This is a genomic window from Mycolicibacterium sp. Y3 (genome assembly GCF_051188035.1).
GTDB lineage: Bacteria > Actinomycetota > Actinomycetes > Mycobacteriales > Mycobacteriaceae > Mycobacterium > Mycobacterium fluoranthenivorans.
The window spans coordinates 1545399-2002238 of sequence record NZ_JAVQLT010000001.1 but is presented as its reverse complement, the minus strand read 5'-3'; the positions used below and the strand labels follow the sequence as shown (position 1 = coordinate 2002238).

The window sequence follows — 456840 nt, the reverse complement described above, 5'->3', positions numbered from 1 at the left end:
GCGTTCGGCGAGCTACTGGCGTTGGGAACCCTTGTCGCCGAAGGCAAGACGGTCCGGCTTACGGGTCAGGACGTCCAGCGCGGTACGTTCACCCAGCGCCACGCGGTGATCGTGGATCGCAAGACCGGTGCCGAGTTCACCCCGCTGGACCTGCTAACCGTGGACGTCGACGGCAATCCGACCGGCGGCAAGTTCCTGGTGTACAACTCGGCGCTGTCCGAGTTCGCAGCGGTCGGTTTCGAATACGGCTACTCGGTGGGCGATCCCGACGCCATCGTGTTGTGGGAAGCCCAGTTCGGCGATTTCGTCAACGGTGCGCAGTCCATCATCGACGAGTTCATCTCCTCGGGCGAGGCCAAGTGGGGCCAGCTCTCCGACGTCGTGCTGCTGCTGCCGCACGGTCATGAGGGCCAGGGCCCCGACCACACCTCGGGTCGCATCGAGCGGTTCCTGCAGGTGTGCGCCGAGGGTTCGATGACCGTCGCGATGCCGTCCACCCCGGCCAACTACTTCCACCTGTTGCGCCGGCACGCCCTGGACGGCATCCACCGTCCGCTCATCGTCTTCACGCCGAAGTCGATGCTGCGCAACAAGGCGGCGGTCAGCGAGATCAAGGACTTCACCGAGATCAAGTTCCGCTCGGTGCTTGAGGAGCCCACCTACGAGGACGGTATCGGCGACCGTTCGAAGGTGACACGGGTACTGCTGACCAGCGGCAAGATCTACTACGAGCTGGTCGCGCGGAAGGCCAAGGAGCAGCGCGACGATATCGCGATCGTGCGGATCGAGCAGCTCTACCCGCTGCCCAAGCGCAGGCTGAACGCGACGCTCGACCAGTACCCGAATGCACAGCAGTTCTTCTGGGTACAGGAGGAGCCGGCCAACCAGGGTGCGTGGCCGACGTTCGGGCTGTCGCTGCCGGAGTTGTTGCCGGACAAGCTGTCCGGGATCAAGCGGATCTCGCGGCGGGCCATGAGCGCCCCGTCGTCGGGTAGCTCGAAGGTGCACGCCGTCGAGCAGCAGGAGATCATCGACCAGTCGTTCGCCCCGTAGGACGCCGAACGTAGAAATGCGCGAGATCCCTCAGCGGATCTCGCGCATTTCTGCGTTGAACGGGTCAGAAGCCGGGCAGCCCGAACGGCAGTGGCGAGTTCCCGTTGGCCAGTGCGGCCACCGCGCCCGGGCAGAACGCCTGGATCGCCAGACCGGTGAACATGGTGGCCGGGCCCAGCGGCTGCCCCAGGGTGTCGGCCACATGGGCGGCGGCGTCGGCGGCCTGTTGCCCGGGATCGGCCAGCATCGGGCATACCGACTGGCCGACCTGTGCGGCGGTGGCCGGGTCGATATCGCCCAGACCGGACGAGCCGAGCGTCGAGACGAAGGAGTCGACGCCGTCGTCGGCTTGGGCAGGTGTGGCCAAGGACAGCGCGAGTGCTGCCGCAGCCAGCGGTGCCGCCAGGGCGGCAATCCGGGTTCGGTTCATGGTGTGAGTATCGCTGCCGAACCTGTGCGCGTTACCCGATACCTGCGGTATCGGCCGTTCCGGCTAAGCTCGACGCCAGTCAACCGCTTACGCGAGGAGTGTCCATGGAGGGCTTTGCCGGAAAGGTCGCCGTCGTCACCGGCGCCGGGTCGGGGATCGGTCAGGCGCTGGCCGTCGAGCTGGGTCGCTCCGGCGCCAAGCTGGCCATCAGCGATGTCGACCTGGAGGGCCTGGCAGTCACCGAGGAACGCCTGAAGGCGATCGGCGCCCCCGTCAAGGCCGATAGGCTCGACGTCACCGAGCGCGAAGCCTTCGAGCTGTACGCGACCGCCGTCAAGGAGCACTTCGGCGCCGTCCACCAGATCTACAACAACGCGGGCATCGCGTTCACCGGCGATGTCGAGGTCAGCTCCTACAAGGACATCGAGCGCGTCATGGACGTCGACTTCTGGGGTGTCGTCAACGGCACCAAGTCGTTCCTCCCGCATCTGATCGCCTCCGGTGACGGCCACATCGTCAACGTGTCCAGCCTGTTCGGCATCTTCTCGGTGCCCGGCCAGGCCGCCTACAACTCGGCGAAGTTCGCGGTGCGTGGGTTCACCGAGGCGCTGCGCCAGGAGATGATCCTGGCCAAGCACCCGGTGAAGGTCACCGCCGTGCACCCCGGCGGTATCAAGACCGCGATCGCCCGCAACGCCGGCGCCGCCGAAGGCCTGGACGCCGATCAGCTGGCCAAGATGTTCGACAAGAAGCTCGCGAAGACCACACCGGAGAAGGCCGCCCGGATCATCCTCGAGGCGGTGCACAAGAACCGAGCGCGGGTGCTCGTCGGCGCGGACGCCAAGGTTCTCGACGTCCTGGTGCGGATCACCGGTTCCGGCTACCAGCGGCTGTTCGCCGGGATGATGGGCCGGATGCTGCCGCGCTAGCGGGCCGGCGCGCTGGGCGCACGAGCCTCGAATGCACGCTGCCGCGCGATATCCAATCCTGTTGCGACGGCTCCCATGACGACCGCTTCCTGACCGAGGGTTCCACGGATCAGCCGTGTGCTCATCGGCGTGATGAGTCGGAGCGATGTCACCAGGTCGTGCTCCATCAGATCGATGTTCTGACCCACGCCGCCTCCGAAGACCACCACATCGGGGTCGAACAACGCCAGCACCGTGGCCACCAACTGGGCGAGCTGTTTGGCCTCGCGTTCAACGACTTTCATTGCGCGGGTATCCCCCTCACGTGCCGCGGCGAACACACCCGCGGCGGATACCGAATCCGGCATACCAAGATGCTGAGCCTGCGCGACGATCGCGTCTGCGGCCACCGCCTCTTCGAGCATGCCCCGTGGCGGCCGGTCCGGACGCATCGGCACCAGGGCCTCACCAAGCGGCAGGTAGCCGGCCTCACCCGCAGCGCCGTGCGCTCCCCGGTACAGCGCCCCATTGAGGAACAAGCCCACACCGACACCGGTGCCGATGGTGATGTAGACGAAGTTGTCGACCGAGCGGACCGCTCCGTAGGTGTGTTCGCCGATCGCCGCAAGGTTCGCGTCGTTGTCGATGGTGATGTGGGAGCCGACCTGCGCTCCCAACGCCTCTGCGATGCCCAGTCGCTGCCATCCAGGCAGATTGGCTGCATAGCTGATTCGCCCGCGCGTCTCGTCGTAGACACCGGGTGAGCCGATCACCGTGTGTACCGTCTTGTCTTCGCGGATGTCGGCTTCGGCACGCACGGCAGCCACCGCCTCACCGGTCAGTTCGACAAGACCTCGTGCGGTGGTGGCAGAGTTGCGGATAGTGCGCGCCGCCAACCGGCCACCCGCAAGGTCGGCGGCCACCAAGCGGATCCATTCGTGGCCGATGTCGACGGCGATGACGGCACCCGCATCGGCATTGGCCTCGAACGTCACAGCCGGGCGCCCGTGACCGACGACGCTCGTGCCTGTCTCGCGGACCAAACCGACCGACTGCAGGTCACCGAGCGCCGCGATCACCGTCGGTAGGGACAATCCGGTGCTGAGCACAAGCGCGGGCCGAGTGGCCGGACCTTCGGCGAACAGACAGTCCAGCAGCACGCGCTGATTCATCTCGCGCATCACGGACGGGGCCTGCGCCGCCCGCGGCCCGCTGTCCCGTTCGCGGTTGCGAACCACACTGCCCCCTTAGTAAAGACTCCTAGTCAATGGTAGAGCACGCCTGACCTTGCGATTGACAACTAAAGAGTCTTGAGTAAATACTCTTTACTAAGTCCTCGGCGGACCACCCAGGCACCACGCGAACCCCACCCGTCTCTCGAAAAGAGCAGCCACGATGACGCCCTCGCCACCACCCGGCCAGCATTCCCTGAAATCCGACTCCATCGGTGTCGTCGGCGCCGTGTTCATGTGCATGGCGTTCATGGGGCCCGCGATCAGCGTCGCCTACAACACGCCGGCAGCCGCCGCGGGAGCCGGCTTCGCACTGCCCCTGTCCATCCTGCTGGCCCTCATCTCCTGTCTGCTCGTGGCCAACAACATCGCGGCCTTTGCGCGCAAGTTGCCCTCCGCGGGTTTCGCCTACACCTACAACTCACACGGATTCGGCCCACGTGCGGGCTTTCTGTCGGGGTGGGCGATGCTGACCGCGTACGGCATGGTCGGGCCGATGATCATCGCCGCGTTCGGCGGATTCTCGTCCACATTCATCGACTCGGTGTTCCACGTCCATGTTCCGTGGCAGCTCCTGTCCACATTCCTGGCCGTATTCATCTGGGTGGTGCTGGCCGCAGGCATCAGCGAGTCGGTACGTGTCGCGTTCGTGTTCCTGGCCATCGAGGTGGGGGTCATCCTGGCGTTGGCCATCACGATCCTGGCCAAAGGCGGCGCCGACGGCCTGAGTCTGCAGAATTTCAACCCCGCCCATTCACTGCACGGTTTCAGCGGTATCGGCACCGGAATGCTCTGGGGCATCCTCATGTTCATCGGCTTCGAAGCCGCTGCCACACTCGGCGAAGAGGCCAAGGGCTCCCGACGGGCGATTCCGGCCGCACTCTTCACCGCGGTGATCGCGATCGGCGGTTTCTATGTGATCGCCGCTTACGGGTCTTCCTCCGGCTTCGGCCTCTCCGGTGTGGCGGATTTCGCCGCCGACACCGACCCCTGGGCGACCCTTGCCCAGAAGTTCTGGGGCGGAACGGCCATCCTCACCTTGACCATCATCGCCAGCGCCACCGCCAACGGCATCGCCGGGTCCAACAGCGCCGTACGCATCCTGTTCTCTATGGGCCGCGAAGGAATCCTGCCCAGCGCGCTGGGCAGGACGTCGCGCAATGGTGTCCCACGAGTGGCCGTGACCGCTTATGTCGTGTTCTCGCTGGCCTTCGCGCTCCTCGTCGGAGTCAAATACGGCCCGTTCGGCGTGTGGGGGTTCTGCGGAACGCTGCTCGGACTGGCGATGGTGGCCATCTACATCGCGGTGAGCATCGCGGTCATCCCGTTCTACCTGCGCCGCCACCGCGCCGAGTTCTCGGTACTGCGGCACGCTGTCATCCCGGTCATCAGCGTGCTCATCATGCTGCTGCCCATCTACGGCCAACTGCACCCGCTGCCCGCCTACCCCAACAACGTGGCGGTGTATCTCATCCCGATCTGGATGCTGATCGGCGTCGGCTACCTGGTCTACCTGCAGCGCAGACACCCGCACCGTATCGCGGCCATGGGCCGGGTCTTCGAGAGGCCGGAAGCCGATCAGCCCGAATCCACCAGCGAAGCCGCTTAGCCAGGCAACCCGAAACATCTGCACCGGAAGGACATCCGTCATGCTTGGCGAAGCCATGAGACGTGAGATCGACGAACAACCCGCCGCGCTCGGTCTACTCGTCGACCGATTCGAGGGTCTCCGTGCCGACGTGACCAGGCTCGGCGCCGGCGTCGCGGGGGTGGCATTTCTGGCCCGCGGCTCGTCCGACCGTGCCGCACTGCTGGGTCGCTATGCGGTAGAAGTCACCACCGGGCTGCCGACGTGCCAGCTCGCGCCGAGTCTGGTCACCGACCCCCCGGTGCAGCGCTTTGGCAACTGGTTGGTCATCGCCCTCTCACAATCCGGCCAGACACCTGAGATCGTCAGCACTGCTGCCTATTTCAAGTCCGCAGGCGCGCGCCTGCTGGCCATCACCAACGATCCCGACTCCGCGCTGGCGCAACATTGCGATGTACACATCGATCTGGGCGCCGGCCCAGAGGTCGCCGTACCGGCCACCAAGACCGTCACCGCCCAGATGCTCACCACCCTGGCGGTGTCCACCGCGCTGACCGATAGTCCCGCACGGTCGTCCTTCGCTCCGCTGGCCGAGGTTCCCGATGCCGTCGCCACCGTCCTCGCCGACGAAGAACCCGTTCGGGACATCGCCTCCGAGCTGGCCGCCTACGATCGCCTCGCCGTGGTGGGCCGAAAATGGTGCTACCCGGCCGCGCTGGAAACCGCGCTGAAACTCCAAGAGACCGTGGGGGTCATGGCGCACGGCTTCTCTACAGCGGACTTCCGACACGGACCGATAGCGGTCTGCGGGCCCACTACGCCCGCCGTGGTGCTGGCCGGTGCGGGCGGTGCCGCCGACGACGACTCGCGCGCACTCGTCGACGAACTACGGCAACGGCGGGCGTGGCCGGTTCAGATGGGGGTCGGCACCGCGCTGGGCTGGCCGGCACTCGGTCACGCGGGCGAATGCGTGTTGGCCACCGTACGGGGCCAACAGCTCGCCTACCACTGGTCGATGGTCGCCGGCGTCGACCCCGACCGGCCCATCGGCCTGCGCAAAGTCACCCTCACCCACTGACCATTCGGCACATCGACTCGGCGTCAAGGACTTCCCATGTTTCTGCAAGCGCTTCAGCGACGAAATCCGGCACTCATCGACGCCGCGATCCAGTTGCACCAATCCGGGCAACTCCCGCCCAACACCTTCGTCCTCGACCTGGACGCGATAACCGGCAACGCGCGCGCCCTCGCCGAAGAGGCGCAACGGCACCATCTCACCGTGTTTGCGATGACCAAACAGATCGGCCGCAATCCCGATGCCTGCCAAGCGATCATCGCCGGTGGTATCGATGCCGCAGTCGCGGTCGACATCGACTGCGCCCGGGCGACCACCCGGGCCGGCATGAAGTTGGGCCATGTCGGACACCTGGTTCAGATCGCGGGATGCGATGCCGACCAGACCGCCGCCATGGCGCCGGACTTCTGGACCGTGTTCAGCGACGAAAAGGCCACCGAGGCGGCCCGTGCCGCTGCCCGGCACGGCCGCGACCAAGCCCTGCTGGCGCGGATCTACGCCGACGGTGACGAGTTCTACTCCGGGCACGAGGGCGGCTACCCGGCCGAGCACATCCTGCGGGTTGCCGACCGCATCGACGCCCTGGACGCTGCGCACTTCGCCGGCATCACGACATTTCCGGCGCTGCTGCACGATCGCGCGACCGGAAGCCTGCGCCAGACCCACAACCTGCGAACACTGGAGCGCGCCGCGAGTGCGCTCGCCGGTGCAGGACGCACCTTCCAGATCAACGGGCCCGGAACCACCTCGGCGGTGGCGCTGAGCCAGCTCGCCGCGGCGGGCATCACCCAAGTCGAGCCCGGGCACGCCCTCACCGGCAGTACCCCGCCACACGCCCACGACTTCGACCTGCCCGAAATACCGGCAGTCTGCTATCTCACCGAGGTGAGTCACACTTATGCCGGGCGTGCCTACTGCTTCGGTGGCGGGATGTACGTCGACCCCGTATTCCCCGACTACGGCATGCATGCCGTCGTGGCCTCCGCGCCCGACCGTCAACGTCTGCTGCCTGCCACCGTCCCGCCACCATCCGCCATCGACTACTACGGACAGATCCACGGCGCCGGGCCTACCCCGGCGATCGGTGAGAGTGTCGTGTTCGGATTCCGCGTGCAGGCCTTCGTCACCCGTGCCCACACCGCCGGAGTGGCCGGGATCTCCACCGGAAAGCCGGTCGTGCAAGGAATTTGGTCGGCCGACGGCCTGCACCGGGCATTGACGTCCCACACTGACGCCGACCTACCGCAGAACCCGACAGCCAACCCCTGACCGGCAATCGGCCCAACGCGCTAACGCCCCAACGGATGCGCGTCCAGATACGCGGCGGCCACCGCACCCGGGTCCTGCCCCGCGGCGACCTCGGCGCGCATCTGCGCCAGCGCATCGGTGTCGAGCACTCCGGCCAACTCGTTGATCGACCGCACCTGCGGGTCGCTCAACGTGTTGCGCCGGTAGACCGGCACGACATTCTCCGCTCGCACCAACGCGGTGCGGTCCGACAGCCTCGTCACCTGTTCCGGGACGTCCGGAGCCGCCGCCGAGGTCCAGGCCACGTCGATCTTGCCGTCCCGCAGGGCGGCGAAAAGTGCTTGGTCATCCGGGAATTCACGCGCCACAGGTAGCACGCAGCCGGCCAGCGACGTGGGCCCCGGCCGCCCTGCGCGGTAACCGATCCGCAGCGTGGAGCACCGCTTCAACAGCGCAAGGGTGTCGGTGGCACCCCACTCCCGTGCGGTGCGATCGGTCACCGCGGGCAATGGCTTGTCCGAGGTGGTGTCCGCGAAGTCGCCGGCCGCCAGCCCCTCCGGGAGCGCGGCCACCATCGAGCGGTAGACCTGTGCCTGCGACCGCGCCGGGGCATCCGGCTCGAATCTGGCGAGCAGGACGCCGGTCAGTCCGGCGGTGACGTCGATGTCACCGGAATCGAGGCCCCTCACCGGATCCTGGGTCACCTCGACGTGCGCGGGACTGCCGTAGAAGCGCAGTGCCGCGGCGTACAGATGCGCCAACAGGGACGACTCGGCGTCGTGCTGGGCGCCGACGGCCACCGACCGTGGCGGCGGGGGCGCCGAGCAGCCGGCGACCACCACTGCCACAGCGGCCACCACCGCCACCGCGAACCGGTGCACGAGCCGACTCAGACTCCGGAAGCTTTCGCTACCGCGGCGGCCACCGCCGGGCCCACCCGCGGGTCCAACGCACTCGGCACGATGTGATCGACGGCGAGATCGTCACCGACGACCGAGAAGATCGCATGCGCCGCAGCGACTTTCATCTCCTCGGTGATACGCCGCGCACCCGCGTCGAGCGCACCCCGGAACACACCGGGGAAGGCCAGCACGTTGTTGATCTGGTTGGGGAAATCGCTGCGGCCGGTCGCGACGACGGCGGCGTACTTGCGGGCCGCGTCCGGGTGGATCTCGGGATCCGGGTTGGACAGCGCGAACACGATGCCACCGGGCGCCATCGTCGCGATGAGCTCCTCGGGAACCAGACCTGCCGACACACCGAGGAAGACGTCGGCGCCGCTGAGCGCCTCGGCCACCCCACCGGTGAGACCGCGGGGGTTGGTACGTTGCGCCAACTCGGCCTTGAAGGAATTCAGGTCGCTGCGATCGGACGCGACGATGCCCTTGCTGTCCAGCACGACGATATCCGTGATGCCGCTGTTGAGCAGGATGTTCGTGCAGGCGACGCCGGCCGCGCCCGCACCGGACACCACGACCTTCAGATCGTGGATGTCCCGGTCGAGCACCTTGACCGCACCCAGCAGCGCGGCGAGGACCACGATGGCGGTGCCGTGCTGATCGTCATGCATGACGGGGCAGTCCAGTGCCTCGATGACCCGGCGCTCGATCTCGAAGCAGCGCGGCGCGGAGATGTCCTCGAGGTTGACCGCACCGAAGGTCGGGCGCAGCCGGATCAGGGTCTCCACGATCTCGTCGGGATCCTTGGTGTCCAGCACGATCGGGATGGAGTCCAGCCCACCGAACGTCTTGAACAGCGCGCTCTTGCCCTCCATGACGGGCAACGAGGCGGCGGGTCCGATGTCACCGAGGCCGAGCACGGCGCTGCCGTCGCTGACGACGGCGACAAGGCGATTGGCCCAGGTGTACTTCTTCGCCAGGGTCACATCCGCGGCGATCGCGCGGCTGACCTGCGCGACGCCCGGGGTATAGGCGATGGACAGGGCGCGCTGGGTGTCCAGCGGCTCGTTCAACGCGACCGAGAGCTTTCCGCCCTCATGGGCGGCGAAGATCTCGGCATCGTCGATAACTACTTGCGGGGTTCGCACCAATTCGGCCACGGCGACCACGGTAACTCACCCCTGGAACTCACACGGGCAGGTTCCCCCCTCGTGAGAAGACCGAAAAATGCGCTTTACGTCGAGAAACAGGCTACCCACGGGTAGGTTCCCAGCGAGTAGCCAGCTTCCGATGACGGGTATCGGACACCCGCGCCGCGTAGCATTCCATCGGTTCCCGACTGGGACTACGCGCTCTGACACGGAGGTTTGCGATGCCCTCATTCCGCGCGTTGCCGCCGTCCCTGCTACGCCCAGGGGTACGCAAGGCGGTTTCGGCTCCCGACGCACGTTCCATCCACGTACCGGTCGCGCGAGCGATGGTCGACTGCGGTGTGTACGTCGACGGTGTCCGGCTGCCCGGCAAGTACACCCACGCCGCCGCGCTGAACAAGGTGCGCGAACTGGAGGCGCAGGGCAACTGCCAGGCGTTCGTCTGGGTCGGCCTGCACGAGCCCGATGAGCACCAGATGCAGGCGGTGGCCGATGTGTTCGGCCTGCACGAACTGGCGGTCGAGGATGCGGTGCATGCGCACCAACGTCCCAAGCTGGAGCGCTACGACAACACCCTGTTCCTGGTCCTCAAGACGATCATGTACGTCGAGCACGAGTCGGTGGCCAAGGCCCGGGAAATCGTCGAAACCGGCGAGATCATGGTCTTCGTGGGCCCGGACTTCGTGGTGACGGTCCGGCACGGCGATCACGGTGGCCTGGCCGGGGTGCGCAAGCGCATGGACAACACACCCGCCAACTGCGCACTGGGCCCCTACGCCGTCCTGCATGCGATCGCCGATCACGTCGTGGACCACTACCTCGAAGTCACCGACCTCGTCGAACTCGATATCGATGCGATGGAGGAGAACGTCTTCTCCCCCACCAGCGAGACCGATATCGAGCACATCTACCTGCTCAAGCGAGAAGTGGTCGAGATGCGCCGAGCCGTCGGCCCGCTGAACCTCGCCCTGCAACGACTCGGCAGCGACCACAACGACCTGATCTCCAAGGAGGTCCGGCGCTATATCCGCGACGTCGTCGATCACAACATCCAGGCCGCGGACCGGATCGCCAGCTATGACGAGGTGCTCAGCTCGCTGGTCCAGGCCGCCCTCGGCAAGGTGGGGATGCAGCAGAACACCGATATGCGCAAGATCTCGGCCTGGGTGGCGATCGCCGCTGTGCCCACCGCCCTGGCCGGCATCTACGGGATGAACTTCGACTACATGCCCGAGCTGCACCAGGTGTGGGGTTACCCGGCCGTGCTGCTGACGATGCTGACGGTATGCGTGCTGTTGCACCGCACCTTCCGCCGCAACCACTGGCTCTGAGTCCCTCTTCGGCGCAGCTCAGGACGGCGAGGACGCGCGCCGGTGGGCGTCGAGTACATCGACCCCGTCGGTGCGCCACGCCTCACGCATGGCCTCGGCGCCCTTCAGCCGCACCCAGGCAGCCTCGGTCGGGGTGATCGGGGTCGCGGCGAGGAACCGCACCGGCGCCAGCGGTTCCGGTAGCACCAGATCGCTGATCTCGCTGGGCCCCAACAGAAACGCGGTGAAGGGTGCCCCCTCGAAAAGGGGAGCGCTGAGGTCCACCAGGGCATCGGCGTCCAGAACCAGACCTTCGACCGCAGGTGCGGCGGCCAGCACGGCAACGGATTTCGCCAAACCCGTCGGAGTGGGTGCCCGCAGGGACACCACCACCTCCGCGCGCGGACCGATCTCGGGGTCGGCCAGAAAGTCCGTCGGATCCGCCATGGCCTGCCTGGAACAGCCTAGGGACACAAAATGATTCACCCGGTCACCATCGGGACCGAAGCGCAGCACATCGATCCGGTCGGCACCGAGGAAGGTGATGCTGGCCTCCGACGGGTCACCGAGCACACCGGCACCGGTGAAGTGCGCACTCAGGTGCGCACGAACGTCCGCCAGCGGGCTCGATCCTCCCCCGTCGCTTCGCTCGCCCCCTGGAATCACGCGATGGACAGGTTGGCGCCGGTCGCCGCGTCGAAGATCATCAGCTTGGAGACATCCAGCGCCAACTCCGCCTTCTGCCCCGCCTTCACCTGAGACGACGCCGAAACCCGTGCCACGAACTCGTTTTCGCCGGTACCGGACTCCGCGGCCAGCTGAGCGAGCTGCGCTGCCCGGGCACCCTCACCCTCGGTGCGGAAATGCAGGTACTTCTCCGCGCCCAGCGACTCGACCAGATCCACCGTCACCTCGAAGACGTGCGCCCGGATCCGGGCGTAGGAATCGATTGCGGCGGCGTCGTCGAAATGTTCGGGGCGCACCCCGACGATGAGCTCGGCCACCTGCTTCTCGACGAGGGCGGAATGCGTCACCGGACCCTCCACAGGTAACGTCACCTCGCCGAACGGCAACCGCAGCCCGACATCGGTGAGGGTGGCCGGGAAGAAGTTCATCGCGGGGGAACCGATGAATCCCGCGACGAACAGGTTCACCGGGCTGTTGTAGAGCTCCTCAGGCGTGCCGATCTGCTGGACGACGCCGGCCAGCATCACCACCACCCGGTCCCCGAGCGTCATCGCCTCGGTCTGGTCGTGGGTGACATAGACGGTGGTGGTGCCCAGACGGCTCTGCAGACGGGCGATCTCGGTGCGCATCTGCACGCGCAGCTTGGCGTCCAGGTTGGAGAGCGGCTCGTCCATCAGGAAGGCCTTGGGGCTGCGCACGATCGCGCGGCCCATCGCCACCCGCTGCCGCTGACCACCGGAGAGCTGCGCCGGACGCCGATCCAGAAGTGCGGTCAGGTCGAGGATCTTCGCGGTCTCCTCGACCTTGGCCGCGATCTCGGCCTTCGGCAGCTTGGCCAAGGTGAGCGGGAACGCGATGTTCTGCCGCACCGTCATGTGCGGGTATAGCGCATAGGACTGGAACACCATCGCGATATCGCGGTCCTTGGGCTGCTTGTCGTTGACCCGCTCGCCGCCGATGCGCAGTTCGCCGGAGCTGATGTCCTCCAGGCCCGCGATCATGTTGAGCGTGGTCGACTTCCCGCAACCCGACGGCCCCACCAGGATCAGGAACTCGCCGTCGTTGATGGTCAGCGACAGATCCTGCACTGCCACAGCCCCGTTGGCGTAACTCTTGGTGACGTGGTCCAAAACGATCTCGGCCATGGAGCTACCCCTTCACCGCACCGGAGGTCAACCCGGCCACGATCCGTCGCTGGAAAATCAGAACAAAGATGATGATGGGCACCGTGATGACCATCGCCCCGGCGGCGATGGATCCGGTGGGTTCCTCGAATTGCGAACTGCCGGTGAAGTTGGCGATCGCCACCGGGGCGGTGATGGCCCGCTCGGTGGCCGTCAGCGACAGCGCCAGCAGCAGGTCGTTCCAGGCGAAGATGAACACCAGGATCGCCGCGGTGACGATTCCCGGCGCGGCCAGCGGTGCGATCACCTTGCGGAACGCCTCACCCGGGGTGGCGCCGTCCATCTTCGCGGCCTTCTCCAGATCCCAGGGGATCTCCTTGAAGAACGCGCTCATCGTGTAGATCGCCAGCGGCAGCGCGAAGGTGATGTACGGGATGATCAGCCCGGGCCAGGTGTCGAACAGCCCGATCCGGCGCTCGATGTTGAAGATCGGTGTCACCAGCGAGATCTGCGGGAACATCGCGATCAGCAGTGCCACGCCGACCAGCACCCGCTTACCAGGGAACGCCAGCCGGGCGATGGCGTAGGCAGCCATCCCACCGATGGTCACCGCGATCACCGTGGTGATCAGACCGATCCCGATCGAGTTGATCAGCGCCGAGCTGAAGATGTCGCCGGTGAAGATGCCCTTGTAGTTGTCGAAGGTGACCTCCGACGGAATGAACTTGCCGTCCTTGACCGTTGACGTCGGCTTGAGCGACAGCGACAGGATCCACAGCACCGGGATGAGCGCGTAGAGCACCACCAGGACGTTGACTACAGCCCAGCCGGTCGCCCGGCCGGGACTGACCCGCTCGCTCATCGGGCACCTTCCTCGTCAGCGCCGGGCGCCGACGCACCGAAGATCTTGATGTAGATGAACGCGATGACGGCGACCGACAAGAAGATCAGCACGCTGATAGCCGACCCGAGCCCGAGGTTGAACGCCTTGAACAGGTTGTCGTACCCGAGGATCGACACCGAGCCGGTGTCGTTGGCCCCGCCCGTCAGCACGTAGATGTTGTCGAAGATCCGGAACGCGTCCAGGGTCCGGAACAGCAGCGCCACCAGGATCGCCGGTTTGATCAGCGGGATGGTCACCTTTGTCAGACGCTTCCAGCCGCCGGCGCCGTCGACCTGGGCGGCGTTGAGCAGATCCTGGGGCACCAGGGCCAGGCCGGCCAGCAGCAGCAGCGCCATGAACGGCGTCGTCTTCCACACCTCGGCCAGGACCACGACGGCCAACGACGGGATCTGCTCGGTGAGCGGGGCGGTCCCGGTGGGCAGCAGGTTGGCCAGATAGCCGGTGCCCGGCGTCCAGGCGTAGTACCAGCTGTAGGACGCGGCGACGGTCACGATGCCGTACGGCACCAGGATCGCGGTGCGCACGATGCCCTTGCCGAAGATGGTCCGGTGCATCACCAGGGCCAGCGCCATGCCGAGCACGAACTCGATGGCCACCGAGACCACCGTGATCGCCAGCGTGACGACGAACGCCGTCCACCAGTACCGGTCGGTGAGGATGGTGACGTAGTTGTCGATCCCGACGAACTTCGTGTCCTCGGGTGCGGCCAGGTTGTAGCGCTGCAGGCTCAGCCAGACCGCGTAGGCGATCGGGTAGGCCGTCACCGCCAGCATCAGGACGACGGCCGGGCTGATCAGCCAGTAGGCGAGCCGGCGCTGCGAGGCGCGGTCATCGGTGGCGGCGCTACTCACGGAATCAGCCCCTTACCATCGATGGCCTGCTGCACCTGGTGGGCCAGTTCATCGGCGGTGCGTTCCGGATCGATGGCGGTGATCGGCGCGAGCGTCGCCGAGATGCGCGTCGACACCGACTGGTAGACCGGGGTGGCAGGCCGCACGGCGGCATTGGTGAGCTGCTGGCGGATGATCTCGTACTGCGGGTACTTCTTCTGGAACTCGGGATCGTCGTACAGCGATGTCCGCACCGCGGGCAACCCACCTTCCACCGAGGTGTAGCGCTGGTTGTCCACGCTGCGCAGACAGCGGATGGCCTCGAACGCCTCGGCCTTGTGCGCAGTGTTGCGCCCGACGGCGAGGTTGAGGCCGCCGAGGGTCACCCGGGCCTGCTCCCCCGGCGTGACCGCGGGATAAGGCGCGAAACCGAACACCTTCTTACTGGCGTCGTAGGCGATGTCGAACTGCTCATCCGTCGGCGAGAAGGTGCCGACGTCGTTGATGGCACCCTTCATCGCCGGATCCTCGCTCAGCGGCAGGAAGCTCACCCCGCCCTTGGTGGCGTTCTCCAGCATGGAGGGCAGCACGAACGGCCAGTTGACCTCCAGAGCTGCTTTGCCCTGTTCGAGAGCCAACCGCGCGGTGCCTTCATCGGTCTGGGTGATCGACGGGTCCGCACCCGGCGCGGTGGCAACCGATTTGATGATGGACAACGCCTTCACCGTGGCGGCGCGGTGTTCGGGGGTATCGGTGAGCGTGACGGTCTTGCCGTCATCGGAGAGCACCTGCCCGCCCGCGCTCTGCAGCAACGTGTTGAACCACACCACCAGACCTTCGTACTGCTTGGCCTGCACGGCGATCCAGCTCGGCCCGCCCTCGTTGTGCAGGCGGGTGGCCTCGGCCACCATGGCGTCCCAGGTGGCCGGTGGTTCGTTCATCAAATCTGCCCGGTACCAAAGCAATTGGGTGTTCGTGGTGATCGGGGCGGCGTAAAGTTTGTCCTGCCAACGCGACGTGGCCAGTGGACCGGGCAGCGTATTGCCCTCCGCATCGGCAACGGCCTGGCCCGCGGGATCATCCGACAACGGCAACACCCAACCGGCTTCGGCGAATTCGGCGGTCCACACCACGTCGAGCGCCATCACATCGAGCGATTTGTCGTTCCCGGTGAGCCGTCGCGCCAGCTGCAATCGCTGATCGTCGGCGGCTTTGGGCAAGGACACCTGCTTGATGGTGAAGCGCCCACCGAGTTGTTCGTTGCACCGTTTGGCGACCGCGGTGAAGGTGGCCATCTCGCTTGCCGGGGTGTAGTAGCTGACGACGATGCCGTCATTCTTGGCGCCACATGCCGAGACCACCGACCCGGCCGTGAGCGCGGCCATCACCGCAGCGCACAGTCGTCGTGCCCGCACTACCGGCCTCCCGTCTTGTCGGGAACCTCCCGCGGGCAAACCGTAGAGCTATTCAGACGTGATATGCAACCGTTTCCGCGGCGCGTTGCCCACTCAGATCGTCAAGCGCGCCAGCAGATCCCGGCCCTGCTCGGCGCTGGCGGGCTCACACAGCACGTCGTAGCGGCCGGCGACCAGTTGCATGGTGGAGCTGAAATCCCTTGTGCCGCGGGCCATCGCGTACGGAATCGCCGAAGTGATGAGTCCGAAGAACACACCGGCGATCAGCCCGGTCACGAGCGCACCCCAGGGACTCGGGCTGAAGAAACCGAGGATCAGGCCGATGAACAAACCCAGCCATGCACCGGAGAGGACCCCGCCGCCGATCACCTTCGGCCAGGTCAGCCGGCCCGTCACCCGCTCGACCTGCATGAGGTCGACACCGACGATGGTGACCTGCTGCACCGGGAACTCTTGATCGGAGAGGTAATCCACGGCGCGCTGGGCTTCGGCGTACGTCGGGTAGGACCCGATGGGCCAGCCTTTGGGCGGAGTGGGCAAAGGCGCGGGGCCACGGCCGCCGGGAGTGCCACCCGGCGTCCGGCCGGGCTGCAAGGGACCGCTCATCGTGAGTTCTCCTTCATGCGCGTTTCAGGTGCCACCTACCAACCTATCGGTACTCGCGAGCGGACACCGAGACTCCGCCGCCGCCCGAACGCGCGATGCACCGGCACCGCGGCGACCAGCACATACGCTACGTTGTGGGCATGACAGTACCGGGCCAGGACGAGGGTGCGACAGCATCGTCGGGGGCTTCTGAGACAACGCCGGACACGGGTTCTGCGGCCGAGCCGCAGTCGGGCGCCTACGAGGCGCCGCCGCTCGAGCGGGCCCCCGAGCCCGTCCCGCCGCCGGCGGCTCCGGACTACCCGGGCTACGGCCCACCTGCGGGCTACGGCCCGCCGCCCAGCTACCAACCGCCGAGCTATGAGCAGCCGCTCTACCCGCCGCAGGGTCATGGCGCGCCGCCGACTTATCAGCCCGGCGGGTATCCGCCCCCACCGCCCGGTTTCGGTGCGCCCTATCCCGATCCGTCCGGCTACGGCGCACCCGGCTACCCGGGGGCGCAGTACGGCACCCCACCGCCTTACGGCGCCCCACCGCCACCGCCCTACGGCGCCGCCCCGGGTTACCCGCCCGCGGGTTATGGCGCACCGTACGGTCCGCCGGCCACCGAGACGAACCCGCTCGCGATCGGCTCGCTGGTCGCCTCGGCGATCGGTGTGCTCTGCGGGATCGGCTCGATCATCGGGATCGTGCTCGGCATCGTGGCGCTCAACCAGATCAAACAGACCCGCCAGGGCGGGCAGGGGCTGGCCATCGCGGGTATCGCGGTGGGTGCGGTGTCACTGGTGGTCAGCATGATCTTCGCCGTCACCCTGTTCTGAGCACCGGGCATGACCACCCCACCGCCCGATCCCTACCGGCCGCCGGATCCGTTCGCCCCGGTGGACTACCCGACCGACCCCGGTCTGCCGCCGCCCGTGTACCCGGTGCCGTACTCACCGCCGGGTTACCCGCAGGCCGGCCCGTACCCGTATCCCGGTCCCTACCCCGGGTACGACCCGTACCGGCAGAAGCCGGCGGGCACCAACGGTAAGGCGATCGCGGCGCTGATCATCGCGCTGGGCGGGTTGGTGTTCTGCGGGCTGCCCTCGGTGGCCGGGCTCGTCCTCGGTGTGGTCGCCATGCGCGAGACGCGCCGCACCGGCCAGGACGGCTGGGGCCTGGCGCTGGCCGGTGCCATCATCGGCGGCCTGGCCACCGCCGGGCTGGTGTTCTACACGCTGCTGTGGATCGGATTCATCGCCAGCGGCTTCTCGCTGGTCTAATTCGGCGGCTGGAACGGGGCGCCTGCCCGTGCCATCCCCGCCGCCCGGCCCTTGCCCGCGATCACCAGCGCCATCTTGCGACTGGCCTCGTCGATCATCTCGTCACCGAGCATCACCGCGCCCCGTGCGCCGCCCGCCTGCGAGGTGTGCCACTCGTAGGCTTCCAGGATCAGCTCGGCGTGGTCGTAATCGTCCTGCCGGGGGCTGAACACCTCGTTGCCCACCGCGATCTGGTCCGGGTGCAGCACCCACTTGCCGTCGTAGCCGAGGGCAGCGACGCGCCCGGCGATCCGGCGGAACGCCTCGGTGTCGCGCACCTTCAGATACGGCCCGTCGATGGCGTTGATGCCGTGGGTGCGGGCGGCGACCAGGATCGTCATCAGCACGTGGTGGTGGGCGTCGCCCACGTCATAGCCCTCGGGCTGCTCCCCCACCACGAGGGTGCGCATGTTGAGGCTGGCCATCATGTCGGCCGGCCCGAGTACGAGGGCCTGTACCCGCGGCGCGGCGGCGATCTCGTTCACATGCGTCAGCCCGGCCGCGTTCTCGATCTGGGCCTCGATGCCGATGCGGCCCACGGGAAGTCCGTGGGTCAGTTCCAGTTGGGTCAGCAACAGATCCAGTGCGCGGACGTGTAAGGCGTCGGTCACCTTGGGCAGCACCACGATGTCGAGAACCGAACCCGCCCGTGCCACTTCGGTGACCACCTCGATGACGTCGGCGTGCGTCCAGGGTGTGGTCCAGTCGTTGACTCGCACCCCCCGCAACTGTCCGGACCAGCCCGGCTCGGCCAGCGCGGCCGCGACCCGGGTTCGGGCGGCGGCCTTGGCGTCGGCGGCCACCGCATCCTCGAGGTCGAGGAACACCAGGTCGGCGCCCAGAGACTTGGCCTTCTGAATCATCTTGTCGCTACTACCCGGAACCGAAAGGCACGTTCGGCGGGGGCGATAGAGGTTGTCCACACCGTCAGTCTCTACGCTTGCCCTCATGGCGGCGGTCAACCGGGTCTATACGGCCCGACTTGCGGGAATGGTGGTGCTCGGCCCGGACGGCGAGTCCATCGGCCGCGTCCGCGATGTGGTGGTGAGCATCAGCGTCGTGCGCCAACAACCCCGAGTCCTCGGGCTGGTCGTCGAATTGCTTACGCGCAGAAGAATTTTCGTCCCCATCCTGAGGGTGACGGCGATCGAGCCGAATGCGGTGACACTCAGTACCGGCAACGTCTCGCTCCGCCGGTTCGCGCAGCGTCCCGGTGAGGTCCTGGTCCTGGGCCAGGTGCTCGACACCCGGGTCCGGGTCAACGATCCGGAGCTCGAAATGCTCAGCGGCACCGATGTCGTCGTGGTCGACCTCGGTATCGAGCAGGTGCGCTCCCGGGACTGGATGGTGACCAAGGTCGCAGTACGCCAGCACCGCAGACTCGGCCGCCGCACCGCGATGCACATCGTCGATTGGCAGAACGTCACCGGCCTCACCCCGGCGGCGCTGAACCTGCCCGGCCAGGGCGTGGCGCAGCTGCTGGCGCAGTTCGAGGGCCAGCGGCCCATCGAGGTGGCCGACGCCATCCGCGATCTGCCCCCCAAACGCCGCTACGAGGTGGTCGCCGCGCTGGGCGACGAGCGGCTGGCCGACATCCTGCAGGAGCTGCCCGAGAGCGAGCAGGCCGAGCTGCTGGACCAGATGGACACCGAGCGCGCCGCCGACGTGCTCGAAGAGATGGACCCCGACGACGCCGCCGACCTGCTCGGCGAGCTGGACGCCACCCGCGCCGAGATCCTGCTGGCCCGGATGGACCCGGAGGATTCCGAGCCCGTGCGCCGGCTGCTCAAGCACTCCCCCGACACCGCCGGTGGTCTGATGACCTCCGATCCGGTCGTGCTGGCCCCGGACACCACCGTGGCCGAGGCGCTGGCCCGGATCCGCGATCCCGACCTGACCCCCGCACTGGCCTCTCTGGCCTTCGTCGTGCGCCCGCCGACCGCCACCCCGACCGGCCGCTACCTGGGCTGTGTGCACCTGCAGCGGCTGCTGCGCGAGCCGCCGGCCACGCTGGTCAGCGGCATCGTCGACAAGGACCTCCCGAGCTTGACCCCGGAGTCGTCGCTGAACGCCGTGACCCGGTACTTCGCCGCCTACAACCTGGTGTGCGGGCCCGTGGTGGACGAGGAGAGCCACCTGCTGGGCGCGGTGTCGGTCGATGACGTGCTCGACCACCTGCTGCCGCACGACTGGCGCGTGCGCTCCGAAGAGCCGGAGCTGGGGGCCGCGACATGAGCGACCCGTCGACCCGTCAGCGCATCGACACCCCCCGGGTATCGCGGTGGCGGCTGACGCCACAGTTCGACGTCGAGGCGGCGGGCCGGTTCGGTGAAGCGTTCGCCCGGTTCCTGGGCACCGGCCGCTACCTCGCCATCCAGACCGTCTTCGTGGTCGTGTGGATCGCGCTGAACCTGTTCGCCGTCAAGCTGCAGTGGGATCCGTACCCGTTCATCCTGCTCAACCTGGCGTTCTCCACCCAGGCTGCCTACGCCGCCCCGCTGATCCTGCTCGCCCAGAACCGGCAGGAGAACCGGGACCGGGTGGCCCTGGAAGAGGACCGCCGCCGCGCCGAGCAGACCAAGGCCGACACCGAGTTCCTGGCCCGTGAGCTGGCCGCACTGCGTCTGGCGGTCGGCGAGGTGGCCACCCGCGACTACCTGCGCCACGAGCTGGAAGACCTGCGCGACATGCTCGTCGAACTGGTGCCGCCCAAGGGCAAGAAGAAGAGCAAACAGGCCCCACCCCCGGTCGACGCCGAGACCACCGAGCCCGCCGAGATCGCTGCCGACAGCAATAGCTGACCATTGCCGCACCACACGCCACACCCAGTGGGTATGGTGACTTGGTTCACAACCAGTCGGGTACCGCACAACGAGGACGGTTGAGTGTTCAAAGGGGGAGGCGCCGCCCTTGAGGCAGCGCGGCGCCGAGCAGGCAAAGCCGTCGGCAAGCCCGTATTCGGTATCGCGGTGCTCACACCTGTCGTCCTGGCCATGAGCGTGGGAGCCTCGGCCCCCTCGATGAAACCGGTACGCGACACCACGGTGACCACGCTGGCCGCCGTCGGCCCCGTCGCACCCGACGATTCCGGGACGTCCATCGTGGCGGCCTACAAGACACCCCGCCCGTTCCGCATCGGCGGCGCGGCGCTGTCCGCTCCCCCACCCGCCGTCGTCATCAGTTCGCCCGGCAGCCTCCGCATCCCGGCGATCGTGCTGAACGCCTACCGCAACGCCGAACGCATGATGGCCGCCGCGGAACCGGGCTGCGGGATGAGCTGGAACATCCTGGCAGGCATCGGACGCATCGAGTCGATGCACGCCAACGGCGGCACCACCGATATCAACGGCACCGCGGTGCGGCCGATCTACGGCCCCGCGCTGGACGGCACGCTGCCCGGCAACGAGGTCATCGTGCAGAGCCGCAGCAACGACCGGGTCACCTTCGCGCGCGCCATGGGACCGATGCAGTTCCTGCCCGGCACGTGGGCGCGCTACGCCGTCGACGGCAACGGCGACGGAAAAGCCGACGTGCAGAACGTGTTCGACGCGACCCTGGCCGCGGCACGCTACCTGTGTGGTGGCGGGTTGAACATGCGCGATCCGAACCAGGCCATGACGGCGATCCTGCGCTACAACAATTCCGTCGCCTACGCCCAGAACGTGCTCGGGTGGGCGCGCGCCTACGCCACCGGTGTGGTGCCGGTGAACCTGCCGCCCATCACCGGACCGGTGCCGCCGCTGGGCGACGCCCACCTGGACAGCAATCCGGAAGGCATCGGGCCCGGCCTGCCCCTGAACGCCATCAGCCTGCCCGCGGGCGATCCGTTGGCCCTGACCCCGATCTTCGATGTGGGTCGCACCGACGTCGCCAGCCAGTTGCCGACCGCGCCCGGACCCGGACAGGCGGTGGCACCGCAACAGAACTGCGCGGTGTTCTGCATCGGCCAGAACCTGCCGGAACCCGAACCCGCCGCGCCGCCGCCCGGACTCGATCCGGCGGCTCCGCCACCGGTATTCAACCCCTTCGCACCGCCGCCTGCGCCGCCCGCGCCGGTGTTCAACCCCTTCGCTCCGCCGCCCGCACCCCCGGCCGCACCCGTTCCGCTGGGTCCGGCTCCCGGGCCTGCCAACTGACCCGGCAGCGACCCGGTCCGGAGGCCGCCGCTATGCGGCCTAGACTCGCAGGTGATGTCTGCGACGAACAACGATCTGTCAGCCGCGGTTCGCGCCGCACTGGGCAAGGTCGTCGACCCCGAACTGCGCCGTCCGATCACCGAGGTCGGAATGGTCAAGAACGTCACCATCGATGATGCTGCCGGTGTGCACGTCGAGGTGTACCTGACCACGTCTGCCTGCCCGAAGAAGACCGAGATCATCGACCGCGTCACCGCGGCGGTGACCGACGTGCCGGGCACGGGTGCGGTCAAGGTCACCCTCGATGTGATGGACGACGAGCAGCGCGCAGAACTGCGCAAGCTGCTGCGCGGCGACTCCCGCGAACCGGTCATCCCGTTCGCCCAGCCCAACTCGCTGACCCGGGTGTACGCGGTCGCGTCCGGCAAGGGTGGTGTCGGCAAGTCCAGCGTGACGGTCAACCTGGCCGCCGCACTGGCCGCGCGCGGGCTCTCGGTGGGCCTGCTGGACGCCGATATCTACGGCCATTCGGTACCGCGCATGATGGGCGTCGTGGACCGGCCCACGCAGGTCGATTCGATGATCCTGCCGCCGATCGCCCATGAGGTGAAGGTCATCTCGATCGCCATGTTCACCCAGGGCAACACCCCGGTGGTGTGGCGCGGACCGATGCTGCACCGCGCGCTGCAGCAGTTCCTGGCCGACGTGTACTGGGGCGACCTGGATGTGCTGCTGTTGGATCTGCCGCCCGGCACCGGCGATATCGCCATCTCGGTGTCGCAGCTGATCCCCGGCGCCGAGATCCTGGTGGTCACCACGCCCCAGTCGGCGGCCGCCGAGGTCGCCGAACGGGCCGGCGCGATCGCCCTGCAGACGCGGCAGCGGATCGTGGGTGTCGTGGAGAACATGGCCGGGCTGACCCTGCCCGACGGAACGGTCATGCAGATCTTCGGTGAGGGCGGTGGCCGACAGGTGGCCGACTCACTGACGCGTTCGGTGGGGGCCGATGTGCCGCTGCTGGGCCAGATACCGCTCGACCCGGCGCTGGTGGCCGCGGGCGACAGTGGCGTGCCGCTGGTGCTCACCGCCCCGGATTCGGCGGCGGGTAAGGAATTGCGCAAGGTCGCCGACGCCCTGGGGGCACGCAAGCGCGGGCTCGCCGGGATGTCGTTGGGGCTGGACCCCGCCGGGCGATAACGCGCCGGGCGCTAGGTGGCGTCGCTGTCGAACTTGGTGACGCCCGGTTCGGCCGGGGGCTGCTCGGGGCTTTCCACGGGCTTGGGCCCATCGGGTGACACCGGCTTGGTGGGCTTGTCGAAATTGCCCGTCAGGAACGAGTCGTCACCGTCGAGCAGGTGTTTGGTCAGCGCCGCACGCGGCGTCATCCCGCGCAGCTTCTGCAGTTCCGAGAGCGGCTCGCGCAGATCGTCGAACTCCGGCCCCAGGTCTTGGCGGAGCTGACTGGTCGCCCCGCTGAGGTATTCACGGGCCTGTTTGAGCGTGCCCGCGGTCCATCGGATGGCACCGGGCAGCCGTTCGGGACCCAGGATCACCAGTCCGGCGATCACCAGGATCAGCATCTCGCCCCAGCCGACGTTCGCGAACATCGGTTACGTCGGGTTGTCGCCGGTGGGCGTGACCATCAACGTCACATGCCTGCCGTCGCGGACCACCTCGATGGGAGCTTCCTGCCCGATCTTGAGCTGGCGCGTCGCGACGACGAACTCGTCGGCGTCGGCGACCGTGCGGCCGCCGACCTTGACCACGACGTCGTTCTCCAGGATGCCGGCCTTCTCGGCCGGCCCGCCCGCCTTGACGTTGGCCACCTGTGCACCCGAGGCGACGTCATTGCTCACCGACCGGGCGCTCAGGCCCAGCGTCGGATGCGAGATCTTGCCGGCCTGGATCAGCGCCTGCACGACGTCCTTGACCTCATTGACCGGGATCGCGAAGCCGAGGCCGCTGGCGCTGTCGGACAGCGATTTGCCTGCCGTGTTGATACCGATGACCTGGGAATCCATGTTGATCAGCGGGCCACCGGAGTTGCCGTGGTTGATCGAGGCGTCGGTCTGCACACCGTCGATGACGGTGTCGGTGTCCGACCCTTCGCCGGAGAGCGGGACGGGACGGTGCAGGGCGCTGATGATGCCCTGGGTGACCGTGCTGCGCAGGCCCAGCGGGGCGCCGGCGGCGATCACTTCCTCACCGACCTGAAGCTTGTCCGAGTCGCCCATGTTCGCGACGGTCAGATTGTCGACGTTGTCGACCTTGAGCACGGCGAGATCGGTCTTGGGATCGCGCCCGACGAGGTTGGCGGGCACTTCCTTGCCGTCATTGAAGACGACGGAGATCTTGAACTTGCTCGGGTTGGTCGCCGCCTCGGAGATGACGTGATTGTTGGTGACGATGTAGCCGCGGCCGTCGACCACGACGCCGGAACCCTGGGAGCCTTCCTGGTCGCTGACCGCCTCGATGGTCACGACCGAATCGGCCACGGCAGCAGCGACTTTCGCGAACCGTCCGGCCGGCATCTGCGGGTTGTCGTTGGTTTGCAGGGTGACCTTGGACGTGGTGAACGCCTCGACGACCTCGGCCGTCTTGCGGCCCACCCAGCCGCCGGCGATACCGATGACCAGCGCCACGATGGCGAGGATGGCCAGCGCGACGAAGGACACCCGGCCGCCGAACAGCACATCGCGCACCCCGAGCTTGCCTTGCGGGGCTGTCACCGTCACGGGGGCGGTGTGGGTCACCGCGGGCGCTCCGAGTGCCGCACCGGCTGCGGGGTCGCGCCACGGGTCCGGCGCTGCGGCGTCCTCACCCTCACGCTCCGCTTCCAGCGCGCCCGCGTCGGCCGGATGCCGCTGCAGCGAGTCGACGCCGGGATAGGGCCGTCCGAACGCTTCGGCCAGCACCTTGTCGGGCGCCTGGTCCTTCGGCGTGTACTCGCCCTGGTCCCGGTACTGGTCCGTGGCGAGGAAGGAGCCGTCGAAGCCGGCGGGCCGGCCGAAAGCGCGCTGCGCCGCCGGATCTACCGGGGGGCGCGAGACCGGGCGCGGTGCCAGCCGGGGCCGGTCGCCGGAGGGATCCTGATTGGTCACGCGGGCATCACTTTCCGCTCCAGCGCACCGAGGGCGCGCGTCACTGTTTGTCTGTGCATGAATCTACCGGCGCTTGCGGCGGGTCCGAGCCGACTCTTCCGCCAACTCCCGAGCCGTCTGCTCGGCGGACACTTCCCTCGGATTCTCCTCCGGGATCTGGGACAACAAGCCCAGGAGCGCACTCGGGATGGCGATCGGGCACGAGTCCCGCAGGGCGCTTCGGGCCTGACGCTGCGCGTCGACTTCACCGGCACACTGCGGGCACAGCGACAGATGGTGGCCGGCACGCAGGTGGGCCGTCATCCGCAGCTCACCGTCGACGAACGCGGCAATGGCCTCGGTCGACAGGTGTTCGGTGGACCGGAACCGGCGCGGGCCGACGGGCTCGCTGCTCTGGGACGCGAACTGGGTGGGCAACCAGGAGAAGGCACGGCGGAACACGTCCCCGGGGTCGACCATCACCCAGCTCCTCTCTGGCCACCGCGCATCACACGCACACTGTTCTTTTGAATGTAGCGCGGGAAGCTGAGCCCCACACCTACGACGCTCAGGCGGAGGTCGGCAGCGTGTCGGAGTGCTTGGCCAGATGCTCGCGCAGCGCCTGCCGTCCGCGGTGGATGCGGCTGCGCACCGTGCCGAGCTTGACGCCCAGGGTGGCGCCGATCTCCTCGTAGGACAGACCTTCGATATCGCACAGGACGACGGCCGCGCGGAATTCCGGCGGCAGCGAGTCCAGGGCCGCCTGCAGATCCGGGCCCAGCCGCGAATCATGGAAGATCTGCTCGGGGTTGGGATCCTCGGCGGGCACCCGGTCGTAGTCCTCGGGCAGCGCCTCCATGCGGATGCGGGTGCGGCGGCGCACCATGTCCAGGAACAGGTTCGTGGTGATGCGGTGCAGCCAGCCCTCGAACGTGCCGGGCTGGTAGTTCTGCACCGAGCGGAACACCCGGATGAAGGTTTCCTGGGTCAGGTCCTCGGCGTCCTGCTGGTTACCCGACAGGCGGTAGGCCAGCCGGTAGACGCGGTCGGCATGCTGGCGAACGAGCTCGTCCCACGAGGGCATGGCTGCTTTGTCGCCGGTGGCGTCGAACACCGCCGTTCCGGTCAGCTCCTCAGACGGCTCCACCCAATCGGCATCCGCGTACTGCTCCAAATGGGGCATCGAGACCGGGGTGGCCAGGCGCGTGGTGGTGTTCGTCAGATCCTCCGTATCGGTGAGGCAACCAGCCGTTTCGGCCGATTGCTCGGTGCCTTTGGCAACGCGACTCTGGATATCGCTATTCCCCGAGTGCCAGCTCCCGCCGATGTTCATGCAAGTACCGTCGCTGACCGGTGTGAGGTAGGCATAGGAGAAAACTGATTAATTCCTGAGAAAAGCGGGATACCCGATACCCCACCAGGCAAAACCTGCCGAAATTCGGGGTGATCCTGATTTCCGGGGCGGGCGTGTCGATGCGCGGGCCCGTGCGTCTTCGCTCTACGCTGCGGGCATGGCCACCACCGACGACGCCGCACAGCGTGCTCACGCGATCGTCTCGCACGCCGAGGGCTCGATCACGGAGGACAACGTCACCGCGGCGGCCCGGGAACGCGCCGTCGACAGCGGCGCCGGAGCCGTCACCCCGGCGGTCGGAGCCCTGCTCAGCGTGCTGGCCCGGCTGACCGGCGCGAAGGCGGTCGTCGAAGTCGGGACCGGGGCGGGCGTGAGCGGATTGTGGCTGCTGGCCGGCATGCGCGAGGACGGTGTCCTCACCACGATCGATATCGAGCCCGAATACCAGCGCCTGGCCAAGCAGGCCTTCGTCGAGGCCGGGGTGGGGCCGTCGCGCACCCGGCTGATTGCGGGTCGCGCCCAGGAAGTGCTGACCCGGCTGGCCGACGAGTCCTACGACCTGGTGTTCATCGATGCCGCGCCGACGGATCAGCCGCTCTACGTGGCCGAGGCCGTGCGGCTGCTGCGCCCCGGCGGGGCGGTCGTCGTGCACCGCGCCGCGCTGGGCGGCCGGGCCGGCGATGCCACCGCCAACGATGCCGAGGTGAGCGCCGTACGTGAGGCGGCCCGGCTGATCGCCGAGGACGAACGCTTCACCCCGGTGCTCGTGCCGTTGGGCGACGGGTTGCTCGCCGCCGCGCGCGACTGACGTTCTCCGCGCCCGCGAGATTGCGGTTGTTGCGTCCCCCTCTCGCACTTCTGCGCAGTAACGGCAATCTCGCGTGATCTTTACCAATTCCTGACGGCGCCGACCCTTGACGTCGCACTGAACATGCGTTTAGCGTACTGAACATGCGTTCAGTCGACGATCTGACGGCGGCGGCCCGAATCCGCGACGCCGCGATCGACCAGTTCGGTCAGCACGGCTTCGGCACCAGCGTGCGGGCCATCGCCACCGCGGCGGGTGTGAGCCCCGGCCTGGTGATCCATCACTTCGGCTCCAAAGACAAGCTGCGCCAGGCGTGCGACGACTACGTCGCCGAGTCGATCCTGGAAGCCAAGACCGAATCCATCCAGAGCACCGACCCGGCGAGCTGGTTCGCCCAGATGGCCGAGATCGAGTCGTTCGCGCCCGCGATGGCGTACCTGGTGCGCACCATGCAGAGCGGCGGTGAACTGTCGAACAAGTTGTGGCGCAGGATGATCGACAACGCCGAGCAGTACATCGAGGAGGGCGTTCGAGCCGGCACCGTCAAGCCGAGCCGCAACCCTAAGGCGCGCGCCAGGTTCCTGGCCATGGCCGGCGGCGGTGGATTCCTGATGTATCTCCAACTGCACGAGAACCCGACCGATCTGCGCAGGGTTCTGCACGAGTACGCCCAGGACATGGTGCTGCCCGCCCTCGAGGTCTACACCCAGGGCCTGCTCACCGACTCCACCATGTACGACGCGTTCGTCGCACAGGACGAACAGGGACTGCCCATCGCCACATCTCCGGAAGGAAGCGCATGATGACGCCGAACGCCATCGAAATACAGGGTCTGGTCAAGAGTTTCGGCGCCGCCCGCGCCCTGGACGGACTCGATCTCACCGTCGCCGCCGGGGAGGTGCACGGCTTCCTCGGCCCGAACGGGGCCGGTAAGTCCACCACCATCCGCACCCTGCTCGGTCTGGTCCGCGCTGACGGCGGCACCGTGCGGCTACTCGGTGGCGACCCGTGGGCCGACGCCGTCGAACTGCACCGCGATATCGCGTACGTGCCCGGCGATGTGACACTGTGGCCGTCACTCACCGGCGGCGAGACCATCGATCTGCTGGCCCGGATGCGCGGCGATATCGATGCCGGCCGGCGTGCCGACCTGATCGAGCGGTTCGCCCTGGACCCGACGAAGAGGGCCCGCACCTACTCGAAGGGCAACCGGCAGAAGGTGTCGCTGATCTCCGCGTTCGCCTCCCATGCCCGGCTGTTACTGCTCGACGAACCCAGCAGCGGTCTGGACCCCTTGATGGAGAACGTCTTTCAGCAGTGTGTGCGCGAGGCCAACGACCGTGGGACCACCGTGCTGCTGTCCAGCCACATCCTGGCCGAAACCGAGGCCCTGTGCGACCGGCTCACCATCATCCGGGCCGGACGCACCGTCGAGACCGGCACGCTGGACTCGATGCGGCACCTCTCCCGCACCTCGATCACCGCCGAGATGATCGGCAATCCCGGCGATCTCAGCCGCATACCGGGCGTCGAGGACATCAGCATCGACGGCACCACGCTGCGCGCGCAGGTCGACAGCGCGAGCATCGGTCAGGTGATCAAGGCGCTCGGCGATGCCGGAGTGCGCAGTCTGGTGAGTCAGCCGCCGACCCTGGAAGACCTTTTCCTGCAGCACTATGACGTGGTGCACTCATGAGCCAGCGAGAAGCCGAAAGCGGATCGCGCATGACCGTGGCCTTGCTGGACCGACCTGCCGTCAGGTCCTCCAACTTCACCGGAACAGCTGGGCTGCTGCGCCTTTACCTGCGCCGGGACCGGGTGGCGCTGCCGTTGTGGGTGCTACTGCTGTCGGTGCCGCTGGCCAGCGTCTATGTCGGCAGCACCGAGGCGGTCTACCCCACCGCCGCCGACCGGGCCGCGTTCGCCGCCACCATCATGGCCAGCCCCGCCCAGCGTGCGCTCTACGGCAACATCTACAACGAGTCGGTCGGCGCGGTGGGTGTCTGGAAAGCCGGGATGTTCCACCTGCTGATCGCGGTGGCGGCGATTCTCACCGTCATCCGGCACACCCGCGGTGACGAGGAATCCGGCCGCACCGAATTGCTGGACTCCACCGCCGTCGGGCGCTACGCCGGGCTGACGGCGGCACTGCTGCTCACCGGTTCGGCGACGGTCTTGACCGGCGTCCTGGCTGCCGCCGGCCTGCTCACCCTCGATATCCCACCGGCCGGCTCGATCGCCTTCGGTATCACGCTGGCCGCATCCGGTCTGGTGTTCACCGCCGTCGCAGCCGTCACCGCGCAGTTGTCATCGAGCGCCCGGTTCGCCCGTGGCGCAGCGTTTTCCGTCCTCGGCGCGGCCTTCACCCTGCGCGCGGTCGGCGATGCGTCGAGCCCTGAGGGCGGTCTGCTGAGTTGGCTGTCACCGCTGGGTTGGTCGCTGCAGGTGCGGCCGTTCGCCGGTGACCGGTGGTGGGTGCTGCTGCTGCATCTGACGCTCGCGGCCGTGCTCGTCGTCGTGGCCTATCGGCTGCTGGCGCACCGCGACGTGGGCGCCGGGCTGTTCGCCGAGCGCCCGGGCTCGGCCACGGCCGGGACCACCCTGAGCGGGCCGCTCGGATTGGCGCTTCGCCTGGACCGCGGTGCCCTGCTGCTGTGGACCGTCGGCCTGTGCCTGTACGGCTTGATCATCGGCAGCGTGGTGCACGGGATCGCCGACGAGGTCGGCAACAGTGCCGTGGCGCGAGATGTCGTCGTACGACTCGGCGGAAGCTCCGCGATGGAGGAGGCGTTCGTCGCGGTGGCGTTCAGCATGCTCGCCATGATCGCGTCCGCGTTCGCGATATCGCTGACGCTGCGCTTGCATCAAGAGGAGTCTGACCAGCACGCCGAGACGGTGCTGTCCGGCTCGGTGAGCCGGACCCGTTGGCTGGCGAGTCATCTGATGCCGGCCCTTCTCGGGTCCGCCGGCGCCCTGCTGCTCGCGGGTGTGGTGGCAGGGGTGACCTATGGGGCGGCGGCCGGTGATATCGGCGGCAGGCTCGGCACCGTGCTCACCGCCGCAGCGGTGCAACTGCCCGCGGTGTGGCTGCTCGTGGCCGTCACCGTCGCATTGTTCGGACTCGCACCGCGTTTCGCCCCGTTGGCCTGGGGTGTGCTGATCGGATTCATCGCGCTGTTCCTGCTCGGCTCGCTGTCGGGGTTCCCGCAGCTGCTGCTTGATCTGGAGCCGTTCGCCCACATCCCGCGGCCCGGCGCCGTCACGGCCACCCCGCTGCTGTGGCTCCTGGCGATCGACACGGCACTGATCGCCGTCGGGGTCGCCGCGTTCCGCCGTCGTGATCTGCGTTGAGGAGGGCGTCATGAAGGTGTTGTGGCAGGCCCTGGTCTCCGGATTCTTCGGCCTGGTGTTCTTCGGTGTGCTGTTGTTCCTGCCGGCGGGCACGTTGAACTATTGGCAGGCTTGGGTTTTCATCGCGGTATTCATGGCCACCACGCTGGTGCCGAATGTCTATCTCGCCGTGAAGAACCCGGCCACCCTGGCCCGGCGGATGCACGGCGGCCCGACTGCCGAGACGCGGCCGGTGCAGAAGGTCATCATCACGGCGACATTCGCGTCCGTCGTGGTGATGACGGTGGTGAGCGCGCTGGATCACCGGTTCGGCTGGTCACATGTACCGACGGCGGTGGTCATCCTGGGCAATGTTCTGGTGGTGGTGGGACTGGTGCTGGCCCAGGCGGTCGTGCTGCAGAACAACTTCGCCGGGGCGAGTATCCGGGTCGAGGAGGAGCAGCCACTGGTCTCGACGGGCCTGTACAGGGCGGTGCGCCATCCCATGTACTCGGGAGCACTGATCATGATGTTCGGCACCCCGCTGGCCCTGGACTCCTACTGGGGTGTGCTGGTCACGGCCCTGGCGGTGCCGATCCTGGTGGTGCGGATCCTCGATGAGGAGTCCCTGCTGCGCACCGAACTGGCCGGCTACCCCGAATACTTGGACACCGTTCGTTACCGCCTGGTGCCCCATGTCTGGTGAGGAATGTCTGGTGAGCGCCCCCACCGACCTAGGATCAGGTCATGCCCAGCCCGCACGCAATGCCATGTCCAGGTGCCGGCAAGAGCTGGACGGTCGACATGGCCGGAAACCCGGTCTGCCCACGCTGCCGGTGCGCACTGAGCACCGTCGCAGGCAAGGGCCGCACCCCACGCAATACGCCGAAAGTCCCGCCGCATGACCGGCCGCGCAGCGACGACCACAAGCAGCGGCGGAAGTGAGCTTCTGCCCAGTCCACTGAATCGGCCGGACCGAGCCGCATACTGACGGTGTGGAGCTGCTCACCGGATTCGGGCTGGCAACGGCCGCGGGGCTGAACGCCTACATCCCGCTGCTGGCACTCGGCCTCTTGTCGCGGTTCACGGACCTGGTGAGGCTGCCGGCCGGCTGGTCCTGGCTGGAGAACGGCTGGGTACTGGCGATCGTCACGGTGCTGCTGGTGATCGAGGTCATCGCCGACAAGGTGCCGGCGCTGGACTCGGTCAACGACACCATCCAGACATTCGTGCGGCCCACGTCCGGCGGCATCGTCTTCGGCTCCGGCACTGCGGCGCAGACCGCTGCAGTGACCGACCCCGGCACGCTCGCCGGTTCGGGTCAATGGGTGGCAGTGGTCATCGGTGTGGTCACCGCGCTGATCGTGTCGCTGACGAAATCCGCCGTGCGTCCGGTCGCCAACATCGGCTCGGCCGGGATGGCCGCCCCGGTGCTCAGTACCGCCGAGGATGTCGTCAGCGTCGGGCTGGTGTTCAGCGCCATCCTGGTGCCGGCGTTGGTTCTGGTGGCGTTGGTCGCGGTGGCTGTGGTGATCATCCAGGTGTGGCGGTGGCGACGCCGGCGCAAGAACGCCGCCGACATCCGCTGATTCACGCCCCGGCGGTCACCGGGATTCGGCGATGCGATAACCGTTGCTCCCACACGCCTTCGCCTCGTACATGGCTCGGTCCGCGGCACGCAGGATGTCCTCACCCCCGGCGATCGAACCCACCGCAGCGGCGATCCCGATACTCAGGCCCACACTGCCGGACCAGTCGGCGATCGTCATCGGGGCGGAAGCCGCTTCGATGACCTGTTGCGCCAGCACCACAGCCGAATCGAGCACCGGCGGGTCGGCGACGTGGATGATGACGAACTCGTCGCCGCCCCGTCGCGCCACGGTGTCCGCGGGGCCCACACACGACACCAGCCGGCTGCCGATCGCCGCCAGCACCCGGTCACCCACCTCGTGCCCGAATGCGTCGTTGATCTGTTTGAATCCGTCGAGATCGACGCAGAGCACGGCGAAGCCGTTACCGTCCCGCGCGCGTTCGATGTGTGCGGTCAACCGCTCGTACAGCAGTGCACGATTCGGCAGTCCGGTCAAGCCGTCGTGGTAGGCGTGGTGGACCAGCTCTGTTTCGAGCTCCTTGCGACGTGAGGTGTCCCGTACCGACACCACATAGCCGTCGCGCTGACCGGTGGTCGGGTCGTGGGTGACCCTGACGAAGGCTTCCAGCCACACCCAGGAGCCATTCTTGTGACGCATCCGGTGTTCGGTGACGAAGCTGTCGAGGTGGCCGTCGCGCATGGCCAGCATCTGCCGTCCGAAACCCTCGACGTCGTCGGGATGGGTGATCTCGCTGGCGCGATTGCCCACCAGCTCATGGGCGTCGTAGCCGAGCAACGTGCGGATCGAGGGTGACACGTACCTGCGGACCCCGTCGAGGCTGCCCCGGATGAGCGTGTCGGCCGAGTTCTCCGCCACCAGTCGGTACAACGCCGTGTCGCTCTCCTGCTGCAGGTGCAGCGATGCCAACAGACCGAAGTCTTCGAGTTGGGCACGGAGCCCGGCGGTGTTGGCACGCGGGTGGGGATCGGCGACCCACAGCACCCCCACCAGCTCAGCGCCGTGGTGTAACGGGACCGCAGCGACGAACCGGGCGTCCGGGAAGACACTCATCGCCGGATGGGCGAGGACGCGCGCGTCCTCGATGAAAAGCGGGGTGCCCGAAGGCGGCCAGAGGGAACGCGGAATCGCGGTGTCGTCGCCACAGATCAACGCATCCCGGCACTCCAATGCGGCCCGCACGCTACGGCATATCGCGTCGAAGAACGGCGACTCCAAAGCCGTCAGATCCAGACGCCCTTGCCCACGGCGACGACTCCCCCGGAGCTGATCGAGAAACGCTCGCGGTCCTTGTCCAGGTCCACCCCGACCATCTCGCCCGGCCCGACGACGACGTTCTTGTCCAGGATCGCGCGACGGACCACGGCGCCGCGTCCGATCCGCACCCCGGGCATCAGCACGCTGCCCTCGACAATGGCGCCGTCATCGATGGCGACATTGGACGACAGCACCGAATTACGCACCGAGGCCGCCGAAATGATGCTGCCCGCGCCGACGACGGACTCCTGGGCCGATCCGCCGTTGACGAACTTCGCCGGGGCCAGGTTCTCCGAGCCCCCGCGGATCGGCCAGCGCTTGTTGTAGAGGTTGAAGATGGGGTGCACCGACACCAGGTCCATATGGGCGTCGTAGAACGCATCCAGGGTGCCGACGTCACGCCAATAGCCGTGGTCACGCTCGGTGGCTCCGGGCACCTCGTTGTCATTGAAGTCGTAGACGGCGGCCATCCCGTCGGACACCAGGCGCGGGATGATGTCGCCGCCCATGTCGTGATCGGAGTGGTCGTCCTCGGCATCGGCGCGGATGGCGTCGATCAGCACCTTGGTGGTGAAGATGTAGTTGCCCATCGACACGAAGGTCTGCTCCGGGTCGTCCGGCGTGCCCGGCGGGTCGGCCGGTTTCTCCACGAACTCGCGGATGCGCCCCGACTCGTCGGCGTCGATGCAACCGAAGGCCGACGCTTCCGCACGCGGGACCCGGATGCCGGCGACGGTGGCACCCGCACCGCTTTCGATGTGGAAGCGCAGCATCTGCTCGGGATCCATCCGATAGATGTGGTCGGCGCCGAACACGACCACATAGTCGGGATCCTCGTCGTAGATGAGGTTCAGCGATTGCAGGATCGCGTCGCCGGAGCCTGTGTACCACCGGGGGCCGAGCCGTTGCTGGGCGGGCACGGGGGTGATGTACTCACCGGCCAGCCCGGACAACCGCCAGTTCTGCGATATATGACGGTCAAGTGAATGCGACTTGTATTGCGTGAGAACACAAATCCGCAGGAACCTGGCGTTGACCAGGTTGGAGAGTACGAAATCGATGAGCCGGTACGAGCCACCGAAGGGCACCGCCGGTTTGGCCCGGTCGGCTGTCAACGGGTATAGCCGTTTCCCCTCTCCGCCCGCCAGGACGATGCCCAGCACGTGTGGCGCTTCCCTCATGCTTGTCAACCTATCGGCGATACTGCACCAGGGCCAGCCAATCGCCCCCATTTGATGCATGTCGGTCAAGACAATTCGTTATTCCCCAAAAACGTTGACCGCAATCATGCGCGCCGAACGGCGGCCTACTACCGTGCACACCATGCGGGTGGCCATGATGACACGGGAGTATCCACCTGAGGTGTACGGCGGCGCCGGCGTACACGTCACCGAACTCGTCACCCAACTCAGACACCTGTGCGAGGTCGATGTGCACTGCATGGGTGCACCACGCGACACCGCCATCGTGGCGCAGCCCGACCCGGCGCTCACGTCCGCCAATGCCGCGCTGTCGACGCTGTCGGCGGATCTGGTCATGGCGAACAACGCCGGCCTACCCGGACAGGCGGCAACGGTCGTGCATTCGCACACCTGGTACACCGGGATGGCCGGGCATCTGGCCGCGCTGCTGCACGGCGTCCCGCACGTGCTGACGGCGCACTCGCTGGAACCGTTGCGACCATGGAAGGCCGAACAGCTCGGGGGCGGCTACCGGGTGTCGTCCTGGGTGGAGAAGACCGCGATCGAGGCCGCCGACGCGGTGATCGCCGTCAGCTCCGGGATGCGTAACGATGTGCTGGCCACCTACCCGGCGCTGGATCCCAGCCGGGTGCATGTGGTGCGCAACGGGATCGACACGACGGTCTGGTATCCGGTCGCGAGCGTAGGGAGCGGTTCCGCTGGAGCGCCCGACCCAGAGGGGTCGGTGCTGGCCGAACTCGGGGTCGACCTGTCCAAGCCGATCGTCGCGTTCGTCGGCCGCATCACCCGGCAGAAGGGCGTCGCCCATCTGGTCGCCGCGGCCCACGACTTCGCCCCGGACGTGCAACTGGTGTTATGTGCCGGTGCGCCGGACACGCCGGAGATCGCTGCCGAGATCAGTACCGCTGTCCAGGAACTCGCCGCCAGTCGGACCGGGGTGTTCTGGGTACGCGAGATGCTGCCGATCGGCAAGATCCGCGAAATACTCTCGGCGGCATCGGTTTTTGTCTGCCCGTCGGTGTACGAGCCACTGGGCATCGTGAACCTCGAAGCGATGGCGTGTGCGACGGCTGTGGTGGCCTCCGATGTGGGCGGCATCCCCGAGGTGGTCGCCGACCACCGCACCGGCCTGCTGGTGCACTACGACGCGCAGGACACCGCATTCTTCGAGCGGCGACTCGCCGACGCGGTCAACACCCTGGTGGCCGACCCCGAGCGGGCACGCGACTATGGCGCCGCGGGACGGCAGCGGTGTATCGAGGAGTTCTCCTGGGCTCACATCGCCGAGCAGACCCTGGAGATCTACCGCAAGGCGCAGCGCTGAACCCTCGGGGTCAGCGCCGCGGCCTGGCGGGGGCCTAGCTGCTGGTCACGCCTTTGAGTTCGTCGCCCAGGGCGGCGGCCTCATCCGGGGTGAGTTCGACGACCAATCGACCACCACCCTCCAGTGGTACTCGCATCACGATGCCGCGCCCCTCTTTGGTCGCTTCCAGTGGACCGTCACCGGTCCGGGGCTTCATCGCCGCCATCGTGTGCTCCCTCCGCGTGAGCCGGCCCGCGTGGGCGGACCCGTTCGTGGCCGGCAGCAGCCGACCCAAGTTTGGTACTGAACTCACCCTATTGTTCCCTATCCAACCGCGTCGGTGTGAAAAGACCCGGCGATGGCACCAGACCGAGACCAGTTCAGGTGGCTGTGGACACCCAGCAGGAGGCGATGTGGTCGTCCACCATGCCGGTCGCCTGCATCAGTGCGTAGGCCGTCGTCGGCCCGACGAACCGGAACCCGCGGCGCTTGAGTTCCTTGGCCATTGCCTTGGACTCGGGGGTGACGGCGGGCACCGAGGACATGTCCGCGGGCCGGGTGCGCGACTCCGGCGCAAACGACCACAGCAGATCGGCGAACTCGATATCGAGGTCGGCGACCGCCCGGGCGTTGGCGATGGTCGCCTCGATCTTGGCTCGGTTACGCACGATGCCCTCGTCGGTCAGCAGACGCTCGACATCGCGTTCGGTGAAGCGGGCCACCTGCGCCACGTCGAACTTCTTGAACGCTCGGCGGAAGTTGTCCCGCTTGCGCAAGATGACCAGCCAGGACAGCCCGCTTTGGAAGGCCTCCAAGCTGACCCTCTCGAACAGTGCGGCCGAATCATGTACCGGCTGCCCCCATTCGGTGTCGTGATACTCGCGGTAGAGCACCGAGTCGGGCTTGGAATCCGTTGGCGCCCAGCCACACCGGATGCGACCGTCCTCGTGGAGCAGATCGCTCACGATTCCTCGGCGCGGGCGTGCGCCGCCTCATGCTCGGCAGGTTCGCGCTCCTCGGCGATCCCGTACGCGGCCCGGACCGCGGCCAATTCGCCGCGCACCAGATCGAGTTCGGCACCCAACCGCTCGAGCACCCAGTCGACCTCACTGGTCTTGTAGCCACGGAAGGTCTGTGTCAGCTTGACCGCGTCGACGTCGGCGCCGGTCACCCCCGACGCCGGCAGCACGGTCGCGGTGGTGCCCCGCGGAAGCGGGGGCAGCGATTCACCGCGACCGAACAGCACACTGCCCAGGGCAAACAACACCACGCCGACGAGGACGAGCACGACCAGGTACAGCAGGATCAGGGTCACGCCTCGATTTTGCCCTAACCCACCGACAACCTCGCCGCGGCGGGCGCGACTCAGAGATCAGGGACGCAGCGTGTTCATCGGCGGCCTGTCCTCCAGGGACACCGAGGACGTGCGCGCCGTGTAGTCGTCGCCGTCGGCGAAGAACTGGGTCAGCCCGACGCCGGAGTCCGGGATGCCGCAGCGCGACAACAGGGTGGCGATCACCTGCCGGCTCATCGCGGCGAGCTCGGTGAGCGGGCGGTTGCGGTGCGTGCGCACCCCCAGATTGACCTGAGCGATGGCGTCCAGGCCCAGCTTGTCGTAGGTGTCGACCAGCAGGCCGATCTCCACCCCGTAGCCCGGCGCGAACGGCACCGAGGTCAGCAGCTCGCGGGTGCCGGCGTACTCGCCGCCCAGTGGCTGCAGCAGGCACGTCAGCTCCGGGCGCAACGCGGCCAGCAGCGGCCGGGCGACCAGCTCGGTGACACGGCCGCCGCCGTTGGCGTCCTCGGCACCGCTGACCTTGAGGGGGCGCCGGTAGAAGCCCTTGACCAGGTGTACCCCGTCGGCGGTGAGCAGTGGTCCCAGCAGCTTGGGCACGAACATCGGGTCGGGATCGATCAGGTCGGAGTCGACGAACGCGATGATGTCGCCGGTGGCAGCGGCCAGCGAGCGCCACAGCACCTCACCCTTGCCCGGCTGCGGTTCGACCTCCGGCAGCGCGGTTTCCCGGCTGATCACCCGCGCTCCCGCGGCGACGGCCCGGATCTCGGTGTCGTCGGTGGACCCGGAGTCCAGCACGATCAGCTCGTCGATCAACCCGCCCAACAGCGGCGCGATGGTCTCGACCACCGAGCCGACGGTGTCCTCCTCGTTCAGAGCCGGTAGCACCACCGAAACCGTGCGGCCGGCTTTGGCGGCCTCCAGTTCGGCGATCGTCCACATGGGTCGACTCCAGCTGTGATCGGTGAGCCATTGGTGGCCGGTGATTCCGGTGGCCAGGTCGGGCGTCAAGGTCATGCCAGTCCCCTCACGGTCCGCGTCGGTGGACGCTCCCCTTTGATCGACGCGACCATTTCCAGTACGCGCCGAGTGGGTCCCACCTCATGCACCCGGAACATCGCGGCACCGTCGGCGGCCGCCAGGGCGGTCGCTGCCAGTGTGCCCTCCAGGCGCTCTGTGAGGCCCACACCCAGAGTCTCCCCGACAAAATCCTTGTTACTCAGGGCCATCAGGACCGGCCATCCCGTATTTACAAGATCTTTTACCTGGCGCAACAAACTAAGGCCGTGGTAAGTGTTTTTGCCGAAATCGTGCGTCGGATCGATCAGAATCGCGTCTTTTGCGACGCCGACGGCTACCGCGTGTTCGGCCGCCGCGGTCACCTCGGCGATCACCGCGTCCACGACGCCACGCTCGCTGATGCCGTAGTTCACCCGGAACGGCCTGGTCCGCGGCGTCGCGCCGCCGGTGTGTGAGCACACCAGCCCCGCGCCGAACTCCGCGGCGACCTCCGGCAGGCCGGGGTCGGCCCCGGCCCAGGTGTCGTTGATGAGGTCCGCTCCGGCCGCGCAGGCCTGCTTGGCGACGCTGGCCCGCCAGGTGTCGACGCTGATCAATTGATTCGGGTACGCGCCGCGCAGCCATTCGATGAACGGCACGACGCGGGCGATCTCCTCGTCGGCGTCGACGGTGCTGCCGGGGCCCGCTTTCACCCCACCCACGTCGATGACGTCGGCACCGTCGGAGATGACGCGATGCGCCGCGTCTTTCGCCGCCTGGTCATCGAAGGTGGCCCCGCGGTCGTAGAAGGAGTCCGGGGTGCGGTTGACGATGGCCATGATCATGGCCCGGTCGCCGGCGACCGGTCTGCCGAGAAACGTCGACTGCACGTCACCAGGCTAGCGTTCGGCGATTTCGGCGCGCTCGCGTCCGCTGGGCGAACGCCAGCGCGCCGAAATCGTCACTACTTGGGGCGTTTGCCGTCCCTCACCTCGTCGGTGTAGCCGTCGTAGAACGGTACATAGCCTTCGTCGCGGCCGGCCAGGACGTAGATCGGGTCGGTGATATCGGGGCCGTAGCCTTGCTTGCGCAGCTCGACCTTCTGGCTCTTGAACGTCGAGGTGTGCGCGAGTTCCTTGACCAGACGCGCGAACAGCGGCACCGCGTAGGACGGCAGGTTCGCGTACGCGGCCTTGGCCAGGGCGGCGCCGTCGAATTCGGCACCCTCCTTGAGCTGCACCGCGACCATGCCGGCACGCCCACCGCAGCCGGGCACCTCCACGCCGAACACCGTCGCCTCCTCGATCTGCGCGTCGGCGGAGATCGCGGCTTCCACCTGGGTGGTCGCCACGTTCTCGCCCTTCCAGCGGAACGTGTCACCGAGCCGGTCGGCGAACGCGGCGTGGCCGAAGCCCTGAGACCGCATCAGGTCACCGGTGTTGAACCAGACGTCGCCGTCCTTGAAGGCATCGCGGACCAGCTTCTTCTCGCTGGCCGACTTGTCGGTGTAGCCGTCGAACGGCTGCAGGCTGGACACCTTGCTCAGCAGCAGACCCGGCTGGCCACGCTTGACCTTCCGAAGTCGGCCGTCGGAGCCGCGGGCGGGCTCGCCGGTGTCCAGGTCGTATTCGACGAACGCGACCGGGCTGGGGCAGATGCCGGTGGTCTTGTCGACGTTGAAGACGTTGACGAACGCGGTGTTGCCTTCACTCGCGGCGTAGAACTCGCACACCCGCGGGATGCCGAACCGCTCGGTGAACTGGTCCCAGATGGCCGGGCGCAGCCCGTTGCCGCCGATGACGCGGATCTTGTGCGCCCGGTCGGTCGGCTTCGGCGGCTGGTTGAGCAGGTAGCCGCAGATCTCGCCGATGTAGACGAACGAGGTGGCGTCGTAGCGGATGACGTCATCCCAGAACCGCGAAGCCGAGAAGGACTTGCCCAGGGCGAGGGCCGCGCCGGCGTTGATCGCCGATCCGGTGGCCACCGTCAGCGCGTTGTTGTGATAGAGCGGCAGGCAGCAGTACAGGGTGTCACTGCTGTTCAGGCGCAGTCCGAGACCGCCGAAACCGGCGAGGGCCCGCAGCCAGCGGTAGTGGGTCATCACGCTGGCCTTGGGCAGACCCGTGGTGCCCGAGGTGAAGATGTAGAAGGCCTTGTCCTTGGCCAGCACCGCGGAGGTGATGGCCGGGTTGGTGGTGGGCGCGGTGAGTGACAGCTGCCGCAGGTCGTCGATGGTCAGCAGGCCCTCGGGCTCGGCGCCGCTCTCCCCGATCGGGTCGATGAGATCGTTCTCGGCGACGACGGCCCTCGCGTTGAGCAGGCCGAAGCTGTGTGCCAGCACGTTGCCGCGCTGGTGGTAGTTGAGCATGCCGGCGACCGCACCGCATTTGACGGTGGCCAGCATCAGGAGCACCGCGTCCGGTGAGTTGCGCAGCATGATCCCGACGACGTCGCCGTGCCCCACGCCCTTGGCGGCCAGCACGGCGGCATACCGGTTGACGGTCTCGTTGGCCTGCCGGTAGGTGATCTGCTGGTCCTCGAACTTGAGGAAGACCTTGTCTGCGTATTGGGCGGCGCGGTCCTGGAAAACTTTGCCGATGGACGTCTTGGCCGTCGGCCGCGCACCGAACCCGGTCACCAGCCCGCGCACGATGGCGGGGGCGTCGGCCAAAAACCCTGGTAGCTGCGTGGCGATGTCAAGCAGTCCGACGCTGGTGCGGGATGTGTCGTCACTCATGAGCGTCAACCCTAGTGAGGGATCTCACCGGGAGCACATGCGGCCATCGCCGCATCGACGTTGTTAACCACCACCAAGCGGTCCAGCGCGGTGGCACCCACGTATCCGGTGTCGACCAGGCTGCGCAGCCAGGTGAGCAGGCCGTCATAGTGGCCGAGCGGATCCAGCATCACGATCGGCTTGTGGTGCATGCCGAGATAGCCAGCAGTCCACGCCTCGAAAAATTCTTCGAGTGTGCCGATACCGCCGGGCAGGGCGATGAACGCGTCCGCCCGGTCCTCCATGACCTGTTTGCGCTCCCGCATGGTGTCGGTGACGATCAGCTCGTCCGCCTCGACGTCGGCGAGTTCGCGGTGCACCAGCGCCTTGGGGATGACGCCGATGGTGCGGCCGTTGTGCTGGCGCGCGGCGTCGGCCACCGCCCCCATGGCCGAGACGTTGCCCCCGCCGGAGACCAGCGTCCAGCCGCGGTCGGCGATCGCATGCCCCACGTCGGAGGCGAGTTTGAGCAGTTCCGGGTGCTTAGGGCCGGAGGCGCAGTACACGCACACCGCCCAGGAAGGGGTTTCGGCCACGAGGCAAAACGTTACCGACGGTCCGGCGTCCGCCATACACTGCGGCTGTGCCCGATGGTCCCGCCGACTCGTTGACGGAGCGATTGGCGCGGGCTCAGGTGCTCGCCTGGCAGGGCCGCGGGCGCGATGCCGACGAGGTGCTCGCAGCGGTGGACCCGACCACGTTGAGCGAGACCGACCTGATGGCCTGGGCGCTGCCGCGGGCGGCCAACCAGTTCTGGATGCTCGATGAGCCCGAGCGGGCGACGGCGTTCCTGCGGGCTCTGCGCGGACGGGTGTCCTCCGATGCGACGGTGGACGCACTGCTGGGCACGTTCGCGATGAACGCCGGGGATCTGCATCGAGCGCGGGAACTGTCGGCGTCGGTGCTGGCCTCCGCCACCGCCACCGATCAGGCGGTCGGTTGGGCCGCGTCGGCCGCGGCGCTGGCGCATGCGCGGATGGGTGAGTTCGGGCCGGTCGACGAGTTGGCGAATCGTGCTGTCGCGGCCGGGCATCCCGGACTGCTGCGCTACACCTCCGGCTACGGGCAGGTCCTTGCAGCCGTCTTCCGCGGTGACCTGGACGGGGCCGAGTCACTGGCTCATGAGTTGCGCGCCGAGACGGGACCGGGCCAGGCGATCGGGCAATTGTTGATCGCGGAAGTGTCCACCTTTCGCGGCGATCTGGATGACGCCGTCGGTTTGTTGCGTTCCGCTGCAGACAGTTTGGCGCCGACCGGCTATTCGTGGACCCCGCTGGCGTGGATGTTGTTGGCGCAGACTCTCGGTCAGCAAGGTTCGACGGTGGCCGCGGCAAAAGCCCTGGGGCGGGCGGAATCCCGGCATGGATTGAAGTCGATGCTGTTTGCGCCAGAGCTTGCCCTGGCCCGGGCCTGGACCTGCTGGGCGCGTAAGGATTCCCTCGGCGCGGTCGGGGCAGCCAGGGAGGCTTTCCGTGCGGCCGAACGTAGCGGGCAGTCCGCCGTGGCGTTACGCGCGGTGCACGATGCGGTGCGGTGCGGAGACGCCCGGGCGGTGTCATCCCTTGACGGCCTGCCGGTTGAATGTGTCTTCGCGCGGGTGACGGCGTCGCACGCGCGGGCGTTGGCCGCGCGCGACGCGATCGGGCTGGCCGGGGTGGCCGAGGAGTGGCAGCAACTCGGGTTCGGCGCGGCCGCGGCCGACGCGGCACGCCAGGTCGAGGAATTGGTGCCCGATCACGGTGAAGCACCCCAATAGGATTGGCAGATGACCACGGACCCGTTTGATGTCCAGACGGACGGGGTGTTGCATTTCTCGCAGGCTCACTCCGACGTCGCTGCGGGTTTGTCCGGGCTGGGTGATGCGGACGGAAACGGTGTCGAGACCAGCCATGGGCCCATCGCGTCGGCGGTGAGTACCGCGTTGGCCGGCGTGCTGAACGGTCGGCAGGACAGCTTCGGGGTGACATCGGCGACCGCCAGCACCATTTCGGATCTGCTGCAGAAGGCGGCACAGGCGTACGCCCGCGGCGACGAAGAGGGTGCCGAACGGTTCAAAGCCGCGGCGGACGTGTTGGAGGGCAAGGACTCCCCCGGCCGAGGCGGTGGTTCCGCGGCCGCCGGACCTGCGGGCGCCGGCTCTGGGGGCGCCGGCGCAGACATGATGGGCCAGATGGGGCAGGTGCTGGGCCAGGTCGGCCAGCAGGTGGGGAAGATGGCGCAGTCGATCGCCCAGCCGCTGCAAGGTCTCGCCCAAGGGTTGCAGCAGATTCCGCAACAGATCATGCAGGGTGTGCAGCAGGCATCGCAGGCAGCCTCGGATGTTGGTGTCCGTCCCGAGGACAAGGATGAGAAGGACGCCCGTCGTCTGGCGGACAAGCCCAAAGACGATCGCGAAAAAGATCGTGACGAATCCGAGCCGCATGCCGAGGCCGGGTCGTCGACGCCGCCCGAACGTGCGCCGGTGGAGGCTCCCGCTCCGAAGCAACGTCCCGCGGCCACTCATCCGCAGGCAGATTGAGCATTGCCACTGCAATAGATGCTCTCCGGTGTTCAGCAGCAACTTCGACAGAGGCACAGACGTCTCAGCAAACGCATCGCGTTTAACGCAGGCGATCCTCGTCGCTTCGTATGACTAACCAATGCGGCGCGTCACGTTGTGGCAGCAACTTGGTGACGGCCAGGACCGCTCCCAAATATCCGCACTTCCACCATTTCAGCGTTGGGTAGGGTTTTAGCTGAGGTATGCGGAGGGGATTGTCGATGCTGGTTGAGCCCATGGGGCCACACCGAGCCGCGGGGGTTTCGGGGGGCTGCGCCACGGCCGAGGAATCGGGCGGTCATGGCGCCTGAAAACCTGAAGGTCGATACGACTGCGTTGTCCCGCGCGGGGGATAACTTCCTGACTGCGTCCAATGCCATCCCGCAGGCGCCGGCGGGCTACACACCCAGCGGGTCCGATCCCTTGTCGATGGCGATCGCGGCCGTGGCCCCGCAGTTTCTGGCCCCGATCGTCTCTGGGTTGCCGCTGTTGAAGGCCGAGACCAATCAGTTCGCACAGAACATCAAGACCGTCGCCGAGCGCTACGCAGCAACCGATGCGCAGTTGCACAGCAAGCTCTCGTCTCAGGTTGGTGGTTCCGGCGGCGGAGGTGGCACTGGTGGAGGTGGTGGTGCTGCGAGCGCCGCGTCCGGAGTGGCTGCCGGTGCGGGCGGATCGGCATCTGGTGCGGCGTCCCAGGGCGCCGGTCAGCTCGGCCAGATGATGCAGATCCCGATGCAGATCGCGAGCCAGGCAGCGCAAGTTCCCCAGCAGGTGATGGGAATGGCGGGGTCGTTGCCGCAGACCGCGATGCAAGGCGTGCAGCAGGTCGCCGAACAGGTCAGCCAGGTCGCAGGCAAGGTCGGCGGTTCCGAGAAGCCGGACGACAAGCCGGTGGAAGAAAAGGACCGCGAGGGTAGGCACCGGCGCGAAGACTCTGAGGAGGAATCCGCCGGGCCCGCGGCCGGTGCAGCGCCGGGGGCCACCCCGTCCGAACGGGTACCCGACGCCGTCCGCGGGGATGCCCACCGTCACGCGTCATCGCGCCAATCGCCGGAGAGTGTTCTGTGACTCAGCCTCCCCCACCACCCAGCGGTCCCTGGGGTCCTCCCGGTGGCTATCCCGGCGGTGCCCCAGGCCCGCAATGGAATCCCCAACAGGGATGGCCGCAGACACCGCCGCCCGCACCCAAGCGCGGCTTGGCGAAATGGATCATCGGCGCGGTGGCCCTGGTCGCGGTCATCGCGGTGACCGCCGTCGTCGCCGTGTCCTGCACCAAGAGCAGCGGCGGGTCCGACAAGCCAACCGCCGCACCCACAACAAGCGGTGCACCGACGTCCGATTTCGCGAGTGCGAATGACACCGGGCCGGTGTCGGTGATCACCGAAGATCCGTCGTGTGCACCGTGGATGCCGATTCTGAATACGCTCGCAGATAGTCAGAAAAACGGTTGGGACCAACGGGACCCATCTATACCCGCCGACCTGTGGGACCAGACAATACGCACGCAGTTTCAGACCGTCGGGACTGCTATGCGCAACGCCAGTGATCAGGCGGTAGCTATAGTAAAGATCACCAAACATCGAGTCATGCGCGAGCTCTACCAGCAGTTTATTGCCTACGCACGCGCATACGCGGACAGTATCAATACATACACTGCAAATGACGACCAATTGGCACTTACTGCAATTGGCGCTGGCGAAGTCCTGAGCAATATTTGCCAGGCAATCACTTACGGCTCCGCCGCCGCACGCGCGCCCCTGACGCCTTCGGCAGAAGCACCGACACATACAGTCGAACTCGGGAGTGCCGATAACCCCAAGCGATTCCTGTTGACCCACGACCCTGTTTGCAGCCAATGGGAAGCCGCTCAGAAGGCGCACGATGCAAACCCGGCTTTCACCGAGTGGATCAAGACAGATTCCAATCCACCCGCCAGCCAGTGGACACCGGAACAACGGGCGGCAACCGATGCAGTTATTCCCGTAATGACCGCTTGGGCGGATCAGATGGAGGAACTAGGGCGCAACAGCTCTAACCCGACATTCCAGGACATTGCAATGCTCGGAGCGGTTTATCAAAGAGCGTACATACAAGCACTTTCCACATACACGAAAGCAGATTACAGCCTCTATCAAGTAGCTTTATTGAGCCCTGGAATAATTCTTGGAGCCTGTCGGACTTCCGGAGCCTGAGCTCATGAGTACCGATAAACCGACGGGGCCTTATGCAGATCGCTTGACGCAAGATGGCGGATGGCCGGACGCCAACGAGGACTTCCTCTATGGTTCAGGGACAGCATTTATACAAGCGCTCCAAGACCTAACCTTCAATGCCCTCGAACCATGGGAACGCGAGCGTGGCGAGACCTTTGGAGGTGATATCTGGAGCGGAGGCGCCGCGAATTCAGCAAGCGAGAAGGCAGCTACGCGTAGCAGTAATTTCCGCGAGCTACAAGAGCGCATTGTAGCCACTGCAACATGGTACAACCACGTGGCAGGCACGGTGGCCGACACCAAAGCAAAGATTACAAAGAATGTCCACGATGCTCAGCGCATTATTAGCGAAATTGAGTCCACTGATGATTCAGATATGGACGCGATAGAAAAGCAGAATGCCATAGACGCCGTCCTAGCTGGCTATCATGCTTTGAACGCAGGCACTGTAGTAGCCGCGGCTGCCCAAGTTCCAACCTTCAGCGGCTGGAAACCTCCCGCGAATGCCCTTGACCAATTGCTTAGCCGAAAAGTCCCCCCTCCCGAGGGGTCACCCTCCGATACTAATCAGGCACCATCAAACGGGTCGGTGCCGCCAGCCCCCCGGCAGTCGCAAGGTGGAAGCTACCAACCAAGTGCGAACGCTGCTGTATCCCCGCCTGCCCACTCGACGTCCAGTGCACCCGGAGGCCCCCCCGAAAACGCATCTCCGCAAGGCGGAAGTCCCCAACACAACGTAAGTACCCCGGCACCCCAACCGACCTCAGCCGAAGCTCCGCCCTCAGCGCCGCTGGGGATCCCAGCCACGCCTCAGGGAGGTGGCGCACAACAATCCGCGACTGCGCCCGTACCGACCCCGAATTCGCCCTCTCCACCACTCGGTCGCGGACCTTCATCAGTTTCTGGAAGTTCGCCGGCGGCCCCACCTTTCCCTTCGCTCAGCGGCAGCCAGCCAAGCATGCCTGGCGCACCCGGCACCCCAGGCGGGCCCGGCGGATCCCCGACCTCGCCCCTGTCCTCCACCACCGGCACCGGAAGTCCCAGCAGCCCGACCCCCGCTCAGACCGGCCAAGGCGCCCAAGGCCCGCAGGGCGCGCAAGCGCCTAAGCCCGACTCACTCAGCGGCGCAACGGGTCCCAAGACCACCGGCATGCAGGCACCGGTCCAGCCACCGCCTGCTCCGCTGGGCAACGCGACCCCATTCACCCCGCCCGCCGCGCCGATCGAGCAGACCGCCGCCACCAGTTCGCCGACGGCACCCGCCGCCACGCATCCCGCTGTCCCCAGCGGCAATGTCGCGCCGCCGTCCGCGCCCTCGTCCGCTCCGGCCTCGCCGACTCCTCCGATGCCACTGGGCGCACCTGCCACCCCACCACCGGCCGCACCGGTACCACCCACAGCAGGACCACCGGTCATTCCCGCAGCGACATCGTCCGCCCAAGGCGGAGGTGCCGCAGCAGCTCCGATTCCGGTGTCCGCGGCCCGCGCCGAACGCGATCTGGCAGCAGCATCCGCCGCGGCCGGCGCGCTGAAGCGCAAGACCGGTGGAAGCGACCCCGTGAGCGTGGCCCGCCGCATCGCCGCCGCCCTCAATGCACCAGATATGTCGCGGCCCAACGATATCGGCTTCTTCTGGCTGGTCGCCCTCACCGCCGACGATACGATCGTCGTCGCCAACAGCTACGGCATCGCCTACATACCAGACGGTGTGAACCTTCCCGAGCAGGTCAAGATGGTCAGCGCCGACACCGCCATCCCCGCTGCTGAGCGTGGCCGATGGGCCACCTATCCCGTTGCCGCACTGACGGCTTGGGCCCAAGCACACGAAACGACATTGCGCGCGGTGATCGGCACCACGACCCACCTCGAAGGTATCGACCCCGGTGCGCACAAGATCCTTCTCGAGGACGACGACATCCCGCCGAGCGGAAAGATGACCGGGCGCGACCGACTACAGATCAGCTTCCCCGACGCCGCAACCAAACTCGCCGCGGTCAAGGATCCAGATCTCATCGCCCAACTCCCACCCGCACAAGCAGACAGCACACCTCCCGCCAACGAGACCTTCACGCTGTGGTTCGACGTGATGCAACCCTTGATGAGCGCGGCCACTGGACGAGAGATCGCTCACCTCAACGCCTTTGCGCTCTACGCCGCACACTCAGCCGACCTCGCACTCTACCGCGCCCACAACGCCGCCGAAACCGCCGACCAACGAGCAGCCATCACCGACTGGCTCTACTGGCTACACCAGTACGATCTACTCACCGAGGCCCAGGCCAACGTCACCGCGAGGGCGTAAGCACCCCTCGGTCCAACACCAACGTCCGCTGCACCGCGATATTGTCCAGGAACCGCCCATCGTGGCTGACCACGACGAAAGCACCGCGGTAGGCGTTCAACGCGGATTCCAATTGCCCGATGCTGACCAGGTCGAGGTTGTTGGTCGGTTCATCGAGCAGCAGAAGCTGCGGCGCAGGTTCGGCGAACAGCACGCACGCCAGTGTTGCCCGCAATCGTTCACCGCCGGACAGCGCACTCACCGGCAAGTCCACCACGTCACCACGAAACAAAAACTGCGCCAGCAGATGCCGCCGCCGCGTCACCGACATCGCGGGTGCAAAGGCCGTCAACGACTCCAGGACCGTCGACGACGGATCCAGCAGATCCAAACGCTGCGACAAATAGGCGACCGGCACCTGAGCGCCCGCCACCACCAACCTCAGCAGTGTCGATTTTCCGGATCCGTTCGGGCCCGTCAGCGCAATCCGCTCGGGACCACGGATATCCAACGACACCCCGTTGAAAACCGCAGATCGTAACCCGAACTCGGAGAACAGCACCCGACCGGCAGGCACCTCCGTGGCGGGCAGATGAAGCGCCAGCACATCGTCGTCACGCACCGCCCGCTCAGCCTCATCCAGCCGTAACCGCGCACCATCCACCCGTCGACTGTGTATATCGTCCGAACGCCCCGCCGAGTCTTCAGCACTGCGTTTGCGTTTTCCGGCAAGGATTTTCGGCAGCCCCGCATCCTTGGCGTTGCGCGCGGCGTTCGACGCTCGCCGGTCCGCGCGCTCGCGCGCCTCCTGCATCTGGCGTTTCTCCCGCTTGAGCAGCTGCTCGGCGTTGCGCAGATTGCCCTCGGCCACCCGCTGCGCGTCAGCGACAGCCGACTCGTAGGCGGTGAATCCGCCGCCGAACATCGACACCGCACCGGCACGCAACTCGGCGATCGCGTCCATCCGGTCCAACAGCTCACGATCATGACTGACGACGACCAGCACACCACCGAACCCGTCCAGCGAAGAGTAAAGCCGTTGCCGTGCTGAGGAATCCAGGTTGTTGGTCGGCTCGTCGAGCAGCAGCACATCCGGCCGCTTCAACAGTTGGGCAGCCAGCCCGAGCGACACCACCTGTCCACCCGACAGCGTGCTCAGCGGGCGGTCCAATTCGAGATCCCCCACCTGTGCCCGCAACCGTTCCTCGATATCCCAATCGTCGCCGATCGCGGCGAATACCGCCTCGCTCGCGTCGCCGGCAGCCAAGGCATCGAGTGCCGCCAGAATCGTTGTGACGCCCAGGACATCGGCCACCGAATGATCGGCCAGGAACGGCAACTCCTGGGGCAGATAGCCCACCACACCATCGACGGCAACAGAGCCCGACGTGGGCGGCAATACCCCCGCGATCAGACGCAGCAGCGTGCTCTTACCGGCGCCGTTGGGCGCCACCAGCCCAGTGCGGCCTTCCCCAACCGAGAAGGACAGATCGGTGAACACCGGGGTGCCATCGGGCCAGGCGAACGAAAGATGCGAGCAGACAATTGACATGCGCGAACTCCAAAGATGACGACGGCAAGGGACTACCTCGGTGTCATCGATTCACAGCACGAAAGTGATAGTACCGAGCCGATCAAGCGGTTAAATATGCCCGCAATGTCTCGGTGGTCGCGGTGATGGCCGCGAGGTCGACATGCTCGTCGACCTTGTGCGCCACGTTCGGGTCACCCGGACCGTAGTTGACGGCCGCTATTCCCAGTGCGGCGAACCGCGACACGTCAGTCCAGCCGTACTTGGCCCGGACCTGACCGCCGGCGGCCGCCACCAGCGACGCCGCCGCCGGATTGGCCAAGCCGGGCAATGCGCCGGCCGCTGCATCGGTAACCTCCAGCGCCACGTCCAGCCCGTCGAACACCTCACGGACGTGGGTCACCGCCTGCTCGACGCTGCGATCCGGCGCAAACCGGAAGTTCACCGTCACCGACGCCGCGTCAGGTATGACGTTGCCCGCGATCCCGCCGCCGATGCGCACCGCCGACAGCCCCTCCCGGTATACGCAACCGTCGATGTCGACACTGCGGGCCTGATACGCCCGCAGCCGCTCCAGCACCGCGCCGAGCTTGTGAATAGCGTTGTCTCCCAACCAGGAACGGGCACTGTGCGCGCGTGTGCCCGTGGCACTGACCACAACGCGGATGGTGCCCTGGCAACCGGCTTCGATGAATCCGCCCGACGGTTCACCCAAGATCGCGACGTCGGCGGCCAGCCAGTCGGGCAGTTCACGTTCGATACGGCCCAGTCCGTTCGCGCTGGACTCGATCTCCTCGCAGTCGTACATGACCAGGGTGATGTCGTGGCTGGGCTCGGTGAGGGTCGCGGCCAGATGGAGAAACACCGCATCGCCGGACTTCATGTCCGAGGTCCCGCAGCCGTACATCAGGTCGTCGACAACGCGACTGGGCAGGTTTTCGGCGGCAGGCACGGTATCGATGTGCCCGGCCAGCATGACCCGCGACGGCCGCCCCAGATGGGTCCGCGCCAGCACCGCGTCACCATTGCGAATGACCTCGAACCACGGCGCCTGAGCGCGTAAGGCGGCCTCGATCTCGTCGGCGATGCGCTGCTCATGGCGCGACTCGCTGGGAATGTCCACCAGTGCGGCGGTCAGCGCGATCGGATCAGCACGAAGATCTAGGGTCACAAGGCTCGAGGCTAGTCCAGTAACCTAGGCCAACGTGACTGCTGCATCTGGCTTCGGCCTGGCCACCATCGCCGCCGACGGAACCGTTCTGGACACCTGGTTTCCCGCTCCCGAATTGACCGGTGACGGGGCATCCGGGACGACGAGACTGTCGGTCGCCGAGCTCACCGACAACCTGGCCGAGCTCACCGGACCGGATGCCGACCGTGATGTCGAGGTGGTGGCGGTACGCACCACGATCGCCTCACTGGACGACGCACCCATCGACACGTACGACGCGTACCTGCGGCTGCATCTGCTCTCCCATCGGCTGACCAAGCCGCATGAGGCCAACCTCGACGGCATCTTCGGCCTGCTCACCAATGTGGTGTGGACGAACTTCGGCCCGGCTTCGGTCGACGGCTTCGAACTGGTTCGCGCCAAACTGCGCCGCCGCGGCGCCGTGACGGTGTACGGCGTCGACAAGTTCCCGCGGATGGTCGACTACGTGCTGCCCAAGGGCGTCCGCATCGCCGACGCCGACCGCGTCCGACTCGGCGCGCACCTGGCCGAAGGCACCACGGTCATGCACGAGGGCTTCGTGAACTTCAACGCGGGCACATTGGGCACCTCGATGGTCGAGGGCCGCATCTCCGCCGGCGTCGTCGTCGGCGACGGGTCCGACGTCGGTGGTGGCGCGTCGATCATGGGCACGCTGTCCGGTGGCGGCAAGGAAGTCATCTCGGTGGGCAAGCGCTGCCTGCTGGGTGCGAATGCCGGGCTGGGGATCTCGCTGGGCGACGACAGCGTCATCGAGGCCGGGCTGTACATCACCGCGGGAACCAAGGTCACCACGGCCGACGGCCAGACGGTCAAGGCCAAAGACCTCTCCGGCGGCAGCAACCTGCTGTTCCGCCGCAACTCACTCTCGGGTGCGGTCGAGGTCGTCAAGCGCGACGGCACCGGCATCACGTTGAACGAGGCGTTGCACGCCAACTAGCTTGGGGCCCATTCATCGGCACATCAGCGCGTGAGTTTGGTGCGCTGACACCCCGGATCGCCCCGGTACGCTGGATGTTTATGAAGGTGGTGCAGCAGTGAGCGATGGATTACAGGTAAACACTGACGAGCTGCGCATGACCGCAGAGCAGCTGGGCATGCACGCAGTCGATCTTCGCCATGATCATGCGGTTGCACACGCGAAGTTAGCCTCTACCATCACCGCCTTCGGCACTACCTTGTCAGCTACGGCCCTCAACGAGCGAATTGCCCAGTGGGAGTTGGAGACAGCTGACCATCACGCCGAACTCCTGCGGCACAGTGACGGACACCGAGTCGCCTGCACGCAGTACACCACCACAGATTCGAACAGCGAATCACAAATCACTAACGCTGGTGGCGGCATCAACGAAGCAGCCAGTGCTGTAGATCTGTAGCGCTGCCCCATGTCCATGACATTGGCCGAACTGCGGATGTGGCCGGCCGAAATCAAGACAGTCGTGGATGCGGCGACGCAACGCGCCAAGGCCAGTCGGGACGCCGCAGCCAACGTGCAGGCGATCGTAGACATCTCAACTTGGGAGGGCGGCGCCGGCGACGCCGCCCGTGACGCGATGAAGCGGTCGGCCACCAAGTTCGAACAATCGGGATTGGACGCCCTCGCCTTAGCCGTCGGCGCCAATCAAGCACATCAAGAAGCACTGCGCGTGGTGAAGATGATCGACAACCTGACCGATGACGCCCATTCGTCTTCCGACGGCGAACCCGCGATAGATATCGACCTGACCTCAAATCAGGTGCTCGCTCCCAATACCAATTACATGACGGACGAAGCCGCGGCGAAGGCAGCGCAAAAGATCGCGCGTCTGCAGGGTGAGATCAGCACCATACTGACGGCTGGCGAAGCGGTGGATTCCGACCTTGCTCGGGTCATCGCATACGGGACCGGAGGTGTTCCGCCAGAACGCGACCCTTGGCCGGCCGAACCTCTGGGTAGCGCTGACTCCCCCAAGCGTGAACAGAACCAGCGGAACGCATTTCAAGAGATGTTCGGGAGGCAGCCGACCAGCCCTTCGGACTGGCGAACCGCAGCTGCCCTCGACCCACACAGCTATCTTCCACTGACCAAGGGCCACCCGCCGAACATTGTTGTGGGAAAGATCGAGAAGGTGCCAGGTGCCGGTGTCGTACAGACGAATGCGTTCATAGACACCGAGACGGCGCCAGCCGGAATACTCACCAACGCCGGGGACAATCGCGGCTTCGATTCCAATGCGTTACCTGACCGATCGCGAGTCACCTTCCTTATCGACTATGAGAACGGCATCGTGGTGGCACGGCAGAACCCATCGATCAAGCTCGATGACGGCTCCGTGTTATCCGGGCACCCCGACATCAGTGTCGGCCAGGAAAGCAACGGGAACATCCACATCAAGTTCAACGCCGCCGATCCATTTACGCCGGTGTTGGGCGAGAACACCAAAGTACTGGGCGTCAGCGTCAATGGGGACCTGTTCTACCAACCCACGGCTGACGGTGGTATCCGTGTCGGAGGTACGACAAGTTCCTACCCTGCCTGGGAAGTGAACCACTACTCATCCAGCGGTGCGGCTACTCCGGTTCTGCAGGAAATGCCCCTAGTCGACCATCCGTTGTTCCTGGCGGCGCCGGGGCACAGCATCGGCGACACCCGACTGCCCTATGAGTTCAACAACGTCTTCCCTGCGCTCCCCGGGATGGGTGCTTCGGCTCCGGGCCCGCTGGAACCGGCTCCAGCTGGAGGTATACCGCCGATGATCGCCCTACCACCGCCGACGACGCCGCTCGGTCCAGTGGGAGCCGCGCCCACCATTCCGGTAATCGATCCCGTGGTCCTTCCGAAGTAGGCTGCGAGGATGACGCGTACTGACTGGAACGTCAGCATCTATGCGGGCGCAGCGTGGGGCGGTGTCTTCTGGATGGCGCTGCCCGTCTTCACATCGTTGCTACGATCAAATCCACCACCGCACGCAGCCTTGGTGACGGTTGCGGTGTCGGTCGCCGTTTCCCTTGCGGGACTGGTGTTTTTCCGTGCGGCGCAGAATCCCACCACTCGCCGTATAGGCGCAGCAATCACGATCGGCGCACTCCTCGGCCTACCCGTCCTGGCGTGGCTCGCTTTGTGGCAGAACGCGATCCCATGAGCGCGGACGAACATGACACCCAGATCGCTCCGCGACTCGCGGGGCTGTTCTTGGGCGCGATCTCCGGCGTCATCCACCCCGGCTTCTTCAATCTGCTGCTGCCGACCTGGATTGTTCCAGCACTGATCGCGGGCCTACTGTCAATCAGTCCCCGCACACGGTCATGGGCGATGGGTTTCGCGGCCGCGAGCGTGGCCTGGCTTGCGTTTTCCGCAGCGTTCTTCCTCTTCGGCGTGATAGGTCCGTCATTCAGCTAGGCGTCTAGCACCCCGGACTCACCCGCAGCAGCGCCACGCCATGCCTCGGCACCGATGCCGAGATATCGCTGTCGGTCGTAGAGTCGTTGTGCTGCCAAAGATCTCGCACGGTATGACATGTGCCGTCCTGCAGCCCGATCGTGCTCAGCGAAGCGTGCAGGGTGACAGTGTCGGCGGACTGGTTGAACAGCCCGACCGCGACAGCGCCACCGCTGAGCGGTTTGACCAGCACTCGCGGATCACCCGCCAGCGGATGCCCCTGTACCACAAGCGGATCCTGGTCGACGGCGATCACCTCGCGGTTGGTCAGGATGGCCGCCGTCCGCGGCGACATCGAACGAATATCATTGCCCGCCAACAACGGTGCCGCCAACAGCGCCCACAGCGAGAAATGGGCCTGCTGCTCGTCATCGGTCAGATCGGCACGCTGCGGCCCGAGCGCCATGGTGGGATGCCCGACCACGAACTCATTCCAGCCCAAACCGATCACCATCATGTCCGGATCGTTGATGTGCGACGGCCCGCTGTGCGAGGCGGCCGCACCGGCCTCGGTGAACGCCTGATCCACACCGGCCAACCCCGATGACCACAGCGCGGCATCGCCCCATGCGGGAACCAGATCGACTGCGTTCCGCGTGATATCGGAAACATGCGACCAGTCGTACTCCATACCCGCACGCGGATCGCCCGAGCTGTTCGGGTTGATGCTGTAGACGATGTTCCGCCCGGTGGCATGGAGCGCGTCGCGCATGGCCGTGAAGTACGCGACCTGATCGTCATGCCCGGCGGCCAGCCGGCACCAGTCGTACTTCAGATAGTCCACACCCCAGTCGGCGAACGTCTGAGCATCGGCCTGTTCATGGCCCGCCCCGCCGATCCGCGGATCCTGTCCGCAGCCCTGGTTGAACGGGCTGTGATAGATACCGAACAGCATCCCCCGGTCGTGGGCGTAGCGCGCCAGCGCGGCGATCCCGTGCGGGAATCGGTCCGGGTCGGCCTGCAGGTGACCGTCGTTGTCACGGGTCGGCGCGGCCCAGCCGGCGTCGAGGTTGACGTAGCGGTACCCGGCGTCCCGCATCCCCGAGGACACCATCGCGTCGACGATCTGGTGCACACTCTGCTCGGTCAGCTCGATCCCGGAATTCCAGGAATTCCAGCCCATCGGCGGAGTGAGCGACTTCGGCGGTGGGGCCGACGCGCACCCGGCGAGCACCAGGGCACAGGTCGCCAGCCAGACCAGTGCACGCATCGGGCCATGGTGGCAGCCCAGCCTGGGAGCCGGATGTGCAGAGGCTATTCGGCAGCCAGGATGCAGAATTCGTTGCCTTCCGGGTCGGCCAGCACCACCCAGCTCTGCTCGCCCTGTCCGATGTCGACATGCCGGGCGCCGAGAGCGAGAAGTCGTTCGACTTCGGCGTCCTGATCCTCCGGGGTGAAGTCCAGGTGCAGCCGGTTCTTCACCGATTTGCCCTCGGGCACGGCCAGGAACAGCCAGATCGGCCCGGCTCCGGGTGGCGGGGTCAGGACCACGTCACCGTCGGCGTCGGTGTGGTGCGGCCAATCCAGCACCCGTGACCACCACGCGCCCAGCGCTTCGGGGTCGCACGCATCGATGCAGATCTCGGAGAACCTGAGGGTCATGTCATCAGCTCCTTCTTGAGTACCTTGCCCATCGCGTTGCGGGGCAGCGCGTCGACCACACGGACCTCACGCGGGCGTTTGTGCACCGAGAGTTGCTGTGCCACAAAGTCGATCACCTCGTCCGCCACGACGGATCCGACCACGAAGGCCACGATCCGCTGACCCAGGTCGTCATCGGGCACCCCGACCACGGCCACCTCGGCCACACCGGGGTACCCGAGCAGCACCGTTTCAATCTCGCCGGCACCGACCCGGAAACCGCCCGTCTTGATCAAGTCGACCGATTCCCGCCCGACGATGCGGTGCATGCCCGCGGCGTCGATCACCGCGACATCCCCGGTGCGGTACCAACCGTCGGCGTCGAACGCCTCCGCGGTCGCGTCGGGCCGGTTGAGATATCCGCTGAACACGGTGGGGCTCTTGATCTGCAGGTTCCCGATGGTTTCGCCGTCGTGCGGCACCGGCGCACCGTCCTCGTCGACCAACCGCGTCTGCACGCCCGGTAACGGCAGCCCGACCCAACCGGGCCGGCGTTCCCCGTCGACCACGGTGCTGATGGTGATCAACGTTTCGGTGCTGCCGTACCGCTCGACCGGCGCGTGTCCGGTGAGCCGCACCAGTTCGTCGAACACGGGCACCGGCAGCGGCGCACTACCCGACACCAGCAGCCGGGCCGACGCCAACGCGCGCGCCGACGCCTCGTCTCCGACCACCCGCGACCACACCGTGGGCACCCCGAAGTACATCGAGCCGCCGGCCTCTGCGTACGCCTGGGGTGTGGGTTTTCCGGTGTGCACAAAACGGTTTCCGATGCGCAGCGAGCCGAGCAGCCCCAGCACCAGACCGTGCACGTGAAACAGCGGCAGCCCGTGCACCAGGGTGTCCTCGGCGGTCCACTGCCAGGCCGCGGCGAGGGCGTCGATATCGGCCGCGATGGCCCGCCGGCTGATCAGCACACCTTTGGGCAGGCCGGTGGTGCCGGAGGTGTACATGATCATCGCGGGCGAATCCGGCGACGGCTCGGCATAGCGGTGCCAGGACCGTGCGTGGAGCCGGACCGGAATATGCGGCAGCCCTTCGGCTTCGGCGGGTTGTTCGCCCAACCACGCCTGAGCGCCGGAGTCGGCGAGGATATGCGTGCGTTCGGTGGCGCCGACGTCGGCGGGCACGGGCACGAACGGCACACCGGCGATGAGGCAACCGGTGACCGCCAGCACGGTGGGGACGGTCGGGGTGGCCAGGATGGCGACGCGCCGCGCGACGGACACCCGTTCGGCGACCGAGGTGGCCGCCCCTACGAGGTCACTACGACTCAGCGTCACACCGTCGATGCGCACCGCGTCGGCGAGGTCATGTCCGGCGGCCACGGCGGCGGGGTCCAGGGAAGTCAACAACACGCTGGTGAGGCTACTCTGGGCCGGTGGACCCGATCGAAAGACTGGCCAGTCGTGAGGTGTACCGCAACAACTGGATGGTGGTCCGGGAGGACGATATCCGCCGCCCCGACGGCACCCTCGGCATCTACGGTGTGATCGACAAGCCGACGTATGCGCTGGTGATCGCGCAGGACGGTGACCGCTACCGCATGGTAGAGCAGTATCGCTACCCAATCCGGTTGCGGCGCTGGGAATTTGTCCAGGGCACCGCACCGGGCAGTCTCACCGGTGACGAGCCGGAGCCCGCCGAGCTGGCCGCGCAGGAACTGCGGGAAGAGACCGGCCTGCGTGCCGCATCGTGGCAGGTCCTGGGCCAACTCGACGTCGCGCCCGGGATGAGCAGCCAGCGCGGCTGGGCGTACCTGGCCACCGGCATCACCGAAGGCGATCACGAGCGCGAGCATGAAGAGCAGGACATGCACAGCGAGTGGTTCACCGCCGGGCAGATCGATCAGATGATCCGCGACGGCGTGGTCACCGACGCGCAGACCCTGGCGGCGTGGCTGCTACTGAAACTGCGCCGCGAGTAGGGCTAGGACCGCCGACCGCCACCCGCACCGCCGGCGCCGCCATTGCCACCGGCCCCGCCGTTGGGCGGATTGGGAGTCCGGCCCGTCTCGCCTGGCCGGTGCGCCCCCGACCCGCCGTTGCCCCCGTAACCGCCACCCCCGCCCGGCCCGGAAGTGCTCGACCCACCTTTGCCACCGGAGCCCCCGGTGCCACCGGTGACGCCGCCGGCACCGCCGTGCCCGCCATTGCCGCCGTCGCCACCGTTGCTGCCTATCGACCCCGCGCCACCGATACCGCCGTTTCCGCCGCCCCCACCGAACAGGCCGCCATGTCCCCCGTCGCCACCCCTGCCGCCGCCGAGAGCGCCGGTTCCGCCGTCACCGCCGCTGCCGGCCAGCAGACCGCCCCGTCCACCGTTACCGGCGTTGATGCCCATGCTGGTACCGTCGCCGCCGCGCCCGCCGTTTCCGAACAGCCCGGCGTTACCCCCGCGACCGCTGTTCGCCCCGTTGCCGCCATTGCCGGCGAACCATCCGCCGCTGCCGCCATTGCATTGCGTACCGCAGGTGGCCGGGTCCGGGCTGTAACCGTCGCCGAACAGCAGGCCGCCGTTGGGGTGGGAGGCAGTGCCGTTGCCGACGAGCACCAGGTGGGGGCCCGCAATGGCGACAGCCGCCTGATCACCCGCCCCGCCCAGGCAGCCCGACGCTCCCGGAACGCATACCGAAGCAGCGCTTTCCGGCTCGGCATGGGCGACTGCCGCGTTGGTCGCGGCCAACAGGTAGCCGGACCCGATGATCGCTGCGCCGGCGATCCCGCCTCGCACATACGGTGCTACCGACTTGCGATGTCTGGCCATGGAATTCCCTCCTGAAGAGTTATTTGGTGGCCCGGCCCACGGCGAGCGGATGGACGATCGCGGGCATCCCGCTCCACACGGCATCGTCGGCGTCGACGGTGAACCCGGCGGCCCGCATCAACTCGACGGTCGGCCGGTTGCAGACACAGCCACCGGCGAAGCTGCGCCAGGACCGCTCAAAGACGTTCTGGCACAACGCCAACGGCCGCCAATTCGACCGGATGTGCTCGATGAACAGCAATTGTCCACCGGGACGCAGGACGCGCGCGATCTCGCGAAGGGCTTGCTCCGGCTGTTCGACGGTGCACAGCACCAGCGTCGCCACCACCGTGTCCACGGACTCGCCGGCGAACGGCAGACGCTCAGCCGACGCGCCGGAGATGACCGCCTGGCGGCCGTGACGATCAAGGCGCCGAACGAGTTTGCGGCGCATCCCGGGTTCGGGTTCGGTGAGCACGATCTCGTCGACCGCATCCGGATAGTGCGCGACGTTCAGTCCGGTGCCCGCGCCGATTTCGAGGACGCGCCCATAGGCCTGGGCCAGCAAGGTACGCCGGCGGCGCCGCATCCCGACGATCTCACCGGCCCAGACAAACGGGTCATACAACACGGACATGATGCGCAGCCACAACGAGTGCGCCGGACGCGATTCAACACAGATGAGCTCGGTCATATGGCGAAATCTACGAGCGAATGCGCCGCGCACGCATCGCGCTATCCGGCCATCTTTCGGCGATGGCCGGTTCCGGCCATCTACAGCAGCCCGAGCCGTGCAGCCTCGGCGACGGCGGCCGTGCGCGACGGACTACCGAGTTTGCGGCGGATATTCGCGACGTGGCGGTGCACGGTGTGTGGGCTGAGCCGCAGCTGCTCCGCAATCTCGCGGTCACCGAGACCGCGGGCCACACAGTCGAGCACCTCGCGCTCACGACCGGACAACAGCACCGGCCCGTCCACCTTGTGTGTCGGTAGCGGTTGGGGCGCGAGCGCGCGGCGGCAGGCGCGGACCACCGAATCGATGTCGCCGATCCACGGGAAGTGTGAATCACCTTGCAACGGCATGAATTCCGCACCGTCGATCGCGGCCGCGACCGCACGCCCGAGCTGATACGGCACGGCACGGTCATCACGGCGGTGCACGACCGTCGTCGGCACCCGGACAAGCGGAAGTCGGGCGCGGACGTCGAGGCTGTAGACCAGACGCAGCAGGGCCGCAGCGGTGTCCGCGCCGGCAGACTCACGCTGCACCTGGGCGAAACGTGCGTGTTCCGCCGCGTCGGCGCCACCGAGGAAGATATCGCTGAGCACGCGTGAGCCCAGGCCCCAATGCGCACCGACCGCCGTGACGATCGCGTCCGCCACCCCGGGCGGGGTCAGCGCATCCCCCTGGGGGTAGGAGCCGTACAACACCAGTCGCTCCACACGTTCCGGATAAGCCGCGGCGAACGCCACGGCGGTGCAACTGCCCGAGGAGCCGCCCAGCAGTGACACGCGGTCGAACCCGAGTTCGTCGAGAAGTGCACGCAGGACCTCGACCTCAGCCTCGAGGGTGAGATCGGCGTCGTGCACGGCGCGGTCGGACATACCGACGCCGAGCCGGTCATAGCGGACCAGCGTGAAGTCCTCGGCGACGCCCTCCCAGAATTGCCGCACGCCGGGGTGCTGCCAATCGAGTTCGAGGTGACTGACCCACCACGCCGGGGCGACCAGAGGCGGCCCGCTCCCGCGTAGCTCGTATGCCACGCGCCGGGCGCCCAGCGGCAGGAAGCGGATCGCAGACATCGACCTGAGCGTACGACGGCCACCGCCGCATCACGATGCGATCACTAATTGACGCCGACGCGCTGTGGGATCGCTGAGTTGTCGGTGCCCACCCCTACCGTGAGCTCGTCGGAGCTTGAGAGAAACAGGAAGCGGAGATGACTGTCCGTCGCGTGTGCATCGCGGTGACGCTCGCCCTGGTGGCATGTCTGTGTTCGATTCCGACGGCGGCGGCCGCCGGTCAGCCGTTGAACGGCCGCTATCAATTGGTCAGCTACGCCTCGCAGAAGAACGGCACCAGCATCGCGGCACGGCAGGCCGAGCCGGACTTCGGCGCGGTCTACACCTTCTCGACGGCCTGCGGCAGCGTGTGCGTGGCGACCGTCATCGACGGCCCGGCTCCGTCGAATCCGACCATCCCGCAACCCCAGCGATACACCTGGGATGGCACGAAGTGGACGTTCAGCTACGACTGGCAGTGGGAGTGTTTCCGTGGCGACGCATATCCTCGCGTCTACAGCCCGGCCACCTCCTGGGTGACCTACACCCCGCAACCCGACGGCTCACTGCGCGGCAATTGGTACACCGACATCCTCAGTGACGCCTGCCGGGGCAACGTGCTGATGCCGGTGGCCGCGTTCCCCGCGCCTTAGTCCCGGAACAGCCCCTGGGCGAGCGGGGTCGGCGAGCCGAACCGGTGTGCGGTGACCGCGACCGCCTGCTCGCGCAGGAACGTCAACAGCTCGATCCGTCCGGCTTCGACCACGGGTTGGGCGTAGAGCGCGATATCGACCCTGCCGTCGCTGGCGCGGGCGAACTCCTCGCGACGTCCGCCGAGCAGCCGGACACGGGCAGGAGCGTTGTCGCGCAACACATTCGACCACGCCGCCGCATCATGTACGCGGCAGGTGACGCCTGCCCCCTCGAGGGCCTCGGCGATCGCGGGGTCCAGCGGTGTCGGTGTCGAGACCGTCACCGCACTGCCGGCCAGAATTCCTGCGCCGACCACCCGCATCAGGGCAGCGCTGTCCTCGTGCTCCGCACGCACCGTCACGGGCAGCGGCAGATACCGGAACACGTTCGTTTCCGCCATCAGGCCCGACACGTCGCGAGCGACACCGAACTCCTGAGCCCAGGCCAGCGCATCCGAGGCGAAGGATCGGCCCAGGAAGTCGAGCTCCTCGGGTTCCAGCGCGAAATGCTGTGCAGCATCCAGAATCCGACGGACCGCCGGACCGATCTCGCCGGCCTGCGTCGCCGGCGCGGACCGCCAGTCGCACACCCCGAACAGGTAGTTCGGGCCGCCGGCCTTGGCGCCGGCACCGACCGCGGATTTCTTCCAGCCCCCGAAGGGTTGACGGCGCACGATCGCCCCGACGGTCGAGCGATTCACGTAGGCGTTTCCGGCCTGGACCCGGTCGATCCAGTGTTCGATCTCGGCGCGGTCCAGACTGTGCAGTCCTGCCGTCAGTCCGTAGTCGACCTCGTTCTGGATCGCGATCGCGTCGTCCAGGTCGTCGGCGGCGATGAGCCCGAGCACCGGGCCGAAGTACTCGGTGAGATGGAATTCCGAGCCGCGCCGGACACCGGTCTTCACCCCCGGAGACCACAGTCGTCCGGTGTCGTCGAGCCGGCGAGGCGCCACCAGCCACTGCTCCCCCGGCGCCAACTCTGTCAGCGCGCGCAGTAGTTTTCCCGCCGCGGGCTCGACGATGGGGCCCATCTGCACGGTCGGGTCGCTCGGATAACCGACCTTCAGCGAGGAGACGGCGTCGACGAGCTGATCACGGAACCGCGCGGACCGGGCCACCGAGCCGACCAGGATGCCCAGCGAGGCCGCCGAGCATTTCTGGCCGGCGTGCCCGAAGGCCGAGTACACCAGGTCTTTCACCGCCAGGTCGAGATCGGCGTGCGGGGTGATCACGATGGCGTTCTTCCCGCTGGTCTCGGCCAGCAGGGGCAGATCGGGCCGGAAGCTGCGGAACAGGGCGGCCGTCTCGAAGGCACCGGTGAGGATCAATCGACCCACGCGGTCGTCGGAGACCAGTCGTGTTCCGAGGTCACGTTCGTCGACGTGCACCAGTTGCAGGACATCGGCCGGCACGCCGGCATCCCAGAGCGCCTGCACCATCACGGATCCGCACCGGCGGGCCTGGGTGGCGGGTTTGATGATCACCGGGCTGCCCGCGGCCAGCGCCGCCAGGACCGAGCCGGCAGGAATCGCGACCGGGAAGTTCCACGGCGGCGTGACCACGGTCAGTCCGACCGGCACGGCGACGGCGCCGTCGACGGTGTCCAGCTGCTCAGCCAGGGTGGCGTAGTAATTCGCGAAGTCGATCGCCTCGGAGACCTCGGGGTCGCCCTGGTCGAGCGTCTTTCCGCATTCGGCGGCCATCACTTCCAGCAGGACCGCCCGAGACGATTCCAAGGTCCCGGCCGCACATCTCAGGATGGCGGCCCGCTCGGCACCCGAGAGCGCCGACCAGCCGGCGCCTGCGGCGACACCGCCGGCGATCACGGCATCGAGTGACGCGGCGCTGTGGACGGTGTGTTCGGCGACGAGTGCCTTGCCTGCCGACGACTGCGCGATCCGATCCGTGATCGCCCGTCCCCAGAGGCGATTGCCGGGCAGCGACGGGTCGGTGTCGGCGACGTTGGCGAACGAGCCGGCCGGATTCGCCGCGGCGTACGGATCGTCGACGCGGCGGTCCTGTCGACGGTTCGGCGGGGGCACCGCGTCGTCGAGCCCCACCAACGACGCCAGGAAGCGATCCCTCTCCCGATCGAACAACGCACTGTCGCTGTGCAATTCGAAGACAGCGGACATGAAGTTCTGCTGACTTGCGCCCTCTTCCAGACGCCGCACAAGGTAGGCGATCGCGACGTCGAAGTCCTTCGGATGCACCACCGGGACGTAGAGCAGCAGGTTGCCGACGGTCCGCCGGACCACCTCGGCCTGCGCCTCTGCCATGCCGAGGAGCATTTCGAACTCGACCCGGTCGCGGACTCCGCGCCGCCCCGCCAGCGTCCACGCATAGGCGATGTCGAACAGATTGTGACCGGCGACGCCGAGTCGCACATTGGCCGCACGGTCGGGGTGCAGTGCGTAGTCCAGCACCCGTTTGTAGTTGGTGTCGGTGTCCTGCTTGGTCGACCAGGTCGCCAACGGCCAGTCGTGCAGCGATGCTTCGACCTGTTCCATCGGCAGGTTGGCGCCCTTGACCAGACGGACTTTGATCCCGGCGCCGCCGCGCTCCCTACGCGCACGGGCCCAATCCTGAAGGCGGATCATCGCACTCAGGGCATCGGGCAGGTAGGCCTGCAGCACGATCCCGGCCTCCAGCCCGAGCATCTCGGTGCGGTCGAGAAGGCGGGTGAACACCGCGATGGTCAGATCCAGATCGCGGTACTCCTCCATGTCGAGGTTGATGAACTTCTTGGCCGGCGAAGCGGCCGCATAGCTGAACAGCGGGAGCAGACTCTGCTCGATATGGTCGACCGCCTCGTCGAACGCCCACGGTGAATGCGGCGGTACGGTCGCCGACACCTTGATCGATACGTAGTCGACATCCGGGCGTGCGAGGAGTTGCTCGGTGCCCGCCAGCCGCCGCGCGGCCTCCCGCTGACCCAACACGGCCTCGCCCAGCAGATTGATGTTCAACGCGACGCCGCGCTCCCGGATACGGGCGATGGCACGGCCCAGCCGCGCGTCGGTCGCGTCGACGAGGAGGTGGCCGACCATCCTGCGCAGGGCCTTCTGCGCGATCGGAATGACGATGCCAGGAGCGATCACCGAGACCAGCGCGCCGAGTTTGACCAGCAGGCGCAGGTGCCACGGCAGGAAGCCGGGCGCGTTTCGGGCGAGGTCCCGCAGGTTCGCCGCCGCGACCCGGTCGTCTTCGGGTCGAATGACGCGGTCGACGAATCCGACGGTGAAGTCCAGGCCGCCGGGGTCGCGCAGCACATCGGCCAGGCGACGCGCGGCGGGTGCGACGGGTTGTCCTGCGGCATCGTCAAGCCAGCTCCGGACCTGGGCCACGACATCGGTCAGCAGGTTTTCCTCGCTGCTCAGCTGTGCCATACGCCCATCATGAGCGCATCAGACATTTAAAATAAAGCGATGTTTTCTGATATGAAACTTTAAGTAGAACTGATGCATCAACGACCAGATCTCCTCGACACCCGTCGGCTGCGGTTGCTGTACGAGCTGAGCCTGCGGGGCACGCTGTCCGAGGTGGCCGAGGCCCTGCACCAGAGCCCGTCGTCGGTATCCCAGGCGCTGAATCAACTGGAGCGCGAAGTCGGTGTCCCACTCCTGGAGAAGGTCGGCCGGCGGCTGCGGCTCACCCCCGCCGCCGAGGTGCTCGTCGAGCACACCGCCGTCATCTTGGCGCGACTCGAACTGGCCGCCTCCGAGATCGCCGTACAGAGCGACCAGGCGTCCGGCACCGTCCGGCTGGCCGTCTTCCAATCAGCGGCGTCCGCCTTCATGCCTCAGATGCTGACCGAGTTGGCCACCCGGCATCCGCGGTTACGCGTCACCATGTCCCAGCGCGAACCCGAGCAGGCCCTCTACGAGACGTGGATGCGTGAGTTCGACCTGGTGATCGCCGAGGAGTACCCGGGACATGCCGCGCGCGTCTATCCCGACCTGCACCGCGAACCGCTGACCACCGATCTGCTCCGCCTGGCGGTCCCACCGACGGGCGACCCGTGGCGGCGCATCACCTCGGTCAAGGACACCGCCGACCTGCCGTGGACCATGGAGCCCGAGGGCACCGCGTCGCGGCACTGGGCCGAACAGCTCTGCCGGCAAGCCGGTTTCGAACCCGATATCCGATTCGAGACCGACGATCTCGAGGCCCAGATCGCTCTCATCGAGAACGGGAATGCGGTGGCGATCCTGCCGGACCTCATGCGGGTCCGCCGCCGACCGGACGTCCGCGTCGTGGACGTGGATCCGCGACGCCGTTCGGTCTTCACCGCGACGAGGACCGCGATCAGCAATACGCCGGCCATCGTGGCGTGCCGCAAGGCACTGGCCTCGGTGGTGCCTGAGCACCTCGACGTGATCTGAGGGCGCTCAGCTCAATCGCTGCACCGCAGCGGCTATACGCTCGTCGGTGGCGGTCAGCGCGATCCGCACATGCTGGGCACCGGCGGGGCCGTAGAACTCCCCGGGTGCGGCCAGGATGCCACGCTGGGCCAGCCAGCCCACCGTGTCACGGCACGGTTCGCCGCGGGTGGCCCACAGGTACAGGCCCGCCTCGGAATGGTCGATGGTGAAGCCGGCCTTACGGACCGCCGCCGCCAGCAGTTCGCGACGCCGGGCGTAACGCTCGCGTTGTTCCGCCGCGTGCGCGTCGTCGTCCAGCGCGGCCACCATCGCCGCCTGCACCGGCGTCGGGACGATCATCCCGGCGTGCTTGCGGACCTCGAGGAGTTCGGCCACCAGGGCGGGATCGCCGGCGACGAAGCCGGCGCGGTATCCGGCCAGCGAGGAGGTCTTGGACAACGAGTGCACCGCCAGCAGGCCCGTGTGGTCGCCGTCGCACACCGACGGGTGCAGCACACTCAGTGGTTCGGCATCCCAGGCCAGGCCCAGGTAACACTCGTCGGAAGCGACGATCGCGCCGCGTTCGCGCGCCCAGCTCACCACCTTGCGCAGGTGATCGACCCCGAGCACCCGCCCGGTGGGGTTGCTCGGCGAGTTGAGGTAGACCAGGGCTGGATTCAGCGGGCCCAGTTGGGTCAGCGAATCAGCGGCCAGCACCTGGGCACCCGCCAGCCGGGCACCCACGTCGTACGTGGGATAGGCCAGCTCGGGGATGACCACCGTGTCGTCGCCGCCGAGCCCCAGCAGGGTCGGCAGCCAGGCGATCAGTTCCTTGGTGCCGATGACGGGCAGCACGGCGGACTCGGCCAGGCCGGTGATGCCGTAGCGGCGCAACAGAGCCTCTGCCGCGGAGGCGCGCAAAGTGGCGGTGCCGGCGGTGGCCGGGTAGCCCGGCGATGCGCTGGCCGCGGCCAGCGCATCGCGAATCACCGGCGCGACATCGTCCACGGGAGTCCCGACCGAGAGGTCGACGATCCCGTCAGGGTGCGCCCGTGCGGTCGCCGCAGCGTCGGCCAGGGTGTCCCAGGGGAACACCGGCAGCGCCGCGGATTTGGGCGAACGGGCCGTGCTCACTCGCCCTTGGGCTCGAGGTCCTTGATGGCCTGCGGATCGTTGTCGGTCTGGCCGACCTTCGACGCACCGCCGGGCGAACCCAGTTCGGCGAAGAAATCCGCGTTGCTCTGGGTATAGCCGCCCCACTGGTCCGGCACGTCGTCTTCGTAGTAGATCGCCTCGACCGGGCACACCGGCTCGCAGGCGCCGCAGTCGACGCACTCGTCGGGGTGGATGTACAACATGCGGGCACCCTCGTAGATGCAGTCGACAGGGCACTCCTCGATGCATGCCTTGTCTTTGACGTCAACGCAGGGCTCGGCAATGACGTACGTCACTGATGTCTCTCCTGTCCAGTGGGCTGCTGGTCGGGTTTGTCTGTTGGGACTCTACGAGTCTGCGGCAAGTATGCGGTGCCGACACCTGCACGCGCCTCTAAGTGTGTCCTAACTTCCCGCAAGGTCGCGGTGGTTACTGACACTAGCCGTTGCAGATACCCACGACTAGACACCACACGACCCAAGTGTCACGTCATTGCAACATGTTGCATAGGACCGCCGGTACCGCATACGCTGCCTCCCGTGGCCCTGCAACACGCGATCCTGGTGGCGTTGTGCGAGCAGGCCGGATCCGGCTACGAACTGGCCCGCCGCTTCGATCGTTCAATCGGGCATTTCTGGGCTGCCACCCATCAGCAGATCTACCGGACCCTGCGGGTCATGGAAGGCGACGGCTGGTTGTCCGTGCAGATCGTCGAGCAGCACGGCCGGCCGGACAAGAAGGTCTATTCGGTATCGGCCGACGGCCAGGCCGAACTCCGACGCTGGATCGCCGCACCACTGTCCGGGCGCGGCGGCACGGTGGCCGACCACCGCACCCGCGATCTGGCCATCAAGATCCGCGCCGCCGCGTTCGGGGACGTCGGGGCCATCCGGGATCAGGCCGTCCAGTTACGTACCGAGCGCGCCGCACTGCTGGACACCTACCGCGGATACCAGAAGCGTCAGTTCCCCGACCCCGCCGCCCTGACCGGGACAGCCCTGCACCAATACCTGGTGTTGCGCGGCGGCATGCGCGCCGAAGAAGGCGCGATCGAATGGCTCACCGAAGTACTTGAGGTGCTGGGAGGCGCTTTGTGAACTACCCAAACCTGTTGTCACCGTTGGACCTCGGCTTTACCACGCTGCGCAACCGGGTGGTGATGGGCTCGATGCACACCGGCCTGGAGGACCGGGCCCGCGACACCGAGAAGCTGGCCGCGTACTTCGCCGAACGGGCCCGCGGCGGCGTCGGGCTCATCATCACCGGCGGCTACGCACCCAACCGCACCGGTTGGTTGCTGCCGTTCGCCGCCGAGATGCGCTCCGGCGCCGACGCACGCCGGCACCGCACCATCACCCAGGCCGTGCACGACGAGGGCGCCAAGATCGCCCTGCAGTTACTTCATGCGGGACGCTATGCCTACCATCCTCTTTCGGTCAGTGCCTCGTCGATCAAGGCACCCATCAATCCGTTTCGCCCGCGCGCCCTGCGCGACGTCACCGGAACGATCTCCGATTTCGTGCGTGCCGCACTGCTTGCGCGCGACGCCGGATACGACGGCGTGGAGATCATGGGCAGCGAGGGGTACCTGCTCAATCAGTTCCTCGCCCCGCGAACCAACAAGCGCAGGGACGCCTGGGGCGGCACCGCCGAGAAGCGGCGACGCTTCCCGGTCGAGATCGTGCGCAGGGTCCGCGAGGCGGTCGGCACCGACTTCATCATCGTCTACCGGATCTCGCTGGCCGACTATGTCGAGGATGGTCAGACCTGGGATGAAATCGTCGCGCTGGCAACCGAAATCGAGGCGGCCGGCGCAACACTGCTCAACACCGGTATCGGCTGGCACGAGTCACGGGTACCCACCATCGTCACCTCCGTGCCAAGCGGCGCGTTCGTGGCCACCAGTAGCGCACTGGCCGAGCATGTCCACATTCCGGTGGTCGCATCCAACCGGATCAACATGCCGCAGGCCGCCGAGCAGATCCTCGCCGACACCCAGGTGCAGTTGATCTCGATGGCCCGTCCCCTGCTGTCCGACCCGGACTGGGTACACAAAGCCGCCGAGGACGCGGCCGATCAGATCAACACGTGTATCGCCTGCAACCAGGCCTGCCTGGACCACGCGTTCGTGCACAAAACCGTGTCCTGCCTGTTGAATCCACGCGCCGGGCACGAAACGACGCTCGTGTTGGGACCCACGCGTCGGGCTTTGTCGGTGGCGGTGGTCGGCGCCGGCCCGGCCGGATTGTCGGCAGCGGTCAGCGCCGCGCAGCGCGGACACCGGGTGACGCTGTTCGAGGCCGGTTCCTCCATCGGCGGTCAATTCGACTTGGCCAGAAGGATTCCCGGCAAAGAAGAGTTCAACGAGACGTTGCGGTACTACACCCGGATGTTGGAGGTGCACGCGGTGGACGTGCGGCTCGGTGTCCGCGCGTCGGTGGACGATCTGACGGCCTTCGACGACGTCATCCTGGCCACCGGGGTGACTCCGCGGCTACCGGATATCCCGGGCATCGATCACCCGATGGTGTTGTCCTATGCCGAAGCCCTGTCGGGACAACACGTCGGCACACGGGTCGCCGTGATCGGCGCCGGCGGGATCGGGTTCGACGTGAGCGAGTTTCTGGTGAACGAGGAATCGCCGACCCTGAACGTCAAGGAGTGGAAGGCCGAGTGGGGTGCGCTGGACCCCCAGGATGCGCCGTCGGTCCGCGGCTCGTTGACCACGCCGATTGTCCTGCCCGCCGCTCGTGAGGTGTATCTACTGCAGCGCACCACGGGTGCGCAGGGCAAAGGACTGGGTAAGACCTCGGGCTGGGTGCATCGGGCGTCACTCAAAGCCAAAGGTGTGCAGCAACTCTCCGGAGTGAACTACGAACGTATCGACGACGACGGGCTGCACATCAGCTTCGGGAAAGACCGTTCCGATGCTCGGGTCCTGGCCGTCGACAATGTGGTGGTGTGCGCCGGCCAGGAATCGGTGCGCGACCTCGAGGACCTGTTGCGTGCGCGTGGCGTCGAGCCGCACGTGATCGGTGGTGCGGCCGTGGCCGCCGAACTCGACGCCAAGCGGGCCATCCGGCAGGGCACCGAGCTGGCCGCGCGACTGTAGCGAGCACAGACGTCCCCGCTCGGGTTCGAGCGGGGACGGTCTGTGCCTGCTACCGCGAAACGTCAGGCCTGCTTCAGCGCCTCGATCTCGAGGGTGATGGTGACCTTGTCACCGACGACGGCCCCACCGGTCTCCAGCGGCGCATCGAAGGCGATGCCGAAGTCCTTGCGGTTCAACACCACCGACGCCTCGAATCCGGCCACGGCACCGTGGCCCATACCCGGGTTCACGCCGTTGAACTCCAGCTTCAGCGACACCGGCTTGGTGACACCCTTGAGGGTGAAGTCACCGTCGAGCACGTAGTCGGCACCGTCGGCCCGCACCGCGGTGGAGGTGAACGTCGCCGTCGGGAACTGCTCGACGTCGAAGAAGTCGGCAGCCTTCAAGTGCGCGTCGCGCTGCTCATTGCGGGTGTTGACCGAGTTGATGTCGATGGTCGCGGTAACCGACGGGGTGCCGTCCTCGGCGACGACGATCGCGCCGGTGAAGTTGTCGAAGGTGCCGCGCACCTTGCTCACCACCAGGTGGCGCACGGAGAAGTTGACCGAGGAGTGCACGGGATCGAGGGCCCAGGTGCCGGCGGTCAGGTCGGTGGCTACAGCTGCAGTCATGAGTTCTCCTTGGTCGTGGGGTCGGCTGTCCCGACATCCTCACTTCGACCAACCGGACCATAGTCCGGATTATTCGCGATGCACCCCAGTCGTGATTCACATCACACCTCGACGGACACGCGAGGATCGTATTTATCGCCGCCTCGTCGACTCCCCCTAACCCACACCCCACACCGCACGAGCCCCCGAATCCCCGACTTTGATCACCACCGCGATCGCCGCGAGCCCGACCACCACGGCCAGCACCGCCACCACCGCGGCCACTCCGCGACCGTGGCCGGACCACCAGTGCAACAGCGCCAACAAGGCCGCCACCACCACCAACGCCACGGCCACATAGGGCATCCAGTCCCCGCGTTCGGCATGCTCCTGCAACACAGCGGCGGGCTGGGGGAACCTGTCGTACATCGCCTCCCCGGCTTCGACGGTCAGCGGCGTCAACGCGGCCGTGACCGCGGCCAGCGCCAGCACCAGCCACACCAGTCGTTCCCGTGCGGCCGGCCACAGCGCACAGAGGATCTCCAGCAGCGCCACCAACGGCACCAGTACGACGACGGCGTGCACGAACAGTGGGTGGGCGGGAAGTCCGGCGATCGTGTCCATGACCGGAGGATCCCACGCGAGCGTGCGCAAAATGCCACGAATTGCGGCGTGTCACTGTGCAGACACGCACGCTCGGGAGAGGGTCTAGGCCGCCAACGGTGCGTAGGTCGTGGTGCGCTGCCGGGCCGGCCGGCCGATCCCCTCGGCGATGGCCACCAGTTCCTCGACGGACTTGGCCGAGCCGTTCTCCGAGCCGGCCATCCGGGAGATGGTCTCCTCCATCAACGTGCCGCCCAGATCGTTGGCGCCACCCTGCAGCATCACCTGGGTGCGTTCGACGCCCAGCTTCACCCACGACGTCTGGATGTGCGAGATCCTGCCGTGCAACATGATCCGCGCCAGCGCGTGTACCGCCCGGTTGTCCCGGTGCGTCGGGCCCGGACGCGCGCCGCCGGCCAGATACAGCGGCGAGGACTGATGCACGAACGGCAGCGGCACGAACTCGGTGAACCCGCCGGTGCGGTCCTGGATACCGCGCAGCACGTTGAGGTGCCCCACCCAGTGCTTCGGAGTGTCCACGTGCCCGTACATCATCGTCGAGCTGGAACGCAGGCCCACCTCGTGCGCGGTGGTCACCACCTCGATCCACTCCGAAGTCGGCAGCTTGCCCTTGGTGAGCACCCAGCGCACCTCGTCATCGAGGATCTCGGCGGCGGTGCCCGGGATCGACCCGAGCCCGGCCTCCCGCAACGACGTCAGCCACTCCCGCACCGACAGGCCACTTCTGGTGACGCCGTTGGCGATCTCCATCGGCGAGAAGGCGTGCACATGCATCGACGGCACCCGGGCTTTGACCGCCCGCACCAGATCCGCGTATCCCGTCACCGGCAACTCCGGATCGATACCGCCCTGCATGCACACCTCGGTGGCCCCGGCGACATGTGCCTCCCAGGCCCGGTCGGCGACCTCCGCACTGGACAGCGAATAGGCGTCGGCGTCGCCCTTGCGCTGCGCGAACGCGCAGAACCGGCAGCCGGTGTAGCAGATGTTGGTGAAGTTGATGTTGCGGTTGACGACGAAGGTGACGTCGTCGCCGACGGCATCGCGGCGCAGCGAATCCGCAAGGGCGGCCACCGCATCCAGCGCAGGACCGTCCGCGGTGGCCAGGGCCAGGTATTCGTCGTCGCTGCAGCCACCCGGATTGCGTTCGGCCGCACGCAGGGCAGCCAGCACATCGGTGTCGATGCGCTCGGGAGCGCGGGCCGCCAACTCGGACACCTTCTCCCGGATGGACTCCCAGTCCCCGAACGCGCTGCCCAGATCGCTGCGGGTCTCCGTCAGGCGACCTTCGGTGTCGATGGCGGTGTGCAGATCGGTGCGCCCCAACGACTCGGACGCCTCATCGGGTTCCTGCCAGGGCCGGCCCACCGGGTTGACATCGCGCGCCCACCCGGTCTCGGGGTCGGCCAGCGCGTCCACATGCCCGCGCACCCGCGGATCGATCCACGCCGCACCCGCCTGCACGTAGGACGGCTGTGCGGTAAGACGTTGCACCAGTTCATAACCCGCAGCGGCAGTGACCTCGGCCAGGTCCTCCAGGGCCGGCCACGGCCGCTCCGGGTTGACGTGGTCGGGAGTCAAGGGCGACACCCCGCCCCAGTCGTCCACCCCGGCACCGATCAGCGCCAGGCATTCGTCGCGGGACACCAGGTTCGGTGGAGCCTGGATGCGCATCTTCGGTCCGAGCACCAGCCGGGTCACGGCGACGGTGGCCAGGAAATCGTCGATCCCGGTATCTGGCACGGATGCCATCGCGGTGTGGTCCTTGGCCCGGAAGTTCTGCACGATCACTTCCTGAACGTGCCCGAACTCCTTGTGCGAGCGCCGGATCGCATGCATGGTCTCGGCCCGTTCGGCCAAGGTCTCGCCGATACCGACCAGCAGGCCGGTGGTGAACGGGATGGACAACCGGCCCGCATCGTCGAGGGTGCGCAACCGTACGACGGGGTCCTTGTCGGGGCTGCCGTAATGCGCCAGCCCCTTGGTCTCATACAGCCGCCGTGACGTGGTCTCCAGCATCATGCCCATCGACGGGGCCACCGGCTTGAGCCGGGACAGCTCGGTCCAGCTCATCACCCCCGGATTGAGGTGCGGCAGCAGGCCGGTCTCCTCCAGGACCCGGATGGCCATCGCGCGGACATAATCCAGGGTGGAGTCATAACCGCGTTCATCGAGCCACTGCTTGGCCTCGTCCCAGCGGGCTTCCGGCCGATCGCCGAGGGTGAAAAGCGCTTCCTTGCAACCCAACTCTGCACCGCGCCGGGCCACGTCGAGAATCTCGTCGGGCTCCATGAACATCCCCTTGCCCTGGGCGCGTAGCCGGCCGGGCACGGTGACGAAGGTGCAGTAGTGGCAGGTATCGCGGCACAGGTGGGTGACCGGGATGAAGACCTTGCGGGAGTAGCTGACCGGTAGTCGCCCCTCGGGGCCACGGCGGCCCGCCGACTCCAGGCCGGCATCTCGTACCCGCGCGGCACTGGCGCACAGATCTGCCAGATCGTCGCCACGGGCAGTCATCGCGACGGCTGCTTCGTCGACATTGAGGGCCACACCGTCGCGGGCACGGCGCAACACACGGCGCAACGCGGACGTACTGGGCTTCGGCGGGATCACCGGACTGGGTAGATCGGAGCCGTGCTGCGGGTTCAGAGCCACTCCCCTGTAACCCCTGCGTCGTCGCGAATCATCCGCGCGTCTCACAATCTGAAACCACTGCCCCTGGCATAGGGGCCACCATAGTCCCAGCGATCGGCTGCGACGCGTGGCCCCAATGCAATAAACCTGCGTTGACTCTGGCGTAAATTCACCCGCACAGGCGACCGCAAGAACAGGAGCCACGATGGGTGTGTCCGTCCGTTCGTATCTGATGGCGGGCGTGACCGCCCTCGCCGCCGGCACCATTGCCATCCCGTCCTCGGTCGCGCCACCCACGGCGGCACCTGCCCCGGTGCATGCCCAGGTGCGTCTGGCCGCCGAGACCAGGACCACGTGGGCGCCCACACCCGTGATCGTGCTGGCCCCGAAGTCGCAGGTCACGCAGAAGGCGGCCGCCGCCGGGCCTTCTGCGGGCGCCCCGGCGCTCGCCTCCGCTTCCGCGGGCGCCCCGGCGCTCGCCTCCGCTTCCGCGGGTGCCCCGGCGCTCGCCGCCGCGGCCGCGCCCACCGCGGTGGCGCCGGCTGCCGCTGCGCTGGGTTTACCCGGGCTGAGCAGCGCCATCATCAACGGCTACGACTGGCTCATCGGTTGGGTCGACTACGGCGTGGACCTCGCCCAATACGCCGTCGGCTGGATCCCGATCGCGAATATCTTCGCTCCGCAGATCGGCATCGTCTACTACAACCTGATCCGGCCGATCATCACCAGCGCCGTCTACAACACCGCGTACGTCATCGGCGGGTACGTCAACCTGGTCCAGGCCGTCGGCAACGTCATCAACGACAGCATCAACGCAGGCAAGGGCTTCATCCAGGCAGAGATCAACTGGGCGCTGAGCTGGCTGCCCCCGCTGCCACCTCTGCCCTTCGCCGCGACGGCGGCCAAGACGGCAACGGCCCAGATCGCACTGGCGTCGGCAACCGGCGACACGGCCACCACCGGAACGCCGGTGACCGCGGCGGAAGAATCGACCGGCACCGGTGACACCGGCGACAAGACCACAGCCGCCGAGGACGGCACGCCCGCCGCCGGGGCAGAGCCCCTGACACACCAGGAGACCGCGACGCCGGACCCGGTCAAGACGCCGCCTACCGAACCGGAATCGGTCCCCGAGTCGGCCGCCGGCAACGACACTCCGGTCACCCCGCCGACGACCAAACCCGATGTGGTCAAGGCCGACGATCAGAAGCAGTCGACCGAGGCCACACCCGACACCACCAAGCCGGACGCCAAGCCCGAAACCAAAGCCGGCGACACCGACACCCCACCGGACACCACCAAATCGAGCACCACCAAATCGAGCACCACCAAATCGAGCACCGAGAAGGCCGACACCGGCAAGCCGGACCCGAAGAAGGCCGAGCCAAAAAAGACCGAGCCCAAGAAGAAGAAACGCGATCAGCACGCGTCGACCCCGAAGGCCGACACCCACTCGAACGCCGACGCGGACTAACGCGACCTGGCGTACCGCCGCAACACCAGCACGGGCGGAAGCGTGCCGACGACGATCAACAGGAGCAGCAGCAGCGCGCCGGATGCCGTCGTCGCGAACACGATGTCGCTACCCGGGCCACCCAGTGTCAGCGATCCGATGGTGGCCAGCCAGCACCACAGCGGCAGCGCACCTACCCGCGTCGAGGAGGTCCACTGCAACGCGGCCCAGACCAGGGCGGCGTTGCAGGCACCGCTGGCCAAGACGCTCGCCGGAAAGGGTGCACCGCTGACGCGCCAGGGCAACAGAAAGGCTGCGAGCACTGCGGACAACACACCGCCGAGGCACAGCAAAGAGATCATGACGGGCGGCACCCAGGCCGGTCCGTCGGGTTCTTCGTCCGTCAGGTCGAACCCCGTCAGGTGGGAATGCTGTCGAGCAGCGCGACAAGCGAACCGACCACCCACTGGAAGTTGTCGGCGCGGTCCTGCTGGTGCTGCAGATTGGGATCCAAGTCCGGGTCCATAGGGGCAGCGTACCGCCCCGAGCACGCCGGCCCGGCTGCTATCCGAGTTTCAGTCCGGCCAGCAGATCGGTTTCCACACCGCGCTCATCGCGCTCGCCCGCCGCCCCTTTGACCAGCACGTAATGCTCGGTCCCCCACAGCGGGAGCGCGACCAGGTTCGACAGCGCCAGCGAACGTCCGTCCGCGGCGACGCTGACCTGGGTGGCGTGGGCGCGCAACGCCGCGGCCTTCGCCGGCAGATGTGCGGCGGCGTCGATCACGGCGTCGACCTTCTCGTCGGGGTATCCGAACGTGATGTCCGACGGCTTGATCCGGATCCAGTCCGCAGGTGGGTCGCCGATATCGGCGAGCCCGTCGGCGATCCCCGATTCCGCCATCACCGTCCAGTAGAACTTCGGTACCTCCCACGGCTCGCCCGGATGGCTGTCACCACCCGCGGCGGCGACAGCGGCCGTGGTGACTTCGTGTGCGCGGATGTGGTCGGGGTGCCCGTATCCCCCGTTGGGGTCGTAACTCACGACGACGTGCGGGCGCAGGTCCCGGATGATCGCGACCAAAGCCGCGACGGGCTCGGCGATATCGGCGTCGACGAATCGCTGGCGGTGCCGGGCCGGCGTGCCCGGCATCCCGGAATCGCGCCAGCGGCCGGCGCCACCGAGAAAGATCGGCTCGCCGGCGCCCAGGGCCGCCAGTGCCGTCGTCAGTTCGGCGATGCGGTAGCCGCCCAGTTGATCAGCCGCGTCGACGGCGAGTTGGGTCCAACGATCGCCGATCACCTCGCCCTCCTCGCCCAGCGTGCAGGTGACCACGCGCACCGTGGCGCCCTGTGCCGCGTAATGCGCGATGGTCGCTCCGGTGGTCAGGGACTCGTCATCGGGGTGGGCATGCACGAAGAGCAGCCGAGGTGTTTGCACTCCCCTAGATTTACCGTGTGGCGGCTGCGGATGCGAGAAGCACCGATGAGCGGCACCTTCTCGAGTTCGGTTGCGCGGTCGTGGCCGTCGGTGTGCTCGCGGGCGCCGCGGGTGCGGCCACCACCCTGCTGCTGCACTGGGTGGAGCATCTGACCTACCACTATCACCTGGGCACCCTGCTGACCGGTGTCGGTGCGGCCGACCACATTCGTCGGGCGACCGGCCCGATGATCGGCGGCGCGCTCGCCGGCCTCGGCTGGTGGCTGCTCCGCCGCCGCGCGCCGGTTCCCTCGCTCACCGCGTCCATCACCGCGCACCGCCCGCTGGCCCGAATACCGCTGGCCGTCGACGCCGTCCTACAGGTGCTCATCGTCGGATCCGGCGCCTCACTCGGGCGCGAAGGCGCGCCTCGGCAGCTCGCCGCCGTCTTCGGCGACTGCGCCACCCGCCGGTGGGCGCTGACCGAACGTGACCGCGAGATCGTGCTGGCATCGGCCGCCGGCGCCGGCCTCGGGGCGGTCTACAGCGTGCCGCTGGGCGGCGCACTGTTCACCATCACCATCCTCATGCGCAGCTGGCACCCCCGCGTCGTCGGCACCGCGCTGATCACCTCCAGCCTGGCGGTGGCCGTCGCCGCGCCCGTCACCCATTTCGAGCATTCACTCACCTGGCCGTCGGCTGACGTGTCGTATCGGTTCGTCCTGCTGGCCCTGGCCATCGCGCCGGTGGCCGTCGGGATCGGGATCGCGTTCGAACGGCTGATGGCCACCGCGCGGCCCAAGGTGCCCTCCGCGTCATGGCTGCTGATTCCCGGTATCGCCGCCGCCGGACTGCTGACCGGCATCTGCTCGATCTGGTATCCCGAACTGCCGGGAAACGGCCGCAGCATTCTCACCGTCAGCGTGAACAGCTCATTGACCTTGTCGGCGGCTGCGGTCATCCTGCTGCTCAAGCCGGTCCTCACGGCGCTGTTCCTGCGCGCGGGCGCAGTCGGTGGCCTGATCACACCGGCGCTGGCCACCGGGGCCGCGGCGGGATCCCTTGTGGCGCTTACCCTCAACGAATATGCCGGCGCCGCGCTGAACGTGCCGGCGGCGGCCCTGACCTGCGCGGCGGGCGTACTGGCGATCACCCAAAGGGCACCCCTGTTCGCCGCGTTGTTCGTATGGGAGCTGGCCCGCCCGCCGGAATGGCTGGTCCTGGTGTTTGCGATCGCCGCGTTCACCGCCCACGCACTCTGGAAGCGCGTACACCCCGAACGTTAGGGCTGTTTCACCCATTTGCCGGCGTCGCCGACGATCCCGACCGGCACCGCGCCGGAAAGACTGACCCCGCGCACCCGCGGGCCGGCGGCCACGATGGTGGTGTCCTGCAGGATCGGCAGCACAGTCGACAAGTTCCACAGTCGCGGCTCGACGGCGTCGATCACCTTGGCGATTTCCTCGGTGCCGGCGAGAGCCGCTTCGATACGCGGCTGAATGCTGCGGTCGCAGACGCCGGTCAGGTTACTGGGCACCGTCACCAGCTCGCCGGTGCCGCTGGGCACCGGCGTGGTGGCGGTCGGTGTCGGGGTGGGCGCGGGCGGGGCGGGGCGGGGGGTCGTCGTCGTCTGCGCCGAGGACGTCGTGGTCGTGACGCTCGGGGACGGCGTCGCGGTCGACACGGCCGTCGCCTCCAGGGCCGGGCAGCCGTAGCGGGAGGCGAGCGCGGTGGCGAGGTCACCGCCGGCCTGGTGCCATCCGACAATCGCGTCGACCTTGTTGTTGGCCAACGCATCCCCGTACAAGACAACCGGGTCGAGCGCCGACACCGAGGCCGCGATGCCCACACTGCGCAACTGGTCGGCGGCGGTGTTGGCCACGGCCACCGACGTCGGGTCGTTGGCGGCCACGCCGATCACGAAGGTCAGCGGCTGGCCGTCCTTGGTGATCTGGCCGCGGGAGTCGTCCGGCGGTGGGACACCCGGCGTCGACGGGGGTGTCGACGTCACCGGCTCAACCTGGTACCCGGCGTCGGCCAGGAGTTGCAGGGCGGCCTCCCGGGGCATCGCCGGCGGCGCGGTCGGCACGTACCCGGGGTCCGACGGTGAGCGCACCTGGGCTTGGGCCAGCGTGACGGTGTTGTCCGATCCGGCGCCCACGGCAGCCAGCAGACCGACGTCGAGCAGCCCGAAGATCGCCTTGCGCACATGCGGGTCGGCAAGTGCGGGCTGTTGCGCGCGCAGCGTCAACTGCATCACCCGGGGCGTCACGATGCGCGCGGTCCGCACGTCCGGGATCGCCGACAGCTGCGCGAACGCCGCCTGACCACCGTGCACCTGCGCCACCTGGGTGTCGCCGTTGCGGATGGAATCGGCAAGGGCCGCAGCCGCTCCCCCGCGCCGGAACAGGATCTGGTCGGGCGCCGCGGGCGGGCCCCAGTAGCGGTCGTTGCGGGCCAGCAGGATCTCGTCGCGTTGCGGATCGATGCTGTCCACCCGGAACTGGCCGCCGGTGACCGGCATGGTGCGCACCAACCCGGCCCCGAATCCGCCCGGCACGTCCTTGACGATGTGGGCGGGCAGCAGATCGTTGAACAACTCCCGCCAGGCCGGGTACGGCTGGGAGAAGGTGACGACGGCGGTCTTGCCGCCCTCCACCGACTGCACCCCGGTGATCAGGTCGTAGCCGGCCGGGTCGACCACGCCGGGCTGACTGACCATCTGACGCCACAGATACCAGTAGTCGTCGGCGGCGATGGGCGCGTTGTCGGTCCAGGACGCCTCCGGTTTGATCCGGTACGTGACGGTGAACGGTTCCTCGCTGGTCACCTCGGCCGACACCAGCAGGCTGGTGTCGAGCTCCCAGCGCGAACCGGTCGGAGCGGCAGGATCCGGGATCGGCCGGAAAGAACTCGGCAGCACCAGAGCCGAGATGGCCGCGTTCACCGGCGACTGATCCGAGAGCAGATGCGGGTTGAAGCCCGCGCCGATCGAGTCGATGGCCATGATGATCTGCATCGCCTTGGCCGGCGGCGGTGGTGTCGACTGACTGGTCTCGGTGCTTTGCGGTGCCGGCGGCGGGCTCACCGTGCAGCCGGCCAGCACCAACGACGTTCCGACCAGGGCGCCGGCGACAGCGCGAAAACGTCGTGGGTTGGTCGGCACGCCCAACAGGGTATCGACAACCGCCCACGACACCGCCAACGTGTGCCCAAGACGCCGAGCGGGTACTTTTTCTACTAGAGGTCGTAGTACTAAAAGAATTGCGCATAAGCCGCCACATTATTAGCTACCCACTCGGTAACAATACGACACAGCAAAATCACAGTCAGCCCACATATGAGGCTTTTTACGTCATCTAGCTGCACATATGTAAATACGTAGGCGATATGGACAAGTTTCTCTGCTTTCTTCTTCGCTCGCTAAAATTCCGTTCCGGGAAATGTGGGCAAACAAGTAGCAGGGACCGACATATTTAAATTGAAACGTGTTTTACCAAATTGCTCTCCCTTGTCGCCACCGGGACTACGGTCAGCCCGGTCGGAGTGACCGACATCACAATCGAGTCAAGGGAGAGAACGTTGCAACTCGCATTGCGCCCCTATGTGACAACCGGCCTCGCGTTGGTGAGCGCCGGCGCCATCGCCATCACCCCGATAACTGCTCCGCCTCCGGAAGTCCACATGCCGGCCGTGGCCCTGGCCGCGAACCCGGTGATCGGTGCGTACACGCAATTACTCCAGGACACCTGGACCGATGTGCGGACCGTCGGATCCCAGGCCTGGAACGACGGTCTGCCCATCTTCGACCAGTTCGTCCGCAACACCAAGGCCAACTTCGACATCCTGGCCCAGGTACCGCCCAATCTGATCAACGGCGTCAAGTACGCGGTGTCCCAGATTCGGCCCACGCTCGACACGGCCGGGACACAACTGCGCGCCGGTCAGATCGACGATGCGATCAACACCTTGTGGAGCGGGCTGGTGATCAACCCGTTGATCGGTGTCGCCTTCCCACTGCTCAACACCCTGGAGATCCCGGTCAACATGGTGAAGACCTTCGCCCGGGTGGTCGAAGCGCTACCGTCGGCGGTCCTGATCGGCGTCGGACTCCCGGTCCTCAGCATGGTCACGGCCGTGGTGAACTCGATCGGCACTGTGGCACAAGGGCTTTACGACGGCGCCACCACCGGCAACCTGGGAGCGGTGCTGACGACCGTGCTCACCGCACCCGCCACCGTCCTCGGCGGCGCGCTCAACGGCGACCCGACCACCGGCACCGTGGGCCTGATCAACGGCGTCATCTCCGGCATCCTTGCCGCGCGTAAGACGATCGCCGACGCCATGGCACCCCCCGCCACCGCCACCGCCGGCGCCACCGCGCTGAAAGCCGCCGCCGCCAACGAGGTTCCGGCCGTCACCGCCGACACGGTGACCCTGGACGTCAAGTCGGCGCCCACCGGCGAGAGCACGAAGGTCGCCGAAGCCGCCCCTGCGGTCAAGGACGCCGAACCGGCTGCGACCGAAGCGAAGTCCGACACCGCGGTGACCGAGAAGGTCCCCGACACCGCCACAGCCGACACCACCAAGCCCGACGTCACCGCCAAGCCCGACGCCAAGCCCGACGCCAAAGCCAACGGTGCCACCGACCTCAGCGACGGCAACAAGGTGACCCCGGGTGAGAAGGCCGGCGAAAAGGCTTCCGACACCAAGGCATCCGAGAAAGCCGCCGACAGCGCTCAGAAAGAAACCCCGGCCGCGGTCACGACCACGGCTACCACGCCGGGTGCCACCACGTCCGCAGCCGACGATGGCAGCGATGCCAAAGCCGGTGCGACAGCGTCGTCAGCGGACGCCGGCGAGTAGCGCGAGTGGGCCGTCAGCCCTGCTGCTTCGCGCGTGACTTGGCGCGGGCCCGCAGGCTGGCGGTCAGCTCGACCTTGCGCACCCGCACGACCTCGGGGGTCACCTCGACGCACTCGTCCTCGGCGCAGAACTCCATGGCCTGCTCCAGGGTGAGATCCATGGGTCGAGCCAGCGTCTCCATCACATCGGCCGTCGAAGAGCGCATGTTGGTGAGCTTCTTCTCGCGGGTGATGTTGATATCGAGATCCTCGGCGCGCGGATTGATACCGACGACCTGGCCCTCGTAGGTGTCCTCGCCCGGTTCGACGAAGAAGGTGCCGCGGTCGGCGAGCTGGATCATCGCGAAGGGGGTGACCGAGCCGGTGCGGTCGCTGACCAGCGACCCGGTGTGCCGGGCCCGGATCTCGCCCGCCCACGGCCGGTAGCCGTCGAACACCGCATTGGCGATACCGGTGCCGCGGGTGAGCGTCAGGAAATCGGTGCGGAAGCCGATCAGGCCACGGCTGGGCACGATGAAGTCCATCCGGACCCATCCCGCGGCGTGGTTGGTCATCTGCTCCATCCGGCCCTTGCGGGCGGCCATCAGCTGGGTGATGGCGCCGAGGAACTCGTCGGGACAGTCGATGGTGAGCGCCTCGAACGGCTCGTGCACCTTGCCGTCGACGGTCTTGGTGACCACCTGCGGCTTGCCGACGGTCAGCTCGAAACCTTCCCGGCGCATCTGCTCGACCAGGATGGCCAGTGCCAGCTCACCTCGGCCCTGTACCTCCCAGGCGTCCGGGCGGCCGATGTCGACGACGCGGATGGACACGTTGCCGATGAGCTCGGAGTCCAGCCGGCTCTTCACCATTCGGGCGGTCAGCTTGTGTCCGGAGACCTTGCCGGCCAGCGGTGAACTGTTGGTGCCGATGGTCACCGAGATGGCGGGCTCGTCGACGGTGATCCGCGGCAGGGCGTGTGCGTGGTCCGGATCGGCCAGGGTGTCGCCGATCATGATCTCGGGCATACCCGCGACGGCCACGATGTCGCCGGCGCCGGCCTCGGTGGTGGCGGTCCGCTCGACACCCTCGGTGATCAGCAGTTCGGTGACCTTGGCACTGGTGATGACGGGGGCGCCGTCGACCTCGCGCATCCAGGCCACCTGCTGGCCCTTCTTCAGCTTGCCGTTGTAGATCCGGACCAGCGCGAGACGGCCCAGGAAGGCCGACGCGTCGAGGTTGGTGACCAGCGCCTGCAGCGGGGCCTCCGGGTCACCGGCCGGGGCCGGGATGTGCTCCATCAGCACGTCGAACAGCGGGTCCAGGTTGTCCCCGTCGGGCACCTCGCCGTTGGCGGGTTCGGTGGTGCTGGCGATGCCGGCGCGACCCGACGCGTAGAGCGTCGGGAGGTCGAGTGCCTTCTCGGCGGAAGCCTGGGCTTCCTCGTCCAGGTCGGAGGCGACGTCGAGCAGCAGGTCGTGGCTCTCCTCGACCACCGCGGCGATGCGGGCATCGGGGCGGTCGGTCTTGTTGACCACCAGGATCACCGGCAGATGCGCCGACAGCGCCTTGCGCAGCACGAACCGGGTCTGCGGCAGCGGGCCTTCAGAGGCATCGACGAGCAGCAGCACGCCGTCGACCATCGACAGACCGCGCTCGACCTCGCCGCCGAAATCGGCGTGGCCCGGGGTGTCGATGACGTTGATGACCGTGACCGTGCCATCCGCGTTGTGCCGGTGCACCGCGGTGTTCTTGGCCAGGATGGTGATGCCCTTTTCCTTTTCCAGGTCACCGGAGTCCATGATGCGTTCGGTCGAGTCGTCTCCGCGGTGGGTCAACGCACCCGACTGCCGCAGCATGGCGTCGACCAGGGTGGTTTTACCGTGGTCGACGTGCGCGACGATGGCTACGTTGCGAAAGTTCGGGCGAGAATCCACGACGACGATTGTCGCAGTGTGAGTACCGGATCACGAAAACGGCGGATGCCGCGGTGGTGGTGGGAAGGCAAGTGTGAAGAACCTGACCTCGGTCAAGGCCAAGAAGAAGTGCTGCCGTAGCAAGCCACGGTGCAAGCGGTGCCCGTTGGTGTTGCACAAGGTGCACAAGGCCGCGCACGCGGGTGCTTCTGACAAGGAGCTGGAGAAAGTCTTCAAACATGCCAGAAAGTCGTAATGACCTGCATTTTCCAGCCCCGGCGGGCGTACCTTTGAAGTATCCGTCACCGATGGTTGGAGGTGTCGATCATGACGGTTTACGAGGCACTCACCGTAGCGCTGATCGTGGTGCTGGCGCTGGCGACGACAGCAGCGATCTACCTCGGTTTGCTCAACTGGATCGGCGGCGCGTTCGTCGTCCGGTGTGCGGCATGTCACCATCTGACCTTCTCCTCGGCAAACGCGCCGCAGAGGTCCTGCCCGCAATGCCGGCATCAGGCGCTCATCCATCCGATATACGCCGCACAGCACCCTGGCGGTGAGGTGCGAGTGGTCGGCGACCGACTGCGTTACTAGCGGTGGGCCAGCGCCGACAGCAGATCCGGCACCCAGGCCCGGTCGGCCGGCACCCAGGGCAGATCGACGAGATCGGTGGCGCGCACCCAGCGCAACGCCCGGTGGTCGTGCGGCTGCGGACTACCGTGGGTCAGCGTGACCCGGTAGGCCCGCAGCGTCATACCGTTGGGCAGCGCGACATCGGACCCGATGCGCGCCCCGACGGTCACACGGATCCCGAGTTCTTCGTGCAGTTCGCGAGACAGCGCCTCGGCGTCGGACTCCCCCGGTACGATCTTCCCACCGGGCAGTTCCCACAGCCCGGCCAGCTCGGCCGGACGGGCACGTTGCGCGACCAGCAGTCCGTCTTCCGAAATGAGCGCCCCCGCAACGACAATCTGCTCATCCATCGCCGATGACGGTATACCGTCGGTGACATGGCCGTGTTGACGAACGAGCAAGTTGATGCCGCGCTGGCCGACCTGCCCGGCTGGGAACGCGCGTCAGGCGCCCTACACCGGTCGGTCAAGTTCGGCGCGTTTCTCGACGGAATCGAGGCGGTCCGGCGGGTGGCCGAATTCGCCGAAAGGGCCGACCATCATCCTGATATCGATATTCGTTGGCGGACAGTGACTTTCGCATTGGTAACGCATTCGGCCGGCGGGATCACCGAGAAGGATCTGGCGATGGCGGCTGATATCGACCGGATCCTCGGCCAGTAGCGGCCATCCAGGTCAGCGTGGCCAGGGTGGCCACGGGGTAGACCAGGCCCGCCCAGGCCAGGTACCACGGCCGGCTGATCTCCCAGATGGTCGGCTGCGCGAAGCTGAGCAGCCAGGGCAGCCCGATCAACGTCAAGACCAGCCAGCCCCAACCCAGAATGCGCGCGCCACGGCGCTCACGCAGCGGGCCGTGCAGCAGCCAGATCATCAGCGGGATCAGCCACACCCAGTGGTGGGTCCACGAAATCGGCGACAGCAGCAGGCCGAACAGTTGCACGATCACGATCCCGGCCAGCCGGTCGCTGCCGCCGTCCACCGCCCGCCAGGCCAGCACGGCCAGGACCGCGGCTGCCAACAGGATCGCGATCACCACCGGTCCATACCCGGCGTCGTGCCCGAGGATCCGGGAGATCGCGCCCCGCACCGATTGGTTGAACGAGGTACCGATCGGGCCGATTCGGCCGGCATCGCCGAGCAGGTCGGTGAAGTAGTACCGCCCCTGCGCGCCCACCACCAGAATCGACACCGCGACCGTCGCGGCGAACACCACCGCGGAGAAGGCCGCCGCCCCGAAGCGACGCACGCCCAGGAAGTACAGGCCCGATACGGCCGGCGTCAGCTTCATCCCGGCGGCCAGTCCGACGAGGAGGCCCGACACCCACCAGCGCGAGCTGTACGCCGCGTAGAGCACGGCCAGGACCAGCAGCACATTGATCTGCCCGTAGTCGAAGGTGCTGCGCAGCGGCTCCGTCCAGATCCCGGCGGCGGTCCATAGCATCGCCGTGCGGGCGTTGGGACGGCCCAGCAACCGCAGGCTCAGCGACACCACGCCGTACAGCGCGGCGACGATGCCGACCTGCCAGAAGAAGGCCACCAGGCCGAACGGCAGCAGATGCAGCGGATAGAACACCACCGCCGCGAACGGCGGATAGGTGAACGGCAGCGGGAAGTCCGGTGTCTGGTCTGCGTAGACGTAGGAGTACAGCGTGCCGGGGTGGTCGAGCGCACCGGCGCCGCCCACGTAGACGTGCAGGTCGACGAAGTTCGCGCCGTTCGGCACCAGGTAGGTCCACGCCAGTCGCGCCGCGATGCTGAGCGCGAACAAGACCGGCGCCAGACGGGTGCGTGGCGCACTCGGGGCGCGCGAAGAGGTGGTGTCTACGGCTCGACTGTAGCCAGCCCGATTCAGATGGGCGATTGCGGTCACCATCGGCACACACCTCCGTAACGGTTGAATAACCGCCACACGTGTCACTTGAGTAACACCAGTAACGGGCTACTTTCGGATTCAGACCCGCCGCCAACGAATTGGGGAGAACCATGCCAGCTACCAGAAAACTGTTTATTACCAGCATGATCGCTGGCGCGGGTGCGGTGACCGCGCTCGCGCTCAGCCCGGTTGCCGGCGCCGACCCGGTGCTACCGGCCCCGGTCGCACCGGCCGCCCCGGCCGCACCGGCGTTGCCGTTCGCCAACCAGCTCGCGATGGCTCCCCAGCTGATCCAGGGTCTGGCCTCGGCGTTGTCCGGAGGCGGTGCGGCATCCGCCGTGCCCGCCGCGGCCGCACCGGCTGCCGCTCCCGCCGCGGCACCGGCAGCGAGCGCCAACCTCACCCTGCCGCAGTTGCCGGCCGTCAGCCCGGCCTCGGCGGCCACCGCCGCGGCACCCCTCGCGGCAGCGGCAGCACCCGCGCCCACCGGCAACGTGATGTTGCCCCAGGCCGATGTGAATCTGCCGCAGGTGGGCGGGCTTGAACTGCCCAAGCAGTTGGCCTTCCCGGGTGATCTCGCCTCGCTGCTGCCCGCCGGTTCACCGTTGGCCGGATTGCTGCCCAAGGCCGCCACCGCAGCGCCGGCCGCACTCGGTGCCGCAGCGCCCGCGGCCGCCGCGGCACCTGCCGCGGCCTCCGCACTGCCGGGGGCCGCCGGCCTCATGCCGATGCTGCTGCCGACGACGGCATTGTCCGCGCTGCCGTGATCGGGAGCTGACCAGCCGTCACCACACATATCCAGGGGGAAGTCATGACATCGATCCGGACACTGCTGACCAGTACCGCCGCGACAACGCTGGTGGTGCTGGGCAGCGGCGTCGCCTCGGCGGATCCCGCGGTGCCCGCACCGTTGCCGATCAACAATTTGCAGGCGCCCGGGCTGCCTGCGATGGAGACGCTCGGACCGGCGATTCAGCAAGCCGCCGCCGATCCGCAGGGAGCCGCATCGATGCTCATGGCCGCGGCCGCCGCGTTCGCAGGAAACGCGGCGGCACCTGACGATTCGAAGAACATGGCCACCGCGGTCAACCAGTTCGCCTCCGACCCGCAGGCGCACGTGCCCGCAGCGGGCGCCGGACCGGAAGCTCACCTGCCCGCGGGGGTGGACCCGGCGCATGCCGTCGGACCCGCACCCGAGGCTGCCGCGCTGCCCGCACCGGCTCCCGCGCCGGCTCCCGCTCCCGATGCCGCCCCGCTGGCCGCCGCAGCACCAGCACCAGACGCCGTGCCGGCACCGGCCCCTGGCCCCGCGCCGGCACCCGCGCCGGCGCCGACGGGTCTGTTGAGCCCGGACGCCGCCACCAAGCAGGACTTCATGTACCCCTCGATCAGCAACGGATGCCTCGCCAACGGCGGCAACGTGCTCGCCACCGCGATCTCGGTGGCCGGCCCGGCGGCGATCCCGACGCCGGGCCCCGGCCCGGGTCAGACCGCGTACGTCTTCACCGCGGTCGGCACTCCTGGTCCCGCAGCCGAGCAGAAGCTGCCGCTGAACGTGACGTGGGTGAATCTGTCCACCGGGAAGTCCGGGACCGCAACGCTCAAGCCCCGCCCGGATATGAACCCCGAGGGGCCGACCACCTTGACCGTCGTCGCCGACACCGGGTCAGGCAGCATCATGTCGACGATCTTCGGTCAGGTGACCACGACAGAGAAGCAGTGCCAGTTCATGCCCACCATCGGTTCGACGGTGGTGCCGTAAGTCCTTAGCTCACCCGAAAGCTCACCCGAACCGCGACGGTGCACACAGATCGCAAATCCGGCCCGATAAGCGATCTGGGTGCACCGTCGTCGGGTAAGCGCCCCGCTCAGTACGCCATGAACAGGATCATCTCCCGGTCGTACTCACGACCGGGATGAGCTTGCGCCAGATGTTCCTGGGCCTTTTCCACCAGATCGTTCTCGTCGGTGCCGGTAATCGCTTCGCCGCAGGGGCAATTCAGATGCGTCTTCGCCATGTGATCACCATCTCATATCGTGCGGCTCAGGCCTTGGCCGCCTTTGCGGCAGCTTTCATCTTCTTCTTGTAGGCCCGGACTTCCTGCAGTGACCCGGGATCCACCACGTCGGCCACCGACATGTGTGTGCCCGCCTTGCCGTAATCCCCTGCCGCGGCCCGCCAGCCGGCCGGTGTCACGCCGTACTGCTTGCCGAGCAGGGCCAGGAAGATCTTGGCCTTCTGCTCACCGAAACCGGGCAGCCGCTTGAGCCGGCGCAGCACCTCGGCACCGTCAGGGTCACCGGCGGTCCACAGCGCGGTCACGTCACCGTCGTAGTCGTCGACGATCGCCTGTGCCAGGGTCTGCACCCGCTTCGACATCGATCCCGGAAAGCGGTGGATGGCCGGGGTTTGCGAGCACAGCGCGACGAACTCGTCCGGGTTGTACTCGGCAATCTGGCGCGCATCGACGCCACCGATCCGGTCCGCGATCTTCTTCGGCCCGGCGAACGCCGTCTCCATGGGGATCTGCTGGTCGAGAAGCATGCCGACGAGAAGCGCGAAGGGATTGGACTCGAGCAGAGCGTCGGCCTCGGGGTCTTGGACCAACTGCAAGGTGGGCATCTGGCCAGTTTAAGGCGAGCCCGGCGGGCATTCCCGAAGTCTGTGTCCGTCCTGTGTGCGAACGTATAGACGACAAACCGGTGGTACACCCGTGGGGAGACGGACATGAAACGTGTGGTTGCACCTCTTCTTGCCGGTCTTGCCGGGCTCGCCACCACGATCGCCCTGGCCGCCCCCGCCAACGCGATCCCGGACCAGGGCACCCCGGCGTTCGACGACTACATGCAAGGCCTGCAACGCAACGGCTACAACCTGAATCCCGACACCGCATGGCGCGTCGCGCACCAGGCATGCATCGGCGGCATACCGGGCTACATCGGTTTGGAACTGGCCGCCCAGGGCGTCATCGGCCCCGGGGCGCAGGAACGGGTCATGGACGTGGCCAGGAAGTACGCCTGCCCGGTTCAATAGCCCGACCGGTTTAGGGTGGCCGCAAGATGTCCGGCCAAGTTGCTCTCGCGCTGGCCGTCGCCCTGTTGTTGGCGGCGGTGGCCGCAGTGCTGATCGTGCGCACCCGGCGCGTCGTGGCCACCCCCACCGAACGAGCCGTACACACCGCGCTGCACACCGCATCGCTCGCGGCGCGCGCCCTGCGCCGTGGCCTGGACACCGAATCCGCGCAGACCGCGGCGCCGTTCCTGCGCGGACTGACTGGCACCGAAGGCGTCGCCCTCTTCGATGGCGACGGTGACCTGCTGGCCCGCGACTCCGCCGACGACGCGATCTGGACACCCGAGATCGTCGAGGCCTGCGCGTCGACCGCCCGCGACTCCGTATCCGCGGCACGCCGGGTGCTGACCAACAACGGGACGACCGCCGTGGTAGCCCAGCCCCTGCTCGCCGAGGGCGGTGACGTGCTCGGCGCGCTGGTGTCGGTGGCTACCGGCAATCCCGGGCCGGGCATGCTGGGCGCCATCGGCGAGGTGGCCCGCTACGCGGCCAGCCAGCTCGAACTGGCCGAGCTCGACGCCTCACGGGCCCGGCTGGACCGGGCCGAGGTGCTGGCACTGCGGGCCCAGATCAGCCCGCACTTCATCTACAACGCCCTCAACACCGTCGCGTCCTTCGTGCGCACCGACCCCGACCGCGCCCGCGAACTGATCCTGGAATTCGCCGATTTCACCCGCTACTCGTTCCGGGCGGCCGGGCAGTACACCACGCTCGCCGAGGAGCTGCGCAACATCGACCGCTACCTGACCCTGGAGCGCGCCCGCTTCGGCGCGGCGCTCACGGTGCGCCTGCAGGTGGCCCCCGAGGTGCTCAACGTCGTCGTGCCGTTTCTGGCGCTGCAACCGTTGGTGGAGAACGCCGTCCGACACGGCTTGGCCGCCCAGGGCGGCGGATCGGTGGAGATCATCGCCCGTGACGCCGGCACCGATTGCGTCATCACCGTCGAGGACGACGGCGCCGGAATGGACCCCGAGATGCTGCGCGCCGGAGCCGACCAGTCCGCGCACGTGGGCCTGACGAATGTGGACCATCGGCTGCGGGCAGCCTTCGGCAACGATTACGGTCTGGTGGTCGAGACGGCTCTCGGAGCGGGCACCAAGGTCATCATGCGGGTGCCGAAGTTCCGTTCCGGGGTGCGGGCCAGCGGAGGTGCGTACACGTGAGTTCCAAGCTGACGGTGCTCGCCGTCGACGACGAGGCACCCGCACTCGACGAACTCGCGTATCTGCTGGGCCGCCATCCTGGTGTCGCCGAGGTGTTCACCGCCGGCGACGCCACCTCGGCGTTACGAGAACTCAACCGGCACACCATCGATGCGGTGTTCCTCGACATCAACATGCCGGGTCTGTCCGGAATCGAACTCGCCGGCGTCCTCACCAACTTCGCGCATCGGCCCGCCGTGGTGTTCGTGACCGCGCATGACGACAAGGCGGTGGCGGCCTTCGATGTCGGCGCCACCGATTATCTGCTCAAACCGATCCGGCAGGACCGCCTCGACGAGGCGGTGCGCCGGGCCGCCACCACCCAGACCGGTGCCGCACTCGGAGACGGAGACCAGGACTCCGACGTGGTGCCCGCCGAACTCGGTGGCATCACCCAACTGGTGCCCAGGGACAGCATCGGCTGGGTGGAGGCCGAGGGCGACTACGCCCGCCTGCACTCGGCCACCGGAGCCCACCTGGTGCGAATCCCGTTGAGCGTGTTGGAAACTCGCTGGGCCGACCACGGATTCCAGCGTATCCACCGGTCCTATCTGGTGTCCCTGCGTCTGGTCACCGGGCTGCGCACGCACGACGGCGCGATGCTGGTGCGGTTGCGCGCCAACGGCACCTCACCTGCCGTCGAGCTACCGGTGAGCCGACGCCAGGCGCGCGAACTTCGGGACCGGCTGGTCCGGGATCCGATGCGCAATCTGAAGCCCGCCGATGAGTGAGCCACCGCAGGGGTCCACGCCGCGGCCCGCCGCGGGGCGGCAACGGGTCGTGCTGGCGCACCGGCGCGGCGCCCGGATGGTGCGCACCCGGGTGGAGGTGCAGGAGCAGACCCAGGTCGGCGACGCACTGGTACGTGGTCTGATGCGCGCCCAACTGGGTCTGGCGCTGCGGCTGACGCTGGTCGTCATCGCCGGGGTGGTCGCGACCGTGATACTGGCACCGCATCTGAGCGCACTGACGGTGCTCGGCATGCGGCTGAACTGGTTGGTCCTCGCCGTGCTCTGCTACCCGCTGCTCTACGGGATAGGCCGGCTGTACGTCCGCCTCGCCGAACAGGCCGAGCGCGATTTCGTGCGGGTCGTCGACAGCGAACCATGACCGGCGCCCCACTCACGGCGGCCGCCCTCCTGGCCGCGGCGGTGGCCACCGTCGCCATCGGCGCCTACGGGGTCCGGTTGTCGCGTACCACGTCCGACTTCCTGGTGGCGTCTCGCAGTGTCGGTCCACGCTGGAACGCGGCCGCGATCTCGGGCGAATACCTCTCGGCGGCATCGTTTCTCGGCGTGGCGGGCCTCATCGCCAAGTACGGCGCCGACGCACTGTGGTACCCGGTGGGGTTCACCGCGGGTTACCTGGGGCTGCTGCTGTTCGTCGCCGCTCCCCTGCGCCGCTCGGGCGCCTACACCGTTCCCGACTTCGCCGAATTCCGGCTCGGCTCGGCACGGCTGCGCAAGGTGGCGATGCTCGTCGTGGTGGTGATCTGCGTGTTCTACCTGGCTCCGCAATACCAGGGGGCCGGGTTGACACTGAAAACCCTTCTGGGAATGCCGGTATGGACCGGGCCTCTGCTTGTCGGCGCGATCGTGATCAGCAATGTGGTCGGCGGCGGGATGCGGTCGATCACCTTTGTGCAGGCCTTCCAGTACTGGTTGAAACTGACCGCCATCGCGATTCCCGCACTCGCTCTGCTCGGGTTGTTCCTCAGCGACCGTGCCGAATTGGGCGGACCGCTGCCGCCGAGCGTGCAGCATCAGACCACCGTCGCGATCGATACCGACGTGGTGGTGCAGGTGGTCGATCCCGCGGGCATCACCATCACCGGAACCCTGGATGGCCGGCATGTCGAGGCCGCCACCCTCGGCGTTCCCGGCGACCACACCCTGGGCGCGGGCAGCACGCTGACCCTGGCCGCCGGCGCGGCCACCCCGGTGGTGGCCGGCACCCCGAGCACCGGCGGCGAATGGATCACCTCCGGCGGCGGGCTGGGTGGCGGCCATCCGCTCTATCAGGTGCTGTCCATCATCGTGGCGACCTTCCTCGGCACCATGGGTCTGCCGCATGTGTTGGTCCGCTTCTACACCAATCCCGACGGCCGCGCGGCCCGGCGCACCGCGCTGGCCGTCATCGCCATGGTCTCGGTGTTCTATCTGTTTCCCGTACTCCTCGGCGTGTTCTCCCGGCTGTACGTACCGCAGTTGCTCATCACCGGAACCGCCGACGCCGCTGTGCTTCTGGCCCCGGGATCGACCATCGGCGGCGTAGCGGGACAACTACTGGGTGCGCTGGTGGCCGCAGGCGCCATCGCCGCGTTCCTGGCGACCTCGTCGGGGCTGCTGGTCAGCATTGCCGGGGCATTGGCCACCGATGTGCTGCGCGGGCGTGTGCGCGATTTCCGGGTCGCCGCGGTGATCGGCGGGCTCATCCCGATTCCGCTGTCACTGGTGGTGTCGGGCCTGGAATTGTCCCGCAGTGTCGGACTGGCCTTCGCGGTCGCGGCATCGACGTTGTGTCCGCTTCTGGTGCTTGGCATCTGGTGGCGAGGTCTGACCGCCGCCGGCGCCGCGTGCGGACTGATCATCGGCGGCGGCGTGTGCGGCAGCGCGGTGGCGGTGGCCATCGCCGGTGGTGTCGACGACGACGTGCTCGGCGGCTGGCCCGCCGTCATGGTGGGCTACCCTGCCGCGGTCAGTGTGCCACTGGCGTTCACGACGATGATGGTGGTCAGCCGATTCACCCGCACCACTGCGGATGTCGGGCAGATCTTCGCCCGCATGCATCTACCGGAACGGCTGGGCATGGGTGTGGAGCGCGTGCCCAGAGGATGAGGGAGACTCGGCTAGGTTGGCCGGCTGGTGGAGTCGGGCCGCATGATCGGGAAAGTGGTGGTGCACAGGTGAGTCAGCAGGTCGACCTCGCGGTCATCGGATTCGGCAAGGGCGGCAAGACGTTGGCCGCAGCACTCGGCCGCAAGGGCTGGCGGGTGACGCTGATCGAACAATCCGCGCAGATGTACGGCGGCACCTGCATCAACATTGGTTGCGTCCCGACGAAATCACTGGTGTACCGGTCCGAGCACCTGAGCGCCGGGACTGCCCACCCCGACGAGTACCGTCGCGCCGTCACCGCCACCGGTGAGCTGACCGCCGGACTGCGCGCGGTGAACTACACGATGATCGACAGCATCGACACCGCCGAGGTACTCACCGGCGCGGCCCGCTTCGTCGACGCGCACACCCTCTCGGTCTCGACCGCCGACGGCGAGGTGACGGTGTCCGCGAAATGGATCGTCATCGGAACCGGTTCGCGGCCAACACTTCCCGATATCCCCGGCCTTGCCGCGTCGACTCGGGTGCACACCAGCACGGACCTGCTCACCGAGGAGCACCTGCCTCGCCGACTCGTGGTGCTCGGCGGCGGGTACGTCGGAATCGAGTTCGCCGCGATGTACGCGGCGTACGGATCCGAGGTCACCGTACTGGAGCGCCACGCGCAGGTCCTCGGGCGCGAAGATGACGATATCGCCGCGACCGCACGGGACATTCTGCAGGACAAGGGTGTTCGGATCATCACCGAAGCCGGGGTCACCGGGGTCAGTGACGGCCCGGAGGCGACCACCGTCGGCTACGACGCGGGCGGCGGTTCGCACACCGTCGAGGCGGATACGGTCCTGGTGGCGCTGGGCCGCGAACCCGTCACCGCCGACCTGAACCTGGCGGCCGCTCAGGTGCGCACCACGCCGTCGGGCGCGGTGTCGGTCGACGAATACCTGCGCAGCAGCCAACCGCACATCTTCGCGATGGGTGATGTCAACGGCGGTCCGCAATTCACCTACGTCTCGCTCGACGACTACCGCATCGTGCTCGATCAACTCGTCGGAACAGGTGCCCGCAGCACCACCGACCGCAACGCCGTGCCCTACAACCTGTTCATGACGCCGCCGCTGGGCCGGGTGGGCCTGACCGAGCGCGAGGCCGTGGCCGCCGGTCTGCACATCAAGGTCGCCACCACGGCGGTCGCCGACATGGCCACGGTGCCGCGCGCCCGCATCGTCGGCGAGCCCGACGGCCTGATGAAGGTCGTCGTCGACGCCGACACCGACCTGATCCTCGGGGCGGCCCTGCTCTGTTACGACGCCCATGAGGTGATCAACACCGTCGCGTTGGCGATGCGCCACGACATCACCGCGACCGCCCTGCGGGATTCGATCTACACCCACCCGTCCATGACCGAGGCGTTCAACCAGCTGCTGGGCGGTCTCACCGTGCGATAGGCCCGCCGCTCACCGCCACTCATCGACCGTTGGGCGCATCGGTGCCCGGCTTCGGCGTCAACTCCACCCATGTGACCCGCATCTCACTTAGGTTCGGTTACCAGCTGGTTCACAGTCGACGTCAAGGAGTCCCACGTGCCCACCACCGACAGTCGCTCCGCGCCCACCGGCGCCGAGTTCGTCGAAGTTCAGAGCAGCCCCGAGTTCCAGGAGTTGCGCACCAAACTGCGCCGTTTCGTCTTCCCGATGACGGCGTTCTTCCTCATCTGGTACGGCCTCTACGTCCTGTTGGGCGCCTTCGCCCACGATTTCATGGCCACCAAGGTGTTCGGCAACGTGAACCTCGGCCTGCTACTCGGCCTGGGGCAGTTCGTCACCACCTTCCTCATCACCGGCATCTACGTCCGGTTCGCCAACCGCGAGCTGGACCCACGCGCGGCCGCCATCCGCGCCGAGCTGGAAGGTCCCGTCAAGTGACCACGCTTCTCGCAGCATCGGATTCGGTGGGCAACCCGGTCGCCAACATCGCGATCTTCGGCGTCTTCGTGGCCGTCACCATGTACGTGGTGATCCGGGCCAGCGGCAACAACAAATCCGCCGACGAATTCTTCACCGGCGGCCGCGCCTTCTCCGGCCCCCAGAACGGCATCGCCATCGCCGGTGACTACCTGTCGGCGGCCAGCTTCCTCGGCATCGCCGGCGCCATCGCCGTCTACGGCTATGACGGCTTCCTCTACTCCATCGGCTTCCTGGTCGCCTGGCTGGTGGCACTGCTGCTGGTGGCTGAATTGCTGCGCAACACCGGCCGATTCACGATGGCCGACGTGTTGAGTTTCCGGCTCAAGCAACGCCCGGTCCGGCTGGCCGCGGCCACCACGACGTTGACGGTGTCGCTGTTCTACCTCCTGGCACAGATGGCCGGGGCCGGCGGTCTGGTGGCCCTGCTGCTCAACGTTCACAGCAAGACCGGCCAGTCGCTGGTGATCGCCGTCGTCGGCATCCTGATGATCGTCTACGTGCTGGTCGGTGGCATGAAGGGCACCACGTGGGTGCAGATCATCAAGGCCGTCCTGCTGATCACCGGTGCCGCGCTGATGACGGTCATGGTGCTGGCCAAGTTCGGGCTGAACTTCTCCGAGATCCTCGGGGCCGCCCAGTCGGCCGTCTCCGATGCCACCACCAAGGGGGTGGCCAGTCGCGATGTGCTCGCCCCGGGTGCGCAGTACGGCGGATCGACCACCTCGAAGATCAACTTCCTGTCACTGGGGCTGGCGCTGGTCCTGGGCACCGCGGGTCTGCCGCACGTGTTGATGCGCTTCTACACCGTGCCCACCGCCAAGGAGGCCCGCCGATCGGTGGTGTGGGCCATCGCCCTGATCGGGGCCTTCTACCTGTTCACCCTGGTGCTCGGTTACGGCGCCGCCGCCATCGTGGGGCCGGACCGCATCCTGTCCGCCGCAGGCGGCCAGAACTCGGCGGCTCCGCTGCTGGCCCTGGAACTGGGTGGCGTGGTGCTGCTCGGCATCATCTCCGCCGTCGCGTTCGCCACCATCCTCGCGGTGGTCGCCGGCCTGACCATCACCGCGTCGGCGTCGTTCGCGCATGACGTCTATGCCAGTGTTCTCAAGGGACACAAGGTCACCGAGGAGGAGCAGGTCAGGGTCTCCCGGATCACCGCGGTGGTACTCGGGCTGGTGGCCATCGGGCTGGGGATCCTGGCCAACGGTCAGAACATCGCCTTCCTGGTCGCGCTGGCGTTCGCGGTGGCCGCGGCGGCGAATCTGCCCACCATCGTCTACTCGCTGTACTGGCGCCGGTTCAACACCCGCGGCGCGCTGTGGAGCATGTACGGCGGGCTGATCTCGACCATCGTGCTCATCGTCTTCTCCCCCGCCGTTTCCGGGTCGAAGACCGCGATGATCCCGGGTGCGGATTTCGCGTGGTTCCCGCTGGCCAACCCGGGCATCGTGTCGATCCCACTGGCCTTCCTGCTGGGCATCATCGGGACGCTGACGTCCTCGGACGAGGGCGACGCGGAACTCAATGCCGAGATGGAGGTGCGGTCGCTGACCGGCGTCGGCGCCGAGAAGGCCGTCATGCACTAGGGAAGTGCATTAGCGGGCATCACAGCGGGGTATGGATTACCCATGGCGGCGGCGGCGTTGTTCACACGCGTGAACATCCGCCGCCGCCTGGCCTTTCCACTCCTGGCCTTCGCGTTCGCCGCCGTGATGCTCGGCACCACCCTGCCGACACCGATGTACGCGCTCTATGCGGCGCAGATGCACTTCGCGGTGCTCACCACCACGATCGTCTTCGCCGCCTACGCCATCGGCGTGCTCGGCGCCCTCCTGGTCGTCGGCGGCTGGTCCGATGCGATCGGGCGGCGCCCGGTGCTGCTCGGCGGTCTGGTGTTCGCGCTGGCCAGCGCGGTGGTCTTCCTCTTCGCCGACAGTGTGGCCGTGCTCCTGGTGGGACGACTGCTGTCCGGCCTGTCGGCGGGTATCTTCACCGGAACGGCGACGGCCGCCGTGGTGGAGACCCTGCCCGCCGCGCAGCGTGAGCGCGGCGCCGTGGTCGCGACGGTCGCCAATATCGGCGGCCTGGGGAGCGGGCCCATTCTGGCCGGCCTGCTGGTGCAGTACGAACCGCATGCGCTGACCCTGCCGTTCGTGGTGCACATCGTGCTCGTGGTACTGGCGATCGCAGCGGTCCTGATCGCCCCGGAGACCTCCGACCGCACCGGCCGGATCGGCATGCAGCGGCTGTCGGTACCCGTCGAGGCGCGCGCCGTTTTCCTCACCGCCGCCACCGCGGCTTTCGCCGGCTTCGCCGTGATGGGCTTGTTCACGTCGGTGGCCCCGGCGTTCGTCGCGAATGTGGTCGGCAACGACAACCACGCCGTCGGCGGTGCCGTGGCCTCGTCGATCTTCCTGGCCTCGGCCGCGGCCCAACTGGCGGGACGACGGATCGCACCGGCCCGCGCGGTCGCGGCGGGCAGCGCCGTCCTCGTGATCGGCATGGTGATACTGGCTGCCGCGCTGCACTTCTCCTCACTGACGGGCATCCTGGTCGCGGCTCTGGTGGCCGGTACGGGCCAGGGCATCAGCTTCAGCCGCGGCCTGGCCGCCGTCGTCGAACAGGTGCCCACCGAACGCCGCGCCGAGGTCAGCTCGACGTACTTCGTGGTCGCCTATGTGGCCATCTCGCTGCCGGTGGTGGGCGCCGGACTGGCCGCGCACGCATGGGGATTGCGCACCGCCGGCGAGGTGTTCGCGGTGGTGGTCGCGGTGCTGGCCATGGTCTGCCTGGCCGCGATCCTGGTCCAGGAGCGCCGCGCCACCCCCGCCGCACGGTGATTTGTGGAGTCACAGCCGTAACCAGTACGGCTGCGACTCCACAAATCTCGAGGTTCTGAGTGGTTCTACTCAGGTGCATCGCGCGTCGCTGATTTAGCGTCGAGCCATGCCCGCGACCACGTTTCCCAGCGTCGCCGGGGTGGCTCGGGCCACCCCGGCCGACCGGGACCGCGCCCTCGACGTCATCCGCATCGTGTCTCTGCTCGGCGTGGTCACCGGCCATACCCTGATGGCCACCAGCATCATCACCGACGAGGTGTTCCACTGGGACAACCTGCTCACCACCTCGGCCGTCCTGCAGGCACTGACCTGGATCTTCCAGATCATGCCGCTGTTCTTCTTCGCCGGCGTGGCGAGTTCGGTCACGTCCTACCACAACAATTCGGCCGGCGACTGGGGCACCTGGCTCCTCAAACGCTGCACCCGCCTCTACCGGCCGGTGTTCTCCTACCTGGCGTTCTGGGCGGTGGCGCTGACGGTGTTACACCGGGTCGCCCCGGTGCATGTGTACGAGCCGATCGCCGGGATCTCGACCCAACTGCTCTGGTTCCTCGGCGCGTATGTCCTTGTGCTGGCGTCGGTTCCGTTGCTGGCCCGGATCACCACCACGGCACGGCTGGCCGGAGCGGTGGCCCTCGGCTACGGGCTCATCGCCGTGGTGGACGCGGCTCGCGTCAACGACCCGAGCCTGGGTTGGCTGGGCTTTGCGAACCTGTCGGTCTGGCTGTTGCCCGGCATGTTCGGCGTGGCCTACCGCCGCGGTCTGCTACGCCCGTCCACAGCGGCCGCGCTCGGTGTCATGATGCTGGCCGCCAACCTGGCGCTACTGCGCTTCGGCCCGTACGAACTGAGCCTCGTCGGCATCGAAAGCCAGCGCCTGAAGAATATGACGCCACCATCGCTGTTGCTGGCCGGGCACGCAATCATGATGTGCGCCTTCGCCATTGCCGCCGCGCCGGCCATCGGTCGCTGGGCCACCCGGCCGCGGGTGTGGTGGCTGACGGTCATCGGCAACAGCGGCGCGATGACGCTGTACCTGTGGCATATGCCGGCGCTGCTGGGGCTGCACCTGGCGTTCGACTATCTGGGTCTGCCCCGTTACCCCGGGCAGCCGCATCTGCTGGCGCTGAGCATCGTGCAGCTGGCGCTCATGGTGGCGCTGGTCGCCGCGCTGTTCATGGCGCTGCGACCACTGGAGAACAATCCGCTGCCCTACTGGGACGGCGGCACCGTCACCGCAGCCCGCGGGACCGCGGTCGGAACGCTGCTCTGCCTCGCCGGCGCCGCCACCCTCGCCTCGGTGAGCTGGGGACTGAAAGGCCCGGGACTGCTGTGCGTCGCGGTGCTGCTCACCGCGCTGGCGGCCGCCCGGAGTCTGGCCCGCGCGACGGACTAACCGATGGACTAACCGCTCTTGCGGCGGAACTCCCTGCGGTTCTCCACCACGCCGTGGGCCTTCGATTTATTCGCCCGGCCGTCTGCGTGTGAGTTGGCGCCGGACGACTGCGCCTTCTTCCGTTCCAGCGCCTCCCGGAACTTGCGCTTGGTGTCGTCTTCTTCCGGTTTCTCGGCCATTGCATGAGCCTATCCGAGAGCCGGCCCAATCAGCGCAGACCGGGCGGCATCCCGTACAGATGGGCGATCGGGATGGTGAGCAGCACCCGCCGATCCTCGACCATCGCCCGGCGATAGTCATCCCAGTCCGGGTGCTCACCGGCAATGTTGCGGTACAAGGCAATCAGCCCCTCGACGGTGTCATCGTGTGGTTCTGCCGCCGGCGGGGTAAGGATCGCATCGCCCTCGGCCACCGCATAGGACCAACCGTCGTCCGAGCTGACGAGCAGCGACGCCCGCGGATCGCGCCGCAGATTGCGCGTCTTGGCCCGCGGCTCGGTGATCGACACCTGCACCGCCACCTCGCGTGGATCGAAGTAGTACGACACGTTGGACAGCTGGGGCCGGCCGTCGGATTTGATCGTCGCCAGCACCCCCAGCGAATTCCCGCTGATCAATGCCAGCAACTTGTCATCGAAAACCAGGCGACCCATGTAGCGAGCGTACGTCGATAGGATCGCAACGATGACCGCTCTGCCCAGGATTGGTGGCACGACTTTGGTCGGCGTGCCGGTGACGACGTCGGAGTTCGCGTGACCCGCTACGCCGCGTTTCTGCGCGGTGTCAACGTCGGCGGGGTGAACCTGAAGATGGCCGACGTCGCCAAGGTGTTCACCGATGCCGGCTTCGGCGATGTCAAGACCGTGCTGGCCAGTGGAAACGTGTTGCTGGACAGCACTTCCGGGGCCACGTCGGTGCGACGCACCGCGGAGGCGGCGTTGCGGGAGGCGTTCGGTTACGACGCCTGGGTACTGGTCTACGGATTGGACGAGCTCCGCGAGATTGTTCAGCGGTACCCGTTCGAGCGCGACGTTCCCGAGCACCACTCCTATGTCACCTTCGTCAGCGACGACGACCTTCTCCAGGAGTTGGCCGCGCTGGCGACCGAGGCCGGGGACACCGCGGCCCGTGGCGATGGTGTCCTGTACTGGCAGGTCGCCCGCGCGGCGACGCTGGACTCGGCGATCGGCAAGACGATGAGCAAGAAGCGCTACAAGTCGTCGACCACCACCCGCAATCTGCGCACCCTGGACAAAGTGCTGCGCTGACCCGAGCGGGTACATTCGGCGCGGTGAGCTCCCAGAAGATCGACGCCTCGGCGCTGACCGGTGTCTCCGAGACCGCACTGCTGACCCTGCAGGTCCGGGCCAACGAAGCCCGCCGACCGGATGCCATCCTCGATGATCCGGTCGCCGTCAGCCTGGCTGACTCCATCGACTTCGACTTCGCGAAGTTCGGGTCCGCGAACCGCCAGGACATGGCGCTGCGGGCGCTGACCTTCGATACGGCCACCCGCGCCTATCTGCGCGATCATCCGGCCGCTACCGTCGTCGCTCTCGCCGAGGGCCTGCAGACCAGCTTCTACCGCATCGACGCCTCCGGTGTGAGCAACGAATTCACCTGGCTCACCGTCGATCTCCCCCCGATCGTGGCGCTTCGCGAGAAGCTGCTGCCGCCGTCGGACCGGATCCACACCTGCGCACAGTCCGCGCTGGACTACAGCTGGATGGACAAAGTTGAGGACGCCAACGAGGTGTTCATCACGGCCGAGGGTCTGCTGATGTATCTGCAGCCCGCGGAGGCGATGAGCCTGATCGCCGAATGCGCGAAGCGGTTCCCCGGCGGGCAGATGATGTTCGACCTGCCGCCGCACTGGTTCGCGTGGTGGGCGCGCAACGGTCTGCTGCGTCCCTCGCTGCGCTACCGGGTACCGCCGATGCCGTTCAGCCTCTCGGTGGCCGGTGCCGCCGACCTGATCAACACCGTGCCCGGTGTCCGGGCCGTCCACGACGTCCCGCTGCCGCCGGGCCGCGGCCGGGTGGTCAACACCCTGATCTGGGCGGCCTACCGGATTCCGCTACTGGATTCGCTGCGCGGGGTGACCACCTTGCTGGAGTTCGGCTGAACCGACGATCTCCCCGTCGCTGCGCTCACGCGACTCGGTTGCGCGGGCCGCGTTCTCGCTGATGACCGTCACCAGCCGGCCCGTCACACCGGGGGCAAGGTCGTGGCCCATCCCAGGGATGGTCAGATGCCGAGCAGCGGGTATGGCCGCCGCGGTGGCCATACCGCCGCTGGGATGCACGATGAGGTCCCGGTCCCCGTGCACGACCTGAGTCGGGGCGGTGATGCGGGCCAATTCCGCCGTGCGGTCCCCGGATTTGTAGATCGCGTTGATCTGCCGTGCCACGCCGGCAGCAGCGCAGGGGCCCGGTCCGCGTTCCCAGGCGCCGGCAGCGTATTCCACCGCACCGGCGACGTCCATCGGAAAGCCTTTTCCAGCAAGATGTTTCATCATCTTGACATGGCGGTCGATGAACGCCCGTCTGGTCCGCGGGGGCCGCGCGGCCATCAGCATCAATGTGGCGACGGCGGGCTGTCCGACCTGGGGCGCGCCGGTGGTCGAGAAGATGGACGTCAACGACAGCGCTCGGGCCGGGTACCGCGCGGCCACCGTCTGGGCGATCATGCCGCCCATCGACATCCCCACCAGGTGTGCCCGCTCGATACCGAGGTGGTCGAGCAGTCCGACGACGTCGGCGGCCATATCCGCGAGATCGTAGCCGTCGCGCCGGGGCCGGCGGGTGAGCTGGCGCAGCGTCCCGGGCGGTGTGGTGGTGGCCCAGGTGGAACGCCCGACGTCGCGGTTGTCCAACCGGATCACGTGGAATCCACCCTCGGTCAACCCGTCGACCATCTCCCTCGGCCAGCTGGTGAGGTCCAGGGTGAGGCCCGCGATCAGTACCAGCGGCTGTCCCGCAGGATCACCGTCGGTGCGGTAGCACACCCGGTTGCCGTCAGGCAGCAGGCAGTACCGGTCGGTCATCGAGCGGCCACTGGTTCGGCGGCGGCGACCCTCGCGCTGAACCGCAGATGCGAATCGGTCACGGGCCCGTGCCGCAGTGTCTCGACGTCGGCGGTGTAGTTCATCGTCATCTGCCACGGGCCGTCGACGCCTTGGCGGGGCAGTTCCGCCGCGCTGCGGCTGACGTACCCGGCACCGAAATCGATCAGCGGCAGCGTCGGCATGGCCGTGTCGAGGACCTCCGGACGGACCGCGTCGAAACCGTGGGCATCCATATAGGACAACAGCCGGCAGAAGTGCTCGCACAACAGCCCCACCTTCAGCGTCCACGACGAGTTGGTATAGCCGAACGCGAAGGCGAAGTTGGGCACACCGGACAACATGATGCCTTTGTAGGCAACGGTTTCCGCCGGGTTCACCGGCTCGCCGTCCACCGTCAGCCCCATCCCGCCGAACAACTGGATCTGCAGTCCCGTCGCGGTGACGATGATGTCGGCTTCCAGCTCGCGGCCGGACTCCAGCAGGATGCCGTTCTCGGTGAAGGTGGCGATCCGGTCGGTGACCACCGATGCGCTGCCGTCGCTGAGCGCCTTGAACAGGTCGGCGTCGGGTACCGCGCACAGCCGCTGGTCCCACGGGTTGTAGGTCGGGTTGAAATGCTCGTCGACCGGATATCCGGCCGGAAGCTGCTTGGCGTTGATAGAGCGGATCAGCCTGCGGGCGGCCGCCGGGTACTTCTGGCACAGCACGTACACCGACCGCTGCTTGAGGATGTTCTTGCGCCGGGTCAGGGCGTAACCGCGCTTGTCACCCAGCAGCTTCTTGGCAGCGTTGGCGAAGCCGTCCTTCGCGGGCACCGGCATGACGTAGGTCGGTGAACGCTGCAGCATCGTGACGTGTCCGGCGGTGGGGGCCATCGCCGGGATCAGGGTCACCGCGGTGGCGCCGCTGCCGATGACGACGACCTTCTTACCGGTGTAGTCGAGGTCCTCGGGCCAGTGCTGGGGATGCACGATCTGCCCGGTGAACCGTTCGCGCCCTGGGAATTCCGGGGTGTAACCCTGGTCGTAGCGGTAGTAGCCACCGGCACAGAACAGCCAGTCCGCGCTGATCTGGATCATCTCCCCGTCGCGCTCGACATCGACCGTCCAACGGGATTCGGCGGTGCTCCATGCCGCGCCGAGCACCTTGTGGTGGAACCGGATCCGGCGCTCGATACCGTTCTCGTCGACCGTCTCACGCAGGTAGGCCAGGATCTTGTCGGCGGTCGCGATGGCGTATTCGTCGCGCCACGGCTTGAACTCGTAGCCGAAGGTGTGCAGATCGGAGTCCGACCGGATACCCGGATACCGGAACAGGTCCCAGGTCCCGCCGGTCGCGCCGCGGGCCTCCAGGATCGCGTAGCTGCGCCCCGGATGCTCCTGCTGCAGGTAGTAGGCGGCGCCGATGCCCGAGATACCTGCGCCGACGATCAACACGTCGACGTGTTCGGTGTGAGTCATGTCTCCATGGTCGCCGTCCAACTACCCGAACCCAAGGTCGAAATAACCCATTCTGTCCATCACGATGTGCACTTTGCACCATTCTCCTAGGCTGACCGGGTGGAGTGGGCGAAGCCGTCACCGCCGGTGCGGGAGCTGATCCGGCGGTGCGCGCAGATCGTCGTCAATGCCCGCCCCGAGTGGCTCCAGGAGCTCGATGACGCGGTGCTCAACGCCAATCCCGCGATCGGCTCCGATCCCGAACTCGCCGCCGCCGTCAGTCGCAGCAACCGGGCCAACCTGTTCTTCTGGGGCACCGCCAATGTACGGGACCCCGGTGCACCCGTCCCTCCCAACACCGGACCCGAGCCCCTGTCCATCGCACGCGAGCTGGTGCGCCGCGGCATCGACGCCTTTCCCCTCGATGCCTATCGGGTCGGCGAAGGGGTGGCGTGGCGGCGCCTCATGGACATCGCCTTCGACCTGTCCTCCGATCCTGCCGAGCTGCACGAGATGTTGCAGATCTGCTCGCGGTCGATCAGCACGTTCATCGATGCGACCCTGACCGGCATCGCCACCCAGATCGAACTCGAACGCGACGAACTCACCCACGGCACCCACGCCGAACGGCGCGAGACCGTCGCGCTCATCCTCGACGGCGCACCCATCCCCCGGCAGCGCGCCGAAAGCCGCCTCGGCTACGCATTGACCGGCACCCACACCGCTGTGGTGATCTGGTGCGAGCACCCCGACGGGGACCTGGCCCAACTTGAGCGGGCCGCAGAGGCAATCGGGCTGGCGGCCGGTGGACGGCGCCCGCTGAGCGTGCTGCCCAGTGTGGCGACCCGCTGGGTGTGGGCACCCGGCCACATCGAGACCTGCGCGCTGGAAGCACTCGTCGCCCAGTCGGCCGATATCCGGGTGGCGATCGGCTCGACAGCCGAGGGAATCGACGGCTTCCGGCGCAGCCATTTCGACGCGATCACCACGCAGCAGATGATGGCGAGGCTGCATTCACCGCAGCGGCTCGCCTTGTTCACCGACATCCAGCTGGTCGCCCTGATCACCGCCGACGCCGCCCGCGCCGCCGAGTTCGTGCACCGCACGCTGGGCGACTTCGAGACCGCGAGTCCCGAATTACAGCACACGGTACGAACATTCGTCGGCGAACAGTGCAACGCCTCGCGGACGGCCGCACGGCTGTACACCCATCGCAACACCCTGTTGCGGCGGCTGGCACGCGCCGACGAGCTGCTGCCCCGCCCACTGGCCGAGCGCAGCGTGGACGTCGCCGTCGCGCTGGACGTCGTGCGCTGGAGCGCTCAGTCCAGGACGGCGTCCAGATAGCGCAGCGCTTCGGCTTTTCCGATACCGAGTTGGCGTGCCGTTTCGGCGAAGGCATGCGCGGCGGCCGCCATCGCCGTATCGGCCGGATCCACCCGCGCCACGAATGTGCCGAACCGCCCACGGGTTTCGAGAATGCCCGCCGCTTCCAACTCCCGATACGCGCGGGCGACGGTGTTGACCGCCAGTCCCACTTGCCCGGCCAGATCGCGCACCGTCGGCAAGCGAGTGCCCGGCTCCAGCCGGCCATCCCGCACCACATCAATGATCTGGGTCCGTAACTGGTCGAACAAAGGGCTTGCCGCCTGCGCGTCCAGCCGGACCCACTCCCCCAACCCGGCCATGTGCCCAGTATCGCCCACACCCGCTACTTTGGTGGTGTGCAGGTGACGGTGCTCAGCGGGGCCGGCATGTCCGCCGAGAGCGGTGTGCCGACGTTTCGCGACGTGGAGACGGGTTTATGGGCGAACGTCGACCCCTACGAGATCTCCAGCAGCGAGGGCTGGCAGCGGCACCCGGAGAAGGTTTGGGCGTGGTACCTGTGGCGCCACTACATGATGGACGCCGTCCAACCGAACAACGGCCACCGCGCCGTCGCGGCGTGGGAAGACTACGCCGATATCCACATCGCCACCCAGAACGTCGACAATCTGCATGAACGCGCCGGCAGCAGCCAGGTCCACCACCTGCACGGCAGCCTGTTCGAATTCCGTTGCGATCGTTGCCATTTACCGTTCACCGGAGCACTGCCGGCGATGCCGGCGCCGGTCGAGGCCATCGACCCGCCCCGGTGCGCGTGTGGCGGCCTGATCCGGCCCGATGTGGTGTGGTTCGGCGAAGGCCTGCCCGACGCCGCCTGGAACGGCGCGGTGGCTGCGGTGGCCGGGGCCGATGTGGTGATCGTGGTGGGTACGTCGTCGATCGTCTATCCGGCCGCGGGCCTGCCGGAGGCCGCGCTGGCCAACGGTATCCCCGTCATCGAGGTGAACCCGCAGGCCACGCCCTTGTCAGCCGCCGCGACGGTGGTGGTCCGGGAGACCGCGGCCACGGCACTGCCCGGGTTGCTGCAGCGCCTGCCCGCTCTGCTGGGTTAACCGGGCCGCACCGCCTGGCCGATCGCGAACTCGGCGACCGGCACCGGCACCCACGCCGGGAACGTCAGCTGGCGCCGCGACCTGCGCACCTCGAATCCGGCGGCCACGATCGAGGCTTCGGTGTCGCGGTGGGTGTGGCAATTGCCGAGCAGGCGCGGCCACACCGTCGCGTCGGCCAGCCGCTGCAGCGAGGCGCGCGGGCCCGAGCTGGCGACATGTTCCAGATAGCGCAACTGGCCACCCGGTGAGATCATCGAAAATAGTTGCCGCAGAACGGTATCGGGTTCATCTACCGAGCACAGCACCAGCGAGCACACCACGGCGTCGAACATTTCCCCGTCGCTTCGCTCGCCCCAGGAGGGCTGCTGCGCGGCGTACGTCTCGACGGTGTCGGTGGTGACGGTCACCGGCACGGGCGCCGATTGCGCGGCACGGGCTGCCACGTCGGCAAGCCGAGGTTCGGGTTCGACCGCGACGACCTCGGTGACACCGGTCGGATAATGGGTGAAATTGGTACCGGTGCCCGCACCGACCTCCAGCACCCGGCCGGTCAGTCCCGCGAGGTTCTCCACCCGCAGCCGCCGCAGCGACTCGGGTTCGTGGCCGGACATCACGGTCCACAGCCGAGCGAAGAACGGATTCTCGATGGTCGTCATCTGAGCTCCTGCAATTTCGCGATGGTCTCTTCTGGGGTGGCGTCCGGACCCACGATGCCGTAGACGATGCGGCCACAGCACACGGCGCTCAACACGCGGTCGGCGAACTGCTCGGCATCACCCCACGGCAGGTACGGCTTGGCAATCAACAGGGCCGCCACACCGTGCACGGCGGTCCACAGTTCCAGCGCCGCGGCCGTCGAATCCCCTTGCGGGTAAATCCCTTCGGCCATCAGTGTTTCGATCGAGTCACGCATGTGCACGAACGCCGAACTGGCCAGGGTCATATCGACGTCACTGCCGGGACTGCCTTCGCCCATCGTCGCGATCCGGTACAGCTGCGGGGTCTCGCGGGCGAACCGCACGTAGGCCAGCCCCTGGGCGCGCAGCACCTCGATGGTGGAACTCTTGCCCACCGCGACCCGCTGCATCTCCTCGTCGAGTCTCTCGAAGTACCGGGCGCACACGGCGTCCAGCAGTGCGTCCTTATCGGCGAAATGCAGGTAGATCGACGGGGAGGTGACACCGACGCGCTGCGCTACCGCCCGGATCGACACCGCTTTCGCGTGACCCGTTTCCAGGAGGAGTTCGGTGGTCGCGTCGAGGATCTCCTCGCGTAACCGTTCACCCGAGCCGCGGGCAGCCCGCCGGCGTTTGAGAGCTTCAACCACGCTGACCAGTGTCCGTCACACCGGCGGCCACGGGCTCGCGCCCCTCCGTGTCGCGCTCCGGACCGCTCTCACTGATACCGATCCGCTCGTGCAGCCACGCCAGCGGCTTCGGCGCCCACCAGTTCCAGCCGCCCGCCACATGCATGAACGCCGGCACCAGCACCATCCGCACCAGGGTGGCATCGACCAGCACCGCCAGCGTCAGCCCGACGCCGAACATCCGCATGAACGACACCTGTGCGGCGATCAGCGCGGCGAACGAGATCGACATGACCAGCGCGGCGGCGGTGATGACCCGGCCGGTGCGGGCCAGACCGAGCGCCACCGCCCTGTCGTTGCGCTGCCGGGTCGGCCCGTCCAGCGACAGCCAGTACTCCCGGATACGCGCCGCCAGGAACACCTCGTAGTCCATCGACAACCCGAACGCGATGCAGAACAACAACACCGGCATATTGGCCACCAGCGTGCCGGTGGCCGTCGTTCCCAGCGCCGACAGATGCCCGTCCTGGAAGATCCACACCAGGGCCCCGAACGCTGCGGTCAGCGAAAGCACGTTGAGCACAAGGGCTTTCAGCGGAAGCACCACGCTGCCGGTGAGCAGGAAAAGCAAACCGAAGGTGATCACCGCGATCACGCCGAGCACCCAGGGCAGCCGATTGGTGATGGCGGTGACGCTGTCCCGGTTGATCTGCGCGATCCCGGCGAACTCGACGGCACGGCCATCCGGTCCGCTGACGGCGTGCAGCGCGTCGAGCTGCTGCTCGGAGCCATCGGAGAACAGCGGTGCGGTGCTGGCCACGGTGAGGAACGCGCTGCCCTCGGCGAGACCGGCGGTGGGCCCGGCGGGGCCGACCTTGTCACCCCCGACGAAGGTGCCGGTCGGGCTGGAGACCGAGGTCACCGCGGCGACTTTCGACAGCTGCGCTGCGTAGCGGTCGAATTCGGCCGGGGTCAGGCCGTCGGCGTCGGGGATGACGGCGGTCACCGCCGTCGCCGAGTTGTCGGTGAAGTCATTGCGCAACTGGTCGCCGACCTCGTGCGCCGAGGCGGAGCCGGGCAGCACCCGGTCGTCGGGGAAGCCCCATTTGACGCCGAGGAACGGTGCACCGAGCAGCACCAGTAGCGCCGTGACGGCGAGGCCGATCGGGATGGCGCGGCGCATCACGGCACCCGCCCACCGGTACCAGAACAGCTGCTCGACCGGCTTGGCGGCGGGAGCCGGCCCCCGCCGGAACAGCCGGCGCACGTTGAGCGCGTCGAGCCGATCGCCGAGGAACCAGATCGCGGCCGGCGTGACGATGACGGCCGCCAACGCGGCGAAACCCACGGTCGCGAGGCCGGCGTAGGCAAAGGACTTCAGGAAGTACATCGGGAACAGCAGCATGGCCGCCATCGACAGCGCCAGCGTCGTCGCCGAGAACAGCACCGTCCGCCCGGCCGTCGCCATGGTGCGGATCAGCGCGCGGTCGCGCGGCTGCCCCTCGGCGAGTTCATCGCGGTAGCGGCTGATGATCAGCAGGGTGTAGTCGATCGCCAGGGCCAGGCCCATCGCGGTGGACAGGTTGAGCGCGAAGATCGACACATCGGTGGAGAAGGTGATGAGCCGCAGCACCGACATCGTGCCCAGGATCGCCATCCCGCCGACCAGCATCGGCAGCGCGGCGGCGACCAGCCCGCCGAACACCCAGACCAGCACCAGGAAGCTCAGCGGGATCGCGATGGATTCCATGAGCAACAGGTCCCGCTCGGTCTGGGCGTTGATCTGGGCGTAGACCATGGAGACGCCACCGGAGCGGACCGTCACCCCATCGCGGTCGTGCACGAGCCGGTCGGACAGTTCCTTGGCGTACTTCTGAGCGTCATTCTCACCCCCGTTGATGCCGGCGACGATGAGCCCGGACATCTTGTCCTTGCTGATCAGGTCTGCGGCAGGACCACCGCCCGTCGCTTCGCTCACCCCAGAACCGGGCGGCACCGTCCACGCCGAGGTCACCTGGGCCACATGAGGCGACTTGCCGAGGGCGGTGGCGATCTCCTTCCCGACGGTGGTCGCCGCGGCGCCGTTGACACCGTCGGGCGAGCTGACGGTGATGATCAGCTGCATATCGCCCTGGTGGAACTTGTCGGTGAGCAGCTGGGTCGCGTGCGCCGATTCCGATGTCGGGTCCTGGAAACCCCCGGCGGACAGGCTCTTGGCGACCGGGATGCCGAAGATCGCGGCCGCGACCATGACCAGGGCCGAGAGCGCCAGTACGCGCCGGGGCGCGGCCATCGCGAGAAGCGCGATTCGATTCAGCATGCAGCTTCCCCTCCAGAGCAGGCTTGGATATCGCCGTTAAGTTAACAACGATAAGTCACACCGTCAATCCGTCTGCCCCGATCACGACGCAGCGTTACGGACGGTTCACTGGCCGGCAGGCCCTACTCCGGAGTAGAACTCGGAAGTAACATTTGCTGGAGTCACATCGACGCCTTCGTGTGTCGGCACACACACCGCAGGGTTGTGAAATCGTCGATCTTGAAGCTCAGGCGCAGGTCAGGGTCATCCTGACTGTTGAGTAAGGCGATCGGGCGCAACGCCCGCAAACATCCCGAACCTACCCGGCGGTAAGAATTGCCACGATATTCAGAATCGTGACTCAAAGATTCCTTAAATGTGACCCATACGCTCAGTGTCATGTGGATCGACGACACCAGTGCCGATGTCATCAAAGTCGACTTTGACGCCCTGTACCACGGGGATGTCCTCGTCGAGGGTGACACCTCCGAGCAGTTCCCCGACCTCGCTGCAGCGGTCTGACCGCAACAGCTCCCTCCTAGCACCACGACGCCGCTGAGCCATGCCTCGGCGGCGTTGTGGCGTCTCAGGGACTTCTCGCCAACGAAAACCGCGCGGCCGAACGTCATTGTTCGACCGCGCGGTCAGCTCGTAGCGCAGCTCAGGCGCTGGCTTTCTCTTCCTCGTCGAGGACGACCATGTCGGCCAGCCGGCCGATGATGATGTCCTCGGCTTCGTCGACGATGCGGGTGATGAGATCGGCGACGGTCGGGATGTCGTGGATCAGGCCCATGACCGTGCCCGCGGTCCAGATGCCGGCATCGATATCGCCGTCCTCGAACACCTTGCGACCACGCACACCGGCCACCAGGTCCTTGACGTCCTCGAACTGGCCGCCGTCGGCGAGGATCGCCACCACCTCACGTGAGACCGCGTTGGACGCCACCCGCGCGGTGTTGTGCAAGCTGCGGAAGATCAGCTCGGTGCCACGCTCGTCACCCGCGACGATGGCCTCCTTGACGTTCTGATGGATACAGGACTCCACGGTGCACATGAACCGGGTGCCCATGTTGATCCCATCGGCGCCCAAGGCCAGCGCCGCCACCAGACCACGTGCATCACCGAAACCACCCGAGGCGATCATCGGGATCTCGATCTCCTTGGCTGCCGCCGGAATCAGCACCAAGCCCGGCACATCATCCTCACCGGGGTGACCGGCGCACTCGAAGCCGTCGATGCTGATGCCGTCCACCCCGAGGGTCTGCGCCTTGACCGCATGCCGCACCGAGGTGCACTTGTGCAACACCTTGATCCCGTTGTCGTGGAACATCGGCAGATGCGGCCCGGGGTTGGAACCCGCGGTCTCCACGATCTTGATACCCGCGTCGACGATCACCTGGCGGTACTCGTCATACGGAGGCGGGGTGATCGACGGCAGGATCGTCAGGTTCACCCCGAACGGCTTGTCAGTCAGATCGCGGGTCTTGGCGATCTCATTGGCCAGGTCCGCCGGCGTCGGCTGGGTCAGTGCGGTGAGGAAACCCAACCCACCCGCATTCGCCACGGCCGCCACCAATTCAGCGCGACCCACCCACTGCATACCACCCTGGGCGATGGGGTGCTCCACACCGAAGGCCTCGGTGAACTTCGTAACCAGAGTCATTGCTTCTCCTCGATCTACCGCGGGGCCATACGGATCGCACCGTCGAGGCGGATGACCTCGCCGTTGAGCATCGGGTTCTCGACGATGTGCACCGCCAGCGCGCCATACTCATCCGGATCACCCAGCCGGGCGGGGTGCGGCACCTGCTGACCCAGCGAGCGCTGCGCCTCCTCCGGCAAGGAGCCCAGCAGCGGGGTCTTGAACAGACCCGGGGCGATGGTGCAGACACGAATCAGGCTGCGCGACAGGTCACGCGCCACCGGCAGGGTCAGCCCGACCACACCACCCTTGGACGCCGAGTAGGCAGCCTGGCCGATCTGCCCGTCGAACGCCGCGACCGAGGCGGTGTTGATGATGACGCCACGCTCCCCTGCACCCTTTCCGTCGTCGAGCACCTCCGTGTTGGCGATGCGCTCGGCGGCCAGCCGCAGCACGTTGAACGTGCCGATCAGGTTGACCTCGACCACCTTGCGGAAACCGTCCAGCGGGAACGGACCCTCCTTACCGAGGGTCTTGATGGCGTTGCCGATACCCGCGCAGTTGACGTTGATGCGCACCGGACCGAGCGACTCGGCCACATCCAGGGCCTTGCTGACCGCGTCCTCGTCGGTGACGTTGGCGGCGACGAACCTGGCGCGCTCACCCAGTTCGACGACCGCTTCCTCGCCCTTGAGGTCGATGACCACGACCGACGCGCCGGCGTCGAGCAGTCGCTTGGTGGTCGCCAGGCCGAGGCCCGAAGCCCCGCCGGTGACAACCGCTACCGAATCCCTGATTTCCACGTGCCGTGCTTCCTTCCTATCGGGGTCGTTACCGGGCTCTAGGCCCAGTCGGAGAGAATCGTGTCGTTGTCGGCGCCGACCACCGGGGGCGGCGTGGGCTGCCCCGGCCGGCTGCGGGAGAACCTCGGGGCGGGCATCGGCTGCAGGCCGGCACCCGTCTCATAGAAGGTGTCGCGCTCGGCCACATGCGGTTCACTGAGCACCTCACCGAACGCCAGCACCGGTGTGGCGCAGGCATCCGAACCCGCGAAGATCTGCGCCCACTCGTCGCGCGTCTTGGTCTTGAACACCTCGGTGAAGGTGGTCCGCAGCTCTTCCCAGCGGGCCATGTCGTTCTGGCCGGGCAGCTCCGCTTGGTCCAGCCCCAACTTGGCCAGCAGCTCGGCGTAGAACTGCGGTTCGATGGCACCGATCGCGAAATGCTTGCCGTCGGCGGTCTCATAGGTGTCGTAATAGGGAGCGCCGGTGTCGAGCATGTTGGTGCCGCGCTCATCCGACCACAGGCCCTGCGCCCGGAACGACCACATCATCTGGATCAGCACGCTGGAGCCGTCGATCATGGCCGCATCGACCACCTGCCCCTTGCCCGAGGTCTGGCGTTCGAAGAGCGCCGACAGGATGCCCAGCAGCAGGAACATCGACCCGCCACCGAAATCACCGGCCAGGTTCAGCGGTGGCACCGGCTTCTCGCCCTTACGCCCGATCGCGTGCAGCACACCGTTGAGGGAGATGTAGTTGATGTCGTGACCGGCCTGCAGTGCGCGCGGGCCGTCCTGCCCCCACCCCGTCATCCGGGCGTAGACCAGCTTGTCGTTGACCTTCGCGCAATCCTCGGGCCCGAGGCCCAACCGCTCGGTGACGCCGGGTCGGAAACCCTCGATCAACACATCGGCCTTGGCCACCAGATCGAGCACGAACTGTTTGCCCTCAGCGGATTTCAGGTCGGCGGTGACGCTGCGCCGGTTACGCAACATGGCATCTTTGGCGGGGCTGTTCGACGCCGTCGGGCGGTCCACCCGCACCACATCTGCGCCCAGATCACCCAGAATCATCGCCGCGTGCGGGCCGGGGCCGATACCGGCCAATTCGACAACCCGCAATCCGTGCAGTGGTCCCGTCATACCGCCGTCCTTCGTCGTTGAGTTGCTCGTCGAGTACGAGTTAGTTGACCGCCGACATAGCTTACTTGTATAACCAAGTCGACCGGCCGTGGGCCACCCAGCCAACTGTGAGGGCGCTTCTCATGACGTATGCCAGCATCGACTCCCTGCTCGTCGCGCTCGACGACGGGGTGTTGTCGGTGACCCTCAATCGTCCCGACAGCCTGAACTCGCTGTCCGAAGCCATGCTGACCGGTCTCGCCGAAGCCCTCGAACGGGCCGCCATCGACCCCGCGGTCCGCGTCGTGAAGTTGGCCGGCGCGGGCCGCGGTTTCAGCTCCGGCGCCGGTATCAGCGCCGAGGATGTCTCGGGCAAGTCCGCCAGCGGACCGGAGGCGGTGCTCGACGCCGCCAACCGCGCGGTGCGGTCCATCGTCGCGCTGCCCAAACCCGTCGTCGCCGTGGTGCAGGGCCCGGCCGCCGGCGTCGGCGTCTCGCTGGCGCTCGCCGCCGATATCGTATTGGCTTCGGAGAAGGCCTTTTTCATGCTGGCCTTCACCAAGATCGGACTGATGCCCGACGGCGGGGCCTCCGCCTTGATCGCGGCGGCCGTCGGGCGCATCCGCGCGCAGCGGATGGCACTGCTGGCCGAGCGCATCACCGCGGCCGAGGCCTACGACTGGGGTCTGGTCACCACGGTGCACGCCGCCGAGGACTTGGACGCCGCCGTGGCCAAGGTGATCGACACCCTGGCCACCGGCCCGGCCGTGTCGCTGCGTAAGACCAAGCAGGCCATCAACGATGCCACCCTCACCGAACTCGAGGCCGCACTCGAGCGCGAACGTGAGGGTCAGTTGGTTCTGCTGGCCTCCGACGATTTCCGGGAGGGCACCAAGGCCTTCCAGGAGCACCGCAAGGCCACCTTCACCGATAAGTGAACCCGCGCGCCGAATAATTCGGTGGCTTCGCCCAACCCCGATCGGTCACCATCGGTGATGTGACCACGCAACTGGAGCAACCGCGCTGGCGGGTATTCGCACCGTTGCGGCACCGCGAATACCGCCTGTTGATCGGCGCCGTCGCGCTGTCCATCTTCGCCTCCGGCATGTGGACGGTGGTGATGGCGCTGCAGGTCATCGCGCTGGACAACGACCCCACCGCGCTGTCCCTGGTGGCAACCTGCTTGAGCGCAGGCTTGATCGCGTTCGTCCTGGTCGGCGGTATCGCCGCGGACCGTCTGCCGCAGCGCGGCATCATCATCGCCGTCGAATCGGTCAACACCGCCGTGGCCACGGCGGTGGCGGTACTCGGCCTCACCGGCCAGTTGCGGTTGTGGCACATGGCCGTGGGCGCCACCGCCCTCGGCGTGGGCGCCGCATTCTTCTTCCCGGCGTACAGCGCCTACCTACCGCGGCTGCTCCCGCCAGAACGACTGCTGGCGGCCAACGGAATCGAGGGCATGCTCCGGCCCACCATGCAGCAGGCCGTCGGCCCGGCAGTGGCCGGCATGCTGATCGGCGCCACCTTCCCGTCGCTGGGCGCGGTGGCCGTCGCCATCCTCTACGGCACCGGCTTGATCCTGCTCGTCGCGACCAGGTCGGTGGCCCAATCAGTTCCGGCCGAACGTCCGAGCACGCATCCGCTGGCCGACCTCCGGGACGGCTTCCGGTTCATGGTGCGCACCCCGTGGCTGCTGGCGACCTTGCTGTTCGCGAGCGGTTTCGTCCTGCTCATCATCGGTCCACTGGAAGTGCTGCTGCCGTTCATCACGAATGCGCGCTTCGCACACGGTGAACGAATCTTCGGTTTCGTGCTGGCTGCATTCGGCCTCGGCGGGGCGGTCGGTGCGATCGCGGTCTCGTCGGTGCGGCTGCCGCGGCGCTATCTCACGGTGATGGTGATGTGCTGGGGACTGGGCAATCTGCCTCTGGTCGCGATCGGCTACACGTCGTCGTTTACGGTGATGGCGGCGGCTGCCTTCGTGGTCGGTATGACCAGCACCGCGGCCACCGTCATCTGGGGGACGCTGCTCCAGCGCAGGGTTCCCCCGGCGATGCTGGGCCGGGTTTCCAGCCTGGACTTCTTCGTCTCGCTGGTCTTCATGCCGGTGTCGATGGCCGTGGCCGGGCCGCTGTCCAAGGTGTTCGCGGTGCAGACGATCTTCTTGGCGGCCGGCACCATTCCGGCGGCGCTGGGTCTGATCGCCTGGCTGGCAGCCCGGATGCCGCGCGACGAGATGGCGCATCCGCTGAATTCCTGAGGCGACCGTGCCGGTCACAGACCGAAGATCGGCGGCAGGGCCAGCACCATCACCAGACCCCAGAAGAAATGGGTGAGCATGGGCGCCAGCACGCCACCGGTCGCGCGGCGCAGCAGCGCACAGACGGCGCCGAGCACGATCGCGGCGAACCCGAGCATCGGGTTGCCCGCCGCCATCACCGCGACGAAATAGATCGCCGTCGACACCGGGACGGGCCGGTGACCACCGAGCGCGCTGTACAACGCGCCGCGGAAGAACAGCTCCTCAGCCAAGCCGTTGATCACGGTGATGAAAACGACCAGCGCAAGTGCGCCCTGATCGGCGAATTGCAAAACGGCGGTGACGTATTCACGCACCGGCGGGATGAGCCGCGCGATCAGGCCGCCGATGACGAACACCGCGCCCAGCCCGATTCCCACCCCGATTCCGAGTAGGACGGGCCGGCGCGCACCTCCGGGCAGCCGGCCCAGGTGCAACGGCCCGGACAGGACGGCCCCTGCCGACCAGACCACGGCCATGATGAGGGTGAAGACGTAGAAGGAGTTGTCTCCCGGGTGCCTGCTCAGCGAGTACGCCTGCAGCGCCGCCCCCATCACCAACACGACAACGACGGTGATCCGTCTGCGCAGCACCACGTTTCGGGCTTCCTCGACGGCAGGTGCAGCGGCGCGCCACGGTGGCGGGATCATCGGCGACGCCCCCGCGGGATCAGCCCGGCCAGAATATCGATCCCGGTGCGCAGTGCGGCGGTGGCCGGACCGGGTAGCAGCGAGAGCAGTGCAAGCGCCGGCCGGGCGATCGTCGGGGTGAGCTGACGGATGCGCGACATATCGCCGCCGGCCCAGGACGGGTCGGTATCGGCGAGGTGGTGTGGATCGGCCAGATCGGTGACCGGGACCCGCTCGGGCGTATGCAGCGAGCGGGTGATCGCCTTGTTCACCGTCAGCAGACCGCCGGCCGGGTCGGGCACCAGATTACGTAGCCCCTCCCCCGCCGCGGTCATCGGATGATCCAGAGACGCAGTCAAATCGGCGGTGAGCGCGCCGGGAACCGGAAGCGCCACAGCCGACACCTTCGACGCGACCACGGTCGGCACGCCCGGCGCGGGCACGGCCCACTGCCGTGTTCCGGACAACCGGGCGTAGACCGCCAACAGGTCCCGGTAGCTGGTCGTCTGCGGTCCACTGATGTCGTACGCCCCGGCGGGCACCAACTCGCTGTCTACGGCGGCCATGAGGTAGTGCAGCACATCGCGGATGGAGATGGGGTCGAGGGGGTTGGACAGCCAGGACGGTTGCGGCAGCACCGGGAAGCGTTCGGCGACATAGCGCAGGATCTCGAACGACGTCGACCCCGCGCCGATGATCAGCGCCGCACCGAGCCACACCACTTCGGCACCGCCGGCAACCGTGAGGGCCGCAGCCACTTCGGCCCGGCCGGCCAGATGTTCGGACAACACGTCGTCGGCGGGCACGAAACCGCCGAGGTAGACGATGCGGCCGACGCCCGCTTGAGCAGCGGCCAGCGCAAAGCGGCGGGCGCCCTCGTTGTCCGTAGTCCTGAAGTCCGCCTCACCGATCCCGTGCACCAGGTAGTAGACGACGTCCACGTGTCCGCACCGCGCGAAAAGCGTTGCCACCGAATCGGGGTCGTTCGCATCCAGGGATACGGCCGTGACGTCGCGATACCACCCGAAAGCGGTCAGACGTTCCGGCCTCCGGCTGGTCACCACCACGTCGTGGCCGGCCGAGAGCAGTTCACCGACCAATCGTGATCCGATATATCCCGTGGCCCCGGTGACGAGGACGCGCGCGGTCATCCGCATCCCACGCATGCGTTCGACATCATCACCGAAGCCTCCTGACCACCGCTAGTCCTATCACCTGCACGCGGTCCATACCCTGATCGAGAAGGTGCTACACGCCAGGGAGTTGCTCGTCACACCAGGCGGACAAGAGGGTGGTCCGGCCTCATCGGGTGGAGTGCCGGGCACCGCGAGCGTCGTCGACGACCACTCGGTCGGGCTGGTCATCGCTCTCGTCGCGGGTCACCCGGGGGTCGATCTTGTCGGCCTGCTCGCGCCGGGCATCCAAGCGCTCACGAGTCGAGTCGACCTGATCACGATGGCCGGCGGCCCGATCCTGCAGAAGGGCGGCTTCGGCGGCCTTCGCCTCGGCTTCGGCCTGGGCCGCGCGCGCCTTCGCCTCGGTCTCGGCGGCCACCGCCTCGCGCCTGTTCAGCCGCTGGCTCTCCTCCTGAACCTCTGCCCGGATGCGTTCGGCCTGCGCGGTGCGTCGGCGGCGGGTGGCGTTGCGAACCAGGAACGCGACGAGCGCCAACACCAATGCGGCGGCGACGGCGACGATGATCCAGCTGGTGGTGGTCATGAGGACTCCTCCGATCAAGGGGCGCATCAAAAATTGACGTGCCTGCTGGTTCGGATGCCCGCGTGGGCCGCCCTTCAAACCCACCGTCGCGGGAACGTACCGAGTTCGATGGAAACCTCAGCGGGAAGCGTTGTCGGCGTTCGCCTTCGGGTTAACCCTGCCCCCGGTGCAAGTCGATGAGCCCCCGATAGGCCTCGGCGTTGAAGCGGTTGCCGGCGACCTCCTCGTCGCCGAGACTGCGGCGCACCTTCCCCGGCACACCCGCGACCAGCGACCGTGGCGGAATCACCGCCCCCTGGGGCACCACCGCGCCGGCCGCCACCAGCGACCCCGCACCCACGACCGCCCCGTTCAGCACGATGGCGCCCATCCCGACGAGCACGTCGTCCTCAATGGTGCAACCGTGAAGCACCGCGTTGTGGCCGACCGTGACACCCGCGCCGATGCGCGCCGGGAAACCCGGATCGACATGGACGGTGACACCGTCTTGGATGTTGCTGCCCTCGCCGATCTCGATGGGCTCGAACTCGGCGCGCAATGTGGCGTTGTACCAGACACTCACGCGGGCGGCCAGCGTCACCGGGCCGATCAGGGTGGCGTTGGGCGCCACCCAGGACTCGGCGTGCAGCTGCGGGGCACGCCCGCGGATAGGAATGATCAGCGCTTCAGGCATGGGCGTCATCGTAATCAGTGTCCCCGCACGAGCGCGGTAGGTGTCCGATCTCGACGTGACATCCGACGCGTGAGTGGGTAGATTCTCTGCTCACCACAATCGAATAGCCGTCGACACGTTGTGGGAGAACCTCGTTCACGAGGCGCCGTAGGAGCAATATCCTCCCCGGGAATCTCTCAGGCACCAGTACCGCAGCGTCGAGGCAACTCTGGAGACAAGGCGTCACCTCATGGGAACGGCCTTACCGAAGGTGTAGAGGATCCGCGGCACGACGCGGAACCGCAGACTCTCAGGTTTCAGGACAGAGCGGGGAGGGCGCCACCGGCCCGGTTTGGCTCCGGGCTCAGCCGAGATGGAGTCGCCCGTTGTCCGTTACACCCACCGCCCGCAGCGAGTAATTGCCATGGTGGTCAGCGCATTCGAATTGTTCTCCGTCGGTATCGGCCCGTCGAGCTCGCACACGGTCGGTCCGATGCGTGCCGCCGCGCGGTTCGTCGAAGCCCTGCGCGCCGACGACCAGTTGCGCGACCTCACCCGGATCGGCGTGCAGTTGTACGGCTCCCTGGCCGCCACCGGCGTCGGCCACGGCACCCAGTCGGCGATCCTGCTCGGCCTCGAAGGCTGCCGGCCCGAAGACGTCACCACCGAGGACAAGGAACGCCGCCTCGCCGCGATCGCCGCCACCGGCACCACCCGGATCGGCGGGGACATTCCGGTGCCCCTGACCGAGGACGCGATGATTCTGCGCGCCTCGACGGTCCTGCCGCGCCATCCCAACGCAATGACGTTGAGCGCCTTCAATTCCCGCGGCGAGGTGCTGTCCACCCAGACCTATTACTCCATCGGAGGCGGGTTCGTCGTCACCGAGGACTGCCCCGACGCCGGCACCGACCACCGCTGCGCCACCCCGCTGCCGTACGCCTCGGGTCGAGAACTGCTCGAACTCTGCGCGCTCAAGGGACTCACCATCAGCGCGGTCGCCATGAGCAACGAACGATGTTGCCGCTCCGAGGGGGAGGTCCGGAAGCGCCTGCTGCACCTGCGCGATGTCATGGCCGAGAGTGCCCGCAACGGCATCGCCCGCGACGGCGTGCTGCCCGGAGTTCTGCAGGTGCGGCGGCGGGCCAAGGCCTGGTACCACAGTCTCAGCGCCGAAGATCCAGAGCGCACAGCGGAATTCGCCGAGGACTGGGTGAATCTGATCGCGCTGGCGGTCAACGAGGAGAACGCTTCCGGCGGGCGCATCGTCACGGCTCCGACCAACGGAGCGGCCGGCATCATCCCCGCCGTGCTGCACTACGCCACCCACTACACCCGCGCCGGGACGGCTGACCCGGACGACACCGCGGTCCGGTTCCTGCTCACCGCGGCTGCCATCGGATCACTGTTCAAGGAGCGCGCGTCGATCTCCGGAGCCGAGGTCGGGTGTCAGGGCGAGGTCGGGTCGGCGGCAGCCATGGCCGCTGCGGGACTGGCCGAAATCCTCGGCGGCACCACACACCAGGTGGAGAACGCGGCCGAGATCGCCATGGAACACAGCCTCGGACTGACCTGCGATCCGATCGCCGGGCTGGTTCAGATCCCCTGTATCGAACGCAATGCCATCTCAGCCGGCAAGGCGATCAACGCCGCCCGGATGGCGTTGCGCGGCGACGGCAGCCACCGGGTCAGCCTCGATCAGGTCATCGAGACCATGCGCACCACCGGAGCGGATATGCACGCCAAGTACAAGGAGACCTCGACCGGCGGGCTGGCCATCAACGTGGGGGTCAACGTCGTCGAATGCTGAGCCACCGCATTCAGGCGCCCTGGTACACCTTGCGGTAGCTCGACGGGGACATCCCCATCCCGCGGCGCAGATGGTGGCGCAGGTTGCCGCCGGTACCCAGCCCCGACAGCCGGGCCACCTCGTCGACCGGAATATCCCTGGACTCCAGCAGTTCCCGGGCCCGGTCGATACGGCGCTGCCGGATCCAGTTGCCCGGTGCCTCGCCGGTCTCCTCGCGGAACCGGCGGTTGAACGTCCGCAGGCTCATATGGGCATGCCGGGCCAGGGTTTGCACGGTGAGTTCTTCGGTCAGGTGCGCCAGCGCCCAGGCCCGGGTGGCCGCCGTGGAGGCGTGGTCCCCCGCCGGCACATGCCGGTCGATGAACTGCGCTTGGCCGCCTTCCCGCCATGGTGGCACCACGCAATGGCGGGCCACCGCAGTGGCCACCTGCACACCGTGATCACACCGAATGATGTGCAGGCACAAGTCGATTCCCGCGGCCAGCCCGGCCGAGGTGAGCACGTCACCGTCATCGACGAACAGCACGTTCTCGTCCACCCGGACCGCCGGGTAGAGCTCGCGCAAGGTGTCGGCGTACTTCCAGTGGGTCGTCACGGTCCGGCCGTCCAGCCGGCCCACCGCGGCCAGCACGAACGCGCCGGTGCAGATCGACACCATGCGGGCGCCGGGCCGGATCCGGGCGAACGCGGCGGCCACGGCGTCCTCGACGCCGCCGCCGGTTCGCGCCGGCGGGTAACGCGTGCCGGGGATGACGACGGTGTCGGCGGTGTCCAGCGCCTCCGGGCCGGCGGTGGGCACGATCGCGAAACCGTTGGTGGACGCGACGGGCCCCGACTCGACGGCACACGTCGTCACCTCGTATAAGGGCTGACCGTCGCCGTCCGCCGCGGTCCCGAACAGGGTCGGCGCGATGGTGGCGTCGAAGCCCACCACGGGCGGCAGCAGCAGGACGGCGACACGATGCATCACGCCAGTCTGGCATGTTTTTGATGAATCGTGTCGTTTGTGCCACTAGGCGGGTGGCCCGCATTCCGCGACAGTGAGCCGGTGACACTTCTCGGTACGCGAACACGCCCGTATTGGGCCTGGGTGGTCGCCGCGGTCAGTTTCATCGCCATCCTCGGCGCGGCGGCCTTCCGGTCGGTGCCCGGGGTGATGATGAACCCGCTGCATCACGAATTCGGCTGGAGCCACGGCACGGTCGGCGCGGCGATGGCCGTCAACATGACGCTCTACGGCCTCACCGCCCCGTTCGCCGCGGCCCTGATGGACCGGTTCGGGGTGCGCCCGGTGCTCACCGGGGCCCTCACCTTGATCGCGGCCGGCTCGGCGCTCAGCGTGGCGATGACGGCCAGCTGGCAGCTGGTGCTGCTGTGGGGCGTACTCGTCGGGTTGGGCACCGGCGCCATCTCGATGGGTTTCGTCGCAACCATCGCCACCCGCTGGTTCGAAGCCCGGCGCGGACTGGTCACCGGTGTACTGACAGCGGCCAGCGCCACCGGTCAGCTCGTGTTCCTGCCGGTGGTCGCCGCGGTGACCATCCACCACGGCTGGCGCTGGGCTTCGCTCATCGTCGCCGCGGCGGCGGTCGCGGTGGTACCGCTGGTCGCGTTGTTCATGCGCAACTACCCGCAGGACCTGGGGCTGACGGCCTATGGCGCCGACCCCCGTGATTCAGGCGCACGCGAACCCGAGGTGCTACCCACCGGCACGTTCGCCGCGGCGTTCGAGGGGCTGCGGATCGGGCTGCGCTCCCGGGCGTTCTGGCTGCTCGCCGCCAGCTTCGCGATCTGCGGGATGACCACCAACGGCCTGATCGGCACGCATTTCATCCCGGCGGCCAACGATCACGGCATGCCCACGACGGTGGCCGCGGGCCTGCTGGCGACCATCGGCGTGCTCGACGTGCTGGGCACCGTGTTCTCCGGCTGGCTCACCGACCGGGTCGACCCACGGCTGCTGCTGGTCGTCTACTACACCGGACGCGGGTTGTCGCTGATACTGCTGCCGTCGCTGTTGTCCCCCCACGCCGAACCGAGCACCTGGGTGTTCGTCATCTTCTACGGGCTGGACTGGGTGGCCACCGTGCCGCCGACGATCGTGCTCTGCCGCGAGTGCTTCGGTGCCCGCACCCCCGTGGTGTTCGGCTGGGTGTTCGCGTCCCATCAGTTGGGCGCGGCCGTCGCTGCGGCCGGTGCCGGGTGGATCCGGGACCTGCAGGGCAACTATGACCTGGCGTTTTATCTCGCAGCCGGGTTGTGCCTCATCGCCGCCGGACTTTGCGGGGCGGTCCGCCGCACCCGAATCGACCAGCGCTGAGCTGTCCTCGTTTTTGTTCCTCCAGCCGGGACGAATAGCATGCAATCGGCGCCGCGGGGACGCCGAGGCATGGATGGATCGGTTAGCTGATGGTGAGTGCGCACTGCGCGCATCTAGGTCCCCACCCATCCTCGCCGCCCAGCTTCACGCACCTGGACCAGGCACGAGATGGAGGAACTCACGTGCAATCACGCACAGGCAAGCTCATCGGTGGTGTCGTCGTATCCGCGGCGATCGCCCTGTCCGCCGCGGTGACGGCGCACGCCGACACGACCACCCCGACGGCTCCGATTCCCACTCCGCAGGGACCTGCCTGCGACGCGGGCATCAAGTCCGTCGCCTCAGGCCCCGGCTCGCTGGAAAGCCTGGCCAAGGAGGGGTCGTCCGCCGCGCTGGCGGCCATCCCGGAGATCTCCACCTTCAGTCAGGCCGTCTCAGGACAGCTGAATCCCGCCGTGAACGTCTCCAGCGTGCTGGACAACGGTCCGTACGTGGTGTTCGCACCCAGCAACGACGCGTTCGCCAAGCTGGATCCGGCCCAACTCGAGGCGATCAAGGCCGATCCCGCGAAGCTGACCGCGCTGGTGTACTACCACATGGTCCTCGGCATCCTGGGCCCCGACGACATCCACGGCACCATGTACACGCAGCAGGGCAAGCCCGTCGTGGTCAAGGGCAAGGGCGGCGATATCACCGTCAACGACGCCAAGGTCACCTGTGGTGGCATCAAGGCCGAGAACATGCGGGTCTACATCCTCGACACCGTGCTGGACCCGGCTCAGGCCCCCGAGGTCGTGACCGCCACCCCGACGTCGACCTCTTCGACGGAGACCACGTCCGCGACCGAGACGACCGCGACGTCCACCCCCGCCGCCGAGACTCCGGTGACGACCACGACGACCACCACCGTGGCCCCGCCGCGATAATCCGCCGTCGCAGCTACGAGAAGCGGCGCCCACCGGTGACGGTGGGCGCCGCTTCTCGTTGTCGGGACGGGCCTACAAGCCCAGGTCCCGGCCGATGATCTCTTTCATGATCTCGGTGGTACCGCCGTAGATCGTCTGGATGCGGACATCGACGTAGTCCTTGGCCACCCGGTACTCGTTCATGTAGCCGTAGCCGCCGTGCAGCTGCAGACACTGATCGACGACCTTCTTGCCGAGCTCGGTACACCACCACTTGGCTTTGGATGCCTGGACCGCGGTGAGTTCCTTGTCGACGACGGCCCGCAGGCACCGGTCGACGTACTGCTCGGCGATATCGAGTTCGGTGTCCAGCTCGGCCATCACGAAGCGGCTGTTCTGGAAGCTGCCGATGGGCTGACCGAAAGCCTTGCGATCCTTGATGTACTGCAGCGTCTCGTTGAAGGTGGCCCGTGCGCCGGCAACACCGGCGATGGCGATCGAAAGCCGTTCCGAGGGAAGGTTTTCCATCAGGTGATAGAAGCCCTTGCCTTCGACACCCAGCAAGTTGGTGGCCGGGACGCGGACGTCCTCGAAGTTCAGCTCGGCGGTGTCGGCGGCATGCTGGCCGATCTTGTCGAGCTTGCGGCCCCGGGTGAAGCCCGGCATGTCCCGCTCGACCACCAGCAGTGAGAAGCCCTTGTGCCCGGCCTCCGGGTCGGTCCGGGCCACCACGATGACCAGGTCGGAATTGATACCCGCGGAGATGAACGTCTTGGAGCCGTTGATGATCCAGTCGTCACCGTCACGGACCGCCGTGGTGCGAATGCCCGCCAGGTCACTGCCCGCGCCGGGCTCACTCATGGCGATGGCACCGATCAGCTCGCCGCTGGCGAAGCCGGGCATCCAGCGCTTCAGTTGCTCTTCGGTGGCCAGGTTGGTGAAGTACGGACCGACGATGTCGTTCTGCAGGGTCAGGCTCGGGCAGGCCAGACCGAACTTGGAGAACTCTTCGACGATGACGGCGTTGAACCGGAAGTCGTCGACACCGCCGCCGCCGTACTCCTCGGGCATGTTGAACCCGATCAGTCCGTAATTGCCTGCGGCCACATAAGCTTCGCGGTCAACCAGGCGGTTGGCCTCCCACTTCTCCACGTTGGGCAGGCACTCCTTTTCCAGGAACTGCTTGGCGGTCTCCCGGAACTGCTCGTGTTCGGTTTCGAAAACCAGTCTCTTCATTACTTCGCTTTCCAGACGGGTTCGCGCTTCTGCGCGAAGGCGAGTGGACCCTCTTGTGCGTCCTCGGTCTTGAGCAGGGTGGCGAACTCACCGAAGGTCTGCTTCCAGAACGGCTCATCGGCGGCGACCACGCCGTCGATGGCGCCGTAGGACACCCGCTTGCTTGCACGAACGGCCAACGGCGCGTTGACCGCAATGCGTTCGGCCAGTTCCACGGCCGCCTCCACGACGGTGCCGTCCGGCACCACCTTGTTGATCAGGCCCCACTTGAGCGCATCCGCCGAGGACAGCGGCTCGCCGGTGTACACCAGCTCCAGTGCCAGCTTCTGCGGCAACTGCTGGACGATGCGGAACACGCCGCCGGCACCGGCGATCAGGCCGCGTTTCACCTCGGGCAGACCGAATTTCGCGCGTTCCTCGGCCACCACCAGGTCACTGGCCAGGGCCAGTTCGGTGCCCCCGCCCAGGGCGGTGCCGTTGACCGCGGCGATGGTCGGCTTGTCGATGAAATGCCGCACGTAGCCGGCGAAGCCCCACTCCGGGTGATCGGGGTGGAACAGGTTCTCCCCGCGCGAGATGGCCTTGAGGTCCGCACCGGCACAGAACGCCTTGTCGCCCGAACCGGTGAGGATTACCACCCGTACCTCGGGATCGTCCTGCGCGGCCTGCAGCGCGTCGCCGACACCGATGGACACCGAGGCGTTGATCGCATTGCGCGCCTCGGGCCGGTTGATCGTGATGATCAGGACGTTGCCGCGCCGTTCTACGAGCGCGCCCGGCTGCTGTTCGCCGCTCACAGCAGCTCGAGGATGGTCGCGTTGGCCTGACCGCCACCTTCGCACATGGTCTGCAGGCCGTACTGAATGTTGTTGTCTCGCATGTGGTACAGCAGCGTGGTCAGAATGCGTGCACCGGATCCGCCGAGCGGGTGGCCGAGTGCGATGGCACCGCCGTTGGGGTTGAGCTTGGCTTCGTCGGCGCCGATATCCTTCAGCCACGCCATCGGCACCGGGGCGAACGCCTCGTTGACCTCGAAGACGCCGATCTGGTCGACACTGAGGCCGGACTTGGCCAGCGCCTTCTGGGTGGCCGGGATGGGCGCGGTCAGCATGATGACCGGGTCGGCACCGGCGAGCACCGCGGTGTGCACCTTGGCAAGGGGCTTGAGGCCCAGCTCTTTTGCCTTCTCCGCCGAGGTGATCAGTAGCGCCGCCGAACCGTCGGAGATCTGGCTGGAGTTACCGGCGTGGATCACACCGTCCTCCTTGAAGGCGGGCTTGATACCGGCCATGGACTCGACGGTGCCGCCGCGGCGGATGCCACCATCTTCGAGAACCGTGCTTTCCCCGTGCTCTTCCTTCACCCTGATTCCGACGATCTGATCCTTGAAGGCACCGGAATCCTGTGCAGCGGCGGCCTTCTCATGCGACCGCAGGGAGAATTCGTCGAGCTCGGTGCGCGAGAAGCCCCACCGTTCTGCGACCATTTCGGCACCCACACCCTGGTTGGGGGACTTGTGGTCGTAGCGCGCGAGGAAGGCCTCCGGGTAGGGATGACCGCCATTGGCCAGCGAGGAGCCCATCGGGGTGCGGGACATCGCCTCGACACCACCGGCCACCACGACGTCGTAGTGACCGGCGATGACACCGGCGACGGCGAAGTGCAGCGACTGCTGACTGGAACCACACTGGCGGTCCACCGTGACACCGGGAACCGTCTCGGGCCACCCGGCGGTCAGCGCGGCGGTGCGGGCGATATCGAGCGCCTGCTCACCGGCCTGCATGACACAGCCCCAGATGACGTCGTCGACGAGTCCCGGGTCGATCCCGGCGCGCTGCACCAGACCGTTGAGCACCTGCGCCGACAACTCGGCGGGGTGCACCCCGGACAGGGCCCCGTTGCGCCTCCCGACTGGGGACCGCACTGCCTCGACGATGACGGCTTCAGCCATGAACTTCTCCTTCGAAGGTGTGTTGGCGTTTGCAAAAGTCGCATGGGGGTGGACTTAAAATGCAACCTAGATCAGAAGGTTTACTAGGTCAACCTACTGGTTGGTAGACCTGAGATAGCCCCACCCGCTACCGCAGACATGGTTTACTGAGTTCACTAGCTGGCGGCAAGCCGGTTCACGTACGTGTAGGAGGCTCCGGTGGCGCAGTCCACCCCGTTATCGCCGATGATCGGCCCCAATGCCGTTCCATCGTCGAGCGGCGGCCCCATCCGCAGCCCGAAAACCGCCGAACTCGTCGCCGGCACGCTCCGTCGCATGGTGGTGGACGGGCAGCTCAAAGAGGGCGACTTCCTGCCGAACGAGGCCGAGTTGATGGCCCATTTCGGGGTGAGTCGCCCCACCCTGCGCGAAGCGGTGCGGGTATTGGAGTCCGAACGACTCGTCGAGGTGCGCCGCGGTTCGCGCACCGGCGCCCGAGTGCGGGTGCCCGGACCGGAAATCGTGGCGCGCCCAGCCGGGCTGCTGCTGGAGTTGTCCGGCGCGACCATCGCCGATGTGATGACCGCCCGATCCGCCGTCGAGCCGATGGCGGTGCGACTGCTGACCGAGGCCGGCGATACCGCGGCTTTCGACGAGTTGGAGACGATGCTCACCGACTACGTGCCGTCCGGGCGTGAGACCGGCCGGATGGCCGAGACCACCGGCGACTTCCACCGCCGCGTCGTGGAGCTGTCCGGCAATGCGACGCTGACCATCATCGCCGGCATGCTGCACGAGATCACGGTGCGCCACACCGCGTTCGCGATGAAGGAAAACCGTCCGCTGTCCAAATCGGATTACGACCTGTTGATGCGGTCCTACCGGCGGCTCATGACGCTGATGCGTTCCGGTGACGGTGCGGCCGCCGAGGCGCACTGGCGCAAGCACCTGGACACCGCACGCGATCTGCTGCTGAAGGGCATGGAGACCGTCAAGGTCCGCGATGTGATGGGTTAGGCGTTCCAGGGCGGTCAGCCCAGCCAAGCCCGGGCGGCGACGGTCAGCGCCTCGACCCCGCCCGCCAGCGTCGGCTCCAGCACCGGCGCGAACTCCGGCGAGTGGTTCGTCGGCGGCAGCTCCCCCTTGGCGAAGGCATCGGTGAAGGTCTGCATGGTCACACCGCCCCAGAACCAGAACACCGTCGGCACCCCGATGGCGTTGCCGAACACCCCGACGTCCTCACTGGCCGACAGCGGTGGCAGCGGCCACACCTTGTCCGCACCGAAATGCGCCCGCAGGGCATCCACGGTTTTCTCGGTCGCGGCCGGATCGCTGATCAGCACCGGCGCGCTGACCGTCCAGTGCACGTCCGGCTCACGCGGGGCAGCGGCAGCCGCCGCCTCGGCCCGCACGATCCGCTCGATCGCCGCCTGGACCGCCGCCCGGCGTTCCGGTGAGTACGTCCGGATGCTGATCCCGAGTTCGGCGGTGTCGGGGATGATGTTCTCTTTGGTTCCGGCGTGCAGGCGTCCCACCGTCACCACCGCCTGCTCGTGCGACGGCACTTCCCGGGACACGATGGTCTGCAGCCGCATCACCACCGCAGCGGCCATCACCACGGGGTCAACCGTGTGCTCCGGCGACGAGCCGTGTCCGCCGCGGCCGTAGAGCGTCACCTCCGCCGCATCGTTACCCGCCATGATCGCTCCGGTCCCGAAACCGATCACCCCGGCGGGCAGCGGGCCGACGTGCTGACCGAGCACGACCGAAGGCTTGGGAAAACGCTCGAACAGCCCGTCGTCGAGCATGGCGCGCGCACCGCTGACGAGCTCCTCGGCCGGCTGGAACACCGCAAGCACGGTTCCGGACCACTGCTCGCGGGTGGCCGCCAGCGTCTGTATCGCGCCGACCAGGGCCGCGGTGTGCATATCGTGCCCGCAGGCGTGGGCCACCGGTACCTGGCCACCACTGCCGTCCGGCACGGTTTTGGTACTGGCATAAGGCAATCCGGTGTTCTCCCGGACCGGGAGAGCATCCATATCGGCGCGCAGCATGACCACCGGTCCGTCACCGTTGTGCAGCACCGCCACCACGCCGGTACCCCCGACGCCCGCGGTGATCTCCGCTCCGACACCGGTGAGCGCGGTGACCACCCGCTGCGCGGTGGCATGTTCCTGACCCGACAGTTCGGGGTCGCGGTGCAACTCGCGATACAGGTCGGCCAGCTCGCCGAGCAGTGGGGTGTCGATCGCCATACCGACAGTTCTATCTGTTCGCCGGGGGCGCCACGCCGTAGACGGGCACATCGTCGTCCCACGGTTGGCGGACCACCATGTCGGCGACCTTCACGTAGCCGGACTCGAATTCCCCGGTAGCGGCGTCGACGAGGCGGTACCGCTGCGTCTGGTGGTGGATGGGCTGTGCGTCGAGCATGACGATGCGCACCTCGCCGGGCTCGAAGTGGCAGCGCGCCTGGAGCGCGGCCACCAGTTGTTCGTTGCTCATGTGGCCGTCGCCGAAATTCCAGCCGATGGCGGTGCTCACGATGCGCTCGCCGTCGGTCAGGGTGTAGTCGTCCTCGTTGTGCCCGGCCATCGCGCGGTGCGCCAGGGTGAACAACGCACGGCCGTGCGTGTTGAACGAGCGGAACGCGTATCCCATGTAGAGCGGGATCTGGGCGGCCTCCTTGCTGCCGTAGAACTTCTCCAGCTGGGCGGCGGGCATGCTGGCGATGGCGACGATGCCCTTGGCGATCTTCTCGTCGGCCGACGGTTTGATGCACCACAGCGAGGTGTCCCAGTTGCCGGCGTAGTAGCGCATACCGGGCAGGAACGACACCTTGCGGGGAAACATGTTGCCCACCGCCACGGTGCCGGCCACCACCACGAAAAGCACTATGGGCCATGGACTTTGCAGGTCACCGAGCCCGACGCCGGCGTGCCCGACGAACAGCGTGAGCACCGAGAACATCATGAAGACGTTCCACTCCAGTGGCACACCCATCGGGATCGAGCTCAGGATGCCGAAGTGGAAGCACAACATGACGAATGCGGCGATGTAGGTGGGCCAACCGCCGTGCGAGAAGAACAGCACCAGCGGCACCAGGCCTTCGATGGCGGTGGAGAAATGCGCAAGGAACCGGGACGGCCGGCCCGGGCGCAGGTCGTCGGGAAAGCGTTCGAAGAACATCCGTTTGATCCAGCGCGGCCGGAACACCGGGTTGTTGCTCATCATCGTGGAGATGACGAACGGGAAGTGCTTGTTGAGTTTTGAGGTCGCCGCACCCAGCCAGATGACCAGGCAGACCAGTTTGGCGGCGATGACGATATCGGCGCCCGCGAACAGGAAGCACACCGCCAGCGAGCCGTACACCTCACCGCGGGCGGCCAGGAAGATCACCTTGTCGCGCAGGCCGGCCAGCGCGAGCAGGCCGACGACGGTCGCGGTCTGCCAGACCGGTAGCACCCCGACGGTCGAGCCGAGCGCGGGGATCGGCCCGGTGCCGTCGCTGAAGATCGCGATGAGCAGCACCACCAGCAGTGCCCCGTAGAGAACGACGTCGACGGGGGTGCGGGTGTCACCGGCGGTCAGCGGGACCCGTCCGGGCCACGGCGGCAGGCGAATCGTCTTGGGCCGCAGCCAGTACAGCACCGAACCCATGGGCGGGAAGAAGCGGTTGTTGAGCGGCCCGAAGCCACAGCCCAGACCGACCACTTCGAACAGCATCGTGTAGAAGACGACCTTCTGGTACACGATGGGCTCGGTGTACCAGTGTGCGACATCGGTGAATCCGCTGATCCCCGTGGTGGTCAAGACCACCAGCCAGCCGCCCAGGATGTAGAGCAGGATCTTGACGACGTAGAACAGGTGCAGGGCCACCGGGGTGCCGAAGCCGACCTCGGCCCAGTGCCGGGCCATCGGGATGATCTTCTCCGAGCGGGTGCCCTTACTCCAGGTCTCGAAGTCGATCTGCGGCGTTTCCTGTTTCAAAAAGCCCATGCCAGACAGACTAGAACGTGTTCTAAATCGAGGGAATCAGTTCGCCCAGAACGGCGAAGCACAGGTCAGGCGCGCAAACCGGCTATCCCTGGGACTCGCGCTTCCCGAAGGCACCGGCCAGATATTCGGCGCGTGCGGCCTGCCGGGCCAGCTTCCCGCTGGTGGTCCGTGGCACCGCACCTGCGCTGACCAACCGGATGTCGGCGACAGCCAGGCCGTGACCACGGGACACCGCCGCGCGGATATCCGCGGTCACCGTTTCCGGGTCGGCACGCCCGTGGCCGGGAGCTCGTTCGGCCACGATGACGAGGCCCTCGCTGGCGCCGCGGGGTACGGAGAACGCCACCACGAATCCGGCGCGCACGGCCGGCGTCGCCTCGGCCACCGTGTGTTCGATGTCCTGCGGGTAGTGGTTGCGGCCGTCGACGATGAGCACGTCCTTGACGCGTCCGGTGATGAACAGTTCACCGTCGAGATAGACGCCGAGATCACCGGTGCGCAGCCACAGCGCATCGGGCTGAGCGCCCTCGGCGTGACTGCCTTCGGGCAGCGTGGATTCCAGCTTGTTGCGGAACGTCGCGTCGGTTTCCTGGGGCCTGCGCCAGTAGGCGGCACCCATGTTGTCGCCGTGCAGCCAGACCTCGCCGACCTCGCCGTCGGGCAGTTCGGCACCGGTCGCCGCATCGACGATCGCGGCCCACTGACTCGGGGCGACGTGCCCACAGGAGACGTGCGTGGTGGCCGTCGGCGAGGTGGGCGTCGTCTTCACCGCGTGGCCGAATCCGAGTTCGTAGCGATCGAGGTAGATCACCCGCGGTGCGGCGTCCGGGTCGGTGGTGGAGACGAACAGGGTGGCCTCGGCCAGGCCGTACGACGGTTTGACCGCAGTCGGGGACAGACCGTAGGGGGCGAACGCCTCGTTGAACCGCGCGATGGAGTCGGCGCTGACCGGCTCGGAGCCGTTGATCAGTCCGGCGACATTGCTGAGGTCGAGCGACTCGCCTTCCGGGGGCAGACCGCGGGTCGCCGCGAGATCGAACGCGAAATTCGGGGCCGCGGCGAAGGTGCGTCCGGGTTCGGTATCGGAGCCGAGCTCTTTGATCCACCGGTAGGGCCTGCGCACGAAGGCCGCCGGCGACATCAACGTGATGTGCCCGCCGCACAGCGCCGGGAACATGATCATGAGCAGGCCCATGTCGTGGAACAGCGGCAGCCAGCTGACGCTGCGGATATCAAAGTCCAGTCCGACCGACAGCACCATCTGCAGCACGTTGGTGCACACCGACCGGTGGGTGATCTCGACGCCCGCCGGCTTACGGGTGGACCCCGAGGTGTACTGCAGGTAGGCGATGTCGTCCATCCCGATCGGCACCGGCCGGATCTCGGTGGCCAGCGTTTCGGGGACCTCGTCGACAGCCATCATGCGGGGCCGCAACCGGACGGCCCGGCGGCGAAGACAATCCCGGACGATCTCGGCGGCGCTGGAGGTTGTCAGCACGACGGTGGGTTGTGCATCACCGATGACGTTGTCCAGGCGTTCGGCCTGCCCGGCCATCTCGGGCGCGAAGAGCGGCACCGCGATACAGCCGGCCTTGATCGCGGCGAAGAAGGCCACCACGTAATCCACACCCTGGGGCGCCAGGATGGCCACCCGGTCGCCGGGCTCGGTGATCTGCTGTAACCGCGCACCAACAGCCGACACGCGTGACCGCATCTGCTGCCACGACAGTTCGATCCGCCGGACGCTTCGGTCTGGACCGTAGTCCAGGTACCGATACGCGACCGCGGGCGAGGCAGCCTCGAAGTTGCGGTCGAGATACGTACATATCGTCGTATCCCTCGGCAGCTCGATCTGGCCACTCTCGCTGAGGTAGTCCTCAACCTTCAGTGCCACGTCAGCCCGCTCTTCGTATCATTTCCGCCGATACTTCGGGAGTCTAGAGAGCGCCGGCCCGGATCTGAGGTTGCGACACTGCCCCCCGGGCAGTTCCCTCGATCCGCGCTGGGTGTGCTCTCAGCCACCCCCGTGCACACCGTAGCGAATACCACCAAAGCGCGGAGCTAACCCCCTCACACTCATCCGGTCTTGGCGGGCGGACGGAAGAAAATGACCAACTGGCCGACGCCGCCGGCCAGGCCGAGCACCACGGCGATCGCCAGGCCGCACCAGCCGTGCAGATAGCCGTAGAGGTCCGTGCGGGAGAACAGCAGGTGGTCCAGGCTGTAGCGGCCCGCACCGGTACCCGCGATGGCGACGGCCGAGACCGCCAGGACGAGGTTGTACTCCCAGCCCTCCTTGACGATGAAGAAGCCGTTGTGCCGGTGCACCGTCCATGCGGCCACGAGCATCAGGGCGACGAAACCGGCGGCCGGCACGGGCGTGAGCAGCCCAAGGGCCAGCCCGACGCCCGCGGCGATCTCAGTGGTCGCTGCCACCCGGGCGTGGAACAGGCCGGGTTTCATGCCGATGCTGTCGAACCAGCCCGCGGTGCCCGGGATGCGCCCGCCGCCGAAGAACTTGTTGTAGCCGTGGGCGGCCATCGTCAGACCGAGCACCACACGCAGGACCAGGATCGCAGTGTCGAAAGCGGGAGAAGCCACGTAACAGAATCTAGGCCATCTGTTACACGGCCGCCCAGCCCCCGTCCACACTGAGCACCGCGCCGTGGATGTTCGCCGCGTCGTCACCGGCCAGGAAGAGCACCGCCGCGGCGACTTCCTCCGGGGTGCTCATCCGGCGGGACGGAATACGTGCCAGCACCGGACCGACATGATCCGCAGCCTCCAGCGCGCGGTCGGTGGCGATCGGGCCGGGCGCGACGGCATTGATCCGCACCCCGGCCGGCCCGTACTCGGCGGCCCAGGATTTGGTCAACGAGTGCACGGCGGCCTTCGTCGAGCTGTAGAGCGCCGACTTGTCCCCGCCGATCAGGCCGGTGACGGAACCGATGTTCACCACCGCTCCCCCGCCGCGCTGCACCATCGCCGGCGCGATCGCGGCGGTCAGCAGGAACGGCGCGATGACGTTGGTCCGATAGGACGCCAGCAACGCCTCCTCGGACACCTCGGCGGTGGGCAGGGGCAACGACCAGACGCCGGCGTTGTTCACCAGGATGTCGACCGGTCCGGCTGCCTCCACGAGGCGGCGCGCCTCCGCCTCCCCCGCGCCGAGATCGGCAGCGACGAAGTCGGCCCGCCCGCCGCGGGCGTGGATATCGGCGACGACGGCATCGCCCCTGGCCTTGTCGCGGCCACTGACGGTGACGATCGCACCCTCCGCCGCCAGTGCCTTGGCGATGGCGACGCCGAGGCCGCCGGTGGACCCCGTGACCAATGCTCTGCGGTCCGCGAACCGCGTACTGTTTGGACTCATGAGTCCACAAGTAGTCGGATGAAAATGGACCCGCAAGTCCAAAATCTGACGGCCACCCTGACCCCTAAAGGCGCCGCCACCCGAGACCGGATCGTGGCGGGTGCGGCGGCCGAGATCCGGGACCGCGGCGTGGCACTGACCACGCTGGACGATATCCGGGCCCGCACCAACACCTCGAAGAGCCAGCTGTTCCATTACTTTCCGGGCGGCAAGGAGCAGCTGCTCCTCGCGGTGGCCCAGCACGAAGCCCGGCAGGTGCTCGCCGACCAACAACCGCACCTGGGTGCACTCAACTCGTGGGCGGCATGGCAGCGCTGGCGGGATGCGGTGGTCGACCGCTACCGCAGGCAGGGGCAGAGCTGCCCGCTGAGCATGCTGATGTCCCAGATCGGCCGCACCACCCCGGGAGCCCAGGCCGTCACGACCACACTCATGCGGCAATGGCATGACGAGATCGCCGACGGTATCCGGAACATGCAGGCACAGGCCAAGATCTCCGCGCGGGTCGACGCGGGCACGAGTTCCGCGGCACTGCTGGCCGGCATCCAGGGCGGGGTCGGCATCCTGTTGGCCACCGGCGACCTGTCCTATCTCGAGCACGCGCTCGACGTCGGGATCGAGGCGTTGCGCACGGCGCAGTAGCCGCACCGGAGATCCGCGGCCGACAAGCGGGCGCGACCTATCCGATCCGGGTACGCAGATATTCGGTCATCGCCACGATCGATTCGGCGATCAACTGCGGGTTGCCGTCGGCCTCGTGCCGGAATGCGAAGCGCAGCAGGTAGTCCAGGATCTCGATGGCCACCGCGCAGTGCACCACCTCCAGGCGCGTGGTGCGTTCGGGTTCGATACGCCGCAGCGTCTCCCAGAGTTTGGTGGCGATGTACAGGTTGGCGCGCTCGTCCGCGGCGACGGCCACCGGCGACAGGTGCCCGTTGAGCCAGAGTTCGCGCACCGCAGGATTGCGGTAGTAGCCGCTGTAGGTCGAGATCGCCCGGGCCGTCACCTCTTCCCAGCTGCCGTAGTCCTCCACGGCGAAGTCGTCCGCCATCGCAGTGGACCGCTCCATATAGTCGAGCGCCAAAGTCTCCATCGCCATGTCAGGACTGGTGAAGTAGGCGTAGAACGCGCCCTTGCTGACACCGGACTTCTCGACCAGCAGCGCCGGCGATTCCACGGCGCGCTCGTACCCGACTGTGACGAGCAGGCTTTCGGCAGCGTCGAGGATGCGCTGCACCGTCTCCCGACTGCGCCGCTGAGCGGGCAACCTGCGCATCGTTTCGGCCATGAATGTGACTCTAGTCGGATTTACCGTCTCGTTACGCCGCGAAGCACTCCTGAAACAGACTCGAGTTCAGACTGGAGTCTGAAATTACTGCCTCGCCCTTGGGAGTCACCACGTGTCAGAGCTCAACCACCTTCCCGCCACCGCCAGCCCCGAGCAGATCACCCGAGCGCTACGGGAAGACGGCTATGTGATCATCGACAACCTGGTACCCGGGTCCCACATGGACCTGATCGCCGATCAACTCACCCCCTACATCGAGGGCACGGACTACGGCGCGGACGACTTCCTCGGCGTCAAGACCCGGCGCACCGGTTCACTCATCGCACGTTCGACCGCCGCACGCGAACTGGTCGCCCACCCCACCATCCTGTCGGTGGCCGGCGACTACCTCAGCCATGCCTCGAAGTTCCAGCTGCACCTGACCCAGGTCATCTCGATCGGCCCTGGATCACCCGCACAAGCCTTGCATCGCGACGAACTGGCGTGGGATTTCTTCCCGTTTCCCGCCGACTACCAGGTCCAGTGCAACACGTTGTGGGCGATGAGCGACTACACCGCCGAGATGGGAGCCACCCGGGTGGTCCCGGGCAGCCATCTCCTCGGACCGAATGAGAAGTTCTCCCAGGAGGATTCACTCCCGGCCGAGATGGAGCGCGGCTCGGTGCTGCTCTACAACGGGAAGATCTACCACGGCGGCGGGGCCAACACCACCACCGACAAGGTGCGGCAGGCGATCAACATCACCTACGCCGTCGGATGGGTGCGCCAGGAGGAGAACCAGTACCTGTCCACACCGCCGGAAATCGCCCAGACTCTCGACGACGATCTTCTCAAGCTCATGGGATATCAGTTGGGCTGCTTCGCCATCGGCTACGTCGGCGATGTCGCCGATCCGCTGTCCGTTCTGCGCGACAACGTCACCGGCTACCTGACGGTCGACGATATGCGATCCGCCGCCGACCGCCAGGACTCGGCGAACACCTTGATGAATGCCATCTCCGACACCTCGGGCGCACGGGTATGACCACCGACGACACCGACGGACTCGCCCGCAACAGCGTCACCCTGGGTGAAGCGACATTCGTCTCCATCGCGACCATGGCACCCGGCGTGGGTGCGGCGTTCGCCGTCATCGCCGGTGCCGGATTCGCCGGTGGGGCGCTGCCTGCCTCGGTCGTATTCGCCTTGCTGGGATGCCTTTTCGTCGCCATCTCTATCGGCCAGCTGGCCAAACGGGTGACCTCGGCCGCCGGGATGTCCTCCTACCTGGCCGCGGCATTCCACGGCGGTGCCGGATTCCTCACGGGCTGGGGCACCTTGCTCGTCTACGCCGCGGCGTTGCCCTACCTCGCCCTGCTGGTCGGCAACATGGTGGGCACCTCGTTCACCGGTGCCATGGGTCTGGGCTACACCGCCTGGTGGATCATCGGCGCGCTGACGTGTATCGGTCTGGCCTTGGTGATGAACTATCTCGGCGCCCAGTTCGGCACCCGGGTGGGCATGATGCTCGGTGCCGTCGAAATCATTGTCATGCTGGTGATCTCGGTGTGGATGATCGTCGCCGCAGGCGACCGCAACACACTGTCGGTGTTCTGGACCACCCACGCCGACGTGGACGGCTTCGGCGGAATCAGCGGCATCATCGCCGGCGCCGTCTATGCCTTCCTGGCGTTCATCGGATTTGATGCCGCCGCTCCCCTGGGCGAGGAAGCCCGCGATCCGCGCCGCACCATCAAGTGGGCGGTCATCGGTTCGGTGGTCCTGGTCGGCGTCTTCTTTGTGATCACCACGTACGCCTCCGCCGTGTACTTCGGGCCCGACCGCTACGCGGGATTCCTCGCCTATGGCGACGGTGACCCGTGGATGGAGATCACTCGCACCTTCTGGGGAGCGGGCTGGGTGATTCTGCTGATCACACTGCTCAGTTCCGGTCTGGCCTCCGCCAACGGTGCCGCCATGGCGGCCACCCGCACAGCATGGGCCCTCGGACGAGCCGGCAGCCTGCCCCACTTCCTCAAGAAGACCCATCGCCGGTTCAAGTCACCGATCGCGGCCATCGCCGTGGTGTTCACCTTCGCCGTCGTGGTCACCCTCGGTGTCGGGTTGGTGTTCGGCCCGGTCTCGGGCTTCATGTTCACCGGCACGGTCCTGACGGTCGGCGTGCTCCCGATCTATATGGCCGTCTGTATTGCCTGTCCGGTGTACTACCTGCGCTTCCATCGTTCGGAGTTCCGGGTGCTGACCCACCTCGTGATCCCGGTACTGGGCCTGCTGTTCCTGTTCCCGACGTTCTGCGCGGGTGCGGGGATCACCGCGTTCAGTTTCGTTGCCGCGCTGTCCTATCCCATGAGCATGGCGGGGTATTGCGTGGCAGCCTGGTGGGCGGTGGGACTGGCCATCCTCGGCTACCTCGCCATTCGCTTCCCCGAACGCCTGGACCCCAACCTGATCATCAGCGACCCCGGCCCCGAACCGGCCCCCGAGACAGATACCGATCCGCAGACCCGAGAGGCAGTGCCCGCATGACCGATCTGATCACCCGATCCGTCCCCGATATCGATTACCTCAGCCCGAAACTCTTCGACGATCTGGGCATCGTGCAGAGCATCGTCGCCAACGACACCGTGTACGTATCGGGTATCGCGCCGCTGACCGATGCCTCCGGCGTGCTGGACGTGGCGGGTACGACTCTCGCCGAACAACTGGTGTATGTGCTCGGTGTGCTGGAGCGGTCGCTGGCCGCCGTCGGGGTGGGCCGAGAAGGCCTGGTGGCGTGGACCATATACACCACCGACGTCCCCGCCCTGGCCGAATGTACGCCCATCCTCAAGGACTGGGTCGGTGCGCACCCGCCGACCAGCACCTGGATCGGCTGCTCGGGTTTCATCCACCCGCAGCAGCTGCTGGAACTCACCGCCACCGCCGTCGTCTCCTAGCGATTTGTGCACGTTTACCGGTGCTCGCCGCCGGTAAACGTGCACAAATCACGCGAAAGTGGACTCCAAGCGGTGCATGTAGGTGTCGATGTCGCCGATCGCCGACTCGGCCGCGAACACACTGATCGCGATGGTGTCGCCGACCCCGGTCACGCAATGGGTCAGGCCCACCATCGGCGACAGACCCGGAAACGCCGCAGCCACCCGCACCGGCGATCCACCGAATCCGAAATCCGCGGCACCGCAGTTCACGCTGGACATCACGGTGTTCCCGGTGACCGTCGCCGACCGGACGGCCGGGTCGAATTTCCCTATCCCCCAACGCAGCAACGGCGCCGGCGTGGCGGCGAAGGCGCGGTCGGCGGCCCGCATCGCCGGGTGCGCGGCCCGGGCGCGGCGCGCCTTCAGCTCACCCGCGATGGCCGCGCGACGCTCCGGAGTCGCCAACTCCGGAAACAGACCCACACCGACCGTGCCGAAGTGGTTGTAGGCCTGGCGCGCACCGGCTTTGGTCATCGTCACCTCCGCCCCCAGAGTCGATACGTCCTCCCCCAGCTCACCCAACTGTGCGGCCAGAGCCTCGGCGATCCCGGCCAGCGCCACCACGGTGACCGTGCCACCGGAGAATGACGACCGCGGCCGCACCAGGGTCCGCATGGCACGCGCACCCGCCGGCGGTGCGTTCGTGCGAAGCGGCGGCCGCGGCGGGGCGGCCGCCGGCACCGACCCGGATTCGGTGTCGTGCACCAACTCTCGGTACGCTCGGGCGGCCTGCACGCTGCGCCAGGGCAAGGACAGCGGGGCGATGCGCGGCGGGATCACCGGTGGCACATCGCCCACCCGGCCGAACATCAGCGCCGCCGGCGCGCAGGTACGTCCGCCGCCACCGAGGGCGTGGGTGATCTGCAGCGCCACGACCGTACCCGGGCCCGCGGTACCGGGGATCCCGTCGATTCCGGTGAACAGGTGCAACCGCCACGGGGTCACCCGGGGATCGAGCTGATCGTCGACCACCGCGCTCACCGCCGCCAGGCAGCCCGCCCAGGTGCGCTCGCCGGGCGCATGCACCGTGAACCGGGTGCGGTCGGCCGGGCACGGCACCCAACTCGGGTAGCGCCACCGCGAGGAGTCCTCGATGCGCTGTGACAGGTCGGGGCTGGTGCGGGCCCGCGCGACCAGATCATCGAGTGCCCGGTCCAGATCGGCCGGCACACCGTCGAACCCGAACACCAGAAAGGTGTCGTTGGGGATCTTCGCCGACATCCAGAACATCTGAGCGTCGGCGGGGGCCAGTCGCTGCGCGACGCTCTTCGCGCAAGCGCTCATCGCCCCGAGGACATCACTACACCGGGTCGAACTTGGCGATCAGCCAGCGGTCGCCGTGCTTCTCCAGCGTCACCCGGACACTGGAGGCCGTGTCGGTGGGCGCGTCGGCCCCGACCACCACGGTCTGGTTGACGAACACCAGCACCACGGCGTGGTTGGGATCGGCGGACACCGATGCCGCCGCGGGGACCGTGGCCACCGCAGAGATCTGCTTCTGCTTGGCACCCGGGATGACGACGTCATGGGTCAGCGAACTGTAGGACTCCTGGAATTCGCCGGTGAGCAGATCGCGCGCGGCACCCAGCTGCTGCTCGACGGTGTCGGGCTTGTACGACAGCAGTGCGACCGTGCTGTCCTTGGCCACCTGGACCGATTCGGCGCGGGCCTTGTCGGCGTCGCGCACCGAGTTGTCCTGCCACTTGAAAAAGCCCGCGGTCAGCGCCAGCACCAGGGCCAGCCCCGGCAGCACACCGAAGGCCACCACGCGCTTCCAGTCCAGGGATCGTGCCGGCTGCGGCACGGCCGGAGTTTCGGGGGTGTCCTCGACCTCCGGAGCCGTATCGGCTGCGGTCTCCTCGACCGCCGACGATTCGGTCAGCTCGGCCTTCTCTGGGCCGTCCTTCGCGATGTCGTCCTTCTCGGGGCCGGTCACGGCACAAACTCCACGTTGGACACCTTCACGTCGTCACCCATCTTCTGCACGGTGATTCGCATCCGCCACAACCGTGGTTGCTGCTCGGCTGCTCCCGCATTGGAGGTCTTCACCGCCACCGCCACCAGCACCTCGGCCTCGGTACCGGTATCGGACTCCAGGCCGGCCTCGGTCACGGTGCCGACCGACTTGGACTTGGCCTGCTTGACCACTTCCACGAAGGGGCCGGCGCGCTTCTGGAAGTCGTCGTAGAAGGTTCCGGTGGCCGAGTCCAGGATGCGTTGCACATCGGCATCGGCATGTTCGAAGTCGATCGTCGTGAGGTTCAGCGCGCCCTGGCGGCCCACCTGCAAGAAGACCTTGCGCTGATCATCCACCTGCTTGGACTGATAGGCGCGGAAACCCAGCCAGCCGGTGAGCCCGCCGAGCGCCAGCACGAGAACCAGACCCGCGATGAGCGCCAGCGTCACGTGCGACCGCTCCGACCCGACCGGCGCCGCAGGGCTCTCGCCGGCTTCCGCCTCAGCCGCGTCGATGTCCTCCGCGGCCTCGATGGGCTCGGCGGTGTCGATGGGCTCCGCCTCGGTCACCGTGGTGTCTTCTGCCTTCGTCGCGGACTCGCTTACCGCCCCTTCGGGGGTAGCAGCATCGTCTGCCATGTTTGCTCCTCGGTCGCGCTCTGGGCCAGATTCGACTGGGTATACACCTGCCCGTCGGGTCCAACGTACGTGCCGGTGCTGGGATCGTATTCGGCGGCCGCGATGGGCGGTGGTGGCGGGGCTCCGGAAGGCACGGGCGGCGCGGCTTGTGCGGGCGGCGTTCCCGGTGGCAATTGCGGGATGGCCTGCCCGGAGAGCGTCGCGTTAGGGTCGCCCTTCCAGTTGTAGCCGTCGTTGAGCGGAATGTAGTTCTCCGTGCTCTCGCACATCTTGACCGTCGGCGCGCGTTTCCCGGGCACCGTTTCACACGGCAGGTTACGGGCGCCGCGGACGTTGCCCGCCGCGTCCTGCGGGATGCGGCAGTACAGATCGCCGGCGGGCCGATCGGGATAGTCGACGTCGGCGGCCACCCGCTGCTGCTGCGCCGGAAGGAATCCGGTGGTGCACGGCGGCGGCAGGTTCAGGTTGAGATTCAGGTCCAGATAGGCACCCTTGAAGGCCTGCTTGGTGTTGCGGTTCGCGGTACCGACGGCCTGTGAGGTCGCCGTGCCCTGCGGGAGCAGCACCAGCAGCTGCTCCAGCGCCGGCTGGTAGGTGATGGCCACCTGATTGATGTTGACCAGGTTGGCCAGCACCACCGGAAGAGTGGGCTGCAAGCGGTCGAACAGGGCCCGCAGCTCCTCGGCGGCACCGGGCCCCTGGGTCAGCACGCCCCGCACGGCCTGGTCCTGGGATTGCAGCTGGCCGGTGATGGTCGCCAGGTGCGACGCCCACGCCCGGATGGAACCGGAGGTGTCGGTCTGCGTGTCCAGCACCGGCTTCGACTGGTCGATCAGCGTGGTGATCGGATCCAGGTTCGCGCGCGCGTCGATGGCCAGCGCGGTGGAGCCCTTGACCAGACGGGACAGATCCGGCCCGAGACCACCGACGGCCTGGTACGCCTCATCCACTGCAGTCTGCAGATTCTCCCGCGGGATGGCGTCCAGACCTCGATTGGTCGCGTCGAGCAGGCTGTTCACATCCGGCGGGACGGTGGTCCGGTCGGATGCGATGACATCACCGTTGTGCAGGTACGGTCCCCCGTCGGCGCGCGGCAACAGTTCGACGAACAGTTCGCCGATCGCGGTCTGGCTGTGTACCTGGGCTTCGAGGTCCGACGGGATCTTCACCTCGTCGGTGAGCGACAGGATGGCGCTCACCCCGCCGCGCTCGTCGAGATGGACGCTCTCCACCCGGCCCACCTGGGTACCGCGATAGGTGACGTTGCTGCGCGGGTACAGCCCACCGGTTTCGGGCAGCTGCAGCGTCACCTTGTAGTGCCCGGCACCCCACAGCAGATTCGGCAGCTTCATATAGCCGAACACCATGATGCCGATCGCCACGGCCGCGATGAACGTGAACACCGCGAACTGCAGCAGAATGCGTTTCGTCAACACCATGATTACGGCCCCTGATCCCAGCGATACGGCACCACGAGCGGATTCACCGCGGTGTAGGGGCTGGGCAGCTGGCCGATGGTGCGGCCCCACTGCATCTCCAGCTCGGTGAGATCACCCTCCCACCGGGTGCCGGTGAACACGCCCTGGTCGAGCCGACTCAGCGTCAGGTCCACCACGAGGGTGAGGTTGGCGTAGTCGCCACGCATCCAGTTGGCCAGCGTCTCCTTCGGGAACGGATACGTGGTGAAGAAGCTCAGCGACCTGGTCAGCGCCGGGCCGGCATTGGCCAACTGCTCCAAGGTCGGTCCGAGCGTCTTCAGTTCGGCGACAAGGGAATCCTTGGTCTGGTTGGCCGAGTCCGCGGCCAGCGCACTGAATTTGCCCAGCTGCGTCACCGCCTCGGCCAGCTGGTCGCGCTGGTCCTTGAGCACCGCCAGCGCGTCCGGCACCGTCTTGAGGGCCTTGTCCACCACCGGTTTCTGCGCGGCGACCTGACCCACCAGATCGTTGAGACTGGACGCCGCGTTGATGATGTCGGTCTTCTGGTCGTTGGTGTTCGCGATGAAGATGTTCAGCTGATCGATGAGGCTGCGCAGGTCGGCCTCGCGGCCGGTGAACGCCTGACTGAACGCCGCGGTGATGTCCTGCACGTTACCCAGGCCACCGCCGTTGAGCAGCAACGAGATTGCGGCCAGCGTCTGCTCGGTGGTCGGGAAGGCACCGCTGTTGGCCAGTGGGATCAGCGAGCCGTCGTGCAGCCGGCCCTGCGGCGGGGCGTCCTTCGGCGGCGACAGTTCGATGTGCTGGGAACCCAGCAGACTGGTCTGGCCGATCTTGGCGGTGGCGTTGGCCGGCAACACCACATCGGCGTTGAGCTTCATGGTGACCAGGGCATGCCAGCCTTGCCGCTGGATGTCGGTGACGTTGCCGACGGTGACATCGTCGACCCGAACCCGCGAATTGCGGTCCAGGTTGTCGACGTCGGGCATCTCGGCCTTGATCGTGTAGGCGCCCGCCCCCTGCCCTTGCACACCGGGCAGCGGTATCGAATTCAAGCCCTGCCACGAGCATCCGCTCAGCGCGAGCCAGGCGAGCACAAGGATCAGGAGCCGAGTCGTCCTCCCCAGTCGCTTCGCTCCCGCCCGCCGAGTCGTCCTCCCCAGTCGCTTCGCTCCCGCCCGCCGAGTCGTCCTCCCCAGTCGCTCCGCTCCCGCCCGCCGAGTCATGAGCCACCGCCGCTGTGCACCATCAACCCCGGCAACCCGGCGTTCGGGTCGGTCACCGCCGCCTCGGCGGGCAGCGGGGGCGCGGCGGGATCGACCACCGGTGGAGGCAGGATCGCGGGCGCGGGACCCGGGGGCGGGATGTAGTCCGGCCGCATCCAGTCCTCGGAGTAGGTCAGCTCGTTGGGGCGAGCCTGCGCACCGACGAACTGGTTCAACCCGAGGGGCAGGAAGTTGTACTGACGGTTCTTCACGATCGGCGCCAGGTACTGCACGCACAGCTTGGCCGACTCCTCGGCACCCATCCGGGAGGCCGCCTGAATTCCACCGCACAGGAACGAGATCGGGTCGGCGAAATTGTTCAGCGCCGGCACGGCCGCGACCGCACCCAGGGCCGGCTGGTAGATGTTCACGTAGTTCTGGAATGCCGAGGGCGCCACATGCAGGAACTGCTTGACGTCGGCGAGGCTGTCGTTGAGCGTCTGCGTCACCCCGGCCAGCTTGTCCGAGGTGGTACCGAGCGCTTCGCGGTTGTCCGCCACGAATGTCTGTACCTGCCCGACGGTGTCGGCCAGATCCTTGACGGCATTGCCGACCTCGTTCGGACTGTCCGAGAGCAGACCCGTCACCGAGGCAAGGTTCTGATTGAGCTGACGCATCACCGTGGTGCTGTCCTGCAGCGCCGAGACGAGGATCGACAGGTTCTTGACCGTGCTGAAGATATCGGTGCTGTGATCCCCGAGCGCCGAAAAGGCTTGGGACAGCTTGGTCAGCGCGTCCCGGATGCTCGCGCCCTGGCCGCGCAGGTTGTCCGCGGTGGTGTTGATGAACGCACCCAGGGTGCTGACCCCGCCGGGCTCGGTCGGCTGCAGGGTTTCGGTCAACCGCTGCAACTGTTTACGGAAATCGTCGTACTCGACCGGCACCACCGTGCGTTCCCGCGGGATCACCGCGCCGTCGGCGAGCACCGGTCCGCCCGAATACGTGGGGGTGAGCTGCACCGCGCGGGAGGTGACCAGCATCGGGGACAGGATGGCGGCGTTGACGTTGGCCGGGACCTTGTAGCGGTTGTCGTAGTGCATCGAGATCTTCACGCGCTGCGGTTCCGGTTCGATCTTGTCGATCCGGCCCACGGGTACGCCGAGGATGACGACATCGTCGCCGACATAGATGCCGTTGCTGTTCTCGAAGTACGCGACGATGTTCGTCCGGTTCAGCGTGTCGCTGGCCCGGGTCACCACATACACCCCGGCGGCGAGCAGGATCACCAGCGCCACCGCCAGCCCGATCCGCGCATTGCGCGGGTTGACCACTGCGTTCATTGGCCGGCCCCCGATTGTCCTGTCGCTGCACTCGCCCCGTTCGACTGCACGGGTGCGGGTTCACCCGGCGCGGGGACCAGCACCGGACTGGGGAACGGCGTTGGCGTGGAGGCGATCCCCGGCGGGGCGATCGCCGGCGGTCCCGGCGGAGGTCCGCCCGGCGGTCCCGGCGGGATGGGTTCGCGGTAGGGATAGCAGCCGGTGGGTCCCGGCAACGGCAGCCCCGGCGGCCCGCAACCCTGGTCGCCCGGGTTGCCTGTGATGGCGTCGGGCAGGTTCATCCGCGGCTCGCCGCCCTGGCCGGTCCGCGGGAACGGCAGCGGCATGGCCGGCGTGCCGGGCTGGCCGAGTTGCGGGTCGGTGCGCTGCGAGGGCAGCAGCACATGGGGGTCGAGTCCCAGATCGGAGAAGGCCGCGTCGACGAAAGGCTGGACGAACTGCCCCGGCAGCAGGTTGACGATATAGGTCTTGAAGAACGGGCCCGAGCTGACCGACTCGCCGAGGGACATCGCATAGGAGTTGAGCAGCGGCAGCGCCTTCTTCAGCCGGTCCTTGCGGTTGTCCAGGATGGTCAGCACGCCGTTGAGCTTGTCCAGTGCGGGCCTCAGCGTGGTCTTGTTCTCAGCGATGAGCCCCTGAACCTGCTGGCTCAATGCCGAGATGTTGCCCGAAAGGCTGTCCAGCGCAGCGCTTTGCCCTTGCAGCTCGGCCAGCAGTGCGTTGGTGTTGCGGACCAGGCCGACGATCTGGTCGCTGCGTTGGGCCAACACCGTGGTGGCCGTGTTGGCATTGGTCAGCAGCCCGCGCAACTGGGCGTCGCGCTCGTTGAGGGTCTGGGAGAACCGGGCCACGCCCTCGACGGCCACCTTGAGCTCCGGCGGCGTGTCGGCGAAGGTTTCCGAGAGCACCCGCAACGAGTCCGAGAGCTGGTCGGTGTTCAGACCGCTGACGGTCGCGGCCAGATCACCCAGCGCATCGGGCAATTGGTAAGCGGGCGTGGTGCGGTCCAGCGGGATGGCGGACTTCAACGATCCGTCACCGCGCGGTGACACCTCCAGGATCTTGGTGCCCAGCAGGCTTTTCGTCTTGACCGCGGCCTCGCTGCGGTCTCCGATGCGCACTCCGTCGTCGATCTTGAATTTGACCAGCACCTGCTGGCCGTCCAGTTCCACCGCCGTCACATGCCCGACGCGCATACCCGAAACTTGAACGGCGGCACCGTTTCGCAGACCGCCCGCCTCGGCGAAGTAGGCCGAGTAGTTCTTGCCGCGGTCGAGCAGCGGCAGCTTGTCGTAGTTGAGTGCGCCCAGCACGATCGCGGCGAACACCGCCAGGCCGATGGCCCCGACGACGAACTGGTTACGTTCGGAGAAGGACTTCATCGCGGCGTGCACCGCCCGCTGTCCTGCCCGGCCGCCTTCACATACACCGGCTGCCCGCCCTTGCCGTTGAGCTTCAAGATGATGTCGCAGAGATAGAAGCTGAAGAAGTCACCGTAGATGCCCTGGCGGGCCAGGATCTGATACGAGTCCGGCAGGGTGTTGAGCAGGTTGTCGAAGTAGTCGTGATCGGCGACGACGATGCCTGCGGCACGGTCGGTTTCGTGCACCGTCTTGACCAGTGGCGGCCGCGCCTGCGACAGCAGATCAGCCACACTTCCGGCGGCGGCGCTCGCGTAGGCGACGCCGTTGGCGATATCGGTGCGCCTCGCCGACAGCGTGTCCAGCAGCTGCGCCAGTCCGTCGATGCCCTTGGCGAACTGCTTGTTCTGATCGCCGAGCGAACCCATCACGGTGTTCAGGTTGACGATCACCTCACCGATCAACTGGTCGCGGTCGGCCAGCGTATTGGTCAGCGCGGCCGTCTGAGTCAGGAACGATCCGATGGTCGCGCCCTGTCCCTGCAGCGCGCTGATCAGCTGACCCGACAGCGCGTTGACCTGAGTGGGATCCAGCGCACGGAACAGCGGCCGGAAACCACCGATCAACGCGTCCAGGTCGAGCGCGGGTGCGGTGCGGGTCAGCGGAATCGTGTCACCGGGCTTGAGCTTCTTGGTATCCCCTGCGCCCTCCTGGAGCGCCAGGTAGCGCCCACCGATCAGGTCGTCGTAACGGATCACCGCGCGGCTGCCCTCGGTCAGCACCACCGAATCGTCGGCGGTGAACTCGGCCAGCACCGTGCCGTCATCCTGGATGCGCATGGCGCCGACCTTGCCGACCTCGACACCGGCGATCCGCACGAAATCACCCTCCTGCATGCCCGAGGCATTGGCGAACAATGCCTTGTAGGCGTGCGAGGACTCACCGAACCGCAGCTGCGCGAAGATCGCGAACAACCCGAAGACGCCCAGGATGCATACGGCCAGGAATATGGCGAGGCGCCAGATCGCGCCTACCAGATTGTCTTTCATGGCTCGTTCCTTCTAGATGCCTGATGGTGCGGATTGCACTGCGTGCGCGGGTTCCTACGGTGCGGGGGCGGCCTCCTCCGGCAGCGGTACCGGGGGCAGCGGTGTCGGCTGCACGCCCGGGGCGGCGACCACGAACGGTTCCGAGCCCGGGGTCGCGCCCGGGTCCCGCGGAGCGCCCGGCGGCGGTGCGGGCGGCAGGCCCGGCCACAGCGGCGTGCCATCGGGTGCGTACAGCGGTGCACCGTAAGCCGGGGCACCCGGGCCCGGAATCGGACCAGGCGCCGGACCGCCGAAGGTGTTGCGAATGCTCGGGGGTTCGGGGACCGCGCGGGTGACCGGCAGGTAGTTGCCGTACATCGGGAACGCAATGCCCGGATTGGGCCGCCAGTCCAGGCCGGTACCGAAGCCGGTGTTGGTGATGAGCTGGCGTACCGGCCAATTCTTGTCGACCACCGGCAGCGAACCACACCCCGGCTTACCTCCGGGTCCGCCCTTGGCACCCACTATCGGCAGGTTCTCCGGGAACTTGTACGGGTCGTTGCCCAGGCGGATGCCGGTGTCGAGGATGAACGACTTGCCGTTGCCGCCGGTGGCTTCGTAACCACCGTGTTCCAGAAGGTATTGGGCGCCGATCAGCATGCAGGTGTACTCGGGGTTGTACTTGTAGAGCAGATCGGTGGTCGGCTGCAGTGTGTTGATCGCCTTGATCAGGTTGGCCTGGTTGGGGGCGAGCAGCTCGATGCCCTTGTTGGAGAACCCGGTGGTGGCCAGCAGCAGCGCATCGAGCTGTTTGGCGTGGCTGGTGACGGTCACCGCGGTGGTGCTGGCGGCGTCGAGCGTGGACAGGATGTCCTGTGCCGCACCGCTGTACGCGTCGCTGAAGCCCTGCAGTGACTGCCAGTCCGCGCGGATGGCCGCACTGCGCGGGTTGATCGCCAGGAGTACCTGATTGGCGTCGGTCGTGGCCTGACCGATGCGCTCCCCCTGCCCACGGACACCTTCGGCCAGCGCCGAGAGCACCGCGTTGAGCTTGGCGGTATCGATCTTGTCCAGCACGCCGACCAGGTTGCCGAAGACGGTGTTCACCTCGGTGGTGACGTTGAGCGACGTGAGCACCTGCCCGGACTTCAGCCGCTGCGGGCTGGGCTGGTCGGGGTACACCAGGTCGACGAACTTGGCACCGAAGATGGTGGTGGCCCGGATCCGGGCCTCCACATTGGCCGGGATGTAACGGATCTGGTCGGGATCGATGTCCAGGCGCAACGACACCGGTGCCGAACTTTCGGTGTTGCCACCGGAGATGGCGGTCACCTTGCCCACTTGCACGCCGCGCATCTTCACCTTGGCGTTGGTCTCCATCACCAGACCGGAGCGGTCCGAGGTGAGCGTCACCGGTACGGAGGACTTCAGGTCTCCGGTGAACAACGCATACGACAGCCACACCGCGGCGACCACGAACGCCGCCAGGATCAGCGTCCACCAGCCGGGCGCCAAACCCTTGTCGCGAGAGAAATGATCCATATGCGTCAACCGGCCAGATTGAAGTTGCCCGATTGCCCGTACACGGCGAGCGAGATCAGCACCACGACGAATGCCGAGATGACCAGCGAGGTGCGCACCGCGCGACCGACGGCCTCCCCGACCCCGGCCGGGCCACCGCTGGCGGTGAAACCGTAGTAGGTGTGCACCAGCATGATCACGACGGCCATCACGATCGACTGCACGAACGACCAGATCAGGTCGATCGGATTGAGGAACGTGTCGAAGTAGTGGTCGTACACACCGACGGACTGACCGTAGATGGTGGTGGTGCCCAGTTTGGCCGCCCAGAACGACATCAGCACGCCGATGCAGTACAGCGGGATCACCACCACCACACCGGCGATCACGCGGGTGGACGCCAGATAGGCGACGCTGCGAATGCCGATGACCTCCAGCGCGTCGATCTCCTCGTTGATGCGCATGGCGCCCAGCTGTGCGGTGGCGCCGGCGCCGATGGTGGCCGACAATGCCACCGCGGTGGTCGCGGGCGCGATGAGCCGGACGTTGAAGAAGGCGGAGGCGAAGCCGGTGAGTGCCTCGACACCGATTTCGGCGAACTGGTTGTAGCCCTGCACCGCGACCAAGGCGCCGGTACTGACCGTCAGGAAGCCGACGATGGCCACGGTGCCGCCGATGATCGCCAACGCGCCCGTGCCCAGGCCCATTTGGGCGATGAGCCGGATCAGCTCCTTGGGGTAGTTGACGAAGACATCGGGAATCGAGCGCAGCGTGCGGCCGAAGAACTTGGTCTGCACGCCGACCTGGTTCCAGCCGTCGACCAGACCGCCCACGGACCGGCGGACTCGGTGGCCCAGGGCCCCACTCATCGGGCGCCCATCACATCGTGGCCTTCACGCCGACGGCGGTTGCCACGACGTTGATGGCGAACAGCGTCATGAACGTGAACACCACCGTCTCGTTCACGGCGTTGCCGACGCCCGCCGGCCCACCACCGACGGAAATACCCTTGTAGCAAGCGATCAGACCGGCTGCGAGCCCGAATAGTGCGGCCTTGGCCAGCGCGATCATCACATCGGCGGGCCCGGTGATCAGCGTCAGGCCGGCGACGAACGCACCAGGTGAAACGTGCTGGACGTACACGCAGAACAGGTACGCGCCGGTCAGACCCACCAGGACCACGGTGGCCGAGAGCGCAAGCGACACCGTGGTGGCAGCCAGCACACGCGGAATGACCAGGGCCTGAATGGGATTGATACCCATGACGCGCAGAGCGTCGAGTTCGTCGCGGATGGTCCGCGCACCGAGGTCGGCGCACATCGCGGTGGCGCCGGCGCCGGCGATCACCAGGACCGTCACGATCGGCCCGATCTGGCTCACGGTGCCCAGCGCAGCACCGGTGCCGGAGAAGTCGGCCGCGCCGAATTCGGTGAGCAGGATGTTGAACGTGAAGGTCAGCAGCACCGTGTAGGGCACGGTGAGCATCAGCGTCGGCAGGATCGACACCCGTGCGACGAACCAGGACTGCAGGATGAACTCGCGCCACGCGAACGGGGGCCGCCACATCAGGATGAAGACGTCCAGTGTCATCGAGAAGAAGCCACCGAAGGCTCGGACCGGCTTGGCAATGACGGCGGGAACTGCGTCGGTCGATGCCACTAATGACACCGCCCCGACATGCACCTCTTTCGCATTACCTGCTTGTTCCCTTCCACCACGCCCCGACGATGCCGCTGTCACACGAATCTGACCACAGGCACCACCATGGACGGGGGAGAACGTACATAACGATTTTCCCGTCAGCAACATCTGCCGGCGGACGGCCTGATCACCACCCTGCGAATAAATTACTGATCGGTAGGTTTCAATATTTGCCGGCGCCGAGAGCCCTCATGGCAAAGCTGACCACCCGCTGCTTGGCGACCTCGATGAGAACCGGGTTGGTGATGGACGGCACGCTGAGCTCACGGCTCACCAGCGCACTGATCGCTACGGCGTCACTCTCGGGCTCGGCCAGCGGAAATGAGCCGTCCTCGACACCGCGGCGCAGGATATCGACCAGCGAACGCTCGCGGTTGGCACGCGCGAGCTCACGGGCGTGCGGGTAGCCTTTGGCGGCCCGCATCTCGTCCGATTCCATCACTGCGAGGTAGCTGGACACCAGCGGCTCGGTCGCCAGCGCAAACATTTGCTCGATCCACGCGCGCACCTGCTCCGCCGGCGCGTCGGGCCCGCGGGCGATCTCGTCGAGCCAGCCGGACAGGGTTGCAGTCAAGTTCTGCAGCATTGCCAGGAACAAGTCGTCCTTGGACTCGAAATGCCGGTAGAAAGCACGGCTGGAGACCCCGGCACGGGCCAGGATCGCCGCCACCGGAACGGGGCCCTCGTGTGGCTCCAGCAGGCAGTGGTAGGTGGCGTCGATGATTCGGTCGCGTTCGTCGACATCGGGACGATCACGCGGCACAACGCGAGATTCTAGGGACCGCGACACCACTGGACCGCCGAATGGCGGAATCCGGGCGCTGGGTAACGTGATCGACGGGGTCGGCGAGAGGACGCGCGTGAGCACTGCAGACAACGCACCACAGACGGTGACTTTCCGCGGCGTCGACGACCTGGCCCTCGTCGGCGACGAGTGGAATCGTGGCGTCGAGACCGATCTGCCCAGCGTGCTGCTGCTGCACGGCGGCGGGCAGAACCGCCACTCGTGGAAGAACACCGGGCAGATCCTGGCCGACCGGGGAATGCACGTCATCGCACTCGACAGCCGGGGTCACGGGGACAGCGACCGGTCCCTCACCGCCAACTACGCCGTCGAGACGCTGTGCGCGGACACCCTGCAGGTGCTCTATCAGATCGGCCGGCCGGTGGCACTGATCGGCGCCAGCATGGGCGGCCTCACCGGCATCCTGGCCGCCCACGAGGCCGGACCGGACCTGGTCTCCAAGCTGGTCCTCGTCGATGTGGTGCCGCGCTTCGAGAAGGACGGCAGCGCCCGCATCCGCGATTTCATGTTCAACCACGTGCACGGGTTCGACTCGCTGGAGCAAGCGGCCGAGGCGGTGGCCGAATACCTGCCGCACCGCCCGAAACCGCGGAGCCCGGAGGGGTTGAAGAAGAATCTGCGACTGCGCAACGGACGCTGGTACTGGCATTGGGATCCGGCCTTCCTCACCAAGCCCGGCGATGACCCCTTCACCCGGGTGGACAAGTTGGAGCAGGCGGCCATGAACCTGGCGGTGCCGATTCTGCTGATCCGCGGACGCCTCTCCGACGTGGTGTCCGAAGCGGGCGTGCGGGATTTCCTGGAGAAGGTGCCGGCGGCCGAGTTCGTCGAGTTGTCCGACGCCGGGCACACCGCTGCCGGCGATGACAATGACGCCTTCACCGAAGTGGTCGTCGACTTCGTCAGCCGGTGAACCGAAAGTGACTGAATCCGTGGGCTTTAACTTCCTTGACCAACCGGCGCTGCCCGGGCCGCAGGTTTCCGCGAGCCAAGCCGAGGAGCTGTTGCACGCCCATTACGGCATGCGCGGTGTGCTGACACTTCTCGGCAGTCAGCAGGACTGCAACTTCCTGGTCCACGAGGCGGGGGAACCCGTTGCGGTGCTCAAGATCGCGAATCCGGCGTTCTCGGCCATCGAACTGGAAGCCCAGGATGCCGCGGCCGACCGCATCGCAGCGACGTACCCGACGCTGCGGGTTGCCACGCCCATGGCCACGTCGGCCGGTGAGAAATATGCCACCACAACGGAACTCGGCGATTCGCCGACCTACGTGCGCCTGCTGCCATTCCTGGCCGGCGGCGCACTGACCGACGCCGGGTACCTGTCGCCGCCGGTGGTGGCCACCATGGGTGAGCTGGCCGCGCGCGTGAGCCTGGCGCTGGCCGGATTCGATCATCCCGGGCTGGATCGCGTCCTGCAGTGGGATCTGCGCTTCGGCCACGCCGTGGTCGGAGAGCTCATCCCCCACGTCTCGGAGCACGCCGACCGGATCTCGGCGGCCGCCGCCGACGCGTGGGCGCGCATCGAACCCCTCGCCGCCGAACTCCCCCGCCAGGCCGTGCACCTGGACCTCACCGATGCCAACGTGGTGGCCGGCGAATCCGGACTGCCCGACGGTGTCATCGATTTCGGTGACCTCTCGAACACCTGGGCGGTGTCCGAACTGGCCATCGCGCTGTCTTCGGTCCTGGGCCATCCGGGTACCGATCCGACCTCGATCCTGCCCGGTATCAAGGCTTTTCACGCGATCCGACCGCTGTCGACGGCCGAGGCGCAGGCGCTGTGGCCGCTGCTGGTGCTGCGTACGGCGGTGCTGCTGGTCAGCGGGGCGCAGCAGGCGGCAATCGATCCCGAGAACGCCTACGTCACCGAACAGTCCGAGGCGGAGTGGCGGATGTTCGAGCAGGCCACCTCGGTCCCACCGGAGGTGATGACGGCGCTGATCGCAACGGAGCTGGGGTTGGCGACCGATCGGCCCGAGGTGCAGGTCGAGAATCGGCTGATCTCCGGGCTTGACCCGGATTCGGTGGTGGCCCTGGACCTCTCGGATACCCGTGACTCCTCGGACACACTCGCCGAGGAAGCCGTGCGCGAGGGCGCAACCCTGGTGCTCACCCGCTTCGGGCAGCCGCAGCTGAACCGCGCTCCCCTGCTCAGCCACGACAGCCCCGACGTCGTCGAGACGGGGATCAGCCTGTGGCCGGCAACGACCACCCGCGTGCTCGCCCCCTGGGATGCCGAGGTCACCGACCGCTCCGACGACCGCATCACGGTGCGCGGCCTGGATTTCGAACTCACCCTCACCGGTGTCGAAGCCGGCGCGGCTCCGGGACATGTGCATGCCGGCGAGCATCTCGGTGTGCTGGGGGCCCAGCAGTGGGCCACGTTGTCGGTCCGGCCCACCGGCGCGCCGGTGGCGCCCCGATTCGTCCGCGCCGAATTGGCGCCGGGCTGGCTGGCCCTGACCCGCGATCCGCGAGCGGTGCTGGGCCTGGATCCGCTGCCGGCCGCGGAGTCCGCGCAGGCGCTGCTGGCTCGTCGCGATGACAGCTTCGCCAAGGTCCAGGAACACTATTACCGCCGCCCACCGCATATCGAACGCGGACAACGCCATTACCTGATGTCGACGGCCGGCCGGGTGTATCTCGACATGGTCAACAACGTCACCGTGCTGGGTCATGCGCATCCGCGGGTGGCCGAGGCAGCGGCCCGCCAGCTGAGCCGGCTCAATACCAACTCGCGGTTCAACTACGCGGCGGTCGTCGAGTTCAGCGAGCGGATCGCGGCCACGCTACCGGACCCGTTGGACACCGTGTTCATGGTCAATTCCGGTTCGGAGGCAAGCGATCTGGCTATCCGGCTGGCCATGGCCGCGACGGGGCGCCGAGATATGGTGGCTGTCCGCGAGGCGTACCACGGCTGGACCTACGCCACCGACGCGGTGTCAACATCGACGGCCGACAACCCGAACGCACTGTCCACCCGGCCGGACTGGGTGCACACCGTGGAGTCCCCCAACAGTTTCCGCGGAAAGTACCGCGGCGCCGAGGCGTCCCGGTATGCCACCGACGCTGTCGCACAGATCGAGCAGATGACTGCGGCGGGCCGGCCGCCTGCCGGGTTCATCTGCGAGCCGGTGTACGGCAACGCCGGCGGTATGGCCCTGCCCGAGGGCTATCTGCGTCAGGTGTACGCCGCGGTGCGTGCCGCCGGCGGGTTGGCCATCGCCGATGAGGTGCAGGTCGGCTACGGCCGGCTGGGCCGGTGGTTCTGGGGTTTCCACGAACAGCAGGTGGTGCCCGATATCGTGTCGGTGGCCAAGGCCACCGGCAACGGGTATCCGCTGGGTGTGGTGATCACCAGCCGCGCCGTCGCCGACGCGTTCCGGTCCCAGGGGTATTTCTTCTCCTCGACCGGCGGAAGCCCGCTGTCGAGCACCATCGGCATCACCGTGCTCGACGTGCTGCGCGACGAGGGCCTTCAGGACAACGCGCTGCGGGTGGGCACGCACCTCAAGACCCGGTTGCTCGGATTGCGGGACAAGCACCCGCTCGTCGGCACGGTGCACGGCATGGGCCTGTACCTCGGGGTGGAGATGATCCGCGATCTCGAGACGCTGGAACCGGCGACCGCCGAGACGACGGCGATCTGCGAGCGGATGCTCGATCTCGGCGTGGTCATCCAGCCGACCGGCGACCATCAGAACATCCTCAAGACCAAGCCGCCGTTGTGCATCGATATCGAGGGGGCGGACTTCTACGTCGACACCCTTGATCGGGCGCTCACCGAACTGTTCCCCACCGGCGGGCGTTGAGCGCTACTTCTGCGCCTCCGCCAGCCGCTGGTGCAGCCGGGCCCGGATGTCGTCGGGCGTGTAGGCGGCGCGCTTGCGCTGATCCCGGGCAACCAGCACGCCACCGGCCACCACCCCGGCGACACCGGCCAACCCGACCCACTTCCAGATGCTTCGCATGAAGCGATTGTGCATAAGCTGCCCGAGTGAACGCACACACGGTGTCACTGAACCAGGCACTGCACGAAACCCGCACCGGCGATATCTGGCTGTTCCGGGGCGGCTCCGGCCCCGATCGGGCCATCCAGGCACTGACCAACGCACCGGTCAACCACGTCGGGATGACGGTGGCGATCGACGATCTTCCGCCGCTGATCTGGCATGCCGAACTCGGACAGAAACTGCTGGACCTCTGGACCGGCACCCACCACCGCGGGGTGCAACTCAACGATGCGCGTGAGGTCGTCGAGCAATGGGCGCACGGCTACGGCCAGCGCTGCTGGTTGCGCCAGCTGTCGCCGTATGCGACCCGCGAGCAAGAGGATCGCCTGCTGCAGGTGATCGCCAGGATGAACGGCACGGCGTTCCCGACGACGGCCCGCCTGACCGGACGGTGGTTGCGTGGCCGGCTGCCCGTCGTCAGCGATTTCACGCGCGGGTTGCCGGTCGTGCACAAGCGGGTGCGCGAATCGGCCGAGCGGAGCAAGGCACAACGTCGCGCCGGCCTGGAGACCGCGTACTGCGCCGAGACCGTGGCGATCACCTATGAGGAGATGGGCCTGCTGCACACCGAGAAGCGGGAGAACTACTTCGATCCGGGCAAGTTCTGGAGCGGCGACACCTTGTCCCTGACCGCGGGATATGCCCTGGGTGACGAGATCGCCGTCGATGTCGGTGCACCCCAGGCATAATCGCGGCCATCGATGCGTTATACCCGGCAGACCGAACCGTCGATACTACCCCCGAGGTCGACGGTTCGGTCTCTGAAACTGGTTGCATGGCAGTGTTTTTGACTAGGCTGTCGGAGTGACCTCGATCACCGTGTTCAGCAGCCCCGATCTGGACGCACCGTCCGGAGTCATCGGGGCGTTCGGCGATATCTGGTTCACCAGTATCGGCAACCACCTTGTCGGCCGTGTTCGCGACGGCGTGGTGCAGACCTTTGCCGGGCCTCCGGGCGCCATCCGGTTGCCCGCCAACATCTTTCCCGGTACGGATGGCAGGGTCTGGTTCACCATCCTGGGGTCGGACGCGCTGGGTGCCATCGATCCCGACGCACCTGATCCCGCCGCGACCATCACTACGGTGACGCTGCCCTCCGGAAGCCGACCGGTGGCGCTGAAGTCCGGCCCCGATGGCCGCCTTTGGTTTTCGCTGCGCGGGATCGACGCGATCGGCTCGCTGGAGCCGTCTTCGCCCGATGATTCCCTGCACGTATTCGACTCCCCGACCATCGCCGGCCCCGCTGCGTTGTTCGTCACACGCGACGGCCGGGTGTGGTGGGTGAACTCGTCGTCGAACACCGTGGGCGCACTCGATCCGTCGACCGGCGAGGTCACCGCCATCACGGTCATCGGCAGTCCGCGAGCCTGGGCCCAGAGCACTGATGGCCGATTGTGGCTGACCACCCGTGAGCCCGCCGGCCTGTTGTCCTTCGATCCCGCCGACCCGTTCAACAGCGCGGTCCATCGCACTGATTCCCGCGTGGTGGAACCCGACGGCGTCTGGGTGGGCCGCGACGGCGCGGTGTGGTTCGCCGATACCGGGGCCAACGCGATCGGCCGCTACCTTCCCGCGTCGGACCAATGGTCGTTCACCGGCGCGCCACCGCAGGTGGATGGACCGTTCGACATCAAAGAGGCCGCCGACGGCGCACTGTGGTTCACCAACAAGGCGGGTAACACGCTGGGCCGGATAACGCTGCCCACCCGCCCGCCGATAGACGGTGCGTGACGCGTTCTTGGGATCGGTAGCGATTCCCGGGGCGTGTGCTGGGCGCGAGAACGCGTCCGGACGCCGGCGCCTGACGGGAAGGACCGAGATGAACCGAATCGCACGGATGGCGGCCACGCTGGCCGTATCCGGCGGGCTGGGGCTGGCGGGATTCGCCCTGTCCACCGGTACCGCATACGCCGACGGACCCAGTTACCAGGGCGGCAACTGTCCGGGCGGGCTGACCTGCACGCACTGGTGCCCGGGCGACCCGCTGATCCCCGGCGCCGAGTTCGGCGTCATCAGCTGGGACTGGAACATCTGCCACGACTGGTACTGGAATTCCGAGGGCACGGTGGACATCGCCACCAACACCATCTACCCGTGGCGCGGGACGCCGCACCAGGCGGCGCCGGTCCCGCCCCGCCACCGGCACCGCCGGCTCCGCCACAGCCCCTGCCCGCCGATTGCCCGCCCTGGTCGCCGTTCCTGGCCCCGTCGAGGTGCGGCGAGCTGTAGCTCCGGCTTGTCGTGCCGCCACGGCGAAGAGTGTCGACACTCTTCGCCGTGGCGTCCCGCGTTTCATGAATAGTGTTCCGGCTCAGCATTTCTCGGTGACGGCGTGATCGCCTTCGACGCCAAGAATCTCTCAAGTTCGCGGTCCTACGGTGAGGTCACCACAACATCAGCGGCCCATCCGGACCGCAACCACCACAAGGAGCGCACCATGAACACCACCCACCACCTCAAGAAGATCGTCCTCGGCGCCCTGGTCTCGGGTGCCGTCGTCACCGCCGGATTGGGTCTGACCGTCGGCACCGCTGCCGCGCAGCCACAGGGCCCGGGTGTCGGCGTCGACTACTCCGACGTGGGCCCCTTGGTCACCTGCAACGCCTGCCAGGTCGCCAAGCCCGGCGACGGCTCGGTCCGGGTCAACCCGGGCCCGGGTGTGGCCAAGATCGGTGACGGTTCCGTGCGCGTCGCCGTCCCCAGCGCCGGACACTGAGCCCCGCACCGCGCTTCGGCCCGTCGCAGGCAACCGCCTGCGACGGGCCCCACCACGAAAGGACTGAGCATGAAGGTCGTCGCACGATCGCTGCCCGCGCTGGCCGTCGCCCTGCTCGCCGGGTGCACGGCGCAACACTCGCCTGCCCCCACGCCGACGGTGACGGTCACCGCGGCACCCACACCCACGGCATCGCCGGCGCCGTCGCCGGCGACGGTCACGGTGACACCGTCGCCGAGTGCCGTACCCGCCACACCGGTCGAGGTCGGGCCGTGCTCAGACGGGGACCTGGAAGTCACCAACGGGGCGATGGAATCCACCGACACTCAGCGGCGGGTCCTGGTGTCATTCCGGAACTCTTCGTCGCATGCCTGCACGATGGTCGGCTACCCCGGCGCCGATCTGGTGACACCGGCCCGCGGTGTGCTCATCAACGTCCCGCGGCGCCCCGCCAATGCGGCGCCGCGGCTCACCTTGCAGCCCGGTGAGGTGGGCACCGCCGATGTGCTGACCTATGCGATCGATACGGAGACCGGGAACTCGTGCGCCCGCTGGGGCCAGCTGGTAGTCACCCCGCCGAATGACGTCGTCGCGCATACGTTGCCGATCGATCTGCCGATCTGCAGCGCGAGCGTCAGCGCGTTGGGCTGAGTCCGAATTTGGCGCGAGCCGGTTCTGTCACCGGGGTGAACAGGTTCACCAGGTTTCCGTCCGGGTCGCGGAACAGCAGCGCCCGGTTGCCCCACGGCATCGTGGTGGGTTCGGTGACGACCTCACCGACATACGGCCGCAGCCGCGCGTACTCGGCGTCGACGTCATCGACGATGAACTCGATGATCGCGCTGCGGTTGGCCGCCGGCTCGGCGGATCCCGCGCCGAACAGGGGCACGGTCTTCTCGCTGCCGATGGCAAGTGTTCCGGCCGGGGTCGGGATCTCGGCGAACAACTCGTTGCCCCACACCGCGGCGATCCCGGTGACCTCCTCGTAGAAAGCCACCAGCCGGGCCACGTCTGCGGTGATGATGCGCGTCGATACAAACCTCATGGCGCGAGGGTATGCCGCGGCACCGACAAGTCGGTCAGAGCAGTTCCCCGCCGGCTCCAGTACCCACCGCCACACCCCGCGACGTGTCCTTGAGCGCCACCCCGGACCGGCCCAGCTCGCGCGCTCCGGCGACCAGTCCGGCAGCCACGCGAGCCGCTTCCTGGTAGCCCAGGCCGTCCGGCGGGTGAATGTTGGAGATGCAGTTCCGATCCGCGTCGGTGCAGCCCGCACGCGGCCGGTGCGTCAAGTAGATGCCCAGACTGTCCGCGACGCTGAGCCCGGGCCGCTCGCCGATGATGACCAGCAGCGTCCCGTATCCGCCGCGGGCGGCGATATGGTCGCCCAGGGCCACCCGTGCCTGCGTCGCGATCACCGGTGGCGCCAGCGAATATCGCTGTCCCAGTTGGGCCACCAGCTCCTTGAGCAATGGCGCGCCGTGGTGCATCAGGGCCGTCGGCGACAGCCCGTCGGCCAGGACGAAGCCGATATCGGCCGGCTGGGCCGGCACGGCTGCGAGATCCGCGGGGCTGCGGCCGAGGTCGGGCCGACGCAGGTACTCGCCCCGCGATGTCGCCTGGCTGGTCACCACGGCGGGCGTCCCGATGCCGATCTCGGTGACGTCGGCAGCCAGCCGCTCGACATCGAGCGGCAGATGCACGGCATCACGGGCCGCGGCATGGGCCGCGTTCAGTTCCAACACTTCCCGCGTGGGCAGGCCATTGCCGGCCCGGCCGAGGCCGATCCGCGCCTGGGTGGTGGTGCGCAGTTCGTCCCAGAATCGCTGGCGGGCCAGCTCCTCGGAACTCATGACGCACCCGCCGAGGTCAACGACCGCAGGGGTGACTGGGTCACGTCGAACGGCGTCAACCGGCCCGCGGTGTCGATCATGCCGATGCGACGCAGCCAGTCCTCGAATTCCCGGGCCGGCCGCAGCCCCAGGGTGCGCCGGGTGGACAGCACATCGTGGAATGACAGGCTCTGGTAGCCCAGCATGACGTCATCGGCTCCGGGAACGGTGATGACGAACGCGCACCCGGCCGCGGCCAGCAGCGTCAGCAGGTTGTCCATATCGTTCTGATCGGCCTCGGCGTGGTTGGTGTAGCAGACGTCGACGCCCATGGGCAGGCCGAGCAGCTTGCCGCAGAAGTGATCTTCCAAACCGGCGCGGATGATCTGCCTGCCGTCGTATAGGTACTCCGGGCCGATGAACCCGACCACCGTATTGACCAGCAGCGGCTGCAGGTCACGGGCGACGGCGTAGGCCCGCACCTCCAGCGTCTGCTGATCGACGGGCTTGCCGCCCACCCCGAGATGCGTGTGCGAACTCAACGCCGAGCCCTGCCCGGTCTCCAGGTACATCACGTTGTCGCCCACGGTGCCGCGATGCAGCGACCGCGCCGCCTCATTGCCTTCCCGCAGCAGCTTGATGTCCACCCCGAATGCCGAGTTGGCGCCCTCGGTACCGGCGATCGACTGGAACACCAGATCGACGGGGACGCCCTCTTCGATCAGCCCGATGGTCGTGGTGATGTGCGACAGCACGCACGACTGCGCCGGAATGTCGTAGCGGGCCCGGATCGAGTCCAGCAGGTACAGCAGATCCGCTGTGGCATGCGGTGAATCGGTCGCGGGGTTGATGCCGATGACGGCGTCGCCGCACCCCAGCAGCAGCCCGTCGAGCACCGCCGCGGCGATTCCACGCGGGTCGTCGGTCGGATGGTTTGGCTGCAGCCGGGTGGCCAGAGTGCCGGGCGCGCCGACGGTCGTCCGGAACGCCGCGGTGACCTCCGTGGCGGCGGCCACCGCGATCAGATCCTGATTGCGCATGATCTTGCTGACCGCTGCGGCCATCTCGGGCGTGACCCCGGCCGTGACGGAAGCGATCCGCTGCGGACCGTCGTCACGAGAGGCGTTGTCCAACAGCCAGTCCCGGAATCCACCCACGGTCAGATGCGAAATGGCGGAGAAAGCCTCGCGGTCGTGGGTGTCGATGATCAGCCGGGTCACCTCGTCTGTGTCGTAGGCCACCACCTCCTCGTCGAGGAAGGTCTGCAACGGCATATCAGCCAAAGTCCATGCGGCAGCTGCTCTCTCAGCATCGGACTCGGCCGCGCACCCGGCAAGCTGGTCCCCGGAGCGCAGCGGCGTCGCCTTCGCCATGACCTCGACGAGCCCGTCGAAGGTATAGCTGGTCCCGGAAACTTGCTGCCGGTAGATCATTTGAGTTCACTCTCCGCTTTGGCCAGCATCGCGAACTCTTCGTCGGGTGAGTTCGCCACCAGTCGATGCCGGCTGTACACCGCGAAGTATCCCATGAATGCGGCGAAGACGCCGAGGCAAGAGAGCGCGGCGATACTGTCGACCAGGAAGGTCGCGATGACCGCGAGTACCGCGACGGCGAGTGCGAATCCGGTGGTGACAGCTCCACCGGGCGTACGGTACGGCCGGCGCATCTCCGGTTCGCGCCACCGCAGCACGATATGGCTGACCATCATCAGCACGTAGCTCAGCGCGGCGCCGAAGACCGCCATGTTGAGCAGCAGCGCACCCTTACCCGTCAGCGACAGCGCGAACCCGATGACACCGGGAACGATCAGCGCCAGCGTCGGCGCCTTGCGAGAGTTGGTGACCGACAACCGGGTTGGCAGATAACCGGCACGAGACAGGGCGAACAGCTGCCGGGAGTAGGCGTAGATGATGGAGAAGAAGCTGGCGATCAACCCGGCCAGACCGATGTAGTTGACCACCTTCGCGGCCGCACCGTCGCCGAGTGCCTCGACCAGCGGATTGCCCGAGGACGACATCTGCTCGGCGCCGCCGGCGCCGGTGGTCAGGACCAGCACCACCGCGCAACTGACCAGCAGCACCGTGATCGCGGCGATGATGCCGCGCGGGACGTTGCGCTCGGGATCGGCGGTCTCCTCGGCGGCCAGCGGCACACCTTCCACGGCAAGGAAGAACCAGATGGCGAAGGGGATCGCGGCCCAGATGCCCATGTATCCGTGCGGCAGGAACGCCGAGGATCCCACCGCGTCCGAGGGTGCGATATCGGTCAGGTTGGCGGCGTCGAACTGCCCGGCGGCGAAGACGGCGAAGACGACCAGTCCGACCAGTGCGATGGCGGTGATGACGAACATCACCTTCAGCGCCTCACCCACACCGGACAGGTGGATACCGATGAAAAGCACATAGGCGGCCAGATACACCCACCAACCGTCGGTGATGCCGAACAGCCCGAGCGATTCGACATAGGCGCCGATGAACGTGGCGATGGCCGCGGGCGCGATCGCGTATTCGATGAGAATGGCTGTGCCGGTGGCGAATCCACCCCATGGCCCGAGTGCGCGGCGAGCGAAGGTGTATCCGCCGCCGGCGGCCGGCAACGCCGAGGACAGCTCGGCCATGCCGAGCACCAGCGCCAGGTACATCGCGGCGATCACCACTGCCGCGATGGCCAATCCGCCGAATCCCCCTTGGGCCAGACCGAAATTCCAGCCCGAGTAGTCGCCCGAGACGACATAGCTGACGCCCAGGCCGGCCAGCAGAACCCAACCGGCGCTACCCGATTTGAGCTGCCGCTGCTGCAGATAACTGGCGCTCTCGAGGTGCTCTTCCACCGCGCCGTGACTTGTCGTCACTTCCCACTCCCTTGGTTTTCTCTCTCGGGGCCACACCTCAGCCGATACACCGCCGATGGGCCGTCGGGCGACACTGCGCGCCCAAAAGGTAGTTTTTCCAACCTTTAAAATAGTGTGACGTATGCCCCGGTTCTTGTCTAGCGCAACCGCGGTTCACACCCCGAGCCGGGGACTCGGGGTGTGAACCGCTACTGACTCGTCAGGATCGTCGTTTCCTCGCGCAAGCGCTCGTCAGGATCGTCGTTTCCTCGCGCAAGCGCTCGTCAGAAGAACCCGGCGGCGTTTTCGCTGTAGCTGACCAGCAGGTTCTTGGTCTGCTGGTAATGATCGAGCATCATCTTGTGGTTCTCCCGGCCGATACCGGACTGCTTGTACCCACCGAACGCCGCATGCGCCGGGTACTGGTGATAACAATTCGTCCACACCCGACCGGCCTTGATATCACGCCCCGCCCGATACGCGGTATTACCGCTACGACTCCACACCCCCGCACCCAACCCATACAAGGTGTCATTGGCCTGCGCGATCGCATCCGCATAATCAGTGAACGACGTCACCGCCACCACCGGCCCGAAAATCTCCTCCTGGAAAATCCGCATCTTGTTATGCCCGGTGAAAATCGTCGGCGCCACATAAAAACCACCACCCAGATCCCCACCGAGCTCGGCACGCTCACCACCGGTAAGCACCTGCGCCCCCTCACCCTTACCGATCTCGATATACGACAGAATCTTCTCCAACTGATCATTGGAGGCCTGCGCACCGATCATCGTCTCGGTATCAAGAGGATCCCCCTGGCGCACCGCCTTCGTCCGGATCGCCGCCAACGCCAAAAACTCGTCATAAATATCAGCCTGAATCAACGACCGCGACGGACACGTACACACCTCACCCTGATTCAGGGCGAACATCGTGAACCCCTCCAACGCCTTATCCTGATAGGCATCGTTACTCGCCAGCACATCACTGAAGAAAATATTCGGCGACTTCCCCCCAAGCTCCAACGTCACCGGGATCAGATTCTGGCTGGCGTACTGCATGATCAACCGACCCGTGGTCGTCTCCCCGGTGAACGCAATCTTCGCGATCCGATTCGACGACGCCAACGGCTTACCCGCCTCCACCCCGAACCCGTTCACAATGTTCACCACACCCGCGGGCAACAAATCCCCGATGATCGAGAACAAATACAAAATCGACGCCGGAGTCTGCTCAGCCGGCTTGAGCACGATCGCGTTACCCGCCGCCAATGCCGGTGCCAACTTCCACACCGCCATCAGAATCGGGAAATTCCACGGGATGATCTGGCCCACCACACCCAACGGCTCATGGAAGTGATACGCCACGGTGTCTTCGTCGATCTGCGACAACGACCCCTCCTGGGCGCGCAGCACGCCGGCGAAATACCGGAAATGATCGACCGCCAACGGAATGTCAGCGTTCAGCGTCTCCCGGACCGGCTTGCCGTTATCCCAGGACTCCGCCACCGCGATCGACTCCAGATTCTCCTCAATCCGATCCGCGATCCGGTTCAACACCAACGCCCGCTCCGCCGGGCTGGTCTTACCCCAGGCCGGGGCGGCCGCATGCGCGGCATCCAACGCCAACTCCACATCAGCCTCATCCGAACGCGGGATCTCACAAAACACCTGCCCCGTCACCGGCGTCGGATTCTCGAAATACCGGCCACCCACCGGAGCCACCCACTGCCCACCGATGAAATTGCCATAACGGGACTCAAAAGACATCAAAGCGCCTTCAGTACCCGGGCGCGCGTAAACGGTCACAGTTGATCTCCTGCTCTATGAATGACTGTGTCGGTCGTCACTCAAGCTAGTTTGCAACCCGTTGCAGCACGGTTGGGTAATTTCGCAACGTTGGTGCAACGTCAGGACAGCGCGGTGTCCAGCGCGGTGAGATGCCCCCGGATGTGGGCGCGCGTCAGTTCGTCGGCGCCGTGGTGGTCATGCAATGTCTGCCAGCCGTGCCGGTCGTCGCGGGCCTCGGGAAGGTCCAGCCAGCGCCGCAGGGCGCGCGAATCCCCGGCCGAACTGGCTGCCAGCACCGCCCCCCGCAAGCTGGTGCTCAGCTCCGTGCGCAGGCGTGCCACGGCCGGCGAGCCGGATCGCGGCAACAGCAACCCGGTGTAGTTGTCCAGGGCGGCGTCGATGTCGCCGCGGCGCAAGGCGGCGAACACCTCACCCATATCGCTGTCCATCGGAGCGAGCAGCCGGTACGGCCGCGATCCGATCGTGTCGGTGCCGACGATGCGGCGCAGGCGCGACAGCTCGGCACGGATGGTGACGGCGTCGAGCTCGCGCTCGTCGAGCAGCACCGCGAGGTGATCGCTGCTGAGCCCCTCCGAATGCTGCAGCAGCAACACCAGGATCTCGGCGTGCCGGCCGGACAGCTGCTGAGACCGCGTCCGCCCCCGTTCGTCGACGGTGTGCCAGGACGGCCGGTCCGCCCCCAGGACCGTGAGGCGGCCGACAGAGTCGGCCGGGACGGCAGGTGTTTGGCTGTAGGACAAGGCAAGTCGGTGTTCCACCGCGACGGCGGTGGCACGCACCAGCGCCAAGGTCTGCGCCGACCCGATCGAGGAACCGCCGGTGAGGTCGATGCTGCCGATCGGCAGGCCGGTGACCGGATCGTGCACCGGCACCGCCGTGCACGTCCACGGCCGGACCAGCCGGGAGAAGTGCTCGTGCCCGTCGATCTGCACCTCGCGGTCGAGTGCCAGCGCGGTGCCCGGAGCATTGGTCCCTGCGCCCTGTTCGCTCCAGTCGGCGCCGGGGACGAAGTTCATCGCGGCCACCTTGCGGCAGGCCTCGGCGTCGCCCTCGACCCAGAGCATGGTGCCGTCGGCGGCGGTGACGGCCACGACAACGCCGGAGTCGACGGCGTAGTCCACCAGTAGTTTGCGGATCACCGGGAGGGCCACCGCCAACGGGTGACCGTTTCGCAGTTCCGACAGCCGCGCGGCGGCCGCCGCTTCCCTGGCGCCGCGGTCGGGGTCGACGCCGATGGCCAGACTGCGCTGCCAACTCTCCGCAACGAACCGCCGAAGGGGCTTCTGACCAGCGACGATCAGTTCGTGGACCGGACGCGCGGAATCGGCCGTCGCCTCGGGCGACGGCTTCACCGACCTCGTCTTGTCTGCCACGACGTTCACGCTCCTGACGCCAGTGCCAACTACTCGCTGACCATCGGGCCTTCTGGCCACAATACCTGCACGTCAGGGCCACCGACGGAGAATCGTACGTGGCAGTGTGGGCCCTGCGCACAGAATTCGCCCGGAGTGCGTGCATATCCCCCACACTCGGCGCGCGCCACGTGGTGTCTCGCACGTTCCGGCTCGGCAAGCACCCATAGCCGTGCAGCGCTCAGAGAACCTTCTTCACCACGCTCGACTTCAACTGCATCTGACCGAAACCGGGCACCTTCGCGTCGATGTCGTGATCGCCTACGCCGTCAGAGATGAGGCGGATGCCGCGCACCTTGGTGCCGATCTTGACGACCCCACCACCGGCACCCTTCACCTTCAAACTCTTGACGATGGTCACAGTGTCGCCATCGGCGAGCGGGTTGCCCACCGAGTCGACGACCACTCCGCTGGACACATCACCCGACACGCTGGCATCGTGCACGCCGGGTGCCCACTCGTAGGCACACATCGAGCAGACCAGGAGTGCGCCGGACTCGTAGGCGAACTCACTCGCGCACGCCGGACACGGCGGCAGAACGTCAGACGTCGAATCAGACATTGAACCTGAACTCCACCACATTGCAGTGCCAATAAACGTTATAGTTAGTGACATGGCCGCTACTATGACCGCTCGCCGCGCTGCTCTTTACCTGCGCATTTCGCGCGACTTCACCGGCGAGGGTCTCGCCGTCGAACGCCAGCGCGAGCTATGCCAGCAGATCGTCCGTCAGCGCGGCTGGTCTGTCGCGGGTGAGTACGTCGACAACAGCATCAGCGCTAGTGACGCCCGCAAGAACCGCCCCGGCTACGACTCCCTGGTAGCCGCATATGAGGCCGGGACGTTCGACGCCCTGGTCTGCTACGACATGGACCGCCTCACCCGCCAGCCTCGCCAGATGGAGGACTGGCTCGATGCCGCCGAGAAGCACGGCCTAGCACTCGTGACCGCCAACGGAGAGGCCGATCTGACCACCGACGCGGGCCGAACCTTCGTGCGGGTGCGTATGGCGTTCGCGCGCGGCGAGGTCGAGCGAAAGTCGGCGCGGCAGAAGGCCGCTGCCCGTCAACGGTCTAACCTCGGTCGACCACCGCTGGGCACGCGGCTCAGCGGCTACACCGCCAAGGGTGAGGTTGTGCCCGACGAGGCCGAGGTGATCCGGCGGGTGTTCAAGATGTTCGACGCGGGTGAATCGCTGCGGTCCATCGCTCGCACCCTGACCACCGAAGGCCTCACTGCCCGAAACGGCAGGCCGTGGAACCCGTCCACTATCAGCGGCATCCTGACGAACCCCCGGTACGCCGGTCGAGCCGTCTACGAGGGTAAGGAAACCGGCGTCCGCGGCGGCTGGGAGCCGTTAGTGACCGACGAGCTGTTCGACGTAGTGCAAGCGCGACTCAGCGACCCCCGGCGCAAGACGAACCGCGTCGGCACCGACCGGCGACACCTCGGCTCGGGATTGTTCCTATGTGACGACTGCAGCCAGCCGGTGGTGAGTTTCAGTGGTGGCCGGTATCGGTGCAAGGCGGCGTGCGTCAACCGCGCTCACGGCCCGATGGACAATGCTCGGGTACGTCAGATCATCGCCAACCCCGAGGACGGCGAGGACGCTCCGTTGGCGCGCGGCGTGGACGAATTCGTGACGGCGGTAATCGCCGAACGGCTGAGCCGAGCCGACGCTGCCGAGCTGCTGGCCGCGCCCGCCGCCGATATCGCGCCCGTGCTGGCTGACATTGAGCGGCTGAGGAACCGTCTCGGCACCATCGACGCCGACTACGACGCGGGGGTTATCGACGGCCTGCGACACCGCGCGGCCACCGACCGCGTGACCGCCGAGCTTCGCACTGCCGAACGCCAGCTGGCCGGGCACCGCACGGGCTCAGCCCTCGGTGAGGTGCTGTCCTCCCCCGATCCCGTCGCCGCATTCCTGGCAGCGTCTCTCATGGCGCGGCGCAGCATCATCGACGCCTTGTGCGTCGTTCGACTGCGGCGCGGCACGCGTGGGTCAAAGCTGTTCGACTCCAATACCGTTGATGTTGAGTGGCGTCGGTAGTCCGTCCGTAGACACGGAGTCGACCATCGGTGAACCGCACCTCGACGGTGTATGTTTGACCTCACGCGCCGGGCGATGATGACCTTCGCACGAGCCCTGCGCGTACCGGCTGGGAATCTGGCGCGGCTGACATAGAGGCCACGACGGGCAACATCCGGTAGCCAGCAGCCGCGCTGGGGCATCGCAAGGTGTCCCGCGCACGCGGACCCCGAGGGATGGGGCGAAGGCATCCCGGCTCGGGTGAGCGTGCGGAACCGACCGATTACTTCGGAGTTCCGCATGGCTTCACCGACCACAACCACGCCCTACCTTGACTATTCAGGCGTAGCCGACCGCCTTTGTCTAACCGTCCCCACCGTGCGCCGATTGGTGCGCGAAGAGGGTCTACCCGCTCATCGCGTCGCGCGGCGCGTGAAGTTCTTGGCCGACGAGGTCGACGCCTGGCTGCGCGCCCGCAGCGGCGACCAACACCCCGCCAAGGCCGTGGACGACCACCGCGCAGCGATCAAGCGATTGGTCGACGCTGCGCCACCACTGACCGCTGAACAGGCTGCGCGCATCAAGGCCGTGCTGGGCAGCGGGGCGCAGGGTGTTGCATGAGCCTCTACGACTATCGCGCCTCGCGGCAGATCGCCGCTGCGGACCCGCCGTTCTACGCGCTCATCATGGCGGCGATTCGCAAGGCGGACACCCAGAATGCCGCCCGGATGAGCATGGCGTTTCCCGAGGTGCATGCCGAATTCGAGGCGCGCTACAACGCACCCGCTGGAATGCTGCCCGCCGAGCGGGCCGATGACGCCGATGCCATGCACCACGCCTCGATGGAATAGACGCCGTGACAACGCAATTGCAGCCGACCGGCTGAAACAACGAACCCGCCGGGGGCACTGGTCACCACTCCCGTGCTTGGTCCCCGACGGGCTCGCCATCGACACCATCCCGATAGGACAGATAAGTGAAGAATAGCAGCGCACGGGGTGCACTGACCGCCAACGGAATTGCCGCTGGGCGCGACTATGGCAACGGCGGCGAGTACAGCGGCGACGGCCCTGATGCGATCGCCAACTACATCAGCGGTGACCAATGGGCCGACGTGCTCGGCGTTGACCCAGACGAGTCCATCACCGCAGCACTGGGTGTGGAGGTGGCGCAGCTTGTGCGCCGATTCTGCCGACGCTTTGAGCTACCCGTGTCCTACGACGACGGCGGCATGACGTTCTCAGACTTCGCCGCGGTACCGAGCTGGGTCTGGCATGCCGAGGTCGCAGGACGCCCCAAGGTCACGCGACTCGACCGTGAGCGGTTCACCGAGGACACGATGACACGCGACCCCGATGACATCGGGGCCGAGATGGAACGCGCACGACAGCAACGGTATGCGGCTCAGCGCGCTGTCGATCGGGCGTTCAAAGGGGTCGAGGTTCCCACCCGTCGGCTGTTCACCGTCAACGCAGTGGAACGCGCCTGCGGCACCGAGGTGGCTGACCAGGTACGCGCCCGGATTCATCAGGCAAACCGGGACTGCTGGAACACCCCCAAGCCGCACAATCTGCACGAGCGACCCCAGCTCGTCACCGCGGCGGACCTACACCAGGTGCACGGCGTCCCGGTCGCCACCCTCGCCGCGATGCCCGCAGCCACTGCCGAGGACATATCCGCAGCCAAACAGGCGCTCGCCGTCGCACGCAAACGGCACACCGATGACATCACCGTGCAGGCACGTACCGACGACCACGCCCCGCTGCATCTGGACACCGAGGTGCTGTCATTCGACCAGTTGTCCGAGCTGGAACCAGTGACACCACTCATCAGCGGCGTGCTGCCGCTGGGCGAGCTGGTCGAGGTGATTGGAGAACCGGGCACCGCCAAGACATTCATCGGGTTGGGGCAGGCGCTGGCGGTCGCCGCTGGCCGTGACTGGTGCGGCCACGCGGTGCCCACCGCTCAGCCGGTGCTCTACGTGCTGGCCGAGGGCACCAGCGATGTCGAGGTGCGTGCCAAGGCGTACTGCGAACGCCACGGCATCACCGCCGGCAATCTCGGCGAGCGATTCCACCTGTACCCTCGCCCCGCCCAGATCGCGGACGCCGACCATATGCGCGATGTGCGCGACTTCGTGGAACAGCACGGCATCAAGCTGGTGGTGTTCGACACCAAGGCGCGGTGCACCGTGGGCGTCGAGGAAAACAGCGCCACCGACCAGGGCCGGGCCATCGCGAATGTCGAGACGATTAGCCGTGATTGCGGTGCGACGGTGGTGGTCGTGCACCACACCGGCAAGGGCGCGGACACCGGACGCGGCTCCACCGCCTGGCTGGGCGCGGTCTGGTCGTCGCTACTGGTCACCCGCGGCGGCAAGGGCAAGTCCAAGACGGGCGCGGTGACGATCACGTGCGCCAAGCACAAGGGCTGGGTAGATGGTTGCACGCACCGGTTCACGCTGGAACCGGTGACGGTGCCCGAGACCGCGATGGCGGGTAAGACACTGGCACAACGGCAATCGCTGGCGGTCACCGAGGTGGACCAGCTCGCCGAAACCGCTTTTGAGGCGCAGGCCGAGAACGCCATCGGCCAGTCGATCCAGGCGGTCTTCCATACCTACGGCGCGACCACCGGGCTCACCAAGGCCGAGGGGCGCAAGTACGCCCGCGAATCGAACGTCAGCGACAGCAGCTACACGCGGTACTTCGATGGGTTCGTCAAGAGCGGTGTGCTCGTACAGATCCCCGGCAAATCCGCACATTTCCGGCTCAAGATCGACGCCTCAGTATCCACCGTCGGCACCGACGAGAACCTGGCCCTCGTGGACACGCTCAAGGCACGCATGGCCGAGCTGCGCAACGATGGCGACATCACCGACGCCAACACCAAGGCCGACGTCGAGAAGATGCTCGGCAACCCCGACAAGACTGCCTACGCGCAGGCGTGGGGATGGTTCCAGGACAACGGGCGACCCGTAAGCGTCTGATAGTGCCCCGCCCACCATGCCCAACCGGCGTGGTGGGCACGTGAGCGTGGATGCTCGGTGGGCAGCGGTCCTCGGGACAGTTCACCGCCCATCAACGCAGCCAAAAACATGCCCTGACCTGCGCGGTGATCACGCCGTGCCCAGACCCGTGAAATCGGCTGGGCACGGTGGGCAAACCGCAGGTCAGAGCGTTTTCAGGAGTTGGGCACGCGGTTGGGCATGCCCACGGTGCCCATCATGCCCACGCCGACAAAACCACGGCTTGACCAGTGGTTTGCCCACCGTGCCCAATGTGCCCAAAGCAGTCACCCACATGCCCACCACCGGGGTGTCCCTTTAGGGACCCCGTCGGGCAAGGGCCGCTCGTGGATATCGGGTAGATGAACAGATCATCGCCAGAGACCGTGCCGACGACCACCGCGCATACGCCTGCCAGCTTGTGGAGCCGAGGCTGAGTCCCGTCGCGTGGTGAGCCGAGAGCTGAGGACCGCGACCGCCCGACCCGTGCACCCAATCAGGACACAATCAGGACATGCCACCGGTGAGCAATCGACAGGACGCCCGACGCCGTGCCGAGCGTGCCCATCAGTTGCGCGCCCTCGGTCGTACCTGGCAAGAGGTTGCCGACACTCTCGGGTACCGCAGCCGTGGTGCGGCACAGGATGCAGTGGCGCGCATGCTGAATCGCACGGCACCGGAGTCACCCGAGGCGCTGCGCCGGGTGGAAGCGGAGGAATTACGCATCCGGCGGGCGGTGCTGCACGAGAGATTCCATGCGGCTAGGGCGCGCCAGGACGATGACGCCCTGGTCGCGCTCAACCGCGAACTCGACCGCGTCTCCACAAGGGTAAGCAAGCTGCACGGCCTCGACGCCCCCGAGCGGCAACAGGTCGAGGTGAACCTCGCTACCGACCCCGTCGCGATCATTGCCGAGACCCGAGACCGCCTGTTGGCGGTGCTCGCCGAACGTGAGCAGCAGCGCCAGCTCACCCCCGCACCCATTATGGAAGCTGAGGTAGTCGAATGTCCTTGACCACAAGCCAAGATGCCATCACCGCCGCGATGTCCCTTGCCGAGGACATTGCCGCCGGAAAGGTCGACCCGGCACAGCTGGAACGCCAGGCAGTGGCCGAGCTGTCCCAGCTCATGCTGATAGAGCCGGAACCCGGTAGCGACCTCGCGCAGCTGCAAGCGGAGTCGGCCCGCCGGGTGCTCGCGCGCGGTGACTTGCCAGCCGCCGAGGTCGCCGAATGGGCTGCGGTCGCTCGACGGCGTGAGGCCGGTGCCGCCGTTGTCAACGGCTGACCTGCCGCCGGTGGGCACGTCGCAATTCTTTAGTTCTGGGATAGCAACCACGAGTCACCATGAGGGCATTGGAATACCAGGTCGATAGTCTCGAAAGTTGTCGCGTATTGAAACCTAGCGCGTTACTGTTTTGAGATACGATACGGGTCATGATCACCACAGCCACCGGCACGCTGCTCGGGTATGCCCGCGTCAGCACCGGACACCAGTCCCTCGACGCGCAGGCCGACGCGCTCGCCGATGCCGGGGTGCCCGCCGAGCGCGTCTACAGCGACAAGCTGACGGGCACCAGCACGCGCGAGCAGCGCCCCGGTCTGGCTGCGCTGCTCGACTACGCCCGCGAGGGCGACACCATCGTGGTCGTCGGCATCGACCGGCTGGGCCGCAGCGCCGCCGAGGTGATGACGACAGTCAAGACGCTGCTCGATAGCGGCGTGGTCATCCGCGCGCTGCGCGAGGGCGTGGACAGCTCGACGCCGACAGGCCGGGCAGTGCTGGGCATCATGGCCAGTCTTGCGGAGCTAGAGCTGGAACTCGGGCGGGAACGCCGCACAGCAGCGAAAGCGGCACGCAAGGCGCGCGATCTGCCCATCGGTCGGCCCCGCGCACTCACCGCCGATCAGGTCAGGCAGGCCAAGGCGTTGCGGGCCAGCGGCGAGCCCGTCCCGGTGATCGCTGAAACGCTGGGCGTCAGCCGGGCAACCCTGTACCGCACCCTGGCCGAGGCGACCGGTAGATGAGCAGCCCGCTCGACCTATCCGAATTCACCGGGTGGGTGAAGTTTGCGGACCTCAAGGCTGCGAATGTGCCGACAGAGCCGGGTGTCTACGTAGTCATACGGCCCACGGACGAACCACACGAGTTTCGCCCTGACGTTCGCTATACGGGCGACAAGCCGTTTCCAGTGGCCGAGCTTGAGCAGCGATGGGTGCCTGGCGAGCGAATCATCTACATCGGCAGAGCCAACCACGGGTCCGACCAACGGGGGCTGCGCAGGCGACTGCGTCAGTTCAGGCGTTACGGGGCTGGGGGCAGCGCGCGGCATTCCGGCGGTCGTGCGATCTGGCAGCTTGCCGACTGCAGTGACCTGCTCGTCGGCTGGCGCGAGCTACCGGACGAGGACGTGGTGCGCACCGAGACGGCGATGATCGCGGCGTTCAAAGCGCACTACGGTGCCTGGCCGTTCGCCAACGGCAAGGACTGATGTCCTGAGACATCAGGGCTCGGCACCCGAGCAGCCGCGCGAATGATGATGTCTGAGGACATTAACACCAGCCCCGGCCTCGGCAAACCGACCACCGAGGCTGTCTCGACAACCTCGGTGGTCGATACGAAAACCCTTGCTAGTAGCAGTATCCCGGCTGCACCGGTGTTCTTCCCGGCAGCTCCGGTGCACCCCGCCCTGATTTCATTAGGTCCGTGAGCACAGCCGTTGAAACATCGAGGCCGACCGACCCGTCGACATTGACGCCAGCCCAATGGAATGGGCGATCAGCAGCGCTGTCCCGCGATGCCCCGCCCGATGACCCTCGGGTGGCTGAGTGCCGGGCTGCGTTGGCCTACTGGCGTATCCGACGGGCTATCGACGCAGACCGGGACAACCTCGACCCCGCGCACGTCCCGGCGCTGGCCGACCTGCTGCGCCACGCGCACCCGGCGGGGTCCCGATGAAGCGACCGACGACCCCGAGCGCGCCCCGGCTGCCTGCCGCGACCCCGCGTATTCGGGTCACCACACCCCGCACACCGTCAACGCCGAGCACGACCAAGAGAGGCAACCGATGAAGAACCGACTTGCACGCCGGTTGGGCGACAAGCCGCAGCCGCAGCAGCGGGGTCCCGAGGCGGTGCATCCCGGATTTCGCGCCGAGCCACCCCCACCTACCGATCAGACTGAGCTGCGCTACCTCCGACGCTCGGGACCGGCGCCGGTTCACCTGAGCTTTGACCTGCGCCGCGAGATTGCCGAACAGGTCGCGCCATTGGAGCGCGGTATCACCGCGCTGCCTCGACCGGCTGCAATGCGGGGCGCGGTGGCCGAGGTCGTTGCCGCCGCGGACACCGTGACGTTGATCATGGCCGAGCTGATCAGCGATTCGGCGGGCGCGTCACCCGAGGCCCGTCGGCGCAGCGCGGGTGTCATGGCGGAACTTGCCGCCCGCGCACAGTCCGAGGAACGCTCGGTGCCCGACTCGATGATCACCGGTGGGACGTGGGCGGTAGACCTACTCGCCCGCGGTGCGGTGCTCGCCGACGATCTGGCGGCGCTGCTGGCGCGGGCACATCGTCCCGGTTCCCCGGCGCTCGGCGGGGACCTGTCGGTGGCTGAGCGTGTCGAGCAGGCACTGCGGCGACTCGACCGTGCGGTCCGCGATGCGCTGGCGCTGCTCGACCGGGTACGGGCGCACCAGGCGCTGCCCAGCCCCGAGGAATACAACCGGCAGCGCCGCGCCGAGGTCGCGGCTGAGCGAGCACGGCAGGCGCGATACGAGTCTCAGCGCCGGGCTGAGGCACGGCGAATGGCAGCAGTAGGAGCGGGCCGATGACACTGGCACCGATTGCGCACACGTTCCCGGCGGTGAACCCGGCCCCCGGCGGGCTGCTCGCCGCGGTGAGCTGGCAGCCCGACGATGGCCCACCTCGGTGGGGGCCAGGCGGTGTGCTGCCGCGTATTCCGACCAACTACGGCGGCGCTGAGGCCACCGGCGTCTGGGATGTCGACTGGCTGGCAGCTGAGGACGACCTCGGCCCCGGCGATATCAAGGATGGCGAGCGGCCCGACGAACCCGAGGACCCATTCCCCAGCGTCACGGTCTACGGGTTCGACTGGTGCAACCCGAGCGAACCAGCACGCGCCGAGGTCGAGGCACGCGCCCGCCAAAACCTGCGCCTGCAAGAGCCGCTGATGGCCGAGCGCGAGTTCGCCGACCGTCTACTGGCAGACACCACCAGCGCCAGCGCGGCCAACATCGTGGATGCGGTGTCCCAGCTCGAGAACATACTGGCGCGCACCAACACGGTGGGTGTCATCCACGCCTCAACTGGGTGGGCATCCATCGCCGCGAACGCACAGCTGGTCCGGTGGACGAGCGTCGGCGCGACCACCCCGCTGGGCCATCGGTGGGTGTTCGGCGGGGGCTATATCGACGGTCTCGGTGCGAATCTCGTGGCCACGTCGCCGGTCGTCGGATGGCGTACCCAGGTGGTCACCCGTGACTCGCTCGATTTCGAGCGCAACCGGTACGTCGTCATCGCCGAACGGTCGTTCGTGCTTGCCTATGAGCAAGCCATTGGCGCAGTCGAAGTCAGCTGAAAGGTATTCCCAGACATGGCATTCGAGGATATCGCCACCGCCGAGCGGGAGCACCTCGCTCGCTGCGTACACGAGGCATCACATTCGGTCGTTGCCGCGCTCCACGGCGGTGCCGTAGTCGCCGCCGAGGTCTACCGTGGCGGTCCGCGCACCGACCCGCAGGGCCGCGTGATCGGCGGGCTGTGCGACTTCACCAACGACGACACCGGCACCACCGTCGCGCACCGTTCACAGATCGTCGCCGCTGGCGTAGCCGGCGAATCGGTGTGGCGATTCGGCCCGCGCCCGAGCATCGGGCAGATGAATGAGGTCATGGCGCTAAACGGGCTCGACGCCCGCGAATTGCGCAGGCTTGCGGGGGCGTTCAGCGTTCCGCTGCCACCTCACACGATGCTGCCGCTGGTGCTTCGGTGCTGGCCCGCCGTCGCCCGCTTAGCCCATCAGCTGAACCTCGGCACGCCCGTTGCGCACGAGCAGGTGTGTGCCGCGATGGGCATACCGACTCGCGGCAACGAGATGCAACGCCACGCGATCCTGCAAGGCGGCACGGTGCCCCGCACGCTCACCCCGAACACCCGGCATCTGGCCGCGGTGTAACAGACCGGACGGCGGGCGGTTCTCCCAAGAATCGGCCCACAGCCCCGCCCGCCGTCCTCACCGCCGACAACCCCCACCACCAACCACGGCAGCCTCACCCCACACCGGATATCACCACACCGAATGGAGCTGACCGACATGCCGACACCGACCCCGCGGTCCCGATACCGAATGCCGCCCAAGCTGTTCGACGCAGCGCTGCGCGCACACCCGCCAGTGCCGTACAACCTCGACCGGCTCGATGACGACCTGTTCATGCCCTCGGCGTGCCCCGTCGGCTCGCGGTTCTACAGCGAACTCATCGACGTACTGGTGCCGTCGTACACCTATACCGTGGACTCCGGCGGCGAGACGGTCACCACTCACCACGACTGCCCTGTATGCGGTGCCAGCTGGACACAGGGCGGTTGGCCGTCGGTCATGGTCGGTCTGACCGCTGCGGGTCGGCGGTCAGCGTGAGCACCGCTGCCACCATCACCGCCGCGCGGGCACTCACAGCAGAGAGTGCCCGACGGCGACCCGCCTCGCCTGCCGACCTGGCGCGTCGTCTCGACCCTCGGTTCCGCGTGACACCCACCATTCGGCTGCTGTCCGATATCGCCGTGCGGGCTGTCGAGGAACCCGACCAGCGCGACATCGTGACCACCCCACCCCGCACCGGCAAGTCCCGCCTGCTGGCGGTGTGGGAGGTGGTGTGGGCGCTGATGCGCAATCCCGACCTGCAAATCGTGCTGGTCAGCTACAGCGACGAACTCGCGCAAGCACACAGCCGCGAGGCGCGCCAGCTCATCAACGAGCACGCCGACTACCTTGGATTCCGGCTGTCTCAGGACAAGACAGCTGTGGGCCGCTGGCGCGTCGACGGGCACGCGGGCGGGCTGCTCGCGACCGGCATCAACTCGGGCGTCACGGGTTTCGGTGCGGACCTGCTGATCCTCGATGACGTGGTCAAGGACGCCGCCGAGGCCGACAGCGCCGCCCACCGCCGCCGGGTGGTCAACGAGTACCGCAGCACCTTGGCAACCCGCGTACACCCCGGCGGCAGCGTGCTGCTCGTAATGACGCGCTGGCACGAACGCGACCTGGCCGGTGAACTGCTCGACGCCGAACCCGACGTGTGGACCCACACCAACGTGCCCGCGGTCGCTACAGCGGGCGTCCCCGATGCCCTTGACCGTGAGCCCGGCGTGGCGATGGTCAGCGCGCTGGGATTCACCGCTGAGCACTACGCCGCAGCTCGGCGCACCTCGGGCGAACGTGCTTGGGCCGCGCTCTATCTCGGCGTCCCCAGCACCCCCGAGGGTGGCCTGATCAAGCGGGATTGGTTGGACACCTGGCGTATGCCCGCGGCCCCACCTGGCGCTGCGTTCACCGTCGTCGGAGTCGACCCCAGCGACTCGGGTAGCGGGGACAGCTGCGGCATCGTGGCCGTCTCGATGACCACTGGTGGGGTGGTCGCCGTCATCGCAGATGTGTCCGCACCGATGACCAGCGACCAGTGGGCACGGGTCGCCGTCGAGCTGGCCGACGACGTGGGCGCTTCCGAGATTGCCGTCGAGGGGTTCGCCGCCCGCGAGACCTACGTGCGGGTGGTCAAGGACGCGCTGCGCCGCTACCGAATCGACCGCCCCGTGCGGGTGTCCTCGTGGCCCCCGAAAGCCAGCGGTCGCGGCGGTGGTGACGCCATCGCCCGATCCGCGGCGCTCATCCAAGCGCTAGAAGTTGGCACCACCCGTATCGCCGGGCACCTGCCCGATTTGGAACTGGCTGCGGTGCAATGGCAAGCGGGCCAGCACCAGCCCGATGCCCTCGCCGCGCTGGTTGTCGCGCACGATGTCGCTGTGCACTCAGCAGGTCGGCAGCTGTATATTGCCACCCCTGACCTGACGGCTCGGCTGGGCGATGTGCGACCCGAGCCCGGCGCAACCGTCACCCCGATGCATTCGCGGCTGCGGCGCAAGATCACCACACCCCTGGCCAAGCGGCGCACCGGTCCTGGCGCTGGCCGGGGACTACCCGTGGGGTTCGGCGACACCGGGCTGCTGGACCCCGTCGAAAGGCGCTGAGCGTAGATGTATCCCGCCTCGTTGCGGTCCATCTTGGCGCGGCCGCCTGGACGATTCGGAAGGCCATGGCTAGACCAGTATCTCGACCTTGCGCGCTAGAAGGGCATCCAGCAATGCCGCGCGCGCGACTCGGAGGCGGGCAGCCTCATCGCGAATGCTGGCCACCGCGTCCGACATCGGTTCCAGCTCAGCGACGATAGACAGCTGCTCATCGATGCCCGGCAGCCGCACGGGCATCAGCTTCGCGCGCGTGTCACCTATGTGCTTAATGTTCACGCCCGGCGGCGCGACGTCACGGAAAGTGCCCGACTCGTATGCCCACAGGCACCACTGTCGTACGAAGGACGGCATGGTGACGCCCTCGATCGAGCGATAGCGCAGCAGCGTGTTCTGAAAGCAGACAGGTCCCTCGATTTCATCGTGCCAGGCAGCGGGCATACCAACAGCTTCCGCGCCAGCACTCCCTTCGGACACCAGAACGTCGCCGTCCTGCAACGAATACCGCTGCCGCTCGCGCTCATTAAAGTCCATCGAGAAGACGTCGTCCAAGCGAAGCGCGTCATACCCGATATTCCCAGACCTCAGGTATGGAGTCATCGATGGTCCGGTCGCCCGCTGGGGTGACCTCTGCCGACCTAGCCGAATATCAAACGCCTTGCTAGCCAACACTTCCGCGAATCCCTCGTCATTCACGAGAGCCGCTCGGCGGATCTTCATAATGACCGCGAGGCGATCTGCCTCGTCTTCAGTTCTGGAGATCGTCTGGTCGACCGCGTCGATCACATCAGCGATCCGAGTCTGGACCAAGACAGGCGGATGAGGAATTACCCACGACTCAAAGTCGGCTTCCTTCCACCTTGCCCGGCCATCGCGTCCGTCCCTTAGCTTCCCGATTTTGTCCAGTGTGCTTTGGCTAGAGAAGCACAGCACGAGAAATCGCGCGTCCAGGGCACTTGGATCGACGGAGTAAAGCGGGAACTCGTTGGTGACCAATGCGCCATCGAGATCCGCTGGGACCACCGCAAAAGGCCCGTTCTGTGCGTCGATCCGACAGAACACAAAGTCACCCTCGCTAGCCCGATTAAGTGTCTTCGTCTGCGGTTTGCTCGGGGGACGAAGGTATGCGCCGTTGCCATACCAGCGCACACCCATGGTGTCGTACTCGACTCCTGGTGTGATCGGAACCTTCTGAGTTCGTTGCGTGACGTGCTTGCCAACGACGACAGTGGGCCAATCAGACATCGAATCCGCCGATGCCAGCTTCGGTCAGCACCTGGGACATCCGCTCCAGAGCCTCCTCCCGCTGCGCCCTGGCTTCCTGCCAGTCGGCAACCGCCGCTTCGAGATCGTGTGACTCCGTCTGGGGCCACGGATTGCGGCGAATCCCACGCGGGTCGAAGGCACCTTCACTCCCGAACACCGGACTACGCCACGAGCGGGCTTCAATGCTCTCCACACCATCGCGAACGGTCTTCTCGATTAGAGCTGCGATTTCTGGCCACCGTCCAGTGTCGCGCCGCCCGCTGCCGGAACGAACCTCGTGACCGTCATCCTCCATGTCGACGAAGGTCACGAGAGCATCCCGCTCATGCCCATTCGACGTTTTCGTGAAGCCAAAGATCGACGTCTTGACACCGCGCCCTTGCTCAAAGAACAGTTGCTGTGGCATATCGATCAAGAAATCGAGTCGGGCCTTCTGAAGGATTGCGCGCGCAGCCTTTTCATTAGCATTCTTGGAGAGAGTGTTGTTCGGCATGATAATGACCAGCCGACCGCCTTCTCCTAAGTACTCGATTGCGGACATGGTGAAGTTGATCGGGTTGTCGTTCTCGTAGGGCGGGTTAATTACACACTTGGTGGGCTGAAGACTTTTGACGTAATCGCGCAGCTTCTCATCAGCTTTTCTCACCGCGAACGTCCTGCCACGTGTCACCAGCGAGTCGCGGTATAAGAGATTGGACCGGCCGTCGCCATGAAGAAACATGTTTGAACAGGCCAACGCAAATAGGATCGGGTCGAGCTCCATACCGATTAGTTGGTGCTCGTGGACGTGCTCGATCCGTTTCTGGTCGCCGTGAGCCTTGGCAACTAGCTGCTCCATCGCATCCATGAGGAACCCGCCTGAGCCCATGCAAGTGTCCAAAACGACGTCGTCACGCTCAAGCCGTGCCAGGTCGACCATAAACGTCTTAATGTGATCGGGCGTCAGAATGATGTTCTTATTGTCCATCTTGCCCGCGCGCGATAGAAAGATCTTGTACGCCCGCCCCAGAACATCCCGTTTCACCGTGCGTGTGGAGGGTTGGTGGACTCGCTCGTCAATGTCGTTAATGATCGACTTGTACTCGTCCAACGGGATATCAATCGTCTTGACGAATGCGAATCGATCCTCCCAATCGATCTGCTTTGACTTCGAGTTGACCTTCTTTGCGAGCTGGCGTTTGACGGCAGCGACTATCTCGTCGTTTAGGTACCGAGCTTCCACCAGTCGGGTGTCATCAGGAATGACCTGCGACTGATATACGCTGCGGAATTGGGCATCATCGAGGGCAATCATCAACGCCGAGAAAAACAGCGAACGCTCGGTGTCGCGCACTCGGGAATCCTTGTGGAAGCGCTCATTCAAGCGTACGAGGAACCTTCGAAGCTCTGCGTCCGACAGTGGGTCACCGTGCGCCGCGGTCTCGTAGTGGTGCGCCAGCGCATCGAGTCCGACGAGACTTTGCAGTTCCTCGATCTCCTCGATCTCGTCGGTGCCACCCTTCCGAAAGAAATATGTAACGCGTAGCGAATCCTGGGTCTGCCCCGACACCGCGATCCCGATGAGGTTGGCGTGCGGCACTGCGTTGTTCGTCATGTATCCACGCACATCTGCCTCCGCAGCGGCGTGATTGGACTTCGGTCCCGGCTCGCCTGACTTTGCCTCGACGACGATTAGCCACTGCCCCATGTCCTTGAAGAAGTCTGGGTATCCACCGTCCTTGGAACCCTTGCGCTTCGACTGGAAGCCGAATTTCTTAGGTATGTCACGCTTTTCGATAAACTCTGAGGCCCCGTAGAAATCCCGAAACAGGTTCTCGGTCGTACTTTCGGCCATCGTCCGCCCTTTCTCTGCCAGCGAGCGATTACTCATCAGCGACACACGTTAGCGCGACTAATGGCTGTCGCGGAGAACGCCCCGCCCCAGCGTCAGTGTCCGCCCAAGCTGGGAGGTCTCCCGCCTGCCGTCGTCGCGCTGATCATTCTTGCGCCTTCGCGGGTTGCTCGGTCGAGACTTCAGACGATTGCCGCCCGTGCAGGGCGAGTCCCGCCAAGATACGTGCTTCGAGGGTGTCCTTCGCCCAGGGGGCCTTAGAAATCAGTCGGCTACGTAACAGCGCCCGCAACAGGAGTGGTGCAATGTCGGCACTGACGTACTGCTCGCCGTCAAACTGGAAGCTAGGTTTGGATTTCACGGAGCCATGGGCGATTTCCGAGCGGTGATCGTAGACCCTTCTAGCCAGTTCGAAGACGGCTGTCGGCTGGAATTCGTCACACAGCGCCGCTGCGGCCCTCATCGCCATGCGATATTTGAGTTCCGCGCCCCCTTCCATCAATAGAGCTTCGATGCCAATCGTCGCGTCGAGGGTTCGATCCTCATCGTTGGCCCGCATCATTGCGCGCACAGACCTGCGCGCTGCCAGTTTGACATCGTTGGGTGCAACTGCCAGGGCATTAAATGCAGCCACTACCTCGCCAACCTGACCAGCCAACAGGGGATTTCGGGCGATGGCATTCCAAGGCGCTCGGAACGAATTCGCGGGGTAATTGTCGATTACATCGATCTTCCAGACCGGCGGCAAGTCGTAGGTCCAACCATCGGCCCAGCCGTCTGGCCGCACGTAGACTTGGTTGTAGCCGGTGTCATCCTCGGTGATGATGTGGACACACTGAACCGCTCGATCAATCTTGTCGACGTCCTCGGAACCGATCAGGGTGTCGATCCCCGTCGACCGAATGCGAGCCGCATACGGCTGGTTCAAAATCTTGATGTCCTTTACAACGACGGCATGAGTCGCCGCTGCGACTAGATACGGGCTAATCCCTTCAGTCGCACGGAAGCTGAGCGCGCGGGCGCATTGCTCACCAGCGGTGAGGGGCTCAATCGTTACACCACCACCTAGATCGACAGGCTCATCGATTCCTAGATCAATGAGCGTTAACGGCGCCACGAGGTCACCGCGCAGATCGGGTGCGAATCTCGCCTTCTCCAGCTGCATATAAATGTCGAGGACGTCCTCATCTGACGAGACGTCAAGCGCCACGGCACGGCCAATGATCGAGCCGACGAATCTCAGATACTCCCACTCGAGGCTGCCATCACGCGTCGACTTGTTTTCAGCATCGGCGAAAGCGTTCATCCCGCGGGCGAACGTCAGGTCATCGAACGCCGCGGTCCGAACACCTTCCAAGGCGGCACTCAAATCCGGGACATCACCGACTACAACCATGGCACCGAAACTCGGGGGTTGGGTTGTGAACATCACGGTCCACTTGACCGGCGCGGACGCTGGTGTACTGAAATTGGAATCGGTCGCCACCACATGTGGCCAGCCGCTGTCGCTTTCTTCGTACTCGGGAATCGCGATGCGAGAGACGGGCTTGCCGTCCTCGATCAGCTGCTGCCCTGCTCTCCAGCCTGCGCGAACTGCCGGAAGAGTGAGGTCCCACAAGAACGGATGGATTGGGGTATTCGCCACGAAGTCCTCCGGCGCACTCGGCCCCAACTCGGCGTCGGGAGCATTCTGCTACTTCTTCGCTTGCTGTCCAGACGTTGCTTGGAATCGGAACTCGACCACATCCCCGTCGGCCATCACGTAGTCCTTGCCCTCCATCCGGACCTTGCCCGCCGCCTTGGCCGCGGCCATCGAGCCGGCCTCGATCAGGTCGTCGAACGACACGATCTCGGCCTTGATGAAGCCCTTCTCGAAGTCGGTGTGGATCACGCCGGCCGCCTTGGGGGCGGTGTCGCCGCGGTGGATCGTCCACGCCCGTGCCTCTTTCGGCCCGACAGTCAGGTAGGTCTGCAGATTCAGTGTGTGAAAACCGGCCCGCGCCAACGCATCCAGGCCACGCTCGGTCTGCCCGATGGACTCCAGCAGCTCGGCGGCGGACTCGTCGTCCAGTTCGATGAGCTCCGACTCGATCTTGGCGTCCAGGAACACCGCATCGGCCGGGGCCACCAACGCCCGCAATTCGGCCTGCTTGGCCGGATCGGTGAGCACCGTCTCATCGGCGTTGAAGACGTAGAGGAACGGCTTGGTGGTCATCAGATTCAGCTCGCGCAGCAACGAGACATCCGAGCCCGCCGCGAACAGCGTCTTGCCGGAATCCAGCACGCCCTGCGCCGCCACGGCCGCGTCCAACACGGCCTTGCGGTCCTTGTTGGTGCGCGCTTCCTTCTCCAGCCGCGGGATCGCCTTCTCCAGTGTCTGCATATCCGCCAGGATCAGTTCGGTCTCGATGACCTCGATATCCGAACGCGGGTCGACCCTGCCGTCGACGTGCACGACGTCGTCGTCGGCGAAGACCCGCACCACCTGACAGATGGCGTCGCACTCGCGGATGTTGGCCAGGAACTTGTTACCCAGCCCGGCGCCCTCGGAGGCGCCTTTGACGATGCCGGCGATATCGACGAACGTCACCGGCGCCGGGACGAGCTTCTCCGATCCGAAGATCTTCGCCAGCTCACCGAGGCGCGGATCGGGCAGCGCCACGACCCCTTCGTTCGGTTCGATCGTCGCGAACGGATAGTTGGCGGCCAGCACGTCATTCCGGGTCAACGCGTTGAAGAGCGTCGACTTGCCCACGTTCGGTAGTCCGACGATTCCCAGGTTCAAGCTCACGGACTCCAGAGTCTAGAGGTTGTGACGGGCACGCCAGCGCGTGCTGGCAGCGCACGGGCAGTAACAGCCGGTACGGTCAACATGTGTCAGGTCAGCCCGCAGAGCCGACGGATGCGGTGATCGACCGCTCCGCGCTCCCTCGCATTCCGGCGTTGCCCTGGTGGAGTGCCGTGGTGATCGCGGTGATCTTCACCGCCATCGGTATCGCCTTCGACGCCGGTACAGGCACCAAAGAGCTCGGCGCCGTCTTCGCGACGTGCTACGTGCTCGGTTGTGTGCTGGCGGTGCTCGCGGTGCGCCAGTCCGCGGTGTTCACCGCCGTCATCCAGCCTCCGCTCATCCTGTTCGTCGCCGTTCCCACCGCCTACTTCCTGTTCCACAGCGCGGAGATCGGCGGTATCAAGGACATCCTGATCAACTGCGGTTACCCGCTGATCGAGCGGTTCCCACTGATGTTCTTCACCTCGGCAGCTGTGCTGATCATCGGGATGGTGCGCTGGTACCTCAGTGCGTCGAACAAGCGTCTGTGGCCCGATAAGCCGGCGGCGCACGTCACGGCCGCGGCGGCGTCGGCCGCTCCCGCACGCCGGGTTGCCCGCCGCTTCGCCCAGACGTCGGTCACCGACGACGCCGAGCCGGCCGACGAGGTCCCGCCGCGACGCAGTTCGGCCCGCCGGCTCAGCCGGGAGGCCCCGCCGTCGTCCACCGCCCGCCGCAGCGGCCGGCCCAGTGCACCGTCACGGTCCCGCCACACCCGGCCGCCCGAGAACGACATCGCCGCGTCGGCGGCAGCCGCGGACCGCCGCGAGCGGATGGCGGCAACCGAACGTCCGGCACGGAGCCGTCGCGAGACCGAGCAGCCGGTCGATCCAGCCCGCCAGCCGCGCCGTCCTCGCCCGTCCGGTCGGGATCCGCGCCGCAGCGCGCCGAGCCCCTACGAACCGGCCGAGTACTACGAGCGGCCGCGACGCCCGGAACCTCAGGACACCTACGAGCGGTACGGACGCGAGCCGCGGGAGGCGCGTTACGACGAGCGCCAGCGCCCGCCTGCGGGCACCAGCCATCACCCGGTGTCACGGGTGCGGTATCGCAGCAGCGATGAGGACCCCCGCCCGCGAAACTCGCACCGGCGTGACGACGAGCCCTGGGAAGACCGCTAGGAACGCGGCGGACGGATCTCGCGCGGCAGCGCGAACACCAGCGTCTCGTTCGCGGTGGTGACCGGCTGCACGGTGCCGTAGCCGTACTCGGCCAGCCGGTCCAGCACGCCCCGCACCAGGATCTCGGGCACCGACGCTCCGGAGGTCACACCGATGGTCGTGACACCGGAGAACCAGGCCGGGTCGATATCGTCGGCGTAGTCCACCAAGTAGGCGTTCTGCGAGCCGGCGTTCAGCGCCACCTCGACCAGGCGTACCGAGTTCGATGAGTTCTTCGACCCGACCACGATCACCAGTTCGCATTCCGGCGCCATCGCCTTCACCGCGACCTGGCGGTTCTGGGTGGCGTAGCAGATGTCGTCGCTGGGCGGATCCTGCAGCGTCGGGAACTTCTCGCGCAGCCGGCGCACCGTCTCCATGGTCTCGTCGACGCTCAGCGTGGTCTGAGACAACCAGATGACCTTGTTCGGATCGCGCACCGTGACCTTGTCGACGGCGTCCGGGTTGTCGACCACCTGCACGTGGTCGGGGGCCTCACCGGCGGTGCCGACCACCTCTTCGTGGCCTTCGTGGCCGACCAGCAGGATGTCGTAGTCGTCGCGGGCGAACCGCTTGGCCTCGTTGTGGACCTTGGTGACCAGTGGGCAGGTGGCGTCGATGGTCCTCAGATTGCGCTCGGCGGCCTCGACGTGCACGGTCGGTGCGACGCCGTGCGCGGAGAACACGACGATGGCGCCTTCGGGCACCTCATCGGTCTGCTCGACGAAGATCGCGCCGGCCTTGGCCAGCGTGTCGACGACGTAGCGGTTGTGCACGATCTCGTGGCGCACGTAGATCGGCGCACCATGCTTCTCCAGGGCGCGCTCGACGGTTTCGACGGCGCGGTCGACACCCGCGCAGTAGCCACGCGGTTCGGCCAGCAGGACGCGTTTGCCGGCCACACCCGAACTCACCGAGCTCGTGGCGCCCGGGATACCCATGTTGACAGTTGGCGGCATCCTTCAAGGGTACTTACCTGCCGCGGCGCAGGGCCAGCCGTAGGCTGGCACCCATGTCGACAGCACCGTATGGAGTCCGACTGCTGGTGGGTGTAGCGGTGACCGCCCTGGATGAGACCCGCAAGCTCCCGCAGACCATCCTCGCCTACCCGATGACGGTGGCCAGTCAGCTCGCGCATCTGGTGATGAAAGTGCAGCAGGACGTCGCCGATCTGGTGATCCGCGGTGACGAAACGCTGGAGGAGCTGTTCCCGCCGAAGGACGAGCAGCCCGAGTGGGCCACCTTCGACGAGGACCTGCCCGACGACCCCGATGACCCCGTCTACGACGTTCCCGTCACCCGCGCCACGGGGTCACCGGTCGCTCCCCGCTCCGAAGGCCGCTTCGCGCTGTACAGCGAAGGCGAGCCAGAACGTCCCGCCGACACAGCTGCTCCGCGCACACCTGCACCGGGCACCAACGGCTCGGCCCCGTCCGTCGTCACCGAACTCGGCTACGACGCGCTGACGCTGGCCCAGCTGCGCGCGCGGCTGACCTCCCTGAAGGTCGACGATCTGGAGGCCCTGCTGGCCTACGAGGAAACCACCAAGGCCCGCGCCCCGTTCCAGACGCTGCTCGCCAACAGGATCACCCGCGCGACGGCCAAGTGAGCGATCCGGGCCAGTCACCGGAGAATCCCTGGCCGGTTCGCGCCGTGGCCACCCGGGTGGCCAAATGGATCGACCGCCTCGGCACGGTGTGGGTCGAGGGCCAGATCGCCCAGCTGACCATGCGTCCGGGCTCGGGCACCGCCTTCATCGTGCTGCGGGACCCGGCCGCCGACATGTCACTGACGATCACGTGCCCGCGGGACCTGGTGGCGAACGCGCCGGTGAAACTCGCCGAGGGCACCCAGGTGATCGTCTACGGCAAGCCGGCGTTCTACACCGGGCGCGGCACGTTCTCCCTGCGCGTGACCGATATCCGCGCGGTCGGCATCGGTGAGCTGCTGGCCCGCATCGACCGGTTGCGCCGACTGCTGGAGGCCGAAGGTCTGTTCGACCCACGCCTGAAACGCCCGATTCCGTTCCTGCCCAGCACCATTGGGCTCATCACCGGCCGCGCCTCGGCCGCCGAGCACGATGTGATCGCGGTGGCGTCGGCCCGCTGGCCCGCCGTGCGGTTCGCGGTACGCAACACCGCTGTCCAGGGACCCAATGCGGTGGCCCAGATCGTCGAGGAACTCAAGGCCCTGGATGCCGACCCCGAGGTGGACGTCATCGTGCTGGCTCGCGGCGGTGGCAGCGTCGAGGACCTCCTGCCGTTCTCCGACGAAACCCTGTGCCGCGCCATCTCGGCGTGCACCACCGCGGTGATCAGCGCGGTGGGCCACGAACCGGACAACCCGCTGTGCGATCTGGTGGCCGACCTGCGCGCCGCGACCCCCACCGACGCCGCCAAACGGGTGGTGCCCGACGCCGTCGCCGAACAGGCGCTGGTGAACGAGCTGCGCCGGCGCGGCGCCCACTCGCTGCGGCACTGGGTGCACCGCGAACAGCACCTCATCGACCAGCTGCGCACCCGGCCCGTCCTGGCCCAGCCCTGGCTGGCCCTGGATGCGCGGACCGAGGAGGTGCAGCGGGCCCGTTCCGCCGCGCGCCGCGATATCAACCGGATGATCGCCGGCGAGAGCGACCGCCTCGAGCACCTGGCCGCGCGGCTGTCGACCCTGGGCCCGGCCGCCACCCTGGCCCGCGGGTACGCGGTGGTTCAGGTGCTCGGTTCCGGCGGGCAGGAGCGCAGCGACTCGGGGAATCAACCCAGCGATACGCACGTTCTGCGATCCATCACCGACGCCCCGGAGGGTACCCGGCTCCGGGTCCGCGTCGCCGACGGCGCAATCATCACCATCAGCGAGGGATCAGATGAAGCCCATTAGTCAGTTGGGATACGAAGAGGCACGCGACGAACTGGTCGAGGTGGTGCGCACGCTCGAGCAGGGTGGGCTCGATCTCGACGCCTCGCTCAAGCTCTGGGAAAGGGGCGAGGAGCTGGCAAAACGGTGCGAGGAGCATCTGGCCGGAGCCCGCAAACGAGTGGAGGACGCACTCGGCGCGAATGCCCCTGACGAAGAGTGATCACACCCTAGGTCGACCCCGCCGCGGACGGCGGGGTTTATAATTGGAACACGTTTCATTTATGCTCTGGGCATGGGTGACGCATCACTGACGACTGATCTCGGCCGCGTTCTGGTGACGGGAGGTTCCGGCTTCGTCGGCGCCAACCTGGTGACCACCCTGCTGGAGCGGGGGCACGAGGTGCGCTCGTTCGACCGGGTGCCCTCTCCCCTGCCGGATCATCCGAACCTGCAGACCCTCGTCGGCGACATCACCAACACCGATGACGTCGCCAAGGCCGTGACCGGAACCGACACCGTCATCCACACCGCTGCGATCATCGATCTGATGGGCGGCGCATCGGTCACCGAGGAGTACCGGCAGCGCAGCTTCTCGGTGAACGTCGAAGGCACCAAGAACCTGGTGCGCGCCGGACAAGCCGCGGGGGTGCAGCGGTTCGTCTACACGGCGTCCAACAGTGTGGTGATGGGCGGTCAGGACATCGTCAACGGTGACGAAACCCTGCCCTACACCAACAGGTTCAACGACCTGTACACCGAAACCAAGGTGGTGGCCGAGAAGTTCGTGCTCTCGGAGAACGGGGCGAACGGCGGCATGCTGACCTGCTCCATCCGGCCGAGCGGGATCTGGGGCCGCGGCGACCAGACCATGTTCCGCAAAGTGTTCGAGAACGTGCTCGCCGGTCACGTCAAGGTGCTCGTCGGCAACAAGAACATCAAGCTGGACAACTCATACGTACACAACCTGATTCACGGTTTCATCCTGGCCGGCCAGCACCTGGTGCCCGGTGGCAGCGCACCGGGCCAGGCGTATTTCATCAACGACGCCGAGCCGCTCAACATGTTCGAGTTCGCCCGCCCGGTGCTCGCGGCCTGCGAACGCCCTCTGCCCACCTTCCGGGTGTCCGGCAGGCTGGTGCACAAGGCGATGATGGCTTGGCAGTGGTTGCACTTCAAGTTCGGCATTCCCCAACCGCTGATCGAACCCCTTGCGGTGGAACGGCTTTACCTCAACAACTACTTCTCGGTGGCCAAGGCCGAGCGCGACCTCGGCTACCGGCCGCTGTTCACCACCGAGCAGGCCATGGCTGAGTGCCTGCCGTACTACACCGACTTGTTCCACCAGATGGACAGCAAGGCCGGCGAGCCCGCCGCGGTGTGACCGCCTGAAACTGGACGAGGCCGGCGACGCTGTAGCGTCCCGGCCTCTGGTTTCTCGCTCGGCATCTACAGAACCGGGGAAACTTGGTTGCCAGGTTACGGTACGGCCCACCGATTCGGCAAAAACCCGGCCTACTTCTGGCGCGCTCGCCCACCACCGAGAATGGCCCGCAGCGTCTGCACGCTGGGCGGACTGGCTGCGGTGGCGACAGCGGCCAGCACCAGGCGCGCATCGAGCTCCGTGGCGGCCGGTGGCACCACGAACAGCAAAGAGTGCCGGTTGTGGGTGCCCATCAAATAGAGCGTGTCCCGGGCGATGAGCGAGTACGCGTCGACGGGCACTGACGTCGAGCCGCGAATGAGCCGGGCCGGCGCCGTGTCCCACCAGATGGGGTCGTAGAGCACTCGGCGCACCGGACCGATGCGAAGTCCGAGCACCGCCACCAGATCGGCCAATCCCGTACCGAGTTGACGGTCGCACGGCCACCACGCGCCGGCGACGGTACCTTGCAGTCCCGGATGGTTGGACAGTGCCAGGCGCGCTATGAGCGCGGCATGCGCATCGTCATCGGCCATCGGCGATGCTCCCGTCTTTGGAGACCGCAGACGGGAGCCGAGAGGGCGGCGCGCGAGGAACCTACGATGACTCCACCCTAGCAAACGCTGGAGACTACCGTGAGGATACGCGCAATACGTTGCTGTGCAACATGATTCACCGGCGCCGGAGAGGCTCCGCACGGAGCGCCAAAGCTGCCGAAACCCTCGATTGCGCGGCGAAATCCCCTAGCATCGACCGCAGGTCGCCAATCGAAGGAGTTGCGTCATGCCCGACGGAAAGCCGAACATCCTCGTGATCTGGGGCGACGATATCGGGATCTCCAATCTCAGCTGCTACAGCCGGGGAATGATGGGTTACTTCACGCCCAATATCGACCGGATCGCCGACGAGGGCATGCTGTTCACCGACTCGTACGGGGAGCAGAGCTGCACGGCCGGACGCTCGTCGTTCATCACCGGACAGAGCGTCTACCGCACCGGGATGAGCAAGGTCGGTATGCCCGGCGTGGACATCGGCCTGCAGAAGGAGGACCCGACGATTGCCGAACTGCTCAAACCGCTCGGCTATGCCACCGGCCAGTTCGGCAAGAACCATCTGGGTGATCTCAACAAGTTCCTGCCCACCGCACACGGCTTCGACGAGTTCTTCGGCAACCTGTACCACCTCAACGCGGAGGAGGAACCCGAGCACGAGGACTACCCCACCGCCGAGGAGGCCCCGATGCTGCGCAAGGCCCTGCTGCCGCGCGGTGTCATCCACTCCTGGGCCACCGACGAGGACAGCGGCGAGGTCGACGAACGGTACGGCCCGGTGGGCAAACAGCGCATCGAGGACACCGGTCCGCTGAGCGCACTCCGGATGGAGACCATCGACGACGAGACCACCGAGGCATGCGCGGACTTCATCAAACGCCAGCACGCCGCGGACACCCCGTTCTTCGTCTGGATGAACATGACGCACATGCACTTCCGGACGCACACCAAACCGGAGAGCCGCGGTCAGGCCGGGCGCTGGCAGTCTCCGTATCACGACACGATGATCGATCACGACCGCAACGTGGGCACCCTGCTGGATCTGCTCGACGAGTTGGGCCTCGCCGAGGACACCATCGTCATCTACTCCACGGACAACGGTCCTCACGCCAACAGCTGGCCGGACGGCGCCACCACCCCATTCCGCAGCGAGAAGGCCACCAACTGGGAGGGCGCCTTCCGGATCCCCGAACTGATCCGCTGGCCCGGAAAGATCAAGGCCGGGTCGGTCTCGAATGAGATTGTGCAACATCATGACTGGCTGCCCACCTTCCTGGCGGCCGCGGGTGACCCGGACATCGTCGACAAGCTCAAGTCGGGGCATACCGCCGGGGACGAGACCTTCAAGGTGCACATCGACGGCTACAACCTGCTGCCGTATCTGACCGGTGAGGTCGACGAGAGCCCGCGGCGCGGTCTGATCTACTTCTCCGACGACGGCGATGTGCTCGGCATCCGGTTCGACAACTGGAAGATCGTCTTCATGGAGCAGCGCTGCCAGGGCACGCTCCAACTGTGGTTCGAACCGTTCACCAAGCTGCGCGCACCCAAGTTGTTCAACCTGCGCACCGATCCGTTCGAACACGCCGATGTCACCTCGAATACCTACTGGGACTGGGTGATAGACCGGCTGTATCTGATGTTCTACGGCTCGGCGCTGGTCAACCGGTTCCTTGAGACGTTCAAGGAGTTCCCGCCGCGGCAGGAGCCGGCGTCGTTCACGATCAACAACGCAGTCGAGGAACTGGAGAAGTTCCTGGCCAACCGCGGCGGATGAGCCTGCCGTCCTGGAAGGACGGCCCCACGAAGTCGGCGATCGTCGACTTCGTGGCCCACGCCGTGACCCTGCCGCCCGAGGACCGTGTCGCGGTGTTCGACAACGACGGCACCCTCTGGGTGGAGAAGCCCGCGTACATCCAGCTGGACTTCCTTGTCCGTCGACTGGCCGTGCAAGCGGCCGCCGATCCGGCGCTGGCGGCGAGGCAACCGTATGCGGCAGCAGCCGCCGGCGATCTCGGTTGGTTCGGCGAGTCCGTCACCAAGCACTACAACGGCGACGATTCCGATCTCAAAGTGCTTGCCGGGGGCCTTCTTTCGGCTTATCAGGGGCTGACGGTCGAGGAGCACGCGGCGCGCGTCTCGGCGTTCTTCGCCGAGGCCTCGCACCCGACGCTGGGGCGGCCATACACCGCGTGCGGGTACGCCCCGATGGTCGAGTTGTTGAGGTATCTGGAGGCGAACGGGTTCACCTGCTACATCGTCTCCGGTGGCGGGCGCGATTTCATGCGGCCGGTGACCACCGCCCTGTACGGGATCCCACCCGAGCGTGTGGTGGGTAGCTCGGTGGGCGTCACGTTCACCGGCGGCAGCCTGGTGACGACCGGGCAACCGGAGTTCCTCAACGACGGCCCGGTCAAGCCGGTGCGGATCTGGGACCGGATCGGGCGGCGGCCGATCTTTGCCGCGGGCAACTCCAACGGTGACATCGAAATGCTGCAGTACACCAATGGTTTCCGGCTGCTCGTCCGGCACGACGACGCCGAGCGTGAATTCGACTACACCGCCGGGGCGGAGAAGGCGCTGGATCTGGCCGAGACCGAGCGCTGGACGGTGGCCAGCATCCAGAACGACTGGGCGCACGTCTTTGCCTGCTGACCTGGTGTGGATTCCGCCGCAGACGGCGGTGCTCGGCTCGAACGATCACGAGCCCGAAGAAGGACCCGCACACGAGGTCAGCACGGACGGGTTCTGGATCCAGCCCCATCAGGTGACCAATGCGCAGTACGCAGAATTCGTGGCCGACACCGGCTATGTCACCGTCGCCGAACGCCCGGTGGACCCGGCTGACTTCCCCGGCGCCCCAGCGGAGAATCTGGTGCCGGGTTCCCTGGTGTTCAGACGCACAGCCGGGCCCGTCGACCTCCGCCACCTCAGCCAGTGGTGGGTGTGGACGCCCGGAGCCTGCTGGAACCATCCGCGGGGGCCGCGGTCCACATTGGCGGGCCGGGACCGGCACCCCGTCGTGCACATCGCTTTCGAGGATGCACAGACCTACGCCGACTGGGCCGGACTGATGCTGCCCACCGAAGCGCAATGGGAGACCGCCGCGCGCGGTGGTCTCCCGGGCGCGAGGTACACCTGGGGTGACGAACCCGAACGGCCCGGGCAGCGGCTGGCCAACTACTGGCACGGCGAATTCCCCTACCTCCCCGAAACCGGCTACGGCACCACCCGGCCGGTGGGGAGCTTCCCGCCCAACGACTACGGACTGTTCGATATGGCCGGCAATGTCTGGGAATGGACCGCCGACTTCTACGGCCCTGATCGCGCCGGCACCCCATGCTGCGCGACCGACAGCTACGACCCCCACCAACCACAGTTTCAGATCGCTCGCCGGGTGATCAAAGGCGGATCCTTCCTGTGCGCCGACAGCTACTGCATGCGGTACCGGCCCGCCGCGCGACGACCCCAGCAGATCGATACCGGCATGAGCCATATCGGCTTTCGTTGTATCAAGCGCTGAGGTATCTGGGCGCGCTAATTGAAACCCGGTGCGATGAACCGCTCAAGCAGTCGCTGCTCGGCAGCCTCGTCGTCGGCCGGCCAGAACAACAACGCCAGCACCACCCGGACTATCCAGCCCGCGGCCTCCGCGTCATCCTCGGCGACGCCGGCGAACTCGGCGGCGAAACGCATCACCGCATCGGATGAGGTGAGTGAACGGGACCCCGGCGTCCCGACCACCGTGGCGGCCAGCGGGTCCGCACGAATCTCGCGCAGAGCCACGGCGATGGCCGTCAGCACCCGATCCGCGCCGGTGCGATCGATCACCGCCGCCCGTACCGTCGCGACGATCCGCTCCGCGGACCGGACCAGGACAGCCTCGCGAATCTGCGCTTTGGTGCCCGCATGCCGGTACACCGTGGCGCGCGAACAGTGCACGGCCGCCGCCAGCGCGTCGATATCGATATCGGCGAAGCCGCTACGGCCCATCATGTCGGCGGCCGCGGAGTAGATCCGGTCAGCTGCCGCCGCGCGGCGATCACCACCCACCAGCCAGTCCTCACGTCGCGGCGACATAGATCCTTGTTTATCTCAGTTTGAGACGAATTAACAGTGTCTTCTCACAGATGGATGCAGGTCAGATCACCGCTGTGCGACGCCGCGATCGGCGGTGCTCAGCTCCCCGTATCAACTTCGCCGCGCCCTGTTGACGCCACCTCACGCAGGCCCGAGCCTGGGAAAATGGTTGCGGCCCAAGAATTCTTCGCACTCGATGCGCTACACGATCCGTATCCGCTCTACGATCGGCTGCGGGCACGACCTGTGCAGCGGGTCGGCGACAGCGACTTCTTCCTGGCTTCGACCTGGGACGCGGTCCTCGAAGCCACGGGCCGAACCGGTGACTTCTCCTCGAATCTCACCGCGACCATGATCTATCGGCCCGACGGCACCGTGACACCCTTCGCGATGGGCAATCCCGGCGACCCGGTGCACGTATTGGCCACCGCCGACGAACCGTCGCACGCCGCACACCGCAAGCCGGTGTTGGTGAAACTGGCCGTCAAACACCTGCGCGCACTGGAACCGGTGATCGCCGAGATCTTCGATGAACTGTGGACCGGCATCGAGGGGGACTGGATGTCCGCCGTGGCCAACCGGCTTCCCATGATGGTGGTCGCACATCTGCTCGGCCTGCCCCGCGACGACGTCGACCAGTTGGTGCACCGCGCCTACGCCAGTACCGAACTCATGGACGGACTGGTCGACGAGGACCAGCTGAGCGCCGCCGGGATCGCGGCCATGGAGCTTGGCGGCTACCTGATCGACCGGTTCACCCGCGCGGCCGCCTCACCGGCCGATGACCTGATGGGCCAATTGGCACTCGCATGTGCCGCCGGCGATGTGGATACCTCAGCAGCCGCGCTCATCCTGATCCAACTGGTTTCCGCCGGGGCGGAATCGACCGCCTCCCTGTTGGGCAGCGCGGCGTGGCTGCTGGGCACCCGGCCCGAGGTGCAGCGCCTGGTGCGCAGCGACCCGACATCGATACCGGCCTTCATCGAAGAGGTGCTGCGCTACGAATCACCGTTCCGGGGGCACTACCGCCACGTCATGACCGACACGACCCTTGCCGGAACCGAGCTGCCCGCGGGCGCTCATCTCCTGCTGTTGTGGGGTGCGGCCAATCGCGACCCGAGCCGGTTCGACGCACCGCAGGAATTCCGGCTCGGCCGTGCGGGTGCCCCCTCGCACCTGTCGTTCGGGAAGGGCCTGCATTTCTGCGTCGGCGCGGCGCTGGCCCGGCTGGAGGCTCGCGTCGTGTTCCGGCAACTCCTGGAGCGGACGACCTGGCTGGCGGCATCCGAGGATCCCGAATGGTTACCCAGCGTGCTGGTGCGCCGACCGGCCCGGTTGGATCTACGGATGCAGTGAGCCCAACAGCGGCCATTCGCTAGGGTTGGAACACGTTCTCGTTCCCCCGATGGAGGGCCTATGACCGATACCGTGCTGGTAACCGGCGCTTTCGGACTTGTCGGGTCCGCCACCGTGCACCGCCTCGCTGCGGACGGCCGTCGGGTGGTCGCGACCGACCTCGATACGCCCGGTAACCAGAAGGCGGCCGCGGCCCTGCCGGTCGGTGTCACCGTGCGCTGGGCCGACCTGACCGATCCGTCCGCCGTCGGCGCCCTGGTCGCCGATATCGCGCCGTCGGCAATCATCCACCTGGCCGCCGTCATCCCGCCGTTCATCTACCAGCGCCGCGGACTGGCCGAGAAGGTCAACGTCGGCGCCACCGCAAGCCTGGTGGCCGCGGCCGAAAAGTTGCCTACCCCACCATGTTTCGTTCTCGCGTCCAGCATCGCGGTGTACGGGTCACGCAATCCGCACACCGTGTCGGGCGTACTCACCGCCGATACCCCCGTCAACCCCGCCGACATCTACGGCGACCACAAGGTCAAGGCCGAAGCCCTGGTGCGGTCTTCGGCGCTGGACTGGGTGATCCTGCGACTCGGCGGGGTGCTCACCGTCAATCCGGGCTCCTACATGAAGATGGACAACTTCTACTTCGAGGGCATGCTGCCCACCGACGGGCGCCTGCAGACCGTCGACGTCCGGGATGTGGCACGGGCGTTCGCCGCCGCCACCACCGCCGATGCCGTCGGCGAGACCCTGTTGATCGGCGGCGACGACAACACCCACCGGCTCCTGCAGGGCGACGTGGCACCCGCCATGGCCGCCGCGCTGGGATTGGTCGGCGGACTGCCCACCGGCCTCAAAGGCGATCCCCACAACGACGCCGGCTGGTTCAACACCGACTGGATGGACACCACCCGGTCTCAGGAAGTTCTTGATTTCCAACGTCATTCGTGGCCGCAGATGCTGATCGAAACGGCCGAGAACGCCGGTATCAAACGTCCGCTGCTGCGGTTGGTCGCACCGCTGGCCAAGCAGGTCCTGCAACGCCGAACGGCGTACTACGGCACCGGTCAACGCTATGCCGACCCGTGGCAGGCGATCAAAGCCAAATGGGGCGATCCTCGCCCGGACGGGAGTCAGGCGTGAGCGAAGCGACGGGAAAAGCAGCGATCGTCATCGGCGGCGCTTCGGGGATCGGCTGGGCGTCGGCCCAGGCGCTGGCCGCCGAGGGGTATCGCGTCGTCATCGCCGACCGCAACGCCGAAGGCGCGCGGTCCCGCGCCGCCGAACTCGGGGCGCCGCACACCGGTACCGGCGCCGATGTCACCGACGAAGCCTCCATCGCAACACTTTTCGAGCAGACTGAGGGTGTGCACGCGGTGGTGAACTGCGCCGGATTCTCCAATATCGGGCTCATCGTGGACATGCCGGCCGAAGACTTCCGGGCGGTCATCGACTGTTGCCTCACCGGGTCGTTCATCGTCGCCAAGCACGCCGGCCGGCACCTGGCCGACGGCGGCTCACTCGTGTCGATCTCGTCGCTCAACGGCCGCCAGCCGGCGGCCGGGATGAGCGCCTACTGCGCGGCCAAGGCCGGACTCTCAATGCTGACCCAAGTCGCCGCGCTGGAATTGGCGCCGCACGGCATCCGGGTGAATGCCGTCGCGCCCGGCTTCGTGCACACCCCGCTCACCGAAGGTGCGGCGCTGGTGCCGGGCGTCGTCGAGGAGTACGTGGAGAACACCCCGCTGGGCCGGGCCGGTACCCCCGAGGACATCGCCGAGGCCGTCGTATTCCTCACCAAGGCCTCCTGGCTCACCGGCGAGGTGCTCGATCTCAACGGCGGATCCCACATGAAGCGCTACCCGGATCTGCTCGGTCACATCATGAAGCTCGCGGCCCAGTGATCAGTCCTGTGAAATAGCCGCTGTGGAAACCGAGTTCACCCTCAGCCAGAGGCGGGCGCTGGCGATCGCGACGGTCGCCGCGATCGCCTTCGGCGCGTACTTCCTGCGTGGCTATTTCATCCTGATCGTGGTGGCCGCGGTGGTGGCCTACCTGTTCGATCCGATCTACCAGCGTCTGCACAAGAGGTTCGGCACCGGCCTGTCCGCCACCTTCACCTTGCTCGCCGCGCTGGCCATCGTGATCGTGCCGATCGCCGGGGCCGTCGCCATCGGGGTGGTGCAGATCAGCATCATGGTCCGCAGCGTCGCCGACTGGGTGGGCAAGACCGATCTGAGCTCGCTCGGTGACCGATCACTGCGGGCGGTCAACGAACTGCTGGACCGGCTGCCGTTCCTGCAGAGCACGAACATCACCGCGGAGTCGCTGCAGAAATGGGTGGTCAGCTTCGCGCAGCGGGCCGGCCAGTGGGGTCTGGAGTTCCTGCAGGGCGCCGCAGGCGGCCTGTTCGGGGGTCTGACCGCCGCCGTCATCTTTCTCTACGTCTTCATTTCGATACTGGTCAAAGGCCATGAGCTGCGCGTGCTCATCGGCCGGCTCAACCCGCTCGGCGAGGAGGTCACCGACCTGTACCTGGCCAAGATGGCGGCCATGGTCCGTGGCACTGTCCAGGGCCAGTTCGTCATCGCCGTGGCCCAGGGGGTGGCCGGTGCCATCTCGATCTACATCGCCGGGTTCCACGACGGGTTCTTCATCTTCGCGATCCTGTTGTCCGCCCTGTCGGTCATCCCTCTCGGCGGAGGGATCGTGACCATCCCGTTCGGGATCGGCATGGCGTTGTTCGGCAATGTCGGGGGTGGCATCTTCGTCGTCGCCTTCCACCTGTTGGTGGTGACCAATATCGACAATGTGCTGCGCCCGATCCTGGTGCCCAAGGAAGCCCGGCTGGACTCCGCACTGATGCTGCTGTCGGTCTTCGCCGGCATCACCATGTTCGGCTTCCTCGGCATCGTCATCGGACCCGTGCTGATGATCGTCATCGTCACCACGATCAGCGTCTACCTGTGGGTCTATCAGGGTGTGCCGATGGACGTCGACACCGAGGATGATCCCGAGCCCAAGCGACCCGGACTTCTCACCCGGCTGATCGCGCACGCCCGGGCGGCCACGCGTCGCCGGACCGAGCCCGCCGTTCCGGCGGCGTCACCGCCGACCTCGGACGACTAGACCGGCAGCGGCGCAGCGCTCTGTACCGCCTTGGCCAGCACCCGGAACTCGTCGTTATCGGCCGACCCGGTGATCGCCAGTTGCGTGTCCCCGGTCTCGCGGCCCGCGCGTGTCACCCCGGGCAGCCGCGTCGTCCACGCGGGCTCACCCTCGCCGGCCTCGTAGACCACCCATTTCACGCCGTCCACATCCTGGGTGCCGGTGGGTACCAGGTCGGTGTCGAGCGAGGAGATGAGGGCGTCTTCGTCGGCATTGCTCTGGGTCAGCGACAGGTACATCCCGGCGGGCGTCAGGTAGCCCACCCGCGAGCTGACCGCGCGGGCCTTTTGGCCCGTCGCCGGATCGATGCGGCCGCCGTCGATCCCGCCGCGTCCTCCGGAGTTCGCAGTCCAGCCTGAGGGGAGGGCGGGTAGCCGGATGGGGATCTTCAGCGCCGCGGCGTCGGCCGCCAATGCCGCCCGCGCGTCATAGTTGGGCGCGGGCCCCGCGCCGGGGCCGCTGGGCTGGAACGAGCACATGCCCAGGACCCCCGCCAACACCACGCAGGCCAGCACCAACGGGGCCATCGACCAGAACATATCGCGGCCGTCCTGCAGCAGCCGGTTCTTGGCGGGCGCAGGCACCGGCACGACGATCGGCGTGTCGGCTTCCGGTTCCCGCGGGGCACTCATGTCTGCCAGTATCCCAGTTCCCAAACTGGGAGCCGCTAATGGGACAATTTGCCCCATGACATCCGACGACGGTCTTCGCGCAAGCGGCTCATCCCGATCACGCCGGGAAGCCCCCGACCGTAACCTCGCACTGGAACTGGTCCGTGTCACCGAAGCCGGGGCGATGGCCGCCGGCCGCTGGGTGGGGCGTGGCGACAAAGAAGGTGGCGACGGCGCTGCCGTCGACGCCATGCGCGAACTGGTGAACTCCGTCTCGATGCGGGGTGTGGTGGTGATCGGCGAGGGCGAGAAGGACAACGCCCCGATGCTCTACAACGGCGAAGAGGTCGGCAACGGCGACGGTCCGGAGTGCGATTTCGCCGTCGACCCGGTGGACGGCACCACGCTGATGAGCAAGGGCATGCCGAATGCCATCTCGGTGCTCGCGGTGGCCGAGCGGGGCGCCATGTTCGACCCGTCCGCGGTGTTCTACATGCACAAGATCGCCGTCGGCCCGGACGCCGCCGACGTCATCGACATCACCGCCCCCATCGCGGAGAACATCAAGCGCGTCGCCAAGGTGAAGAAGTCCAGCGTCGCCGACCTGACCGTCTGCATCCTGGACCGGCCGCGGCACACGCAGCTGATGGCCGACGTACGCGCGGCGGGCGCCCGGATCCGGCTGATCTCCGACGGTGACGTCGCCGGCGCCATCGCCGCCTGCCGCCCGGGGTCGGGTACCGATCTGCTGGTCGGCATCGGCGGCACCCCCGAGGGCATCATCGCCGCCGCGGCCATCCGTTGTATGGGCGGCGCGATCCAGGCCCGGCTGGCCCCCACCGACGACGACGAGCGCCAGAAGGCGATCGACCGGGGCTACGACCTGGACCGGGTGCTGCACACCGAGGATCTGGTCTCCGGCGAGAACGTGTTCTTCTCGGCCACCGGCGTCACCGACGGTGACCTGCTCAAGGGCGTTCAGTACTCCGGCGGCGGCGCGACCACGCAGTCCATCGTGATGCGGTCGAAGTCCGGCACGGTCCGGATGATCGAGGCCTACCACCGCCTGTCCAAGCTCAACGAATACTCCGCGGTGGACTTCACCGGGGACCTGTCCGCAGCACATCCGCTCCCCTGACCCCTCCTTCATCGAGAAAAGGACACAGATGACCGACAGCGTTGTCGAAAAGAAAGCCGGCGAGCCTGAGTACCGCATCGAGCACGACACCATGGGCGAGGTCCGGGTGCCGATCAATGCCCTGTGGCGGGCCCAGACCCAGCGAGCAGTGGAGAACTTCCCGATCTCCTTCCGTGGTCTGGAGCGCACGCAGATCCGCGCCCTGGGTCTGCTGAAAGGCGCCTGCGCGCAGGTGAACAAGGACCTGGGCCTGCTGGCGCCGGAGAAGGCCGACGCGATCATCGCCGCCGCCGGTGAGATCGCCGACGGCCTGCACGACGACCAGTTCCCCATCGACGTGTTCCAGACCGGTTCGGGCACCAGCTCCAACATGAACGCCAACGAGGTCATCGCGTCCATTGCGGCCGGCTTCGACCCGCCGGTGACGGTGCACCCCAACGACGACGTGAACATGTCGCAGAGCTCCAACGACACCTTCCCCACCGCCACGCATATCGCGGCAACCGAAGCTGCTGTGCGCCACCTGATCCCGGCGCTGGAGATCCTGCACGAGTCGCTCGCGGTGAAAGCCAAGCAGTGGCGCACCGTGGTGAAGTCCGGCCGCACCCACCTGATGGACGCGGTGCCGGTCACCCTGGGCCAGGAGTTCGGCGGCTACGCCCGCCAGATCGAGGCCGGCATCGAGCGGGTCAAGGCGACACTGCCCCGCCTGGGTGAGCTGGCCATCGGTGGTACCGCCGTCGGCACCGGCCTCAACGCCCCCGACGGTTTCGGCGCCAAGGTGGTCGAGGTGCTGGTGGCCCAGACCGGTATCGCCGAACTGCGCACCGCCAAGGACTCTTTCGAAGCTCAGGCCGCCCGCGACGGGCTGGTCGAGGCATCCGGCGCGCTCAAGACCATCGCGGCGTCACTGACCAAGATCGCCAACGATGTGCGCTGGATGGGCTCCGGCCCGCTGACCGGGCTGGGCGAGATCCAGCTGCCGGATCTGCAGCCGGGCAGCTCGATCATGCCGGGCAAGGTGAATCCGGTTCTGCCCGAGGCGGTTACCCAGGTGGCCGCGCAGGTCATCGGTAACGATGCGGCCGTCACGGTGGGCGGCCTGTCCGGCGCCTTCGAGCTGAACGTCTACATCCCGATGATGGCGCGCAATGTGCTGGAGTCGTTCACCCTGCTGTCCAACGTGTCGAAGCTGTTCGCCACCAAGTGCATCGACGGCCTGGTGGCCAACGAGGCGCACCTGCGCGAGCTCGCGGAGTCGTCGCCGTCCATCGTGACGCCGCTGAACTCCGCGATCGGTTATGAAGAAGCGGCCAAGGTCGCCAAGGAAGCCTTGAAGGAACGCAAGACGATTCGCCAGACGGTGATCGACCGCGGCCTGATCGGCGACAAGCTCTCCGAGGCCGAACTGGACAAGCGCCTCGACGTGCTGGCGATGGCGAAGGTCAAGCCAGGCGAGTGACGGATCGTCGCCCCGGCCGGCGTCACTGCCAGGGCCCCGGGCTCACGGCTGAGCGGCACCCGTCGCCAGCCGGTCGGGCGCGACGAATCGGATACCCGGCCAGGCCGTCAGGCTGTGCAGCAGCAGGCTCAGCGTCACGGTGATCACCACCGCCTCGGTGATGACCGAGGTGTTCTGGATGGTGCCGTGGCCGAGCACCAGCAGGCCGAGTACCAGCGTGCCGATCCCGCGCGGACCGAACCAGCCGATGAACCACCGACTGCGCATCGGGACATCGGTGCCGAGCAGGGCGAGCTGGACCGCGACCGGACGCACCAGCACCAGTGCGGCCACACAGAACAGCACGGTGCGCCAATCGATCTCGCGCCAGCCCGTGAATATCGCGTAGCCACCGAAGATGGCGAACACGACGAGCTCGAGCACCTGGCCGGCGGCATTGGACACCTGGGTGGGCACCGAGGTGTCCGCATGGCGCGCGACTGCGGCGAAGCCCAGCCCGCCCACGAAGGCCGCGACGAATCCGCTGGCGTGGATTCGTTCCGCCAATCCGAAGCACACCAGCGCCAATGCCAGCGTGGCCAATTGCGCCCAGGTGTCGTTCATCCAGCCCCGCCGCCACGACGCGGCGACCACCACGCCGCCGACCACTCCGATGACCGCACCCACCAACACCGCGAACAACTCGGTGTGCACCAGGAACCAGCCCCAGCGTCCGATATCGCCGTCGGAGTGCTCCGATGCCAGCGCCAGCGCGGCGAGTGCCGCCGCGAGCGCGAACCCGTCATAGCACCCGCTCTCCACCGACAGCGCGTGCCGCACCCGCTCTGGAATGCGGTGGTCCTCCAGGAGGGCGTCAATCAGCGCGACCTCCGTCGGCGCCACGACGGCCGCCAGACACACCGCCTCCCACAGCGGCAGCACGGGCAGCAGCACGAGCGCGGTCACCGTGCCCAGTAGCAGTGCCAGGGGGATACCGACCACCAGCAGCCGGAAGGTGGCATGGCCACGGCGCACCGCCCGCACCAGATCGAGCGACGCCGCCTGGTTGAACAGGATGACGGTCAGGGCCAGCTGTGCCAGCGTCGTGAAGGTGTGGCTGTCATCCGCGGCGACCACGTCGAGTCCGAACGGCCCGAGCATCATTCCCATGATCACGAACACCAGCGCCGGTGCCAGGTACCACTTGTTGACCAGACCGGAGATGACGGCGTAGATCAACACCAGCACGGTGAGGGCGAGCGCGGTGCCGGTGTGCATACCGCGGAATCCTAGGGGTAACAGGGCGAGCGAAGCGACGGGGAATCAAAACACGGGCGAGCGAAGCGACGGGGAATCAAAACACGGGCGAGCGAAGCGACGGGGAATCAAGGACGCCCTGCGCGCTACTCCTTCGGCGGTGTGTCGTGGACGCCGTGGGCGGCGGTGTTGACGGCGGTGCCGCCTATCCCGGCTGCGGCCGTCGCGATGTCGATACCCGCACTGTGCCTGCCCGTCGACCGCTCCGGAGGCGCCGGTGCGGGCGGCGGTGCCGCGGGCAAGTGGTAGTGCCGGGCCAGCTCGTGTTCCTCTTCGGGGGTGATGCCCTCACGCGCGCGTGGACTCGGCGCCTGCTTGACGCTGTCCTTGTCCACGGCCACCGTCACGGCGTTGCGGTCACAATGCGCGCCGGCGAGCGGGACGAAGGACGACGAAAGCCCGAACAGTCCGCCATTGACCGTCACCCACTTCGGTTGGTGGGTGTACGCGTCGACGAATATCTGGCCGATCTTGCCGATCCGGTGGCCGGTCACGTCGTACGCGGTCGCGCCGACGAAACGCTGCACGGGGCTGGCCATGTTGTTCTCCTCCGTTGTGGGGATTCACGCTCTCCACGACTCGGGTAGCCACCTTGCCCAGGTGGCTAAACATCACCGGCTCAGGCCGTCAGGCTCCGTTGTTGGGGCCGCCGGAGTTGGCCCCGGGGATATCGGTGATGGGAAAGTTCGGCATCGGCGGCGGTGACGGCGTGGGCGGCAACGCGGGTATCTCGGCTGGCGGGATATCGGTGAGATCGTTTGCCGGCGCTCCGTTTTCGCGACTGCCGTAGCTGGTTCCCGGCTGCCGTTCCCCGAGCATGTGACTGACCGTGACCAGGTGATAGCCGTTGGCCTTGAGCACCGGGATGAACTGGTACACCAGATCGACTGTGGAGGAATAGGTGTCGTGGAACAGGACCACCGAATTGGGTTTGATCTGCGTCATCAGCATGTAGCGGGTGGCCGCGGTGTTGGCGTCGTTGAACCAGTCGAACGGGATGACATCCCAGTTGATGTCGGCCAGCCCCTGTTTGGCCGCCTCGGCCAGCACGGCATCGTTGATCAGGCCGCCGGCAGTGCGCAGCAGTTTCGGCCGCTGCCCCGTCGCCGCCTCGATGGCGGCGCTGGCCTTGCTGAGTTGGGTGGGAATCGCCTGCGGCGGGATCGCCGTCATGTTGGGGTGTTCCCACGTGTGACTGCCGATCTCCATACCCGCCTCGGCGATGCGCTTGGCGCCGGCGGGGTTGGCCGCGACCTTGTTGCCGATCAGGAAGAACGTCGCCTTGGAATCGGTGTCCTGCAGGATCTTGAGCAACCTGTCGGTGTACGGACCGGGCCCGTCGTCGAACGTCAGCGCGACGCACTTGACCTCGGCACAATTCACCGCATCGGGATCGTCGCGACGAATGTGACCGGACAGGCTGCCGACGATCAGGATCGCAACAGCCGCCACGACACCCAGGACGGTCCACAGCCAGGCATGTCGCGACACCTCAGCAGCCTACCGGCTGGCGATTTCGGCGCGCTCACGCTCGCCCAGCGAACGCGAGCGCGCCGAAATCACTCAGGTCAGGATCAGGGCAGGGCCTCGGGGCTGATCTCCTCCAGCATCTCGGTGACCAGTGCGGCAATCGGTGACCGCTCGCTGCGCATCAGGGTGATGTGCGCGAACAGCGGGTGACCCTTGAGCTTCTCGATCACCGCGGCCACACCGTCATGCCGGCCGACCCGCAGGTTGTCGCGCTGGGCGACGTCGTGGGTGAGCACCACCCGCGAACCCGCGCCCAACCGGGACAGCACCGTGAGCAGCACGTTGCGCTCCAGCGACTGCGCCTCGTCGACGATCACGAACGAATCGTGCAGCGAGCGGCCACGAATGTGGGTGAGCGGCAACACTTCCAGCATTCCGCGACTGAGCACCTCTTCGAGCACCGCCGGGCTGGCCAATCCTTCCAGGGTGTCGAAGACGGCCTGGGCCCATGGCCCCATCTTCTCGCTCTCGCTGCCCGGCAGATAGCCCAAGTCCTGGCCGCCGACGGCGTAGAGCGGACGGAAGACCACGACCTTGCGCTGGGTGCGGCGCTCGAGCACCGCTTCCAGGCCCGCGCACAGCGCCAGCGCCGACTTACCGGTACCCGCCTTGCCGCCCAGGGACACGATTCCCACCGACTCATCCAGCAGCAGATCGAGGGCGACGCGTTGTTCGGCTGACCTTCCCCGGAGGCCGAACACTTCGCGGTCACCGCGCACCAGCTGCACGCGCTTGTCGGCGTTCACCCGTCCCAGCGCCGAGGAACTGCCGCCCAGCAACCGAATTCCGGTGTGGCACGGAAGATCCCGTGCCGCCGCCAGGTCCAGCTCACCCTCGGCGAACAGCGTGTCGATCTCCTCGGCGGCCACGTCCAGCTCGGACATCCCGGTCCAGCCGGAGGTGATGACGTCCTGGGCGTGGTACTCGTCTGCGGTCAGACCCACGGCGCCGGCCTTGACCCGCAGCGGGATGTCCTTGCTCACCAGGGTGACGTTCTTGCCCTCCGCGGCCAGGTTGGCCGCACAGGTCAGGATGCGCGCATCGTTGGTGTCGGTGCGGAAACCGACCGGAAGCACCGTCGGATCGCTGTGATTGAGCTCGATGTGCAGACGCCCACCGTGGGTACCCACCGGGATCGGCTGATCCAGCCGGCCATGTTCCAGGCGTAGGTCGTCGAACAAGCGCAAGGCTTGTCGGGCGAACCAACCGAGTTCATGGTGGTGCCGTTTGCCTTCCAATTCACTGATGACCACGAGCGGGACCACTACTTCGTGCTCGGCGAACCGTGTGCACGCCCAAGGATCGGACAGCAATACGGAAGTGTCGAGCACATAGGTCCGGATCTGAGAATCAGTCACGAGGCGCTCCTAAGCCCGCGCGGCCCCGCGAAGGCAGTTCGGCGGGCGCTGCGGTACCAGGACCGGGGCCGGTCCCGTTCTTGTCGAAACGATCGGTACCGCCCGGACAGCAAAGCAAGTTGCTAGCCATCCCTTGCGACGCTACTCCCGGTCCGCACGGTGCGCGCGTCAGGCGCGCCGGGTCAACCGGCACAACAGGTTACGCGGGCGTGAACTCTCGTAACTCTGGTTCTTCGGCCAGTCCCCACGCGGCGATCCGATCAGCGACGACGGTCGCCAGCGCGGCCTGGTCGAAGATGCCCGCCGACGCCACCGAGGCCACCTTGTCGGCATAGGCGTCGATATCGCTACCGACCACACCGAGTTCGGCCGCTCGGGACACGACGGCCGCCACGGTTTCCGCGCGCGCGGTGGTCGCCACATGGGCGACCAGGTTGGAGAAGAACACCGCGTGCCGCTCTTCGTCGGTCGCGATCTTGCCAACCAGGCCCTTGAGCGTGGGATCGGTGATCTGAGCTTCCAGGTTGCGGCAGAACACCGCGTTCGACTGCTCGAAGAACGCGATATTCACCAGCGTCTCGATCTGGGTCAGCTTGTCGGCGCGGTAACCCTTCATCACGTGTTCGACGCGGACGTCCTCATTGGCCGCCGGGTCGACCTCACGGGTGACGACGAGGTAGTTGCGCAGCGCGATCGCGTGCAGGTGCTCCTCGGCCGTCCAGCGACCGATCCAGCGACCCCACTTCTGGTCCAGGATGAAGTGCTCGACGATCTCGCGGTGGTGCGCGGCGAGGTTGTCCTTGGTGATGAGCAGGATCTCAAGGGCATCCGTGACCGGCTTGGGCAGCGTCACGTCGGACGGGTCCCAGTCCTTGCCGCCGAGGAAGGCGAAGTTCTCGCCCTGGTCGAACGGCACGTAGTCGTGTCCGTACCAGGGCTCCTCGGTCGCCAGATGGCGAGTGAGGTTCTCCGCGACGACAGGCTCCAGCTCGAGGGTCAGCGTATTAGCAACCGGAGGCGTTTTCTGTGCCATGAGATAACTGTAACCCTCATACACATGTTTCTCGAAATTGCCCGCTGCGTGTCGCTCTCCGAGGCTCAGAGCGTCAGGCCCGGGTAGAGCGGGTTGGCGGCCAGCAGCTCGGCTGAGGCGGCCTTCACCCGGTCGGCGGTGCCCTCGGCCAGCTTGTACTTGGCTTTGGAGGTGCCTTCGACGGCGGTGTTCTTCAACACCTCGACCACCAACTCGGCGACCCGGTCGAAGTCCTCGCCACCGAAGCCGCGGGTGGTCAGTGCCGGAGTGCCGAACCGGATGCCGCTGGAGTACCAGGCGCCGTTCGGATCGTTCGGGATGGAGTTGCGGTTGGTGACGATGCCGGCGTCCAGCAGCGCGGACTCGGCCTGACGGCCGGTCAGCCCGAACGAGGTGACATCGAGCAGCACCAGATGGTTGTCGGTGCCGCCCGTCACCAGCCGTGCGCCGCGGGTGAGGAAACCGTCGGCCAGGGATTTGGCGTTGTCGGCGATGCGCTGCGCGTACTCGCGGAACGCCGGCTGGCGGGCCTCGGCCAGCGCCACGGCCTTGGCCGCCATGACGTGGCTCAGCGGACCGCCGAGCACCATCGGGCAGCCCTTGTCGACGGCGGGCGCGTACTCCTCGGTGGCCAGCACCAAGCCGCCACGCGGGCCGCGCAGCGACTTGTGCGTGGTGGTGGTGGTGATGTGCGCGTGCGGCACCGGATCCTCGTCACCGGTGAACACCTTGCCCGCGACCAGTCCGGCGAAATGGGCCATGTCGACCATGAGGGTGGCGCCCACCTCGTCGGCGATCTCACGCATCTTGGCGAAGTTCACCCGGCGCGGGTACGCCGAATAGCCGGCCACCAGGATCAGCGGCTTGAACTCGCGGGCCGCGGCGGCGACGGCGGCGTAGTCGATCAGACCGGTCTCGGGATCGGTGCCGTAGCTGCGCTGGTGGAACATCTTGCCCGAGATGTTGGGCCGGAAGCCGTGGGTCAGGTGCCCACCGGTGTCCAGCGACATGCCCAGCAGCCGCTGGTTGCCCAGCTTGTGGCGCAGCGTCTCCCAGTCCGCCTCGGACAGGTCGTTGACGTGCTTGGCGCCCAGCTCGGCCAGGGCGGGGGCCTCGATCCGGGTGGCCAGGATGGCCCAGAAGGCCACCAGGTTGGCGTCGATACCGGAGTGCGGCTGCGCGTACGCGTAGGGGGCGCCGAACAGTTCACGCGCGTGTTCGGCGGCCAGCGCCTCGACGGTGTCGACGTTCTGGCAGGCGGCGTAGAAGCGGTGCCCGACGGTGCCTTCGGCGTACTTGTCGGAGAACCAGGTACCCATGGTCAGCAGCACGGCCGGGGAGGCGTAGTTCTCGCTGGCGATCAGCTTCAGCGAATCCCGTTGATCGGCAAGTTCTTTGCGGGTGGCGGCGGCGACCCGGGGCTCGACCTGCTCGATGACCTGCAAGGCGGCCCGGTAGGCCTCGCTGGCGGTGGCGGCGTAGTCGGCGCCGAGCGCGCTGACGGTCGAATCTGCAGTCATGAGCACCAGCCTATCGCCCCACCACGACGCGGTTTCACCGCGCCGAACCTGCCGTTAGACGGCCCGCAGCGCGGACGGGATCAGCGGTTCGTCCAGCAGCCGGCCGAACCGCTCGGTGAGCGACACCTCGGCCGGGCGGGCGTCCAGCCAGCCGCGCAGCAAGCGGTATCCCTCGACGTAGGTGCTGGTGTAGGCCCGCCACAGCGGCGAGGACAGGAACTTCAGCATCTGCCGGGCCCGGGTCTCCGACGTCAGCAGCCAGGTGGACAGGTAGGCCACCACCTCGTCGACGTCGCGGTGCTCGTCGTGCAGCATCAGCGCCGCGTCCTGGCGCACATCGGCCAGCGCGGCGGAGGCCTCGGAGATGGCGGCGGCCCGCTCCCCGTCGAAGCGCAACCCGAGGTCGGCATAGATCTCGGCGGCCCATGGACCCCAGCCCTGCCCATTTCCCGTCGCTCCGCTCGCCTCGTCGCCGACGACCGCATAGAGCGCCAGGTCGGCCAGGCCCTCGGCCATCAGGCACTGCGGAGTGTTGACCAGGAAGATGGTCTGCTCGGCCTGACCGTCGCGGGCCACCAGGCCGGCCTCTTTGCGGCAGTGCTCGGTGTGGTGGCCGGGATAGGACTCGTGGGCCACCAGCCGCGGCAGATTCGACATCTGCTGTTTGAGGTCGGCGTTGACGGCGACGGTCGACTTGTAATCGCCGAGGTAGTAGTTGAATCCCGACCAGGGCTTGTCGGTGACCACCTCGTAGGTGATGGTCTCGGCCTCGGGCAGCGGATAGGTGGCGCGCACCTTGTCCCGTAGCGCCGAGGAGAACGCGTGGATGGCCTCCTCCAGGCGTGCCGGCGGGATCTCCTCACCGCTGCGGTAGGCGTGCATCCGTTCGGCCAGCGAGCCGGTGCCACCGACCACCTCGTCGAGCCGGCGGTGCGCATCGCGGTAGCGCTGCGGATCGCCCTTGACGATGTCGACGTCGAAGTACTCGCGCACCTCCTCGACGAAGCCCACCTGCTCGCCGGCGAACTTGCGTCCCGCGCAGGCCAGCGCCTTCAGATGTGCCGACAGATAGTCCGCCCGGGGACCGTCCAGGCCGCTTCCGGGCACCTGGGCGAGCAGTCGCTGCGCCTGTCGGGCCAGGTCGGCCGGATCGGGAGTGACCTCATCGGCCACCTGGCGGCGCAGCTGCGGATCGCCGGTGAAGGAGTCCACATAGCCCTCCTCGACCCGGTCGAAGCGCAGGCCGAGAAGGAGATACTCGCGAATCAGGGCCTCTGAATCCGTGCCGGCGTCCATGACGTCAACCGTAGATGCAAGACTGACCGCATGCCGCGGCCGAGTGAGCCGAGCCCATATGTGGAGTTCGACAGAGCCCAGTGGCGCGCGTTGCGTATGGCCACCCCCCTAGCGTTGTCCGAAGCGGAACTGCGCAGCCTGCGCGGCCTGGGTGAGCAGATCGACCTGCTTGAGGTGGAAGAGGTCTACCTGCCGCTGGCCCGGTTGATCCACCTGCAGGTCGCCGCGCATCAGTTGCTCTTCGCCGCCACCGCCGAGTTCCTCGGCGAGCAGACACCGGAGAACCCGGTGCCCTTCGTCATCGGAGTGGCCGGCAGCGTCGCCGTCGGGAAGTCCACCACCGCCCGTGTGCTCAAGGCACTGCTGGCGCGGTGGGAGAACCATCCTCGGGTCGACCTGGTGACCACCGACGGCTTCCTGTACCCGAATGCAGAGCTCGCACGCCGGAACATGATGCATCGCAAGGGCTTTCCGGAGAGCTACGACCGCAGGGCGCTGATGCGCTTCGTCACCGCGGTCAAATCCGGGGCGGAGGTGGCCTGCGCCCCGGTGTACTCACACCTGCTGTACGACATCGTGCCCGGTGAAAAGCAGCTGATCCGCCAGCCCGACATCCTCATCTTGGAGGGTCTCAATGTGCTGCAGACCGGGCCGGCCCTGATGGTCTCGGACCTGTTCGACTTCTCGCTGTACGTCGACGCCCGCATCGAGGACATCGAGCAGTGGTACATCTCCCGGTTCCTGTCGATGCGGGCCGGCGCCTTCGCCGACCCGGCCTCCCATTTCCACCACTACTCGACGCTGACCGACGAACAGGCGGTGTTCGCGGCCCGCGATATCTGGCATTCGATCAACCGGCCCAACCTGATCGACAACATCTTGCCGACCCGGCCCCGGGCAACACTGGTGCTGCGCAAGGACTCCGATCACTCGATCAACCGGCTGCGGCTGCGCAAGCTCTGAAACGGCGAGCGTTCAGATCCGGCGAAGACCGGCGTACTGCACGCTGCCGATGACCGCGGTGTACAGCGCACCCCCGAACAGCAGGGCGTAACCCCAGGTGCTCAGCGGCCAGATGCCGGCCTCGGCCAGTCCCACGAAGCCGACGGTGAACAGCGCGTTGGCGGTGATGGTGGCGATCGCACCGGGGCGCACCCGATCCCGGCCCGCGAGCCAGTACACGACCACGCCGTAGGCGAGGAAGAACACACCGAGGCCGTACTCGACGGCGACCGGGACCCCGGTCAGCGAGGACAGCCAGTCTGCGGCGGCGACGAACGGGATGCCGGTGATCCCGACGAGCACCGCGTCCAGGCGCATCGCGAAGCGGACCAACCCATCCCTGGCCCGTGTGGTGGGGGCGGTGAAAGTGGTCATCGAACGTTCCTTCCTGTTGGGGGGTGCGGAGAAGCCGGTGCGGGGGCATCACGCCAACCTCTAGCGGGACGACCCCGCACCGGGTCGGAGGGAGTCACGCCAGACGGCGCACTCCGAGGTACTGCCACCACGCGCAGCCGAGCGTGCACAGGACGACGGCCAGTGTCATCACGACGCCCGCGGTGGTGAGCGGTAGGACGCCCGCGATCAGTACGGCAAGCGTCCCGGCCGCGACGAGAAGGTTGGCGGTGACGACGCCGATCCCGATACGCCGCAGCGCCGGTGCGGCGGCCAGCAGGTAGAGCATGGCGCCGTAGCACACCAAGGCCGCGCCGGCGATCCACTCCGAGGCGGCCGACAGTCCGGACAGCCGGGACAGCGGATCGGCCGCCACCGCCACCAGCAGTCCGGTGGCGGCGCACACGGTGGCGTCGGCGCGCATGACGAACCGCAGCAGCGAATCCGAACTGTCGGTCAGCGGTGGCCGGGTGAGGGTGGCGGTCATATCGGGCTCCTCTTCGTCGAGGGTGCGGAACACCACCAACGTTGCGAGAAATCCACTGCCAGGTCTGCCCCGGTCGCTGCCAGACACTGCCAAGCCCAGCTCAGCCCGTGTGCGCCACCTGCCCGCCGCGCAGGTCGGCGGCGATGACGCGGGCCGCGGCGTTCTGCCAGTTGTGCAGGGACCGCTGCGGCACCTCGGTGACCAGCCACTGCCAGGCCTGTCGGGCCACCGGGTCGAGTCCGGATGCGGTGGCGTTCTGTGCGTAGGCGCGCACGCCGGCGACGTACGGGAAGTACAGCGAGTTGTAGTGCCGCCATTGCTCGCTGGTGCCGAAGTCGCCGCCGTCGCGTGGTTTCAGCGCGGCGATCCGGTCGGCCAACAGCGCCCTGAGTTCGTTGGCCCGCTCCAGCGGCTGATCGGGTGCGCCCCGAGAAGCGAGCCGGACATCGATGACGGGCAGCGCGGTGAGCGGACTGGCCACCAGCTTGGACAGGTCACCGTAGTGGCCCAGGGCGCGCCGGGTCAGGCGTGCGAACGCCTCGTCGTCGACCTGGTCCAGTGGGTGCGCCGAGCGCAGCGGCAGGGCGGACTCGGTGCGGCGCAACGCGGCACGGTCGGCCCGCAGTTCCGGGGAGCGCGAGAACGTGACCCGGTCCAGCAGTCCGGCCAGCGGATCGGCCAGCACGTTGATCGCGACGGCGATCGCGACGCTGGTGAACAGCAGTACCGTCAGCGCCGTCAGCGCCGTCCGCGCCGTCGGCCCCGCCACAGCGAGGCCGACCAGGGCCTGGCCGCCGAACACCAGGGCCACCACCGCCGTCGCCGTGAACGACCGCAGCATGTCGGCGCGCAGCGCCTGCCCCTCGTCGAAGGCGTCGGACAACGCGACGGCCACCCCCAGCAGGGCCACGTCGAACCCGGTGGACGCCAACGCAAGCCAACTGGGCACCAGGCCGAGCGGGATGACCAGGATGGCGTTGCCGAGCGCGAAGAACAGGGTGGCCACCACGACGAAGCGCACCACCGGGACCGGCTGGACGGGCCGCAGCGTCGTGGAGGCCATCGCCCCCAGCGACGACACCGACACCGCGGCGAACATCACCCAGTGGCCGGCGCGCAGCGGACCGTCGACGTTGCCCGCCATGGCGGCGCCGGTGAACGCCACCGCAGCCACCACCGCGACCGCCACGAACTCACGCGCCCGGCCGGGCGGGTTGTCCTGGGGGCGGGACAGTTCCAGCAACACCGCGAACCAGAAGATGCCGGGCAGCACGACGAGGTAGACCTCGACCTGACTCAGCAGATGCGTACTGCGCTCCGGCCCGCCGGCCGCCACCCGCACCGCGTCCAGTGCGACCACCGCGGCGAAACTGGTCAGCCCGGCCGCGGCCAGCGCCAGCACGGGCTTACGCGGATTCCGGGCGAGCAGATACAGGCCGAGCCACCAGCTGAGTGCGAAGACGACCGCCGACAGCCAGGCCATGGTGGTTACAGGCCGTGGCGCCGGTGGCGCCGGGTGTAGTCGCGCAGCGCGCGCAGGAAGTCGACGCGGCGGAAGGCCGGCCAGTGCGCCTCGGTGAACCACATCTCCGAATATGCGCTCTGCCACAACAGGAATCCGGAGAGACGTTGCTCACCCGAGGTGCGGATGACGAGGTCGGGATCGGGCTGCCCGGAGGTGTAGAGATTCTCCGAGATCGCGTCGACGGTGACCGCCTCGATGAGTTGTTCGGCGGTGGCACCGTTGGCGAGTTCTTTGCTCAACAGGGCCCGCACGGCGTCGACGATCTCCTGGCGACCGCCGTAGCCGACGGCCACATTGACATGGAAGGAACCGGGACCGGTGCTGGCCGTGCCGGCCGTACTCTCTACGGCCTCCCGGAGCCGGCGGGCGGGTTCCTCCCCGAGCAGTTCCAGGTCGCCGACGGTCCGCACGCTCCAGTGATTGGCCGGGGCGCAGATCTCCTCGACGACGTCGGTGATGATCTCGATGAGGGCCGACAACTCGTCCGGGTCGCGCCCGAGGTTCTCGGTGGACAACAGGTAGACGGTGGTCAGTTCGATTCCCGCGGCCTGGCACCAGCGCAGCATCTCGGCGATCTTGGCCGCACCCTTGCGGTAGCCGTAGCTGACATCGTCGTAGCCGGCGTCGCGTGCCCAGCGACGGTTGCCGTCGCACAACACGGCGATATGGCGAGGGAGTTCGGATTTCGAGCGGACCAGTTCGTTGCGCAACCGCATCTCGTACAGCCGGTACGCCGGCTCCTTGAGACGCGGGGGAATGATCTCCACGAAAATCAGACTACTGTGGCAACCAGGCTCCCCCATGCCAGTCAGTGGAGGTGACCCAGTCTGTGGAGGTGACGATGACAACTCCGATCGACGCCAGCCGGCCGTACCGGTCGGCGGCAGCCACCACCCAATCTTCCGACGATCCCGGCGACCTGCCTGCCGCCGTCGTCGACGGGGTGGCCCAGTTCCTGGGCAAGCCGCGCGCCCGCGGCTGGATCCACGTCTACTCGGCGATCGTCGCGTTTATCGCGGGTGCGGCGTTGGTATCGGTGTCGTGGTCGCTGCAGGGCACCCGCGCCGGTGTGTCGACCCTGATCTACACCTTCACCATCGTCGCGATGTTCACCGTCAGCGGCACCTACCATCGGGTCAACTGGACATCGCCGAACGCACGCAAGTGGATGAAGCGTCTGGACCACTCGACGATCTTCGTGTTCATCGCGGGCAGTTACACGCCGTTCGCCCTGCTGGCCCTGCCCGATTCCAAGGGCATGGTGCTGTTCTGGATCGTGTGGAGCGGTGCCGCCGCCGGGGTGCTGCTCAAGATGTTCTGGCCGTCCGCGCCGGCCTGGGTCGGCGTCCCGCTGTACCTGTTGTTGGGCTGGGTGGCGGCATGGTTCATCGGCCCGATCATGGATGGCGCGGGTGTCGCGGCGGTGGTGCTGCTGATCGTCGGCGGCGCGCTGTACAGCATCGGCGGTGTGCTTTACGGGCTGAAGTGGCCCAATCCGTGGCCGACCACCTTCGGTCACCACGAGTTCTTCCACGCCTGCACCGCGGTCGCGGCGATCTGCCACTACATCGCGATGTGGTTCGCAGTCTTCTAGTGGTTGGTGACGTTGTCCGGCCCCCAGTAGGCCTTCATCGAGGTGATCTTGGCGTCCGCGTCGAACGTCATGACGCTGATGATCTCGATGCTCATCCCGACGCCGTTGCCGAAGTCCAGCGATAACCGCCAGTAGAAGGCCGCCTCATGGCCGAGCGCGCGCAGGGTGTGGATCTCGGTCGTGCCCTTGACGTTCTCGATGTTGGCGTAGAAGCCGCGGATGGCCTGCCGACCGATGTGCACCTCGCCGCCGACCGGGTCCTCCAACGTGGCATCGGAGGCGTACAGCTCGACGACCTCGTCGGGTGCGCCCTTGGCGACCAGCTCGAGATAACGGTGAACGGTGGCGGTGATCTGCTCGGGAGTGGGCATGCGCCGCACGCTACACGGCGCGACTCAGCGCCGCGGCGAGATCCTCTGCCGTCGTCACCGGCAGATCGCAGGTCCGGCCGCGGCACACATACGCAGCGTCGCGCCCGGCGATGCGGTCCCTGCCGATCAGCAGTTCGGTGCTGTCCGCCGGGCCGCCGACGACGATCGCCCCTCCGGGTGCCAACATCCTTGCCGCGGTGAGCAGTTCGGAGTGGTCCGGATCGCAGGCGACGGCGATCTGGAGGGGGCCGCGGACCGCCGCTTCGGCCACCGCCAGCCAATGCCCACCGGAGCGCGCCGCCTTGCCCAGGATCGGGGTCGCCGCGGCCAGGGCGGCGTCCGCGGCCGTCGCGTAACGCTGCGTGGCAGTCAGGTGCGCGGCCAGTTGCAGCGCCTCGGCGACCAAGGACGCCCCCGACGGGGTCGCCCCGTCGAGTGGATCGGCCGGGCGCAGCACCAGGGTCTCGGCGTCGTCGGCGGTGTCGAACCAGCGCCCGTCGGCGTCGGCGAAGTGGGCGAGGGCGGTGTCGAGCAGTCCGGTCGCCTCGGGCAGCCACGAGCCAGTGAGCTGATACAGCGTCAGCAGCGCGGTGGCCAGTGCCGCGTAGTCCTCCAGAATTCCCGCGCTGCCACCGACCACCCCACCCATGCTGACCCGGCGCAGCCGGCCGTCGACGAGATGCAGGTTCAGCAGCGAACGAGCGCAATGCGTTGCGGCATCCAGATATTCGGGCTCCCCCAGCGCCACCGAGGCCTCGGCGAGCGCGGTGACGGCCAGCCCGTTCCAGGCGGTGACGATCTTGGCGTCCCGCCCGGGCTGGACCCGCTGCGCGCGTGCGGCCAGCAGCATGTGCCGGACCCGCGCGAACCGGGCCGCGTCGTCGGGATCCACCGGTAGCCGCAACACAGACGTCCCGCGCTCGAAGGTCCCCTCCTCGGTCACGCCGAAAAGCGAAGCGGCCCAAGGACCATCCTCGGCACCGAGGACCTCCCGCAACTGCTCCGGCGACCACACGTAGGTGAGGCCTTCCACCCCGCCGGAATCCGCGTCCAGGGACGAGATGAACATGCCGCCGTCGCCGAGCTCCTCGATCAGAAACCGGGCGGTCTCGCCGGCGATCCTGCGCGCGAACGGGTTTCCGGTACGCCGCGCCCAGTGTGCGTACACCCGCAGCAGCAACGCGTTGTCGTACAGCATCTTCTCGAAATGCGGTACCACCCAGGCATTGTCGACGCTGTAGCGGGCGAAGCCGCCGGCCAGCTGATCGTAGATACCTCCGCGGGCCATCGCCTGGCAGGTCCGCGCCACCACCTCGAGGCCGGTTCCGGTCCGCTCGTCATGTCGCAGCAGCGCTTCCAGCAGCGCCGACGGCGGGAACTTGGGCGCCCGCCCGAAACCGCCGTATGTGGGGTCCTCGTCGCGGAGCACGGCGGCCACCGCGTGGTCGCACAGCGCAGGCTCCAGTGCGGGACCACCGGACCGGGCAGTGGTCATCGCGCGCAGTTCGCCGGTGATGGCCTCGGACGCCTGTTCCACCTCGGCCCGACGCTCCCGCCAGGTCTGCTCGACCGCCGAGAGTAATTGCAGGAAACCATCTTTGGGGAAATAGGTGCCGGCGAAAAAGGGCCGGCCGTCCGGGGTGAGGAAGCATGTCATCGGCCAGCCACCCTGCCCGGTCAGTGCGATGGTGGCATTCATGTAGACCGCGTCCAGATCGGGGCGTTCCTCGCGGTCGACCTTGATGCAGACGAACGCGGCGTTCGCCGCCGCGGCGACCTCGAGATCCTCGAACGACTCGTGCGCCATCACGTGGCACCAATGACAGGCCGCGTATCCGATGGACAGCAGGATGGGGACATCCCGCTCGGCAGCCTCGGCCAGCGCCTCGGCGCTCCACTGCTGCCAGTGCACCGGGTTGTCGGCATGCTGGCGCAGGTACGGGCTGGTGGCCCCGCCGAGCGTGTTACCCCTTGGCGTCATCCTTGAACTCACCCGTCGTGCCCTCGTCGATGGCCTGATCCGGCTCCGGGTGCTCCGGGTCGAAAGACTCGGGCAGCTTCTTGAGGTGCCGATTCATCGACCACACCAGGGCGAAGGTGCCGATCAACAGGATGACGACCACGACAAGGCCCAGCGGACTGGCCTTACCGAAATCGGGCCCGGTATCGCGGGGCCCCTCCTCGGCGAGGAGGCCGGCGATCAGGATGAACGTATCGGTCATGTCTCGATTCCCGTGAACAGGTCTGTCTCGGGCAATTGCACCCGTACCCGCGAGCGCGCGAGTTCGAACTCCTCGGTCGGCCACAGCCGCTGCTGCCATTCGATGGGCGCGTGGAAGAAATCGCCGGTCGGGTCGATCTGGGTGGCATGGGCCCGCAGCGCGTCATCACGCTGCGAGAAGTAGTCCGAGCAGTGCACCCGGGTGGTGACCCGCCCCTCGAAGACGTCGAACTCGGGATCCCAGTGCTCCAGCCACTTGTCGAAGGGTCCGGTGCGGCCGTGCTTGACGAACTCGTCCTGCAGCATCTGCATGCGCCGGCGCAGGAAGCCGTGGTTGTAGTAGAGCTTGGACACGCTCCACGGCTCACCCGCGTCCGGGTAGCGCAGATAGTCGGCGGCGGCCTCGTAGGCGGCGACGCTGACCTCGTGGCAGCGAATGTGATCGGGGTGCGGATAGCCACCGTTCTCGTCGTAGGTGGTCAGCACGTGCGGCCGGAACTCCCGGATCACCCGCACCAGCCGTTCGACGGGTTCGGCCAGCGGCACCGCGGCGAAGCAGCCGTCGGGAAGCGGCGGCAGGGGATCGCCCTCGGGCAACCCGGAGTCGACGAAGCCCAGCCAGTGGTGCTCGACGCCGAGAATCTCGGCGGCCTTGGCCATCTCGTCGCGGCGCACCTCGGCGATCCGGCCGTGCACCTCAGGCAGGTCCATGGCCGGATTGAGGATGTCCCCGCGTTCTCCGCCGGTCAGCGTCACCACCATGACGCGGACACCTTCCGCCGCATACCGCGCGGTGGTCGCCGCACCCTTGCTGGATTCATCGTCCGGGTGGGCGTGCACCGCCATCAATCGCAGTTCAGTCATCTCGTCTCATCTAACGGTTTCTTTCCACAACCGCGGCCGCCGCCTCTTCATGCCCACGGTCCTATAGTTCCAGTCCTAGTAGAAGCAACCGACCGACGGGCAGCCAAAACCTTGACCATCGACCGTCCCGCCGCCCGATATGGGCGTGAGCGATTGTCCCGCAGTACCCGACGCCGGGTGGCCATCGGGTTGACCGCACTGATTGTGACGGCAGGGGTGGCCCTCGCGCTCGTCGCGTTCAACCGGCTGGGCGCCGGGGACGTCAAGGGCGAGCTCGGCGGGTACAAGCTGATCGACAACCAGACGGTGTCGGTGACCATCACGGTGACCCGTGCCGATCCGGGACGACCGGTGGTGTGCATCGTGCGGGCGCGGTCCAAGGACGGCGGCGAGGTGGGCCGGCGCGAAATCCTGGTCCCACCCTCGACCGAGACATCGGTGCAGGTCACCACCGAGGTGAAGACGACCAAGCCGCCCGCTGTCGGCGATATCTACGGCTGCGGCACCGATGTGCCCGCATATCTGCGAACCCCCTAGCCGCGCTCCCACGGGACCGCTGCGGGCGTCGGCACAACCAACGCCGAACAGCGAAATCATGAAAATCCGCTGACCCGTCGGTGGTAGACTGGCCCGATACACGGTTCCGGCTGGAGCCGTGTATTGCTGCTTTAGTACGCGATCTGCGGCTGCGAATGCGGCATCACGCCACAGCACTCACGCGGCGCAGCGCAAGAACAAACAACGACAGGAGCGCGAGGATATGACCGATACCCAGGTCACCTGGCTGACCCAAGAAGCACATGACCGGCTGAAGGTCGAGCTGGACCAGTTGATCGCCAACCGGCCCGTCATCGCCGCCGAGATCAACGACCGTCGCGAAGAGGGCGACCTGCGCGAGAACGGTGGCTACCACGCCGCCCGCGAGCAGCAGGGCCAGGAAGAAGCGCGCATCCGGCAGCTGCAGGAACTCCTGAACAGCGCCAAGGTCGGCGAAGCTCCCAAGCAGTCCGGCGTCGCGCTGCCCGGTTCCGTGGTGAAGGTGCAGTACGGCGACGACAAGACCGACACCGAGACCTTCCTGATCGCCACCCGCCAAGAGGGCGTCAGCGACGGCAAGCTGGAGGTCTACTCGCCGAAGTCACCGCTGGGCGAGGCGCTGCTCGACGCCAAGGTCGGCGATACCCGCAGCTACACGATTCCCAACGGCAACACCGTCACGGTGACCCTGCTCAGCGCGGAGCCGTATCACGCCTGAGGCTGCCGTCCTCGGCGACCGCTAGGGTTGATCCCCGATGGCCCAGATCGCCGAGGACCTGCTTCTGCTCCTGCTCGACAATTCGTCGGCCCTCCCCGGCCTTGAACGACGACGGCGTCAGCGCGTCGTCGGCGCGGCCGTACTGCTGGACCTCGCCCTTGCCTGCCGGGTCCGGCCCGCGGTCGACGGTGAACGCGTTGCCCCGGGGCATCTGGTCGCGCTGACCGGGACCGGTCCCCTGGACCCGGTGACCGGTCCCGCTTTCGAGCTCCTGCAACGCCGTCCCCTGCGGCCCGCGACCGCGTTGACCAAGCTGCGCAAGCACAGCGAGGACCACCTGGTGGGCTGGCTGGAGCACATCGGGCAGATCCGCCGGATGGCACAGCCCGACGCCTTGCCCCTCGTCCGCCGAGATCGCGTCGACGCGGCCCGCGCGGCCTTGCTGGCGGCGCTGTTCGACCGGCACCCTCCCCCACCGCCGACCGCGGCCATCATCTCGCTGCTGCACGCAGTGGACGGCCTCGGTGCCCTGCTGAGCCTCAACGACCGCGGCTGGCGCTGGGTACATGCCCGCGCCGGCGAGATCGCCCTGGGCAGCTGGGTCGACGAACAACCGACGGGGCTGGCGGAGGTCAACCTCGCGGTGACCGCGTCGGCGTTGCGGCAGGCGTTGGCCGGCTAACCGAGTGCGTGCTCGAGGTCGCCGAGCAGATCGGCGGATTCCTCGATACCGACCGACAACCGGACCAGATCGTCGGGCACCTCCAGCTGCGATCCCGCAGTAGAGGCATGCGTCATGGCGCCGGGATGCTCGATCAGCGACTCCACTCCGCCCAAAGATTCAGCGAGAATGAAAATCTCTGTGCGCGCGCACAATTCGTGGGCCGCGGCGCGTCCGCCCTTGAGCCGCACCGACACCATGCCACCGAAGCCGGTCATCTGCTTGGCCGCGACGGCATGCCCGGGATGGCTGTCCAGCCCCGGATACAACACCGACGCCACGGCTGGATGCTCGGCCAGGAACTCGGCGACCTTCGCCGCATTCTCGCTGTGCCGCTGCATCCGCAGCACCAGGGTCTTGAGGCCCCGCATGGTCAAGTAGGCGTCGAACGGGCCGGGCACCGCGCCCGCCCCGTTCTGCAGAAACCCGAACGCCGCGTCCAGTTCCTCGTCGCTGGTCAACAGGGCACCCCCCACCACATCGGAGTGCCCGCCGATGTACTTCGTGGTCGAATGCAGCACGATATCCGCCCCCAGGGTCAGCGGCTGCTGCAGCGCGGGTGAGGCAAAGGTGTTGTCCACCAGAAGTTTCGCGCCACGCGCACGGGCGACGGTGGCCAGCGCGGCGATATCGGCGATGTTGAGCAGCGGGTTGGTCGGTGTCTCGACCCAGATCAGCTTCGTCTGCGCGGTGATGGCCGCGGCGACGGCATCGATATCCGACAGCGGCACGGGCGTGTGGGTGATACCCCACTGGGTGAAGACCTTGTCGATCAGGCGGAAGGTGCCTCCGTAGGCATCATCGGGGATGACGACGTGGTCGCCTGGGCGCAGCACCGCGCGTAGTGCGCAATCGGTGGCGGCCATCCCGGAGCTGAACGCGCGCCCGTAGTCGGCCTGCTCGACGGCGGCCAGCGACGCCTCCAGCGCGGCCCGGGTCGGGTTACCGGTGCGGGCGTACTCGAACCCGCCCCGCAGGCCGCCCACACCGTCCTGGGCGAAGGTCGAACTGGCGTAGATGGGGGCGTTGACGGCGCCGGTGGCCGGATCCGGCCGGTAGCCCGCGTGGATCGCCCGGGTCGCCAGACCCTGCCACCGGTGTGCGTCCGAGGAACTCTTCTGCTCGCTCATACCCCTCAGGCTAGTGGTGCGCGCCGAACGCGAAACGGGGTGGACCGGATTGCGGTCCACCCCGTTTCGGCTCGAACGGTTTACGGCGTCAGCGCGGCGACCGGACCACCGGAGAGCTTCCGGTAGGCGTAGACGGTGATCAGCGACACCACCGGGTAGGCGACGATGAGGCCGACCAGGCACGCCAGCGTGCCGACGATGAAGATGCCGATCGTCGTCAGCCACGTCAGCGCCACCGGACCGAAATTGGCCTTGGCGATGTTGAAGCTGGTCGTGATGGCGTCGATACCGGACACGTTGCGATCCAGCACGATCACCGTGGTGAAGAACAGCATGATGGTCGCGATGATGCCGGGCACGATGCACAGCACGACCCCGATGGCGACGATGATGCCGGACACGACCGACGCGATGATCACGTTGCCCACGTTGCGCGGCTTGAAGAACGAACCGATCTCAACCTGTTGCCCATTGGCGATGTCGAGCATGCCGCCGATGTAGGCGGACTGCACCACCGCCGCGACGACCAGCATGACGATGCTGCCGATGATCGAGACGACCACGCCACCGACGCCCATCGAGACGCTCGCCGCGTAGCCACCGTCGTAGCTGGTGTAGCTGTCGGTGGTGGTGAACAGGCTCGAGATGAACTGGATGATGCCCTGCAGTACCGCGTACACCACGCCGAACACCAGCGTCGGCACGAGGATTGCGGCCGCGTTCTTGGTGAACTTGTTCCACGCCCAGGAGAACGCCTCGCCGACGCTGTATCCCTGACCGGGGCCGCCGAACGCCGGCGCACCCGGGTATCCGGGCGGCGGCGGTGCGTAACCACCCTGCGGTGGCGGCGGCGGGGGGTAACCCCCGGCCGGTGGCGGAGGGTAATTCCCTTGCGGCGGCGGATAGTTACCGGCCGGCGGGGGCGGGTACGCACCCGGTGCGGGCGGCGGCGGGTAACCGCCGGGGGCCGGCGGCGGCGGATAGCCACCCGGCGCGGGCGGCGGGTAGCCACCGGCGGGTGGGACGTTCTCCGGTGGCGGATATCCGCCCGGCGGGTAGTTGCCGGGCGGAGGTGGTGGCTGAGTCATAACACCCTCTCGTCAGTCGGTCGTTACGGTGAAACGCCGGTCCGCGCAGTGATTTCGCGGACCGGCGCTTCGGTTGAGCCTAGGTCAGAGCGGCAGACACACTGTCTTCATGATCTTGTCGGCCAGCGTCTGCCGCTTTGCGTCCCACAGCGGGAACAGGTACCCGATGTAGCAGATGAGGCCATCGACGATGTGCGCGAGCTGGCGCACGATCGACAGACCGAAACCGATTGGCTGGCCGGTACTCTCGCTGACCACCTTGAATTTCAGTATGCCCTTGCCGATGCTCGACCCGGTGGTGCCCTGCCGGTACCCGTAGTTCCATATCACATAGGCCAGCACCACCAATCCGGCGATGAAGACGGAGGCCTGACCGAGCGTCGAGGCTCCGGTGGCGCAGAAGTCGCCCAGGTCGTACTCGGAGGTATCGGTGACACACACGGTCTCCCGGGTGCCGAGGAGCAGTGCGTAACCGATGCCCTCGACGATGAACACCGGAATGAAGTCGATCAACCAGGCCAGCACACGAGTCAACCACGGCGTGTACGCGTCCTGCGGCAACCCACCGCCGAGAGCCGGTCCCCCGAATCCCGCACCGAAACCCGGACCTGATCCCCCGCCCGGCGGCGGAGGCGGCGGGAAGCCACCCTGCGGCGGAGGCGGATAACCACCACCGGGAGGCGGCGGGGGCGGCGGGTAATTTCCAGGCGGCGGTGGCGGAGGTGTGGTCATTGACGCCTTCCAAGGTGAGGAAATTAGCTGACTATGAGCGGTGTCACCCTACCTGAGAATTCGCCCGAAATGGATACCATAGCCATTTCTTCATCGCCCCGACATAACAACCGTGGCACGTCAATCATTAGCGTAAGTAATTGATTTCGCAGCTATCAAACTGCGGGGGGACGCCGCGTCTACCGGGGGAAACCGCCGTCGGAAAGCGATCCGAGAAGATCATGGCGGGTGAGCACACCGATCGGTTTGCCATCCTCGACAACCATCAGTGCGTCGTAATCGCGCAAAGTCTTGGCCGCGGTGCTGAGCAGTTCACCGGAGCCGATCAGTGGCAGCGGCGCGCCCATATGGTCGCCGACCGCGTCGGCCAACTTCGCCCGTCCCTCGAACACGGCGGAGAGCAGGTCCCGCTCGGATACGCTGCCGGCGACCTCGCCGGCCATCACGGGCGGTTCCGCACCGACGACGGGCATCTGCGACACCCCGTACTCACGCAGGATGTTGATCGCGTCACGGACGGTTTCCGACGGATGGGTGTGCACGAGATCCGGCAGCTCACCTGACTTGCGCCGCAAGATATGCCCGACCGTGACCTCTTCGATGGACCCATCCAGCCTGCTGCGCAGGAAGCCGTACGACGACATCCATGCATCGTTGAAAACCTTTGACAGGTAACCGCGCCCACCATCGGGCAGCAACACCACCACCACGGCGTCGGGGCCTTCCCGCTCGGCCACCCGCAGCGCCGCCACGACGGCCATCCCGCACGAACCACCGACCAGCAGGGCCTCCTCGCGGGCCAGCCGGCGGGTCATCTCGAAGGAATCCGCATCCGAGACCGCGATGATCTCGTCGGGCACGGTCGGGTCATACGCACTGGGCCAGAAGTCCTCACCGACACCCTCGACCAGGTACGGGCGCCCGGTGCCGCCCGAGTACACCGAGCCCTCCGGGTCGGCTCCGATGACCTTGACCCGTCCGCCGGACACCTCTTTGAGGTAACGGCCGGTTCCGGTGATGGTGCCACCGGTGCCGACGCCCGCCACGAAATGCGTGATCTTGCCGTCGGTGTCGGCCCAGATCTCCGGACCGGTGGTCTCGTAGTGGCTGGCCGGCCCGTTCGGGTTGGAGTACTGGTCGGGCTTCCACGCCCCGGGAACCTCCTCGACCAGCCGGTTGGAGACGCTGTAGTAGCTGTCCGGGTGGTCCGGCGGCACCGCCGTCGGGCACACCACGACCTCGGCGCCGTACGCGCGCAACACGTTCTGCTTGTCCTCGCTGACCTTGTCCGGGCAGACGAAGATGCACTTGTAGCCGCGCTGCTGCGCCACCAGCGCCAGACCGACTCCGGTATTGCCGGAGGTCGGTTCCACGATGGTGCCACCAGGTTTGAGGGCGCCGCTGGCCTCGGCCGCGTCGATCATCTTCACGGCGATGCGGTCCTTGGAACTGCCGCCCGGGTTCAGGTACTCGATCTTGGCGGCGACCAGTCCGGCGCCGTGCGGCACAACCGAGTTCAGCTGAACCAGCGGGGTGTTACCGATGAGGTCACTGATGTGCCTGGCGATGCGCATACATCCATCGTGTCAGGCCGCGCCATCAGTCACCAAGCGGGAGTCACCAGGTGGCTTCGCGAATGTACTCACCGATCTGGCGCAATGAGCGCGTCGCCTCGTTCACCAACGGCGAACACAACTGGAAGACGTGCATCTGGCCTGGCCAGACCCGCACCTCGACCGGTACGCCCTCGGCGGCCAGCATTCGGGCGGCCTTTCGCGCATCGTTGAGCAGAACCTCCGAACCCGACACGTGAATGAGCGTGCGGGGCAGCCCCGGCTCGATGTAGTCCAGGGGTTCGTACACCTCTTCCCCGGTCTTGTCCGCGGCCCTGCCGATCAGTTCGGCGAGTGCACCGAACGCGTGCGGCGGGAACATCGCGTCGCCGTCGAGATTCGGATGCTGTTCGCGGCCGGCGTTGTCGATCTCGAACAGGGGCGAGAGCGTCACCATCGCGGCAGGTTCTTCACCTTCGGCCAACAGCCGCTGAGCGAGCGCCAGCGAGAGGTAGCCACCGGCCGAATCGCCGGCCAGCACGATGTGCTCGGGCGCATAACCGGTCAGCCGCAGCCACCGGTAGGCGTCGTAGCAGTCATCGAGCGCTTCGCCGATCGAATGTTTGGGCAGCTTCCGGTAGTTCACGACGAACATCGGGCTGTCGGCGAACTTCGACAGGCTCTCCACCAGCCGGCCGTGCGTGTTCACACCGCACGACAGGAAGGCCCCGCCGTGCAGGTAGAGCACGACGCTGCGGTTACCGTCCGCCGGCAGCACCCCGTCGGCGCGGACCAGTTGCGCCGTGCAGTTCGGCAACGCGATGGTGGCACGCACGGTGCCGGCCGACGGCCGCAGGATTCGCGCGGCGAAGTCCACGATCCCGAACGGCCAGGGCAGCGTAGGAGCGTGGCAACCGATTGCCAGAACCGGCTTGATGGTCATCCGAGCGGCCAGTGAAGCGAGTCGGCCGGCGATGCTCGGACCGTCTTCGACGACCTCGACCGGGGCCCAGTCACTGACCGGGAATCGACGTACTCGATGGGCTCTAGCTGCACTGATAGCAGCACGAGAGGAGCCTGAGATCTCACTTGGTGCCGTCATCGCCACCACTTCCTACGCCGTTGTAGTGCCCGGATAAGTCTGGTTACTTAGCCAACCGGGGTAACTTAGCTTGCCACCGTCAATTTGTTCAACAAATCAAAGTGCCGATTTGGTGCCGCACTCGATACCGCAACGTGACCGTTCGGACAGCTTGAGCTCACTGACATCCGCGCCGAGGTCACTAAAATCAACCGGGTGGGCACACCCCGTCGGTCAACCATCGCTCTGGCGGCCGCGGCCGTCGCGTCAACGGGTTCGGCCTACGTCGGGGCTCGCACCCTGCTGACCGGACAAGCCGCCAAGACGCGGCAGGTCATCCCCAAATCCTGGGACGTGCCACCCCGCGCCGACGGCGTCTACCACCCCGGCGGCGGACCGGTCGAACGTTTTCAGCGCGGTGTCACCTTCGATCTGCACCTGATGGTCTTCGGCGATTCGACCGCCACCGGCTACGGCTCGCAGTCGGCCGAGGAGGTCCCGGGCGTGCGGATCGCCCGGGGGCTGGCAGAGCTGTCCGGCAAGCGGGTCCGGTTGAGCACGAAGGCGATTGTCGGGGCGACGTCCAAAGGGCTGTCCGGTCAGATCGACGCCATGTACGTGGCGGGTCCGCCGCCGGACGCGGCGGTCATCATGATCGGCGCCAACGACATCACCGCCGTCAACGGCATCGGTCCGTCGGCGCGCCGGCTGGAGTCGGCGGTGCGTCGCCTGCGTAACAGCGGCGCCGTCGTCGTCGTGGGTACCTGCCCGGATTTCGGTGTCATCTCCGCGATCCCGCAACCACTGCGCTGGTACACCCGCAGCCGCGGGCTGAGCCTGGCCCGCGCCCAGGCCGCGGCCGTGCGCGCGGCCGGCGGGGTGCCGGTGCCGTTCTCGGATCTGCTGGCACCGCATTTCCAGCAGGCACCCGACCGGCTGTTCTCGCCGGACGGCTACCACCCGTCCGGCGAGGGGTACGCCCTGGCAGCCGAACAGTTGCTGCCGGCGCTCTGCGACGCACTGGGTGAACACGATCCCGAGTCGCCGCTGCAGTCGGCGAACTCGATGTTCGGCCGGGTCAGCAGCCTGACCCGGCTGTGGCGGCGCACCACGGGCGTACCCGCACCGATCGTCGCTCCTGTCACGGGTTAGGTTCTGGGGGAAGCAACCCCTCCACCTCGGGAGCCAGAGGAGCCATCATGCCCGAAGCCGTCATCGTTGCCACTGCCCGTTCACCGATCGGCCGCGCCGTAAAGGGATCGCTGGCCACCATGCGTCCCGACGACCTGGCCGCCCAGATGGTGCGCGCGGTACTCGACAAGGTGCCCTCGCTGGACCCCCGGGACATCGACGACCTGATGATGGGCTGCGCGCAGCCCGCCGGTGAGGCCGGCTACAACATCGCGCGTGCGGTGGCCGTCGAACTCGGCTACGACTTCCTGCCGGGCACCACCGTGAACCGGTACTGCTCGTCCTCGCTGCAGACCACCCGGATGGCCTTCCACGCCATCAAGGCCGGCGAGGGTGACGTGTTCATCTCCGCCGGTGTCGAGACGGTGTCCCGCTTCGGCGTCGGCGCCGCCGACGGTGCGCCCAACAGCAAGAACGCCATGTTCGACGAGGCGCAGGCGCGCACGGCCAAGCAGGCCGAGGGCGCCACCGAGTGGCACGACCCCCGCGAAGACGGCCTCATCCCCGACGTCTACATCGCCATGGGCCAGACCGCCGAGAACGTCGCGAACTACACCGGCATCAGCCGCGAGGACCAGGACCACTGGGGCGTGCGGTCGCAGAATCGCGCGGAGGAGGCCATCAAGAACGGCTTCTTCGAGCGCGAGATCGTGCCGGTGACGCTGCCCGACGGCACCGTCGTGTCCACCGATGACGGTCCGCGCGCCGGCACCTCCTACGACAAGATCAGCCAGCTCAAGCCGGTGTTCCGGCCCAACGGCACGATCACCGCGGGCAACGCCTGTCCGCTCAACGACGGCGCCGCCGCCGTGGTCATCATGAGCGACACCAAGGCCAAGGAGCTGGGTCTGACCCCGCTGGCGCGGATCGTCTCCACCGGGGTGTCCGGGCTGTCGCCGGAGATCATGGGCCTGGGCCCGATCGAGGCCATCACCCGGGCATTGGCCAAGGCCGGCAAGACGATCTCCGATATCGACCTGGTCGAGATCAACGAGGCCTTCGCGGTGCAGGTGATCGGGTCCGCCCGCGAGCTCGGCATCGACGAGGACAAGCTGAACGTGTCCGGTGGCGCCATCGCCTTGGGTCACCCGTTCGGTATGACCGGCGCCCGCATCACCGCGACGTTGCTGAACAACCTGGCGACCTACGACAAGACCTTCGGTATCGAGTCGATGTGCGTCGGCGGCGGCCAGGGTATGGCGATGGTCGTGGAGCGACTTTCCTGACGCAGCATCCGAGACTGCGCTCAGATCGCGATTTCACCAGAACTCACGGTCTGAGCGCAGTGCCGATGCGCTCAGCGCAGACCCGATTGCCGTTGAGCGAGCGCGGCGCGCACTCGCCGCAGAACCTCCCGCGGATGGTCCTCGGAGACCACCCGGACAACGATCCAGCCGAGCCGCTCCAGTTCTGCGATGCGGCGGATGTCCTTGACGTATTGCCAACGCTCCGTCCGGTGTTGGTCACCGTCGTACTCGACGGCGATCATGAACTCCGGCCACCCCATGTCCAGATAGGCGAACACGTACCCGTCGTCGGCGAATACCGGGATCTGGGTCACCGGCGCCGGCAACCCGTCGTCGATCAGCAGTAATCGCAGCCACGTTTCCTTCGGCGACTGTGCGCCGGGGTCGACGAGTGCGACCACCCGCTCGAGCAAGCGAAGCCCCCGCACGCCAGGGTGGTACGACGCCACCTCGACGATGTCGTCGGGCCGACAACCCGCGGCTCGGCAGAGCGCATCGAGGGCGGCGACGGCGTGCTGGAGCGGGCCCCGTCTTCCCAGATCGAAGGCGGTCCGCTCCGGCGTGGTCACCGGCAGCCCCGCCACTTCGCACACCTCCTCCGTACGTAAGGACATCGCGCGCGTACGCACTCCTGCGGGCGCGCGGGCATTACCCCAGATCAGCTCCACCGGCGCTGCCGCGTCGATCCATTTCGCGCCGTGCAACGCCGCCGCGGTACGCCCGGCGACAACGCCCTGACGATGCGACCACAGCCACGCCGCCTTCGCGCGCAGTGCGGTCGTCAGCGTCAGGTCACGGCTCACGTAGACATTCGGCAGCACCGAGCGGAAGCCCGAACGCAGTTGATGCTTCTTCAGCGTGCCTGCCGCGACCGCCTCGCTGCCGAGGAAAGGCTCCGGGTAGAGGTTCATATTCGGCAGCTTCAACACCGATTCCGACACAAAGGGGCGTCGAGGTTGCACTCGGATCGCCGTCTGTGGATGAATCGCGATCTGTGTACACAACCGAATTCCTCAACGCAGCGCCGACGCGCCCATGACCACTCTCGGAACACCGCTGTCGGCGCACGCCACCCGGGTGATGCTGCTGGGTTCGGGTGAACTGGGCCGCGAAGTCCTGATCGCCTTGCAGCGCCTCGGCGTCGAGACCATCGCCGTCGATCGCTACGACCACGCGCCCGGCCATCAGATCGCGCATCACGCGCGCACCATCTCGATGACCGATCCCGATCAGCTCCGGGCGCTCATCGAAGCCGAGAAGCCTGACCTCGTGGTGCCCGAGATCGAGGCGATCGCGACCCCGACGCTGGAGGCGCTGGAGGCCGACGGCGTGGTGCGGGTGATCCCGACGGCGCGGGCGGCGCGGCTGACCATGGACCGCGAGGGTATTCGCCGGCTGGCCGCCGAAACCCTTGGGCTGCCGACCAGTCCGTACCGATTCTGCGATTCGCAGGACGAACTACAGGCCGCGATCGACGAGAGCATCGGCTATCCGTGCGTCGTCAAGCCGGTGATGAGCAGTTCGGGCAAGGGCCAGAGCAAGATCGACGGCCCGGATGACGTGGCCGCGGCGTGGGCCTACGCCATGTCCGGCAGCCGGGTGAGCAACACCCGCATCATCGTCGAGGGATTCGTCGATTTCGACTACGAGATCACGCTGCTGACGGTGCGGGCCGTCGATGGCACGCAGTTCTGCGAACCGATCGGACACAAACAGGTCAGCGGCGACTATGTCGAGAGCTGGCAGCCCCACCCGATGTCCGCCACCGCCCTCGAGCGTGCGCAGCACATCGCGCGCACGGTGACACAGGATCTGGGCGGGCAGGGCATCTTCGGTGTCGAGCTGTTCGTCAAGGGTGATCAGGTGTGGTTCAGCGAGGTCAGCCCGCGGCCGCACGACACCGGCATGGTGACCATGGTGACGCAGTGGCAGAACGAGTTCGAACTGCACGCCCGGGCCATCCTGGGCCTGCCGGTCGACACCTCGCTCAAGACGCCGGGGGCGAGCGCGGTGATCTATGGCGGCGTGGATGCCGAGGGCATCGTCTTCGACGGGGTGGACGACGCACTGCGGGTGCCACGCACCGACATTCGGCTGTTCGGTAAGCCGGAGAGTTTCGTGAAGCGCCGGATGGGTGTGGCGCTGGCCTACGACGCCGATGTGGACACCGCCCGCGCCAACGCCGTCCAGGCGGCAAGCCGGGTCACGCCCCGGTTGCCCTGAGTCGCGCGCCGCAACCCGGTGACATCAACGCGTGAAAAAGGGCGCCCACGCTGTGGACGCCCTTTCTCTCGCCGTCGCACTAGTCGTTGTTGAAGTAACTCAGCAGGCGCAGGATCTCGATGTACAGCCAGACCAGGGTGACGGTCAGGCCCAGGGCGATGCCCCACGCGGCCTTCTCCGGCGCACCGGCGCGGATCAGCTGGTCGGCGGAATCGAAGTCCACGAGGAACATGAAGGCCGCCAAGCCGATGCAGACCAGGGAGAAGACGATCGCGAGCGGGCCACCGCTACGCAGGCCGAAACCCTCGCCGCCGCCGACACCGAAGAGCGCGAGCACCATGTTCAGCAGCGCGATCGCCACGACACCGAACATCGCGGCCACCAGCATCCGGGTGAACTTGGGCGTCACCCGTATCGCTCCGGTCTTGTAGACCACCAACATGCCGACGAAAACGCCCACCGTGCCGAAGACCGCCTGCGCGATCATTCCGGGGCCGCCGGTGGAGACCAGGTTGGCGAACAGGAAGGACGCCGCGCCGAGGAACAGACCTTCCAATGCGGCGTAGCTCAGCACGATGGCCGGGTTGTCCTGCTTGCGACCAAACGTCGCGATCATCACCAGCGCAAAGCCACCGAGACCGCCGATCGCCACGAACGGCATCATCAGTCCGTAGTTCTGCGACACGAGGAAGTACGACAGGACGCCGACGACCGTCACCACGGCCAGGGTGATACCGGTCTTGGTGACGACATCATCGATGGTCAGTGGCCGCGAGACGCCGCGCTGCTGATCCGGGTACGGCGTGACATAGGGATCCGCGTGTACCTGCTGCGCACCGAAGCTCGCGGCTCCGGTACCGAATTGCGCGTATCCGCCCTGCTCTTTCGGCAGGGAGCGGAATACCGGGTTGCTGCTCTCGCGCACCGTAGGTCCTCTCCTGTGCTGTAGGTCCGGCGTTCCCGGACGTACGATCAACGATCAAGTCCTCCGACAGGTTCCCGAGACGCTGATAAGACTCTCAGGAAACGTCCAGGATTGATCTTGGTCAAACCCTACCCGTCGCTGCATCCGCTGGGGCGACGAACTAGATTGCAATCGTGACCGAAAACGAGGACATCCTAGTAAGTGTCCGCAATGGTGTCGGCATCCTGACCTTGAACCGGCCCAGAGCGATCAACTCCCTCAACGACGTCATGGTCGCCGGTATCGCGCGGGCACTGACCGACTGGGAACACGACGATGCCATCACGGCTGTCCTGCTCACCGGGGCCGGCGAACGGGGGCTGTGCGCGGGCGGCGACGTGGTCGCCCTCTATCACTCCGCCTTGGCGGGCGGCGCGGCGGCGCGCTCGTTCTGGTGGGACGAGTACCTGCTCAACGCGCACATCGGCCGGTTCGCCAAGCCGTATGTCGCCTTGATGGACGGCATCGTGATGGGCGGCGGCGTCGGTGTCGCCGCGCACGGCAACGTCCGGGTGGTCACCGAGAAGACCAAGATGGGCATGCCGGAGGTCGGCATCGGCTTCATCCCCGATGTCGGTGGCACCTACCTGTTGTCCCGCGCCCCCGGCCGGCTCGGCCTGCATGCCGCCCTGACCGGTGCACCGTTCTCCGGCGCGGACGCCATCGCGATGGGCTTCGCCGACCATTTCGTCCCGCATGATCGCCTCGCCGACTTCGCCGAGGCCGTCATCGCCGACGGGCACGAAGATGCACTGCGCTCCTACGCCGAGGAGCCGCCGGCCAGTGAGCTGCTCGCCCAGCGGCATTGGATCGACAGCTGCTACGCCGGCGATACGGTCGCCGAGATCCTCACCGACCTGCGCGGTCACGATGAGCAGGCCGCGCGCGACGCGGCCGACCTCATCGCCACCCGTTCGCCCATCGCGCTGTCGGTCACGCTGACCGCCGTGCGCCGCGCCGAGCACCTGCACTCGCTGGAAGAGGTGCTGCAACAGGAGTACCGGGTCTCGGTGGCCTCGGTGGCCTCCCACGATTTCGTCGAGGGCATCCGCGCCCAACTCGTCGACAAGGACCGCAATCCGACATGGTCGCCGGCCACCCTGGAGCTCTGCGACGATGCGGCGGTCGACGCGTACTTCGCCGCCGCCCATCCTGATCTGACGTTCTGAACAAGGAGATCTGATGACTGACTACGAGACCATCCTGGTGACCCGCGCGGGCCGCGTCGGCACCATCACGCTGAACCGGCCCAAGGCGCTCAACGCCCTCAACAGCCAAGTGATGCACGAAGTCACCACGGCCGCAGCCGAATTCGATGCCGATGCGGGTATCGGCGCGATCATCGTGACCGGCAGCGAGAAGGCCTTCGCCGCCGGTGCCGATATCAAGGAGATGGCCGACCTGTCCTTCGCCGACGTCTACTCGTCGGACTTCTTCGCCCTGTGGGGCAAGTTCGCCGCCACTCGCACCCCCACCATCGCCGCGGTCGCCGGCTACGCGCTCGGCGGCGGCTGCGAGCTGGCCATGATGTGCGACCTGCTGATCGCCGCCGACACCGCGAAATTCGGCCAGCCGGAGATCAAGCTCGGCGTGCTGCCGGGGATGGGCGGCAGCCAGCGCCTCACCCGGGCCATCGGCAAGGCCAAGGCGATGGATCTGATCCTCACCGGCCGCACCATCGACGCCGCCGAGGCCGAGCGCAGCGGACTGGTGTCCCGGGTAGTGCCCGCCGACACCCTGCTCGAGGAGGCCAACGCCACTGCGGCGACCATCGCCGGGATGTCGCTGTCGGCGGCGCGGATGGCCAAGGAAGCGGTCAACCGGGCCTTCGAATCGACGCTCGCCGAGGGCCTGCTCTACGAGCGTCGGTTGTTCCACTCGGCCTTCGCCACCGACGACCAGACCGAAGGCATGAACGCGTTCACGGAGAAGCGCGCACCGAATTTCACGCATCGCTAAAGTCAAGCGGTGACCGACACCGCCCTCGAAGCCCCGCCGGAACCTGCAGCCAAGCGGGCCTGGTGGATTCGGCATTACACCTTCTTCGGCACGGCCACCGGCCTGGTGTTCATCTGGCTGTCGATGACACCGTCGCTGCTGCCGCGCGGCCCGCTGTTCCAGGGGCTGGTCAGCGGAGCGGCCGGCGCGATCGGCTACCTGTTCGGCGTCTTCGGCGTCTGGCTGGTTCGGTACATGCGGTCCAGGGACACCAGCCCGCCGGCCCCGAGCTGGGCGTGGAAGGTGCTCATCGTGGTCGGCATCCTCGGCCAGATCGCGGCCGTCGTCTGGTTCCACGTGTGGCAGGACGATGTTCGCGATCTGTTCGGGGTGCCGCGGCTGACCTTCTGGGACCACCCGCTCACGGCGGTGCTGTCCATCGTCTTCCTGTTCGCATTCGTCGAACTCGGCCAGCTGGTCGACAAGCTGGTGCACTTCCTGGTGCGCCAGCTGGAACGGATCGCGCCACCACGGGTGTCCGCGACGGTGGCGGTGGGTCTGCTGCTGGCACTGTTCATCGCACTGCTCAACGGTGTGGTGGTGCGGTTCGCGATGTCCACCATCAACAACACCTTCGAGTCGGTGAACAACGAGGCTGATCCCGACAATGCCGCTCCCGCAACACCATTGCGCTCAGGCGGCCCGCAGTCACTGGTCAGCTGGTCATCGCTGGGTCATCAGGGCCGGGTCTTCGTGTCCGGCGGGCCGTCGGTCGAGGATCTGTCGAAGTTCAACGGCGCCAAGGCGACCGAGCCCATCCGGGCCTACGCCGGGCTGAATTCGGCCGAGGGGATCAAGGCGATCGCGAAGAAGGCCGCCGAGGAACTCCGGCGCGCCGGCGGCCTGGACCGCAAGGTCATCGCGGTGGCGACCACCACCGGGACCGGCTGGATCAACGAGGCCGAGGCCACGGCACTGGAATACATGTACAACGGCGACACCGCAATCGTGTCGATGCAGTATTCGTTCCTGCCCAGCTGGATCTCGTTCCTGGTGGACAAGGAGAACGCCCGCCAGGCCGGCCAGGCACTGTTCGAAGAGGTCGACGCGATGGTGCGCGAACTACCCGAGAACAAGCGACCCAAACTCGTGGTGTTCGGCGAGAGCCTGGGCTCCTTCGGCGGTGAAGCACCGTTCCTGGCCCTGAACAACCTGATCGCCCGCACCGACGGTGCGCTGTTCTCCGGCCCGACGTTCAACAACACCATCTGGACCGACCTGACCATCAACCGCGACGAGGGATCACCGCAGTGGCTGCCGATCTACGACAAGGGTGAGAACGCCCGGTTCGCCGCCCGGCCGGACAACCTGAACCGGCCCGCCGATCCATGGGGGCACCCGCGGGTGGTGTACCTGCAGCACGCGTCCGATCCGATCGCCTGGTGGAATCCCGATCTGCTGTTCGCCAAACCCGATTGGCTCAGAGAGCCTCGCGGCTATGACGTTTCGCCTCGGATGGAGTGGATCCCGGTGGTGACGTTCCTGCAGGTGTCAGCCGATATGGCGGTCGCGGTCGACGTACCGGACGGGCACGGCCACGTCTATGTGCGCGATGTCGCCAACGCGTGGGCGGCCGTACTGCAACCACCCGGCTGGACCCCGGCCAAGACCGAACAGCTACGGCCGCTGCTGCGCTCCGGCGAATGAGGCCGCAGCCAGGGCGTGATAGCCGCCGATGACGTCGGTGGCCCGGTGCAGCCCCAGATCCTGCAGGGCTGCGGCGGCCAGGCTGGAGGTGTAGCCCTCCGAGCACAGCACCACCCACTCGACGTCGTCGTCGACCGCCTGCGGCAGCCGGGCGTCACTGGTGGGGTCGGCGCGCCACTCCAGCACATTGCGCTCGATCACCAGAGCGCCTGCCACCTCGCCCTCGGCGGCACGCTGGGCGGCGGGCCGGATGTCGACGAGCACGGCGCCGCGTTCCAGCGCCGCGGGCACCTCGTCGGCGGGCAGGCGGTGCAGTCGCGACCGTGCGGCGGCGAGTACCTCATCGATTCGGCTCATGTCATCCTTCGGGTGCGTCGGTCAGTTCGGTCCGGTTGCGACGCAGGGTCTGCTTGTCGGTGACCTCGTAGTAGGACATCGCCGTCAGCGGCGGCGAGTAGGCGTGCACGCTGAGCGTGACCGGAGCGGCCGGAACACCGGCAAATCCCCCGGTCGCTACGCCCTCCCCCGCAAGCGGGTGGTGCCCCCAGCCCGCCGCCGCGGGTGCCCACACCACATCGTGCACCCACCCGAGCGGAAAGGCCGCCTGGTCCCCCGCCCGCAACCGCCTGCGCTTGAAGGCCTGACCGTCCCACCGGGTCTCGTTCAGTGCACCCGACACCACCGTCAGCGCGCCCAGCGAGCCACCGTGATCATGCAGTTCGGTGGAGCGGTCCGGGACCCAGCTGATCAACCAGATATCGAGCTCGTCATCGCCATGGAGTCGGCTGTACCAGCGCTCGTCGGTCGGTGGACCGCCCACGGGCAGCAACCGGTCATACCTGCCGGACAGCACATCGTCGGCGCAGCGGTCGGTCGCGTTCAGCAGATCCGGCAGCCGCAGGCGGGTGGGCGCGGAGACCGCGGGCGGGGCGACGAGCGCTGCGGCAGAGGCAGAAACCATGGGTGACTCCAAAAAGGGAACGGTTGATGGGCGTGCGTGCTGGTGCCGTCAGACAGCAAGCGCGCAACAACAGCCCCGAAAACCGGTCCCCTCCGTCACGGCCGCGAGTGTTGCATAGATTGGAAACATGCGCAGCTACCCGATTCTGGTGTTCGCGGCCGCAACAGTCGCCCTGGCCGGTTGTTCATCGCACCCCGAGGCCCCGACCGCGTCGAGCCCGGCCACCGCCACGTCGATCTCGGAGCCGCCGCCGTTACCGCAGGAAGCGCCATTGCACGCGGGGGCCGTCGCGGTCTCGCCCGGCGGGGTCACCACCGCCGTCGACGTGCCCTCCGATGCCACGGAATCGCAGTACGGGCAGGCCTGCCACGCTGCCAAGCTCTGGCTCGACGAGCAGCGCGCCGAACCGCGCACCCTGGTCGAGGACTATCTGAAGACCCTGCAGGCACCCGAGGCCGACGGTCCGGGCAGCTTCAACACCCCGTGGGTGCAGCTCACCCCGGCGCAGCAGGCCGGCGTCATCATGGCGGCAAACGCCGCCGCCAACGGTGAGTGCGGCTGAGGTTCGAATCAGGCCGAGCCGAAAGCCCCTTGCACGATCCGTTCCCGGCCCCGCGCCGGTGTGACGGCCGCCCACCTGCCTGGGGTTGTACCCGCTGCCGCGATCTGCCCGAATACGGCAGGATGACGGTGTGGACTTCCGTAATCGCACTGCACTGATCACCGGCGCCAGCGGCGGAATCGGTGAAGAGTTCGCCCACCAGCTCGCCGGTCTCGGAGCCGACCTGGTGCTCGTCGCACGCCGGGCGGACAAGCTGGAGGAGCTGCGGGCAACGCTGTCGCGCAGCACGCCGGGCATTCGGATCGACGTGCTCGCCGCCGATCTGTCCCTGCCGGGGTCGGGGGCACAGCTGGCCGCGCAGGTCGAGGCCCTCGGCCGGAAGGTCGACGTGCTGATCAACAATGCCGGTGTCGGGTCGCACGGCGAGTTCGTCAAGCTGGACCCGGATGCGCTGGCCGCGCAGATTCAGCTGAACTGCGGCACCCTGGTCGATCTGACGGCGCGGTTCCTGCCGTCGATGGTGCGGACGGGCACCGGCTTGGTGATCAACGTCGCGTCCACCGCGGCGTTCCAGCCGACCCCCACCATGGCCGTCTACGGTGCCACCAAGGCGTTCGTGCTGTCCTTCACCGAGGCGCTGTGGCAGGAGACCAAGGGCAGCGGGGTGCGGGTGCTGGCGCTGTGCCCGGGTGCCACCGAGACCGAGTTCTTCGCCCGCACCGGAAAGCAATTCATGACCCGTGGGCGCCAGACCTCCCGACAGGTCGTCGACACGGCGCTGGCCGCCGTGGACAAATCGGGCCCCACCGTCATCTCGGGGCTGGCCAACACGGTGCTGGCGGCGAGCGCGCGGTTGTTGCCGGGCCGGCTGCTGGCACCGGTGGCGCAGCGGATCATGAAGGAGTCCTGAGCGCCGATGCGGATCGCCCTTGCGCTCGGCAGCGGAGGTGCCCGCGGCTACGCGCACATCGGGGTCATCAACGAGCTGCAGGACCGCGGGTACGAGATCGTCGGGATCGCCGGGTCGTCGATGGGCGCCCTCGTCGGCGGCCTGTATGCAGCCGACAAGCTTGACGAATTCGCCACCTGGGCAAGCTCTTTGACGCAGCGAGCGGTGCTGCGGCTGCTGGACCCCTCGATCAGCTCACCCGGGGTGCTGCGGGCGGAGAAGATCCTCGACGCGGTGCGCGAGATCCTCGGCGACGTCACCATCGAGGAGCTGCCGATCCCGTACACCGCGGTATCCACCGATCTGATCGCCGGTAAATCGGTGTGGATGCAGCGCGGTCCGCTCGTTGACGCGATCCGGGCCTCCATCGCGATCCCCGGCATCTTCACCCCGCATGTGGTGGACGGCCGGCTGCTGGCCGACGGCGGCATCCTGGACCCGCTGCCGATGGCGCCCATCGCGGCGGTCAACGCCGATCTCACCATCGCGATCAGCCTGTCGGGCGCGGATCCGGCGGCCCGGCTCAGGGAGCCGGAAGGGCCCCGGCCGACCGCCGAGTTTCTGGGCCGGATGTGGCGCAGCACAACGGCATTGCTGGACACCACCGCCGCCCAGCGGGTGCTGGAGACCCCGGCCGCGCGTTCCGTGCTGAGCCGCTTCAGCAGTGTCGACTCCGAACCGCCCGACGATACCGGGGTGCCCCGCCTGGGCAGCTTCGAGATCATGAACCGCACCATCGACATCGCCCAGGCCGCGCTGGCCCGGCACACGCTGGCGGCGTATCCCCCCGACCTGCTGATCGAGGTGCCGCGCACGGCATGTCGCAGCCTGGAATTCCATCGTGCCGATGAGGTCATCGAGATCGGTCAGGAACTCGCCGCCGCCGCGCTGGCCGTCCTGGACTGATACCGACTCGGCCGGTCAGTGCGACAGGAATTCCGCGACCGCCCCCGCGACCCGCCTGCCCTGCGCCCGGCCCGCGACCGCAGACGGTCGCCGGCATGCCGGGTCCAACGGATTGCGCCCGAAAGCGGTCAGCGCCTCGTCATCGGCGTACACCGTCAAGGTGCGGCCGGCGAACGCGGCGATCTCGCCGGCCGTCCCGGTACCGAACGGGGACGGTGCGAACTCGGCGGCGGGCACCAGCACCACCACGGCGTCGCAGTCCGCGGCGGCGGCGGTGTTGACGCTGCTACCCACCCCGCCGTCCATATAGCGCCGGTCCCCGATGGTCACCGGCGGCCAGGCACCGGGCACCGCGCAACTGGCCGCGACGGCATCGACCAGCGGCACCCCCGATTGCGGGGTGAACACCACGAGTTCCCCGGTGTCGACGGGAATCGCGGTGATCCGCAGATCGCGATCCGGCCAGTCGTGCGAGGGCAGCCGGTGCGCGATCACCTCGCGGCGCACCGCCTCGGGCACGGTGTCGGTGGCCAGCGCGATCGCCCCGATCCGCCGCAACCGCTCCTGGGGGTTGCCCGGCTCGCTGAGCGCGCTCATGAACACCGTCGAGATCTGGTCGATGTCGACACCGGAATCGATCTCATGCGACTGGTCGGCGATCTGACGGGCGAAGAGTTCAGCCAGCGCCGCACCGCTGCCCAGCGCGGCGGCGACCGCCGACCCGGCGGAGGTGCCCAGCAGCACGTCGGAACCCACCAGCGCCGCCGCGGTGTCCGGGGATTCGTCGGCGATACCGGTGAGCACCCCGGTCTCCCAGGCGATACCCGCCAATCCGCCACCGGCAAGGATCAAGCCACGTTTCACGAGCACTGAGTCTGCCAGCACAGGCGTGTGTTCTACCCAATTCTCCGACGCTCGTCCGTCATGATGGCAGCATGACAAACGCGACGATGCGGGCCCAGCGGTTCTACGCGGAAACCAAAACCATTGCGGTGGAGGATGTTCCGATTCCCGAACCGGGCCCAGGCGAAGTTTTGGTCAAGGTCGCGTTCTGCGGGATCTGCCATTCTGACCTGAGTTTGATCAACGGCACCTTCCCGGCCCAGATCCCGGTGGTGACCCAGGGCCATGAGGCCTCGGGCACCGTCGCCAAACTCGGCCCCGGTGTGACCGGCTGGGCCGAGGGCGACCGGGTGGTCGTCGCCGCTGGCCGGCCGTGCCTGGACTGCGTGAACTGCCGCCGCGGCGACGTGAGCAACTGCCTGCGGATCCGGTTGATGGCCTTCGCCTATGACGGGGCCTGGGCGCAGTACACCGTCGCGCAGGCCTTCGGACTGACCCGGGTGCCCGACAACGTGCCGCTGGAACAGGCCGCCATCCTGGCCGACGCGGTGTCGACGCCGTTCGGCGCGGTGGTGCGCACCGGCAAGGTCGGTATCGGGGAGTCGGTCGGTGTCTGGGGCGTCGGCGGGATCGGCACTCACATCGTGCAATTGGCCCGGCTGGTCGGCGCGGCGCCGATCATCGCGGTCGACATCAAACCCGCCGTGCTGCAACGCGCCCTGGAGTTGGGCGCCGACCATGCCTTCGACGCCCGCGATGACGCGCTGCACGACAAGATCGCCGAAGTCACCGGAGGCCGCGGACTGGACGTCGCCTTCGACGCGGTCGGGGTGTCCTCGACGTTCGACCAGGCGCTGGCCAATCTCACCGTCGGCGGCCGGTTGGTCGGGGTCGGGATGAGCGCCGACGCGCCGACCATCGGGCCCACCTCGATGTTCAACCTGACCAAACGCCAAGTCCTGGGCCACCTCGGCTATCAGAACGCCGATATCGGCACCCTGGCCAAGCTGGTCTCGCTGGGCCGACTGGATCTGCACCGCTCGATCAGCGATATCGTGTCGCTGGAGGACGTGGCCAAGGGTATCGAGAAGTTGCACCACGCCAACGGTGACCCGATCCGGATCCTGGTGGAGCCCTGGCTCGAATGACGGTGGTGGAGCCCTGGCTCGAATGACGGTGGTGGAGCCCTAGCTCAGATGCGGTGCCGCCCGGCCCGCGATGAGCGGCAGATCCAGATAGGTGGCGATACCGGGAGCCGCCGCGCACACCGCGGGTACCGAGTTCACGCAATGCGCGGCGGTACCGACCACACCGGACTCCACCTCGTCGCCCGGCTCGCCCTGGAATCCGCGCACCACGACGGTGAAGTCGGGATTACCCCGCACCGCCATCTCGTAGCGCTGCCCCTCCGGGCCGAAAGTCCATGCGGGATCGAGGTTCTCCTCCCCCATCAGCCAGTTGACCGTGATGCGCACCACCGGTTCGCCGTCGACCTGGGCTTCCCAGTGGAACCGGCGGGCGGCGACCTGACCGGGTGCGATATCGCCGATCGGCGAGGCGATCGGCGCGGTGGCCACCGCCACCTCCTGGGACGTGACGACGCGCGGGTCGGCGCGGAAACCGAGCTTGTCGGTGCACATCCGGATCGCCTGGATGAATCCGCCGTCGAGCATCTTCTGCATCGGGCCGCTCATCGCCTTGTCCGGGGTGTCGCCGAAGCCCATCACGTGGCGCAGTACGTCGGGTGCGTCGTAGGTGCGCAGATCGGAAAACTCTTCGGCGCGAACGAAGGTCACTCCGGTGGACAGCGCCGACAGCAGCAGCGGGTACTTCTCGCTGAAGCCGCCGGGCGCGATACCGGTGCCGTGCAGAGTCACCCCACCCTCGAGAGCCGCGGCCCGCAGCGGCGCGGCCTGTTTCTCGCTCGGGTACAGCCAGCCCACCGGGGTGACGACGTTCTTGCCCGATCGCAGGAGTTCGGACACCTCCTCGGCGTTCGGCAGCAGCGGCGCGTAGATGAGCGCGTCGGCGTCGAGCGCCAGGATGTCCTCGACCCGGTTGGTGGCGGCCACTCCCAGGGGAGCGCTGCCGATGAGGTCCCCGATATCGCGACCGTTCTTGGCTTCCGAGTGCACCCACGCGCCGGCGAGCTCGAGATCGGGATGTTCGAGGATGCCCTTCATGGCGGCCATCCCCACTCCGCCGGTGGCCCACTGCACCACGCGCAACGCCATTGTCGCTCCCTTCCGCATGCAAGAACTAGAACACGTTCTACCACCTTTGGGGCCGCCGCCCGGCACAATGACCGGTGATGACCAACGCCCTGGACTTCGGTGTACTCGGCCCGCTGCAGGTGACCGTCGACGGCGTAGCGCTGCCGCTGGGGACGCCGAAGCAACGGGCGGTGCTGGCATTGCTGGTCATGAGCCGAAACCGGCCGGTCAGCGGCGATTCTCTGGTCACCGCGGCGTGGGAGCAGTTCCCCCCGCCGGAACCCAAAGCCAGCCTGCACTCCTACATCTCCAATCTGCGCAAGCTCATCTCCGGCACCGGCGCGGACGGGCGGACGGTGCTGGCCAGCGCGGCACCGGGTTACCGGTTGGCGGTCGACGATGCGAACTGCGATGTCGGCCGCTTCATCGCGGCCAAGAGCGCCGGGGTTCAGGCCGCCGCGGCCGGACAGTTCGAGCAGGCCAGCAGCCACCTGGCCACGGCCCTGGCACAGTGGCGCGGACCGGTGCTCGACGACCTGCGGGATTTCGAGTTCGTCGACCCGTTCGCCACCGCACTCGTCGAAGACAAGGTGGTGGCCCACACCGCCCATGCCGAAGCCGAAATCGCTTGCAACCGTGCGCATACCATCATCGGCAGCCTCGAGTCGCTCGTCGTGGAGTTCCCCTACCGCGAGCCGCTGTGGGCGCAGCTGATCACCGCGTACTACCTCAGCGACCGCCAGTCCGATGCGCTGGATGCCTTCCAGCGGCTCAAGTCCACCCTGGCCGACGATCTGGGCATCGACCCCGGGCCCACGGTGCGCACGCTGTACGAGCGCATCCTGCGCCAGGAACCCCTCAACGTCCGTCAAGCCGCCCGGACCACGGCCGTGCACAAGATCAACAATCTCGACCTGCGCACCGCGGTCGGTGTGCAGACCGCCTCGGCACAGCTGCGCACCCGGTCCGGACGGGTCTACCCGCTGCTGGCCGCGGCCACCAGGATCGGCCGACTGCCCGATAACGACATCGTCCTGGACCAGGCCAACGTGAGCCGCCACCACGCCGTCATCATCGACACCGGAACCAGTTTCGTCATCACCGACCTGCGCTCGGCGAACGGCGTCGAGGTGAACGGCCAGCGCATCCGCGGTACGGCCAGCCTCGACGACGGCGACCGCTTCCGGATCTGCGAGCACGAGTTCGCCTTCGAGATCGTCCGTCCCGACTGAGCTTCGGCTGTGAGCGCCACGTCCACCCGTTAGGGTGTTGAGCCTGCGGACGTAGAGGAGCGAGGCAGACATGACCGGGCCGACTTCGCGTGAGGGCACCGATTTCGGCCCGTATCGTCTGCGGCGTCTCATCGGCCGCGGCGGGATGGGCGAGGTATACGAGGCCGAGGATACGGTCAAAGACCGGATCGTCGCCCTGAAACTGTTGCCGGAGGGTGTCTCCCACGATCCGGTGTTCCGCAAGCGCCTGCAGCGCGAGGCGCATTCGGCCGGGCGTCTGCAAGAGCCGCACGTGGTGCCGATCCACGACTACGGCGAGATCGACGGCGTGCTGTACGTCGACATGCGCATGATCAACGGGAACGACCTGCGCAAGCTGCTCAAGGGCTACGGACCGATGACGCCGGCGCGCGCGGTCGCGATCATCCGCCAGGTCGCCTCGGCGCTGGACGCCGCCCATGAGAGCGGCATCATGCATCGCGACGTGAAACCCGAGAACATCCTGATCACCCGGGACGATTTCGCGTACCTGGTGGACTTCGGGATCGCCAACGCCGCCAGCGACGAGAAGCTGACCGAACTGGGCACCGCGGTGGGCACCTACGCCTACATGGCCCCGGAGCGGTTCACCAGTGGCGAGGTCACCTACCGCGCCGACGTGTACGCGCTGACGTGTGTGCTGCACGAATGTCTCACCGGCTCCCAGCCGTTCCCGGGTGACAGCGTCAGCATGGTGATCACCGCCCACTTGATGAATCCCGTCCCGGCGCCCAGCCACACCCGGCCCGGCATCCCCACCGCCTTCGACGCCGTCATCGCCCGCGGGATGGCCAAGAAACCCGAGGACCGGTTTGCCAGTGCGGGAGACCTGGCCGCCGCCGCGACCGAGGCACTGAGTTCCCGGGATCAGGATCAAGCGGCCACCATCGTGGCGCGCGGTGAGGCCGCCGTGCGCCCGGGCGTGCCGTACGGCGCGCCCGCCCGGCCGCCCACGCCGCCGCCGTTCGGGGCCACCCCGCCTCCTGGTGCCACGCCGCCGCCGGTCCCCCCGCCGCCACCGGGTGCCACGCCGGCGCCGTACGCGGGGAGCCCCGCCGGTTTCCACCAGCCCCCGTCGGGCGGGCCGACCTGGAATCAGGTCAGTCCCCCGCCGAAGAAGAAAGCGACGCCGTGGCTGCCGATCGTGGCCGCTGCGGGCGTGTTCGTGCTGGTACTCGCCGCGCTCGGGGTGTTCTGGCTGGTCAAACCCGAGGACACCGCCGCGTCCCCGACCACCGGCACCAGCAAGACCACCGAAGAGCCGACCGAGGCCACCGACACGACGGAGACGACGGAGCGGACCCGGACCACCGAACCGGACAGCCCGGGCACCTTGGAGAACCGGCTGCTGGGCATGCTGCCCCGCGACTACTCTCCCGGGTCCTGTCAGGTGCTGCACCCGCCGGTGACGGGCGCGCTGGCGACCGTCGACTGCGGACCGGCCTCCTCACCGGGTGGACCGGCCGCGTCGCGATACTCGCTGTTCGCCGATCAAGGTCAGTTGTCGTCCCACTTCGACGACGCCATCAAGGGTGATTCCGAGTTGTTGCAGTGCCCGGGCAGCGGGATCGATTCGCCGACGACATGGCACTACACCGACTCCGCGCAGCGGGCCGAGGGCTCGATCGCCTGCGGCACGTACAACAACGGTCCCGACATCACCTGGACGAAGAACTCCGACCTGCTGATCGGCAATATCCAGGCACCCGATCTCGCACAGTTGCACCAGTGGTGGCTGGCCTACGGCTAGCCGCCAAGAAGACACCAAGAATCCATCAAGGTCGGCGTTGGACCCTGATGCCGTCCCGGAGCGACCGGGACCGACATCACCAGGAGTCCAGCCCATGTTCAGCACTTTCGCCCGCACCGCACTCGTCACCACGATGTCCGGGCTGGCGCTGGGACTGGCGGCGTTCGCCTCGGCGGGCACCGCGAGCGCGATCACCTCGCAGACCGATACCGCGTTCCTGAGCGAGATCGCCGACGAGGGCATCTCCTACGATTCGGCCTCCGCGGTCATCGGCAATGCGCACCAGGTCTGTTCGGAACTCAAGGCCGGCGCCTCCGGCACCGATATCGGCGGCGACATCCTCGCCCACACCGACCTGACCACCCGGCAGGCCGCCGCCTTCGTGGTCATGTCGATCGATTACTACTGCCCGCAGTACACCGACGCGTTCGCCTGAGAAGTATGTTCGATCCCGACCGCAATGAAGCGAAAGGGATCACCATGCCGAATCGTGTGTTCGTCGTCGGGGTCGGGATGACGAAGTTCGAGAAGCCAGGCGGACGCGGAGCTCGCGGAGCGGACCATGAGGCAGGCAAAGAGGGCTGGGACTACCCGGACATGGCTCGCGAATCCGGCACCAAGGCTCTCGCCGATGCGGGTATCGAGTATGCCGAGGTGCAACAGGGTTACGTCGGCTACTGCTCGGGCGACTCGACCTCGGGTCAGCGCGCGCTCTACGAGCTGGGCATGACGGGCATCCCGATCGTCAACGTCAACAACAACTGTTCCACCGGTTCAACGGCGCTGTACCTTGCGGCGCAGTCGATTCGGGGCGGGTTGGCCGACTGCACAATCGCGCTGGGGTTCGAGAAGATGCAGCCGGGCTCCCTCGGCGGCGGTGCGCAGGACCGCGAATCGCCGCTGGGCCGGCATATCAAGGCACTGGCCGAGATCGACGAGTTCGCCTTCCCCGTCGCGCCGTGGATGTTCGGCGCGGCCGGGCGTGAACACATGAAGAAGTACGGCAGCACCGCCGAGCACTTCGCAAAGATCGGCTACAAGAACCACAAGCATTCGGTGAACAACCCGTACGCGCAGTTTCAGGATGAGTACACCCTCGATGACATCCTGGGCTCGAAGATGATCTCGGACCCGTTGACCAAGCTGCAGTGCTCGCCCACCTCCGACGGTTCGGGTGCGGCCATCCTCGCCAGCGAGGCCTACGTCGACTCGCATGGGCTGGCCGGTCAGGCCGTGGAGATCGTCGGCCAAGCCATGACCACCGACTTCGCCTCGACCTTCGACGGCAGCGCGGCCAACATCATCGGTTACGACATGAATGTGCAAGCTGCACAACAGGTCTATGACCAATCCGGACTTGGCCCCGCCGACTTCCAGGTGATCGAGCTGCACGACTGCTTCTCGGCCAACGAACTGCTGCTGTACGAAGCGCTGGGCCTGTGCGGTGCGGGCGAGGCCCCGGCGCTGATCGACAACGACGACACCACCTACGGCGGCCGGTGGGTGGTCAACCCGTCCGGCGGCCTGATCTCCAAGGGCCATCCGCTGGGCGCCACCGGGCTGGCGCAGTGCGCCGAGCTGACGTGGCAGCTGCGCGGTACCGCCGACAAGCGGCAGGTGTCCGGGGTGACTGCCGCGCTGCAGCACAACATCGGTCTCGGTGGCGCGGCCGTGGTGACGGCCTACCAGCGCGCCGAGCGCTGACCCGGCGCCGAGATCGACAAACGGGCGCGAAGGTCCTGGGACTTTCGCGCCCGTTTGATCAATTGGGCGCAGATCGGTCAGAGGATGATGACCTCGTAGCCGCCGTCGGCGTGCTGGGCCCGGATGGTCTTCTTGTCGTATTTGCCGACGCTGGTGCGCGGCACCTGCGTGATGAACGTCCACCGCTCGGGCAGCCACCACCGAACCACCTTGTCGGCCAGGAACTCCCGCAACTCGGCGGCATCCGCCGAGGCGCCTTCGTCCAGGACGACGACGGCCAGCGGCCGTTCCTCCCAGCGCTCGTCGGGCACACCCACGACGGCGGCCTCCAGGACGGCCGGGTGGGCGATGAGCAGGTTCTCCAGCTCGACCGACGAGATCCATTCGCCGCCGGATTTGATGACGTCCTTGGCGCGGTCGGTCAACGTGACATAACCGTCCGGGTCGATGAGGCCGACATCTCCGGTACGCAGCCAGCCGCTGTCGAACTTCTCGGCGTCCTGGCCCAGGTAGTAACCGCCGGTGATCCACGGCCCGCGCACCTCCAGCTCACCGATCGCCTTACCGTCATCGGGTAGCCGGTTGCCCGCGTCGTCGACGATCCGGACCTCGACCCCGCACATCGGCCGGCCCTGGGTCGCGCGCATCTGCCAGTGCCGCTCCTCGGAGACGCCGGGCAACGGTTTGGCCACCGTGGCCAGTGGGGAGGTCTCGGTCATCCCCCAGGCCTGCTGGATGTAGACGCCGTACCGCTCCTGGAAGGTCCGCATCAGCGACACGGGCACCGCCGAACCGCCGCAGGCCACCAGCCGCAGCGACGAAACATCGTGCCCCGGAGACCTTTCCAGGCAGTGCATGACATCGTTCCAGATCGTCGGGACCGCCCCGGCCACCGTCGGCCGCCGCGTTTCGATCAGCTCGATGAGCGAGGCCCCATCCAGGAACCGGTCCGGCATGGCCAGGTCGGCTCCGGCCATCAACGCCGCGTAGGGCAGGCCCCAGGAGTTGGCGTGGAACATCGGCACGATGGGCAGCACCACGTCGCTGGAGCTGACGTCCAGGGCGTTGGCGGTGCATGCTGTCAGCGCGTGCAGATAGCTCGAACGGTGGCTGTAGACAACACCTTTCGGGTTTCCGGTGGTGCCGCTGGTGTAGCACATCGCGGCCGCAGAATTCTCGTCGAGCTCGGGCCAGTCGAATTCTGTGGGCTGGCCGGCCAGCAGTTCGTCGTAGCGCAGCACCGTCGGACCGGACAGCGCGTCGAGGTCGCCGTCGCCGACCACGATCACGGTGTGCACGGTGCTCAGCTGAGGCAGCACCGGGGCCAACAACGGCACCAGTGAGGCGTCGGCGATGATCACCTGGTCCTCGGCCTCGTTGGCGATGTACGCGATCTGTTCGGGCGACAGGCGGATGTTCAGGGTGTGCAGGACCGCGCCCATCGCGGGGGCGGCCAGGTAGGCGACGAGGTGTTCGGCGTTGTTCCACTGGAAGGTGGCGACCCGCTCGTCCCCGGTGATCCCGAGCCCGCGCAGCGCGTGCGCCAGTTGGGCGGCCTGTTCACCGACTTCGCGGTAGGTGATACTGCGGTGGCCGCCCTGCCCGGTGGCGGTGGTGACGACGCGGTCCCCATTGACGCCGCACGCGTGGCGCAGGATCGCAGTGATGGTCAAGGGCCAGTTCTGCATGGTGGAGTACACCGCCGCGATGGTAGCGCCAGCCCGGGTTGCACCTGCAACGAATCACCGCCGGCGGACGATGTAGTTCACAGCAAGTGTTCACCACATCGACAGGGGGCGCGTCATGCGTCCGTATCTCATTGCCGTGCCGCTGGCGGCGGCCGTGCTGCTCGGGTGCGCGCCACCGGCAGACGCCGACGAATCCGCGCTGGACACCATCGGCCGGCTGGAGTCCGAGGGTTACACCGTCAACGTCGACCGGGTCGGCAGCGCCCCGATCGATCAGTGCGTGGTCACCAGTGTGCGCAACCCGCAAACCGTCACCCGGCTGATCCGGGTGGACAACGGCCGTAATGGCAAACACGACTACGACTATGTCGAGGTGGTGGTCAGCCGGTCCATCTCGGTGTCGCTCGACTGCACCGCAAACCTGCGACATGGGCCATGATGGACATATGCGAATGAGATGGCTGCTGCCCGCGACGGCGGTATGCGCCGCGATCACCCTGTCCACCGGGATCGCCGCCGCCGAAGAAACGGCGCAGGAGACCATCAACCGCCTGCAGTCCGAGGGCTACACCGTGAACATCGACCGGACCGGCACCCTGCCGATGAGTCAGTGCGTGGTCACCAACGTCCGCAATCCGAACACGGTCAAACAGTGGGTGCCCTATGTCGGGCCGGGCACCGATGAACGGGTGCTGGTGCAGCAGACGGTCAGTCAGTCGATCTCGGTGTCGCTGGACTGCAACCGGTCGATCAACGGCACGCGTTAGACGCCGACCGGCTCGAGTTCGCGCTCGTCGGCGAAGGCGATGGCCTCGAACGGCGAGTACATCGGCGGCGGCGTCACGCGGAACGCGGTGATCTCGCCTTCCACGTCGGTGACGTAAAGCCGGTCACCCTGGTCACTCAGGGCCACCGCCGTGGGGCGGGACCCGACCGTGATGGTCTCCAACACGTCGTTGGTGACGGTGCACAGCACCGCAACCTGGTCGTAGTCGACGACATAGGCACGCGAACCATCCGCCGACATCGCCATCTGGATCGGCAGCGAGCCGGCGGCGATGGTGCGGTTGACGGTGAAACCGGCGAGATCGACGACGACGATTGCGCCCAGGTCGGTGATATCCGAGGTCAGCACGTACGCAGCGGTCTTGGTGACGGCGAGGTCGCGGATCGGCGCACCCAGCGACAGAGCCTTGCGCACGCGTGCGGTCTCGGTGTCGATCATCAGCAGACGGCTACCCGAGATCGTGGTGACGGCCGCGTACAGGGTGCGACCGGACGGGGCGATCCGCAGTCCGTCGATCGAGGCGCCGACGCCCGCGGGGATGTCGATGGTGCCGACCCGCTCGGCCGTGGTGTCGATGACAGCGATATCGACATGGTCGTCACCGGTGCGCGCCACGTAGGCGCGCTTGCCATCGGGGCTCACCTCGATCGCGGTCGCGGTGAATGCGAGCGGGTAGGTGGCAAGGACCGTGTTGGCGCGAGTGTCGACGACCACCACGCTGTCCACCTCCGCGGTGCTGGTGAGCACGTATGCACGGTCGTCGGCAAGTGCGACGGCGGTGGGTTCGCCCTGTACGGACACCTGGCCCGGGCCCGTGACAGTGTCCGGGCGGACCACGGTGACGGAGTCGTCGCTGTGGTTGGCGGCCACGATCGTCGTGGAATTGGCAGCCACGTCGGCGATGACACCACGTCCGATCAGCACCGATCCCGCGAACGCCGTCCGCGATTCGGTCAGCGCAGCATCATTCGCGCGCACAAAAACACTTGCCATTTCCTCGACACCTCCGCCGGTATGTCGGCACCGGCACTAGATTCAGTCGCTATGCGCCGTGGTTGACGCGTTCGTTCTTGATTCTAGCGACGAAAAGCGGGTCGACAGCGGGCCCGAACGGGACCGGTGGACGATCTGCCGTCAACCTCTCAGACACTTATTAGAAAACTTTTCGTTATGTAGTTGTGACCTTTGGTCAGCAATTCGAAGCGAGCCGTCTAGCACCGAAGATGCGGAGCCAGCAATTGCCGGCCAGACGCGCCGAACAATCCGCGACCGCCGGCGACCGCAACGCGGGAACCGGAAATGAGCGGCATATCACACCCGACATATCAGCAAACCCGCCGCCCCGACGACCGATATCGGTGGCACCAGCCGCGGCGCCGTGACCGGAATTCCGCCGATTTGACGTTGCTGTCAAATTAGCTATGGAGTCGCCCTGAGCTCAGGGCAGCAGCACGTACGAAAGGCCCTTCTGGGCTTTTACGTCGCGCGCCGACCAGGTGCCGGGGCCCATACCGGGCCCACCCATCTCGGTGAGCCGCAGATACGTGCCATCGGCGCGTTTCGACACCGTGTCCACCCATGCCACATGTCCGGCCGCAGGAGCATCGAGCACCCCGGGCGGAATGACGACGATCGAACGCGACTGCGGATCGCCGGCCACCGACCAACCCGAGGACCTGGCCGCAGTCGCGAGATCCTTCGGCGCGCCACCGATCGCCGGATAGAACTGCTTTCCGGAGACGAAATACCATTTCTCGAACGCGGCCCACATATCGGTGCCATCGCGGCCCGGATTGTTCTGCGCCTTGCGGCCGACGGCGCGTCCCGTGGTCAGCCGCGTCGATTCGGTCTCACAGGGCGGTACCACCGGATCATTGGAGCCGGTGTCCAGCATCGCGTCGGTGACATAACCGCCACTTTGCAGCCTGTTCCACAAATCGGTGCTCAAGTGATAGGGACCGCCGCTGAACACCACGCCACGGGCATAGCACGTGATGACCACCTTCGAGTGATCGGCGATGCTGCCGATCTTCTGACTGGTCGCCGACGGCGCCGAGCGGACCGCCAGGTCAAAACTGCCCGTGTTGACCGTGACCGTGCGCCCACCGGCGGCCGCCTCCGATTGCGGCACCGCCCCCGCCTCGCCGCCTCCCGAAACGAGGGAAGCAAGTGAGAATGCCACGAATGCGATTGCCCACGTACTCACCCTGGTCGAACTCACCCGCAACCCTTTCGGAATACCAATTCGCAGAATCATAATTCCCGAATTGACTATTTGCTAGAACCGAAAGAATTCTTTGCCGACCCGTGATGTCCGGCCGGCACCGGGGCACCCGGCACTCAATGCCATTGATAGCGCGTCTTGGGACGTCCAGCCTTCCCGTAGTCGGTGCCGCGAGCGACGGTCCCGTCGTCGGCTAGCCGCTCCAGGTATCGCCATGCCGTCACCCGCGACACCCCGACCCGCTCGGCCACCTCGTCAGCGGTCAGACCGTTCGGACTGTCCCGCACCACCCGGGCGATCTCGTCGGTGGTGTGCGGCGCCGCTCCCTTCGGCGAGACGGCCTTGTCGGTGGCCACCCGCAGTTCGGCGAAGGCCCGGTCCACTTCGGCCTGGCTGGCGGCTTCGGTGCCGGCGGGCAACGCGCTGCGGTAGCGCCGATAGCGCTCCAGCCGGTCACGGAACGCCGCGAAGGTGAATGGTTTGAGCAAATACGCCAGTGCTCCGTGCGCGACGGCGGCCCGCACCATCTCCAGGTCTCGCTCCGAGGTGATCGCGATGATGTCGGGCGCGGGCGCCAATCCCGACAGCGCCGACGCGAGCGCGATCCCGCTGGCATCGGGTAACCCCAGATCGAGCAGCACCAGATCGACGGGAGGCTGCGCTTCCGCCGCGGCCCGCATCGCGTCGCGCGCGGTGTGCGCCACCGCGACCACCGAAAACCCGTCGAGGCGGCCGAGATAGGTGAGGTGGGCCTCGGCGATCAGTGGCTCGTCCTCGACGATCAACACCCGGATCATCGGCGCACTCTGCTCTTCGCGCAAGCGCTCATCGCGGCACCGTCACGGTGACCACCGACCCGTAGGTCACCTCTGCGGCAATCGTCCCACCGTGCCGGTTGACCACCTGCGCGATCAGCGCCAAGCCCAGGCCATGGCCCGCCGCATCACTTTTCGTCGAATAGCCACGGCGCATCGCCCGCTCGAACGTCCGCGGATCCATCCCGGGCCCACTGTCGGCCACTCGAATCGTCAACGCCTCGTCGTCCTGGTTCACCGTCACTTCGACCCACGGCTCATCGCGGTCACACGCGTCGAGCGCGTTGTCGATCAGATTACCCAGCACCGTGACGATCTCCTGCCCGGTCAGCGGGATATCCGAGGGTAGTTGGGTGTCCTCGGTGACGGTCAGCGCGATGCCCCGTTCGTCGGCCTGAGCGGTCTTGCCCAGCAGCAGCGCCACCAGGGCCGGTTCGTTCAGGGACTGCGACAATCTGTCGACCAGGTGCTGGGACAGTTCGAGTTCCCGGGTCGCGACGGCGACCGCCTCCTCGGGGCGGCCCATCTCCACCATGGTGATGACGGTGTGCAGTTTGTTCGCCTGTTCGTGGGCCTGGGCCCGCAGGGAATCGGTGAGCACCTGCAGCGCACTGAGTTCGCCCAAGGCGCCCTGCAACTCGGTGCGGTCGCGGATGGTGACGACCTCGGCGGCGCCCATGCCCCGGTCGCCACGCCCCCGACCGCCGGATGCCCCGGACACCAGCGCCCGGTTCACCACCAGCACCCGATCCTCGGTCACCTGCAACTCGTCCCGGACGCCCGGATCGTGGCTGCGCAGGAACTCCGGGAGGTCCGCACGGGTCACGGGCCCCTCCGGCAGGCCCAGCAGCCTGCGCGCCTCATCGTTGACCAGGGCCACGCCGCGACCGTCCAGCACGATCAAGCCCTCGGACACCGAATGCAGCACGGCGTCATGGTGGTCGTACATCACCCGCAGCTCGTCGGGCCGCAACCCGTGCGTCTGTCGCAGCAGACGTCGCCGGATGGCCCAGGCACCGAGCAGCGAAATCCCCAACGCCGCAGCGGTGACCGCGACGATGATCGGGATCTGCGCCTGCCAGCGCTGCGCCAGGGTCTGCCGGGTGATGCCCGCCGACACCATGCCGACGATGCGGCCGTCGGGCGCCCGCACCGGGGCGACCGCCCGGATGGACGGACCCAGGGTGCCGGTGTAGACCTCGGTGAACGTCTCACCGCGCAACGCCGGTTCGAGAGTGCCCAGGTAGTGCCCGCCGATCTGGGTGGGGTCGGTATGGGTGAACCGGATTCCGTCCGGCGTCATGATGGTGATGAAGGCGATGCCGGTGGCGGTGCGCACGGCCTCGGTCGTCGGCTGCAATATCTTTGTCGCCGAGCCCGATTCGATCGCCGCCGCGGTCGACGGGGAATCTGCCAGTGCTGTGGCGATGCCCAGCACCTGCTGACGGGCGGCGGCGTCGCCGTCCCGGCGGGCGTCCAGCAGGGCCAGGCCGCTGCCCGCCAGCACCACGACGACGACCACGAGGATCTGCAGGGCGATCGCCTGACCTGCCAGGGACCACTGTGATGCGGCCGGCCACCACCTGCGCACCGCCACCCCCAGCTGAACGAAATGAACTAAAACGTGACCCGGGTCACTTACTCGTCGACCATCCTTACATGACTTCTCATCAGGACACCCCTACCAAAAAGCGGGACCGCACCCACTGGCTCTATATCGCCGTCATCGCCGCCGTCGTGATCGGTGTCGGCGTCGGCCTCCTCGCCCCCTCCATCGGCAAGGACGTCGGTGTCCTGGGCACCATGTTCGTCAACCTGATCAAGATGATGATCGCGCCGGTCATCTTCTGCACCATCGTGCTGGGCATCGGCTCGGTCCGCAAAGCCGCCACCGTCGGGCGCGTCGGCGGGCTGGCCTTCGTCTACTTCTTGATCATGTCGACCGTCGCGCTCGGCATCGGGTTGGTCGTCGGCAACCTGCTCAAGCCGGGCTCCGGTATGCACCTGTCGGAGAAGACCGCGGGCCAGGGCGCCGCCCTGGCCGAGAAGGCACATCAGGCCGGCGGCCTGATGGACTTCGTCACCCACATCATCCCGAACACCCTACTTTCCTCCCTGACCGAAGGAAATGTGTTGCAGGCGTTGTTCGTTGCGCTTCTCGTCGGATTCGCGCTGCAGGCCATGGGGACCGCCGGCGAGCCCATCCTGCGCGGTATCGAGCATCTGCAGAAGCTGGTGTTCAAGGTGCTCACCATGATCTTGTGGCTGGCCCCGATCGGCGCGTTCGGTGCCATCGCCAACGTCGTCGGACAGACCGGCTGGAGTGCGGTCACCCAACTGCTGGCCCTGATGCTCGGCTTCTACCTCACCTGCATCGTGTTCGTGTTCGGTGTCCTGGGTGTGCTGCTGCGCGCGGTATCCGGCGTGTCGATCTTCAAGCTGGTGCGCTACTTGGCCCGCGAATACCTGCTCATCTTCTCCACCTCATCCTCGGAGTCGGCGCTGCCCCGGCTGATCGCCAAGATGGAACACCTGGGCGTGGACCGCAGCACCGTCGGCGTGGTGGTCCCCACCGGGTACTCGTTCAACCTGGACGGCACGGCGATCTACCTGACCATGGCATCGCTGTTCATCGCCGACGCCATGGGCCATCCGCTGTCCCTCGGTGAACAGCTGTCGCTGCTGGTGTTCATGATCGTCGCCTCCAAGGGCGCCGCCGGGGTCAGTGGCGCCGGAATGGCCACCCTGGCCGGCGGTCTGCAGAGCCACCGCCCGGACCTGCTCGACGGCGTGGGCCTGATCGTCGGGATCGACCGCTTCATGTCCGAGGCGCGTGCGGTGACCAACTTCTCCGGCAACGCGGTGGCCACCGTCCTGGTCGGCTCGTGGACCAAGACGATCGATCGAGCCAGGGTCGACGCCGTGCTGAGCGGCCAGGTACCGTTCGACGAGCTGACCATGGTCGACGAGGCACGCGCCGAAGAGCCGGCATCGGAGCGCACTCCGGTACCGGTGTAGGGCGCGCACACCGAACCCGGCCGGAGCTGCTCCGGCCGGGTTTTCGTTGTCGTTGAACCGTTTCCACATCGAGTCCGTGTTCTCGGTATGCGTACGATCGTCTTCGCCCCACTCGCCGCCGTCGTGGCGCTCGCCACCGCGGCGCCGGCTTCCGCCGAATCCGCGGTATCCACCATCGGGCTACTGGAATCTCAGGGCTATCACGTCAACATCGATCGGGTCGGCAGCGCCCCGCTGGATCGATGCGTGGTGACCAGTGTCCGAAATCCGCAAGAACAAACGAGACTCGTCCAGGTGGACAGCCACGGCGACCGCGACATCGTCGTCCCGGTGGTGGTCCGGCGCACGATCACGGTGTCGCTGGACTGCTCGCGATAACGAACCGTTCGACATCAACTATTGGACGATGTGGGACCATCTGCACATGAACCCCCAGGATGATCCCGAGGCCCGGATTCGGGCCCTCGAACAGCCGCTCAGCGATGCGGCCAGGGCTTCCGAACTGGGCACCGACCAGCAGTACAGCGCCTACGGCTACACCCCCTCCCCGCCGCCCACTGCGCAATGGCCGTATCCCGGCGGGTATCAGTCCGGGTTTCCCACTGCGCCACCACGTTCCGGGTTGCGCCCATGGATGTTGATCGTGCCGATCACGATTGCCTTCCTCGTCCTGGCCGGCGGCATCGTCACATGGGTGCTGCTCCAGAACACCGCGGTGACCCGAACCTCTCCGGGGATCTCCGGTGGCGGCGGCCTGATCACCAGCGCTGCGCCCAGCCAGCGGTCGACGGTGAACCAGGCCCCCACCGCGGTGCCGACCGCCGCGCCGTCGCAGACGCTGCCCCAGCCCGGTAGCACGGTGAGCGTCTCCGGCATCGGCGCCGTCAAGACCATCGCCTGCAATGAGAACGTGATGGTGGTCAGCGGCGCGAACAACCGGATCACCATCACCGGGCATTGCACCAGCCTGACGGTGTCCGGCTTCGAGAACAACGTCACCGTGGACACGGCGGATGCCATCACGGCCAGCGGGTTCAACAACCATGTGGCGTTCCACTCCGGCTCACCGGCGGTCAACCAGTCCGGCGAGGGAAATCTCATCGAGCAGAGCTAGTCTGCCGGTATCACCTTGAGCTGCAACGCCGCCGCGGTGGCCGGGCCGACGACCCCGTCGACCACCAGGCCCGCGGTCCGGCGCTGGAACTCACGCACCGCGGCCTCGGTCTGCGGACCGTAGTCGCCGTCCACCACCAAACCCCCGGCGTAGGACGCGTAGCCGTACTTCAGGCGGCGCTGCAATTCGGATACCTGCGGACCCCGCACACCGCGATACAGCAGGATCCCGGTGTACTCGCCCACCGGAACGGGCGGGCGCGGGGTCGGCGCCGGGTCGGCGATCACACCGATACGCTCGGCGATATCACTGCGCAGCAACGTCATGTCGATCGCACCCGGATCCCATTTGCCCTGCGCATAGCCCGCGTACTCCTTGTGCCCGATGGTGCGGGCAGAGGTCTGGGCCAGCCGCCGGTTGATCGCCGCACAACAGCGGACCAGTGCGAAATACTGGGCAGCGGGCCAGTTCTGGCGATGAGGGGCGAGCGGACCGGTACCGGTGTTGGCGCATTCGATGCCGATCAGGTGCCAATTGCCCATGTTCGCCGGCACCCACGGATACATCCCCGCACCTGCATGCCACGCGACCCCGAGCGCCACGACGGTCACCGTGCCGTCCCGCGCAATGTGCAACTGCGACAACGGCCCTGCCAGATCGGGGCGGCCGTCGGCGATCGACGCCGCGGTGGCGGTATCGGATCCCGTGTGGTGCACCATCACACCGCGGATGTCCTTGAAATCCCCGTGCCCGCGGTCCCGCCAGCCCGGGTACTCGACCACATCAAGCCCCTCGGCCCTGAGCACATCGGCCAGCCAGACCGGATCGCCGGTCCACGGTCGTGTCGACGGCACCGCTGCTGCCTCCCCTGCCTCACCGGACGTGCGCCAGCCAACCTACCGTCCCACCGGCCCACCGGAGGAGGGAGTCTCACCGCGACGCACCCAGGCCGATGGGCGCATCGAATAGCTCTGCAGGGGAACGAATCACCGACTTGCCCCAGAAACACCTACCGGCCCGCTCGCAGTGCGAGTGGACCGGTAGATGCTCGATCGAGATTTCGCGCCGGCCACCTCGAGGGCGGCCGACCGTGCACAGGACTCAGCCTCCGAATGCCTTGCCGATCCTGTTCACCACATTGGTGACACCCTTGCCGACCTGCTTCTGCAGATTCGTCCCGGCCTTGCCGACCTGGTTCTGCAGATTCGTGCCACCCTTGCCGAGCTGGTTCTGCAGATTCGTGCCACCCTTACCGAGCTGGTTCTGCAGATTCGTCCCGGCCTTACCCAGCTGGCTGCCCGCATTGCTCCCGGCCTTACCCAGCTGGTCACCTACGTTGCTGCCGGCCTTGCCCAGCTCGCTACCCAGCTTCCCGAGATTGTTCCCGAGCTGCGTGATGACGTTCTGCTGCGAGTCGGCCGCGGCCACGCCCGCCGAAGCAGTGGCAACGCCCATCGCGACCGCAAGCCCACCGGTGCTCACGACCGCGGCCGTGGCAACTCGCTGCAGCATCCCCTGACGTCGATCCATGATCGTCCTCCCTCTAGCAAACGCCTTTGTTGGCCTACAAAAATTAGCACAGGGGTTGCTGACGGAGCCATAGTCACAACCGTCTTACAGCAAACTATTGTATTGACCCTTCCGTAAATTGTTTTGCCCTGCGCCGTGGTCGTGGAGTACCCAATGACCTCGTAAGCAAACCCGAAATTTATCGGTCCGGCGCGCCGCCGGCAGGCGCCAACTTCGCTAAACCTGCACGCAGATGCCACCTTTGAGATGTTCGTCATAGCGCTCCAGGGTTGCCGAGCAAACCCAGTATTGGCGGGCCAAATGAGGAGATCCTGCATTTTTGTCCCCGCCGGTTCGAAACTGGCACCGCAATTGCAGGCACCGGAATGAGTACGCCAAACCTTCCGCGCGCGAGTTTGCTGGCGAGGGTCGCCGGCAAAGTCATATAGATATCGGGGTTGCCGGGTTGGTGGCGTCACACCCATGACCGAGCGGCTCCGGGACACAGCGCACCCGCCGGACCGAGCCCGCGGACCGATCTACGCCGGCAGCGCCTCACTCATCGTTGCTGATTGAGCCAGACCTTGGTTCCGCCCAAGGGCGCCCAGGTCATCGAACCGTTCTGGAACATGATCTTCTTGCCGCCGAACACCCATGCCTCATCCGAGGTCGCGAGGCCCAGTTGCGGCACCCATGCCTTGGCGAATTCCTTACTACCCCAGTGCGCCCCGGTTTCGGGCGAGTACCACACGCGCACCGGAGTGCTGCCGGTGAAGTCCTGATAACCGTTCGCGAATGCCGTCAGCGGGACGACTCGCCTCGCTCGGGCCACATCCCCGACGGGCGACGGAGACCAGACGAACTGGCCGGGCGTCAGTTCCCACAACATGGCCGCCGTGCGCAACTGCGCCCACACCGTCGACGTCGCGGCGAACACCGGACTGAGCACGTCACCCAGCGCGGGGTCGGTGACGGTGGCGAACCGCTGATAGACAGCACTCGTACCGGGTGGGGATTGGACGACTTGTTGCGATTTCTTGGCGGTCCAGTTGGTCTGGTAGACCCCGAAGCGGTCCTCTTCCATCGCGCTCGAACTGTTGAGATCGCGCGTCGTGTAGAGCATCAACGGCCCGCCGAACGGCAGTTCGCGCCAACTGCTGATCATGTTGGACATCAGAGCCGCTTGCGCGTCCTCCGAGACGCGGTTGGTGGGTGCGCCGAATTCGGTCACCCAGATGCTCTTCGCCCTTTCATTGTTGGCCAACATGAGCAGACGAAGCCGCACCAACTGTTCGACCGGGGAATCGCTCTGGTACATCCCCTCGGAGAATTTCATGGTGTAGCTATAGGGATGGTAGGACAACGCGTCGAAATACGGGCCGGCGCCGGCCGCATACATTTTCGTCAAAAATGTCACCGGGTTGATGGTCCACGTGCTCCACGATTTACCGGAGCCGAGCACGCCACCGAGTACCGTCACCGAAGGATCGACGGCCTTTATCTTCGGGTAGGCCGCTTTCAGAAGATCGGTGTAACCGCTCGGATCCGGTACGGGCCGATACCCGAAAATTCCATTGGGCTCGTTCCATATTTCGTACGCCGCGATCTTGCCTTTGTAGCGCGCCGCCACGGCAGCGGTGAAATTCCCGTACACATCCGGCGATGCGGGCCGCCCGTTGGGCGGTATCGAACCGGGAGCCGCCGCCCAGAGCGGGCTGGAGGTGATGGCGCAGATGATCGATATGTTCGCCGCGGCCGCTGCGGCGACGACACGGTCGGCACGCGACCAGTCGTAGACGCCCTTCTTCGTCTCGACATTCGCCCACGGAATACCGATTCGCACGGCGTGAATGTTGTTCGCGACCCACCGTTGCACGGTCTGCGCAACTTGGTCATCGTTATAGAAAAAGAACTGCGAGTCGGCGAACCCCAAGGTTGACGACGAGGCCGCCAATGGCGTCACCTGTCCGAATTCCATGGGTCGATGCCGCTGCGATGTCGGTACCACGAAGAGCACCGCCAGCGTCACCAGGGAAACAATGACCGAAGCAGCGACCCGAGAATATTTACGGGCGGGGTAATTCATCCTCCGGCGCACGCATACCCAATCTCTCCGGTCCCCTGTCTACCCAAACGACATTGTGTCGTATCGGCCCTTTTCGACACGCGCAATTCAATTCGGCGTGTCGGACGATCGACCGACGCGCCGGGGCCGTGTGGTTGGGGTCAGTCGCCCGCCTGGGGTTCCGCCTTCTCGGCCGATGCCCCCTTCTGCCAGGGCCATCGCCCGGTGATCTCGACTTCCAGCGAGAAGCTCAAGAAGGTCCGGATGACCACGATGCCCGCGAGCACCACCACGCTCTGCCACGTGGGCGTGATGGCGACCGTCCGGATGATGTCTGCGGCGACGAGGAACTCCAGGCCGAGCAGAATCGAACGCCCAAGCTGTTCCCGGAAGAACCGATAAGGATCGCTTGCCTTGTCCCGCATGCGGCCGACGGTGGCGCCCAGCGCCAGCACGGCCCCGACCGCGATCACCGCGACACCGATGCCGTCGATCACCTTGCCGACCGTCTCGACGACTTCAAAGAAACCCATGACTGAACGGTAGGACCCGGCCCGAGGTTTTCGGCCCCTGGCAGCCACGACACGCTGGCAATTCACCGTCGAATACCGGTGAGCCCGCCCGCAAACTCCCTTGCCGACGATTCGGTGCCGTGTACCGACCAACGAGCCTGTTTGCGCGCCCGAACTGGACATCTCAGCAAACTCCCGCGATAGTGAACGCATGTCGAACCCGAAAGCCCGGTCCTTGTCTGGTCGCGTCGTGGCCGCCGCGGTCGGCATCACGATCGCCGCCGCACCGGTCGCGGTCGCGCCGGCACATGCCGACGGCGCCGATGACGCGATCCTGGCCGCACTGAGCGCCGCGGGATTCTCGATCGGCAATCCCGCGGTGGTCAAACAGGTGTCCCGGACCATCTGCCCGTCGTTGAAGGACGGCGCCAAGACGATGACCTGGTTGGTGACGGGTGCCACGATGCAGGGCATCCCCCAACTCGTGGCCACGAAGCTCGTCGGCCTGACGGTGAAGACGAGGTGCCCGCAGATGGTCAAGTCCGTCCTGACCTGACGAGCTCCGGCCCGATTGCGAGAATGGCCCCATGGCCGACGACTCACCCGATTTTCCGCACCACGCCGCGCAGCGGGGACGGGTGGAGCCGGCACCGCGGCGGGTGCGCGGCTACTGCGCCGGAGAGTTGATCTTCGACACCACCGCAGCCCGCTACGTGTGGGAGCTGCCGTACTACCCGCAGTACTACATTCCCCTCGACGATGTGCGGCGGGAACACTTGGTCGACGAACTCCACCCGCAACGCAGCCAGTTCGGGGCGTCCCGGTCGTATGCGATCAGTGCCGGCGAGGTCACCGTGCCGTCGGCGGCACGTGTCTATGACCCCAGGCGCGACGGGGACCCCGAGGGCGACGGGCTCGTCCCCGGTCTGGTGCGCTTCGAATGGTCCAGTCTGGAGTGGTTCGAGGAGGACGAACGGATCCTGGGGCATCCGCGAAATCCGTACACCCGGGTCGATGCGCTCCGCTCCCACCGCCACGTGGTGGTCGAGCTGGGTGGGACGGTGCTCGCCGACACGCACTGCCCGGTTCTGCTGTTCGAAACGGGTTTACCCACGAGGTATTACATCGACCGGACCGACGTGCGTTTCGAGCACCTGGCAGCCAGCCAGACCCAGACGTTGTGCCCGTACAAGGGCACCACGACCGGCTACTGGTCCGTACACGCGGGCGGCGCCACCCACGCCGATCTGGCCTGGGCCTACGACTATCCACTGGCCGCGGTGGCGCCGATTGCCGGGCTGGTGGCCTTCTACAACGAGAAGGTCGACATCATCGTCGACGGTGCGCGGCTGCCCCGGCCGAAGACACATTTCAGTTAGGCCCACCGGCCCGGGAACGGCCCCATGTCGGCGTGTGTCAACCGAACTCACACGGTGGCCAGGGAAGCCCAGAATTCGGTGAGCGCCGCCGCGCCACGCACCGGGTCCTGCACCATCCACCAGTGCCCCAGCCCTTCGAGCACCTCGGTGCGCGCGCCCGCGCGCTCGGCGGCGCGGCGCCGGATCTCCTCCGATCCGGTGTAGTGGTCCTCGGTGGCCAGCAGGCACAGCCCTGGACGGACCGCCGCGTTTCCGAGTCGCCGGCCTTCCTCGGCCAAGACGTCGCCCGACACCGAGCGGTACAGCCCGAGGATGGCCGCCCCCATCTCCGGTCCGAGACCCACGGCGATCCTGGCGGCGACGTCGTCGGTGATTCCGAGCGCTGTCAGCCGCCCGGCCCTGTCCTGCACGCTCCCGCCGATCAGGGCGTCGACGAATTGTTCACCGGCGCCGGGGGTCTGCCAGATCTGGGCGGCCTCATGCCAGACGTACTCCGGGTCGAAGACCCCGATGATGTCGGTGGCCCAGCTGCGCACCAACTCCGGTCGGAGCATCATCGCGTTCACCACGTGGTTGCCGCCCCAGTCGTGGCCGACCAGGTCGATAGGACCGTCGATCCGGGCCAGTTCGCCGACCAGCCAATCGCGGTAGTCCAGATAGGTGCCCACCCAGCCGTGCGGTACCGGCGCACCGAATCCGGGCGGCGACAACCGGATCACGTCATCGCGGCCGAGCGCCTCGACGAGCGGGTCCCAGAGCGCGTCGGTCTCCGGGTTGCCATGCACCAAAACCACCGTCATGCAATCATCCTGACATGGCCGGCACCAACGCCCACTTCTACCGCACCGCGGAGGGGACCGGGTTACCCCATGATCCTTTCAACGCCATCGTCGGCCCGCGTCCGATCGGCTGGATTTCCAGCCACAGCCAAGAGGGCGTACGAAACCTGGCCCCGTACAGCTTTTTCAACGGATTCAACTACCATCCACCGATCATCGGATTCTCCTCGATCGGGTGGAAGGACACCGTCGCCAATATCGAGGCCACCGGCAACTTCGTCTGGAATCTCGCCACCCGCGATCTGGCTGAACGAATGAACCAGACCGCCGCCACCCTGCCCGCCCATCAAGACGAGTTCGAGACCAGCGGGCTGACTCCCGTTCCGGCGACCATCGTCAGCTCCGCGATGGTGCTGGAAAGCCCGGTGAACTTCGAATGTGAACTGGCGCAACTCATTCAGCTCACCACCGCCACCGGTGCAGCACTGGACACCTGGCTGGTCCTCGGCGAGGTCGTCGCCGTGCACATCGAACGGGACCATCTCGTCGACGGGATATACGACACCGCCGGACCTCGTCCGATCCTACGCAGCGGCGGGCCGGCCAACTACTTCGAGATCGGCCCGGAGGCTCTCTTCGCCATGCCCCGGCCCTCCTGAGGACTCATCTCAGCGTGGCGGGTCACCGTGCCAGGTGAAACTGTTCACGTACTTGCCGATATCCATGGCGAGTTGCAGATTCGCCCCGGACGGGTGCCCGATCCCGAATGACGGACTGAACTCGTGATACGGCCCGACCGCCGAAGCCACCAGGGCCACCTCGTTTTTCACCGCAACCATCACCATGATGCGCAGCCTGGTGTAGCTGCCGGAGGAGTCTTGCGGGTACTCGTCGGCGAAGACTCCGTATCCCGGCTGGTAACCGACTGCCGCATTGGGGATCTCGTAGTCCACGGTGGCATCGGGATAGCTGCGAGCGATCAGGTCCTCGGCGATCGCACGCGGCGTACGCCCCGCCGCCGGCTCACCGAAGAGCTCCACGGTGCCGGTGTCGCCGGCGATGAAGTCCAGCGTCACCCCGTCCGGATCGAGGGTGGCCCGGTAGGCGGTACCCGGCCCGGGGTAGGAGACCGAGAACGACCCGTCGGCGGCGGTGAATCGGGGGTTGGTGGCCACGGGTGTGCCCATCGGCGGTCGCCCGCAGTCCGGCGGGCACTTGTAGTTCGGAACCGCGGGCGTGATCACCGCAGACACCGCCGCGACCACCACCGCCGAGATGACGACGCCTACCCCGACCGGTAGCAGCACCCGGGTATCGCCCGCCGGCCGCTCGCCGAGGTCACCTGCCCCGGCCTGGATCGCGACGCGGGCGGCCAGCAATGCCACTACCGTGAGCATCAGATGCACGCCCACGTGCACGCTCTGCGGCAGTGGGGCGACTTCGGCCACACCCAGCACACCGTAGAGAATCAGCGCCACGCTCACGCTGACGATCACCGCCGCCACGCGCCGGCGGCGGGCACCGAGTGCCACCCCCACCATGCCACCGACTGCGGCGGCCATCAGCGGCACCGCGATGCCCTGGATGCCGGCCTCGACGAGAAGCGCGAGTACGGAGCGTTCAGGGGTGGACACCCCGGTCGCCAGCTGCGGGCTGAGCCGGGTCAGTGTCGCCGCCGCAGTGAACGCCGTTGCCCCCAGCGCCCCGAACACATAGCCGTCCAAGGGATCCCGTATCAATCCAGGCGCCAGCCGCGCAGCGATGGCGGGCAACAACATAAGAACCACCCCGCCGACCGGAATCGACAGACCCTCCAGCATGGTGTGCCCGAACGTGACCCCGGATCCCAGGGCGACGTCGTAGGCCTGCGCCACTATCTCACCCGCGACCAGCGCCCATCCCAGGCCCAGCAGCGCCGCGAGCAAGGCCGTCGTCACCAGGGCGCGCCCCGACCTGCCACAGGTGCGCAGATACATCACGAACACCAAGGGGAATCCGGCTGCGGCCGTTCCGATCATCGGCGCCTGCCAGCGCAGGACCGCGCATACCGCCAGCGCGACGACCACGCCCGCCAGCGCGAGGCGGAATGGGGTGCGCCGCTCACGTGGCAGATACGGGAAGAGGGTGGTTGTCACCGAGGGCCACAGCACCCGTTGATCTGGGCCGGCTGCGAATGAGGTCATCGCCGCGCGGCGCCGGTCTGGAGGGCAAGAAGATCGCGGACCAGACTGTCGACGTTCGGGCTGCCGAGTCCGGTCACCAGGTCGTAGCCCGGACTCGAGACGTCGACTGCGTTCGCCCCCAGCCGGACATCGCGGAAACCGGGCAGCCGGGAACCCGAGGCGACCTGGTACAGCAGCGGATTGAGGTCACCACCCAATGCCCGCCCGCCGTGGGCGCGCAGATACTGGTTCATCAACACCGTCAGCGCCGCCCAGATGGGTGCGGCCTGCGACGTTCCCGCACCGATTCTCGACTGCCCGTCGAACACGATGCGCACGCCGGTGAACGGGTCGGCCACCGCCGCCACATCCGGCACCAACCGCTGGGTGGTGTCCCGCCCGGTCCCGACACTGCGCTGAAATGCGGGACGGGAGTACAGCTTCGAGACACCGCCGCTGCTGCCCAGTGACATCGCCACATCCACCCAGGCCTGTTCGGAGAGCCACTGGCCTTGCTCGTCGGTTGTCAGCGTGGTGCCCCCGACCGACGTGACCTCGGGCATCGACGCCACCGCGTCGAGGCCGATATCGTCGGGCCCCGGGGGTGCAGACCAGTCGGGTCCGCCTTTGCATTCCAGGCCGCCGTTGTCCCCACTCGCGTCGAATACCGTGGTGCCGCGCTTCTGCGCCGCCGCCAGCGCCGCACGGACCGGGGTGAGGTCGGCGGTGCCGTGCAACCGGTCGCAACCCCAACCGATCGACAGGCTCCACACCGCTCCGGGAAATTGGCGATCCGTGGTCTCGAACAGCTGCGCGACCTTCTGATAGCCGCCGTCGCCCTCGACGGTGGGGAGCGCGTTCACGACGACCAGTTGGGCATCGGGCGCAATGGCGTGCGCCACTTGAAGATCCATCACCGTCTCGCCGGTGGACGGGCCCGGTTGGCCGCCGACGAGGACCGGGGTGAAACGGGGCAATCCCGACGTATCGGAGAAGGTGTCCAGATCGCTCTGGTCGTAGCCGTCGAACTCGAAGAACACGATGGTCGCCCCCTTGCCGGTGAAGCCGGCAGCGGCGAGCGGTTGTGCGTTGTACGCCGTCAGCAGCGCATCCGGGCTCAGCCCTTGGCGCGGCACGTCCAGCGGCAGCAGACCGGGACGCGCCATGTGGTGCGGGGTATAGCCGAGGATGCGGCCGATATCGCTGACCGTGCTCGTCAGTTCGACGGGCACCACGGGTTGCTGCGGGGACGCGTAGAACTCCTGGCCGCGGCGGCCCCGGTAATCGCGCACCGGAACCGCGAAGGCACGCGCCACGCTGTCGGCCGGGCCCTCGACGACGGCCCAGGCATCACCGGGCCGCCACCGCACCGACAGATCACGCTCGGCGGCCCAGCCGATCAACTCCTCGGGCCGACGGGCGTCGGCGAGCGTGACCGTCAATTGCGTGTCACTCGAGCGGGACGCACCCAGATCGGCGGACGCGGCCAGCAGTCGGGCGTAGGGACCGGCGATGGTGGCGTCCACAGAGCGGGACAGCGGCGCAACGTCGGCTGCCAGCAGCAACGCCGCCGCCAGCAGCACCCACAACCGGTGACGACCGATCATGCCTACGCTATGGCGAGGATCAGGGGGTGCCGCCGATCCCAGAATGCCGACCGCCCGGGACCGACGGCGCGGGCGGGGCCAACACCGACGGGGTGAAGAGGTTCCCACCGGTCGGGTCGATCGACTTCTGCGTCGGGGAGACCGTCTCGGTCGGTGCCGCGGGCGTGGTCGTCGTGGTCGTCGTCGTAGTCGTGGTCGTCGTTGTGCTGCTGGGGCTTTCCTTGGTGCTGTTACCGCACGCCGCGGTCAGGCCACCCAGTGCAATGACGGCCGCGGCGCCGGCGACGGCGCCCAGACGGCGGCTCAGAATGCGTGAATTCACGATGCTGATCCTCTCTACGCCTACGACGACGATCCGGGACGGTGGACGCCCGGGGGTTCCGTCGGCGCCGGCGGAGCCAGCACGCTGGGTGTGAAGAGGTTCCCGCCGGTCGGGTCGATCGACTTCTGCGTCGGAGACACCGTCTCGGTCGGCGTCGCGGGCGCGGTCGTCGTGGTGGTCGTCGTCGTGGTCGTCGTGGTGGTGCTCGACGGCGCCTCCTTGCCACCCGAACCGCACGCGGCCGTGAGGCCGCCCATTGCGATGAGGGCCGCGCATCCCGCGGTCAACCCCAGACGACGAACTAAAACCCGTGAAGCCATGACATCCATCCCATGCGGCCGGTGCTACGCAACATCTATTTGACAAGAACGTCACCATCGTCGCACATCAGGGGCCGATGCATTGGTTTTACCGGCTAGGCGGCCTTCTTGTCCGAGTCGGACCTTTCGCCGGCGCCACCGGTGCTCCGCGGTGTGCGATCACCGGCCGCACCGTCCTTGTCTCGCGAGCCGTGTTTGCCACCGGCTTTCGACGGGGCACTATCGGACGAGCCGGCGTCGGACGAGCCTGCGTCGGGCGTCTGCGACGACGTGGTCGAATCCGCTGCGGGCGTCTTGCTTCGGTGCGGGCGGTGGGTGCCGGCGGGATGCCGGCGAGCGGGCGGGGCGGCATCATCGCTCGCCGACGCACTCGACGTGTCGGCCTCGGCCGACGTCGCGGTGTCGGCAACACCGGTCTCACCCCCGGTTGCGGCGGTCGTGGTGTCGTCCGCTTTTGCGCCCTTGACCTCGACCGGGTCGCTCTTGACGTCATCGGCGGCGGTGGTGGTATCGGCTTCGCCCGTCGCGGTTTTCGCGGTGACCTCCGCCGCGCTCTGCGCCGCGCGGGTGTTGGTCTTCGCCTGCGGCAGCGCAGTGGGTGTCGCGGCGGCGAGGGCAGTTTGATCGGCCGTCTCATCCGAGACGGTGGGCACCTTGTCCCAGGACGGGTTGAGCGCATGTCGGATGCCCACACCCACGGCGTTGAGCAATTGGAACGGCAGCGCGATCAGCCGTTGCGGCGTCGGGGACAGCGACGCCGGGGTGGGGACACCGGGGTTGATCGAGCGGTCATACCCCAGGTCGACCAGTAGTTTCAGCGCCGGCCGCACCAGATCCAGGAGTTGCTTGGGCACCCCCAGCATCTTGAACGGCACCAGCAGCGGAAGCTCCGGGGCCGCCAGCGTCACATAGGTGATGTTGCTGTCGGGGTCGGTGTAATCGGGACGGGCGCGGGGACCGGTCATATCCGCCGGGAAGTAGTTGGAGTGCAGAAGGCCGAAACCCAGCAGCGCGTTCAGGTCGGCCAGGAGGTTGAGCGGATAGTTCGGAAAGTCCGAGATCGGGTCGTACTCCCAGCTCACATCGGTGGTCTTGTAGGGGGTGTCGGTCGGTGTGCTGCCGTCGAACTTGACGTTGAATAGCGGCAGGAACAATCCCGGAAAGCGTTGCGCGATACCACCATTGGGACGGTTCATGCTGGCGAAGAGAAGAAAGGACAACCGGTCGGCATCCGGCGACCCGATCGATTGCAGATACCGCATCTCCCGGACGACGACGTTCGCACCCGACGAATAGCCCGCGACGGTGACGGGCCCGTCGGTGAGCAGGGCCGAGTCCAGCGCGTCCTGCACGTTCGCCAGCCCCTGCTGCTGCGACTGTTCGAAGGTGGTCTTGCCGTCCCACCCGGAGGTGTACGGAATCTGTGACGGCCAGCCGACCTTCTGGAAGTCGTAGCCGTAATAGGGCGACGCCGGGTTGGTCGGATCGAGGTAGCCGTGTCCGGCCACCCCGACGGAGCCGGGGTAGCTTCCGAGCGACCGCGGATCACCGCCCAACTCCTGGATCATGCTGGCGCTGCTCGGGTTGCTGTTGCCGCCGATCGCCACCAGCGTGCCGGCGAGCAGCCGCACGCCCACCCCGACACTGGACAGGAATGCCAAAGCGGCAACTGCAGCGAACACCAGAACTGATCTGGAGACGGACGATGCAACCGACACCATCGGACGACCCGTCACGGCAACCTCTTCCCCCGAGATTGAGTAAACAGCCGCATATCATCGCAGCTAGAAGCACTTGAGAGCGTTTCTACCATGTAGATATACGTGATGGGTCGCCTTTTGGCGATCTCTGCGCGCACCCACGCGCGTGCTCCGACTACTTACCGGCCATGCGCCTTTGGCAAAACCTTACTCCGGAGTAAGGAAACGCCCTGGTAGTGCGGCTGTTTCCGCGCCAGGTTCACAACACCTTGGAGAGGAACTCCTGCAGTCGCGGATGTTTCGGGTTGTCGAACAACTCGGCCGGCGGTGCGTCCTCGACGATGTTGCCGCCGTCCATGAAGATCACCCGGGAGGCCACCTCCCTGGCGAAACCCATCTCGTGGGTGACCACCACCATGGTCATGCCGCCCTGGGCGAGGGCGCGCAGCACCTCGAGCACATCGCCGACCATCTCCGGGTCCAGCGCACTGGTGGCCTCGTCGAACAGCATGATGGACGGATTCATCGCCAGTGCCCGCGCGATCGCGACGCGCTGCTTCTGCCCACCCGACAGCGTGGAGGGCTTCACCTGGGCCTTCTCCGCCAGCCCCACCTGGGCGAGGAGGTCGAGCGCCTTCTTCTCGGCGGCCGCCTTGGTCATCTTCTTGGTCAGCAGCGGCGCCAGCGTGACATTGTCGATCACCGTCATGTGCGGGAACAGGTTGAAGTGCTGGAACACCATGCCGATGTGCTGGCGGACCTTGTCCAGGTCGACCTTCTTGTCGGTGAGGTCGAACTCGTCGATGGTCACCTTGCCGCCGGTGATGTCCTCCAGCTTGTTCAGGCACCGCAGGAAGGTGGACTTGCCGGAGCCCGACGGACCGATGACGCAGACGACCTCGCCTTGTTTGATGGTGGTGTCGATACCGTTGAGCACCACCAGATCTCCGAACGACTTCTTCAAGCCCTCGATGCGGATCTTGACGGTGCCCGGCTCCGCGGTTGCAGCTTCGGGAATGAGATCGGTCATTTTCGATGCCCCTATTTGACTAGCCGGTGTTCAAGTCGGTCCGAGAGTTTCGTGAGCGCCATGATCACGACGAAGTAGATGATGCCGATGATCAGCCACATCTTGAACGACTGGTAGTTGCCGGCAATGATGATCCGGCCGGTCTGGGTCAGCTCGGCGATACCGATCACCGACAGGATCGAGGTGTCCTTCAAGGTGATGACGAACTGGTTGATGTACGACGGAATCATCGTCCTGATCGCCTGCGGCAGAATGACTTTCCGCATCGTGGGCAGATAACCGATGCCCAGGCTGCGGGCCGCCTCCATCTGCCCCTTGTCCACCGACTGGATGCCGCCGCGCACGATCTCGGTCATGTAGGCGCCGGCGTTCAGCGACAGCGTGATGATGCCCGCGGTCAGAGCGCTCATCTGGAAGCCGAGCGCCGACGGAATACCGAAGTAGATGAAGAACGCCTGTACCAGAAGTGGTGTGCCGCGGAAGATGTCGACGAATGTCGTGCCGATGGCGCGTAACCAGATCGCCCGCGACACGCGGAACAGGCCGAAGATGATACCGAGCACCAGGGCGATGGCGATCGACACGACCGTCAGGATGACGGTCATCTTCAGGCCCTCCAGCAGGACCGGGTAGGTGCTCTTGATCAGACCGAGGAACGAGTTGTCGTCATTGGACGCACCCTCACCGAGATAGGTGCTGACGATCTTGTCGTACTCGCCGGACTTCTTGAGATTGTTCAAGCCGGCGTTGAACTTCTGCAGCAGTTCGGCGTTGCGGCCCTTGTTCACCGCGAACCCGTAGCCGGTCGGATCCTCCTTCGGGGTGACCGTCTTGAAGCCGTTGCCTTGCGCGATGCCGTACAGCAGCACCGGGTAGTCCTCGAAGACCGCCACCGAGTTCCCGGTCTTCACCTCGTCGAACATCGACGACGAGTCGGCGAACGAGACCACCTGGAAGCCGTACTTGTCCTTGATGGAGTTGGCGAAGGTGGCGCCCTGGGTACCGTTCTTGACCGCCACCCGCTTGCCACGCAGATCCTCGTAGGACTTGATGTCCTCGTTGGTCTTGAGCACCGCCATCTGGATGCCGGACTCGAAGTAGGGTTCGGAGAAGTCGAACACCTGCTTGCGCTTGTCGGTGATGGACATGCCCGCGATGACGCCGTCGACCTGATTGGCTTGCACGGCCTGCAGCGCCGCGTCGAAACCGAGCGGCTTGATGTCCACCGTGAAGTGCTGATTCTCGGCGATCGCACGGATCAGATCCATGTCGATACCGACGAAATTGCCCTGCTTGTCCTGGAATTCGAACGGCGCGAACGTCGTGTCCGTGGCAACGACGTATTTCTCGCCGTCCGCCGAGGCGGTACCTGCCGTCAGCATCGGGCTCAACGACGCGACCAGCAGCGCGGTCACCAGTAACGCTGTCCGGTGCAGGACTCCTCGTCGTCTCGATGACGAACGCTTCATACTGCGCCTCCCCCTCATCATCGCGCCTCCCCCTCATCGAAAGCGCGGGGACTAACGCTAGCCGTCGGTCACACTTCTTGTCAGCGAACAGGAGGCGAATCGCCGTCAGCGCGCCCCGATGACGACGCGGTTTCCGCCGCTGCGTTTGGCCGCATACATCGCCGAATCGGCCGCGCTGATGAGTTCGAGCACTAGGTCGGCCGGTCGCGGCGCGGTATGCACGTCGTCTCCGTGGACGACCGTGACGCCGATGCTGGCAGTGACATTTCCCGCGAGCGCCGCAATGGCCCGGCACAGCGCGGTGGTGAATGACGCGTCGCCGGTTCGGGAGGTCGTCGCCACGAGGAACTCCTCTCCCCCGGCGCGGCAGATGGCCGCGTCATCCGGTGCGTGCTTGCGCAGGATGTCGGCGACGCGCAGTAGCACACGATCCCCAGCGGCATGGCCGTATGTGTCGTTGATCCGCTTGAAGTCGTCGAGGTCGACCATGAGCATGACGAGATAGTTCTGCCCGCCGGCCAAACCGCCGATCAGCAGGCGTTCCACCACGTCCACGAATCCCCGCCGGTTCAGCAGGCCCGTCAGCGGATCCTCATCGGCCCGGGTCGCGTATTTGCTCATGGCCTCCGACAGGCCACGGACGGTGAACGGCGCCACCATGTTGATCAGCCACAGCAGCCAGAGCGCGGCGATGGCGGTGTTGACGTCGACGTCTGTGGCGAGTCGGTATGCCGCGACGGCAGACGCGACCTGCCCGGCCGCGATGTTGAGCGCAAGGGCACGCGTGCTGTGGAAGAACGCGATGTATCCACTGGTGATGGGCACCGCGGCGCAGGTCAGCGCGGCCAGCGCGGCACTCGGCTGCGCCAGGCTCCAGCCCACGATGCATGCGGTGGCCACCGAAGCCGCGATCAGCGATTGGCGCCGGGTGGGCCATCGGGTGAGCCAGAACCAGGTCATCACGCATGACAGGCTCGCTCCGAGCACGCCGATCACCACAGCTGAGCCGAGGGTGACCTGCCTTGCGCCGGGCACGATCAACGCCAAGGGTGCCAGCACCGACGATGCCGCGACCACCGCCAGCAGCACGCGCGTCGAGCGGATCAACCCCCGATGGCACAGGAATGCGGTGACAGCCTCGAACTGATCGGGTTGGTCGAGCCAATCCGACAGCCGGGCCAGTCGTTTTCCCCCGCCGATAATGCACACGCTTTCCACTTAATTTACTGATATCGATATTTTGACCTGCACGGCTTTGTAGCCCCCGGCGTTCGCCCGCCTTCCCCCGCCGGGACATGGGCTGAACAGCAGCCTTACCCACCTGCTGCCCATATATGAATAGTCCTATTGGACCGAATGCGTCGGGAAACAACCAATTTCGCCTCCACTTTTATTTGCGAATTCAAGTATTTTTCCGCGGCGTTTTCGCGAAGTGCGAGATCATCCAGGAGGGCGGCGGGCACCGGCACCTTTGACGCCGGGATCCGGTTCCCGACCCGGCAGCGCCGGCCACAATTTGCGAGACTGGGCTCGACATCCGGCGGTGAAGGAGACGGGTTGCTCGTGCATCGATGCGGCTGGAACGGCCAATCCATACTGACGACTACACCAATGGGATGACGCCGTCATCGCCCGCTCCTGATCCGCCGGACGATTCGATGCGGGGTTCGGTACTCATCTGCTGCACGGCAGTCGTCGCCGGAGTGGGAATCGGTTTCGTCGGCGGCGCGTTCCGCTGGTGCTTGCAAACAGCCGACCGCTTACGCATCGACCTGGTCGGCTGGGCACATCAACTTCCCGGACCGAGTTGGCTGGTGCCGATGGCGGCGGCGGCGATGGGTGCCACGCTCGCCGCATTGATCGTGAAATGGATGCCACTCGCGGCGGGCAGCGGCATTCAGCATGTCGAGGCCGTCTTCCACGGCGACGCGAAGCCACCGCTACTGCGCCTGCTGCCGGCGAAGTTCGTCGGCGGGGTGTTGGGCATCGGGTCGGGACTGGTGTTGGGCCGCGAGGGACCGACCGTCCACATGGGCGCGGCGATCGGCGCCGAAGCAGCCCGGCGCGCGAAACTGCCGGACTCCGAAGTGAGAATGATGCAGACGGCACTGGGCGGCGCTGGCCTGGCGGTCGCCTTCAATGCCCCGATCGGCGGCACCCTGTTCACCCTCGAGGAGGTGACAAGGCAGTTTCGGGTCAAGACGGTGCTGGCGACCGTCTTTGCGGCCGTGACTGCGGTCGCCTGTTCGCGGTTCATCCTCGGGAATCGGCCGGACTTTCTCGTCGAACCCACACACGCACCGGACCTGGCCTGGCTTCCACTCTTTGTGGTCTTCGGTCTGCTGACGGGGTGCCTCGGCGCTGCGTACAACTGGCTGGTGCTGTGGTTCCTCGACCATGTTTCTGCGTTTGCCAGGGTTCCGAAGGTCGCGAAGGCGGCCATTATCGGTGCGATCGTCGGGCTGGCGATGTTCGTCTATCCGCTCGCCGTCGGTGGCGGCGATACCCTGACGCAGCTGATCGTCGGAGGACATCACATCGTCCTGCCCGTCGTCATCGGATACCTCGTGGTGCGCTTCGTTGCCGGACCGCTGTCGTATTCCGCGGCGGTGCCCGGCGGCCTGTTCGCACCGCTACTTGCGCTGGGGTCGCTGTGGGGTGTGCTGTTCACCGACGTCTTCAACGCGGTGTGGCCGGGAAGTGCCGCAGACCTCACCATTCCGATGGCCATCGTCGGCATGGCGGCATTGTTCGGCGCGGCGGTGCGGGCGCCCTTGACCGGCATCGTGATCGTCATCGAGATGACGGCGGCGACGTCGGTGGCAGTGCCGATGATGGCCGCCACCGCCGCGGCAGTGCTGGCCGCGTACCTCGTCGGTTCACCACCGATCTACGACAGCTTGCGGGAGCGGATGCCCAGCGAGGATCCTCCCACCCAGAAGACTTGATGAGATTGAAAGACAAGCGATTTCCAGATCATGGAGATCGGCGCCGCTCGTACTGATCGCTGACGCACAACGCAGCACCACCTTCACGCGGTACCCGGGAGACCTCAGCCGAATCCCCGGCTGATCCGAGAACATCCGCGGCCTGCTTGTGCCTAGCCCGCTGGACTGGGCACCCACCGGTCACCGGTGTCTTAACAGTGCCCCCAGTCGGACTCGAACCGACACTGTGCGGATTTTAAGTCCGCTGCCTCTGCCAATTGGGCTATGGGGGCCCGTGCAGACAATGACGTTAGCGTCTGCGCCGGTCCCTGAAAAATCACTCCCCGGCTCCTCCGAACAGGGGATAGTCGCCCGCCTGCCAGGCCGTCTACCATCTCGGAATGAACGGCCTGCTTGCCTTGCTCGTCACGCTGGCATTCGTCGTGCCCATCGGGGGAATACTCATCTGGCTCAGTCACCGCAGCGCAAAGAAGCAATCCGCAAAGTACTGGTCCGCCCGAGGCGGCACCGCGGCCGGCGGTGCCGCGGCCGGTGGCGGCTATCTCGCCGGCGGATGCGGCGCCGGTGACGGCGGTGGAGGCCATGGTCACGGCGGTTGCGGCGGTGGCTCCAGCTGCGGCGGAGGCGGTTGCGGCGGCGGAGGCTGCGGCGGAGGCAGCTAGCCCGCGGCCGCCAATGCAAACGGTGTGAGCGAAACCGTCAGCGCGGGAACCGGATACCGGCACAACGCACAGCCATCACGGATGACCTCGGCGGTCTCCTCCGCAACGCCGCGCAGCACCCGGATGTCACCGGAAGGCTCCCCGCTCAACCCACCGAGGCTCAGCCGGCTCAGGATGGCGCCGTGCCTGCGGCTGAGTCGCGCCATCGCGGCGACCATCTCGATCACGGTGTCCGCACCACCCGCACCGTCGGACCGCTGCAGCTCACCATGCACACCGATCAGGGTTGTCGCACGCTGTGCGACAACCTGTGCCGCGTGGTCCTCCCAGCCGGATTGACCACTGTCGACCATCACCTGCCGGACCGCACCTGTCGAGCCACCGAGCACCGCCAGGTGTTCCTCGGCCCCGACCACGAACTTGATCACCCCGGCGACGACGGCTCGCCTCACGGCGGCGGAATCCGTATCCGCCCGGCAGTGCATGACGAGATGCTTCGCAGTCACCTCACGTGACACCGCAAGATCAAGTTCCTCGGCTGAGGCGATATCGACACTCACTCCGTGGCGCCGGATCCAGTCCGCCACCACCCCCGACCGCAGCACACTTGCCGGAAAGCTGAGCGCCGAAGTAGGAAATGCTTTGCGGTACATCGCACATCGGCGCAGCACCACCGCCTCGTCGAGGAGGCCGGCGGGCCGCACCACATCGTCGAGCAACCGGCGCGCGAAGCGGTCCGCGGACGACAAGCGAGGGATGACGAGCGTATGCACCGTCATGCCGCCGTCCGTCCGACGATCGCGCCGCCGGCCGAGAGCACGACCAGCGGACGCGGGAAACGCATTGTGGCGCAGGCATCGTCGAGGGATTCGTCGATCTCTTCGGCGAGCTCCGGCAGTTCCTCCCGCCAGTCTCCGCTGGGCACCGCACGGCCCCCACCCAATCCCAGCCGCGTCAGCACCTCACCGTGAATACGACGGATGTGGGTCATCTCCGTGATCATCTGCCCGATGGCTGCCGGGTAACTGATGAAGTCGTCCACGTGCCCGCCGACCTCGCAGTGCAATCCCACCAGGTCAAGACGGGCGCTACCGAGCACTGCCTCGATCGCGGCATCCATCTGCTCGCTGTCGCAACGCAAGGTGCGCCGACCATCCTGCTGAGCCCGGACCACGGTGAGATCGGCTGCGTTGGAGTCGGTCACATGCACCATGACACCTTGTGTTCGGCCTTCGACTGCCGATGCCAACAGCTCGATTTCCGCCAGGGAACTCACGACGATGCAGCCGGGCCTCAGCCCGGCGGCGGCGCGGATCTCCGCGTCCCGCAATCCTTGCGCATGGATGGTCAGCCGTCGCGGACTGATGCCGGCCGCGATCGCCACCGCGAGATCCCGGCCCGACCATACGTCGACCGCGATACCGCGTTCACGAGCCCACTTGGACACGAGGTGATTTCGCAGCGCACTCGCGGGCACAGCAACCTCGGTCATCGGAAAGTAGCCGCGGTAGATCTCGCACCTGCGCTGGACCAGCCGGTCTGGCGACATGGCCGCCGAACCGGTCTCGGACGACGATGTATGCGATCTCGCTCCCGACAGCGCAGAAAGGAAGACGCCGGAAATGGACACCGTAACCTTCTTGCTCGTTGAGGCCCCGGCCTGTTGCCGGGGGCCACACCATCCACTGTTGCGCCCGCCGCGTCGCCCGACTATGTCCCTTGCGGACTCTTGACGGGTACCAAAGAAACCTTGACGCCTTCTTGACACTCCGCCTACTGCAGAGCGTCCGCGATCGGTCCGAGGGCCAGCGCGGGCAGGTACTCCAGACCCACCATGACCAGCGTGACACCGGCCATCAACACGATGAACGTCGGTTGATGGGTGCGCAACGTGCCCGCGGTGACCACTCCCGGCCGCTGCGTTGCGAACGTTCCGGCAAGGGCCATCACAGCGATGATCGGCACGAACCTACCTGCCACCATGACTATTGCGAGCACCACGTTGTACCAGGCAGTGTTCCCGCTGAAGCCACCGAAGGCGCTGCCGTTGTTGGCCGCCGAACTGGTGAAGGCGTACAAGACTTCGGAAAGTCCGTGCGGTCCGGCGTTCAGCATGGACGCACGCTGACCAGGCAGCGCCATGGCCACCGCACAGCCGACGAGAATCGTCACAGGCAAGGCGAGAAGGTAGATGCTGATGAGCTTCATATGTCGGGCATGGAGCCGTTTCTGCAGGTACTCGGGCGTGGTTCCCACCATCAAGCCACCGAGGAACACCGTTAACAGAGCCATGAGCACCAGCCCGTACAAACCGCTACCTGCGCCCCCGGGTATCACTTCACCCAACATCATGTTCATCAACAGCACACCACCACCGAGACTGGTGAAGCTGTCGTAGGACCCGTTCGCAGCACCGTCTCCACTGGCGGTGGCCGCCTGAGCGAATATCGTCGTGCCCAGCACCCCGAATCTGGTCTCCGATCCCTCGGACGCCGTGCCGACAGCAGCTATGACGGTTCCGTGGTCGGCGGTTTGGGACCACACAATGGCGCCCGCGCCGATGGCGAACAGCGCAGCCACCACTGCCAATAGCGCCCAGCCCTGCCGTTTGTCGCCGACCATCACACCGAATGTCCGGATGAAGGCCATCGGTATCACCAGCATGGCCGCGACTTCGATGACATTCGACACCGGAGTCGGATTCTCGAATGGATGGGCACTGTTGACATTGAACGCACCGCCGCCGTCACCAGACATCAGTTTGATCGACTCCCAGGGGGCAACCGGGCCACCCACGATGGACTGACGGCCGCCCGCAAGGGTCGTGAATTCCTGTGTACCAAGGAAATTCGCGATGACACCCAAGGCCAGAAGCACAACCGAAACAGCACAGGAAAGCGGCAGCAGCACCCGGAACACGGAGCGCACCAAATCCACCCAGAAATTGCCGAGTTCGCCGCCGCCCCGTGTCAACCCGCGAATCAGGGCGATCGCAACGCACATGCCGACCGCGCAACTCGCGAACGCCTGCACCCCCAATCCCGCCATCAACCCGATATGCCCTAGGGTTGTCTCCCCCGGGTAATTCTGCCAACTGGTATTGGTCGTAAACGAAATTGCCGTATTGAACGCCAAGGCCGGCGAAATACCTTTATGCCCCCAAGGCTCAGGCAAATATCTCTGCAGCAATAACACGGCATACAGAAACAACACACTCACCGCCGAGAAGGCGAGGAGCGACCCGAGATACCCGGTCCAGCGCTGCTGGGCGCCGGGCTGGACACCCACCACCCGGTAAACCGCGCCCTCGAGTCGCCAATCACCGGTGGTGGAGTACACCCTGGCCAAGTAATTGCCAAGCGGCACATGCGTTGTCAGCACGATCGCAAGAACGGCGGCCGCCTGCATCCATGCAGCGGTTCCCCACTGCGCTGAGTCGTCGATCGGTCCGGCTCCTTAGTCGTCGTGACGGATCCGCCGACCCTATGAGCAATCAGTGCCCGACCCGGTCGCCCGATACGCAATCCCTACGCCCGACCCGCGTCAATTGACGCCATCTTGACGGCGCCAGTGTGACCTGGATAACGGCGTTGAATAAACGGCGTAAAGGACTTACCTCCGGACGTAAAGAAACCGTCAATGCGCGTCGAGTGTGTCCCGGAGGGGTCTACCTTCAACCCAGGCTCTCACCTCAGCGAGCCCGGCGGAGGCTGCCTCGACCACACCCGAGCGCCGCCCGCAGTTTTCAGTGAACGGAGTGACATGTCCGTAGTGGTGTACATCGTGCTGACGGTGGCGATCTTCGCCCTGCTCGGCTTGGTACAGAAGTTGGTCGAGGGGCTGTGAGCTACGACAACATCGTCGGGCTGGTGCTCGCGATTCTCCTCGCACTGTTTCTCTTCGCCGCACTGCTCTTCCCCGAGAGGTTCTAGTGAGTGCCCTGACTAGCGAGGGGGCGGGGATCCTGTTCCTCGTCACCCTGATCGTCGCCCTGGTGGCCGTACACGTGCCGCTCGGCGACTACATGTACCGGGTCTATTCGTCCGACCGAGACCTGCGCGGCGAGCGGCTCGTCTACCGACTCATCGGTGCCGATCCGAAAGCCGAGCAGACCTGGGGTGCTTACGCACGCAGCGTGCTGGCCTTCTCGGCCATCAGCATCCTGTTCCTGTTCGTTCTCCAGCTCGTGCAGGGCAAGCTCCCCCTTCACCTGAACGATCCGGCGACGCCGATGACTCCGGCCCTGGCGTGGAACACCGCCGTGAGCTTCGTGACAAACACCAACTGGCAGGCCTACTCGGGTGAATCGACGCAGGGCCATCTCGTCCAGATGGCCGGCCTGGCCGTACAGAACTTCGTGTCCGCGGCGGTCGGTATGGCAGTCGCGATGGCCTTCGTCCGTGGCCTGGCCCGGCGCAGTACCGGTGAACTGGGCAACTTCTGGGTCGACCTGGTCCGCGGCTCACTGCGCATCCTGCTGCCCCTGTCCATCGTCGGCGCCATCATCCTGATCGCGGGCGGCGCCATCCAGAACTTCCACCTGCACGATCAGGTGGTCAACACCCTGGCCGGCGGGCAGCAGACCATCACCGGCGGCCCTGTCGCCAGCCAAGAGGTGATCAAAGAACTCGGCACCAACGGCGGTGGTTTCTACAACGTCAACTCCGCGCACCCGTTCGAGAACCCCAACGCGTGGACCAACTGGGTGGAGATCTTCCTGCTGCTGGTCATCAGCTTCTCACTGCCCCGCACCTACGGGCGGATGGTCGAGAGCAAGAAGCAGGGGTACGCGATCGCGGCCGTCATGAGCGTGCTCGCCGTGATCAGCGTCGGTTTCATGATGCTGTTCCAGCTGCAGGGTCACGGCACCGTGCCCACCGCGGTCGGCTCGGCGATGGAAGGTGTGGAACAGCGCTTCGGCGTGGCCGACTCGGCCGTCTTCGCCGACGCCACGACACTGACGTCCACCGGTGCTGTCGACTCGTTCCACGACTCCTACACCAGCCTGGGCGGCATGGTCACGCTGTTCAACATGCAGCTCGGCGAGGTGGCACCGGGCGGCACCGGCTCCGGCCTGTACGGCATGCTCATCCTGGCCATCATCACCGTTTTCATCGCGGGCCTGATGGTCGGACGCACCCCCGAGTACCTCGGCAAGAAGATCACCCCGCGTGAAATCAAGCTGGCCGCAACATATTTCCTCATCACCCCGTTGATCGCGCTGACCGGTACGGCCATCGCGATGGCGATGCCGGGCCAGCGCGCGGGCATGCTGAACACCGGCCCGCACGGCTTGTCCGAGGTGCTCTACGCGTTCACCTCGGCGGCCAACAACAACGGGTCGGCATTCGCGGGTATCACCGTCAACACCGAGTGGTACAACACCGCGCTCGGCCTGGCCATGGTGTTCGGCAGGTTCCTGCCGATCATCTTCGTGCTCGCCCTGGCCGGCGCGCTGGCCAAACAGGGCAAGACCCCGGAGTCCATCGGCACCCTACCGACGCATCGACCTCAGTTCGTCGGCATGGTCGCCGGTGTCACGCTGATCCTGGTCGCGCTCACCTTCTTGCCGATGCTTGCGCTCGGCCCCCTCGCTGAAGGAATTCACTGATGACCACCCCCACCCTCGAATCTGGGCACGCACAGCACAAATCGCAGTCCACCAACCGCATTCAAGGCGGCCTGCTGGATCCGAAACTGCTGTGGAAGTCGATGCCCGACGCACTGCGCAAGCTCGATCCGCGCACCTTGTGGCGCAACCCGGTCATGCTGATCGTCGAGATCGGTGCGGTATGGAGCACGATCCTCGCGATCGCCGACCCCTCCTGGTTCGGCTGGCTGATCGTGATCTGGCTCTGGCTGACAGTCGTTTTCGCGAATCTCGCCGAGGCGGTCGCCGAAGGACGCGGTAAGGCCCAGGCCGAGACGCTGCGCAAGACGAAGACGTCGACCATGGCCCGTCGCCTCATCGACTGGGCCCCCGGCCGCACGGCCACCGAGGAAGAGGTTGCCGCTCCCCTGTTACAACTGGGCGACCACGTGGTGGTCGAAGCCGGCGAGACCATCCCCGGCGACGGCGATGTCGTACAAGGCATTGCCTCCGTGGACGAATCCGCCATCACGGGTGAATCGGCGCCGGTGATCCGGGAATCCGGAGGTGACCGTTCCGCGGTGACCGGCGGCACCGTCGTGCTCTCCGATCGCATCATCGTCCGGATCACGCAGAAGCCGGGCGAGAGCTTCATCGACCGGATGATCTCCCTCGTCGAGGGCGCCAACCGGCAGAAGACGCCGAACGAGATCGCGCTGAACATCCTGCTGGCCTCGCTCACGCTCATCTTCGTGTTCGCCGTCGCGACGCTGCAACCGCTCGCGATCTACTCGAAGATGAACAACCCCGGTGTGCCGGACAGCTTGGCGCTCACCGGCAACGGTGTGTCCGGCATCGTGATGGTCTCGCTGCTGGTGTGTTTGATTCCCACCACCATCGGCGCGCTGCTGTCCGCGATCGGTATCGCCGGGATGGATCGCCTGGTCCAGCGCAACGTGCTCGCCATGTCGGGTCGTGCGGTGGAAGCCGCCGGCGATGTGAACACGCTGCTGTTGGACAAGACCGGCACCATCACGCTGGGCAACCGGCAGGCTGCCGCGTTCGTCCCGGTCACCGGGGTGACTGCCGAGGCACTCGCCGATGCGGCCCAGCTGTCCAGCCTGGCCGACGAGACCCCGGAGGGCCGCTCGATCGTGGTCTTCGCCAAGGAGGAGTACGGGCTGCGGGCCCGGACTCCGGGCGAGCTGGCGACGGCGCAGTGGGTGGAATTCACCGCCCAGACCCGGATGTCGGGCGTGGACCTGGGCACCGATCACAGCCTGCGCAAGGGCGCGGCCAGCTCGGTCACCGACTGGGTGCGCAACCAGGGTGGCCAGGTGTCGGCGGAGCTGGGCGAGATCGTCGACGGCATCTCCGCCGCCGGCGGGACCCCCCTTGTCGTCGGGCAGGTCCTGGACGGCACCGCCTCTGTCCTCGGTGTCATCCACCTCAAAGACGTCGTCAAGCAGGGTATGCGCGAACGCTTCGACGAGATGCGCCGGATGGGTATCCGCACGGTGATGATCACCGGTGATAACCCGTTGACCGCCAAGGCCATTGCCGATGAGGCAGGTGTCGATGACTTCCTCGCCGAGGCCACGCCGGAAGACAAGATGGCCCTGATCAAGAAGGAGCAGGCCGGCGGGAAGCTGGTCGCCATGACCGGTGACGGCACCAATGACGCACCCGCGTTGGCACAGGCGGATGTCGGCGTGGCGATGAACACCGGCACGTCGGCGGCGAAAGAGGCCGGCAACATGGTCGACCTCGACTCGGATCCGACCAAACTCATCGAGATCGTCGAGATCGGCAAGCAGCTGCTCATCACTCGCGGGGCGCTCACGACGTTCTCGATCGCCAACGACATCGCCAAGTACTTCGCGATCATCCCTGCGCTGTTCGTCACGCTGTTCCCCGGTCTGGATCTGCTCAACATCATGCGGCTGCACAGTCCGCAGTCGGCAATCCTGTCCGCGGTCATCTTCAACGCGATCATCATCGTCGCGCTGATCCCGTTGTCGCTGCGCGGTGTTCGGTACACGCCCAGCAGTGCATCGAAACTGTTGAGCCGCAACCTCTACGTCTACGGCTTGGGCGGAATCATCGCGCCGTTCATCGGCATCAAAGTCATCGACCTCGTAATCCAGTTCCTGCCAGGGATGTGAAATGAATTTCTCCAGTTTGATTCGTCAGCACTGGGCCGCGCTCCGTGCCCTGCTCGTGCTCACCGTGATCCTCGGCCTCGCCTACCCGGCCCTCATCTGGCTCATCGCCCAGATCCCCGGGCTGAGCGACAAGGCCAACGGGTCCATCGTCGACGTCGGTGGGAAACCGGTGGGCAGCAGCCTGATCGGGCAGTCCTTCACCGACGCGGAGGGCAACGCACTGCCGCAGTACTTCCAGAGCCGGCCGTCGGCCGCGGGCAACGGCTATGACCCACTCGCCACCAGCGCGAGCAACCTGGGACCGGAGAGCATCGTCGACACACCCGGGGACCCGTCGCTTGCCAAGGACGACAACGGGTACAAGGCCAGCCTGCTCACGCAGGTCTGCCAGCGCAGCGCCGCCGTGGGTGAGCTCGAAGGTGTCAGCGGGGCCCGCCCGTTCTGCACCGGAGGAGGCGTCGGGGCCGTGCTCTCGGTGATCGGACCCCGCACCGCATCCGGCGACGTCGTCCATCCCACGCGGGTGGTCAGTGTCAACGAACCGTGCGAGACGACGAAGACCCCGTTCCTGAGCACCTATGAGGGCGCCCGCGTCGAATGTGCGAAGTTCGGTGAGGATTACGCCATCGGCCAGATCGTGCCGATTCGGGGTGCCGCCCCGGCAGAGCCGGCCGTACCCGCGGACGCCGTCACCGCCAGCGCCAGCGGCCTGGATCCGCATATCTCCCCCGCGTACGCCGCCATCCAGGTGGACCGGATCGCCAAGGCCCGGGGTGTCTCACCGGACCTCATCCGCACGGCCGTCGCGGACAACACCGCCGGCCGCACCCTCGGGTACTTCGGCGAACCGCGGGTCAACGTATTGATGCTGAATGTGGAGCTGGACGAGAAGTATCCCGTGAAGAGTTGATGCACCGGTGGATGATGAGGGCGTGAACATCGGCGACGAGGTGCTCGCCCCGGGAGCGAGCAGACCAGACGGGGAACGGTCGGCCACGTCGACGCACAAGGCCAAGCGGGGCGAACTGCGCATCTACCTGGGCGCCGCCCCGGGCGTCGGGAAAACCTTCTCGATGCTCGGGGAAGCACGCCGCAGGCTCGAACGCGGCACCGACGTGGTCGCGGCCGTCGTCGAGACCCACGGCCGCAAGAAGACAGCAGAGCTGCTCGACGGGATCGAGATCGTCGCGCCGCGGTACATCGAGTACCGCGGCGGGCGGTTTCCCGAACTCGACGTGCCCGCGGTCATCGCCCGACACCCGGAGGTGGTGCTGGTCGACGAACTGGCCCACACCAACACTCCCGGCAGCGTGAACGCCAAGCGCTGGCAGGACGTCGAAGAACTGCTCGACGCAGGAATCGACGTCATCTCGACGGTCAACGTCCAGCACCTGGAGAGCCTCAACGACGTGGTCACCCAGATCACCGGAATCGAGCAACAGGAGAAGGTCCCCGACGAGGTGGTGCGCGCGGCCGATCAGATCGAGTTGGTCGACATCACCCCGGAAGCGCTGCGGCGCAGGTTATCCCACGGAAACGTGTACGGCCCCGAGCGCATCGATGCGGCGCTGTCCAACTACTTCCGGCGCGGAAATCTGACGGCCCTGCGAGAACTGGCACTGCTGTGGCTCGCCGACCAGGTCGACGCCGCGCTGTCGAAGTACCGGGCCGACAACAAGATCACCGACACCTGGGAGGCGCGCGAACGCGTGGTCGTCGCCGTGACCGGTGGCGCCGAGTCGGAAACCCTGGTGCGGCGGGCGTCGCGCATCGCGTCGAAATCCAGTGCCGAACTGATGGTCGTGCACGTCGTGCGGGGTGACGGTCTGTCGGGTATCGCGGCCCCGCAGATGGGCAAGGTGCGAGAACTCGTGACCAGCCTCGGCGCGACACTGCACACCGTGGTCGGTGACGACGTCCCGGCCGCGCTGCTGGACTTCGCCCGCGAGATGAACGCCACCCAGCTGGTGCTCGGGACCTCCCGGCGGTCCCGCTGGGCGCGCATGTTCGACGAGGGCATCGGCGCGTCGGTGGTCCAGCAGTCCGGCAAGATCGACGTTCACATGGTCACCCACCCGGAGGCCAAGCGACCGCGCTCGTACTCTTCGGTGGCGTCGTGGCAGAAGCACCTGCTGTCCTGGCTGGCCGCCGTGATCGTTCCCAGCGTCATCTGCGCCATCACCTCGCTGTGGCTCGACCCGTTCCTCGGTATCGGCGGCGAGAGCGCGCTGTTCTTCATCGGGGTCCTGGTGGTGGCGCTGCTCGGCGGTGTGGCGCCCGCCGCGCTGTCGGCGCTGCTGTCCGGTCTGTTGCTGAACTACTTCCTGGTCAATCCCCGCTACACCTTCACCATCGCCGAACCGGACAGCGCCGTCACGGTCGTGGTGCTGCTGCTCGTGGCCGTCGCCGTGGCCGCGCTGGTCGACGGCGCCGCCAGTCGGGCTCGCGAGGCCACCCGCGCGTCACAGGAAGCCGAACTCCTCGCGCTGTTCGCGGGATCGATTCTGCGCGGGGCGGATCTGGGCATGCTGCTGGAACGCGTCCGCGAGACGTACGCCCAGCGGGCGGTCAGCCTGGTCCGCGACGGACCCGACGGGCCGGCGACGGTGGCGTGCGTGGGCAAGGACCCGTGCGTGGAGGTCGATGACGCCGACACGGCGGTGGAAGCCGGCGACGACGAGTTCTGGATGCTGCTGTCCGGCCGCAAGCTGTCGGCCCGGGATCGCCGCGTGCTGGGTGCGGTCGCCAAACAGGCAGCCGGCCTAGTCAAACAACGCGAATTGACCGAAGAGGCAAGCCAGGCCGAGGCGATCGCTCAGGCCGACGAACTGCGGCGTTCACTGTTGTCGGCGGTGAGTCACGATCTGCGGACCCCGCTGGCCGCCGCGAAGGCAGCGGTGTCGAGCCTGCGGAGCAGCGATGTCGATTTCTCCGCGGAGGACACTGCCGAACTGCTGGCCACCATCGAAGAGTCCGTCGACCAGCTCACCGCCCTGGTGGGTAATCTGCTCGATTCGTCGCGGCTGGCGGCGGGGGCGGTCCGCCCCGAACTGCGCCGGGTGTACCTGGAAGAGACGGTGCAGCGCGCACTGCTCGGAATCAGCAAGGGAGTCACCGGTTTCCCGCGCAAAGAGCTCGACCGGGTCAAGGTCGAGGTCGGCGATGCCGTCGTCATGGCCGACAGCGGCCTGCTCGAGCGGGTATTGGCCAATCTGGTCGACAACGCGTTGCGCTACTCGCCGGTGAACAGACCGGTGCGGGTCACCGCCGGCCAGGTCGGTGACCGGGTACTCATCGCCGTCGTCGACGAGGGACCCGGTATCCCCCGTGGCACCGAGGACCAGCTGTTCGAACCCTTCCAGCGCCTTGGCGATCGCGACACCAGCACCGGTGTCGGCCTCGGCCTTTCGGTGGCCCGCGGCTTCGTCGAAGCAATGGGCGGCACGATCACCGCAACCGACACACCCGGCGGCGGCCTGACCATCGAGATCGACTTGGCGGCAACAGCAAAGGATGTCCACGCATGACCCGGGTGCTCGTCATCGACGATGAACCACAGATCCTGCGGGCGCTGCGCATCAACTTGTCCGTCCGCGGGTATGAGGTGACCACGGCGGCCACCGGGGCCGAGGCCCTGCGGTCGGCCGCCGATCACCGTCCGGATGTCGTGGTTCTGGATCTGGGCCTGCCGGATATGTCCGGTATCGAGGTGCTGGCGGGGTTGCGAGGTTGGATGAGTGCGCCGGTGATCGTCCTCTCCGCGCGCAGCGACTCCTCGGACAAGGTCGAGGCGCTGGATGCCGGCGCCGACGATTACGTGACCAAACCCTTCGGCATGGATGAGTTCCTGGCCCGCCTGCGCGCGGCCGTACGCCGGGGCACGGCCGCGGCCGAAACCGACGAGCCCGTCATCGAAACCTCCTCTTTCACTGTGGATCTCTCCGCGAAGCAGGTCACCAGGAACGGCGTCGAGGTGCATCTGACGCCCACCGAGTGGGGCATCCTGGAGATGCTGGTGCGCAACCGCGGCAAGCTGGTGGGCCGTGAGGAGCTGCTCAAGGAGGTGTGGGGTCCGGCCTACGCCAAGGAAACGCACTATCTGCGGGTGTACCTGGCGCAGTTGCGGCGAAAGCTCGAAGACGATCCCTCACACCCGGTACATCTGCTCACCGAAGCGGGGATGGGTTACCGGTTCCAGCAGTAGCGGGCTTGGCCGCCTGCAGTGTGTACGTCAACGGGATTCGGTCCCGCCCCTCGGCCAGCACGAACTCGCCCGGGTATTCGCTGCTCGGGATCATGGCCTCGCCCAGCGGATTCCACGGTACTTCGCGGTGCTCCTCAAGCGCGGTGACCATCAGTCCGGCGTCGGTGAGTGCCGTGAAGATCTCGCCGAGACCATGATTGAAGTGCACCAACGTCGGGGAGTCCAGAGTGCCGGAGCCGGCATAGCTGTCGTGCTCGACGAACACGACGCCGTCGGTCTCGAAATACGGGTACTCCAACACCAACAATCCGTCGGGTCGCGGATCGCACATCGCCCACAGCACCGGATGCCCCTCGCGCATGAACAACCGTCCGCCGGGCCGCAACAGGCCGGCGACGGTGGCGGCCCACCTCCGGATGTCGGGCAGCCAGCAGATGGCGCCGATACCGGTGTAGACCAGATCGAAATCGCCGACCGCGTCGTAGACATCGGACTCGACGAAGGTCACGGCCCCCTTCGCCAGGGCGCGCGCCGCCTCCAGAGCGGACGGCGAGAAGTCGATACCGGTCACCGATTTCGCGCCCAGACGGGCGAGCGACACGGTGTCGGTGCCGATATGGCATTGCAGGTGAACGACATCCAGTCCGTCGAGCCGGCCCAGCCGGGGTAGGTCATAGCGGACCACGTCGGAGAGGTGGGCGGGGTCATCGAAGCCCGCGAGGTCATACCCGTCCGGCCCGGTGTGCAGGGGCACCCGGGATTCCCAGTTGGCCAGATTCGTCGCGCGCCAGTCCTCGGTCACACCTCATTCTCGCACGCGCAGTCTACTCGTTTTCCCGATCCAAAACCGTTGTGCGGGTGGATCTGTGGATGAATCCGCGACTGTGGATAACTGCCGGTTCTGTCGGTGGTGCGTACTAGTGTTCGAGTCATGGAAGGTGTCGTCGATCTGCTGGCCACCGTGGACAAGCTGTCCACGGTGGCGTTCGACGACGCGTCGGTGGCTGAGCTGTTGGAGGTGCAGTCGGCGCTGGAATCGGTGAACCGGCGGATCCCGGCGGTGCAGCACCGGGTGATGGCGGCGGTGAAGGCGCAGTCCAGTCCGGGCGAGTTGGGTGCGCGCAGCTGGGCCGACGCGTTGGGGATCCGACTGCGGATCTCGCACACCGAAGCCTGCCGCCGGTTGAGCGAGGGTGAGTTGTTGGGCCCGCGGCGCTCGGTGACCGGCGAACCACTCGAGCCCGTGTACCCGGGCACCGCCGCGGCCCTGGCTCGCGGCGAACTGACCGGCGAGCATGTCCGGATCATCACCCACACCATGAAGAAGATCCCGCCCATGGTGGATGACCGGACCCGCGCCGACGCCGAGACCGACCTGGCCGCTGTCGCCGCCGTGCAGACGCCCGAGGCGTTGCGTAAGGCGGCCGCACTGCTGCTCGAGTTGCTCGACCCCGACGGGCCCGAACCCAATGACGAGGACACCGTGGCGCGCCGGGAGATGCTGCGCAACGTGACGCTGGGCCCACAGGATGCCGACGGGATGAGCGATCTACGCGCCAAGGTCACCCCCGAATGCCGGGCCTATCTCGAACCGATCTTCGCCAAGCTCGCCGCCAAGGGCATGTGCAATCCCGACGACGCACACCCGTGCGTGAAGGGCACCCCACCCGCCGAGGTCAGTGCCGCCGACACCCGCAGCCTCGGGCAGCGCCAACACGATGCCCTGATGACGCTCGCCCGCAGCGCGCTGGCGGCGGGTGAGCTGGGCGAGCACAACGGACTACCGGTGAGCGTGGTCGTCACCACCACGCTGACCGAGCTGGAAACCGCGGCCGGGGTCGCCCACACCGGCGGCGGATCCACTGTGCCGATGCGCGATCTGATCCGGATGGCCGGGCATGCCCGCCATTATCTGAGCATCTTCGACGGCCACACCGCGGTGCCGCTGCACCTGGGCCGCACCAAGCGCATCGCCTCCCCCGGCCAGCGGCTGGTCCTGCATGCCCGCGACCGCGGCTGCACCTTCCCGGGCTGCGCCATTCCCGGCTACCTGTGCCAAACACATCACGCCGAGACCGACTACGGCGCCGGCGGGCACACCGACATCACCAACTTGGGCCTGGCCTGCGGCCCGCACAACCGCCTCGTCACAGAACGCGGCTGGACAACCCGCATCCGGGCCGACGGCCGCGTCGAATGGATACCGCCACCACTGCTGGACACCGGCCAGCCACGGGTCAACCCCCTGCACCACCCCGAAGACCTCTTCCACCGCTTCCACGGCAGCGGGGACGACCGTTGACCTTTCCAAACGAATTCCAACCGCGACCGCTTACGGTGCCCGCCATGACACACTCCACGACCCGCGCTGCCGCGGCCGCCGCCGTCGTCGCACTCGGTCTGTTCGGCGCTGTCGGTTGCGGCTCCGATTCCAAATCCGAAGCCACCAGCAGTACCTCGTCGAAGAGCTCATCCTCGTCATCGACGAAGAGTTCGGCCGCATCGTCGACCAAGAAGGCGCCCTCGACTCCCGAAGCGCACGAATCGATCGCGGACTACGTCCAGGAGAACGGGATCACCGAGACGTCGATCAAGCGCGGCGATCCGGGCCCGTCGATCGACCTGCCGGTGCCCGAAGGATGGGAGGCCACCGACGAGCTGCCCGAAGCCCCCTACGGCGCGATCGTCTTCACCGGCAGCTCGGTTCCCGACAACCGGCCGCGTATCCTCGCTCTGCTGTCCAAGCTGACCGGCAATGTCGACCCCCAGAAGATCCTCGAGTACGCCCCGGGCGAGCTGGAGAACCTCCCGGGGTGGAAGCCGCTCAACGCGGGCGCCTCGTCCACCCTGAGTGGCTTCAACGCCTTCCAGTTGGGCGGCAATTACGACGTCGACGGCAAGCAGGGTGTGATCGCGCAGAAGACCGTCGTCATCCCGGCCGATGACGGCCTGTATGTGCTGCAACTCAACGCTTATGCCGACGAGTCGGAAGCCGACACGCTGGGCAATGCCACCGATATCATCGACCAGCAGACCACCATCACGCCGTAACGCTCACAGGCTGCGGTCGGCTCTCGGTCATGTAATCGCCGCGAAGCGTTCGTCTGCTGCTACCTCGCACGACGCCAACCCCGGTACACGCTCTAGCCGTGGACAACTCGCGTGCGTACAACAGTGTCTGGCAGTTCCGCGGCGATGCGTGGTGCCGCCTCGAAGAGGCCGCCGACCGGTTGACTCGGCCGAGCACGACCGGCGACCTCAAAGACGAATACGTGGCCATCTGTCACGACCTGCTGATCAACCTGGCACCGCTGGAACCGTACTGGGCCTTCCCCGGCTCACCTCAGTTCGCCAAGATCCAGCGCCTGTTCAACGCGGGCGCGTACGACAAGTTCGCCCATACGGTCGCCCGGATCAACCGGGCGCTCACCACGGAGTCCTACCGCACCGGCGATGTCGACACCGCCGGTGCCGACGACACCGCCGATCTGTTCCCGGCCGACCCGCGCACCTTGGAGAGCCAGCCCGCCAACCGGCGCGAGCAGCTCTACTTCGAGGTGCTGGTCGTGGAGAAGATGACCGAGGCCCAAGAACGGGCGCTGCGCAAAGAGGTGCGCAGCTGGCGCAGGCCCGATGACGAATTCGTCTACGAGCTGGTGGTCGTCGGCAGCGGCGACGAGGCACTGATCGCCGCGCGCCTCAACGTCAACCTGCAGGCCGTCGTCATCCGCCGCCGGTTCAGTCACCAGTCGCCCCGGGACCTGACCACGCTGTCGGAGTTCATCGACCACACGCTGTCCCACGATCTCGACGACCACAAGTCCCCCGATGAGCGGGCCGCGATCCTGGCCAAGTCGCTGCATGAGCTGCGTCCCGAACTCGACCTGTTCCTGATGACCGAGATCGAGGTCGAGGACATCGCCGGCCGGCTCGGGCAGTCGTTCCGCCGGGTGTTCCACGCCCGCGAGGGTGTGCTGGAGCTGCACCTGTCCATCCTGCAGGGGGTCGCCGCGCGCTACCGCACCCCGTTCTTCAGCGCGCTCAAGCAGTACAGCCACCGGCCCACCGGTGTCTTCCACGCGCTGCCGATCAGCCAGGGCAAGTCGATCGTCAACTCGCACTGGATCAAAGACATGGTCGGGTTCTACGGGCTGGACGTGTTCATGGCCGAGACCTCGGCGACCTGCGGCGGGCTGGACTCGCTGCTGGAACCCACCGGCCCGCTGCGCGAGTCCCAGCAACTGGCCGCCGAGGCGTACGGCAGCAGGCACACCTATTTCGTCACCAACGGCACCTCGACGGCCAACAAGATCGTCACCCAGTCCCTGGTCGCTCCCGGCGATATCGTGCTGCTGGACCGCAACTGCCACCAGAGCCACCACTACGGCATGATGCTGGCCGGCGCCAACGTCGTCTACCTGGAGGCCTACCCGCTCGCCGACTACACGATGTACGGCGCGGTCCCGCTGCGGGAGATCAAGTCGAAACTGTTGGCGCTCAAGGCCGCCGGCAAGCTCGACCGGGTCAAGATGATCTCGCTGACCAACTGCACGTTCGACGGCATCGTCTACGACACCGAGCGCGTCATGGAGGAATGCCTGGCCATCAAGCCCGACCTCGTATTCCTGTGGGACGAAGCGTGGTTCGCGTTCGCCCGGTTCCACCCGGTGTACCGCAAGCGCACTGCCATGGCATCGGCTCGCAGCCTGCGCGACAAGCTCGCCGACCCCGAATACCGCGCCTCCTACACCGAGCAGCTCACCCACGAAGGCCCGCTGTCCGACGAGGAGCTGCTGAACCGGCGGCTGCGGCCCGACCCCGCCGAGGCACGCGTGCGGGTGTATGCCACCCAGTCCACGCACAAGACGCTGACCTCGCTGCGGCAGGGCTCGATGATCCACGTCTTCGACCAGGACTTCGAGCAGAAGGTGTCCGAGGCCTTCCACGAGGCCTATATGGCGCACACCTCGACCTCGCCGAACTACCAGATCCTCGCCTCACTGGATCTGGGTCGCCGCCAGGTGGCCCTGGAGGGTGTCGAGCTGGTGCAGCGCCAGATCGAGAACGCCATGCAGCTGCGCGATGCCATCGACAACCATCCGCTGCTGAGCAAGTACATGTCCTGCCTGCGCACCTCCGACCTGATCCCGCAGCAGTTCCGTCCCTCTGGTATTGCCCAGCCCCTGCGATCCGGGCTGAAAAATATGATGGCGGTGTGGGATTCGGACGAGTTCGTGCTGGATCCGTCGCGCATCACGCTGTCGATCGGACGCACCGGCTACGACGGTGACCAGTTCAAGCGCGAACAGCTGATGGACCGGCACGGCGTGCAGATCAACAAGACCTCACGCAACACCGTGCTGTTCATGACCAATATCGGCACCACCCGCAGCTCGGTGGCGTTCCTGGTCGAGGTGCTGGTGAAGATCGCCGGCGAGCTGGAGGAGTCGATCTCCGAGATGGGCCTGGGCGAGCGGGCCCGGTTCGAGCAGAAGGTGCGCCGGCTGACCACGAACTCGGCATCGCTGCCGAACTTCAGCGGCTTCCACCCCGTCTTCCGGGACGGCACGCAGACACCCGAAGGCGATGTGCGCCGCGCCTTCTACCTGTCCTACGACGACACCCACTGCGAGTACCTGTCCACCGATGAGATCTTCGACAAGATCGACGCCGGTGTGCAGGTGGTGTCCGCGACGTTCGTCACGCCCTACCCGCCCGGATTCCCGGTTCTGGTGCCCGGCCAGGTGTTCAGCCAGGAGATCCTGACCTTCCTGCGCGAGCTCGACACCCCCGAGATCCACGGCTACAAACCAGAACTCGGCTTCCGGGTGTACACCGAGAAGGCGATCGAAGGCCTGCGGCCGGCGCGCTGGTCGGATCTGCCGCAGCCCAGTGTGATCGGCTAGCTCACGCGACGTAGTCGAGGCTGGTCATCATCCCGGCTGCCTGGTGATAGGTGTTGTGGCAGTGCAACATCCAGGTGCCCGGATTGTCGGTGATCAGGCGGACACCGACCGTCTGTCTCGGCAGCACGATGAGGGTGTCCTTGCGTGGACCCGGCCGGCCATCCGGGGTGATCACCTCGAAGGTGTGCCCGTGCAGGTGCATCGGATGCCACATCATGGTGTCGTTGACGAAGGTGAGGGTGACATTCTGGCCCTGCCGGACCTGCAGCGGCTCCATCTGATCGAAGCGTCGACCGTTGATGGTCCAGTCGTACCCCATCATCGCGCCGCCCAGCCGGGCGGTCAGGGTGGTCTCGGCGCGGTCGCCGGCGAGCACCGCCTCCGGCGCCGCGGCGAATGCCGCGACGGTACCGATCCGGCCGCGCAGCTCGGCGGGGACGAATCCGAGGTCGGGCACGGTTCCGGCGCCGGTGGACAGCATCGCGCGGGCGTAGGCGTTCTTGCCCTCGGCGGAAGCCACCAGCGGGAAAACACCGTCCCCCGCGGTGATCACCACGTCGTAGCGTTCGCCCATCCCCAACAGCAGAGCGTCCACCTCGGTCGGTACTACCGGGAACCCGTCGGTATGGGTCACCGTCATGCGGTGTCCCGCCAGGGCCACCCGGAATGCGGTGTCGGCCCCGGCATTGATGAGCCGGATCCGGACGCGTTGTCCGGATTTGGCGCGGAATGTGCTGGCCGCGGCCGGGATCCGGCCGTTGACGAGGTAGTACGGGTAACTGATATCGCCGGCGTCCCCGCCGAGCAGCTCACTCGTACCGACGCCGCCCACCCCGGGCATACCGGGCATACCGGGCATGGTGTGTCCACCCATCCCCATCCCCATCGCCCGCAACCCGTCGAACAGCTGTTGCGGACTGCTGCCGACTCCGGCGGTCCAGTCGTCGAGGACGACGATCCATTCGGCGTCATAGGCGCCCGGCTCACGCGGGTCATCGATGATCACCGGCAGGTAGAGACCGTGATCGGCATCCAGATCGGTGTGCGGATGGGCCCAATACGTTCCCGGATGCGCAGCGGTGAAGCGGTAGGTGAAGTCGCCCGCCGCGGGGACATCGGGCGTGGCCGGAGCCGCGCCGTCCATATCGTTGCGCAGCGCCAGACCGTGCCAGTGCACCGAGGACGCATGCGGTAGCCCGTTGGCCAGGGTGACCGCCAACTCATCGCCGACGCCGGCCCGGATCAACGGTCCGGGCACCACCTGGTTGTACGCGTACGTCTGCGCGACGGGGCCGCCGAGGTCCACCCGGGCCGGCCCCGCCTCCAGCCGCACGTTCACCGTTCTCCCGGTGTGCGGACGGGCCGCCTCGGCTGCCGCGATCGCGTCGGCAGAGACCGGTGTGGCACCACCGCCGTGCGGCCGGCCCCCGCATCCGGCCAGCGCCAGCCCACCGATCGCCGTCGCGGCCAGGAACCCGCGCCGGGTCAGGGCGGAGCCCGTGAGTCCCTTCATCCCAGATCTCTCCTTCCCCCGCCACGATGAGCGTGCTCACCGGCGAAATGGGTATTGCTTCGATGAAGATTCGGTCAAAATCGGCCCAGGACGGCGTCCGGCGGCACGCGCGCGGCACGATACGTTCATGGACAACACCGCAGCACCCACCGGCCCCGGTTCCGGGTTTCGTGCGTTGGTCGTGGACGACGAGGTGGGCCTGGCCAATGTGGTGGGCAGCTATCTGGAACGCGAGCAGTTCGAGGTCACCGTGTGCCACACCGGTACCGATGCCGTGCTCCGGGCTCGCGAGGTCGACCCTGATGTGGTCGTGCTCGACCTCGGCCTACCCGGTATCGACGGTGTCGAGGTGTGCCGGCAACTGCGCCTGTTCTCCGACGCCTATGTCGTGATGCTCACCGCGCGCGATTCCGAGACCGACACCATCGTCGGGCTTTCGGTCGGCGCCGACGACTACGTCACCAAGCCGTTCAACCCGCGCGAGCTGGTGGCGCGGATCCGGGCGATGCTGCGCCGCCCGCGCACCGTGACCTCGCCTGCCGATACGGTGCGGCGGACACCACCGCCCACCGCGCCGCCGCGGGTGTTCGGCGAGCTGTCCATCGACATCGAGCGCCGCGAAGTCACCCTGGGGAACACATCGATTGCGTTGACCCGCACGCAGTTCGACATCCTCGCCGCATTGTCGGCACGCCCGGGCGTGGTCTTCACCCGGCCCCAGATCATCGAGACCGTGTGGGGTGACTCATGGGTGGGCAATGCGCACCTGGTGGATGTCCACATCGGCCACCTGCGCCGCAAACTCGGTGACGATGCTGCCGAGCCGCGCTTCGTGCAGACGATACGAGGCGTCGGCTACCGGATGGGTACCGGCGGATGAGCGCACCGGATCACCTACAACAGAAGCCCGGAGTCGGGCTGGGCGCCCGGCTGATGGGGGCGCAGATACTGGTCCTGCTGACGGGCGGGGTGACCACCTGGATCGTCGCCGCGATAGTCGGGCCGCCGTTGTTTCGGGAACACCTGCGCCGGGCCGGTGTCGATCACGGGTCGAACGAACAGTTTCACGCCGAACAGGCATACCGTTATGCCACCGTGCTGTCGATCGCCGTGGCCGTCGCGGTCGCGGCCGCCACGGCGTTGGTGGTGACTGCCTATTTCAGCCGGCGTCTGCAGCGTTCGGTGGCCGACGTGTCAGCGGCGGCCAGCGCCGTCGCCGCCGGGCGATACGACATCCGGGTGGCACCGGCGGGCCTGGGCGCGGACTTCGACAATCTCTCCGGGGCGTTCAACCAGATGGCCCGACGCCTGGGCACCATCGAGCTGACGCGGCGCCAGATGTTCAGCGACCTCGCCCACGAGATCCGCACGCCGGTTTCGGTTTTGGGGGTGTACCTGCAGGCGGTCGAGGACGGCGTACGACCAATGGACGCCGACACCATGGGGATGCTGCGCGAGCAGGCGGACCGTCTCGTGCGGTTCTCGCAGGATTTCGCTGCCCTGGCTCAAGCCGAGGAGGCCGGCTCGGCGATCGACGTGCAGCTCGATGCCCCTGCACCTCTGGTGACGTCCACGCTGGCCGCGGCCGCCGGCCGGTACGCGGCCAAAGGTGTCGCACTGACAAGCCACGTCCCAGCGGGCCTGCCCCAGATCCGCTGGGATCCGCAGCGCATCGGTCAGGTACTGCACAATCTGCTCGATAACGCGTTGCGGCACACGCCCTCCGGCGGCCATGTGGACGTGCGGGTGACTGCCGACCATCAGGACCTCGTCATCACGGTCACCGATGACGGTGCCGGAATCCCGGCCGAACATCTGACCCGGATCTTCGAACGGTTCTACCGGGTGGACGCCGCCCGCGACCGTGAGCACGGCGGCGCCGGGATCGGTCTGGCCATCGCCAAAGCCTTCGCCGACGCGCACGGTGGCAGCCTCACCGCGTCCAGCATGGGGTCCGGGCACGGTGCGACCTTCACGTTGGTGGTACCTATCGGGGGTCCGGCGGCAAACGGTTAGAGCGAACCCAAAAGGGTTTTCATGGTGTCGATTTCACGTTGCTGGCTGGTCTTGATGCTGTTGGCCAACGCAACCGCGGCCGGCGACTGACCCGTCTTGATCTCGGTCTCGGCCATGGTGATCGCGCCCTGATGGTGGGCGATCATCTGCGTCAGGAACAGCTTGCTCGCCGCGACGCCCTGAGCGTTCTGCAGCGCCGCCATGTCCTGCTCGGACATCATGCCCTGCCCTGTCTGCATGCCCGGCATACCGGGCATTTCCGGCATTCCTGACATACCGGGCATACCGGGCATTCCCGACGAGGGGGACATCCCGGTGGAGCCCCATTGGGTCAGCCAACCTTGCATCTGCTGGATCTCCGGACCCTGTGCGGCCTTGATCTGGGTGGCCAGCGCGATCACCTTCGGGTCGACACCCTGCTTGCCCAGGATCATGTCGCTCATCTCGATGGCCTGTTGGTGATGCGGAATCATCATCTGTGCGAACATCTCGTCGGCATGGTTGTGCTCCGCCGACGTCGCCGGTTGCGTCGTGATGGCAGTGGTGGTCGTGCCCGACGAGGACGGTCCGGCGGAGGTCGTGGAGGTGCCACACGCACCGAGCGTGACCGCCGCGGCCAGGGCCGCGGTCATCATCAGTGTTTTCTTCACCCCTCCAGCCTGACAGCGCCCGGTATGGCTCTTGTCGTCGTTCTGTGAAGGTTCGGTATAGGTCGCCCGCGTGCTCACGCCGGCAGCCTGAGGCGTTTGAGCATCAGCGCGTTGACCGCCACGATCAGGCTCGACCCGGACATCGACAGGGCGGCGACCTCGGGGCGCAGCACGAATCCGAACAGGGGCACGAGCACCCCCGCCGCGATCGGCAGCGCAATGACGTTGTACCCGATGGCCCAGCCCAGGTTCTGGCGCATCTTGCGCAGCGTGCCCCGCCCGATCCGCAGGGCCACCGCGACATCGAGCGGATCCGAGCGCATCAACACCAGATCGGAGGTCTCGATCGCGACATCGGTGCCCGCCCCGATCGCCACCCCGAGGTCCGCCTGCGCCAGCGCCGGTGCGTCGTTCACACCGTCGCCGACCATCGCGACTCGGGAATGTGCGGCCTGCAACTCGGCGATCTTGGCCGCCTTCTCCCCGGGCAGCACGTCGGCGATCACGATGTCGATGCCGAGTTGGCCGGCGATACGTTCGGCGGTGGCCTCGTTGTCGCCGGTGAGCATCGCGACCTGCACGCCCAGTTCATGCAGGGCTGTCACCGCCGCCGGGGACGTGGGTCGCGCAGCATCGGCGAGCGCGATCACCGCCACCAGTTGTCCGTCCACGGCCACCAACACCGCGGTCCGTCCTCCCGCGGCCAGCTCATCACGACGTGCGAACAGGGCACCGGAATCGACACCCTCCTGCGCCAGCAGGGCGCGGTTGCCCACCACCACCGTGCGGCCCGCCACCGTCGCCACCGCGCCGTGGCCGGGTACGTTGCGAAACCCGGTGAGGGCCGTGACGGGTGCCCCACGCGCACGCGCAAAGCTCACGATCGCAGCGGCCAGCGGATGTTCGGACTCCGTTTCCACCGCCGCCACCACGGCCAGCAGTTCGTCCTCGGCCATCCCGTCGACCACCAGATCTGTCACTTCCGGCTCGCCTTTGGTCAACGTGCCGGTCTTGTCCATCACCACCGCGGTGACACGAGCCGACATTTCAAGGGCGGTGGCGTTCTTGAACAGCACACCGCGTTTGGCACCCAATCCGGTGCCCACCATGATCGCCGTCGGGGTGGCCAGCCCCAAGGCGTCCGGGCAGGTGATCACCACCACGGTGATCGCGAACAGCAATGCGGTCTGAATCCCGGCACCGACGGCCCACCACACCAGGAAGGTGACGATGCCGCCGAGCAGCGCCACCAGCACCAGCCAGAACGCGGCCCGATCGGCCAGTCGCTGCCCGGGCGCCTTGGAGTTCTGTGCCTGCTGGACCATCGCGACGATCTGGGCCAGCACCGTGTCCGCGCCCACCTTGGTCGCGCGCACCCGAAGGGTCCCGGTGGTGTTGATGGATGCGCCCACCACCGCCGAACCGGGTCCCTTGGAGACCGGCAGACTTTCGCCGGTGACCATCGATTCATCGACTTCGGAGTTACCGTCCTCCACCGTGGCGTCGACGGGAATCTTTGCGCCCGGCCGGATCAGCAGCAGGTCACCGGTGGCGACCTCGGTGGTGGGGACCTCGACGGGCAGACCGTCCCGGATCACCACCGCCACCGGCGGGGCGAGCTCCAGCAAGGTGCGAATGGCGTCGTTGGCCCCGCCCCGGGCCCGCATCTCGAACCAATGCCCGAGCAGCACAAAGGTGGTCAACATCGAGGCGGCCTCGTAGAACACCTCGCCACCACCGGTCAGCGTGACGCCGACGCTGTAGAGCCAGCCCGTGCCGACGGCAACGGCCACCAGCACCATCATGTCCAGTGTTCTGGCGCGCAAAGCCCGCCATGCACCGTCGAAGAAGATCCAGGCCGAGTAGAAGATCACCGGCACACTCAGGACGAACCCGACCACGTCGTCCCGGAGCCCGAACGGGGCAGGCGCGGTGAAGCCCAGCATGTCGCGTCCCATCGGGGAATACAGCATGATCGGCACCGACAACACCAACGCCACCACGAACCGGTTCCGCATGTCGGCCACCATCGCCGCCATCGACATCGCGCCGTGGCCACCGTGGCCCATCATCGCATGTGGCGATACCGCCTCGGCGCCACCGGGTTCGGCCATCGGATCGCACACGTGCGCCGGCACCGATCGGCCCTGACAGTGAAAACCACAGTCGCGCAACCACTGCGACAGATCAGCCACCGAGGTGACCGCCGGGTCATAGGTCACGGTGGCCGTATTGTTGACGGTGTTGGCCTGCACCGAGGACACCCCCGGGCGGCGGAGCAACGTCGACTCGATCACCGCACCCGTGGTCGCCCAGTGCACACCGCCGACATCCAGCACCGTGGTCGTCAACACGACTCAAGCATCCCGGTCGCCGTTGATCATGATGTTCGATTCCGACAAAGATTCGATGAAGATTCGCCACAGCGGCCCCGCGGCAACCTGATCTGACTGGCCTCGTAGACGGAGCTTTCGCGCTACGGTTCTGCGGTATGTCCGGCTATCGCGAGCTCTTCGACACCAGCATCTCCGATCCGGCGGCATTCTGGGCCGAGGCCGCAAAGGCCGTCACCTGGACGCGCGAGCCGCAACGGGTCCTCGATGACAGCAACCCGCCGTTCTACCGGTGGTTTCCCGACGGGGAGCTCAACACCTGCGCCAACGCCCTGGACCGGCATCTGGACGAGCGTAGCGATCAGGCCGCACTGATCTACGACTCCCCCGTCACCGGTACCACCCGCACCTACACCTACCGCGAATTGCACGACCAGACAGCCCGATTCGCCGGAGTGCTGCGCAACCTGGGCGTGGCCAAGGGTGACCGCGTGGTCATCTACATGCCGATGGTGCCCGAGGCCGTCATCGCCATGCTGGCGTGCGCCCGGCTGGGCGCCGTGCACTCGGTGGTATTCGGCGGATTCGCCGCCTACGAGCTGGCTGCGCGGATCGACGATGCTCGACCGGTGGTCGTGGTGAGCGCCTCCTGCGGTATCGAACCCACCCGTATCGTCGACTACAAACCGATGCTGGATGCCGCGCTCGCGCATGCCGAGCACACCCCGAGCGCCTGCGTGATCCTCCAGCGCGAACAACAGCCCTGCGCACTGATCGACGGACGCGATGTCGACTGGGCCGACGCTGTCGCCACGGCCGAACCCGTGGGTCCGGTACCGGTGGCCGCCACCGACCCGCTGTATGTGCTCTACACCTCCGGCACCACAGGCAAACCGAAGGGCATCGTCCGAGACAACGGCGGGCACGCGGTGGCGATGATGTGGACGATGCGCCACATCTACGACGTCGAACCGGGTGACGTGTACTGGGCGGCCTCCGACGTCGGCTGGGTGGTCGGCCACTCCTACATCGTCTACGCGCCGCTGATGCTGGGCGCGACAACGGTGCTCTACGAGGGTAAGCCGGTCGGGACCCCGGATGCGGGTGCATTCTGGCGAGTGGTCGCCGAGCACCGCGTCAAGGTGCTGTTCACCGCGCCGACGGCGATCCGGGCCATCAAGAAAGAGGATCCGCACGGCGCCCGCATCAAGGACTACGACCTGTCCTCGCTGGCATCCCTGTTCCAGGCCGGCGAGCGACTGGACCCCGACACCTACCACTGGGCCGCCGACAAGCTCGGCATCCCCGTCATCGATCACTGGTGGCAGACCGAGACGGGCTGGGCGATCGCCGCCGACCCGATGGGCGTGCAGGTACTGCCGGTCAAGCCCGGGTCGGCGACGGTGCCGATGCCCGGTTACGACGTGCAGATCCTGCATTCGGACGGCGTCGTCGCCGAACCCGGCGAGGAGGGCGCGATCTGTATCAAACTGCCGCTGCCGCCTGGAACATTGCCCACGCTGTGGGGTGACGACCACCGCTATGTCGCGGCCTATCTCTCGGCGTTCAGCGGGTACTACCTGACCGGCGACGGTGGCTATCTCGACGAGGACGGCTACCTGTTCGTGATGGGGCGGACCGACGATGTCATCAACGTGGCAGGTCACCGGTTGTCCACCGGATCGATGGAGGCGGTGTTGGCAGAACACCCCGCCGTGGCCGAATGCGCGGTGATCGGCGTCGCCGATGAGATCAAAGGCCAGGTTCCGCGCGGCTTCGTGGTGCTCAAGGCGGGAGCGTCCGCCGATAATCTGGCCGCCGAACTCGTTGCGGCGGTGCGTGAGAACATCGGTGCCGTAGCCGTTTTCAAGTCGGTCGACGTGGTCCCGGCGCTGCCGAAGACCCGGTCGGGCAAGATCCTGCGCAAGACCATGCGCGGCATCGCCGACGGCCGCGACGAGCCGGTGCCGTCCACCATCGAGGATCCCGCGGTGCTGGAAGCCCTGAAGTCGATTCTGCGGCGGTAGCTACCCGGCGAGCCAGGCACGTTTGCGCAGCAGCCGCAGCCCGTTGAGCGCGACCAGGATGGTCGATCCCTCATGTCCGGCGACACCGAGCGGTAACGGCAAGTACCAGAACAGGTCCCAGACCACCAGTACTGCGATGAAGGTCGCGGCGATGGCCAGGTTGGCCAGCATTGTCCGCCGGGCTCGCCGGGCCAGTGCCACCACGGCCGGGATGGCGTTCAGTTCATCGGCGATGATGATGGCATCGGCGGTCTGCAAGGTCAGATCGGCGCCACGGCCGCCCATCGCGATCGAGGTGTGCGCGGCGGCCATCGCCGGCGCATCGTTGACGCCGTCGCCGACCATCAGCACCCGGCCCGGCAGACCGCGCACGATCTCGACCTTGTGTTCGGGCAACAGGCCGGCGTGCACCTCGGCGATACCCACCTGGTCGGCCAGATGCGCAGCGGCGCAGCGATTGTCACCGGTGATGAGCACCGGTTGCCGGCCGCTGAGGGCCGCCAGCGCGCCGACCGCGGCGGCCGCGCCGGTACGCACCGTGTCGCGCAGCCCCAGCACACCGGCCACCGTGTCGTCCACGACCACCACCACCGCGGTCGCGCCGGACTCCTCCAATCGCCGCACCGCCGAGAGCTCGCCCGGCACCGCCGCCGGGTTGAGCACCTGCACCCGCGTGGCCTCAACGGTGGCCTGCACGCCCCGGCCAGGAAGGGCCAGGAAATTCGCGGCCGCCGGCACGGCGATCCCGCGCGCCCGCGCCGCGCCGGTCACCGCGCGCCCCAGCGGGTGTTCGCTGTCCTGCTCGGCGGCGGCGGCCAGGCGCAACACCTGCGTCTCGGTGTGGCCGGCGGTGACCTCGACGCAGGCCAGCCGCGGCCGGCCCGAGGTGAGCGTGCCGGTCTTGTCGAAGGCGACGATCTCGACCTCGGCCAGATGTTCCATGGCCACAGCGGATTTCACCAGCACCCCGTGCCGGCCGGCATTGGCGATCGCGGACAACAGGGGCGGCATGGTGGCCAGCACCACCGCACACGGTGACGCCACGATCATGAACGTCATGGCCCGCAACAACGCGCCCTGCAGATTCTCGCCGAACGCCAGTGGCACCGCGAACAGCGCCAGCGTGGCCACCACGACGATGACCGAATAGCGCTGCTCGACCTTCTCGATGAAGAGCTGCGTTCTGGCCTTGGTCGCCGACGCTTCCGCCACCATGGCGACGATCCGGGCCACCACACTGTCGGCGGGGTCCCGGAGCACCCGGACCCGCAACGCCCCGGCACCGTTGAGGGTGCCGGCGAAGACCTCGTCACCGGCAAGTTTGGCCATGGGTACCGGTTCTCCGGTGACGGAGGACTGGTCGACATCCGACGCACCGTCCACCACGATCGCGTCGGCGGGGATCCGCTCCCCCGGCCGCACCAGCACGAGGTCGCCGACGCGCAGCGCTTCGGCCGGAACCACCTGCTCACCGCCGTGCTCGTCGAGTCGCACGGCCCGCTCGGGGGCCAGGTCCAGCAGCGCGCGCACCGAATCCGCGGTGCGCCGGGTGGCCAGGTCCTCCAAGGCCCCCGACGTCGCGAAGATGACGATCAGCAGCGCACCGTCGAACACCTGCCCGATGGCCGCCGCGCCGATGGCCGCCACGATCATCAGCAGGTCCACATCGAGGTGCCGGCGTCTCAGTTCGGCCAGCCCGTCGCGGGCCGGCATCCACCCGCCCGACACATAGCCGCCGAGATAGGCAGTCCACCAAACGAATTCGGGCGCGTCCAGAAGCTGGGTCGCCAAACCGGCGAGAAACAGGGCCAGCGCAAGGGCCGCCCACCGCACCGACGCCACGGTCCATATCGCCGGGCGGCGCACCATCGGGTGCGCCGCGGGATCCCGCACCGCCATGTCCGTCATCACCCATACATCTAAACATGTAAAGATTTAAATATGTCAAGTCCGTTTGGCTCACCGTGCTTGAATGGATGAATGGGACACGGAGTCGAAGGCCGTACCGCACCCGCGGCATCGCTGGATCCCGTGTCGGCGGTCAAGGTCGCCGAAACGCTGCAGGCGCTGGCCTCCCCCAACCGGTTACTCATTCTCACCCGGCTGCGCCAGTCGCCGTGCACCGTCACGGACCTGTCGGCGGCCGTGGGGATGGAACAGCCCGCGGTGTCCAATCAGCTGCGCCTGCTGCGCACCCTCGGCCTGGTCGCCGGCGACCGGTCCGGCCGCAACATCGTGTACCGGCTCTACGACGGGCACGTCGCCCAGTTGCTCGACGAGGCTGTCTATCACATCGAGCATCTACGGCTCGGCGCCCGCGACACCGGATAGCCACAACACCCCGCCTGACAAGGCAATTCGATGCCGGGAGCCTTTATTTTCCGGTCCAGCCGAACTATGGTGAGGTGGTCATATGTTGATATTCCACCGAGTCCGATACCGGACACCGAGGAGCTGAGCAGCATGGTCGAGCGCGTCACCCACCGAGCCGGATCCGGATGCACCTGTCATTGCAACGCGTGCGATGGCGGCCACCACTGCGGGAATCCCCCCAACTGCAATATCAGGCGCTGACCCCCCAAGGCGGTGCCTTCACCGGTCAATGGACCGGTGAAGGCACCGTTCTGGTTTGCGAGGCTCACCACCTCTGCGTGATAGCCGGTCCACCGCCCCTACGACAGGGGCATCGACGAGTTTGCTACCGGAGCATCCGTCGGCCCGAAAATGCTGCGCGACATCACCGTTTGAATCCGCCTGATTCCCGGGGACCGTTCCCCGGGAGGTTAAGTGCCTGCTAATTTCGCACACAGGGCGGCCCCACGGGGGGAGTCGCTCACGACTTCAGGAGTGGAACACGGTGAAGTTCACGACCATCACAGCGGGGTTCGCCTCGGCAGCCATTGCCGCCGCAGGAGCGTTCGCTGCATTCAGTGCACCCATCGCGACCGCCGACAACCAGACCACCACCTCGCAGCTGGGCAGCCAGGCCACACTGACCAACGGCGACATCGTCCAGGGCTGGACGCTGACCGGTCTGAAGGTCAGCACCGACACCATCCCCTACCAGCCGCACGGCACCCTGTGGGAAGCCACCGCCACCAATGAGGCCCTGCAGGGCAATGTCACGCCGATCGTGTCGAACTTGAACGCCCGCGCCCAGAACGGGGACACCTACCGCGCGCTGTTCGGTGTCGCCACCGCGCAGGGCGTGAACCCCTCCACCCTCTCGCAGGGCGAAAAGACCACCGGCAAGGTGTATTTCGATGTCACGGGGCAGGCCCCCGACAGCGTGGTGTACGCCAACGCCGACGAGGACCTGATCGTCTGGCTCAAGCCCGCACCGGTGCAGAGCCCGGCCACCGGATCGGCTCCGCGGGCCCGCCAGGCACCGGCCACCACCAGCACGCCGGCCACCTCGACCAGCGCCACCCCCACCACCAGTGCAGCGCCGACCACCAGCGCGGCACCCACCACCTCGCCGGCCACGACCACCGAGCCGACCACCCCGGGCGCACCCACCACGGCGGCCACCCCGGTCCCGTCCGGTAGCGCGGGAACCCCACTGCCCGCCGATGCCGTGCCCGCGCAGGCCCCGGCCGGCAGCGCCGGCACCCCGCTGCCCACGGGTGAGGTTGCGCCCGCCCTGGTCCCCGCCGGTACCCAGCCCGCCCCGGCCGCTGCTGCCGAGGCCGGTGCCGCGCAGGTGCCGGCCCCGGCCGAAGCCGTCCCGGCACCCGGCGGAAGCGCGGGCACGCCGCTGCCCGCCGGCGCCTCCCCGACGACGACCGTCGTGGTGCCGGCCCCGGCCGGCTGATCAGCTACCCGCAGGGTCGCTCAGGAGTGTGACGTCCACCAGGCGTAGATGTGGTCGAGCGTCGGACCTCCTGGGCGGCCCTGCACCACGCTGAACAGTTGCTTGTCGATATCGCTCCAGGCGAGCATCGGGTTGTCGCCCTGGATGCCGCAGACCAGCGTGCCGCTGACCTCTTGTGGTGACGCATTGTGGCGCCACGGCCCCGGCGATTGGATCCGGCCGGGACAGTCGACCACGGTCGAGGTGTTCGTGAGCTCCTTGATGGCCTTGTCCAGAGCGGCCGAGTCGACCAGCAAGGAGTACGTCGCCGAGACCGGCCCGCCCGGGTCGGAGTTGGCCGTGCACGCCATGGTGGCCAGTGCACCCTCCAGCCGCGCCACCGGCGTGCAGGTACCGGTCGGGTAACCCGCCGGAAGCGCGCGCAGCAGCCGGGAATTGGGGTCACTCGGCGGTGCACTGGTGGTGGACGCCGCCGTCGAGCCCTGGTTCGGCGCGGGCGCCGCCGGGGCAGCGGAATCACCGGAGGGCCGCAGCAGCAGGAAGGCCGCGCCGGCTCCGACGGCCACGACGGCGGCCACCACGCCGACGATGACGCCTGGGCGCGGGCCGCGCCGCGTGGGCGCAGGCCGCGGAATCACCGGCGGGGGTGCTCCGTTCTCCCATGACCCTGGCGTACTCACCCGGCCTCGCTCCTCACTCCGCGATGGACAGCGCGATGCCGTCCAGGATGTCGTGTTCGCTGACAACGAGTTCGTCGATCCCGGCGAGATCGCCCAGCACGTCCGCCAGTTCCTCGACGACGATGGCACCGCCGGCGATCACATCGGCCCGGCCCTCGTGCATCGGCCCCAGCGCAAGACGCTGTGCGGCACTCATCCGGATCAGGTTGTCGCACACCTCCAGCAGATCGCCGAATCCGGTGCGGGACAAGTGAATAACGTCAGGGTCATACTCTTGCAGACCGTGCGCCAGCGCGGCGAGGGTGGTGAACGTCCCGGCCACTCCCACCCAGGTACGAGCCTGCCCGACCGGTACCTCCCGCAGCGCCTCGGCCAGCCGTTCACGCACCATGGCCCGAGCCTCACCGATCTCGGCCGCAGTCGGCGGATCCGTGTGCAGGCAGCGCTCTTTGATGCGCACGCAACCGATGTCCGCCGAGTAGGAAGCCTGTACCCGGGCGGAACCGAGGACCAGTTCGGTGGATCCACCACCGAGGTCGACCACCACGAAAGGCCCTGCGTCAGGGTCGAGTTCACCCACGGCCCCACGGAACGAGAGCTCCGCCTCCTGGGTTCCGCTGATCACCTCGGCCACCGATCCGGGGATCACCTGGCCCAGCAGCCGCGCGGTCATGGCGAAGAATTCGTCCCGATTGGCCGCATCGCGGGCGGCCGAGGTGGCCACCATCCGCACCCGCTGCACCCCGTGTTCGCACATGGTCGCCACGTAGTCGGTGAGCGCTGCTTCGGTGCGCGCCAGCGCGGCCGGTGCGAATTCACCCGTCGCGTCGACACCTTCACCGAGCCGCACGATCCGCATCTCACGATGCACATCACGCAGGCCGCCCTGCACCACGTCGGCGACCAGCAATCGAATCGAGTTGGTGCCGCAGTCGACGGCCCCTACTCTCAAGCCCACGCTCACGTCCACACCTTCGGGTCGAGGATCCCGGCCATACCGGGTTCGGCCGCCAACACCGCCAGCGCTTCGTCACCGAACGGGTTCACACCGGGTCCCTTGGCCAGCGCGTGGGCCATCACCACATGCAGGCATTTCACCCGGTCCGGCATCCCGCCGCCGGTGAACGTGGTGCCCAGCGACTCGATGGCGTCCCGTTCGGCCAGATAGGACTCGTGCGCGCGGAGGTAAGCGGCGGCGAGCTCGGCATCCGAGGCGAGCCGTTCGCTCATATCCCGCATCACCCCCGAGGACTCCAACCGGCTGGCGGCCGCGGTGAGGGCGGGATGGGTCAGGTAGTACAGCGTGGGGAACGGGGTGCCGTCGGGAAGGCGTGGCGCAGTCTTCACGACGCCGGGCTCTCCGTTGGGGCAGCGGTAGGCGATCTCCAGGACACCGCGCGGCTCGCGACCGAGCTGGCGCGCAACGGCGTCCAGATCGGCCGGCTCAACCACCGGCGGGCGGGGTCGGGGGCACGGGCAGGGTGTCCGGCGCGGGCGGGGGCGCCTCGGGCGCGGGGGTCATGACCGGCGAAATACCATGCGGCTCATCGGCAATGGTGTGCCACAGCGAGGTGTACCACGGGTCGGTCGACTTCACGGGCGCATTCTCCGCGCCGGGGGCCGCGGGCTGCGCCGCCGACGGCGGCAGCTGCACCTGATAGGGGATGTCGCCGGGCATGACGAAACCCAGTCGCTCCCGCGCCTGGGCGGCGATGAACACCGGATCGGCAAGTTTCACTTTTTGCTGCTCAAGTTCTTCGATCTGCGAACGTAGTTGTGTCTCGGCGGCTTTGAGCTGATTCATCTCGGCCCGCTGCGCGAAGTAGGTGCGTACCGGCCCGGCGATGGTGAGCGTCAGCACACACACCACCACGGCCAGGATCGCCGCCCGCCGGGCGGCCGAACCGAAGTGCTGCTCGGACTGGTTGTCCAGCGCTTCGGTGGCCGCCCTGCGGATCGACTCGGCGACGCTGTCCGCGACCGGTTCGACCGGCTCGGCAGCGTCCTGCCCCGCCTCGGCCGGACGCGGCTCGATCCGACGCGGAACGGCACGCGAGCGGGCGGCACCCGGCTTGCCCGGCCGTGGGGCCGGGCCGCGCCGCCGCTGATCGGGCCGTTTCGCGTCGGGCATAGGACCGAAGCTACTGGCTCGCAGGCGAGAAGCGCGGGAAAGCCAGGTCCCCGGCGTAGCGCGCGGCGTCGCCGAGGGTCTCCTCGATACGCAGCAGCTGGTTGTACTTGGCCACGCGCTCACTGCGGGCCGGGGCGCCGGTCTTGATCTGGCCGCTGCCCACCGCGACCGCGAGGTCGGCGATGGTGGTGTCCTCGGTCTCACCGGAACGGTGGCTCATCATGGTGCGGTAGCCGCTGTTGTGCGCCAGCGCGACGGCGTCCAGCGTCTCGGTCAGAGTGCCGATCTGGTTCACCTTCACCAGCAGCGCGTTGCCCGCACCCTTCTCGATGCCCTCTTCCAGGCGCTCCGGGTTGGTGACGAACAGGTCGTCGCCCACCAGCTGGACGCGGTCGCCGATGGCGGCGGTCAGCGCCACCCAGCCGTCCCAGTCGTCCTCGGACAGCGGGTCCTCGATGGAGACCAGCGGATATTCGTCGAGCAGCCCGGCGTAGAACTCGGCCAGCTGCGCCGCGGTGCGGGTCTCCTTCTCGAAGGCGTACCCGGTTCCGTCGGTGTAGAACTCGGTGGCCGCCACGTCCAGCGCGAGCGCGATATCGCTGCCCACCTTGAAGCCGGCCGCCTCGATGGCCGAACCGATGAGATCGAGGGCCGCCCTGGTGCCGGGCAGATCGGGCGCGAAGCCGCCCTCATCACCCAGACCGGTGGCCAGACCCTGCTTCTTGAGCACGGACTTGAGCGAGTGGTAGACCTCGGCGCCCCAGCGCAGCGCCTCCTTGAAGGACGGTGCACCGATCGGCGCGATCATGAACTCCTGCACGTCGACCCCGGTGTCGGCGTGCGCCCCGCCGTTGATGATGTTCATCATCGGCACGGGCAGGATGTGCGCGTTGGGCCCGCCGAGGTAGCGGAACAGCGGCAGCCCGGCAGCCTCGGCGGCACCCTTGGCCACCGCGAGGGACACACCGAGGATGGCGTTGGCGCCGAGCCGGGACTTGTCCGGCGTGCCGTCCAGATCCAGCAGCGCCTGGTCGACGAGCCGCTGGTCGTCGGCGGCCAGGCCGATGACGGCCGGGGCGATCTCGTCGAGCACGGCCTCGACGGCCTTCTCCACGCCCTTGCCGCCGTAGCGCGATCCGCCGTCCCGCAGTTCGACCGCCTCATGCTCACCGGTCGACGCGCCCGAGGGCACCGCGGCGCGGGAGATGGTGCCATCGATCAGGGCAATCTCGACCTCGACGGTGGGGTTACCGCGCGAATCGAGGATCTCGCGGGCTCCGACCTGTTCGATGATGGGCACGGGTTCCTCCTGGGAGTGACGGACTGGGCTGACGGTTCATGCGCTCAACCAAGAGCCTAAAGGTTGATCCTCGGCGCGGTGTGCCCCAGTCATGCACTACAGGGAATGCCCGGCGGCGTACGCGGTCGCCCAGTCCCGGACCGAGCGGGCGTACTGGTCGGACAGGTTGTAGGCGCGCAGCGCGTCCATCCAGCCCCGCGGGGTCGACAGGTCCTTGCCGCGCCAGCACAGATAACCCGCCGCCGAGAGCGCGGCGTCGTCGATGTTGTCCGGGCTGACCACGCCGTCGTTGTTGGCATCGACGCCGTACAGCCGCCACGTCTCGGGGATGAACTGCATGGGGCCCATCGCGCGGTCCATGGTGGAGTCGCCGTCCAGCGCACCGCCGTCGGTATCGGGGATCTTCAGGTTCCCCATGGTGCCGTCCAATTGGACGCCTCGGATGGGCGGCCGCACATCACCATTCGGCGCGACCGTGGCCCCGCGATAGGTGCCGTGATGACTCTCGACCATTCCGATACCGGCCAACGTGGGCCAGGACAGGTGGCATTTGGGGTTCTCCACTTCGGCGACCCGGGCGGCGTACGCATAGGCCTCCAGCGCCGTCACCGGGATCCCCAGAGCCGGTGCGCGTTGGGCCGCCCAGGCGTGCAGGGGGTCGGCCGGCCGGCCGGCCGCGTGGGTGTCGACCTGCGGGACGGGATCACCCGCCGGCGGCGGCACGCCGTCCGGGATCGGGATGCCCGTCTGCCAGGAACAGCTCGAGGCCATCAACAGGGCCGTCGCGCCGATCACCGCGACAGCCCGTAGCCAACGCACTGGCGACACCGGACTCCTCAAACCGTTTCACTTGGTGCCATCGTCCCACGCGCCGGCGGCGATCCCATTCAGTCACACGACCGTCCCCCACCGAGACCGCCCCTGATAAGGTACGCCACACCTATCTTTGGCAAGGCAAAGCTTGGGTGCGAAATTGGGTAGCGAGGACGACTGAATGACGGCATCGGCAGAACTTCCGGCCAGCGTTCTGGCCGCTGCACCCAATATCACCTCACAGCTTTTCGGCAGCGGGCTCATAGGTCTGCGCGAAGGCCTGGAAACCAGCATCGTCGTGTCGATTCTGATCGCGTTCCTGGTCAAATCCGGCCGCCGCGACGCACTCAAGTGGGTGTGGCTGGGCGTGGCCGGGGCCATCGCGATGACTCTCGGGGTGTTCCTCACCATCCAGTTCAGCGCCTACACGGTGTCGGGGCTGGGTGCCGAGGCCATCGCCGGGGTGGCCTCGCTGGTCGCCGTCGTCATCGTCACCACCATGGTGCTCTGGATGAAATCCGCGGCGGCCAGTCTGTCGGGCGAGTTGAAAACGGGGATGGCCCGCGCCCTGGAGACCGGCGGGCTCGCGGTCACGAGCCTGGCCTTCCTGGCCGTGGGCCGCGAGGGCGTGGAGACGGCGCTGTTCATGGTCGGCTTCGCCGAGGCCGAGACGCTCTGGCCACTGGTCGGCCTGGTGGTGGGCGTGCTGATCGCCATCGCCATCGCCTACGCGATGTACGCCGGAGCGGTCCGCATCAACCTGGCCACGTTCTTCAAGTACACGGCCGTGTTCCTGATCCTCGTCGCCGCCGGCATCCTGTCCTACGGCGTGGGCGCCCTGCAGACCGTCGGCTGGCTGCCGGGCCTGGGCAGGAAGGCCTTCGACATCAGCTCGTGGTTCAACTGGTCGTCCTGGTACGGGCAGGTGATCCAGGGCGTCTTCAACGTCACACCCACCCCCACCGTGCTGCAGTTCGGGGCGTGGCTGGCCTACCTGGTCCTGGTGCTCGCGGTGTTTCTGCGGCCCACCAAGGCGCCGGCCGCATCGGGTGACGCCCCCACGCCCGACGACACGTCGGCCGAATCGAACACCGACGCCCGAATCGAACACTGACACGGTCCCGGCTCCGGAACCGTCCGCCACCGCAGAAAAGCATCGAAAGGTCGACCACGTGAACAATCGCACCGCCCTGACAGCAGCGCTGTTGGCCGGGCTTGCCCTGGCCGGGTGCACCGCGAAGGAAAGCGCCAACAGCAGCGATCCCGCGAAGGCCGGCGGGCCGGCGGAGATCACCGTCACCGCCTCCGACGACAAGTGCGAGCTGTCGGGTACCGAGGGCAAGACCGGTGCGACGACGTTCAACATCACCAACAACGGCACCAAGGTCACCGAGTTCTACGTGTACGGCGAGGGCGAGCGGGTGATGGGCGAGGTGGAGAACATCTCCCCCGGGCTGCAGCGCAAGCTGATCGTCCAGCTGGCCGAGCCGGGCACCTACCAGACGGCGTGCAAGCCGGGCATGATCGGCGACGGCATCCGCGGCGACTTCAAGGTCACCGGCGACACCGTGCAGGTCGACACGCAGGGCAAGTTCAAGGAAGCCGCCGACAACTACAAGCGGTACGTCAACAGCCAGACCGACGCGCTGATCCCGGCCACCCAGCTGTTCGTCGACGCCGTCAAGAAGGGTGATGTCAACGCGGCCAAGGCCCAGTACCCGATCGCCCGTACCTACTACGAGCGCATCGAGCCGGTCGCCGAGTCCTTCCCCAACGATCTGGACCCGCGTATCGACCTGCGCGAGGCCGATCTGGAGCCGGGCCAGAAATGGACCGGTTTCCACGCCCTGGAGAAGCAGCTGTGGGTCACCGGGTTGCAGCCCGACGCGAATGCGCTGGCCGACCAGCTGCTCGCCGATGTGAAGGAACTCGACGCCGGGGTCAAGGCGCCGGACTGGACCATCGACTCCACCAAGATCGCCGGTGGCGCGCAGGGTCTGCTCGACGAGATCAGCGCCAGCAAGATCAGCGGCGAAGAGGACATCTTCAGCCACACCGACCTGTGGGATTTCAACGCCAACGTGCAGGGTTCGCAGACCGCGGTGGCCTCGGTGCGGCCCATCCTCGATGAGCGCAACCCCGACCTGGGCAAGCGGGTGGACGAGCAATTCGCCAATGTCGAAGCGCTGCTGGCGAAGTACCACAAGGGCGACGGCTTCGTGCTCTACGACACCGTCACCGAACCGCAGCGCCAAGAGCTGTCCCGCGCCATCGACGCGCTGTCCAAGGAGGTAAGTCAGGTGCAGGGTGTCATCGCACCCCAGTAACCCCGAAGGCGGTCCGGAAGTACTCGTCGTGGACACCCCGCGCCAGGGGCTTTCCCGGCGCAAACTGTTCGGCGCAGCGGGTGTCACGGCCGCAGTCGTCGGCGCGGCCGGCGCGGGCGCACTGGCCGGGCGCGCCTCGGCCACCAGCACCCGCGGCGGCGACTGGGAACCTCATGGCGCGGTGCCGTTCCGCGGCGAGCGGCAAGCCGGCATCATCACCGAGGCCCAGGACCGGATGCACTTCTGCACCTTCGACATCATCACCGACAAGCGCGACGACGTGGTGGCGATGCTGCAGGAGTGGACCGCGATGGCCGAGCGGATGACCAGGGGCGAGGATGCCGTCAAGGACGGCGCGGTCGGCCTGAACCCCTACGCGCCGCCCGCCGATACCGGTGAGGCCCTTGGCCTTCCACCCTCACAGCTGACCCTGACCATCGGCTTCGGCCCGACCTTCTTCGTCAAGGACGGTAAGGACCGGTTCGGCATCGCCGACAAGAAACCTGTCGACCTGGCTCCGCTTCCCAAGCTCACCAACGAGAATCTGGACCCCGCCAGGTGCGGCGGCGACATCTGTATCCAGGCCTGCGCCACCGATCCACAGGTGGCCGTGCACGCGGTGCGCAACCTGGCACGGGTGGCCTTCGGCACGGCGGCGGTGCGGTACTCGCAGCTCGGTTTCGGCCGTACCTCGTCCACCACCCGGGACCAGTCCACCCCGCGAAACATGTTGGGATTCAAGGACGGGACCAACAACCTCAAGGCCGAAGACACCGACAAGCTCAATCAGAACGTGTGGGTGGCCGACGGTGACGGCCCGGACTGGCACACCGGCGGCACCTATCTGGTGACCCGGCGGATCCGCAACCGGATCGAGGCCTGGGACCGGACCACCCTGCTAGAGCAGGAGCGGGTGATCGGCCGCACCAAGGGCACCGGTGCACCGCTGGGCTACGACGACGAATTCGCCCCGCTGGACTTCGACCTCAAGAACGCCAAGGGCGAACCGATGATCGACCGCGACGCCCATGTGCGGCTGGTGCATCCCGACCACAACGGCGGCATCGAATTGCTGCGCCGCGGTTACAACTTCACCGACGGCTCCGACGGCTACGGGCATCTGGACGCGGGGTTGTTCTTCATCGCGTTCACTCGCAACCCGAAGACGCATTTCGTCCCGGTCATCTCCAAGATGTCGTCCGACGCGCTCAACGAGTACATCTTCACCAACGGCACAGGTGTGTTCGCCTGCCCGCCCGGGCTCAAGGACGGCGACAAAACCGGCTATTGGGGTTCGGGCATCTTCGCCTGATCTCCGCCCGGTAAAGTCCCGCCGATGACCACGCCGAACGCCCGCGCGCTCTGGTTGCGCGGCGGGCTGGTCGGCGGGAGTTCTGCGGTGATGGCCACCTCGGCCCACGCGGGCGCGGCGGGAGCCGTCCCGCACGGCGCCGCGCTGGTCGCGGCGCTGCTGGTGTGCGCCACCGCCGGAGCCGCTGTTGCGGCGGTCGACGTGGCCGGCCGCTGCACCCGGGGCCTGACGGTGTTCACCGCGCTGTGCGCCGCACAGTTCCTCAGCCACGTCGCGCTGGCCGTGACCGGCGGCCACCACCACGCCGGTGCCGCGTTGGGCCTGACCCCGGCGATGATCGCCGCCCATACCGCCGCCGCGGTGGTCCTGGGCCTGTCGATCGTGGTGGTCGAACACCTCTACACGGTCTGCGCCACCCTGCTGACCTGGCTGCGCCTGTTCGCGGTCGGCAGCTCCAGACCCACTCCGCCGCCCGTTCAGCGGGCCGAGCCCGTCGTCATCCGCCCCGTGCTGCTGCGCCCGGGGTTGGGTATGCGCGCGCCGCCGCGCACCTTCGCGTAACGGTCACCACTCCGCACCCGACACCGCATGGCCTCGTGGGCTGCGGTGGTACGCGTTGCGCGCATCTCTGCGCGCCCCACACACTTTCGCAGCGATTCAGAGAGTCACGACATGACCCTTCCCGAAGAAATCTCGGTACCCGAAAACCCGACCGCCCCACCACCGCCGCGGCGCAGCTGGCGCCCGCTGCTCATGCGGCTGCACTTCTACGCCGGCATCCTGGTGGCCCCGTTCATCGTCGTCGCCGCCGTCACCGGCGGGCTGTACGCGATGGCTCCGACCATCGAACGCCTCGCCTACGGCGACCTGCTCCGTGTCGAGCCGTCCGGCCGGCCGGTGCCACTGGCCGATCAGGCCGCCGCCGCCCGCAACGCGTATCCGCACCTGGCCATGACCGGGATGCGGCCCTCGGCCGAGACGGGTGAGTCCACCCGGATCTACTTCGCCGATCCCGCCCTCGACGAGGAATTCCGGCGGGCCGTCTTCGTCGACCCGTACACCGCCCGGGTGCTCGGCGACGAGCCGACCTGGCTGGGCTACCTACCGGTCAGCACCTTCCTGGACGGGCTGCACCGCCACCTTCAGCTCGGTGAGCCCGGCCGGATCTACAGCGAGGTCGCGGCCTCATGGCTGTGGGTGGTGGCGCTCGGCGGACTGTGCCTGTGGCTGTTCCGCCGCAGCCGTGTCTTCACGGTGGCTCGCGGACTCAAGGGCCGCGCCCGCACGCTGAACTGGCACGGGGCCACCGGGGTGTGGCTGCTGGCCGGTCTGCTGTTCCTGTCGGCCACCGGTATCACCTGGTCCACCTACGCCGGAGCCCACGTCAGCGATATCCGCACCGCACTGAATTGGCAACGGCCCACGATGGATCCGGCGCCGACCTCGACGGCCACCGTCGATCCGGCCGGCATCGATTACGACGCGGTGGTGCACGCGGCGGCAGGCGCCGGGGTGCGGCTGCCGGTCGAGGTGGCCCTGGCCCCCGAAGCCGGTGCGGGTGTCACCGTGACCGAACAAGACAAGCCCTACCGGCTGACCACCAACGCCGCCACCGTGGATCCGGCCACCGGTTCGGTGATCAGCACGCTGGACTACTGGCGGGACTACTCCGTGGTGGCCATGCTCGCCGACTGGGGGATCCGGGCACATATGGGCCTGCTGTTCGGTCTGCTCAATCAGCTGGTCCTGCTCGGTATCGCAGTCGCGCTGGTGGCCGTCATCGTCGGCGGGTACCGGATGTGGTGGCTGCGCCGCCCGACGCGCGGGTCGGCGTGGGCGGTCGGCAGGGCCCCGCTGCGGGGTGGACTGCGCAAGCTCTCCCCGTGGGCAGCCGGCACACTGGTGGTCATCGCGGTGGCACTCGGCTGGTTCCTCCCGCTGTTCGGGATTCCGTTGGCGGCCTTCGTGATCGTCGATCTCGGCATCGCCGCGATCACGCGCGGGAAGGCCGGGTCCGATGCGTAGGCGGCTGGCCATGCTGATGCTGGCCCTGTTGATGGCCGGTTGCGCCACTCCGCATCCGGAACAGCCGATGGCTGCCGAAGTCACCGTCCGGGACCAGTGGGCCAGCGCGGCCGACTCCGGAATGGCGGCGCTGTTCGGCACTTTCGCGAACAACGGCCACCACGAGGCGCGGATCGTGTCCGCCACCTCGCCGGTCGCGGGCCGGGTCGAGGTGCACGAGGTCACCGCCGATGCCAACGGCACCAAGACCATGCACCCGAAACCCGGTGGCCTCGTGATACCGCCGGCCGGGACGCACGATCTGGTACCCGGTGGCGATCATCTGATGCTGATGGATCTCAAGGCACCGCTGTCCCCGGGTGCCGATGTGCCGGTCACGGTGACGTTCGAGGACGGTTCCACCCTTGACGTCACCGCGCAGATCCGCGATTTCGCCGGCGCCAACGAGCACTACCAATCGCATGGCTGAGATGAACCGGCGGCGCCTCCTCACCGGGGGCGCCGCCGCGCTCGCCGCCGGGGCAGCCCTGACTCAGAGCGGTGCGGCCCGATCAGCCACGCCGCAGGGCGGTTTCGGCACCTCCGTCGAACCGTTCCGCGGAACGCACCAAGCCGGGATCGCCACCGCGGCGCAGGCCCACGCCTTGTTCATCGCGCTCGACCTGGTGCCCGGCGCAGGCCGGGATCAGTTGACCGCGGTGCTCAAGTTGTGGAGCGCCGACGCCGCGCGGCTCACCCAGGGGGTGCCGGCCCTGGCCGATACCGAACCCGAACTGGCACTGCGCCCGGCCCGGCTCACCGTCACCGTCGGACTCGGGCCCGCGGTGTTCGTGCGGGCCGGGCTGGCGCACCGGCTGCCGGCCACGGTGTACGAGATGCCCGGGTTCGGTACCGACCGGCTCGATCCGCGGTGGTGCGGAGGAGAATTGTTACTCCAGCTCTGCGCCGAGGACCCGGTGGCGCTGGCGCACGCGGCCCGGGTGCTGCTGAAGAATGTGCGACGCTTTGTCGTACCACGGTGGCGGCAAAGCGGATTCCGGCATGCCGCCGGGGCCGACCGGTCTGGAGCCACCATGCGGAACCTGATGGGTCAAGTCGACGGCACCGCGAATCTGCGGAAGCCGGCCGAATTCGACCGGCACGTCTGGGACGACGGCGGCCGGCAGCCGTGGTTCGCCGGCGGCACGGTGCTGGTGCTCCGGCGAATCCGAGCAGAGATGGACGCCTGGGACGAATTAGACCGGGAGAGCAAGGAATTCGCGGTCGGTCGCCGCCTGGACACCGGTGCGCCGCTGACGGGAGAACGCGAGTCCGACCAGGCCGATCTCACCGCGCAGGTCGGTGGTATCCCGGTGATCCCCCCCAACGCGCATATCGCCCTGGCCCGGCACCGGACTGAGGACGAGCTGATGCTGCGGCGGCCGTACAACTACGACGACCCGCCGCCACCGGGCGCCACCACCGACAGCGGGCTGCTCTTCGCGGTCTACCAGCGCGACCCGGGGCGGAGTTTCGTGCCGGTGCAGCGCCGGCTCGCGGCTGCCGATGCGTTGAACCGATGGGTCACCACGATCGGTACCGCGACGTTCGCGATCCTGCCGGGTACCAACGGCGGCTATCTGGGGCAGTCGTTATTGGACTGACCGCATCAACGAGGCCGCGGTCACGGAGTGGCCGCTTGCGCGACACATCGGTAATTCGCTGCCCCGAACGATCCGTCACTGTGCCGTGTATCCGCCATCGACCCGGATGGTGGTTCCCGTGACGTAACCGGCATCGTCCGATGCCAGGTAAGCGACTGCTGCCGCAACGTCCTGCGGTGCCGCCAACCGCCCCGCGGGTATCGCCGACACGACATCGCGCTCGGTGCCGGCGGGATCTGGCAGATCAGCCAGCCAGGCATCGAAGAGCGGCGTCTTCGTCATCCCGGGCGCGACCTCGTTCACCCGGATCCCTCGGGGCGCCAGTTCAACGGCCGCCGTCAGGGTGAGTGCGTGTATCGCACCCTTGGACGCGGCGTACACGGCCATCGTCGGCACGCCTGCATAGGCCAGCCGGGATGTCACATTGATGATCGAACCGCCGCGCCCATCCATGGACCGCACCGCAGCCTGCATCATGGCGATGACGCTGAATGTGTTCACCTCGAATACTTTTCGGATATCGGCCAGCTCGGCCGACTCGAACGCCGCGGTGTGGTCGAGCGCCGCATTGTTGACCAGCCCGTCGACGGCACCGAACGACTCGACACATGCCCTCAGCACCACATCGGGCGCCTCCGGATCGGTGAGATCGGCCGCAACGAACTCCACGCGGTCGCCCAAGGCGTGGACCAGATCCCGTCCGCGACCGGGGTCCCGGCCCGTCACCAGGACGCACGCACCTTCGGCATGCAGTCGCAGCGCCGTCGCCCAACCGATCCCGGAGGTTGCTCCGGTGACCACGACGGCCTTGCCGTCGAGGCGGAGCGTCACTGAAGCTTGGCCGCGATCTCACGGGCACCGGCAATCACCCGGGCGCCCGCATGCTCCAGGTTCTCCGGATCCAATCGGTGTGTCAGGAAGCTGATGCTCAGCGCATAGCGGGAGGATCCGCCGTTGGGTGCGGGCACGGCTGCGGCCACACAGGTCAGTTCCTCCGCCGCCTCTTCGCGATCGACCGCGAAGCCCTTTTCGCGGATGTCATTGATCTCGGTTGCCATCTTCTTCATCGATGTGATCGTGTGGCTGGTCAACTCGGGCAGCCCGGCCGAGGCGACGATGTCCCGCCAGACGCTGTCCGGCATCGTGGCCAGGAGCGCTTTGCCCAATGCAGAGGCGTGCCAGGGATCGGTCTGCCCGACGTCACTGACCTTGGTGACCGCTCGTTTGCCCTCGACGACGTCGAGGATGACGACGCTGCGGTCCTTGTGTGCGGCGAAGTTCACCGTCTCGTTGAATTCGTTCATCAGGCGCTCCATGGTGGGTAACACCGCATCGGCGGGAACCTGATTGGAGAACGCCCGCTGCCCGAGCCGGAAGATCTCCCAGCCCAAGCGGTATTGGTTTGCATTGAACCGTTCGACGTAGCCGAGCGCGGACAGACTGTTCAGATACCTCAGCACGGTGGCTTCGTTCAGCTCTGTGCGCCTTGATATCTCGGCCAGATTTCCAACCTCGGAATCCGCCACCGCTGTCAGGATTCTGGCCGTGCGCTCGACACCGATCAGAGTGGACGGTTTCTCGGCAGCCGCTGTGGTTTTCACTCAGTGAAGGTTACCAGCATCCAGCGAAACCAAACGAACCGTCGCTTCCTGTTGACAGACGGTCCGCCGACTCCCACATTTCACTCAGCGCAGATGATTGTCACCCAGTGAAATATTGATATGCGCTATCCATTACCCGAAGGAGACGCGATGCCCACCGCAGCCGACAGCCGCACACCCAAGGTCGACGGAGCCGCCATCCTGGCTTCGCAAAACCTCCTGGCGGCCGACGACTACGCCCTCACCCCGTCGGTGAAGGCATTCGACGACGGCGGGAAGTACCGATTGGAAATCTCTGGGGTGGAACGTCTTTCGACTCTGCAGGCATTGCTCGACGAAGCGGACAAGCAAGGCGTCTTCATTCATCGCATCATCGCCTTCGGTGGCGGCACCACGCTGCTCACCACCGGAGAGCTGAGCGACGTCGCCGCCCTGGCGGCCGAGAACGACATCGAACTGATCGCCGTCCCCGGCCCCCGCACCGGCTGGGATCTCGGGCGTCAGGCACTCAGCAGCGAGGGCCAGGCGGGTGGACGACGGGTGCGCGGCCTCGACAACGTCCGATACCTGCTTGATGACTACCTCAGGATCTTCGCCACCGGTATCCGCGGCGTGCTGGTGTGGGACGAAGGTGTGCTCGACATCCTGAACAAAGCGCGTGACGCCGGCCAGATCCCCGCCGACGCCAAGTTCAAGATCTCGGTCTACGCCGGCCACGCCAACCCTGCCTCCATCAGGATTCTGCAGGACCTCGGCGCGGACAGCGTCAATCCGGTCGGCGATCTGAGCCGCCCCATGCTCGCGGCCATCCGGCATTCGATCGACATCCCGCTCGATGTCTGGGCCGAAACCTTCGAATCCTTCGGTGGGATGAACCGGCTCTGGGAGGCCGGCGATATCGCCCGCGTCGCCGGGCCCGTCTACTTCAAGATCGAGCCCGGTGAATCAGAGGCCGTCATGTACAACGGCTGGGTCCGGCCCGAGTTCCACGAGGAACTCATCCGGCACAAGGTTCGCCACGCTGCCATCCTGAACGAACTCGTCCAGCGCAGCGCCCCCGATGTCACGGTGTCACCCAATCCCCGCAGAGCCGCCCACGCTCTGTCCCACTGACCCCGCGGCACCCGAAACTGACGAACAGAAGGAAGAAGTGACCCATCGTCCACGGGCCGCGATCATCGGCTCAGGCAATATCGGCACCGACCTGTTGGTCAAGTTGCGCCGCTCGGAAGTCCTCGACGTCGCCGCGATGGCCGGAATAGACACGGCCAGCGACGGTCTCGCGCGAGCGGCGGCGCTCGACGTGACGGTCACCGCTGACGGCGTGGACGGGCTGCTGCGGCTGGCCGTCTTCGACGAGATCGACGTGGTGTTCGACGCCACCAGCGCCGATGCCCACCACGTCAACGATGCGAAGCTGGCGCCGACCGGTAGACGCGTCATCGACCTCACTCCCGCCGCCATCGGGCCGTTCGTCGTCCCCGCCGTCAACATGGCCAGCCTGACCGGCCACCGCAACCTCAACATGGTCACGTGTGGCGGTCAGGCCACCATTCCGGTGATCGCAGCCCTGGCAGGTGTCACCGATGTCCACTACGCCGAGATCGTGGCGTCCATCTCGTCGCGGTCCGCGGGTCCGGGAACGCGGGCCAATATCGACGAATTCACCGCCACCACAGCACGCGCCATCGAGACCGTGGGCCGTGCTGCCCGCGGCAAGGCGATCATCGTGCTGAACCCCGCCGAGCCGCCGATGCTCATGCGCGACACCGTCGCCGCACTGGTGTCCGCAACGGACGACGCGGTGATCACCTCGGCGGTCACCGCCATGGTTGCCGGTGTCTCCCGCTACGTGCCGGGATACCGACTTGCCCAGGAGGTCTTGATATCTCCTGTGCCACAGCGTGATCCACGACGCAGACTGGCCGGGGCCGCCTGCCGGGATGCCGATCTGGTCCAGGTGACGGTATTCCTCGAAGTGACGGGTGCTGCCGACTACCTGCCCGCCTACGCGGGCAACCTGGACATCATGACCGCCGCTGCGGTCCAGGTCGCCGAAGGCATGGTCGGTCTCGGCGCACTTCCGGAGCCGGCGCGATGACCGCCGAGATATACGTCCAGGACGTCACGCTTCGCGATGGCATGCATGCCGTCGGTCATTCCTTCAGCCTCACCGACGTCAGGCGTATCGCCGGCGCTCTCGACAGCTCTGGGGTGGCTGCCATCGAGGTCGCGCACGGCGACGGATTGGCCGGTGGCAGCCTGACCTACGGAGCCGGCGCACATGGCGACACCGACTGGATCGCGGCCGCCGCCGACGTCATCCAAACAGCGCGGCTGACAACACTTCTCATCCCCGGCATCGGCACCCTGGACGATCTGCGGGCGGCGGTCGACCTCGGGGTGCGCTCGGTACGGGTCGCCACCCACTGCACCGAAGCCGATATCGCCCGCCAACATATCGCGACCGCCCGCAACCTGGGCCTCGATGTCGCCGGGTTCCTGATGATGTCGCACCTCAGCCCGCCCGATCGGCTGGCCACCCAGGCGAGAATCATGGAAGATGCCGGCGCGCAGTGTGTCTATGTCACCGACTCTGGCGGTCGGCTGACCATGACGGGCGTCCGGGACCGGGTCCGGGCCTACCGCGACGTGCTGGCGCCGACGACGTCGATCGGCGTGCACGCACACCATAATCTCGCTCTGGGAGTGGCCAATTCGCTCACCGCGGTCGAGGAGGGCGCGCATCGCGTCGACGCCTCACTCACCGGACTGGGCGCGGGGGCAGGCAACTGCCCGTTGGAGGTGTTCATCGCCGTCGCCGAACTCAACGGCTGGAATCACGGCTGCGATCTGTACGCCCTGATGGACGCCGCCGACGATATCGTCCGACCCCTACAACAGCGGCCCGTGCGCGTCGACCGGGAAACGCTGACACTCGGGTTCGCCGGGGTGTACTCCAGCTTCCTGCTGCACGCCGAACGCGTCGCAGCCGAGGTGGGCGTCTCGACCCGCGACCTGCTGGTCGAGGCCGGCCGCAGGTCGATGGTCGGCGGCCAAGAAGACCTGCTCATCGACCTCGCACTCGAGATGAGGAGGTGAGCTAACTCTTCACCCAATCTCCGGTTCGCAGAAGAGGTTGGTTTCCCCGCGAAACATCAGCTGCCCATTTCACGAGAGATGAACGACCATGGAGAACGTCACCCAGTCACTACCGCCACAGCGGCCCTCGACGACGGCGTCGTCGTCACCACCCGGCACGTCACCGCCTGTCGGGCGGCGAAACCACGGACTCAAAGAGAACAGTCTCGGCGTGCCGAGCATCTTCTTCTACATCATCGCCGCGGCGTCACCGCTGACTGTGGTGGTGGCGCTGTACCCGATCATCATCGGGTCAGGCAACGGAATCGGTATGCCGGGAGCGTTCGTCATCGCCGCGGTGGTGCTGATGATCTTCGCGGTCGGCTACGTGGCGATGAGCAGACACGTCACCAATGCGGGCGCCTTCTACGCCTATGTCACGCTCGGCCTCGGCCGAATCCCCGGGTTGGGGTCGGCCTCGCTGGCGATCTTCGCCTACAACGCGATTCAGGCCGGGCTGTACGGCGGCTTCGGCTACTACGCAAGCGAGTTGATCAACCCCAGACTGGGGGTGAACATCCCCTGGTGGGCCTATGCATTCGTCGCCCTCCTGCTGTGTCTGGGCCTTGGTGTCCAGGGGGTGCACTCAGGAGCGAAGGTGCTCGGGGTGTTCATGACGCTGGAAGTCACGATGATCACCATCCTGAGTGCGTTCAGTCTCTTCGGCGATGCCGTCCCGGTGTCCGACTTCTCGCTGCAACCGTTCGCACCCAGCGTGGTGTTCGGCGGCGCCCTCGGTGTCGCGCTGATGTTCGCCCACGCGTCCTTCATCGGTTTCGAGGGTTCCGCGATCTACGGCGAGGAAGCACGTGACCCTGCCCGCACCATCCCCCGCGCGACCTATCTGTCGATCGCCTTCATGGGCATCCTCTACGCGGTCTCGGGCTGGCTGATCATGAACGCGCTGGGGCTGGACAAGGTGGTCGGCATCGCCAACGAGACCGGTGGCAACTTCATCTTCGCGGCCAGCGACGCCATCATCGGGCACAACATCTCGCTGATCTTCCAGGTGCTGATCGTGACGGCGACGTTCGCGGCGATCGTCACCTTCCACAACAACGTCGCGCGGTACATGTTCTCGCTCGGCAGGCAGGGCTTGGTGTGGAAGCCGCTCGGGTGGACGCTGCCGCAACGACAGACGCCGTGGGTGGCTGCCATCGTGCAGAGCGTCACCGTCGGGATCGTCATCGCCTTGTTCGCCCTGTTCGACCAGGATCCCTTCGCCACGCTGTTCACCTGGGCGACCGGTATCGGCACCATCGGCGTGATCTTGTCGCAGCTGATCGCCGGCGTCGCCATCTTCGTCTTCTTCCGCAGATCCGACGTCGACAAGCGCAAGTGGAATACCGTCATCGCCCCGATCCTCGCGGTGATCGGACTCGGCGCGTTCTTCGTCCTGACACTGAACAGCCTCGACATCCTGCTCGGTGTGCACGGCGTGATGGCGGCCTTGATGGTCTCGTTGGTGTTCCTCGCCCTGTTGGCGGGCCTCGCTTACGGCGTCTATCTGCGAGTCGCCGCACCGGCGCGTTATGCACTCGTGGGACATGCGCTCAACGAGCGCGACCTCGACGACCCCGCGCCCGAAGCGCTCTAGCACCCCGACAGTTTTTCGTTCGCCGTGCCCGACCACCCGTCGTTAGGTACATTTGTCCGCATCGATGCGTACGAATGTTCTTAACGAAGGAGTGGGCATGGGATCCGCACCGCGGCGGGCACGACGACACGACCCGGACAGAAAGGAACGCATTGTGGTCTCGGCCCTGGACGTGCTCGCCCGTGACGGCGTCGCGGGTATCACCCACCGCGCCATCGGTGACGCCGCGGACGTGCCACTGGGGTCGATCACCTATCACTTCGCCACCCTCGATGACATCGTGCACAGCGCGTTCGAAACCCACGTCGACAAACTCGCCGGCCGCTTCGAGGCGCGACTGGCGGCCTGTCACGAGGATGACGATCTCATCGAGTGCATCGTCTCGGCCATCACCGACGACCTCGCCGCGCATCCCAACGAGCTTGCCGTCACCTACGAGCTCTACGGGGACGCCGTCCGCAGACCGAAGACCAGGCGGCTGACCCAACGATGGATGGAACGCGCCGAGGATGCGTTGGCCGAGCACGTCGACCGCACCACCGCCCGGCTGCTCGACGTCGTCGTCGAGGGCTTGATGGTGCACATGTCCATTGCGCAACAACCGATTCCGAAAGAAGAGGTGCGCAACCTGCTGACCATGGCGGCCAGCGGGGCGCAACCTCGCGCTCAACGCACACCCCCGACCAAGGAGCAGTCATGACCTTCCACAGCAAAATGTTCATCGACGGTAGCTGGGCCGGTGCCGCCGACGGTGGCGTCGATCAGGTGCCCGCCCCCGCGACCGGCGAGGCCTTCGCCGAAATCGCCCACGGTGGCACGGCCGACGTCGATCGCGCGGTAGAGGCCGCCCATCGGGCCTTCCCCGCGTGGGCCAGGACACCCGTGGGCGAACGGGCCCGCGCGTTCCTGGCCCTTGCCGACCGGGTCGAGGCCGATCAGCGCACCCTCGCCGAGGTCGAGTCCCGCAACGTCGGCAAGCCGATCGGCCTGGCCCTCGAGGAAATGGAGATGATCCCGGACCACCTGCGGTTCTTCGCCGGTGCCGCCCGAACCATGGAAGGCCGCGCGGCCGGTGAATTCGTCCGCGGCAAGACCAGCATCATCCGGCGCGATCCGCTGGGGGTCGTCGGCTCCGTTGCACCGTGGAATTACCCGCTGCTGATGGCAATCTGGAAGATCTCGCCCGCACTTCTCACCGGAAACACGTTGGTGCTCAAGCCTTCCGAGCACACACCGTTTTCGGTGCTGCGGCTCGCCGAGCTGGCCGAGGACCTGTTCCCTGCCGGCGTGTTCAACGTCGTCACCGGTGACGGCGAGGACGTCGGTGCCCGGCTGGTCGCCCACCCGAAGGTGCGGATGTCGTCGCTGACCGGATCGGTGGAGACCGGGCGAGCCCTGATGCGCGCCTCCGCCGACTCGAACTTGAAGAGGCTGCACCTCGAACTCGGCGGCAAGGCACCGGTGCTGGTGTACGCCGACGCCGACGTCGCGCTGGCCGTCGGCAAGATCATGGAAGGTGCGTTCTGCAACTCCGGGCAGGACTGTATGGCCGCATCCCGGCTCTACGTTCATGCATCCGTGCACGACGAACTGGTCGCCGGCCTCGAAAAGGCGGTCAAGGAACTCGATTTGGGTGATATCGCCGACGAGAACACCTCGATGGGTCCGGTCATCACCGCAGCCCATCGCGACCGCGTCGAGGGTTTCGTCAACCGGGCCAAAGCCACCGGGCACACCGAACTGATCCAGGGAGACAACCCCGGCACCGGCTTCTACACCGCCCCCACCGTCGTCGTCGGCGCCCGACAAGGCGATGAGATCGTCAGCACCGAAGTGTTCGGGCCGGTCACCTCGGTCACCAGGTTCGACGACGGCGACGATGTCGTCGGCTGGGCCAACGATACCGAATACGGCCTTGCCGCTTCGGTATTCACCCAAGATATCGCCCGGGCGATGACCGCTTCGAGCGATCTTCAGTTCGGCACGGTATGGATCAACGACCACCTTCCCGTCACGCCCGAGATGCCCCACGGCGGATTCAAACAGTCCGGCAACGGTAAGGACATGTCTGTCTACGCCCTTGAGGAGTACACCGAGATCAAGCACGTCATGATCAACCGTGAGAGCGCCTGACATGCCAGTGAGCGCGATCAACACGTTCCGCCTCCGCCCCGGCGTCAGCGCCGCACAATTCGAGGAATTCTCGACCGGGCTCGACCGACCGACCTGTCTGGCCTTCGACGTCGTGCTCGACTTCGACGTGTATCTGGTCGAGGCCGCCGGCCACACCGGCGTCGATGTCGTCGAAGTCATGACCGTCGCCTCGTGGCCGGAATGGGAACAGGTTCGCGACGCCGCACCGGAACTGCGCCCAGTGGTCGAGAAATTCGACGAGCTGGTCGAACCCGGCAGTGTCTCGACACTGCTGACCCGCAAAATAGCCCTACCGCAGGAGATCTGAGATGAGCACAACACCGGATTACGACGCCGTCATCATCGGCGCGGGCCATAACGGCCTGGTGGCCGCCAATTACCTGGCCCGCGCCGGGAAGCGAGTACTGGTCCTGGAGGCCCGGCAGGTGGTCGGCGGGGCCTGTGTGACCGAAGAACTGATCCCCGGCAGCAAATGGTCCTCGTGCGCGTTCATCGCCGGGTTGCTGCGACCGGAGATCATCGCCGAACTAGAGCTGGCCAGGTTCGGCCTGGACCTGTATCAAGGTGATGCGCTGTCGTTCAGCCTGTTCCGCGACGGAACCTCTTTCATGATGTGGAAGGAGACCGACCGTACGCTGCGCGAACTGGAGAAGATCAACAAGAACGACGCCCAGGCTTTCCTCGACTTCGGGGTCCGCCTACAGCGTTTCGCCGGGTTGGTCACGCCCTATCTGCTGGCCTCGCCGCCGCAGCGCTCGGAGGTGTTGGCTGCGTTCGAAGCTGCGGGTGAACAGACTCTGTTCAACGAGTTCACTCTGCTCTCGGTGCGCGATCTGCTGGACCGGTACTTCGAGGATGAGCGGCTCAAGAGCATGCTGACGTTCTTCGGGATGGTATCGATCTTCGGCGGCCCCTCCTCGCCGGGTACCGCGTACACCTACGGTCACCATTCGTGGGGTGAATTCAACGGTAACTTCGGGCAGTTCGGCCTCGCCCGCGGTGGCATGGGCGCCATCAGCGACGCACTGGCCGCCGGTGCCCGTCACTACGGCGCGGAGATCCGCACCGCCACCCCGGTTGAGAAGGTGGTCGTCGAACGCGGAACCGCCACCGGGGTGCAACTGGCCGACGGATCCGTCATCACCGCCAGGCAGATCTTCTCCAACGCCGATCCCAAGCGATCCCTGCTCAAGTTGATCGAGCCGGGCGTGCTGCCGGCCAAACTGGTCCGCGACGTCGCGGGTATCGACACCCGCGGGTCGATGGCCAGGATCCATCTCCTGATCGACGAATTGCCCCATTATCTCCCGTTTCCCGATGCCACCGCGGGACCACAGCATCACGGACATCAGCTGCTGGGGCCCAGCCGGGAGGCTTTCGAGGAGGCGTACGAAGCACAACGCCGCGGAACCTTCCCGAGCACCTTCGTGATCGAAGCCGTCACGCAGTCGGTCACCGACGACTCGCTGGCCCCGGCAGGTCTGCACACGATGACCCTCGGCATACAGCAGTTGCCGTCGGAACTGACCGGCACCACATGGGCGGCGGAGAAGGAGAAGTGGGCCGACCTGGTGCTCGAGGACCTCTTCACCTATGCACCCAACCTGCGTGAGCACATCCTCGACCGGGCCATCATCACACCCGACGACCTCAACGACGAGTACCTGATCACCGACGGGAACATCTTCCACGGCAGCATGATGCTCGATCAGTTGTTCGGGGCTCGCCCGATTCCCGAGCTGTCGAATTACCGCACCCCCGTGCGCAATTACTACCTCTGTGGTTCCGGTACCCACCCCGGCGGCGGCGTGATGGGCGCCAACGGGCACAACGCGGCGAAGGTCGCGCTGGCCGACGCGGCGGGCACCCCGGCCGCCGCTGGCGTGACCGTCACCAGAATCGGTGGCCGTAAAGCCCCGTGGCAGCAGCGACTCGTCAGCACCCTGATGTCCACCAAGCCCGGGCGCTGGGTGGGTTACCGCGCGGCCCGCCAACCCGCACTGCGCAAGATCACCGCGTACGCCGCGCGCGTCCGCTGACCATGACGACGTCATCAGAGACCTTGCGAAGCGCCAAGTGGTTCGCCGGAAAGGACGTACCCGGTTTCGTGCACCGCTCGGCGATGCGCGCGTCCGGGTTCTCCCGGATGGCGTTCGAAGGCCGGCCGATCGTCGGGATCTGTAATTCGTGGTCCGAAGTTGTCAACTGCAACATGCACTTTCGCGGCCTGGCCGATTCGGTGCGGCTGGGTGTGCTGGCGGCGGGTGGGTTTCCGCTGGAGTTCCCCACCATCGCGCTGGGCGAACAACTGATGAAGCCGACCACCATGTTGTTTCGCAACCTGATGGCAATGGACGTCGAGGAGTCCATCCGCGCCTACCCGTTCGACGCCGTCGTCCTCCTCGGCGGGTGCGATAAGACGGTCCCGGCGCAGCTGATGGGGGCGGCCAGCGCCGACGTCCCCGCCATCGCGCTGACGGGCGGGCCCGCGTCTCCGGCGGTCTTCCGGGGCAAGCAACTCGGGGTGGGAACCGACCTCTGGGAGTACATCGACGATGTCAGAGCCGGCCGGATGTCGATGGCGGAGTATGAGCAGCTGGAGGCCGCGGCCGGGCCGTCGCGGGGACACTGTCCGGAGATGGGCACCGCCTCCACGATGGCCACCCTCGTGGAGGGCCTCGGTATGACCCTGCCGGGAACCGCCGCAATACCAGCCATGGATTCGCGCCGGTTGCAGGTCGCCGAGGAGTGCGGGGCCCGGGCTGTCGGGCTGGCGGTCGAACGGTTACGGCCGTCCCAGGTGATGACCACGGAGGCCTTCGACAACGCCATCACGCTGATGCTGGCGGTCGGCGGCTCCACCAACGCGATCGTGCATCTGCTGGCGATCGCGGGTCGGGTCGGAGTCCCGTTGTCGCTGGACCGTTTTCACCAGCTCTCTGCACGCACACCACTGGTGGTCAATGTGCGTCCGGCCGGTGAGCACCTGGTCGAGCAGGTCTTCCACGCCGGCGGGATACCGGCGGTGATGAAGTCCGTCGAGTCGCTGCTGCACACCGACGCCCTCACCGTCACCGGTAAGACCGTTGCCGACAACCTTCCCGTCACTGCGGCCGAGGACGTGTCGGTGATCGCTCCGCTCAGCGCGCCGTTCCAGCCGCCGCAGGGTCTTGCGGTGGTGCGCGGCAATCTCGCACCAAATGGAGCGGTGATCAAGTGCAGCGCGGCCAGCCCGGAGCTTCTCAGCCACCGGGGGCCGGCGGTGGTGTTCGAGAATATGCAGGATTTGATGGCTCGTTTCGACGATCCTGATCTGGAGGTCACACCCGATTCCGTCCTGGTGCTGCGCTCCGCCGGGCCGCGTGGCGCCCCCGGGATGCCCGAGTGGGGCCAGTTACCCATCCCCAGCAAGCTGCTCAAGCAAGGTGTCACCGATATGGTCCGCATCTCCGACGCCCGCATGAGCGGAACCGCCTACGGCACCTGCGTTCTGCACGTCAGCCCGGAATCGGCGGTCGGTGGGCCGCTGGCCCTGGTTCGCGACGGTGACCTGATCGTGCTCGACGCGCCCGGCGGACGACTGGACATGCTGGTACCGGAGGATGAGTTGTATTCGCGGCGCGCCGAATTGGTACCCCAGCCCGCGCGGCACACCCGTGGTTACGCAGCCCTGTACACCGAACGCGTGCTGCAAGCCGACCAGGGATGCGACTTCGACTTCCTGGTCGGACGCTCACGAAGACCCGAGGACGAACCCGAGGCGATCTTCGAAGGATGGATAGGCGGGTGGTAATTACGGTTGCTCGTGCGGCCAGTGGGCGCGCCACTCGTCCTCGGTGATCTGGGCGGGTGGCGCGTCCGCGATGGCGTCCCCTCGGCGGTCGGCGAAGACGGCCTGCTCGACCTGGCGGATGGTGTCGATGAACTCCAGAACCGCTGTGCGGAGGTCGTTTTCGACATCGCCGCCGGCGTCTATCCGCACCTCGTGCAGAGTGGCCGGCACCAGGTCTTCGGGCAGACCGGCCCCGGCGACCCGCTCCCGGATCTTCTGTGCCAGCGCCAGCGCGGGCTGGCCGGTCGGGACATCGTCCATGCACGAATTGCGGGCCTTGGAGAGCTTCTCCTGGGCTTTACGCTCCTCCCACTGAGCCAGCTGCTCTTCCAGTGAGATCGATTCGCCGGCCAGTACCCCGAAGGCGCGGTTGCCCAGCTTGCGCACCAACGCGTCGGCGACATCGTCGATGCCGAACGGGTGCGTGGGCGCGTCCTCGGCGATGCGGGCGTGAAACAGCACCTGCAGCAGCACATCCCCGAGTTCCTCGCGCAGTTCGTCGGCATCGCCGCTGCGCACCGCGTCGAACAGTTCGTAGGTCTCCTCGAGCAGATAGCGCCGCAGCGAGTCGTGGGTCTGCTCGCTCTCCCACGGGCCGTCGGTGCGCAACTTGTCCATCATGGCCACCGCGTCCATCAAGCGCTCGCCGGATTGCGGTGCGGGCGCGGCGATCAGCCGCTCCCCCGCCGCCAGCCGCGCCTTCACCGCCGGATGCCCGGGGTCCGAGGACAACAGCACCGGCGCTGCGCCTTTTTCGTCGTCGCCGGCGAAGCACGGGCGGGCCGACGGGAGTGACCACGGCACCTTGATCGGCATCTCCTCGGTGTACTGCACATCGCCGGCCAGCAGTGCGACGGCATCCACCGGCACCAGTGCCGGCCGGCGCGGGTCCACCAGAACGACTGTCATTTCACGCCTCCGGCATGGGAAGTCATTTCACGCCTCCGGCATGGGACGTCATGACGCCCCACTTCCCACAGTCACATCCACGTCACCGGCGGGACGGCCGTCCAAGGTGAGCAGCAGACCGGCCACCGCCTTCACCAGCTCGACATCGCGGATGCGCGGCGCGCCGACATTGGTCCCGGCCCGCGGGATCGGGATCTGCACCGCCGACGTCGCCGCGCGGTAAGCCGCACCCGGGTAGACCCGTTTGAGCCGCAGCTGCTGGGAATCCTGCAGGGTCAACGGACCGACCCGCAGGGTGGAGTCCGAGATGGTGGCGACTTCGGTGACCCCGTACTGCCGGCACAGCAGCCGCAGCCGGGCGACCGCGACCAGGCGCTGCGCCGGTTCGGGCAGCGGTCCGTACCGGTCGACGAGTTCCTCGATGACCGCGTCCACGGCCGCGCCGTCGGACGCGGCGGCGAGGCGCCGGTAGCCCTCCAGCCGGAGCCGGTCGCTGGCGATATAGTCCGGCGGAAGGTGCGCATCCACCGGCAGATCGATCCGCACATCCTTGGGTTCTTCCACGCCCACAACGGTTTTGCCGTCGACCGCGGCCCGGTAGGCCTCCACCGCTTCACCCACCAGCCGCACGTACAGGTCGAAACCGACCCCGGCGACATGCCCGGACTGTTCGGCGCCGAGGACGTTGCCGGCGCCGCGAATCTCCAGGTCCTTCATCGCCACGGCCATCCCGGCGCCCAGGTCGTTGTTCTGCGCGATGGTGGCCAGCCGGTCGTGCGCGGTCTCGGTGAGCGGAACCTCCGGCGGATACAGGAAATACGCGTACCCGCGTTCCCGGCTGCGGCCCACCCGGCCACGCAGCTGATGCAGCTGGGACAGACCGAAGGTGTCGGCGCGTTCCACGATCAGGGTGTTGGCGTTCGAGATGTCCAGCCCGGTCTCCACGATCGTGGTGCACACCAGGATGTCGTACTCCCGGTTCCAGAACCCCTCGACGGTCTTCTCCAGCGTGTCCTCGTTCATCTGGCCGTGCGCCACGACGACGCGTGCCTCGGGCACCATCGCCTGCACCCGCGCGGCGGCCTGGTCGATCGACTTCACCCGGTTGTGGATGTAGAACGCCTGCCCGTCGCGCAGCAGCTCGCGCCGCAGCGCCGCCGCGACCTGCTTGTCATCATGCGGACCGACGTAAGTCAGCACCGGGAAGCGTTCCTCGGGCGGCGTCAGGATGGTCGACATCTCCCGGATGCCGGCCAGGCTCATCTCCAGGGTGCGCGGAATCGGGGTGGCGCTCATGGTGAGCACGTCGACGTGGGTGCGCAGGCTCTTGATGTGCTCCTTGTGCTCGACGCCGAACCGCTGCTCCTCGTCGACGACCACCAGACCGAGGTCTTTCCAGCGCACCCCGGTCTGCAGCAGCCGGTGCGTGCCGACCACGATATCGACCGAACCGTCGGCCATGCCCTCGATCACGGCCCGGGATTCGGCCGGATCGGTGAAGCGCGACAACCCTTTCACGGTGACCGGGAACCCCGCCGTGCGTGCCGTGAAGGTCTGCATGTGCTGATCGGCCAGCAGCGTGGTGGGCACCAGCACCGCGACCTGCTTACCGTCCTGCACCGCCTTGAACGCGGCCCGCACCGCGATCTCGGTCTTGCCATAGCCGACGTCGCCGCAGATCACCCGGTCCATCGGGACCGGCTTCTCCATATCGGCCTTGACCTCTTGGATCGCGGTGAGCTGATCGATGGTCTCGGTGAACCCGAACGCGTCCTCCATCTCGGCCTGCCACGGGGTGTCCGGACCGAACGCGTGCCCCGGCGCGGCTTGCCGCTTGGCATACAACGCGACCAGCTCACCGGCGATCTCGCGAACCGCCTTGCGCGCCTTGGTCTTGGTATTGGTCCAGTCGCTGCCGCCGAGCCGGCTCAGCGTGGGCGCCTGGCCACCCACATAGCGGGACAGCTGGTCCAGCGAGTCCATCGGCACGTAGAGGCGGTCCGACCCGCCGCCGCGCTTGGCCGAGGCGTACTCCAGCACCAGGTATTCCCGGCGCGCACCGCCGATCACCCGTTCGGTCATCTCGACGAACTTGCCGATCCCGTGCTGGTCGTGCACCACCAGGTCACCGGCGGTCAGCGCCAGCGGGTCGACGACGTTACGCCGTTTGGCAGCAAGCCTTTTGCCCTCGGGCGCGGCGACACGGTTACCGGTCAGGTCGGTTTCGGTGATGACCACCAGGTTCGCGCCGGGCACCACCACGCCGTCGCGCAGCGGCCCCTTGAGCACGCCGACCACACCGGCCTTCGGCGCCGCACCGGACTCCAGAAGTGTTGCCGGGACATCGGATTCGCCGAGTTGTTCCACCACGCGCTGCGCCGTGCCGGCGCCCGGCGTCACGACGACGGCGAACCCGCCCGTCGCGGCATGGGCGCGCAGCATCGCGAAGATCTCCTCCAGCGACTGCTGCGACCGTGCCGAGGGGGCGGCCCGCAGATCCAACTCGGTGGCGTTCTCGCCGGTGAGCTGACTCAGCGTCCACCACGGGTGTCCGCCGGCCACCGCCGTGGCACGCACCTCGTCGAGACCGCGGAAGCCGGACCCGCCGAGCTCCTCGATGTCGATCGGGGCATTACCACCCATCGCGGCGACCGACCAGGACGCCTCCAGGAACTCCCGGCCGGTCTTGATCAGGTCGGCGGCGCGGGCCCGCACCTTCTCCGGATCGCAGACCAGCACCGGGGTGCCGGCGGGCAGGTGCTCTGACAGCAACACCAGATCGTCCGGGCGCAGCACCGGCGCCAAGGCTTCCATCCCGTCGACCGTGATGCCCTCGGCCAGTTTGGCCAGCATGTCGCCGACGCCGCCGGCCATGGTGTTATCGGTGGCGGGCAGCGCCCCCACGAGCTGACCGGCACGTTCGCGGACCTCGGCGGTCAGCAGCAACTCCCGGCACGGCATCGCGATCAGGTTCTCGATGGTGATCTCGGGGATGGAGCGCTGGTCGGCGACGGCGAACATGCGCATCTCCGAGACCTCGTCGCCCCAGAACTCGATGCGCACCGGGTGTTCGGCGGTGGGCGCGAACACGTCGAGAATGCCGCCGCGCACGGCGAACTCACCGCGTTTGGCGACCATGTCCACGCGGGTGTAGGCCAGCTCGACGAGCCGGGCGATCAGACCGTCGAAGTCCGCTTCGCCGCCCACCGTCAACGTGATGGGCTCCACGTCCGCCAGTTCGGGTGCCATCGGTTGCAGCAGCGAACGGGTGGTGGTGACGACGACGCGCAGCGGCGGGCCGAGCCGTTCGTCCTCGGGATGGGACAGGCGACGCAGCAGCCGCAGCCGCGCACCGACGGTCTCCACGCCCGGCGAGAGCCGTTCGTGCGGCAGCGTCTCCCAGGACGGGAACAACGCGACCGACTCGCCGAACACCGCACGCAGTTCGGCGGTCAGGTCGTCGGCTTCGCGGCCGGTGGCGGTGACCACGAGCAGCGGTCCGGCCTGGGCGGCCGCGGCGGCGACGAACAGGCGGGCGCTGGCAGGCCCGATGAGGGCCAGGTCGCCGCTGCGTTCGGTCACAGCCCGCAGACCGGGATCGGTCAATGCCAGCTCGATGAGGCCCGCCAACGGGGTCTCGACAGAATGGTGCCCCGGTGCGGTCATGATGGCACCCAGTCTAGTGGCGTCCGAACGGTGTCAAGAATTGGTACGGCGGTGTCAATAGACCGTCAAGATCATGGCGTCCGGCCCCCGGGGCGCACACCGTGGAGACATGACTCTTCTCGATGCGGTGCACTCGCTGCGCCGGGCAGCCCCTCAGCGGATCGACCCTGCGGTGTGGCCGGTGACCACGCAGGTCGATGCCGACGGCCGGCTGTGCGTCGGCGGGGTGCCGCTGACCGAGGTCGCCGACCAGTTCGGCGCTCCCGCGCTGGTGCTCGACGAGGCCGAGTTCCGCTACCGGGCGCGCCGTTACCGGGTGCAGCTGCCCGAGCGGCGCACCGTGTACGCCGGCCACGCGCTGCTGAGCCGGGAGGTGGCCCGGTGGGTGGCCGAGGAAGGTCTGGGACTGGCCGTGCGCAACCCGGCCGAACTCGCCGTCGGTGTGGCCGGCGGTGTCGATCCGGCCCGCATCGTCGCGCGCGGCTGCGCCCGGACCACCGCCGACCTGCGCGCCACGGCCGGGGTGGGGCGCATGGTGATCGGGTGCGGCACCGAGATCGCCCTGCTGGCCTCTCAGCTGAGCCGGCCGCAGCAGGTGCTGGTCGATTCCGCCGACCTGGCTGCGCGGGTGCTGCACCAGCCGATGTTGCAGCTGGCCGGGCTGCACTGCCGGGCCGGCGAGATCAAGCAGGCGCTGGCCGAGATGGCCGAGATCCGCGACCGGCAGGACATCGAGCTTCCCGAACTCAATATCGGGGAAGTCGACGCCGACGATTCCGCGGCCGATCTGACCGAACTCGATGAGGCCATCGACCTCGCCCTCGACGAGAGCTGCGCGGCGGCACGCTTCCCGCGCCCGATCGTCGTCGTCGAACCCGGGCATGCGATCACGGCCAGGGCGATGGTGAGCTGCGCGCGGGTGGTGGCCGTGCGCGACGGTGTCGTCACCGTCGACGGCGCCGCCCCGCCGGTGAGCCGGCAGTCGGTCGCCGTGGCCAATCGGCACCCGCTCGGACCGACCCAGCCGGTCACCGTGCTCGGCCGGGCCGGTGAGGTGATCTGCGCACAGGCGATCCTGCCTGCCGATCTCCATCCGGGCGACCTGCTCGCCCTCGCCGGGCCAGCCGGCCCGGCCGCCCGCAGCGACGCCCTGACGACACGGCCCCCGGTCGTGGTGGTGCGCGACGGGCGCGCCCATCTGTCGGTGCGCCGGGAGACCATCGACGATCTGCTGTCCCGGGACGTCGGTTAGTCAGTCGGCTTCCAGCGCGGGGTCGGCCTCCAGGTGCGTCAACCCGTTCCACATCAGGTTGACCAGATGCGCGGCCACCACTTCCTTGCTGGGCTCGCGCACATCGAGCCACCACTGCGCGGCCATCGACACCGAGCCGACCAAGGCCTGCGCGTAGAGCGGCGCGAGATCGGGATCGAGGCCGCGCCGGGAGAAGTCGCCGGCCAGAATCGACGCGACCTGGCTGACAGCGTCGTTGAGCAGCGTCGAGTAGGTGCCGGAGGTGATGGCGGCCGGCGAGTCGCGGATCAGGATGCGGAAGCCGTCGGTGCGTTCCTCGACATAGGTGAGCAACGCCAGCGCGACGCGCTCCAGCCGGACCCGGGACCGGTTGTTGGTCAGCGAGGAGGTGATGCCGTCCAGCAGCGCCGACATCTCCCGGTCGACGACGACGGCGTACAGGCCTTCCTTACCGCCGAAGTGCTCGTACACCACGGGTTTGGAGACGTTGGCACGCTGGGCGATCTCCTCGATGGAGGTGCCGTCATAGCCGCGCTCGGCGAACAGCGACTTGGCGATCTCGATGAGCTGCTGGCGGCGTTCGGTGCCGGTCATCCGCGCGCGGGGGACGCGGGCTTCCTTTTCCGGTGCTGCCATACATGGGAGCCTACGCACTTGCATTAGAGTCTCGGGTTGATCAGTCCGTCGTGGTGTAATCGGCAGCACCTCTGATTTTGGTTCAGATAGTTCAGGTTCGAGTCCTGGCGACGGAGCTCGTTCAGCGCTCATTCAGCGCCCATTCGGCCGACCCCGTGCCGCACGCCGTCCCCGGCAGGCCCAAGATGGCTGGTGTGGAAGGCCAGCGCTCCTACGGCGGCATCAGCGCAGACGAACGGACCGCACGGCGGCGCCGGCAACTGCTCGACGCCGGCCTGGAGATCTTCGGCTCGACCGGGTACCGCGCGGCCACCGTGCGGCAGGTCTGCCGCGTGGCGAAGGTCGCCGACCGCTACTTCTACGACCAGTTCCGCACCATGGAGGATCTGCTCGTCGCCGTCTATCAGGAATGCGTGGATCGGCTCGAGGACTCGATCGCCGTCCCGATCCAGACAGCCGGCTCCGTCGAGGAGATGGCCCGGCTGGGGTTGGAGTCGTTCCTGGCGGCGGTACAGGACGACCCGCGGCTGGCCCGGGTGGTCTGGTTCGAGGTGCTGGGCGTGAGCCCGCAAGTGGAGACGACCTATCTCAGCCGGATGGCCAGGTTCGGTGACCTGCTGATCACCGCGGCGCCTGCGCCGTTCGCGGTGGTTCCCGAACTTCGGCCGCTGGTGGCGGGCGCGGTCATCGGCGGTATCAGTCACGTGGTGATGACCTGGCTGGCGTCGGGCTTCGCCGCACCGCGTGCGGATGTGGCGACGGCACTGGAGCTGTTCCTGACCAGCGTCGCCAGCGGCACCGTCACCGCACCCGAGTGAGCTGCATCACCGTCCGTCGGGGAAGCTGCTATCGCCCGTTAATCTGATGACGTTCAACATCAGATTAGCGGGTGGAGGCGATCGAGATCGAGGCGGACAGCGGGACACACAGTGCCGTGATCATCGGCAGTGGCTTCGGCGGACAGTGCGCGGCCATGACGCTGCGCAAGGCCGGTATCGACGACTTCGTCATCCTCGAGCGCCGGCCGTTCGTCGGGGGGACCTGGTGTCAGAACTCGTACCCGGGCGCCGCAGTGGATGTGCAGTCGCCGCTGTACTCCATCTCGTCGGAGCCGTATGCATGGACCCAGATGTTCGCCGACCAGGCCGAACTGCAGGCCTACACCAACCACGTCCTCGACAAGCACGCCCTGCGCCCCCACATCCGCGTCAACGCCGAGGTCACCGAGGCCCGCTGGACCGAGGACGCGTGGACCGTCTACACCGCCGACGGCCGTGAGTTCCGCGGCAAGTACCTGATCAACGCATCGGGCCCGCTGAGCACCCCGGTCATCCCCGACTTCGCGGGCCGGGAACTGTTCACCGGCAAGAGCTTTCATACCAACGACTGGGACCATTCGTTTGACTGCCGAGGCAAGCGCGTCGCGGTGATCGGTTCCGGCGCCAGCGCCGCGCAGGTCATCCCGGCGATCGCACCCGATGTCGCAGAACTGCACGTCTTCCAGCGCAGCCCGCACTGGGTCATGCCCCGCCACGACCGGGTGTTCACCCCCTGGCAGCGTCGGCTGCTGGGCAACCGCCTCATCCACAAGGCGGTGCGCACCGCGATCTACTGGAGCCTGGAAACCCGGATGATCGGGTTCAAGTATTCGCGGTGGGCGCTCAAGCGCGTCGCCGAGGACCGCGCCCGCGCGCTGATCGCCCGCCAGATCAGCGACCCCGCCCTGCGCGCGGCCGTGACTCCCGACTACACCATCGGCTGCAAACGAATCATCCTGTCCAACAAGCTCTATCCCGCGCTGGCCGCGGAGAACACGACGCTGCACGACCGCACCGACGGTATCCAGCGCATCACCGAAACCGGCATCGTGACCGCCTCCGGCGAGCACGTCGACCTCGATCTGATCGTGTGGTCGACGGGCTACGACGCCACCGACGGTGTCATCTCCTACCCCGTCGTCGGCGCGCGGGGAACCAAGCTGGCCGATGTCTGGCAGGAGTTCCCCCGGGCCTACCTGGGCACGTCGATCCCCGGCTTCCCCAACTTCTTCGTCGTCACCGGCCCCAACACCGGAATCGGCCACACCAGCGCGGTTTTCGTCATCGAGGCGCAGATGGAGTACATCTCGCGAGCGATCACCGCGGTCGAGCGGCAGGGCGCGGCAGCCATCGAGGTCACCGATATCGCCGAGGACGATTACACCCGCATGGTCCACCGCGAAATGCAACGCACCGTCTGGCATACCGGCGGCTGCCAGTCCTGGTACAAGTCCAAGTCCGGGCACGTCATCGCGATGTTCCCGGGGTTCTCGTTCACCTTCCGCCGCCTGGCCCGCCGATTCAGGCCCGCCCATCACGTCATCCGGCCGGCAGGAGCACATCGATGAGCCGAGCCGACCGCATCGACCTGACCACATCGGTGGCGCTGGTGACCGGCGCCGCGGGCGGCATCGGCGCCGCGGTGTCCGAAGAACTTCACCGCCGGGGCGCCGCGGTGGTCCTCGTCGACCTCGAACAGGACCGGGTCGACGCCGTGGCACAGCGCCTGGGCCCCCGGCGGACGCTGGCCATCGGCGCCGACGTCACCGACCTGGACGCCATGAAAGCGGCCGTCGCCGAGGCCGGGAACACCTTCGGAAAGCTCAACATCGCCTTCGCCAATGCCGGAATCGCCAGCGGAGCACAGGCTTTCACCATCTCGAGCGCCCCCGACGGTATCTTCGAGAAAGTCCTCGCCGTCAACCTGCAAGGGGTGTGGAACACCGTGCGCGCCGCGTTGCCCGACGTGCTCGACACCGCGGGACACGTGCTGCTCACGTCGTCGACGTACGCCTACGTCAACGGCATGGTCAACGCTCCTTACGCGGCCTCCAAAGCCGGGGTGGAGGCCGTCGGCCGGGCACTGCGCGCCGAACTCGCCGGCTACTCGGCCACCGCCGGCGTGCTCTACCCCGGCTGGATCGCCACCCCCATCGCAGACATCGCCTTCGGCGGTGACCCACTGGCCACCGAACTCGTGCACCGGGCCACCCCGGCACCGCTGCGCAAGCCGATCCAGCCGGTGCGGGTCGCCCACGCCGTCGCCAACGGCATCGTCGGTCGCGCGCCCCGCATCCACGTCCCGAAACGATGGATCCCGCTGTCGGTGCTGCGCGGCGTGGTCAACCCGATCGCCGACCGGGCACTCGAAGGTGACCCCGAGCTGCAGCAGCGGATCCGCCAGATCGACCGTCGCTGAGACCGTCCTGCACCGGCGGCATCCCGCCGCCACTGGTTACCCTCAGACGGAACATCGACCCGCGGGTCCGGATATCTGGAGACTGGGATGCCCAACATGCACGGCGAGTCCGCTGTGGTGATTCTGGCTGCCGGAGCGGGCACCCGGATGAAGTCCAGCACTCCCAAGGTGCTGCACCCCCTGGGCGGGCGCAGCATGCTCGCCCACGCGCTGCTCGCCGTCACCCCGCTGGAACCCAGCCATATCGTGGTCGTCGTCGGCCACGGCCGTGACCTGGTCGGCGCGGAGGTGGCGCAGGTCGCCGAGCGGGCCGGCCGCCCCATCCTCACCGCGGTGCAGGACGAGCAACTCGGGACCGGGCACGCGGTCGGGGTCGGCCTGGCCGTGCTGCCCGACGATTTCACCGGCACCGTCGTGGTCACCTCCGGGGACGTGCCGCTGCTCGACAGCGAGACGCTGGCCGCGCTGGTGAGCACGCACGGCCGCGGCGGAGCCACCATCCTGACCACCACGCTGGCGGACCCGACCGGCTACGGGCGCATCGTGCGCGATGAGGCGGGCGCGGTGCTGGCCATCGTCGAACAGGCCGACGCCGATGCCGCCCAGCGCGCGATCGCCGAGGTGAACTCCGGCGTCTACGCGTTCGACGCGGCCGCCCTGCGGTCCGCGCTGAGCCGGCTGCGCGCCGACAACGCCCAGCAGGAGCTTTACCTCACCGACGCGATCGCCCTGGTCCGCGGTGACGGGCTGCCGGTGCGGGCCCAACACGTCGCCGACACCGCCCTGGTGGCCGGGGTCAACGACCGTGTCCAGCTCGCCGCACTGGCCGCCGAGCTCAACCGGCGCATCATCGAGCGTCATCAGCGCAATGGGGTCACGGTGATCGACCCAGCGACCACCTGGATCGACGCCGACGTCGAGATCGGACCCGACACCGTCGTGCAGCCGGGCACCCAGCTACTCGGGGCCACCGCGATCGGCTCGGGCTGCGCCATCGGTCCCGACACCACCCTCACGTCCATGGAGGTGGGCGACGGTGCCTCTGTGATCCGCACCCACGGCGAGCTGTCAGTGATCGGCGCGGGCGCCACCGTCGGCCCGTTCACCTATCTGCGACCGGGTACCGAGCTGGGTGCGGCGGGCAAGCTCGGCGCCTTCGTCGAGACCAAGAACTCGGTGATCGGCGAAGGCACCAAGGTGCCGCACCTGACCTATGTCGGTGATGCCGATATTGGCGAGCACAGCAATATCGGGGCCTCCAGCGTCTTCGTCAACTACGACGGCGAGACGAAGCGCCGCACCACCATCGGTTCCCATGTGCGCACCGGCTCGGACACCATGTTCGTCGCGCCCGTCACCGTCGGCGACGGTGCCTACACCGGTGCCGGCACCGTACTGCGCGAGGATGTGCCGCCGGGTGCGCTGGCGGTCTCCGACAACACCCAACGCACCATCGAAGGATGGGTGCTGCGCAAGCGGCCGACGAGCGCCTCGGCCGAGGCCGCACGCAAGGCCGGGGCCGCCGAACCCGACGCCTGATGTTCGTAATCTGGTAACCCGGGGACGCGGGACGGTTACTGGCCCGTACGATTGGCGCGTAATCGACCCGACTGGCGAAGGCGACAGATGAGCCACGACTGGACCGACAACCGCAAGAACCTGATGCTCTTCTCGGGTCGGGCTCACCCCGAGCTGGCCGAGCAGGTGGCCAAGGAACTCGACGTACCGGTGACCGCGCAGACCGCGCGGGACTTCGCCAACGGTGAGATCTTCGTCCGCTTCGACGAATCGGTGCGCGGCTGCGACGCGTTCGTGCTGCAGAGCCACCCCGCGCCGCTGAACCAGTGGCTGATGGAACAGCTCATCATGATCGATGCGCTCAAGCGCGGTAGCGCCAAGCGCATCACCGCGATCCTGCCGTTCTACCCGTACGCCCGCCAGGACAAGAAGCACCGCGGCCGCGAGCCCATCTCCGCGCGCCTGGTCGCCGATCTGTACAAGACCGCGGGTGCGGACCGCATCGTCACCGTGGACCTGCACACCGACCAGATCCAGGGCTTCTTCGACGGTCCGGTGGACCATATGCGCGCCCAGAAGCTGCTCACCGGGTACATCGCCGAGAACTACGCCGACGCCGACAAGGTCGTCGTCTCCCCCGACTCGGGCCGCGTCCGGGTCGCCGAGAAATGGGCCGACTCCCTCGGTGGCGTGCCGCTGGCCTTCATCCACAAGACCCGCGACCCGCTGGTGCCCAACCAGGTGAAGTCCAACCGGGTCGTCGGTGAGGTCAAGGGCAAGACCTGCATCCTGACCGACGACATGATCGACACCGGCGGCACCATCGCGGGCGCGGTCAAGCTCCTCCGCGAGGACGGCGCCAAGGACGTCATCATCGCCGCGACGCACGGCGTGCTCTCCGACCCGGCCGCGCAGCGCCTGGCCGACTGCGGTGCGCGCGAGGTGATCGTCACCAACACGCTGCCCATCGGTGAGGAGAAGCGCTTCCCGCAGCTCACCGTGCTGTCAATCGCACCGTTGCTGGCCAACACCATCCGCGCGGTCTTCGACAACGGCTCGGTCACCGGCCTCTTCGACGGGTCCGCGTAGCGACGAGCGCCTGCCCGAGGAGCAATCAGCCATGGTGGCGACGATTTTTCACAACCCGAAATGCTCGACCTCGCGCAAGACGCTGGACCTGTTGCGCGAGAACGGTATCGAGCCGGAGATCGTGCTGTACCTGAAGACCCCGCCGTCGCGCGCCGAACTGGCCACGCTGATCGCCGATGCCGGTATCCCGGTCCGCGAGGCGGTGCGCAAACGCGAATCGCTCTACACCGAACTGGGACTGGCCGACGCATCGGATGACGACCTGCTCGACGCGATGGCCGAACACCCGATCCTCATCGAGCGGCCCCTGGTGGTGACCGACAAAGGCACCCGGCTGGCACGGCCGATCGAGCGCGTGCGCGACATCCTGTGAGGATCGCGGTAGCCCTGGCGGCGCTGGCCGTCCTACTGGCCGGCTGCGGTGACGACACCCCGGACTACAAGTCCATCTGGACCACCCCGACGACGACCACCTCCAGCGCCGATCCCAGCGCCGCACCGAAGCCGGTGCCGCTGTCGGCCTATCTGGAAAGCGTCGGCGTCACCGGCGATCCCGTCGCGCCGGAGAAGATCACCGACCTGACCGTCGACCTGCCTCGGCCGGCCGGCTGGCAGGCCTACAGCAACGTCAACCTCTCGCCGGGCACGCGGGTGATCGCCAAGGGCGACACCTATCCGACGGCGATGCTGATGGTGTTCAAACTGACCGGGAACTTCGATATCGCCGAGGCCCTCAAGCACGCCGACGCCGACGCGCAGTTGTCGCAGAACTTCACGAAGCTCAACGGGTCGACCGAGAATTTCCGCGGCTTCCCGTCGTCGATGATCGAGGGCACCTATGACCTCAACGGGCGGCGGATGCAGAGCTATAACCGGATCATCATCGCGACCGGTACCCCGCCGAAGACGCCGCCGGGTGCTCCCGGTCAGCGCTACCTGATCCAGCTGACCATCACCAGCTATGCCGAAGAGGCGCAGAAGCAGGGCAAAGACATCGAGGGCATCATCTCCGGGTTCAAGGTCGCCGCCAAGTAGGTGAGGTGAGCTCAGTAGGCTCGACGGCATGAGCTGGACAGCCGCAGATCTGCCCTCCTTCGCCGGGCGCCGGGTCATCGTCACCGGGGCCAACAGTGGTCTCGGCTTGGTCACCGCCCGTGAGCTGGCCCGGGTCGGGGCCTCGGTCACGCTGGCGGTGCGCAACCTGGACAAGGGCCATGCCGCCGCCGCCCAGATGACCGGCGATGTCACCGTCGCCGCCCTGGATCTGCAGAGCCTGGACTCGATCCGGGAGTTCGCGACCGGGGTCGACGGGGTCGATGTGCTGGTGAACAACGCCGGCATCATGGCGGTGCCGTTCGCGCTGACCGCCGACGGATTCGAGAGCCAGATCGGCACCAACCACCTCGGCCATTTCGCACTGACCAACCTGCTGCTGCCCAAGATCACCGACCGGGTGGTCACGGTGGCCTCGCTGATGCACCTGATCGGATGGATCGATCTCAAGGACCTGAACTGGAAGTCCCGGCCCTACCTGGCCTGGCCCGCCTACGGCCAATCCAAGCTGGCCAATCTGCTGTTCACCAGCGCCCTGCAGCGCCGGTTGGCCGCCGCCGGTTCCCCGGTGCGGGCCATCGCCGCGCACCCCGGCTACTCGGCGACCAATCTGCAGGGCCAGACCGGGAACGCCGTCGGCACCAAGGTGTGGTTGGCGGCGAACAAGATCGCCACCGATGCGGACTTCGGCGCCAGGCAGACGTTGTTCGCCGTGTCCCAGGACGTGCCCGGTGACAGCTTCATCGGCCCGAAGTTCGGGATGCGGGGACCGACCGGCCCCGGCCCGCGTAGCCCACTGGCTCGCTCGGTGCGCACCGCCGAGGGGCTGTGGCAACTGTCTGCGCAGCTCACGGGTACCGAATTTCAGATCTGAGCCCGTCATCGGCTACCCTTGCTCACGTCACGGCGAGGGTTGGTCGACGTCTGTCAATGCAGAAGACCACCGTTATCGACGGGAACCCACTTCGTTGGACCCTGGCCGTGTGTGAACCGGTTTACAGGAGGACCAACACATGGCCAAGAACTCGGCCCCCAACAAGCTGACCGCCGACGTGCGCACCCGCACGGGCAAGGGCGCCTCGCGCCAGGCCCGCCGCGACGGCAAGGTCCCCACCGTGCTGTACGGCCACGGCGAGGATCCGCAGCACCTGGAGCTCAACGCGCGTGACTTCGCCGCCGTGCTGCGCCACTCGGGCACCAACGCGATCCTGACCCTCGATATCGCGGGCAAGGAGCAGCTGGCGCTGACCAAGGCGATCGTCATCCACCCGATCCGCCGCAACATCGTGCACGCCGATCTGTTGGTCGTGCGCCGCGGCGAGAAGGTGACCGTCGACATCGCGGTCGTCGTCGAGGGCGAGGCCGTGCCGGGCACCCTGGTCACCCAGGACGCCAACACCATTCAGGTGGAGGCCGAGGCGATGTCCATCCCCGAGCAGGTGACCGTGTCGGTCGAGGGCCTCGAGGCAGGTACCCAGATCACCGCCGGCCAGATCGAGCTGCCCAAGGGTGTCAGCCTGATCGTCGACCCAGAGACCCTGGTGGTCAACGTCGTCGCCGCGCCGACCGCCGAGGACCTGGACGCCGAGGGCGCCGGCGAGACCGCCGCTGCCGGTGGGGCTGCCGCAGAGCCTGCCGCCGAAGCCGAGTCCGCCGAATAGTTTTGGCCGAGCCGTTACTGGTGGTTGGGCTCGGTAACCCCGGGCCCAACTACGCCAAAACCCGGCACAATGTCGGCTTCATGGTGGCCGACATCCTGGCCGACCGGATCGGCTCAGGTTTCAAGGTGCACAAGCGCTCCGGCGCCGAGGTGGTCACCGGCCGCCTCGGCGACCGGTCCGTGGTGCTGGCCAAACCACGGGTGTACATGAACGAGTCCGGCCGACAGGTCGGGCCGTTGGCCAAGTTCTACTCCGTGGCACCCGCCGACATCGTGGTGCTGCACGACGAGCTCGATATCGACTTCGGCCGGATCCGGCTCAAGCTCGGCGGCGGCGAAGGCGGCCACAACGGCCTGCGCTCGGTGGCAGCCGCGCTGGGCACCAAGGACTTTCAGCGGGTGCGCATCGGCATCGGCCGACCGCCCGGCCGCAAGGATCCTGCGGCCTTCGTGCTGGAGACCTTCAACTCTGTTGAGCGTCCCGAGGTTCCGCTGCTCTGCGAGAACGCCGCCGACGCGACGGAGCTACTGCTTCGCGTTGGTGTCGAGGCCGCCCAGAACACCGTGCACGCCTGGTAGATCCGGCCCTCAGTCCGAGGTGCGCCGCGCATAGGCTCGCAACGCGAACGGCGCCAGCACGGCCGTCATCGCCAGCGACCACAGGATGGTGGACAGCACCGGGTGGTGCAGGGGCAACTGGGCATCCGGCGGAGCCGCGGGGCCGTTACCCCACAGTTCCCGCATAGCCTGAGCCAGCGAGGACACCGGGTTCCATTCCGCGGCCACCCGAAGCCAGCGCGGCATCGGTTCTGTGGGCGCGAAGGTGTTGGCCAGGAACGTGATCGGGAACAGCACGGTGAACATCACCCCGTTGACGGCTTCCACCGAGCGCATCAGCGAGCCGACCAGGATGCCGAACCAGATCATCCCGAATCCGAACACCAGGATCAGCGCGAACGCCAACACCGCGTCCCCGACACCGCCCCGGATCCGCCATCCGATACACAGGCCGGTGATCGCCATGACCACGATGCCGATCGACGAATGGATGAGGCTGGCGACGCTGCGGCCGATCAGCACCGAGGACCGCCGGATGGGCAGGGACCGGAACCGGTCGATCACACCCTTCTCGGCATCGGCGGTGATGCCGGATGCGACGACGAACGCGGTGAACACGATGGTCTGCGCCTGGATACCGGGCAGCAGGAACTCGCGGTAGGACGCCCCGCCCCTGGTGGCGATGGACGCCCCGAACACGAACGCGAACAGCAGCACGAACATGATCGGCTGCACCGTCACGTCACTGAGCATCTCGGGCATCCGCTTGGTGTGGATCATGTTGCGCTTCACCATGATCCAGGACTGCTGCGCGATATTCGTCGGCCGCACCGCCGGGTGCGCGATGGCCTTCTCGGATACGGCGGTCATGCCTGCGCCTCCTCGGCGGTCTCGGCGCGGTGCCCCGTCAGCGACAGGAAGACGTCATCCAGGCTGGGCCGGGACAACCCGATATCGTCGATCTTGATGCCGCTGTCCCGCAGCCAGTTGGCCACCCGGGTCAGGTCGTCGATACCGTCGGCCGCCGCGGTCAGCTGCCGGGCACCCACGTCGACATGCACCTCGGTGCCGGACCGGGCCACCAGGTCACGCGCGGTCGGCAGGTCGGCGGCGTGCGACACCGTGACCACCAGGCTGGCGTTGCCGGCCTGCTCCTTCAGTTGCAGCGGTGTCCCTTTGGCGATGATCCGGCCGTGATCGATGACGACGATATCGTCGGCGAGTTGGTCGGCCTCCTCCAGATACTGCGTGGTGAGCAGCAGCGTGGTACCGCCGGCCACGAGCTCGCGCAGCACCTCCCACAGGTCGCTGCGGCTGCGCGGATCCAGCCCGGTGGTCGGTTCGTCGAGGAACAACACCGGCGGCGCGGCGATCAGGCTGACCGCCAGGTCAAGGCGGCGCCGCATCCCGCCGGAATAGGAGCGCACCGGCCGGTCTCCGGCGGCCACCAGATCGAACTGCTCGAGCAGCCGATCCCCCAGTGACCTGAGGTCCTTGCGGCCGATCCCGTACAGGCCGCCGATCATCCGGATGTTCTCCCGGCCGGTGAGCAGTTCGTCGACGGTGGCGGCCTGTCCGGTGAGCCCCATGTTGCGCCGCACCATATCGGGCTGGGTTCGCACGTCGTATCCGGCGACCCGCGCGGTACCACTGGTGGGTTCCGACAACGTGGTCATCATCCGCACCGTGGTGGTCTTGCCCGCGCCGTTGGGACCCAGCAGCCCGAGCACCGCGCCTTGGGGCACCGTGAAGCTCACCCCGTCGACGGCCCGATTGTCGCCGAACTCTTTGACGAGTTCGATCGCCTCGATCGCCGGTGGGGTCATGGCCTCAACCGTAGCGAGGTGCCCCGACATCTCACCAATGCTTTTGACGGCGTCAAGATCCGCGCCCAGCCCGTAAAGATTCCGTTCACGACGCCGCCGGGGCCCCGAACCGGGCGTAGACCTGAGGACATGAGCGCCACCACGCAGACCACTCGCTGGCATCGCCTCCTCGACGGCGACCGCACGTGGGGGTCGTTGAACATCTCCCTGACCCGCCACGGCATCACCCGCTACCGACTGGTGGTGTTCCCGCCCGGACTGTCCTGCGAGCAGCGTCGGCAGCTGCGGGTGTGGCGGGCCTGGCCGACATGGGGTCTGGTGCTGTGGCTGGTGCTGGAGGTGGCGCTGTTACCGACGGCGGGAACAGGTGGCGCGCTGACGATAGCCACCTTCGCCGCCCTGTCGGCGGGAGCCGTCTCGATGGCATTCGTCGACCAGTTCCGCCGCGAGGTCCGGACGCTGGCCGTGCTGCGGATGGCCGGGATCAACGATCGCGAGAGTGCCGAGTTGTTCGCCGAACTGAAGGGGCACGCCACCGCGCTGGCCCTCGCCGATCGAGAACTGGCTGCCGGTGAGATCTCCGCCGCCGACCACGAGTCGGTGGTGTGGCGGGTCTACGACGGGATGGCCCGCACCTCGGTGGCCTGAGGCGCCCCGCGGATCAGCCAGACCCCCAGGGCGATCACCGCGGCCACCTCGAACCCGGCGATCCCCCGTTCCACCAACCCCAGCGGGATGATCCGCCACCACGCCTGCCCCGACACCACGCCCACCGCGATCGCGCCGAACAGCACGCTCAGCCAGCCGACCGAACCCCACGCCAGCCAGCGCGCGACACGCGCCCACACGTCTCGGCCGCGGGCGATCAGCAGTACCGCCACCGGAAGCGCCACGAACGCGAGCAACGTCGCCACCCGGTGCACGGTTCCGCTGGCACTGGGTCCGACCGCCCAGTTGTGCTTGGGGAAGGCCACCACACCCACCAGCCCGACCACCCAGAGCACCATGAGCACCGATCCGACCGACAGCGGCGGTAGCCGGCCGGCATGAATCAAACCGGCCAGCAGCAGCGCGGACCCGGCCGCCAGCGCCAGGACCGCGATCACGAACAGCCAACCCCCGGCGGTGAACACATACTCGGAGATGGTGGCCCGACGCAATGTTCTGCCGCGCAAGGGTTCTCCACCCAATACGGCATCGAGCGCCAGCACGGCCAACAGGGACGACGCCGCCCCGAATACCGCGATCCAGCCGAACACCACATGAAGACGGCGGTTCATCGAACCAGCCTACTGATCGGCGACTTCAGCGCCCTCGGATTCCGCTGTCGACGACCTTGACCGTCTTGTGCGGGTAGCGCTTCTCGGCATGGGCCTTGGCCGCGGAGTTCGGCAGGACGTAGAGCGTCTCCTTCTTCTCCTGCAGGGGTTTGAGCACCAGATCCATGAAGCCCTTGCGGTCGTCGAGGTAGGGCTCGATCACATCCTCGCCGGCGGGGCAGACGGCCAGACAGTAGGCGGCCTTGTAGTTGGCCTTGAACGACAGGCTCTGCCACATCGAGGCGTTCTCCGAATCACTGACCCTGGACCGGAAATCCGCGGCGTCGGTGCTGTCGGCGATGGTCTGCGCCCAATCGGTGAACCCGCCCATGAACTCGCGGTAGTTGTGCACCGAGCACGCCACGAAGTCGAACTGTCCATCCTTTCCGATGGCCCCCACCGGGCAGGCCGCGACGCACAGCTTGCATTCCAGACACGGCGAATAGTCCAGTGGCTCACCGTATTCGGATATCGGTGCACCTACCAGCAGGGTGGCCAGGATGATGAAGTTACCGAACTTCGGGTGAATGACGTTGCGGTGGATACCCATCACACCCAGCCCGGAGGCCACGGCCACCGGCTTGTGCGCGATCACCCAGATCCGCCCGGGGAACTTGTCCATCTCCATCGGGAACGTCGCCGACGGGTTGATCACCCGGTACCCGGTATCCTCCAGCACCCGGGTGACACGGTGTGCGGTCTCGTTGATGATCTCGCCGGTGCGGTGGAACTCCTGATTGGCCACGCTGCGCTCCGCCGAGCGGACATTGTCCCGGTTCATCTTCACCACCAGCGAGATGTAGCTGCGCACTCCCGGCAACGCCGTTTCGGCGTACTCGCGCTCGGAGGCCAGCGCGGGGTCGTCGAACGAGGCGAACGCGACATCGTCGGCCCCGGACTCCAGACACAGCCGGCGCAGCCAGTCCGCGTCGATCACCGGCGGGACCGGTGCGGCGGTCCGGGCGCGGACCGCACGCACGGTGGGATGTTCGGCCAGGCGCGCGGGGAGTTTGTCCGTCACATAGCTGAATATAGTTTACTAAACCCAGATGGGCAATGCGGCGGCCCGCTGTCGGTCGGCTTCAGTCGATGAATGCAGCGGACAGCGCGCGCAAAAGCCTTGTAAACAACCCCTTTCGAGTTGGCGACCGGGAGCCGAGCTCCATATCCAGATCAGATTTCTCATCGCTGATCTATCCATCAATCGGATCGGCCACGTGTGCGAGACTCGATGCTCGCCGACGACGAGGGAGCAACAGACAGCCATGACCCAGGTGGAACCGTTCGACCCGACCGCATATGCCATCGTGCCCGCACGGACCTTCGACGAGCTAGAGGTCGGCGAGGTGTTCCGGGCACCGAGCCGGACGCTGACCGACGCGCACGCCGCCGCCTTCCAGACCGTCTCGGCCGACAACCATCCCGTGCACTACGACGTCGAATGGGCACGGGCGCACGGTCATTCGGCGCCGGTGGTGCACGGCCTACAGGTCCTGGCGTTCACCGCACCCGGTGCCACCCTTTTTCCGCATGTGATCGGCGAGGTCTTCATCCGATTCAAGAGCGTCACCTGCGAGTTCCTCGGCGAGGTGCACGCCGGGGACACGCTCTACTCCCAACTGACCATCAGCGAACTCGTACCCGACGGCCCGGAAGGCATCGTGAAAGCCGATGCCACAGTGCACAATCAGCGCGGTGAGCTGGTCCTGTCCGGTACACACACCTACGTGTTGAAGCGCGACGACGCGTAGGCGACGTTTCTCGCCGGGGGCGGGCATGCACAAGGGGCCGCGGCCCGGCTGTGCGACAGTACGTTGCATGACTGATCGGTTTCCGCGGTACCGGGTTCTGACGGGTCCAGATGACGCCGTTTTCTGCGCGCGGGTGAGCGAGGCCCTCGATCTGGGATACCAGCTGCACGGCGGGCCCGCCCTGACGTGGACGGGCGCCGGCGTGGTCGTCGCCCAGGCAGTGATCTGGCACGGGCCCGGCGATCCGCCGGCGCGTGAACCGGCGACCTAGCCGGTGACCAGCGCGACCGAGTTGGCGCGGCGCAGCTTGCCCGACGGGGTCTTCGGGATGGTGCCCGGGCCCAGCACGACCACGTTGCGCGGGCGGACGTCCACCTCGGTCACCACCTCGTGGGCGACCTGGTGCTCGATCCGGCGCACCGCGACCGGGTCCTGGTAGGCGTTGGACTCGACGGCCACCGCGAAGGTCTCGCGCGAATGGCCGGCATCGAGGCGCACCGCGACAGCGCAGCCGGGGCGCACGCCCTCGACGCGGCCGGCGGCCCGCTCGATGTCTGTCGGGTAGATGTTGCGCCCGGCCATGATGATGACGTCCTTCACCCGGCCGCACACGACGACGTTGCCCTCGTCGGTGATGTAGCCGAGGTCGCCGGTGTCGTACCAGCCGTGCTCGTCCTGGGTGGGCAGGAACCCGGCCATGGTGATGTAGCCGGGGGTCACCGACTCACCCCGCAGCTGGATCACGCCGACACCGCGAGTCGGCAGCACCGCCCCGTCCTCGTCGACGACACGGGCTTCCAGATCCTTGAGCAGCGGACCGAGCGAGGCCAGCCGGCGGGTGTTGCCCTTGCTGGCCGGCACGGCGCGGCGCAGCGCGGCCAACAGATCGGCGTCGACCTCGTCGACCACCAGACCGGCGTTGCACGGGGAGAACGACACCGCCAGGCAGGTCTCGGCCATGCCGTAGGCCGGCAGGATGGCCGACGGCTGCAGCCCGAACGGCTTACCGGCGTCGATCAGGTCCTCGACGTCGGCCGGTTCGACGGGCTCGGCACCGGACAGCGCAAAGCGCAGGGTGGACAGATCGAACTCGCCCGGCTTGGCCTGGCGGCGCAGCCGCTTGGCGAACAGCGCGTACGCGAAGTTCGGGGCCGCCGTCATGGTGCCCTTGTACTTGTCGATCAGGCGCGCCCACAGCAGGGTGTCGCGCAGGAAGTCCATCGGCGTGACCTTGACCAGCTCGGCGCCGAAGTACATCGGAATGGTGAGGAAGCCGACCATGCCCATGTCGTGGAAGCAGGGCAGCCAGCTGACCATGACGTCCTTGTCGACGTCGTACTGGGCGCCGATGAACATGGCCTCGGCGTTGGAGAAGATGTTGCGGTGCGTGATCTGCACGGCCTTGGGGGAACCGGTGGACCCGGAGGTCAGCTGCATCAGGGCCAGGTCGTCCTCGTCGGTCTCGACGGGGTCGATCGGATCGGCGGCCAGCAGATCCGCGACCTTGAGCACCTTGATGCCCTTTTCCTCCAGCACCGGGATGGCGACTACGAAGGGCTCGGAGATGATGACGGCCTTGAGCTCGATCATCCCGATGACGGTCATGGTGTCTTCGGCCCAGACGGCGAGGTCGGTACGCGGGGTGGGCTGGTGCAGCATGGTCAAGCTGGCGCCGCGCATCCACACGCCCTGGGCGGTGGGAGCGATCTCGACAGGGAAGCCGGCCAGGACGCCGACGGAGTCGGCGGGACCGATACCGGCGGCGGCGAGGCCACCGGCGATGCGGCGGGCGCGCTCGTGGACCTCACCCCAGGTGTGGCGGACGGGCTCGTAAGGCTCACCGGTCACCATGCCCCGCTCGCTCTCCCGGGCATTGCGGTACATCTTGTCGGTAAATCGGCTCACGGCAACCTCCTGAATGTCTGGAAGCGCGTCGCCGGCGACGTCGACCCCAGTGTCATTGCACGTTTCCCTATATTCCGCCTGCTAGCACGCACTATTCGAGAGGCGCGCGCACACAATTGGGAAGCAGTTGTGTCTCAAAACGGTGATGGTCCAGCTGATCCAGTTCCCCCGAACGGCTCTGTCGCGTGGGGAACGACCGGATCGCGCTATTTTCCACCGTCAGCCATCTTAAGAGACCCTTAAGTAACTGCCAAACTGTCGCGAGAATTGAGGCCCGTGTCACACCCCGTCGCTTCGCTCGCCCCGGGCCTCTCACACTTCCGCGATCACACGCGCCCCCGGCACCGGACCGCTGGCCACCCGCACCGTGCGGCACACACCGGCACCGGATAACGCGGCGCCGACCTGCACCGCCCCCTCCTCCGATTCGCAGAGAAAAGCGCAGGTGGGACCTGACCCCGAGACGAGGCCCGCCAGGGCTCCGGCCTCCGTACCGGCACGCAGTGTGCGGCGCAGATCCGGGCGCAAGCTCAGCGCGGCCGGCTGCAGATCGTTGCCCAGCAGCGCCCCGAGTTCGCGCGGGTCGCCGGACGACAGCGCCGCGAGCACCGGCTCGACATCGTCCAGGCGCGGCGGCGCATCCCGGTCCGGGGCGCCACGCAGCCGGTCGATCTCCCCGAACACCGCGGGCGTGGACAAGCCCTTCTCCGCGAACGCCAGCACCCAGTGGAACGTGCTGCGGGCCAGCACCGTGGCCAGTTGCTCACCGCGGCCCGTTCCCAGCGCCGTTCCGCCGTGCAGGGCGAAGGGCACGTCGCTGCCCAGCTTGGCCGCCAGGGTGTGCAGATCGCGGCGGGCCACACCCAGTTCCCACAGGGTGTTCATGCCGACCAGGACCGCGGCCGCGTCGGCACTGCCGCCGGCCATACCGCCGGCCACCGGGATGGACTTCGCGATCGAGATCGCGACATCGGGTGCGCGGCCGACGTGCTCGGCCATCAGTTCGGCCGCCCGCCAGGCCAGGTTGCGGTTGTCGGTGGGCAGCCCGGCCACACCCTCGCCCGACATCTCTATCGACAGCAGGTCGGCGTTGCGGACCGTCACCTCGTCGAACAGGGAGACGGCGTGAAAGAGGGTGGTCAGCTCGTGATAGCGGTCGTCCCGCAGGTCGCCGACCTCGAGATAGAGATTGACCTTGCCGGGCACCCGCACGGTGACGGAACCCGTAGGCACCCATTCGGACGCGGTGTTTCCGTCGGAGGAGGGCACAGGTCGACATTATTCGCCCACCACCCGCGGGAGCGAAGCGACCGGGGGAATAGTGGAAGCGTGCGATTCGGCGGCTATGAGCCCGACGAGCTCCTCGGGCACGGCGGCTATGCGTCGGTGTACCGCGCCCATCACCGCGACGGCGGTGCGGATGTCGCGCTCAAGGTCGCCCGCGCGCACCGCCACCGGCTGGCTCGTGAGTTCGCCTTCGCCGCACGGCTCGACCACCCTCATATCGTGCGGATGCACCGGCTCGGCGACGGCTGGCTGACGATGGAACTGGCCCGCGGCGGGACGGTGACACACCTGCCCGGCCGCGAGGACCGGTTGCGGGCGCTGACCGAGATCGCCGGGGCCCTCGACCACGCCCACCGCCGCGGCATCGTGCACTGCGATGTCAAACCGTCGAATATTCTGCTGTCCCGCGACGATCCGCAAAGCCCCGCCGTGCTGGTCGATTTCGGCAGCGCGCACGCCCTGGCCGAGGACGTCTGGCACCATCCGGGCCGCGCGGATGCGTCGCTGCCCTATGCCGCGCCGGAGCTGCTCACCGGCCACCCACCGTCGGCCGCCACCGACGAGTACGCGCTGGCCTGCGTGTGCGTCGAATTGGTCATCGGCACACCACCATTCGCCGCAGACACGGCCATGGACCTGGTCGAACAGCACCTGCACGCACCCGTGCCGCGCTACCACGGACGCGTCGACGGGATACCGCACGCTTTCGATTCCATCGTGGCCAAGGCCATGGCGAAGGACCCGGACGCGCGCTATCGGTCCTGTACCGAATTCATGGTCCTGATCGCTCGCGCGCTCAGCCGGTGAACTCCCCCGCGATCTCACGGTGGACGAACTCGGTGAGCGCGTCCCCGGTCAGGCCCATGCCGGTGCCCAAAGAGACCTTCACATAAGCGGTTTCGGCGCGCATCCGGCGGAAGGGAATCAACCCCGCGGCGGCGAAGCCCGTCACCGACTCGTAGGCGGCGACATCCGAAGGGACGGGACCGAGGAAGATCGGCACCCCGACCGCGCGACAACGCCGCGCGAACTCCGTGATATCGGTGGGCCCGGACGGCTCGACGGTGCACGCGGTACCGGAGTGATAGGTCTCATGCACCACGGCGTCGAAGCCGGTCGGATCGACCGCCCGGTAATCGAGTCCGGGATACGGGCGCAGGAACAGCACGCGCGCACCGAATCGGACGGGCCCCACCGGCCAGGGCGGCGACGCGGGCGACATGGGTGGCAACCGATCCAGATCGGCGATATCGACCTCACCGTCGCTGTGCACGAAATGCCGGATCGGCGTGGACGGCTGTAACCGCGCGCCGGCATGTACCAGTCGGCGGCCGTCGGGATTGCGGAAAGTGACGAAGACGCCACCACCGGGCACCGCGCCTATCACCTCGAGCGCATCGCGGAAATTGCTGTGCCCATTGGCATCCGGATGATCGAGGGGTCTGTTACTGGCGACCACCACCACCGGAACCGTCAGGTGGCACAGTGCAAAGGCCAGCGCGGTGGCCCCGTAGGACAGGGTGTCGGTTCCATGGGTGATGACCACCCCGGTGTGGTGTGGCCGGATCGCCGCGGCGACCGCGGCCGCCATCGCGGTCCAGTCCGAAGGCCGGGCGTTCTCGCTGAGCAGCGACAGCGGCTCGATCACGTCGAAAGTCGACGTGTCGTCGTATGCCTGGAACAGCAGCCGGGTCTGGCCGGGGGCCAGCCCGATCACGTCACCGGAGCGCCTTGAACCAATCGTGCCGCCGGTGAAGACGACGAGAACAGCTCCTGCGGCGATGCTCAGCTGAGCGACGCCTCGGTGTTGTCGACGGAGTCGACGGCCTCGATGGCTTCCACCGACCGGGCAGTCGGCACCTCGAGCTCACCGGAGCGCTGCAGCAGCCGGACGAAATCGGTGATCGACAGAGTCTCGCCGCGACGGGCCGGATCGATGCTGGCCGCGAGCAGCCGTTCGGCAGACTCGTTACCGGAGCCCGCCCACTCGGCGAAGGCGTTGCGCGAGGTCTTGCGGCGCTGCGCGAAGCCGATGTCGATGAGCTGGAAAACCTGCTCGCGGAAGCTCTCGTCGGTGGGCCACGGCGACGTCTCGTAGCGGTCGATCCGGACCAGGCCGGAGTAGACCCGCGGGATCGGCCAGAACACCGTCGGCGAGACCATGCCGTAGCGGCGCACGTTGCCGAAGAACCGGACCTTCGCGCTGGGCACGCCGTAGTCCTTGCCACCGGGCTCGGCGGCCAGCCGCTCGGCGACCTCGGCCTGCACCATCACCATGACCGTCTTGATGGACGGGAACTCGCACAGCAGGTGGATGAGGGCGGGCACCGCGATGTTGTACGGCAGATTGGCCACCAGGGCGGTGGGCTGCTCGTCCAGGTCGTCGGACTTGAGCGTGAGGATGTCGCGGTTCAGCACGGTCAGCCGGCTGATCTCGCTGTGTGAGTGGTTCGCGATGGTCTTCGGCAGTTGATGGGCCAGTACCGGGTCGATCTCCACCGCGGTGACCCGCGCACCTCGGTCGAGAAGACCCAAGGTCAGCGAGCCGAGGCCGGGCCCCACTTCGAGGACACAGTCCTGGCGGTGGATACCCGATGCCGACACGATGCGCCGCACCGTGTTCGCATCATGGACGAAGTTCTGTCCGAAGGCTTTGCGTGGTCGGAAGTCGATCTCGCGCGCCAGATGCCTGATCTCGGTACGACCGAGCAGTCGGATCGTCATCAGGAGGTACCTACTCTCCCACTACACACCGGCCAGGCGCCCCATCCTTGACGCGCCCTCGTCACTTCAGCAATCGCGATCTGCTCCTCACGGGTAGCCAGATCAGCCCGCTGAGCATACCTCAGACCACCCTGTCGTTCCCATGTGTTCTGATCAAATTGGACGCCACCGAAATATCCGTTGCCGGTGTTGATGGCCCAATTACCACCCGATTCGCATGAAGCGACGGCATCCCAGGCCCGTCCGTCACGCACCGGCGGCACCTCGGTGCCCGGTTTCGCGCCGACGCGCAGCACAGAATCGCGCGCCGGAGTGACGACGACATTGGCTACTGGCAATCTGCCCGTCTCGACTCCGTTGAGCTTCGCGACGGCGAAAGTCACGTCCTGCACACCCGGAGTTCCCGGGTCGACGACGACCTGCCTGCTCATGTTCATCGTCGCGTCCTCGATGCGCTGGCTGGCGGGCGGAAGCGGAATCTGCTGGGTGACCTTCTCGATCCGCAGGCGCGTGACCTGGATCTGCATGCCGTCGACGACGGGCGCGGACGCCGCCGGGACGACGGAGTCATTTTGTTGCAGCGGAACTCCGGCGGCATCGAGCAGGCCGGCCACGTTGGGCGCGGCCAGATGGACCGAACGCACGGTGCCACCGTCGTTGATCTGTACCGTTTTGGCGCTGACCACGGGCAATGCCATCCCCGCCAGCGGCAGGCGGGTGGCGCGGGACGCCGCCGCGGGCGCGGTGTCGGTCAGGGACAGCTGCGCCAACGCGTCCTGGACGGTCGAGGCGGTGGTCCACACTTCTTTGCTGTTTTGACCGTCCAGGGAGATCTGCACGGGACGGCTGCGGCTAAGCACGATGTTGTCGGCGTCATGCACCGGGGTACCTGCCGCCGGGTAGAGGTCGTCGCGGTCACCGACGGTGAAGCCGTTCTCCCGCACCACGTCGATGACCTTGGACTTCATGGTGGTCACGGTGATCGGCGCACCGTCGACGGTCAGCGTCACGGTCTTGTGGGAGGTAACCGCCACCCCACCAGCAAACACGAGCGTCAATAAAAGGGTTCCCACGAGCAGTCGAAGCGCAGGCGAACGCTCCTCATGGATCTTGTCCAAAACACTCAAGAGTCTGTCGTCTCCGGGTTTCGACCCATACGGGCCCGCGGCACTCGCGACCCGGCTGGCCGCCCGCGTTCTATAACAGGAAGGTAACGAAGATCTGCAACCGGCGCCAATTCACACGCCCGGCAGCTGGTAGACGCGCCTCGCGGTGGCGGTCGTGACCTCGGCCAGCTCGGTCGCCGGCCGGTCCAGGATATCGGCCAGCGCGCGCACCGTGTACGGCAGGCAGTACGACTCGTTGGGTGCGCCGCGGAATGGGTGCGGGGTCAGGAACGGCGCATCGGTCTCGACCAGCAGCTGACCGTCCGGGATGACCCCGGCGGCTTCCCGCAGCGCGTGCGCGTTCCGGAAGCTGACGGTGCCCGACAGGCTCAGTGTCCAGCCGTTGGCGACGCAGGTTCTGGCCATCTCGACGCCGGAGGAGAAACAGTGGAAGATCACCGTCTCCGGGGCGCCCTCAGCGGCCAGCACGTCGAGCACCTCGGCGTCGGCGTCACGGTTGTGGATCATCAGCGGCTTACCGGTCCGTTTGGCCAGATCGATATGCCAGGCGAAGGCTTCCCGCTGTTGGGTCGGATCGGCGCAGCCCTCGAGTCGGCCCGGCCAGTACATATCCATCCCGGTCTCCCCCACGGCCACCACCCGGGGATCCCGCGCCAAGGCGTCCAGGTCGGTGCGCGCGGCGTCATCGAGGGCGTTGGCGCGGGTGGGGTGCAGCGCCACCGCGGCGTAGACGCGCTCGTCCCAGCCCGCCGCCTGAGCGGCCCAGCGGGCGGCGTCCAGATCGTCGGCGATGGTGACGACGGCCTGCACACCGACCGCCCCGGCCCTGTCCAGGATCGCGGCGACGTCCGCAGGGGTCTGCGCGCCGCAGGCGTCCAGGTGGGTGTGCGCGTCGATCAGCGGGGCGAGCGGCTCCGGAGCGGGCGGCTTCTGTCTCTTGGAGCTCACGCCGACACTTTAAGGTGGAAACCCTCATGAGCAACTCGTCTTCCCCCGGCGCGGGGACGCGCACCCCCGGGGATCCCTACTACGTGACCACGGCCATCGCCTACCCGAACGGCGACCCGCATATCGGGCACGCCTACGAGTACATCGCCACCGACGCGATCGCCCGGTTCAAGCGTCTCGACGGGTTCGACGTGCGCTACCTGACCGGAACCGATGTGCACGGCCTGAAGATGGCCGAGACGGCCGCCAAACTGGGCATCACCGCCGCCGAGCTGGCCAACCGCAACTCCGACGTGTTCGAACGGATGCAGGAAAGACTCGGTGCCTCCTACGACCGGTTCATCCGGACCTCCGATACCGACCATTACGAGGCGTCCAAGGAGATCTGGCGCGCGATGAACGAAGCCGGCGATATCTACCTCGGCAGTTATCAGGGCTGGTATTCGGTGCGCGACGAGCGTTTCTTCACCGAGGACGAGACCGAGGAACGCGACGGCTCGCGGTTCGCCACCGAGACCGGTACCGAGGTGACCTGGACCGAGGAGCAGACCTACTTCTTCAAACTGTCCGCCTACACCGACCGGCTGCTGGCCCACTACGCCGCCCATCCCGAGTTCATCGGGCCAGATGTGCGGCGCAACGAGGTGGTCAGCTTCGTCTCCGGCGGGCTGCGCGACCTGTCCATCTCGCGCACCACCTTCGACTGGGGTGTGCCCGTCCCGGATCACCCCGACCACGTGATGTACGTGTGGGTGGATGCGTTGACCAACTACCTGACCGGGGTCGGTTTCCCGGACACCTCCTCGGAGGACTTTCAGAAGTACTGGCCGGCGAACCTGCACATGATCGGCAAGGACATCATCAGGTTCCACACGGTGTACTGGCCCGCCTTCCTGATGTCGGCCGGTATCGAGTTGCCGCGACGGGTTTTCGCGCACGGCTTCATCAACGTCAAGGGCGAGAAGATGAGCAAGTCGCTCGGCAACGTGGTCGATCCGCTGGTGCTCGTCGACGAGTTCGGCGTGGACCAGGTGCGCTACTTCTTCCTGCGCGAGGTGCCCTTCGGTCAGGACGGCAGCTACAGCGAGGAGGCCATCATCGGCCGGATCAACGCCGATCTGGCCAATGAGCTGGGAAACCTGGCCCAACGATCACTGTCGATGGTCAACAAGAACCTCGACGGCGTGGTGCCCCAACCCGGTCCGTTCACCGCGGAGGACACCGAACTGCTCACCGCAGCCGACGGGTTGCTGGAGCGCGTCCGCGGCCATTACGACGAGCAGGCCATGCACCTGGCCCTGGACGCCATCTGGTCGGTGCTGGCCGCGGCCAACAAGTACTTCTCCGCGCAGGAGCCGTGGGTACTGCGCAAGGTCGGGACGCCCGAGGCTGAGGAACGCTTCGGGACGGTGCTCTATACGACGCTGGAGACCGTGCGCATCGCCACGCTACTGAGCCAGCCGGTGATGCCCGGGTCGACGGCCAAGCTGCTCGACCTGCTCGGGCAGTCGGCAGCGCAGCGTGATTTCGCGGCCATCGGGACCCGGTTGGCGCCGGGGACGGCCCTGCCCAAACCCGAAGGCGTGTTCCCGCGGTACCAGGTCGCCGACACGGAGTGATCTGGGTCACCGCCTGTCACACTTTCGGGATGGGCGGTGTCTTGAGGGCATGACTGAGAACAACGCAACCCAGAAAGTGATCGTCCTCGGCGGCGGCTACGCCGGCGTGCTGGCCGCCAACCACCTGCTCCAACAGCAGGCAGCACAAGTCACATTGGTCAACGCCCGGCCCGAGTTCGTCGAACGCATCCGGCTGCACCAGCTGGTCGCGGGTACCCACGACGCCACCGCCGCCTACGACGAGTTGCTCTCCGACAAGGTGACTCTGGTGGTCGACACGGCCGAACGCATCGACACCGCGGCACGCCGCGTCGAGCTGGCTTCGGGGAACACCCTCGACTACGACTACCTGATCTACGCCGTCGGCAGCACCAGCGCCGGTGCACCTGAATTCGCTTATGCTCTAAGCGAATTCGAAGATGCGCAGCGCCTGCGTGCCCGTCTGCAGGATGTCCCGATGTCGGCGCCGATCGTGGTGGTGGGCGGCGGTCTGACCGGTATCGAGGCGGCTTCGGAATTCGCCGAGGCCGGTAGGGCGACGACGCTCGTGGCGGGTCCGGCGCTGGGGCCCTCGCTGGGCGCCCAGGCGCGCAGATCCGCGGCCAAGCAGCTGGCCAAGCTGGGTGTCACCGTCATCGTGGGCCCGACGGTGGCCGCTGTGCACGCCGACCACGTCGAGCTGTCCGACGGTCGCCTGCTGCGCAGCGCCACCACGGTCTGGACTGTCGGCTTCGGGGTGCCCGAGCTCGCCGCCCGCAGCGGCCTTCGCACGGACGACCTGGGCCGGCTGCTCACCGACGAGACGCTGGTGAGCATCGACGACGACCGCGTCGTCGGCGCCGGTGACGCGGTGGCGCCGTCGGGGGCGCCGTTGCGGATGAGCTGCCAGGCTGCGATGCCACTGGCCGCGCAGGCTGCGCGCACCGTGCTGGCCCGCATCGACGGCGACGCCCCGCAGGCGATCAACCAGGCTTTCGCCGGACAGTGCGTCAGCATCGGACGGTCCTACGGCACCATCCAGATCTCACGCCCGGATGACAGCCCGCGCCGCGCCTACGTCGGTGGCCGTATCGCCGCGTCGATCAAGGAGATGGTGTGCAAGGGCACGCTGTGGCAGCTGCGTCGCGAAGCGGCCAAACCCGGATCCTATTTCCTGATCAAGGGTGGTAAGCGGGCCGAGCGGCTGGCAGCGCTCCTGGAGCACGACCCGGCATGAACGAGCACGCCGAGCGGTTCACCGCACTGCGACCGCTGCTGTTCACCATCGCCTACGAAATCCTGGGTTCGGCAACCGAATCCGACGATGTGCTGCAGGAGAGTTACCTGCGCTGGGCCGAGGTGGACCTGGATGCGGTCGTCGACACCAAGGCCTACCTGGCCCAGTTGGTGACCCGGCAGTCGCTCAACGCGTTACGCGCCACGGCGCGCCGCCGCGAGGAGTACGTCGGGCCATGGCTGCCGGAACCCGTTCTGGTCGAGGATGCTTCGGCTGACGTGGTGCTGGCCGAGTCGGTGTCGATGGCGATGATGGTGGTGCTGGAGACTCTCACACCCGACGAGCGCGCCATCTTCGTGCTGCGCGAGGTGTTCGGCTTCAGCCACGACGAGATCGCCGCGGCGGTGGGCCGGTCGCCGGCCGCGGTGCGCCAGATGGCGCACCGCGCAAGGGAACACGTGCAGGCCCGACGCAAGCGGTTCGACCATGTCGACGCCGCGGTCGGCGAACAGATCACCGCGCAGTTCTTCGCCACCGCCGCAACCGGCGATGTGGCCGCGCTCGTCGAGATGCTGGCACCCGATGTGGTGTGGACGGCCGACAGCGCGGGCAAGGTCAGCGCGGCACGGCGGCCGGTGATCGGCGCGGACAAGGTGGCCAGGCTGGTGCTCGGCCTGATGCGCGGGGCCGGCGAACGGCCCGACGCGCGGATCGACCTCGCCGTGTACAACAACGCACCCGCCCTGGTCCTGTACCTGGGTGACAACCTCGAAGGGGTGATCACCGTGGAGATCACCGACGGCAGGATCAGCCATTTCTACGCGATGCGCAATCCGGACAAGCTCTCGTCGATCATGGTCCCGCGCGCGATCAGCCGATAGCTTCTGACAGGCTAGGCCGGTGCGAATCGACCGGCTCGGCCCCCTGGGTGACGCCCCCGGGGTGCTGCGCGCCGTCGCCGATGCGGGCCGCAGCCGCGGTCTGCCCCCGCCCGCCGCGCTTATCGGCGACTGGTTCGGATCGCGCGCGGTCATCGCACCCAGCGTGGCGGCCGAACCGTGCGGGCGGGTGTTCGACGTGCCACTCACCGCAAGATCTGTCGGGGCGGACACCATCGTCGGCGGAGGCTGGTTCGGCTACCTGTCCTATCCCGACGGCAGCCCGCGTCTCCCCGCAGCCGCCGGAGGCTGGTCGGATTGTGTCCTGCGCCAGGACCGCGACGGTCTCTGGTGGTACGAAAGCCTTTCCGGCACTGCATCTCCCGACTGGTTGACCGGTATCGCCGCCACACCGGCCCGGCCGTATGCCATCGACTGGCGGGCTCCGGACCGCAAGGCGCACCAGGCCGGGGTGCTGGCCTGTCTTGAGGCGATCGCGGCGGGTGAGATCTATCAGGCCTGCGTCTGCACCCAGTACACCGGCCGTATCGACGGTGACCCGCTGGATTTCTTCGTCGACGCCGTCACCCGTACCGCACCGGCCCGCGCCGCATTCGTGGCCGGGGAATGGGGTGCGGTGGCCTCGCTGTCCCCCGAGTTGTTTCTGTGCCGCCACGGCGAGCAGGTGACCTCGAGCCCCATCAAAGGGACGCTGCCCCTTGATGAATCGCCGGTGGCGTTGCGCGCGTCGGTGAAAGACGTCGCCGAGAACATCATGATCGTCGACCTGGTGCGCAACGATCTGGGCCGGCTCGCCGTCACCGGCTCGGTCACCGTCCCCGAGTTGCTGCGGGTTCGCCCGGCACCGGGGGTCTGGCATCTGGTGTCGACGGTGACGGCCCGGATTCCGGTCGAAGTGTCTACGCCGGCGGTACTCGAGGCGAGCTTCCCGCCTGCGTCGGTGACCGGCACACCCAAGGGCCGGGCCCGCGAACTGCTCCTGCAGTGGGAGCCGGATCGCCGCGGAATCTACTGCGGGACCGTCGGTTTGGCATCACCGTCGGCGGGAGCCGAATTGAACGTGGCAATCCGGACGGTGGAGTTCGATCCCCACGGCAGCGCGGTCCTCGGTGTCGGCGGAGGGATCACCGCGGACTCCGACCCGGACGCCGAGTGGGAGGAATGCCTGCACAAGGCCGCCGCGATTGTCGGTGTGGCCGGCCACGTCGGAGCGGCCTCGGCCGGACCGGTGCCGACGTAGAGGTCGATCAGACGGGCCCGTCCGTCCTTCAGCTGCGCGCCTTCAACACCGCGTCGTAGAGCTCACGCCGCGACGGCGCACCGGGATGCGCGGCGATCACCTCGGCACACGCATCCTTGGCGCGCGCACCGTCGTCGACCAATTCCAGTACGAGCGCGACCAGGGAATCCAGGTCGGCTTTGGGCACCGCGCCCGCCAGTACCACGGTGATCTCGCCGAGCACACCGTCGGCGGCCCACTCGGCCAACTCGCCCAGCGTGCCCCGCTTGATCTCCTCGTGGGTCTTGGTGAGCTCTCGGCATACCACCGCGCGCCGGTCCGCGCCCAGGGTGTCCACCGCATCGCGCAGGGTGTCGGCGAGCCGGCGCGGCGACTCGAAGAACACCGCGGTGCGCTGTTCGGCGGCCAGGGTGCCCAGCCAGGTGCGTCGCGCGACTTGTTTGCGCGGCGCGAACCCCTCGAAACAGAACTTGTCCGCGCCCAGCCCGGACACCGCCAGCGCGGTGGTCACCGCCGACGGACCGGGCAGACAACTGACCGCCAAACCCGCCTCGATGCAGGCCGTCACCAGGCGGTAGCCCGGATCGTTGATCAACGGCATTCCCGCGTCGCTGATCAGGACCACCGTCGCGCCGCCGCGGATCTCCTCCAGCAGGGCGGGCACCCGCGCCGACTCGTTCTGGTCGAACACGCTCAGCCAGCGCCCCGCGGGCGTCACGCCCAGCGCTGCGGCCAGGGTGCGGGCGCGCCGGGTGTCCTCGGCGGCGATCACGTCGGCGCCGGCCAGTGCCTCGACGAGGCGGGCGGATGCATCTGCGGGCTGTCCGAGCGGCGTGGCCGCCAGCAGCAGTCGGCCAGAGCCGGGGTTTGACATTCCGGCGGGCTGGAGCGGAGCGACCCGGGGTTCCACAACTGCACAGCCTACGATCGTCGGTGATGACCGCTCCTCATACCGTGCAGCCGGAGCGCGCCGTACCCGTGATCAGCCCCGGCCCGCTCGTACCCGTGCCGGACTTCGGGCCGCTGGATCGCCTTCAGGGCTGGGTGATGACCCTCATCATCGGTGCCCTGGCCGCGCTGACCCGCTTCCTGAATCTCGGCTCGCCGACCGACGCCGGCACCCCGATCTTCGACGAGAAGCACTATGCGCCGCAGGCCTGGCAGATGCTGGGCAACCACGGCGTCGAGGACAACCCCGGCTACGGCCTGGTGGTGCACCCGCCGGTGGCCAAGCAGCTGATGGCGATCGGCGAGTGGATCTTCGGCTACAACGGGCTGGGCTGGCGGTTCTCGGGTGCGGTGTGCGGCGTCATCATCGTCGTGCTGACGGCGCGGATCGTGCGCCGGATCACCCGGTCGACCCTGGTCGGTGGGATCGCCGGCCTGCTGTTGATCGCCGACGGCGTCAGCTTCGTCTCGGCGCGCACCGCACTGCTGGACGTGTTCCTGGTGATGTGGGTGGTGGCGGCGTTCGGCGCGCTGATCGTCGACCGCGACGAGGTGCGGTCCCGGATGCACGTGGCGCTGATGGAGGGCCGGATCGCGCAGACCCCGTGGGGTCCGCGACTGGGCGTGCGCTGGTGGCGGTTCGGCGCCGGCGTGCTGCTGGGGCTGGCCTGCGCGACGAAGTGGTCGGGCCTGTATTTCATCGTCTTCTTCGGGTTGATGACGCTGGCGTTCGACGTCATCGCCCGCCGCCAGTACCGCGTGCCGCGGCCGTGGCTGGGCACCCTGCGCCGCGACGTGGGTCCGTCGATCTACGTGTTCTGGATCATCCCGTTCCTGGTGTACCTGGGCAGCTACGCGCCGTGGTTCGCCTCCGAGACCGCGGTGGACCGCCATGAGGAAGGCCGCTCGATCGGCCTGGACAGCTGGATGCCGGATGCGCTGCGGTCGCTGTGGCACTACACCTATCAGGCGTATCACTTCCATTCCGGGCTGACCAATGCCGCGGGCAACCACCACCCGTGGGAGTCGAAACCGTGGACGTGGCCGATGTCGCTGCGCCCGGTGCTGTACGCGATCGATCAGCAGAACGTGCCCGGCTGCGGCGCACAGTCCTGCGTCAAGGCCGTGATGCTGGTGGGCACCCCGGCGATGTGGTTCGTCGCCGTCCCGGTCCTGGTGTGGGCGATGTGGCGGGCGTTCGTGCGCCGCGACTGGCGCTACGCGGTGGTGCTCGTCGGCTACGGCGCGGGCTTTCTGCCGTGGTTCGCCGACATCGACCGGCAGATGTACTTCTTCTACGCCACCACCATGGCGCCGTTCCTGATCATGGCGATCGCACTGATCCTCGGCGATGTGCTGTATCAACCCGGGCAGAACGCCGAACGCCGGACGCTGGGCCTGATCGCGGTGAGTTGTTATGTGGCGCTGGTGATCACGAACTTCGCCTGGATGTACCCGATTCTCACCGGGCTGCCGATCTCGCCGGCGACGTGGAACATGCAGATCTGGTTGCCCAGCTGGCGATAGTCAGCGCAAGGCCGTGATGCAGGACGCCAGGCGCGATGGTTCCGATATTGAGCGGATGATCCTTCGCAGAATCCCCGATCTCGCCGCCCAAATCGAGGCCGACGACCTGGAGAAGGCCGACGTGGTCGACATCGATGCCGATGCTGTACTGCGGGTGATCCGGAATCCTGAGGGCTTGTTCAGCGAACAGGAAGGTTCCCATAGCCACCAACTCTCGCGGGAGGCTGTCGACAGCAGCCTTCGCATCCCGGCCGAGGAATGGGAGTTACCAGGCGTTAAACCAAGCCCGAACTTTACGATCGTCGCCAGAATCACAACCGGCCGATAGGTTCCGCACACGTTGGTATATCAAACGAGGTTTAGAGCCTTCCAAGCGCCACGGTGCAATATGAACCGCTCGGAGTAGTTGACACTTGCATTGCGATTCCGGTAACGGAATGTGTAAAAAATGCCATCCGTAACCCCATCCGAGTGAGGTCGATTCACAATGTTGCCAATTGCCGAGCAGTCGAAGAGGACCCGTACGGCAGTTTCTAGGTCGATTTTCTCGCTTAATCCGGCCTTGTTGGCGTACTGCTTTAAACTGTCTAATGAAAATGACCTCTGACGCAGTCCCCCGATTATCTGGAAGCAGACATTCACTTCTGACGGTTTGAAATAGCCGGCCAATTCATCCTTGAGTTCGGGCAGGAAGTATTCTATGGAATATCCCCTTAAGCCGACAATTACGTCGCGAAAAGTAACTTCATTAGGATCCTTCAACGTGCGCTGTATGTAACTTAACAGTTGCAAGAAGTCACGAGGGGTGTGGCGTGTGTGATCCAGGAGAAACTTATAGGTGTTCGTTGGATTGGTATTCATGTACAAAGACTCGGGTATCGACTCCCTTATAACATCTTTACCCTCGTAGCCTGCGACACGCGCACGATGTTGCGCTAAAGCAAAGAGGTCAGAGTTGGTTGGATCAGCGGCATCTCGATACCAGTCAATTACGTATGAGTAGTCGCGCAATTTGTTAATATTAGGACTCGGCAGGCGCTCGAAAATATCGGTTCTGCAAAGAATCACTATCTTTGCAGCGCTGTTGTTCTCGTCAAACTCGGCATTCAGGGCTTCGATTTCATGGACCAGTGACGCCACCATTGAATACCACGGATTGAACAAAAAGAACACTTCGTCAAGTCCATCGATTATAAGCAGGTGTCGATTGGGCGTACGAGCGTCACAAATGATCTTCTTCATTGCGTCTCTAACGTGTGAGAGAATTACAGTGGGTTCCTGGTACTTGCCAACCAGTCCGCCCTTTACGACTTTCGCTAATTCTACCGACAGGTTGACCTCGCGGCTGACCAGAACCAAATCTCGGAACTTTAATTTCGGCAGCAGCCCGAGCCTTCGCAAGTCTCGCTCTAAATTGTCGAAACGAGTTCCGCCGTCGTCGAACGTCACCGCTTGGTCTTCGGTAAGACTGTCGAACATCTTCAGGAGCAAAAGAAGCGACCATGCTAGGTTGGTCCGAACCGATATGTCTGCTTTACCGGATACCAATTCAGGCACTTGCTCATAGGGAAAATCGCGTAGGAGTTGGTTTTCGACAAATAAATTAGGGTTACCCTGAGCCGCTAAATCGATATGCTCAGCAATGCTTGACTTTCCTCCACCTTTGTACCCGAGCACCAAGAACTCGCTGCCATAGATGAGGTCATTAACAACTCCGCCGCGCTCGAAAAACCCGTCTAGTAATAGGTTTGGCATCTTGCGGCGCTCGAACTGAGCACTGATATAGCCGAACTTGATGTCCTTGAAACGTACAGCTGGCCGGTCCGGTTCGACGCTTGATTGCTGGCCAGGAAGTTCATGAAGTGGTTCTCCGCCATTCGAAGATGACGCGTCGTTGCCCATTTCGTCAAGAGTTGCTACCCCGATGCGATCAATTCGATCGACGAATGTTGCCATGATTCGCTCGGCCCGCTTAGGAAGGAAATGCGAAATCGTCAATTCAATCGATTCACGATGGATCAACAGGTCGACGTCGCTGGTGGAGTCGATCAGCGACAACAGCGTTTCTTGTGCTTCGCGAACCTGTACGGTCCTGACCATCTCCGTGATGCGATAGAGTTCGTCTTTCAACACAGCCTCCCCAGTGCCGGATCAACCTGGACCGCGCCTAACGGTCAAGGGCGCGCCCAATGAGCGGGGGCCGCGGTGCGAACGAGACAATCTCCCCCAAAACAAGATACGGGCTTTCCTTCGATGTCACCCGTTGTTTGGTTCGATATGCGTTTGGAAGAATTAGACCTTATCGGGTCGGGTGTATAGGCAAACGGTCGAGTAGTCGACGGTGGGCATACCCTGGTCCACGCCGAGCGCAAAGAACCGCCACTCCGCTCCGCTACCTGATTTCCTCATACCGCCGCAGCGCCTCGGCCCGTTCGGCCTTGTGGTCCACCATCGGGGCCGGATAGTCGGCCGACCCGTACTCCGGCACCCAGCGCCGCACATAAACGCCGTCGGGGTCGAACTTCTTGCCCTGGGTGTCCGGGTTGAACACCCGGAAGTACGGGGCGGCGTCGGTGCCGCAGCCCGCGGCCCACTGCCAGCCGTGCTGATTGCTGGCCATATCCCCGTCGACCAGCTGGTCCAGGAACCAGCGCGCACCCCACTGCCACGGTAGATGCAGATCCTTGACCAGGAACGACGCCGTGATCATCCGGACCCGGTTGTGCATGAAGCCGGTTCCGGCGAGCTGACGCATCCCGGCGTCGACGATCGGGAAACCCGTCTTGCCCGCCTTCCAGAGCTCGAACCGCTTGCGCGCCTCGGCGTCCTCGTCGACCTCGATGGCGTCGAAGCTGCGGTTCCAGTTCCACCACGCGCTGCGCGGCCAGTGGTGCAGCACATCGGCATAGAAGTCACGGAAGGCCAGCTCGCGTAGATAGGCCTGCGCCCCTTGGTCTTTGCCCAGATCGGCGGCCAGGGTGCGGGGATGGATGGTGCCGAACTTGAGGTGCGCCGACATCCGGCTGCTGGCATCGAGATCCGGCCGGTTGCGGTCTTCCTCGTAGTCCGCCAATCCGTCCTTCACGAACCGCTTCCACGCCGTGCGCGCCGCCCGCTCCCCCGCCGCGTACTCCAACTCGGTGTCACCGGCCGGAATGTCCACGCCGCCATCCAGATCGGCCGGGTCGATCCAGCGGACCGACGTCGCCGTCGTCTGTGCGGGCGAGCGCCAACCGTGCGCCTGCCAGGATCGGAAGAACGGGGTGAAGACCTTGTACGGCGTGCCATCGTCCTTGGTGACCCGCCCGGGTGACACCAGGTACGGCGAGCCCGTCTCCTCCAGCGCAATCTCACCCAGGGCCTCGCGGACGGTGGCATCGCGGCGTTTCCCGAACGGTGAGAAGTCCCCCGACACGTGCACCGAGGTGGCGCCGATCTGCTTGACCAGGGCCGGAATCCGTTGTTCCGGGCGACCGCGGGTGACCAACAGACGGCCATCGAGCTGCTCGTGCACATCGCGCAGCGCGTCGTACAGGTACTGCAGGCGCCGCGCCCCCGAGGTGGCCTGCAGCTTCGGGTCCAGCACGTAGCAGGCCAGCACCTCACCGTCGGGCTCGGCGGCGTCCAGCAGGGCAGGCAGGTCATGCAAGCGCAGGTCACGCCGGAACCACAGCAGCGTAGGCATGCTTCGACGTTACAGCCGGCGACGTTACAGCGGGTCGCGCGCCGCCGGACAGGACATGCAACGCGGGCCGCCGCGCCCGCTACCCAACTCGGAGGCCGCGATGGTGAGCACCTCGATACCCGAATCGGCAAGGCGGGCATTGGTTTCGGTGTTGCGCTCGTAGGCCACCACCACACCGGGAGCCAGCGCGAGGGTGTTGTTGCCGTCGTCCCACTGTTCGCGTTCCGAGGTGACGGGGTCCAGCCCGGTGTCGATCACCCGCAACCTGTCGATCTCCATGGCCGCCGCGGCGGCTCGAACGAACGGCAGCTCCTCGTCGATGCGCACCCCACCCCCGGGCGTGCGATGCATGGTGAACGCCGACAGCGAGTCGACGATGTTCGGATACATCACCACGGCGTCGGTGTCGACCATGGTGCACACGGTGTCCAGGTGCATCTGGGCGCGCTGCTGCGCGATCGGCACGGCCAGTACGGTGTGCGCCAGATCGTCTTCGAACAGGCTGCGCGCCAACGCTTCCGCCCCGGCGGGCGTGGTCCGCTCACCCACCCCGACCGCCACCACCCCGGGCCGCAGCAGCAGCACATCGCCACCTTCGACCGGCGCGGAACGGGATTCGTAGGCGCGCCGTACCCCCAGGAAGCGGGGGTGATGGGCGTAGATCAGATCGGTCAGCGACGATTCCCGCGACCGCGCCGGCAGCGCCAGCGAGGTGATCGCCATCCGCGGTCCGATCCAGAACGACGAGTCCCTGGTGAACATCAGGTTCGGCAGCGGGTCGATGACGAAGTCGGCACCCAGATGCATGCGACGCACCAACGACAACTCGCTGCCCGCCAACGGCAACTCGGTGAAGGTCATCCCCGCGATCAGCACATGCGCCAGGGTGGCGGCGTCCAGGGTGCGCAGGTAGGCCGAAAGCTCTTGGGCCAGTGGGATCCCCAGCCGGCGGGCATCGACGGCCGCGGAGATGCCGTGCATCCTGGCCGCACCGGAGGCGAGTGCCTCGGTGAGCAGATCGGCCAGCAGCAGCACCTCGACACCCCTGGAGGCGAGCACCGCAGCGAAGGCGTCGTGCTCCTCCTGAGCCTTGGCCACCCAGGGCAGTCCGTCGAACAACAGGCTGTCGTTGTTGCGCGGGGTGAGGCGCTGCAGTTCGGCCCCGGGGCGGTGCAGGATGACGACCCGTAGGGTCCCCACCTCCGAATTGCATCCCAGTACCCGAGCTGTTTCCACACCGGAAACGTTAACTCAACTATGGTTGAGGTGTATGGAGTCTCATGAGCTGACGCCGGGTGAGATGGCACACCGCAGTGGTGTCGCCGTGTCGGCGCTGCACTTCTACGAACGCGAGGGACTCATCGCGTCCCGGCGCACCAGCGGTAACCAGCGGCGCTATCCGCGCGAGACCTTGCGCCGGGTGGCGTTCATCCGGATGTCGCAGCGGCTGGGCATCCCGCTGGCCCGCATCCGCGAAGCCCTGGCCTCGCTGCCCACCGACCGGGTACCCACCAGCAAGGACTGGGCCAAGCTGTCGGCCGGCTGGCGCCAGGACCTCGATGACCGGATCGTGCACCTGGAGCGTCTGCGCGACAACCTGGCCGGCTGCATCGGGTGTGGTTGCCTCAGCCTGAAGACCTGCCTGCTGTCCAACCCCGGGGACATGCTCTCCGAACAGGGACCCGGCGCCGCCAAGCTCTGATATCGAACACCTGTGCGATACCATCGGGTGGTGTCTCTGGCCGTTCAGGGGTCGCTCTTCGACCACTCGGAACGTCGCTATCTGGGCGACGGCGCGTGGATCGATGTCCGGGCCGGGTGGCTCGGCAGTGACGACCGACTGTTCGACGAACTCCTGACCGCCATCCCGTGGCGGGCCGAACGCCGCCAGATGTACGACCGGGTGCTTGATGTACCGAGGCTGGTCAGCTTCCACGACCTCACCACCGAAACGGCGCCGCATCCCGGGATCGCGCGGCTGCGGGTGCGGCTCAACGACATCTACGCCGGCGAACTCGGTGAGCGGTTCACCACAGCCGGGCTGTGCCTGTATCGCGACGGCGACGACAGCGTGGCCTGGCACGGTGACACCGTCGGCCGCAGCAGCACCAGCGACACCATGGTGGCCATCGTCAGCCTCGGCGCACGAAGGGTTTTCGCGATGCGCCCCCGCTCGGGCGGGCGCAGCCTGCGGTTACCCCAGGCACACGGCGACCTGTTGGTGATGGGCGGATCCTGCCAGCGCACCTGGGAGCACGCGGTCCCCAAGACGGCCCGGCCGATCGGCCCGCGGATCAGCATCCAGTTCCGGCCCCGCGACGTGCGCTAGCTCCCGCGCACCGCGGCGACCGCTGCGGTCAGCAGATCCTTGGCTTTCTGGACATCCACCGGCGCCGGCGGTTTGTCCGGCACCACCAGCGGATTGGCCGTCACCATCACCAGGAACGTGTCGAAACTCGCCACGTAGTTGAACAACTCGCCGACGCGCGGCGGTCCGCCCGGCATGGCCGTCTGAACCACTCGGTGGGTGCCCAGCACGCGCGCACCGTCGATGTGCGGGGAGTCCACCACCTCGACCTGCCCGCGTACTCCCGGGCCGGTGTAGCTGACCAGCTTGCAGGCGGGCCCCGGATCCGCGAACGGGATGGGCTCCGAGGTCTCCACGGCGATGGCGATGAAACGGTTGCCGTTGCCCTCGGCCGTGGTGGCCGCCATGTTGCCGTGCAGACCGGCGGGCACCGAGATCCCGTTGGCGAACTTGGCACAGTCGGGCGGCTCGATCGTGACCCCGGGCGGCACCGGCTGCCCCGAGAGCGCTTTCGGATCGATCCCGGCCGGGGCGACCGCGGTGACGTGGAACTCCGGGCCGAATTGCGATTTCACGTCGGCGACCCGCGCGATATCGGGCTGGGCGGGGGGTCGAGCGGTCGAGCACGCGGTGAGTGCGGCAGCACAGGCCACGAGGGCGGCCGCTCGTGGAGTGAGCATCGCCGCCAATCTACCGGGCCTCACCCGGCGACCGCCGAAACCACCTGCGCCAGCAGGCTTGGCGCGATGTTCGGTGGGAGCCCCTGCTGGACGGACCCAGGATCGGTGACCACCGTGACCGACGCGACGTAGGCGTCACGCAGATACGCGGTGACGGTGTCGGCATGCATCCGGGTCTGGGTGCCGCCCTCGACGGTCGTGGTGGCCACCGCACTCATCGCGACCGTCGGCGTACCTGCGATACCGGGTGCGGGGACCGAGGTCACGGCGGCATCGGTATGCCCGCCCGCCAGCGACCAGGTCGCACACCCGTCAGGCGGGGCGGTCTGCGCGCCCGGTCCGGCGACGACGGCGTAGATGATCCCGCCGGGTCCCGACGCCGACCAGCCGCGCACCGGGGTGCCCGTACCGGGGTCGACCAGCGCGCCGCAGTGCTCCGGAGTCGCGGCCCACCCGGGCTTGAAGCCCCAAAAGGTCACGGGTGCAGCCTGTTCGGCGAGGGCGCCCACCTCGTATCCGGCCGGCAGACCACTTCGGGCCCGCGCCACCCCGGCCGGATCGACAGGGCCGGCGGCCCCCGCGGCGGTGGCCGGCGACGAGGATGCCGCGATGTGGTCCGAAGTCCCGCATCCCGTCACACCCGCCGCCACCACGAGGCAAAACACCATGGTGCGCACGCCGCTGTGATACCACATCCTCATGTGCACCAGGGTGTTCTGGAACAGTAATCAACTCGCCAAACTGGCCGGCCGCAGCATGGACTGGCCCGAATCGACCGAACCTCTGCTCATCGCGTTCGGCGCCGGCCGTGACCGCGACGGCGGAAAGCTGCTGTACCAGGTGGTGATCGCCGACAATCCGCTGCGCTGGACCAGCCGCTATGCCAGCCTGATCACCAGCGTGTACGGCCTGGGCACCGTGGACGGATTCAACGAACGCGGGCTCGGTGTGCACGCGCTGTATCTGAAGTCCACCGATACCGGGCCACGCGACCCCGCCCGGCCCGGGCTGCACACCGGTCTGTGGGCCCAGTACCTGCTGGACCAGGCCGCGACGGTGGACGAGGCACTGGCGCTGATGGACGACGTGCAGCTGGTGATGGTCGGTGCGCGCGGCCGGGAGGCCACCCTGCATCTGGCCATCGAGGACAGTGCCGGCGACTCGGCGATCCTCGAGCTGGCGGGCGGCGAGCTCGTCGTGCACCACGGGCCGCAGTTCACCCTGATGACCAACGACCCCAGCTACGACGAGCAACTGAAACTGCTGGCCGCACACGACTTCTCCCATCCCAGCCGGGACCTGCCACTGCCCGGCAACGTCAACCCCGTCGACCGATTTCAGCGCGCCGCTTACTACCAGGCCCTGCTGCCCGAACCCAGCACCGAGCGTCAGGCGGTGGCCGGCGTGATGGCGATCATGCGCAACGTGTCGGTACCGTTCGGGGCGCCCTACGGCGACTTCGGGGTGTACAACACCGAGTATCGGACCGTCAGCGATCTCACCCACCGCATCTACTACTTCGAACTCACCACCAGCCCCAGCGTCATCTGGGTGGAGTTCGACAAACTGCCCTTCGGCCCGCAACCTGTGGCGATCAACCCCTATGACGACTCGCTGACCGGTAACGTCACCGACCGATTCACGCCGAGTGACATAGGTTTCTGACAGAGTTTTCCCAGGCAAGACGGCGACCACCCCAGGAGAAGGCATGACCATGCACACCACGACCCGCGGACTCGCGGTGGCGGCCACCGTTCTGGGCCTGGCCCTGGCCGGTTGTGGATCGAATACCAAGACCGACACCGCGGCCAAAGAGAGCACCAGCAGCACATCGGCGACGTCCAAGACGTCCGAAGCCAGTTCGACCAGCGCCACGCCGAGCTCGACAGCCAACGCCAGTGGCCCGAACTACACGATCATGGACTACGTCAAGGACAACAAGATCACCGAAACGCCGGTCAAGCGAGGCGATCCAGGTACGCCCACGGTGAACCTGCCGATCCCGGAGGGCTGGGCCGATGCCGGGGCCAAAGCACCGGACTGGGCGTGGGGCCAGATCGTGCTCGCCGGCACACCGGCCGGCCCGGTCCCCCCGACGATCACGGCCATCATGTCCAAGCTCACCGGTGCCGATCCGGCAAAGATCGTCGAGTACGCACCCAACGAGCTGAAGAACCTGCCCGAGTACGAAGGCGGCAACGAAGGTCAAACGGGCAAGCTCGGCGGCTTCGATGCGGTGCAGGTCGGCGGCACATACGTCAAAGACGGCCAGAAGTTGTTGATCGCCCAGAAGACGGTGCTCATCCCGGCGGGCCAGGATTTGTTCGTCCTGCAACTCAACGCCCAGGGTTCCGAGGAAGACATGGGTCCGTTGATGGATGCCACGACAGCCATTGACGACCAGACCACGATCACCCCATGACGCAGCCCGCGCCTGCCGAACCACCGCCCCCGCAGCGCGGTCAGACGCTCGGCGAGCGCGGTCGCGACATCAGTGCGGCGCAGGCCGAAGCCGAGGCCGAGACGTCGAAGGTGCGGCAGTACCTGAAGGTGATGAGCCCGAGGTTCATGTTGTCCATGGCCGAGGGCTACCCGGTGGTGCTCAAGCAGTTCATCCAGTTCTGCCTGATCCTCATCTGGCCGGGATGGGTGTTCACCGTGGTCGTCGGCGCCGCGCTGCACCTGCTGTTCTACGTGACCATCTACCCCATCCTGTGGGTGCTGTTCTGGCCGATCCGCAATCACCAGAAGAAGACCCATCCGGAGGATTACGCGGCCTCCCAGCAGAAGTAGCCGTGGGACTGTTCAGCCGCACCGGCGGTGTGCGCATCGAGATCACCCCCGGCGTGGTGCGGCCGCGTCAATCCGTCACGGCGACCGTCACCGCCGACAAGCCGGTCGACAAAGTCACCTCGGCTCGGCTGGAGTGGGGTTACGACAACTTTTACCGGTATCACTGGGCCGGCCGGGCCGACTCGGCTGCCGCGGCGGCCAACGACACGCTGTGGATGGCCGGTGAGGTCGGCACCAACTACGGCGGCGAACGCGACACCGACGACTGGGTGTGCGTCTCCCGCACGGAGATTCCCCTGGCCGCCGATGAATTCACCGGAACCACCGCATCATTCAAGGTGCCGTCCTGGGCTCCGGGCTCATCCCCTCAGGTGGCGCGGTGGGGTTGCCGGCTGGTCCTCGACAGAGGTGGTCGCGATATCGACGCCAAGGGCGAGTTCACCGTCGTGATCGGGGCCGGCGACGTCGACGCGGTGGACGAACCGCAGGAACGCTATATGGGCGATGCGGCCTCGCAGCTGGACATCGTGCTGGCCTCGCCCGTGGGGCTCGCCGGCGCCGTCATCACCGGCCACCTGGTGGTGCGGCCACAGCAGGACCTGCCGACCGCCGATATCGCGGTCTATTGGCAACGGGAACGCGAACACCATCCGCTGGAGCGCTATCCCGCACAGGGCGGCACGCTGGACGGGCCACCGCTGCACCTGGGCAAGAAGGTCCCGATGCCCGGCGGCACCGAGTTCGGGCTGCCGTTCGCGTTGCCACTGCCCCCTGATGCCGCCCCGACCGCGACATCGGTGCACTCGTCACTGTCATGGTTCGTCGGGGCCCGCATCTTCTATTCCGGTTTCACCGGGCATCAGGTCGAGCGGGTGCGCAAGCCGATCACGGTGGTCAACACGCCTTAGGCCCGGGAGATCGCCGAGGCCGCGGCGATCTGTTCCGGTGACGGCCGGACACCGGTATAGCGTTCGAACTGTTCGGCTGCCTGCAGCGCGATGACCTCTGCGCCGGTGATCACCTCGATGCCCGCCGCGCGTGCCGCGGTGATCAGCGGCGTCTCCGAAGGTAACGCGACAACGTCGAAGACGTTGTGCGCCTTGGCGATCACATCATCGTCGAATGCTTGTTGACACTCCTCGGGGCCGCCGGACATACCGATGGGTGTGACGTTGACCAATATCGGCGCACGCAGCGAACCGACCTCGGGCGCATAGGCGTAGCCCAGCCGGTCCGCCAGCTGCCGGCCCGCTCGGACGTTGCGTGCGACGACGGTGCCCGAGCGGAAACCGCTGGCCTGGAACGCGGTCGCGACCGCACTGGCCATTCCCCCACTGCCCCGGATAATGACGGCATCGTCGGGATCCAGCCCGTGGCTGTCGATAAGCTGTTGCACCGCAAGGTAATCGGTGTTCGAGGCGCGCAGGTACCCGTCATCGTTGACGATGGTGTTGACCGACTCGATGGCCCGCGCCGACGGCTCGACGTCGTCGACCAGCGCGATGACGTCGAATTTGAACGGCATCGATACCGAGCAGCCCCGGATGCCGAGCGCACGCACACCGCCGATGGCCGCCGCGATATCGGTGGTGGTGAACGCCTTGTAGAGGTAGTCCAGACCGAGTTCCTCGTAGAGGTAGTTGTGGAAGCGGGTACCGATATTGCTCGGACGGGCCGCCAGCGAGATGCAGAGCCTGGTGTCTTTGTTCAGTGGCGGCCGCCGGCCGCTGGAAAGGGGGTGGCCCGGAGCCATCACCCGACCGCCCGCATCACTCGCCTGGCCATCTCGTAAATGGCCCGATACCGTTGCGGGCTCATCGACACCTCAGGCACGTCCACCACGGTAGTCACCACGTTGAGGTCTTCGCGGTCCCAGTGCGCACCGGCCCGGTCCAGGATGGCCCGCATCGGGTAGTTCTCCGACAACACGCGGGCGGTGAACGTCGTGACCCCGCCGGCCCGGGCCGCCACCGCGAGCGCGTCCATCAGGAACGTGCCCACACCGCGTCCCTGGTAGGCGTCCCCCACGATGAACGCGATCTCCGCCGTCGTCGCGTCATGCCCCTCGCGCACGAATCGTGCGTCGGCCACCACCGGCCCGTCGGGGCCGTCGGTGAGCACCCAGACGAAGTGATCGACATAGTCGACCTCGAACAGATAGGCCATCAGCGATGCCGTCGGTGCACGGGTGCTCTGGAACCGGCGGTAGAGGGTCTCGCTGGAGAACTCCACGGGGCCGTGGATGGTGCGTTCGTTGTCGCCCGGCAGCACCGGCCGCAGATACAGCTCGGTCCCGTCGCGCAGCGAGACCGGAATCGGGGTGATGAAGGCCGCCAGCCGCTGCCGGGCGGTCCGCATCATCCGGTCCATCACGCCCGGCAGATCCAACATGGTGGCGAACGCCGCAGAGTCGCCCACCCAGCCGGTCAGCGGATCGATCGCAGTCACCGTCGCAGTTCGCGGGATACCGCGCAACAGGGCGATCTCCCCGACCACCAGGCCGGGATGCAGCGACACCACCACCGTCGCTTCGCCGCCCTGACCTATGTGGACGACCTCCGCACACCCCGTACCGATCAGCAGGAAGGACACCGCGTGTTCACCCTGGCGCATGAGCACCTCGCCCGGTGCGGCCGCCAGCGGCTGTAGCAGCGCCGCCAGTGGCGCCAGGTCCTGCGCGGTGCACCCGGCGAAGAACTCCAACGCGGCCAGTTCACCGGCACGCGCATCGGTCACTCCAGACACGTCACGAGGCTACGGCCTGGTCCGCGGAGAAGCCACCACGCGAACGGAACTTTGCTGTGTAGGGCCTGAGCCGGCGGTGGGGAACGACGTTTCTACGCACCGGTCAGATAAGTGTGGCAAACTCCGCGTATGACTCAAACGCTGCGCCGTACTCGCGGTCGCCCCCGGGCAGCTAACGGCTCGGAGACTCGCGAGCGGATCATCCGTGCAGCCCGGCAGGTTTTCAGCGAACTTGGCTACGACGCGGCCACATTTCAGGCGATCGCCGAACGTGCCGATCTGACCCGCCCGGCGATCAACCATTACTTCGCCAACAAGCGGGCCCTGTACCAAGAGGTGTTGACGGCGACCAATGCCGCACTGATCACCGCGGGTGTGGCCGCCGCCGCTACCCAGACCACCCTCGTGGACAGGTTGTCGGCGTTCCTCAGCGGGACTCTGCTCGCGCACCGGGAGTACGACTCTGCAGCGGCGTTCCTGGTGACCTCGATGCTGGAGTCCCAGCGACATCCAGAGCTGAGCCAGGATGCCTACGCCCCGCGCGACGACGTGCGCACCTTCGTGCGTGCCGCCGTCACCGAAGCGGTCGCCGACGGGCAACTTGCTCCGAGCACCGACCCCGACATCCTGGTGGACATGCTGCTGGTACTGATGTTCGGGGTGGGGTTCTACGCCGGATTCGTCGGCACCGACGCCGAGGTCACCGCCGTGGTCGGCAAGTTGCAGAAGTTGTTGTCCAACAACTTGTGGAAACTGCAGGAGCCCGCCGCCATCTGACCGCAGCGGAATGGGCCTCGCCCGGCCGGCGCCGGAGGCCGTGGGGCAATCTTGAGGAGCGTGCCCCGATCGATCGGGGCGCGGACTCGGATTTCACCACCACCATCCGGCCGATCGAGGGCGCCGCCGGCGTCGTCGTGGACGGCCGTCTGCCAGGAGAGGACCGGCCGCCCGAATGACCCGTGTCGACCCGCTACCCCCTAACCAGTGGCCGCCCACGATGCGCGACGCCCTTGCCGCGATGAATCCGCCGGTGCGGCGCCACGCGCAGATCCCCACCGACGGCAGGCCCAAGGGGCTCAACGTACTCGGTGCGTTCGCGTATCACCCCGAACTGGCGCGCGCGTTCTTCACGTTCAACGGTCATCTGCTGTCGGCGACCTCGCTGAGCCCGCGCCAGCGTGAGCTGCTCATTCTGCGGACGGCGGTGCTGCGGCAGTCCGAATACGAGTGGGCCCAGCATGTGGTGATCGCCGGTGATGTCGGGATTTCGCGCAGTGAGATCGCCGCGATCTCCGAGGGCCCGGACGCGTCGACGTGGTCCGAGGTCGACGCCGCGCTGCTGCGTTGCGCCGATGAACTGGTCGCCGACGGCGTGATCGGTGACACGACGTGGGCGACGCTGTCGGCGGAGCTCAGCACCGAGCAGCTGCTCGATGCCATCTTCACCGTGGGCGCCTACGAGACGCTGGGCTGGATGCTGCGCAGCTTCGGCGTCGAACTCGACGCCGATGTGCGCGAGTACCTGGCCGGCCGGGACTAGCTCGGCGGTGCCGTCAGTACCTGAACCACTTCCTGTAAGGGGTCCGGGGAGGTGGCGATGTCACCGACGAACGGGTGCGCCAGTTCGAGCACCAGGAAGAGATTGGTGGCGACCAGTACGGCGACGATGAGCACCATCGGGTAGTGCATCACGGGCCGCTCGACGCCGTAGATGATCGCGGCGCCGAGCACCATGGTGCTGGTGATGAAGATGACCGCCCACAGGGGCCACGGCGGTCCGTCGTCGTTGCGCGCCTGCAGGATGCGGACGGTTCGCGCCTGAGCGATCTTGTCCAGGTTGCCGAATGACGTTGACAGGAAGGTCTTCTGGGCATCGATCGTGGCTTGCACCTGAGCGTAGGCGGTGCGCAGTTCGACGAGCGCACGATCAGCGGCCGCGGACCGCTGGTTGTCGCCGGCGGACCATTCGGCGATCGCGGCGTTCTCATAGGCCAACAGCGCGGTCCTGACCCGGTCGCGGTCGGCGGGAGCGAATACCGTGGCGTCCGTTGCCATCTGCACCGCTGCGGCGCCTTCGGCCCGGGCGTTACCGTCTGCGGTGTTGATCTGACCCCACATCGACGAGACGACGAAACCGATGAAGAACGCGTAGACGAACCCGATGACCCCGTAGGTGAACCTGGTGACATCATTGTGCTCATCCTGGTTCAGCGCCGGGTAGCGGTGGCGTATCACCTTCAACAGCAGGATCGCACCGCCGGCGATGACCGCGATCAAGATGAGCAGGAGCAGTCCCGCGGGGATGTGTTCCACCAGCCAAGCCACCACCGGATCTCCCCCTTCGTCGACTACGCACCTTAGGCGCCGGACGCGAGCTGTGAGATGGCGATCCACCAATTGGTCTGCGAGCGGCTGATTCTCACCATGGCCCGGCCGCGGACTCACTACGCTGCACGGGTGGGCCGATCTCCGATAGGACAAGCGCGGTGAGGGCGATGGCACAGCGGACCTGGGCAGCCGGGGCGCCGCTGGAACTGCTGGAGCTCCCCACCCCCGAACCCCGCAGGGGCGAGGTCCGGATACGGGTGCAGTCCATCGGGGTGAATCCGGTGGACTGGAAGATGCGCAGCCACGGTCCCCTGCGCTGGGCGGCCCGCCTCCTGGGCCCGAGGCCCCCGGTGATCGTGGGTGTCGACTTCGCCGGGGTGGTCGATGCCGTCGGTCCCGGGGTGACACGTGCGGCCGTGGGCGATCGGGTGGCCGGTGGCACCAACTTCGCCCGAAGACAGCGCGGGTCCTATGCCGACACCGTGGCGGTGCGCCAGGACCAGATCTGCCGGGTGCCCGATTCGGTGGATATCACGGTGGCCGGCGCGCTGCCCATCCCGGGTGTCACCGCGTGGATGTCGGTGGTGGATCTGGGCCGGATCCGGCGGGTGCCGACTGCGCAACGTCGAGTGCTGGTACTGGGTGCGTCCGGCGGCGTCGGGCAGCTCGTGGTGCAGATCGCCAAGCAGGAGGGCGCGTTCGTCGGTGGCGTGTGTTCGACCGCCAATGTCGAGCGGGTGAAAGAGCTTGGCGCCGACGTGGTCATCGACTATCGGCAGGGTGACGCCCTCAGCCAGGCACAGGCGTACGGTCCGTTCAGCGTCATCGTCGACTGCGCCGGTGGATACTCCGGCCGCGGCTGCCGTGCCCTGCTCGCGCCGGGCGGACGGCACATCATGGTGGCCGGCGATGACGCCGGCGCCGCACTTGCCCAACTGATCGCGCCACGGAAATCCAAGGGCATTCTCGGCAGACCCACCGGGGCGCGACTTGAGCCGTTGATCGCCGCAGTGGCCGACGGCACCCTGCGGGTGAGTATTGCCCGCTGCCTACCGCTGACCAGTGCCGAAGAGGCCCACGAACTGAGCCGGACCGGCCGGATGACGGGGAAGCTGGTGCTGGTGCCCTGAGTGCGCGCCACACAGGTTTCGATCAGCTGCCGGGTGGGGATCCCTGCCGAAGGCGCACGAGCCCAACCCGGGTGGTCTCCACGCCAGGTTCCCCCGGTACAGACCGCTGCCGGGGGGACCGCTCGGAGGCCGAGCAGCCGTCAGGAGTAGTCCGCGGTGAGCCATCGGTCGGGCCGCACCATGAACAGCACGCTCCGCATGTCCTTCATAGACTCGACGAACGCCCGCCCGCCTTCCTCGCCCAGGTAGCGGATGGCGATCTCCTCCCGCGCCTGCTGCGGGGCGGGCTCGATGGTCTCGACGACACTGCCTTCGACGACCACGTACTGGTACGGGGGCTCTTCGTGCTGCACCACCAGCGTCACCGCCCCTGCCCGGGCGATCAGCCGGGCCTTGCGCGAGGCTGCCCCCGTGTTGATCCGGATGAGCCCCTCCGGGGTGTAGTCGTACCAGATCGGGACGCTGGCCGGCGGCCGGTCATCACCCGACGCCACAGACAGCACCCCGACGTGCTTCGCCGCGAGGAATTCTTCGCGTTCTGTCTCTCCGAATGGTCTGCTCATAGTGCCGAGCAACGCCGCGACGGCCCGGACCTATTCCCGTTCACCGGGTGCGCAGAAAGCGTTCGTCGATCGCGCCGAGCATCCGCGTCGCCTCCTCGACACGTCGCAGCACCACCCCGATACGGCACGGCGGTTCGACATAACCCTTCTCGTCGCAGCGGCGGCGCCAATCTGCTTCGGCTTTCGCGATTTTCGCGGTCATCGTGGCGATCTCCTGCCGGAGCACACCGGCGAAGAATTCCGCCTGCGCACGTTCAGCGGGCTGCACAAGCCGCAGCACCACCGCGTCACCGTCCGGGGTGGCCTCGCCGTCTGCGATCACCTGACACAACCTATTTCGGAAACGTCAGCGGGTCGTCTATCGGCCAGCCGGCCGCCATAAGCCGGTGCTCGACGCGTTGCACGTCCTCGTGCGAGGGCATCTCGTCGGTGAGCTCGGTGATCGCCACCCGCACGTCGGTCCCGTGCGCCGGCCTGTTTCCCAACGCAATCAATTGAGTTGTCAGGGTGAGCACTTCGTCGTCCGACAGGCGCCGCCTCAACACCGCGATCAGCGGAATGTAATCGTCGGCCGGGACGCCCTCGGGATAACCTGCACGAAGAAATCCCAAGATGCGCGCCAGCACATCGGATAGCGCCACAGTTCCCCCTCGGCCGCCCGGCCACATGTCAGCGTTGAAACCTTGTTAGCCGGAATGCCCCATCGGGGGCAACTCCTTTCACCACCCAGCCAGATCACATTCATGGTGAGTTCACCAAGTGCACCTGTCACACCGTTCAGCATCTAGTGTGTGACAATGCGCACCGCCTTCCAAGACCAGCTCGACGGGCTGACCCAGACGCTCAGCGAGATGTGCGGGCTGGCCGGAGTGGCCATGGAACGCGCCACGCAGGCCCTGTTGCAGGCCGATCTGGTGACGGCCGAGCAGGTCATCACCGATCACGACCACCTGGCGGCCCTTCGCACCCAGGCAGAAGAGGCGGCGTTCGTCCTGCTGGCGTTGCAGGCGCCCGTCGCGAGCGACCTACGCCTGGTGGTCGGTTCGATGCAGAATGTCGCCGACTCCGAACGGATGGGCGGGCTGGCGCTGCATGTCGCCAAGATCGCCCGCCGCCGCCACCCCGGACATGCGGTGCCCGAGGAGGTCGACGGTTACTTCGCCGAAATGGGCCGTATCGCAGTCGAACTCAGCAACTGCGCCCAGGAAGTGGTGCTGTCGGGCGATCCGCAGCGAGCCGCCCAGATCAGTCGGGACGACGACGCCATGGATCATCTGCACAAGCACCTGTTCAGGGTTCTGATGGACAAGGAGTGGCACCACGGCGTGGCCACCGCGGTGGACATCACGCTGCTGGGCAGGTTCTACGAACGCTTTGCCGACCACGCCGTGGAGATCGGGCGTCGTGTCATCTTCCAGGTGACCGGGCAGACCCCGGAGCTCTGAGGCCGTCCGGCCGCCGGGCCGAGACGCGGCTGCCCTATCGGTCCGATGCCGCGAACCTGGGCATGTCGCGCGGTGGCCGACACCCCGGGCATCTGGACGATGCACTGCCACAAGTGCTTATCACCCAGCCGCGGGAATGATGACCGGCCTGGACTACCCGCCCGCGTAGTCACGACGGCGGACGGGCTCACCTGCGCATGGCCAACTGGTGACTTATGACCCTTATCGCGTCGATCGGTTCGGCGGACCATTGCACGCAACGTCATCACACCGCGGCAGAGAAACGGGGACGCCATGGATGCCGGAACCGAGGTCAGCACGATCGGGCCGATGCAGTTGATCGCGGCCGGGTTCGAGCCCGGGGTCGGTTTCGTCGGCACCATCCTGCAGGAGATCAACAGGCTTCAAGGACATGGGGTGCTCCGCCTGCTCGACGTGCTCGTCCTGACGATGGACGACGCGGGGTCTCTGACACGCGTGGAGATCGCCGACGAGGACTTCGGCGACTTGCTGATCGCCGGCGCCCAACTCGACCCCGCCGATATCCTCGCCGCGTTCGAGGGCCGTGGCGTTCATGTGCTGCAAAGCGAGCGCGCCCAGGCTCTGGCGCAGTCGCTCGTCCCCGGCTCGGGCCTCGCCCTGATCCTAGTGGAACATCAATGGGCCAGACCGTTATTCGATTCGATCACGAGTCTGGGTGGCGTCGTCTTCAGCGAGGGCTTCCTCGAAGAACAGACCGAGAAGCTCCTGAGCGTGCAACTCGCCGCCCTGGCGGACACCGCCCGGGTGATCGACGCGGCCTACGCCGCGCAGACCGAGGCCGAGCGAGAGTCTGCTGCGGCGATCGATGCCGCCCACCACAAGGCGGACGAAGCCGCGGTGGCCGCCTCGGTGACGGCCGTCGAACGGCAGGTTCTGCGCTATCTGCCCACCAAGATGACCTTCGCCCTGGTGGCCGACAAGCTGGACATCTCCCGCTCGGCCGCCAAAGAACGCGCCGAGCGTGCCTACAAGAAGCTCGGTGTCCACAATCGCGCCGACGCGGTCACCCGTGCCCGCGAGCTCGGATTGATCACCCACGTGGGCGCCAAACCCCAACATGAGGAGAAGACGCTGTGAGCGGTACCGACAAGGCCAAGAACAAGCTCGAGGAGCTCGGCGGTAAGGCCAAGGAAGCGATCGGCAAGGTCACCGGCGACACGAGCACCGAAAACGAGGGTAGACGCGACCAGACGAGGGCGAACCTCAAGGATGCCGGCGAGAAGATCAAGGATGCTTTCAAACGTAAGTGAGTGACCGGGCGCTTCTCACCCGTTCGCGACAGTGCGAAACCTGTTCTCCGACGACGTCTCAGGTGCGTCATCAGAGGTGGGTGAGGAACCTGTTCGGGAGCGCGAGTTTGCAAATGGTGCGCAAGGTGAGCAGGAACTGTCGACCCAGCGGGCCGGTCGTATGCGGCAGATCGCAGGTGGCGCACAGTATCTGAACCCGTTGGGTGATCTCCGCATAATGGTTACTCGGCAGATCCGGGTAGATGCGGCGTTCGATCTGGTAGCGGACTCCCAGGTAGTGGAATGGACTTCCGGAGCATTCATCCAATCCCATTGGCCGTGGCCGACGTTATGTCCGAGTTCCATATTCTCGACACTCTTGGACACGGCCAACGCGGCGGAACCGACCACCCAGCCGGCCTCGCTTCGGCTCGCGGCAATCACGACCCTCGCGCCGACTTCGAGACAGCGCTGAAAGGCTATGGCGCACTGGATGTATGCCCTGTCCTTCAGTCCCAACGAATCCTCGATATCATGGCGGATCGCCTCCAGTGCGACCGCCAACGCCTCGAGATCCGTGTTACTCAGATGGGCGTATTCGCCGACTCTCATGATCACCATCGGCGCCTCACGAATGTGTGAGCGGACTTCGGAGCTGCGAGGGTTGCGCCCCCGAATCCAGCTCTCGTGCACAGTCAGCTCGGTTGGGGCACTGTGCAATTCGACACCTTCGGGTTGACCCCGAAGTAGTTCAGCGGTCCGGCGATCACGGTCACCGCGATCGTCCCCGCACCGGCACATGTCTGTGACGCGTGGGTGAAATACCCACGCTGGCCGGCTGCGACGGCGCCGACGATGAGCCATATGAGCACCAGAAAACCGACGATACGCGTCATGGGAGTCTCCTTAGATGGTCGACCGCCGAGAAGTGCGGGCGGCTGGTCCGAACGAGAACCGATTCAGGCAGTCATTCAGGGGCTGCCGTTCAGTAGTAATGGCTACGGCCGCCGACCGCGTGTCCCGTCGCTCCCAATATCCACAACACCGCGCCGATGACGATCAGGACGACCCCGATGCTCCAGAGGATGGATATCTTGAATACGAACCCCGCGATGAGAAGGATGACGCCGAGAATGATCATGGTGTCTCCTTGGTGTCGCTGATAGTTGATGTCGCTGATAATTGCGAACGTTAACGTTCCCGAGGAGAGAGCGAATACGGGCGAAGGTCACATGCCGGGGAGCCGATGGTCCCCTGAAGGTCCGCGTACGCACCTCCGTCAGCTCGCCCGGATGTCCGCGCTGACGTTCCGATGCGGACCGTCGCCAACGGGGCGGACGCCGCCTCGCACGCTAAGCGAACTGTAAATCTTCTCTAAGATTCTCGTCCTTCAATAACGCAGCGACCTGGCGTTTTACCTGCCGCCGCGGGGTCGACTGCGACTCACGATGCATCCACGCGGCCGAACGAATCTTGCCCCTGAGGCCAGTGCGGCGGCGTTTTCGGATCAGGCGAGACTCCGTCCGAATTCGCCAGCCATCGCCCGTCCCGACACTCTGAGACCACACCCGGCGTGCGCGCGCGGGAGGCAATGTCCCAAAACTGGGAATCCGCTGTGCATTAGCGGCCCATGGGCAGATGCCCCCTCGGTTCGCGCCGACCGCGGAGAAACTTTCCGCGAATGTTGCCATAACTCGACTTACCGATGCCTGATGGAAATCGGGATCATTGACCGATCCTTTGCCGAATTACGGGTATCAGGTACTGAATCCGGCCACCTTAATGCGCAATATGGATAATTTGCCAATTTGCTGCTTCCCACATAACTTCTGGGAAAGAAGCTGGTCACGCACCTGAATTGCCGTATTTTAGAACAGGAGTCGCCGTCATGAGCCATGCGCTCAGGCATTTCCGAAGGATTGCCGTTAGGTCCGTAATTGCAGTGACCGCGGTAGCACTATTCGCGGCGACGACGAGTCAATATCTCTTGCCGACCAACCAAAATGGTCACGTGCCGGCCGTGCGGCAGGCCTCGTACGACATCGTCAATACGGCGGCCATCGACGAGTCCCCGACCACGATCGGCATTGCCGAGTCGAACCTGTACTCGATGAGCAACGCCGAGATCGACAAGGCACTGGACAAGATGCTGTCGCTCGGCGTCACCAATGTCCGTGTCGGCGTGTTCTGGCTGAACATCCAGCCGACGAGTGCCACCAAGTACAACTGGGCCAAGACCGACTACATCGTGAAGGCCGCCTCCGATCGCGGGATGGGCATTCTCGGCGTGCTCAACAAGACCCCGCCGTGGGCTGGTTCCCTGGGTAACGGCCATCCCGACCCGGACACCTACGCCAAGTTCGCCGCGACCGTCGCCGAGCGCTACGCGGGCCAGATCTCCGCCTACGAGATCTGGAACGAGCCCAACGGATTCCTGGAATGGAACCCCGTCAGCGCGGCCTCCTACACCGAGATGCTCAAGAAGGCCTACACGGCGATCAAGACGGTCGCGGCGAGTACCAATCAGGACATCAAGGTGATCGGTGGTGTCGTCGGCGCCGGACTGACACTGGGAAACCTCACCTTGGACCCGGTGAGCTTCGTGACCCAGATGTACGCCAACGGTGCCCAAGGATACTTCGACGCCATCTCGTTCCACCCCTACAACTACTCGGTGAAATTCAGTGCGGGCCCTGCCAATACGTGGCCGGGAACATCGGCACTCGCGCAGCTGCAGGCCATCCGAGCACTGATGAACGTCAAGGGTGACGCCGATCTGAAGATCTGGATCAGCGAGTACGGCCAACCCACGGTGAGCGGTACCGCGGCCGATCTGCAGAAGCAGGCCGACTTCATGGAAGACATGATCAGGTCCTGGCAGAAGTTCCTCAACGGCGGTCCCATCTTCATCTACAACGTCAAGGACACCGGCCCCGCCAACAGCACGAACACCGAACACCACTTCGGCCTGTTCGACTACTCCTGGAACGAGAAGGCCGCCGCCGACGTGATCAGGAAGCTGATCCTGGAGTTGACCGGGCCCAAGCCGACAAATCCCACCACACCCAAGCCGCAGACGGGATTGGCCGCCTTTGCCCACCAGCTCGCGTCCATGGTGGCGACGATCATCAACTTCGTGCCGAAGACGGCCATGGCGATGATGAAGGCGGTACAGAACCTGCTCGGCGGGATCTTCGGTACGGCCAAGGTCGCCACCGCGGCGGCGCGCGTCGCAGCGGCCGGTAGCGAGGCAGACACCACCACTTCTGTCACCGCGGAATCTGTCGAGAAGGCACCCGACGTCGGCGAGAGCGCATCCACACAGAAGGCAACCACCGGTAAGCACGACACCACCACGGCGACAGAAACTCTCGCCGACACCAAGACCGAAGAGAAGCCGGCAAGCACCGACGTCGACAGCGAGGCAGCGAGTACCACTGCCGACCCCGTGGCCGAGGTGGATGTGACCACCGAGGCGGTGACCGAGGTGACCGACGTTGCGACCGAGGTGACCGAGGTTGCGACCGAGACGAAGACCTCCACCACAACGGCACCCGAGACTTCCACCGCGACGGAGTCGGCAACCGAGACCAACACCGGCACAGCGGCTGTCAGCGATCCGAAGACTGCGGCCGAGCCGGATGCGAAGCCTGACACCAAGCCGGATACCAAGTCCGACAGCAAGTCGGGCACGAAGACCGACACGAAGACCGAGACCGAGACCAAGTCCGAGACGAAGACCGAAGCGACGTCCACCGCCGGCTCATCGCCGAAGACCGACGACACCAAGGGCGACAAGGTCACCCGGCCCGGCGCCAAGTCCGGCCTCGGTGTGAAGGGGACCAACCCCAAGAAGGCGGTCAAGCCCAAGCCCGCCCCGAAGCCTCGTACCCCCGAACCCGCCACCACCGCCGCGTCGCAGGAGAGCAGAGTAAACGCAGGTGCCGGCGGTTCGTCGGGCAAGGGCGATGCGTCCTCTGGCAAGAGCGATTCGGAGTAGGAGAAGCGTCGATGGTCGCCCCGATACCGCGACGAGGAACCCACCGATGACCTTGAGCGTTTTCGAGCTCTTCACGATCGGTATCGGATCGCAGGACGACGCCACCGACCTCTGCTCCATCACTCACCGTCGGGCTCATCTGCTCAGGCGGAACGTCTAGCAGCCGTGGTCGTGATAGTCGCCGAGCAATGCGCGGTCGTGGAGCGGGGACACCTCCTTGACCGACTCCATGAATCGATCGAGATCCACTCGGCGACCGGAGATCCACGTGCCCAGCACCCGCATGGACTTAAAGGCCCTCTTCGCGCCACAGCCGGTGAATCTTCTTCTTGTTGACCTCACGGCGTTCGTCGTCGCGCAGTGCCGCCCAGGCACGCCGGAACCCATGGCACGGGTGTTTGGTGCGTATGCGCGCAGCCAGGCCCTCATCTCGGCGTCCGGATCGGTCGAGGTCTGCGCCAACGGTAACCGGCGGTAGGTGGAGCGTGCCAGCCCAACGGCTTTGCACGCCAACCGCTCCCGACATGCTCAACGTGTCCTTGAGCATGTCCACGGCGCGACGCTTGGCAGCTGGGCTCAGAATTTTCCTGGCCGCCTGGTGTGCCTTTCGTGAGGACCTGTCGACCCTTGGGTCGGCGTTCACCGCACAACCAACATGGGCATTGCGACAGGGTGTGACCTCATAGGAGCGTGTTCGCCCGCAACCCATCACTGGCCTGTCCACCTGGCCGTGGTGCCCAACCGACAGGAAGGGCACGGCATGGGCCGGCGCAGCGCAACCATCATCGGCGGTGTCGACACTCACACCGCAACGCATCACGCAGCCGTCATCGACTCCCGCGGACGTCCGTTCGACGATGCCGAATTCCCAGCCACGTCAACTGGTTACGCAGCAATGCTCACCTGGATGCGCAGCCAAGGCAAGCTCAGCCAGGTCGGTGTCGAAGGAACCGGTGCCTACGGAGCCAGCCTCACCCGATTCCTGCACGAGCAGAACGTGGAGGTCCTCGAGGCACCGCGCCCTGACCGCAGACTGCGACGCCAACACGGCAAGAGTGACCCCATTGACGCCGAAGCAGCTGCACGAACCGTACTGGCGGGCAGAGCAAGCGGAGCACTGAAGCTCGCCGACGGTCCGATCGAAGCAATCCGCATGCTGCGGGTGGCCCGCGGCGGTGCGGTCAAGGCCAAGACCGCCGCAATTAACACCCTTCGAGCCATGCTCATCACCGCCCCGACGCCCTACGTAGCCAGCTTCACGGCCTGTCTGCTACGCAGCTGATCACTGCCTGCGCACGACTGCGACCTGACCTCGCCAACCTCGCAGATCCCGTCCACGCGACCAAGTCCGCCCTACGTTCCCTCGCCTCCCGAATCCAGCACCTCGACATCGAAGTTGACGCTCTCCGAAAGCAACTCGATCAACTTGACCGCACAAGTCGCTCCAACAACCAGTGCCGTATTCGGGCTCGGACCCGACACCGTGTCCGCGCTGTTGGTGACCATCGGCGACAACCCCGACCGGCTCCGCACGGAAGCCGCATTCGCCCACCTCTGCGGCGTCGCCCCGATCCCCGCGTCGTCGGGCAAGACCAACCGCCACCGGCTGCACCGCGGCGGCGACCGATCCGCCAACAGCGCCCTCCACATAGCCGCCATCGTGCGCCTGCGCCATGACCCACGCAGCCGCGCCTACGCCGACCGCCGAACCACCGAAGGCCTGTCCATGCCCGAAATCATCCGCTGCCAGAAGCGCTACCTGGCCCGCGAAGTGTTCCGCGCCATCCGAGCCGATTTCGCCGAACTCAGCACTTGACATCTATAGGAGCGTCCTTAGCGACCTCCCGCAGCGCGTCCTTCTCCAGTTCGGCCTCGACCAGCAGCCGCCTGAGGCGGGCGTTCTGCTCACGCAGATCTTTGAATTCCTTGGCGGCGTCGGTGTCCATGCCGCCGTAGGTGCGCCGCCAGTGGTACAGCGTCGCCGGCGAGACCTGCAGCTCAACAGCGATCTCCTCGCCGGTCTTGCCCTCGGCAGCCAGCTCATCCGCCCGACGCAGCTTGCGCACGATGTCCTCCGCGGAATTCCGCTTCCGACCAGCCATGTGTTCGTCGTCCCTTCTGACCCGACATCGGGCCACAGGACTCTAAAACTGGTTGGACTCATTCAGCGGGAACACGCCACCGCCTACGACCTGAGGAATCGACGCAAGTCACGAAATGTCGCCATAGACCACACTACTCGCGCGTTAGCCGAATCCAGGATACGTCTGAACTACCGTGCGAGCTGCGGCTTCGAACTTCGTTTGATACTCCGAGGTGTCGGGAAAATCGCTATCAGATGCGACGAACAATCCGATGAGCTCATCGACAAGTCCTGTTGGAAAGTCGGGTCGAGCGGCGGTGATACTGTCGATTTCCAAATAGACGGTGGTGAAAATCGCCCACGAGGCGTCGAACGCAGCTAGCTTTCCCTGCAGCACCGCATCGCACCACACGTATAGCAGCCAAATACGCGCCGCAACAATGTCCAGAGAAATACCGAGCTCTTTAATGACCTCACCAAACAACTCATGAAGCTCCGCAGGCGGGTCCAACCGGCCCATGCCTGCCAGCTCAGCCAAGCTTGGCGTTTCCACACCCTGAACGAGAGCCTCGCTAGCAATATCAGGCAACTCCTCAGGATTTTGACTATCCAGCAGCGTACGGGCCCACGCTGAAATTATCGCCGCCCGTGGGTCGTTGGCGTAAACCGTCAATGTTCCATTCCTCATGGCAGTTGTTTGAATCCCGGATTGATGAACTTCGTATCAGCGACCGCACCAGTCATCAGGTTATAGACGTAGTGAATAGAAATAGTCTGTTGAGTTGTGATGGTGGTCTGTTGCATCTTCGCCCAGCCGTCTGCCGCTAACCAGCGCGGGTCCTTCATCTCAACCGCAACCATCTTGCCGCTTGCTGGTGCAGACAGTACCGCGTCCAAGGCCATCTGATCAGCAAGGTTGGCGGGAGCGACGTAAGTCGGCGACGTTGACGATTTGAGAATGCTCTTTGCGGTCGAAGCGAAACCATCCCCAACTTCGGGCAGTAGTGTGCGCCCCAGAGCGCCCTCACCGCCGAATGGCACTGTTGCGGCCATAAGGGTGCCGTCGAAGAACTTCCCGCCGAGGTAGTGACCGGGGTCGTTGATGGCCTCGGGTAGTTCACGAGCGGTCGTGATGACGCCACCGAGCGGGGTCGGCCCGGACAGGGCACTGAGTGGATCGTTCAGAAGTCGATCGGCTTGGCTCTGGGAGAGTTGGCTCCACGATTCGGCAACACCGGGATGACCGGGACCGCCGAGTCCAGTGAGGTTCTCGGCAGTTTGTGCGAGGTTCTGCACGGATTGCACGGTCTGATCAGCCCGGGTGTAAAACCCTTCCTGAACATCGTTGGTGAACGTGTTGAAGGCACTGCCGAGCTGTTCGCCGATACTTTGTGCCGGTACTGGCGTCGTTGGTGTCTGCGGCACTTGGGGCACTGCGCCGTTGGCGATTTGGGTGTTGAGGTGGGCGGCGCCGGCCACAACCTGATTGACCTGCTGATCCATCTGTGAGGCTGGGACGCCGTCGTTGGCCATCACTTGCCGCAAGACCGCCACATCCTGCTGGCTCGGGGTAAACGCGGGCGGCCGTGACGGCAATGCTGTCTCTGAACTGGTCAATGCCACAGCCAGCCTCTGCGGGGTGACCCGCGCACCCGTTCCCGACGTCGACGAACTTCCGCTAGAGCGGCGCGAAGCCAGCCCCGCGCCGGCAGCGGCGCCGAGTCCGATGACCAACCCGGTCGCTGGGTTGTTTGGATTACTTGGCGCAGTAGGAGCAGTCGCGGCGACAGCTCGCGGGGGCTGTTGGACTGTTTGTCTGGCTTGCTGCGCCGGTGGCGTCGCGGGCGGAACCTGCTGCTGGACAGAGGGTGTCGGAGACGCAGGAGGCGCTGTCTGGGGCGGCGATGTCGGCGTAGGGGTGCTCTGCCGGCCCTGACTCGGGGGCGCTTGGATCACCTGTGTCTGCGTCCGGGGTGGCTGCGGTGGCTGCGCCTCGCTGGAAACCCGCGTGTTCACACTGCGATTCGGGCCATCAGCACTCCAACGGTTGTTGGCGTTGGTCCGCTCGGTAAAACTCGACCCCGAGCGCTGGTTGCCGGAATCGCTGCTGGATCCGCGGGCAGAGGATCCCTCGCGGTTGTTGTTGTTGTTGTTGTTGTTCGATTTCTTCTTGTTGTCGCTCTTCTTCTTTTTCTTGTTGTCCCCGGGTTTGGAGTGATTCCCACCCGCGGACCCTGGTTTGGGGGTGGCCGAGGCCTGCGCGATGACCGCGGGATCGCTGCTGATCATCGGGACCACCAGACCCGCCACGGGAACCAGAAGGGCGGTCAGCCCGGCTGCCACACCGAGGCGTACCCACCGGCCGCGATCACCGATCGATCGCACCGGCGCCGCCCGGTGCCGTCCCCGGTATGCGCGACCAGCGTGCGACACCAAAGGTGAAGCAACCGCTAGCCCAGATGCGGGCCCCGCGGCGGCATCGGTGTGCTGCAGCAGTCCCAGGTCTCGTGATGCTTCGAACAGCCTCAACCACCCGCCACTGGATGTATCAGGGCAAAGTCCTGTTAGGCGGTCCGCGACAGCGACGTGAGCGCTCGCCGCGCCTGTCGCAGCACGCCGATGCCGCATCACTGCGGCTCCCGCACAGTGACGATATGACCAGCTCGCCATTCCCGCACGTCCCAACCGTGCAGGTCAGACCCCGACAATTCCCCCATGACATCTCCCCCTCGACAACCGAACGTGAGCCCGTCTACCAGACGGGCTCTGCAAGGTGTAGTCGGGAACAGACGCCAGAACCGAACGCCAGCGAACGGTGATCTAGACCACAGCAACATCAGCGCCAAACGCGGCTACGCTTCGACACCACCAACACACGGTGGCCAGAACGTCACGACATCCAGACATCAACGGCCACCGAACCATCGATTCGGGGGAATCATGCACGCATCAAGCGACAGCGCACAGTTTCAGTTCAAAGACTTCGGCACGCTCCTAGCCGGCCTCGCCATGCTCGTCGCCGGCTTCGCCGCCATCACCAGCCTGACCGACTGGATCGACCGGTGGGGCACCGTCCCGGTCTACCTGAGCTATTTCCTCTACATGTCCCTCGCCGGGCGCCTGTTCTGGAAAAGCGCCGACGCCGCCTGGGCCGCAATCAAAGCAAGCCTCACCGCTGGGGCCGCAACCAAATCGGTCCCATAGGCTCCCGGCAGCTATCCCCCCGACGGCGATTGTGAGATCAGGGGCGGCTTCTTGACGTTCGGGCTTCTCAGATTGTCAGGGAAGCACGGCGACGAAGCAACAAGCGACGGTGGATATTTCGGGTCTTGTCGCGCTTCGATCTGCAGTACGTACTCGTCGGGCCACCGCCTACCGGCGCGTCACCGGACCCGACGTCGTGGCCAGCTTCACCGACACCGCACAACGCCACGGCCTCCCGGCATCTACCCTCACCGACAACGGAACCGTCTACACCAACCGATCACCAACGGCCACAACGACTTCGAACGCCTACTCGCCACCTTCGGCATCACCCAGAAAAACGGGCATCCCGGCCACCCTCAAACCCAAGGAAAGATCGAACGATTCCACCAAACCCTCAAACGCTGGCTCAAAGCACGCCCACGGCCCACCACCATCGCCGACATGCAACGACTCCTCGACGAATTCACCGTCATCTACAACACCGAACGCACCCACCGCGCCCTGCCACCGGCCACCACACCCGCGCAGGCCTACCACGCCCGCCCCAAAACCACACCCACCAACAACCCCAGCCAACACTTCCGCATCCGCCACGACACCGTCGACCAATTCGGCAAACTCACCCTGCGCTACGGCAGCCGCATCCACCACCACGTCATCGGCAAGAACCACGCCAGCACGCCGTGCTCATCGCCGTCACCCACACCACCGTGACCGTCCTGAGCAAAACCACTCACCAACTCATCGCCAGCCACACCGTCGACCCCAACCGCAACTACTGGCGCAACCAACAGAAAAACCCCGGCCGATGGCCGGGGTCTTCCGTAACCGATGACGAGACTCGGGTGTAACCCAAGTCTCGACTGATCACATTTGTGGAGCTAAGGGGAATCGAACCCCTGACCTTCTCGATGCGAACGAGACGCGCTACCAACTGCGCTATAGCCCCTTGTGCCGGTAGCACGTTACCAGGAACACCGGCGACGGCTGAAACCGGCCGCTATCGAGCGATCACTGGCCCGCCGCGCGGGGCAGATCCCAGCTCCGGGCGGCTCTGGTGTACTCCAGATGCTCGAAGATCGGGTCCTCGTCGTCGATCTCCAGGACCGCCGCACCGGGACGGCGCAGTCGGGCCGGCACGACGTCGTACTCCTGGTCGGTGGTGTTCTCCACGCCCAACCGCGACCGCATCATCCGGTGCGCACGCCGACGGCGCAGCTGCTCCTCGATGCGGGTCTGGCGGCGCAGGTAGGCCAGATACAGAACGGTCACCGCGCCGACCGTGCCGCACAGCCACCACGCGCTCGGGCCGAGCAGGAACGGCAGTACCGCGGTCCCCACCAGGAGCACCGCCATGACCGACAGCACGCGCTTGCGGAAGGTGTACTTGCGGGCGCTGACCGCCTGGGCAGTCTTCGACTCGAAGCGGTTGCGGCGCGCCGCCGACAGCGAGTCGGCCCCGGTCTCGGCTTCCGCTTCCAGACCGGATGTGTCGTCGATGTACTCGTAGTCGTCGTCGGCACCGTCGGACAGATCGTCGGCCGAGTCGTCCTCGACGTCATCCTCAGCTGCCTCAGCTGCCTCGGCGACGGGTTCGTCCACCGCCTCGGCGGCCACCGGCTCGGCGGCCACCGGCTCAGCCGCAGGCTCGGCGACGGAGTCACCGAAATCCAAGGGCAATTCCTCGGTTTGGGGCTCGTCCTTGCCGAACGACTTCCCGATCGGCAGGGCGCCGGAGTCCTCTTCGACGATGTCCACGTCCAGATAGTCCGGCTCGGCGACCTCCGGCGCTGCCGCGGCCAGCACCACCGCGCGGCGTGCGGGCTGCTCGGCGTGGTCGCCTTCCAGGTCGTCCGCGTCATCCAGGTCGCCGACGTACTCGTCCTCGGCCGGTTGCCATTCGGGGTCGCTGTGGTGCCCCCCGGCCGGGCGGCCGCGCCGCCGCAGGCGCGCGTTGCGGCCCGTGTTGAGCACCCGCGTCGCCAAGGCGACATCGCTGGTGCGGCGGACGGTGTCGCGCTTACTCACCAGCATCGGCACCAGAACGAAGAGCCAGAGCACGACGAGGGAGATCCACAACAGAGATTGGGGGATGCTTGGCATGACGCCTTTCCTTTCCCCTTCAGGCTAGGTCTGTGACCAGCGCATCCGTCCGCGGCGCGCCGACACAATTACACACCTGTAATTCGCTGGATACAAGCACCATCAGTCACACGCGTCACATTTGCCACATAGCGCGTCGCCGAGGTCGACGAAATGTCGGATTTCACTCGCACTTCCCCGCCCGTGTGATCATTTGGGCGCACGTCGGCTAGGTCCAGCTGGCCCGGCCGCTGCGGACCAGCTGGGCGGCCACCGAACCCTGCACCTCTTCGACGGTGATCGCCACCAGCAGATGGTCCCGCCATGCCCCGTCCACATCGAGATAACGCCGCAACAGGCCCTCCTCACGGAAACCGGCCCTGGCCAGTACCGCGCGGCTGGGCGCGTTCTCGGGTCGCACCGTCGCCTCCACTCGATGCAGCATCACCGGACCGAAGGCGTGATCCAGCCCCAGCGCCAGCGCCGCCGTCGCCACCCCGGCGCCGGTGAACTCCTTGGCCACCCAGTACCCGATCCACGCCGAGCGCAGCGCGCCGTGCGTCACGTTGCCGATGGTGATCTGCCCGGCGAACTGCCCGTCGAGGTCGATGACATAGGGAAGCATGCGACCTTTGCGGGCCTCCCCGCGCAGTCCCGAACACACCGCCGGCCACGACGAAAGGGCATGGCGCACTTCCCAGCTCACCTCGGCACTGGGCTCCCACGGCTCCAGGTGGGCACGGTCGGACAGGCGCAGGCGGCTCCACTGAGCGCCGTCACGCAGCCGGATCGGGCGCAGGCTCACCAGGCCGGCCCGCACCCGGATGGGCCCTACGGGTAGCGGCCATCCGGGATGGACAGCACTCGTACGCCAGCGGTTCACGTGGTTGCCTCGCAGGCTCGGCTCCCACGTGCCATCAGTAGGTTCGCTCCGCAAGCTTCGCTCACTCGACGTCAGCCGCGCTGTGCGAGGAACGCAACGTCGACGACCTCACCGATGCGGATCTGCTCGGCTTCGCTCGGCACGATCACCAGACAGTTCGCCTCGGCCAGGGTGGCCAACAGGTGCGAGGACGCACCCGGCGTGCCACCGAGGGCCTGCACCAGGTACTCACCGGTGTCCTGATCTCGCATCAACTGCCCACGCAGGTACCCCTTGCGACCGGCCACCGAACTGATCGGCGCCAAGGTCCTGGCCTGGATCACCCGGCGCATCGGCTGCCGCTTACCCAGCGACATCCGGATCAGCGGACGCACCATCACCTCGAAGACCACCAGGGCGCTCACCGGATTCGCTGGCAGCAGGAACACCGGCACGCCGTCGCGCCCGAGTTGTCCGAAGCCCTGCACCGAACCGGGGTGCATGGCCACCCGCACCACTTCCATCTCCCCCAGTCCGGACAGCACCGAGCGGACCGATTCCGCGGCCGCCCCGCCCACCGCACCGGCGATCACCACCACCTCGGACCTGCTGATCTGCCCCTCGACAACCTCGCGCAGCTCCCCCGGGTCGGCGCTGACGATCCCGACCCTATTCACCTCGGCACCGGCATCGCGCCCGGCCGCGGCCAAGGCATAGGAGTTGACGTCGTAGACCTGCCCGTTGCCCGGCGTCCGCGACACGTCGACCAGTTCGCCGCCCACCGAGAGCACCGACATCCGGGGGCGCGGATGCACCAGCACCCGGTCACGGCCGACCGCGGCCAGCAGACCCACCTGAGCCGCGCCGATGATCGTGCCCGCGCGCACCGCCACATCGCCCGGCTGAACATCGTCGCCGGTCCGGCGCACATAGGCACCCGAGCGCACCCCGCGCAGCACCCGCACCCGCGACTGGCCGCCATCGGTCCAGCGCAGGGGTAACACCGCGTCGGCCAGGGTGGGCATCGGCGCACCGGTCTGCACCCGGGCCGCTTGGCGCGGCTGCAACCTGCTCGGAGTCCGGGCACCGGCATCCACGTGCCCGACCACCGGCAGGCTCACCTCACGGCTCACGCCGTCGTCGTCGGTACCGCCGACCGCGACCACATCGACGCTGCGGACGGCGTACCCGTCGATGGCAGCCTGATCGAAGCCCGGCAGAGGCCGCTCGGTGACCACCTCTTCGGCACACATCAGGCCCTGCGATTCGGCGATCGCCACTCGTACCGGCCGGGGCGCCACCGCAGCAGCCCCTACTCGAGCTTGCTGCTCCTCAACCGAACGCACGGCACGCCTTTCTCCTGTCCAGGACCGGCCGCGCAGTCGCTATTTCTCGACCAGGTCCAATCGCTCGACCAACCAGCGCCGCAGCTCCGGTCCGTAGTCGTCGCGTTCCAACGCAAAGTCAACCGCAGCCTTGAGGTACCCGCCGGGATTTCCCAAGTCGTGTCGGGACCCGCGGTGCACCACCACATGCACCGGATGACCCTCCTCGATCAACAACGCGATCGCATCGGTGAGCTGAATCTCGCCACCGACACCGCGGTCGACCCGCCGCAGCGCGTCGAAGATGGCCCGGTCCAGAACATAGCGTCCGGCGGCGGCGAACAGCGACGGTGCGTCCTCTTTCTTCGGCTTTTCCACCATGCCCTTGACCTTGAGCACGTTCGGATTGGCCGCGTCGGGCACCACCTCGACGTCGAAGACACCGTAGGCGCTGATCTCGTCCTCGGGTACCTCGATGGCGCACAGCACCGAGCCACCGCGCTTGGCCCGCACCTTCGACATCGTCTCCAGCACCCCGGTCGGCAGCACCAGATCATCGGGCAGCAGCACCGCGATGGCGTCCTCGTCGGGCAGCAGCTTGTGCTCGACGCAACCGACGGCATGGCCCAGCCCGAGCGGTTCGGCCTGCACCACCGACTCGACCTTGATCAAAGCCGGCGCACGACGGACCTTTTCCAGCATCACGTGCTTGCCGCGGGCTTCCAACGTGCCCTCCAGGATCAGGTCCTCGACGAAATGCGCGACGACACCGTCCTTGCCCTCGGAGGTGATGATCACCAGTCGTTCGGCTCCGGCCTCGGCAGCTTCGGCGGCCACGAGCTCGATCCCCGGGGTGTCCACCACCGGCAGCAATTCTTTGGGAACCGTCTTGGTGGCCGGGAGGAAACGCGTCCCCAGACCAGCCGCGGGTACGACGGCCGTCCGCGGAATCTTGACCTGTGCCTGTGTCATCGTTGACACACTAATGCCCGCGCGATCGAAGGCGAAGGGATAGCGGCGCAATCGTGGCAATCCTGACAAAACCCGCGCTCCGGATGCGAATCCTCGCGGCTCGCCGCACAGTAACCGCGCAGCAGAAGCGGGCCGAGTCCGCCGCTCTGCAAACTCATCTGATCTCCTACCTGTCCTCGCGCGCCCGGCCCGGCGACACGGTGTGCGGCCACGTACCGATGGGGGCGGAACCCGGTTCGGTGGCGATGCTCGACGCGCTCGTCCACGCCGGAGTGCGGGTGCTGCTGCCGGTCGCCCGCAACGGAGAGCCGATGCAGTGGGGTGAGTACGTGCCCGGCCGACTGGTCGCGGCGCCGTTCGGTTTGCGCGAACCGGCGCCGCCGTGGCGGGAACCCGAGACGATCAGGACCGCGACGGTGGTGTTGGTGCCTGCGCTGGCGGTCGACCGGCGCGGGGCGCGACTCGGCCGCGGCGCGGGTTTCTACGATCGGGCGCTGCCGCTAGCCGATCCGCATGCTCAGCTGATCGCGGTGGTGCGCGATGACGAACTGGTCGACGAGGTGCCCGCCGAACCCCATGACGTGCCGATGACACACGTACTCACCCCGGAGCGGGGCGTGGTGGCGCTGCCGAGCCGGGAATGACCTGACCCACATAGCGGTTCTAGCACTTGGACCGCTAGAGTGCTAGAAAGTTTTGACTGTCTCGGAGGTTTTCGTGCCTACCTATTCCTATGCGTGTACCGAATGCGACAACCGCTTCGATGCCGTACAGGCGTTCAGCGATGATGCGTTGACCACCTGCCCCAAGTGCTCCGGCCGCCTGCGCAAGCTGTTCGGCAAGGTCGGAGTGGTGTTCAAGGGCAGCGGCTTCTACCGCAACGACAGCCGCGATGCTTCGAAGTCGTCGAGTGGCAGCACGACGTCGTCGGCCAAGAGTGACAGCTCGTCGACCTCGTCCTCGTCGGATTCGTCGAGCACGTCCTCGTCGGGGGCCGGCACCTCGTCATCGACATCGTCGAGCTCCAGCTCGGGCAGCTCAGCACCGGCTGCGGCCGCCTCCAGCTAGTTATCCACAGGCCCGCCGACGCGGGCTGTGCACGCCCTCATCGGCGGCCTAGCGTGGCCGTGTGGGGGAATCACTGAATCCTGCGCTCTGGACACGCGTACGTCAGGCCCTGCGCCCCGAGTGGACCCGGACCGTCGCTGCCCGTCGTATCGCGGCGGGTTTGCTCGTGGTCCTGGCCGCCATCGCGGCGCTGCGTCCCGACCCGGACACCGCGCGACGTCCGGTTCTCGTCGCGGTGCGCGATCTGGCGCCCGGCACCGCTCTCACCCCCGCCGACGTCCGGGTCGAGATCCGTTCGGCGGCAGCCGTCCCCGACGGCGCACAGACCGAGGTCGCGGCCGTCCTGGACGCCACGCTGGCCGGCCCGGCGCGCCGGGGTGAGGTGCTCACCGATGTGCGGCTGCTCGGCTCGCGTCTGGCCGAGGCCACGGCGGGGTCGGACGCCCGCATCGTTTCGCTGCACCTGGCCGACGATGCGCTGGTCGATCTGATCCGGCCCGGTGATGTGGTCGACGTACTGGCCGGTGACAGCACCTCGGCCGGGACGGAGAGCCGCCCCGAAGTGATCGCCACCGACGCCGTGGTGACCCTGGTGTCGCCGCGCGCGACGGGTCCGTCGGCCGGCGCCGACCGGGTGGTGCTGGTGACTTTGCCCCGGACAGCGGCCCACCAGGTGGCCGGGACGGCACTGACCAGGCAGATCACAGTCACCCTTCACTGACGTCGCGATCGCCTCGGCTCGGTAATGTTTGCGTGGCCGATTACCTCATCGAACTGCTGGAAGGGTCCCCGCATGCTCAAAGGTTTCAAAGAATTCCTGCTCCGCGGCAACATCATCGATCTGTCGGTGGCCGTCGTCATCGGCACCGCCTTCACCGCGCTGGTCACGAAGTTCACCGAAAGCATCATCACTCCGCTGATCAGCCGTATCGGCGCGGGTGATTCCGATTACGGCATCCTGCGCATCAACATCGGCGGCGGGCAGACCATCGACTTCAACCTGCTGCTGTCGGCGATGATCAACTTCGTCCTCGTCGCGGGTGTCGTCTACTTCCTGATCGTGCTGCCCTACAGCAAGTTCCGTAAGGAGAAGGAAGAGGTCGCCGACGCCGAGGTGGTCCTGCTCACCGAGATCCGCGACCTGTTGGCCGGCCATCCGGAAGGCAATCCGCTCGACAAGGCGTAGAGACGAAATCAGCCCCCGGTCATGACCGGGGGCTGATTTCGTTGGTTCGGCTAAGCGCTAGTTCATGTTCCAGGGCTCGCCGTAGGTGGTGACCGAGTCACCCTCCTTGGCGATCAGCCGAGCGAACGGACGCAGCAGCACACCACCGGCAGCACCGGTCACCGTGCCATGCGCATTCGACACCGCCACCGCACCATTGGCGCCCGAAACATCGGTGGAGAAGGTCGCCACTTCCTGGATACCCGGGCCGTTACCCAGATCCGCGCTGATCGACGCACCCGGGAACAGGTTCGGCGTGATCACCTGCAGCGGGTTCGACGGCGTCGCATCGTCGAGCAGGATGTTCGGCGTGGTGTAGCTGAAGTTGATACCCACACCGAGCGACCACGGGAAGCCGATCTGGTAACCCAGCTCCAACGTGCCGGCGAAGTCATCCGCGCCCGGGCCCGAGACGATGTACTTGGCCTTACCCGAGTGGAACCACTCACGGGTCAGCCGGTTGCGGTCCAACGGGAACACACCATTGAGGAACGTGTCCCACTGCTGGATGGTGAGGGTCCGGTCCTTGCCGTCAACGAGACTCAACTCGTTGTCCAGACCTGCGTGAGAAGTGCCCGTACCCACGAACAGCGCGGCAAGAGCCGCCACCATCGCGAGCAGCACCCGACTGAATGCCTTCATGTTCTCCCTTACCTGTGTGTGGTGGCCTAAATACGCAGGTGGTGCCGTCCGGAGCCGAAGCCCAGACGGCACCCCCGCGCCGTTTATCGCCGAAACGTCAGTTCATGTTCCAGGGCTCGCCGTAGGTGGTGACCGAGTCACCCTCCTTGGCGATCAGCCGAGCGAACGGACGCAGCAGCACACCACCGGCAGCACCGGTCACCGTGCCATGCGCATTCGACACCGCCACCGCACCATTGGCGCCCGAAACATCGGTGGAGAAGGTCGCCACTTCCTGGATACCCGGGCCGTTACCCAGATCCGCGCTGATCGACGCACCCGGGAACAGGTTCGGCGTGATCACCTGCAGCGGGTTCGACGGCGTCGCATCGTCGAGCAGGATGTTCGGCGTGGTGTAGCTGAAGTTGATACCCACACCGAGCGACCACGGGAAGCCGATCTGGTAACCCAGCTCCAACGTGCCGGCGAAGTCATCCGCGCCCGGGCCCGAGACGATGTACTTGGCCTTACCCGAGTGGAACCACTCACGGGTCAGCCGGTTGCGGTCCAACGGGAACACACCATTGAGGAACGTGTCCCACTGCTGGATGGTGAGGGTCCGGTCCTTGCCGTCAACGAGACTCAACTCGTTGTCCAGACCTGCGTGAGAAGTGCCCGTGCTGATAAAGAGCGATGCAAACGCTCCAGCCACGACAGTGACCATCGCAAGCAGCACCCGACTGAATGCCTTCATGTTCTCCCTAGCTGTGCCGACGGTGTTCTGGCGTGGAACACCGTATCTGTCGATGTGTGGCCCGGCCCTCACGCAACCTCACACCTTGCAAGACCTCCATGTGAACCAAATTAGAAAGCCCACATGTTGCTCTTACTCTTTGCTCATCGTTGACACGAGGAACATAACGGGGAGGCATCCACCCGGCAACGCGTACATGGCGACATCCGGCACCCCCCTACACCGCGACGGGAGTTTGCTGGGTCATGCAGATGCAGCAACGATCGGGCGCACCAGCGGCAGCGCACCACAGCGGGTACACATTTGCCTCACGCGTCAAGGCGCACAGAGATTTGCGCCGAAATCAAAGAGATTCCAGCCGATCAGAACGAAAACACAGCTCAGCCGTGGTGCGGCGGCACGTTGTCCCGCAGCCACCGATCGCGATCAGATGCCTCCGCCGGCAAATTGTCACCGCGCTCATCGCTCGTCGTGCTCGGCAGCTCGTCGCCGAAGATGGCGTTAACTACATCTCGCGAAGGCTTCGGGGGACCGCTCACATCACTCTCCAGGTGTGACTAAGATCACAATCACAGGCCCGGTGCAGTTCACACGCGTGTAACGCAACGGGCCTGCGATTTCTTCCTTCACGTGCGCGAACGAGCATATTTCTGATCTGACAAACGCTTCTAAATGTCCAGGCTCGAGAGCTGGCCGATGATCTGGCCCGCCAGGGGGCCAAGAGTGGCCATTCCGTCGCGCACTGCCGCCCGCGAACCCGCGATATTGACCACGAGGGTGCTGCCCGAGATACCGGCCAGACCCCGCGAGACACCGGCGTCGATGATGCCGGCGGACAGTCCCGACGCCCGCAGCGCCTCGGAGATGCCGAGCAGCTCGCGATCCAGGATGTCGACGGTGGCCTCCGGGGTCACATCGCGCGGACTCACGCCCGTGCCGCCGACGGAGATGACCAGATCCACCCCGCCGATCACCGCGGTGTTGAGCGCGTTGCGGATCTCCACCTCATCGGCGGACACCACCACGACCCCGTCGACCAGGAATCCGGCCTCCCCGAGCAGCTCGGTCACCAACGGCCCGCTGTGATCTTCTTCCCCATGCGCAGTCCGGTCGTCGACCACGACGACGAGTGCACGCCCTACCACCGACCCAGGTTGTTCCATGAGTGCCACCGTATATCCGGCCACAGACAACGGAGCAGCCGACAGCCGCGCGTCGCCACGTGTGCGGGTCATTGCGCGGCCTTGCCCAGGGTGACGTCCACCGTGGCCGGCTTCCCGGACTGATCCAGGTAGGTCAGGGTGATCTTGGTGCCGGGCGCTTTGGATCGCACCGCTGCCACCAACGCGTCCGCGCTGCCGATCACCCGGTCGTTGACCTTGGTGACCACCACACCGCTGGGCAGGCCCGCCGACGCGGCCGCGCCGCCCGCGGTCACCTCGACGATCTTGGCACCGTCGACACCCGCGTCGTTACCGACCTGCACGCCCAGCGAGGCATGTGTGGCGGTCCCGTTCTGGACCAGCTCGTCGGCGATCCGCTTCGCCTGGTCCACCGGGATCGCGAAGCCGAGCCCGATTGAACCGCTCTGGGACTGGCCCGAATCGCCACCGAGGGTGGCGATGGCCGAGTTCACGCCCACCAGCTCACCGTTCATGTTGACCAGCGCGCCGCCGGAGTTACCGGGATTGATCGCGGCATCGGTCTGGATGGCGTCGAGCACGGTGTTCTGGTTCTTGGCATCGCCGCCGGCGGCCACCGGCCGGTTCAGTGCACTGACGATGCCGGTGGTGACGGTGCCCTCAAGTCCGAGTGGCGAGCCGACCGCCACCACGTCCTGGCCCACCCGCAGGTTCTCCGAGGAGCCCACCGTGATCGGGGTCAGGCCGGACACGCCCTGTGCGCGCACCACCGCGATATCGCTGCTGGGATCGGTCCCGACGACGCTGTACGTCGCGGTCCGGCCGTCGGCGAAGGTCACCTTGGTCTGTGCGGCACCACCGGCGGACGGCGCCCCGGGTGCGGACGGGCCTCCGGGACCCGCGCCGGCCACCACGTGGTTGTTGGTGAGGATCAGCCCGTCGGTGCTCAAGATGATGCCCGAGCCCTCCTCGGACGCCCGGCCCATATCGGTCTCCAGCTTGACGACGCTGGGCACCACCTTGGCGGCGACCTGCTCTACGGAGCCCACCGGCAGGTTGGCGGCCGGGACACCTGGGGTCGCGCCACCGAAAGAGGTGGTGGCCGTGGTCCGGTCCGGCTGGGCCAAGACGGCCACCCCACCGCCGACGCCGGCCGACACGACCGCGACGGCGATCGCTCCGGCGACCAAAGCCCCTGTGCGCGAACGCTTTTCCGGACGATGCCCGGGCACCGGACCGGGCCCTCCGGCGGGTCGATACGGGTCGTACTGGGGCTGCGGCGGGTGCTGTTGACGGGGTTGCTGCGCGTATCGCCAGTCGTACGACTGCTGGTAGCCGGTCTGCGGGCCGGTCTGCGGAACACCGTGCGGCGGGGAGTACCCGGACCCCGGTTCATACCCGCCGGGGCGCTGCGGGGGCGTGTACCTGGGGTGGTTCGTCATGTGGCTCCGCGCTCTTTCTGTCGAGATCCTGTTACCTGGTCAACGCATCCGTCACGTACACAGTGCCCACTTGGGCTGAGAATCCACTTAGAGAACGTCCAGGACAACACGAAGAAATCCCCCTCGCGTCCCAGATCACACCCCGATGCGCCGCAGTACCCTCAGGCCGAGCGTCAATTATTCTCCGCGCCGGCCACCGCACCGTCCACTGAATTGACGGCGCGTGTCGCGGCGGGCATGTCGGCAGTGCTTTCGGGGATCGCCCGCCGACCTGGCAGCAGTACCCGGATCGAGGTGCCCGGCGGGTCGCCACCCGGCACGGTGTCCTCGACCCGAAGAGTCCCACCGTGTTTGAGCACCACCTGTTTGACGATCGCCAGGCCGAGACCGGATCCGGGCATGGCCCGGGCCGACGTCGACCGGTAGAAGCGTTCGAAGACCAGGTCACGCTCCTCGGGCGGGATGCCCGGTCCGCGATCGGACACCACCAGTTCCGCGTGCACGGCGTCGCGCTGCTGGAGCCGTACCGACACCCGACTGCCGGGCGGGCTCCATTTCGCCGCGTTGTCCAGCAAATTGAGCACGGCCCTGGACAGTCCCGCGGCATCGCCGTAGACCTGCCACGAGATGACGTCGGCGTCGAACTCGATATCGCCGCGGCGACGGCGCACCCGCTCCAGCGACCGTTCCACCACCTCGGAGATGTCCACCGCCTCATGGATGACGACACCGGCGTCGTCCCGGCTGAGGTCCACCAAATCGCCCACCAGGGTGGACAATTCGCCGATCTGAGCGACCACGTCGGCTTGCAGCCCGGCCATCTCGTCGTCGGGTAGCCGGGGCGCCCCCGGCGCCATGGAGGCAATCAGCAGCTCGACGTTGGTACGCAGCGAGGTCAGCGGCGTGCGCAGTTCGTGTCCGGCATCGGTGACGAGCCTGGCCTGGCGTTCCCGGGATTCGGCCAGTGCCCGCAGCATCATGTTGAAAGCCTCGGTGAGCCGGGCGAGTTCGTCGGTGCCGACCACCGGGATCGGCCGCAGGTCGTCGGTGCGAGCCACCCGTTCGGCGGCTTGGGTCAGCCTGCCCACCGGACGCAGGCCGGCGCGGGCGACCATCCCGCCGGCGATGGCGGCCACCGCCATCCCCGCGCCGCCCACGATGGCCAGCACCGTGCCCAACCGTTTGAGCAGCGCCAGCGTCGGCGCAAGACTCTTGGAGATCAGCAGCGAATTACCGTCTGCGAGATGCACAGCCAGCACCCGCTGGTTGTTGACGGTGCGCAGCGACATGAGCAGTTCGCCTTGGACCACCGCCTTCTCGGGCGCGCCCAGCGGCAGCGTCTGACCCTGCTGATTAGCCGTGTAGATATAGCGGCCGGGGCTGACCAGCATGGCGTTCACATCCGAATAGGCGGTGCCCTCGATGGCCTTACCCGGATCCGCGGCCAGCGACCCGCTCTCGATGAGCAGCTGGGCCCGGCTGTGCAGCTGATTGTCGATATCGGCGAACACCGAACGCGACACCACCACGTAGACGGCGACGGCCATCAGGACCACGACCATGGCCACCATCGACATCGCCAGCAGCATCACCCGCCAGCGCAGCGAGACCGAACTGACATTGCGAACCGTGCTGTAACGACGATGAGGCGGTTTCACGGCGTTCATCCGACCGGGCATCAGGGCGGCGTTTCACGCAGCACATAACCCACCCCGCGCACGGTGTGGATCAGCCGCGGTTCTCCTTCGGCCTCGGTCTTGCGCCGTAGGTATCCGACATACACCTCGAGAGCATTGCCCGATGTCGGGAAATCGAATCCCCACACCTCTTCGAGAATGCGGCTGCGGGTGAGCACCCGGCGCGGATTGGCGATCAGCATCTCCAGCAGGGAGAACTCGGTGCGGGTGAGGCTGATGGACCGCTCACCGCGGGTGACCTCGCGGGTGACGGGATCCAGACTCAGATCCGAGAAGGTCAGTGCGCGGGATTCGCTGCTGTCGTCGGGCACCCGGCGCCGGAGCAGCGCCCGCATCCGGGCCAGCAGTTCCTCGAGCGCGAACGGCTTGGGCAGGTAGTCATCGGCGCCCGCATCGAGGCCGGCCACCCGTTCGGATACCGAATCACGGGCGGTCAGCACCAGGATCGGCAGATCGTCACCGGTACTCCGAAGATGCCGGCAGACCTCCAGGCCATCGAGCCTCGGCATCATGACATCCAGGACCAAGGCGTCCGGACGGTCACTGGAAATCAGATCCAGTGCCTCGACACCATCCTGGGCCAATTCGACCGAGTACCCGTTGAAAGAGAGCGACCGGCGCAGTGATTCGCGCACCGCGCGATCGTCGTCAACGACAAGAATGCGCACCGCCACAGTGTCACCCGCCCGTCTGAGAGCGACCTGAGAGGCGCGCCGGAGAGGTGTCTGCCGGACGCTTACTTGCGGTCGAGGTCAACGAGGCCGAGACGGGCAGCCTTGAGCAGGCGACGCGGCACCTTGTGCTGCTGACCGGCGACATTGACGTTGACCAGGCCGGTGGCCTCGGTCTTCCACTGCGCGCGGCGGCTACGGGTGTTCGAGCGCGACATCCGGCGCTTGGGCACAGCCATGATCGAGATCTCCTCTTGAGGGGGCACCGACGCGCAGAGCACAGCGGCGGCAATTGGCATCCAGGATAGCCCGGGCTGCCGGTTGCCTCCAAACCGCTGGCCGGTCGGGGGTCACCGGACGCCGTTTCCTCATCCAATCGGCCCACCACGCCACACCTCGTCACCGAGACTGAACCCAGGGCGACGCCGGCTTCCGGATCGATGCCTCGCTTCAGGCTCGGGCCCACCCGACCCCTTGACTCGAGACCGGCGGTACCCGATAACCTACCGGTTGGTTGGTCGCGGTCAGATCGCGTCCAGTTCGAGGGAGAATGCGTGACGCCTGCAGCTGGTGCGGTCCGGATCGGCAACTGTTCGGGCTTCTACGGCGATCGCCTCACGGCGATGCGGGAGATGCTCAGCGGTGGTGAGCTGGATTATCTGACCGGCGACTATCTCGCCGAACTCACCATGCTCATCCTGGCGCGCGACCGCGCGAAGAACCCCGGGCTGGGCTACGCCAAGACCTTCCTGCGTCAGCTCGAAGACTGCCTGGGCATCGCGCTCGACCGGGGCGTGAAGATCGTGGCCAACGCAGGTGGCCTGAACCCCGCGGCCCTGGCCACCGCGGTGCGCGAACTGGCCGAGCGCCTGGGCCTGGCCGTCAACGTCGTCCATGTAGAAGGTGACGACCTCGTCGGGCGCGCCGAGGAACTGGGGTTCGGGAACGTGCTCGCCGCCAACGCCTACCTCGGCGCGTGGGGCATCGTCGACTGCCTGAACGCCGGCGCCGACATCGTGGTGACCGGCCGCGTCACCGATGCCTCGGTCATCGTCGGGCCGGCCGCAGCACATCACGGCTGGAGCCGGACCGACTACGACGCGCTGGCCGGTGCCGTCGCCGCGGGGCACATCATCGAATGCGGCACGCAGGCCACCGGCGGCAACTTCTCCTTCTTCACGGAGATCCCGACGGCCACCGGGGTGTTCCGGCCCGGCTTCCCGCTCGCCGAGATCGCCGCCGACGGATCCTCGGTCATCACCAAACACGCCGGGACCGGCGGTCTGGTCAGCCCGGATACCGTCACCGCGCAACTGCTCTACGAGATCACCGGCGCGCGGTATGCCAATCCGGACGTGACGCTGCGGATGGATTCGATATCGCTGTCCCCCGACGGGCCGGACCGGGTGCGGGTGGACGGCGTGCGCGGCGAGGCACCGCCACCGACGCTGAAGGTGTCGCTCAACAGCATCGGCGGGTTCCGCAACGCGACGTCGTTCGTGCTCACCGGCCTGGACATCGAGGCCAAGGCCGAATTGCTGCAGCGCCAGCTGGAGAGCAGCCTCACGACGCGACCGGCCGAGCTGGAATGGACCCTGGCCCGTACCGACCATCCCGATGCCGACACCGAAGAAGCCGCCAGCGCCTTGCTGCACTGCGTGGTCCGCGACCCTGATCCCGCCAAGGTGGGGCGCCAGTTCTCTTCGGCCGCCGTCGAACTCGCGCTGGCCAGCTACCCCGGCTTCACCTCGACCGCGCCGCCCGGGGAAGGTCAGGTGTACGGCGTGTTCACCCCTGGCTATGTCGACGCCGGGCTGGTGCCGCATATCGCGGTGCACGCCGACGGCACCCGGGTCGATATCCCCGCCGCCACCGAGACGCTGGTGCTGGCCCCCGCCGACGAACCTCCCCTGCCGCCGCCACCCGCCGACGGGCCGACGGTGCGAGCCCCGCTGGGCCGCGTCGCGGGTGCCCGCAGCGGCGACAAGGGCGGATCGGCGAACGTCGGCGTGTGGGTGCGCACCGACCCGCAGTGGCAATGGCTGGTGCACACCCTGACGGCGGACAGGCTGCGCGAATTGCTGCCGGAGACTGCCGAACTGGAGGTCACCCGGTACGTGCTGCCCAATCTGCGCGCACTCAACTTCGTCATCGACGGCATCCTGGGCAAGGGTGTCGCCTATCAAGCCCGGTTCGACCCGCAAGCCAAGGGCCTCGGCGAATGGTTGCGATCCCGCTGTCTCGACATCCCGGAAAGGCTGCTGTGACCGACATCTGGCACACCCCAGAACGCGACGAGCTCCGAAGGACGGTGCGCACCTTCGCCGAACGCGAGATCCTGCCCAATGCCTCGGCGTGGGAACGCGACGGTGAGCTGCCGCGCGATCTGCACCTCAAAGCCGGCGCCGCGGGACTGCTCGGCGCCGGGATGCCCGAATCGGTGGGCGGTGGGGGTGGCGACGGCGCCGACGCCGTCGTCATCTGCGAGGAGATGCACCAGGCCGGCGCCCCCGGCGGCGTGTTCGCCTCCCTGTTCACCTGCGGGATCGCTGTGCCGCACATGATCGCCTCGGGCGACCAGCGGCTGATCGACACCTACGTGCGACCCACCTTGCAGGGCAACCTGATCGGCTCACTGGCCATCACCGAGCCCGGTGGTGGCTCCGACGTCGGGCATCTGAGAACCACCGCACGGCTGGAGAGTTCCCGCGACGGCGACTTCTATGTTCTCAACGGCGCCAAGACCTACATCACCTCGGGCGTGCGGGCCGACTACGTGGTGACCGCCGTGCGCACCGGCGGCCCGGGCGCGGCCGGGGTGTCCCTGATCGTGGTCGACAAGGGCACACCGGGATTCGAGGTCAGCCGCAAGCTGGACAAGATGGGCTGGCGCTCCAGCGACACCGCCGAGCTGTCCTACACCGATGTGCGGGTCCCCGTCACCAATCTGGTGGGCGTGGAGAACACCGGCTTCCTGCAGATCGCGGGCGCGTTCGTGTCCGAACGGGTCGGTCTTGCCGCCCAGGCATATTCGAGTGCTCAGCGTTGCCTCGACCTCACCGTCGACTGGTGCCGCAACCGCGAGACGTTCGGTAGGCCACTCATCACGCGCCAGGCCGTGCAGAACACGCTGGCCGAGATGGCGCGCCGGATCGATGTGGCCCGGGTGTACACCCGGCGGCTGGTGGAGCGGCAACTGAACGGGGATGACAACTTGATCACCGAGGTGTGCTTCGCCAAGAACACCGCCGTGGAGGCCGGCGAGTGGGTGGCCAACCAGGCCGTCCAATTGTTCGGCGGCATGGGCTATATGGCCGAATCCGAGGTCGAGCGGCAATACCGCGATATGCGGATCCTCGGGATCGGCGGGGGTACCACGGAGATCCTGACCGCACTGGCCGCCAAGACGTTGGGGTATCAGGCATGACCACACTGAAATCCACCCTGGATCCTCGCTCGCCCGCGTACGCCGAGGCGGCCGAGGCGATGGCGGCCAAACTCGCCGAGCTCGAAACCGAGCACGCCAAGGCGCTCGCCGGCGGCGGGGAGAAATACGTCGACCGCCATCATGCCCGGGGCAAGCTGACCGCACGCGAACGGGTCGAACTGTTGGTGGATCCGGATTCGCCATTCCTGGAACTGAGCCCGCTCGCGGCGTGGGGCAGCGATTTCGCCGTCGGCGCCAGCGTGGTGACCGGGATCGGCGCGGTAGAAGGCGTCGAATGCCTGATCGTCGCCAACGACCCGACGGTCAAAGGCGGCACCACCAATCCGTGGACGTTGAAGAAGATGCTGCGGGCCAACCAGATCGCGCTGGAGAACCGCCTCCCCCTGATTTCCCTGGTCGAATCCGGCGGGGCCGACCTGCCCACCCAGAAGGAGATCTTCATCCCCGGCGGCCGGGGTTTCCGGGATCTGACCAGGTTGTCCGCCGCCGGCATTCCCACCATCGCACTGGTCTTCGGCAACTCCACCGCCGGTGGCGCCTACATCCCCGGCATGTCCGACCACGTCGTGATGATCAAGGAGCGCTCCAAGGTGTTCCTGGCCGGACCGCCGCTGGTGAAGATGGCCACCGGCGAGGAGTCCGACGACGAATCCCTCGGCGGCGCCGAGATGCACTCCCGCACTTCCGGTCTGGGTGATTACCTGGCCATCGACGAACTCGACGCCATCCGGATCGGGCGGCGCATCGTGGCGCGGCTGAACTGGCACAAACAAGGCCCCGCACCCGCCCCGGTGGTCGAACCACGCTTCGACGCGGAGGAACTGATAGGCCTGGTCGGCGCCGACCTGCGTATCCCGTTCGATCCGCGCGATGTGATCGCCCGGATCGTGGACGACTCCGATTTCGACGAGTTCAAACCGCTGTACGGTTCCTCGCTGGTGACGGGGTGGGCACGGCTGTACGGCTACCCGGTCGGCATCCTGGCCAATGCGCGGGGCGTGCTGTTCAGCGAGGAATCCCAGAAGGCCACCCAGTTCATCCAGCTCGCCAACCGCGCCGACACCCCGTTGTTGTTCCTGCACAACACCACCGGCTACATGGTGGGCAAGCAGTACGAAGAGGGCGGCATGATCAAACACGGTTCGATGATGATCAACGCGGTCTCCAACTCGACCGTGCCGCATATCTCGTTGCTGATCGGTGCGTCCTACGGCGCCGGGCATTACGGCATGTGCGGGCGGGCCTATGATCCGCGGTTCCTGTTCGCCTGGCCCAGTGCGAAATCCGCGGTGATGGGCGGCACCCAGCTGGCCGGTGTGCTCTCCATCGTCAGCCGGGCCGCCGCCGAGGCCCGCGGACAGACGGTCGACGAGGACGCCGATGCGGCCCTGCGGGCCGCGGTGGAGGCACAGATCGAGGCCGAATCACTGCCGGCCTTCCTATCCGGCCGACTCTACGACGACGGCGTGATCGATCCCCGCGACACCCGGACCGTGTTGGGAATGTGCTTGTCCGCCATCGCCAGTGGCCCGATCGAGGGGACGTCGAACTTCGGCGTCTTCAGGATGTAGTGATGAGCGCTTGCGCGAAGAACAGAAAGCACGGCAGATGATCACCAAGATTCTGGTTGCCAACCGCGGTGAGATCGCCCGCCGTGTCTTCACCACCTGCCGTCGGCTCGGTATCGGCACCGTCGCGGTGTACACCGACCCCGACGCCGGCTCACCGCATATCGCCGAAGCCGACACCCGAGTACGTCTGGACGGCCGCAACGGCTATCTGGACAGCGCCCAGTTGATTGCCGCAGCACAGGCATCCGGCGCCGACGCGATCCATCCCGGCTACGGATTCCTCTCGGAGAACCCCGACTTCGCGGACGCCGTCGAGCAGGCCGGGCTGATCTGGATCGGCCCGTCGGTGCCCGCGGTACAGGCCATGGGCTCCAAGATCGAGGCCAAGAAGCTGATGTCCGCCGCCGGCGTGCCGGTGCTGACCGAACTGCACCCCGACACCGTCACCGCCGACCAGCTACCGGTGCTGATCAAGGCGTCCGCCGGTGGCGGTGGCCGCGGCATGCGGGTGGTGCGCGAGTTGTCGGCGTTGCCCGCCGAGGTTGCCGCGGCCCAGCGGGAGGCGCAATCGGCGTTCGGCGACCCGACAGTGTTCTGCGAGCGCTACCTGGCCGGCGGGCACCACATCGAGGTGCAGGTGATGGCCGACGCGCACGGCACCGTGTGGGCGGTCGGGGAACGTGAATGCTCCATCCAGCGCCGCCACCAGAAGGTCATCGAGGAGGCCCCGTCACCGCTGGTGGAACGCACGCCCGGGATGCGCGACAAGCTCTACGAAGCGGCCCGGCTGGCCGCCGGCGCGATCGGTTACACCGGCGCCGGCACCGTCGAGTTCATGGCCGACCACCGGGGCGACTTCTTCTTCCTGGAGATGAACACCCGATTGCAGGTCGAGCATCCGGTGACCGAGGAGACCACCGGCCTGGACCTGGTCGAACTGCAGATCGAGGTGGCCGACGGGCGGCGCCTCGATCCGGATCCCCCTGCCGCCCATGGCCATTCGATCGAGGCCCGGCTGTACGCCGAGGATCCGGCGGAGAACTGGCAGCCACAGGCCGGCCCGGTGTACCGGTTCGGCGTCCCCGCCGCCCGCACACAGTTCAGCACGCTGGGCGGGCGCAGCGGGGTGCGGGTGGATTCCGGCATCGTCGACGGCTCGGTGGTCTCGGTGTTCTACGACCCGATGCTGGCCAAGGTCATCTCGTACGCACCGACCCGCGACCGCGCCGCAGCCATCCTGGCCGACGCCCTGGCCCGCACCCAGCTGCACGGCATCAGGACCAACCGCGATCTGCTGGTCAATGTGCTGCGGCACCGAGCATTCCGCGACGGCGACACCGACACCGCGTTCTTCGACACGCACGGCCTCGCCGAGTTGGCGACGGCGACCGCCGCGGCGACCGTCCCGTCCACGATGGCCGCCGCACTGGCCGATGCCGCATACAACCGCTCCACGGCAACGGTTTTCGCACCCGCGCCGAGCGGCTGGCGCAATCTCGCGTCGGGCTACCAGACCCGCGGGTACCGGGATGCCGGCGGCACCGAGCACGTGGTTCGCTACCGGTTCACCCGGGCCGGGGCCGAACTTCCCGACCATGCCGGGCTGTCCGTTGTCACCGCTACACCCGACCGGGTGGTGCTGGCCGTCAACGGGGTGGAGCTGCCGTTCGACGTGGCCCGCCACGGAGACGAGGTCTTCGTCGATTCCCCGCTGGGCGCCGCGCGACTGACCGTCCTGCCGCGTTTCCCGGACCCGGACGCCGCGGTCGCGCACGGTTCCCTGCTGGCCCCCATGCCCGGGTCGGTGGTGCGCGTCGGCGCCGCCGTCGGCGACACCGTCACGGCGGGCCAACCCCTGATCTGGCTGGAGGCCATGAAGATGGAACACACCATCGCCAGCCCGCATGCCGGCGTGCTCGCCGAACTCCACGTCGCGACCGGCCAGCAGGTCGACGTCGGCGCCGTACTCGCCCGTGTAGACACCCCCGAAGGAGAACAACCGTGAGCTTCATCGAGACCGAGGAACAGCGGGCGCTGCGCGACGCCGTCAAAGCGATGGCCGCCAACTACGGCCAGGACTACTACCTGGAGAAGGCCCGGGCAGGCCAGCACACCACCGAATTGTGGAGTGAGGCAGGCAAACTCGGCTTCATCGGGGTAAACCTCCCCGAGGAGTACGGCGGTGGCGGCGCGGGCATGTACGAGCTGAGCCTGGTCATGGAGGAAATGTCGGCAGCCGGGTCGGCGCTGCTGATGATGGTGGTCTCCCCCGCCATCAACGGCACCATCATCTCCAAGTTCGGCACCGAGGAACAGAAGAAACGCTGGATCCCGGGCATCGCCGACGGCTCCATCACCATGGCCTTCGCGATCACCGAACCCGACGCCGGGTCCAACAGCCACCGCATCACCACCACAGCGCGCCGCGACGGCAGCGACTGGATCCTGTCGGGACAGAAGGTCTACATCTCGGGTGTCGACCAGGCGCAGGCCGTGCTGGTGGTGGGACGCACCGAAGACCACAAGACCGGCAACCTCAAGCCGGCCCTGTTCGTGGTACCGATCGACACCCCCGGGCTGCACTGGACCAAGATCGAGATGGAGATCGTCAGCCCTGAGTTCCAGTTCCAGGTTTTCCTCGACGACGTCCGGTTGCCCGCCGATGCGCTGGTCGGCTCAGAGGACGCGGCCATTGCCCAGCTGTTCGCCGGGCTCAACCCCGAACGCATCATGGGTGCGGCCAGCGCGATCGGCATGGGGCGCTTCGCCATCAACAAGGCCACCGAGTACGTCAAGACCCGCCAGGTCTGGAAGACGCCGATCGGTGCTCACCAGGGCATCTCACATCCCCTGGCGCAGAACCACATCGAAATCGAACTCGCCAAACTGATGATGCAGAAGGCCGCCTCGCTGTATGACAGCGGTGACGATTTCGGGGCCGCCGAGGCGGCGAACATGGCCAAGTACGCCGCGGGTGAGGCGTCGGTGCGGGCGGTCGACCAGGCCGTGCAATCCCTCGGCGGCAACGGGTTGACCAAGGAGTACGGCATCGCCTCGGTACTGACCGCCTCGCGGCTGGCCCGCATCGCCCCGGTCAGCCGGGAGATGATCCTGAACTTCGTCGCCCAGACGTCGCTCGGCCTGCCCCGGTCGTACTGATGTCCGACACACTCGTCCACTACGACGTCGACGACGCCGTCGCGAGGCTCACGCTGGACTCCCCGCACAACCACAATGCGCTGTCCACCGCACTGGTCACCCAGTTGCGGGATGGGCTCGACCGCGCGGCGGACGCGCCGGGGATACGCGCCGTCGTGCTCGGGCACACCGGTAAGACGTTCTGTGCGGGCGCCGACCTGAGTGAGGCCACCGGCCGGGACCCGGGTGACCTCGCCGTGGATAGGGCCCGCGAGATGACGGTGGTGCTCCGCTCGATCCTGGAGTTGCCGATCCCGGTCGTCGCGGCGGTCGACGGGCATGTCCGCGCCGGCGGTATGGGCCTGATCGGTGCGTGCGATATCGCGGTGGCGGGGCCGGCCAGCACGTTCGCCCTGACCGAAGCCCGGATCGGGGTGGCGCCGTCGATCATCTCGTTGACCCTGTTGCCGAAGTTGACCGCCCGCGCGGCGGCCCGCTACTTCGTCACGGGTGAGAAGTTCGGTCCCGCCGAGGCCGCCGCCATCGGGCTCGTCACCACCGCCGCCGACGATGTCGGCGGCGCCGTGGCAGCCCTCACCGACGAGATCGCCAAGGGTTCGCCGCAGGGGCTGGCAGCCTCAAAAGCGCTGACCACGGCCAGCATCCTGGCCGACTTCGACCTGCACGCCGATGACCTCGCGGTGCAGTCGGCACGGCTCTTCGTCTCCGACGAGGCCCGCGAAGGCATGCTCGCCTTTCTGCAGAAGCGCACCCCGAACTGGCCGAAATGAACCGGACGAGGTCGACACAGCAAACATCGCTGCGCCGGACAATATTTGGCTGACGGTATTGCATGTACCGCCATTGGCCGTAGGCTCATCTCTGATGAGCACTTCAGCGCCGCGGAGCGGATCGATGCGGGCTGCCGACACCGACCGGATCCAGGTTGCGCAGTTGCTGACGGATGCCGCCGCCCAGGGTCGCCTGTCGCTGGAGGAGTACGAGACCCGGCTGGCGAAGGCCTATGCCGCGCAGACATGTGCCGAACTTGACCGCCTCAGCGCCGACCTCCCCGGGGGCAGTGCGACCGGCAAGGGTATCTGTCGACCGGCGCCGTCGACGCTGTTGCTGGCCATCATGAGCGGCTACGAACGCCGCGGCCGCTGGAACGTGCCCAAGAAGCTGACCACCTTTGCCCTGTTCGGCGGCGGCGTGGTCGACCTGCGCTACGCCGACTTCACCACCGCCGACGTGGAGATCCGCAGTTACTCGATCTTCGGTGGGCAGACCATCCTGGTGCCACCGGAGGTCAATGTCGACATCGGCGGCGTCGGCGTGATGGGCAGCTTCGACCACAGCATCGCGGGCAGCGGGACACCCGGCGGTCCCCGGGTGCGAGTCCGTGGTTTCTCGCTGTGGGGTTCCGTCGGTGTGAAACGCAAGAAGCGGCGCAGCCCGAGTTCCGAGTCCGACGGCTGAGCTACCGGCGCTCCGGCTGGATCGGCGTCACCGACGCTTCGGCCGGATTGGCGTCACCGACGCTTCGGCCGGATTGGCGTCACCGACGCCGTGAGGTCAGGTAGTCGCCGACCACCGCGGCACCGAGTCCGTCCAGATCGGGGACGACCACCCGGCCCTGCACCCGGCGCGCGACCTGATCGATGAACTTCGCCAGTCCGGGATCGTTGCCGAGCCGGAAGATGGTCACCTGCGCACCGAGCCGGGCCACCTCGTCGAAGCCCTTGACCGTGAACGCGATGGTGCGCCGGTGCGGCGGGTAGTCAAAGAAAACAGCAGAACCGCCTTCTGCGTCCCCGTAGTCCTCCAGGTGCGCGGTGGGTTCGCCGTCGGTGACGATCATGATGACCGGCTGCGCGTTCGGATGCCGGCGCAGGTGCCGGGTCGCCAGCGCCAGCGCGTGGTGCAGGTTGGTGCCCTGCTCGTAGACACCTTCCAGCCCGGTGAGTTCGGCCGCGCTCACCGTGCGGGCATACCGACCGAACGCGATGATCTGCAGATCGTCGGACCGGAACCGGGTGCTCACCAGATGGTTCAGCGCCAGCGCGGTGCGCTTCATCGGTAACCACCGATTCTCCATCACCATCGAGAAGCTGGTGTCCACCAACAGCGCCACGCAGGCCTGCGTGCGGGTCTCGGTTTCGGACACCTCGACATCGTCGACCGTGATGCGCAGCGGACCTTCGGCTGTGGTTCCGGCCGTGCGCAGCACGGCATTGGTCAACGTCCTCGTCACATTCCAGGGTTCGGTATCGCCGAACTCCCACGGCCGCGTCGCCCCGGTCAATTCCCCCGCCGCGCCGGCACGCTGGGTCTGGCGTTCCCCACTGCGCCCGGACAGCTGGCGCGCCACATCGCGAAGGGCGGTCTGGCCCAGCTGGCGCATGGCCTTTGGTGAGAGCCGCCACTTTCCGTCCGACCCACGGTCCAGGAAGCCCTGATTCATCAGTGCGCGCTCCAGATCGGCGAGCGTGCGGGCATTGACCGCCGCGTCCTCGCCGAGCTGACGGGCCAGGGCGTCCAGGTCGACATCTTCCATCGTCGCGCCCGCGTAGCTCTGCGACAGCTGCTCGGCCAACTGCTCCAGTTCGGCGATATCGGCCAGCGCCTGGGCGCCCTCCCCCATGCCCAGCGGGTCGCCGCCGGAGAACTCCTGCGAGCCCGTCCAGTCCTCGCCGGGTCGGGCTGCCTGCAGGTGCGAGTCCAACCGGTCCAGCGCATTCATCAGCGAGGGCGATCCGAAAGCCTGCTGCGCCAGGGCATCCAGCTCTGCACGCTGCTCCGCGGACAGACTGTTGCGGAAGCGCTGGGCCGCCGCGGCGCGCTTGGCCAGCGAGTCGATCAGCTCTTCCACGTTGCGCGGGTTCTCGGGGAAGTGCTGACCGTGCTTGGCCATGAAGTCCTGAAAATCCTGCTCGGAATCTTGTCCCTTGGCGTGTTTGTCGAGCAGGTTGTTGAGGTCGTCGAGCATCTCGTTGACGGCCTGGCGGTCCTCGTCGGTGGCGTTCTCCAGCGCTTGCTTCATCCCGGCGAAACGCTGATCGAGCATCTCGCGGCCGAGCAGATCCCGGATCTGCTCGTACTTCTGCCGCGCCTCCGGTGAGCGCCAGTCGTAGTCTGCGAGTTCCCGCACCGCCTTGGCCGGCGATGGCGACAGGGCCTCCATCTGCATCTCGCCGAAGCGGGCGTCGTCGTCGAGGGCACGGGCCAGTTCCTTGCGTTCGGCCAGCACCGCCTCGTCGAGCAGCTTCTTGATGTCCTGCAGGGTGCCGTCGAGATTGTTGCGCTGCAACAATTCCCGGCGCTTGCGGTTGGCTTCGGCGGCAAGCTTGTCCGCGCCCGTCATATTGCCGGTACCTCGGCGCAGCAGTTCGGACAGGGCGCGCCGCGGCGAGCTGCCCTCCATCACGTCCTGGCCGATCTGTTCGAGTGCCTCCCGAAGGTCGACCGGCGGCGCCAGCGGGTCCGGGCCGCCGGTGTATCGCGAATAGCGCGAGAGGTGTTTAGCCATATACGGTTTCGCCCTCACCTGAGGTCTTGTCGATCCGCTTCGCCAGGTACAGCGCTTCCAGGGCCAGTTCCACCGCGGCGGCGCGTTCCCCGTCGGTGCTCGCCCCGAGCCGTTCGGTGATCGCATCCAGTACGGGCAGATCCGGCAGAGCCGCCAGCACATCCTTGGCACTGACCCGTTCACCGGTGGTGACCGGGGAGCCCCCCTCGATCGCGGAGACCAACGGGCCGACGTCGATACCGCCGAGCGCGCGCGACGCGGTGTCGGCCGTCGCCCGGCGCAACAGGTGCTCCAGCACCACCTGCTCCCGGCCCTCTTCACCGGATTCGAATTCCAGTTTGCCGCGCAGCACGTCGATCACCGTGCCGAGGTCGACCACGCGGGCCACCGGCTCCTGCTCGCCCAGGATCGCGCCACGGTGCCGTGCGGAGGCGGCGACCGTTTCGGCCGCGGCGATCGCAAACCGGGCCGACACACCCGAACGCTGGTCGATGGCGGTGGATTCGCGAAGTGAGCGGGCGAACCGCGCGACGATCTGCAGCAGATAATCCGGCACCGGAGCACTCAGGTGCGCCTCCTGCTTGATGACGGCCACCTCCGCTTCCAGCTCCAGCGGATAGTGGGTGCGGATCTCGGCGCCGAACCGGTCCTTGAGCGGGGTGATGATGCGGCCGCGGTTGGTGTAGTCCTCGGGATTGGCGCTGGCCACGACGAGGACGTCAAGCGGCAGACGCAGCGTGTAGCCGCGGACCTGGATATCGCGCTCCTCCATCACATTGAGCATCGACACCTGGATGCGCTCGGCGAGGTCGGGCAGTTCGTTGACGGCGACGATGCCGCGGTGTGCGCGCGGGATGAGGCCGTAGGCGATGGTCTCCGGGTCACCGAGGCTGCGGCCCTCGGCCACCTTGATGGGGTCGATATCGCCCACCAGGTCGGCGACGCTGGTGTCGGGAGTGGCCAGCTTCTCGGTGTAGCGCTCGCTGCGGTGACGCCAGGAGATCGGGAGGTCGTCGCCGACCTCGGCGGCCCGCCGGATCGACTCCGGGGTGATGGGGCTGTACGGATGCTCACCGAGTTCGGAGCCGGTGATGACGGGCGTCCACTCGTCGAGCAGTCCGGCCAGTGAACGCAGGAGGCGGGTCTTGCCCTGCCCGCGTTCGCCGAGCAGAACGAAATCGTGCCCGGCGATCAGGGCCCGCTCGACCTTCGGCAGCACGGTGTCCTCGAAACCGAACAGACCCGGCCAGATATCGTCGCCGTCAGCGAGGCGAGTCAGCAGATTCTCCCGGATCTCCTGCTTGATTCCACGCTCTACGTGACCCGTTGCGCGCAGCTCGCCGACGGTACGGGGCAGATTGTTAGGTGACGTCACCACTCCACGCTACGACTGCTGCCGGGCAGCGGCATGGCCACCAGTGATTTCCACCGACGAGATACCCAGTACCATGGGTACCGTGAATTTGCTCGAATGGCATGATCGGCCGGATACCGTGCAGTTCGGCCCGGCATCCAGGCAATCCAAGCTTCTCGGTTTGCTGACCGCAATCTTCGTCCGGCCGGTGCTCGGCGCACTCACCGTCATCGGCCTGATCTTCAACAAGGTGTGGCCGGCCGGGCTGCAACGGGCGCGCCTCGATGTCATCGACCGGCCGCTGCGAGTCATTCGGCCCCTGCCCGGTACCGCGGTGACCAAAGAGGTCCTGCCGCACTGCACGGCGGAGTGGCTCGTCGCCCCGAACGCGCGGGACTCCGATCGTGTCATCGTCTACTTCCACGGGTCAGCCCTGGTCACCCTGGGGCTCAACTCGCACCGGCGCTTCGCCTCCAAGCTGTCGGAGGGCACCGGCGCGCAGGTGTTCAACGTCGGCTACCGGCTGGCCCCACAGGCCAGCATCGACGAGGCCGTCGAAGACGGATTGCACGCCTACCAGCACGTGCTCGCGCTGGGTTTCTCCCCGGACCGGGTGGTGTTCGCCGGTGATTCGGCCGGCGGTTTGATGGCGGCCGACACTGCACTCGCCGCGCGGGACGCCGGTCTGCCGGTACCCGCAGGTCACGTACTGCTGTCAGCCCTGACGTCCGCCGATATGCAGCTGAAGTACGAAGCCCTCAAAGAACACACGGACGTGCTGTTCCCGTTCATGACCGTCAAGTTCATCTACGACGTATTCGCCACCGTGAACGGCACGCGGCCGGTACCGGTCATGCCATCGGAGGCGAACATGAGCGGCCTGGGCCCCTTCCTGTTGCAGATCGGCACCAACGAGATGCTGCGCAATGACACCTTCACCCTCGCCGACCGGCTGCGGGCCGACGGTGTCCCGGCCTGGGTTCAGGTGTGGGACAAGGCCATGCACATGTTCCAGTTGTCGTTCGACGTGAACCCGGACGCGCGACGAGCGGTCGAGGAGATTGCGTCGTTCGTGGAGTACGTGACGACGGCGGCGCGCGACGAGGCGGTGTCCTAGCGTCGAATGGCCAGTTGTGACACGCGTTCTCGACTTTCACGGGTCATAACTGGCCAACGGGTTATGCACACCTGAGGATCCATCCACAGCCCGGACGTCGCGGAGCGACGACGCCGGAGATTTGTCTGCCCGCACCGACACCGTGGCGTCATGACGACACGTCCCATTCTCGGCACTGAGGCATTGACAGCCGGCACCGCTACCCGGCGAGCACTTCGCGGGAAATACCGTCCGGTGTACCGAAATGTCTATCTACCTGTACAAACCGAGCTGACTGCCGCAACCCGCGCTGAGGCCGCCTGGCTCTGGTCCGGCCGAAAGGCAATCGCCGCAGGATTGTCGGCGGCAGCACTTTATGGCACGCGATGGGTCGACGCCACCGAGCCCGCCGAGTTGTACCGAACCAACGGGAAACCCGTAAGTGGAATCCTCATCCACCGCGACACACTTCTGCCATGGGAGATCGGCTCCGCATCGGGTATCCCGGCGACCACGCCAGCTCGTACGGCATTCGATCTCGGACGTCGACCTGGCCGCACCCTCGCCGTGATACGCATCGACGCACTCGCCCAGTCGACCAGGCTGCGAGTCAGCGACATGCAGCCTCTCCTCGAGTGCCACCCTGGCCTACGCGGCGTGGTCCAGCTACGCAAAGTGCTCGACCTCGTCGATGGCGGTGCCGAATCCCCGCAGGAAACCAGAACCCGCCTGGTACTCACCGACGCGGGGTTGCCGCGACCCACGACACAGATCGTGGTTGCGCGCTACCGAATCGACATGGGTTGGGAGGAAGTGAAAGTCGGCGTCGAGTACGACGGCGATCAGCACTGGAAGGACCCGGCACAGCATGCTCGTGACATCGACCGGTTGGCCGATCTGGCTGCTCTCGGGTGGCGGATTATTCGCGTCAGCGCACAGATCCTGCGCTACCGCCAGCGTGTCATCCTGGCCCGAACGTGCGCAGCACTCGCGGAAGCAGGCGCCGATTGGCCAGTTATTGCACGCATTCTCGAATCTGGTGTGCAATAACTGGCCAGCCGGCCGTAGTACTAGTGCGCGAAGTGCCGCGCCCCGGTCAGGTACAAGGTGATGCCGGCCTTGGCCGCGGCCTCGGTCACCACGTCGTCACGCACCGAACCACCGGGATGCACAATCGCTTTCACGCCCGCGTTGGTGAGTGTCTCCAGCCCGTCCGGGAACGGGAAGAAGGCGTCGGATGCGGCGACGGCGCCCTTGACCCGGTCACCGCCACGTTCGACCGCCAACCGGGCGGCGTCCACTCGGTTGACCTGTCCCATACCCACGCCGACGGTGGCGCCGTCGGACGCGACCACGATGGCGTTCGATTTCACCGCACGGCAGGCGCGCCATGCGAACACTAGATCTGCCAATGTCGCGGGATCGGCGGGCGTGCCCGTCGCCAGCGTCCAGTTGGCCGGGTTGTCACCTTCGGCGTCCAGCACGTCGCGTTCCTGCAGCAGCAGCCCGCCGCTGATCTGACGGAATTCGACGCTGGACTCCTGCGGTTCGGACGCCACCAGGATGCGGATGTTCTTCTTGCCCGACAACACTTCCACCGCACCGGGCTCATAGGCCGGGGCGACGATCACCTCGGTGAAGATGTCGGCCACCGTCTGCGCCATCTCCACGCTGACGGTGGTGTTGGTCGCGATCACGCCACCGAAGGCCGAAAGCGGGTCGCACTCATGGGCTTTGCGGTGCGCATCGGCCACCGATACCGACGAGACCGCGATCCCGCACGGATTGGCGTGCTTGATGATGGCCACACAGGTCTGCTCGTGGTCGAACGCGGCCCGCCACGCGGCATCGGCGTCGGTGTAGTTGTTGTACGACATCTCCTTGCCGTGCAGTTGCTCGGCCTGCGCCAGGCCCGGCCATCCCGCATCGTTGCGGTACAGCGCCGCACCCTGGTGCGGGTTCTCGCCGTAGCGCAGCACCGCGGCACGCCGCCAGGTCGCACCGACCCATTGCGGCGGAGCATCCGGTGCTGCGCCCGCTTCCGGTGAGAGCACCGAACCCATCCAGCTGGCCACCGCCACGTCGTACTCGGCGGTGTGCCGGAAGGCCAACGACGCCAGACGCTTTCGCTCGGCGAGAGTGAATCCGCCGCCACGCACCGCAACCAGCAGACCCTCGTATCCGAGCGGGTCGACGACCACGGCCACGCTGGGGTGGTTCTTGGCGGCCGCACGCACCATGGACGGGCCGCCGATGTCGATCTGTTCCACGCACTCATCCGGTCCGGCGCCGGAGGACACCGTCTCGCTGAACGGGTACAGGTTGACCACGACGAGTTCGAAGGGGGCGATACCCAGGTCGGCCAGCGCCGACTCGTGCTCGGACTTGCGCAGATCCGCGAGCAGCCCGGCGTGCACCCTCGGGTGCAGGGTCTTCACCCGGCCGTCGAGCACCTCGGGAAACCCGGTGATGTCCTCGACCGGTGTCACCGGAACACCGGCCTCGGCAATCGTTTTCGCGGTCGAGCCGGTGGAGACGATGCTCACACCCGCCTCGTGCAGGCCGCGGGCCAGCGCCCCCAGACCGGTCTTGTCGTACACGCTGATCAACGCGCGCCGGATCGGCTTGCGTCCTTCATCGGTCACCACAGTCTCCTCAACATCCGAAGGTCGCCTTTCGCCCGTTCCAGGTGAGGCCGCGGGTAGCCACCGCGGCGAGCACGTCCACCAGCAGTCGACGTTCGACCACCTTGATGCGTTCGTGCAAAGTCTCTACGTTGTCATCATCGAGCACGGGGACGGCTTCCTGCGCCAGAATCGGCCCGGTGTCCATTCCGGCATCCACGAGGTGCACCGTGGCGCCCGTCACCCGCACGCCGTAGGCCAGTGCCTCAGCCACGCCCTGTGCACCGGGAAAAGACGGCAGCAGAGCCGGATGGGTGTTGACCACACGGCCGGAGAATCGCGAAAGAAACTCGGGCCCAAGAATTTTCATGAATCCCGCGCTGACGACGAGGTCCGGCTGATGGCCGGCGACCGCTTCGGTCAGCGCAGCGTCCCAGGAGGCCCGGTCGGCATGGTCACCCAGCCGCACGGTGAACGACGGCACCCCGGCTCCGGCGGCGATCTCCAGGGCGTGGCACGGCCGGTCGGTGCCCACCGCGACCACCGCACCCGGAAAGTCAGTGGCTGTGGCGGCCAGCAGCGATTCCAACAGGGAACCCGTCCCCGAGGCCAATACCACCAGCCGCGACGGTGCAGTCGGGGGCACTCGAAGCGTGGGCTGCACGCCCAGCAGCCTAGTCGGCCTGCTCGCGGGGCTTTTCGACCGGATCCCCGTCGGTGAGGAAGTGCTCTTCAGGATCCAGCAGTGGCGCATCCAGCGGCGGCTCGTCCGCCACCTCGACCGACTCGACGGCCCCGACCACCTCGGCGTCGATCGGCTCGCCGAGCACGACGACATCGGTGATGGCGTCGTCATCGGCGTCGAGTTCGGGTTCCGGTTCGGGCACCGCGACGGGTGTGACCGGTTTCGGCCGGCGTGCCAGACCGCCGGCCATCGCGACGGTCAGACCGCCGATCGAGAAGAACCACAGGAACACCGCGGGCCCGAAGGTGACCTGGTCCACCCCGACCTCGCCGAAGTTGCCCAGCCGGCCGCCGCCGGCGTAGCCGAGCAGCGCCATCACCACTGCGGCGAGTCCGGCCGCCACCACCAGCTTCGCGGCGGCTGTCGGCAACGGCAGCGGACGCCGCGCACACTGTTGGCCGAGTGCCACCGCCGAGACCGCGGCGACGATCAGCAGAGCGACCCAGATCGGTCCGAGTGGTGGCGTCGGGACGGCTGCCAGTACGGGGACCGCCGGGATGTCACCCCCCAGCACGACGAACGAGCTGAAGCTGGCCAGCCCGACATGTGCGGTCGACCCGACCGCCACGGCCGCGGTACCGACGATGACGTTGGGGATATAGAGCATCGAGAGCAGAGCCAGACTGAACTGGCCGAACATCGAGTCGGTGATCCCGAACAGGTCGTGCATGGTGCCCCAGTGCACCACCAGCGATCCGACCGCGACCACACCGGACAGGCCGAGCAGTGCCAGCACCCCGGCGCCGGCGGCGCGCAGCGCATCGGACACCCAACGCGGAATCCAGGGAACGGTCTGCACCTTCCCGGTGAGCAGGACGCCGATGGCCGCACCGATGGCATGCACCACGAGCACACCGGCGAAGGCACGCCCCGCACTCGGCGTCTGCAGTTCGGTCAGTACCGAGGATGCGTCGTGGATCACCGCCAGGGACAGCGCCGCGATCAGCAGCGGACCGCCCAGCGCGGAGGCCACCACCCAACGGATGACAAACCACGACGTCCGGGCCGAGGCGGCCGCGGTGGTGCGCGCGGTACCCCAGACCATCAGCAACACCGGCAGCAACGGCATGACACCGAGCTCGCGGCCGCCGATGGACACCGGCACCTGGTGCACCCCCAGCCACATGCTGGCGATGGCACCGAAGGCGCCCGTCATATCGCTGTTGGCGATGAGCAACTGCAGCAGCGTCACCGCGGCGATGATCCCGAGAGCGACGACCGACGGACCGAAGGCGACCCGGAGCAGGTCACGCGCCTGCCGGGTGCCGACTGATCGGTTCTCCACTAGCTGGGTCGCTCCTCGTGCACTGGGTCTACGCACGCCGTGTCCACATTGCTCGGGCGCGCGACGCCCAGACTACGACGGCGGCGGCCCGGCTTGCTGTGAGGACGCGGCCGGGGGTTGCTGCTGTGTCGGGACCGCGGTGGTCGGCTCGGACGAGCCGGCGGGTTGGGGCTGGCCGAACGCAGGAAACCCGGTGGGCGGGGTCGGCGGTCCGCTCTGCGGGCCGGGTGCTGGGACGGCGGAGAAACCACCGGTGTTCGAACCCTGGTAACCGCCGTACTGCGCCGGCGGCGCGTAACCGGGCCGGCCCTGCTGCGGCGGCGCCTGGGGCGCACCATAAGGCTGACCGGGCTGGCCCGGCTGGCCGTAGTACGGCGCACCGTACTGGCCGTAGGACTGCTCGTACCGCGGGCGCGGTTCCGGCGCAGCGATGATCCCGGACTCCAGCAGCAGCGCCGCGATGGCGGCACCGGCCTGCAGCACGGTGCTGATGATCACCAGGTACAACGCCCAGCCGATCGACACGCCCTGCGGCGCATTGATCACCTCGCCGAGCACCAGCAGGAACGACAGCAGCGCAACGGCCGCCACCACTCCGGTGGACACCTTCTGTTTGGGCAGCAGACCCACGGCGGCGATCAGACCGGCGAGCACCGAGGCGGCGACGGCCAGGCCGATGCCGATGGTGCTTCCGCTGGCGCTGCCGAACTGCGGGAAGTCCGAGCTCTTGATGGTCAGCAGCGGCCCGAAGTTGAACGCGTAGGTCGCCAGTCCGAGCACGGTGACCGCGGCGAACAGGTAGACCGGCAGCTTGGACGGCCCGGCCGGATCGGCGACCCTTCCGTACTGCTGGGTCGGAGCACCGTACTGGCTGCTCTGCTGGGCGGGCGGATATCCGGGACTACCGGGTGGGTAAGTCATGACTCTCCTGTGTCAGCGATCTCGACCACCCACGCTAGCGCACCCAGGTGTGAGCGACCCTAAGCCGATACGAGCACCGGAGCATCGATTGTGTCCTGTTCGGATGCCTCGATTTCGCGGACCAGGGGCAGCACGTGCTTGCCGAAGTACTCGATCTCCTCCTGGAAGTGGAGGAAGCCGCCGAGAATCAGATCGGCGCCGCGTTTGCGGTACTCGGCGATCCGCTCGGCGATCTGCTCGGGAGTTCCGATCAACTGGGTGCGGAACCCGTCGTTGTACTGAACGAGATCCTCGAACGACGAATCGGCCCACATACCCTTCTTGTCGCCGGTCGAGTTGCCCGCCTGCTGCACCGCCCCGCGGAACCCTTCCACCGCCGGCTTGTTGGCCTTGGCGATGATCTCGCGCAGGGTCTCGCGCGCCTCCTTCTCGGTATCGCGGGCGATGATGAACCCGTTCAGGCCGAACTTCACCTCCCGTCCCGCCGCGCGGGCATGATCGCGCACCTCGACCACCTGCTCGGTGAGGCCCTGGTAGTCCTTACCGTTGGAGAAGTACCAGTCCGCGTAGTAGCCGCCGTTACGCCGCGCGGCAGTGGAGTTGCCGCCCTGGAACAGTTCCGGATTCGGACGCTCAGGGGTGTTGAGCGGTTTGGGCTTCAGGGTGAAGTCGTGGATGCGGTAGAAGTCGCCACGGAAATCGACATCATCCTCGGTCCAGATCTTGCGCAGCACCTGCAGGAACTCCGCGCTGCGCCGGTAGCGCTCATCGTGCTCCAGCCACGGCTCACCCAGATGGGTGAACTCGTCCTTGAACCAGCCGGAGACGACGTTGACGGCGAACCGCCCGTTCGAGAGGTGATCGGCCGTGGCGCCCAGCTTGGCCAGCACCGCCGGCTGCCACAGCCCCGGATGCACCGCCGCGATCACCTTCAACCGCTCGGTGGCCAACAACAACGCCAGGCTGAAACTCGTCGACTCGTGCTGATACTCCGCGCCGTAGCTGGCCTCGTAGCGCACCTGCGACAGCGCGTACTCGAACCCGTTGTTCTCCGCGGTCTGAGCCAGCTTCTTGTTGTACTCGTAGTTCCAGTCGGTGCGCTGCTCGATATCACTGGTCACCAAACCACCGCTGACATTGGGCACCCAATAGGCGAACTTGATGTGATCGGCAATCCGTTCAGTGGTCATGGCGTGTGATTCAATCCCGCTGCGACCAGGACGTCACGGGTAACGATCTGCGTGAACCTAAGAATCCACCCCGCGCTTGCGCTGGCAGACTAGAACACGTTCTAATTCTTGCCATGGACTATGGGCTCGTACTCTTCACCAGTGACCGCGGCATCACCCCGGCGGCTGCGGGCAAACTCGCCGATGATCACGGTTTCACCACCTTCTACGTGCCCGAACACACCCATATCCCGATCAAGCGGGAAGCCGCGCACCCGACCACCGGCGACGAGTCCCTGCCCGACGACCGCTACATGCGCACCCTGGATCCATGGGTCTCCCTCGGCGGGGTGGCGGCCGTGACCGAGCGGGTGCGCCTGTCCACCGCGGTGGCCCTGCCCGTCGAACACGATCCGATTACGCTGGCCAAGTCGGTCGCCACGCTGGACCACCTGTCCGGCGGACGCGTCAGTCTGGGCGTCGGATTCGGCTGGAACACAGACGAACTCGCCGACCACAAGGTGCCGCCGGGCCGGCGCCGGACGATGCTGCGCGAGTACCTGGAGGCGATGCGTGCGCTGTGGACGCAGGAAGAAGCCGAGTACGACGGCGAGTTCGTCAACTTCGGACCGAGCTGGGCGTGGCCCAAGCCGATGCAGTCACACATCCCGGTACTGGTCGGCGCCGCGGGCAACGAGAAGAACTTCAAGTGGATCGCGAAGTCGGCCGACGGCTGGATCACCACGCCGCGCGACTTCGACATCGACGCGCCGGTGAAGCTGCTGCAGGACACCTGGGCCGCCGCCGGACGCGACGGGGCACCCCAGATCGTCGCGCTCGACTTCAAGCCGGACGCCGAGAAGCTGGCGCACTGGCGCGACCTCGGCGTCACCGAGGTGCTGTTCGGCCTGCCCGACAAGCCCGAGGCGGAAGTCGGTGCCTACGTCGAGCGCCTCGCAGGCAAGCTCGCCACCCTCGTCTAGAGGTTGCTGGAGGCTGTCAGAAGGTAACCTCGCGCCGACGTTTCGGTGGCCTCCGAGTGAACACCAATCGACCGGGGCATGGCCGGACTCACAGGATGTTCACTGGTTGAGGCCCAACGATGCTCGCATGTCAGTCGCCCCGCTCCCGGACGAATACGAGTACGGGTACAAGGTCAGTGTCCCCACCCGGCCGGTGCTCGTGGCCGCCCGGAGGTCGCATCCCGGCACGGCCGATGCCGCCCAGGCGCGCCTGTTCGCGGCGCTGCTGGAGGCCGAGATCGCCGAACTCAGCGCTTATGCCATCGCCGCCGAGGAGAAGTGGATGCGCAGCCACCCGGCAGAGGCCAAACGCCCGGATGGTTTGTCCCGCCAGCACGCCCGCGTCGACGAGGCTCGACGACTGCTGGCCGCGTTGACTGAGCGTTTCCTGCTCAGCTGAGCGAATTCGGATCAGCGGGAATGGAATTCGGCCGCCGACCACCAGCTGCGCACCGACGGCAACGGCCTGCCGGCCGGCTCGAGTTTGCTGGCACCGGCGAGGCCTCAAGCCAGCGTTGCGCGGTTGCCCTTCTCGGTCGGTCGCACCGAGATCCGGGCGCCCAGGGGCTCGCCCTCGGACAGCAGCGCCACCAGCGCCTCATCCGTGGTGGTGGCCAGGAATCGAGATCCGTCGGCGTCCAGGCGGCCGACGATGATGCCGGTGTGCGGCGTCCAGTCGTAGCGCACCGTATAGGTCTCGATGGTCGCGGCCCCGTCGGCCTGTTCGGTGACGGCGACGGCCGGGAACGCGGCGACCTCGGCCTGCAGGTCGGCGCTGCGATCGGCCACCCAGTCGGCGGGTTCGGTGGAGTAGATCCCGACCGAGTACTTGCTCGCGATGCCGCCGTTGGCGCCCACCAGTGCGAATCGCCCTGGTGTATCCCGCATTTCATTGACCGCCTCGGCGATACCGTGCAGTGAGTAGTTGTTGCCGGGGCCGCCGAAGAAGGGCAGCCCGCCCGTCAGCGTCAGGCCGCGCTCGTCTTCTGCGGACAGGCCCACCCCGTCGCAGATGTTGAACACGGGGAACGCGAAGCAGCTGTAGAGGTCGAAGGCCGCGATGTCGTCGATACCGATACCGGCCACCCGCAGTGCCTCGTTCACCGCGAGAATCGAGGCAGGGCTGGCGCCCAGGTCGGCCCGCTCGAGCAGCTTCTGCTCTTTCATATCGGCGTGTCCGCGCAAGTACACCCATTTGTCTTCGGGCACACCGAGTTCGCGCGCCGAGCCCACCGACATGAGCAGTGCCGCAGCCCCCTGGTTCACCTGGTCGCGCGCCACCATCAGCCGCGGGTAAGGGTCGCAGATCATCCGGTTGGCGGCCGTGACGGTGGCCAGTTCGTCCACGGATCGTTCCGTCGGCGCCGACGAATACGGGTTCTTGCCGGCGACTTTGGAGAACGGTGCGAACAGTTCGGCCATCGCCTGCCGGTAGTCCGCGACCGACAGACCCAGCCGGGCCCGCCGCGCGTTCTCCAGCAGCCCGTACTGCACCGGGGCACCGATCAGGCCGTGTGTGACCGTGTACTCGTCGAAGATGCCGTCATAGCCATAGCCGCGATCTTCCAGTTGCCCGCCGACGACCTCGGAATGGTCGGGCTTGTCCTCGCGGTCGGCGAAATACCGGAGACTGGAGGTGTTCTCGGATCCCATCACCAGGACCACATCGGCCTCGCCGGCGGCGATGGCGGCGGCGAACTCGGTGATCAGGTGCTGCGGGCTCTGGCCGCCGATGACCTCGAGGACGGCGCGGGCCGGGTCGGCGCCGATCCGGGCCGCGACCGAGCGCGGGTAGTTGTCGGACTTGCCCAGCGGTGCCGGTGTGCGCCCGGAGATCTCGAACTGGCGGGTTCCGGCGATGATGTCGATGGCCGCGGCGACGGTCGTGGGGTCGGCATCGGTGTTCTCCAGGGCAGCCTGCGCGGCCGCGGCGGCCAGGTCGACCGAGGACATCCCGCGGTATCCGGAATCGCCGAGGCGTTCGGTGAACTGCCCTACGCCGACGATGACGGGGGTGCGTGGATCGACCATGACGATTCTCCTGACACGTGTTAATTCGCCAGGCTAACGGAAAAGGGGAACACGTTCCAGTTCGTCACCGGTGACATTGCCGCCGAACCGGGTATCCCTGGATCATGGCCCGCGGCGAGCACCCACAGCGCACCCCGTTCTACGGGGCATGCCTGCTCTTGGCCGCATTCCTGTCCTGTTGGCTGGCAGCCTCGGTACACATCGCCTGGGTGTCGGCCCTGATCTACGCGGCAGCGGCCGTCGCGGCCTGCGTCGGCGTGGTCATGACGCTGCGCGACTACGGCTGATTTCTACGTCATCATTGATGTACGCCTACTTCGACGTACATCATTTCCGACGTATACTCGCCGGGTGTCGTGGCCGATTCGTCCGATGTCCCTGGTGGTGGGCGGCGTGGTGCCGCCCGAGAACGTTGTCGGCCGCATCCGGGAGCAGCAGGAGATCCTGGCCAGCCTCCCCGACGGCGGTGCCGCGCTGGTGGGCGACCGCAGACACGGGAAGACCTCCCTCTCCCGCCTGGTGGCCCACACCGCCCGCGACAGCGGTTTGACGGTGATAGCGGTGAGCGCCGAACGGCAGTCGTACGCCGAGTTCATCTCCGCCCTGGCGGGTGAACTCGGCCGCCTCGACACCACGTTGCGCCAGGAGGTCGAGCGCTGGAAGATCGCGTTCGGCACGGGCCCGGTGCGATTTGAGCGGGCCCGCGCCGAAGCCGCGCTCGACGACCTGCTGCAACGCGCGGTGAGCCGCACCCGAGTCGGGCCGTTGGTCCTGTTCATCGACGAGGTCACGGTACTGGCCCGCAACTTGGAGCGCGAAAAGGTAGGTGGCGGTGACGGTTTCCTGCATCTCCTGCGCCGACTGCGGCAGGACCATGCCGGACGGCTGGCCACCGTACTCTCGGGATCGATTGGGTTTCACCATGTTTCCGGTGAGGCCCTGAGTTCGGTCAACGACATCCGCAAGGTCACCGTCGGGCCGATCCGCCACGACCACGCCACCTACCTGGCCGAATGCCTGTTGCTGGGGGCTCAGGTCGAGGTCAGCGACCGGCCACAGGTCGGGGCCGCCATCGCCACCGCAGCCGAGTGCGTGCCGTACTACATCCAGCATCTGGTCGCCGCGGCCGCCCGGCTCGGCGAGCCGGTGAACGCCGACCGCATCCGACTGCTCCTGGACTCCGCCATCACCGACCCGCACGACCCTTGGGATCTGCGCCACTACCGGGACCGGTTGCGCAACTACTACGGGGAGGACGCGCCGGCCATCGCCGGCCTGCTCGACATCTATGCGCACGCACCAGAGCCTCTGGGCGTCGAGGCGGTACTGCAGCTGCTGCGCAGCGAGGGCTCCCCGGTGCGCGAGCGCGATCAGTTGGTGTCCTTCATCGAACGCCTGGAGCAGGATCACTACCTGCGCAGGCGCGGTGATGATGACACGTTCGCCTCCGGACTGGTCCAGCGCGCCTGGCGGGCCTTGCGGAGATGACGCGATGAACGCTCCCCTCTACAGCCCGGGTGCCGCCGACGCCGGAGACCTCGACACGCGCACCGTCGGTCGCCAAGCCCTGTTGTCACGGCTGGTCCAGCGTTTCGGTACCGCCTCGAACGACGGATCCCGCCCACACACGCTGCTCGTCGGGCCTCGCGGCAGCGGTAAGACGCACACCGTCCGTGTCACTCTGCACCGCACCCTGGGCTCACACACCGAAGATGTACTGCCCCTGATCATTCCGGAAGACGCCCTCGCCATCGGCAACTACGGCGACCTGCTCGTCGAACTGCTGCGGACACACGATCCGACCGCCAAGGACCTCAGGGGTGACGTCGTCGCCCTCGAGCGGGCCATCCTCGACATCGCCGGCGGCAGGATGGTGCTGGCCGTCATCGAGAATCTGGACCGCGTGTTCGATGCGATCGGCGAGGCGGGCCAGGGCAGCTTGCGGGCCTGGGTCGAAACATCGACCGCGGTCACGATTTTCGCCACCACGCCGGCGCTGTTCCCGGGGGTCTCCTCGCGCACGCTGCCGTGGTACGGCTCCTTCATCATCGAGGAGCTGGGCGATCTCGACACCGCTGAGGGAGCCCAGCTCATCGCCCGGGCGGCCCATGACCGCGGGGACGACGAACTGGCCGGCTATGCGGTATCGCCGGACGGGTTGCACCGCCTCGGAGAGATCGCGGCGATGGCCGGCGGGACACCGCGGTTGTGGCGCCTGGTCGCCGAGGTTGCCGACCGCGACAGCTTGTCCGCGATGACACCGGTGATCACCGCCCTGCTGGACCGGCTCTCCCCCGTCTACCAGCAGCGACTCTGGCAGCTACCGGCGGGTGAACAGCGCCTGGTGGTCGAGATCGCCCGTGCCGACGGGCCACGCACGGTATCCGATCTGGCTGCAGCCGTGGGTGTTTCGAGCCAGACCGCGTCGGCGGCGCTGGGCCGCCTGGTGACCGCACGCTGGGTGGTGGCCACCAAATCCGATGCGGGCGACCGCCGCGCCACCTGGTACGACCTCACCGAACCCCTCGTGCGTCACGTGGTGCGTTATCGGGAGGGACGGCTCACTCCTTGACGAGCATGTCACTTAGTGACACAGTGGAGTTGTCACTAAGTGACAGGAATGGGGGTGGTGCAGATCGCCGACAAACAGGCTCAGGCCCGCTTGAATGTGTCGAGGCGAGCCGCCGCGCTCTTCTGGGAACAAGGAGTCGCCGCCACCAGCGGTGACGATATCGCCGCTGCCGCAGGCCTTTCCACCAGAACCATCTGGCGCTACTTCCGCTCCAAGGAGAGCTGCGTCGAGCCCCTGCTGGCCAAATCGGCGGAACGATTCCTCGATTCGGCGCGCCGCTGGCCGCATGAGCTGTCCCTCATCGAACACCTCGCGGCCGAGGCCATCGAGTATCCCCTGTCACCCCAGGACATCGAGGACGAGATCGCGGCGCTGCGGATCGCCACGCTGTCGGGTACCGATCCCGCGCTGCGGACCGCCTATCTCATGGTGCACGACGAGATGGAGCGCGGTCTGATCCCGGTGATCGCCGACCGGCTCGGCGTGCCGGACGACCATCTCTCCGCACGGCTCTACGCCGCCACGGTCACCGGCGCGTTCCGCGTCATCGACGAGGACGTCGGCCACACCGTCATCGTCGAAGGCAAGCCGGTCAGCCAGGACGAGGCCTACGCACTGATCGACCGAGCCATCAAGGAAGCCACCGACGGCCGCATCGGCGGACCCGTGCGGCGCTGACCCACTCTGCCCAATTCATTACGAGCCCACATCACGGTGGGCCCGTCGACCCAGCGCGCCCCGAGAAAGGACAACCGTGTCCACCCACATCACCGTCGAGGAGTTCTTCCGCCCGCCCGAGCGCACCGCGGCGACCATCTCCCCCGACGGCACCCGCCTGGCCTATCTGGCACCGTGGCGCAACCGCCTCAACGTCTGGGTGCAGAGCCTGGACACCGACGAGCCCGCGCGCTGTGTCACCGCCGACGACACCCGCAGCGTGTACATCTACCGATGGACCCACGATCCGCGCTGGCTGCTGTACATGCAGGACACCGGTGGTGACGAAAACTGGCACCTGCACCGCATCGATCTCGACGACCCGTCTGCCCCCGCGGTCGACCTCACCCCGTTTCCCGGCACCCGCGCTGATTTCGAGGTGCTCAAGGGGCGGCCCGGCAAGGCGGTCGTCCAGCTCAACAAACGCAATCCCGAACTGTTCGACGCCTACGAAATCGATATCGCCACTGGTGAGCTGACGCTGCTGGCCGAAAACCCCGGCACCGTTGTCGGTTGGCTCAGCAGCCAGACCGGCGACCTGTTCACCAATACGCTGACGGCCGACGGCGACGTCGAACTGTCACGCTGGGATCCGACGGCAAAAGCGTTGCGCCCCATCAAGACCTATGACGGTATGGACCATCCGCTCGGTATCCATCCCGTCGCCGTCACGTCGGACGGGACCGGACTGTGGCTCGGTTCCAACGAAGGCTCCGACCGCACCCGGCTGGTCCGCGTCGATGTCGCCACCGGCGCCGAGACCGAGGTCGACAGTCACCCCACCCTCGACCTGGCCGCGCAGATGGTGCTGCCCTCACCGCTCATCCGCAGTGCACGCACGGGTGAGCTGATCGGAGCCCGCTACTACGGGGAACGTCAGGTGATCCACGCGCTGGACCCGGAGTTCGCCGACGTATTGGGCGCTTTGACCGCGCTCTCCGATGGTGACCTGGCCGCCATCTCGTCCGACGACAGCGGACGGCGCTGGGTGGTGAGCTTCACCCACGACCGCGACCCCTGGGCCACTTACCTTTACGACCACTCCACCGGCGAGCACCGGCTGCTGTTCCGGCCCTACCCGCACCTGGACCCCGATGCGCTGACCCCGATGCGGGCGGTCACCATCCCCGCCCGGGACGGACTGCCGCTGCACGGCTACCTCACCCTGCCGGCCGGAACGGAACAGACGAACCTACCGCTGGTGCTGCTGGTGCACGGCGGGCCGTGGGCGCGGGACTGCTGGGGTTATCAACCCGACGTGCAACTGCTGGCCAACCGCGGATATGCGGTGCTGCAGGTCAACTTCCGCGGGTCGACGGGCTACGGCAAGGCGTTCGTCCAGGCCGCCATCGGCGAGTTCGCCGGCAAGATGCACGACGACCTGATCGACGCCGTCGGCTGGGCCGTGGCGCAGGGTATCGCGGACAGGGACCGGGTGGCGATCTTCGGCGGTTCCTACGGCGGGTACGCGGCGCTGGTCGGCGTGACCTTCACCCCGGACGTCTTCGCCGCGGCCATCGACTATGTCGGCATCTCCAGCCTGCCCAACTTCATGCGGACCCTGCCGAATGTCGCCCGACCCTTCCTGGCGAACAACTGGCACCGCTATGTCGGCGACCCGTCGAATCCGGCGCAGGAGGCCGATATGCTGGCCCGCTCGCCAATCACCAAGGTGGATGCCATCCGCACCCCACTGTTGATCGTCCAGGGCGCCAACGATTCTCGGGTGGTGCAGGCCGAGTCCGACAACATGGTGGCCGCCCTGCGCGACCGCGGGGTCGAGGTCGAGTACATGGTCAAGGACGACGAGGGGCATGGATTCCTCAACCCGGACAACCAGATCGACATGTACCACGCGGTGGAACGGTTTTTGGCGGCTCACCTCTGACTCGCGAAAAGACGCAAACCCTCCCTTTTCTCACCGGAAAAGGGAGGGTTTGCGTCTTTTCGCGGTGAAACCTAGAGAGTCTCGAAGATCTCCCGGGCCAGCTTGGCGGTCTCGGACGGTGTCTTGCCGACCTTCACGCCTGCGGCCTCCAGAGCTTCCTTCTTGCCCTGCGCGGTGCCGGCACCGTCGGAGACGATGGCGCCGGCGTGGCCCATGGTCTTGCCCTCCGGGGCGGTGAAGCCCGCGACGTAGCCGACGACCGGCTTGGTGACGTTGGCCTTGATGTAGGCGCCGGCCTTCTCCTCTGCGTCGCCGCCGATCTCGCCGATCATCACGATGATCTTGGTCTCGGGATCCTTCTCGAACGCCTCGATGGCGTCGATGTGGGTGGTGCCGATGACCGGGTCACCGCCGATGCCGATGGCGGTCGAGAAGCCAAGATCGCGCAGCTCGTACATCATCTGGTAGGTCAGCGTGCCGGACTTGGACACCAGGCCGATCGGGCCCTTGCCGGTGATGTTGTTCGGCGTGATGCCGACCAGCGACTCGCCCGGGGTGATGATGCCGGGGCAGTTCGGCCCGATGATGCGGGTCTTCTCGCCCTTTTCGACGTTATAGGCCCACGCATATGCGCTGTCCTGCACCGGGATGCCCTCGGTGATGACCACCAGCAGCGGAATTTCGGCGTCGATGGCCTCGATGATGGCGTCCTTGGAGAACGCCGGCGGCACGAAGGCGATCGACACGTCGGCGCCGGTCGCCTTCATGGCCTCGGCCACCGAACCGAACACCGGCAGCTCGATGTCGTTGCCGTCTTTGTCCTTATGCGACACCGTCGTGCCGGCCTTGCGCGCGTTGACGCCGCCGACCACCTGGGTGCCCGCCTTGAGCATCAGTGCGGTGTGCTTGGTGCCCTCGCCGCCGGTGATGCCCTGGACGATGACCTTGTTGTCCTTGTTCAGAAAAATCGACATTGATTGCGTCCCTTACTTGTTGGCCAGCTCGGCGGCCTTGTCGGCGCCGGCGTCCATGGTCTCGGCCTGGATGACCAGGGGGTGGTTGGCCTCGGCCAGGATGCGACGGCCCTCCTCGACGTTGTTGCCGTCGAGACGAACGACGAGCGGCTTGTTGGCCTCGTCGCCGAGGATCTGCAGCGCCTTGACGATGCCGTTGGCTACCGCGTCGCACGCGGTGATGCCGCCGAACACGTTGACGAACACGCTCTTGACCTGAGAGTCGTTGAGGATGACGTCGAGACCGTTGGCCATCACCTCGGCCGAGGCGCCACCGCCGATATCGAGGAAGTTGGCGGGCTTCACGCCGCCGTGCTTCTCACCGGCATAGGCGACGACGTCCAGGGTCGACATGACCAGGCCCGCGCCATTGCCGATGATGCCGACCTCGCCGTCGAGCTTGACGTAGTTGAGGTCGTTCTCCTTGGCCTTGAGCTCCAGGGGATCGGTGGCGTCCTTGTCCTCGAACTCGGCGTGGCCGGGCTGGCGGAAGTCCGCGTTGGCGTCCAGGGTGACCTTGCCGTCCAGCGCCAGGATCTGGTCGTCGGGCGTACGCACCAGCGGGTTGACCTCGACCAGGGTGGCGTCCTCGCCGACGAAGACCTCCCACAGCTTCTGGATGGTCACTGCGGCGGCGTCGAGCACCTCGGCGGGCAGGTGGCCCTTCTCGGCGATCTCGCGCGCGAAGGCCAGGTCGACACCCTTGACGGCGTCGACGGGCACCTTGGCCAGCCGCTCCGGCTTGGTCGCGGCGACCTCTTCGATCTCCATACCGCCCTCGACCGAGCACATGGCCAGGTAGGTGCGGTTGGAGCGGTCCAGCAGGAAGGAGATGTAGTACTCCTCGGCGATATCGCTGGCCTCGGCAACGAGCAGTTTCTTGACGACGTGGCCCTTGATGTCGAGGCCGAGAATGTTCTGGGCGTGGGTGAAGGCGTCCTCGGGGGTGGCCGCGTACTTCACGCCGCCGGCCTTGCCGCGGCCGCCGACCTTGACCTGAGCCTTCACCATGACCGGCTTACCGATCTCCTCGGCGATCGCCTTGGCGTCCTCGGGCGAGTCGGTGACCCGGCCGGGAGTGGTGGGGACGTTGTGCTTGGCGAACAGCTCTTTCGCCTGATATTCGAAGAGATCCATGAGCTCTGAGAAATCCCTGTCTGTCTGCGTTGACGATTGGTTTCACTTCAGCGTGTGGGCCTGACCGGCTCGCTGGGCACTTTATCGACCCTTGGCGCGGGCTCCCCCATCGCCCACCTGACTTGTGCTAAATCTCACCGAGGGGGCCCAGTGAGACAAGTCACATTCCCGCCCGGAATACGCGCTTAGGTTGCCACCAACATTGGGGTTTGGTTAACGTGCCTACTGGTCCAGATCACGGCAAGGTCACGAAAAGAAGGACATCGCAGGTTGCCTGAGCACAGTTCGTCCCGCTTCCCCAAGGGAACACCGACGAACGCTCGCACCGCGAAGAGTCCGCTCTCGGCCGCCGAAATCACCGACATCATCCCGTTCAACGAATTCGGTGACCTGCACGAACTCGAGTTCCGCGACAGCTCCGCCTTCGACAAGGAGCAGCGCGTCATCGCCGCTCCCGAACTCGACGATCTGCACGACACCGACGACCTGGTGCCTTTGCGGCTCGCCGTGCCGACCGAGTTCGAGTCCCACGAGCCTCGGCTCTCGGCCCGCGGCTATCGCGACAGCCACACCGACCTGAGCGACGGCCTGGCCCAGACCGACGTCATCGACATCCGCGGCCAGCGCACCGGTGGTGCGCACCGCAAGCAGACCGTGGGTGCGGTCAAGAGCCGGCTCCTGATCGCCGCCATGGCCGCCGGTGCCACCGCCTCGGGTGCCTACACCCTGAGCACCGCCGATTCGTCCACGGCCACCTCGGACACCGTGCTGACCGGCGCCCAGGCCGGGATCAGTGGCGGCGTCATCACCGGGTCGGCCGACGGGATGCAGATCGTGACCGTCGAGCCGGCCGCCAGCTCGGCCGTGCACGCCGAAGAGATCACCAAGGCCGCCGCCTTCGCCCAGGAACGTGCCGAGCGTGAAGCGCGACTGAACAGGCCGCTGTTCGTGATGCCCACCAAGGGCGTGTGGACATCAGGCTTCGGCTACCGCTGGGGCGTGCTGCATGCCGGTATCGACATCGCCGGGCCGATCGGCACGCCCATCGTGGCCGTCGCCGACGGCACCGTCATCGACGCCGGCCCGACCGCCGGTTACGGCGCCTGGGTCAAGATCCGCCACAACGACGGCACCGTCACGCTCTACGGCCACGTGAACACCTGGCTGGTGTCCGTCGGGCAGCGCGTGATGGCCGGTGACCAGATCGCCACCATCGGCAACCGCGGCAACTCCACCGGCCCGCACTGCCACTTCGAAGTCTTGCTCAACGGCAGCAACCGCATCGACCCGGTGCCGTGGCTCGCCCAGCGGGGGCTTAGCCCCGGCACCTACGTTGGATGACGTGAGTCCCGAGCACGTCCCTGAGGATCCCCGCACCAACATCATCCGCCGGCACCCCACCGGTTCGTTCCCGGCGCTTTCGCCTGCCCCCGGCACCGGCCCCACCATGTTCGTGCGTACCCCTGCCGAGCAGGACCAAACCAGTTACATCCCCCGGCCCACCCCGCAGGCCGTGGCACCGCGCCGCGAGGCCGGCCCGGCCGCGGCCATCGCCGCCGCCGTGTTGAGCATCTTGACCGGCTGGGCCACCGCCGTCATCGCCACCGATCTGATCGCCGGGTGGTGGCGCACCGACCGGTTGTTCTGCGTCGCGATCGGCTTTCTCACCGCGATCTCGGCGGCCGCCGGGATCGGGGGTTTGATCGTGCTGCTGCTTCAGCGCCGGATGGGACGGCTGCTGATCGTCGTCGGCGCCACCATCGGCCTGTTGATCTTCGGCTGCTTGTTCCTCGCCGGGGCGCGGCTGCACCCCGTCGTCTACGCGATGCCGGCGTTACCGGTCGCCGCGATCGTGCTGGCGTTGCTGCCCGCGACGGCACGGTGGGCGAAGGGTTAGGCCGTCATGGTCAGAGCTTGCTCACCGGCGCGTGGTTGTGCATCAGCTTGACCCGGCCGGCGCTGCCGAAATCGATGAGCGACATGGCCGATTCGCCGACGCCGGACACCTCTTCGACCCGGCCCAGCCCGTACTTGTCATGGGTCACCCGGTCGCCGGGTTCCAGGGTGATGACCGTGCGGTTGCGCACCTTCGCCGGCGCCGGGCGTGCGCTGTCGGCGAATCGCCCCACACTGCGCGGGGCGCTCAGCACTGATGCCGGCGTCTCGACGCGGCGCCAGTTGATGAGGTCTTCCGGGATCTCGCGCAGGAACCGGGACTCCGGGTTCAACATCGGCTGTCCCCAGGACGACCGCACCTTGGCGCGGCTCAGATACAGCCGTTGCCGGGCCCGGGTGATACCGACATAAGCCAGCCGGCGTTCCTCGGACAGCTCCGTCGGGTCGCCGAGGGCGCGCATGTGCGGGAACATGCCGTCCTCCCAGCCCGTGACGAACACCACGGGGAATTCCAGGCCCTTGGCGGTGTGCAGGGTCATCATGGTCACCACACCCGACCCCTCTTCGGGGATACCGTCGGCGTCGGCGACCAGCGACACCCGTTCCAGGAACTGGGCCAGCACCCCGGTGTCGGGAATGTCCTCGTCGACCAGGTCCTCTTCCTCGCGCAGCGCCTGCGCATTGGCCAGGTCGATGCTGAATTCGTGTGCGACGCTGACCAATTCGTTGAGGTTGTCCAGCCGCGCGAGATCCTGCGGGTCGTTCGACGATTCGAGTTCGCGGCGGTAGCCGGTGCGGTCGAGCACCGCCTCGACCAGATCGCCGAGTTCACCGTCGAGCCCGGCCCGCAACGAGTCCAGCAGCTCCACGAAGGAGGCGATGGCCTTCTCCGAGCGGGTGTTGAGCATCGGGACCTTGCCCTCGGCGGCCACCTGCAGCGCGTCGTTGAAGTTGGTGCCGGTGTTCTCGGCGTACACCGCCACGCACGCCTCCGCCCGGTCCCCGATGCCACGGCGCGGGGTGTTGAGGATGCGCCGCATGCTCACCGAGTCGCCGGGGTTGTCCAGCACCCGCAGGTAGGCGACGATATCGCGAATCTCCTTGCGCTCGTAGAAGCGCACGCCGCCGACGACCTTGTACGGGATACCGGAGCGGATGAACACCTCCTCCAGGGCACGCGAGGAGTTGTTGGTGCGGTAGAACACCGCAACGTCGTTATAGCTGATCTGGTTCTGGTCGGCCAGGGCGTCGATCTCACCGGCGACGAACCGCGCCTCATCGTGCTCGTTGTCGGCGACATAGCCGACGATGAGTTCGCCCTCCCCGGAATCGGTCCACAGTCGCTTCTCGCGCCGTCCCGCATTCCGGGAGATGACCGCGTTGGCGGCGTTCAGGATGGTCTGGGTGGAGCGGTAGTTCTGTTCCAGCAGAATGGTTGTCGCGTCCGGGTAGTCCCGCTCGAAATCCTCGATGTTGCGGATGGTGGCCCCGCGGAACGCGTAGATCGACTGGTCGGCGTCACCGACGACGCACAGCTCGCCGGGCGGCACGTCACCGGCGGGGTCGTGGCCGACCAGTTCTCGGACCAACATGTACTGGGCGTGGTTGGTGTCCTGGTACTCGTCGACCAGGATGTGCCGGAAACGCCTGCGGTAGTACTGCGCCACCTGTGGGAACGCCTGCAGCACATAGACCGTCTCACCGATGAGGTCGTCGAAGTCCAGGGCGTTGGCCGCGCGGAGCCGGCGCTGGTACTCGCCGAACACCGAGGCCACGGTGCGCGACATGTCATCGGAGGAATCGGTCAGCTCGGCGACCGCGCGCTCCGGGTCGATGAGCTCGTTCTTCAGATTGGAGATGCCGTTGGACAGCACCCGCGGTGAATACCGCTTGGTGTCCAGCCCCATGTCCTTGGCGATCATCATCAGCAGCCGCCGCGAATCGTCGGCGTCGTAGATGGAGAAGTTCGAATTCAGCCCGGGCATCAGGGAGGCCTGGTTGCGCAGGATGCGCACACACGAAGAATGGAACGTCGAGACCCACATGTTGCGCGCGCGGGGCCCGACCAGTTGCACCACCCGTTCGCGCATCTCCGCGGCGGCCTTGTTGGTGAAGGTGATGGCCAAGATCTGGCCGACGCCGACGTCGCGGGCGGCCAGCAGGTAGGCGATCCGCCGGGTGAGCACCGCCGTCTTACCCGAACCGGCGCCCGCCACGATGAGCAGCGGCGAACCTTCGTGCAGCACGGCCTGGCGCTGCTGCGGGTTGAGGCCGTCCAGCAAGTTGTCGGTGTCAGCAGCAAGAGTCATATCGCAGTCAAACCTACAACCGCGGGCGGACACTTTGCGCTGGCCCGGCCGTTAGTGGCACACTCGATTTGTGCTCCATCAGCAGCGACGATTTTTTTACGGGTACCGATCCGCGGTGCCCGTGGTCTAGCTGCTTCCCCAGAGCCCCGCGGTCCGCATCCGGATCCGGGGCTCGTCTGTTGTGTGAGGCCCGAAACCGGATGAAACCAAAACCCACCAACAGCGAGGAACCCATGACCATCGAAACCAGCGAGCTGCCGAACATCGATGATCTGCGCCTGGAGATCGACCGCCTCGACGCCGAGATCCTGGCCGCCATCGCACGCCGCAAAGAGGTCTCCCAGACCATCGGCAAGATCCGGATGGCCTCTGGCGGCACCCGCCTGGTGCACAGCCGCGAGATGAAGGTGATCGAGCGCTACAGCGAGCTGGGTCCCGAGGGCAAGGACCTCGCGATGCTGCTGCTGCGCATGGGCCGCGGCAGGCTCGGCCACTAACGCGGTTTACCGAAGCCCGCCTGCTCCAGCACCTTCTGACCCTCAGCACCGGTCACGAGGTTGATGAACTTGTGGGCCAGGTCCGCATTCGCCGCACTCTTCAGCGTGGCGATCGGGTAGGTGTTGACCGCACCGGAAGACTCCGGGAACCCGACGCCGTCGACCTTGCCGCCCGATCCCGCGACATCGGTGACGTACACCAGCCCCGCGTCGGCCTGGCCGGTGGACACCTTGCCCAGCACATCGGTCACCGACGTCTCCTCACTGACCGGTGCCAGCGTCACCTTGGTGGTGTCCTCGACCTTTTTCGTCGCCGACCCGCACGGCACCTGCGGCGCGCACACCACCACGTTCAGACCAGGCTTGGCCAGATCGCCGAAAGTCTTGATGCCCTTGGGGTTACCGGGGGCCACCGCAATGGTCAGCACGTTCGTCGCGAAGGTCACCGGGTCCCCGGCCAGCAACCCGGCCGCAGCCGCCTTGTCCATGTTCTTGGCGTCTGCCGAGGCGAACACATCGGCCTTGGCACCCTGCGTCAGCTGCGTCACCAGGTCCGAGGATCCGGCGAAGGAGAACTCCACCGTGGCCCCCGGATTGTCGGACTTGAACTGGTCGCCGATCTGGGTGAAGGTCTGCTTCAGCGAGGCCGCGGCGAACACCACCAGGTGCTGCGCGGGCGCCGCGCTGCTGGACGGGGCACCGCCGGGCGACGTGTCCGAGCCGCAGCCGCTGAGCACTGCCGCCGCGGTCAGTCCGGCAGCCGCCAACGCCCTCATGCGTTTCATCTACGTGTCTCCCGGGGTCTCGACGATGACGGTGGTGGCCTTGACGACGGCCACGGCGACACTGCCGGGCTCGAGCTGAAGATCGCGCACGGCGTCGGTGCTCATCAGGGAGACGACGGTGAACGGTCCGCACTGCATCTCGACCTGGGACATCACCGTGTCCGAGACGACCTTGGTGACCAGCCCGGCGAATCGGTTGCGCGCGGAACTGCCGATCGCGACCGGATCCTGCGGCACCCGGCCGGCATGCTCGCGGACGAAGCCGGCCAGCTGGGCGCCGTCGAGGACCTTGCGGCCCGACTCGTCCGTACTCGCCGCGATGCTGCCATCGTCGATCCAGCGCCGGACGGTGTCATCGCTGACCCCGAGCAGCTCGGCGGCCTCGCGGATACGGAGTGTCGGCACGGCAGGATCGTATCCGTATCTGCGGATAATTCACACAGATGGCACCGAAGATGCGGATCCAGAGCGGAAGCTACGGGGTGAAGGCGATGTACTTCGTCTCCAGATACTCCTCGATACCCTCCGTGCCGCCCTCGCGGCCGAACCCGGATTCCTTCACGCCGCCGAACGGCGCGGCGGGATCCGAGATCACCCCGCGGTTCACCCCGACCATGCCCGACTCGATCGCCTCGGCCACCCGTAGCGCACGGTCCAGGGACTGGGTGTAGATGTAGGACGCCAAGCCGTATTCGGTGTCGTTGGCCGCGGCGATGCCCTCTTCCTCGGTGTCGAACCCGGCGATCGGCGCGACGGGCCCGAACACCTCCTCCTTGAGGATGCGGGCATCGGCGGGCACCCCGGCCAGCACCGTGGCCGGGAAGAAGTTGCCGGGGCCGGCCGGGGCCTCCCCACCGACGGCGACCTCCGCGCCGCGGTCCACCGCATCCGACACCAGCTCGTTGACGATGCCCAGCTGCTTCGGTGAGATCAGCGGCCCGAGCGTGGACGCATCATCGAGCCCGTTGCCCAGCTGATACTCGCTCATCCGCTTGACGAGCTTCTCGGTGAATTCCGCGCGCACCGCGTTGGCGACGTGGAACCGGTTGGCCGCTGTGCAGGCCTCGCCGCCGTTGCGCATCTTGGCCAACAGGGCGCCCTCGACGGCGGCATCGACATCGGCGTCGTCGAACACCACGAAGGGGGCGTTGCCGCCGAGTTCCATCGACGTGCGCAGCAGTTTGTCCGAGGACTGCTTCACCAGCGCCTTGCCCACGCCGGTGGAGCCGGTGAACGTCAGCTTGCGCAGCCGGCCGTCGTCGATCAGCGCGGTGGTCAGCGCACCGGGGTTCGAGGTGGGCAGCACCGAGAGCACACCCTTGGGCAGGCCCGCCTCCTCGATCAGCTTGGCCAGCAGCAACATCGTCAGTGGGGTCTCCTGCGCGGGCTTGACCAGCATGGTGCAGCCGGCGGCCAGCGCCGGGCCGATCTTGCGGGTACCCATCGCCAGCGGGAAGTTCCACGGCGTGATGGCGTAGCACGGGCCGACCGGCATCTTGGTGACGACGATGCGGCCGGTACCGGCCGGGCTGTGGGTGTAGCGGCCGCCGATGCGCACGGCCTCCTCGGAGAACCAGCGGAAGAACTCGGAGCCGTACTTGACCTCGCCGCGGCTCTCGGCGATGACCTTGCCCATCTCCAGCGTCATCAACGTGGCGACGTCTTCGGCACGCGCCGTGAGGGTTTCGAAGACCGACCGCAGAATCTCGCCGCGCTCACGGGGCGCGGTGGCAGCCCATTCGGCCTGCACGGCCACCGCGGCGTCCAGCGCGGCGATACCGTCTTCGGGCGTCGCATCGGCGACGGAGGTGATCACCTCGTCGGTCGCGGGATTGTGCACCTCGAAGGTGGACGAGCCGGCGCGCTCTTCGCCGCCGATCCACAGTCCGGTGGGCACGGATGAAATCAGCTCTGCCAAGTGTTCGGTGCGCATACATCCATCATGTACACCCTCGACACGCATACCGCACTAAGGTCTGAAGAATGAGTGCTGACATCACCGCTACGGCCGCATGGCATTCGCTGGCGCGCCACCATGACGCCCTCGCGTCGAAGAATCTTCGGGAGATCTTCGCCGAGGATCCCGCCCGCGGCACCGAACTGACGCTGACCGTCGGCGACCTCTACATCGACTACAGCAAGCACCGCGTCACCCGCGAAACCCTGGATTTGCTGGTCGATCTGGCCAAAGCCGCTGACCTGGAAGGCCGCCGGAACGCCATGTTCTCCGGCGAGCACATCAACACCTCCGAGAATCGCGCGGTCCTGCACACCGCGCTGCGGCTGCCGCGCGGGGCGGCGCTGACCGTCGACGGCCAGAACGTCGTCGCCGATGTGCACGAGGTGCTCGACGCGATGGGTGCGTTCACCGACCGGTTGCGCTCCGGCGAGTGGACCGGCGCGACCGGTAAGCGGATCACCACGGTGGTCAACATCGGCATCGGTGGCTCGGACCTGGGGCCGGTGATGGTCTACGACGCGCTGCGCCACTACGCCGACGCCGGCATCTCCGCGCGGTTCGTCTCGAATGTCGATCCGGCCGACCTGGTGGCCAAACTGGACGGACTCGATCCCGCCACAACGCTTTTCATCGTTGCCAGCAAGACCTTCTCCACGCTGGAGACGCTGACCAACGCCACCGCCGCCCGACGCTGGCTCACCGACGTGCTAGGCGATGCCGCGGTCTCCAAGCATTTCGTGGCGGTCTCGACCAACAAGCGGCTGGTCGACGAGTTCGGCATCGACACCGCGAACATGTTCGGGTTCTGGGACTGGGTCGGGGGCCGTTACTCGGTCGACTCGGCGATCGGGCTGTCGGTGATGGCCGTGATCGGCAAGGAACGCTTCGCGGAGTTCTTGGCCGGCTTCCACCTCGTCGACGAGCATTTCCGCACCGCACCCCTGGCCGAGAACGCCCCGGCGCTGCTCGGCCTGATCGGCCTCTGGTACAACAACTTCTTCGGCGCCCAGTCCCGTGCCGTGCTGCCGTACTCCAACGATCTGTCCCGGTTCGCCGCGTATCTGCAGCAGCTCACCATGGAGTCCAACGGCAAGTCGGTGCAGGCCGACGGCTCACCCGTGACCACCAGTACCGGTGAAATCTATTGGGGCGAACCGGGAACCAACGGCCAGCACGCCTTCTACCAACTGCTGCATCAGGGCACCCGGCTGATCCCCGCCGATTTCATCGGGTTCAGCCAGCCCACCGACGATCTGCCGACAGCCGACGGCACCGGCAGCATGCACGACCTGCTGATGAGCAACTTCTTCGCCCAGACCCAGGTACTGGCGTTCGGTAAGACCGCCCAGGAGATCGCGGCCGAAGGCACGCCCGCCGACGTGGTGCCGCACAAGGTGATGCCGGGTAACCGGCCCACCACCTCGATCCTGGCCACCAAGCTCACACCATCGGTGGTCGGTCAGCTCATCGCGCTCTACGAGCACCAAGTCTTCACCGAGGGCGTGATCTGGGGTATCGACTCGTTCGACCAGTGGGGCGTGGAACTCGGCAAGACTCAGGCCAAGGCCCTGCTGCCGGTGCTCACCAGCGACGCGTCGCCCGCCGAGCAGACCGATACCTCCACCGACGCCCTGGTGCGTCGCTACCGCACCGAGCGCGGCCGATCAGCCTGAGCCACAGCGATTTCGGCGCGCTCGCGCTCGCTGAGCGAATGTGAGCGCGCCGAAATCACCGACGTGGATCAGCCCGGGAGCTGGATCGTGCGGCACGGACCGCCCGGGACGCAGGCGATCCCGCCACCGGGACCGGCTTCGGCCCACGGACCACCGGGGACCTGCGCCGACACGTGGCCGTCGGGGCTGGCCTGAGCACCGGGGCCGCCGGGAACCTCGGCACCTGCACCCTGCGGACCCGCCGACGGCGTACACGGCGTGCCGTCCGGGTTGTAGCAGCCGGGGGCCGGCGGTGCCGGCGGCATCGGCTCGGCCACGGCGGCCGGGGCAAGTGCGATGGCTCCAGCAGCCGCAGCACCTGTGAACAGTAGAGGCGTCATCTTCATCAGTTTCACCATCATGAGGTTCGACTACCCGACTACTGCGCAGGGTTAAACCAGGCAATCCGAAAAATCACGCAAAGCGCTTGGTGTACTTCGGCGGCAGCAGCCGCATGATCTGCGTCAACGGCGCCCACGGCCACCCGGGCACGACGGCGCGGCCCTTCTCCTTCTCGATGGCGTTGACCATCGCGCGGACCCCGGTCTCGTTGTCGACCATGAGCAGGGTCGACCCGGATTTGGCCGTCATCTCGGATTCGATGTACCCGGGTTCGATGACGGTGACCCGGATCGGTCCCTTGTCATACTCGGCGCGCAGCGACTCACCGAGTGAGGTCATCCCCGCCTTGCTGGCGCAGTACGCGGCCTTCGTACCGGGAACACCGGTGTTGCCCAGCACCGACGAGATGAGCACCAGGTGCCCTCCCCCGGATTTCTTGAACATTTCCAGTGCCGTCTCGATCTGCACCAGCCCGGCGACCAGGTTGGTCTCGATGGTGGCCTTGTTGGCCCACGGCTTGCCCTCGCCCAGCGGCCAGCCCTTGCCGATACCGGCGTTGACGATGACCCGGTCGATACCGCCCAGCTCGTCGGACAGCTCACCGAACACCCGGGGGACGGCCTCGTGGTCGTTGACGTCCAGCGCGGCCACGGCCACCTTCACATGCGGGTGCTTGGCGGCGATCTCCGCCTTGAGCTCCTCCAGCCGGTCGGTGCGGCGGGCACAAAGGGCCAGGTCACGGCCCTTGGCAGCGAAAGCGCGGGCCATGCCGGCGCCCAGTCCGGAACTGGCGCCGGTGATCAGGATCTTCTGGCGAGTCATGCCGAGCAGAATAACCCAGTTAGATAACTGACCGGAAACCTGAGGTTGCTACTTGAGCAGCCGCGACAACCTGCGGTCCGCCAGTTTCTTGCCACCCGTCTGGCACGTCGGGCAGTACTGGAACGACTTGTCGGCGAAGGACACCTCGGCCACGGTGTCCCCGCACACCGGGCACGGCAGTCCGGTGCGCGCGTGCACCCGCAAACCGGAACGCTTCTCGCCCTTCAAGGTGGCAGCCCCCTGCCCCACCGACCGTGTCACGGCATCGGTGAGCACCGACACCATCGCGTCGTGCAGGGCGCCGAGCTGATCGGGCGTCAACTTGGCGGCGGTGGCGAACGGGGAAAGCTTTGCCACATGCAGGATTTCATCGCTGTACGCGTTGCCGATACCGGCGATGATCTTCTGGTCGGTGAGGACGGTCTTGATCCGACCGGTCTGGGTGGCGAGCACCTCGGCGAGTTCGGCAGGTCCGAGTGACAGCGCATCCGGCCCGAGCGCGGCGATCTGCGGGACGGCCAGCGGATCTGACACCACCCACACCGCGAGCCGCTTCTGTGTGCCGGCCTCGGTGAGGTCGAAACCCACGCCGCCCTCGCCCGATGTCGCCGGGGCGGCTCCCAGGTGCACACGCAGGGCGATCGGCCCTTTGCCCGGTTTGAGCGGCGTCGGTGCCAGCTTGTCGGACCAACGCAGCCAGCCGGCGCGGGACAGATGCGTGATCAAGAACAGCTCACCAACCTGCAGACCGAGGTACTTGCCCCACCGCGACGCCCCGGTCACGGTCTGCCCGTGGAGGGCGGTGACGGGCGGATCGAAGGTCTTGAGGACCGACAGGGCGGCCACGTCCACCCGCGTGACCGGCCGCCCGACGGCATGCCGGCGCAGATGATCGGCGAGCGCCTCGATCTCGGGCAGTTCGGGCATGTGTCCAGTGTGACATCCAGGGCGAGCGCAGCGGCCGGAGAAGGCGGGGGCAAGGGCCACACCGATATCGTCGGTATGTGCCGCCGTTCCTGCGCCGCCTGCTCATCCTCAATCCGGCGCCGAGGCGCTGGCCGTTCGCGCTGCGGGCCGGGATCTGCATGGCGGTGCCGGTGCTGGCGGGTTGGCTGTCGGGCGATACCGCGGCCGGGCTCATCGCGACCATCGGCGGATTCACCGCCTTGTACGGCAGCGGCCGCCCTTACCTCAACCGTGCGGGCTATCTGGCGATCATCGCGCTGAGCTTCGCCGCAGCGGTGGCCCTCGGCGATTGGGCGGCACGGATCCCGCTGCTGGGTCTGGTGACCATCACGGCGATCGCGATGGTCGCGGTGCTGGTGTGCCACGCGCTGAGCGTCGGGCCGCCCGGGGCCTACATGTTCATGCTGGGCTGCGCGGCGGGGACCGCGACGGCGGCCACCCACCTGACGCCGTGGCATATCGGCGCCCTGGTGTTGTCCGGCGGGGTGTTCGCGTGGCTGGCGCACATGGTGGCGGTGCTGTGGCGGCCCCGCGCACCGGAGTATGCGGCGGTGGGCGCCGCACGCGCCGCGGTCATGCGCTACCTCGAATCCGGCGACGGCACCGACCGCCACCAGGCGGCCCGGGCGTTACACCAGGCGTGGGTGACACTGGTCAATTTCGAGCCGGCTCGGCCCCGCCGGGACGGCACGCTGCAACGCCTGCGGGCCGAAAACCACCGCCTGCATCGAGTCTTCGCCGCAGCGATGGCTGCCGTCGATCGCGGCGAGCCGCTACCCGATATCGACGACCCGTCGTTCGCCGACACCACCCCCGATCTCCCACTGGGCCGCCCGAGCAATCTCACATTGCTGCGGCGCGCCCTGACACCGGGCTCGGACTCCCTGCGGCTGGCAGTGCGGGTCGGTATCGCGGTCGCCTTGGCGGGCACCGTCGCCTCGGTGTTGTCCATCGATCACGCCTACTGGGCCATGGCGGCCGCGGTGCTCGTGCTGTATCAGGGTTTTGATTGGACGCGCACCGTACAGCGTGGGGTCGAGCGCCTGGTGGGCACATGGCTGGGGCTCGGGCTGGCCGGGGCCATCCTGGCCTGGCACCCCCAGGGACTGTGGCTGGTCGCGGTGATCGCCTTGCTGCAGTTCATCATTGAGATGTTCGTGGTGCGCAACTATGCGATCGCCGTCGTGTTCATCACCCCGATCGCGCTGACCATTGCCTCCGCCGGCCATCCGGTGGACGATCTGGGCCGTCTGCTGCTGGCCCGTGGCTTGGACACCGTGATCGGATGCGCCGCAGCCCTTCTGGTGTACCGGGTGGCGATCCGCACGCGCGGTCCCGCACCGGTGACCGAAGCCATCGATGCCACCCTCGCAGCGATGGCGGCCACCACCACACATCTGGAGGCCGGCGCCGTCACCACCGCGCAGGCCCGGGCCGACCGCCGCGATCTGCAACTGCACGCGATGACGATGCTCGATGCGTACCAAGGTGCCGTCGGCGGATCCGCCTCCCAGCGCGAGGCCGCTGAACGGCTGTGGCCGACAGTGGCGGCCACCGAGCAGGACGCCTACCGCACGTTGGCCGCCTGCTGGCAGGCCGAACACCGGCGACCGAACCCAGAGTAGCCAGTACGTGTGCTGCCAATGTCTTTGGCGACACCCCGCGGCGTGCCCGCGTTGCTAGAGCCGACCGTGGCGTCGTGTGAAGGGAGACCCTTCGGTGGGTGATGAGCAGGAGCGGCTTCGCGCGTTGTATCAGTCGTATCTGGACGCGTGCAACGAGCACGACTTCGCACGGATGAGCACGTTTTACGCGTCGCCCATCAGCATCAACGACACTCCCACGGATCCCACGAGGGTCACCGAGCAGTTCGTCCCCCTGGTGTCGGCCTTCCCCGACTGGCAGTGGGAGGTGCGGCACGAACTCGTCGAGGGAGACCTTGTCGCGCTGCACTTCTCGGTGGCAGGCACCCACCTCGGCCACTTTCGCGGGATCGCAGCGACTGGCCGCCGCGTGGTCACCTCTGAATTCACGCTTTATCGGGTCGAAGGCGACAAGTTCACCCACGTATGGGATATCACCGATATGGACGCGGTGCTGGAACAGATCACGGGCACCGAAACGCAGTGACGCCCAGCCTCAACTGACGGGCAGATCGAGGTCACTGCAGTGGTATGTCCTGACCGCGTTCGGCGTCGGTCCGGGGCCCGAAGTAGCGGCGTTCGGATTCGTCGATCGCGAGGTCGTTGATGCTCGCCTCCCGTCGACGCATCAACCCGTGCTCGTCGAATTCCCACAGTTCATTGCCGTAGCTGCGCCACCACTGGCCCGCGGAGTCGCGATCCCGTTCTCGCTGCCATTTGGCGGTCAGGAATGCGACGATCTCGTCGCGGCCGGTGACGAAGACGTTCCGGTTACGCCACACGCTGTCCCGCGTGTACGCCTTACTCACCCGCTCGGGTCACAGGTGTTCCACGCGTCCTCCGCGGCCTGGACTTTCTGGAGTGCCGACTGCAGATCGAACGGTGGTAGCGGTGGACGCTCCTCGTCTGCACCCATCGGATGGGACCTCCCTCTGTACGCGTCGACCGATACGCGTCGACGAACCTTCCTGTCCAACCGCCTTCGGCGTCAGGAGCGAACGACCAGGGAGAGCAGCCAGCTGACGATCGACAGCATGATGGCCGCCCAGATCGCGGTCCACCAGAAGTGGTCGATGAACAGCCCCCAGTGCGTGGTGTGTTCGGTGATCCACGACGTGATCCACAACATGAGTGCGTTGACCACGACGTGGAACAGGCCGAGGGTCAGGACGTAGAGCGGTATCGAGATGATCTGCACGATCGGTTTGATGACGGCGTTGACGAGTCCGAAGATGACCGCGACGACGAAGATGATGCCGACCTTCTGAAGGGTCGTGGCACCGCCGACGAACGTCATGCCCGGCACGAAGAGCGTCACCACCCACAGCGCCAGGCCGGTCAGGGTGGCGCGCAGCAGAAATGATCCCATGCTGCGATCCTGCCAGGTCAGGCGCGCAACAGATAGATGTCCATGATCCAGCCGTGCCGTTCGCGGGCTTCGGCCCGGCGCGCCACGATCCGGTCACCGACATCGCCCACCCTGCCGGACTCCAGCAGTTCGTCGGGCGTCCCCAGATAGGCGCCCCACCAGATTCGGGTGTCCGGCGGACAACTCAAGAACGAGCACTCACCGTCCAGCATCACCACAGCGTCGGTGTCCAGCCCGTTCTCACGCAGTTGGCGACCGGTGGTGATCAGCACGGGCGCACCGATGTCGTTGAGCGCGATGCGATGTCGTGCGGTCAGCGCCTGGATGGCGGTGATCCCGGGGACGACGTCGAAGTCGAACTCGACATGCTCGGCCACTCGCTCCAGGATCCGCAGCGTGCTGTCGTAGAGCGACGGGTCACCCCAGGCCAGAAACGCGCCGACACCGTCGGGTCCGAGTTCGTCCTGGATGGCCTGAGCCCATAGCCGGGCTCGGGCGGCGTGCCATTCGTTCACGTTGTCCCGGTAGGCCGCGCTGTCGGCGGCGGCGGCCCTCTTGGGGTCCGGCAGTTCGACGAACCGGTAGCCGGGTTCGGTGATGAACCGGTCGCAGATCAGCCGGCGCAGCGCCACCAGGTCGTCTTTCGTCTCACCCTTGTCCATGGCGAAGAAGACGTCAGTGTCGTTGAGCGCCGAGATCGCCTGCGTCGTCACGTAGTCGGGGTCGCCCGCGCCGATACCGATGACATGAAGGGTGCGCACCCGCAGAAGGCTAGCCGACCGGGCATGGAGCGCGGGTCAAGAGCGGTGAAGCACCCGCATGCGTCTCAGTGGCGGCGACTACCCTCCTGGCGCCCATTGCCTGCCGCATCGTTGGGTGCGTACACAGCTGGGAGGATCAACGTGTCGATCACTTCTCGCAGGAACCTGGCATCGACAGTGAGCCCGCTCATCACGCGCATCAGCCCCATCGCGATGAGGGTGTCGGCGATGATGGACCAGTCCCGCTGGGCCACATCGCCGCGTTCTACCGCCTGTTCAAGGATGGCCCTGACCAGACGGCGCCCCTTGAACAGCATCAACTCGTCGAATGCCGAAGCCAGTTCGGGGTCGTGGGCGGCCTCCAGCGCGACCCGCAAGACCAGATCGTTGGAGACGAGTTCGTTGTCGTTGCGAGCTGCGCGTTCGATGATGACATCGAAGTCGCCCTCCAGGGTGCCGGTGTCCGGCACGTCGTCGTGCAGAAGTTCGGGTCGCCAGTAGACGACGACGTCGGTCATCAGCGCCGCCTTGGACGACCATCGGCGATAGATCGCCGCTTTGCCGACACCGGCGCGTGCAGCGATGTCATTCATGCTGGTTTTGGCGTAACCGTGTTCGGTCAATTCTGCCAGCGCGGCATCGAGAATGATCGGGTCGCGCGAGCGATCCAACCGCCCGTCGGTGCGCTGGCGAAGCTTCGACTCGCGCTCAGTCACCTACTCGTTTCCTTCTACCCGTTTCTTACAGCATCTCAGACCGCGTCATCGAGGTGTGGCCCCCTGCGGTGATCGACAGCGTGGTTCGGTCGGCTGGGCCGCTGATCCCGCTGACCATTCGTCTGAGTACGGGGACGGCTGCACGCAACTTCGCTTGGTCTTCGCCGCTCACACACTGCAACCGGCTTTCAATGGCGCGGCGATGAGTTTCCAGGAAGGCGTCGAAGGACTGTTCACCGCGAGCGGTCAATTCGACGTATGAATTGCGCCGACTAGCGGTGGGTGATGTGCGGCAAATCAAGTCACGTCGCGTCAGCCGACTGACGGCAACCGACATCGTCGGCAGGGTCACACCTGCGGCCTGCGCCAGTTCCGAGACTCGGGCACGCCCTCGTTCGACGACGATTTGCATCACCGCATACTGCGCCGTGGTGAGCTGCCCTGTCGCCCGCCGCGCCATGTCGGTGTGCCGTGACGCGACGTAGAGCTTGGTCAGGACCCTCAGCAGCGCTTCGGCCGCTTCGGCTGGGTCGGGCTTGGGGTGTGCCAGCGGTGTCACGGCGCGCTGGGCGCAGGGATGGGCGCGGTGTGGGGTTCGTCAGGATCGGGCCCTACCGGCGGTGTGGCGGCCGGATGGGTGATTTTGATGGTGTTCAGTGGCCACCAGAACCAGCGTCCCAGCGCGGCGGCGATGGACGGGGTCATGAACGAGCGCACGATCAGTGTGTCGACGATCAGCCCGATCCCGATCGTCATGCCGAGCTGACCGACCACGCGCAGCTCCGAAACGATCATCGACATCATGGTGAAGGCGAACACCAGACCAGCGGCGGTGACGACGCGTCCGGTGGCGCCCATGCCGCGGATGATGCCGGTGTTCAGCCCGGCGTGGATTTCCTCTTTCAGTCGCGATACGACCAGGAGGTTGTAGTCCGAGCCGACCGCCAGCAGGATCACCATGGACAGCGGGATGACGATCCACTGCACGCCCAGACCCAGGATGTCCTGCCACAGCAGCACCGAAAGCCCGCAGGCGGTACCCAAAGAGGCGGCCACGGTGCCCACGATGACCAACGCTGCCACCACGCTGCGGGTGATGAGCAACATGATCGCGAAGATCAGGATCATCGCGGCGATGACGGCGATCGCCAGGTCGATGGTCACCCCGTGTTGCATGTCGTTGTAGAGCGAGGCGGTACCGGCAAGGGACACCTTGGCATTCGACAGCGGTGTGCCTTTCACGGCGTCGGCGACGACGTCCCGCATATCCTGGACGTGCTCGATTCCGTCCACCGACGCTGGATCCCCCTGGTGGGTGATGATGAAGCGCACCGCTTTGCCGTCCGGGGAGACGAACATCTTCAAGCCGCGCTGGAAGTCGGGGTTCTGGAAGACGTCCGGGGGCAGGTAGAAGAAGTCGTCGTTCTTGGCCTGGTCGAAGTACAGACCCATTTCGGTTTCGCCCTTGGCCAGCTCCTGTTGCTGGGCCTGGGTTCCGGCCATCACACTGTGTGTGGCGACCATGAAGTCACGCATCCTGGTCATCGAGTCGATGGTCGAGCGCAGCACCGGCAGCATCTGGGGCATCAACTGGTCCATCTTGTCCAGATCCGCAGCCATGTTGCCGAACTTGTCCGACAGTGCGTCGATACCGTCGAGTGCATCGAAGATGGATCGCAGCGAATGGCACATCGGGATGTCGAAACAGTGTGGTTCCCAATAGAAGTAGTTGCGTAGCGGCCGGAAGAAGTCGTCGAAATCGGCGATGTTGTCCCGTAACTGCTGTGTCGTGGACACCAGGTCGTGGGTGTCTCCGACCATCAGGTGCGTCGTGTCGACCAGTTCGGTGGTGATGGTCAGCATGCGTTGCATGCTGGCGATGGTCTTGCTCATCTCGTCGGCCTGCTCCAGCATCTGGGCCGAGTTGTCGTTGTTGAACTGCGCAGCCTGCAGCGTCCCGGCGTTCTGGGCGCCCATGAGGTAGGGCAACGAGCTGTGCTCGATCGGCGCGCCCAGGGGCGGGTGATGGTCTGCACCCGATCGATACCGCGCATGTGCACCACAGCCTTGGCGACGCGGTCGATCACCAGCATGTCAGCGGGGTTGCGGAGATCGTGGTCGGCCTCCAGCATGAGCAACTCTGGGTTCATCCGCGCTTTGGAGAAGTGTTTTTCGGCGATGGCCATGGCCTGGTTGGACGGCATATCAGCCGGAGTGAACTTGTCGTCGTTGTACTGCGGCACATAGGTCATCAGACTCAGGAAGCCGATAATCGCGATGGCCGTGGTGACCACCACGATCGGAATCGGCCACCGCACCACCGCGGTGCCGACTTTGCGCCACCCACGGGCGTCTATGGGGCGTTTGGGGTCCAGCATGCCAAAGCGCGACGACACCGCAAGCACCGCCGGAGCCAGCGTCAGCGCGGCGGCGATGACGGTCAAGATGGCGATGGCACACGGCAGACCCATGGTGTTGAAGTACGGCAGCGTGGTGAACGACAAGCACATCGTCGCACCCACGATGGTCAGGCCGGACCCGACGATGACGTGCGAAACACCATGGTAGGCCCAGTAAAACGCGTCTTCGCGGTCCAGCCCGTTCGACCTGGCCTCGTGGTAGCGACCCAGCAGGAAAATGACATAGTCCGTACCTGCCGCAATCGTCA

At 67.0% G+C, this 456840-nt stretch carries 450 protein-coding genes, 3 tRNA genes, 2 pseudogenes and 1 riboswitch (2 of these 456 running past the window's edge); of the genes and pseudogenes, 228 read left to right on the top strand and 227 right to left on the bottom strand.

Going from position 1 to position 456840, the window contains the following annotated elements; all coding sequences use genetic code 11:
- On the top strand, positions 1–1053 hold the end of the coding sequence (locus tag QN239_RS09890) for a multifunctional oxoglutarate decarboxylase/oxoglutarate dehydrogenase thiamine pyrophosphate-binding subunit/dihydrolipoyllysine-residue succinyltransferase subunit (RefSeq protein WP_499009930.1). The gene continues 2676 nt to the left of window position 1, outside the view; only the last 1053 of its 3729 coding nucleotides appear in the window; its start codon lies off the left edge, out of view; it ends in the stop codon at positions 1051–1053.
- 64 nt (positions 1054–1117) lie between these two features.
- Here the strand turns inward: QN239_RS09890 and QN239_RS09885 are convergent, their stop codons facing one another.
- Entirely contained in the window at positions 1118–1483 is a 366-nt protein-coding gene (locus QN239_RS09885; protein ID WP_499009929.1) for a DUF732 domain-containing protein, read from the bottom strand.
- A gap of 104 nt (positions 1484–1587) precedes the next feature.
- On the opposite strand from QN239_RS09885, the gene QN239_RS09880 reads away from it, so the two are divergent.
- Positions 1588–2412, top strand: a complete 825-nt coding sequence (locus QN239_RS09880; protein ID WP_090363604.1) for an SDR family NAD(P)-dependent oxidoreductase — start codon at positions 1588–1590, stop codon at positions 2410–2412.
- On the opposite strand, the gene QN239_RS09875 is transcribed toward QN239_RS09880, so the two are convergent.
- Positions 2409–3629, bottom strand: coding sequence for an ROK family protein (locus QN239_RS09875; protein WP_499009927.1), 1221 nt, complete (start codon positions 3627–3629; stop codon positions 2409–2411). The two genes, QN239_RS09880 and QN239_RS09875, sit on opposite strands and share 4 nt — an antisense overlap.
- A 157-nt stretch (positions 3630–3786) precedes the next feature.
- Between QN239_RS09875 and QN239_RS09870 the strand changes: the two genes are divergently transcribed.
- From QN239_RS09870 to QN239_RS09860, 3 genes are read left to right on the top strand one after another with little or no spacing between them, the layout of a single operon-like run.
- On the top strand, positions 3787–5232 hold the full coding sequence (locus QN239_RS09870; RefSeq protein ID WP_499009926.1) for an APC family permease: 1446 nt from the start codon (positions 3787–3789) through the stop codon (positions 5230–5232).
- 55 nt (positions 5233–5287) lie between these two features.
- Positions 5288–6289: an SIS domain-containing protein gene (locus QN239_RS09865; RefSeq protein WP_499009924.1), complete on the top strand. Its 1002-nt coding sequence runs from the start codon at positions 5288–5290 to the stop codon at positions 6287–6289.
- 36 nt (positions 6290–6325) lie between these two features.
- The gene (locus tag QN239_RS09860) at positions 6326–7555 is read left to right on the top strand and encodes an alanine racemase (RefSeq protein ID WP_499009922.1); all 1230 of its coding nucleotides are present in this window, start codon (positions 6326–6328) and stop codon (positions 7553–7555) included.
- 20 nt (positions 7556–7575) lie between these two features.
- On the opposite strand, the gene QN239_RS09855 is transcribed toward QN239_RS09860, so the two are convergent.
- Both QN239_RS09855 and QN239_RS09850 read right to left on the bottom strand, forming a co-directional pair.
- A complete protein-coding gene (locus QN239_RS09855) occupies positions 7576–8415 on the bottom strand; it encodes a glycine betaine ABC transporter substrate-binding protein (RefSeq protein ID WP_499009921.1) in 840 nt (279 codons plus the stop codon).
- A gap of 8 nt (positions 8416–8423) precedes the next feature.
- Complete coding sequence (locus QN239_RS09850) at positions 8424–9593, bottom strand: NAD(P)-dependent malic enzyme (protein WP_090363648.1); 1170 nt, start codon at positions 9591–9593, stop codon at positions 8424–8426.
- Between the two features lie 212 nt (positions 9594–9805).
- On the opposite strand from QN239_RS09850, the gene corA reads away from it, so the two are divergent.
- A complete protein-coding gene (corA, locus tag QN239_RS09845) occupies positions 9806–10915 on the top strand; it encodes a magnesium/cobalt transporter CorA (protein WP_499009918.1) in 1110 nt (369 codons plus the stop codon).
- An 18-nt stretch (positions 10916–10933) separates the two neighbouring features.
- Here the strand turns inward: corA and QN239_RS09840 are convergent, their stop codons facing one another.
- The 6 genes from QN239_RS09840 to QN239_RS09815 all read right to left on the bottom strand — a co-directional run bounded on the left by QN239_RS09840 (position 10934) and on the right by QN239_RS09815 (position 16460).
- Positions 10934–11560: a suppressor of fused domain protein gene (locus QN239_RS09840; RefSeq protein WP_499009916.1), complete on the bottom strand. Its 627-nt coding sequence runs from the start codon at positions 11558–11560 to the stop codon at positions 10934–10936.
- Complete coding sequence (locus tag QN239_RS09835; protein ID WP_090363599.1) at positions 11557–12726, bottom strand: ABC transporter ATP-binding protein; 1170 nt, start codon at positions 12724–12726, stop codon at positions 11557–11559. Before QN239_RS09835 ends, QN239_RS09840 begins: the two co-directional genes overlap by 4 nt.
- Before the next feature lie 4 nt (positions 12727–12730).
- A complete protein-coding gene (locus tag QN239_RS09830; RefSeq protein ID WP_499009915.1) occupies positions 12731–13567 on the bottom strand; it encodes a carbohydrate ABC transporter permease in 837 nt (278 codons plus the stop codon).
- Complete coding sequence (locus QN239_RS09825) at positions 13564–14460, bottom strand: carbohydrate ABC transporter permease (protein WP_499009914.1); 897 nt, start codon at positions 14458–14460, stop codon at positions 13564–13566. The genes QN239_RS09830 and QN239_RS09825 overlap by 4 nt, the downstream gene beginning before the upstream one ends.
- A complete protein-coding gene (locus QN239_RS09820) occupies positions 14457–15854 on the bottom strand; it encodes an ABC transporter substrate-binding protein (RefSeq protein WP_499009913.1) in 1398 nt (465 codons plus the stop codon). The genes QN239_RS09825 and QN239_RS09820 overlap by 4 nt, the downstream gene beginning before the upstream one ends.
- Before the next feature lie 93 nt (positions 15855–15947).
- Positions 15948–16460: a YflT domain-containing protein gene (locus QN239_RS09815; RefSeq protein ID WP_090363593.1), complete on the bottom strand. Its 513-nt coding sequence runs from the start codon at positions 16458–16460 to the stop codon at positions 15948–15950.
- Positions 16461–16600: 140 nt separating this feature from the next.
- Here QN239_RS09815 and QN239_RS09810 point away from each other — a divergent pair, with 140 nt between their 5' ends.
- Both QN239_RS09810 and QN239_RS09805 read left to right on the top strand, forming a co-directional pair.
- Positions 16601–17281, top strand: a complete 681-nt coding sequence (locus QN239_RS09810; RefSeq protein WP_499009910.1) for a DUF4190 domain-containing protein — start codon at positions 16601–16603, stop codon at positions 17279–17281.
- Positions 17282–17290: 9 nt separating this feature from the next.
- The gene (locus QN239_RS09805) at positions 17291–17725 is read left to right on the top strand and encodes a DUF4190 domain-containing protein (protein WP_499009909.1); all 435 of its coding nucleotides are present in this window, start codon (positions 17291–17293) and stop codon (positions 17723–17725) included.
- Here QN239_RS09805 and QN239_RS09800 read toward each other — a convergent pair.
- The gene (locus QN239_RS09800; RefSeq protein WP_499009908.1) at positions 17722–18687 is read right to left on the bottom strand and encodes an HpcH/HpaI aldolase/citrate lyase family protein; all 966 of its coding nucleotides are present in this window, start codon (positions 18685–18687) and stop codon (positions 17722–17724) included. The two genes, QN239_RS09805 and QN239_RS09800, sit on opposite strands and share 4 nt — an antisense overlap.
- Positions 18688–18712: 25 nt before the next feature.
- On the opposite strand from QN239_RS09800, the gene QN239_RS09795 reads away from it, so the two are divergent.
- The 4 genes from QN239_RS09795 (at position 18713) to QN239_RS09780 (ending at position 23097) form a co-directional block, all read left to right on the top strand.
- Positions 18713–19999 carry a magnesium transporter MgtE N-terminal domain-containing protein gene (locus tag QN239_RS09795; protein ID WP_499009906.1) on the top strand — a complete coding sequence of 429 codons (1287 nt, stop codon included), beginning with the start codon at positions 18713–18715 and terminating at the stop codon, positions 19997–19999.
- A complete protein-coding gene (locus tag QN239_RS09790; protein ID WP_499009904.1) occupies positions 19996–20565 on the top strand; it encodes a DUF1003 domain-containing protein in 570 nt (189 codons plus the stop codon). Before QN239_RS09795 ends, QN239_RS09790 begins: the two co-directional genes overlap by 4 nt.
- A gap of 84 nt (positions 20566–20649) precedes the next feature.
- Positions 20650–21900 (top strand): lytic transglycosylase domain-containing protein, encoded by a 1251-nt coding sequence (locus QN239_RS09785; protein ID WP_499009903.1) that lies wholly within the window; start codon positions 20650–20652, stop codon positions 21898–21900.
- Positions 21901–21954: 54 nt separating this feature from the next.
- Positions 21955–23097, top strand: a complete 1143-nt coding sequence (locus QN239_RS09780) for an Mrp/NBP35 family ATP-binding protein (protein ID WP_090363583.1) — start codon at positions 21955–21957, stop codon at positions 23095–23097.
- 11 nt (positions 23098–23108) lie between these two features.
- Here QN239_RS09780 and tatB read toward each other — a convergent pair whose 3' ends face one another.
- From tatB to sigE, 4 genes are all read right to left on the bottom strand, one after another.
- Positions 23109–23507, bottom strand: coding sequence for a Sec-independent protein translocase protein TatB (gene tatB / locus QN239_RS09775; protein WP_090363582.1), 399 nt, complete (start codon positions 23505–23507; stop codon positions 23109–23111).
- 3 nt (positions 23508–23510) lie between these two features.
- The gene (gene htrA / locus QN239_RS09770; RefSeq protein WP_499009901.1) at positions 23511–25001 is read right to left on the bottom strand and encodes a serine protease HtrA; all 1491 of its coding nucleotides are present in this window, start codon (positions 24999–25001) and stop codon (positions 23511–23513) included.
- Positions 25002–25064: 63 nt separating this feature from the next.
- On the bottom strand, positions 25065–25460 hold the full coding sequence (rseA, locus tag QN239_RS09765; protein WP_167163938.1) for an anti-sigma E factor RseA: 396 nt from the start codon (positions 25458–25460) through the stop codon (positions 25065–25067).
- Between the two features lie 88 nt (positions 25461–25548).
- Complete coding sequence (gene sigE, locus QN239_RS09760) at positions 25549–26313, bottom strand: RNA polymerase sigma factor SigE (protein ID WP_499009899.1); 765 nt, start codon at positions 26311–26313, stop codon at positions 25549–25551.
- A 178-nt stretch (positions 26314–26491) separates the two neighbouring features.
- Between sigE and QN239_RS09755 the strand changes: the two genes are divergently transcribed.
- The 7 genes from QN239_RS09755 (at position 26492) to QN239_RS09725 (ending at position 32061) form a co-directional block, all read left to right on the top strand.
- Entirely contained in the window at positions 26492–27142 is a 651-nt protein-coding gene (locus tag QN239_RS09755) for an O-methyltransferase (protein WP_267294774.1), read from the top strand.
- A 143-nt stretch (positions 27143–27285) separates the two neighbouring features.
- The gene (locus tag QN239_RS09750; RefSeq protein ID WP_499009898.1) at positions 27286–27945 is read left to right on the top strand and encodes a TetR/AcrR family transcriptional regulator; all 660 of its coding nucleotides are present in this window, start codon (positions 27286–27288) and stop codon (positions 27943–27945) included.
- A complete protein-coding gene (locus tag QN239_RS09745; RefSeq protein WP_499009897.1) occupies positions 27945–28838 on the top strand; it encodes an ABC transporter ATP-binding protein in 894 nt (297 codons plus the stop codon). The genes QN239_RS09750 and QN239_RS09745 overlap by 1 nt, the downstream gene beginning before the upstream one ends.
- A 29-nt stretch (positions 28839–28867) precedes the next feature.
- Entirely contained in the window at positions 28868–30493 is a 1626-nt protein-coding gene (locus QN239_RS09740; protein ID WP_499016686.1) for an ABC transporter permease, read from the top strand.
- 10 nt (positions 30494–30503) lie between these two features.
- The gene (locus QN239_RS09735; RefSeq protein ID WP_499009895.1) at positions 30504–31178 is read left to right on the top strand and encodes a methyltransferase family protein; all 675 of its coding nucleotides are present in this window, start codon (positions 30504–30506) and stop codon (positions 31176–31178) included.
- A gap of 41 nt (positions 31179–31219) precedes the next feature.
- Complete coding sequence (locus QN239_RS09730) at positions 31220–31417, top strand: hypothetical protein (RefSeq protein ID WP_499009894.1); 198 nt, start codon at positions 31220–31222, stop codon at positions 31415–31417.
- A gap of 50 nt (positions 31418–31467) precedes the next feature.
- On the top strand, positions 31468–32061 hold the full coding sequence (locus QN239_RS09725) for a DUF4126 domain-containing protein (RefSeq protein ID WP_499009892.1): 594 nt from the start codon (positions 31468–31470) through the stop codon (positions 32059–32061).
- 15 nt (positions 32062–32076) lie between these two features.
- Here QN239_RS09725 and QN239_RS09720 read toward each other — a convergent pair whose 3' ends face one another.
- A complete protein-coding gene (locus QN239_RS09720; RefSeq protein WP_499009890.1) occupies positions 32077–33264 on the bottom strand; it encodes a diguanylate cyclase domain-containing protein in 1188 nt (395 codons plus the stop codon).
- A gap of 41 nt (positions 33265–33305) precedes the next feature.
- Complete coding sequence (gene glgC / locus QN239_RS09715; protein ID WP_090363567.1) at positions 33306–34520, bottom strand: glucose-1-phosphate adenylyltransferase; 1215 nt, start codon at positions 34518–34520, stop codon at positions 33306–33308.
- A 142-nt stretch (positions 34521–34662) separates the two neighbouring features.
- Between glgC and glgA the strand changes: the two genes are divergently transcribed.
- Positions 34663–35865 carry a glycogen synthase gene (gene glgA, locus QN239_RS09710; protein ID WP_499009888.1) on the top strand — a complete coding sequence of 401 codons (1203 nt, stop codon included), beginning with the start codon at positions 34663–34665 and terminating at the stop codon, positions 35863–35865.
- 34 nt (positions 35866–35899) lie between these two features.
- Here the strand turns inward: glgA and QN239_RS09705 are convergent, their stop codons facing one another.
- From QN239_RS09705 to log, 7 genes are all read right to left on the bottom strand, one after another.
- Positions 35900–36070, bottom strand: a complete 171-nt coding sequence (locus tag QN239_RS09705) for a DUF3117 domain-containing protein (RefSeq protein WP_018598966.1) — start codon at positions 36068–36070, stop codon at positions 35900–35902.
- Positions 36071–36224: 154 nt separating this feature from the next.
- Positions 36225–36800 (bottom strand): DNA-3-methyladenine glycosylase I, encoded by a 576-nt coding sequence (locus tag QN239_RS09700; protein ID WP_499016684.1) that lies wholly within the window; start codon positions 36798–36800, stop codon positions 36225–36227.
- Between the two features lie 5 nt (positions 36801–36805).
- Positions 36806–37159 carry a DivIVA domain-containing protein gene (locus tag QN239_RS09695; protein WP_090363564.1) on the bottom strand — a complete coding sequence of 118 codons (354 nt, stop codon included), beginning with the start codon at positions 37157–37159 and terminating at the stop codon, positions 36806–36808.
- A 57-nt stretch (positions 37160–37216) separates the two neighbouring features.
- The gene (locus QN239_RS09690; RefSeq protein WP_090363563.1) at positions 37217–38158 is read right to left on the bottom strand and encodes a glucosyl-3-phosphoglycerate synthase; all 942 of its coding nucleotides are present in this window, start codon (positions 38156–38158) and stop codon (positions 37217–37219) included.
- On the bottom strand, positions 38155–39030 hold the full coding sequence (folP, locus tag QN239_RS09685; RefSeq protein ID WP_090363562.1) for a dihydropteroate synthase: 876 nt from the start codon (positions 39028–39030) through the stop codon (positions 38155–38157). Before folP ends, QN239_RS09690 begins: the two co-directional genes overlap by 4 nt.
- A 74-nt stretch (positions 39031–39104) precedes the next feature.
- Positions 39105–40877 carry a long-chain-acyl-CoA synthetase FadD6 gene (gene fadD6 / locus QN239_RS09680; RefSeq protein WP_499009886.1) on the bottom strand — a complete coding sequence of 591 codons (1773 nt, stop codon included), beginning with the start codon at positions 40875–40877 and terminating at the stop codon, positions 39105–39107.
- Between the two features lie 11 nt (positions 40878–40888).
- Positions 40889–41452, bottom strand: a complete 564-nt coding sequence (log, locus tag QN239_RS09675) for a cytokinin riboside 5'-monophosphate phosphoribohydrolase (RefSeq protein ID WP_267294784.1) — start codon at positions 41450–41452, stop codon at positions 40889–40891.
- A gap of 47 nt (positions 41453–41499) precedes the next feature.
- On the opposite strand from log, the gene QN239_RS09670 reads away from it, so the two are divergent.
- The 5 genes from QN239_RS09670 to QN239_RS09650 all read left to right on the top strand — a co-directional run bounded on the left by QN239_RS09670 (position 41500) and on the right by QN239_RS09650 (position 47973).
- Complete coding sequence (locus tag QN239_RS09670) at positions 41500–42672, top strand: hypothetical protein (protein WP_499009884.1); 1173 nt, start codon at positions 41500–41502, stop codon at positions 42670–42672.
- Positions 42673–42681: 9 nt separating this feature from the next.
- A complete protein-coding gene (locus QN239_RS09665) occupies positions 42682–43434 on the top strand; it encodes a type VII secretion target (RefSeq protein WP_499009882.1) in 753 nt (250 codons plus the stop codon).
- 321 nt (positions 43435–43755) lie between these two features.
- Entirely contained in the window at positions 43756–44526 is a 771-nt protein-coding gene (locus tag QN239_RS09660) for a hypothetical protein (protein ID WP_499009880.1), read from the top strand.
- The gene (locus QN239_RS09655; protein WP_499009879.1) at positions 44523–45650 is read left to right on the top strand and encodes an ESX-1 system-associated protein; all 1128 of its coding nucleotides are present in this window, start codon (positions 44523–44525) and stop codon (positions 45648–45650) included. The genes QN239_RS09660 and QN239_RS09655 overlap by 4 nt, the downstream gene beginning before the upstream one ends.
- Before the next feature lie 979 nt (positions 45651–46629).
- On the top strand, positions 46630–47973 hold the full coding sequence (locus QN239_RS09650; RefSeq protein WP_499009877.1) for an EspK C-terminal domain-containing protein: 1344 nt from the start codon (positions 46630–46632) through the stop codon (positions 47971–47973).
- On the opposite strand, the gene QN239_RS09645 is transcribed toward QN239_RS09650, so the two are convergent.
- Together QN239_RS09645 and dapE are read right to left on the bottom strand one after the other, a co-directional pair.
- Positions 47957–49504 carry an ABC-F family ATP-binding cassette domain-containing protein gene (locus QN239_RS09645; protein ID WP_499009876.1) on the bottom strand — a complete coding sequence of 516 codons (1548 nt, stop codon included), beginning with the start codon at positions 49502–49504 and terminating at the stop codon, positions 47957–47959. The two genes, QN239_RS09650 and QN239_RS09645, sit on opposite strands and share 17 nt — an antisense overlap.
- A gap of 82 nt (positions 49505–49586) precedes the next feature.
- A complete protein-coding gene (dapE, locus tag QN239_RS09640; protein WP_499009875.1) occupies positions 49587–50654 on the bottom strand; it encodes a succinyl-diaminopimelate desuccinylase in 1068 nt (355 codons plus the stop codon).
- Between the two features lie 34 nt (positions 50655–50688).
- Between dapE and dapD the strand changes: the two genes are divergently transcribed.
- The 5 genes from dapD to QN239_RS09615 all read left to right on the top strand — a co-directional run bounded on the left by dapD (position 50689) and on the right by QN239_RS09615 (position 54072).
- Positions 50689–51633 carry a 2,3,4,5-tetrahydropyridine-2,6-dicarboxylate N-succinyltransferase gene (gene dapD / locus QN239_RS09635; RefSeq protein ID WP_499009873.1) on the top strand — a complete coding sequence of 315 codons (945 nt, stop codon included), beginning with the start codon at positions 50689–50691 and terminating at the stop codon, positions 51631–51633.
- A gap of 97 nt (positions 51634–51730) precedes the next feature.
- Positions 51731–52069, top strand: a complete 339-nt coding sequence (locus tag QN239_RS09630; protein WP_499009871.1) for a hypothetical protein — start codon at positions 51731–51733, stop codon at positions 52067–52069.
- A 9-nt stretch (positions 52070–52078) separates the two neighbouring features.
- Entirely contained in the window at positions 52079–53518 is a 1440-nt protein-coding gene (locus QN239_RS09625) for an Rv0964c family protein (protein ID WP_499009869.1), read from the top strand.
- 9 nt (positions 53519–53527) lie between these two features.
- Positions 53528–53815, top strand: a complete 288-nt coding sequence (locus QN239_RS09620; RefSeq protein ID WP_499009866.1) for a hypothetical protein — start codon at positions 53528–53530, stop codon at positions 53813–53815.
- Positions 53812–54072, top strand: a complete 261-nt coding sequence (locus QN239_RS09615; protein ID WP_499009864.1) for a hypothetical protein — start codon at positions 53812–53814, stop codon at positions 54070–54072. The genes QN239_RS09620 and QN239_RS09615 overlap by 4 nt, the downstream gene beginning before the upstream one ends.
- A 4-nt stretch (positions 54073–54076) precedes the next feature.
- Here QN239_RS09615 and QN239_RS09610 read toward each other — a convergent pair whose 3' ends face one another.
- Genes QN239_RS09610 through QN239_RS09600 form a run of 3 tightly spaced genes read right to left on the bottom strand, consistent with a single transcriptional unit; the run spans position 54077 to position 57110 of the window.
- Complete coding sequence (locus QN239_RS09610) at positions 54077–55321, bottom strand: glycoside hydrolase family 27 protein (RefSeq protein WP_499009862.1); 1245 nt, start codon at positions 55319–55321, stop codon at positions 54077–54079.
- Between the two features lie 44 nt (positions 55322–55365).
- Complete coding sequence (locus QN239_RS09605) at positions 55366–55713, bottom strand: VOC family protein (protein WP_499009860.1); 348 nt, start codon at positions 55711–55713, stop codon at positions 55366–55368.
- Positions 55710–57110, bottom strand: a complete 1401-nt coding sequence (locus QN239_RS09600) for an acyl-CoA synthetase (RefSeq protein ID WP_499009858.1) — start codon at positions 57108–57110, stop codon at positions 55710–55712. The genes QN239_RS09605 and QN239_RS09600 overlap by 4 nt, the downstream gene beginning before the upstream one ends.
- Before the next feature lie 74 nt (positions 57111–57184).
- Here QN239_RS09600 and QN239_RS09595 point away from each other — a divergent pair, with 74 nt between their 5' ends.
- Positions 57185–57679: an NUDIX domain-containing protein gene (locus QN239_RS09595; RefSeq protein WP_499016683.1), complete on the top strand. Its 495-nt coding sequence runs from the start codon at positions 57185–57187 to the stop codon at positions 57677–57679.
- Between the two features lie 2 nt (positions 57680–57681).
- Here the strand turns inward: QN239_RS09595 and QN239_RS09590 are convergent, their stop codons facing one another.
- The 3 genes from QN239_RS09590 to QN239_RS09580 form a co-directional block, all read right to left on the bottom strand.
- The gene (locus tag QN239_RS09590) at positions 57682–58518 is read right to left on the bottom strand and encodes a hypothetical protein (RefSeq protein WP_499009856.1); all 837 of its coding nucleotides are present in this window, start codon (positions 58516–58518) and stop codon (positions 57682–57684) included.
- Positions 58519–58537: 19 nt separating this feature from the next.
- The gene (locus QN239_RS09585; protein WP_499009853.1) at positions 58538–59191 is read right to left on the bottom strand and encodes a class I SAM-dependent methyltransferase; all 654 of its coding nucleotides are present in this window, start codon (positions 59189–59191) and stop codon (positions 58538–58540) included.
- 80 nt (positions 59192–59271) lie between these two features.
- A complete protein-coding gene (locus tag QN239_RS09580) occupies positions 59272–60300 on the bottom strand; it encodes an alpha/beta fold hydrolase (RefSeq protein ID WP_499009851.1) in 1029 nt (342 codons plus the stop codon).
- 137 nt (positions 60301–60437) lie between these two features.
- On the opposite strand from QN239_RS09580, the gene QN239_RS09575 reads away from it, so the two are divergent.
- The gene (locus QN239_RS09575) at positions 60438–60932 is read left to right on the top strand and encodes an Rv2253 family sensor-like surface protein (RefSeq protein WP_499009849.1); all 495 of its coding nucleotides are present in this window, start codon (positions 60438–60440) and stop codon (positions 60930–60932) included.
- Here QN239_RS09575 and QN239_RS09570 read toward each other — a convergent pair.
- The gene (locus QN239_RS09570; RefSeq protein WP_499009847.1) at positions 60929–64360 is read right to left on the bottom strand and encodes a bifunctional proline dehydrogenase/L-glutamate gamma-semialdehyde dehydrogenase; all 3432 of its coding nucleotides are present in this window, start codon (positions 64358–64360) and stop codon (positions 60929–60931) included. The two genes, QN239_RS09575 and QN239_RS09570, sit on opposite strands and share 4 nt — an antisense overlap.
- A gap of 72 nt (positions 64361–64432) precedes the next feature.
- On the opposite strand from QN239_RS09570, the gene QN239_RS09565 reads away from it, so the two are divergent.
- A complete protein-coding gene (locus QN239_RS09565) occupies positions 64433–65356 on the top strand; it encodes a LysR family transcriptional regulator (protein ID WP_499009845.1) in 924 nt (307 codons plus the stop codon).
- 6 nt (positions 65357–65362) lie between these two features.
- Here the strand turns inward: QN239_RS09565 and dapC are convergent, their stop codons facing one another.
- Complete coding sequence (dapC, locus tag QN239_RS09560) at positions 65363–66469, bottom strand: succinyldiaminopimelate transaminase (protein ID WP_499009844.1); 1107 nt, start codon at positions 66467–66469, stop codon at positions 65363–65365.
- On the bottom strand, positions 66466–66786 hold the full coding sequence (gene fdxA / locus QN239_RS09555; RefSeq protein ID WP_024450890.1) for a ferredoxin: 321 nt from the start codon (positions 66784–66786) through the stop codon (positions 66466–66468). The genes dapC and fdxA overlap by 4 nt, the downstream gene beginning before the upstream one ends.
- Positions 66787–67029: 243 nt before the next feature.
- Here fdxA and QN239_RS09550 point away from each other — a divergent pair, with 243 nt between their 5' ends.
- Positions 67030–67587, top strand: coding sequence for a PadR family transcriptional regulator (locus tag QN239_RS09550; RefSeq protein ID WP_499009843.1), 558 nt, complete (start codon positions 67030–67032; stop codon positions 67585–67587).
- The gene (locus QN239_RS09545; RefSeq protein ID WP_499009842.1) at positions 67584–69602 is read left to right on the top strand and encodes an FAD-dependent oxidoreductase; all 2019 of its coding nucleotides are present in this window, start codon (positions 67584–67586) and stop codon (positions 69600–69602) included. The genes QN239_RS09550 and QN239_RS09545 overlap by 4 nt, the downstream gene beginning before the upstream one ends.
- 62 nt (positions 69603–69664) lie before the next feature.
- Here the strand turns inward: QN239_RS09545 and QN239_RS09540 are convergent, their stop codons facing one another.
- The 3 genes from QN239_RS09540 to QN239_RS09530 form a co-directional block, all read right to left on the bottom strand.
- Complete coding sequence (locus QN239_RS09540; RefSeq protein WP_499009841.1) at positions 69665–70213, bottom strand: YceI family protein; 549 nt, start codon at positions 70211–70213, stop codon at positions 69665–69667.
- A gap of 156 nt (positions 70214–70369) precedes the next feature.
- A complete protein-coding gene (locus tag QN239_RS09535; protein ID WP_499009839.1) occupies positions 70370–70816 on the bottom strand; it encodes a DUF2231 domain-containing protein in 447 nt (148 codons plus the stop codon).
- Positions 70817–70900: 84 nt separating this feature from the next.
- A complete protein-coding gene (locus QN239_RS09530; RefSeq protein ID WP_499009836.1) occupies positions 70901–73471 on the bottom strand; it encodes a bifunctional FO biosynthesis protein CofGH in 2571 nt (856 codons plus the stop codon).
- Positions 73472–73655: 184 nt separating this feature from the next.
- On the opposite strand from QN239_RS09530, the gene QN239_RS09525 reads away from it, so the two are divergent.
- Positions 73656–74924 (top strand): hypothetical protein, encoded by a 1269-nt coding sequence (locus QN239_RS09525; protein ID WP_499009833.1) that lies wholly within the window; start codon positions 73656–73658, stop codon positions 74922–74924.
- Here the strand turns inward: QN239_RS09525 and QN239_RS09520 are convergent.
- Together QN239_RS09520 and mshB are read right to left on the bottom strand one after the other, a co-directional pair.
- Complete coding sequence (locus QN239_RS09520; RefSeq protein WP_499009831.1) at positions 74921–75265, bottom strand: hypothetical protein; 345 nt, start codon at positions 75263–75265, stop codon at positions 74921–74923. The two genes, QN239_RS09525 and QN239_RS09520, sit on opposite strands and share 4 nt — an antisense overlap.
- A gap of 202 nt (positions 75266–75467) precedes the next feature.
- Entirely contained in the window at positions 75468–76343 is an 876-nt protein-coding gene (gene mshB / locus QN239_RS09515) for an N-acetyl-1-D-myo-inositol-2-amino-2-deoxy-alpha-D-glucopyranoside deacetylase (protein ID WP_499009828.1), read from the bottom strand.
- A 17-nt stretch (positions 76344–76360) separates the two neighbouring features.
- On the opposite strand from mshB, the gene QN239_RS09510 reads away from it, so the two are divergent.
- The gene (locus QN239_RS09510; protein ID WP_499009826.1) at positions 76361–77608 is read left to right on the top strand and encodes a chloride channel protein; all 1248 of its coding nucleotides are present in this window, start codon (positions 76361–76363) and stop codon (positions 77606–77608) included.
- Here QN239_RS09510 and QN239_RS09505 read toward each other — a convergent pair.
- Positions 77605–79494 carry an ABC transporter family substrate-binding protein gene (locus QN239_RS09505; protein WP_499016681.1) on the bottom strand — a complete coding sequence of 630 codons (1890 nt, stop codon included), beginning with the start codon at positions 79492–79494 and terminating at the stop codon, positions 77605–77607. The two genes, QN239_RS09510 and QN239_RS09505, sit on opposite strands and share 4 nt — an antisense overlap.
- Positions 79495–79904: 410 nt before the next feature.
- Here QN239_RS09505 and QN239_RS09500 point away from each other — a divergent pair, with 410 nt between their 5' ends.
- Positions 79905–81188 (top strand): hypothetical protein, encoded by a 1284-nt coding sequence (locus tag QN239_RS09500; protein WP_499009823.1) that lies wholly within the window; start codon positions 79905–79907, stop codon positions 81186–81188.
- A 13-nt stretch (positions 81189–81201) separates the two neighbouring features.
- Here the strand turns inward: QN239_RS09500 and typA are convergent, their stop codons facing one another.
- On the bottom strand, positions 81202–83103 hold the full coding sequence (gene typA / locus QN239_RS09495; protein WP_090363506.1) for a translational GTPase TypA: 1902 nt from the start codon (positions 83101–83103) through the stop codon (positions 81202–81204).
- A 306-nt stretch (positions 83104–83409) separates the two neighbouring features.
- Between typA and QN239_RS09490 the strand changes: the two genes are divergently transcribed.
- A complete protein-coding gene (locus QN239_RS09490; protein ID WP_090363638.1) occupies positions 83410–83676 on the top strand; it encodes a hypothetical protein in 267 nt (88 codons plus the stop codon).
- On the opposite strand, the gene QN239_RS09485 is transcribed toward QN239_RS09490, so the two are convergent.
- Positions 83673–84065 (bottom strand): (deoxy)nucleoside triphosphate pyrophosphohydrolase, encoded by a 393-nt coding sequence (locus QN239_RS09485; protein ID WP_499009821.1) that lies wholly within the window; start codon positions 84063–84065, stop codon positions 83673–83675. The genes QN239_RS09490 and QN239_RS09485 overlap by 4 nt on opposite strands.
- A 27-nt stretch (positions 84066–84092) precedes the next feature.
- Here QN239_RS09485 and QN239_RS09480 point away from each other — a divergent pair, with 27 nt between their 5' ends.
- Complete coding sequence (locus QN239_RS09480) at positions 84093–84377, top strand: 4a-hydroxytetrahydrobiopterin dehydratase (RefSeq protein WP_499009819.1); 285 nt, start codon at positions 84093–84095, stop codon at positions 84375–84377.
- Here the strand turns inward: QN239_RS09480 and QN239_RS09475 are convergent.
- On the bottom strand, positions 84322–85587 hold the full coding sequence (locus QN239_RS09475; protein WP_499009817.1) for a mannosyltransferase: 1266 nt from the start codon (positions 85585–85587) through the stop codon (positions 84322–84324). The two genes, QN239_RS09480 and QN239_RS09475, sit on opposite strands and share 56 nt — an antisense overlap.
- A gap of 143 nt (positions 85588–85730) precedes the next feature.
- Here QN239_RS09475 and QN239_RS09470 point away from each other — a divergent pair, with 143 nt between their 5' ends.
- Complete coding sequence (locus QN239_RS09470) at positions 85731–86354, top strand: hypothetical protein (RefSeq protein ID WP_499009816.1); 624 nt, start codon at positions 85731–85733, stop codon at positions 86352–86354.
- A gap of 44 nt (positions 86355–86398) precedes the next feature.
- Positions 86399–87349: an Rv1157c family protein gene (locus tag QN239_RS09465; protein WP_499009814.1), complete on the top strand. Its 951-nt coding sequence runs from the start codon at positions 86399–86401 to the stop codon at positions 87347–87349.
- Between the two features lie 106 nt (positions 87350–87455).
- On the opposite strand, the gene QN239_RS09460 is transcribed toward QN239_RS09465, so the two are convergent.
- Entirely contained in the window at positions 87456–87605 is a 150-nt protein-coding gene (locus QN239_RS09460) for a DUF1059 domain-containing protein (RefSeq protein ID WP_167164047.1), read from the bottom strand.
- A gap of 26 nt (positions 87606–87631) precedes the next feature.
- Entirely contained in the window at positions 87632–88210 is a 579-nt protein-coding gene (locus QN239_RS09455; protein WP_499009811.1) for an HhH-GPD-type base excision DNA repair protein, read from the bottom strand.
- Between the two features lie 105 nt (positions 88211–88315).
- Between QN239_RS09455 and QN239_RS09450 the strand changes: the two genes are divergently transcribed.
- The 10 genes from QN239_RS09450 (at position 88316) to QN239_RS09405 (ending at position 98899) form a co-directional block, all read left to right on the top strand.
- Positions 88316–88621 (top strand): DUF732 domain-containing protein, encoded by a 306-nt coding sequence (locus tag QN239_RS09450; RefSeq protein WP_090363637.1) that lies wholly within the window; start codon positions 88316–88318, stop codon positions 88619–88621.
- Between the two features lie 26 nt (positions 88622–88647).
- The gene (locus tag QN239_RS09445) at positions 88648–89823 is read left to right on the top strand and encodes a sensor histidine kinase (protein ID WP_499009809.1); all 1176 of its coding nucleotides are present in this window, start codon (positions 88648–88650) and stop codon (positions 89821–89823) included.
- The gene (locus tag QN239_RS09440; RefSeq protein ID WP_499009808.1) at positions 89820–90593 is read left to right on the top strand and encodes a LytR/AlgR family response regulator transcription factor; all 774 of its coding nucleotides are present in this window, start codon (positions 89820–89822) and stop codon (positions 90591–90593) included. Before QN239_RS09445 ends, QN239_RS09440 begins: the two co-directional genes overlap by 4 nt.
- Complete coding sequence (locus QN239_RS09435) at positions 90586–90972, top strand: hypothetical protein (RefSeq protein WP_090363487.1); 387 nt, start codon at positions 90586–90588, stop codon at positions 90970–90972. Before QN239_RS09440 ends, QN239_RS09435 begins: the two co-directional genes overlap by 8 nt.
- Positions 90969–92699, top strand: coding sequence for a sodium/solute symporter (locus QN239_RS09430; protein ID WP_499009806.1), 1731 nt, complete (start codon positions 90969–90971; stop codon positions 92697–92699). Before QN239_RS09435 ends, QN239_RS09430 begins: the two co-directional genes overlap by 4 nt.
- A 68-nt stretch (positions 92700–92767) precedes the next feature.
- On the top strand, positions 92768–94144 hold the full coding sequence (locus QN239_RS09425) for an FAD-dependent oxidoreductase (protein ID WP_499009804.1): 1377 nt from the start codon (positions 92768–92770) through the stop codon (positions 94142–94144).
- Positions 94145–94279: 135 nt separating this feature from the next.
- On the top strand, positions 94280–94621 hold the full coding sequence (locus QN239_RS09420; protein ID WP_499009802.1) for a DUF485 domain-containing protein: 342 nt from the start codon (positions 94280–94282) through the stop codon (positions 94619–94621).
- Positions 94618–96249 (top strand): monocarboxylic acid transporter, encoded by a 1632-nt coding sequence (locus QN239_RS09415; protein WP_499009800.1) that lies wholly within the window; start codon positions 94618–94620, stop codon positions 96247–96249. The genes QN239_RS09420 and QN239_RS09415 overlap by 4 nt, the downstream gene beginning before the upstream one ends.
- 42 nt (positions 96250–96291) lie before the next feature.
- Positions 96292–97503 (top strand): MFS transporter, encoded by a 1212-nt coding sequence (locus QN239_RS09410; protein ID WP_499009798.1) that lies wholly within the window; start codon positions 96292–96294, stop codon positions 97501–97503.
- 106 nt (positions 97504–97609) lie between these two features.
- The gene (locus QN239_RS09405; RefSeq protein ID WP_499009796.1) at positions 97610–98899 is read left to right on the top strand and encodes an acyltransferase family protein; all 1290 of its coding nucleotides are present in this window, start codon (positions 97610–97612) and stop codon (positions 98897–98899) included.
- Positions 98900–98907: 8 nt separating this feature from the next.
- Here QN239_RS09405 and QN239_RS09400 read toward each other — a convergent pair whose 3' ends face one another.
- Both QN239_RS09400 and QN239_RS09395 read right to left on the bottom strand, forming a co-directional pair.
- On the bottom strand, positions 98908–99078 hold the full coding sequence (locus QN239_RS09400; protein WP_090363476.1) for a DUF5302 domain-containing protein: 171 nt from the start codon (positions 99076–99078) through the stop codon (positions 98908–98910).
- A gap of 29 nt (positions 99079–99107) precedes the next feature.
- Positions 99108–99551 (bottom strand): PPOX class F420-dependent oxidoreductase, encoded by a 444-nt coding sequence (locus QN239_RS09395; RefSeq protein ID WP_090363475.1) that lies wholly within the window; start codon positions 99549–99551, stop codon positions 99108–99110.
- A gap of 99 nt (positions 99552–99650) precedes the next feature.
- On the opposite strand from QN239_RS09395, the gene QN239_RS09390 reads away from it, so the two are divergent.
- Together QN239_RS09390 and QN239_RS09385 are read left to right on the top strand one after the other, a co-directional pair.
- On the top strand, positions 99651–100166 hold the full coding sequence (locus QN239_RS09390; protein ID WP_499009793.1) for a DUF1697 domain-containing protein: 516 nt from the start codon (positions 99651–99653) through the stop codon (positions 100164–100166).
- 23 nt (positions 100167–100189) lie between these two features.
- On the top strand, positions 100190–101023 hold the full coding sequence (locus QN239_RS09385) for a class I SAM-dependent methyltransferase (RefSeq protein ID WP_499009791.1): 834 nt from the start codon (positions 100190–100192) through the stop codon (positions 101021–101023).
- Here QN239_RS09385 and QN239_RS09380 read toward each other — a convergent pair.
- Both QN239_RS09380 and QN239_RS09375 read right to left on the bottom strand, forming a co-directional pair.
- Positions 100976–101944 carry an alpha/beta fold hydrolase gene (locus tag QN239_RS09380; RefSeq protein WP_499009789.1) on the bottom strand — a complete coding sequence of 323 codons (969 nt, stop codon included), beginning with the start codon at positions 101942–101944 and terminating at the stop codon, positions 100976–100978. The genes QN239_RS09385 and QN239_RS09380 overlap by 48 nt on opposite strands.
- The gene (locus tag QN239_RS09375) at positions 101941–103425 is read right to left on the bottom strand and encodes a flavin-containing monooxygenase (RefSeq protein WP_499009787.1); all 1485 of its coding nucleotides are present in this window, start codon (positions 103423–103425) and stop codon (positions 101941–101943) included. Before QN239_RS09375 ends, QN239_RS09380 begins: the two co-directional genes overlap by 4 nt.
- Before the next feature lie 99 nt (positions 103426–103524).
- On the opposite strand from QN239_RS09375, the gene QN239_RS09370 reads away from it, so the two are divergent.
- On the top strand, positions 103525–104751 hold the full coding sequence (locus QN239_RS09370) for an Rv1453 family transcriptional regulator (RefSeq protein ID WP_499009785.1): 1227 nt from the start codon (positions 103525–103527) through the stop codon (positions 104749–104751).
- Here QN239_RS09370 and QN239_RS09365 read toward each other — a convergent pair.
- Complete coding sequence (locus QN239_RS09365; RefSeq protein ID WP_090363467.1) at positions 104727–105092, bottom strand: Rv1152 family transcriptional regulator; 366 nt, start codon at positions 105090–105092, stop codon at positions 104727–104729. The genes QN239_RS09370 and QN239_RS09365 overlap by 25 nt on opposite strands.
- A gap of 36 nt (positions 105093–105128) precedes the next feature.
- Between QN239_RS09365 and QN239_RS09360 the strand changes: the two genes are divergently transcribed.
- Complete coding sequence (locus QN239_RS09360; RefSeq protein ID WP_499016680.1) at positions 105129–105842, top strand: NAD-dependent deacylase; 714 nt, start codon at positions 105129–105131, stop codon at positions 105840–105842.
- On the opposite strand, the gene QN239_RS09355 is transcribed toward QN239_RS09360, so the two are convergent.
- The 3 genes from QN239_RS09355 to QN239_RS09345 are packed head-to-tail and all read right to left on the bottom strand — an operon-like array spanning position 105839 to position 109468.
- The gene (locus QN239_RS09355) at positions 105839–106498 is read right to left on the bottom strand and encodes a methyltransferase domain-containing protein (protein WP_499009784.1); all 660 of its coding nucleotides are present in this window, start codon (positions 106496–106498) and stop codon (positions 105839–105841) included. The genes QN239_RS09360 and QN239_RS09355 overlap by 4 nt on opposite strands.
- Complete coding sequence (locus QN239_RS09350; protein WP_499009782.1) at positions 106495–107169, bottom strand: TetR/AcrR family transcriptional regulator; 675 nt, start codon at positions 107167–107169, stop codon at positions 106495–106497. Before QN239_RS09350 ends, QN239_RS09355 begins: the two co-directional genes overlap by 4 nt.
- Positions 107162–109468, bottom strand: coding sequence for an MMPL family transporter (locus QN239_RS09345; RefSeq protein WP_499009780.1), 2307 nt, complete (start codon positions 109466–109468; stop codon positions 107162–107164). The genes QN239_RS09350 and QN239_RS09345 overlap by 8 nt, the downstream gene beginning before the upstream one ends.
- 378 nt (positions 109469–109846) lie before the next feature.
- Here QN239_RS09345 and QN239_RS09340 point away from each other — a divergent pair, with 378 nt between their 5' ends.
- Entirely contained in the window at positions 109847–109969 is a 123-nt protein-coding gene (locus tag QN239_RS09340) for a hypothetical protein (RefSeq protein ID WP_090363461.1), read from the top strand.
- 139 nt (positions 109970–110108) lie between these two features.
- Here QN239_RS09340 and QN239_RS09335 read toward each other — a convergent pair whose 3' ends face one another.
- Genes QN239_RS09335 through QN239_RS09325 form a run of 3 tightly spaced genes read right to left on the bottom strand, consistent with a single transcriptional unit; the run spans position 110109 to position 113013 of the window.
- Positions 110109–111110, bottom strand: coding sequence for an NAD(P)H-dependent flavin oxidoreductase (locus QN239_RS09335; protein WP_499009779.1), 1002 nt, complete (start codon positions 111108–111110; stop codon positions 110109–110111).
- A gap of 14 nt (positions 111111–111124) precedes the next feature.
- A complete protein-coding gene (locus tag QN239_RS09330; protein WP_499009777.1) occupies positions 111125–111892 on the bottom strand; it encodes a 3-hydroxyacyl-CoA dehydrogenase in 768 nt (255 codons plus the stop codon).
- Between the two features lie 38 nt (positions 111893–111930).
- Complete coding sequence (locus QN239_RS09325) at positions 111931–113013, bottom strand: CaiB/BaiF CoA transferase family protein (protein ID WP_499009775.1); 1083 nt, start codon at positions 113011–113013, stop codon at positions 111931–111933.
- A 122-nt stretch (positions 113014–113135) separates the two neighbouring features.
- Here QN239_RS09325 and QN239_RS09320 point away from each other — a divergent pair, with 122 nt between their 5' ends.
- Together QN239_RS09320 and tet(V) are read left to right on the top strand one after the other, a co-directional pair.
- Positions 113136–113930 carry an enoyl-CoA hydratase gene (locus tag QN239_RS09320; RefSeq protein ID WP_499009773.1) on the top strand — a complete coding sequence of 265 codons (795 nt, stop codon included), beginning with the start codon at positions 113136–113138 and terminating at the stop codon, positions 113928–113930.
- Between the two features lie 59 nt (positions 113931–113989).
- On the top strand, positions 113990–115252 hold the full coding sequence (gene tet(V), locus QN239_RS09315) for a tetracycline efflux MFS transporter Tet(V) (RefSeq protein ID WP_499009771.1): 1263 nt from the start codon (positions 113990–113992) through the stop codon (positions 115250–115252).
- A 14-nt stretch (positions 115253–115266) separates the two neighbouring features.
- Here tet(V) and QN239_RS09310 read toward each other — a convergent pair whose 3' ends face one another.
- The 4 genes from QN239_RS09310 to QN239_RS09295 form a co-directional block, all read right to left on the bottom strand.
- Positions 115267–115941, bottom strand: coding sequence for a CPBP family intramembrane glutamic endopeptidase (locus QN239_RS09310; protein ID WP_499009769.1), 675 nt, complete (start codon positions 115939–115941; stop codon positions 115267–115269).
- Positions 115938–117071, bottom strand: coding sequence for an NAD(P)H-binding protein (locus tag QN239_RS09305; RefSeq protein ID WP_499009768.1), 1134 nt, complete (start codon positions 117069–117071; stop codon positions 115938–115940). The genes QN239_RS09310 and QN239_RS09305 overlap by 4 nt, the downstream gene beginning before the upstream one ends.
- Before the next feature lie 151 nt (positions 117072–117222).
- Positions 117223–117639 carry a hypothetical protein gene (locus tag QN239_RS09300; RefSeq protein WP_499009767.1) on the bottom strand — a complete coding sequence of 139 codons (417 nt, stop codon included), beginning with the start codon at positions 117637–117639 and terminating at the stop codon, positions 117223–117225.
- Between the two features lie 151 nt (positions 117640–117790).
- Complete coding sequence (locus QN239_RS09295; protein ID WP_499009765.1) at positions 117791–118312, bottom strand: gamma carbonic anhydrase family protein; 522 nt, start codon at positions 118310–118312, stop codon at positions 117791–117793.
- A gap of 111 nt (positions 118313–118423) precedes the next feature.
- Positions 118424–118514, top strand: a riboswitch (glycine riboswitch).
- 201 nt (positions 118515–118715) lie between these two features.
- On the opposite strand from QN239_RS09295, the gene QN239_RS09290 reads away from it, so the two are divergent.
- Positions 118716–120101: an L-serine ammonia-lyase gene (locus tag QN239_RS09290; protein WP_499009764.1), complete on the top strand. Its 1386-nt coding sequence runs from the start codon at positions 118716–118718 to the stop codon at positions 120099–120101.
- A 10-nt stretch (positions 120102–120111) separates the two neighbouring features.
- Here the strand turns inward: QN239_RS09290 and QN239_RS09285 are convergent, their stop codons facing one another.
- Positions 120112–121068 (bottom strand): GlxA family transcriptional regulator, encoded by a 957-nt coding sequence (locus QN239_RS09285; RefSeq protein ID WP_499009762.1) that lies wholly within the window; start codon positions 121066–121068, stop codon positions 120112–120114.
- Between the two features lie 81 nt (positions 121069–121149).
- On the opposite strand from QN239_RS09285, the gene QN239_RS09280 reads away from it, so the two are divergent.
- Positions 121150–122421, top strand: a complete 1272-nt coding sequence (locus QN239_RS09280; RefSeq protein ID WP_499009761.1) for an MFS transporter — start codon at positions 121150–121152, stop codon at positions 122419–122421.
- A gap of 182 nt (positions 122422–122603) precedes the next feature.
- Positions 122604–123347 carry a fasciclin domain-containing protein gene (locus tag QN239_RS09275; protein WP_499009760.1) on the top strand — a complete coding sequence of 248 codons (744 nt, stop codon included), beginning with the start codon at positions 122604–122606 and terminating at the stop codon, positions 123345–123347.
- Positions 123348–123419: 72 nt separating this feature from the next.
- Here the strand turns inward: QN239_RS09275 and QN239_RS09270 are convergent, their stop codons facing one another.
- The 3 genes from QN239_RS09270 to QN239_RS09260 are packed head-to-tail and all read right to left on the bottom strand — an operon-like array spanning position 123420 to position 126513.
- Positions 123420–124562, bottom strand: a complete 1143-nt coding sequence (locus QN239_RS09270; RefSeq protein ID WP_090363436.1) for an acyl-CoA dehydrogenase family protein — start codon at positions 124560–124562, stop codon at positions 123420–123422.
- The gene (locus QN239_RS09265; protein WP_499009758.1) at positions 124562–125359 is read right to left on the bottom strand and encodes a crotonase/enoyl-CoA hydratase family protein; all 798 of its coding nucleotides are present in this window, start codon (positions 125357–125359) and stop codon (positions 124562–124564) included. The genes QN239_RS09270 and QN239_RS09265 overlap by 1 nt, the downstream gene beginning before the upstream one ends.
- Positions 125356–126513 (bottom strand): thiolase family protein, encoded by a 1158-nt coding sequence (locus tag QN239_RS09260; RefSeq protein ID WP_499009756.1) that lies wholly within the window; start codon positions 126511–126513, stop codon positions 125356–125358. Before QN239_RS09260 ends, QN239_RS09265 begins: the two co-directional genes overlap by 4 nt.
- A 198-nt stretch (positions 126514–126711) precedes the next feature.
- On the opposite strand from QN239_RS09260, the gene QN239_RS09255 reads away from it, so the two are divergent.
- Complete coding sequence (locus QN239_RS09255; protein ID WP_499009754.1) at positions 126712–127509, top strand: FadR/GntR family transcriptional regulator; 798 nt, start codon at positions 126712–126714, stop codon at positions 127507–127509.
- 14 nt (positions 127510–127523) lie between these two features.
- Here QN239_RS09255 and QN239_RS09250 read toward each other — a convergent pair whose 3' ends face one another.
- From QN239_RS09250 to QN239_RS09230, 5 genes are all read right to left on the bottom strand, one after another.
- Entirely contained in the window at positions 127524–128747 is a 1224-nt protein-coding gene (locus QN239_RS09250; RefSeq protein WP_499009752.1) for an amidohydrolase, read from the bottom strand.
- Positions 128748–128757: 10 nt separating this feature from the next.
- Positions 128758–130491, bottom strand: coding sequence for a DUF3556 domain-containing protein (locus QN239_RS09245; RefSeq protein ID WP_499009751.1), 1734 nt, complete (start codon positions 130489–130491; stop codon positions 128758–128760).
- An 82-nt stretch (positions 130492–130573) separates the two neighbouring features.
- Positions 130574–132385, bottom strand: a complete 1812-nt coding sequence (locus QN239_RS09240; protein ID WP_499009749.1) for a fatty acyl-AMP ligase — start codon at positions 132383–132385, stop codon at positions 130574–130576.
- Between the two features lie 182 nt (positions 132386–132567).
- The gene (locus QN239_RS09235; RefSeq protein WP_090363427.1) at positions 132568–133092 is read right to left on the bottom strand and encodes a DoxX family protein; all 525 of its coding nucleotides are present in this window, start codon (positions 133090–133092) and stop codon (positions 132568–132570) included.
- A gap of 22 nt (positions 133093–133114) precedes the next feature.
- Entirely contained in the window at positions 133115–133864 is a 750-nt protein-coding gene (locus QN239_RS09230) for an SDR family NAD(P)-dependent oxidoreductase (RefSeq protein ID WP_499009746.1), read from the bottom strand.
- Between the two features lie 24 nt (positions 133865–133888).
- Here QN239_RS09230 and QN239_RS09225 point away from each other — a divergent pair, with 24 nt between their 5' ends.
- The gene (locus tag QN239_RS09225; RefSeq protein WP_499009743.1) at positions 133889–134506 is read left to right on the top strand and encodes a TetR/AcrR family transcriptional regulator; all 618 of its coding nucleotides are present in this window, start codon (positions 133889–133891) and stop codon (positions 134504–134506) included.
- Positions 134507–134543: 37 nt separating this feature from the next.
- On the opposite strand, the gene QN239_RS09220 is transcribed toward QN239_RS09225, so the two are convergent.
- Positions 134544–135152: a TetR/AcrR family transcriptional regulator gene (locus tag QN239_RS09220; protein ID WP_499009740.1), complete on the bottom strand. Its 609-nt coding sequence runs from the start codon at positions 135150–135152 to the stop codon at positions 134544–134546.
- 112 nt (positions 135153–135264) lie between these two features.
- Here QN239_RS09220 and QN239_RS09215 point away from each other — a divergent pair, with 112 nt between their 5' ends.
- Genes QN239_RS09215 through QN239_RS09205 form a run of 3 tightly spaced genes read left to right on the top strand, consistent with a single transcriptional unit; the run spans position 135265 to position 138088 of the window.
- Positions 135265–136176, top strand: coding sequence for a phytanoyl-CoA dioxygenase family protein (locus QN239_RS09215; RefSeq protein WP_499009735.1), 912 nt, complete (start codon positions 135265–135267; stop codon positions 136174–136176).
- A complete protein-coding gene (locus QN239_RS09210) occupies positions 136173–137678 on the top strand; it encodes an APC family permease (RefSeq protein ID WP_499009732.1) in 1506 nt (501 codons plus the stop codon). The genes QN239_RS09215 and QN239_RS09210 overlap by 4 nt, the downstream gene beginning before the upstream one ends.
- On the top strand, positions 137675–138088 hold the full coding sequence (locus QN239_RS09205; RefSeq protein ID WP_499009730.1) for a RidA family protein: 414 nt from the start codon (positions 137675–137677) through the stop codon (positions 138086–138088). The genes QN239_RS09210 and QN239_RS09205 overlap by 4 nt, the downstream gene beginning before the upstream one ends.
- Positions 138089–138136: 48 nt before the next feature.
- Here the strand turns inward: QN239_RS09205 and QN239_RS09200 are convergent, their stop codons facing one another.
- From QN239_RS09200 to QN239_RS09145, 12 genes are all read right to left on the bottom strand, one after another.
- The gene (locus QN239_RS09200) at positions 138137–139414 is read right to left on the bottom strand and encodes a WS/DGAT domain-containing protein (protein WP_499009727.1); all 1278 of its coding nucleotides are present in this window, start codon (positions 139412–139414) and stop codon (positions 138137–138139) included.
- Positions 139415–139430: 16 nt separating this feature from the next.
- Positions 139431–140066 (bottom strand): Rv1363c family protein, encoded by a 636-nt coding sequence (locus tag QN239_RS09195; RefSeq protein WP_499009724.1) that lies wholly within the window; start codon positions 140064–140066, stop codon positions 139431–139433.
- The gene (locus tag QN239_RS09190; RefSeq protein WP_499009721.1) at positions 140063–140725 is read right to left on the bottom strand and encodes an Rv1363c family protein; all 663 of its coding nucleotides are present in this window, start codon (positions 140723–140725) and stop codon (positions 140063–140065) included. Before QN239_RS09190 ends, QN239_RS09195 begins: the two co-directional genes overlap by 4 nt.
- Positions 140689–142164 carry an MCE family protein gene (locus QN239_RS09185; RefSeq protein WP_499009718.1) on the bottom strand — a complete coding sequence of 492 codons (1476 nt, stop codon included), beginning with the start codon at positions 142162–142164 and terminating at the stop codon, positions 140689–140691. Before QN239_RS09185 ends, QN239_RS09190 begins: the two co-directional genes overlap by 37 nt.
- Before the next feature lie 2 nt (positions 142165–142166).
- Positions 142167–143291 (bottom strand): MCE family protein, encoded by a 1125-nt coding sequence (locus tag QN239_RS09180; RefSeq protein ID WP_499016679.1) that lies wholly within the window; start codon positions 143289–143291, stop codon positions 142167–142169.
- 95 nt (positions 143292–143386) lie between these two features.
- Entirely contained in the window at positions 143387–144709 is a 1323-nt protein-coding gene (locus tag QN239_RS09175) for an MCE family protein (RefSeq protein ID WP_499009716.1), read from the bottom strand.
- Positions 144706–146091: an MCE family protein gene (locus tag QN239_RS09170; protein ID WP_499009713.1), complete on the bottom strand. Its 1386-nt coding sequence runs from the start codon at positions 146089–146091 to the stop codon at positions 144706–144708. Before QN239_RS09170 ends, QN239_RS09175 begins: the two co-directional genes overlap by 4 nt.
- Positions 146088–147119: an MCE family protein gene (locus QN239_RS09165; RefSeq protein ID WP_499009710.1), complete on the bottom strand. Its 1032-nt coding sequence runs from the start codon at positions 147117–147119 to the stop codon at positions 146088–146090. Before QN239_RS09165 ends, QN239_RS09170 begins: the two co-directional genes overlap by 4 nt.
- A gap of 54 nt (positions 147120–147173) precedes the next feature.
- A complete protein-coding gene (locus QN239_RS09160; protein WP_499009708.1) occupies positions 147174–148640 on the bottom strand; it encodes an MCE family protein in 1467 nt (488 codons plus the stop codon).
- A gap of 5 nt (positions 148641–148645) precedes the next feature.
- Positions 148646–149488, bottom strand: coding sequence for an ABC transporter permease (locus QN239_RS09155; RefSeq protein WP_499009705.1), 843 nt, complete (start codon positions 149486–149488; stop codon positions 148646–148648).
- A 10-nt stretch (positions 149489–149498) separates the two neighbouring features.
- Positions 149499–150209, bottom strand: coding sequence for an MlaE family ABC transporter permease (locus tag QN239_RS09150; protein WP_499016678.1), 711 nt, complete (start codon positions 150207–150209; stop codon positions 149499–149501).
- A 274-nt stretch (positions 150210–150483) separates the two neighbouring features.
- Positions 150484–151083, bottom strand: a complete 600-nt coding sequence (locus tag QN239_RS09145; protein WP_499009702.1) for a TetR/AcrR family transcriptional regulator — start codon at positions 151081–151083, stop codon at positions 150484–150486.
- 97 nt (positions 151084–151180) lie between these two features.
- Here QN239_RS09145 and QN239_RS09140 point away from each other — a divergent pair, with 97 nt between their 5' ends.
- Both QN239_RS09140 and QN239_RS09135 read left to right on the top strand, forming a co-directional pair.
- The gene (locus QN239_RS09140; RefSeq protein WP_090363398.1) at positions 151181–152038 is read left to right on the top strand and encodes an alpha/beta fold hydrolase; all 858 of its coding nucleotides are present in this window, start codon (positions 151181–151183) and stop codon (positions 152036–152038) included.
- Positions 151995–154940: an aminotransferase gene (locus QN239_RS09135; protein ID WP_499016677.1), complete on the top strand. Its 2946-nt coding sequence runs from the start codon at positions 151995–151997 to the stop codon at positions 154938–154940. The genes QN239_RS09140 and QN239_RS09135 overlap by 44 nt, the downstream gene beginning before the upstream one ends.
- 3 nt (positions 154941–154943) lie before the next feature.
- Here QN239_RS09135 and QN239_RS09130 read toward each other — a convergent pair whose 3' ends face one another.
- Positions 154944–155099: a hypothetical protein gene (locus tag QN239_RS09130; protein WP_090363617.1), complete on the bottom strand. Its 156-nt coding sequence runs from the start codon at positions 155097–155099 to the stop codon at positions 154944–154946.
- Positions 155100–155125: 26 nt separating this feature from the next.
- Here QN239_RS09130 and QN239_RS09125 point away from each other — a divergent pair, with 26 nt between their 5' ends.
- From QN239_RS09125 to QN239_RS09105, 5 genes are all read left to right on the top strand, one after another.
- Positions 155126–155830 carry a guanylate cyclase gene (locus tag QN239_RS09125; protein WP_499009699.1) on the top strand — a complete coding sequence of 235 codons (705 nt, stop codon included), beginning with the start codon at positions 155126–155128 and terminating at the stop codon, positions 155828–155830.
- A 115-nt stretch (positions 155831–155945) separates the two neighbouring features.
- Complete coding sequence (locus QN239_RS09120; protein WP_499009697.1) at positions 155946–156872, top strand: Vgb family protein; 927 nt, start codon at positions 155946–155948, stop codon at positions 156870–156872.
- A gap of 88 nt (positions 156873–156960) precedes the next feature.
- Positions 156961–157443, top strand: coding sequence for a hypothetical protein (locus tag QN239_RS09115; protein WP_499009694.1), 483 nt, complete (start codon positions 156961–156963; stop codon positions 157441–157443).
- A 30-nt stretch (positions 157444–157473) separates the two neighbouring features.
- Positions 157474–157857 (top strand): hypothetical protein, encoded by a 384-nt coding sequence (locus tag QN239_RS09110; protein ID WP_499009691.1) that lies wholly within the window; start codon positions 157474–157476, stop codon positions 157855–157857.
- 69 nt (positions 157858–157926) lie between these two features.
- Entirely contained in the window at positions 157927–158508 is a 582-nt protein-coding gene (locus QN239_RS09105) for a DUF4232 domain-containing protein (protein WP_499009688.1), read from the top strand.
- Here the strand turns inward: QN239_RS09105 and QN239_RS09100 are convergent.
- The 7 genes from QN239_RS09100 to QN239_RS09070 all read right to left on the bottom strand — a co-directional run bounded on the left by QN239_RS09100 (position 158492) and on the right by QN239_RS09070 (position 166304).
- A complete protein-coding gene (locus QN239_RS09100; protein WP_499009686.1) occupies positions 158492–158902 on the bottom strand; it encodes a VOC family protein in 411 nt (136 codons plus the stop codon). The two genes, QN239_RS09105 and QN239_RS09100, sit on opposite strands and share 17 nt — an antisense overlap.
- Positions 158903–158936: 34 nt before the next feature.
- Positions 158937–159710, bottom strand: a complete 774-nt coding sequence (eutC, locus tag QN239_RS09095) for an ethanolamine ammonia-lyase subunit EutC (RefSeq protein ID WP_499009684.1) — start codon at positions 159708–159710, stop codon at positions 158937–158939.
- Positions 159707–161122: an ethanolamine ammonia-lyase subunit EutB gene (locus QN239_RS09090; RefSeq protein ID WP_499009682.1), complete on the bottom strand. Its 1416-nt coding sequence runs from the start codon at positions 161120–161122 to the stop codon at positions 159707–159709. The genes eutC and QN239_RS09090 overlap by 4 nt, the downstream gene beginning before the upstream one ends.
- Positions 161119–162540 carry an ethanolamine permease gene (gene eat, locus QN239_RS09085; RefSeq protein ID WP_499009680.1) on the bottom strand — a complete coding sequence of 474 codons (1422 nt, stop codon included), beginning with the start codon at positions 162538–162540 and terminating at the stop codon, positions 161119–161121. The genes QN239_RS09090 and eat overlap by 4 nt, the downstream gene beginning before the upstream one ends.
- Before the next feature lie 263 nt (positions 162541–162803).
- Positions 162804–164327, bottom strand: coding sequence for an aldehyde dehydrogenase (adh, locus tag QN239_RS09080; protein ID WP_499009678.1), 1524 nt, complete (start codon positions 164325–164327; stop codon positions 162804–162806).
- A gap of 101 nt (positions 164328–164428) precedes the next feature.
- Complete coding sequence (locus QN239_RS09075; RefSeq protein ID WP_499009676.1) at positions 164429–165703, bottom strand: sigma-54-dependent transcriptional regulator family protein; 1275 nt, start codon at positions 165701–165703, stop codon at positions 164429–164431.
- 220 nt (positions 165704–165923) lie between these two features.
- Positions 165924–166304: a zinc ribbon domain-containing protein YjdM gene (locus QN239_RS09070; RefSeq protein WP_499009674.1), complete on the bottom strand. Its 381-nt coding sequence runs from the start codon at positions 166302–166304 to the stop codon at positions 165924–165926.
- Positions 166305–166356: 52 nt separating this feature from the next.
- Here QN239_RS09070 and QN239_RS09065 point away from each other — a divergent pair, with 52 nt between their 5' ends.
- The 14 genes from QN239_RS09065 (at position 166357) to QN239_RS09000 (ending at position 178044) form a co-directional block, all read left to right on the top strand.
- Positions 166357–167796, top strand: a complete 1440-nt coding sequence (locus QN239_RS09065; protein ID WP_499009672.1) for a recombinase family protein — start codon at positions 166357–166359, stop codon at positions 167794–167796.
- Positions 167797–168075: 279 nt separating this feature from the next.
- Positions 168076–168396 (top strand): excisionase family DNA-binding protein, encoded by a 321-nt coding sequence (locus QN239_RS09060; protein ID WP_499009671.1) that lies wholly within the window; start codon positions 168076–168078, stop codon positions 168394–168396.
- A complete protein-coding gene (locus tag QN239_RS09055; protein WP_499009669.1) occupies positions 168393–168626 on the top strand; it encodes a hypothetical protein in 234 nt (77 codons plus the stop codon). The genes QN239_RS09060 and QN239_RS09055 overlap by 4 nt, the downstream gene beginning before the upstream one ends.
- 125 nt (positions 168627–168751) lie before the next feature.
- Positions 168752–170764, top strand: coding sequence for an AAA family ATPase (locus tag QN239_RS09050; RefSeq protein ID WP_499009668.1), 2013 nt, complete (start codon positions 168752–168754; stop codon positions 170762–170764).
- A 532-nt stretch (positions 170765–171296) separates the two neighbouring features.
- Entirely contained in the window at positions 171297–171797 is a 501-nt protein-coding gene (locus QN239_RS09045; RefSeq protein WP_499009666.1) for a hypothetical protein, read from the top strand.
- The gene (locus QN239_RS09040; protein WP_499009664.1) at positions 171788–172069 is read left to right on the top strand and encodes a hypothetical protein; all 282 of its coding nucleotides are present in this window, start codon (positions 171788–171790) and stop codon (positions 172067–172069) included. Before QN239_RS09045 ends, QN239_RS09040 begins: the two co-directional genes overlap by 10 nt.
- A 140-nt stretch (positions 172070–172209) precedes the next feature.
- Positions 172210–172809 carry a recombinase family protein gene (locus QN239_RS09035; RefSeq protein WP_499016676.1) on the top strand — a complete coding sequence of 200 codons (600 nt, stop codon included), beginning with the start codon at positions 172210–172212 and terminating at the stop codon, positions 172807–172809.
- Entirely contained in the window at positions 172806–173273 is a 468-nt protein-coding gene (locus QN239_RS09030; RefSeq protein WP_499009661.1) for a hypothetical protein, read from the top strand. Before QN239_RS09035 ends, QN239_RS09030 begins: the two co-directional genes overlap by 4 nt.
- A 215-nt stretch (positions 173274–173488) precedes the next feature.
- Complete coding sequence (locus tag QN239_RS09025) at positions 173489–173740, top strand: hypothetical protein (protein WP_499009660.1); 252 nt, start codon at positions 173489–173491, stop codon at positions 173738–173740.
- 109 nt (positions 173741–173849) lie between these two features.
- Entirely contained in the window at positions 173850–174614 is a 765-nt protein-coding gene (locus tag QN239_RS09020) for a hypothetical protein (protein WP_499009658.1), read from the top strand.
- Complete coding sequence (locus QN239_RS09015) at positions 174611–175381, top strand: hypothetical protein (RefSeq protein WP_499009656.1); 771 nt, start codon at positions 174611–174613, stop codon at positions 175379–175381. Before QN239_RS09020 ends, QN239_RS09015 begins: the two co-directional genes overlap by 4 nt.
- Before the next feature lie 15 nt (positions 175382–175396).
- Complete coding sequence (locus tag QN239_RS09010) at positions 175397–175978, top strand: hypothetical protein (RefSeq protein ID WP_499009655.1); 582 nt, start codon at positions 175397–175399, stop codon at positions 175976–175978.
- 138 nt (positions 175979–176116) lie between these two features.
- Entirely contained in the window at positions 176117–176437 is a 321-nt protein-coding gene (locus tag QN239_RS09005; RefSeq protein ID WP_499009653.1) for a hypothetical protein, read from the top strand.
- Positions 176434–178044, top strand: a complete 1611-nt coding sequence (locus QN239_RS09000) for a terminase large subunit domain-containing protein (protein WP_499009652.1) — start codon at positions 176434–176436, stop codon at positions 178042–178044. Before QN239_RS09005 ends, QN239_RS09000 begins: the two co-directional genes overlap by 4 nt.
- A gap of 69 nt (positions 178045–178113) precedes the next feature.
- Here QN239_RS09000 and QN239_RS08995 read toward each other — a convergent pair whose 3' ends face one another.
- The 4 genes from QN239_RS08995 to ychF all read right to left on the bottom strand — a co-directional run bounded on the left by QN239_RS08995 (position 178114) and on the right by ychF (position 183929).
- The gene (locus QN239_RS08995; protein ID WP_499009650.1) at positions 178114–179286 is read right to left on the bottom strand and encodes a restriction endonuclease subunit S domain-containing protein; all 1173 of its coding nucleotides are present in this window, start codon (positions 179284–179286) and stop codon (positions 178114–178116) included.
- Positions 179279–181177: an HsdM family class I SAM-dependent methyltransferase gene (locus QN239_RS08990; RefSeq protein ID WP_499009648.1), complete on the bottom strand. Its 1899-nt coding sequence runs from the start codon at positions 181175–181177 to the stop codon at positions 179279–179281. The genes QN239_RS08995 and QN239_RS08990 overlap by 8 nt, the downstream gene beginning before the upstream one ends.
- A 106-nt stretch (positions 181178–181283) precedes the next feature.
- A complete protein-coding gene (locus tag QN239_RS08985; RefSeq protein WP_499009646.1) occupies positions 181284–182783 on the bottom strand; it encodes a hypothetical protein in 1500 nt (499 codons plus the stop codon).
- 48 nt (positions 182784–182831) lie between these two features.
- On the bottom strand, positions 182832–183929 hold the full coding sequence (ychF, locus tag QN239_RS08980; RefSeq protein ID WP_499009644.1) for a redox-regulated ATPase YchF: 1098 nt from the start codon (positions 183927–183929) through the stop codon (positions 182832–182834).
- 83 nt (positions 183930–184012) lie between these two features.
- Here ychF and QN239_RS08975 point away from each other — a divergent pair, with 83 nt between their 5' ends.
- A complete protein-coding gene (locus QN239_RS08975) occupies positions 184013–185089 on the top strand; it encodes a DUF6542 domain-containing protein (RefSeq protein WP_499009642.1) in 1077 nt (358 codons plus the stop codon).
- Here QN239_RS08975 and QN239_RS08970 read toward each other — a convergent pair.
- Entirely contained in the window at positions 185086–186087 is a 1002-nt protein-coding gene (locus QN239_RS08970; RefSeq protein WP_267294442.1) for a 4-hydroxy-3-methylbut-2-enyl diphosphate reductase, read from the bottom strand. The two genes, QN239_RS08975 and QN239_RS08970, sit on opposite strands and share 4 nt — an antisense overlap.
- 53 nt (positions 186088–186140) lie before the next feature.
- Between QN239_RS08970 and QN239_RS08965 the strand changes: the two genes are divergently transcribed.
- From QN239_RS08965 to QN239_RS08950, 4 genes are all read left to right on the top strand, one after another.
- The gene (locus QN239_RS08965) at positions 186141–186737 is read left to right on the top strand and encodes a lipid droplet-associated protein (RefSeq protein ID WP_499009641.1); all 597 of its coding nucleotides are present in this window, start codon (positions 186141–186143) and stop codon (positions 186735–186737) included.
- Entirely contained in the window at positions 186734–188005 is a 1272-nt protein-coding gene (gene xseA, locus QN239_RS08960) for an exodeoxyribonuclease VII large subunit (protein ID WP_499009639.1), read from the top strand. The genes QN239_RS08965 and xseA overlap by 4 nt, the downstream gene beginning before the upstream one ends.
- Complete coding sequence (locus QN239_RS08955; protein WP_090362722.1) at positions 187992–188204, top strand: exodeoxyribonuclease VII small subunit; 213 nt, start codon at positions 187992–187994, stop codon at positions 188202–188204. The genes xseA and QN239_RS08955 overlap by 14 nt, the downstream gene beginning before the upstream one ends.
- A gap of 72 nt (positions 188205–188276) precedes the next feature.
- On the top strand, positions 188277–189365 hold the full coding sequence (locus QN239_RS08950; protein WP_499009637.1) for a 3-beta-hydroxysteroid dehydrogenase: 1089 nt from the start codon (positions 188277–188279) through the stop codon (positions 189363–189365).
- A 131-nt stretch (positions 189366–189496) separates the two neighbouring features.
- Here the strand turns inward: QN239_RS08950 and QN239_RS08945 are convergent, their stop codons facing one another.
- Positions 189497–189940 (bottom strand): DUF5994 family protein, encoded by a 444-nt coding sequence (locus tag QN239_RS08945; protein WP_090362716.1) that lies wholly within the window; start codon positions 189938–189940, stop codon positions 189497–189499.
- Positions 189941–190187: 247 nt separating this feature from the next.
- On the opposite strand from QN239_RS08945, the gene QN239_RS08940 reads away from it, so the two are divergent.
- The 3 genes from QN239_RS08940 to QN239_RS08930 are packed head-to-tail and all read left to right on the top strand — an operon-like array spanning position 190188 to position 193478.
- The gene (locus QN239_RS08940; protein WP_499009634.1) at positions 190188–191732 is read left to right on the top strand and encodes an arylsulfatase; all 1545 of its coding nucleotides are present in this window, start codon (positions 190188–190190) and stop codon (positions 191730–191732) included.
- Positions 191729–192610, top strand: a complete 882-nt coding sequence (locus QN239_RS08935; RefSeq protein ID WP_499009631.1) for an HAD family hydrolase — start codon at positions 191729–191731, stop codon at positions 192608–192610. Before QN239_RS08940 ends, QN239_RS08935 begins: the two co-directional genes overlap by 4 nt.
- A complete protein-coding gene (locus tag QN239_RS08930; protein ID WP_499009629.1) occupies positions 192600–193478 on the top strand; it encodes a formylglycine-generating enzyme family protein in 879 nt (292 codons plus the stop codon). Before QN239_RS08935 ends, QN239_RS08930 begins: the two co-directional genes overlap by 11 nt.
- 14 nt (positions 193479–193492) lie before the next feature.
- On the opposite strand, the gene QN239_RS08925 is transcribed toward QN239_RS08930, so the two are convergent.
- A complete protein-coding gene (locus QN239_RS08925; RefSeq protein ID WP_499009627.1) occupies positions 193493–194035 on the bottom strand; it encodes a TetR/AcrR family transcriptional regulator in 543 nt (180 codons plus the stop codon).
- A gap of 165 nt (positions 194036–194200) precedes the next feature.
- Here QN239_RS08925 and QN239_RS08920 point away from each other — a divergent pair, with 165 nt between their 5' ends.
- Genes QN239_RS08920 through QN239_RS08905 form a run of 4 tightly spaced genes read left to right on the top strand, consistent with a single transcriptional unit; the run spans position 194201 to position 198508 of the window.
- Complete coding sequence (locus tag QN239_RS08920) at positions 194201–195391, top strand: cytochrome P450 (protein WP_499009626.1); 1191 nt, start codon at positions 194201–194203, stop codon at positions 195389–195391.
- A gap of 60 nt (positions 195392–195451) precedes the next feature.
- Entirely contained in the window at positions 195452–196522 is a 1071-nt protein-coding gene (locus QN239_RS08915; RefSeq protein WP_499009624.1) for an NAD-dependent epimerase/dehydratase family protein, read from the top strand.
- Positions 196519–197283, top strand: coding sequence for an SDR family NAD(P)-dependent oxidoreductase (locus QN239_RS08910; protein WP_499009622.1), 765 nt, complete (start codon positions 196519–196521; stop codon positions 197281–197283). The genes QN239_RS08915 and QN239_RS08910 overlap by 4 nt, the downstream gene beginning before the upstream one ends.
- A gap of 22 nt (positions 197284–197305) precedes the next feature.
- Positions 197306–198508 (top strand): AI-2E family transporter, encoded by a 1203-nt coding sequence (locus tag QN239_RS08905; RefSeq protein ID WP_499009619.1) that lies wholly within the window; start codon positions 197306–197308, stop codon positions 198506–198508.
- Here the strand turns inward: QN239_RS08905 and QN239_RS08900 are convergent.
- On the bottom strand, positions 198505–199179 hold the full coding sequence (locus tag QN239_RS08900) for a DUF4245 domain-containing protein (RefSeq protein WP_499009617.1): 675 nt from the start codon (positions 199177–199179) through the stop codon (positions 198505–198507). The genes QN239_RS08905 and QN239_RS08900 overlap by 4 nt on opposite strands.
- 55 nt (positions 199180–199234) lie before the next feature.
- On the opposite strand from QN239_RS08900, the gene glpX reads away from it, so the two are divergent.
- Together glpX and QN239_RS08890 are read left to right on the top strand one after the other, a co-directional pair.
- Positions 199235–200296, top strand: coding sequence for a class II fructose-bisphosphatase (glpX, locus tag QN239_RS08895; protein ID WP_499009615.1), 1062 nt, complete (start codon positions 199235–199237; stop codon positions 200294–200296).
- 28 nt (positions 200297–200324) lie between these two features.
- The gene (locus QN239_RS08890; RefSeq protein ID WP_499009614.1) at positions 200325–201758 is read left to right on the top strand and encodes a class II fumarate hydratase; all 1434 of its coding nucleotides are present in this window, start codon (positions 200325–200327) and stop codon (positions 201756–201758) included.
- A gap of 42 nt (positions 201759–201800) precedes the next feature.
- Here the strand turns inward: QN239_RS08890 and QN239_RS08885 are convergent, their stop codons facing one another.
- The 7 genes from QN239_RS08885 to QN239_RS08855 all read right to left on the bottom strand — a co-directional run bounded on the left by QN239_RS08885 (position 201801) and on the right by QN239_RS08855 (position 209791).
- Positions 201801–203015 carry a cation:proton antiporter domain-containing protein gene (locus QN239_RS08885; protein ID WP_499009612.1) on the bottom strand — a complete coding sequence of 405 codons (1215 nt, stop codon included), beginning with the start codon at positions 203013–203015 and terminating at the stop codon, positions 201801–201803.
- Positions 203016–203140: 125 nt separating this feature from the next.
- On the bottom strand, positions 203141–203593 hold the full coding sequence (locus QN239_RS08880; RefSeq protein WP_499009610.1) for a PRC-barrel domain-containing protein: 453 nt from the start codon (positions 203591–203593) through the stop codon (positions 203141–203143).
- 88 nt (positions 203594–203681) lie between these two features.
- Positions 203682–204545 carry a polysaccharide deacetylase family protein gene (locus QN239_RS08875; protein ID WP_187096689.1) on the bottom strand — a complete coding sequence of 288 codons (864 nt, stop codon included), beginning with the start codon at positions 204543–204545 and terminating at the stop codon, positions 203682–203684.
- A gap of 83 nt (positions 204546–204628) precedes the next feature.
- Complete coding sequence (phoH2, locus tag QN239_RS08870; RefSeq protein ID WP_167164199.1) at positions 204629–205942, bottom strand: RNA 5'-3' helicase PhoH2; 1314 nt, start codon at positions 205940–205942, stop codon at positions 204629–204631.
- Between the two features lie 199 nt (positions 205943–206141).
- Positions 206142–206975 (bottom strand): acyl-ACP desaturase, encoded by an 834-nt coding sequence (locus QN239_RS08865; protein WP_499009608.1) that lies wholly within the window; start codon positions 206973–206975, stop codon positions 206142–206144.
- Between the two features lie 65 nt (positions 206976–207040).
- The gene (locus tag QN239_RS08860) at positions 207041–208495 is read right to left on the bottom strand and encodes a glycine hydroxymethyltransferase (protein WP_499009606.1); all 1455 of its coding nucleotides are present in this window, start codon (positions 208493–208495) and stop codon (positions 207041–207043) included.
- A 54-nt stretch (positions 208496–208549) separates the two neighbouring features.
- Positions 208550–209791 carry a DUF885 domain-containing protein gene (locus QN239_RS08855; protein ID WP_499009605.1) on the bottom strand — a complete coding sequence of 414 codons (1242 nt, stop codon included), beginning with the start codon at positions 209789–209791 and terminating at the stop codon, positions 208550–208552.
- A 30-nt stretch (positions 209792–209821) separates the two neighbouring features.
- Here QN239_RS08855 and coaA point away from each other — a divergent pair, with 30 nt between their 5' ends.
- Positions 209822–210754, top strand: a complete 933-nt coding sequence (coaA, locus tag QN239_RS08850; RefSeq protein WP_499009604.1) for a type I pantothenate kinase — start codon at positions 209822–209824, stop codon at positions 210752–210754.
- Positions 210755–210766: 12 nt separating this feature from the next.
- Here coaA and QN239_RS08845 read toward each other — a convergent pair whose 3' ends face one another.
- The 4 genes from QN239_RS08845 to QN239_RS08830 form a co-directional block, all read right to left on the bottom strand.
- Positions 210767–211168 carry a hypothetical protein gene (locus tag QN239_RS08845; protein ID WP_267294417.1) on the bottom strand — a complete coding sequence of 134 codons (402 nt, stop codon included), beginning with the start codon at positions 211166–211168 and terminating at the stop codon, positions 210767–210769.
- Between the two features lie 94 nt (positions 211169–211262).
- Entirely contained in the window at positions 211263–211673 is a 411-nt protein-coding gene (locus QN239_RS08840) for a hypothetical protein (RefSeq protein ID WP_187099488.1), read from the bottom strand.
- A 100-nt stretch (positions 211674–211773) separates the two neighbouring features.
- Complete coding sequence (locus tag QN239_RS08835) at positions 211774–213156, bottom strand: hypothetical protein (RefSeq protein ID WP_499009601.1); 1383 nt, start codon at positions 213154–213156, stop codon at positions 211774–211776.
- 5 nt (positions 213157–213161) lie between these two features.
- Complete coding sequence (locus QN239_RS08830; protein WP_499009599.1) at positions 213162–213965, bottom strand: (2Z,6E)-farnesyl diphosphate synthase; 804 nt, start codon at positions 213963–213965, stop codon at positions 213162–213164.
- Positions 213966–214039: 74 nt separating this feature from the next.
- Between QN239_RS08830 and trhA the strand changes: the two genes are divergently transcribed.
- Entirely contained in the window at positions 214040–214792 is a 753-nt protein-coding gene (trhA, locus tag QN239_RS08825) for a PAQR family membrane homeostasis protein TrhA (protein WP_090362784.1), read from the top strand.
- Here trhA and QN239_RS08820 read toward each other — a convergent pair.
- The 4 genes from QN239_RS08820 to mca are packed head-to-tail and all read right to left on the bottom strand — an operon-like array spanning position 214789 to position 218248.
- Complete coding sequence (locus QN239_RS08820; RefSeq protein WP_499009597.1) at positions 214789–215163, bottom strand: nuclear transport factor 2 family protein; 375 nt, start codon at positions 215161–215163, stop codon at positions 214789–214791. The genes trhA and QN239_RS08820 overlap by 4 nt on opposite strands.
- A 10-nt stretch (positions 215164–215173) precedes the next feature.
- Complete coding sequence (locus QN239_RS08815; RefSeq protein WP_499009595.1) at positions 215174–217144, bottom strand: thioredoxin domain-containing protein; 1971 nt, start codon at positions 217142–217144, stop codon at positions 215174–215176.
- On the bottom strand, positions 217128–217385 hold the full coding sequence (locus tag QN239_RS08810; protein ID WP_090362646.1) for a hypothetical protein: 258 nt from the start codon (positions 217383–217385) through the stop codon (positions 217128–217130). Before QN239_RS08810 ends, QN239_RS08815 begins: the two co-directional genes overlap by 17 nt.
- Positions 217382–218248: a mycothiol conjugate amidase Mca gene (gene mca, locus QN239_RS08805; RefSeq protein WP_499009593.1), complete on the bottom strand. Its 867-nt coding sequence runs from the start codon at positions 218246–218248 to the stop codon at positions 217382–217384. The genes QN239_RS08810 and mca overlap by 4 nt, the downstream gene beginning before the upstream one ends.
- A 111-nt stretch (positions 218249–218359) precedes the next feature.
- Between mca and QN239_RS08800 the strand changes: the two genes are divergently transcribed.
- From QN239_RS08800 to QN239_RS08790, 3 genes are all read left to right on the top strand, one after another.
- A complete protein-coding gene (locus QN239_RS08800) occupies positions 218360–218785 on the top strand; it encodes a DUF4307 domain-containing protein (RefSeq protein WP_090362639.1) in 426 nt (141 codons plus the stop codon).
- Between the two features lie 223 nt (positions 218786–219008).
- On the top strand, positions 219009–219503 hold the full coding sequence (gene greA / locus QN239_RS08795; protein WP_499009591.1) for a transcription elongation factor GreA: 495 nt from the start codon (positions 219009–219011) through the stop codon (positions 219501–219503).
- 37 nt (positions 219504–219540) lie between these two features.
- Complete coding sequence (locus QN239_RS08790; protein WP_499009590.1) at positions 219541–220185, top strand: GPP34 family phosphoprotein; 645 nt, start codon at positions 219541–219543, stop codon at positions 220183–220185.
- On the opposite strand, the gene QN239_RS08785 is transcribed toward QN239_RS08790, so the two are convergent.
- From QN239_RS08785 to QN239_RS08765, 5 genes are all read right to left on the bottom strand, one after another.
- Positions 220182–221354 (bottom strand): cystathionine gamma-synthase, encoded by a 1173-nt coding sequence (locus QN239_RS08785; RefSeq protein ID WP_090362630.1) that lies wholly within the window; start codon positions 221352–221354, stop codon positions 220182–220184. The two genes, QN239_RS08790 and QN239_RS08785, sit on opposite strands and share 4 nt — an antisense overlap.
- Before the next feature lie 80 nt (positions 221355–221434).
- Positions 221435–222442, bottom strand: coding sequence for a DUF2189 domain-containing protein (locus tag QN239_RS08780; protein WP_090362627.1), 1008 nt, complete (start codon positions 222440–222442; stop codon positions 221435–221437).
- 84 nt (positions 222443–222526) lie between these two features.
- Entirely contained in the window at positions 222527–223174 is a 648-nt protein-coding gene (locus QN239_RS08775; RefSeq protein WP_499009587.1) for an Rv1078 family RDD domain-containing protein, read from the bottom strand.
- Positions 223175–223353: 179 nt separating this feature from the next.
- Positions 223354–224748 (bottom strand): cystathionine beta-synthase, encoded by a 1395-nt coding sequence (locus tag QN239_RS08770; RefSeq protein ID WP_090362621.1) that lies wholly within the window; start codon positions 224746–224748, stop codon positions 223354–223356.
- A gap of 43 nt (positions 224749–224791) precedes the next feature.
- Positions 224792–225829 carry an alpha/beta hydrolase fold domain-containing protein gene (locus tag QN239_RS08765; RefSeq protein WP_090362780.1) on the bottom strand — a complete coding sequence of 346 codons (1038 nt, stop codon included), beginning with the start codon at positions 225827–225829 and terminating at the stop codon, positions 224792–224794.
- A gap of 195 nt (positions 225830–226024) precedes the next feature.
- Between QN239_RS08765 and QN239_RS08760 the strand changes: the two genes are divergently transcribed.
- Both QN239_RS08760 and QN239_RS08755 read left to right on the top strand, forming a co-directional pair.
- Entirely contained in the window at positions 226025–226960 is a 936-nt protein-coding gene (locus QN239_RS08760) for an SGNH/GDSL hydrolase family protein (protein ID WP_499009584.1), read from the top strand.
- 47 nt (positions 226961–227007) lie between these two features.
- The gene (locus tag QN239_RS08755; protein WP_499009582.1) at positions 227008–228225 is read left to right on the top strand and encodes an acetyl-CoA C-acetyltransferase; all 1218 of its coding nucleotides are present in this window, start codon (positions 227008–227010) and stop codon (positions 228223–228225) included.
- Positions 228226–228296: 71 nt separating this feature from the next.
- On the opposite strand, the gene QN239_RS08750 is transcribed toward QN239_RS08755, so the two are convergent.
- Positions 228297–229157, bottom strand: a complete 861-nt coding sequence (locus QN239_RS08750; protein ID WP_499009580.1) for a type IV toxin-antitoxin system AbiEi family antitoxin — start codon at positions 229155–229157, stop codon at positions 228297–228299.
- Between the two features lie 124 nt (positions 229158–229281).
- On the opposite strand from QN239_RS08750, the gene purT reads away from it, so the two are divergent.
- Complete coding sequence (purT, locus tag QN239_RS08745) at positions 229282–230469, top strand: formate-dependent phosphoribosylglycinamide formyltransferase (RefSeq protein WP_499009578.1); 1188 nt, start codon at positions 229282–229284, stop codon at positions 230467–230469.
- A 79-nt stretch (positions 230470–230548) separates the two neighbouring features.
- Here the strand turns inward: purT and QN239_RS08740 are convergent, their stop codons facing one another.
- Positions 230549–231394, bottom strand: coding sequence for a Bax inhibitor-1/YccA family protein (locus tag QN239_RS08740; protein ID WP_499009577.1), 846 nt, complete (start codon positions 231392–231394; stop codon positions 230549–230551).
- A 173-nt stretch (positions 231395–231567) separates the two neighbouring features.
- On the opposite strand from QN239_RS08740, the gene QN239_RS08735 reads away from it, so the two are divergent.
- Genes QN239_RS08735 through QN239_RS08725 form a run of 3 tightly spaced genes read left to right on the top strand, consistent with a single transcriptional unit; the run spans position 231568 to position 235078 of the window.
- A complete protein-coding gene (locus tag QN239_RS08735; protein WP_499009576.1) occupies positions 231568–232602 on the top strand; it encodes an enoyl-CoA hydratase/isomerase family protein in 1035 nt (344 codons plus the stop codon).
- A 13-nt stretch (positions 232603–232615) separates the two neighbouring features.
- Positions 232616–233392 (top strand): enoyl-CoA hydratase, encoded by a 777-nt coding sequence (locus QN239_RS08730; RefSeq protein ID WP_499009574.1) that lies wholly within the window; start codon positions 232616–232618, stop codon positions 233390–233392.
- A gap of 9 nt (positions 233393–233401) precedes the next feature.
- Positions 233402–235078, top strand: a complete 1677-nt coding sequence (locus QN239_RS08725) for an alpha/beta hydrolase (protein ID WP_499009573.1) — start codon at positions 233402–233404, stop codon at positions 235076–235078.
- On the opposite strand, the gene QN239_RS08720 is transcribed toward QN239_RS08725, so the two are convergent.
- Complete coding sequence (locus tag QN239_RS08720) at positions 235049–235435, bottom strand: rhodanese-like domain-containing protein (RefSeq protein ID WP_499009571.1); 387 nt, start codon at positions 235433–235435, stop codon at positions 235049–235051. The genes QN239_RS08725 and QN239_RS08720 overlap by 30 nt on opposite strands.
- 1 nt (position 235436) lies before the next feature.
- Positions 235437–236039 carry a cupin domain-containing protein gene (locus QN239_RS08715; protein ID WP_499009570.1) on the bottom strand — a complete coding sequence of 201 codons (603 nt, stop codon included), beginning with the start codon at positions 236037–236039 and terminating at the stop codon, positions 235437–235439.
- Positions 236040–236166: 127 nt separating this feature from the next.
- On the opposite strand from QN239_RS08715, the gene QN239_RS08710 reads away from it, so the two are divergent.
- The 3 genes from QN239_RS08710 (at position 236167) to QN239_RS08700 (ending at position 238456) form a co-directional block, all read left to right on the top strand.
- A complete protein-coding gene (locus QN239_RS08710; protein ID WP_499009568.1) occupies positions 236167–236601 on the top strand; it encodes a lipoprotein LpqV in 435 nt (144 codons plus the stop codon).
- Between the two features lie 130 nt (positions 236602–236731).
- Entirely contained in the window at positions 236732–237511 is a 780-nt protein-coding gene (locus QN239_RS08705) for an SDR family NAD(P)-dependent oxidoreductase (protein WP_499009566.1), read from the top strand.
- A 6-nt stretch (positions 237512–237517) separates the two neighbouring features.
- Positions 237518–238456 (top strand): patatin-like phospholipase family protein, encoded by a 939-nt coding sequence (locus QN239_RS08700; protein ID WP_499009564.1) that lies wholly within the window; start codon positions 237518–237520, stop codon positions 238454–238456.
- 15 nt (positions 238457–238471) lie between these two features.
- On the opposite strand, the gene QN239_RS08695 is transcribed toward QN239_RS08700, so the two are convergent.
- Entirely contained in the window at positions 238472–239326 is an 855-nt protein-coding gene (locus QN239_RS08695) for a patatin-like phospholipase family protein (protein ID WP_499009563.1), read from the bottom strand.
- A gap of 65 nt (positions 239327–239391) precedes the next feature.
- Here QN239_RS08695 and QN239_RS08690 point away from each other — a divergent pair, with 65 nt between their 5' ends.
- Entirely contained in the window at positions 239392–240447 is a 1056-nt protein-coding gene (locus QN239_RS08690) for a zinc-binding dehydrogenase (protein ID WP_499009560.1), read from the top strand.
- Positions 240448–240486: 39 nt separating this feature from the next.
- On the opposite strand, the gene QN239_RS08685 is transcribed toward QN239_RS08690, so the two are convergent.
- Positions 240487–241533 (bottom strand): NAD(P)H-dependent amine dehydrogenase family protein, encoded by a 1047-nt coding sequence (locus QN239_RS08685; protein WP_499009559.1) that lies wholly within the window; start codon positions 241531–241533, stop codon positions 240487–240489.
- A 77-nt stretch (positions 241534–241610) separates the two neighbouring features.
- Here QN239_RS08685 and QN239_RS08680 point away from each other — a divergent pair, with 77 nt between their 5' ends.
- The 4 genes from QN239_RS08680 to QN239_RS08665 all read left to right on the top strand — a co-directional run bounded on the left by QN239_RS08680 (position 241611) and on the right by QN239_RS08665 (position 246237).
- On the top strand, positions 241611–242744 hold the full coding sequence (locus QN239_RS08680) for a BTAD domain-containing putative transcriptional regulator (protein WP_499009558.1): 1134 nt from the start codon (positions 241611–241613) through the stop codon (positions 242742–242744).
- A gap of 70 nt (positions 242745–242814) precedes the next feature.
- On the top strand, positions 242815–244533 hold the full coding sequence (locus tag QN239_RS08675; protein WP_499009556.1) for a serine/threonine-protein kinase: 1719 nt from the start codon (positions 242815–242817) through the stop codon (positions 244531–244533).
- 94 nt (positions 244534–244627) lie between these two features.
- Entirely contained in the window at positions 244628–244969 is a 342-nt protein-coding gene (locus QN239_RS08670; RefSeq protein ID WP_187096711.1) for a DUF732 domain-containing protein, read from the top strand.
- A 44-nt stretch (positions 244970–245013) separates the two neighbouring features.
- Positions 245014–246237, top strand: a complete 1224-nt coding sequence (locus QN239_RS08665; RefSeq protein ID WP_499009555.1) for a lipid-transfer protein — start codon at positions 245014–245016, stop codon at positions 246235–246237.
- 77 nt (positions 246238–246314) lie between these two features.
- Here QN239_RS08665 and QN239_RS08660 read toward each other — a convergent pair whose 3' ends face one another.
- Positions 246315–247937 carry a fatty acid--CoA ligase gene (locus QN239_RS08660; RefSeq protein WP_499009553.1) on the bottom strand — a complete coding sequence of 541 codons (1623 nt, stop codon included), beginning with the start codon at positions 247935–247937 and terminating at the stop codon, positions 246315–246317.
- A 103-nt stretch (positions 247938–248040) separates the two neighbouring features.
- On the opposite strand from QN239_RS08660, the gene QN239_RS08655 reads away from it, so the two are divergent.
- Together QN239_RS08655 and QN239_RS08650 are read left to right on the top strand one after the other, a co-directional pair.
- The gene (locus tag QN239_RS08655) at positions 248041–248364 is read left to right on the top strand and encodes a hypothetical protein (RefSeq protein ID WP_499009552.1); all 324 of its coding nucleotides are present in this window, start codon (positions 248041–248043) and stop codon (positions 248362–248364) included.
- A 7-nt stretch (positions 248365–248371) separates the two neighbouring features.
- Positions 248372–248692 carry a hypothetical protein gene (locus QN239_RS08650; protein WP_090362565.1) on the top strand — a complete coding sequence of 107 codons (321 nt, stop codon included), beginning with the start codon at positions 248372–248374 and terminating at the stop codon, positions 248690–248692.
- On the opposite strand, the gene QN239_RS08645 is transcribed toward QN239_RS08650, so the two are convergent.
- The 4 genes from QN239_RS08645 to QN239_RS08630 all read right to left on the bottom strand — a co-directional run bounded on the left by QN239_RS08645 (position 248689) and on the right by QN239_RS08630 (position 253342).
- A complete protein-coding gene (locus QN239_RS08645; RefSeq protein WP_499009549.1) occupies positions 248689–249705 on the bottom strand; it encodes an MmpL3/TtfA transport complex stabilizer in 1017 nt (338 codons plus the stop codon). The two genes, QN239_RS08650 and QN239_RS08645, sit on opposite strands and share 4 nt — an antisense overlap.
- Before the next feature lie 445 nt (positions 249706–250150).
- Positions 250151–250843, bottom strand: coding sequence for an amidase (locus QN239_RS08640; RefSeq protein ID WP_499009547.1), 693 nt, complete (start codon positions 250841–250843; stop codon positions 250151–250153).
- A gap of 209 nt (positions 250844–251052) precedes the next feature.
- Positions 251053–251733 (bottom strand): response regulator, encoded by a 681-nt coding sequence (locus tag QN239_RS08635; protein WP_090362771.1) that lies wholly within the window; start codon positions 251731–251733, stop codon positions 251053–251055.
- A gap of 28 nt (positions 251734–251761) precedes the next feature.
- A complete protein-coding gene (locus QN239_RS08630; RefSeq protein WP_499009546.1) occupies positions 251762–253342 on the bottom strand; it encodes a sensor histidine kinase in 1581 nt (526 codons plus the stop codon).
- 68 nt (positions 253343–253410) lie between these two features.
- Between QN239_RS08630 and QN239_RS08625 the strand changes: the two genes are divergently transcribed.
- From QN239_RS08625 to QN239_RS08615, 3 genes are all read left to right on the top strand, one after another.
- A complete protein-coding gene (locus tag QN239_RS08625; RefSeq protein WP_499009544.1) occupies positions 253411–254769 on the top strand; it encodes a cation:dicarboxylate symporter family transporter in 1359 nt (452 codons plus the stop codon).
- 87 nt (positions 254770–254856) lie between these two features.
- Positions 254857–255147, top strand: a complete 291-nt coding sequence (locus tag QN239_RS08620; protein ID WP_499009542.1) for a hypothetical protein — start codon at positions 254857–254859, stop codon at positions 255145–255147.
- Between the two features lie 46 nt (positions 255148–255193).
- Entirely contained in the window at positions 255194–255883 is a 690-nt protein-coding gene (locus tag QN239_RS08615; RefSeq protein ID WP_499009540.1) for a DUF3060 domain-containing protein, read from the top strand.
- On the opposite strand, the gene QN239_RS08610 is transcribed toward QN239_RS08615, so the two are convergent.
- The 4 genes from QN239_RS08610 to QN239_RS08595 all read right to left on the bottom strand — a co-directional run bounded on the left by QN239_RS08610 (position 255880) and on the right by QN239_RS08595 (position 259990).
- Entirely contained in the window at positions 255880–256737 is an 858-nt protein-coding gene (locus tag QN239_RS08610) for a peptidoglycan recognition protein family protein (RefSeq protein ID WP_499009538.1), read from the bottom strand. The two genes, QN239_RS08615 and QN239_RS08610, sit on opposite strands and share 4 nt — an antisense overlap.
- 247 nt (positions 256738–256984) lie before the next feature.
- The gene (locus QN239_RS08605) at positions 256985–257413 is read right to left on the bottom strand and encodes a hypothetical protein (RefSeq protein WP_499009536.1); all 429 of its coding nucleotides are present in this window, start codon (positions 257411–257413) and stop codon (positions 256985–256987) included.
- 538 nt (positions 257414–257951) lie between these two features.
- Positions 257952–259421: a cellulase family glycosylhydrolase gene (locus QN239_RS08600; RefSeq protein ID WP_499009534.1), complete on the bottom strand. Its 1470-nt coding sequence runs from the start codon at positions 259419–259421 to the stop codon at positions 257952–257954.
- Between the two features lie 197 nt (positions 259422–259618).
- Positions 259619–259990 (bottom strand): DUF1622 domain-containing protein, encoded by a 372-nt coding sequence (locus QN239_RS08595; RefSeq protein ID WP_499009533.1) that lies wholly within the window; start codon positions 259988–259990, stop codon positions 259619–259621.
- Positions 259991–260180: 190 nt separating this feature from the next.
- Here QN239_RS08595 and QN239_RS08590 point away from each other — a divergent pair, with 190 nt between their 5' ends.
- Entirely contained in the window at positions 260181–260525 is a 345-nt protein-coding gene (locus tag QN239_RS08590) for a DUF732 domain-containing protein (protein ID WP_499009532.1), read from the top strand.
- Between the two features lie 31 nt (positions 260526–260556).
- Entirely contained in the window at positions 260557–261348 is a 792-nt protein-coding gene (locus tag QN239_RS08585; RefSeq protein WP_499009530.1) for a DUF427 domain-containing protein, read from the top strand.
- A 47-nt stretch (positions 261349–261395) separates the two neighbouring features.
- On the opposite strand, the gene QN239_RS08580 is transcribed toward QN239_RS08585, so the two are convergent.
- On the bottom strand, positions 261396–262148 hold the full coding sequence (locus QN239_RS08580) for an alpha/beta fold hydrolase (RefSeq protein ID WP_499009528.1): 753 nt from the start codon (positions 262146–262148) through the stop codon (positions 261396–261398).
- 14 nt (positions 262149–262162) lie between these two features.
- On the opposite strand from QN239_RS08580, the gene QN239_RS08575 reads away from it, so the two are divergent.
- Positions 262163–262786, top strand: a complete 624-nt coding sequence (locus tag QN239_RS08575; RefSeq protein ID WP_499009527.1) for a flavin reductase family protein — start codon at positions 262163–262165, stop codon at positions 262784–262786.
- A 9-nt stretch (positions 262787–262795) separates the two neighbouring features.
- On the opposite strand, the gene QN239_RS08570 is transcribed toward QN239_RS08575, so the two are convergent.
- The 8 genes from QN239_RS08570 to QN239_RS08535 all read right to left on the bottom strand — a co-directional run bounded on the left by QN239_RS08570 (position 262796) and on the right by QN239_RS08535 (position 271946).
- Positions 262796–264262: a zinc ribbon domain-containing protein gene (locus QN239_RS08570; RefSeq protein ID WP_499009525.1), complete on the bottom strand. Its 1467-nt coding sequence runs from the start codon at positions 264260–264262 to the stop codon at positions 262796–262798.
- Positions 264263–264306: 44 nt separating this feature from the next.
- Positions 264307–265896 (bottom strand): S53 family peptidase, encoded by a 1590-nt coding sequence (locus tag QN239_RS08565; protein ID WP_499009523.1) that lies wholly within the window; start codon positions 265894–265896, stop codon positions 264307–264309.
- A gap of 19 nt (positions 265897–265915) precedes the next feature.
- Positions 265916–266218 (bottom strand): hypothetical protein, encoded by a 303-nt coding sequence (locus QN239_RS08560; protein ID WP_499009520.1) that lies wholly within the window; start codon positions 266216–266218, stop codon positions 265916–265918.
- Positions 266219–266238: 20 nt separating this feature from the next.
- The gene (locus QN239_RS08555; RefSeq protein WP_167164309.1) at positions 266239–266538 is read right to left on the bottom strand and encodes a hypothetical protein; all 300 of its coding nucleotides are present in this window, start codon (positions 266536–266538) and stop codon (positions 266239–266241) included.
- 95 nt (positions 266539–266633) lie between these two features.
- Positions 266634–268220 (bottom strand): PE-PPE domain-containing protein, encoded by a 1587-nt coding sequence (locus QN239_RS08550; RefSeq protein ID WP_499009518.1) that lies wholly within the window; start codon positions 268218–268220, stop codon positions 266634–266636.
- 277 nt (positions 268221–268497) lie between these two features.
- Complete coding sequence (locus QN239_RS08545) at positions 268498–269268, bottom strand: amino acid ABC transporter ATP-binding protein (RefSeq protein ID WP_499009516.1); 771 nt, start codon at positions 269266–269268, stop codon at positions 268498–268500.
- 11 nt (positions 269269–269279) lie between these two features.
- On the bottom strand, positions 269280–270737 hold the full coding sequence (locus QN239_RS08540) for an amino acid ABC transporter substrate-binding protein/permease (RefSeq protein ID WP_499009512.1): 1458 nt from the start codon (positions 270735–270737) through the stop codon (positions 269280–269282).
- Positions 270738–270842: 105 nt separating this feature from the next.
- Positions 270843–271946 (bottom strand): GGDEF domain-containing protein, encoded by a 1104-nt coding sequence (locus tag QN239_RS08535; protein WP_499009511.1) that lies wholly within the window; start codon positions 271944–271946, stop codon positions 270843–270845.
- A gap of 407 nt (positions 271947–272353) precedes the next feature.
- Here QN239_RS08535 and QN239_RS08530 point away from each other — a divergent pair, with 407 nt between their 5' ends.
- Complete coding sequence (locus tag QN239_RS08530) at positions 272354–273685, top strand: H(+)/Cl(-) exchange transporter ClcA (RefSeq protein ID WP_499009509.1); 1332 nt, start codon at positions 272354–272356, stop codon at positions 273683–273685.
- A gap of 198 nt (positions 273686–273883) precedes the next feature.
- On the opposite strand, the gene QN239_RS08525 is transcribed toward QN239_RS08530, so the two are convergent.
- Positions 273884–273957, bottom strand: a tRNA-Leu gene (locus QN239_RS08525).
- 108 nt (positions 273958–274065) lie between these two features.
- Here QN239_RS08525 and QN239_RS08520 point away from each other — a divergent pair.
- Entirely contained in the window at positions 274066–274347 is a 282-nt protein-coding gene (locus QN239_RS08520) for a hypothetical protein (protein ID WP_499009508.1), read from the top strand.
- Here the strand turns inward: QN239_RS08520 and QN239_RS08515 are convergent.
- From QN239_RS08515 to kdpA (QN239_RS08505), 3 genes are all read right to left on the bottom strand, one after another.
- On the bottom strand, positions 274344–275126 hold the full coding sequence (locus QN239_RS08515; protein WP_499009507.1) for a type III PLP-dependent enzyme domain-containing protein: 783 nt from the start codon (positions 275124–275126) through the stop codon (positions 274344–274346). The two genes, QN239_RS08520 and QN239_RS08515, sit on opposite strands and share 4 nt — an antisense overlap.
- Positions 275123–275977 (bottom strand): LysA protein, encoded by an 855-nt coding sequence (locus QN239_RS08510; RefSeq protein WP_499009506.1) that lies wholly within the window; start codon positions 275975–275977, stop codon positions 275123–275125. The genes QN239_RS08515 and QN239_RS08510 overlap by 4 nt, the downstream gene beginning before the upstream one ends.
- A 143-nt stretch (positions 275978–276120) precedes the next feature.
- Positions 276121–277755 carry a potassium-transporting ATPase subunit KdpA gene (kdpA, locus tag QN239_RS08505; protein WP_499009503.1) on the bottom strand — a complete coding sequence of 545 codons (1635 nt, stop codon included), beginning with the start codon at positions 277753–277755 and terminating at the stop codon, positions 276121–276123.
- A gap of 434 nt (positions 277756–278189) precedes the next feature.
- On the opposite strand from kdpA (QN239_RS08505), the gene kdpF reads away from it, so the two are divergent.
- The 6 genes from kdpF to QN239_RS08475 all read left to right on the top strand — a co-directional run bounded on the left by kdpF (position 278190) and on the right by QN239_RS08475 (position 286306).
- The gene (gene kdpF, locus QN239_RS08500) at positions 278190–278279 is read left to right on the top strand and encodes a K(+)-transporting ATPase subunit F (protein ID WP_090362500.1); all 90 of its coding nucleotides are present in this window, start codon (positions 278190–278192) and stop codon (positions 278277–278279) included.
- An 8-nt stretch (positions 278280–278287) separates the two neighbouring features.
- Entirely contained in the window at positions 278288–279958 is a 1671-nt protein-coding gene (gene kdpA, locus QN239_RS08495) for a potassium-transporting ATPase subunit KdpA (RefSeq protein ID WP_499016675.1), read from the top strand.
- Positions 279958–282102 (top strand): potassium-transporting ATPase subunit KdpB, encoded by a 2145-nt coding sequence (kdpB, locus tag QN239_RS08490; protein ID WP_499009501.1) that lies wholly within the window; start codon positions 279958–279960, stop codon positions 282100–282102. Before kdpA (QN239_RS08495) ends, kdpB begins: the two co-directional genes overlap by 1 nt.
- 1 nt (position 282103) lies before the next feature.
- Positions 282104–283012: a potassium-transporting ATPase subunit C gene (locus QN239_RS08485; RefSeq protein WP_499009499.1), complete on the top strand. Its 909-nt coding sequence runs from the start codon at positions 282104–282106 to the stop codon at positions 283010–283012.
- A 115-nt stretch (positions 283013–283127) separates the two neighbouring features.
- A complete protein-coding gene (locus QN239_RS08480; protein WP_499016674.1) occupies positions 283128–285629 on the top strand; it encodes an ATP-binding protein in 2502 nt (833 codons plus the stop codon).
- Positions 285626–286306: a response regulator gene (locus QN239_RS08475; RefSeq protein ID WP_090362494.1), complete on the top strand. Its 681-nt coding sequence runs from the start codon at positions 285626–285628 to the stop codon at positions 286304–286306. The genes QN239_RS08480 and QN239_RS08475 overlap by 4 nt, the downstream gene beginning before the upstream one ends.
- Here the strand turns inward: QN239_RS08475 and QN239_RS08470 are convergent.
- Complete coding sequence (locus QN239_RS08470; protein ID WP_499009498.1) at positions 286269–287108, bottom strand: class I SAM-dependent methyltransferase; 840 nt, start codon at positions 287106–287108, stop codon at positions 286269–286271. The two genes, QN239_RS08475 and QN239_RS08470, sit on opposite strands and share 38 nt — an antisense overlap.
- Positions 287109–287237: 129 nt before the next feature.
- On the opposite strand from QN239_RS08470, the gene QN239_RS08465 reads away from it, so the two are divergent.
- The 3 genes from QN239_RS08465 (at position 287238) to QN239_RS08455 (ending at position 292212) form a co-directional block, all read left to right on the top strand.
- Complete coding sequence (locus QN239_RS08465; RefSeq protein ID WP_499009496.1) at positions 287238–288608, top strand: HNH endonuclease signature motif containing protein; 1371 nt, start codon at positions 287238–287240, stop codon at positions 288606–288608.
- Positions 288609–288652: 44 nt separating this feature from the next.
- Complete coding sequence (lpqN, locus tag QN239_RS08460) at positions 288653–289357, top strand: envelope biogenesis lipoprotein LpqN (RefSeq protein ID WP_499009494.1); 705 nt, start codon at positions 288653–288655, stop codon at positions 289355–289357.
- A 98-nt stretch (positions 289358–289455) separates the two neighbouring features.
- Positions 289456–292212 carry an aminotransferase class I/II-fold pyridoxal phosphate-dependent enzyme gene (locus QN239_RS08455; protein ID WP_499009493.1) on the top strand — a complete coding sequence of 919 codons (2757 nt, stop codon included), beginning with the start codon at positions 289456–289458 and terminating at the stop codon, positions 292210–292212.
- Between the two features lies 1 nt (position 292213).
- On the opposite strand, the gene QN239_RS08450 is transcribed toward QN239_RS08455, so the two are convergent.
- Positions 292214–293725: a multicopper oxidase family protein gene (locus QN239_RS08450; RefSeq protein ID WP_499009492.1), complete on the bottom strand. Its 1512-nt coding sequence runs from the start codon at positions 293723–293725 to the stop codon at positions 292214–292216.
- A gap of 127 nt (positions 293726–293852) precedes the next feature.
- Between QN239_RS08450 and QN239_RS08445 the strand changes: the two genes are divergently transcribed.
- A complete protein-coding gene (locus QN239_RS08445; protein ID WP_499009491.1) occupies positions 293853–294605 on the top strand; it encodes a response regulator in 753 nt (250 codons plus the stop codon).
- A complete protein-coding gene (locus QN239_RS08440) occupies positions 294602–295741 on the top strand; it encodes a sensor histidine kinase (protein WP_499009490.1) in 1140 nt (379 codons plus the stop codon). Before QN239_RS08445 ends, QN239_RS08440 begins: the two co-directional genes overlap by 4 nt.
- On the opposite strand, the gene QN239_RS08435 is transcribed toward QN239_RS08440, so the two are convergent.
- Both QN239_RS08435 and QN239_RS08430 read right to left on the bottom strand, forming a co-directional pair.
- Complete coding sequence (locus QN239_RS08435; RefSeq protein ID WP_499016672.1) at positions 295738–296376, bottom strand: DUF305 domain-containing protein; 639 nt, start codon at positions 296374–296376, stop codon at positions 295738–295740. The genes QN239_RS08440 and QN239_RS08435 overlap by 4 nt on opposite strands.
- Before the next feature lie 89 nt (positions 296377–296465).
- Positions 296466–298745 (bottom strand): heavy metal translocating P-type ATPase, encoded by a 2280-nt coding sequence (locus tag QN239_RS08430; protein WP_499009488.1) that lies wholly within the window; start codon positions 298743–298745, stop codon positions 296466–296468.
- Positions 298746–298882: 137 nt separating this feature from the next.
- Here QN239_RS08430 and QN239_RS08425 point away from each other — a divergent pair, with 137 nt between their 5' ends.
- Entirely contained in the window at positions 298883–300751 is a 1869-nt protein-coding gene (locus QN239_RS08425; RefSeq protein WP_499009486.1) for a propionyl-CoA synthetase, read from the top strand.
- On the opposite strand, the gene QN239_RS08420 is transcribed toward QN239_RS08425, so the two are convergent.
- Positions 300752–302650: a heavy metal translocating P-type ATPase gene (locus QN239_RS08420; RefSeq protein ID WP_499016671.1), complete on the bottom strand. Its 1899-nt coding sequence runs from the start codon at positions 302648–302650 to the stop codon at positions 300752–300754. It abuts the gene before it with no gap.
- A gap of 81 nt (positions 302651–302731) precedes the next feature.
- On the opposite strand from QN239_RS08420, the gene QN239_RS08415 reads away from it, so the two are divergent.
- Positions 302732–303082, top strand: coding sequence for an ArsR/SmtB family transcription factor (locus QN239_RS08415; protein WP_090362468.1), 351 nt, complete (start codon positions 302732–302734; stop codon positions 303080–303082).
- A 526-nt stretch (positions 303083–303608) separates the two neighbouring features.
- Positions 303609–304565 (top strand): MPT63 family protein, encoded by a 957-nt coding sequence (locus QN239_RS08410; protein WP_499009485.1) that lies wholly within the window; start codon positions 303609–303611, stop codon positions 304563–304565.
- A 20-nt stretch (positions 304566–304585) separates the two neighbouring features.
- Here the strand turns inward: QN239_RS08410 and QN239_RS08405 are convergent, their stop codons facing one another.
- The 6 genes from QN239_RS08405 to QN239_RS08380 form a co-directional block, all read right to left on the bottom strand.
- A complete protein-coding gene (locus tag QN239_RS08405; RefSeq protein ID WP_499009483.1) occupies positions 304586–305245 on the bottom strand; it encodes a hypothetical protein in 660 nt (219 codons plus the stop codon).
- 13 nt (positions 305246–305258) lie between these two features.
- On the bottom strand, positions 305259–306209 hold the full coding sequence (locus tag QN239_RS08400; protein ID WP_499009481.1) for a Ppx/GppA phosphatase family protein: 951 nt from the start codon (positions 306207–306209) through the stop codon (positions 305259–305261).
- Positions 306206–306697 (bottom strand): DUF501 domain-containing protein, encoded by a 492-nt coding sequence (locus QN239_RS08395; protein WP_499009480.1) that lies wholly within the window; start codon positions 306695–306697, stop codon positions 306206–306208. Before QN239_RS08395 ends, QN239_RS08400 begins: the two co-directional genes overlap by 4 nt.
- Positions 306690–307376, bottom strand: coding sequence for an FtsB family cell division protein (locus QN239_RS08390; protein WP_499009478.1), 687 nt, complete (start codon positions 307374–307376; stop codon positions 306690–306692). The genes QN239_RS08395 and QN239_RS08390 overlap by 8 nt, the downstream gene beginning before the upstream one ends.
- Positions 307377–307386: 10 nt before the next feature.
- Positions 307387–308676, bottom strand: coding sequence for a phosphopyruvate hydratase (gene eno, locus QN239_RS08385; protein ID WP_263987805.1), 1290 nt, complete (start codon positions 308674–308676; stop codon positions 307387–307389).
- A 96-nt stretch (positions 308677–308772) separates the two neighbouring features.
- A complete protein-coding gene (locus tag QN239_RS08380; protein WP_499009475.1) occupies positions 308773–309504 on the bottom strand; it encodes a lytic transglycosylase domain-containing protein in 732 nt (243 codons plus the stop codon).
- 166 nt (positions 309505–309670) lie between these two features.
- Between QN239_RS08380 and efeU the strand changes: the two genes are divergently transcribed.
- The 7 genes from efeU (at position 309671) to QN239_RS08345 (ending at position 316796) form a co-directional block, all read left to right on the top strand.
- Positions 309671–310603: an iron uptake transporter permease EfeU gene (gene efeU, locus QN239_RS08375; RefSeq protein WP_499009473.1), complete on the top strand. Its 933-nt coding sequence runs from the start codon at positions 309671–309673 to the stop codon at positions 310601–310603.
- 58 nt (positions 310604–310661) lie between these two features.
- Positions 310662–311816: an iron uptake system protein EfeO gene (gene efeO / locus QN239_RS08370; protein WP_499009471.1), complete on the top strand. Its 1155-nt coding sequence runs from the start codon at positions 310662–310664 to the stop codon at positions 311814–311816.
- Complete coding sequence (gene efeB / locus QN239_RS08365) at positions 311797–313128, top strand: iron uptake transporter deferrochelatase/peroxidase subunit (RefSeq protein ID WP_499009469.1); 1332 nt, start codon at positions 311797–311799, stop codon at positions 313126–313128. Before efeO ends, efeB begins: the two co-directional genes overlap by 20 nt.
- A 24-nt stretch (positions 313129–313152) precedes the next feature.
- Positions 313153–313689, top strand: a complete 537-nt coding sequence (locus tag QN239_RS08360; RefSeq protein WP_499009466.1) for a hypothetical protein — start codon at positions 313153–313155, stop codon at positions 313687–313689.
- A 111-nt stretch (positions 313690–313800) separates the two neighbouring features.
- The gene (locus QN239_RS08355; RefSeq protein ID WP_499009465.1) at positions 313801–315153 is read left to right on the top strand and encodes a PepSY-associated TM helix domain-containing protein; all 1353 of its coding nucleotides are present in this window, start codon (positions 313801–313803) and stop codon (positions 315151–315153) included.
- Positions 315146–315622, top strand: coding sequence for a copper chaperone PCu(A)C (locus QN239_RS08350; protein WP_499009463.1), 477 nt, complete (start codon positions 315146–315148; stop codon positions 315620–315622). The genes QN239_RS08355 and QN239_RS08350 overlap by 8 nt, the downstream gene beginning before the upstream one ends.
- The gene (locus tag QN239_RS08345) at positions 315615–316796 is read left to right on the top strand and encodes a Dyp-type peroxidase (RefSeq protein ID WP_499009460.1); all 1182 of its coding nucleotides are present in this window, start codon (positions 315615–315617) and stop codon (positions 316794–316796) included. Before QN239_RS08350 ends, QN239_RS08345 begins: the two co-directional genes overlap by 8 nt.
- A gap of 75 nt (positions 316797–316871) precedes the next feature.
- On the opposite strand, the gene QN239_RS08340 is transcribed toward QN239_RS08345, so the two are convergent.
- Entirely contained in the window at positions 316872–317627 is a 756-nt protein-coding gene (locus tag QN239_RS08340; RefSeq protein WP_499009458.1) for an SDR family NAD(P)-dependent oxidoreductase, read from the bottom strand.
- Positions 317624–318397 (bottom strand): IclR family transcriptional regulator, encoded by a 774-nt coding sequence (locus tag QN239_RS08335; RefSeq protein ID WP_499009457.1) that lies wholly within the window; start codon positions 318395–318397, stop codon positions 317624–317626. The genes QN239_RS08340 and QN239_RS08335 overlap by 4 nt, the downstream gene beginning before the upstream one ends.
- Positions 318398–318547: 150 nt before the next feature.
- Between QN239_RS08335 and QN239_RS08330 the strand changes: the two genes are divergently transcribed.
- The 9 genes from QN239_RS08330 to QN239_RS08290 all read left to right on the top strand — a co-directional run bounded on the left by QN239_RS08330 (position 318548) and on the right by QN239_RS08290 (position 329082).
- Positions 318548–319510 carry a hypothetical protein gene (locus QN239_RS08330; protein ID WP_187096764.1) on the top strand — a complete coding sequence of 321 codons (963 nt, stop codon included), beginning with the start codon at positions 318548–318550 and terminating at the stop codon, positions 319508–319510.
- Positions 319511–319547: 37 nt separating this feature from the next.
- The gene (locus tag QN239_RS08325) at positions 319548–320498 is read left to right on the top strand and encodes an acetaldehyde dehydrogenase (acetylating) (protein WP_499009455.1); all 951 of its coding nucleotides are present in this window, start codon (positions 319548–319550) and stop codon (positions 320496–320498) included.
- Positions 320495–321499, top strand: a complete 1005-nt coding sequence (dmpG, locus tag QN239_RS08320) for a 4-hydroxy-2-oxovalerate aldolase (RefSeq protein WP_499009453.1) — start codon at positions 320495–320497, stop codon at positions 321497–321499. The genes QN239_RS08325 and dmpG overlap by 4 nt, the downstream gene beginning before the upstream one ends.
- Positions 321500–321587: 88 nt before the next feature.
- Positions 321588–323135: an APC family permease gene (locus tag QN239_RS08315; protein ID WP_499009451.1), complete on the top strand. Its 1548-nt coding sequence runs from the start codon at positions 321588–321590 to the stop codon at positions 323133–323135.
- Positions 323136–323232: 97 nt separating this feature from the next.
- On the top strand, positions 323233–323835 hold the full coding sequence (locus tag QN239_RS08310; protein WP_499009448.1) for a TetR/AcrR family transcriptional regulator: 603 nt from the start codon (positions 323233–323235) through the stop codon (positions 323833–323835).
- On the top strand, positions 323832–325268 hold the full coding sequence (locus tag QN239_RS08305) for an aminobutyraldehyde dehydrogenase (RefSeq protein WP_499009446.1): 1437 nt from the start codon (positions 323832–323834) through the stop codon (positions 325266–325268). The genes QN239_RS08310 and QN239_RS08305 overlap by 4 nt, the downstream gene beginning before the upstream one ends.
- A gap of 1 nt (position 325269) precedes the next feature.
- On the top strand, positions 325270–325596 hold the full coding sequence (locus tag QN239_RS08300) for a RedY/HapK family protein (RefSeq protein ID WP_499009444.1): 327 nt from the start codon (positions 325270–325272) through the stop codon (positions 325594–325596).
- Position 325597: 1 nt separating this feature from the next.
- Positions 325598–327328, top strand: a complete 1731-nt coding sequence (locus QN239_RS08295) for a phytoene desaturase family protein (protein ID WP_499009443.1) — start codon at positions 325598–325600, stop codon at positions 327326–327328.
- Positions 327329–327330: 2 nt separating this feature from the next.
- The gene (locus tag QN239_RS08290; RefSeq protein WP_499009441.1) at positions 327331–329082 is read left to right on the top strand and encodes an IlvD/Edd family dehydratase; all 1752 of its coding nucleotides are present in this window, start codon (positions 327331–327333) and stop codon (positions 329080–329082) included.
- Here the strand turns inward: QN239_RS08290 and QN239_RS08285 are convergent, their stop codons facing one another.
- Both QN239_RS08285 and mfd read right to left on the bottom strand, forming a co-directional pair.
- A complete protein-coding gene (locus tag QN239_RS08285) occupies positions 329083–330030 on the bottom strand; it encodes a nucleoside triphosphate pyrophosphohydrolase (RefSeq protein ID WP_499009440.1) in 948 nt (315 codons plus the stop codon).
- Between the two features lie 48 nt (positions 330031–330078).
- On the bottom strand, positions 330079–333696 hold the full coding sequence (mfd, locus tag QN239_RS08280) for a transcription-repair coupling factor (RefSeq protein WP_499009438.1): 3618 nt from the start codon (positions 333694–333696) through the stop codon (positions 330079–330081).
- A gap of 109 nt (positions 333697–333805) precedes the next feature.
- Here mfd and QN239_RS08275 point away from each other — a divergent pair, with 109 nt between their 5' ends.
- Positions 333806–334948, top strand: a complete 1143-nt coding sequence (locus QN239_RS08275) for a diaminopimelate decarboxylase (RefSeq protein WP_499009436.1) — start codon at positions 333806–333808, stop codon at positions 334946–334948.
- On the opposite strand, the gene QN239_RS08270 is transcribed toward QN239_RS08275, so the two are convergent.
- Positions 334949–335584, bottom strand: coding sequence for a TetR/AcrR family transcriptional regulator (locus tag QN239_RS08270; RefSeq protein ID WP_499009435.1), 636 nt, complete (start codon positions 335582–335584; stop codon positions 334949–334951).
- A 44-nt stretch (positions 335585–335628) separates the two neighbouring features.
- Here QN239_RS08270 and QN239_RS08265 point away from each other — a divergent pair.
- The 11 genes from QN239_RS08265 to pth all read left to right on the top strand — a co-directional run bounded on the left by QN239_RS08265 (position 335629) and on the right by pth (position 344720).
- Positions 335629–335700 (top strand) — tRNA-Gln (locus tag QN239_RS08265).
- 69 nt (positions 335701–335769) lie between these two features.
- Positions 335770–336402, top strand: coding sequence for a TetR/AcrR family transcriptional regulator (locus QN239_RS08260; protein ID WP_499009433.1), 633 nt, complete (start codon positions 335770–335772; stop codon positions 336400–336402).
- Between the two features lie 71 nt (positions 336403–336473).
- Positions 336474–337970 carry a flavin-containing monooxygenase gene (locus tag QN239_RS08255; protein ID WP_499009432.1) on the top strand — a complete coding sequence of 499 codons (1497 nt, stop codon included), beginning with the start codon at positions 336474–336476 and terminating at the stop codon, positions 337968–337970.
- Entirely contained in the window at positions 337967–338821 is an 855-nt protein-coding gene (locus QN239_RS08250; protein ID WP_499009428.1) for an SDR family NAD(P)-dependent oxidoreductase, read from the top strand. Before QN239_RS08255 ends, QN239_RS08250 begins: the two co-directional genes overlap by 4 nt.
- A gap of 96 nt (positions 338822–338917) precedes the next feature.
- Complete coding sequence (glmU, locus tag QN239_RS08245) at positions 338918–340360, top strand: bifunctional UDP-N-acetylglucosamine diphosphorylase/glucosamine-1-phosphate N-acetyltransferase GlmU (RefSeq protein WP_499016669.1); 1443 nt, start codon at positions 338918–338920, stop codon at positions 340358–340360.
- A gap of 87 nt (positions 340361–340447) precedes the next feature.
- Positions 340448–341428 (top strand): ribose-phosphate diphosphokinase, encoded by a 981-nt coding sequence (locus QN239_RS08240; RefSeq protein WP_090362410.1) that lies wholly within the window; start codon positions 340448–340450, stop codon positions 341426–341428.
- Between the two features lie 31 nt (positions 341429–341459).
- The gene (gene arsC / locus QN239_RS08235) at positions 341460–341801 is read left to right on the top strand and encodes an arsenate reductase (glutaredoxin) (protein ID WP_499009424.1); all 342 of its coding nucleotides are present in this window, start codon (positions 341460–341462) and stop codon (positions 341799–341801) included.
- Entirely contained in the window at positions 341798–342463 is a 666-nt protein-coding gene (locus QN239_RS08230; RefSeq protein WP_499009422.1) for an LpqN/LpqT family lipoprotein, read from the top strand. The genes arsC and QN239_RS08230 overlap by 4 nt, the downstream gene beginning before the upstream one ends.
- A gap of 28 nt (positions 342464–342491) precedes the next feature.
- Entirely contained in the window at positions 342492–343355 is an 864-nt protein-coding gene (locus QN239_RS08225) for an oxidoreductase (RefSeq protein WP_499009421.1), read from the top strand.
- Positions 343356–343494: 139 nt separating this feature from the next.
- On the top strand, positions 343495–344142 hold the full coding sequence (locus QN239_RS08220) for a 50S ribosomal protein L25/general stress protein Ctc (RefSeq protein ID WP_499009419.1): 648 nt from the start codon (positions 343495–343497) through the stop codon (positions 344140–344142).
- A gap of 2 nt (positions 344143–344144) precedes the next feature.
- Complete coding sequence (gene pth / locus QN239_RS08215; RefSeq protein ID WP_499009418.1) at positions 344145–344720, top strand: aminoacyl-tRNA hydrolase; 576 nt, start codon at positions 344145–344147, stop codon at positions 344718–344720.
- Positions 344721–344729: 9 nt separating this feature from the next.
- Here the strand turns inward: pth and QN239_RS08210 are convergent, their stop codons facing one another.
- Both QN239_RS08210 and QN239_RS08205 read right to left on the bottom strand, forming a co-directional pair.
- Positions 344730–345569 (bottom strand): ABC transporter permease, encoded by an 840-nt coding sequence (locus QN239_RS08210; RefSeq protein WP_499009417.1) that lies wholly within the window; start codon positions 345567–345569, stop codon positions 344730–344732.
- Positions 345566–346555, bottom strand: a complete 990-nt coding sequence (locus QN239_RS08205; protein ID WP_499009415.1) for an efflux ABC transporter ATPase subunit, DrrA-related — start codon at positions 346553–346555, stop codon at positions 345566–345568. The genes QN239_RS08210 and QN239_RS08205 overlap by 4 nt, the downstream gene beginning before the upstream one ends.
- A 99-nt stretch (positions 346556–346654) precedes the next feature.
- On the opposite strand from QN239_RS08205, the gene QN239_RS08200 reads away from it, so the two are divergent.
- A complete protein-coding gene (locus QN239_RS08200; RefSeq protein ID WP_499009414.1) occupies positions 346655–347173 on the top strand; it encodes a DUF6611 family protein in 519 nt (172 codons plus the stop codon).
- Here the strand turns inward: QN239_RS08200 and QN239_RS08195 are convergent.
- The gene (locus tag QN239_RS08195) at positions 347140–347805 is read right to left on the bottom strand and encodes a DUF998 domain-containing protein (protein ID WP_499009413.1); all 666 of its coding nucleotides are present in this window, start codon (positions 347803–347805) and stop codon (positions 347140–347142) included. The genes QN239_RS08200 and QN239_RS08195 overlap by 34 nt on opposite strands.
- Positions 347806–347830: 25 nt before the next feature.
- Entirely contained in the window at positions 347831–348865 is a 1035-nt protein-coding gene (locus QN239_RS08190; protein ID WP_499009411.1) for a 4Fe-4S binding protein, read from the bottom strand.
- A 244-nt stretch (positions 348866–349109) separates the two neighbouring features.
- Here QN239_RS08190 and QN239_RS08185 point away from each other — a divergent pair, with 244 nt between their 5' ends.
- Positions 349110–349595, top strand: a complete 486-nt coding sequence (locus tag QN239_RS08185; RefSeq protein WP_499009409.1) for a MaoC family dehydratase — start codon at positions 349110–349112, stop codon at positions 349593–349595.
- A gap of 67 nt (positions 349596–349662) precedes the next feature.
- Positions 349663–349866, top strand: coding sequence for a DUF1737 domain-containing protein (locus QN239_RS08180; protein ID WP_499009407.1), 204 nt, complete (start codon positions 349663–349665; stop codon positions 349864–349866).
- On the opposite strand, the gene QN239_RS08175 is transcribed toward QN239_RS08180, so the two are convergent.
- Together QN239_RS08175 and QN239_RS08170 are read right to left on the bottom strand one after the other, a co-directional pair.
- Entirely contained in the window at positions 349863–351500 is a 1638-nt protein-coding gene (locus tag QN239_RS08175) for a fatty acyl-AMP ligase (protein WP_499009405.1), read from the bottom strand. The two genes, QN239_RS08180 and QN239_RS08175, sit on opposite strands and share 4 nt — an antisense overlap.
- Before the next feature lie 312 nt (positions 351501–351812).
- Positions 351813–352769 carry a 4-(cytidine 5'-diphospho)-2-C-methyl-D-erythritol kinase gene (locus QN239_RS08170; RefSeq protein ID WP_499009403.1) on the bottom strand — a complete coding sequence of 319 codons (957 nt, stop codon included), beginning with the start codon at positions 352767–352769 and terminating at the stop codon, positions 351813–351815.
- A 60-nt stretch (positions 352770–352829) separates the two neighbouring features.
- On the opposite strand from QN239_RS08170, the gene QN239_RS08165 reads away from it, so the two are divergent.
- Positions 352830–353594 carry a serine/threonine-protein kinase gene (locus tag QN239_RS08165; protein WP_499009402.1) on the top strand — a complete coding sequence of 255 codons (765 nt, stop codon included), beginning with the start codon at positions 352830–352832 and terminating at the stop codon, positions 353592–353594.
- Here QN239_RS08165 and QN239_RS08160 read toward each other — a convergent pair.
- The 4 genes from QN239_RS08160 to QN239_RS08145 form a co-directional block, all read right to left on the bottom strand.
- The gene (locus QN239_RS08160) at positions 353584–354570 is read right to left on the bottom strand and encodes an asparaginase (protein WP_499016668.1); all 987 of its coding nucleotides are present in this window, start codon (positions 354568–354570) and stop codon (positions 353584–353586) included. The two genes, QN239_RS08165 and QN239_RS08160, sit on opposite strands and share 11 nt — an antisense overlap.
- A gap of 2 nt (positions 354571–354572) precedes the next feature.
- On the bottom strand, positions 354573–355511 hold the full coding sequence (gene rsmA, locus QN239_RS08155; protein ID WP_090362359.1) for a 16S rRNA (adenine(1518)-N(6)/adenine(1519)-N(6))-dimethyltransferase RsmA: 939 nt from the start codon (positions 355509–355511) through the stop codon (positions 354573–354575).
- Complete coding sequence (locus QN239_RS08150) at positions 355511–356638, bottom strand: resuscitation-promoting factor (protein ID WP_499009401.1); 1128 nt, start codon at positions 356636–356638, stop codon at positions 355511–355513. The genes rsmA and QN239_RS08150 overlap by 1 nt, the downstream gene beginning before the upstream one ends.
- A gap of 111 nt (positions 356639–356749) precedes the next feature.
- Positions 356750–357586, bottom strand: coding sequence for a TatD family hydrolase (locus QN239_RS08145; RefSeq protein ID WP_499009400.1), 837 nt, complete (start codon positions 357584–357586; stop codon positions 356750–356752).
- A gap of 26 nt (positions 357587–357612) precedes the next feature.
- Here QN239_RS08145 and metG point away from each other — a divergent pair, with 26 nt between their 5' ends.
- Genes metG through QN239_RS08125 form a run of 4 tightly spaced genes read left to right on the top strand, consistent with a single transcriptional unit; the run spans position 357613 to position 362560 of the window.
- On the top strand, positions 357613–359205 hold the full coding sequence (gene metG, locus QN239_RS08140) for a methionine--tRNA ligase (protein WP_499009399.1): 1593 nt from the start codon (positions 357613–357615) through the stop codon (positions 359203–359205).
- A gap of 49 nt (positions 359206–359254) precedes the next feature.
- A complete protein-coding gene (locus QN239_RS08135; protein WP_499009397.1) occupies positions 359255–360421 on the top strand; it encodes an NAD(P)/FAD-dependent oxidoreductase in 1167 nt (388 codons plus the stop codon).
- Positions 360418–361302 carry an RNA polymerase sigma-70 factor gene (locus QN239_RS08130; protein ID WP_499009395.1) on the top strand — a complete coding sequence of 295 codons (885 nt, stop codon included), beginning with the start codon at positions 360418–360420 and terminating at the stop codon, positions 361300–361302. Before QN239_RS08135 ends, QN239_RS08130 begins: the two co-directional genes overlap by 4 nt.
- 19 nt (positions 361303–361321) lie before the next feature.
- On the top strand, positions 361322–362560 hold the full coding sequence (locus tag QN239_RS08125; RefSeq protein ID WP_499009394.1) for an aminodeoxychorismate synthase component I: 1239 nt from the start codon (positions 361322–361324) through the stop codon (positions 362558–362560).
- Between the two features lie 28 nt (positions 362561–362588).
- Here QN239_RS08125 and rsmI read toward each other — a convergent pair whose 3' ends face one another.
- Complete coding sequence (gene rsmI / locus QN239_RS08120; protein ID WP_499009392.1) at positions 362589–363434, bottom strand: 16S rRNA (cytidine(1402)-2'-O)-methyltransferase; 846 nt, start codon at positions 363432–363434, stop codon at positions 362589–362591.
- A gap of 62 nt (positions 363435–363496) precedes the next feature.
- Between rsmI and QN239_RS08115 the strand changes: the two genes are divergently transcribed.
- Both QN239_RS08115 and QN239_RS08110 read left to right on the top strand, forming a co-directional pair.
- Positions 363497–365035, top strand: a complete 1539-nt coding sequence (locus tag QN239_RS08115) for a dolichyl-phosphate-mannose--protein mannosyltransferase (RefSeq protein ID WP_499009391.1) — start codon at positions 363497–363499, stop codon at positions 365033–365035.
- Between the two features lie 16 nt (positions 365036–365051).
- Entirely contained in the window at positions 365052–365363 is a 312-nt protein-coding gene (locus QN239_RS08110) for a Gp19/Gp15/Gp42 family protein (RefSeq protein WP_499016666.1), read from the top strand.
- A gap of 20 nt (positions 365364–365383) precedes the next feature.
- On the opposite strand, the gene QN239_RS08105 is transcribed toward QN239_RS08110, so the two are convergent.
- The 3 genes from QN239_RS08105 to arcA form a co-directional block, all read right to left on the bottom strand.
- Entirely contained in the window at positions 365384–367165 is a 1782-nt protein-coding gene (locus QN239_RS08105; RefSeq protein WP_499009389.1) for a P-loop ATPase, Sll1717 family, read from the bottom strand.
- A gap of 262 nt (positions 367166–367427) precedes the next feature.
- The gene (locus tag QN239_RS08100; protein ID WP_499009387.1) at positions 367428–368720 is read right to left on the bottom strand and encodes a cryptochrome/photolyase family protein; all 1293 of its coding nucleotides are present in this window, start codon (positions 368718–368720) and stop codon (positions 367428–367430) included.
- 24 nt (positions 368721–368744) lie between these two features.
- Positions 368745–369956, bottom strand: a complete 1212-nt coding sequence (arcA, locus tag QN239_RS08095) for an arginine deiminase (protein ID WP_499009386.1) — start codon at positions 369954–369956, stop codon at positions 368745–368747.
- A gap of 34 nt (positions 369957–369990) precedes the next feature.
- Between arcA and soxR the strand changes: the two genes are divergently transcribed.
- A complete protein-coding gene (gene soxR, locus QN239_RS08090) occupies positions 369991–370422 on the top strand; it encodes a redox-sensitive transcriptional activator SoxR (RefSeq protein WP_167164497.1) in 432 nt (143 codons plus the stop codon).
- Positions 370423–370452: 30 nt separating this feature from the next.
- The gene (locus QN239_RS08085) at positions 370453–371049 is read left to right on the top strand and encodes an alpha-ketoglutarate-dependent dioxygenase AlkB (protein WP_090362743.1); all 597 of its coding nucleotides are present in this window, start codon (positions 370453–370455) and stop codon (positions 371047–371049) included.
- Here QN239_RS08085 and QN239_RS08080 read toward each other — a convergent pair.
- Positions 371046–371708, bottom strand: a complete 663-nt coding sequence (locus QN239_RS08080) for a DUF5642 family protein (protein WP_499009385.1) — start codon at positions 371706–371708, stop codon at positions 371046–371048. The two genes, QN239_RS08085 and QN239_RS08080, sit on opposite strands and share 4 nt — an antisense overlap.
- A 20-nt stretch (positions 371709–371728) precedes the next feature.
- Positions 371729–372409, bottom strand: coding sequence for a DUF5642 family protein (locus QN239_RS08075; RefSeq protein WP_499009384.1), 681 nt, complete (start codon positions 372407–372409; stop codon positions 371729–371731).
- Between QN239_RS08075 and QN239_RS08070 the strand changes: the two genes are divergently transcribed.
- From QN239_RS08070 to QN239_RS08055, 4 genes are read left to right on the top strand one after another with little or no spacing between them, the layout of a single operon-like run.
- Positions 372408–373373 carry a bile salt hydrolase gene (locus QN239_RS08070; RefSeq protein WP_499009383.1) on the top strand — a complete coding sequence of 322 codons (966 nt, stop codon included), beginning with the start codon at positions 372408–372410 and terminating at the stop codon, positions 373371–373373. The genes QN239_RS08075 and QN239_RS08070 overlap by 2 nt on opposite strands.
- A 49-nt stretch (positions 373374–373422) precedes the next feature.
- Entirely contained in the window at positions 373423–374130 is a 708-nt protein-coding gene (gene lpqN, locus QN239_RS08065) for an envelope biogenesis lipoprotein LpqN (protein ID WP_499016664.1), read from the top strand.
- Entirely contained in the window at positions 374127–374501 is a 375-nt protein-coding gene (locus tag QN239_RS08060) for a hypothetical protein (RefSeq protein WP_499009382.1), read from the top strand. Before lpqN (QN239_RS08065) ends, QN239_RS08060 begins: the two co-directional genes overlap by 4 nt.
- Positions 374502–374503: 2 nt before the next feature.
- Positions 374504–375409, top strand: a complete 906-nt coding sequence (locus QN239_RS08055) for a hypothetical protein (protein WP_499009381.1) — start codon at positions 374504–374506, stop codon at positions 375407–375409.
- Here QN239_RS08055 and QN239_RS08050 read toward each other — a convergent pair.
- Together QN239_RS08050 and pat are read right to left on the bottom strand one after the other, a co-directional pair.
- Positions 375406–376254, bottom strand: coding sequence for a shikimate 5-dehydrogenase (locus tag QN239_RS08050; protein ID WP_499009378.1), 849 nt, complete (start codon positions 376252–376254; stop codon positions 375406–375408). The genes QN239_RS08055 and QN239_RS08050 overlap by 4 nt on opposite strands.
- A complete protein-coding gene (pat, locus tag QN239_RS08045) occupies positions 376254–377246 on the bottom strand; it encodes an acetyltransferase Pat (protein ID WP_499009377.1) in 993 nt (330 codons plus the stop codon). Before pat ends, QN239_RS08050 begins: the two co-directional genes overlap by 1 nt.
- Before the next feature lie 129 nt (positions 377247–377375).
- On the opposite strand from pat, the gene QN239_RS08040 reads away from it, so the two are divergent.
- Genes QN239_RS08040 through QN239_RS08030 form a run of 3 tightly spaced genes read left to right on the top strand, consistent with a single transcriptional unit; the run spans position 377376 to position 378786 of the window.
- Positions 377376–378023 carry a TetR/AcrR family transcriptional regulator gene (locus tag QN239_RS08040; protein WP_499009376.1) on the top strand — a complete coding sequence of 216 codons (648 nt, stop codon included), beginning with the start codon at positions 377376–377378 and terminating at the stop codon, positions 378021–378023.
- Complete coding sequence (locus QN239_RS08035) at positions 377993–378202, top strand: hypothetical protein (protein ID WP_499009374.1); 210 nt, start codon at positions 377993–377995, stop codon at positions 378200–378202. Before QN239_RS08040 ends, QN239_RS08035 begins: the two co-directional genes overlap by 31 nt.
- Positions 378199–378786, top strand: coding sequence for a carboxymuconolactone decarboxylase family protein (locus tag QN239_RS08030; RefSeq protein ID WP_499009372.1), 588 nt, complete (start codon positions 378199–378201; stop codon positions 378784–378786). Before QN239_RS08035 ends, QN239_RS08030 begins: the two co-directional genes overlap by 4 nt.
- On the opposite strand, the gene QN239_RS08025 is transcribed toward QN239_RS08030, so the two are convergent.
- Positions 378783–379574 (bottom strand): bestrophin-like domain, encoded by a 792-nt coding sequence (locus QN239_RS08025; protein WP_499009371.1) that lies wholly within the window; start codon positions 379572–379574, stop codon positions 378783–378785. The genes QN239_RS08030 and QN239_RS08025 overlap by 4 nt on opposite strands.
- Positions 379575–379741: 167 nt before the next feature.
- On the opposite strand from QN239_RS08025, the gene QN239_RS08020 reads away from it, so the two are divergent.
- Positions 379742–380704, top strand: coding sequence for an NAD(P)-dependent alcohol dehydrogenase (locus QN239_RS08020; protein WP_499009369.1), 963 nt, complete (start codon positions 379742–379744; stop codon positions 380702–380704).
- Between the two features lie 140 nt (positions 380705–380844).
- On the opposite strand, the gene QN239_RS08015 is transcribed toward QN239_RS08020, so the two are convergent.
- Genes QN239_RS08015 through QN239_RS08005 form a run of 3 tightly spaced genes read right to left on the bottom strand, consistent with a single transcriptional unit; the run spans position 380845 to position 381908 of the window.
- Entirely contained in the window at positions 380845–381267 is a 423-nt protein-coding gene (locus QN239_RS08015; RefSeq protein ID WP_499009368.1) for a pyridoxamine 5'-phosphate oxidase family protein, read from the bottom strand.
- 40 nt (positions 381268–381307) lie between these two features.
- Positions 381308–381589, bottom strand: coding sequence for a hypothetical protein (locus tag QN239_RS08010; protein ID WP_499009367.1), 282 nt, complete (start codon positions 381587–381589; stop codon positions 381308–381310).
- A gap of 10 nt (positions 381590–381599) precedes the next feature.
- On the bottom strand, positions 381600–381908 hold the full coding sequence (locus QN239_RS08005; RefSeq protein WP_499009365.1) for a DUF3349 domain-containing protein: 309 nt from the start codon (positions 381906–381908) through the stop codon (positions 381600–381602).
- A 156-nt stretch (positions 381909–382064) separates the two neighbouring features.
- Between QN239_RS08005 and phoU the strand changes: the two genes are divergently transcribed.
- From phoU to QN239_RS07990, 3 genes are all read left to right on the top strand, one after another.
- Positions 382065–382712, top strand: coding sequence for a phosphate signaling complex protein PhoU (gene phoU / locus QN239_RS08000; protein ID WP_499009364.1), 648 nt, complete (start codon positions 382065–382067; stop codon positions 382710–382712).
- A 294-nt stretch (positions 382713–383006) separates the two neighbouring features.
- Positions 383007–383831 carry a helix-turn-helix transcriptional regulator gene (locus tag QN239_RS07995; protein ID WP_499009362.1) on the top strand — a complete coding sequence of 275 codons (825 nt, stop codon included), beginning with the start codon at positions 383007–383009 and terminating at the stop codon, positions 383829–383831.
- Entirely contained in the window at positions 383828–384004 is a 177-nt protein-coding gene (locus QN239_RS07990) for a CsbD family protein (protein WP_090362286.1), read from the top strand. Before QN239_RS07995 ends, QN239_RS07990 begins: the two co-directional genes overlap by 4 nt.
- Positions 384005–384074: 70 nt before the next feature.
- Here QN239_RS07990 and QN239_RS07985 read toward each other — a convergent pair whose 3' ends face one another.
- The 3 genes from QN239_RS07985 to QN239_RS07975 form a co-directional block, all read right to left on the bottom strand.
- Complete coding sequence (locus QN239_RS07985; RefSeq protein WP_499009361.1) at positions 384075–384317, bottom strand: hypothetical protein; 243 nt, start codon at positions 384315–384317, stop codon at positions 384075–384077.
- Positions 384318–384678: 361 nt separating this feature from the next.
- Positions 384679–384879 carry a hypothetical protein gene (locus QN239_RS07980; RefSeq protein WP_499009360.1) on the bottom strand — a complete coding sequence of 67 codons (201 nt, stop codon included), beginning with the start codon at positions 384877–384879 and terminating at the stop codon, positions 384679–384681.
- An 89-nt stretch (positions 384880–384968) separates the two neighbouring features.
- Positions 384969–385124: a DUF6131 family protein gene (locus tag QN239_RS07975; protein ID WP_090362280.1), complete on the bottom strand. Its 156-nt coding sequence runs from the start codon at positions 385122–385124 to the stop codon at positions 384969–384971.
- A gap of 870 nt (positions 385125–385994) precedes the next feature.
- Between QN239_RS07975 and QN239_RS07970 the strand changes: the two genes are divergently transcribed.
- Positions 385995–387983, top strand: a complete 1989-nt coding sequence (locus QN239_RS07970) for a glycoside hydrolase family 5 protein (protein ID WP_499009358.1) — start codon at positions 385995–385997, stop codon at positions 387981–387983.
- A 289-nt stretch (positions 387984–388272) separates the two neighbouring features.
- Here the strand turns inward: QN239_RS07970 and QN239_RS07965 are convergent, their stop codons facing one another.
- Entirely contained in the window at positions 388273–388509 is a 237-nt protein-coding gene (locus QN239_RS07965; protein ID WP_499016660.1) for a helix-turn-helix domain-containing protein, read from the bottom strand.
- Between the two features lie 207 nt (positions 388510–388716).
- Here QN239_RS07965 and QN239_RS07960 point away from each other — a divergent pair, with 207 nt between their 5' ends.
- Positions 388717–389265, top strand: a complete 549-nt coding sequence (locus tag QN239_RS07960) for an IS110 family transposase (protein WP_499009357.1) — start codon at positions 388717–388719, stop codon at positions 389263–389265.
- Positions 389266–389379: 114 nt separating this feature from the next.
- Positions 389380–389799: a transposase gene (locus QN239_RS07955; RefSeq protein ID WP_499009354.1), complete on the top strand. Its 420-nt coding sequence runs from the start codon at positions 389380–389382 to the stop codon at positions 389797–389799.
- Here QN239_RS07955 and QN239_RS07950 read toward each other — a convergent pair.
- From QN239_RS07950 to QN239_RS07940, 3 genes are all read right to left on the bottom strand, one after another.
- The gene (locus QN239_RS07950) at positions 389789–390085 is read right to left on the bottom strand and encodes a transposase (protein WP_499009352.1); all 297 of its coding nucleotides are present in this window, start codon (positions 390083–390085) and stop codon (positions 389789–389791) included. The genes QN239_RS07955 and QN239_RS07950 overlap by 11 nt on opposite strands.
- 144 nt (positions 390086–390229) lie before the next feature.
- Positions 390230–390739, bottom strand: coding sequence for a hypothetical protein (locus QN239_RS07945; protein ID WP_499009349.1), 510 nt, complete (start codon positions 390737–390739; stop codon positions 390230–390232).
- Between the two features lie 11 nt (positions 390740–390750).
- Positions 390751–391569, bottom strand: a complete 819-nt coding sequence (locus QN239_RS07940) for a hypothetical protein (protein WP_499009346.1) — start codon at positions 391567–391569, stop codon at positions 390751–390753.
- Between the two features lie 505 nt (positions 391570–392074).
- Here QN239_RS07940 and QN239_RS07935 point away from each other — a divergent pair.
- The 3 genes from QN239_RS07935 (at position 392075) to QN239_RS07925 (ending at position 393987) form a co-directional block, all read left to right on the top strand.
- Positions 392075–392284: a hypothetical protein gene (locus QN239_RS07935; protein ID WP_499009342.1), complete on the top strand. Its 210-nt coding sequence runs from the start codon at positions 392075–392077 to the stop codon at positions 392282–392284.
- A gap of 722 nt (positions 392285–393006) precedes the next feature.
- Complete coding sequence (locus tag QN239_RS07930; RefSeq protein ID WP_499009337.1) at positions 393007–393270, top strand: hypothetical protein; 264 nt, start codon at positions 393007–393009, stop codon at positions 393268–393270.
- A 51-nt stretch (positions 393271–393321) separates the two neighbouring features.
- Positions 393322–393987, top strand: coding sequence for an integrase core domain-containing protein (locus QN239_RS07925; protein ID WP_499009333.1), 666 nt, complete (start codon positions 393322–393324; stop codon positions 393985–393987).
- Positions 393988–394149: 162 nt separating this feature from the next.
- On the opposite strand, the gene QN239_RS07920 is transcribed toward QN239_RS07925, so the two are convergent.
- The 5 genes from QN239_RS07920 to QN239_RS07900 form a co-directional block, all read right to left on the bottom strand.
- A tRNA-Ala gene (locus tag QN239_RS07920) sits at positions 394150–394222 on the bottom strand.
- A 62-nt stretch (positions 394223–394284) separates the two neighbouring features.
- Positions 394285–395376, bottom strand: a complete 1092-nt coding sequence (gene sepX, locus QN239_RS07915) for a divisome protein SepX/GlpR (RefSeq protein WP_499009331.1) — start codon at positions 395374–395376, stop codon at positions 394285–394287.
- A 208-nt stretch (positions 395377–395584) separates the two neighbouring features.
- A complete protein-coding gene (locus QN239_RS07910; protein WP_499009329.1) occupies positions 395585–396238 on the bottom strand; it encodes a GNAT family N-acetyltransferase in 654 nt (217 codons plus the stop codon).
- Positions 396239–396309: 71 nt separating this feature from the next.
- Positions 396310–397563: a molybdotransferase-like divisome protein Glp gene (gene glp / locus QN239_RS07905; RefSeq protein ID WP_187096818.1), complete on the bottom strand. Its 1254-nt coding sequence runs from the start codon at positions 397561–397563 to the stop codon at positions 396310–396312.
- A 39-nt stretch (positions 397564–397602) separates the two neighbouring features.
- A complete protein-coding gene (locus QN239_RS07900) occupies positions 397603–398514 on the bottom strand; it encodes a UTP--glucose-1-phosphate uridylyltransferase (protein ID WP_499009326.1) in 912 nt (303 codons plus the stop codon).
- 53 nt (positions 398515–398567) lie between these two features.
- Between QN239_RS07900 and QN239_RS07895 the strand changes: the two genes are divergently transcribed.
- The 4 genes from QN239_RS07895 to mscL all read left to right on the top strand — a co-directional run bounded on the left by QN239_RS07895 (position 398568) and on the right by mscL (position 400768).
- Complete coding sequence (locus tag QN239_RS07895) at positions 398568–399158, top strand: 5-formyltetrahydrofolate cyclo-ligase (protein ID WP_499009325.1); 591 nt, start codon at positions 398568–398570, stop codon at positions 399156–399158.
- Between the two features lie 73 nt (positions 399159–399231).
- A complete protein-coding gene (locus QN239_RS07890; RefSeq protein ID WP_499009322.1) occupies positions 399232–399582 on the top strand; it encodes an FmdB family zinc ribbon protein in 351 nt (116 codons plus the stop codon).
- A gap of 61 nt (positions 399583–399643) precedes the next feature.
- The gene (locus tag QN239_RS07885) at positions 399644–400303 is read left to right on the top strand and encodes an SAF domain-containing protein (protein WP_499009319.1); all 660 of its coding nucleotides are present in this window, start codon (positions 399644–399646) and stop codon (positions 400301–400303) included.
- Positions 400304–400375: 72 nt separating this feature from the next.
- Complete coding sequence (mscL, locus tag QN239_RS07880) at positions 400376–400768, top strand: large-conductance mechanosensitive channel protein MscL (RefSeq protein ID WP_187096821.1); 393 nt, start codon at positions 400376–400378, stop codon at positions 400766–400768.
- A 57-nt stretch (positions 400769–400825) separates the two neighbouring features.
- Here mscL and mspA (QN239_RS07875) read toward each other — a convergent pair whose 3' ends face one another.
- The 7 genes from mspA (QN239_RS07875) to rpmF form a co-directional block, all read right to left on the bottom strand.
- A complete protein-coding gene (gene mspA, locus QN239_RS07875) occupies positions 400826–401449 on the bottom strand; it encodes a porin MspA (RefSeq protein ID WP_499009316.1) in 624 nt (207 codons plus the stop codon).
- 97 nt (positions 401450–401546) lie between these two features.
- Entirely contained in the window at positions 401547–402182 is a 636-nt protein-coding gene (mspA, locus tag QN239_RS07870; protein ID WP_187096823.1) for a porin MspA, read from the bottom strand.
- 668 nt (positions 402183–402850) lie between these two features.
- Positions 402851–403417 (bottom strand): MogA/MoaB family molybdenum cofactor biosynthesis protein, encoded by a 567-nt coding sequence (locus QN239_RS07865; RefSeq protein WP_090354942.1) that lies wholly within the window; start codon positions 403415–403417, stop codon positions 402851–402853.
- On the bottom strand, positions 403414–404766 hold the full coding sequence (locus tag QN239_RS07860; RefSeq protein ID WP_499009312.1) for a S1C family serine protease: 1353 nt from the start codon (positions 404764–404766) through the stop codon (positions 403414–403416). Before QN239_RS07860 ends, QN239_RS07865 begins: the two co-directional genes overlap by 4 nt.
- Positions 404767–404939: 173 nt before the next feature.
- On the bottom strand, positions 404940–406433 hold the full coding sequence (locus tag QN239_RS07855; RefSeq protein ID WP_499009309.1) for a HAMP domain-containing sensor histidine kinase: 1494 nt from the start codon (positions 406431–406433) through the stop codon (positions 404940–404942).
- An 11-nt stretch (positions 406434–406444) separates the two neighbouring features.
- A complete protein-coding gene (locus QN239_RS07850; protein WP_090354937.1) occupies positions 406445–407131 on the bottom strand; it encodes a response regulator transcription factor in 687 nt (228 codons plus the stop codon).
- Between the two features lie 68 nt (positions 407132–407199).
- Complete coding sequence (rpmF, locus tag QN239_RS07845) at positions 407200–407373, bottom strand: 50S ribosomal protein L32 (RefSeq protein ID WP_024453127.1); 174 nt, start codon at positions 407371–407373, stop codon at positions 407200–407202.
- Between the two features lie 315 nt (positions 407374–407688).
- Here rpmF and QN239_RS07840 point away from each other — a divergent pair, with 315 nt between their 5' ends.
- The 7 genes from QN239_RS07840 (at position 407689) to QN239_RS07810 (ending at position 416770) form a co-directional block, all read left to right on the top strand.
- Positions 407689–409401: an acyclic terpene utilization AtuA family protein gene (locus tag QN239_RS07840; protein WP_499009305.1), complete on the top strand. Its 1713-nt coding sequence runs from the start codon at positions 407689–407691 to the stop codon at positions 409399–409401.
- The gene (locus QN239_RS07835) at positions 409398–410561 is read left to right on the top strand and encodes an acyl-CoA dehydrogenase family protein (protein WP_499009302.1); all 1164 of its coding nucleotides are present in this window, start codon (positions 409398–409400) and stop codon (positions 410559–410561) included. Before QN239_RS07840 ends, QN239_RS07835 begins: the two co-directional genes overlap by 4 nt.
- Positions 410558–412153: an acyl-CoA carboxylase subunit beta gene (locus QN239_RS07830; protein ID WP_499009299.1), complete on the top strand. Its 1596-nt coding sequence runs from the start codon at positions 410558–410560 to the stop codon at positions 412151–412153. Before QN239_RS07835 ends, QN239_RS07830 begins: the two co-directional genes overlap by 4 nt.
- Before the next feature lie 37 nt (positions 412154–412190).
- Complete coding sequence (locus QN239_RS07825; protein ID WP_499009296.1) at positions 412191–414158, top strand: acetyl/propionyl/methylcrotonyl-CoA carboxylase subunit alpha; 1968 nt, start codon at positions 412191–412193, stop codon at positions 414156–414158.
- A complete protein-coding gene (locus QN239_RS07820; protein ID WP_090354925.1) occupies positions 414155–415312 on the top strand; it encodes an acyl-CoA dehydrogenase family protein in 1158 nt (385 codons plus the stop codon). Before QN239_RS07825 ends, QN239_RS07820 begins: the two co-directional genes overlap by 4 nt.
- Entirely contained in the window at positions 415312–416082 is a 771-nt protein-coding gene (locus QN239_RS07815) for an enoyl-CoA hydratase family protein (RefSeq protein WP_499009293.1), read from the top strand. The genes QN239_RS07820 and QN239_RS07815 overlap by 1 nt, the downstream gene beginning before the upstream one ends.
- 94 nt (positions 416083–416176) lie before the next feature.
- Positions 416177–416770, top strand: coding sequence for a DUF1707 SHOCT-like domain-containing protein (locus tag QN239_RS07810; protein ID WP_187096832.1), 594 nt, complete (start codon positions 416177–416179; stop codon positions 416768–416770).
- A 79-nt stretch (positions 416771–416849) separates the two neighbouring features.
- Here the strand turns inward: QN239_RS07810 and QN239_RS07805 are convergent, their stop codons facing one another.
- Together QN239_RS07805 and QN239_RS07800 are read right to left on the bottom strand one after the other, a co-directional pair.
- Positions 416850–418820: a VWA domain-containing protein gene (locus QN239_RS07805; protein ID WP_499009290.1), complete on the bottom strand. Its 1971-nt coding sequence runs from the start codon at positions 418818–418820 to the stop codon at positions 416850–416852.
- Positions 418813–420198 carry a sigma 54-interacting transcriptional regulator gene (locus tag QN239_RS07800; protein WP_499009286.1) on the bottom strand — a complete coding sequence of 462 codons (1386 nt, stop codon included), beginning with the start codon at positions 420196–420198 and terminating at the stop codon, positions 418813–418815. Before QN239_RS07800 ends, QN239_RS07805 begins: the two co-directional genes overlap by 8 nt.
- Before the next feature lie 70 nt (positions 420199–420268).
- Between QN239_RS07800 and QN239_RS07795 the strand changes: the two genes are divergently transcribed.
- Together QN239_RS07795 and QN239_RS07790 are read left to right on the top strand one after the other, a co-directional pair.
- Positions 420269–421291, top strand: coding sequence for an alpha/beta hydrolase (locus QN239_RS07795; protein ID WP_499009282.1), 1023 nt, complete (start codon positions 420269–420271; stop codon positions 421289–421291).
- Positions 421292–421441: 150 nt separating this feature from the next.
- Entirely contained in the window at positions 421442–422320 is an 879-nt protein-coding gene (locus QN239_RS07790; RefSeq protein ID WP_499009279.1) for an endonuclease domain-containing protein, read from the top strand.
- Between the two features lie 20 nt (positions 422321–422340).
- On the opposite strand, the gene purH is transcribed toward QN239_RS07790, so the two are convergent.
- The 5 genes from purH to sfnG form a co-directional block, all read right to left on the bottom strand.
- Positions 422341–423915 carry a bifunctional phosphoribosylaminoimidazolecarboxamide formyltransferase/IMP cyclohydrolase gene (purH, locus tag QN239_RS07785; RefSeq protein ID WP_499009273.1) on the bottom strand — a complete coding sequence of 525 codons (1575 nt, stop codon included), beginning with the start codon at positions 423913–423915 and terminating at the stop codon, positions 422341–422343.
- Between the two features lie 10 nt (positions 423916–423925).
- Positions 423926–424558: a phosphoribosylglycinamide formyltransferase gene (gene purN / locus QN239_RS07780; RefSeq protein WP_499009270.1), complete on the bottom strand. Its 633-nt coding sequence runs from the start codon at positions 424556–424558 to the stop codon at positions 423926–423928.
- 10 nt (positions 424559–424568) lie between these two features.
- Positions 424569–425924, bottom strand: a complete 1356-nt coding sequence (locus QN239_RS07775) for a cell division protein PerM (protein ID WP_499009266.1) — start codon at positions 425922–425924, stop codon at positions 424569–424571.
- A 72-nt stretch (positions 425925–425996) separates the two neighbouring features.
- On the bottom strand, positions 425997–426845 hold the full coding sequence (locus tag QN239_RS07770) for a DUF5336 domain-containing protein (RefSeq protein ID WP_499009262.1): 849 nt from the start codon (positions 426843–426845) through the stop codon (positions 425997–425999).
- Positions 426846–426904: 59 nt separating this feature from the next.
- On the bottom strand, positions 426905–428035 hold the full coding sequence (sfnG, locus tag QN239_RS07765) for a dimethylsulfone monooxygenase SfnG (protein ID WP_499009259.1): 1131 nt from the start codon (positions 428033–428035) through the stop codon (positions 426905–426907).
- A gap of 113 nt (positions 428036–428148) precedes the next feature.
- Here sfnG and QN239_RS07760 point away from each other — a divergent pair, with 113 nt between their 5' ends.
- Entirely contained in the window at positions 428149–428997 is an 849-nt protein-coding gene (locus tag QN239_RS07760; RefSeq protein ID WP_499009257.1) for an LLM class F420-dependent oxidoreductase, read from the top strand.
- Positions 428998–429124: 127 nt separating this feature from the next.
- Positions 429125–429436 carry a hypothetical protein gene (locus tag QN239_RS07755; protein ID WP_090354909.1) on the top strand — a complete coding sequence of 104 codons (312 nt, stop codon included), beginning with the start codon at positions 429125–429127 and terminating at the stop codon, positions 429434–429436.
- A gap of 104 nt (positions 429437–429540) precedes the next feature.
- On the opposite strand, the gene QN239_RS07750 is transcribed toward QN239_RS07755, so the two are convergent.
- Positions 429541–431067: an acetyl-CoA acetyltransferase gene (locus QN239_RS07750; protein WP_499009253.1), complete on the bottom strand. Its 1527-nt coding sequence runs from the start codon at positions 431065–431067 to the stop codon at positions 429541–429543.
- Between the two features lie 104 nt (positions 431068–431171).
- Between QN239_RS07750 and QN239_RS07745 the strand changes: the two genes are divergently transcribed.
- The 5 genes from QN239_RS07745 to QN239_RS07725 all read left to right on the top strand — a co-directional run bounded on the left by QN239_RS07745 (position 431172) and on the right by QN239_RS07725 (position 436244).
- Positions 431172–431354: a hypothetical protein gene (locus QN239_RS07745; protein WP_499009251.1), complete on the top strand. Its 183-nt coding sequence runs from the start codon at positions 431172–431174 to the stop codon at positions 431352–431354.
- An 85-nt stretch (positions 431355–431439) separates the two neighbouring features.
- On the top strand, positions 431440–432555 hold the full coding sequence (locus QN239_RS07740) for an ATP-binding protein (protein WP_499016655.1): 1116 nt from the start codon (positions 431440–431442) through the stop codon (positions 432553–432555).
- Between the two features lie 4 nt (positions 432556–432559).
- Positions 432560–433639, top strand: a complete 1080-nt coding sequence (locus tag QN239_RS07735) for a MarR family transcriptional regulator (protein WP_499009247.1) — start codon at positions 432560–432562, stop codon at positions 433637–433639.
- 48 nt (positions 433640–433687) lie between these two features.
- Entirely contained in the window at positions 433688–434317 is a 630-nt protein-coding gene (locus QN239_RS07730) for a TetR/AcrR family transcriptional regulator (RefSeq protein WP_499016652.1), read from the top strand.
- Positions 434318–434393: 76 nt separating this feature from the next.
- Positions 434394–436244, top strand: coding sequence for a S9 family peptidase (locus tag QN239_RS07725; protein ID WP_499009244.1), 1851 nt, complete (start codon positions 434394–434396; stop codon positions 436242–436244).
- 71 nt (positions 436245–436315) lie between these two features.
- Here the strand turns inward: QN239_RS07725 and sucD are convergent, their stop codons facing one another.
- Together sucD and sucC are read right to left on the bottom strand one after the other, a co-directional pair.
- Positions 436316–437218 (bottom strand): succinate--CoA ligase subunit alpha, encoded by a 903-nt coding sequence (gene sucD / locus QN239_RS07720; RefSeq protein ID WP_499009241.1) that lies wholly within the window; start codon positions 437216–437218, stop codon positions 436316–436318.
- A gap of 12 nt (positions 437219–437230) precedes the next feature.
- Positions 437231–438394: an ADP-forming succinate--CoA ligase subunit beta gene (sucC, locus tag QN239_RS07715; protein ID WP_499009237.1), complete on the bottom strand. Its 1164-nt coding sequence runs from the start codon at positions 438392–438394 to the stop codon at positions 437231–437233.
- 270 nt (positions 438395–438664) lie between these two features.
- Here sucC and QN239_RS07710 point away from each other — a divergent pair, with 270 nt between their 5' ends.
- On the top strand, positions 438665–439735 hold the full coding sequence (locus QN239_RS07710; RefSeq protein ID WP_499009234.1) for a M23 family metallopeptidase: 1071 nt from the start codon (positions 438665–438667) through the stop codon (positions 439733–439735).
- 1 nt (position 439736) lies between these two features.
- The gene (locus tag QN239_RS07705; protein ID WP_499009232.1) at positions 439737–440291 is read left to right on the top strand and encodes a hypothetical protein; all 555 of its coding nucleotides are present in this window, start codon (positions 439737–439739) and stop codon (positions 440289–440291) included.
- Between the two features lie 10 nt (positions 440292–440301).
- Here the strand turns inward: QN239_RS07705 and pcrA are convergent, their stop codons facing one another.
- Positions 440302–442599, bottom strand: coding sequence for a DNA helicase PcrA (gene pcrA, locus QN239_RS07700; protein ID WP_499009229.1), 2298 nt, complete (start codon positions 442597–442599; stop codon positions 440302–440304).
- 200 nt (positions 442600–442799) lie between these two features.
- Between pcrA and QN239_RS07695 the strand changes: the two genes are divergently transcribed.
- A complete protein-coding gene (locus QN239_RS07695) occupies positions 442800–443096 on the top strand; it encodes a chorismate mutase (RefSeq protein WP_090354893.1) in 297 nt (98 codons plus the stop codon).
- On the opposite strand, the gene modA is transcribed toward QN239_RS07695, so the two are convergent.
- The 3 genes from modA to QN239_RS07680 form a co-directional block, all read right to left on the bottom strand.
- On the bottom strand, positions 443093–443881 hold the full coding sequence (gene modA / locus QN239_RS07690) for a molybdate ABC transporter substrate-binding protein (RefSeq protein WP_499009226.1): 789 nt from the start codon (positions 443879–443881) through the stop codon (positions 443093–443095). The genes QN239_RS07695 and modA overlap by 4 nt on opposite strands.
- The gene (locus tag QN239_RS07685) at positions 443882–444286 is read right to left on the bottom strand and encodes a TOBE domain-containing protein (RefSeq protein ID WP_090354890.1); all 405 of its coding nucleotides are present in this window, start codon (positions 444284–444286) and stop codon (positions 443882–443884) included.
- Positions 444287–444356: 70 nt separating this feature from the next.
- A complete protein-coding gene (locus QN239_RS07680; protein ID WP_499009222.1) occupies positions 444357–445814 on the bottom strand; it encodes an NAD-dependent succinate-semialdehyde dehydrogenase in 1458 nt (485 codons plus the stop codon).
- Positions 445815–445864: 50 nt separating this feature from the next.
- Here QN239_RS07680 and pgi point away from each other — a divergent pair, with 50 nt between their 5' ends.
- Positions 445865–447514, top strand: coding sequence for a glucose-6-phosphate isomerase (pgi, locus tag QN239_RS07675; protein WP_499009221.1), 1650 nt, complete (start codon positions 445865–445867; stop codon positions 447512–447514).
- A gap of 68 nt (positions 447515–447582) precedes the next feature.
- Here pgi and QN239_RS07670 read toward each other — a convergent pair whose 3' ends face one another.
- The 3 genes from QN239_RS07670 to QN239_RS07660 all read right to left on the bottom strand — a co-directional run bounded on the left by QN239_RS07670 (position 447583) and on the right by QN239_RS07660 (position 449644).
- Positions 447583–447894, bottom strand: coding sequence for a hypothetical protein (locus tag QN239_RS07670; RefSeq protein WP_499009219.1), 312 nt, complete (start codon positions 447892–447894; stop codon positions 447583–447585).
- 73 nt (positions 447895–447967) lie between these two features.
- A complete protein-coding gene (locus tag QN239_RS07665) occupies positions 447968–448717 on the bottom strand; it encodes an SDR family oxidoreductase (RefSeq protein WP_167164773.1) in 750 nt (249 codons plus the stop codon).
- A 48-nt stretch (positions 448718–448765) separates the two neighbouring features.
- The gene (locus tag QN239_RS07660; protein WP_499009218.1) at positions 448766–449644 is read right to left on the bottom strand and encodes an Fpg/Nei family DNA glycosylase; all 879 of its coding nucleotides are present in this window, start codon (positions 449642–449644) and stop codon (positions 448766–448768) included.
- 77 nt (positions 449645–449721) lie between these two features.
- On the opposite strand from QN239_RS07660, the gene QN239_RS07655 reads away from it, so the two are divergent.
- Positions 449722–451308 carry an FUSC family protein gene (locus QN239_RS07655; RefSeq protein ID WP_499009215.1) on the top strand — a complete coding sequence of 529 codons (1587 nt, stop codon included), beginning with the start codon at positions 449722–449724 and terminating at the stop codon, positions 451306–451308.
- A gap of 94 nt (positions 451309–451402) precedes the next feature.
- Entirely contained in the window at positions 451403–451813 is a 411-nt protein-coding gene (locus QN239_RS07650; RefSeq protein ID WP_499009213.1) for an ester cyclase, read from the top strand.
- Between the two features lie 31 nt (positions 451814–451844).
- Here QN239_RS07650 and QN239_RS07645 read toward each other — a convergent pair.
- The 6 genes and pseudogenes from QN239_RS07645 to QN239_RS07620 all read right to left on the bottom strand — a co-directional run.
- Positions 451845–452242 (bottom strand): annotated as a pseudogene (locus QN239_RS07645) (DUF1348 family protein).
- Between the two features lie 72 nt (positions 452243–452314).
- Positions 452315–452695, bottom strand: coding sequence for a phage holin family protein (locus QN239_RS07640; RefSeq protein WP_090354877.1), 381 nt, complete (start codon positions 452693–452695; stop codon positions 452315–452317).
- A gap of 17 nt (positions 452696–452712) precedes the next feature.
- Positions 452713–453456 (bottom strand): precorrin-6A synthase (deacetylating), encoded by a 744-nt coding sequence (gene cobF / locus QN239_RS07635; RefSeq protein WP_499009211.1) that lies wholly within the window; start codon positions 453454–453456, stop codon positions 452713–452715.
- Between the two features lie 65 nt (positions 453457–453521).
- Positions 453522–454172 (bottom strand): TetR/AcrR family transcriptional regulator, encoded by a 651-nt coding sequence (locus tag QN239_RS07630; RefSeq protein ID WP_499009209.1) that lies wholly within the window; start codon positions 454170–454172, stop codon positions 453522–453524.
- Positions 454173–454197: 25 nt separating this feature from the next.
- Positions 454198–454731 carry a MarR family winged helix-turn-helix transcriptional regulator gene (locus tag QN239_RS07625; protein ID WP_499009204.1) on the bottom strand — a complete coding sequence of 178 codons (534 nt, stop codon included), beginning with the start codon at positions 454729–454731 and terminating at the stop codon, positions 454198–454200.
- Positions 454728–456840 (bottom strand): annotated as a pseudogene (locus QN239_RS07620) (MMPL/RND family transporter) (it continues 772 nt past the right edge of the window). Before QN239_RS07620 ends, QN239_RS07625 begins: the two are co-directional and overlap by 4 nt.

What these genes read in the sequence shown, in the direction of transcription:
- QN239_RS09885 (WP_499009929.1), bottom strand. Translation starts at nt 1,483, where the DNA reads ATGAACCGAACCCGGATTGCCGCCCTGGCGGCACCGCTGGCTGCGGCA.
- QN239_RS09880 (WP_090363604.1), top strand. Translation starts at nt 1,588, where the DNA reads ATGGAGGGCTTTGCCGGAAAGGTCGCCGTCGTCACCGGCGCCGGGTCG.
- QN239_RS09870 (WP_499009926.1), top strand. Translation starts at nt 3,787, where the DNA reads ATGACGCCCTCGCCACCACCCGGCCAGCATTCCCTGAAATCCGACTCC.
- QN239_RS09865 (WP_499009924.1), top strand. Translation starts at nt 5,288, where the DNA reads ATGAGACGTGAGATCGACGAACAACCCGCCGCGCTCGGTCTACTCGTC.
- QN239_RS09860 (WP_499009922.1), top strand. Translation starts at nt 6,326, where the DNA reads ATGTTTCTGCAAGCGCTTCAGCGACGAAATCCGGCACTCATCGACGCC.
- corA (WP_499009918.1), top strand. Translation starts at nt 9,806, where the DNA reads ATGCCCTCATTCCGCGCGTTGCCGCCGTCCCTGCTACGCCCAGGGGTA.
- QN239_RS09835 (WP_090363599.1), bottom strand. Translation starts at nt 12,726, where the DNA reads ATGGCCGAGATCGTTTTGGACCACGTCACCAAGAGTTACGCCAACGGG.
- QN239_RS09830 (WP_499009915.1), bottom strand. Translation starts at nt 13,567, where the DNA reads ATGAGCGAGCGGGTCAGTCCCGGCCGGGCGACCGGCTGGGCTGTAGTC.
- QN239_RS09815 (WP_090363593.1), bottom strand. Translation starts at nt 16,460, where the DNA reads ATGAGCGGTCCCTTGCAGCCCGGCCGGACGCCGGGTGGCACTCCCGGC.
- QN239_RS09810 (WP_499009910.1), top strand. Translation starts at nt 16,601, where the DNA reads ATGACAGTACCGGGCCAGGACGAGGGTGCGACAGCATCGTCGGGGGCT.
- QN239_RS09805 (WP_499009909.1), top strand. Translation starts at nt 17,291, where the DNA reads ATGACCACCCCACCGCCCGATCCCTACCGGCCGCCGGATCCGTTCGCC.
- QN239_RS09795 (WP_499009906.1), top strand. Translation starts at nt 18,713, where the DNA reads ATGGCGGCGGTCAACCGGGTCTATACGGCCCGACTTGCGGGAATGGTG.
- QN239_RS09790 (WP_499009904.1), top strand. Translation starts at nt 19,996, where the DNA reads ATGAGCGACCCGTCGACCCGTCAGCGCATCGACACCCCCCGGGTATCG.
- QN239_RS09780 (WP_090363583.1), top strand. Translation starts at nt 21,955, where the DNA reads ATGTCTGCGACGAACAACGATCTGTCAGCCGCGGTTCGCGCCGCACTG.
- tatB (WP_090363582.1), bottom strand. Translation starts at nt 23,507, where the DNA reads ATGTTCGCGAACGTCGGCTGGGGCGAGATGCTGATCCTGGTGATCGCC.
- rseA (WP_167163938.1), bottom strand. Translation starts at nt 25,460, where the DNA reads ATGGTCGACCCCGGGGACGTGTTCCGCCGTGCCTTCTCCTGGTTGCCC.
- sigE (WP_499009899.1), bottom strand. Translation starts at nt 26,313, where the DNA reads ATGAACATCGGCGGGAGCTGGCACTCGGGGAATAGCGATATCCAGAGT.
- QN239_RS09755 (WP_267294774.1), top strand. Translation starts at nt 26,492, where the DNA reads ATGGCCACCACCGACGACGCCGCACAGCGTGCTCACGCGATCGTCTCG.
- QN239_RS09750 (WP_499009898.1), top strand. Translation starts at nt 27,286, where the DNA reads ATGCGTTCAGTCGACGATCTGACGGCGGCGGCCCGAATCCGCGACGCC.
- QN239_RS09745 (WP_499009897.1), top strand. Translation starts at nt 27,945, where the DNA reads ATGACGCCGAACGCCATCGAAATACAGGGTCTGGTCAAGAGTTTCGGC.
- QN239_RS09740 (WP_499016686.1), top strand. Translation starts at nt 28,868, where the DNA reads ATGACCGTGGCCTTGCTGGACCGACCTGCCGTCAGGTCCTCCAACTTC.
- QN239_RS09735 (WP_499009895.1), top strand. Translation starts at nt 30,504, where the DNA reads ATGAAGGTGTTGTGGCAGGCCCTGGTCTCCGGATTCTTCGGCCTGGTG.
- QN239_RS09730 (WP_499009894.1), top strand. Translation starts at nt 31,220, where the DNA reads ATGCCCAGCCCGCACGCAATGCCATGTCCAGGTGCCGGCAAGAGCTGG.
- glgC (WP_090363567.1), bottom strand. Translation starts at nt 34,520, where the DNA reads ATGAGGGAAGCGCCACACGTGCTGGGCATCGTCCTGGCGGGCGGAGAG.
- glgA (WP_499009888.1), top strand. Translation starts at nt 34,663, where the DNA reads ATGCGGGTGGCCATGATGACACGGGAGTATCCACCTGAGGTGTACGGC.
- QN239_RS09705 (WP_018598966.1), bottom strand. Translation starts at nt 36,070, where the DNA reads ATGGCGGCGATGAAGCCCCGGACCGGTGACGGTCCACTGGAAGCGACC.
- QN239_RS09690 (WP_090363563.1), bottom strand. Translation starts at nt 38,158, where the DNA reads ATGACCTTGACGCCCGACCTGGCCACCGGAATCACCGGCCACCAATGG.
- fadD6 (WP_499009886.1), bottom strand. Translation starts at nt 40,877, where the DNA reads ATGAGTGACGACACATCCCGCACCAGCGTCGGACTGCTTGACATCGCC.
- QN239_RS09665 (WP_499009882.1), top strand. Translation starts at nt 42,682, where the DNA reads ATGACCACGGACCCGTTTGATGTCCAGACGGACGGGGTGTTGCATTTC.
- QN239_RS09660 (WP_499009880.1), top strand. Translation starts at nt 43,756, where the DNA reads ATGGCGCCTGAAAACCTGAAGGTCGATACGACTGCGTTGTCCCGCGCG.
- QN239_RS09650 (WP_499009877.1), top strand. Translation starts at nt 46,630, where the DNA reads ATGCCTGGCGCACCCGGCACCCCAGGCGGGCCCGGCGGATCCCCGACC.
- QN239_RS09645 (WP_499009876.1), bottom strand. Translation starts at nt 49,504, where the DNA reads ATGTCAATTGTCTGCTCGCATCTTTCGTTCGCCTGGCCCGATGGCACC.
- QN239_RS09625 (WP_499009869.1), top strand. Translation starts at nt 52,079, where the DNA reads ATGTCCATGACATTGGCCGAACTGCGGATGTGGCCGGCCGAAATCAAG.
- QN239_RS09620 (WP_499009866.1), top strand. Translation starts at nt 53,528, where the DNA reads ATGACGCGTACTGACTGGAACGTCAGCATCTATGCGGGCGCAGCGTGG.
- QN239_RS09615 (WP_499009864.1), top strand. Translation starts at nt 53,812, where the DNA reads ATGAGCGCGGACGAACATGACACCCAGATCGCTCCGCGACTCGCGGGG.
- QN239_RS09610 (WP_499009862.1), bottom strand. Translation starts at nt 55,321, where the DNA reads ATGCGTGCACTGGTCTGGCTGGCGACCTGTGCCCTGGTGCTCGCCGGG.
- QN239_RS09605 (WP_499009860.1), bottom strand. Translation starts at nt 55,713, where the DNA reads ATGACCCTCAGGTTCTCCGAGATCTGCATCGATGCGTGCGACCCCGAA.
- QN239_RS09595 (WP_499016683.1), top strand. Translation starts at nt 57,185, where the DNA reads ATGGTGGTCCGGGAGGACGATATCCGCCGCCCCGACGGCACCCTCGGC.
- QN239_RS09590 (WP_499009856.1), bottom strand. Translation starts at nt 58,518, where the DNA reads ATGGCCAGACATCGCAAGTCGGTAGCACCGTATGTGCGAGGCGGGATC.
- QN239_RS09585 (WP_499009853.1), bottom strand. Translation starts at nt 59,191, where the DNA reads ATGACCGAGCTCATCTGTGTTGAATCGCGTCCGGCGCACTCGTTGTGG.
- QN239_RS09580 (WP_499009851.1), bottom strand. Translation starts at nt 60,300, where the DNA reads ATGTCTGCGATCCGCTTCCTGCCGCTGGGCGCCCGGCGCGTGGCATAC.
- QN239_RS09575 (WP_499009849.1), top strand. Translation starts at nt 60,438, where the DNA reads ATGACTGTCCGTCGCGTGTGCATCGCGGTGACGCTCGCCCTGGTGGCA.
- QN239_RS09570 (WP_499009847.1), bottom strand. Translation starts at nt 64,360, where the DNA reads ATGGCACAGCTGAGCAGCGAGGAAAACCTGCTGACCGATGTCGTGGCC.
- QN239_RS09565 (WP_499009845.1), top strand. Translation starts at nt 64,433, where the DNA reads ATGCATCAACGACCAGATCTCCTCGACACCCGTCGGCTGCGGTTGCTG.
- QN239_RS09540 (WP_499009841.1), bottom strand. Translation starts at nt 70,213, where the DNA reads ATGACTGCAGCTGTAGCCACCGACCTGACCGCCGGCACCTGGGCCCTC.
- QN239_RS09535 (WP_499009839.1), bottom strand. Translation starts at nt 70,816, where the DNA reads ATGGACACGATCGCCGGACTTCCCGCCCACCCACTGTTCGTGCACGCC.
- QN239_RS09525 (WP_499009833.1), top strand. Translation starts at nt 73,656, where the DNA reads ATGGGTGTGTCCGTCCGTTCGTATCTGATGGCGGGCGTGACCGCCCTC.
- QN239_RS09520 (WP_499009831.1), bottom strand. Translation starts at nt 75,265, where the DNA reads ATGATCTCTTTGCTGTGCCTCGGCGGTGTGTTGTCCGCAGTGCTCGCA.
- QN239_RS09490 (WP_090363638.1), top strand. Translation starts at nt 83,410, where the DNA reads ATGACGGTTTACGAGGCACTCACCGTAGCGCTGATCGTGGTGCTGGCG.
- QN239_RS09485 (WP_499009821.1), bottom strand. Translation starts at nt 84,065, where the DNA reads ATGGATGAGCAGATTGTCGTTGCGGGGGCGCTCATTTCGGAAGACGGA.
- QN239_RS09480 (WP_499009819.1), top strand. Translation starts at nt 84,093, where the DNA reads ATGGCCGTGTTGACGAACGAGCAAGTTGATGCCGCGCTGGCCGACCTG.
- QN239_RS09475 (WP_499009817.1), bottom strand. Translation starts at nt 85,587, where the DNA reads ATGGTGACCGCAATCGCCCATCTGAATCGGGCTGGCTACAGTCGAGCC.
- QN239_RS09470 (WP_499009816.1), top strand. Translation starts at nt 85,731, where the DNA reads ATGATCGCTGGCGCGGGTGCGGTGACCGCGCTCGCGCTCAGCCCGGTT.
- QN239_RS09465 (WP_499009814.1), top strand. Translation starts at nt 86,399, where the DNA reads ATGACATCGATCCGGACACTGCTGACCAGTACCGCCGCGACAACGCTG.
- QN239_RS09460 (WP_167164047.1), bottom strand. Translation starts at nt 87,605, where the DNA reads ATGGCGAAGACGCATCTGAATTGCCCCTGCGGCGAAGCGATTACCGGC.
- QN239_RS09455 (WP_499009811.1), bottom strand. Translation starts at nt 88,210, where the DNA reads ATGCCCACCTTGCAGTTGGTCCAAGACCCCGAGGCCGACGCTCTGCTC.
- QN239_RS09450 (WP_090363637.1), top strand. Translation starts at nt 88,316, where the DNA reads ATGAAACGTGTGGTTGCACCTCTTCTTGCCGGTCTTGCCGGGCTCGCC.
- QN239_RS09445 (WP_499009809.1), top strand. Translation starts at nt 88,648, where the DNA reads ATGTCCGGCCAAGTTGCTCTCGCGCTGGCCGTCGCCCTGTTGTTGGCG.
- QN239_RS09435 (WP_090363487.1), top strand. Translation starts at nt 90,586, where the DNA reads ATGAGTGAGCCACCGCAGGGGTCCACGCCGCGGCCCGCCGCGGGGCGG.
- QN239_RS09430 (WP_499009806.1), top strand. Translation starts at nt 90,969, where the DNA reads ATGACCGGCGCCCCACTCACGGCGGCCGCCCTCCTGGCCGCGGCGGTG.
- QN239_RS09410 (WP_499009798.1), top strand. Translation starts at nt 96,292, where the DNA reads ATGGCGGCGGCGGCGTTGTTCACACGCGTGAACATCCGCCGCCGCCTG.
- QN239_RS09405 (WP_499009796.1), top strand. Translation starts at nt 97,610, where the DNA reads ATGCCCGCGACCACGTTTCCCAGCGTCGCCGGGGTGGCTCGGGCCACC.
- QN239_RS09400 (WP_090363476.1), bottom strand. Translation starts at nt 99,078, where the DNA reads ATGGCCGAGAAACCGGAAGAAGACGACACCAAGCGCAAGTTCCGGGAG.
- QN239_RS09395 (WP_090363475.1), bottom strand. Translation starts at nt 99,551, where the DNA reads ATGGGTCGCCTGGTTTTCGATGACAAGTTGCTGGCATTGATCAGCGGG.
- QN239_RS09380 (WP_499009789.1), bottom strand. Translation starts at nt 101,944, where the DNA reads ATGACCGACCGGTACTGCCTGCTGCCTGACGGCAACCGGGTGTGCTAC.
- QN239_RS09375 (WP_499009787.1), bottom strand. Translation starts at nt 103,425, where the DNA reads ATGACTCACACCGAACACGTCGACGTGTTGATCGTCGGCGCAGGTATC.
- QN239_RS09365 (WP_090363467.1), bottom strand. Translation starts at nt 105,092, where the DNA reads ATGGCCGGGTTGGGGGAGTGGGTCCGGCTGGACGCGCAGGCGGCAAGC.
- QN239_RS09355 (WP_499009784.1), bottom strand. Translation starts at nt 106,498, where the DNA reads ATGACGACCATCGAGAATCCGTTCTTCGCTCGGCTGTGGACCGTGATG.
- QN239_RS09345 (WP_499009780.1), bottom strand. Translation starts at nt 109,468, where the DNA reads ATGCTGAATCGAATCGCGCTTCTCGCGATGGCCGCGCCCCGGCGCGTA.
- QN239_RS09340 (WP_090363461.1), top strand. Translation starts at nt 109,847, where the DNA reads ATGTGGATCGACGACACCAGTGCCGATGTCATCAAAGTCGACTTTGAC.
- QN239_RS09335 (WP_499009779.1), bottom strand. Translation starts at nt 111,110, where the DNA reads ATGACTCTGGTTACGAAGTTCACCGAGGCCTTCGGTGTGGAGCACCCC.
- QN239_RS09325 (WP_499009775.1), bottom strand. Translation starts at nt 113,013, where the DNA reads ATGACGGGACCACTGCACGGATTGCGGGTTGTCGAATTGGCCGGTATC.
- QN239_RS09320 (WP_499009773.1), top strand. Translation starts at nt 113,136, where the DNA reads ATGACGTATGCCAGCATCGACTCCCTGCTCGTCGCGCTCGACGACGGG.
- QN239_RS09310 (WP_499009769.1), bottom strand. Translation starts at nt 115,941, where the DNA reads ATGATCCCGCCACCGTGGCGCGCCGCTGCACCTGCCGTCGAGGAAGCC.
- QN239_RS09305 (WP_499009768.1), bottom strand. Translation starts at nt 117,071, where the DNA reads ATGACCGCGCGCGTCCTCGTCACCGGGGCCACGGGATATATCGGATCA.
- QN239_RS09300 (WP_499009767.1), bottom strand. Translation starts at nt 117,639, where the DNA reads ATGACCACCACCAGCTGGATCATCGTCGCCGTCGCCGCCGCATTGGTG.
- QN239_RS09295 (WP_499009765.1), bottom strand. Translation starts at nt 118,312, where the DNA reads ATGCCTGAAGCGCTGATCATTCCTATCCGCGGGCGTGCCCCGCAGCTG.
- QN239_RS09290 (WP_499009764.1), top strand. Translation starts at nt 118,716, where the DNA reads ATGGTGGTCAGCGCATTCGAATTGTTCTCCGTCGGTATCGGCCCGTCG.
- QN239_RS09285 (WP_499009762.1), bottom strand. Translation starts at nt 121,068, where the DNA reads ATGCATCGTGTCGCCGTCCTGCTGCTGCCGCCCGTGGTGGGCTTCGAC.
- QN239_RS09270 (WP_090363436.1), bottom strand. Translation starts at nt 124,562, where the DNA reads ATGAAGAGACTGGTTTTCGAAACCGAACACGAGCAGTTCCGGGAGACC.
- QN239_RS09260 (WP_499009756.1), bottom strand. Translation starts at nt 126,513, where the DNA reads ATGGCTGAAGCCGTCATCGTCGAGGCAGTGCGGTCCCCAGTCGGGAGG.
- QN239_RS09250 (WP_499009752.1), bottom strand. Translation starts at nt 128,747, where the DNA reads ATGGCGATCGACACCCCACTGCTCGGCGAGCTGGCCGACCTGTATCGC.
- QN239_RS09245 (WP_499009751.1), bottom strand. Translation starts at nt 130,491, where the DNA reads ATGGGCTTTTTGAAACAGGAAACGCCGCAGATCGACTTCGAGACCTGG.
- QN239_RS09230 (WP_499009746.1), bottom strand. Translation starts at nt 133,864, where the DNA reads ATGAGTCCAAACAGTACGCGGTTCGCGGACCGCAGAGCATTGGTCACG.
- QN239_RS09225 (WP_499009743.1), top strand. Translation starts at nt 133,889, where the DNA reads ATGGACCCGCAAGTCCAAAATCTGACGGCCACCCTGACCCCTAAAGGC.
- QN239_RS09220 (WP_499009740.1), bottom strand. Translation starts at nt 135,152, where the DNA reads ATGGCCGAAACGATGCGCAGGTTGCCCGCTCAGCGGCGCAGTCGGGAG.
- QN239_RS09210 (WP_499009732.1), top strand. Translation starts at nt 136,173, where the DNA reads ATGACCACCGACGACACCGACGGACTCGCCCGCAACAGCGTCACCCTG.
- QN239_RS09205 (WP_499009730.1), top strand. Translation starts at nt 137,675, where the DNA reads ATGACCGATCTGATCACCCGATCCGTCCCCGATATCGATTACCTCAGC.
- QN239_RS09200 (WP_499009727.1), bottom strand. Translation starts at nt 139,414, where the DNA reads ATGAGCGCTTGCGCGAAGAGCGTCGCGCAGCGACTGGCCCCCGCCGAC.
- QN239_RS09190 (WP_499009721.1), bottom strand. Translation starts at nt 140,725, where the DNA reads ATGGCAGACGATGCTGCTACCCCCGAAGGGGCGGTAAGCGAGTCCGCG.
- QN239_RS09185 (WP_499009718.1), bottom strand. Translation starts at nt 142,164, where the DNA reads ATGGTGTTGACGAAACGCATTCTGCTGCAGTTCGCGGTGTTCACGTTC.
- QN239_RS09175 (WP_499009716.1), bottom strand. Translation starts at nt 144,709, where the DNA reads ATGAACGCAGTGGTCAACCCGCGCAATGCGCGGATCGGGCTGGCGGTG.
- QN239_RS09170 (WP_499009713.1), bottom strand. Translation starts at nt 146,091, where the DNA reads ATGAAGTCCTTCTCCGAACGTAACCAGTTCGTCGTCGGGGCCATCGGC.
- QN239_RS09165 (WP_499009710.1), bottom strand. Translation starts at nt 147,119, where the DNA reads ATGAAAGACAATCTGGTAGGCGCGATCTGGCGCCTCGCCATATTCCTG.
- QN239_RS09160 (WP_499009708.1), bottom strand. Translation starts at nt 148,640, where the DNA reads ATGGATCATTTCTCTCGCGACAAGGGTTTGGCGCCCGGCTGGTGGACG.
- QN239_RS09155 (WP_499009705.1), bottom strand. Translation starts at nt 149,488, where the DNA reads ATGAGTGGGGCCCTGGGCCACCGAGTCCGCCGGTCCGTGGGCGGTCTG.
- QN239_RS09150 (WP_499016678.1), bottom strand. Translation starts at nt 150,209, where the DNA reads ATGACACTGGACGTCTTCATCCTGATGTGGCGGCCCCCGTTCGCGTGG.
- QN239_RS09135 (WP_499016677.1), top strand. Translation starts at nt 151,995, where the DNA reads ATGACGCCTTCACCGAAGTGGTCGTCGACTTCGTCAGCCGGTGAACCG.
- QN239_RS09130 (WP_090363617.1), bottom strand. Translation starts at nt 155,099, where the DNA reads ATGCGAAGCATCTGGAAGTGGGTCGGGTTGGCCGGTGTCGCCGGGGTG.
- QN239_RS09115 (WP_499009694.1), top strand. Translation starts at nt 156,961, where the DNA reads ATGAACCGAATCGCACGGATGGCGGCCACGCTGGCCGTATCCGGCGGG.
- QN239_RS09105 (WP_499009688.1), top strand. Translation starts at nt 157,927, where the DNA reads ATGAAGGTCGTCGCACGATCGCTGCCCGCGCTGGCCGTCGCCCTGCTC.
- QN239_RS09100 (WP_499009686.1), bottom strand. Translation starts at nt 158,902, where the DNA reads ATGAGGTTTGTATCGACGCGCATCATCACCGCAGACGTGGCCCGGCTG.
- eutC (WP_499009684.1), bottom strand. Translation starts at nt 159,710, where the DNA reads ATGAGTTCCGAGGAGCTGGCCCGCCAGCGATTCTGGGACGAACTGCGC.
- QN239_RS09090 (WP_499009682.1), bottom strand. Translation starts at nt 161,122, where the DNA reads ATGATCTACCGGCAGCAAGTTTCCGGGACCAGCTATACCTTCGACGGG.
- QN239_RS09070 (WP_499009674.1), bottom strand. Translation starts at nt 166,304, where the DNA reads ATGTCTGATTCGACGTCTGACGTTCTGCCGCCGTGTCCGGCGTGCGCG.
- QN239_RS09065 (WP_499009672.1), top strand. Translation starts at nt 166,357, where the DNA reads ATGGCCGCTACTATGACCGCTCGCCGCGCTGCTCTTTACCTGCGCATT.
- QN239_RS09060 (WP_499009671.1), top strand. Translation starts at nt 168,076, where the DNA reads ATGGCTTCACCGACCACAACCACGCCCTACCTTGACTATTCAGGCGTA.
- QN239_RS09055 (WP_499009669.1), top strand. Translation starts at nt 168,393, where the DNA reads ATGAGCCTCTACGACTATCGCGCCTCGCGGCAGATCGCCGCTGCGGAC.
- QN239_RS09045 (WP_499009666.1), top strand. Translation starts at nt 171,297, where the DNA reads ATGCCACCGGTGAGCAATCGACAGGACGCCCGACGCCGTGCCGAGCGT.
- QN239_RS09040 (WP_499009664.1), top strand. Translation starts at nt 171,788, where the DNA reads ATGTCCTTGACCACAAGCCAAGATGCCATCACCGCCGCGATGTCCCTT.
- QN239_RS09030 (WP_499009661.1), top strand. Translation starts at nt 172,806, where the DNA reads ATGAGCAGCCCGCTCGACCTATCCGAATTCACCGGGTGGGTGAAGTTT.
- QN239_RS09020 (WP_499009658.1), top strand. Translation starts at nt 173,850, where the DNA reads ATGAAGAACCGACTTGCACGCCGGTTGGGCGACAAGCCGCAGCCGCAG.
- QN239_RS09015 (WP_499009656.1), top strand. Translation starts at nt 174,611, where the DNA reads ATGACACTGGCACCGATTGCGCACACGTTCCCGGCGGTGAACCCGGCC.
- QN239_RS09010 (WP_499009655.1), top strand. Translation starts at nt 175,397, where the DNA reads ATGGCATTCGAGGATATCGCCACCGCCGAGCGGGAGCACCTCGCTCGC.
- QN239_RS09005 (WP_499009653.1), top strand. Translation starts at nt 176,117, where the DNA reads ATGCCGACACCGACCCCGCGGTCCCGATACCGAATGCCGCCCAAGCTG.
- QN239_RS08995 (WP_499009650.1), bottom strand. Translation starts at nt 179,286, where the DNA reads ATGTCTGATTGGCCCACTGTCGTCGTTGGCAAGCACGTCACGCAACGA.
- QN239_RS08990 (WP_499009648.1), bottom strand. Translation starts at nt 181,177, where the DNA reads ATGAGTAATCGCTCGCTGGCAGAGAAAGGGCGGACGATGGCCGAAAGT.
- QN239_RS08970 (WP_267294442.1), bottom strand. Translation starts at nt 186,087, where the DNA reads ATGCCGCCAACTGTCAACATGGGTATCCCGGGCGCCACGAGCTCGGTG.
- QN239_RS08965 (WP_499009641.1), top strand. Translation starts at nt 186,141, where the DNA reads ATGTCGACAGCACCGTATGGAGTCCGACTGCTGGTGGGTGTAGCGGTG.
- QN239_RS08955 (WP_090362722.1), top strand. Translation starts at nt 187,992, where the DNA reads ATGAAGCCCATTAGTCAGTTGGGATACGAAGAGGCACGCGACGAACTG.
- QN239_RS08950 (WP_499009637.1), top strand. Translation starts at nt 188,277, where the DNA reads ATGGGTGACGCATCACTGACGACTGATCTCGGCCGCGTTCTGGTGACG.
- QN239_RS08945 (WP_090362716.1), bottom strand. Translation starts at nt 189,940, where the DNA reads ATGGCCGATGACGATGCGCATGCCGCGCTCATAGCGCGCCTGGCACTG.
- QN239_RS08940 (WP_499009634.1), top strand. Translation starts at nt 190,188, where the DNA reads ATGCCCGACGGAAAGCCGAACATCCTCGTGATCTGGGGCGACGATATC.
- QN239_RS08935 (WP_499009631.1), top strand. Translation starts at nt 191,729, where the DNA reads ATGAGCCTGCCGTCCTGGAAGGACGGCCCCACGAAGTCGGCGATCGTC.
- QN239_RS08925 (WP_499009627.1), bottom strand. Translation starts at nt 194,035, where the DNA reads ATGTCGCCGCGACGTGAGGACTGGCTGGTGGGTGGTGATCGCCGCGCG.
- QN239_RS08920 (WP_499009626.1), top strand. Translation starts at nt 194,201, where the DNA reads ATGGTTGCGGCCCAAGAATTCTTCGCACTCGATGCGCTACACGATCCG.
- QN239_RS08915 (WP_499009624.1), top strand. Translation starts at nt 195,452, where the DNA reads ATGACCGATACCGTGCTGGTAACCGGCGCTTTCGGACTTGTCGGGTCC.
- QN239_RS08900 (WP_499009617.1), bottom strand. Translation starts at nt 199,179, where the DNA reads ATGAGTGCCCCGCGGGAACCGGAAGCCGACACGCCGATCGTCGTGCCG.
- glpX (WP_499009615.1), top strand. Translation starts at nt 199,235, where the DNA reads ATGACATCCGACGACGGTCTTCGCGCAAGCGGCTCATCCCGATCACGC.
- QN239_RS08890 (WP_499009614.1), top strand. Translation starts at nt 200,325, where the DNA reads ATGACCGACAGCGTTGTCGAAAAGAAAGCCGGCGAGCCTGAGTACCGC.
- QN239_RS08885 (WP_499009612.1), bottom strand. Translation starts at nt 203,015, where the DNA reads ATGCACACCGGCACCGCGCTCGCCCTCACCGTGCTGGTGTTGATCTAC.
- QN239_RS08880 (WP_499009610.1), bottom strand. Translation starts at nt 203,593, where the DNA reads ATGGCCAGCCCCGTGCAGCGTTTCGTCGGCGCGACCGCGTACGACGTG.
- QN239_RS08865 (WP_499009608.1), bottom strand. Translation starts at nt 206,975, where the DNA reads ATGGCACAGAAAACGCCTCCGGTTGCTAATACGCTGACCCTCGAGCTG.
- QN239_RS08860 (WP_499009606.1), bottom strand. Translation starts at nt 208,495, where the DNA reads ATGACTGCAGATTCGACCGTCAGCGCGCTCGGCGCCGACTACGCCGCC.
- QN239_RS08855 (WP_499009605.1), bottom strand. Translation starts at nt 209,791, where the DNA reads ATGGACGCCGGCACGGATTCAGAGGCCCTGATTCGCGAGTATCTCCTT.
- coaA (WP_499009604.1), top strand. Translation starts at nt 209,822, where the DNA reads ATGCCGCGGCCGAGTGAGCCGAGCCCATATGTGGAGTTCGACAGAGCC.
- QN239_RS08845 (WP_267294417.1), bottom strand. Translation starts at nt 211,168, where the DNA reads ATGACCACTTTCACCGCCCCCACCACACGGGCCAGGGATGGGTTGGTC.
- QN239_RS08840 (WP_187099488.1), bottom strand. Translation starts at nt 211,673, where the DNA reads ATGACCGCCACCCTCACCCGGCCACCGCTGACCGACAGTTCGGATTCG.
- QN239_RS08835 (WP_499009601.1), bottom strand. Translation starts at nt 213,156, where the DNA reads ATGGCCTGGCTGTCGGCGGTCGTCTTCGCACTCAGCTGGTGGCTCGGC.
- trhA (WP_090362784.1), top strand. Translation starts at nt 214,040, where the DNA reads ATGACAACTCCGATCGACGCCAGCCGGCCGTACCGGTCGGCGGCAGCC.
- QN239_RS08820 (WP_499009597.1), bottom strand. Translation starts at nt 215,163, where the DNA reads ATGCCCACTCCCGAGCAGATCACCGCCACCGTTCACCGTTATCTCGAG.
- QN239_RS08815 (WP_499009595.1), bottom strand. Translation starts at nt 217,144, where the DNA reads ATGACGCCAAGGGGTAACACGCTCGGCGGGGCCACCAGCCCGTACCTG.
- QN239_RS08810 (WP_090362646.1), bottom strand. Translation starts at nt 217,385, where the DNA reads ATGACCGATACGTTCATCCTGATCGCCGGCCTCCTCGCCGAGGAGGGG.
- mca (WP_499009593.1), bottom strand. Translation starts at nt 218,248, where the DNA reads ATGACTGAACTGCGATTGATGGCGGTGCACGCCCACCCGGACGATGAA.
- greA (WP_499009591.1), top strand. Translation starts at nt 219,009, where the DNA reads ATGACCGATACCCAGGTCACCTGGCTGACCCAAGAAGCACATGACCGG.
- QN239_RS08790 (WP_499009590.1), top strand. Translation starts at nt 219,541, where the DNA reads ATGGCCCAGATCGCCGAGGACCTGCTTCTGCTCCTGCTCGACAATTCG.
- QN239_RS08785 (WP_090362630.1), bottom strand. Translation starts at nt 221,354, where the DNA reads ATGAGCGAGCAGAAGAGTTCCTCGGACGCACACCGGTGGCAGGGTCTG.
- QN239_RS08780 (WP_090362627.1), bottom strand. Translation starts at nt 222,442, where the DNA reads ATGACTCAGCCACCACCTCCGCCCGGCAACTACCCGCCGGGCGGATAT.
- QN239_RS08775 (WP_499009587.1), bottom strand. Translation starts at nt 223,174, where the DNA reads ATGACCACACCTCCGCCACCGCCGCCTGGAAATTACCCGCCGCCCCCG.
- QN239_RS08770 (WP_090362621.1), bottom strand. Translation starts at nt 224,748, where the DNA reads ATGCGCATCGCCAGGCACATCAGTGACCTCATCGGTAACACCCCGCTG.
- QN239_RS08765 (WP_090362780.1), bottom strand. Translation starts at nt 225,829, where the DNA reads ATGACGGCACCAAGTGAGATCTCAGGCTCCTCTCGTGCTGCTATCAGT.
- QN239_RS08755 (WP_499009582.1), top strand. Translation starts at nt 227,008, where the DNA reads ATGCCCGAAGCCGTCATCGTTGCCACTGCCCGTTCACCGATCGGCCGC.
- QN239_RS08750 (WP_499009580.1), bottom strand. Translation starts at nt 229,157, where the DNA reads ATGAACCTCTACCCGGAGCCTTTCCTCGGCAGCGAGGCGGTCGCGGCA.
- purT (WP_499009578.1), top strand. Translation starts at nt 229,282, where the DNA reads ATGACCACTCTCGGAACACCGCTGTCGGCGCACGCCACCCGGGTGATG.
- QN239_RS08730 (WP_499009574.1), top strand. Translation starts at nt 232,616, where the DNA reads ATGACTGACTACGAGACCATCCTGGTGACCCGCGCGGGCCGCGTCGGC.
- QN239_RS08720 (WP_499009571.1), bottom strand. Translation starts at nt 235,435, where the DNA reads ATGAGCCGAATCGATGAGGTACTCGCCGCCGCACGGTCGCGACTGCAC.
- QN239_RS08715 (WP_499009570.1), bottom strand. Translation starts at nt 236,039, where the DNA reads ATGGTTTCTGCCTCTGCCGCAGCGCTCGTCGCCCCGCCCGCGGTCTCC.
- QN239_RS08710 (WP_499009568.1), top strand. Translation starts at nt 236,167, where the DNA reads ATGCGCAGCTACCCGATTCTGGTGTTCGCGGCCGCAACAGTCGCCCTG.
- QN239_RS08700 (WP_499009564.1), top strand. Translation starts at nt 237,518, where the DNA reads ATGCGGATCGCCCTTGCGCTCGGCAGCGGAGGTGCCCGCGGCTACGCG.
- QN239_RS08690 (WP_499009560.1), top strand. Translation starts at nt 239,392, where the DNA reads ATGACAAACGCGACGATGCGGGCCCAGCGGTTCTACGCGGAAACCAAA.
- QN239_RS08685 (WP_499009559.1), bottom strand. Translation starts at nt 241,533, where the DNA reads ATGGCGTTGCGCGTGGTGCAGTGGGCCACCGGCGGAGTGGGGATGGCC.
- QN239_RS08680 (WP_499009558.1), top strand. Translation starts at nt 241,611, where the DNA reads ATGACCAACGCCCTGGACTTCGGTGTACTCGGCCCGCTGCAGGTGACC.
- QN239_RS08675 (WP_499009556.1), top strand. Translation starts at nt 242,815, where the DNA reads ATGACCGGGCCGACTTCGCGTGAGGGCACCGATTTCGGCCCGTATCGT.
- QN239_RS08670 (WP_187096711.1), top strand. Translation starts at nt 244,628, where the DNA reads ATGTTCAGCACTTTCGCCCGCACCGCACTCGTCACCACGATGTCCGGG.
- QN239_RS08665 (WP_499009555.1), top strand. Translation starts at nt 245,014, where the DNA reads ATGCCGAATCGTGTGTTCGTCGTCGGGGTCGGGATGACGAAGTTCGAG.
- QN239_RS08655 (WP_499009552.1), top strand. Translation starts at nt 248,041, where the DNA reads ATGCGTCCGTATCTCATTGCCGTGCCGCTGGCGGCGGCCGTGCTGCTC.
- QN239_RS08650 (WP_090362565.1), top strand. Translation starts at nt 248,372, where the DNA reads ATGCGAATGAGATGGCTGCTGCCCGCGACGGCGGTATGCGCCGCGATC.
- QN239_RS08645 (WP_499009549.1), bottom strand. Translation starts at nt 249,705, where the DNA reads ATGGCAAGTGTTTTTGTGCGCGCGAATGATGCTGCGCTGACCGAATCG.
- QN239_RS08635 (WP_090362771.1), bottom strand. Translation starts at nt 251,733, where the DNA reads ATGATCCGGGTGTTGATCGTCGAGGACGAGCCACTGATCGCCGAGGCC.
- QN239_RS08625 (WP_499009544.1), top strand. Translation starts at nt 253,411, where the DNA reads ATGACTTCTCATCAGGACACCCCTACCAAAAAGCGGGACCGCACCCAC.
- QN239_RS08620 (WP_499009542.1), top strand. Translation starts at nt 254,857, where the DNA reads ATGCGTACGATCGTCTTCGCCCCACTCGCCGCCGTCGTGGCGCTCGCC.
- QN239_RS08615 (WP_499009540.1), top strand. Translation starts at nt 255,194, where the DNA reads ATGAACCCCCAGGATGATCCCGAGGCCCGGATTCGGGCCCTCGAACAG.
- QN239_RS08605 (WP_499009536.1), bottom strand. Translation starts at nt 257,413, where the DNA reads ATGGATCGACGTCAGGGGATGCTGCAGCGAGTTGCCACGGCCGCGGTC.
- QN239_RS08595 (WP_499009533.1), bottom strand. Translation starts at nt 259,990, where the DNA reads ATGGGTTTCTTTGAAGTCGTCGAGACGGTCGGCAAGGTGATCGACGGC.
- QN239_RS08590 (WP_499009532.1), top strand. Translation starts at nt 260,181, where the DNA reads ATGTCGAACCCGAAAGCCCGGTCCTTGTCTGGTCGCGTCGTGGCCGCC.
- QN239_RS08585 (WP_499009530.1), top strand. Translation starts at nt 260,557, where the DNA reads ATGGCCGACGACTCACCCGATTTTCCGCACCACGCCGCGCAGCGGGGA.
- QN239_RS08580 (WP_499009528.1), bottom strand. Translation starts at nt 262,148, where the DNA reads ATGACGGTGGTTTTGGTGCATGGCAACCCGGAGACCGACGCGCTCTGG.
- QN239_RS08575 (WP_499009527.1), top strand. Translation starts at nt 262,163, where the DNA reads ATGGCCGGCACCAACGCCCACTTCTACCGCACCGCGGAGGGGACCGGG.
- QN239_RS08565 (WP_499009523.1), bottom strand. Translation starts at nt 265,896, where the DNA reads ATGATCGGTCGTCACCGGTTGTGGGTGCTGCTGGCGGCGGCGTTGCTG.
- QN239_RS08555 (WP_167164309.1), bottom strand. Translation starts at nt 266,538, where the DNA reads ATGGCTTCACGGGTTTTAGTTCGTCGTCTGGGGTTGACCGCGGGATGC.
- QN239_RS08545 (WP_499009516.1), bottom strand. Translation starts at nt 269,268, where the DNA reads ATGACCGATCTCATTCCCGAAGCTGCAACCGCGGAGCCGGGCACCGTC.
- QN239_RS08540 (WP_499009512.1), bottom strand. Translation starts at nt 270,737, where the DNA reads ATGAAGCGTTCGTCATCGAGACGACGAGGAGTCCTGCACCGGACAGCG.
- QN239_RS08530 (WP_499009509.1), top strand. Translation starts at nt 272,354, where the DNA reads ATGACGCCGTCATCGCCCGCTCCTGATCCGCCGGACGATTCGATGCGG.
- QN239_RS08520 (WP_499009508.1), top strand. Translation starts at nt 274,066, where the DNA reads ATGAACGGCCTGCTTGCCTTGCTCGTCACGCTGGCATTCGTCGTGCCC.
- QN239_RS08515 (WP_499009507.1), bottom strand. Translation starts at nt 275,126, where the DNA reads ATGACGGTGCATACGCTCGTCATCCCTCGCTTGTCGTCCGCGGACCGC.
- kdpA (WP_499009503.1), bottom strand. Translation starts at nt 277,755, where the DNA reads ATGCAGGCGGCCGCCGTTCTTGCGATCGTGCTGACAACGCATGTGCCG.
- kdpB (WP_499009501.1), top strand. Translation starts at nt 279,958, where the DNA reads ATGACCACCCCCACCCTCGAATCTGGGCACGCACAGCACAAATCGCAG.
- QN239_RS08485 (WP_499009499.1), top strand. Translation starts at nt 282,104, where the DNA reads ATGAATTTCTCCAGTTTGATTCGTCAGCACTGGGCCGCGCTCCGTGCC.
- QN239_RS08475 (WP_090362494.1), top strand. Translation starts at nt 285,626, where the DNA reads ATGACCCGGGTGCTCGTCATCGACGATGAACCACAGATCCTGCGGGCG.
- QN239_RS08465 (WP_499009496.1), top strand. Translation starts at nt 287,238, where the DNA reads ATGGAAGGTGTCGTCGATCTGCTGGCCACCGTGGACAAGCTGTCCACG.
- lpqN (WP_499009494.1), top strand. Translation starts at nt 288,653, where the DNA reads ATGACACACTCCACGACCCGCGCTGCCGCGGCCGCCGCCGTCGTCGCA.
- QN239_RS08450 (WP_499009492.1), bottom strand. Translation starts at nt 293,725, where the DNA reads ATGAAGGGACTCACGGGCTCCGCCCTGACCCGGCGCGGGTTCCTGGCC.
- QN239_RS08445 (WP_499009491.1), top strand. Translation starts at nt 293,853, where the DNA reads ATGGACAACACCGCAGCACCCACCGGCCCCGGTTCCGGGTTTCGTGCG.
- QN239_RS08440 (WP_499009490.1), top strand. Translation starts at nt 294,602, where the DNA reads ATGAGCGCACCGGATCACCTACAACAGAAGCCCGGAGTCGGGCTGGGC.
- QN239_RS08435 (WP_499016672.1), bottom strand. Translation starts at nt 296,376, where the DNA reads ATGATGACCGCGGCCCTGGCCGCGGCGGTCACGCTCGGTGCGTGTGGC.
- QN239_RS08425 (WP_499009486.1), top strand. Translation starts at nt 298,883, where the DNA reads ATGTCCGGCTATCGCGAGCTCTTCGACACCAGCATCTCCGATCCGGCG.
- QN239_RS08420 (WP_499016671.1), bottom strand. Translation starts at nt 302,650, where the DNA reads ATGGCGGTGCGGGATCCCGCGGCGCACCCGATGGTGCGCCGCCCGGCG.
- QN239_RS08415 (WP_090362468.1), top strand. Translation starts at nt 302,732, where the DNA reads ATGGGACACGGAGTCGAAGGCCGTACCGCACCCGCGGCATCGCTGGAT.
- QN239_RS08390 (WP_499009478.1), bottom strand. Translation starts at nt 307,376, where the DNA reads ATGCCCGACGCGAAACGGCCCGATCAGCGGCGGCGCGGCCCGGCCCCA.
- efeU (WP_499009473.1), top strand. Translation starts at nt 309,671, where the DNA reads ATGACGGCATCGGCAGAACTTCCGGCCAGCGTTCTGGCCGCTGCACCC.
- QN239_RS08360 (WP_499009466.1), top strand. Translation starts at nt 313,153, where the DNA reads ATGACCACGCCGAACGCCCGCGCGCTCTGGTTGCGCGGCGGGCTGGTC.
- QN239_RS08355 (WP_499009465.1), top strand. Translation starts at nt 313,801, where the DNA reads ATGACCCTTCCCGAAGAAATCTCGGTACCCGAAAACCCGACCGCCCCA.
- QN239_RS08350 (WP_499009463.1), top strand. Translation starts at nt 315,146, where the DNA reads ATGCGTAGGCGGCTGGCCATGCTGATGCTGGCCCTGTTGATGGCCGGT.
- QN239_RS08345 (WP_499009460.1), top strand. Translation starts at nt 315,615, where the DNA reads ATGGCTGAGATGAACCGGCGGCGCCTCCTCACCGGGGGCGCCGCCGCG.
- QN239_RS08330 (WP_187096764.1), top strand. Translation starts at nt 318,548, where the DNA reads ATGCCCACCGCAGCCGACAGCCGCACACCCAAGGTCGACGGAGCCGCC.
- dmpG (WP_499009453.1), top strand. Translation starts at nt 320,495, where the DNA reads ATGACCGCCGAGATATACGTCCAGGACGTCACGCTTCGCGATGGCATG.
- QN239_RS08315 (WP_499009451.1), top strand. Translation starts at nt 321,588, where the DNA reads ATGGAGAACGTCACCCAGTCACTACCGCCACAGCGGCCCTCGACGACG.
- QN239_RS08310 (WP_499009448.1), top strand. Translation starts at nt 323,233, where the DNA reads ATGGGATCCGCACCGCGGCGGGCACGACGACACGACCCGGACAGAAAG.
- QN239_RS08305 (WP_499009446.1), top strand. Translation starts at nt 323,832, where the DNA reads ATGACCTTCCACAGCAAAATGTTCATCGACGGTAGCTGGGCCGGTGCC.
- QN239_RS08300 (WP_499009444.1), top strand. Translation starts at nt 325,270, where the DNA reads ATGCCAGTGAGCGCGATCAACACGTTCCGCCTCCGCCCCGGCGTCAGC.
- QN239_RS08295 (WP_499009443.1), top strand. Translation starts at nt 325,598, where the DNA reads ATGAGCACAACACCGGATTACGACGCCGTCATCATCGGCGCGGGCCAT.
- QN239_RS08290 (WP_499009441.1), top strand. Translation starts at nt 327,331, where the DNA reads ATGACGACGTCATCAGAGACCTTGCGAAGCGCCAAGTGGTTCGCCGGA.
- QN239_RS08285 (WP_499009440.1), bottom strand. Translation starts at nt 330,030, where the DNA reads ATGACAGTCGTTCTGGTGGACCCGCGCCGGCCGGCACTGGTGCCGGTG.
- mfd (WP_499009438.1), bottom strand. Translation starts at nt 333,696, where the DNA reads ATGACCGCACCGGGGCACCATTCTGTCGAGACCCCGTTGGCGGGCCTC.
- QN239_RS08275 (WP_499009436.1), top strand. Translation starts at nt 333,806, where the DNA reads ATGACTCTTCTCGATGCGGTGCACTCGCTGCGCCGGGCAGCCCCTCAG.
- QN239_RS08270 (WP_499009435.1), bottom strand. Translation starts at nt 335,584, where the DNA reads ATGGCAGCACCGGAAAAGGAAGCCCGCGTCCCCCGCGCGCGGATGACC.
- QN239_RS08260 (WP_499009433.1), top strand. Translation starts at nt 335,770, where the DNA reads ATGGCTGGTGTGGAAGGCCAGCGCTCCTACGGCGGCATCAGCGCAGAC.
- QN239_RS08250 (WP_499009428.1), top strand. Translation starts at nt 337,967, where the DNA reads ATGAGCCGAGCCGACCGCATCGACCTGACCACATCGGTGGCGCTGGTG.
- glmU (WP_499016669.1), top strand. Translation starts at nt 338,918, where the DNA reads ATGCACGGCGAGTCCGCTGTGGTGATTCTGGCTGCCGGAGCGGGCACC.
- QN239_RS08240 (WP_090362410.1), top strand. Translation starts at nt 340,448, where the DNA reads ATGAGCCACGACTGGACCGACAACCGCAAGAACCTGATGCTCTTCTCG.
- arsC (WP_499009424.1), top strand. Translation starts at nt 341,460, where the DNA reads ATGGTGGCGACGATTTTTCACAACCCGAAATGCTCGACCTCGCGCAAG.
- QN239_RS08225 (WP_499009421.1), top strand. Translation starts at nt 342,492, where the DNA reads ATGAGCTGGACAGCCGCAGATCTGCCCTCCTTCGCCGGGCGCCGGGTC.
- QN239_RS08220 (WP_499009419.1), top strand. Translation starts at nt 343,495, where the DNA reads ATGGCCAAGAACTCGGCCCCCAACAAGCTGACCGCCGACGTGCGCACC.
- QN239_RS08210 (WP_499009417.1), bottom strand. Translation starts at nt 345,569, where the DNA reads ATGACCGCCGTATCCGAGAAGGCCATCGCGCACCCGGCGGTGCGGCCG.
- QN239_RS08205 (WP_499009415.1), bottom strand. Translation starts at nt 346,555, where the DNA reads ATGTCGGGGCACCTCGCTACGGTTGAGGCCATGACCCCACCGGCGATC.
- QN239_RS08200 (WP_499009414.1), top strand. Translation starts at nt 346,655, where the DNA reads ATGAGCGCCACCACGCAGACCACTCGCTGGCATCGCCTCCTCGACGGC.
- QN239_RS08195 (WP_499009413.1), bottom strand. Translation starts at nt 347,805, where the DNA reads ATGAACCGCCGTCTTCATGTGGTGTTCGGCTGGATCGCGGTATTCGGG.
- QN239_RS08185 (WP_499009409.1), top strand. Translation starts at nt 349,110, where the DNA reads ATGACCCAGGTGGAACCGTTCGACCCGACCGCATATGCCATCGTGCCC.
- QN239_RS08180 (WP_499009407.1), top strand. Translation starts at nt 349,663, where the DNA reads ATGACTGATCGGTTTCCGCGGTACCGGGTTCTGACGGGTCCAGATGAC.
- rsmA (WP_090362359.1), bottom strand. Translation starts at nt 355,511, where the DNA reads ATGACGATCCGACTGCTCGGTCGTACCGAGATCAGGCATCTGGCGCGC.
- metG (WP_499009399.1), top strand. Translation starts at nt 357,613, where the DNA reads ATGAGCAACTCGTCTTCCCCCGGCGCGGGGACGCGCACCCCCGGGGAT.
- QN239_RS08135 (WP_499009397.1), top strand. Translation starts at nt 359,255, where the DNA reads ATGACTGAGAACAACGCAACCCAGAAAGTGATCGTCCTCGGCGGCGGC.
- QN239_RS08130 (WP_499009395.1), top strand. Translation starts at nt 360,418, where the DNA reads ATGAACGAGCACGCCGAGCGGTTCACCGCACTGCGACCGCTGCTGTTC.
- rsmI (WP_499009392.1), bottom strand. Translation starts at nt 363,434, where the DNA reads ATGTCAAACCCCGGCTCTGGCCGACTGCTGCTGGCGGCCACGCCGCTC.
- QN239_RS08115 (WP_499009391.1), top strand. Translation starts at nt 363,497, where the DNA reads ATGACCGCTCCTCATACCGTGCAGCCGGAGCGCGCCGTACCCGTGATC.
- QN239_RS08110 (WP_499016666.1), top strand. Translation starts at nt 365,052, where the DNA reads ATGCAGGACGCCAGGCGCGATGGTTCCGATATTGAGCGGATGATCCTT.
- QN239_RS08100 (WP_499009387.1), bottom strand. Translation starts at nt 368,720, where the DNA reads ATGCCTACGCTGCTGTGGTTCCGGCGTGACCTGCGCTTGCATGACCTG.
- soxR (WP_167164497.1), top strand. Translation starts at nt 369,991, where the DNA reads ATGGAGTCTCATGAGCTGACGCCGGGTGAGATGGCACACCGCAGTGGT.
- QN239_RS08080 (WP_499009385.1), bottom strand. Translation starts at nt 371,708, where the DNA reads ATGCTCACTCCACGAGCGGCCGCCCTCGTGGCCTGTGCTGCCGCACTC.
- QN239_RS08070 (WP_499009383.1), top strand. Translation starts at nt 372,408, where the DNA reads ATGTGCACCAGGGTGTTCTGGAACAGTAATCAACTCGCCAAACTGGCC.
- QN239_RS08075 (WP_499009384.1), bottom strand. Translation starts at nt 372,409, where the DNA reads ATGAGGATGTGGTATCACAGCGGCGTGCGCACCATGGTGTTTTGCCTC.
- lpqN (WP_499016664.1), top strand. Translation starts at nt 373,423, where the DNA reads ATGCACACCACGACCCGCGGACTCGCGGTGGCGGCCACCGTTCTGGGC.
- QN239_RS08060 (WP_499009382.1), top strand. Translation starts at nt 374,127, where the DNA reads ATGACGCAGCCCGCGCCTGCCGAACCACCGCCCCCGCAGCGCGGTCAG.
- QN239_RS08050 (WP_499009378.1), bottom strand. Translation starts at nt 376,254, where the DNA reads ATGGCTCCGGGCCACCCCCTTTCCAGCGGCCGGCGGCCGCCACTGAAC.
- QN239_RS08040 (WP_499009376.1), top strand. Translation starts at nt 377,376, where the DNA reads ATGACTCAAACGCTGCGCCGTACTCGCGGTCGCCCCCGGGCAGCTAAC.
- QN239_RS08030 (WP_499009372.1), top strand. Translation starts at nt 378,199, where the DNA reads ATGACCCGTGTCGACCCGCTACCCCCTAACCAGTGGCCGCCCACGATG.
- QN239_RS08020 (WP_499009369.1), top strand. Translation starts at nt 379,742, where the DNA reads ATGGCACAGCGGACCTGGGCAGCCGGGGCGCCGCTGGAACTGCTGGAG.
- QN239_RS08015 (WP_499009368.1), bottom strand. Translation starts at nt 381,267, where the DNA reads ATGAGCAGACCATTCGGAGAGACAGAACGCGAAGAATTCCTCGCGGCG.
- phoU (WP_499009364.1), top strand. Translation starts at nt 382,065, where the DNA reads ATGCGCACCGCCTTCCAAGACCAGCTCGACGGGCTGACCCAGACGCTC.
- QN239_RS07995 (WP_499009362.1), top strand. Translation starts at nt 383,007, where the DNA reads ATGGATGCCGGAACCGAGGTCAGCACGATCGGGCCGATGCAGTTGATC.
- QN239_RS07985 (WP_499009361.1), bottom strand. Translation starts at nt 384,317, where the DNA reads ATGGGATTGGATGAATGCTCCGGAAGTCCATTCCACTACCTGGGAGTC.
- QN239_RS07980 (WP_499009360.1), bottom strand. Translation starts at nt 384,879, where the DNA reads ATGACGCGTATCGTCGGTTTTCTGGTGCTCATATGGCTCATCGTCGGC.
- QN239_RS07975 (WP_090362280.1), bottom strand. Translation starts at nt 385,124, where the DNA reads ATGATCATTCTCGGCGTCATCCTTCTCATCGCGGGGTTCGTATTCAAG.
- QN239_RS07965 (WP_499016660.1), bottom strand. Translation starts at nt 388,509, where the DNA reads ATGTCGGGAGCGGTTGGCGTGCAAAGCCGTTGGGCTGGCACGCTCCAC.
- QN239_RS07950 (WP_499009352.1), bottom strand. Translation starts at nt 390,085, where the DNA reads ATGGCTGGTCGGAAGCGGAATTCCGCGGAGGACATCGTGCGCAAGCTG.
- QN239_RS07940 (WP_499009346.1), bottom strand. Translation starts at nt 391,569, where the DNA reads ATGGATCAGCAGGTCAATCAGGTTGTGGCCGGCGCCGCCCACCTCAAC.
- QN239_RS07930 (WP_499009337.1), top strand. Translation starts at nt 393,007, where the DNA reads ATGCACGCATCAAGCGACAGCGCACAGTTTCAGTTCAAAGACTTCGGC.
- sepX (WP_499009331.1), bottom strand. Translation starts at nt 395,376, where the DNA reads ATGCCAAGCATCCCCCAATCTCTGTTGTGGATCTCCCTCGTCGTGCTC.
- QN239_RS07900 (WP_499009326.1), bottom strand. Translation starts at nt 398,514, where the DNA reads ATGACACAGGCACAGGTCAAGATTCCGCGGACGGCCGTCGTACCCGCG.
- mscL (WP_187096821.1), top strand. Translation starts at nt 400,376, where the DNA reads ATGCTCAAAGGTTTCAAAGAATTCCTGCTCCGCGGCAACATCATCGAT.
- mspA (WP_499009316.1), bottom strand. Translation starts at nt 401,449, where the DNA reads ATGAAGGCATTCAGTCGGGTGCTGCTCGCGATGGTGGCGGCTCTTGCC.
- mspA (WP_187096823.1), bottom strand. Translation starts at nt 402,182, where the DNA reads ATGAAGGCATTCAGTCGGGTGCTGCTTGCGATGGTCACTGTCGTGGCT.
- QN239_RS07865 (WP_090354942.1), bottom strand. Translation starts at nt 403,417, where the DNA reads ATGACCCGCACACGTGGCGACGCGCGGCTGTCGGCTGCTCCGTTGTCT.
- QN239_RS07860 (WP_499009312.1), bottom strand. Translation starts at nt 404,766, where the DNA reads ATGACGAACCACCCCAGGTACACGCCCCCGCAGCGCCCCGGCGGGTAT.
- QN239_RS07855 (WP_499009309.1), bottom strand. Translation starts at nt 406,433, where the DNA reads ATGAACGCCGTGAAACCGCCTCATCGTCGTTACAGCACGGTTCGCAAT.
- rpmF (WP_024453127.1), bottom strand. Translation starts at nt 407,373, where the DNA reads ATGGCTGTGCCCAAGCGCCGGATGTCGCGCTCGAACACCCGTAGCCGC.
- QN239_RS07830 (WP_499009299.1), top strand. Translation starts at nt 410,558, where the DNA reads ATGACCACACTGAAATCCACCCTGGATCCTCGCTCGCCCGCGTACGCC.
- QN239_RS07825 (WP_499009296.1), top strand. Translation starts at nt 412,191, where the DNA reads ATGATCACCAAGATTCTGGTTGCCAACCGCGGTGAGATCGCCCGCCGT.
- QN239_RS07815 (WP_499009293.1), top strand. Translation starts at nt 415,312, where the DNA reads ATGTCCGACACACTCGTCCACTACGACGTCGACGACGCCGTCGCGAGG.
- QN239_RS07810 (WP_187096832.1), top strand. Translation starts at nt 416,177, where the DNA reads ATGAGCACTTCAGCGCCGCGGAGCGGATCGATGCGGGCTGCCGACACC.
- QN239_RS07805 (WP_499009290.1), bottom strand. Translation starts at nt 418,820, where the DNA reads ATGGCTAAACACCTCTCGCGCTATTCGCGATACACCGGCGGCCCGGAC.
- QN239_RS07795 (WP_499009282.1), top strand. Translation starts at nt 420,269, where the DNA reads ATGGGTACCGTGAATTTGCTCGAATGGCATGATCGGCCGGATACCGTG.
- QN239_RS07790 (WP_499009279.1), top strand. Translation starts at nt 421,442, where the DNA reads ATGACGACACGTCCCATTCTCGGCACTGAGGCATTGACAGCCGGCACC.
- QN239_RS07770 (WP_499009262.1), bottom strand. Translation starts at nt 426,845, where the DNA reads ATGACTTACCCACCCGGTAGTCCCGGATATCCGCCCGCCCAGCAGAGC.
- sfnG (WP_499009259.1), bottom strand. Translation starts at nt 428,035, where the DNA reads ATGACCACTGAACGGATTGCCGATCACATCAAGTTCGCCTATTGGGTG.
- QN239_RS07760 (WP_499009257.1), top strand. Translation starts at nt 428,149, where the DNA reads ATGGACTATGGGCTCGTACTCTTCACCAGTGACCGCGGCATCACCCCG.
- QN239_RS07755 (WP_090354909.1), top strand. Translation starts at nt 429,125, where the DNA reads ATGTCAGTCGCCCCGCTCCCGGACGAATACGAGTACGGGTACAAGGTC.
- QN239_RS07750 (WP_499009253.1), bottom strand. Translation starts at nt 431,067, where the DNA reads ATGGTCGATCCACGCACCCCCGTCATCGTCGGCGTAGGGCAGTTCACC.
- QN239_RS07745 (WP_499009251.1), top strand. Translation starts at nt 431,172, where the DNA reads ATGGCCCGCGGCGAGCACCCACAGCGCACCCCGTTCTACGGGGCATGC.
- QN239_RS07740 (WP_499016655.1), top strand. Translation starts at nt 431,440, where the DNA reads ATGTCCCTGGTGGTGGGCGGCGTGGTGCCGCCCGAGAACGTTGTCGGC.
- QN239_RS07735 (WP_499009247.1), top strand. Translation starts at nt 432,560, where the DNA reads ATGAACGCTCCCCTCTACAGCCCGGGTGCCGCCGACGCCGGAGACCTC.
- QN239_RS07730 (WP_499016652.1), top strand. Translation starts at nt 433,688, where the DNA reads ATGGGGGTGGTGCAGATCGCCGACAAACAGGCTCAGGCCCGCTTGAAT.
- sucD (WP_499009241.1), bottom strand. Translation starts at nt 437,218, where the DNA reads ATGTCGATTTTTCTGAACAAGGACAACAAGGTCATCGTCCAGGGCATC.
- sucC (WP_499009237.1), bottom strand. Translation starts at nt 438,394, where the DNA reads ATGGATCTCTTCGAATATCAGGCGAAAGAGCTGTTCGCCAAGCACAAC.
- pcrA (WP_499009229.1), bottom strand. Translation starts at nt 442,599, where the DNA reads ATGACTCTTGCTGCTGACACCGACAACTTGCTGGACGGCCTCAACCCG.
- QN239_RS07695 (WP_090354893.1), top strand. Translation starts at nt 442,800, where the DNA reads ATGAAACCAAAACCCACCAACAGCGAGGAACCCATGACCATCGAAACC.
- modA (WP_499009226.1), bottom strand. Translation starts at nt 443,881, where the DNA reads ATGAAACGCATGAGGGCGTTGGCGGCTGCCGGACTGACCGCGGCGGCA.
- QN239_RS07680 (WP_499009222.1), bottom strand. Translation starts at nt 445,814, where the DNA reads ATGCGCACCGAACACTTGGCAGAGCTGATTTCATCCGTGCCCACCGGA.
- pgi (WP_499009221.1), top strand. Translation starts at nt 445,865, where the DNA reads ATGAGTGCTGACATCACCGCTACGGCCGCATGGCATTCGCTGGCGCGC.
- QN239_RS07670 (WP_499009219.1), bottom strand. Translation starts at nt 447,894, where the DNA reads ATGACGCCTCTACTGTTCACAGGTGCTGCGGCTGCTGGAGCCATCGCA.
- QN239_RS07665 (WP_167164773.1), bottom strand. Translation starts at nt 448,717, where the DNA reads ATGACTCGCCAGAAGATCCTGATCACCGGCGCCAGTTCCGGACTGGGC.
- QN239_RS07660 (WP_499009218.1), bottom strand. Translation starts at nt 449,644, where the DNA reads ATGCCCGAACTGCCCGAGATCGAGGCGCTCGCCGATCATCTGCGCCGG.
- QN239_RS07640 (WP_090354877.1), bottom strand. Translation starts at nt 452,695, where the DNA reads ATGGGATCATTTCTGCTGCGCGCCACCCTGACCGGCCTGGCGCTGTGG.